The sequence below is a fragment of the Ostreiculturibacter nitratireducens genome (assembly GCF_032670585.1).
Taxonomy (GTDB): domain Bacteria; phylum Pseudomonadota; class Alphaproteobacteria; order Rhodobacterales; family Rhodobacteraceae; genus Ostreiculturibacter; species Ostreiculturibacter nitratireducens.
Genome location: NZ_JAVQHL010000001.1, coordinates 618,447 through 1,070,296 on the forward strand (window position 1 = coordinate 618,447; position 451,850 = coordinate 1,070,296).

At 65.2% G+C, this 451,850-nt stretch carries 435 protein-coding genes, 3 tRNA genes, 1 other RNA gene, 6 pseudogenes and 1 riboswitch (2 of these 446 cut by a window edge); of the genes and pseudogenes, 180 read left to right on the forward strand and 265 right to left on the reverse strand.

Annotated features, from left to right (window positions below; all coding sequences use genetic code 11):
- The 3 genes in view from ABCN56_RS02910 to ABCN56_RS02920 are tightly spaced (at most 23 nt apart) and all read left to right on the forward strand, a layout consistent with a single transcriptional unit that may run on beyond the window.
- On the forward strand, positions 1-340 hold the 3' portion of the coding sequence (locus ABCN56_RS02910; protein WP_343079266.1) for an OsmC family protein. 110 nt of this gene lie to the left of the window's left edge; only the last 340 of its 450 coding nucleotides appear in the window; its start codon lies beyond the left edge, outside the window; it ends in the stop codon at positions 338-340.
- A 23-nt stretch (positions 341-363) separates the two neighbouring features.
- The gene (locus ABCN56_RS02915; RefSeq protein ID WP_343079267.1) at positions 364-1,164 is read left to right on the forward strand and encodes an enoyl-CoA hydratase; all 801 of its coding nucleotides are present in this window, start codon (positions 364-366) and stop codon (positions 1,162-1,164) included.
- Positions 1,165-1,169: 5 nt separating this feature from the next.
- Positions 1,170-2,807, forward strand: coding sequence for an acyl-CoA synthetase (locus ABCN56_RS02920; RefSeq protein ID WP_343080106.1), 1,638 nt, complete (start codon positions 1,170-1,172; stop codon positions 2,805-2,807).
- A 112-nt stretch (positions 2,808-2,919) separates the two neighbouring features.
- Here the strand turns inward: ABCN56_RS02920 and ABCN56_RS02925 are convergent, their stop codons facing one another.
- Entirely contained in the window at positions 2,920-3,015 is a 96-nt protein-coding gene (locus ABCN56_RS02925; RefSeq protein ID WP_425466086.1) for an integrase, read from the reverse strand.
- A 138-nt stretch (positions 3,016-3,153) separates the two neighbouring features.
- The gene (locus tag ABCN56_RS02930) at positions 3,154-4,032 is read right to left on the reverse strand and encodes a LysR substrate-binding domain-containing protein (RefSeq protein WP_343079268.1); all 879 of its coding nucleotides are present in this window, start codon (positions 4,030-4,032) and stop codon (positions 3,154-3,156) included.
- Positions 4,033-4,158: 126 nt separating this feature from the next.
- Between ABCN56_RS02930 and ABCN56_RS02935 the strand changes: the two genes are divergently transcribed.
- Positions 4,159-5,718, forward strand: coding sequence for a trimethylamine methyltransferase family protein (locus ABCN56_RS02935; protein WP_343079269.1), 1,560 nt, complete (start codon positions 4,159-4,161; stop codon positions 5,716-5,718).
- An 18-nt stretch (positions 5,719-5,736) separates the two neighbouring features.
- A complete protein-coding gene (locus ABCN56_RS02940) occupies positions 5,737-6,825 on the forward strand; it encodes an aminomethyl transferase family protein (RefSeq protein ID WP_343079270.1) in 1,089 nt (362 codons plus the stop codon).
- Positions 6,826-7,046: 221 nt separating this feature from the next.
- Here ABCN56_RS02940 and ABCN56_RS02945 read toward each other — a convergent pair whose 3' ends face one another.
- A complete protein-coding gene (locus tag ABCN56_RS02945) occupies positions 7,047-7,784 on the reverse strand; it encodes a GntR family transcriptional regulator (RefSeq protein WP_343079271.1) in 738 nt (245 codons plus the stop codon).
- Positions 7,785-7,912: 128 nt separating this feature from the next.
- On the opposite strand from ABCN56_RS02945, the gene ABCN56_RS02950 reads away from it, so the two are divergent.
- Genes ABCN56_RS02950 through ABCN56_RS02985 form a run of 8 tightly spaced genes read left to right on the forward strand, consistent with a single transcriptional unit; the run spans position 7,913 to position 15,144 of the window.
- Entirely contained in the window at positions 7,913-8,146 is a 234-nt protein-coding gene (locus ABCN56_RS02950; protein WP_343079272.1) for a hypothetical protein, read from the forward strand.
- Between the two features lie 11 nt (positions 8,147-8,157).
- Complete coding sequence (locus tag ABCN56_RS02955) at positions 8,158-9,039, forward strand: dihydrodipicolinate synthase family protein (protein WP_343079273.1); 882 nt, start codon at positions 8,158-8,160, stop codon at positions 9,037-9,039.
- A gap of 57 nt (positions 9,040-9,096) precedes the next feature.
- Positions 9,097-10,350: an NAD(P)/FAD-dependent oxidoreductase gene (locus tag ABCN56_RS02960; protein ID WP_343079274.1), complete on the forward strand. Its 1,254-nt coding sequence runs from the start codon at positions 9,097-9,099 to the stop codon at positions 10,348-10,350.
- Positions 10,351-10,363: 13 nt separating this feature from the next.
- Positions 10,364-11,065: an SDR family oxidoreductase gene (locus ABCN56_RS02965; protein WP_343079275.1), complete on the forward strand. Its 702-nt coding sequence runs from the start codon at positions 10,364-10,366 to the stop codon at positions 11,063-11,065.
- 6 nt (positions 11,066-11,071) lie between these two features.
- The gene (locus ABCN56_RS02970; RefSeq protein ID WP_343079276.1) at positions 11,072-12,556 is read left to right on the forward strand and encodes an aldehyde dehydrogenase family protein; all 1,485 of its coding nucleotides are present in this window, start codon (positions 11,072-11,074) and stop codon (positions 12,554-12,556) included.
- Positions 12,557-12,562: 6 nt separating this feature from the next.
- On the forward strand, positions 12,563-13,348 hold the full coding sequence (locus tag ABCN56_RS02975; protein ID WP_343079277.1) for an SDR family NAD(P)-dependent oxidoreductase: 786 nt from the start codon (positions 12,563-12,565) through the stop codon (positions 13,346-13,348).
- A gap of 2 nt (positions 13,349-13,350) precedes the next feature.
- On the forward strand, positions 13,351-14,109 hold the full coding sequence (locus ABCN56_RS02980; protein WP_343079278.1) for an SDR family NAD(P)-dependent oxidoreductase: 759 nt from the start codon (positions 13,351-13,353) through the stop codon (positions 14,107-14,109).
- A gap of 18 nt (positions 14,110-14,127) precedes the next feature.
- On the forward strand, positions 14,128-15,144 hold the full coding sequence (locus ABCN56_RS02985) for a proline racemase family protein (protein ID WP_343079279.1): 1,017 nt from the start codon (positions 14,128-14,130) through the stop codon (positions 15,142-15,144).
- A 222-nt stretch (positions 15,145-15,366) separates the two neighbouring features.
- Here ABCN56_RS02985 and ABCN56_RS02990 read toward each other — a convergent pair whose 3' ends face one another.
- From ABCN56_RS02990 to ABCN56_RS03025, 8 genes are read right to left on the reverse strand one after another with little or no spacing between them, the layout of a single operon-like run.
- On the reverse strand, positions 15,367-15,882 hold the full coding sequence (locus ABCN56_RS02990) for a DUF2478 domain-containing protein (RefSeq protein WP_343079280.1): 516 nt from the start codon (positions 15,880-15,882) through the stop codon (positions 15,367-15,369).
- 12 nt (positions 15,883-15,894) lie between these two features.
- Entirely contained in the window at positions 15,895-16,509 is a 615-nt protein-coding gene (locus ABCN56_RS02995; protein ID WP_343079281.1) for a carbonic anhydrase, read from the reverse strand.
- Position 16,510: 1 nt separating this feature from the next.
- A complete protein-coding gene (locus ABCN56_RS03000) occupies positions 16,511-17,302 on the reverse strand; it encodes a peptidylprolyl isomerase (RefSeq protein WP_343079282.1) in 792 nt (263 codons plus the stop codon).
- A gap of 1 nt (position 17,303) precedes the next feature.
- Positions 17,304-17,987: a respiratory nitrate reductase subunit gamma gene (gene narI, locus ABCN56_RS03005; protein WP_343079283.1), complete on the reverse strand. Its 684-nt coding sequence runs from the start codon at positions 17,985-17,987 to the stop codon at positions 17,304-17,306.
- A gap of 13 nt (positions 17,988-18,000) precedes the next feature.
- The gene (narJ, locus tag ABCN56_RS03010) at positions 18,001-18,702 is read right to left on the reverse strand and encodes a nitrate reductase molybdenum cofactor assembly chaperone (protein WP_343079284.1); all 702 of its coding nucleotides are present in this window, start codon (positions 18,700-18,702) and stop codon (positions 18,001-18,003) included.
- Complete coding sequence (gene narH / locus ABCN56_RS03015; protein ID WP_343079285.1) at positions 18,699-20,219, reverse strand: nitrate reductase subunit beta; 1,521 nt, start codon at positions 20,217-20,219, stop codon at positions 18,699-18,701. The genes narJ and narH overlap by 4 nt, the downstream gene beginning before the upstream one ends.
- On the reverse strand, positions 20,216-23,959 hold the full coding sequence (locus ABCN56_RS03020; protein ID WP_343079286.1) for a nitrate reductase subunit alpha: 3,744 nt from the start codon (positions 23,957-23,959) through the stop codon (positions 20,216-20,218). Before ABCN56_RS03020 ends, narH begins: the two co-directional genes overlap by 4 nt.
- A 17-nt stretch (positions 23,960-23,976) precedes the next feature.
- Positions 23,977-26,703 (reverse strand): nitrate/nitrite transporter, encoded by a 2,727-nt coding sequence (locus ABCN56_RS03025; protein WP_343079287.1) that lies wholly within the window; start codon positions 26,701-26,703, stop codon positions 23,977-23,979.
- Positions 26,704-26,957: 254 nt separating this feature from the next.
- Here ABCN56_RS03025 and ABCN56_RS03030 point away from each other — a divergent pair, with 254 nt between their 5' ends.
- The 9 genes from ABCN56_RS03030 to ABCN56_RS03070 all read left to right on the forward strand — a co-directional run bounded on the left by ABCN56_RS03030 (position 26,958) and on the right by ABCN56_RS03070 (position 33,730).
- Positions 26,958-27,674 (forward strand): helix-turn-helix domain-containing protein, encoded by a 717-nt coding sequence (locus ABCN56_RS03030; protein ID WP_343079288.1) that lies wholly within the window; start codon positions 26,958-26,960, stop codon positions 27,672-27,674.
- A 137-nt stretch (positions 27,675-27,811) separates the two neighbouring features.
- Positions 27,812-28,285 carry a low molecular weight protein-tyrosine-phosphatase gene (locus ABCN56_RS03035; protein ID WP_343079289.1) on the forward strand — a complete coding sequence of 158 codons (474 nt, stop codon included), beginning with the start codon at positions 27,812-27,814 and terminating at the stop codon, positions 28,283-28,285.
- Positions 28,282-29,085, forward strand: a complete 804-nt coding sequence (locus ABCN56_RS03040; protein ID WP_343079290.1) for a fructosamine kinase family protein — start codon at positions 28,282-28,284, stop codon at positions 29,083-29,085. The genes ABCN56_RS03035 and ABCN56_RS03040 overlap by 4 nt, the downstream gene beginning before the upstream one ends.
- A gap of 248 nt (positions 29,086-29,333) precedes the next feature.
- Complete coding sequence (locus tag ABCN56_RS03045; protein ID WP_343079291.1) at positions 29,334-30,068, forward strand: PIG-L deacetylase family protein; 735 nt, start codon at positions 29,334-29,336, stop codon at positions 30,066-30,068.
- Positions 30,069-30,172: 104 nt separating this feature from the next.
- Entirely contained in the window at positions 30,173-31,147 is a 975-nt protein-coding gene (locus tag ABCN56_RS03050) for a VOC family protein (RefSeq protein WP_343079292.1), read from the forward strand.
- A gap of 3 nt (positions 31,148-31,150) precedes the next feature.
- Positions 31,151-31,822, forward strand: coding sequence for a 4-carboxy-4-hydroxy-2-oxoadipate aldolase/oxaloacetate decarboxylase (locus ABCN56_RS03055; RefSeq protein WP_343079293.1), 672 nt, complete (start codon positions 31,151-31,153; stop codon positions 31,820-31,822).
- A complete protein-coding gene (locus ABCN56_RS03060) occupies positions 31,815-32,879 on the forward strand; it encodes a 4-oxalomesaconate tautomerase (RefSeq protein ID WP_343079294.1) in 1,065 nt (354 codons plus the stop codon). The genes ABCN56_RS03055 and ABCN56_RS03060 overlap by 8 nt, the downstream gene beginning before the upstream one ends.
- A 267-nt stretch (positions 32,880-33,146) precedes the next feature.
- On the forward strand, positions 33,147-33,323 hold the full coding sequence (locus ABCN56_RS03065; protein ID WP_343079295.1) for a hypothetical protein: 177 nt from the start codon (positions 33,147-33,149) through the stop codon (positions 33,321-33,323).
- Positions 33,324-33,376: 53 nt separating this feature from the next.
- Positions 33,377-33,730: a TfoX/Sxy family DNA transformation protein gene (locus tag ABCN56_RS03070; RefSeq protein WP_343079296.1), complete on the forward strand. Its 354-nt coding sequence runs from the start codon at positions 33,377-33,379 to the stop codon at positions 33,728-33,730.
- Positions 33,731-33,838: 108 nt separating this feature from the next.
- Here the strand turns inward: ABCN56_RS03070 and ndk are convergent, their stop codons facing one another.
- Complete coding sequence (gene ndk, locus ABCN56_RS03075; RefSeq protein ID WP_343079297.1) at positions 33,839-34,261, reverse strand: nucleoside-diphosphate kinase; 423 nt, start codon at positions 34,259-34,261, stop codon at positions 33,839-33,841.
- A 139-nt stretch (positions 34,262-34,400) separates the two neighbouring features.
- On the opposite strand from ndk, the gene ABCN56_RS03080 reads away from it, so the two are divergent.
- From ABCN56_RS03080 to ABCN56_RS03090, 3 genes are read left to right on the forward strand one after another with little or no spacing between them, the layout of a single operon-like run.
- The gene (locus ABCN56_RS03080) at positions 34,401-36,242 is read left to right on the forward strand and encodes an ABC-F family ATP-binding cassette domain-containing protein (protein WP_343079298.1); all 1,842 of its coding nucleotides are present in this window, start codon (positions 34,401-34,403) and stop codon (positions 36,240-36,242) included.
- Between the two features lie 3 nt (positions 36,243-36,245).
- On the forward strand, positions 36,246-36,866 hold the full coding sequence (locus ABCN56_RS03085) for a MarC family protein (protein ID WP_343079299.1): 621 nt from the start codon (positions 36,246-36,248) through the stop codon (positions 36,864-36,866).
- Positions 36,867-36,908: 42 nt separating this feature from the next.
- Positions 36,909-37,487, forward strand: a complete 579-nt coding sequence (locus tag ABCN56_RS03090; protein WP_343079300.1) for a retropepsin-like aspartic protease family protein — start codon at positions 36,909-36,911, stop codon at positions 37,485-37,487.
- Here ABCN56_RS03090 and ABCN56_RS03095 read toward each other — a convergent pair.
- The 3 genes from ABCN56_RS03095 to ABCN56_RS03105 all read right to left on the reverse strand — a co-directional run bounded on the left by ABCN56_RS03095 (position 37,477) and on the right by ABCN56_RS03105 (position 40,331).
- Complete coding sequence (locus tag ABCN56_RS03095) at positions 37,477-38,238, reverse strand: CPBP family glutamic-type intramembrane protease (protein ID WP_343079301.1); 762 nt, start codon at positions 38,236-38,238, stop codon at positions 37,477-37,479. The genes ABCN56_RS03090 and ABCN56_RS03095 overlap by 11 nt on opposite strands.
- A gap of 158 nt (positions 38,239-38,396) precedes the next feature.
- Positions 38,397-38,858, reverse strand: a complete 462-nt coding sequence (locus ABCN56_RS03100) for a DNA polymerase III subunit chi (RefSeq protein WP_343079302.1) — start codon at positions 38,856-38,858, stop codon at positions 38,397-38,399.
- A gap of 3 nt (positions 38,859-38,861) precedes the next feature.
- Complete coding sequence (locus ABCN56_RS03105) at positions 38,862-40,331, reverse strand: leucyl aminopeptidase (RefSeq protein WP_343079303.1); 1,470 nt, start codon at positions 40,329-40,331, stop codon at positions 38,862-38,864.
- A gap of 141 nt (positions 40,332-40,472) precedes the next feature.
- On the opposite strand from ABCN56_RS03105, the gene lptF reads away from it, so the two are divergent.
- The 6 genes from lptF to rsmA are packed head-to-tail and all read left to right on the forward strand — an operon-like array spanning position 40,473 to position 47,975.
- Positions 40,473-41,609 carry an LPS export ABC transporter permease LptF gene (gene lptF / locus ABCN56_RS03110; RefSeq protein WP_343079304.1) on the forward strand — a complete coding sequence of 379 codons (1,137 nt, stop codon included), beginning with the start codon at positions 40,473-40,475 and terminating at the stop codon, positions 41,607-41,609.
- Complete coding sequence (lptG, locus tag ABCN56_RS03115) at positions 41,606-42,703, forward strand: LPS export ABC transporter permease LptG (protein ID WP_343079305.1); 1,098 nt, start codon at positions 41,606-41,608, stop codon at positions 42,701-42,703. Before lptF ends, lptG begins: the two co-directional genes overlap by 4 nt.
- Positions 42,703-44,814 carry an LPS-assembly protein LptD gene (locus ABCN56_RS03120; RefSeq protein WP_343079306.1) on the forward strand — a complete coding sequence of 704 codons (2,112 nt, stop codon included), beginning with the start codon at positions 42,703-42,705 and terminating at the stop codon, positions 44,812-44,814. The genes lptG and ABCN56_RS03120 overlap by 1 nt, the downstream gene beginning before the upstream one ends.
- Positions 44,815-44,863: 49 nt before the next feature.
- On the forward strand, positions 44,864-46,117 hold the full coding sequence (locus tag ABCN56_RS03125) for a peptidylprolyl isomerase (RefSeq protein WP_343079307.1): 1,254 nt from the start codon (positions 44,864-44,866) through the stop codon (positions 46,115-46,117).
- Positions 46,101-47,087: a 4-hydroxythreonine-4-phosphate dehydrogenase PdxA gene (gene pdxA, locus ABCN56_RS03130; RefSeq protein WP_343079308.1), complete on the forward strand. Its 987-nt coding sequence runs from the start codon at positions 46,101-46,103 to the stop codon at positions 47,085-47,087. Before ABCN56_RS03125 ends, pdxA begins: the two co-directional genes overlap by 17 nt.
- A 45-nt stretch (positions 47,088-47,132) precedes the next feature.
- Positions 47,133-47,975 (forward strand): 16S rRNA (adenine(1518)-N(6)/adenine(1519)-N(6))-dimethyltransferase RsmA, encoded by an 843-nt coding sequence (gene rsmA, locus ABCN56_RS03135; RefSeq protein ID WP_343079309.1) that lies wholly within the window; start codon positions 47,133-47,135, stop codon positions 47,973-47,975.
- Between the two features lie 57 nt (positions 47,976-48,032).
- Here rsmA and ABCN56_RS03140 read toward each other — a convergent pair whose 3' ends face one another.
- The 6 genes from ABCN56_RS03140 to ABCN56_RS03165 all read right to left on the reverse strand — a co-directional run bounded on the left by ABCN56_RS03140 (position 48,033) and on the right by ABCN56_RS03165 (position 53,685).
- A complete protein-coding gene (locus ABCN56_RS03140) occupies positions 48,033-48,650 on the reverse strand; it encodes a DUF4167 domain-containing protein (protein WP_343079310.1) in 618 nt (205 codons plus the stop codon).
- 252 nt (positions 48,651-48,902) lie between these two features.
- A complete protein-coding gene (gene prmC, locus ABCN56_RS03145; protein WP_343079311.1) occupies positions 48,903-49,745 on the reverse strand; it encodes a peptide chain release factor N(5)-glutamine methyltransferase in 843 nt (280 codons plus the stop codon).
- Positions 49,742-50,797, reverse strand: a complete 1,056-nt coding sequence (gene prfA / locus ABCN56_RS03150; RefSeq protein ID WP_343079312.1) for a peptide chain release factor 1 — start codon at positions 50,795-50,797, stop codon at positions 49,742-49,744. Before prfA ends, prmC begins: the two co-directional genes overlap by 4 nt.
- A 43-nt stretch (positions 50,798-50,840) precedes the next feature.
- The gene (locus tag ABCN56_RS03155; protein WP_343079313.1) at positions 50,841-51,317 is read right to left on the reverse strand and encodes a DUF1499 domain-containing protein; all 477 of its coding nucleotides are present in this window, start codon (positions 51,315-51,317) and stop codon (positions 50,841-50,843) included.
- The gene (speB, locus tag ABCN56_RS03160) at positions 51,314-52,282 is read right to left on the reverse strand and encodes an agmatinase (RefSeq protein ID WP_343079314.1); all 969 of its coding nucleotides are present in this window, start codon (positions 52,280-52,282) and stop codon (positions 51,314-51,316) included. Before speB ends, ABCN56_RS03155 begins: the two co-directional genes overlap by 4 nt.
- Positions 52,282-53,685 carry an aminotransferase gene (locus ABCN56_RS03165; RefSeq protein WP_343079315.1) on the reverse strand — a complete coding sequence of 468 codons (1,404 nt, stop codon included), beginning with the start codon at positions 53,683-53,685 and terminating at the stop codon, positions 52,282-52,284. Before ABCN56_RS03165 ends, speB begins: the two co-directional genes overlap by 1 nt.
- Positions 53,686-53,734: 49 nt before the next feature.
- On the opposite strand from ABCN56_RS03165, the gene ABCN56_RS03170 reads away from it, so the two are divergent.
- The gene (locus ABCN56_RS03170; RefSeq protein ID WP_343079316.1) at positions 53,735-55,111 is read left to right on the forward strand and encodes an NAD(P)/FAD-dependent oxidoreductase; all 1,377 of its coding nucleotides are present in this window, start codon (positions 53,735-53,737) and stop codon (positions 55,109-55,111) included.
- A 9-nt stretch (positions 55,112-55,120) separates the two neighbouring features.
- Here the strand turns inward: ABCN56_RS03170 and ABCN56_RS03175 are convergent, their stop codons facing one another.
- Positions 55,121-56,284 (reverse strand): M20 aminoacylase family protein, encoded by a 1,164-nt coding sequence (locus ABCN56_RS03175; protein ID WP_343079317.1) that lies wholly within the window; start codon positions 56,282-56,284, stop codon positions 55,121-55,123.
- A 63-nt stretch (positions 56,285-56,347) separates the two neighbouring features.
- On the opposite strand from ABCN56_RS03175, the gene mazG reads away from it, so the two are divergent.
- The 4 genes from mazG (at position 56,348) to ABCN56_RS03195 (ending at position 61,014) form a co-directional block, all read left to right on the forward strand.
- Positions 56,348-57,175: a nucleoside triphosphate pyrophosphohydrolase gene (gene mazG, locus ABCN56_RS03180; RefSeq protein ID WP_343079318.1), complete on the forward strand. Its 828-nt coding sequence runs from the start codon at positions 56,348-56,350 to the stop codon at positions 57,173-57,175.
- A gap of 136 nt (positions 57,176-57,311) precedes the next feature.
- Positions 57,312-58,313, forward strand: coding sequence for a Fe(3+) ABC transporter substrate-binding protein (locus tag ABCN56_RS03185; protein ID WP_343079319.1), 1,002 nt, complete (start codon positions 57,312-57,314; stop codon positions 58,311-58,313).
- Between the two features lie 119 nt (positions 58,314-58,432).
- Entirely contained in the window at positions 58,433-59,380 is a 948-nt protein-coding gene (locus ABCN56_RS03190) for a nucleoside hydrolase (RefSeq protein WP_343079320.1), read from the forward strand.
- A gap of 215 nt (positions 59,381-59,595) precedes the next feature.
- The gene (locus tag ABCN56_RS03195; protein WP_343079321.1) at positions 59,596-61,014 is read left to right on the forward strand and encodes a protein adenylyltransferase SelO; all 1,419 of its coding nucleotides are present in this window, start codon (positions 59,596-59,598) and stop codon (positions 61,012-61,014) included.
- A gap of 4 nt (positions 61,015-61,018) precedes the next feature.
- Here ABCN56_RS03195 and ABCN56_RS03200 read toward each other — a convergent pair whose 3' ends face one another.
- Positions 61,019-61,669, reverse strand: a complete 651-nt coding sequence (locus ABCN56_RS03200; protein WP_343079322.1) for a DUF2238 domain-containing protein — start codon at positions 61,667-61,669, stop codon at positions 61,019-61,021.
- A gap of 76 nt (positions 61,670-61,745) precedes the next feature.
- Here ABCN56_RS03200 and ABCN56_RS03205 point away from each other — a divergent pair, with 76 nt between their 5' ends.
- Positions 61,746-62,459, forward strand: a complete 714-nt coding sequence (locus tag ABCN56_RS03205) for an endonuclease/exonuclease/phosphatase family protein (protein WP_343079323.1) — start codon at positions 61,746-61,748, stop codon at positions 62,457-62,459.
- Here ABCN56_RS03205 and ABCN56_RS03210 read toward each other — a convergent pair.
- Positions 62,428-63,327, reverse strand: a complete 900-nt coding sequence (locus tag ABCN56_RS03210) for a DMT family transporter (protein ID WP_343079324.1) — start codon at positions 63,325-63,327, stop codon at positions 62,428-62,430. The two genes, ABCN56_RS03205 and ABCN56_RS03210, sit on opposite strands and share 32 nt — an antisense overlap.
- Before the next feature lie 236 nt (positions 63,328-63,563).
- On the opposite strand from ABCN56_RS03210, the gene ABCN56_RS03215 reads away from it, so the two are divergent.
- The 4 genes from ABCN56_RS03215 to rarD (ABCN56_RS03230) all read left to right on the forward strand — a co-directional run bounded on the left by ABCN56_RS03215 (position 63,564) and on the right by rarD (ABCN56_RS03230) (position 67,676).
- Positions 63,564-64,544 (forward strand): zinc transporter ZntB, encoded by a 981-nt coding sequence (locus ABCN56_RS03215; protein WP_343079325.1) that lies wholly within the window; start codon positions 63,564-63,566, stop codon positions 64,542-64,544.
- Between the two features lie 78 nt (positions 64,545-64,622).
- Entirely contained in the window at positions 64,623-65,897 is a 1,275-nt protein-coding gene (gene eno, locus ABCN56_RS03220; RefSeq protein WP_343079326.1) for a phosphopyruvate hydratase, read from the forward strand.
- Between the two features lie 245 nt (positions 65,898-66,142).
- Complete coding sequence (locus tag ABCN56_RS03225; RefSeq protein ID WP_343079327.1) at positions 66,143-66,565, forward strand: cupin domain-containing protein; 423 nt, start codon at positions 66,143-66,145, stop codon at positions 66,563-66,565.
- Between the two features lie 187 nt (positions 66,566-66,752).
- Positions 66,753-67,676, forward strand: a complete 924-nt coding sequence (gene rarD / locus ABCN56_RS03230) for an EamA family transporter RarD (protein WP_343079328.1) — start codon at positions 66,753-66,755, stop codon at positions 67,674-67,676.
- On the opposite strand, the gene ABCN56_RS03235 is transcribed toward rarD (ABCN56_RS03230), so the two are convergent.
- Complete coding sequence (locus ABCN56_RS03235; protein ID WP_343079329.1) at positions 67,663-68,751, reverse strand: anhydro-N-acetylmuramic acid kinase; 1,089 nt, start codon at positions 68,749-68,751, stop codon at positions 67,663-67,665. The genes rarD (ABCN56_RS03230) and ABCN56_RS03235 overlap by 14 nt on opposite strands.
- Before the next feature lie 65 nt (positions 68,752-68,816).
- Between ABCN56_RS03235 and tyrS the strand changes: the two genes are divergently transcribed.
- Positions 68,817-70,070: a tyrosine--tRNA ligase gene (tyrS, locus tag ABCN56_RS03240; RefSeq protein ID WP_343079330.1), complete on the forward strand. Its 1,254-nt coding sequence runs from the start codon at positions 68,817-68,819 to the stop codon at positions 70,068-70,070.
- Between the two features lie 36 nt (positions 70,071-70,106).
- On the opposite strand, the gene ABCN56_RS03245 is transcribed toward tyrS, so the two are convergent.
- From ABCN56_RS03245 to ABCN56_RS03255, 3 genes are all read right to left on the reverse strand, one after another.
- On the reverse strand, positions 70,107-71,069 hold the full coding sequence (locus ABCN56_RS03245; protein ID WP_343079331.1) for a DUF3179 domain-containing protein: 963 nt from the start codon (positions 71,067-71,069) through the stop codon (positions 70,107-70,109).
- 81 nt (positions 71,070-71,150) lie between these two features.
- Positions 71,151-71,729 carry a peptidylprolyl isomerase gene (locus ABCN56_RS03250; RefSeq protein WP_343079332.1) on the reverse strand — a complete coding sequence of 193 codons (579 nt, stop codon included), beginning with the start codon at positions 71,727-71,729 and terminating at the stop codon, positions 71,151-71,153.
- Entirely contained in the window at positions 71,722-72,228 is a 507-nt protein-coding gene (locus tag ABCN56_RS03255) for a peptidylprolyl isomerase (protein WP_343079333.1), read from the reverse strand. The genes ABCN56_RS03250 and ABCN56_RS03255 overlap by 8 nt, the downstream gene beginning before the upstream one ends.
- A gap of 142 nt (positions 72,229-72,370) precedes the next feature.
- Here ABCN56_RS03255 and ABCN56_RS03260 point away from each other — a divergent pair, with 142 nt between their 5' ends.
- The 6 genes from ABCN56_RS03260 (at position 72,371) to ABCN56_RS03285 (ending at position 78,955) form a co-directional block, all read left to right on the forward strand.
- Entirely contained in the window at positions 72,371-73,567 is a 1,197-nt protein-coding gene (locus tag ABCN56_RS03260; protein ID WP_343079334.1) for a phosphoglycerate kinase, read from the forward strand.
- 217 nt (positions 73,568-73,784) lie between these two features.
- Entirely contained in the window at positions 73,785-74,714 is a 930-nt protein-coding gene (locus ABCN56_RS03265; RefSeq protein WP_343079335.1) for a class I fructose-bisphosphate aldolase, read from the forward strand.
- 114 nt (positions 74,715-74,828) lie between these two features.
- The gene (locus ABCN56_RS03270) at positions 74,829-75,131 is read left to right on the forward strand and encodes an FtsB family cell division protein (RefSeq protein WP_343079336.1); all 303 of its coding nucleotides are present in this window, start codon (positions 74,829-74,831) and stop codon (positions 75,129-75,131) included.
- Positions 75,132-75,276: 145 nt separating this feature from the next.
- The gene (gene pdhA, locus ABCN56_RS03275; RefSeq protein WP_343079337.1) at positions 75,277-76,266 is read left to right on the forward strand and encodes a pyruvate dehydrogenase (acetyl-transferring) E1 component subunit alpha; all 990 of its coding nucleotides are present in this window, start codon (positions 75,277-75,279) and stop codon (positions 76,264-76,266) included.
- 12 nt (positions 76,267-76,278) lie between these two features.
- On the forward strand, positions 76,279-77,652 hold the full coding sequence (locus ABCN56_RS03280) for a pyruvate dehydrogenase complex E1 component subunit beta (RefSeq protein ID WP_343079338.1): 1,374 nt from the start codon (positions 76,279-76,281) through the stop codon (positions 77,650-77,652).
- 10 nt (positions 77,653-77,662) lie between these two features.
- Positions 77,663-78,955 (forward strand): pyruvate dehydrogenase complex dihydrolipoamide acetyltransferase, encoded by a 1,293-nt coding sequence (locus ABCN56_RS03285; RefSeq protein ID WP_343079339.1) that lies wholly within the window; start codon positions 77,663-77,665, stop codon positions 78,953-78,955.
- A gap of 65 nt (positions 78,956-79,020) precedes the next feature.
- Here the strand turns inward: ABCN56_RS03285 and cysE are convergent, their stop codons facing one another.
- The 26 genes and pseudogenes from cysE to fabD form a co-directional block, all read right to left on the reverse strand.
- Positions 79,021-79,827, reverse strand: a complete 807-nt coding sequence (cysE, locus tag ABCN56_RS03290) for a serine O-acetyltransferase (protein ID WP_343079340.1) — start codon at positions 79,825-79,827, stop codon at positions 79,021-79,023.
- A 51-nt stretch (positions 79,828-79,878) separates the two neighbouring features.
- The gene (locus ABCN56_RS19725; protein WP_484214017.1) at positions 79,879-80,211 is read right to left on the reverse strand and encodes a DUF7742 family protein; all 333 of its coding nucleotides are present in this window, start codon (positions 80,209-80,211) and stop codon (positions 79,879-79,881) included.
- A 3-nt stretch (positions 80,212-80,214) separates the two neighbouring features.
- Positions 80,215-80,925, reverse strand: a complete 711-nt coding sequence (locus ABCN56_RS03295; RefSeq protein WP_343079341.1) for a DUF2793 domain-containing protein — start codon at positions 80,923-80,925, stop codon at positions 80,215-80,217.
- Positions 80,918-84,829, reverse strand: a complete 3,912-nt coding sequence (locus ABCN56_RS03300) for a baseplate multidomain protein megatron (protein ID WP_343079342.1) — start codon at positions 84,827-84,829, stop codon at positions 80,918-80,920. The genes ABCN56_RS03295 and ABCN56_RS03300 overlap by 8 nt, the downstream gene beginning before the upstream one ends.
- Positions 84,830-84,832: 3 nt before the next feature.
- Positions 84,833-85,276, reverse strand: a complete 444-nt coding sequence (locus tag ABCN56_RS03305) for an NlpC/P60 family protein (RefSeq protein ID WP_343079343.1) — start codon at positions 85,274-85,276, stop codon at positions 84,833-84,835.
- Positions 85,276-86,190, reverse strand: a complete 915-nt coding sequence (locus ABCN56_RS03310) for a DUF2163 domain-containing protein (protein WP_343079344.1) — start codon at positions 86,188-86,190, stop codon at positions 85,276-85,278. The genes ABCN56_RS03305 and ABCN56_RS03310 overlap by 1 nt, the downstream gene beginning before the upstream one ends.
- Positions 86,187-86,819, reverse strand: coding sequence for a phage distal tail protein, Rcc01695 family (locus ABCN56_RS03315; RefSeq protein WP_343079345.1), 633 nt, complete (start codon positions 86,817-86,819; stop codon positions 86,187-86,189). Before ABCN56_RS03315 ends, ABCN56_RS03310 begins: the two co-directional genes overlap by 4 nt.
- Before the next feature lie 10 nt (positions 86,820-86,829).
- Positions 86,830-87,484 (reverse strand): annotated as a pseudogene (locus tag ABCN56_RS03320) (phage tail tape measure protein).
- Positions 87,485-87,492: 8 nt separating this feature from the next.
- Positions 87,493-87,705, reverse strand: a complete 213-nt coding sequence (locus ABCN56_RS03325) for a rcc01693 family protein (RefSeq protein WP_343079346.1) — start codon at positions 87,703-87,705, stop codon at positions 87,493-87,495.
- Positions 87,702-88,028 (reverse strand): gene transfer agent family protein, encoded by a 327-nt coding sequence (locus tag ABCN56_RS03330; protein WP_343079347.1) that lies wholly within the window; start codon positions 88,026-88,028, stop codon positions 87,702-87,704. The genes ABCN56_RS03325 and ABCN56_RS03330 overlap by 4 nt, the downstream gene beginning before the upstream one ends.
- Complete coding sequence (locus ABCN56_RS03335) at positions 88,028-88,441, reverse strand: phage major tail protein, TP901-1 family (protein WP_343079348.1); 414 nt, start codon at positions 88,439-88,441, stop codon at positions 88,028-88,030. The genes ABCN56_RS03330 and ABCN56_RS03335 overlap by 1 nt, the downstream gene beginning before the upstream one ends.
- A 79-nt stretch (positions 88,442-88,520) precedes the next feature.
- On the reverse strand, positions 88,521-88,928 hold the full coding sequence (locus ABCN56_RS03340) for a DUF3168 domain-containing protein (protein ID WP_343079349.1): 408 nt from the start codon (positions 88,926-88,928) through the stop codon (positions 88,521-88,523).
- Positions 88,925-89,263 (reverse strand): head-tail adaptor protein, encoded by a 339-nt coding sequence (locus ABCN56_RS03345; protein WP_343079350.1) that lies wholly within the window; start codon positions 89,261-89,263, stop codon positions 88,925-88,927. The genes ABCN56_RS03340 and ABCN56_RS03345 overlap by 4 nt, the downstream gene beginning before the upstream one ends.
- Positions 89,260-89,856, reverse strand: a complete 597-nt coding sequence (locus tag ABCN56_RS03350; protein WP_343079351.1) for a head-tail connector protein — start codon at positions 89,854-89,856, stop codon at positions 89,260-89,262. Before ABCN56_RS03350 ends, ABCN56_RS03345 begins: the two co-directional genes overlap by 4 nt.
- A 156-nt stretch (positions 89,857-90,012) precedes the next feature.
- Entirely contained in the window at positions 90,013-91,215 is a 1,203-nt protein-coding gene (locus ABCN56_RS03355) for a phage major capsid protein (protein WP_343079352.1), read from the reverse strand.
- A gap of 39 nt (positions 91,216-91,254) precedes the next feature.
- Complete coding sequence (locus tag ABCN56_RS03360; protein ID WP_343079353.1) at positions 91,255-91,809, reverse strand: HK97 family phage prohead protease; 555 nt, start codon at positions 91,807-91,809, stop codon at positions 91,255-91,257.
- 13 nt (positions 91,810-91,822) lie between these two features.
- Positions 91,823-92,065, reverse strand: a complete 243-nt coding sequence (locus tag ABCN56_RS03365; protein ID WP_343079354.1) for a GTA head formation protein, RCAP_rcc01685 family — start codon at positions 92,063-92,065, stop codon at positions 91,823-91,825.
- Positions 92,066-92,068: 3 nt separating this feature from the next.
- Positions 92,069-93,241, reverse strand: coding sequence for a phage portal protein (locus ABCN56_RS03370; RefSeq protein WP_343079355.1), 1,173 nt, complete (start codon positions 93,239-93,241; stop codon positions 92,069-92,071).
- A 104-nt stretch (positions 93,242-93,345) separates the two neighbouring features.
- Positions 93,346-94,701, reverse strand: coding sequence for a DNA-packaging protein (locus tag ABCN56_RS03375; RefSeq protein WP_343080107.1), 1,356 nt, complete (start codon positions 94,699-94,701; stop codon positions 93,346-93,348).
- Positions 94,640-94,963, reverse strand: a complete 324-nt coding sequence (locus ABCN56_RS03380; RefSeq protein ID WP_343079356.1) for a hypothetical protein — start codon at positions 94,961-94,963, stop codon at positions 94,640-94,642. Before ABCN56_RS03380 ends, ABCN56_RS03375 begins: the two co-directional genes overlap by 62 nt.
- 172 nt (positions 94,964-95,135) lie before the next feature.
- Positions 95,136-96,296, reverse strand: a complete 1,161-nt coding sequence (gene mltG / locus ABCN56_RS03385; RefSeq protein WP_343079357.1) for an endolytic transglycosylase MltG — start codon at positions 96,294-96,296, stop codon at positions 95,136-95,138.
- On the reverse strand, positions 96,296-97,558 hold the full coding sequence (fabF, locus tag ABCN56_RS03390; protein WP_343079358.1) for a beta-ketoacyl-ACP synthase II: 1,263 nt from the start codon (positions 97,556-97,558) through the stop codon (positions 96,296-96,298). The genes mltG and fabF overlap by 1 nt, the downstream gene beginning before the upstream one ends.
- A gap of 99 nt (positions 97,559-97,657) precedes the next feature.
- On the reverse strand, positions 97,658-98,602 hold the full coding sequence (locus ABCN56_RS03395; RefSeq protein WP_343079359.1) for an arginase family protein: 945 nt from the start codon (positions 98,600-98,602) through the stop codon (positions 97,658-97,660).
- Positions 98,603-98,673: 71 nt separating this feature from the next.
- Positions 98,674-98,907 carry an acyl carrier protein gene (locus tag ABCN56_RS03400; protein WP_343079360.1) on the reverse strand — a complete coding sequence of 78 codons (234 nt, stop codon included), beginning with the start codon at positions 98,905-98,907 and terminating at the stop codon, positions 98,674-98,676.
- A gap of 187 nt (positions 98,908-99,094) precedes the next feature.
- Positions 99,095-99,832 carry a 3-oxoacyl-ACP reductase FabG gene (fabG, locus tag ABCN56_RS03405; protein ID WP_343079361.1) on the reverse strand — a complete coding sequence of 246 codons (738 nt, stop codon included), beginning with the start codon at positions 99,830-99,832 and terminating at the stop codon, positions 99,095-99,097.
- Positions 99,833-99,938: 106 nt separating this feature from the next.
- Positions 99,939-100,871 carry an ACP S-malonyltransferase gene (gene fabD / locus ABCN56_RS03410; protein ID WP_343079362.1) on the reverse strand — a complete coding sequence of 311 codons (933 nt, stop codon included), beginning with the start codon at positions 100,869-100,871 and terminating at the stop codon, positions 99,939-99,941.
- A gap of 236 nt (positions 100,872-101,107) precedes the next feature.
- On the opposite strand from fabD, the gene rpsF reads away from it, so the two are divergent.
- Genes rpsF through rplI form a run of 3 tightly spaced genes read left to right on the forward strand, consistent with a single transcriptional unit; the run spans position 101,108 to position 102,330 of the window.
- Positions 101,108-101,479, forward strand: a complete 372-nt coding sequence (gene rpsF / locus ABCN56_RS03415) for a 30S ribosomal protein S6 (protein ID WP_343079363.1) — start codon at positions 101,108-101,110, stop codon at positions 101,477-101,479.
- A gap of 29 nt (positions 101,480-101,508) precedes the next feature.
- On the forward strand, positions 101,509-101,736 hold the full coding sequence (gene rpsR, locus ABCN56_RS03420) for a 30S ribosomal protein S18 (protein ID WP_343079364.1): 228 nt from the start codon (positions 101,509-101,511) through the stop codon (positions 101,734-101,736).
- A 12-nt stretch (positions 101,737-101,748) separates the two neighbouring features.
- Complete coding sequence (gene rplI / locus ABCN56_RS03425) at positions 101,749-102,330, forward strand: 50S ribosomal protein L9 (RefSeq protein ID WP_343079365.1); 582 nt, start codon at positions 101,749-101,751, stop codon at positions 102,328-102,330.
- Between the two features lie 100 nt (positions 102,331-102,430).
- Here rplI and ABCN56_RS03430 read toward each other — a convergent pair whose 3' ends face one another.
- The 5 genes from ABCN56_RS03430 to ABCN56_RS03450 all read right to left on the reverse strand — a co-directional run bounded on the left by ABCN56_RS03430 (position 102,431) and on the right by ABCN56_RS03450 (position 108,167).
- Positions 102,431-103,339: a lysophospholipid acyltransferase family protein gene (locus tag ABCN56_RS03430; RefSeq protein WP_343079366.1), complete on the reverse strand. Its 909-nt coding sequence runs from the start codon at positions 103,337-103,339 to the stop codon at positions 102,431-102,433.
- Positions 103,336-104,253 carry a DMT family transporter gene (locus ABCN56_RS03435; protein ID WP_343079367.1) on the reverse strand — a complete coding sequence of 306 codons (918 nt, stop codon included), beginning with the start codon at positions 104,251-104,253 and terminating at the stop codon, positions 103,336-103,338. The genes ABCN56_RS03430 and ABCN56_RS03435 overlap by 4 nt, the downstream gene beginning before the upstream one ends.
- A gap of 202 nt (positions 104,254-104,455) precedes the next feature.
- The gene (locus ABCN56_RS03440) at positions 104,456-105,517 is read right to left on the reverse strand and encodes a flagellar motor switch protein FliG (protein WP_425466066.1); all 1,062 of its coding nucleotides are present in this window, start codon (positions 105,515-105,517) and stop codon (positions 104,456-104,458) included.
- Positions 105,518-105,828: 311 nt separating this feature from the next.
- Positions 105,829-107,136 (reverse strand): adenylosuccinate lyase, encoded by a 1,308-nt coding sequence (gene purB / locus ABCN56_RS03445; protein ID WP_343079368.1) that lies wholly within the window; start codon positions 107,134-107,136, stop codon positions 105,829-105,831.
- Between the two features lie 80 nt (positions 107,137-107,216).
- Entirely contained in the window at positions 107,217-108,167 is a 951-nt protein-coding gene (locus ABCN56_RS03450; RefSeq protein ID WP_343079369.1) for a glycosyltransferase family 2 protein, read from the reverse strand.
- Between the two features lie 180 nt (positions 108,168-108,347).
- On the opposite strand from ABCN56_RS03450, the gene ABCN56_RS03455 reads away from it, so the two are divergent.
- Positions 108,348-108,764, forward strand: coding sequence for a DUF6314 family protein (locus ABCN56_RS03455; RefSeq protein WP_343079370.1), 417 nt, complete (start codon positions 108,348-108,350; stop codon positions 108,762-108,764).
- Positions 108,765-108,846: 82 nt separating this feature from the next.
- Here the strand turns inward: ABCN56_RS03455 and dddP are convergent, their stop codons facing one another.
- Together dddP and ABCN56_RS03465 are read right to left on the reverse strand one after the other, a co-directional pair.
- Complete coding sequence (gene dddP, locus ABCN56_RS03460; protein WP_343079371.1) at positions 108,847-110,190, reverse strand: dimethylsulfonioproprionate lyase DddP; 1,344 nt, start codon at positions 110,188-110,190, stop codon at positions 108,847-108,849.
- Positions 110,191-110,296: 106 nt separating this feature from the next.
- Positions 110,297-110,887 (reverse strand): outer membrane protein, encoded by a 591-nt coding sequence (locus ABCN56_RS03465; protein ID WP_343079372.1) that lies wholly within the window; start codon positions 110,885-110,887, stop codon positions 110,297-110,299.
- Positions 110,888-111,100: 213 nt separating this feature from the next.
- On the opposite strand from ABCN56_RS03465, the gene ABCN56_RS03470 reads away from it, so the two are divergent.
- A complete protein-coding gene (locus ABCN56_RS03470; protein ID WP_343079373.1) occupies positions 111,101-111,892 on the forward strand; it encodes a heme-dependent oxidative N-demethylase family protein in 792 nt (263 codons plus the stop codon).
- Positions 111,893-112,009: 117 nt separating this feature from the next.
- Here ABCN56_RS03470 and glnA read toward each other — a convergent pair whose 3' ends face one another.
- Both glnA and ABCN56_RS03480 read right to left on the reverse strand, forming a co-directional pair.
- The gene (gene glnA / locus ABCN56_RS03475; protein ID WP_343079374.1) at positions 112,010-113,416 is read right to left on the reverse strand and encodes a type I glutamate--ammonia ligase; all 1,407 of its coding nucleotides are present in this window, start codon (positions 113,414-113,416) and stop codon (positions 112,010-112,012) included.
- A 62-nt stretch (positions 113,417-113,478) separates the two neighbouring features.
- Positions 113,479-113,817, reverse strand: coding sequence for a P-II family nitrogen regulator (locus tag ABCN56_RS03480; protein WP_343079375.1), 339 nt, complete (start codon positions 113,815-113,817; stop codon positions 113,479-113,481).
- 178 nt (positions 113,818-113,995) lie between these two features.
- On the opposite strand from ABCN56_RS03480, the gene ABCN56_RS03485 reads away from it, so the two are divergent.
- From ABCN56_RS03485 to ABCN56_RS03500, 4 genes are all read left to right on the forward strand, one after another.
- Positions 113,996-115,528, forward strand: coding sequence for an NAD(P)H-hydrate dehydratase (locus tag ABCN56_RS03485; protein WP_343079376.1), 1,533 nt, complete (start codon positions 113,996-113,998; stop codon positions 115,526-115,528).
- Positions 115,529-115,700: 172 nt separating this feature from the next.
- Positions 115,701-115,785, forward strand: a tRNA-Leu gene (locus tag ABCN56_RS03490).
- A 19-nt stretch (positions 115,786-115,804) separates the two neighbouring features.
- The gene (tig, locus tag ABCN56_RS03495) at positions 115,805-117,139 is read left to right on the forward strand and encodes a trigger factor (RefSeq protein WP_343079377.1); all 1,335 of its coding nucleotides are present in this window, start codon (positions 115,805-115,807) and stop codon (positions 117,137-117,139) included.
- Between the two features lie 259 nt (positions 117,140-117,398).
- On the forward strand, positions 117,399-117,953 hold the full coding sequence (locus tag ABCN56_RS03500; RefSeq protein WP_343079378.1) for an HD domain-containing protein: 555 nt from the start codon (positions 117,399-117,401) through the stop codon (positions 117,951-117,953).
- A gap of 220 nt (positions 117,954-118,173) precedes the next feature.
- Here ABCN56_RS03500 and ABCN56_RS03505 read toward each other — a convergent pair whose 3' ends face one another.
- On the reverse strand, positions 118,174-118,881 hold the full coding sequence (locus ABCN56_RS03505) for a DUF1223 domain-containing protein (RefSeq protein WP_343079379.1): 708 nt from the start codon (positions 118,879-118,881) through the stop codon (positions 118,174-118,176).
- 213 nt (positions 118,882-119,094) lie between these two features.
- Between ABCN56_RS03505 and acnA the strand changes: the two genes are divergently transcribed.
- Both acnA and ABCN56_RS03515 read left to right on the forward strand, forming a co-directional pair.
- Complete coding sequence (gene acnA / locus ABCN56_RS03510; protein ID WP_343079380.1) at positions 119,095-121,845, forward strand: aconitate hydratase AcnA; 2,751 nt, start codon at positions 119,095-119,097, stop codon at positions 121,843-121,845.
- A gap of 110 nt (positions 121,846-121,955) precedes the next feature.
- The gene (locus ABCN56_RS03515; RefSeq protein ID WP_343079381.1) at positions 121,956-122,936 is read left to right on the forward strand and encodes a hypothetical protein; all 981 of its coding nucleotides are present in this window, start codon (positions 121,956-121,958) and stop codon (positions 122,934-122,936) included.
- 13 nt (positions 122,937-122,949) lie between these two features.
- Here ABCN56_RS03515 and ABCN56_RS03520 read toward each other — a convergent pair whose 3' ends face one another.
- From ABCN56_RS03520 to yajC, 9 genes are read right to left on the reverse strand one after another with little or no spacing between them, the layout of a single operon-like run.
- Positions 122,950-123,498, reverse strand: coding sequence for a DsbE family thiol:disulfide interchange protein (locus ABCN56_RS03520; protein ID WP_343079382.1), 549 nt, complete (start codon positions 123,496-123,498; stop codon positions 122,950-122,952).
- Positions 123,491-123,646: a heme exporter protein CcmD gene (gene ccmD / locus ABCN56_RS03525; protein WP_425466067.1), complete on the reverse strand. Its 156-nt coding sequence runs from the start codon at positions 123,644-123,646 to the stop codon at positions 123,491-123,493. Before ccmD ends, ABCN56_RS03520 begins: the two co-directional genes overlap by 8 nt.
- Entirely contained in the window at positions 123,646-124,374 is a 729-nt protein-coding gene (locus tag ABCN56_RS03530) for a heme ABC transporter permease (RefSeq protein WP_343079383.1), read from the reverse strand. Before ABCN56_RS03530 ends, ccmD begins: the two co-directional genes overlap by 1 nt.
- 52 nt (positions 124,375-124,426) lie before the next feature.
- Complete coding sequence (ccmB, locus tag ABCN56_RS03535) at positions 124,427-125,083, reverse strand: heme exporter protein CcmB (RefSeq protein ID WP_343079384.1); 657 nt, start codon at positions 125,081-125,083, stop codon at positions 124,427-124,429.
- Positions 125,084-125,132: 49 nt separating this feature from the next.
- The gene (gene ccmA, locus ABCN56_RS03540) at positions 125,133-125,756 is read right to left on the reverse strand and encodes a heme ABC exporter ATP-binding protein CcmA (protein WP_343080110.1); all 624 of its coding nucleotides are present in this window, start codon (positions 125,754-125,756) and stop codon (positions 125,133-125,135) included.
- A gap of 41 nt (positions 125,757-125,797) precedes the next feature.
- Positions 125,798-126,154, reverse strand: coding sequence for an Mth938-like domain-containing protein (locus ABCN56_RS03545; RefSeq protein WP_343079385.1), 357 nt, complete (start codon positions 126,152-126,154; stop codon positions 125,798-125,800).
- Positions 126,155-126,178: 24 nt separating this feature from the next.
- On the reverse strand, positions 126,179-127,159 hold the full coding sequence (secF, locus tag ABCN56_RS03550) for a protein translocase subunit SecF (protein WP_343079386.1): 981 nt from the start codon (positions 127,157-127,159) through the stop codon (positions 126,179-126,181).
- A 13-nt stretch (positions 127,160-127,172) separates the two neighbouring features.
- Positions 127,173-128,828, reverse strand: a complete 1,656-nt coding sequence (gene secD / locus ABCN56_RS03555; protein ID WP_343079387.1) for a protein translocase subunit SecD — start codon at positions 128,826-128,828, stop codon at positions 127,173-127,175.
- A 10-nt stretch (positions 128,829-128,838) separates the two neighbouring features.
- Positions 128,839-129,174: a preprotein translocase subunit YajC gene (gene yajC, locus ABCN56_RS03560; RefSeq protein WP_343079388.1), complete on the reverse strand. Its 336-nt coding sequence runs from the start codon at positions 129,172-129,174 to the stop codon at positions 128,839-128,841.
- A 221-nt stretch (positions 129,175-129,395) separates the two neighbouring features.
- Between yajC and ABCN56_RS03565 the strand changes: the two genes are divergently transcribed.
- The 3 genes from ABCN56_RS03565 (at position 129,396) to ABCN56_RS03575 (ending at position 133,148) form a co-directional block, all read left to right on the forward strand.
- Positions 129,396-130,859, forward strand: a complete 1,464-nt coding sequence (locus tag ABCN56_RS03565) for a pyridoxal phosphate-dependent decarboxylase family protein (RefSeq protein WP_343079389.1) — start codon at positions 129,396-129,398, stop codon at positions 130,857-130,859.
- Between the two features lie 196 nt (positions 130,860-131,055).
- Positions 131,056-132,348 (forward strand): serine--tRNA ligase, encoded by a 1,293-nt coding sequence (gene serS / locus ABCN56_RS03570; protein ID WP_343079390.1) that lies wholly within the window; start codon positions 131,056-131,058, stop codon positions 132,346-132,348.
- A gap of 86 nt (positions 132,349-132,434) precedes the next feature.
- On the forward strand, positions 132,435-133,148 hold the full coding sequence (locus ABCN56_RS03575) for a hypothetical protein (RefSeq protein ID WP_343079391.1): 714 nt from the start codon (positions 132,435-132,437) through the stop codon (positions 133,146-133,148).
- 4 nt (positions 133,149-133,152) lie between these two features.
- Here ABCN56_RS03575 and der read toward each other — a convergent pair whose 3' ends face one another.
- The 3 genes from der to ABCN56_RS03590 are packed head-to-tail and all read right to left on the reverse strand — an operon-like array spanning position 133,153 to position 136,676.
- Positions 133,153-134,619 carry a ribosome biogenesis GTPase Der gene (gene der, locus ABCN56_RS03580; RefSeq protein WP_343079392.1) on the reverse strand — a complete coding sequence of 489 codons (1,467 nt, stop codon included), beginning with the start codon at positions 134,617-134,619 and terminating at the stop codon, positions 133,153-133,155.
- 49 nt (positions 134,620-134,668) lie between these two features.
- Positions 134,669-135,994 (reverse strand): PQQ-like beta-propeller repeat protein, encoded by a 1,326-nt coding sequence (locus tag ABCN56_RS03585; RefSeq protein WP_343079393.1) that lies wholly within the window; start codon positions 135,992-135,994, stop codon positions 134,669-134,671.
- Positions 135,995-136,031: 37 nt separating this feature from the next.
- A complete protein-coding gene (locus tag ABCN56_RS03590) occupies positions 136,032-136,676 on the reverse strand; it encodes a hypothetical protein (protein ID WP_343079394.1) in 645 nt (214 codons plus the stop codon).
- Positions 136,677-136,880: 204 nt separating this feature from the next.
- Between ABCN56_RS03590 and ABCN56_RS03595 the strand changes: the two genes are divergently transcribed.
- Both ABCN56_RS03595 and ABCN56_RS03600 read left to right on the forward strand, forming a co-directional pair.
- Complete coding sequence (locus tag ABCN56_RS03595) at positions 136,881-138,068, forward strand: efflux RND transporter periplasmic adaptor subunit (protein ID WP_343079395.1); 1,188 nt, start codon at positions 136,881-136,883, stop codon at positions 138,066-138,068.
- Positions 138,068-141,757, forward strand: coding sequence for an efflux RND transporter permease subunit (locus ABCN56_RS03600; protein ID WP_343079396.1), 3,690 nt, complete (start codon positions 138,068-138,070; stop codon positions 141,755-141,757). Before ABCN56_RS03595 ends, ABCN56_RS03600 begins: the two co-directional genes overlap by 1 nt.
- A gap of 18 nt (positions 141,758-141,775) precedes the next feature.
- Here ABCN56_RS03600 and ABCN56_RS03605 read toward each other — a convergent pair whose 3' ends face one another.
- Positions 141,776-143,695, reverse strand: a complete 1,920-nt coding sequence (locus ABCN56_RS03605) for an ABCB family ABC transporter ATP-binding protein/permease (RefSeq protein WP_343079397.1) — start codon at positions 143,693-143,695, stop codon at positions 141,776-141,778.
- A 74-nt stretch (positions 143,696-143,769) separates the two neighbouring features.
- The gene (locus ABCN56_RS03610; RefSeq protein WP_343079398.1) at positions 143,770-145,203 is read right to left on the reverse strand and encodes a LysM peptidoglycan-binding domain-containing protein; all 1,434 of its coding nucleotides are present in this window, start codon (positions 145,201-145,203) and stop codon (positions 143,770-143,772) included.
- A gap of 110 nt (positions 145,204-145,313) precedes the next feature.
- On the opposite strand from ABCN56_RS03610, the gene ABCN56_RS03615 reads away from it, so the two are divergent.
- A complete protein-coding gene (locus ABCN56_RS03615; protein ID WP_343079399.1) occupies positions 145,314-145,871 on the forward strand; it encodes an LOG family protein in 558 nt (185 codons plus the stop codon).
- Here the strand turns inward: ABCN56_RS03615 and rarD (ABCN56_RS03620) are convergent.
- The 6 genes from rarD (ABCN56_RS03620) to ABCN56_RS03645 all read right to left on the reverse strand — a co-directional run bounded on the left by rarD (ABCN56_RS03620) (position 145,766) and on the right by ABCN56_RS03645 (position 152,739).
- A complete protein-coding gene (gene rarD / locus ABCN56_RS03620; RefSeq protein WP_343079400.1) occupies positions 145,766-146,743 on the reverse strand; it encodes an EamA family transporter RarD in 978 nt (325 codons plus the stop codon). The two genes, ABCN56_RS03615 and rarD (ABCN56_RS03620), sit on opposite strands and share 106 nt — an antisense overlap.
- A 97-nt stretch (positions 146,744-146,840) precedes the next feature.
- A complete protein-coding gene (locus ABCN56_RS03625) occupies positions 146,841-147,443 on the reverse strand; it encodes a superoxide dismutase (RefSeq protein ID WP_343079401.1) in 603 nt (200 codons plus the stop codon).
- 154 nt (positions 147,444-147,597) lie between these two features.
- A complete protein-coding gene (locus ABCN56_RS03630; protein WP_343079402.1) occupies positions 147,598-148,158 on the reverse strand; it encodes a sarcosine oxidase subunit gamma in 561 nt (186 codons plus the stop codon).
- Positions 148,151-151,132, reverse strand: coding sequence for a sarcosine oxidase subunit alpha family protein (locus ABCN56_RS03635; protein WP_343079403.1), 2,982 nt, complete (start codon positions 151,130-151,132; stop codon positions 148,151-148,153). Before ABCN56_RS03635 ends, ABCN56_RS03630 begins: the two co-directional genes overlap by 8 nt.
- Complete coding sequence (locus ABCN56_RS03640) at positions 151,129-151,452, reverse strand: sarcosine oxidase subunit delta (RefSeq protein ID WP_343079404.1); 324 nt, start codon at positions 151,450-151,452, stop codon at positions 151,129-151,131. The genes ABCN56_RS03635 and ABCN56_RS03640 overlap by 4 nt, the downstream gene beginning before the upstream one ends.
- A gap of 39 nt (positions 151,453-151,491) precedes the next feature.
- Positions 151,492-152,739, reverse strand: a complete 1,248-nt coding sequence (locus tag ABCN56_RS03645) for a sarcosine oxidase subunit beta family protein (RefSeq protein ID WP_343079405.1) — start codon at positions 152,737-152,739, stop codon at positions 151,492-151,494.
- 225 nt (positions 152,740-152,964) lie between these two features.
- Between ABCN56_RS03645 and ccmI the strand changes: the two genes are divergently transcribed.
- Genes ccmI through ABCN56_RS03660 form a run of 3 tightly spaced genes read left to right on the forward strand, consistent with a single transcriptional unit; the run spans position 152,965 to position 154,903 of the window.
- The gene (gene ccmI, locus ABCN56_RS03650) at positions 152,965-154,188 is read left to right on the forward strand and encodes a c-type cytochrome biogenesis protein CcmI (RefSeq protein WP_343079406.1); all 1,224 of its coding nucleotides are present in this window, start codon (positions 152,965-152,967) and stop codon (positions 154,186-154,188) included.
- Entirely contained in the window at positions 154,185-154,661 is a 477-nt protein-coding gene (gene ruvX / locus ABCN56_RS03655; RefSeq protein ID WP_343079407.1) for a Holliday junction resolvase RuvX, read from the forward strand. The genes ccmI and ruvX overlap by 4 nt, the downstream gene beginning before the upstream one ends.
- The gene (locus tag ABCN56_RS03660) at positions 154,658-154,903 is read left to right on the forward strand and encodes a DUF1289 domain-containing protein (protein WP_343079408.1); all 246 of its coding nucleotides are present in this window, start codon (positions 154,658-154,660) and stop codon (positions 154,901-154,903) included. The genes ruvX and ABCN56_RS03660 overlap by 4 nt, the downstream gene beginning before the upstream one ends.
- 51 nt (positions 154,904-154,954) lie before the next feature.
- Here ABCN56_RS03660 and ABCN56_RS03665 read toward each other — a convergent pair whose 3' ends face one another.
- The 19 genes from ABCN56_RS03665 to ABCN56_RS03755 all read right to left on the reverse strand — a co-directional run bounded on the left by ABCN56_RS03665 (position 154,955) and on the right by ABCN56_RS03755 (position 175,396).
- Positions 154,955-155,773: a sulfite exporter TauE/SafE family protein gene (locus ABCN56_RS03665; RefSeq protein WP_343079409.1), complete on the reverse strand. Its 819-nt coding sequence runs from the start codon at positions 155,771-155,773 to the stop codon at positions 154,955-154,957.
- Between the two features lie 69 nt (positions 155,774-155,842).
- On the reverse strand, positions 155,843-156,865 hold the full coding sequence (gene dusA / locus ABCN56_RS03670; protein ID WP_343079410.1) for a tRNA dihydrouridine(20/20a) synthase DusA: 1,023 nt from the start codon (positions 156,863-156,865) through the stop codon (positions 155,843-155,845).
- 164 nt (positions 156,866-157,029) lie between these two features.
- The gene (gene paaZ / locus ABCN56_RS03675) at positions 157,030-159,099 is read right to left on the reverse strand and encodes a phenylacetic acid degradation bifunctional protein PaaZ (protein WP_343079411.1); all 2,070 of its coding nucleotides are present in this window, start codon (positions 159,097-159,099) and stop codon (positions 157,030-157,032) included.
- A 24-nt stretch (positions 159,100-159,123) separates the two neighbouring features.
- Positions 159,124-159,891, reverse strand: coding sequence for a Phenylacetic acid catabolic protein (locus ABCN56_RS03680; RefSeq protein ID WP_343079412.1), 768 nt, complete (start codon positions 159,889-159,891; stop codon positions 159,124-159,126).
- Positions 159,881-160,957, reverse strand: a complete 1,077-nt coding sequence (gene paaE / locus ABCN56_RS03685) for a 1,2-phenylacetyl-CoA epoxidase subunit PaaE (protein ID WP_343079413.1) — start codon at positions 160,955-160,957, stop codon at positions 159,881-159,883. Before paaE ends, ABCN56_RS03680 begins: the two co-directional genes overlap by 11 nt.
- A 22-nt stretch (positions 160,958-160,979) precedes the next feature.
- The gene (paaD, locus tag ABCN56_RS03690; RefSeq protein WP_343079414.1) at positions 160,980-161,501 is read right to left on the reverse strand and encodes a 1,2-phenylacetyl-CoA epoxidase subunit PaaD; all 522 of its coding nucleotides are present in this window, start codon (positions 161,499-161,501) and stop codon (positions 160,980-160,982) included.
- A 5-nt stretch (positions 161,502-161,506) separates the two neighbouring features.
- Positions 161,507-162,352 carry a 1,2-phenylacetyl-CoA epoxidase subunit PaaC gene (gene paaC, locus ABCN56_RS03695; protein WP_343079415.1) on the reverse strand — a complete coding sequence of 282 codons (846 nt, stop codon included), beginning with the start codon at positions 162,350-162,352 and terminating at the stop codon, positions 161,507-161,509.
- Positions 162,352-162,639 (reverse strand): 1,2-phenylacetyl-CoA epoxidase subunit PaaB, encoded by a 288-nt coding sequence (paaB, locus tag ABCN56_RS03700; protein ID WP_343079416.1) that lies wholly within the window; start codon positions 162,637-162,639, stop codon positions 162,352-162,354. Before paaB ends, paaC begins: the two co-directional genes overlap by 1 nt.
- Positions 162,640-162,658: 19 nt before the next feature.
- Positions 162,659-163,657 (reverse strand): 1,2-phenylacetyl-CoA epoxidase subunit PaaA, encoded by a 999-nt coding sequence (paaA, locus tag ABCN56_RS03705; protein ID WP_343079417.1) that lies wholly within the window; start codon positions 163,655-163,657, stop codon positions 162,659-162,661.
- 13 nt (positions 163,658-163,670) lie between these two features.
- Positions 163,671-164,876, reverse strand: coding sequence for a 3-oxoadipyl-CoA thiolase (gene pcaF, locus ABCN56_RS03710; RefSeq protein ID WP_343079418.1), 1,206 nt, complete (start codon positions 164,874-164,876; stop codon positions 163,671-163,673).
- A gap of 151 nt (positions 164,877-165,027) precedes the next feature.
- Positions 165,028-165,912 carry a PaaX family transcriptional regulator C-terminal domain-containing protein gene (locus ABCN56_RS03715; RefSeq protein ID WP_343079419.1) on the reverse strand — a complete coding sequence of 295 codons (885 nt, stop codon included), beginning with the start codon at positions 165,910-165,912 and terminating at the stop codon, positions 165,028-165,030.
- 196 nt (positions 165,913-166,108) lie between these two features.
- Positions 166,109-166,987 (reverse strand): SMP-30/gluconolactonase/LRE family protein, encoded by an 879-nt coding sequence (locus ABCN56_RS03720; protein WP_343079420.1) that lies wholly within the window; start codon positions 166,985-166,987, stop codon positions 166,109-166,111.
- Between the two features lie 24 nt (positions 166,988-167,011).
- The gene (locus ABCN56_RS03725) at positions 167,012-167,884 is read right to left on the reverse strand and encodes an SMP-30/gluconolactonase/LRE family protein (RefSeq protein WP_343079421.1); all 873 of its coding nucleotides are present in this window, start codon (positions 167,882-167,884) and stop codon (positions 167,012-167,014) included.
- A gap of 8 nt (positions 167,885-167,892) precedes the next feature.
- Positions 167,893-168,825, reverse strand: coding sequence for a 3,5-dioxohexanoate:acetyl-CoA acetone transferase (gene kce, locus ABCN56_RS03730; RefSeq protein ID WP_343079422.1), 933 nt, complete (start codon positions 168,823-168,825; stop codon positions 167,893-167,895).
- Positions 168,826-168,829: 4 nt separating this feature from the next.
- Complete coding sequence (locus tag ABCN56_RS03735) at positions 168,830-169,786, reverse strand: 3-hydroxyacyl-CoA dehydrogenase (protein ID WP_343079423.1); 957 nt, start codon at positions 169,784-169,786, stop codon at positions 168,830-168,832.
- Between the two features lies 1 nt (position 169,787).
- On the reverse strand, positions 169,788-170,573 hold the full coding sequence (locus ABCN56_RS03740; protein ID WP_343079424.1) for an SDR family oxidoreductase: 786 nt from the start codon (positions 170,571-170,573) through the stop codon (positions 169,788-169,790).
- Between the two features lie 17 nt (positions 170,574-170,590).
- Positions 170,591-172,654, reverse strand: a complete 2,064-nt coding sequence (locus ABCN56_RS03745) for an ABC transporter permease (protein WP_343079425.1) — start codon at positions 172,652-172,654, stop codon at positions 170,591-170,593.
- A complete protein-coding gene (locus ABCN56_RS03750) occupies positions 172,651-174,225 on the reverse strand; it encodes a sugar ABC transporter ATP-binding protein (RefSeq protein WP_343079426.1) in 1,575 nt (524 codons plus the stop codon). The genes ABCN56_RS03745 and ABCN56_RS03750 overlap by 4 nt, the downstream gene beginning before the upstream one ends.
- Positions 174,226-174,262: 37 nt before the next feature.
- Positions 174,263-175,396 carry a sugar ABC transporter substrate-binding protein gene (locus ABCN56_RS03755; RefSeq protein ID WP_343079427.1) on the reverse strand — a complete coding sequence of 378 codons (1,134 nt, stop codon included), beginning with the start codon at positions 175,394-175,396 and terminating at the stop codon, positions 174,263-174,265.
- A gap of 139 nt (positions 175,397-175,535) precedes the next feature.
- Between ABCN56_RS03755 and ABCN56_RS03760 the strand changes: the two genes are divergently transcribed.
- Positions 175,536-176,267, forward strand: a complete 732-nt coding sequence (locus tag ABCN56_RS03760; protein WP_343079428.1) for a GntR family transcriptional regulator — start codon at positions 175,536-175,538, stop codon at positions 176,265-176,267.
- Between the two features lie 52 nt (positions 176,268-176,319).
- On the opposite strand, the gene ABCN56_RS03765 is transcribed toward ABCN56_RS03760, so the two are convergent.
- Positions 176,320-176,694, reverse strand: coding sequence for a phasin family protein (locus ABCN56_RS03765; RefSeq protein WP_343079429.1), 375 nt, complete (start codon positions 176,692-176,694; stop codon positions 176,320-176,322).
- Positions 176,695-176,935: 241 nt separating this feature from the next.
- Here ABCN56_RS03765 and ABCN56_RS03770 point away from each other — a divergent pair, with 241 nt between their 5' ends.
- On the forward strand, positions 176,936-177,223 hold the full coding sequence (locus tag ABCN56_RS03770; RefSeq protein WP_343079430.1) for an aldolase/citrate lyase family protein: 288 nt from the start codon (positions 176,936-176,938) through the stop codon (positions 177,221-177,223).
- Positions 177,224-177,244: 21 nt separating this feature from the next.
- A complete protein-coding gene (locus tag ABCN56_RS03775) occupies positions 177,245-177,577 on the forward strand; it encodes an aldolase/citrate lyase family protein (protein WP_343079431.1) in 333 nt (110 codons plus the stop codon).
- 28 nt (positions 177,578-177,605) lie between these two features.
- Here ABCN56_RS03775 and ABCN56_RS03780 read toward each other — a convergent pair whose 3' ends face one another.
- From ABCN56_RS03780 to ABCN56_RS03820, 9 genes are read right to left on the reverse strand one after another with little or no spacing between them, the layout of a single operon-like run.
- Entirely contained in the window at positions 177,606-178,466 is an 861-nt protein-coding gene (locus ABCN56_RS03780) for a TonB family protein (RefSeq protein ID WP_343079432.1), read from the reverse strand.
- Entirely contained in the window at positions 178,463-178,861 is a 399-nt protein-coding gene (locus ABCN56_RS03785) for a biopolymer transporter ExbD (RefSeq protein WP_343079433.1), read from the reverse strand. Before ABCN56_RS03785 ends, ABCN56_RS03780 begins: the two co-directional genes overlap by 4 nt.
- Before the next feature lie 4 nt (positions 178,862-178,865).
- Positions 178,866-179,261: an ExbD/TolR family protein gene (locus ABCN56_RS03790; RefSeq protein WP_343079434.1), complete on the reverse strand. Its 396-nt coding sequence runs from the start codon at positions 179,259-179,261 to the stop codon at positions 178,866-178,868.
- A complete protein-coding gene (locus ABCN56_RS03795; protein ID WP_343079435.1) occupies positions 179,251-179,880 on the reverse strand; it encodes a MotA/TolQ/ExbB proton channel family protein in 630 nt (209 codons plus the stop codon). Before ABCN56_RS03795 ends, ABCN56_RS03790 begins: the two co-directional genes overlap by 11 nt.
- Positions 179,877-180,668 carry a cobalamin-binding protein gene (locus tag ABCN56_RS03800; protein ID WP_343079436.1) on the reverse strand — a complete coding sequence of 264 codons (792 nt, stop codon included), beginning with the start codon at positions 180,666-180,668 and terminating at the stop codon, positions 179,877-179,879. Before ABCN56_RS03800 ends, ABCN56_RS03795 begins: the two co-directional genes overlap by 4 nt.
- Positions 180,668-181,411: an ABC transporter ATP-binding protein gene (locus ABCN56_RS03805; RefSeq protein WP_343079437.1), complete on the reverse strand. Its 744-nt coding sequence runs from the start codon at positions 181,409-181,411 to the stop codon at positions 180,668-180,670. Before ABCN56_RS03805 ends, ABCN56_RS03800 begins: the two co-directional genes overlap by 1 nt.
- Positions 181,408-182,394 carry a FecCD family ABC transporter permease gene (locus ABCN56_RS03810; RefSeq protein ID WP_343079438.1) on the reverse strand — a complete coding sequence of 329 codons (987 nt, stop codon included), beginning with the start codon at positions 182,392-182,394 and terminating at the stop codon, positions 181,408-181,410. Before ABCN56_RS03810 ends, ABCN56_RS03805 begins: the two co-directional genes overlap by 4 nt.
- Positions 182,391-183,245, reverse strand: coding sequence for an ABC transporter substrate-binding protein (locus ABCN56_RS03815; protein WP_343079439.1), 855 nt, complete (start codon positions 183,243-183,245; stop codon positions 182,391-182,393). The genes ABCN56_RS03810 and ABCN56_RS03815 overlap by 4 nt, the downstream gene beginning before the upstream one ends.
- Positions 183,220-185,055, reverse strand: coding sequence for a TonB-dependent receptor plug domain-containing protein (locus tag ABCN56_RS03820; protein ID WP_343079440.1), 1,836 nt, complete (start codon positions 185,053-185,055; stop codon positions 183,220-183,222). The genes ABCN56_RS03815 and ABCN56_RS03820 overlap by 26 nt, the downstream gene beginning before the upstream one ends.
- A 133-nt stretch (positions 185,056-185,188) precedes the next feature.
- A riboswitch (cobalamin riboswitch) is annotated at positions 185,189-185,401 on the reverse strand.
- A gap of 109 nt (positions 185,402-185,510) precedes the next feature.
- Here ABCN56_RS03820 and ABCN56_RS03825 point away from each other — a divergent pair.
- The 7 genes from ABCN56_RS03825 to ABCN56_RS03855 are packed head-to-tail and all read left to right on the forward strand — an operon-like array spanning position 185,511 to position 190,749.
- A complete protein-coding gene (locus ABCN56_RS03825) occupies positions 185,511-185,780 on the forward strand; it encodes a HypC/HybG/HupF family hydrogenase formation chaperone (RefSeq protein ID WP_343079441.1) in 270 nt (89 codons plus the stop codon).
- A complete protein-coding gene (locus tag ABCN56_RS03830) occupies positions 185,777-186,892 on the forward strand; it encodes a 4Fe-4S dicluster domain-containing protein (protein WP_343079442.1) in 1,116 nt (371 codons plus the stop codon). Before ABCN56_RS03825 ends, ABCN56_RS03830 begins: the two co-directional genes overlap by 4 nt.
- A gap of 9 nt (positions 186,893-186,901) precedes the next feature.
- Complete coding sequence (locus tag ABCN56_RS03835; protein WP_343079443.1) at positions 186,902-187,369, forward strand: cyclic nucleotide-binding domain-containing protein; 468 nt, start codon at positions 186,902-186,904, stop codon at positions 187,367-187,369.
- A complete protein-coding gene (locus ABCN56_RS03840; RefSeq protein WP_343079444.1) occupies positions 187,347-188,201 on the forward strand; it encodes an FAD/NAD(P)-binding protein in 855 nt (284 codons plus the stop codon). Before ABCN56_RS03835 ends, ABCN56_RS03840 begins: the two co-directional genes overlap by 23 nt.
- Before the next feature lies 1 nt (position 188,202).
- Positions 188,203-188,976 (forward strand): NADH-quinone oxidoreductase subunit B family protein, encoded by a 774-nt coding sequence (locus ABCN56_RS03845; RefSeq protein WP_343079445.1) that lies wholly within the window; start codon positions 188,203-188,205, stop codon positions 188,974-188,976.
- A complete protein-coding gene (locus ABCN56_RS03850; RefSeq protein ID WP_343079446.1) occupies positions 188,966-190,258 on the forward strand; it encodes a Ni/Fe hydrogenase subunit alpha in 1,293 nt (430 codons plus the stop codon). Before ABCN56_RS03845 ends, ABCN56_RS03850 begins: the two co-directional genes overlap by 11 nt.
- 2 nt (positions 190,259-190,260) lie before the next feature.
- Positions 190,261-190,749 (forward strand): hydrogenase maturation protease, encoded by a 489-nt coding sequence (locus ABCN56_RS03855; protein WP_343079447.1) that lies wholly within the window; start codon positions 190,261-190,263, stop codon positions 190,747-190,749.
- Here the strand turns inward: ABCN56_RS03855 and ppsA are convergent.
- Both ppsA and ABCN56_RS03865 read right to left on the reverse strand, forming a co-directional pair.
- Positions 190,746-193,136 (reverse strand): phosphoenolpyruvate synthase, encoded by a 2,391-nt coding sequence (gene ppsA, locus ABCN56_RS03860; protein ID WP_343079448.1) that lies wholly within the window; start codon positions 193,134-193,136, stop codon positions 190,746-190,748. The genes ABCN56_RS03855 and ppsA overlap by 4 nt on opposite strands.
- 91 nt (positions 193,137-193,227) lie before the next feature.
- On the reverse strand, positions 193,228-194,268 hold the full coding sequence (locus tag ABCN56_RS03865) for a DUF475 domain-containing protein (protein WP_343079449.1): 1,041 nt from the start codon (positions 194,266-194,268) through the stop codon (positions 193,228-193,230).
- A 219-nt stretch (positions 194,269-194,487) separates the two neighbouring features.
- Between ABCN56_RS03865 and ABCN56_RS03870 the strand changes: the two genes are divergently transcribed.
- The 4 genes from ABCN56_RS03870 to ferA all read left to right on the forward strand — a co-directional run bounded on the left by ABCN56_RS03870 (position 194,488) and on the right by ferA (position 196,941).
- Positions 194,488-195,144, forward strand: a complete 657-nt coding sequence (locus ABCN56_RS03870; protein ID WP_343079450.1) for a flavin reductase family protein — start codon at positions 194,488-194,490, stop codon at positions 195,142-195,144.
- Positions 195,145-195,274: 130 nt separating this feature from the next.
- Positions 195,275-195,424 carry a hypothetical protein gene (locus tag ABCN56_RS03875; protein WP_343079451.1) on the forward strand — a complete coding sequence of 50 codons (150 nt, stop codon included), beginning with the start codon at positions 195,275-195,277 and terminating at the stop codon, positions 195,422-195,424.
- Between the two features lie 122 nt (positions 195,425-195,546).
- Positions 195,547-196,440, forward strand: coding sequence for an aldo/keto reductase (locus ABCN56_RS03880; RefSeq protein WP_343079452.1), 894 nt, complete (start codon positions 195,547-195,549; stop codon positions 196,438-196,440).
- Entirely contained in the window at positions 196,441-196,941 is a 501-nt protein-coding gene (gene ferA, locus ABCN56_RS03885; RefSeq protein ID WP_343079453.1) for a flavin reductase FerA, read from the forward strand.
- A 4-nt stretch (positions 196,942-196,945) separates the two neighbouring features.
- On the opposite strand, the gene ABCN56_RS03890 is transcribed toward ferA, so the two are convergent.
- From ABCN56_RS03890 to ABCN56_RS03945, 12 genes are all read right to left on the reverse strand, one after another.
- A complete protein-coding gene (locus ABCN56_RS03890; protein WP_343079454.1) occupies positions 196,946-198,211 on the reverse strand; it encodes a glycerate kinase type-2 family protein in 1,266 nt (421 codons plus the stop codon).
- Between the two features lie 46 nt (positions 198,212-198,257).
- On the reverse strand, positions 198,258-199,487 hold the full coding sequence (locus tag ABCN56_RS03895) for an FCSD flavin-binding domain-containing protein (protein ID WP_425466081.1): 1,230 nt from the start codon (positions 199,485-199,487) through the stop codon (positions 198,258-198,260).
- 55 nt (positions 199,488-199,542) lie between these two features.
- The gene (locus tag ABCN56_RS03900; protein ID WP_343079456.1) at positions 199,543-200,253 is read right to left on the reverse strand and encodes a c-type cytochrome; all 711 of its coding nucleotides are present in this window, start codon (positions 200,251-200,253) and stop codon (positions 199,543-199,545) included.
- Between the two features lie 4 nt (positions 200,254-200,257).
- Positions 200,258-201,343, reverse strand: a complete 1,086-nt coding sequence (locus ABCN56_RS03905; RefSeq protein WP_343079457.1) for a c-type cytochrome — start codon at positions 201,341-201,343, stop codon at positions 200,258-200,260.
- A complete protein-coding gene (gene soxC / locus ABCN56_RS03910; RefSeq protein ID WP_425466068.1) occupies positions 201,327-202,625 on the reverse strand; it encodes a sulfite dehydrogenase in 1,299 nt (432 codons plus the stop codon). The genes ABCN56_RS03905 and soxC overlap by 17 nt, the downstream gene beginning before the upstream one ends.
- Before the next feature lie 14 nt (positions 202,626-202,639).
- Positions 202,640-204,331: a thiosulfohydrolase SoxB gene (gene soxB / locus ABCN56_RS03915; RefSeq protein WP_343079458.1), complete on the reverse strand. Its 1,692-nt coding sequence runs from the start codon at positions 204,329-204,331 to the stop codon at positions 202,640-202,642.
- Positions 204,332-204,469: 138 nt separating this feature from the next.
- Positions 204,470-205,327 carry a sulfur oxidation c-type cytochrome SoxA gene (gene soxA, locus ABCN56_RS03920; RefSeq protein ID WP_343079459.1) on the reverse strand — a complete coding sequence of 286 codons (858 nt, stop codon included), beginning with the start codon at positions 205,325-205,327 and terminating at the stop codon, positions 204,470-204,472.
- Positions 205,328-205,395: 68 nt separating this feature from the next.
- Positions 205,396-205,725 carry a thiosulfate oxidation carrier complex protein SoxZ gene (soxZ, locus tag ABCN56_RS03925; RefSeq protein ID WP_343079460.1) on the reverse strand — a complete coding sequence of 110 codons (330 nt, stop codon included), beginning with the start codon at positions 205,723-205,725 and terminating at the stop codon, positions 205,396-205,398.
- 17 nt (positions 205,726-205,742) lie between these two features.
- Positions 205,743-206,165: a thiosulfate oxidation carrier protein SoxY gene (soxY, locus tag ABCN56_RS03930; RefSeq protein WP_343079461.1), complete on the reverse strand. Its 423-nt coding sequence runs from the start codon at positions 206,163-206,165 to the stop codon at positions 205,743-205,745.
- Between the two features lie 33 nt (positions 206,166-206,198).
- Entirely contained in the window at positions 206,199-206,675 is a 477-nt protein-coding gene (soxX, locus tag ABCN56_RS03935) for a sulfur oxidation c-type cytochrome SoxX (protein ID WP_343079462.1), read from the reverse strand.
- Positions 206,676-206,829: 154 nt separating this feature from the next.
- Positions 206,830-207,402: a thioredoxin family protein gene (locus ABCN56_RS03940; protein WP_343079463.1), complete on the reverse strand. Its 573-nt coding sequence runs from the start codon at positions 207,400-207,402 to the stop codon at positions 206,830-206,832.
- Positions 207,403-207,421: 19 nt separating this feature from the next.
- Positions 207,422-208,162: a cytochrome c biogenesis CcdA family protein gene (locus tag ABCN56_RS03945; RefSeq protein WP_343079464.1), complete on the reverse strand. Its 741-nt coding sequence runs from the start codon at positions 208,160-208,162 to the stop codon at positions 207,422-207,424.
- A gap of 84 nt (positions 208,163-208,246) precedes the next feature.
- Here ABCN56_RS03945 and ABCN56_RS03950 point away from each other — a divergent pair, with 84 nt between their 5' ends.
- The 4 genes from ABCN56_RS03950 (at position 208,247) to ABCN56_RS03965 (ending at position 211,129) form a co-directional block, all read left to right on the forward strand.
- Positions 208,247-208,636 (forward strand): thioredoxin family protein, encoded by a 390-nt coding sequence (locus tag ABCN56_RS03950; protein WP_343079465.1) that lies wholly within the window; start codon positions 208,247-208,249, stop codon positions 208,634-208,636.
- 231 nt (positions 208,637-208,867) lie between these two features.
- On the forward strand, positions 208,868-209,251 hold the full coding sequence (locus ABCN56_RS03955; protein ID WP_425466069.1) for an ArsR/SmtB family transcription factor: 384 nt from the start codon (positions 208,868-208,870) through the stop codon (positions 209,249-209,251).
- Positions 209,252-209,290: 39 nt separating this feature from the next.
- Entirely contained in the window at positions 209,291-210,337 is a 1,047-nt protein-coding gene (locus ABCN56_RS03960; RefSeq protein WP_343079466.1) for a YeeE/YedE family protein, read from the forward strand.
- Positions 210,338-210,454: 117 nt separating this feature from the next.
- Entirely contained in the window at positions 210,455-211,129 is a 675-nt protein-coding gene (locus ABCN56_RS03965) for a glutathione S-transferase family protein (RefSeq protein WP_343080113.1), read from the forward strand.
- 18 nt (positions 211,130-211,147) lie between these two features.
- Here the strand turns inward: ABCN56_RS03965 and ABCN56_RS03970 are convergent, their stop codons facing one another.
- Genes ABCN56_RS03970 through ABCN56_RS04010 form a run of 9 tightly spaced genes read right to left on the reverse strand, consistent with a single transcriptional unit; the run spans position 211,148 to position 220,698 of the window.
- Positions 211,148-211,840: an HAD-IA family hydrolase gene (locus ABCN56_RS03970; RefSeq protein ID WP_343079467.1), complete on the reverse strand. Its 693-nt coding sequence runs from the start codon at positions 211,838-211,840 to the stop codon at positions 211,148-211,150.
- Entirely contained in the window at positions 211,837-212,496 is a 660-nt protein-coding gene (gene gph, locus ABCN56_RS03975) for a phosphoglycolate phosphatase (protein WP_343079468.1), read from the reverse strand. Before gph ends, ABCN56_RS03970 begins: the two co-directional genes overlap by 4 nt.
- On the reverse strand, positions 212,493-213,188 hold the full coding sequence (gene rpe / locus ABCN56_RS03980) for a ribulose-phosphate 3-epimerase (RefSeq protein WP_343079469.1): 696 nt from the start codon (positions 213,186-213,188) through the stop codon (positions 212,493-212,495). The genes gph and rpe overlap by 4 nt, the downstream gene beginning before the upstream one ends.
- A gap of 56 nt (positions 213,189-213,244) precedes the next feature.
- Positions 213,245-214,633 (reverse strand): ribulose-bisphosphate carboxylase, encoded by a 1,389-nt coding sequence (locus tag ABCN56_RS03985; protein ID WP_343079470.1) that lies wholly within the window; start codon positions 214,631-214,633, stop codon positions 213,245-213,247.
- A 22-nt stretch (positions 214,634-214,655) separates the two neighbouring features.
- Complete coding sequence (gene fba / locus ABCN56_RS03990; protein WP_343079471.1) at positions 214,656-215,735, reverse strand: class II fructose-bisphosphate aldolase; 1,080 nt, start codon at positions 215,733-215,735, stop codon at positions 214,656-214,658.
- Between the two features lie 49 nt (positions 215,736-215,784).
- The gene (gap, locus tag ABCN56_RS03995) at positions 215,785-216,786 is read right to left on the reverse strand and encodes a type I glyceraldehyde-3-phosphate dehydrogenase (RefSeq protein WP_343079472.1); all 1,002 of its coding nucleotides are present in this window, start codon (positions 216,784-216,786) and stop codon (positions 215,785-215,787) included.
- 20 nt (positions 216,787-216,806) lie between these two features.
- Entirely contained in the window at positions 216,807-218,795 is a 1,989-nt protein-coding gene (gene tkt / locus ABCN56_RS04000; protein WP_343079473.1) for a transketolase, read from the reverse strand.
- Between the two features lie 13 nt (positions 218,796-218,808).
- Entirely contained in the window at positions 218,809-219,681 is an 873-nt protein-coding gene (locus ABCN56_RS04005; RefSeq protein WP_343079474.1) for a phosphoribulokinase, read from the reverse strand.
- A gap of 9 nt (positions 219,682-219,690) precedes the next feature.
- Positions 219,691-220,698, reverse strand: a complete 1,008-nt coding sequence (locus ABCN56_RS04010; RefSeq protein WP_343079475.1) for a class 1 fructose-bisphosphatase — start codon at positions 220,696-220,698, stop codon at positions 219,691-219,693.
- A gap of 98 nt (positions 220,699-220,796) precedes the next feature.
- On the opposite strand from ABCN56_RS04010, the gene cbbR reads away from it, so the two are divergent.
- Positions 220,797-221,723, forward strand: coding sequence for a LysR family regulator CbbR (gene cbbR, locus ABCN56_RS04015; protein ID WP_343079476.1), 927 nt, complete (start codon positions 220,797-220,799; stop codon positions 221,721-221,723).
- 337 nt (positions 221,724-222,060) lie between these two features.
- Here cbbR and ABCN56_RS04020 read toward each other — a convergent pair whose 3' ends face one another.
- Positions 222,061-222,213: a hypothetical protein gene (locus tag ABCN56_RS04020; protein WP_343079477.1), complete on the reverse strand. Its 153-nt coding sequence runs from the start codon at positions 222,211-222,213 to the stop codon at positions 222,061-222,063.
- 225 nt (positions 222,214-222,438) lie between these two features.
- Between ABCN56_RS04020 and ABCN56_RS04025 the strand changes: the two genes are divergently transcribed.
- From ABCN56_RS04025 to ABCN56_RS04065, 9 genes are all read left to right on the forward strand, one after another.
- Positions 222,439-223,392, forward strand: coding sequence for an AraC family transcriptional regulator (locus ABCN56_RS04025; protein WP_343079478.1), 954 nt, complete (start codon positions 222,439-222,441; stop codon positions 223,390-223,392).
- A 218-nt stretch (positions 223,393-223,610) separates the two neighbouring features.
- Positions 223,611-224,159 carry a hypothetical protein gene (locus ABCN56_RS04030; protein WP_343079479.1) on the forward strand — a complete coding sequence of 183 codons (549 nt, stop codon included), beginning with the start codon at positions 223,611-223,613 and terminating at the stop codon, positions 224,157-224,159.
- A gap of 185 nt (positions 224,160-224,344) precedes the next feature.
- A complete protein-coding gene (locus ABCN56_RS04035; RefSeq protein WP_343079480.1) occupies positions 224,345-225,376 on the forward strand; it encodes an SH3 domain-containing protein in 1,032 nt (343 codons plus the stop codon).
- Between the two features lie 111 nt (positions 225,377-225,487).
- Complete coding sequence (locus tag ABCN56_RS04040) at positions 225,488-225,787, forward strand: hypothetical protein (protein WP_343079481.1); 300 nt, start codon at positions 225,488-225,490, stop codon at positions 225,785-225,787.
- Between the two features lie 159 nt (positions 225,788-225,946).
- Positions 225,947-226,207, forward strand: a complete 261-nt coding sequence (locus ABCN56_RS04045) for a hypothetical protein (protein ID WP_343079482.1) — start codon at positions 225,947-225,949, stop codon at positions 226,205-226,207.
- Positions 226,208-226,217: 10 nt separating this feature from the next.
- Positions 226,218-226,523 (forward strand): hypothetical protein, encoded by a 306-nt coding sequence (locus ABCN56_RS04050; protein WP_343079483.1) that lies wholly within the window; start codon positions 226,218-226,220, stop codon positions 226,521-226,523.
- A 92-nt stretch (positions 226,524-226,615) separates the two neighbouring features.
- Complete coding sequence (locus ABCN56_RS04055; RefSeq protein WP_343079484.1) at positions 226,616-227,011, forward strand: lysozyme inhibitor LprI family protein; 396 nt, start codon at positions 226,616-226,618, stop codon at positions 227,009-227,011.
- A 154-nt stretch (positions 227,012-227,165) separates the two neighbouring features.
- Positions 227,166-227,432, forward strand: coding sequence for a hypothetical protein (locus ABCN56_RS04060; RefSeq protein WP_343079485.1), 267 nt, complete (start codon positions 227,166-227,168; stop codon positions 227,430-227,432).
- Entirely contained in the window at positions 227,405-227,737 is a 333-nt protein-coding gene (locus tag ABCN56_RS04065) for a hypothetical protein (protein ID WP_343079486.1), read from the forward strand. The genes ABCN56_RS04060 and ABCN56_RS04065 overlap by 28 nt, the downstream gene beginning before the upstream one ends.
- An 11-nt stretch (positions 227,738-227,748) precedes the next feature.
- Here the strand turns inward: ABCN56_RS04065 and ABCN56_RS04070 are convergent, their stop codons facing one another.
- Positions 227,749-228,492 (reverse strand): acetyltransferase domain-containing protein, encoded by a 744-nt coding sequence (locus ABCN56_RS04070; protein WP_343079487.1) that lies wholly within the window; start codon positions 228,490-228,492, stop codon positions 227,749-227,751.
- 205 nt (positions 228,493-228,697) lie between these two features.
- Between ABCN56_RS04070 and ABCN56_RS04075 the strand changes: the two genes are divergently transcribed.
- From ABCN56_RS04075 to ABCN56_RS04085, 3 genes and pseudogenes are all read left to right on the forward strand, one after another.
- Positions 228,698-229,048: a hypothetical protein gene (locus ABCN56_RS04075; RefSeq protein ID WP_343079488.1), complete on the forward strand. Its 351-nt coding sequence runs from the start codon at positions 228,698-228,700 to the stop codon at positions 229,046-229,048.
- Positions 229,039-229,638, forward strand: a complete 600-nt coding sequence (locus ABCN56_RS04080; protein ID WP_343079489.1) for an AI-2E family transporter — start codon at positions 229,039-229,041, stop codon at positions 229,636-229,638. The genes ABCN56_RS04075 and ABCN56_RS04080 overlap by 10 nt, the downstream gene beginning before the upstream one ends.
- Positions 229,639-229,671: 33 nt before the next feature.
- Positions 229,672-229,968: pseudogene (locus tag ABCN56_RS04085) on the forward strand (hypothetical protein); the annotation flags it as partial.
- Positions 229,969-230,084: 116 nt separating this feature from the next.
- Here ABCN56_RS04085 and ABCN56_RS04090 read toward each other — a convergent pair.
- Positions 230,085-231,020, reverse strand: coding sequence for an SMP-30/gluconolactonase/LRE family protein (locus ABCN56_RS04090; RefSeq protein ID WP_343079490.1), 936 nt, complete (start codon positions 231,018-231,020; stop codon positions 230,085-230,087).
- 384 nt (positions 231,021-231,404) lie between these two features.
- On the opposite strand from ABCN56_RS04090, the pseudogene ABCN56_RS19690 reads away from it, so the two are divergent.
- Positions 231,405-231,491, forward strand: a pseudogene (locus ABCN56_RS19690) (hypothetical protein); the annotation flags it as partial.
- A 177-nt stretch (positions 231,492-231,668) separates the two neighbouring features.
- Here the strand turns inward: ABCN56_RS19690 and ABCN56_RS04100 are convergent.
- From ABCN56_RS04100 to ABCN56_RS04130, 7 genes are all read right to left on the reverse strand, one after another.
- Positions 231,669-232,097: a c-type cytochrome gene (locus tag ABCN56_RS04100; RefSeq protein ID WP_343079492.1), complete on the reverse strand. Its 429-nt coding sequence runs from the start codon at positions 232,095-232,097 to the stop codon at positions 231,669-231,671.
- A 271-nt stretch (positions 232,098-232,368) separates the two neighbouring features.
- Positions 232,369-233,286 (reverse strand): ubiquinone anaerobic biosynthesis protein UbiV, encoded by a 918-nt coding sequence (gene ubiV, locus ABCN56_RS04105; RefSeq protein WP_343079493.1) that lies wholly within the window; start codon positions 233,284-233,286, stop codon positions 232,369-232,371.
- A 4-nt stretch (positions 233,287-233,290) separates the two neighbouring features.
- Positions 233,291-234,289 carry a ubiquinone anaerobic biosynthesis protein UbiU gene (gene ubiU, locus ABCN56_RS04110; RefSeq protein ID WP_343079494.1) on the reverse strand — a complete coding sequence of 333 codons (999 nt, stop codon included), beginning with the start codon at positions 234,287-234,289 and terminating at the stop codon, positions 233,291-233,293.
- Positions 234,286-234,738: a ubiquinone anaerobic biosynthesis accessory factor UbiT gene (ubiT, locus tag ABCN56_RS04115; RefSeq protein WP_343079495.1), complete on the reverse strand. Its 453-nt coding sequence runs from the start codon at positions 234,736-234,738 to the stop codon at positions 234,286-234,288. The genes ubiU and ubiT overlap by 4 nt, the downstream gene beginning before the upstream one ends.
- A 96-nt stretch (positions 234,739-234,834) precedes the next feature.
- Positions 234,835-236,088 carry an NnrS family protein gene (locus tag ABCN56_RS04120; RefSeq protein WP_343079496.1) on the reverse strand — a complete coding sequence of 418 codons (1,254 nt, stop codon included), beginning with the start codon at positions 236,086-236,088 and terminating at the stop codon, positions 234,835-234,837.
- A complete protein-coding gene (locus tag ABCN56_RS04125; RefSeq protein ID WP_343079497.1) occupies positions 236,085-236,762 on the reverse strand; it encodes a 5-formyltetrahydrofolate cyclo-ligase in 678 nt (225 codons plus the stop codon). Before ABCN56_RS04125 ends, ABCN56_RS04120 begins: the two co-directional genes overlap by 4 nt.
- Positions 236,763-236,777: 15 nt before the next feature.
- Positions 236,778-237,281, reverse strand: a complete 504-nt coding sequence (locus ABCN56_RS04130; RefSeq protein WP_343079498.1) for a hemerythrin domain-containing protein — start codon at positions 237,279-237,281, stop codon at positions 236,778-236,780.
- Positions 237,282-237,391: 110 nt separating this feature from the next.
- Between ABCN56_RS04130 and ABCN56_RS04135 the strand changes: the two genes are divergently transcribed.
- A complete protein-coding gene (locus ABCN56_RS04135; protein ID WP_343079499.1) occupies positions 237,392-237,859 on the forward strand; it encodes an Rrf2 family transcriptional regulator in 468 nt (155 codons plus the stop codon).
- A 181-nt stretch (positions 237,860-238,040) separates the two neighbouring features.
- Here the strand turns inward: ABCN56_RS04135 and ABCN56_RS04140 are convergent.
- Together ABCN56_RS04140 and ABCN56_RS04145 are read right to left on the reverse strand one after the other, a co-directional pair.
- Positions 238,041-238,116, reverse strand: a tRNA-Thr gene (locus ABCN56_RS04140).
- Positions 238,117-238,167: 51 nt separating this feature from the next.
- On the reverse strand, positions 238,168-239,835 hold the full coding sequence (locus ABCN56_RS04145; RefSeq protein WP_343079500.1) for an ABC transporter permease: 1,668 nt from the start codon (positions 239,833-239,835) through the stop codon (positions 238,168-238,170).
- Between the two features lie 338 nt (positions 239,836-240,173).
- Between ABCN56_RS04145 and ABCN56_RS04150 the strand changes: the two genes are divergently transcribed.
- The gene (locus ABCN56_RS04150) at positions 240,174-241,049 is read left to right on the forward strand and encodes a hypothetical protein (protein ID WP_343079501.1); all 876 of its coding nucleotides are present in this window, start codon (positions 240,174-240,176) and stop codon (positions 241,047-241,049) included.
- A gap of 11 nt (positions 241,050-241,060) precedes the next feature.
- On the opposite strand, the gene ABCN56_RS04155 is transcribed toward ABCN56_RS04150, so the two are convergent.
- Positions 241,061-241,309 (reverse strand): DUF2312 domain-containing protein, encoded by a 249-nt coding sequence (locus tag ABCN56_RS04155; protein WP_343079502.1) that lies wholly within the window; start codon positions 241,307-241,309, stop codon positions 241,061-241,063.
- A gap of 123 nt (positions 241,310-241,432) precedes the next feature.
- Here ABCN56_RS04155 and ABCN56_RS04160 point away from each other — a divergent pair, with 123 nt between their 5' ends.
- Positions 241,433-241,648, forward strand: coding sequence for a hypothetical protein (locus tag ABCN56_RS04160; protein WP_343079503.1), 216 nt, complete (start codon positions 241,433-241,435; stop codon positions 241,646-241,648).
- Positions 241,649-241,678: 30 nt separating this feature from the next.
- Here ABCN56_RS04160 and ABCN56_RS04165 read toward each other — a convergent pair whose 3' ends face one another.
- Together ABCN56_RS04165 and ABCN56_RS04170 are read right to left on the reverse strand one after the other, a co-directional pair.
- Positions 241,679-243,781 (reverse strand): 3-hydroxyacyl-CoA dehydrogenase NAD-binding domain-containing protein, encoded by a 2,103-nt coding sequence (locus ABCN56_RS04165; protein ID WP_343079504.1) that lies wholly within the window; start codon positions 243,779-243,781, stop codon positions 241,679-241,681.
- 132 nt (positions 243,782-243,913) lie between these two features.
- Positions 243,914-244,237: a TraR/DksA family transcriptional regulator gene (locus ABCN56_RS04170; protein ID WP_343079505.1), complete on the reverse strand. Its 324-nt coding sequence runs from the start codon at positions 244,235-244,237 to the stop codon at positions 243,914-243,916.
- Between the two features lie 227 nt (positions 244,238-244,464).
- On the opposite strand from ABCN56_RS04170, the gene ABCN56_RS04175 reads away from it, so the two are divergent.
- The 3 genes from ABCN56_RS04175 to ABCN56_RS04185 are packed head-to-tail and all read left to right on the forward strand — an operon-like array spanning position 244,465 to position 245,720.
- Positions 244,465-244,851: a YeeE/YedE family protein gene (locus ABCN56_RS04175; RefSeq protein WP_343080114.1), complete on the forward strand. Its 387-nt coding sequence runs from the start codon at positions 244,465-244,467 to the stop codon at positions 244,849-244,851.
- Positions 244,848-245,285 (forward strand): DUF6691 family protein, encoded by a 438-nt coding sequence (locus tag ABCN56_RS04180; RefSeq protein WP_343079506.1) that lies wholly within the window; start codon positions 244,848-244,850, stop codon positions 245,283-245,285. The genes ABCN56_RS04175 and ABCN56_RS04180 overlap by 4 nt, the downstream gene beginning before the upstream one ends.
- A gap of 9 nt (positions 245,286-245,294) precedes the next feature.
- Positions 245,295-245,720 (forward strand): protein tyrosine phosphatase family protein, encoded by a 426-nt coding sequence (locus tag ABCN56_RS04185; protein ID WP_343079507.1) that lies wholly within the window; start codon positions 245,295-245,297, stop codon positions 245,718-245,720.
- A gap of 110 nt (positions 245,721-245,830) precedes the next feature.
- Here ABCN56_RS04185 and ABCN56_RS04190 read toward each other — a convergent pair whose 3' ends face one another.
- The 6 genes from ABCN56_RS04190 to ABCN56_RS04215 all read right to left on the reverse strand — a co-directional run bounded on the left by ABCN56_RS04190 (position 245,831) and on the right by ABCN56_RS04215 (position 252,127).
- A complete protein-coding gene (locus tag ABCN56_RS04190) occupies positions 245,831-246,991 on the reverse strand; it encodes a FliM/FliN family flagellar motor switch protein (protein ID WP_343079508.1) in 1,161 nt (386 codons plus the stop codon).
- Between the two features lie 112 nt (positions 246,992-247,103).
- Complete coding sequence (locus tag ABCN56_RS04195; protein WP_343080115.1) at positions 247,104-249,794, reverse strand: ATP-binding protein; 2,691 nt, start codon at positions 249,792-249,794, stop codon at positions 247,104-247,106.
- A 2-nt stretch (positions 249,795-249,796) separates the two neighbouring features.
- Positions 249,797-250,102: a hypothetical protein gene (locus ABCN56_RS04200; protein ID WP_343079509.1), complete on the reverse strand. Its 306-nt coding sequence runs from the start codon at positions 250,100-250,102 to the stop codon at positions 249,797-249,799.
- On the reverse strand, positions 250,099-250,470 hold the full coding sequence (locus ABCN56_RS04205; RefSeq protein ID WP_343079510.1) for a response regulator transcription factor: 372 nt from the start codon (positions 250,468-250,470) through the stop codon (positions 250,099-250,101). Before ABCN56_RS04205 ends, ABCN56_RS04200 begins: the two co-directional genes overlap by 4 nt.
- Positions 250,471-250,561: 91 nt before the next feature.
- Positions 250,562-251,866 carry a short-chain fatty acyl-CoA regulator family protein gene (locus tag ABCN56_RS04210; RefSeq protein ID WP_343079511.1) on the reverse strand — a complete coding sequence of 435 codons (1,305 nt, stop codon included), beginning with the start codon at positions 251,864-251,866 and terminating at the stop codon, positions 250,562-250,564.
- A gap of 96 nt (positions 251,867-251,962) precedes the next feature.
- Positions 251,963-252,127 (reverse strand): hypothetical protein, encoded by a 165-nt coding sequence (locus tag ABCN56_RS04215; protein ID WP_343079512.1) that lies wholly within the window; start codon positions 252,125-252,127, stop codon positions 251,963-251,965.
- A gap of 188 nt (positions 252,128-252,315) precedes the next feature.
- Between ABCN56_RS04215 and ABCN56_RS04220 the strand changes: the two genes are divergently transcribed.
- The gene (locus tag ABCN56_RS04220) at positions 252,316-252,585 is read left to right on the forward strand and encodes a glucose-6-phosphate isomerase (RefSeq protein WP_343079513.1); all 270 of its coding nucleotides are present in this window, start codon (positions 252,316-252,318) and stop codon (positions 252,583-252,585) included.
- 72 nt (positions 252,586-252,657) lie between these two features.
- On the opposite strand, the gene ABCN56_RS04225 is transcribed toward ABCN56_RS04220, so the two are convergent.
- The 9 genes from ABCN56_RS04225 to aptA form a co-directional block, all read right to left on the reverse strand.
- Positions 252,658-253,641 carry an ABC transporter substrate-binding protein gene (locus ABCN56_RS04225; RefSeq protein WP_343079514.1) on the reverse strand — a complete coding sequence of 328 codons (984 nt, stop codon included), beginning with the start codon at positions 253,639-253,641 and terminating at the stop codon, positions 252,658-252,660.
- A 19-nt stretch (positions 253,642-253,660) separates the two neighbouring features.
- Entirely contained in the window at positions 253,661-254,509 is an 849-nt protein-coding gene (locus ABCN56_RS04230; RefSeq protein WP_343079515.1) for an ABC transporter permease, read from the reverse strand.
- Positions 254,506-255,372: an ABC transporter permease gene (locus tag ABCN56_RS04235; protein WP_343079516.1), complete on the reverse strand. Its 867-nt coding sequence runs from the start codon at positions 255,370-255,372 to the stop codon at positions 254,506-254,508. The genes ABCN56_RS04230 and ABCN56_RS04235 overlap by 4 nt, the downstream gene beginning before the upstream one ends.
- Positions 255,373-255,417: 45 nt before the next feature.
- Positions 255,418-256,212, reverse strand: coding sequence for an ABC transporter ATP-binding protein (locus tag ABCN56_RS04240; protein ID WP_343079517.1), 795 nt, complete (start codon positions 256,210-256,212; stop codon positions 255,418-255,420).
- Entirely contained in the window at positions 256,209-256,643 is a 435-nt protein-coding gene (locus ABCN56_RS04245) for a hypothetical protein (RefSeq protein WP_343079518.1), read from the reverse strand. Before ABCN56_RS04245 ends, ABCN56_RS04240 begins: the two co-directional genes overlap by 4 nt.
- Complete coding sequence (gene hydA, locus ABCN56_RS04250) at positions 256,643-258,094, reverse strand: dihydropyrimidinase (protein ID WP_343079519.1); 1,452 nt, start codon at positions 258,092-258,094, stop codon at positions 256,643-256,645. The genes ABCN56_RS04245 and hydA overlap by 1 nt, the downstream gene beginning before the upstream one ends.
- Positions 258,091-258,438 (reverse strand): hypothetical protein, encoded by a 348-nt coding sequence (locus ABCN56_RS19730; RefSeq protein ID WP_484214018.1) that lies wholly within the window; start codon positions 258,436-258,438, stop codon positions 258,091-258,093. Before ABCN56_RS19730 ends, hydA begins: the two co-directional genes overlap by 4 nt.
- 167 nt (positions 258,439-258,605) lie before the next feature.
- Positions 258,606-259,856 (reverse strand): Zn-dependent hydrolase, encoded by a 1,251-nt coding sequence (locus ABCN56_RS04260; RefSeq protein WP_343079521.1) that lies wholly within the window; start codon positions 259,854-259,856, stop codon positions 258,606-258,608.
- Between the two features lie 91 nt (positions 259,857-259,947).
- Positions 259,948-261,276 carry an omega-aminotransferase AptA gene (aptA, locus tag ABCN56_RS04265; protein WP_343079522.1) on the reverse strand — a complete coding sequence of 443 codons (1,329 nt, stop codon included), beginning with the start codon at positions 261,274-261,276 and terminating at the stop codon, positions 259,948-259,950.
- 147 nt (positions 261,277-261,423) lie between these two features.
- On the opposite strand from aptA, the gene ABCN56_RS04270 reads away from it, so the two are divergent.
- A complete protein-coding gene (locus tag ABCN56_RS04270; protein WP_343079523.1) occupies positions 261,424-262,059 on the forward strand; it encodes a TetR family transcriptional regulator C-terminal domain-containing protein in 636 nt (211 codons plus the stop codon).
- 395 nt (positions 262,060-262,454) lie between these two features.
- Positions 262,455-263,255, forward strand: coding sequence for a hypothetical protein (locus ABCN56_RS04275; protein ID WP_343079524.1), 801 nt, complete (start codon positions 262,455-262,457; stop codon positions 263,253-263,255).
- 208 nt (positions 263,256-263,463) lie between these two features.
- Here the strand turns inward: ABCN56_RS04275 and ABCN56_RS04280 are convergent, their stop codons facing one another.
- The 3 genes from ABCN56_RS04280 to ABCN56_RS04290 all read right to left on the reverse strand — a co-directional run bounded on the left by ABCN56_RS04280 (position 263,464) and on the right by ABCN56_RS04290 (position 267,003).
- Positions 263,464-263,874 (reverse strand): c-type cytochrome, encoded by a 411-nt coding sequence (locus ABCN56_RS04280; protein ID WP_343079525.1) that lies wholly within the window; start codon positions 263,872-263,874, stop codon positions 263,464-263,466.
- Between the two features lie 485 nt (positions 263,875-264,359).
- On the reverse strand, positions 264,360-265,661 hold the full coding sequence (preA, locus tag ABCN56_RS04285; RefSeq protein ID WP_343079526.1) for an NAD-dependent dihydropyrimidine dehydrogenase subunit PreA: 1,302 nt from the start codon (positions 265,659-265,661) through the stop codon (positions 264,360-264,362).
- A 10-nt stretch (positions 265,662-265,671) separates the two neighbouring features.
- Positions 265,672-267,003 (reverse strand): NAD(P)-dependent oxidoreductase, encoded by a 1,332-nt coding sequence (locus ABCN56_RS04290; RefSeq protein WP_343079527.1) that lies wholly within the window; start codon positions 267,001-267,003, stop codon positions 265,672-265,674.
- Between the two features lie 203 nt (positions 267,004-267,206).
- On the opposite strand from ABCN56_RS04290, the gene accB reads away from it, so the two are divergent.
- The 3 genes from accB to aat are packed head-to-tail and all read left to right on the forward strand — an operon-like array spanning position 267,207 to position 269,696.
- Complete coding sequence (accB, locus tag ABCN56_RS04295; protein ID WP_343079528.1) at positions 267,207-267,716, forward strand: acetyl-CoA carboxylase biotin carboxyl carrier protein; 510 nt, start codon at positions 267,207-267,209, stop codon at positions 267,714-267,716.
- 7 nt (positions 267,717-267,723) lie between these two features.
- On the forward strand, positions 267,724-269,070 hold the full coding sequence (gene accC, locus ABCN56_RS04300) for an acetyl-CoA carboxylase biotin carboxylase subunit (RefSeq protein WP_343079529.1): 1,347 nt from the start codon (positions 267,724-267,726) through the stop codon (positions 269,068-269,070).
- 11 nt (positions 269,071-269,081) lie between these two features.
- Complete coding sequence (aat, locus tag ABCN56_RS04305) at positions 269,082-269,696, forward strand: leucyl/phenylalanyl-tRNA--protein transferase (protein WP_343080116.1); 615 nt, start codon at positions 269,082-269,084, stop codon at positions 269,694-269,696.
- On the opposite strand, the gene ABCN56_RS04310 is transcribed toward aat, so the two are convergent.
- The 6 genes from ABCN56_RS04310 to ABCN56_RS04335 form a co-directional block, all read right to left on the reverse strand.
- Entirely contained in the window at positions 269,630-270,178 is a 549-nt protein-coding gene (locus tag ABCN56_RS04310; RefSeq protein ID WP_343079530.1) for a DUF2155 domain-containing protein, read from the reverse strand. The genes aat and ABCN56_RS04310 overlap by 67 nt on opposite strands.
- Entirely contained in the window at positions 270,175-270,666 is a 492-nt protein-coding gene (mlaD, locus tag ABCN56_RS04315; RefSeq protein WP_343079531.1) for an outer membrane lipid asymmetry maintenance protein MlaD, read from the reverse strand. Before mlaD ends, ABCN56_RS04310 begins: the two co-directional genes overlap by 4 nt.
- A gap of 12 nt (positions 270,667-270,678) precedes the next feature.
- Positions 270,679-271,053 (reverse strand): NADH:ubiquinone oxidoreductase subunit NDUFA12, encoded by a 375-nt coding sequence (locus ABCN56_RS04320; RefSeq protein WP_343079532.1) that lies wholly within the window; start codon positions 271,051-271,053, stop codon positions 270,679-270,681.
- A gap of 123 nt (positions 271,054-271,176) precedes the next feature.
- Positions 271,177-272,445 carry an ATP-dependent Clp protease ATP-binding subunit ClpX gene (gene clpX, locus ABCN56_RS04325; RefSeq protein WP_343079533.1) on the reverse strand — a complete coding sequence of 423 codons (1,269 nt, stop codon included), beginning with the start codon at positions 272,443-272,445 and terminating at the stop codon, positions 271,177-271,179.
- A gap of 135 nt (positions 272,446-272,580) precedes the next feature.
- Positions 272,581-273,213 (reverse strand): ATP-dependent Clp protease proteolytic subunit, encoded by a 633-nt coding sequence (locus ABCN56_RS04330; protein ID WP_343079534.1) that lies wholly within the window; start codon positions 273,211-273,213, stop codon positions 272,581-272,583.
- Positions 273,214-273,307: 94 nt separating this feature from the next.
- Positions 273,308-274,039, reverse strand: a complete 732-nt coding sequence (locus tag ABCN56_RS04335) for a DUF1194 domain-containing protein (RefSeq protein ID WP_343079535.1) — start codon at positions 274,037-274,039, stop codon at positions 273,308-273,310.
- 204 nt (positions 274,040-274,243) lie between these two features.
- Between ABCN56_RS04335 and ABCN56_RS04340 the strand changes: the two genes are divergently transcribed.
- Together ABCN56_RS04340 and ABCN56_RS04345 are read left to right on the forward strand one after the other, a co-directional pair.
- Positions 274,244-275,227 carry a hypothetical protein gene (locus tag ABCN56_RS04340; RefSeq protein ID WP_343079536.1) on the forward strand — a complete coding sequence of 328 codons (984 nt, stop codon included), beginning with the start codon at positions 274,244-274,246 and terminating at the stop codon, positions 275,225-275,227.
- 143 nt (positions 275,228-275,370) lie between these two features.
- Positions 275,371-276,165 carry a 3-methyl-2-oxobutanoate hydroxymethyltransferase gene (locus ABCN56_RS04345; RefSeq protein WP_343079537.1) on the forward strand — a complete coding sequence of 265 codons (795 nt, stop codon included), beginning with the start codon at positions 275,371-275,373 and terminating at the stop codon, positions 276,163-276,165.
- Here ABCN56_RS04345 and nagA read toward each other — a convergent pair.
- From nagA to ABCN56_RS04365, 4 genes are read right to left on the reverse strand one after another with little or no spacing between them, the layout of a single operon-like run.
- On the reverse strand, positions 276,143-277,336 hold the full coding sequence (nagA, locus tag ABCN56_RS04350; RefSeq protein WP_343079538.1) for an N-acetylglucosamine-6-phosphate deacetylase: 1,194 nt from the start codon (positions 277,334-277,336) through the stop codon (positions 276,143-276,145). The two genes, ABCN56_RS04345 and nagA, sit on opposite strands and share 23 nt — an antisense overlap.
- Positions 277,333-278,364, reverse strand: coding sequence for an SIS domain-containing protein (locus tag ABCN56_RS04355; RefSeq protein WP_343079539.1), 1,032 nt, complete (start codon positions 278,362-278,364; stop codon positions 277,333-277,335). The genes nagA and ABCN56_RS04355 overlap by 4 nt, the downstream gene beginning before the upstream one ends.
- Positions 278,361-279,119: a GntR family transcriptional regulator gene (locus ABCN56_RS04360; RefSeq protein WP_343079540.1), complete on the reverse strand. Its 759-nt coding sequence runs from the start codon at positions 279,117-279,119 to the stop codon at positions 278,361-278,363. The genes ABCN56_RS04355 and ABCN56_RS04360 overlap by 4 nt, the downstream gene beginning before the upstream one ends.
- Entirely contained in the window at positions 279,116-280,000 is an 885-nt protein-coding gene (locus ABCN56_RS04365) for a glucosamine kinase nucleotide-binding domain-containing protein (RefSeq protein WP_343079541.1), read from the reverse strand. Before ABCN56_RS04365 ends, ABCN56_RS04360 begins: the two co-directional genes overlap by 4 nt.
- Positions 280,001-280,128: 128 nt before the next feature.
- On the opposite strand from ABCN56_RS04365, the gene ABCN56_RS04370 reads away from it, so the two are divergent.
- The 10 genes from ABCN56_RS04370 (at position 280,129) to ABCN56_RS04415 (ending at position 290,731) form a co-directional block, all read left to right on the forward strand.
- Positions 280,129-281,022, forward strand: a complete 894-nt coding sequence (locus ABCN56_RS04370; RefSeq protein ID WP_343079542.1) for an N-acetylmuramic acid 6-phosphate etherase — start codon at positions 280,129-280,131, stop codon at positions 281,020-281,022.
- Between the two features lie 35 nt (positions 281,023-281,057).
- Positions 281,058-282,314, forward strand: a complete 1,257-nt coding sequence (locus ABCN56_RS04375; protein ID WP_343079543.1) for an ABC transporter substrate-binding protein — start codon at positions 281,058-281,060, stop codon at positions 282,312-282,314.
- 49 nt (positions 282,315-282,363) lie between these two features.
- A complete protein-coding gene (locus tag ABCN56_RS04380; RefSeq protein WP_343079544.1) occupies positions 282,364-283,275 on the forward strand; it encodes a carbohydrate ABC transporter permease in 912 nt (303 codons plus the stop codon).
- Between the two features lie 8 nt (positions 283,276-283,283).
- Positions 283,284-284,123, forward strand: coding sequence for a carbohydrate ABC transporter permease (locus tag ABCN56_RS04385; protein WP_343079545.1), 840 nt, complete (start codon positions 283,284-283,286; stop codon positions 284,121-284,123).
- Positions 284,120-285,151, forward strand: coding sequence for a Gfo/Idh/MocA family protein (locus ABCN56_RS04390; RefSeq protein WP_343079546.1), 1,032 nt, complete (start codon positions 284,120-284,122; stop codon positions 285,149-285,151). The genes ABCN56_RS04385 and ABCN56_RS04390 overlap by 4 nt, the downstream gene beginning before the upstream one ends.
- Complete coding sequence (locus ABCN56_RS04395) at positions 285,148-286,146, forward strand: ABC transporter ATP-binding protein (protein ID WP_343079547.1); 999 nt, start codon at positions 285,148-285,150, stop codon at positions 286,144-286,146. Before ABCN56_RS04390 ends, ABCN56_RS04395 begins: the two co-directional genes overlap by 4 nt.
- Positions 286,143-286,847, forward strand: coding sequence for a sirohydrochlorin chelatase (locus tag ABCN56_RS04400; RefSeq protein ID WP_343079548.1), 705 nt, complete (start codon positions 286,143-286,145; stop codon positions 286,845-286,847). Before ABCN56_RS04395 ends, ABCN56_RS04400 begins: the two co-directional genes overlap by 4 nt.
- A gap of 313 nt (positions 286,848-287,160) precedes the next feature.
- Positions 287,161-287,655, forward strand: a complete 495-nt coding sequence (locus tag ABCN56_RS04405; protein ID WP_343079549.1) for a (2Fe-2S)-binding protein — start codon at positions 287,161-287,163, stop codon at positions 287,653-287,655.
- On the forward strand, positions 287,652-288,473 hold the full coding sequence (locus tag ABCN56_RS04410) for an FAD binding domain-containing protein (protein ID WP_343079550.1): 822 nt from the start codon (positions 287,652-287,654) through the stop codon (positions 288,471-288,473). Before ABCN56_RS04405 ends, ABCN56_RS04410 begins: the two co-directional genes overlap by 4 nt.
- Positions 288,470-290,731, forward strand: a complete 2,262-nt coding sequence (locus ABCN56_RS04415; protein WP_343079551.1) for a xanthine dehydrogenase family protein molybdopterin-binding subunit — start codon at positions 288,470-288,472, stop codon at positions 290,729-290,731. Before ABCN56_RS04410 ends, ABCN56_RS04415 begins: the two co-directional genes overlap by 4 nt.
- A gap of 212 nt (positions 290,732-290,943) precedes the next feature.
- Here the strand turns inward: ABCN56_RS04415 and ABCN56_RS04420 are convergent, their stop codons facing one another.
- The 10 genes from ABCN56_RS04420 to ABCN56_RS04465 all read right to left on the reverse strand — a co-directional run bounded on the left by ABCN56_RS04420 (position 290,944) and on the right by ABCN56_RS04465 (position 300,607).
- The gene (locus ABCN56_RS04420; protein ID WP_343079552.1) at positions 290,944-292,317 is read right to left on the reverse strand and encodes an aspartate aminotransferase family protein; all 1,374 of its coding nucleotides are present in this window, start codon (positions 292,315-292,317) and stop codon (positions 290,944-290,946) included.
- A gap of 16 nt (positions 292,318-292,333) precedes the next feature.
- A complete protein-coding gene (locus ABCN56_RS04425) occupies positions 292,334-293,809 on the reverse strand; it encodes an NAD-dependent succinate-semialdehyde dehydrogenase (RefSeq protein ID WP_343079553.1) in 1,476 nt (491 codons plus the stop codon).
- A gap of 115 nt (positions 293,810-293,924) precedes the next feature.
- Positions 293,925-294,404 carry an Lrp/AsnC family transcriptional regulator gene (locus ABCN56_RS04430; protein ID WP_343079554.1) on the reverse strand — a complete coding sequence of 160 codons (480 nt, stop codon included), beginning with the start codon at positions 294,402-294,404 and terminating at the stop codon, positions 293,925-293,927.
- A 3-nt stretch (positions 294,405-294,407) separates the two neighbouring features.
- Positions 294,408-295,553, reverse strand: a complete 1,146-nt coding sequence (locus ABCN56_RS04435) for a M24 family metallopeptidase (RefSeq protein WP_343079555.1) — start codon at positions 295,551-295,553, stop codon at positions 294,408-294,410.
- Positions 295,554-295,556: 3 nt separating this feature from the next.
- Positions 295,557-296,543 carry a cyclodeaminase gene (locus tag ABCN56_RS04440; protein WP_343079556.1) on the reverse strand — a complete coding sequence of 329 codons (987 nt, stop codon included), beginning with the start codon at positions 296,541-296,543 and terminating at the stop codon, positions 295,557-295,559.
- Complete coding sequence (gene eutB / locus ABCN56_RS04445; protein ID WP_343079557.1) at positions 296,533-297,537, reverse strand: hydroxyectoine utilization dehydratase EutB; 1,005 nt, start codon at positions 297,535-297,537, stop codon at positions 296,533-296,535. Before eutB ends, ABCN56_RS04440 begins: the two co-directional genes overlap by 11 nt.
- Positions 297,538-298,353, reverse strand: a complete 816-nt coding sequence (gene ehuA / locus ABCN56_RS04450) for an ectoine/hydroxyectoine ABC transporter ATP-binding protein EhuA (RefSeq protein ID WP_343079558.1) — start codon at positions 298,351-298,353, stop codon at positions 297,538-297,540.
- Positions 298,353-299,018, reverse strand: a complete 666-nt coding sequence (gene ehuD, locus ABCN56_RS04455) for an ectoine/hydroxyectoine ABC transporter permease subunit EhuD (RefSeq protein WP_343079559.1) — start codon at positions 299,016-299,018, stop codon at positions 298,353-298,355. The genes ehuA and ehuD overlap by 1 nt, the downstream gene beginning before the upstream one ends.
- Positions 299,019-299,021: 3 nt before the next feature.
- Positions 299,022-299,687 (reverse strand): ectoine/hydroxyectoine ABC transporter permease subunit EhuC, encoded by a 666-nt coding sequence (ehuC, locus tag ABCN56_RS04460; RefSeq protein WP_343079560.1) that lies wholly within the window; start codon positions 299,685-299,687, stop codon positions 299,022-299,024.
- A 74-nt stretch (positions 299,688-299,761) separates the two neighbouring features.
- The gene (locus tag ABCN56_RS04465; RefSeq protein ID WP_343079561.1) at positions 299,762-300,607 is read right to left on the reverse strand and encodes a transporter substrate-binding domain-containing protein; all 846 of its coding nucleotides are present in this window, start codon (positions 300,605-300,607) and stop codon (positions 299,762-299,764) included.
- A gap of 185 nt (positions 300,608-300,792) precedes the next feature.
- On the opposite strand from ABCN56_RS04465, the gene ABCN56_RS04470 reads away from it, so the two are divergent.
- The 4 genes from ABCN56_RS04470 to ABCN56_RS04485 are packed head-to-tail and all read left to right on the forward strand — an operon-like array spanning position 300,793 to position 304,752.
- Complete coding sequence (locus ABCN56_RS04470; RefSeq protein WP_343079562.1) at positions 300,793-301,977, forward strand: M24 family metallopeptidase; 1,185 nt, start codon at positions 300,793-300,795, stop codon at positions 301,975-301,977.
- A gap of 5 nt (positions 301,978-301,982) precedes the next feature.
- Positions 301,983-303,143 (forward strand): acetylornithine deacetylase, encoded by a 1,161-nt coding sequence (gene argE, locus ABCN56_RS04475; RefSeq protein WP_343079563.1) that lies wholly within the window; start codon positions 301,983-301,985, stop codon positions 303,141-303,143.
- Positions 303,144-303,150: 7 nt separating this feature from the next.
- Positions 303,151-304,050 carry a DMT family transporter gene (locus ABCN56_RS04480; RefSeq protein ID WP_343079564.1) on the forward strand — a complete coding sequence of 300 codons (900 nt, stop codon included), beginning with the start codon at positions 303,151-303,153 and terminating at the stop codon, positions 304,048-304,050.
- 12 nt (positions 304,051-304,062) lie between these two features.
- Positions 304,063-304,752: a GntR family transcriptional regulator gene (locus ABCN56_RS04485; RefSeq protein WP_343079565.1), complete on the forward strand. Its 690-nt coding sequence runs from the start codon at positions 304,063-304,065 to the stop codon at positions 304,750-304,752.
- A 156-nt stretch (positions 304,753-304,908) separates the two neighbouring features.
- Here the strand turns inward: ABCN56_RS04485 and ABCN56_RS04490 are convergent, their stop codons facing one another.
- From ABCN56_RS04490 to ABCN56_RS04530, 9 genes are all read right to left on the reverse strand, one after another.
- Positions 304,909-305,814, reverse strand: a complete 906-nt coding sequence (locus ABCN56_RS04490) for an NAD-dependent epimerase/dehydratase family protein (protein WP_343079566.1) — start codon at positions 305,812-305,814, stop codon at positions 304,909-304,911.
- Positions 305,811-307,034 carry a glycoside hydrolase family protein gene (locus ABCN56_RS04495; protein WP_343079567.1) on the reverse strand — a complete coding sequence of 408 codons (1,224 nt, stop codon included), beginning with the start codon at positions 307,032-307,034 and terminating at the stop codon, positions 305,811-305,813. The genes ABCN56_RS04490 and ABCN56_RS04495 overlap by 4 nt, the downstream gene beginning before the upstream one ends.
- A 28-nt stretch (positions 307,035-307,062) precedes the next feature.
- Positions 307,063-308,028 (reverse strand): D-2-hydroxyacid dehydrogenase, encoded by a 966-nt coding sequence (locus ABCN56_RS04500; RefSeq protein WP_343079568.1) that lies wholly within the window; start codon positions 308,026-308,028, stop codon positions 307,063-307,065.
- Complete coding sequence (locus tag ABCN56_RS04505; protein ID WP_343079569.1) at positions 308,025-308,999, reverse strand: NAD(P)-dependent oxidoreductase; 975 nt, start codon at positions 308,997-308,999, stop codon at positions 308,025-308,027. The genes ABCN56_RS04500 and ABCN56_RS04505 overlap by 4 nt, the downstream gene beginning before the upstream one ends.
- Positions 308,996-309,889: an ABC transporter permease gene (locus tag ABCN56_RS04510; protein WP_343079570.1), complete on the reverse strand. Its 894-nt coding sequence runs from the start codon at positions 309,887-309,889 to the stop codon at positions 308,996-308,998. Before ABCN56_RS04510 ends, ABCN56_RS04505 begins: the two co-directional genes overlap by 4 nt.
- A gap of 2 nt (positions 309,890-309,891) precedes the next feature.
- Positions 309,892-310,839 carry an ABC transporter permease gene (locus tag ABCN56_RS04515; protein WP_343079571.1) on the reverse strand — a complete coding sequence of 316 codons (948 nt, stop codon included), beginning with the start codon at positions 310,837-310,839 and terminating at the stop codon, positions 309,892-309,894.
- Positions 310,839-311,849, reverse strand: coding sequence for an ABC transporter ATP-binding protein (locus tag ABCN56_RS04520; protein ID WP_343079572.1), 1,011 nt, complete (start codon positions 311,847-311,849; stop codon positions 310,839-310,841). Before ABCN56_RS04520 ends, ABCN56_RS04515 begins: the two co-directional genes overlap by 1 nt.
- Positions 311,839-312,852: an ABC transporter ATP-binding protein gene (locus tag ABCN56_RS04525; protein WP_343079573.1), complete on the reverse strand. Its 1,014-nt coding sequence runs from the start codon at positions 312,850-312,852 to the stop codon at positions 311,839-311,841. Before ABCN56_RS04525 ends, ABCN56_RS04520 begins: the two co-directional genes overlap by 11 nt.
- A 76-nt stretch (positions 312,853-312,928) precedes the next feature.
- A complete protein-coding gene (locus ABCN56_RS04530; protein WP_343079574.1) occupies positions 312,929-314,443 on the reverse strand; it encodes an ABC transporter substrate-binding protein in 1,515 nt (504 codons plus the stop codon).
- Between the two features lie 374 nt (positions 314,444-314,817).
- On the opposite strand from ABCN56_RS04530, the gene ABCN56_RS04535 reads away from it, so the two are divergent.
- From ABCN56_RS04535 to ABCN56_RS04550, 4 genes are all read left to right on the forward strand, one after another.
- Positions 314,818-315,963 (forward strand): amidohydrolase/deacetylase family metallohydrolase, encoded by a 1,146-nt coding sequence (locus ABCN56_RS04535; RefSeq protein WP_343079575.1) that lies wholly within the window; start codon positions 314,818-314,820, stop codon positions 315,961-315,963.
- 174 nt (positions 315,964-316,137) lie between these two features.
- Positions 316,138-317,262, forward strand: coding sequence for a DSD1 family PLP-dependent enzyme (locus ABCN56_RS04540; RefSeq protein ID WP_343079576.1), 1,125 nt, complete (start codon positions 316,138-316,140; stop codon positions 317,260-317,262).
- A 176-nt stretch (positions 317,263-317,438) separates the two neighbouring features.
- Positions 317,439-318,356, forward strand: a complete 918-nt coding sequence (locus ABCN56_RS04545; protein ID WP_343079577.1) for a LysR family transcriptional regulator — start codon at positions 317,439-317,441, stop codon at positions 318,354-318,356.
- A gap of 128 nt (positions 318,357-318,484) precedes the next feature.
- The gene (locus ABCN56_RS04550; protein ID WP_343079578.1) at positions 318,485-319,624 is read left to right on the forward strand and encodes an alanine racemase; all 1,140 of its coding nucleotides are present in this window, start codon (positions 318,485-318,487) and stop codon (positions 319,622-319,624) included.
- Positions 319,625-319,648: 24 nt separating this feature from the next.
- Here ABCN56_RS04550 and ABCN56_RS04555 read toward each other — a convergent pair whose 3' ends face one another.
- From ABCN56_RS04555 to ABCN56_RS04575, 5 genes are all read right to left on the reverse strand, one after another.
- A complete protein-coding gene (locus ABCN56_RS04555; protein WP_343079579.1) occupies positions 319,649-320,719 on the reverse strand; it encodes an ABC transporter ATP-binding protein in 1,071 nt (356 codons plus the stop codon).
- A 40-nt stretch (positions 320,720-320,759) separates the two neighbouring features.
- Positions 320,760-321,590, reverse strand: coding sequence for a carbohydrate ABC transporter permease (locus ABCN56_RS04560; RefSeq protein WP_343079580.1), 831 nt, complete (start codon positions 321,588-321,590; stop codon positions 320,760-320,762).
- A complete protein-coding gene (locus ABCN56_RS04565) occupies positions 321,580-322,488 on the reverse strand; it encodes a carbohydrate ABC transporter permease (protein ID WP_343079581.1) in 909 nt (302 codons plus the stop codon). Before ABCN56_RS04565 ends, ABCN56_RS04560 begins: the two co-directional genes overlap by 11 nt.
- 80 nt (positions 322,489-322,568) lie before the next feature.
- Complete coding sequence (locus ABCN56_RS04570; protein WP_343079582.1) at positions 322,569-323,801, reverse strand: ABC transporter substrate-binding protein; 1,233 nt, start codon at positions 323,799-323,801, stop codon at positions 322,569-322,571.
- A 288-nt stretch (positions 323,802-324,089) separates the two neighbouring features.
- Positions 324,090-324,965, reverse strand: coding sequence for an NAD-dependent epimerase/dehydratase family protein (locus ABCN56_RS04575; RefSeq protein ID WP_343079583.1), 876 nt, complete (start codon positions 324,963-324,965; stop codon positions 324,090-324,092).
- A gap of 281 nt (positions 324,966-325,246) precedes the next feature.
- Here ABCN56_RS04575 and ABCN56_RS04580 point away from each other — a divergent pair, with 281 nt between their 5' ends.
- Genes ABCN56_RS04580 through ABCN56_RS04590 form a run of 3 tightly spaced genes read left to right on the forward strand, consistent with a single transcriptional unit; the run spans position 325,247 to position 328,208 of the window.
- A complete protein-coding gene (locus ABCN56_RS04580; protein ID WP_343079584.1) occupies positions 325,247-326,386 on the forward strand; it encodes a hypothetical protein in 1,140 nt (379 codons plus the stop codon).
- Between the two features lie 31 nt (positions 326,387-326,417).
- Entirely contained in the window at positions 326,418-327,221 is an 804-nt protein-coding gene (locus ABCN56_RS04585; protein WP_343079585.1) for an SDR family oxidoreductase, read from the forward strand.
- Positions 327,222-327,236: 15 nt separating this feature from the next.
- Positions 327,237-328,208, forward strand: a complete 972-nt coding sequence (locus ABCN56_RS04590; protein WP_343079586.1) for an ornithine cyclodeaminase family protein — start codon at positions 327,237-327,239, stop codon at positions 328,206-328,208.
- Positions 328,209-328,217: 9 nt separating this feature from the next.
- On the opposite strand, the gene ABCN56_RS04595 is transcribed toward ABCN56_RS04590, so the two are convergent.
- The 4 genes from ABCN56_RS04595 to ABCN56_RS04610 form a co-directional block, all read right to left on the reverse strand.
- Complete coding sequence (locus tag ABCN56_RS04595; RefSeq protein WP_343079587.1) at positions 328,218-329,489, reverse strand: TRAP transporter large permease; 1,272 nt, start codon at positions 329,487-329,489, stop codon at positions 328,218-328,220.
- Entirely contained in the window at positions 329,486-329,992 is a 507-nt protein-coding gene (locus ABCN56_RS04600) for a TRAP transporter small permease (protein ID WP_343079588.1), read from the reverse strand. The genes ABCN56_RS04595 and ABCN56_RS04600 overlap by 4 nt, the downstream gene beginning before the upstream one ends.
- 161 nt (positions 329,993-330,153) lie before the next feature.
- A complete protein-coding gene (locus tag ABCN56_RS04605; RefSeq protein ID WP_343079589.1) occupies positions 330,154-331,179 on the reverse strand; it encodes a DctP family TRAP transporter solute-binding subunit in 1,026 nt (341 codons plus the stop codon).
- 147 nt (positions 331,180-331,326) lie between these two features.
- Entirely contained in the window at positions 331,327-332,856 is a 1,530-nt protein-coding gene (locus tag ABCN56_RS04610) for a M81 family metallopeptidase (protein WP_343079590.1), read from the reverse strand.
- Positions 332,857-333,091: 235 nt separating this feature from the next.
- Here ABCN56_RS04610 and ABCN56_RS04615 point away from each other — a divergent pair, with 235 nt between their 5' ends.
- The gene (locus ABCN56_RS04615) at positions 333,092-334,537 is read left to right on the forward strand and encodes an aldehyde dehydrogenase family protein (protein WP_343079591.1); all 1,446 of its coding nucleotides are present in this window, start codon (positions 333,092-333,094) and stop codon (positions 334,535-334,537) included.
- Between the two features lie 10 nt (positions 334,538-334,547).
- Positions 334,548-336,173 carry a GMC family oxidoreductase gene (locus ABCN56_RS04620; protein ID WP_343079592.1) on the forward strand — a complete coding sequence of 542 codons (1,626 nt, stop codon included), beginning with the start codon at positions 334,548-334,550 and terminating at the stop codon, positions 336,171-336,173.
- Positions 336,174-336,221: 48 nt separating this feature from the next.
- Here ABCN56_RS04620 and ABCN56_RS04625 read toward each other — a convergent pair whose 3' ends face one another.
- From ABCN56_RS04625 to ABCN56_RS04655, 7 genes are all read right to left on the reverse strand, one after another.
- On the reverse strand, positions 336,222-337,184 hold the full coding sequence (locus ABCN56_RS04625) for an ABC transporter ATP-binding protein (RefSeq protein WP_343079593.1): 963 nt from the start codon (positions 337,182-337,184) through the stop codon (positions 336,222-336,224).
- Positions 337,181-338,155 carry an ABC transporter ATP-binding protein gene (locus ABCN56_RS04630; RefSeq protein WP_343079594.1) on the reverse strand — a complete coding sequence of 325 codons (975 nt, stop codon included), beginning with the start codon at positions 338,153-338,155 and terminating at the stop codon, positions 337,181-337,183. The genes ABCN56_RS04625 and ABCN56_RS04630 overlap by 4 nt, the downstream gene beginning before the upstream one ends.
- A 3-nt stretch (positions 338,156-338,158) precedes the next feature.
- Positions 338,159-339,022: an ABC transporter permease gene (locus tag ABCN56_RS04635; RefSeq protein ID WP_343079595.1), complete on the reverse strand. Its 864-nt coding sequence runs from the start codon at positions 339,020-339,022 to the stop codon at positions 338,159-338,161.
- Positions 339,019-339,966: an ABC transporter permease gene (locus ABCN56_RS04640; protein ID WP_343079596.1), complete on the reverse strand. Its 948-nt coding sequence runs from the start codon at positions 339,964-339,966 to the stop codon at positions 339,019-339,021. The genes ABCN56_RS04635 and ABCN56_RS04640 overlap by 4 nt, the downstream gene beginning before the upstream one ends.
- Before the next feature lie 23 nt (positions 339,967-339,989).
- Positions 339,990-341,477, reverse strand: coding sequence for an ABC transporter substrate-binding protein (locus ABCN56_RS04645; RefSeq protein WP_343079597.1), 1,488 nt, complete (start codon positions 341,475-341,477; stop codon positions 339,990-339,992).
- A gap of 136 nt (positions 341,478-341,613) precedes the next feature.
- Entirely contained in the window at positions 341,614-342,396 is a 783-nt protein-coding gene (locus ABCN56_RS04650) for an SDR family NAD(P)-dependent oxidoreductase (RefSeq protein WP_343079598.1), read from the reverse strand.
- A gap of 338 nt (positions 342,397-342,734) precedes the next feature.
- Positions 342,735-343,778 carry a D-TA family PLP-dependent enzyme gene (locus tag ABCN56_RS04655; RefSeq protein ID WP_343079599.1) on the reverse strand — a complete coding sequence of 348 codons (1,044 nt, stop codon included), beginning with the start codon at positions 343,776-343,778 and terminating at the stop codon, positions 342,735-342,737.
- A 258-nt stretch (positions 343,779-344,036) separates the two neighbouring features.
- Between ABCN56_RS04655 and ABCN56_RS04660 the strand changes: the two genes are divergently transcribed.
- Positions 344,037-344,486 carry a RidA family protein gene (locus ABCN56_RS04660; RefSeq protein WP_343079600.1) on the forward strand — a complete coding sequence of 150 codons (450 nt, stop codon included), beginning with the start codon at positions 344,037-344,039 and terminating at the stop codon, positions 344,484-344,486.
- Between the two features lie 43 nt (positions 344,487-344,529).
- Positions 344,530-345,309: an IclR family transcriptional regulator gene (locus ABCN56_RS04665; protein ID WP_343079601.1), complete on the forward strand. Its 780-nt coding sequence runs from the start codon at positions 344,530-344,532 to the stop codon at positions 345,307-345,309.
- A 249-nt stretch (positions 345,310-345,558) separates the two neighbouring features.
- Here ABCN56_RS04665 and ABCN56_RS04670 read toward each other — a convergent pair whose 3' ends face one another.
- Positions 345,559-346,491, reverse strand: a complete 933-nt coding sequence (locus ABCN56_RS04670) for a LysR substrate-binding domain-containing protein (RefSeq protein ID WP_343079602.1) — start codon at positions 346,489-346,491, stop codon at positions 345,559-345,561.
- A gap of 95 nt (positions 346,492-346,586) precedes the next feature.
- On the opposite strand from ABCN56_RS04670, the gene ABCN56_RS04675 reads away from it, so the two are divergent.
- Genes ABCN56_RS04675 through ABCN56_RS04685 form a run of 3 tightly spaced genes read left to right on the forward strand, consistent with a single transcriptional unit; the run spans position 346,587 to position 351,165 of the window.
- Positions 346,587-348,929, forward strand: coding sequence for an FAD-dependent oxidoreductase (locus ABCN56_RS04675; protein WP_343079603.1), 2,343 nt, complete (start codon positions 346,587-346,589; stop codon positions 348,927-348,929).
- A complete protein-coding gene (locus ABCN56_RS04680; protein ID WP_343079604.1) occupies positions 348,926-350,380 on the forward strand; it encodes an aldehyde dehydrogenase family protein in 1,455 nt (484 codons plus the stop codon). Before ABCN56_RS04675 ends, ABCN56_RS04680 begins: the two co-directional genes overlap by 4 nt.
- A 50-nt stretch (positions 350,381-350,430) precedes the next feature.
- Positions 350,431-351,165, forward strand: coding sequence for an aspartate/glutamate racemase family protein (locus ABCN56_RS04685; RefSeq protein WP_343079605.1), 735 nt, complete (start codon positions 350,431-350,433; stop codon positions 351,163-351,165).
- On the opposite strand, the gene ABCN56_RS04690 is transcribed toward ABCN56_RS04685, so the two are convergent.
- Positions 351,149-352,090 (reverse strand): LysR substrate-binding domain-containing protein, encoded by a 942-nt coding sequence (locus ABCN56_RS04690; protein WP_343079606.1) that lies wholly within the window; start codon positions 352,088-352,090, stop codon positions 351,149-351,151. The genes ABCN56_RS04685 and ABCN56_RS04690 overlap by 17 nt on opposite strands.
- A 154-nt stretch (positions 352,091-352,244) precedes the next feature.
- Here ABCN56_RS04690 and ABCN56_RS04695 point away from each other — a divergent pair, with 154 nt between their 5' ends.
- Positions 352,245-353,834: a trimethylamine methyltransferase family protein gene (locus tag ABCN56_RS04695; protein ID WP_343079607.1), complete on the forward strand. Its 1,590-nt coding sequence runs from the start codon at positions 352,245-352,247 to the stop codon at positions 353,832-353,834.
- Here the strand turns inward: ABCN56_RS04695 and ABCN56_RS04700 are convergent.
- The 4 genes and pseudogenes from ABCN56_RS04700 to ABCN56_RS04715 form a co-directional block, all read right to left on the reverse strand.
- Positions 353,830-353,981 (reverse strand): annotated as a pseudogene (locus ABCN56_RS04700) (IS5/IS1182 family transposase); the annotation flags it as partial. The gene ABCN56_RS04695 and the pseudogene ABCN56_RS04700 sit on opposite strands and share 5 nt — an antisense overlap.
- A gap of 537 nt (positions 353,982-354,518) precedes the next feature.
- Positions 354,519-355,025: pseudogene (locus ABCN56_RS04705) on the reverse strand (DDE-type integrase/transposase/recombinase); the annotation flags it as partial.
- A gap of 5 nt (positions 355,026-355,030) precedes the next feature.
- Positions 355,031-355,447, reverse strand: a pseudogene (locus tag ABCN56_RS04710) (transposase); the annotation flags it as partial.
- 406 nt (positions 355,448-355,853) lie between these two features.
- The gene (locus ABCN56_RS04715; RefSeq protein WP_343079608.1) at positions 355,854-356,726 is read right to left on the reverse strand and encodes a M15 family metallopeptidase; all 873 of its coding nucleotides are present in this window, start codon (positions 356,724-356,726) and stop codon (positions 355,854-355,856) included.
- A gap of 176 nt (positions 356,727-356,902) precedes the next feature.
- On the opposite strand from ABCN56_RS04715, the gene ABCN56_RS04720 reads away from it, so the two are divergent.
- Together ABCN56_RS04720 and ABCN56_RS04725 are read left to right on the forward strand one after the other, a co-directional pair.
- Complete coding sequence (locus ABCN56_RS04720) at positions 356,903-357,460, forward strand: OmpA family protein (RefSeq protein WP_343079609.1); 558 nt, start codon at positions 356,903-356,905, stop codon at positions 357,458-357,460.
- 43 nt (positions 357,461-357,503) lie between these two features.
- Positions 357,504-359,672 (forward strand): serine/threonine protein kinase, encoded by a 2,169-nt coding sequence (locus ABCN56_RS04725; protein WP_343079610.1) that lies wholly within the window; start codon positions 357,504-357,506, stop codon positions 359,670-359,672.
- Between the two features lie 2 nt (positions 359,673-359,674).
- Here ABCN56_RS04725 and ABCN56_RS04730 read toward each other — a convergent pair whose 3' ends face one another.
- The 22 genes from ABCN56_RS04730 to tssA all read right to left on the reverse strand — a co-directional run bounded on the left by ABCN56_RS04730 (position 359,675) and on the right by tssA (position 388,566).
- Positions 359,675-360,385, reverse strand: a complete 711-nt coding sequence (locus ABCN56_RS04730; RefSeq protein WP_343079611.1) for a PP2C family protein-serine/threonine phosphatase — start codon at positions 360,383-360,385, stop codon at positions 359,675-359,677.
- Positions 360,382-361,059: a type VI secretion system-associated protein TagF gene (gene tagF / locus ABCN56_RS04735; RefSeq protein ID WP_343079612.1), complete on the reverse strand. Its 678-nt coding sequence runs from the start codon at positions 361,057-361,059 to the stop codon at positions 360,382-360,384. Before tagF ends, ABCN56_RS04730 begins: the two co-directional genes overlap by 4 nt.
- Positions 361,059-364,637, reverse strand: coding sequence for a type VI secretion system membrane subunit TssM (gene tssM / locus ABCN56_RS04740; protein ID WP_343079613.1), 3,579 nt, complete (start codon positions 364,635-364,637; stop codon positions 361,059-361,061). The genes tagF and tssM overlap by 1 nt, the downstream gene beginning before the upstream one ends.
- Complete coding sequence (gene tssL, locus ABCN56_RS04745; RefSeq protein WP_343079614.1) at positions 364,634-366,037, reverse strand: type VI secretion system protein TssL, long form; 1,404 nt, start codon at positions 366,035-366,037, stop codon at positions 364,634-364,636. The genes tssM and tssL overlap by 4 nt, the downstream gene beginning before the upstream one ends.
- Before the next feature lie 46 nt (positions 366,038-366,083).
- Positions 366,084-367,421 (reverse strand): type VI secretion system baseplate subunit TssK, encoded by a 1,338-nt coding sequence (tssK, locus tag ABCN56_RS04750; RefSeq protein WP_343079615.1) that lies wholly within the window; start codon positions 367,419-367,421, stop codon positions 366,084-366,086.
- Between the two features lie 25 nt (positions 367,422-367,446).
- Complete coding sequence (gene tagH / locus ABCN56_RS04755; protein WP_343079616.1) at positions 367,447-368,964, reverse strand: type VI secretion system-associated FHA domain protein TagH; 1,518 nt, start codon at positions 368,962-368,964, stop codon at positions 367,447-367,449.
- Positions 368,965-368,966: 2 nt separating this feature from the next.
- Positions 368,967-369,269 carry a PAAR domain-containing protein gene (locus ABCN56_RS04760; RefSeq protein WP_343079617.1) on the reverse strand — a complete coding sequence of 101 codons (303 nt, stop codon included), beginning with the start codon at positions 369,267-369,269 and terminating at the stop codon, positions 368,967-368,969.
- Positions 369,269-369,871, reverse strand: a complete 603-nt coding sequence (locus ABCN56_RS04765; protein WP_343079618.1) for a DUF6931 family protein — start codon at positions 369,869-369,871, stop codon at positions 369,269-369,271. Before ABCN56_RS04765 ends, ABCN56_RS04760 begins: the two co-directional genes overlap by 1 nt.
- A gap of 8 nt (positions 369,872-369,879) precedes the next feature.
- Complete coding sequence (locus ABCN56_RS04770; protein ID WP_343079619.1) at positions 369,880-371,973, reverse strand: type VI secretion system Vgr family protein; 2,094 nt, start codon at positions 371,971-371,973, stop codon at positions 369,880-369,882.
- A gap of 34 nt (positions 371,974-372,007) precedes the next feature.
- Positions 372,008-372,295 carry a hypothetical protein gene (locus ABCN56_RS04775; RefSeq protein ID WP_343079620.1) on the reverse strand — a complete coding sequence of 96 codons (288 nt, stop codon included), beginning with the start codon at positions 372,293-372,295 and terminating at the stop codon, positions 372,008-372,010.
- Complete coding sequence (gene tssB / locus ABCN56_RS19695) at positions 372,295-375,900, reverse strand: type VI secretion system contractile sheath small subunit (protein WP_425466070.1); 3,606 nt, start codon at positions 375,898-375,900, stop codon at positions 372,295-372,297. Before tssB (ABCN56_RS19695) ends, ABCN56_RS04775 begins: the two co-directional genes overlap by 1 nt.
- Entirely contained in the window at positions 375,897-376,724 is an 828-nt protein-coding gene (locus tag ABCN56_RS04790) for an ion transporter (RefSeq protein ID WP_343079621.1), read from the reverse strand. The genes tssB (ABCN56_RS19695) and ABCN56_RS04790 overlap by 4 nt, the downstream gene beginning before the upstream one ends.
- Positions 376,725-376,815: 91 nt before the next feature.
- Complete coding sequence (locus ABCN56_RS04795) at positions 376,816-377,814, reverse strand: hypothetical protein (protein ID WP_343079622.1); 999 nt, start codon at positions 377,812-377,814, stop codon at positions 376,816-376,818.
- A gap of 77 nt (positions 377,815-377,891) precedes the next feature.
- Positions 377,892-380,603 carry a type VI secretion system ATPase TssH gene (tssH, locus tag ABCN56_RS04800; protein WP_343079623.1) on the reverse strand — a complete coding sequence of 904 codons (2,712 nt, stop codon included), beginning with the start codon at positions 380,601-380,603 and terminating at the stop codon, positions 377,892-377,894.
- Entirely contained in the window at positions 380,600-381,652 is a 1,053-nt protein-coding gene (gene tssG / locus ABCN56_RS04805) for a type VI secretion system baseplate subunit TssG (RefSeq protein ID WP_343079624.1), read from the reverse strand. The genes tssH and tssG overlap by 4 nt, the downstream gene beginning before the upstream one ends.
- Complete coding sequence (tssF, locus tag ABCN56_RS04810) at positions 381,616-383,493, reverse strand: type VI secretion system baseplate subunit TssF (protein ID WP_343079625.1); 1,878 nt, start codon at positions 383,491-383,493, stop codon at positions 381,616-381,618. The genes tssG and tssF overlap by 37 nt, the downstream gene beginning before the upstream one ends.
- Positions 383,494-383,500: 7 nt before the next feature.
- Positions 383,501-383,992 (reverse strand): type VI secretion system baseplate subunit TssE, encoded by a 492-nt coding sequence (gene tssE, locus ABCN56_RS04815; protein WP_343079626.1) that lies wholly within the window; start codon positions 383,990-383,992, stop codon positions 383,501-383,503.
- Entirely contained in the window at positions 383,985-384,803 is an 819-nt protein-coding gene (locus ABCN56_RS04820) for a type VI secretion system accessory protein TagJ (protein WP_343080118.1), read from the reverse strand. The genes tssE and ABCN56_RS04820 overlap by 8 nt, the downstream gene beginning before the upstream one ends.
- Before the next feature lie 83 nt (positions 384,804-384,886).
- On the reverse strand, positions 384,887-385,405 hold the full coding sequence (locus ABCN56_RS04825; RefSeq protein WP_343079627.1) for an Hcp family type VI secretion system effector: 519 nt from the start codon (positions 385,403-385,405) through the stop codon (positions 384,887-384,889).
- A gap of 40 nt (positions 385,406-385,445) precedes the next feature.
- The gene (gene tssC / locus ABCN56_RS04830; RefSeq protein ID WP_343079628.1) at positions 385,446-386,939 is read right to left on the reverse strand and encodes a type VI secretion system contractile sheath large subunit; all 1,494 of its coding nucleotides are present in this window, start codon (positions 386,937-386,939) and stop codon (positions 385,446-385,448) included.
- A gap of 3 nt (positions 386,940-386,942) precedes the next feature.
- Entirely contained in the window at positions 386,943-387,467 is a 525-nt protein-coding gene (gene tssB, locus ABCN56_RS04835; protein ID WP_343079629.1) for a type VI secretion system contractile sheath small subunit, read from the reverse strand.
- Between the two features lie 61 nt (positions 387,468-387,528).
- Positions 387,529-388,566 carry a type VI secretion system protein TssA gene (gene tssA, locus ABCN56_RS04840; protein WP_343079630.1) on the reverse strand — a complete coding sequence of 346 codons (1,038 nt, stop codon included), beginning with the start codon at positions 388,564-388,566 and terminating at the stop codon, positions 387,529-387,531.
- A gap of 206 nt (positions 388,567-388,772) precedes the next feature.
- Here tssA and ABCN56_RS04845 point away from each other — a divergent pair, with 206 nt between their 5' ends.
- The 9 genes from ABCN56_RS04845 to ABCN56_RS04885 all read left to right on the forward strand — a co-directional run bounded on the left by ABCN56_RS04845 (position 388,773) and on the right by ABCN56_RS04885 (position 397,282).
- The gene (locus tag ABCN56_RS04845; protein ID WP_343079631.1) at positions 388,773-389,204 is read left to right on the forward strand and encodes a hypothetical protein; all 432 of its coding nucleotides are present in this window, start codon (positions 388,773-388,775) and stop codon (positions 389,202-389,204) included.
- 2 nt (positions 389,205-389,206) lie between these two features.
- Positions 389,207-389,845, forward strand: coding sequence for a MotA/TolQ/ExbB proton channel family protein (locus ABCN56_RS04850; RefSeq protein WP_343079632.1), 639 nt, complete (start codon positions 389,207-389,209; stop codon positions 389,843-389,845).
- Between the two features lie 6 nt (positions 389,846-389,851).
- Positions 389,852-390,274 carry an ExbD/TolR family protein gene (locus tag ABCN56_RS04855; RefSeq protein WP_343079633.1) on the forward strand — a complete coding sequence of 141 codons (423 nt, stop codon included), beginning with the start codon at positions 389,852-389,854 and terminating at the stop codon, positions 390,272-390,274.
- Entirely contained in the window at positions 390,271-390,675 is a 405-nt protein-coding gene (locus ABCN56_RS04860; RefSeq protein WP_343079634.1) for an ExbD/TolR family protein, read from the forward strand. Before ABCN56_RS04855 ends, ABCN56_RS04860 begins: the two co-directional genes overlap by 4 nt.
- Entirely contained in the window at positions 390,675-392,108 is a 1,434-nt protein-coding gene (locus tag ABCN56_RS04865) for a DUF4384 domain-containing protein (RefSeq protein WP_343079635.1), read from the forward strand. The genes ABCN56_RS04860 and ABCN56_RS04865 overlap by 1 nt, the downstream gene beginning before the upstream one ends.
- A gap of 39 nt (positions 392,109-392,147) precedes the next feature.
- A complete protein-coding gene (locus ABCN56_RS04870; protein ID WP_343079636.1) occupies positions 392,148-392,894 on the forward strand; it encodes a sulfotransferase family 2 domain-containing protein in 747 nt (248 codons plus the stop codon).
- 111 nt (positions 392,895-393,005) lie between these two features.
- Positions 393,006-395,084 carry a caspase family protein gene (locus ABCN56_RS04875; RefSeq protein WP_343079637.1) on the forward strand — a complete coding sequence of 693 codons (2,079 nt, stop codon included), beginning with the start codon at positions 393,006-393,008 and terminating at the stop codon, positions 395,082-395,084.
- Positions 395,085-395,105: 21 nt separating this feature from the next.
- Positions 395,106-396,416, forward strand: a complete 1,311-nt coding sequence (locus tag ABCN56_RS04880) for a tetratricopeptide repeat protein (RefSeq protein ID WP_343079638.1) — start codon at positions 395,106-395,108, stop codon at positions 396,414-396,416.
- Positions 396,413-397,282, forward strand: a complete 870-nt coding sequence (locus ABCN56_RS04885; protein ID WP_343079639.1) for a hypothetical protein — start codon at positions 396,413-396,415, stop codon at positions 397,280-397,282. Before ABCN56_RS04880 ends, ABCN56_RS04885 begins: the two co-directional genes overlap by 4 nt.
- Here ABCN56_RS04885 and ABCN56_RS04890 read toward each other — a convergent pair.
- From ABCN56_RS04890 to ABCN56_RS04900, 3 genes are all read right to left on the reverse strand, one after another.
- Positions 397,275-397,871 (reverse strand): hypothetical protein, encoded by a 597-nt coding sequence (locus tag ABCN56_RS04890; protein ID WP_343079640.1) that lies wholly within the window; start codon positions 397,869-397,871, stop codon positions 397,275-397,277. The genes ABCN56_RS04885 and ABCN56_RS04890 overlap by 8 nt on opposite strands.
- A gap of 64 nt (positions 397,872-397,935) precedes the next feature.
- Positions 397,936-398,211 (reverse strand): hypothetical protein, encoded by a 276-nt coding sequence (locus ABCN56_RS04895; RefSeq protein ID WP_343079641.1) that lies wholly within the window; start codon positions 398,209-398,211, stop codon positions 397,936-397,938.
- A gap of 72 nt (positions 398,212-398,283) precedes the next feature.
- Positions 398,284-398,649 carry a hypothetical protein gene (locus tag ABCN56_RS04900; protein ID WP_343079642.1) on the reverse strand — a complete coding sequence of 122 codons (366 nt, stop codon included), beginning with the start codon at positions 398,647-398,649 and terminating at the stop codon, positions 398,284-398,286.
- A gap of 21 nt (positions 398,650-398,670) precedes the next feature.
- Between ABCN56_RS04900 and ABCN56_RS04905 the strand changes: the two genes are divergently transcribed.
- Positions 398,671-400,968, forward strand: a complete 2,298-nt coding sequence (locus ABCN56_RS04905) for a hypothetical protein (protein WP_343079643.1) — start codon at positions 398,671-398,673, stop codon at positions 400,966-400,968.
- Here ABCN56_RS04905 and ABCN56_RS04910 read toward each other — a convergent pair.
- Positions 400,958-402,043 carry a radical SAM protein gene (locus tag ABCN56_RS04910; RefSeq protein ID WP_343079644.1) on the reverse strand — a complete coding sequence of 362 codons (1,086 nt, stop codon included), beginning with the start codon at positions 402,041-402,043 and terminating at the stop codon, positions 400,958-400,960. The two genes, ABCN56_RS04905 and ABCN56_RS04910, sit on opposite strands and share 11 nt — an antisense overlap.
- 441 nt (positions 402,044-402,484) lie before the next feature.
- Here ABCN56_RS04910 and ABCN56_RS04915 point away from each other — a divergent pair, with 441 nt between their 5' ends.
- From ABCN56_RS04915 to ABCN56_RS04935, 5 genes are all read left to right on the forward strand, one after another.
- Positions 402,485-403,813 (forward strand): hypothetical protein, encoded by a 1,329-nt coding sequence (locus tag ABCN56_RS04915; protein ID WP_343079645.1) that lies wholly within the window; start codon positions 402,485-402,487, stop codon positions 403,811-403,813.
- Between the two features lie 428 nt (positions 403,814-404,241).
- Entirely contained in the window at positions 404,242-409,389 is a 5,148-nt protein-coding gene (locus ABCN56_RS04920; protein ID WP_343079646.1) for a hypothetical protein, read from the forward strand.
- A gap of 3 nt (positions 409,390-409,392) precedes the next feature.
- Positions 409,393-410,097 carry a CpXC domain-containing protein gene (locus ABCN56_RS04925; protein ID WP_343079647.1) on the forward strand — a complete coding sequence of 235 codons (705 nt, stop codon included), beginning with the start codon at positions 409,393-409,395 and terminating at the stop codon, positions 410,095-410,097.
- Positions 410,098-410,228: 131 nt separating this feature from the next.
- Positions 410,229-410,762, forward strand: a complete 534-nt coding sequence (locus tag ABCN56_RS04930) for a hypothetical protein (protein WP_343079648.1) — start codon at positions 410,229-410,231, stop codon at positions 410,760-410,762.
- Positions 410,763-410,793: 31 nt separating this feature from the next.
- Complete coding sequence (locus ABCN56_RS04935) at positions 410,794-413,814, forward strand: protein kinase domain-containing protein (protein ID WP_343079649.1); 3,021 nt, start codon at positions 410,794-410,796, stop codon at positions 413,812-413,814.
- A gap of 382 nt (positions 413,815-414,196) precedes the next feature.
- On the opposite strand, the gene ABCN56_RS04940 is transcribed toward ABCN56_RS04935, so the two are convergent.
- A tRNA-His gene (locus ABCN56_RS04940) sits at positions 414,197-414,273 on the reverse strand.
- Positions 414,274-414,472: 199 nt separating this feature from the next.
- On the opposite strand from ABCN56_RS04940, the gene ABCN56_RS04945 reads away from it, so the two are divergent.
- Entirely contained in the window at positions 414,473-414,691 is a 219-nt protein-coding gene (locus ABCN56_RS04945) for a DUF6324 family protein (RefSeq protein WP_343079650.1), read from the forward strand.
- On the opposite strand, the gene ABCN56_RS04950 is transcribed toward ABCN56_RS04945, so the two are convergent.
- Positions 414,669-415,118: an MmcB family DNA repair protein gene (locus tag ABCN56_RS04950; RefSeq protein ID WP_343079651.1), complete on the reverse strand. Its 450-nt coding sequence runs from the start codon at positions 415,116-415,118 to the stop codon at positions 414,669-414,671. The two genes, ABCN56_RS04945 and ABCN56_RS04950, sit on opposite strands and share 23 nt — an antisense overlap.
- 77 nt (positions 415,119-415,195) lie before the next feature.
- On the opposite strand from ABCN56_RS04950, the gene ssrS reads away from it, so the two are divergent.
- Positions 415,196-415,353: non-coding RNA, 6S RNA (ssrS, locus tag ABCN56_RS04955), on the forward strand.
- Between the two features lie 76 nt (positions 415,354-415,429).
- Here the strand turns inward: ssrS and ABCN56_RS04960 are convergent.
- From ABCN56_RS04960 to ABCN56_RS04990, 7 genes are all read right to left on the reverse strand, one after another.
- On the reverse strand, positions 415,430-416,281 hold the full coding sequence (locus ABCN56_RS04960; RefSeq protein ID WP_343079652.1) for a DUF481 domain-containing protein: 852 nt from the start codon (positions 416,279-416,281) through the stop codon (positions 415,430-415,432).
- Positions 416,282-416,572: 291 nt separating this feature from the next.
- The gene (locus ABCN56_RS04965) at positions 416,573-417,454 is read right to left on the reverse strand and encodes a LysR family transcriptional regulator (protein WP_343079653.1); all 882 of its coding nucleotides are present in this window, start codon (positions 417,452-417,454) and stop codon (positions 416,573-416,575) included.
- 75 nt (positions 417,455-417,529) lie between these two features.
- Positions 417,530-417,859: a hypothetical protein gene (locus ABCN56_RS04970; RefSeq protein ID WP_343079654.1), complete on the reverse strand. Its 330-nt coding sequence runs from the start codon at positions 417,857-417,859 to the stop codon at positions 417,530-417,532.
- A 79-nt stretch (positions 417,860-417,938) separates the two neighbouring features.
- A complete protein-coding gene (gene nusB / locus ABCN56_RS04975; RefSeq protein ID WP_343079655.1) occupies positions 417,939-418,418 on the reverse strand; it encodes a transcription antitermination factor NusB in 480 nt (159 codons plus the stop codon).
- Complete coding sequence (locus tag ABCN56_RS04980; protein WP_343079656.1) at positions 418,415-418,966, reverse strand: 6,7-dimethyl-8-ribityllumazine synthase; 552 nt, start codon at positions 418,964-418,966, stop codon at positions 418,415-418,417. The genes nusB and ABCN56_RS04980 overlap by 4 nt, the downstream gene beginning before the upstream one ends.
- A 3-nt stretch (positions 418,967-418,969) precedes the next feature.
- Positions 418,970-420,079: a 3,4-dihydroxy-2-butanone-4-phosphate synthase gene (gene ribB / locus ABCN56_RS04985; RefSeq protein ID WP_343079657.1), complete on the reverse strand. Its 1,110-nt coding sequence runs from the start codon at positions 420,077-420,079 to the stop codon at positions 418,970-418,972.
- Positions 420,080-420,351: 272 nt separating this feature from the next.
- Complete coding sequence (locus ABCN56_RS04990) at positions 420,352-420,960, reverse strand: riboflavin synthase (protein WP_343080119.1); 609 nt, start codon at positions 420,958-420,960, stop codon at positions 420,352-420,354.
- Between the two features lie 204 nt (positions 420,961-421,164).
- Here ABCN56_RS04990 and ABCN56_RS04995 point away from each other — a divergent pair, with 204 nt between their 5' ends.
- The 3 genes from ABCN56_RS04995 (at position 421,165) to ABCN56_RS05005 (ending at position 425,741) form a co-directional block, all read left to right on the forward strand.
- Positions 421,165-422,448, forward strand: a complete 1,284-nt coding sequence (locus ABCN56_RS04995; RefSeq protein WP_343080120.1) for a capsule biosynthesis protein — start codon at positions 421,165-421,167, stop codon at positions 422,446-422,448.
- A 108-nt stretch (positions 422,449-422,556) separates the two neighbouring features.
- Positions 422,557-423,690: a polysaccharide biosynthesis/export family protein gene (locus ABCN56_RS05000; protein ID WP_425466071.1), complete on the forward strand. Its 1,134-nt coding sequence runs from the start codon at positions 422,557-422,559 to the stop codon at positions 423,688-423,690.
- On the forward strand, positions 423,690-425,741 hold the full coding sequence (locus ABCN56_RS05005) for a capsular polysaccharide biosynthesis protein (RefSeq protein ID WP_343079658.1): 2,052 nt from the start codon (positions 423,690-423,692) through the stop codon (positions 425,739-425,741). The genes ABCN56_RS05000 and ABCN56_RS05005 overlap by 1 nt, the downstream gene beginning before the upstream one ends.
- A gap of 4 nt (positions 425,742-425,745) precedes the next feature.
- Here the strand turns inward: ABCN56_RS05005 and ribD are convergent, their stop codons facing one another.
- The 3 genes from ribD to ABCN56_RS05020 form a co-directional block, all read right to left on the reverse strand.
- On the reverse strand, positions 425,746-426,834 hold the full coding sequence (ribD, locus tag ABCN56_RS05010) for a bifunctional diaminohydroxyphosphoribosylaminopyrimidine deaminase/5-amino-6-(5-phosphoribosylamino)uracil reductase RibD (RefSeq protein WP_343079659.1): 1,089 nt from the start codon (positions 426,832-426,834) through the stop codon (positions 425,746-425,748).
- Positions 426,831-427,298: a transcriptional regulator NrdR gene (gene nrdR, locus ABCN56_RS05015; RefSeq protein ID WP_343079660.1), complete on the reverse strand. Its 468-nt coding sequence runs from the start codon at positions 427,296-427,298 to the stop codon at positions 426,831-426,833. Before nrdR ends, ribD begins: the two co-directional genes overlap by 4 nt.
- A 134-nt stretch (positions 427,299-427,432) precedes the next feature.
- Complete coding sequence (locus ABCN56_RS05020; protein ID WP_343079661.1) at positions 427,433-427,837, reverse strand: secondary thiamine-phosphate synthase enzyme YjbQ; 405 nt, start codon at positions 427,835-427,837, stop codon at positions 427,433-427,435.
- A 79-nt stretch (positions 427,838-427,916) separates the two neighbouring features.
- Here ABCN56_RS05020 and yghX point away from each other — a divergent pair, with 79 nt between their 5' ends.
- Entirely contained in the window at positions 427,917-428,804 is an 888-nt protein-coding gene (gene yghX, locus ABCN56_RS05025) for a YghX family hydrolase (RefSeq protein ID WP_343079662.1), read from the forward strand.
- A gap of 23 nt (positions 428,805-428,827) precedes the next feature.
- Here the strand turns inward: yghX and ABCN56_RS05030 are convergent, their stop codons facing one another.
- The 3 genes from ABCN56_RS05030 to dnaG form a co-directional block, all read right to left on the reverse strand.
- Complete coding sequence (locus ABCN56_RS05030) at positions 428,828-429,208, reverse strand: hypothetical protein (protein WP_343079663.1); 381 nt, start codon at positions 429,206-429,208, stop codon at positions 428,828-428,830.
- A 217-nt stretch (positions 429,209-429,425) separates the two neighbouring features.
- A complete protein-coding gene (gene rpoD, locus ABCN56_RS05035) occupies positions 429,426-431,420 on the reverse strand; it encodes an RNA polymerase sigma factor RpoD (protein ID WP_343079664.1) in 1,995 nt (664 codons plus the stop codon).
- A gap of 101 nt (positions 431,421-431,521) precedes the next feature.
- Positions 431,522-433,477 (reverse strand): DNA primase, encoded by a 1,956-nt coding sequence (gene dnaG, locus ABCN56_RS05040; RefSeq protein ID WP_343079665.1) that lies wholly within the window; start codon positions 433,475-433,477, stop codon positions 431,522-431,524.
- A 179-nt stretch (positions 433,478-433,656) separates the two neighbouring features.
- Here dnaG and ABCN56_RS05045 point away from each other — a divergent pair, with 179 nt between their 5' ends.
- Together ABCN56_RS05045 and ABCN56_RS05050 are read left to right on the forward strand one after the other, a co-directional pair.
- A complete protein-coding gene (locus ABCN56_RS05045) occupies positions 433,657-434,610 on the forward strand; it encodes an NAD(P)-dependent oxidoreductase (RefSeq protein ID WP_343079666.1) in 954 nt (317 codons plus the stop codon).
- 55 nt (positions 434,611-434,665) lie between these two features.
- A complete protein-coding gene (locus tag ABCN56_RS05050) occupies positions 434,666-435,139 on the forward strand; it encodes a hypothetical protein (protein ID WP_343079667.1) in 474 nt (157 codons plus the stop codon).
- 20 nt (positions 435,140-435,159) lie between these two features.
- Here the strand turns inward: ABCN56_RS05050 and ABCN56_RS05055 are convergent, their stop codons facing one another.
- The 3 genes from ABCN56_RS05055 to ABCN56_RS05065 are packed head-to-tail and all read right to left on the reverse strand — an operon-like array spanning position 435,160 to position 438,040.
- Positions 435,160-435,744, reverse strand: a complete 585-nt coding sequence (locus tag ABCN56_RS05055; protein ID WP_343079668.1) for a TadE/TadG family type IV pilus assembly protein — start codon at positions 435,742-435,744, stop codon at positions 435,160-435,162.
- Between the two features lie 2 nt (positions 435,745-435,746).
- Complete coding sequence (locus ABCN56_RS05060; RefSeq protein WP_343079669.1) at positions 435,747-436,286, reverse strand: TadE/TadG family type IV pilus assembly protein; 540 nt, start codon at positions 436,284-436,286, stop codon at positions 435,747-435,749.
- An 8-nt stretch (positions 436,287-436,294) separates the two neighbouring features.
- Positions 436,295-438,040, reverse strand: coding sequence for a TadE/TadG family type IV pilus assembly protein (locus ABCN56_RS05065; RefSeq protein WP_343079670.1), 1,746 nt, complete (start codon positions 438,038-438,040; stop codon positions 436,295-436,297).
- A gap of 355 nt (positions 438,041-438,395) precedes the next feature.
- On the opposite strand from ABCN56_RS05065, the gene ABCN56_RS05070 reads away from it, so the two are divergent.
- The 10 genes from ABCN56_RS05070 (at position 438,396) to ABCN56_RS05115 (ending at position 450,153) form a co-directional block, all read left to right on the forward strand.
- Positions 438,396-439,826: a Glu/Leu/Phe/Val family dehydrogenase gene (locus ABCN56_RS05070; protein WP_343079671.1), complete on the forward strand. Its 1,431-nt coding sequence runs from the start codon at positions 438,396-438,398 to the stop codon at positions 439,824-439,826.
- A gap of 215 nt (positions 439,827-440,041) precedes the next feature.
- Complete coding sequence (locus ABCN56_RS05075; RefSeq protein WP_343079672.1) at positions 440,042-440,449, forward strand: TadE/TadG family type IV pilus assembly protein; 408 nt, start codon at positions 440,042-440,044, stop codon at positions 440,447-440,449.
- Positions 440,450-440,461: 12 nt separating this feature from the next.
- Positions 440,462-441,805 (forward strand): TadE/TadG family type IV pilus assembly protein, encoded by a 1,344-nt coding sequence (locus tag ABCN56_RS05080; RefSeq protein WP_343079673.1) that lies wholly within the window; start codon positions 440,462-440,464, stop codon positions 441,803-441,805.
- Between the two features lie 240 nt (positions 441,806-442,045).
- The gene (locus ABCN56_RS05085; RefSeq protein ID WP_343079674.1) at positions 442,046-442,456 is read left to right on the forward strand and encodes a TadE/TadG family type IV pilus assembly protein; all 411 of its coding nucleotides are present in this window, start codon (positions 442,046-442,048) and stop codon (positions 442,454-442,456) included.
- Between the two features lie 11 nt (positions 442,457-442,467).
- Positions 442,468-443,823 carry a TadG family pilus assembly protein gene (locus ABCN56_RS05090; RefSeq protein WP_343079675.1) on the forward strand — a complete coding sequence of 452 codons (1,356 nt, stop codon included), beginning with the start codon at positions 442,468-442,470 and terminating at the stop codon, positions 443,821-443,823.
- A 309-nt stretch (positions 443,824-444,132) separates the two neighbouring features.
- The gene (locus tag ABCN56_RS05095) at positions 444,133-445,383 is read left to right on the forward strand and encodes a sarcosine oxidase subunit beta family protein (protein ID WP_343079676.1); all 1,251 of its coding nucleotides are present in this window, start codon (positions 444,133-444,135) and stop codon (positions 445,381-445,383) included.
- Positions 445,384-445,393: 10 nt separating this feature from the next.
- On the forward strand, positions 445,394-445,663 hold the full coding sequence (locus ABCN56_RS05100) for a sarcosine oxidase subunit delta (protein ID WP_343079677.1): 270 nt from the start codon (positions 445,394-445,396) through the stop codon (positions 445,661-445,663).
- Complete coding sequence (locus tag ABCN56_RS05105) at positions 445,660-448,593, forward strand: sarcosine oxidase subunit alpha family protein (RefSeq protein ID WP_343079678.1); 2,934 nt, start codon at positions 445,660-445,662, stop codon at positions 448,591-448,593. Before ABCN56_RS05100 ends, ABCN56_RS05105 begins: the two co-directional genes overlap by 4 nt.
- Positions 448,586-449,137: a sarcosine oxidase subunit gamma gene (locus ABCN56_RS05110; protein WP_343079679.1), complete on the forward strand. Its 552-nt coding sequence runs from the start codon at positions 448,586-448,588 to the stop codon at positions 449,135-449,137. The genes ABCN56_RS05105 and ABCN56_RS05110 overlap by 8 nt, the downstream gene beginning before the upstream one ends.
- Positions 449,138-449,241: 104 nt before the next feature.
- Positions 449,242-450,153, forward strand: coding sequence for a pirin family protein (locus ABCN56_RS05115; protein ID WP_343079680.1), 912 nt, complete (start codon positions 449,242-449,244; stop codon positions 450,151-450,153).
- 60 nt (positions 450,154-450,213) lie between these two features.
- On the opposite strand, the gene ABCN56_RS05120 is transcribed toward ABCN56_RS05115, so the two are convergent.
- Positions 450,214-450,801 (reverse strand): TetR/AcrR family transcriptional regulator, encoded by a 588-nt coding sequence (locus ABCN56_RS05120; RefSeq protein ID WP_343079681.1) that lies wholly within the window; start codon positions 450,799-450,801, stop codon positions 450,214-450,216.
- Positions 450,802-450,920: 119 nt separating this feature from the next.
- On the opposite strand from ABCN56_RS05120, the gene ABCN56_RS05125 reads away from it, so the two are divergent.
- Both ABCN56_RS05125 and ABCN56_RS05130 read left to right on the forward strand, forming a co-directional pair.
- On the forward strand, positions 450,921-451,223 hold the full coding sequence (locus ABCN56_RS05125) for a hypothetical protein (protein WP_343079682.1): 303 nt from the start codon (positions 450,921-450,923) through the stop codon (positions 451,221-451,223).
- A gap of 87 nt (positions 451,224-451,310) precedes the next feature.
- Positions 451,311-451,850, forward strand: partial view of a homoserine dehydrogenase gene (locus tag ABCN56_RS05130; protein ID WP_343079683.1) — the start only. It continues 747 nt past the right edge of the window; 540 of the gene's 1,287 nt are visible here — the first part of the coding sequence; the start codon lies at positions 451,311-451,313; the stop codon falls past the right edge of the window.

The window sequence follows — 451,850 nt, forward strand, 5'->3', positions numbered from 1 at the left end:
AGTGGACGCCGCCCCGGATTGGGGCGGCCAACCGGAAAACACCAACCCCGAACAGGCTCTCGCTTCGGCGCTGTCCAGCTGTCACATGATGACCTTCCTCGCGCTCGCGGCGAAGGCCAACTGGCCGGTGGCCAGCTATCACGACTATGCCGTTGCCCATCTTGGCAAGAACCCCAAGGGGCAGATGTCGGTCACGCGCATCGACCTTCACCCGGTGGTGCGTTTCGATACCGGCTTCACGGTCGATGACAAGCAGCTCGAAGAGATGCAGGACCGCGCGCATCGTTACTGCTTCATCGCAAACACGCTCGCCGACAGCGTCGAGATCAACATCCTTTAGGCGCCGGCAAGGGAGGAAAACCCGTGGAAGTGAGCGATATTCTGCTGCGCGAGCTGGATGGCGACGGAGTCCTGCGTCTGACCCTGAATGACGCCCGGCGCCGCAACGCCCTTTCCGAAGCGATGCTGGGGGAATTGGGCGCGGCCTTTGCCGAGGCAGGCGCCAACCCTTCGGTTCGGGTCGTCGTTCTGGCCGCCAACGGACCGGCCTTCTGCGCGGGTCACGACCTGAAGGAAATGACTGCCGGCCGCGCTGCCCCCGATCGCGGCAGAGCCTACTTCACCAAGGTGATGGCGATGTGTTCGGGCGTCATGCAGGCGATCGTGAATTGCCCGAAACCCGTCATTGCCGAGGTCACGGGGATTGCGACGGCAGCGGGCTGCCAACTGGTCGCCAGCTGCGATCTTGCCGTTGCCGCCGACACTGCGCAGTTCAGCACGCCTGGCGTCCATATCGGGCTGTTCTGCTCCACGCCGATGGTGGCGCTGTCCCGGAACGTGGGCAACAAGCACGCGATGGAAATGCTCCTGACGGGGGACATGACCTCGGCTGCCCGTGCGGCCGAGATCGGGCTGGTCAACCGGGCCGTTGCTCCCGAAGCGTTGCGGGAGGCGACGATGGAGATGGCGCGCAAGATCGCGTCCAAGTCCAGCATGACACTCGCCACGGGGAAACGTGCGTTCTACGCACAGCGCGAAATGACCCTGGCGCAGGCCTATGACTACGCCTCCAGCGTGATGGTCGAGAACATGCTCGCCCGCGATGCGGAGGAAGGCATCGGTGCCTTCATCGAAAAACGCGCGCCCCAATGGCTGGATCAATGAGGTTCATGGTGGAAAACCCCTACAACACCGGTCTGGATCGCAACCCGGCGAACTATCAGCCCCTTACGCCGCTGACCTTCCTGGAGCGCGCTGCCAGCGTCTTTCCCGACCACACCGCGATCATCCACGGCGCACTGCGGCGCAACTATGCCGAGTTCTATGCGCGGTCGCGGCAACTGGCCTCCGCGCTTGCCGAGAACGGCATCGGCAGGGGCGACACCGTATCCGCCCTTTTGGCGAATACGCCGGCGATGCTGGAATGCCATTACGGCGTGCCGATGTGCGGCGCCGTCCTGCATTCGATCAACACCCGCCTCGACGCGGCCATCATCGCCTTCCAGCTCGATCACGCCATGTCCAGGGTCGTGATCGTCGACCGGGAGTTCATGCCGCTGATGCAGGAGGCGCTTGCGCTTGCAACCGTCAGGCCCGTCCTGATCCAGTACGACGACCCGGAATTCGACGGTCCCACCATCCCTGTCGAGGCGCAGGATTACGAGGCCTTCCTGTCGAAGGGCGATCCGGATTTCGCCTGGCTGATGCCCGAGGACGAATGGGACGCGATCTCGATCAACTACACCTCCGGCACGACCGGCGACCCGAAGGGCGTCGTGTCTCACCACCGGGGCGCGTACCTGCTCGCGCAGGGCAATGCGCTGACGACGTCGATGCGGAAACATGCGGTCTATCTGTGGACCCTGCCGATGTTCCACTGCAACGGCTGGTGTTTCCCCTGGACGATGTCCGCCATCATCGGCACCCATGTCTGCCTGCGGCAGGTGCGGGCCGAACCGATCTGGAACGCCCTTGCCGACGAAGGTGTGACCCACCTGTGCGGCGCCCCCATCGTGATGTCGCTGATGATCTCGGCGCCGGATACGGTCAAACGCGATCTCGACCACACTGTGCAGTTCTTCACCGCCGCCGCGCCGCCGCCCGAAAAGCTGCTGGCCGACATGCGGGATGCCGGCTTCGACGTGACCCACCTTTACGGGCTGACGGAAACCTATGGCCCGGCAGTCGTCAATGACTGGCATGAAAGCTGGTCCGGGTTGCCCTCTGCCGAACAGGCCGCGCTGAAATCCCGTCAGGGCGTGCGCTATCTGGCGCTGGAGCAACTGGACGTCATCGACCCCGAAACGATGCAGCCCGTGCCGCGCGACGGCAAGACCATGGGAGAGGTCATGTTTCGCGGCAATGTCGTCATGAAAGGCTATTTCCGCAATCCAAAGGCGACGCAGGAAGCCTTCGCGGGCGGCTGGTTCCACTCCGGCGATCTGGGGGTCATGCATCCCGACGGCTACGTCCAGCTCAAGGACAGATCGAAGGACATCATCATCTCGGGCGGCGAGAACATCTCCTCGATCGAAGTCGAAGAGGCGCTGTACCGGCATCCCGCCGTCGCGGTCGCAGCCGTCGTCGCAATGCCCCATGAAAAATGGGGCGAAACGCCCTGCGCCTTTGTCGAACTCGGCACGGGCCAGAAGGCGGATGCGGAAGTGCTTCGCGCGTGGTGCCGGGAGCACCTAGCCCCGTACAAGATTCCCGGCAAATTCGTCTTCATGCCCATTCCCAGAACGTCGACCGGGAAGATCCAGAAGTTCGTCCTGCGCGAACAGGCAAGGGAAATTTCGACCCGATAAGGCAAGCGGTTTCCAATCCTCTCGGCACGGGACTTCGGTATCGGGTTCTTCCGGGAACGGCGGCGCGAAGTACGTTCCCGCGCGGCGCCCTTCTTGGCCAGACCTCGACCGCCTATGGGGTGACGAGAGCGTCTTCGAGTTCGACGCCGAGGTAGCGGACCGTGCCGTCCGTCTTCGTGTGCCCGGGAAGAAGTTCGACGGCGCGCAAGTTGCCGGCCTTGAGGAAGATTGAGCGTCTCCATGTCCTCCGATCTGCGGGGCAAGTGCACCCCAGTTGGTGGAGCACTTGGGTCCGGGCACCTCACGTTTTGGCACGATAGCCACGACCAAGGCGCTGACGCCGGGCCTAGGTCGATGAGGCGGCGATCTGCAGAAGCCAGTCGGCGAAGGCGGCGACGTCAGGATCGCGCGTTGCTCCCGGCTCGTGGGCAAGGAAATACCCGTAGTCGGCCAACTCATGGTCCGTCAGCCGCACCAGCCGCCCGTCGTCGAGCTCACGTTCGACAAGCGCGTCGTTCAAGGCGATGCCCTGCCCGTCGATGACTGCCTGCACACGCACGTTCGGGTCAGCGATCGTCAGCACGTCCGTCCGGCTGGAGAAGCGCAAGCCCGCGACGCGGTGCCAGTCCTCCCAGGCACGCGAACCGCTGCGGTCGGCCAGAAGGGTCAGCCGCCGGAGCGCCGCTTCGAGCCCTTCCTCACGCACGAGCGCAAGCGCCTCGGGCGACCCGGTCGCGAAGGCCGGGCTCAGGAAGAGCGGCCGAATCGTCACGTCGGTCCAGTCGCCGCGGCCCCAGCGGATCGCGAGGTCGATGCCCTCGGCCTCCAGTTCGGACAGGTCGATCATGGGCTGGATGCGAAGGCGCACCCGGGGATGGGCCTTCATGAACAGCATCAGCCGTGGCGACAGCCAGCGCGAGGCGAAATAGGTGGTCACCCCGATGGTGATCGGCCGTTCGGGGGCCTCGCGCAGGTCGGCGATCCGCGCCTCCACGGTGTCGAAGGCGACTCCCAGGGTCATCCAAAGTTCCTGCCCCTTAGGCGTGAGCGAGATGCCGCGTGGCAGCCTGTTGAAAAGAGGAAATCCGAGCGCCTGTTCCAGTCCGCGGATCTGGTGGCTGACCGCGCCCTTGGTCAGGTTCAGCTCTTCGGCTGCGGCCGCGAAGCTGCCGTGGCGCGCGACGATGCTGAAGATGTGCAGGCTGTCATAGTGCTGAAACCGCATGGGTAGCGTATAGTTTTTCTATACCATCCATGCAATTCGTTTCGCTTGTCCTTTTGACTAATCCGTTATCAACGTGGTGAACAGCGGCGATCTGACGACCGCAGCCATGCGCCGGAGGGTCAAGCCGTGCTATCCGTTGATGGGCTCGCACCGCAGCCTGTTCTGCCGGAGCGCAGACGTGGTGGACGGTCACGGCGCGCGGCCGGAGAGGCCGGTTCCACGACGGCGGGCGCGGTCCTGCGCCGGATCCCGGCCTACGAGCTTCTGGGCGAAGAGGCACTCGTCGCGCTCGAAGAACAGGCCGACTGGATCCTGACTGAAATCGGCATCGATTTTCGCGGCGATGCCGAGGCGAGACGGCTCTTCGCGGCGGCCGGGTGCAGGGTGGAGGGCGAACGCGTGCGGTTCCAGCCGGGACAGGCGCGCGCGATCTGCGCCACCGCGCCCGCAGAGTTCGTGCTCCACGCCCGGGACCCGCGCCATTCGGCAACCCTTGGCGGAAGTCACCTCGTGCTGATGCCGGGCTATGGCTCACCCTTCGTCACGGACCTCGACCGAGGGCGGCGCTACGCGACGATCGAGGATTTCCGCAACTTCGTGAAACTCGCCTGGCTGTCGCCCTGGCTGCATCATTCCGGCGGCACCGTCTGCGAACCGACCGACATCCCGGTCAACAAGCGTCATCTCGACATGGTGCATGCGCATCTGACGCTGTCGGCCAAGCCCTTCATGGGCGGCGTCACCTCGCCCGCGCGCGCCGAAGACTCGATCGCGATGGCGCGCATCGTCTTCGGTGAAGGGTTCGTCGAGGCGAACGCGGTGATGCAGGGCAACATCAACGTCAACTCCCCCCTCGTCTTCGACGAGACCATGTCGGGGGCGCTCCGGGTCTATGCCGAAGCCGGTCAATGCGTCTGCGTCTCGCCCGCGATCTTCGGGGGCGCGATGGGGCCGGTGACGCCCGCCGCCGTAGCCGCCCAGACACATGCCGAGGCGATGGCGGGGATCGCGCTCGCGCAGCTCGTGCGACCCGGCTGCCCGGTGGTCTACGGCAGCTTCCACAACACGATGAGCCTCAAATCCGGCGCGCTGACCTTCGGCACGCCCGAGGCGAACCTCGTCACGCTGGCGCTCGCCCAGCTCGCGCGGAGGCTCGGCGTGCCGGTGCGTTCGGGTGGCGGACAGATCACGTCGGCCAATTCGGCCGACGGTCAGGCGATGCAGGACAGCACCTCCGCGATGTGGGCGACCATCCTCTCGGGGGCCAACCAGGTCTGGCACGCGGCCGGCTGGCTCGAGGGCGGGCTGACCATGGGATACGAGAAATTCGTCATGGACCTCGACCATTGCGGCGCGATGCTGAAGCTGGTCGCCGGGATGGAGGCAAGCGCGGACGCTCTGACCCGCACCTCCTACCTCGAAGCCGGGCCGGGCGAGAATTTCCTCTCGACCAGCCACACGATGCAGCACTTCGCCGCCGCGAACTACCTGCCCGGCATTGCCGAGGCCGGCCCCTATGAGACCTGGGCCGAAGGCGGCCGCAGGACGGCCGAGGAACGCGCGAACGACCGCTGGAAAAAGATGCTCGCCGACTACGAAGCGCCGCCCATCGATCCTTCCATCGACGAGGCGCTCAAGGATTTCATGGCACGCCGGAAAATGGCGATGCCCGACGAATGGTACTGAACCGGAAAGGACGACCCAATGACCGAACCTCTCAGCCGCGCCTCCGCGCTTGCCTCTCGCCACGCCGCCCTCGGCTCGGGCCTGGAGGACTGGAACGGCATGGGCACCGCGTGGAGCTATTCCACCGACCCGCGCGACGAACATGACGCGGTGCGCGAGGCGGCGGGCATGTTCGACATGTCGCCCCTGAAGAAGGTCTTCGTGCGCGGCCCCGACGCGGCGGCGGTGCTCGATCACCTGACAACGCGCGACATGGGTCGCATCGGTCCGGGCCAAGCAGCCTATCTCTCCGTCCTGACGGACGCGGGGACGATGGCCGATGACGCCATCGTGTCGAACAATGGCGGCGACGAGTGGATGATCGTCCACGGCTCGGGCGACACGATGGCACTGCTTCTGGCCTCGGCGACAGGGCGAAATGTCGATATCGAGCTGGACGACGACTTGCACGACATCTCCCTTCAGGGGCCGAAGGCGCTCGATATCCTGAACGCCGCCGCCTCGGCAGACCTTTCGGGCCTTCCCTATTTCCACCATGCGCCCGCGACCCTCTTCGGCCACCCCTGCCGCATTTCGCGCACCGGCTATTCCGGCGAGCGGGGCTATGAGATATTCGCCAACACCTCGGTCGTCGGCGACATCTGGGACCAGCTTGCGGGCACCGGTGTTGTGCCCTGCTCATTCACCGCGCTCGACAAGGTCCGGATCGAGGCGGGCCTCCTTTTCTACGGCTACGACATGACCGACACGCATACGCCTTGGGAGGTCGGGCTGGGATTCACCGTCAGCCGCAACAAGGGCGAGTTCCGAGGCAAGGCGGCACTGATGGCAGCGCGGGACAAGGGGCACATCCGCAATGTCGGCCTCGTCGTCGACCATGATGACGCCGCCGCCGGCGCGCTTTTCCTGGATGGTCAGGAAGTTGGCGTGATCAACAGCCCCTGCTGGTCCCACCGGATGAAGAAGTCACTCGCGCTCGCCCACATTCGACCCGGGATCGCGGACGGCACCGCACTCGAGGTCCGGGGCGAAGGGCTCGACACGACTGCCCGCGTTGCGCCCCTGCCCTTCTACGACCCGGAGAAGTTAAATACCCATGCGAAATGAGTTTCCCGGCAGCTCGAGAGCCCGTGACGATCGGTCTGAAAGGGGCCGATCGGCCGGGCTTTGGGTGGCCGCACGCGGGCAATGTCCCTGGCGGGCGTCGATCAGGAAATCGCGCCTCCCCTGCGGCCTTTGCCACTGGAACTGACTGGCCAAAGGAACGCGACATTGGCCGTGTTCGACAAAAGGCAGTCAGGCATGACACGCCTTCGACTCCTGGAAGCCTATGCTCGAATGCTTGACGATAGCGGCTTTTCGAATGTGAAGTCGTCGTCATATCTCGCGCGCAGGAAGTTCATGAACCGATCATGGAACTGCCGCGTGTGATCGTGGGCGAGAAGGTCGGCTTTCTCGACGTCCCTGTCACGGATCGCGTCGATCATGTCGTAATGATCCGAACTCAGGAGGCGGTCCGTCTTCGACGACTGGATGTAGTCGAAGTGCATGTGGAGAATCCGCCGCCCCTCATCGAGTAGCTGGCCGTAACTGCGCGCGAGATATGGATTCTTTCCTGCCTCGGCGATCGCCATGTGGAAGTCGCGATTGGTTGCCGACATCGCGAGGTAGTCATTTTCTCGGCAGGCCTCGTCAAACGCCTTCGCAAGTCCAGTCATGCGCTCGATGTCCCGATCGGAGCGGTGGCGCGCCGCCAGGCGCGTGTTGATGCGTTGGAGAAAGTCCAGCGCCTCGACATAGCGCGGAAATCCGGCGAGATCGATCGGCGCGACCAGCGTGGACCTGTTCGACAGCATTTCGACGAGACCGTCCGCGGAGAGACGGACAAGCGCCTCGCGGATCGGCGAGCGCGACATCGAGAAGCGCTGCGAAAGAGTTGTCTCGTCGAGCGGCGTTCCCGGTTCCAGGGCCAACGTCAGTATCTCGCGGCGAAGCTCTTCGTAGACGTGACGAGCGCCAAGGCCCTTGGCCTGCTTCTTTTCGGCTTTCGAATTTCCATCCATCATTTCGAACCCCTGCTCGCGCCTCAGGTGCTCAGGATGCCGCTGAAGCGCCGCTCAGCCAATTCTATTGACATGTCGGCAATATGTCGACACCATTCTTGCAGACAATATGTCGACACAGGGACAGGGCCATGGAATTCACTTCGACGGCGCTCGCGGCTTCGACCGCGCTTGTCGCGGCGGCCCAATTCCCGCATGCGCAGGTCGCGCGGAGTTACCGGTTCAGTTCCGTGACTTGTCGACAGCCCCGCGAGGAAGACCGGGACGCGACGCCGAAGCTCCTGCGCGGGAATTCCAACGCTGCGCGCCGGGCAAAAGTGGTCCCGTCCGTCGAGCCGCGCGGCAACCTCCACCACAGATCTTGAAGGACATTCCCATGAAGCTATCCGGCGTCATGCCCGCGCTCGTCACCCCGTTCGACAAGAACGGAGATATCGATTTCAAGGCCTTTGAAACCCACATGACCAACCTGCGCGCGGCGGGGGTGAGCGGCTGGGTGCCCTGCGGTTCCTCCGGCGAATACAACCTCATGAGCGACGAGGAGCGTGTCGAGGTTCTGAAGTTCGTCAAGGACTTCGCGAAAGAGGGTGAAACCCTGATCGCCGGCACCAACGCTCCGCATACAAAGGGCGTGATCGCGAACACGCTGAAGGCCAAGGAACTCGGCTATCACGCCGTTCTCCTTGCGACCCCCTTCTACACCAAGCCGACCGACGCCGAATTGCTCAACCACTTCCGGGCGGTGCTCGACCAGACGGGCATGAACATCGTCCTCTATTCCTACCCGGACAAGGACGGGATCGAGATATCCTTCGATCTGATGGACGCGCTCGCCGACGATCCGCGCATCATCGGCATCAAGGAAAGCTCCGGTTCGCTGCAGCGCGCGATCGGCATTGCAGCCCGCTACAAGGACCGGATCCAGCTCGTTTCCGGTTCCGATGACATCGCTCTCGATTTCATGTTCTGGGGCGCCGACAGCTGGATCTGTGGACCGGCCAACTGCATGGGCAAGGCGGTCTGCGACCTGGACCGCACCTTCCGTTCCGGCAACCTGAATGCCGCCAAGGCTAAGATGGCCACGCTCTACAAGGCGATGAACATCCTCGAGTCCGGCAAGTTCGTGCAGAAACTGAAATACGGCTGCGAGCTGCAGGGCACCCCGGTCGGCGAATGCCGCATGCCGCTCGGCCCGCTGACGGATGAGGAAAAGGCCGCCTTCAGGGAAGCGATGGAGCCGATCCTGAACTGGTCCTAACGTCCCGGGCGCGTGGTCCGTCGCCCCTGCCCTGCAACGCTCCTATGAGGCCCGTCGGTGTCCCTGCCGTCAAACTCCCCCGGAACGCTCGTGATCGGTGCCGGCGTCATCGGTACCGCAATTGCCCTTGAGCTTCAGAAACGTGGCCGTTCGGTCACCCTGATCGACAAGGATGAACCCGGCCGGGGCGCGTCCTTCGGCAACATGGCCTCGATCGCGGTGACGGAATTCATGCCGTCCTCGCGACCGTCGGTCTGGCGCCAGATCCCCGGCTGGCTGATGGACCCCGAGGGGCCGATTTGCGTCCGCCCCTCATACATGCCGAAGCTGGTGCCCTGGTTCCTGCGCTTCCTCGCGGCAAGCCGTCCAGCCAGGCTGCGGGAACTGGAGGCGCAGGGGGCAGCTCTGTGCAAGCGGGCGCTTGGCGACACGCAGGCGCTTCTGGACGAGATCGGAGCGAGCGACCAGATCACAGAGACGGGCTGCCTGTCGCTTTATGCCAGCGAGGCGGAGTTCGGGGCCGACCGCGATCACATCGAAATCCTGGAACGTTTCGGTTTCGACCACGAGGTCATCGGCCGCAACAAGCTGCGCGATCTCGAACCGGAGCTCACCCCGGGAATCGAGAAGGCGGTTCTCTTCCCGGACAACCGTTCGCTGCGCGACCCCTACGCCTTTGTCATTAAACTCGCAGAGAGGTTCGAAGCTTCGGGCGGCATGATACGCCGCGCAGAGGTCACAGGATTTCAACGCTCCGGGGGGATCACGGGCGTGCGCCTGCACGGCGGCGAGGTGCTGGAAGCTCAGGAGGTGGTGCTCTGCGCCGGGGCCTTCACCGCGAAGCTCGCGAAAATCCTTGGCGAACCGATCCCGCTCGAAACGGAACGCGGTTATCATACCCAGATCATGGCGCCGGGAATCTCCATGCGTCACTCGGTCATCTGGCCCGCGCGCGCCTTCATGGTCACGCCGACGGCGGGCGGCATCCGTGTGGGGGGCACTGTCGAGATGGCGGGGCTCGACGCGGCGCCGAACTACAACCGCTCGAAGATCACCGTGAAGCGAGCGAAAGAGGCGTTGCCGAACCTTCGTGTCGAACAGGCGACCGAATGGATGGGGCACAGGCCCGCCCTGCCGGACACCGTGCCGATCATCTCGGCCTCGGCGAAGACCAAGGGCGTATACTACGCCACGGGCCACGGTCATCTCGGGTTGACCTATGCCGCCACCACCGCGCGGCTGATGGGGCAGCTCGTCGCCGGGGAGCGGCCCGAACTGGACCTCTTCCCCTACCGCATAAACCGATTCTGAAAGGAGCGAGATCATGGCCCAGAAGGTTTGCCTGATCGTTGGGGGTGGCCGTGGCATGGGGGCCGCGGCGGCTCGCGAAATGCACGAGCGCGGCTACAGGCTGGCGCTGATGTCGCCGTCGGACAGCTGCGAGAAACTGGCTGCGGAACTCGGCGGCGTCGCCCACCGCGGCGTGGCTGAGAACGCGGAAGACACGCGGGCGATCTTCGACCTGGCCATGGCCACCTATGGCCGCATCGATGCCGTGCTGATCCACGTGGCCGGTCCGCCGAAGGGCGATCTGCTGGAAATCCCGGAAGAGGACTGGGACCGCGCCCATGCCATGATCCTGAAACCCGTGATCCGCATGGCGAAACTCGTGACGCCGGTGATGGAGAAACAGGGCGGCGGATCGATTGTCTGCATCACGACCTTTTCCGCGTTCGAGCCGAGCCTCGCCTTCCCGACATCCAGCGTATACCGGGTCGGCGTATCGTCCTTCGCGAAGCTTTATTCGGACCGATACGGCCCCGCGAATATCCGCATGAACTGCCTGCTGCCGGGCTTCACCGACAGTCTCGACCTGCCCGAGAAATACGCAAAGATGTCGGCGCTCGGCCGCCTCGCCCGCGCCGAGGAACAGGGCAAGGCCGCCGCGTTCCTCCTGAGCGACGATTCCAGCTACATCACCGGCCAGAGCCTTCGCGTCGACGGTGGCGTCACCAGGCACATGTGAGGACCGATGAAGGACCAGATGTTCATTCACGGGGACTATGTCGGCTCCGCCTCCGGTGCGATGTTCGATGTCGTCGCCCCGTCGAACCGCGAAGTGTTTCACCGGGTGCCGCGCGGCAATGGCGAGGACATCGACCGCGCCGTGAAGGCCGCGCGGAAGGCCTTCGACGACGGCCCGTGGCCGCACATGTCCGGCTCCGAGCGTGGCGCAGTCCTGCGCCGGATGGGTGACCTGATCGCGGAACGCCGCGATGAACTCGCCCGGCTCGAGGTCAGGGACAATGGCAAGCCTCTTCCCGAGGCGCTCTGGGACATCGATGACACTGCGGGCGTGTTCCACTTCTACGCCGATCTGGCCGAGCGTCTGGACAACAACGCCGAGGAGGACATCCCGCTCGGCGCGGAAGGGTTCACCTCGAAAGCGATGAAAGAGCCTGTCGGGGTCGCGGGGGCGATCATCCCGTGGAACTTCCCGCTGCTCATGGCCTCATGGAAAGTCGCCCCGGCATTTGCCGCGGGCTGTCCGATGGTTCTGAAACCCTCCGAACTGACGCCGATCACAGCCCTCGAACTCGGCGACATCGCGCGAAAGTCCGGGCTTCCGTCAGGCGTGCTGAACATAGTCACGGGCTTCGGTCCCGAAGCCGGGCAGGCGCTGGCCGAACATCCCGGCGTCGACAAGCTCGCCTTCACCGGATCGGTTCCGACGGGGTCGCGGATCATGGCGACCGCCGCAAGGTACATCAAGACGGTGAGCCTCGAACTCGGCGGCAAATCCCCGCTGGTGGTCTTTGCCGACACGCCGATCGACGAAGCGGTCGCGTGGATCATGTTCGGCATCTTCTGGAACCAGGGCGAGGTCTGCTCGGCCACGTCCCGCGTCCTCATCGAGGAGGCGATCTACGAACCGCTCATGGCGCGGCTGGTCGAAGAGGCACGCAAGATCGAGATCGGTCACGGCCTTGAGGATGGCGTGCTGCATGGCCCCCTCGTCAGCCAGTCGCAGCATGAAAAGGTGCTGGCCTGCATCGAGCCCGGCAAGTCCGAGGCGCGGCTTGTCACCGGCGGCGGCGTGCCGAAAGGACTTGAGGCCGGCTGCTATGTCGAGCCGACGATCTTCGCCGAAATGGACGAAAGCGCCTGGATCTGGCGCGAAGAAATTTTCGGCCCCGTTGTCTGTGTGAAGCCCTTCAGGACCGAGGACGAGGCGGTCCGCATGGCCAACGACTCGCGCTTCGGCCTTGGCGCGGCGGTGATGTCCGCCGACCTCGACCGTGCCGAGCGCGTGGCCGGCGCCTTCCGCGCCGGGATCGTCTGGATCAACCGCTCCCAGCCCACATTCACCGACGCGCCCTGGGGCGGCTACAAGCAGTCGGGCGTCGGCCGCGAACTCGGCGAATGGGGCCGGAACAACTACCTTGAGACGAAGCAGATCACCACGTTCGACCGCTCCAGGCCCTGGGGCTGGTATTTGAAGAACACCAATGGATGATGAACGATGTCTCATGTTCAAAATCCACCCGCTGCCACGCGGCACCTTCACGGTCAGACTGTCCTTGTGACCGGCGCCACGGGGGCCATAGGCAACGCCATCGCGCGCGCCCTGGCCGCTTCGGGCGCGCGTGTCCTGTTGCACTATGCCCGGCGGGCAGAGGAGGCGAAGGCACTCGCCGCGGAGATCGGCGGAGGTGCGGTGTGTTTTCAGGCAGATCTGGCCGACCCGACCCGTCCGACCGCTCTTTGGGAGGCCGCCGAGGCCGTTGCGGGCCGGATCACGGGGCTGGTGAACAACGCGGGTATCCTCAGCCGTGTTTCGGTCGGCGATCCGTTTGACGCGTGGCAGGCCGTCTGGACGCGCGACATACAGGTGAACCTTTTGGCCGCCGCCGATCTGAGCCGCGGCGCGATCCGGCATTTCCGGACCCACGGCGGAGGACGTATCGTCAACATCGCCTCGCGCGCGGCACAGGGCGGCTATCGCGGCGACGCCATGCCCTATGGCGCCACGAAGGCAGCGTTGGTGAACCTGACGCAGAGCATCGCGGGCAGCTTCGGGGCCGAGGGGATCACGGCCGTTGCACTTGCCCCCGGATGGGTGCGCACGGAAATGGCCGAGGCATATGTCGCCGAACACGGAGAGGCCGCCGCGCTCTCGGGCATCCCGATCGGCCGAATGGCGGAACCGGACGAGATCGCCGAACTGGTCGCCTTTGTTCTTCGACCGTCACAGGTTTCGCTCTCGGGGGCGGTTCTGGATGTCAACGGCGCAAGCAAGATGAGGTAGCCATGAAGGAGCGGTTCGCGAACAAGTCGGTCATCGTGACCGGCGGTGCCGGGGGCATCGGCACGGCCATCTGCCACCGTTTCGCGGCGGAGGGCGCGCATGTCTGGATCGTCGACGCAAATGCCGAAGGCTGCGAGGCTCTCGCCGCGTCGATCAACGCCGAGGGCGGTTCGGCCGAATGCTGTATCGTCGACCTGGCGGACGGGGCTGCGATCCGAGCGTTCGTCGCCGGGCTGGACGCAGCGGGGCATCGCATCGACGTGGTCTGCAACAACGCGGGCGTCATGCGGCGCGGCCCGCTTATGGAACTGAGCGAAGCGGATTGGGCCTTGTCCTTCCGGATCAACCTCGATGCGATCTTCCACATGGCCCAGGCGGTGATCCCCGTAATGCAGAGACAGGGCGGCGGGGCCATCGTGAACACCGCGTCGCAATGGGGCCTGTTCCCGGCGCCCGGGCACATCGCCTACAATACGACGAAAGCCGCGGTCGTGGCCTTCACCCGGTGTCTTGCCCGGGACTATGCGCCGGACAGGATCCGGGTGAACGCGGTCGCACCGGGAGAGGTTCGCACGCCAATGCTCGAGACGAACCTGACCCGCACCGGCCGCAGTCTCGACGATCTCAACGCGCTGGTGCCCTTCGGGCGGATCGGGGAGCCCGAGGAAATTGCCGCGCTCATCGCGTTTCTGGCCTCTGACGAAGCGGAATACATGTGTGGTTCGGTGGTGGAAATCACTGGCGCCCAGGCGGTCGCCTAACCGATTGGAGAATTGCCGATGCGCTGGTCGCGAACCCTGCAAACCGTGGACGTGCACTGTGCCGGCGAGATTGGCCGCGTGGTGACAGGAGGCGTCCTGAACGTCCCCGGCGCGACGATGGCCGAAAAGCTGCGCCATCTGAACGAGGTGGACGACAGCCTGCGCCGGTTCCTCTGCTCCGAGCCCCGCTCCGCCCCGGCGGGATCGTTCTGCCTGCTGGTCCCCGCTTGCGATCCGGCGGCGGATGTCGGGTTCATCGTCCTGCAACCCGATCAGGCGCACGCAATGTCGGGATCGAACGCTATGTGCGCGGTCACTGCGATCCTCGAGACCGGCATGATGCCGATGTCGGAGCCCGAGACCGTCGTGACGCTCGACACCGCCGCGGGCCTCGTGACGGCGCGGGCGACCTGCAAAAACGGCAAGGTGACGCGCGTGTCCCTTGATATGCCGCCTTCGTTCGTAGCCCGAATGGCTGGCAAGATCGAAACCCAGGAATGGGGAACGATCACCTATGATCTCTGCTTCGGCGGGGTCTTCTATGCGCTCGTCGATGTCGAACAGATCGGCCTGACGATCACCCCGGAAAACGCACGCGAACTTGCGATGCGGGGGGTCGCCCTTCGCAACCTGATTGCTGAAATCGAGCCCGCGCCACACCCGATCACACCGGCGTTGAACGGGCTGGCCTATGTCATGTTCCGCTCGGAAGAACCGGATGGCGCCTTGCGCACATGTACCACGCTCAGACCCGGACGTGCGGACCGCTCTCCCTGCGGCACAGGGTCCAATTCGAACATGGCCGTGCGTTACGCGAACGGCCGTGTCAGACCCGGCGACGTGGTTGTCTCCCGTTCCATCATCGGGGGGGAATTCACCACCGAGTTCCTTGAAGAAACGCAGGTCGGCCCATACCCGGCCACGAGAAACCGCGTCTCCGGCCAGTGCTGGATCTATTCAATGACCCAGATCGGACTGGACCCGACAGACCCCTTCCCGACAGGCTTCACGTTGTCCGACACATGGGGCGGATGATCGACCGAAAGCCGCAGACTGCGGAGCGGTGATCCGACCGTCACCGCTTGCGCAGCCAGCGATCCTGCCACTGACCCGATCTGCCTCCGGCACACCGGAACGCTCGGCTGAAGCGGAGCGAGAGTATCCCTTCTACGATGCGACGATGTCCCAAGGCCCTGTCCGTGACGATGGCCGCTGACCTGCGTCATCGAGCGCCACTCGACCTTCAGGGAACGTGGCTCATGCCGCGGCTTCGAGCAGCCCCTCCACCCAGTCAGCCAGACCTGAAGCGTCGGAGTCCAGCACTTCGCCTACCCCGGCGCTGAACTCGAGAAAGGCATCGAGATTGAGCTTGTTCACGCCAAGCAGGACGGGAAGGCCAAGCTCCAGGGCGCGGGCGATTACCGGGCGGAACCCCCGACCCTCTGCCTCGTGCTTTCCGAACTTGTTCAGGATCAGCGCATCGGCTTCGCCCTTTTCGAGCCGCGCCATCACCTCCACGACCGCCTGTTCCAAGGCGCCGGGATCAAGCCGGCAGCCCCGCGCGTTTGCACCGAGGTTCTGCGTGATGTTGATGGTCGGGCCCTCGGGAAGGATCCTCAGGTCCATGTCGCAGTGATACCGCTGGGGCCGTTCGATGTTGGTCTGGACCACCCCCGTCAGGCGCATTCCGCGCGCCGCGAGCCGTGCGGCGGTTTCGGCCAGGACACGGTCCGTCAGGCCGCGGTCGGCGGAAGTGATATAGGCAAGGCGCATGTCGGTCCTTTCTCAGCGGGAGTCGGCACCGCTGGTCGTGCAGTCGAGGTTTCTCAGGACGCCGTCGCGGATGCCGTAGATCAGACCGTGCAGAAGCGGGTAATCCGAGTTCTTCCAGGCGCGGCGCAGGATCGGCGTTTCCGCCACGCGGGCGACGCTTTCGAGTACGTTGAGTTCGGCCAGCCGGTCACGGCGCATCTCGACGTCGTCGATCCCGGAAAGCTCGCGGGCGTGGCGCTTGGCGACCCGCCGGATCGGTTCCAGCCAGTGGTCGGCGAGGCCGTGCGGCAGGTCTTCTTCCGTCGCCGCCCGGACACCGCCGCACCCATAATGGCCGCAGACGATGATCTGACGGACCTTCAGAGTGTCCACGGCGAATTCGAGGACCGACAGAAGGTTCATGTCGGAGGAATGGACGACGTTCGCCACGTTGCGGTGGACGAACACTTCCCCCGGTTCGAGCCCGGCGATCACGTTCGCCGGCACGCGGCTGTCCGAGCAGCCGATCCAGAGGTATTCCGGCTTCTGCTGCAGGGCGAGGCCGTCGAAATAGTTCGGCCTTTCGGAACGGATCTTCTCCGACCATTCCCTGTTGCGGTCGAGTAGTGCCTGCAAGACCTGCGCCATGTCACGCAGCCTTCAGGTCGATGCCCGTGACCTCGGCCCGGTCGGCGAGTTCCTCGATCAGGTCGCGTGCAGCCCTGGCCCAGGCGGCTTTCGCCAGCATGGCCCGGATCTGCTGCGCCGCCGTGTCGTAGGGCAGGATGGCACCCTCGGCGCGAGCGTCGAGGCGAATGATGTGGAGCCCGAAGCGCGTCGCGACCGGTTCGTCCGCGATCTCGCCTTCGGCCAGCGTATCGAGCACGGCTTCGAATTCCGGCACCGTATCGCCCGTCGCGATCTGCCCAAGCCGCCCCCCCGCATCGCGGGAGGAACAGGCCGACAGCTCGCGGGCGAGACGGTCGAAGTCGCGCGGGTTGCGCTTGAGCTCCGCCAGCGCGGCCTCGGCCTTCGCCCGTTCCACGGCGAGAGCGTCAGCGTCGCCGGCATGGACCGGGAAGAGGATGTGCGCAGCTTCGTAGAGCGTCGGTGCGCGCCAGCGGCCCGGATCGGCGTCATAGGTCGCGCGCACGTCCTCCTCGGCGGGCGCCGGGGGCTGAACGGCCTCGTCCAGAAGTTGCCGGATCAGCGCCTCCTCCTCGGTCTCGGCCCGCTCGCCGTCACTTGCCGGCTGCGGCGTGAGCCCGCGGGCCCGGGCCTCCTGCAAGAGGAGAGCCCGAACCGCGAGTGCCCTGCCCGCCGCGCGCCAGGCGATACCCGGCTTGCCTTTCGGTGCGGCGTGCATTTGCGCTTCGGCGGCGATGGTGGCGGCGGGGATAACCTCGCCGTTCACCGTGATATCGCTCAGAAGCGGTCCCATCTCAGGCCCCGCGCTTCTTCGTCCGCACGATCTGGTAGCCCGGCCGCCAGATATAGCGGACCGGAACCGAGAGCATGTGCACGAGCCGCGTGAACGGGAACAGGAGGAAGATCGTCAGGCCGAGAAACAGGTGCAGCTTGAACAGCAGGTTCACGTCCTCGATGTAGCTCGCGGCCTGACCGTCGAAGGTGAAGATGCCGGAGGCCCAGGCCATGAACTTCGTCATCTCGTGACCGTCAAGGTGCTGGAGCGAGACGAAGATCGTCAGCACGCCGAGGACCAGTTGGACGAGAAGCAGGATCAGGATGCCCGTGTCGGCGAAGGTCGAATTCGCCCGGATGCGGGGATCCATGAGGCGACGGTGCAGCAGCATCGCTCCACCCGCCAGCGCCATCACGCCGGCCACGCCACCGGCGATCACCGCCAGGAGCTGCTTCGCCCCGTGGCTGATGCCGAGCGCGTCGAACACCCAGATCGGCGTCAGAAGGCCGACGAGGTGGCCGAAGAAGATCACCAGCACACCAACGTGGAACAGGACAGACCCGATCACCAGCTGCTTGCGGCGCAGAAGCTGCGAGGAGGACGATTTCCACGTGAACGGGTCGCGTTCGTAGCGCGCAATCGACCCCAATAGCAGCACCGAGAGCGCGATGTAGGGATAGGTTCCGAAGAAGAATTCATGCATCTCTAGCCCTCCTTCATTGGGCCGTCCCGGCCGAAGCCGGGGTCTTGGGTACGTCCATCCGCGCGAGGATGTCGCGCGAGATCGGGCAACCGGCATTGGGATCGGGCGCGAAGGTCACCTGCGCCTCCTCGTAGACCGCGTCGAGGGCCTCGAGGTCCTCTGGATCGTCGTCCGCCTCGGCCAGCATCGCCTCGGCCTCGGCGCTGTCGGTCCCGGCCTGCGCGAGCACCGCCAGCGCCGTCAGCACGGCCGCATAGGGCGTTTCGCGCCGGCTGAGCCGCTCGGCGAGGACCGCGATGATGTGACCGGCGTCAGCGAGAATCTCCTTCGCCTCGGCGAGGGGCCGGGTCGAGAGGTATTCCAGCAGGACCGGCAGGTGGTCCGGAAGCTCCGGCCCCGTAAGGTCGAAGCCGCCTGCGCGGTAGGTCTCCAGCAGATCGACCATGGCGCCGCCACGGTCCCGGCTTTCGCCATGGATATGCTCGAAGAGGTTCAGCGAGAGCGTGCGCGACCGATCGAACAGGAGCACGTAGCGCTCCTGCAGATCGTAGATGTCGCCCGCCTCGAGGCTCTCGAGCAGCGGCTCGAGCGCGAGGCGTTGGCCGAGGTGCACAAGCGCCTCGGCATCAAGCACCTCGCGGATCGCCGGGATCGCCGCCTGAAGGTCCTCGCTGGGGTACGTAAGGAGCGCCGAAAGCGCCTTGAACGTCCTCATTTCCAACCCTCCGCAGGTGTGACGAACTTGCGGCTGCTGAAGAGCTTCGCGCCGCTCACACCGGTCGAGCAGCCGTTGCCGTCAGTGAAACCGCAACCGCCCCGGATGTCGTAGGCATCTTCGACCATCTCGCGGTGCGTCGTCGGGATGACGAAGCGGTCCTCGTAGTTGGCAAGCGCCATGATCCGGTACATGTCGTCGATTTGGTTGGGCGTGAGGCCCACCCTCTGCGCGACACCGAGGTTCACGACCCCGTCCACCGTCTTCGACCGCATGTAGGCGCGCATGGCGAGCATGCGTTCCAGGGCCGAGACGATCGGAGCCTCGTCCCCCGCCGTCAGCATGTTGGCGAGGTAGCGGACCGGGATGCGGAGCGATCTGACGTCCGGCATGTCGTCCTGGCTCGCGATCTGGCCCGCCGCGGCGGCGTTCTGGATCGGGCTGAGCGGCGGGATGTACCACACCATCGGCAGCGTCCGATATTCCGGGTGCAGCGGGAAGGCGATCTTCCACTCCATCGCCATCTTCCAGATCGGCGACTTGCGGGCCGACGCGATCCAGTCCTCCGGCACGCCTTCGGCGCGAGCGGCCTCGATCACCTTCGGGTCGTTCGGGTCGAGGAAAACGCCGAGCTGGGCATCGTAGAGCTCCTTCTCGCCGGCAACGGCCGCGGCATCCGCGATCTTGTCGGCGTCATAGAGCATCACGCCGATATAGCGGATCCGCCCCACGCAGGTTTCCGAGCAGACCGTCGGCATGCCGGATTCCAGGCGCGGATAGCAGAGCGTGCACTTCTCCGACTTCCCCGTCGACCAGTTGTAGTAGATCTTCTTGTAGGGGCAGCCCGAGACGCACATCCGCCAGCCGCGGCACTTCTCCTGGTCGATCAGAACGACGCCGTCCTCTTCGCGCTTGTAGATCGCGCCGGAGGGGCAGGACGCCGCGCAGGCCGGGTTGAGGCAGTGCTCGCAGAGCCGCGGCAGATACATCATGAACGTATTTTCATACTGTCCGTAGATGTCCTTCTGCACGCCCTCGAAGTTGTAGTCCTTCGAGCGCTTGGAGAATTCGCCGCCGAGGATCTCTTCCCAGTTCGGACCCCACTCGATCTTCTCCATCCGCTCGCCCGAGACCTTGGAGCGCGGGCGCGCGGTGGGGAAGGCCTCCATTTCGGGGGCCGACTTCAGGTGGTCGTAGTCGAAATCGAACGGCTCGTAGAAGTCGTCGATCTCGGGCAGGTCCGGGTTCGCGAAGATGTTCGCCAGGATCCGCCACTTGCCGCCCTGCTTGGGCTTGAGACCGCCCGAAGAAGTGCGTTCCCAGCCGCCATTCCAGCGCTTCTGGTTCTCCCAGTCCTTCGGATAGCCGATGCCGGGCTTGGTCTCGACGTTGTTGAACCATGCGTATTCGACGCCTTCGCGGCTCGTCCACACGTTCTTGCAGGTAACGGAGCAGGTGTGACACCCGATGCATTTATCGAGGTTCAGCACCATGCCGATTTGTGCGCGTACTTTCATTCCGCAGCCTCCACTTTCGAAGCCGGCCGGTCGAGCCAGTCGACCTTGTCCATCTTGCGGACCACGACGAGTTCATCGCGGTTCGAGCCAACGGTGCCGTAGTAGTTGAACCCGTAGGATTGCTGGGCATAGCCACCGATCATGTGCGTCGGCTTGACGATCGCACGGGTGACGGAGTTGTGGATGCCGCCGCGCTTGCCGGTGATGTTCGATCCCGGCGTGTTCACGATTTTCTCCTGCGCATGGTACATGAAGAGCGTGCCGTCCTTCATCCGCTGACTCACGACAGCACGGGCGGTCAGGACGCCGTTGGAGTTGAAGACTTCGACCCAGTCGTTGTCGACGATGCCCGCCGTCTTCGCGTCGTTCTCCGAGATCCAGACGACCGGGCCGCCCCTGTTCAGCGTGAGCATCAGCAGGTTGTCGGAGTAGGTCGAATGGATGCCCCATTTCTGGTGCGGAGTGATGAAGTTCAGGACGACGTGCTTCTCGCTGCCACCCAGCGCGCTCGTTGCTGCGGCGGTGATCGTCTTGAGGTCCACCGGCGGGCGCCAGGTCACGAAGAATTCGCCAAAGGCCTGCATCCATTCGTGGTCCTGGTAGAGTTGCTGGCGGCCCGAGACGGTACGCCACGGGATCAACTCATGCACGTTGGTCCAACCGGCGTTGTAGCAGACCTCCTCGCTTTCGATGCCCGACCAGGTCGGGGACGAGATGATCTTGCGCGGCTGCGCGGCGATGTCGCGGAAGCGGATCTTCTCGTCTTCCTTGACCTCGGCCAAGTGGGCGTGTTCGCGGCCCGTGGCCTTTGACAGCGCATTCCAGGCCTTCACCGCGACCTCGCCGTTCGTCTCCGGCGCGAGCATCAGGATGACCTCGGCCGCGTCGATCGCGGTCTCGATCTTCGCCATGCCCTCGGTCGGGCCATCGCGGTGGCTGCCGTTCAGGTCCTTGAGGTGATGCACCTCGTCCTTGGTGTCCCAGGAGATACCCTTGCCGCCGTTGCCGACCTTTTCCATGAGCGGGCCAAGCGAGGTGAAGCGGGCATAGAGGTTCGGGTAGTCCCTCTCGATCGCGATGTAGTTCGGCGCGGTCTTGCCGGGAACAAGGTCGCACTCGCCCTTCTTCCAGTCCTTGACCGTCGGCTGCGCGATCTCCATCGGGCTGTCGTGCTGCAAGGGCAGCTGCACGACGTCGGTCTCGACCCCGAGGATCTCGGGCGCGACCTCGGAGAACTTCCGGGCGATGGCCTTGAAGATCTCCCAGTCCGACTTCGACTCATAGGCCGGGTCCACCGCCGCCTGAAGCGGGTGGATGAACGGGTGCATGTCGGAAGTGTTGAGGTCGTCCTTCTCGTACCAGCTCGCAGTCGGCAGGACGATGTCGGAATAGACCGCCGTCGTCGACATGCGGAAGTCGAGCGTGACGAGGAGGTCGAGCTTGCCTTCCGGCGCCTTGTCGTGCCAGCGGGCCTCGACCGGCTTCTTCCGGCCTTCCTCGCCAAGGTCCTTGCCGAGAACGCCGTGATCGGTCCCGAGAAGGTGCTTGAGGAAGTACTCATGCCCCTTGCCCGAGGAGCCGAGCAGGTTCGAGCGCCAGACGAAGAGGTTGCGCGGCCAGTTCTCCGGTGCGTCCGGATCCTGCGCGGACATTTCCAGCGTGCCGGCCTTCAGTTGCTCGGCGACGTATTCGGGAATGGTCTTGCCCGAGGCCTTTGCCGCCTTGCCGACTTCCAGCGGGTTGGTCCGCAGTTGCGGAGCCGAGGGAAGCCAACCCATCCGCTCGGCGCGGATGTTGTAGTCGATGAGCGACAGGTCCTTGTAGTCGCCATCGGGCGCGGTCGGCGAGAGGATCTCGGACGACGACACCGTCTCGTAGCGCCACTGGTCGGTATGGGCGTACCAGGCCGAGGTGGAGTTCATGTGCCGCGGCGGCCGCGCCCAGTCGAGCGCGAAGGCCAAGGCCGTCCAACCCGTCTGCGGACGCAGTTTTTCCTGCCCCACGTAGTGCGCCCAGCCACCACCGGACTGACCCACGCAGCCGCACATCACCAGCATGTTGATGACGGCGCGGTAGTTCATGTCCATGTGGTACCAGTGGTTCATCGCCGCGCCGATGATGATCATCGACTTGCCGTTCGTCTTTTCGGCATTGGTGGCGAATTCCCGTGCGACCTGGATGATCCGGTCGCGCTGCACGCCCGTGATCTTCTCCGCCCATGCGGGCGTGAAGGGCACGTCGGCATCGTAGTCGCTGGCCACGTGATCGCCGCCCAGCCCCCGGTCGAGGCTGTAGTTGGCGCAGAAAAGGTCGAAGACCGTGGCGACGTAGTGTTCCTGGCCGTCGGCGAGCTTCACCTTCTTCACCGGGATGTTCCGCGTCAGCACCTCGCCGCGGGGGTCATTGGCCCAGCCGTTCGAGGCCTGACCGCCGAAATACGGGAAGTCGACGCCAACAACGTCATCGCGGTCGCTGTCGAGGATGAAGCTCATCTTGAGCGTCGCGTCCTTGCCACCCGCCTTCTGTTCGAGGTTCCACTTGCCTTCCTCGCCCCAACGGAAGCCGACCGAGCCGTTCGGAACGACGATCTGGCCCGACTTCTCGTCGATGGCGACGGTCTTCCAGTCCGGGTTGTTCTTTTCACCCAGTGCTGCGTCGAAGTCCGAAGCGCGAAGCTGACGTCCGGGGACGAAGCTGTCGCCCTTCGGCTCCAGCTTCACGAGCATCGGCATGTCCGTGTACTTGCGGCAGTATTCCTCGAAATACTCGGCCTGCCGGTCGAGGTGGTATTCGCGCAGGATCACGTGGCCCATCGCCATGCCGAGCGCCGCGTCGGTGCCCTGCTTGGCGTTCAGCCAGATGTCGCCGAATTTCGCGGCCTCGGAATAGTCGGGGCTGACTACCGCCGACTTCGTGCCGCGATAACGCGCCTCGGTGTAGAAGTGCGCGTCCGGCGTCCGGGTCTGCGGAACGTTCGAGCCCCACAGGATCAGGAAGCCCGCATTGTACCAGTCGGCCGATTCCGGAACGTCCGTCTGCTCGCCCCAGGTCATGGGCGATGCCGGCGGCAGGTCGCAGTACCAGTCGTAGAAGGACATGCAGGTCCCGCCCAGAAGGCTGAGGTAGCGCGAGCCCGCGGCGTAGCTGACCATCGACATCGCCGGGATCGGCGAGAAGCCGAAAACGCGGTCGGGGCCGTAGGTCTTCGCCGTGTAGGCGTTGGCGGCGGCAACGATCTCCGTCACCTCATCCCAGCTGGCGCGCACGAAGCCGCCCTTACCGCGGATCTTGGTGTAGTCCGCGCGCTTGGCCGGGTCGGCCTGGATCGTTTTCCAGGCCTCCACCGGGCTCTTCGTCTTCCTGAGGTCGCGCCACATCCGCATCAGCCGGCCCCGGACCAGCGGCGTCTTCACCCGGTTGGCCGAGTAAAGATACCAGCTGTAGGAGGCGCCGCGCGCGCAGCCGCGCGGCTCGTGGTTCGGCAGGTCGGGCCGCGTGCGCGGGTAGTCGGTCTGCTGGGTTTCCCAGGTCACGATCCCGGACTTGACGTAGATCTTCCAGGAGCACGACCCGGTGCAGTTCACCCCGTGGGTGGAGCGCACGATCTTGTCGTGCCGCCAGCGGTTCCGGTACGTGTCCTCCCAGTCGCGGTTTTCGATCGTGGTCTGGCCGTGTCCCCCTGCAAAGGTGTCCTTGCGGACCGATTTCAGGAAGTTCAGCCGGTCGAGAAGATGACTCATCTTTCTCTCCTTTCAATTCAGGCCTTGGCGGAGGCGGCCGGTGCGCGGCCACGCTCGATGTCATGAAGGACCCCGCCCGGACGGGTGTAGTAGAACCAGGTCAGCACGACGCAGATCGCGTAGAAGCCGAGGAAGCCCCAGAGCGCCATGAAAGGTGCGCCAGTCATCGCGATCGAGGTGCCGTAGGCCTTCGGGATGAAGAAGGCGCCGTAGGCCGCGATGGCGGAGGTGAAGGCGATGATCGCCGCGCTTTCGCGCTCCGCCTGGCGACGGGTAGCCGCCGCGTCGAGGTTCGGCATCAGACGCGGGATCTCGCGCCCCATGATCGCCGGGATCATCTGGAAGGTGGAGGCGTTGCCGACACCCGTCAGGAAGAACAGCGCCATGAAGCAGGCGAAGAAGCCGACGAAGCTGCCGCCCACGCCATCCGAGGGCAGGAAGGTGATGACGCCGAAGACCGCAACGATCATGCCGAGGAACACCCAGAAGGTCACACGGCCGCCGCCGAACTTGTCACTGACCCAGCCGGTAGCCGCGCGGGAGAGCGCGCCGACGAGCGGGCCGAGGAAGACGTATTGCAGCGCGTTCACCTCGGGGAACATGAGCTTCGTCAGAAGGGGGAAGCCCGCCGAGTAGCCGATGAAGCTGCCGAAGGTCCCGGTGTAGAGGATGCACATGATCCAGTTGTGGAAGCGCGAGAAGATGATCGCCTGATCACGGAACGAGGCTTTCGCTTCCGCGATGTCGTTCATGCCGAGCCAGGCGCCAATGGTCGCCGCGATGATGAACGGCACCCAGATGAAACCGGCGTTCTGCATCCAGAGCTGGCCGCCGTCGGACAGCGTCTGCGGCGCACCGCCCATCGCGCCGAAGACGCCGGCGGTGATGACGATCGGCACGAGGAACTGCATGACCGACACGCCGAGGTTTCCGAGACCCGCGTTCAGCGCCAGCGCGTTGCCCTTTTCAGCCTTCGGGAAGAAGTAGGCGATGTTGGCCATCGACGAGGCGAAGTTGCCGCCGCCGAGCCCGCAGAGAAGCGCCAGCACGATGAAGATCAGGTAGGGCGTTTCAGGGTTCTGCACCGCGTAGCCAATGCCGAGCGCCGGCAGGAGCAGCGAGGCAGTCGAAAGCGTGGTCCAGAGACGACCGCCGAAGATCGGCACCATGAAGCTGTAGAAGATCCTGAGCGTCGCACCCGAGAGGCCCGGTAGCGCCGCCAGCCAGAAGAGCTGGCCGGGATTGAAGTCGAAGCCGATGGCGGGAAGCCGCGCCACGACCATCGACCAGACCATCCAGACCGAGAAGGCCAGAAGCAGCGCCGGGATCGACAGCCACAGGTTACGGCGCGCGATGCGGCGCCCCTTGGCGGCCCAGAAGTCCTTGTCTTCCGGACGCCAGTCATCAAGCGTGTGTTTCATTACAGTGGTTCCAGGGATGTGAATTTCTTGCATTTCGGGAAGACCCGGCAGTTTCTCGAGCGCCTCGCCATGAGCGGCACGCTCCATCGCGCGGATCGAGAGGTGCATCCAGGTCAGCGCGATCGCCACCAGAACGAACAGGAGCGCGAAGCAGCTCGTGTAGATGCCGGTGAGATCCAGAAGCGCCCCGAACATGATCGGCAGGATGAAGCCGCCGAGGCCGCCGATCATGCCGACCAGACCGCCGACAGCACCGACGTGAGTGGGGTAGTAGACCGGGATGTGCTTGTAGACCGCCGCCTTGCCGAGGCTCATGAAGAAGCCGAGGCCAAAGAGCGTGATGACGAAGGGCCAGCGTCCCATCTCGGTCGAGAAGGTGATCGGGCCGTCCTTGCCTTGAATGACGTAGTCGGTCGGCGGGTAGGACAGCATGAACAGGAAGATCAGCGAGAAGATGAACGTCCAGTACATCACCGCGCGCGCGCCGAAGCGGTCGGACAGGTGTCCGCCGTAGGCGCGGAAGAGCGAGGCCGAAAGGGAGAAGGCCGCCGCCGACATACCCGCCGTCTTCACGTCGACATGATAGACGTCGATCAGGTAGTGCGGCATCCACAGCGCCAGCGCGACGAACGCGCCGAACACGAAGAAGTAATAGAGCGAGAAGCGCCAGACCTGGAGTTTCTTCAGCGGCGCGAACTGCTCCGCGAGGCTCGGGGCGCGAACGCCGGTCTTGCGGCGTTCGACGAGCATCGGGTCATCCTTGGCGAACAGGAAGAAGAGCACGCCCATGATCGCGATGCCCGCCGCCCATACCTGCGCGACGCCCTGCCAGCCATAGGCCACCATGACGAACGGCGCGATGAACTTGGTGACGGCGGCGCCGACGTTGCCCGCGCCGAAGATGCCGAGCGCGGTGCCCTGCTTGCCGGCATCGTACCAGCGCGAGACATAGGCGACGCCGATGATGAAGGAGCCGCCCGCAAGACCGACGCCAAGCGCGGCGACCAGGAACATGACGTAGGTGTCGGCCAGCGTCAGCGCCCAGGTTGCAAGACCCGTGAGGATCATCTGCGTCGAGAAGACGATCCTGCCGCCGAACCTCTCGGTCCAGACGCCGAGAATCAGGCGCGTCAACGAGCCGGTGAGGATCGGAGTGGCAACCAGAAGGCCGAACTCGGATTCGCTCAGGCCGAGATCCTTCTTGATGGCCACGCCGATGATGGAAAAGATTGTCCAGACCGCAAAACAGGCCGTGAACGCAACGGTGCTGAGTGCGAGGGCGCGATTCTGATCGCCCTTCGACACATGCGAACCCTGCAGCATAGTCGCCTCCGTTAGGTGCGCGGAGTCAGTCCCCGCGCGATCCCGGCGACAAAACCACCGGCGGGCAGCCCGTTGCTTGATCCAAGTCAAAAAGCCGACATTTTATGCCTTAAATCAATGACTTGTAACAAATATCATGCCGCGCCGAAAAATCCTTGGCGGCACCCTCGGGATTTTGTCAGAGGACGTGTCGACATGTGCCGCGTCATCCCTTAACAATTATCAAGAGACGACAATTCCGGCCTTGGTGATTCATGCGTGACGCCGACCTCGAAGAGATCCGCGCCCTTTCGCTTTTCCGCGACATGGATCTCGACCATTTCGCCGAACTCATGCGCGGCGCCTACCACCAGAGTTTTCCTGCCCAGGTAACGCTGATCGAAGAGGGCCGGGCTGCCGATTTTCTCCACATCGTCACCGAAGGTGCGGTCGAGCTTTTCGCGGGATGGAAAGATCGCGAAACAACGTTGGCCGTGGCGCGACCGGTTTCAACCTTCATCCTCGCTGCCTGCATCAACGACGCGCCCTACCTGATGTCAGCGCGGACTCTGGTGCCTTCGCGGATCGTGATGATTCCGGGTTCCGACCTGCGCATGGCATTCGCCCGCGATGCAGCGTTCGCGCAGGCGATCGTGCGCGAACTCGCAGGCTGCTACCGAAGCGTGGTGCGACACGTCAAGAACATCAAGCTGCGCACATCGAAGGAAAGGCTGGCTGCGTTCTTCGTCAGCGAGGCCGAAAAAGCGGGTCAGAAACTGACCTACGATCTGCCTTTCGAAAAGCGGGTCCTCGCCTCCTACCTGGGCATGACGCCCGAGAATCTTTCACGTGCCTTGCGGCAGCTGAAGGACGATGGGGTCGTCGTTGACGGGACAAGGGTGACCATCAATGACATGAAGCGGCTTCAGGAAATCGCGCTCACCGGCCCGCTGATCGACGGTTCTTCGTTCTCGGCGAACAGCGCTCCGTGAAGCGAGCCACTTGCCATTCATGACTCCTCGCGAGGGGCGCGCGAAAGCGCCCTGCGCTTGTTGCACGCCACGCCGCGCTGACGCGACGGGTGGGGCTGCTATCATGTTTTGAATCAGCCTTTTCGGAGAAGACCGCCATGTCCGATCGACCCGCGATCCTTTTCGTCTGTCTCGGCAACATTTGCCGCTCGCCGCTGGCGGAGGCTGCGCTGCGGGCGGCGGCCGCACGGCACGGGATCGGCATCGAGGCGGATTCGGCCGGAACAGGTGGCTGGCACGTCGGCGAAGCGCCGGACCTTCGCGCGCAGGACATCGCCCTGAGGCACGGGATCGACATTTCCGGCTATCGTGCGCGCCAGTTGGAGCGCGCGGATTTCGATCGCTTCAGCCACATCGTGGCGCTCGACCACGACAACCTCGCCGTGCTGAAACGGCTGAGGCCGTCCGGGGCCCGCGCCGAGCTGTCGCTGCTTCTAGACCACGTTCCGGGACGCTCGGGGCAGCCGGTGGCGGACCCTTACTACGGGGCGTCGGAAGGCTTCGCCACGACATGGGCGGATGTGACCGCCGGGGCGGAAGGACTCCTCGCGAAGATCGCAGGTTTGGCATGAAGGGGCTTGCCGCCCGCGCGGCCGACCTGCTCGGGGCAGATCTGGCGGAGGCGCGCGGCCTTCATGGCGGCGACCTGTCGGAGGTCATCGGGCTGCGGCTGATGGATGGACGGCAAGCGGTCGCGAAGTCCGGCTCCGCCGCGCGGGCCGAGGCCGAGATGCTGCGCGCCATCGCCGCGACAGGGGCGCCCGCGCCCCGCGTCTTGGCCGTAGCTGACGACATCCTTGTCATGGAAGATCTCGGCCGGGACGAGGGCCCCTCCGCGGCATGGGCAGATCTCGGCGCCGTATTGCGGAGGCTTCACGCGTTCGAAGGCCCGGACTACGGTTGGCACCGGGACCACGCCTTCGGCCCGGTGCCGATCCCGAACGGTCCGGCGCGGGACTGGCCGGCGTTCTGGGCGGAACGGCGGCTCCTGCCTTCCTGCCCCGCAATCCCGGCGGACCTCGCCCGGCGCGTCGAGGCGCTTGCCCGGCGCCTGCCTGAGCTTCTGCCCGCTCGGCCTCCCGCGTCGCTTCTGCATGGCGACCTCTGGTCAGGGAATGTGATGGCGCGGAACGGACGGGTCACGGGGCTGATCGACCCGGCCTGTTATCATGGCCATTCCGAAGTGGATCTTGCCATGCTGACCCTCTTCGGCAACCCGGATACCGGTTTCCGGCGCGCCTACGGCGACCCCCAGCCGGGGATCGAAGCGCGCCGGCCGATCTACCAGCTTTGGCCCGCGCTGGTGCATCTGAGGCTTTTCGGCGGCGGCTACCGCGGCCTGGTGGAACGCTGCCTTGACGCGGCGAGCTAGAACAGAACGCCTACCCGCAGCTGGCCAATTCGCAGACCGCTACGATCCGGATGCCGGGTGGCAGTGGCCCGGGCGTTCAGGCTCCGACGAGCGGGCCGGCAATCCGCGCGCATGCGACGAACCGGCGCGAAATCCCCGCCCTCCGCGGCAGCTATAGCGAATACTTATGCCGATACACGGGCTTTCGAATTGTTCCGCCCGAAGCCGGCATGAGATGTAGGTTTCAACGTCAACCAAGGGAGGCCCGAATGCCCGCCAACAAAACCGCCCTGGTCATCTCCGCCCATGCCGCCGATTTCGTCTGGCGGTGCGGCGGCGCGATCGCCCTGCACGCGGAGATGGGCTACGACGTCACGGTCCTCTGCCTCTCCTTCGGCGAGCGCGGCGAAAGCGCAAAGCTCTGGAAGCAGCCCGACATGACGCTGGGGCGCGTCAAGGAAGCGCGCCGGGCCGAGGCGGAAAAGGCGGCCGAGGCGCTTGGAGTGCATGAACTGGTCTCGTTCGACCTTGGCGACTACCCGCTGGAACTGACGCGCGAGGAAAAGAACCGCGTCGTGCACGTGATCCGCAAGGTGCAGCCCCGATTCATGCTGAGCCATTCGCAATACGATCCCTACAACACCGACCACATGTACGCGACGCAGGTGGCTCTTGAGTGCCGCATGATCGCGCAGGCATGGGGGCACAATCCGGGCGAGAACGTCCTTGGCGCGCCGCAGCTCTACCTCTTCGAGCCGCACCAGACAGAGCAGATGGGATGGAAGCCCGACACCTTCCTCGACATCACGCCGGTCTGGGCCAAGAAGCGCGCCGCGATCGAATGCATGGAGGGGCAGGAGCACCTCTGGGACTACTACACGCGCGTCGCGCAGAACCGCGCGAACCATTTCAAGCGCAATTCTGGCGGCCAGTCCGGCGGGCGGGACTGCAAGTACGCGGAAGGATTCCAGTCCGTCTTCCCGCGCACCGTCGACGAACTCTGAGGCCCGAAGGGACGCTGCGGCCTGTGTCAGCCACGGCGCGAACGGCCGGTCCGACCGAAGGACGCCCGGGGGGCGTTCACGCAGAGACAGGAGGAGACCTGCACATGAACCAGCCCACGAACCCGTCCTTCGACATCGCCCATCTCGGCCATGTCGAGGTCTACACCGACAAGTTCGAAGAAAGCCTGGATTTCTTCACCCGCGTTTACGGGCTGAAGCTCTCGGGGCAGGACGAGACCTCCGCCTACCTGCGCGCCTGGGACGACTACGAGTTCCACTCGCTCAAGCTGACGCGCCACCATACGACCGGCGTGGGCCACATCGGCTATCGCGCCGCCAGCCCCGAGGCGCTGGAGCGCCGCGTGAAGGTCATCGAGGCATCCGGCTACAAGGTCCACGGCTGGAACGACGGCGATATGGGCCACGGCCGCGCCTTCCGCTTCGAGGATCCCTTCGGCCATGTCTTCGAGATCTACTGGGGGACTCGCCGTCCCATGCTTTCGGACGCAGACCGCCCGGCCCTGAAGAACAACGCCAGCAAGTTCCACGCCCAGGGCGCCTGCCCGCGCCGGATCGACCACCTCAACCTGCTCTCGCAGGACGTGACGGAGTTCCGCCGCTTCATGGAAACCTGCCTCGGGTCCCGCGTCACGGAATACATCCAGCTCGACAACGGACGGCTTGGCGGTTGCTGGTTCACCGTCAACAACAAGACCTACGACCTCGCCTGCACGGAGGAACATGGCGGCGGACAGGGACGTCTGCACCACGTCACCTTCGCCACCGACCAGCGCGAAGACATCCTGCGCGCGGCCGACATTTTCCTCGAAAACGGCGTCCACATCGAAACCGGCCCCCACAAGCACGCGATCCAGGGCACGTTCTTCCTCTATGTCTGGGAACCCGCCGGAAACCGCGTGGAACTGGCGAACGCCGGCGCGCGGCTGATACTCGCGCCCGACTGGGAGCCGGTCTGCTGGACCGAGGCGGACCGGAAGAAGGGCCAGGCCTGGGGGCTCAAGACGATCGAGACGTTCCACACCCACGGCACCCCACCCGTCGTGAAGAAGGAAGCCTGAACGATGGGCGTCGTCGTTCAGAACATCGAACGCGCCCGCCCCGAGGTCATCGACGGCCTCGGCCGCGCGGGCGTCGCGACCGTGCACGAGGCGCAGGGCCGCAAGGGGTGCCTCGCTTCCTGCATGCGGCCGATCTATTCCGGCGCGCAGATCGCCGGGTCGGCGGTGACGATCAGCGCGCCGCCGGGCGACAACTGGATGGTGCACGTCGCCATCGAGCAGTTGAAGGAAGGTGACATCCTCGTCCTCGCGCCGACCTCGCCCTGCGACAACGGCTATTTCGGCGACCTTCTCGCGACCTCGGCCATGGCGCGAGGCTGCCGTGGCCTTGTCATCGACGCGGGCGTCCGCGACGTGCGCGACCTTACCTCGATGGGCTTCCCGGTCTGGTCAAAGGCGATCTCCGCCCAGGGCACGGTCAAGGAAACGCTCGGGTCGGTCAACGTCCCGATCGTCTGCGCGGGACAGGTGATCGAAGCGGGCGACGTGATCGTCGCCGATGACGACGGCGTCTGCGTTGTCCGCCGAGCGGAAGCCGAGACCGTCCTGGCCGCCGCCGAGCAACGGCTCGCCGCAGAGGAAGCCAAGCGCAAACGCCTCGCCGCAGGGGAACTCGGTCTCGACATCTACGACATGCGCCCCCGGCTTGCAGAGAAGGGGCTGAAGTATGTCTGATCCCGGGCGGGAGGGCATTCCCTGCCTCTGGATGCGCGGAGGCACGTCCAAGGGGGCGTATTTCCTCGCCTCCGACCTGCCGTCGGACATGAAGGCGCGCGACGCGCTCCTTCTCGGCATCATGGGCTCGCCCGATCCCCGACAGATCGACGGCATCGGCGGTGCGGACCCGCTGACCTCCAAGGTGGCCGTCCTCTCCCCCTCTTCGCGGCCCGACGCGGATGTCGACTACCTCTTCCTGCAGGTCTTCGTCGATCAGCCGCTGGTGTCGGATGCGCAAGCCTGCGGCAACATTCTTGCCGGCGTGGGCCCCGCCGCCATCGAGCGCGGCCTCGTCCCCGCGTCCGGAGACATTACCGCCGTTCGCATCCACATGCTGAACACGGGCGAAGTGGCCGTCGCGCAGGTCCGGACCCCCGGCGGCCGCGTGAGCTACGAGGGCGATGCCGCCATCGACGGCGTGCCCGGCACCCACGCCCCGATCCCGCTGATGTTCCAGAACATCGCGGGTTCCATGTGCGGCGCTCTGCTTCCGACCGGAAGCCCCGTCGACGTGATCGACGGCGTGGAATGCACGCTCATCGACAACGGCATGCCCTGCGTGGTGATGCGCGCCTCCGACCTCGGCCGGACGGGACAGGAGAGCCGCGAGGCGCTCGATTGCGACACTGATCTGAAGACGCGGATCGAGGCGATCCGCCTCAAGGCCGGTCCGATGATGAACCTCGGCGACGTCGCCGAAAAGAGCGTGCCGAAGATGACGCTGGTCTCACCGCCCCGGAACGGCGGCACGGTTTCGACCCGCTCCTTCATCCCGCATCGCTGTCACGCGACCATCGGCGTTTTCGCCGCAGTCAGCGTCGCCACGGCCTGCACCCTGCCGGGCTCCCCCGCGGCGAGCGTCGCCGCACTACCCGACGACGGCCGCTTCGCGATCGAACACCCGACAGGCGCGGCCGAGGTTCTGATCGAGCGTGACGGAGACGGCGCCGTGATCTCGGCCGGAACGCTGCGGACTGCCCGAAAGCTATTCGAAGGACGCGTCTTTCCGCGATGACGGCGGGTTGACCACGCGATCCTCCGGCGCGTGACGGTCGGGCGAAGGCCCGCGCCCTGCACCGCCCAGTCCACTCCACCCGAAATGCACGCCCATTTCCTTCGCGGAGTGCCACGTTGCAGCGGCTGGTGTTGCATTTTCGCCGCGAATGGCAGGTGCCACATTTTCGCAACATTTGGGCCGGACTGACGCCGGAGTCGCCCGATATCGAGAATTCAGTGGACGAGTAACAAAGGGGCGGCGGGAAGACCGACCGGAGCAGTGGAAATGAAACGGATTACCCTTTTTGGCGGAAACAAACCCACGACCGAAGACCGGGTGGCGAAGATCGACATCAGCAAGGCGGTCGAGGCGGCGCGTGGGCGCATGACCGGGCTCATCGCCGATAGTTCCGCGAATGTGGTGGCCAACAGCGCGCAGCTTCAGGACTGCGCCGCGATCTGACATCTTGCGGGAACGGGCGGCGACGCTAGGCTGGGCGGCCTGAGAGGTTGCCCATGCCCCGCCCGGTTTCCGCGATACCGAATCTTGGCCCCGCCTCCGACGCGGCCTTCGCCCGTGCCGGCATCCGCACTGCCGAGGAGGTCTATGCTCTCGGCCCGGACGCGGCCTATCTTCGCCTGATCCAGTCTGGAACCCAGCCGCATTTCATCGGTTACTACGCGCTCGTCATGGGGGTGCAGGGACGCCCCTGGAACGATTGCCGGGGCGAGGAGAAGAAGGCGCTTCGCCTCCGCTTCGATGCGCTGAAGGCACGCGCCGCAGCTGATCCCGAAGCGGCAGAGACCCGCAGCAACGCGCGGATCGAAAGTGCTCTGGACGAGATCGGGTTGGGCCTGAAGCGACGCTGAGGCCGCGCGACCTTTGAAGGCCGATTCCGCCGCTTCACCTTCGGCAGCCTCCAACGAAAAGGGCCGCCCGATGGGGCGGCCCTGACGTATCACACGCTGTGCCGCGGCTCAGCCGACGATCTCGAGGCCCGAGAAGAAGAAGGCGATTTCCTGCGCGGCAGTTTCCGGCGCGTCAGAGCCATGGACCGAGTTCTCGCCGACCGAGAGGGCGAATTCCTTGCGGATCGTGCCTTCGTCAGCGTTGGCCGGGTTCGTCGCGCCCATCACTTCACGGTTCTTCGCGATCGCGTTCTCGCCTTCGAGAACCTGCACCACGACCGGCTCGGACGCCATGAACTCGCAAAGCTCGCCGTAGAAGGGGCGTTCCTTGTGCACTTCATAGAACTTGCCCGCCTGTTCCATCGACAGCTTGATGCGCTTCTGCGCGACGATGCGCAGACCCGCTTCCTCGAACTTGGCGTTGATCTTGCCGGTGAGGTTCCGCTTCGTCGCGTCGGGCTTGATGATCGAAAGGGTGCGTTCGATGGCCATGTCTGGTCTCCGTTGTCAGGCAAGGCCCCAACGGCCCGCCCAAAATTTTCCGCGCGCCTGCTAGCACGGGCTGCGGACAAAGGGAACCCGGCATCGCGGCCCGATTGACGGATGCGGGCAGTTCAGGCAAGTCCCGTCCATGCTGCGGATCCAGGACATCACCTATTCGGTCGACGGCCGTCCCCTGTTCGAGGGGGCTTCGGCCACGATTCCCACTGGCCACAAGGTCGGCCTCGTCGGCAAGAACGGCGCGGGCAAGACCACGCTCTTCCGGCTGATCCGGGGCGAACTTGCGCTGGAAGGCGGAGAGATTTCGCTTCCCTCCCGCGCCCGCATCGGCGGCGTCGCGCAGGAGGTGCCATCCTCGTCGACCTCGCTGATCGACACCGTGCTGGCGGCCGATACCGAGCGCGCCGCGCTGATGGCTGAGGCCGAGACCGCGACGGACCCGCACCGCATCGCCGATATCCAGCATCGCCTAGCCGATATCGACGCATGGTCCGCCGAGGGACGCGCTTCGGCGATTCTCAAGGGCCTTGGCTTCGACAGCGAGGCGCAGAAGCGCCCCTGTTCGGATTTCTCCGGCGGCTGGCGGATGCGCGTGGCGCTGGCCGGCGTTCTCTTCGCGCAGCCCGATCTCCTTCTTCTGGACGAACCGACAAACTACCTCGACCTCGAGGGCGCGCTCTGGCTCGAAAGCTATCTCGCGAAATACCCCCACACGGTCATCATCATCTCGCACGACCGCGAACTTCTGAACCGCGCGGTGGGCTCGATCCTGCATCTGGAAAACCGCAAGCTGACGCTGTGGTCGGGTGGCTATGACACCTTCGCGCGAACGCGTGCGGCTGCCCTGGCCGTTCAGGCAGCCGAGGCGAAGAAGCAGGAGGCCCGGCGCGCGCATCTGCAAAGCTTCGTGGACCGGTTCAGAGCCAAGGCGTCGAAGGCCGTCCAGGCACAGAGCCGGGTCAAGATGCTGGAAAAGATGACGCCGATCACGGCGCCCGAGGAAGCGAAGAAGCAGGTCTTCACATTCCCGGTGCCGGAACAGCTTTCGCCGCCGATCATCGCCCTCGACGGCGCCGCCGTCGGCTATGACGGACCGCCGGTGCTGAAGCGCCTCGACCTGCGCATCGACCAGGACGACCGTATCGCGCTTCTCGGCAGGAACGGCGAAGGGAAATCCACGCTTTCCAAGCTCTTGGCGGCCAAGCTTCAGGCCTGTGAGGGGCGGATCGTCCGGTCCTCGAAGCTCCGCATCGGCTACTTCGCCCAGCACCAGGTGGACGAGTTGCACCTCGACGAGACGCCGCTGCAGCACGTCATGCGCCTGCGTCCCACCGAGGGGCAGCCGAAGCTTCGCGCCCGGCTCGCCGGCTTCGGCCTTGGCGCCGATCAGGCCGATACTCTCGTCGGGCGCCTGTCCGGTGGCCAGAAGGCGCGGCTCTCGCTGCTTCTGGCAACGATCGATGCGCCGCATCTCCTGATTCTCGACGAACCCACAAACCACCTGGACATAGAAAGCCGCGAGGCGCTGGTCGAAGCGCTGACGGAATATCCGGGCGCAGTGGTCCTCGTCAGCCACGACATGCACCTTCTGAGCCTCGTCGCGGACCGCCTGTGGCTCGTGAAGGGGGGCGCGGTGAAACCCTACGAGGGCGACCTCGAATCCTACCGGCGGGAACTTCTAGCCGGCGAGGAAGCCGAAAGACCCGCCGCGCCGAAACCGAAGCCCGCCCGCCCCTCGCGCGAAGTCGTGCTCGCCCTGCGCGCAGAGGCGCGCAAATGCGAGGAGCGCGTCGAAAAGCTCACGGAGATGCGCGAGAAGCTTTCAGTGAAGCTCGCGGACCCGGAACTCTATGACCGCCCCGCCGAGGCCGTCATCTGGCAGAAGAAATACGCCGAGGTCATGGAAGGGCTCGACCGGGCCGAGGCGCTTTGGATGACGGCGCTGGAAAAACTCGAAGCGGCAGAGGCTTAGAGCATGGAACTCACACATTACCTCACCGCATTCGTCACCCTCTTCGTGATCGTGGACCCGATCGCGCTCGCGCCGCTTTTCGTCGCGCTGACGCAGGGCATGGACAGCGTCCAGCGCCGGGGCGTCGCGCTCCGCGCGGCGCTGATCGCGATCGGGCTACTCACGCTCTTCGGGCTTCTGGGGGAGGCGATCCTGTCCGGGATCGGCATCTCGATGTCGGCCTTCCGGATCTCGGGCGGGATCCTCCTGTTCCTCACTGCGCTCGACATGCTTTTCGAACGGCGGACGCAGCGGCGGGAGGGGCACCACGCCGACCCGCACCACGACCCCTCGGTCTTTCCCCTCGCGACGCCGCTCATCGCCGGGCCCGGCGCATTCACGACGATGATCCTTCTGGTGAACGAACCCGGCACCGGCATCGGCCACGTCGTCGCGATCCACGGCGTCATGGTCCTCGTCATCGCCTGCGCCTTCATTCTGTTCAACGCGGCCGGTCTGATCGAGCGCGCGCTCGGCCGGACCGGCATCCTCGTCATCACGCGACTTCTCGGCATGCTTCTCGCCGCGCTCTCGGTCCAGTTCGTCCTTGACGGCATTCTTGGAACGGGGCTCGCCGGCGGGTGACAGAGCCGATGCGCGCACCTACATCGGGTGCAGGAGGCGCAAATGGACGGCGACAACATCGGACGGCTGATCTACCTCGGGCTGCTGCTCATGGCGGTCGGCGGCTATTTCATCTTCGAGAACCGCAACCGCATGGGCCAGATGGCGAAACAGGCGGCGGTCTGGGGGTTCATCTTCCTCGGCGCTATCGCAGCGATCGGTCTGTGGGAGGACATCCGTCAGGACGTCAGCCCGCGCCAGACGGCTTTCTCCGGTGGCCGCGTTGAGGTTCCGGTCTCGCAGGACGGGCATTTCTACCTTGTCCTCGAACTCAACGGCACGCCGGTCCGCTTCGTCGTCGACACCGGTGCCTCCGACATGGTCCTGACCGAACGCGACGCGCGCCGCGTGGGGATCGACACGAACCAGCTTGCCTTCTTCGGCCAGGCGCAGACCGCCAACGGGATCGTCCGCACCGCGCCGGTGCGGATCGACAGCGTGCGCCTTGGCGAGATCGAGGATCGGGGCGTGCGCGCCTCGGTCAACGGCGGCAACCTCGACACCTCGCTGCTGGGCATGAGCTACCTTTCCCGCTTCGCGAAGATGGAGATCACGGGAACCCGCCTTACCCTCACCCGTTAAGCGGGATCACCTCGGTCGCCGCGCCTTCCCGCGTGAACATGGTCCTCCGGTGGATCCAGACCACGCCCAGCGCGGCCGCGGCGAAGAACAAAGTGTCATAGGGCTGCGCATCCGGCCAGAGCGGGTTGTTCAGCTGGAAATGGTAGAGCGCGGGCAGGAGGATGCTGCCCCGTGACGCATTGAAGAGCGGCGTGACGATGATGCTCACCGAAACCGAGCCGATGAAGAACGGCGTGAAGCTCCACGCGCTTTGCGGCGTGCCGCTGAGGAAGAACGCCGGCAGGTGCCAGACGCCCCAGATGATGCCAAGCACCAGCCCCGCCCAGATCGGCGCCATGCGCCGCTGAAGCAGCGGCAGCATCAGCCCGCGCCAACCGAACTCCTCCATCGGCCCGAGGAACAACATGAAAAGCATGGCGCCAAGGGCTGCGCCAAGGCTGTCGAAAGGCACGGAGACCGGGAACAGGTTGCCCTTCACCGCCGAGCCGAACGCGTAGATCAGGGGGATGCCGAGGATGAGGAAAGCCGCCCAGCCAAGTGAGCAGCGCCAGAGGAGAAGGCGCGACAGGTAGCGGCCGAGGCCGCCGACGCCGCCGACCACGAGAACGATCGCGAAGGTTGCGATCGCGGGCGAATAGACCGCGAGTATGAACAGCGGATGGCTTCCGCTCGGCGGGCCAAACATCCGCTCCAGCGCCTCGGGATAGGCGGCGAAGAGCGCGAAGATGCCCCAGGCGAGGCCGAAGGCCATCAGGAGAAAGGGAAAAATCGCGAAGACGGGGACCTGCGGGCCGCGGGAATGACTGGATAAAGGCGACACGGATGGATTCCTCCGCAACGGAGCTGCCCCTCACCTAGCCCGCCGACAGCGCAAAGACCTTGATCGGCGTCAAGAATTCCGGCCTGGTCCTACCTTTCCGTCTTCAGCTGCCAGCGCCCGGACTCCTCGCTCCAGTACTGGGCTTTCATCCCTGCCCCGGTCAGCATCTTCCATTGCGCCCGCGCGACGGACAGCGAGGCGTCGTCGTTGCCGTCGAACAGGACGCAGAGCCGTTCGAGCCCCTCGCCCTCGTCCGCCGACACCTCCGCGCCGTCGACCGAAATCAGGCAGGCCGGACGGTTCGGCATCTCGCGCGCGCAAGTCAGCAGCACTGGCTGAAGGGCGTCATGCGCCCCGCCTGCAAGCCCGTGCGGCATGAAACCCTCCTCCGGGGCCAGCCACAGCTTTTCGTCCAGCCAGCTCATTCGCGCGGTGTCCCTGCCCCGCACCACCACGCGCCAGCCCGCATCGAGCGACTTCTGCAGAAGCATCGGCAGCGTCGCCTCCACGGGCGAGCGCGTCAGGTGGTAGAACATGGCCGTCGCGGGCATGGCTCAGCCCTCCAGCATCTCCCGGACGAGACGGTTGAGCGACATGACGCCCCAGCCCGTCGCGCCCTTCTGCGCCAGCGGCGTCTCCTCGGGCGGCAGGGTGACGCCCGCGATATCGAGGTGGATCCAGGGCGTCTCGTCCTTGACGAAGCGCTTGAGGAACTGTGCCGCGGTGATCGCGCCCGCAGGGCGGCCGCCCACGTTCTTCATGTCGGCGATCCGGGATTTCAGCTTCTTGTCATAGGCTTCGCCGAGCGGCATCCGCCAGGCGCCCTCGCCCTCGGCCCTTGCGGCCTTCAGGAACGCATCGCAGAGCGTGTCATCGTTGGAAAAGACGCCTGCGTTCTCATGCCCGAGGCCGATGATGATCGCCCCCGTCAGCGTCGCGAGGTCGATCATTCCGCGCGGCTTGAAGCGTTCCTGCGCATACCACATCACGTCGCAGAGGACGAGCCGCCCCTCGGCGTCGGTGTTGATCACTTCCACCGTGTCGCCCTTCATCGAACGGACGATGTCGCCCGGCCGCTGCGCACGGCCGTCGGGCATGTTCTCCACGAGGCCGACGAGGCCGACGACGTTGGCCTTGGCCTTCCGAAGCGCGAGCGCACGCATGACACCCGCGACGACGCCGGCGCCCCCCATGTCCATCGTCATCTCTTCCATGCCGCCCGCCGGCTTGATCGAGATGCCCCCAGTGTCGAACACCACGCCCTTGCCCACGAGGGCCAGCGGCGCGTCATCCTTCTGGCCGCCGTTCCATTCGATGACCACGACTTTCGATGGGCTCTCCGAACCGTAGCCAACGGCCAGAAGCGTCCGCATCCCGAGCTTCTCGAGGTCTTTCTCCTCCAACACCTCGACCTTCAGGTCAAGCTTCTCCATCTCCTTGATACGCGCGGCGAATTCCGTCGTCGTCAGGACGTTCGCGGGCTCGTTCACGAGGTCGCGGGCAAAGATCACACCGTCGGCCAGCGCGGCGAGCGGCGCGTATTCCGCCTCGACCCCCTTGGGATCGGCCGTCATCACCCGGATCGGCCCCTTGGCCTTGGTGTCGCCGGTCTTGTGCGCGGTGAAGTCATAGGCCCGCAGCACCGCGCCGAAGGCGATGTCCGCCACCTTCGTATGGCCGCCGGCGATGACCAGCGCGCCCTTCTCGCCCAGCGCCTTTCCAACCGCGGCGCCTGCCTTGCGCGCCTCCTCGACGCTCGCCTTTCGGTCCAGCCGGATCACCTGGACGGTCTCCGCCGCAAGCCCCACGGGCCAGCCGAGGTCCACGCCCTCGCCCGGCTTCATCTTGCTGAACGCTTCGCTTTCCGCGAACCGCTTGAGCGCGCCCTTCATCAACCGGTCGAGCCGCCGCGCCGGAGGGGTCAGGCGCCCCTCCCCGCCCAGAAGCACGGCGATCCGGCCCTCGGCTTCAGCCAGCTTTTCAAGGTCGGTTTCGATGAATTCCGGCATGGCGGGGATGGTCATGGATACCTCTCGGCAAAGGCTGTGGCAGTGTTCTGCCGGACCCTAGCGGGCGTCCGCCCGCTTGGCCAGATATGAGTTTTCCCCGCTTCGCGATTGGGCTAGGGATAAATCCGTGGGGAGCCTTCTGGGGGAAGAGCGCCGTTGTCGAGATTCGACCGATATCTCTTGTCGCAACTGATGATGCTGTTCGGCTTCTTCTCGCTCGTGCTCGTCTCGGTCTACTGGGTGAACCGCGCCGTGCGGCTCTTCGACCAGCTCATCTCCGATGGCCAGTCGGCTTGGGTCTTCCTTGAATTCACCGCGCTATCGCTGCCCTACGTCATCCGTCTCGCGCTGCCGGTCGCGGCCTTCGTCGCGACGGTCTACGTGACCAACCGGCTTTCCGGCGACAGCGAGCTCGTGGTCATGCAGGCCACCGGCTTCTCGCCCTGGCGCATGGCGCGGCCGGTGGTCGTCTTCGGGCTCATCGTCGCGCTTCTGCTGGCGATCCTCATGCATGTGCTCGTTCCGGCGAGCCGCGCGCAGCTTTCCGTCCGCTCCAACGAGATCGCGGAGAACGTGACGGCGGGACTTCTGGTCGAAGGAACGTTCCTGCACCCCGGCGAAGGCGTCACGTTCTATGTTCGCGAGATCACGCCGCGTGGCGAGCTCATCAACGTCTTCCTGTCGGATGCGCGCTCCGAGGCGACACGGACGACCTACACAGCGGAGCGGGCCTTCGTGGTGAAGGGAGAGTCGGGTCCGAAGCTCGTCATGTTCGACGGGATGGCGCAGACCGTGCAGCTGAAGGACCACCGCCTCTTCGTGACCCGTTTCGCCGACTTCACCTATGACATCGGCGCGCTGATCCTCGGTGGCGCCGGCGGCCGCCCCGACCCGGACGAATTCTCCACCGCCCGCCTTTTGCGGGCCGATGCCGCCGATCTTGCGGCGACCGGGGACAGCCGGTCGGAGTTCCTTTACGAGGCGCACAGCCGCTTCGCCCAGCCGCTTACCGCGGTCTTCGTGCCGCTCATCGGCTTCGCCATGCTCCTGCTCGGAGGCTTCAGCCGTTTCGGCCTCTGGCGCCAGATCGCGGCCTCCATCGCGGCGCTGATCGCCGTGCAGTTCCTCGCCAACTCGATGACCTACTTCGCTACCCAGAGCGAGCATTCCTGGCCCTTGGTATATGTTCCGGTGCCCGCCGCGGCCGCGGTCGCCGCGGTAACGCTCGCCATCGCGTCCAAGCCCCGTCGACTTCGCCGAAGCGCGCGGTTCGCGCAGGAGGCGACGGCATGACGCTTTCCCTCTACATAGCGCGACGGTTTCTGATGACCTTCCTGATGGTCTTCGGGATCTTCGCCGCGATCCTGCTGCTCATCGACTTCGTCGAACAGATCCGCCGCTTCGCCCCAAGCAACGTGGGGCTTACCGAAGCGCTTGGCCTCGCCGCGCTCAACGTTCCCGCGGCGCTCTACCGGATCCTGCCGCTCATCATGATCCTGTCGGCCATCGCGCTTTTCCTCGGGCTCGCGAGGTCGTCGGAGCTCGTGGTGATCCGCGCCGCCGGGCGTTCGGCACTTCGGATGCTCGTGGCGCCGATCCTGACCGCACTGCTGATCGGCTGCATCGCAGTCGGGGGGCTGAACCCGATCGTCGCCGCGACCTCGAAGCAGTACGAGACGCTTTCGGCACGCTACGCGAGCGGCCCGAGATCGGTCCTGTCGATCAGCCGCGAGGGGCTCTGGCTCCGGCAGGGCGGAGAGGGTGTTCAGACCGTGATCCGGGCGGAACGCGCGAACCTCGACGGAACTGAGCTCTATTCGGTCACCTTCCTCAACTTCGCGCCCGACGGCAGCCCTGTTTCCAGGATCGAAGCGGCCTCGGCGCGGTTGACGATCGGCGCCTGGGAGATCACCGATGCGAAGGAGTGGCCGCTAGCGGACAGTCCGAACCCCGAGCGCGACGCGCTGCGCCGGGAAACGATGACGCTCGATTCCGACCTGACGCCGAACCAGATCCGCGACAGCTTCGGGACGCCCTCGGCAATCGCGATCTGGGACCTGCCCCGCTTCATCGAGGCGCTCGAGCGCGCGGGCTTCTCGGCGCGAAAGCACGTCGTCTGGTTCCAGATGGAACTCGCGCTGCCGCTTCTTCTGGCGGCGATGGTCCTGATCGCGGCTGGGTTCACGCTGCGCCATGCGCGCTTCGGCCATACCGGCATCCTCGTGCTGACCGCCATGTCTTTCGGCTTCGCCATCTTCTTCCTGCGGAACTTCACCCAGATCCTGGGTGAGAACGGCCAGATCCCGGTCGTCCTTGCCGCATGGAGCCCGCCCGTCGCCGCGATCCTGCTGTCGCTCGGCCTTCTCCTGCACCTGGAGGAAGGCTGATGCTTCGGACCCTGGCTGCGGCCCTTTTCCTGTCGGTGGCGCTTCCGGCGCAGGCGCAGGACCTCGCGACGCTCGTCGCGGACCGCGTCGCGATCAACGGCGATACGAAACTCGTGGCCGAAGGCGCTGTCGAGGTGTTCTTCCAGAACACGCGAGTGAAAGCCCAGCGCATCACCTATGACCGGTCGACAGGGCGTCTGCTGATCGAGGGGCCGATCACGCTGACGGAAGGCGACAGCATCATCCTCCTCGCCGACGAGGCGGAGCTTTCCGCGGACCTTCGGGACGGAATCCTGCGATCGGCGCGGGTCGTCCTTGAACAGCAACTCCAGCTTGCCGCGAACGAGGTGGCTCGGGTCTCCGGCCGCTATACGGCGATGTCCCGCGTGGTGGCCTCATCCTGCCAGGTTTGCCCGGGACGGCCGACACCACTTTGGGAAATCCGCGCCCGGCGCGTGATCCATGACCAGGAAGAGCGCCAGCTCTATTTCGACCATGCGCAGTTCCGCATCGCCGGCGTGCCCATCGCCTACATCCCGCGGCTCAGGATGCCCGATCCGACGCTCGAGCGTGCGACGGGCTTCCTCGTCCCCCAGATCCGGTCGACCTCCCAGCTCGGAACCGGGATCAAGCTGCCCTATTTCATCGCGATCGGCGATCACCGCGACCTCACGCTTACGCCCTACGTCTCCAACGGCTCGACCCGGACGCTGGACTGGCGCTACCGGCAAGCCTTCCGGACGGGGCGGATCACGTTCGAGGGTGGGGTATCCCGCGATGACATCCAGCCGGGCGACTGGCGTGGCTACGTGTTCGGCACCGGCGAGTTCTCGCTTCCGGCGGATTTCACACTGGGCCTCACCGTCGAAGCGGTTTCGGACGACGCCTACCTGCTCGACTACGGACTCGGCGACAAGGACCGGCTGAGGACGGGCATCGACGTGACCCGGACCCGCGCCGACGAACATATCAGCGCCGCCTTCGCCCACTACTACTCTCTGCGCGAGGGCGAGGATAACGACACGCTGCCGTCGATCGTCGGCGACGCCAGCTTCCAGCGCCGGTTCACGGCGCCCTGGATCGGTGGGCAAGCGGCCTACGGCTTCCAGCTTCACAGCCAGAACCGGAACTCGGACGCGGACGGTGCCGGCCGCGACATGAGCCGCGCTTCTGCGATGATCGATTGGCAGCGCAACTGGATCCTGCCCAACGGCATGATCCTGGCCGGGATGGCGGAGGCTACGGCCGACTTCTACTCGATATCGCAGGATTCCGCCTATCCGGGCACCGTGACCCGCTTCTTCCCCGCCGCCGCGGTGGAACTGCGGTGGCCCTTCGTCAAGACCGAGGCCTCTGGCGCAGTCCAGGTGCTGGAGCCCGTCGTGCAACTGATCTGGAGCCCGAAGAGCCTTGAGGACGTGCCGAACGAGGACAGCATTCTCGTCGAGTTCGACGAGGGCAACCTTTTCTCGCTGTCCCGCTTCCCCGGCGCCGACCGGCACGAGCTTGGCCTTCGCGCCAATGTCGGCATCGGCTGGACCCGGACCACGCCGGGAGGCTGGTCGATGGGAGTGACGGCGGGACGGGTGCTGCGCGCGGACGACCTGGGGCAGTTCAGCGCCGGAACGGGTCTTGCCGGAACGAGCTCCGACTGGCTCCTGGCGACGAGCGTCAGCGCGGCGGATGGCATTTCGTTCACCAATCGCGCGCTCTTCAATGACGAATTCGACCTGACCCGCGACGAACTGCGCCTTGCGTGGACGGGAGGTCGTCTCGGGCTTGCCACGAGCTATGTCTGGATGGTCGCCGACCCGGCGGAAGATCGCCTCGTCGACACGTCCGAATGGGTCTTCGACGCCGCCTGGCAGGCCACGGACCGATGGACCGCGAGCGTCGAGGGCCGCTACGACTTCGCCACCGACCAAGCCACCCGTGCCGGATTGGGCCTGTCCTACCGCAACGAATGCGTGTGGGTCGATCTTTCCCTCTCGCGTCGCTTCACGTCCTCGACTAGTGTAAGACCGACAACGGATATCGGCCTCTCGGTCGAACTGAGCGGTTTCGGCACTGGCGCCGACGGGCGCCCATATCGAAGAAGCTGCGCAAAATAGAAGGACAGGCGCGGTATCAACGCGGCCGAGACGAGCGGAACGGACAAGGATGACGATGCGGCTGATTTCACACCTTCCCGCCCTGATGCTGGCGTTGGCGGTTTCGCTTGTGCCCCCGACCGTGGCGGAGGCCCAGCAAGGGCTCTTCTCGCCCAGACTGACAGTCAACGGGCGCGCGATCACCGAATACGAACTTCAGCAGCGCATGAAGTTCATGGAACTCCTTCGGACCCCGGGCGACATCGCGGAGGCGGCCGAGGTGGCGCTGATCGAGGATCGGCTGCGGATGGATGCAGCCGACGCGATGGGCATCAAGCTGACGGATCAGCAGATCCTCGAAGGGATGAAGGAATTCGCCAGCCGCGCCGACCTCAGCGTGGAGGAATTCGTGGAGGCGATTGGCCAGGGCGGTGTCGAGCCGGAAACCTTCCGTGATTTCGTCGAAGCCGGCCTCGTCTGGCGCGAGGTCATTCGCGCCAAGTTCGGCCCCCGGGTCCAGGTCACCGATGCCGATGTCGACCGCGCCCTGTCGCTGTCGTCCAAGCGCGGCTTCCCGCCGAGCGTCCTGGTCTCGGAAATCGCGATCAAGGTTTACGCCCACAAGGAAGAAGAGACCCAGGCCCTTGCCGAGAGGCTCGCGGCCACGCTTCGCGGAGAGGCGGCCTTCGCGGCTGCCGCCAAGGAATACTCGGCCGCGCCCACGGCCGAGGAAGGCGGCGACCTCGGCTGGATGTCCTCCGTCAGCCTCCCGCCGCCCGCCCGCGCCGCGCTCCAGGGTCTTCGCCCCGGCCAGGTGTCGCAACCGCTCCGGGTTGGCGATATGCTCGTCATCTATTACCTCCGCGACCTTCGCGAGGGCGGCCAGACCGCGCCCGAGGGCGCCTATGTCGAATACGCGGAATTCCTGATCCCGGGCGGACGGAGCGCCGCAGCCCTTGAAGAAGCCGCACGGGTCCGCGCGCGCGTCGACGCCTGTGACGATCTCTACGGCATCGCCAAGGGGCTGCCCGAGGACCGCCTCACGATAACGTCCATGCCCGCCGCGCGTCTCTCGCCCGAGGTCGCCCGCGAGCTCGAATTGCTCGACGAAGGCGAAAGCTCGACCGCGCTCACCCGGGGCGACGCGCTCGTCTTCCTGATGCTCTGCAACCGTCAGGCCGGCCCGGCCGAGGAAATCCCCTCGCGCGAGGCCACGCGCACGGCCCTCGCCAACGAACGTCTCAACGGCTACTCCGAAAGCTACATGTCGGAACTCATGGCCGAGGCGCTCATCCGCTACGCCCGCGATGAAGAGGGTGGCTGACCTTCCCATCGCGCTGACCTGCGGAGAACCCGCTGGGATCGGCCCGGAGATTGCCGCTAAAGCCTGGGAAAGGCTTGGCGCCCGTCTGCCGTTCTTCTGGATCGGCGACCCGCGTCATCTGCCCGCGGGCGTGCCCGTGGCCGAGATTTCCGAGCCGGACGACGCAATGGCCGTCGCCGCGCGGGCTCTTCCGGTCTTGCCGCATGCCTTTCCCGAGGCCGTGAGCCCCGGACGCCCGGCCCCTGAGAACGCGGAGCACGTCGTCAAGGTCATCGCCGAAGGCGTGAAGTTCGTGATGACCGGGCAGGCCGCCGCGCTCTGCACGGCGCCGATCAACAAGAAAGTGCTGAAGGACGGCGCGGGCTTCGCGTTTCCCGGCCACACCGAATACCTCGCGCACCTCGCACATGTGGAGCGGGTCGTGATGATGCTCGCCTGCGAGGGCCTTCGCGTCGTTCCCGTGACGATCCACATCCCGGTTTCCGAGGTTCCGAGGGCGCTGACGCCGGCTATCCTGCGCGACACGATCCGCATTACCCACGCCGCGCTCATCCGCGACTTCGGCCTCGTCTCGCCCAGGATCGCCGTCGCGGGGTTGAACCCCCATGCGGGCGAAGGCGGCACGATGGGGCACGAGGAGGAAACCCTCATCTCTCCGCTTCTCGAGGATCTGCGCGCCGAGGGAATCTCGCTCACGGGTCCCCTTTCCGCGGATACGATGTTCCACCCCGCGGCCCGCGCGCGCTACGACGCGGCGATCTGCATGTATCACGACCAGGCGCTGATCCCGATCAAGACGATCGACTTCGCCGGCGGCGTCAACGTCACGCTGGGCTTGCCGTTCATCCGCACCTCGCCCGACCACGGCACAGCGTTCGACATCGCCGGCAAGGGCATCGCCGATCCAGCGAGCCTCATTGCCGCGCTCGAGATGGCCCGCGACATGGCGCTCACGCGAAACGGTTCATGACGTCAGGCCGGTTGGAATTCCGATACAAGAGCGAAGGCCGTTAGGATGAGCGCGATCGACAAACTGCCGCCGCTCCGCGAGGTCATCGCGGAGCATGGCCTTTCGGCGAAGAAGCAGCTTGGCCAGAACTTCCTCCTTGACCTGAACCTCACCGCCAAGATTGCCCGCGCGGCAGGCGATCTGAGCGGTTGCGACGTGCTTGAGGTCGGTCCCGGTCCCGGCGGGCTGACCCGCGGCCTTCTCGCCGAGGGCGCGCGTCATGTCCTCGCTGTCGAAAAGGACGCGCGCTGCTTGCCCGCATTGGCCGAGATCGCGGACGCCTACCCCGGACGCCTGACGGTGCTCAACGCCGACGCGCTGGAAATCGACCCGCTGGACCATATCCCTGCCCCCTACAAGGTCGTGGCGAACCTGCCCTACAACGTCGGAACGGAACTTCTCGTCCGCTGGCTGACGCCCGCCGCCTGGCCCCCGGCATGGGAGAGCCTGACGCTGATGTTCCAGAAAGAGGTGGCCGAACGCATCGTGGCGCAGCCCGGCTCCAAAGCCTATGGACGTCTCGCGATCCTGGCGCAGTGGCGCTGCGAAGCGCGGATCGTCATGACCTTGCCACCCGAAGCCTTCACGCCTCCGCCGAAGGTCCATTCCTCGGTCGTTCGCATCACCGCGCTTCCGGAACCGCGCTTCCCGGCGGATGCGGCGACGCTTTCGCGCGTGGTGGCCGCAGGCTTCAACCAGCGCAGGAAGATGCTGCGTGCCTCGCTCCGGGGTGTCGCGCCGAATATCGAGGACAAGCTTGCCGCAGCCGGGATTGCGCCTACGGCCCGCGCCGAGGAAATCTCCCTTGAGAAGTTCTGCGCGCTGGCGCGCGAAGTCGCAAAAGACTAGGGCCGCGCCTTCCGGCACGGCCCCGTCAAATCCTTGTCTGCAAATCCTGCCTGCGGATCACTCCGCGGCGGAGCTTTCCGGCGTCGGCTCGTCCGAGCCGCGCCCGCCACCGCCGCTCCTGCGGCGCGGAGTCCGCGGTCGTTCGCGACGCGGGCGCTCCCCGCCTTCCGCTGCCTTTTCGCGGGTTTCTTCGGGCTGCGGCTCCGGCCGCGTCTCGGGCGTCTCGACCAGCCCGGAGCCCTCTTCCTCGGCAATCTCGATCACGTCGGCCGGCCCGGTATCACGCCGTTGTTCCTCGCTACGGCCTTCCCCGCGCCCTTCACGGCGTTCGCGGCCCTGCTGCTGCGGCTGCTGTTGCTGGCCGCCGCCCTCGCCACCACCCTGCTGGGCCTGGCTCTGGGCCTGCCGGGCCTCCTGTTCGCGGGCCATCTCGCGCTGCGCCTCGCCCAGCATTCGCGTGTAATGCTCGGCATGCTGCAGGAAGTTCTGTTCCGCCACGCGGTCATTCGAAAGCTGCGCGTCGCGTGCCAGCATCAGATACTTGTCGATGATCTGCTGCGGCGTACCCCGCACCTTGCCCTCGGGCCCAGAGGAATCGAAGACCCGGTTGACAATGTTGCCCATCGAGCGCTGGCGGCTCGATTTGGAGCGCGAACGTGATTTGGATGATCTCATGTGCTTTCGTGCGTTTGAGCCTGTCAGGCTTTTTGCCCGCCTCGCTCCCCGTTTCCGACCCAGACGCAGCCTGTAAGGGCGCTTGCGGGTCCAGAGAGCGTTCAGGGATCGGATATCTGCGTCGACGATAAGAAATCTGCCCGACACAATCCTGAGTAAGCATGCCGAGGCGGAGGTTACAAGAGGTAATCTGCCCAAATCGGCAGAAAATCCCCGAAAAAGGCCCGCATCGGTGCGATTTCGCCGCTTTGTTCAGGGGTTACGCCCCATGACAAATCGGTCCCGACCATCAAGATCGGGGCGGATCTCTACGTTTTCAAGACCGGCATCGGCGAAAAGCCGCGCGACCTCCCTGCCCTGCGTGGGGCCGATCTCCACCATGATCCGGCCGCCGTGCTCGAGGTGCGCACGGGCCTGCGCGGCTATGGCGCGGTACGCGTCGAGCCCGTCGCCGCCGGGCGTCAAGGCGCCCCTCGGCTCCCAGTCCCTTACTTCCGGCGCCAGGTCCGCCATTTCGGCCTCGGCGATGTAGGGCGGGTTGGACAAGATCAGGTCGAAGCGCCCCTCGACCTCCTTCCACCAGTCCGAAAGCCGGAACTCGGCGCGATCCGCGAGGCCAAGCGCCGCCGCATTTTCCCGCGCGACGGCAAGGGCCGCTTCGGAAACGTCGCAGCCGACACCGGTGGCGGATGGCCTCTCGGCGAGGCAGGTCAGGAGGATGCAGCCTGTCCCGGTGCCGAGGTCGAGAACGCGGGAAAAGGGTTCTTCCAGCGCCGCCGCGACGAGGCATTCGGTCTCTGGCCGCGGGTCGAGCGTGTCGCGGGTGACGCGGAATTCCCGCCCCCAGAATTCGCGCCGCCCGGTGATCTGGGACACTGGCTGGCGCGCGGCGCGCGCGGCAAGGGTAACCTCGAAAGCTTCTTGCTGCTCCGTGGTCAGGCGATCGGAAAGGTGCAGCGTCAGACGGTCTGGCGCGATCCCCATCGCATGGGCTAGAAGCCGTCTCGCATCTCGGGGCGCGTCCTCGACGCCCGCCGCCGCAAGGCGCGGTACAGCAGCACGCAGCGCCTCGGCCGCGGTTCCGGCTCCACTCATGCCTCCATCTCGGCGAGCTTCTCCGCCTGGTCATGGGCGACAAGCGCATCGATGACCTCGGTCAGGTCCCCCTGCATCACCTGATCCAGCCGGTAAAGCGTCAGGTTGATCCGGTGGTCCGTCATCCGCCCCTGCGGGAAGTTGTAGGTGCGTATCCGCTCCGAGCGGTCGCCTGAGCCGACCTGCGCCTTGCGGTCTGCCGCCCGCTCCGCCGCCGCGCGGGTCCGTTCCATGTCGTAAAGCCGCGCCCGAAGCACCGCCATCGCGTTTGCTCGGTTCTGGTGCTGCGACTTCTCGGAAGACGTGACCACGATCCCGGTGGGGATGTGGGTGATCCGCACCGCGGAATCGGTCGTGTTCACGTGCTGCCCGCCCGCGCCCGAAGCGCGCATCGTGTCGATGCGGATGTCCGAGGCGGGGATATCGATATCCACGTCCTCGGCCTCGGGCAGGACCGCAACGGTCGCGGCGGAGGTATGAATGCGCCCGCCCGCTTCCGTCTCGGGCACGCGCTGCACCCGGTGCACGCCGCTTTCGTATTTCAGCCGGGCAAAGACACCCTCGCCCTCGATCCGCGCCACGGCCTCGCGAACACCGCCAAGCTCGGTCTCCGAAAGTTCCAGCAGCTGGAACCGCCAGCCCTGCGCCTCGGCGTGTTTCTGATACATCCGGAGGAGATCACCGGCGAAAAGCGCGGCCTCCTCCCCGCCGGTGCCCGGCCGGATCTCCAGGATCGCGGGGCGCGCGTCGGCGGCGTCCTTGGGCAGAAGCGCCACGCGCAGGCGGCTCTCCATCTCCGGGATCCGCGCCTTGAGCTTCGGGATCTCATCCTCGGCGAGCGCCCGCATCTCCGGGTCCTTCAGCATTGCCTCCGCCTCGTCGAGGTCGGCGAGCGCCTGCTTGTAGGCGGAGATTTCCGCGACCACGGGCTTCAGCTCGGAATATTCCCGGCTGAGCGCGGCGATCTCCGAGGGCGGTGCCCCGGAGGAAAGCTTCGCCTCGAGGAACTCGAAGCGGCGCGCGATCTGGTCGAGTTTGTCCAAGGGCACCATTCGGCTCGTTTAGCAGCGGCGGCGCCTTGGTCAAGGGGCAGCCTCACCCTCCAAGCGCGGCGAGCCAGGCACGGAGCCGGGCCTCGTTCACCCCGAAATCCTCGGACCCGAAGCGTTGGCGGGCTTCCAGGAACAGCTGGGTTCCGTCACGGGCCGACAGCGCCTGCGCGGTCGTGTAGTCGGGGAACCCCCAGAGAGCCGAGCGTGTGACCCAGGTTACCATGCCCTCCTCCGGGCTGCCGGCGATGCGGCGGGTGCGCGGCGTCCCGAGGGCGATCAGGTCGAGCCGTTCGAGAACCGTTTCGGGAGGCTCGCTCAGACCCACCATGTAGCCCCACGCACCGCCCTCTTTCTTGAAGACACGCGTGGGCTCTCCGACGCCGGGCGTGAAGACGCTGCCGGCGGGATGGATCGGCCGGTGCCAGCGCGCCGGATCGGACGGCGCGAGCCGGACATAGGCCATGACAACGGCCATGAAGGCAAGAAGACCGACCGCGATCAGCAGAAGCGCGGTCTTCACGCGCCCTCCCGCCGGTTCCAGAAATAGAGGCAGATGATTTCGTGCGCGACGTGGGCGCCCGCTATCGCCGTGGCACCGGTCGTGTCATAGGGCGGGGAAACCTCGACCACGTCGCCGCCGACGAGATTGATGCCCGCGAGGTCGCGCAGGATCGCCGCTGCCTGCCAGGACGCGAGCCCGCCCCAGACCGGCGTCCCGGTGCCGGGCGCGAAGGCGGGGTCGAGGCAGTCGATGTCGAACGTAAGGTAGCAGGGCCGCTGCCCCACGATCTCGCGGATCTTCGTCACCGCTGCGGCCGTCCCCTTCTCGTGCACTTCCCGCGCATCGATGGTCGGGATGCCGAGCGTGTCGCCGTTATGCGTGCGGATACCGATCTGGACGGAGGCCTCGGGGTCGATCACCCCGGTCTTCACCGCCTTGTAGAACATCGTGCCGTGGTCGATCCGGCTCAGGTCCTCGTCCGGCCAGGTGTCGCTGTGCGCGTCGAAGTGGAGAAGGCTGACGGGGCCGAATTTCTCGGCATAGGCCTTCAGGATCGGGAAGGTGATGTAGTGGTCGCCGCCCAGGACCACCGTTCCCGGCCCCGCCGCGAGGATACCGCGGATATGCGCCGTGAGCGCGTCGGGGAAGTCCGACACCTTCGCGTAGTCGAAGGCGAGGTCGCCATAATCGACGATCGAGAATTCCTCGAGCGGGCTGAAGCCCCAGCCATAGGGCGGGTCGTAGGGCTGAAGCGTGCTTGCCTCGCGGATCGCGCGGGGGCCGAAGCGGGTACCCGGCCGGTGCGTCACCGCCTGGTCGAAGGGGATACCCGTGACCGCAAGGTCCACTCCCTTCAGGTCCTTGGTGTAGCGCCTGCGCAGGAAGCTTGGCGCGCCGCCGAAGGCGTTCTCGAAGGCGAGCCCCTGCCTGGCCTCTCGGGTGAACGCCACGTCCACCTGTTTCTTCGCGTCTTCGAGCGCCATCAGGAAAGCCTCACGCCCTGCTTCACGAACCTGTCCGCAACCCGCCGGATCGCCCGGCCGAGCGTATTGACCACCAGATCCACATCCGTCTCCGTCATGATCAGGGGAGGCGACATCACGTTCAGGTGCCCCATCGGACGCACCATCAGCCCCATCTCCTCGCACTCATCCGAGATCCGCTTGCCGACGTCCAGCTCCTTCGGCAGGAGCTGCTTCGTCGCCTTGTCGGCCACGTTCTCCACGCACATCATCATCTTCCGGCCCCGGACTTCGCCGACCATCGGAAGGGCCTCGAGTTCCTTCAGCCGCGTCTCGAAATAGGTCCCGACACGGGTGGCGTTTCCGAGGATGTCCTCGCGCTCCATGATCTCGATGTTCTTCAGGGAGGCCGCGCAGGCCACCGGGTGGCCGGAATAGGTGAAACCCGAGGTGTACCAGCGCCGACCGTCCGCCGCGATCGCCGCCCAGATCCGGTCTGAAAAGATCATGGCGCCGATGGGGATGTAGCCCGAGGATAGCCCCTTGGCGGTGCAGATGATATCCGGCATCACGCCGAACTCGTCCCAGCTTGCGAACCAGTGCCCGACCCGTCCGAAGGCGGTGACGACCTCGTCGGCGACGAAGAGGATGTCGTGGCGTTTACAGATCTCCGCCATGCGCTTGAGGTAGCCCTCGGGCGGCACGATCACCCCGCCCGAGGCCTGGATCGGCTCGGCGAAGAAGCCCCCGACCTTGTCGGGGCCGATCTCCTCGAGCTTCGCCTCGAATTCCGCCACCAGCCAGTCGCAGAACTCCGCCTCGCCCATCCCGTCCGGCGCGCGGTAGGTATTGGGGGCGGTAAGGTGGTGGATGCCCTCCTGCATGTAACGGAACTCCGGCACCCGGTCCCCCGGCCGCTTGCCGATCGACTGCGAGGCATAGGTCGAGCCGTGATAGCTCATCTCGCGCGCGATGACCTGGGTCTTCTGGGGCCGCCCCATGCAGGTCTGGTAGAACTGGATCAGCCGGTAGGCGCTGTCGACCGCCGTGGAGCCGCCGGTGGTGAAATGCACCCGGTTCAGGTCCCCCGGCGCGAGGCTCGCGAGCTTGCCCGCGAGGAGAGCCGAGGGGTCGTTCGTCATGTCGACGAAGGTGTTGGAAAATGCGAGCCTTTCCACCTGCTCGGCGATCGCCGTGGCCATTTCCTTTCGGCCGAGCCCGATATTCGTGCACCAGAGCCCGCCGACCGCGTCGAAGTACTTCGATCCTTCCGCATCCCAGAGCCAACAGCCCTCCCCTCGCGTAATGACAAGGGCGCCCTTGTCTTCGAAGGGTCCGAAGTTCGTCCATGGGTGCAGCGCATGTGCGCGGTCGAGTTCCCAAAGACGATCAGCCATTGCATTCTGAGTGTTGGACGGGATCATATAGCCTCCTGAGGGCCGTTGGTGATCCAGCCACTCTAGCCAACGGGTTATGGAAAACCAGTCCTTCCGGAGAACCGCCCTGCACCGCCTTTACGAAGCCCCGGCCTACGACACCTCGACGTGGCCAGACAGCCATTGGCGGAAGGGCGCGGAGGCCCCCCGCTGCGCGCCGCTGGTTGGCGAGGCGCGGACCGATTTCGCCATCGTCGGCGCCGGTGTAACCGGGCTCAACGCGGCGCTGGAACTCGTGGAAGCTTCGGGCGCGGAGGTCGCCGTCCTTGACGCCGCCCAACCCGGCTGGGCCGCCTCGGGGCGCAACGGCGGTTTCGTCTCGCTCGGCGGCTCGAAGCTCTCCGACGCCGCGCTCGTCCGACGCTTCGGGCGCGAGGGGGCGGAAGCCTTTCGCGCGTTCCAGAAGGACGCCATTGCCCGCGTGGCACGGAACCTCGACAGCTACTCCATCGCCGCCGATCGCGGGCCGGAGGGGGAGGTTTACCTCGCGCACCGGGAACGGGAATGGCAGGCGATGCGGGAGAGCGCCGAAGGCCTCCGCGCGATGCACGGGCCGGGCGCACGCCTTCTACCGCGCGAGGAGTTGAAGCAGGCGGGGTTCGGACCGGCGGGCTTCGCGGGCGGTTTCTACACCCCCCTGGGATTTCCGGTTCACCCGCTGAAATACACCGCCGGCCTCGCCCGAGCCGCCCTCGACCGCGGCATCCGCATCTTCGGCGACAGCCCCGTGACCGCGCTTGAACCGGAGGCGGACGGCTGGCGCCTCTCTACGCCGAAAGGCAGCCTCCGCGCCCGCAGGGTGCTGATCGCGACGAATGGCTACACGTCCGACGACCTGCCGCCATGGATCGGCGGCCGCACGCTTCCCGCGCTCTCCTCGATCCATGTCACGCGTCCGCTGACCGAGGCCGAACGCCGGGCCCAGGGCTGGACCTCGCAGGTCATGGCGGCCGACACACGCCACCTCCTGCACTACTTCCGCCTGCTGCCCGACAATCGCTTCCTCTTCGGGATGCGCGGCGGCTTGTCGGTGAGCCCCGGCCCACTCGCCCGCATCCGCGCGGAGGGGCGGAGGCACCTCGAAGCCATGTTCCCTGAATGGGCCCATGTCGAAACGGAAAGCTTCTGGTCGGGCCTCGTCTGCCTCACGGGCTCCCTGACACCTTTCGCGGGCGAAGTGCCCGGAAGCCCCGGCCTCTTTGCCGCCTTCGGCTGGCATGGCAGCGGGATGGCGACCGGCACGCTGGCGGGCCGGATGGTGGCGCGGGCCATGACCGGCGCGTCGAACCCCGCTCCCTTGGTCCTGCGGTCACCGCCGAAGCGGTTCCCCTTGCCGAACCTCCGCCGCGCCTGGCTCGGCGCGGCCTATGCCTGGTACAAGACGGCAGACGGACCCGTCCGCGCTCAGCGCTGAAGGCTGCCGCTATTCGACGGGCAGCGCACGCTCCGCGAGCCGCGCGAAGAACGTCGCCCCGACCGGCGCAGCCTCGTCGTTGAAATCGAACTGCGGATGGTGAAGCCCCGCCCCGGGCCCCGTGCCGAGGAACAGGTAGGCCCCTGGCCGCGCCTCGAGCATGTAGGCGAAATCCTCCGCCCCCATTTCCCGGCCCGCATCGTCCAGCACCGCCGCCGCGCCCGAGACTTCACGCGCCACATCGGCGGCGAAGGCCGTGCAGTCGGCCTCGTTCACTGTGGGTGGGTATCCCCTCTCGTAGGTGATTTCAGCCTTGACCCCGTAGGCGGCCGCATGGCCATCCACGATCTCCCGGAACCGTTTCTCGGCAAGGTCCCGGACCTCCGGCGTGAAGGATCGGACCGTCACGCTGAACCAGGCCTCGTCCGGCACGACGTTCGAGGCCGAGCCGCCGTGGATCTGCGTCACGGACAGCACGAACTGGTCGAGCGCGAAGACGTTGCGGCTGACGATCGTCTGGAGCGCCTGCACCATGCCCGTGACGGCGATCAGCGGGTCGATCGTCTCGTGCGGCGTCGCGGCGTGGCCGCCCCGCCCCTTCACCGTCACATAGACCGTATCGACAGCCGCCATGATCGGGCCGGGCGTCGTGTGGAAATGCCCGAAGGGCAGGTTCGGCACGTTGTGGATCCCGTAGACCTCGTCGATCCCGAAGCGTTCCATCACGCCTTCCTTGACCATCACCTCACCGCCGCCGCCTTCTTCCTCGGCGGGCTGGAACAGAAGCGCCACGGTGCCCGCGAAGTTCCGCGTCTCGCAAAGATACCGGGCCGCGCCCAGTAGCATCGTCACATGCCCGTCGTGCCCGCAGGCATGCATGCGCCCTGGCACCTTCGAGGCGTAGTCCTTCCCCGTCGTCTCCGGCATCGGCAGCGCGTCCATATCGGCGCGCAGCCCGATCACACGGCCCTCGCCGCGCCCGCGGATCAGAGCCACGATCCCGGTCTTCGCGATCCCCTCGTGGATCTCGTCAACCCCGAACTCGCGAAGCCGCGCCGCGATGAAGGCCGCGGTCTCGAAGCACTCGAACTCCAGCTCCGGCATCTGGTGAAGCTGACGGCGCCAGCGCGTCATCTCGGGCGCGAAATCTGCGATGCGGTTCAGAACAGGCATGGTGGACTCTCGGGCAACCTTCGGACTACCCCTCACTAAGACGCGAAATCCGGACATCCCGCAATGACCAAAGACCTCACCGCTTCCGATGCCCTCGTCCATGACCCCGAAGGCGGCCTTCCCCGGCTTCTGGAAATCATGGCCCGCCTCCGCGATCCGGAGACCGGCTGCCCCTGGGACATCGAACAGGACTTCGCCACCATCGCCCCATACACGATCGAGGAAGCCTACGAGGTCGCGGACGCGATCGAGCGCGGCGCCTGGGGCGAGCTGGAGGGCGAGTTGGGGGACCTGCTCCTGCAGGTCGTCTACCACGCGCGGATGGGCGAGGAGGCTGGGGTGTTCGACTTCGCCTCCGTCACTAAGGCCATCTCCGACAAGATGGTCGACCGCCACCCGCACGTCTTTGGCGAGGAAAGCCGCGACAAGACGGCCGAAGACCAGACCCGCGACTGGGAAAAGATGAAGGCCGCCGAACGCGAGGCGCGCGCCGAGGCGGGTGTGCTCGACGGGGTGGCAGCGGGCCTCCCCGCCCTCACCCGCGCGGTCAAGCTCCAGAAACGCGCCGCCCGCGTCGGCTTCGACTGGCCCACGACGCATGAGGTGATCGCCAAGATCGTCGAGGAGGCGCAGGAGCTCGAGGATGCACGCGCGACGCTGACCGAGGCCGAGGTTTTCGAGGAATTCGGTGACCTCCTGTTCGTCATCGCAAACCTCGCCCGCCATCTGAAGGTCGACCCCGAAGCCGCGCTTCGCGCCGCGAACGCGAAGTTCACGCGCCGCTTCCGTTCCATCGAAGCGGCGCTGCGCGAGCGCGGCAAACGGCCGGAGGATTCCGACCTCGCCGAGATGGACGCGCTTTGGAACGAGGCCAAGGCGGCAGAGCGTTAGGGGAGCTGGCGTTCCGCCTCCGTCGCACATCCTCACCGAAAACCGGCGAAAACATATTCTGATAATTTCTATCAGGCATTGACCCGACAATATTAGTCGGGAATATGGGCGCGAAGACCAACAGAAGGATTCGCGCATGTTCGTCCGTCCCCTCACCCTCGCCGCCGCACTCGCCGCGGCCCCAGCGCTGGCCGATGAGGTCAACGTCTACTCCCACCGGCAGCCCGAACTCGTTCAGCCGCTGTTCGACGCATTCACGGCCGAAACCGGCATCGCGGTGAACGTCGCCTTTGTCGACAAGGGCCTCGTCGAGCGGCTCGTCGCCGAGGGCGACCGCAGCCCCGCCGACCTCGTGATGACCGTGGACATCGCGCGCCTCGCGGAAATCGTCGCCGCTGACGTCGTCCAGCCCGTCGACTCCGAGGTTCTCGCCGCCAACATCCCGGCCGAGTTCCGTGACCCCGAGAACCGCTGGTTCGGCCTCACCTCCCGCGCGCGCATCGTCTATGCCAGCAAGGACCGCGTCTCCGATGGCGAAGTGACGACCTACGAGGACCTCGCCGACCCGAAATGGCAGGGGCGGATCTGCACCCGTCCCGGCACCCACGACTACAACCTCGCCCTTGCCTCCGCGATGATCGCCCATCATGGGGCCGAACAGGCGAAGGCATGGGCCGAAGGGCTCCGCGCGAACCTCGCGAAGAAGCCCGAGGGCAACGACCGGGCGCAAGTGAAGTCGATCTGGGCTGGTGAGTGCGACATCTCGCTCGGCAACACCTATTACATGGGTGAAATGCTGGCCGACCCCGAGCAGGCCGAATGGGCGAACTCCGTGCGCATCGTGTTCCCGGTCTTCGAGGACGGCGGCACCCACATGAACGTCTCGGGCGTGGCCATGACGAGGGCCGCGCCGAACCGCGACGCCGCGCTGAAGCTCATGGAATTCCTGGCCTCCGACGAGGCGCAGCGGATCTATGCAGAGGTGAACCACGAATTCCCGGTGAAACCCGGCGTCGCCCGGTCCGAACTCGTCGAAAGCTGGGGCGAATTCACGCCGGACAACCTGAACCTCATGGACGTCGCCATACACCGGGCCGAAGCCCTGAAGCTCATGGAAGAAGTGAACTTCGACGGGTAACAATTTGATATTTAATACGAACCCCCGGCTATTGCGCCGGGGGTTTTCGTTTGGGGTCAAGGCATGCGGCGCTGGACAGGGCACGCGCCCCGCGCCACGCTCACGTTTGGAGGTGCCACATGTCCCCGACCCCGCGGCGCAAGATAATCATCGACACCGACCCCGGCCAGGACGACGCTGTGGCGATCCTTCTGGCGTTGGCCAGTCCAGAACTGGACGTCCTCGGCATCACCTGCGTCGCCGGCAACGTCCCGCTTGCGCTCACCGCGAAGAACGCCCGCATCGTCTGCGAACTGGCCGGAAAGCCGGAGACCCGCGTCTTTGCCGGTTGTGACGCGCCGATGAAGCGCAAGCTCGTCACGGCCGAGCACGTCCACGGCAAGACCGGTCTCGACGGTATCGCGCTGCCTGACCCGGTCATGCCATTGCAGGACCAGCACGCCGTCGACTTCCTGATAGAGACCTTGCGCGAGGAGCCCGAAGGCAGCGTCACCCTGTGCCCGGTCGGCCCGCTCACCAACGTCGCAACGGCGATGATGAAGGCTCCCGACATCGTCCCGCGCATCGCCGAGATCGTGCTGATGGGCGGCGCTTACTTCGCGGTGGGGAATATCACGCCGGCAGCCGAGTTCAACATTTACGTCGACCCGCAAGCCGCAGAAATCGTGTTCAAATCCGGTGTTCCTCTGGTGGTCATGCCGCTCGACGTGACGCACAAGGCGCTGACCACCCGGTCGAGGGTCGAGGCGTTCCGCGGACTTGGCACCCGCGTCGGCCACGCGGTCGCCAGCTGGACCGACTTCTTCGAACGCTTCGACATGGCCAAATACGGCTCCGAGGGTGCGCCGCTCCACGACCCATGCGTGATCGCCTACCTCCTCGACCCCTCGCTGTTTTCCGGCCGCCATATCAACGTGGAGGTCGAGACCGAGGGTCGCTTCACAACCGGCATGACAGTGGCCGACTGGTGGCGCGTTTCACGGCGCGAACCGAACGCCATGTTCATGGGCGAGATCGACGCTGACCGCTTCTATGCCTTGCTCATCGAGCGGATTGGCCGACTTTGAGGCCACCGAGAAGCGAATGAGGAAAGCGAGCCATGCTATTGGTCTTTCCTGTTTTTCCGTGGAATCCGTGTGAGCCCTCCGGCACCTGCAGCCATCTTGCCGGCCTGAATTGACCCGCTTGCTCCGTTCATCAGTTGGGATCATGGCGGCTGCGTGATCGCCCTTCGCATCGACCTCCTTTCGCCCTATATCCTTGGACAACAAGGAAACGCGCGATGACCCTACCCTTCGACAATTCCTACACCCGCCTGCCCGACCGCATCTTCGTGCGCCAGAACCCGGTTCCGGTTCGTGCACCGGGCCTGATCGCGGTGAACCGGAGCCTCGCGGAGCGTCTGGGGATCGACGCGGACTGGCTGGGAAGCCCCGAAGGTGTCTCGGTGCTGGCCGGCAACGCGGTCCCCGAAGGCGCGGAGCCGATTGCCCAGGCCTACGCCGGGCACCAGTTCGGCGGCTGGGTGCCGCAGCTCGGTGACGGGCGGGCGATCCTCCTCGGCGAGGTCGTGACCCCGGATGGTGCGCGCTACGATCTGCAACTGAAGGGCGCGGGCCAGACCCCTTTCAGCCGTCGGGGTGACGGCCGGGCCTGGATCGGGCCGGTCCTGCGCGAATACATCGTCTCGGAGGCGATGGCCGCGCTCGGCGTGCCCACGACCCGGGCGCTCGCCGCCGTCACCACAGGCGAAACCGTCTACCGCGAGGCCCCCTTTCCCGGCGCTGTCCTCGCCCGTGTCGCGGCAAGCCACATCCGCGTGGGAACCTTCCAATTCATCGCGGCGCGAAAGGATACCGAGGCGCTCAAGGCGCTCACCGATCACGTCATCGCCCGCCACTACCCCGGGGTGGATGGGCCGATGGGCCTTCTCGAAGCCGTCATCGCCGCGCAGGCGCGCCTTGTCGCGAAGTGGATGCCGCTTGGCTTCATCCACGGCGTGATGAATACGGACAACATGGCCATCTCGGGCGAGACCATCGACTACGGGCCCTGCGCCTTCATGGATTTCTATCACCCGAACACGGTCTTTTCCTCGATCGATCAGCACGGGCGCTATGCCTATTCGAACCAGCCGCAGATCGCGGTCTGGAACCTCGCGCAGCTCGCCTCAGCGCTCCTGCCTCTCATGGGGGAGGAAGCCCCGGCCATCGAGGCCGCGACCGCCGCACTCCACCGCTTTGGCGACCTCTTCGAGGCCGAATGGCTCGCTCGTTTCCGCGCCAAGATCGGGCTCGCGACCGAAGAGGAAGGCGACGGCGCGCTGATCGAGACGCTCCTGAGCCGCATGGCGCTGCAACGCGCGGACTTCACGCGCACGTTCCGCGGACTGCTTGACGGCACGGCGCGTGAGGAATTCAAGGAGCCGGAGGCATTCGATGCCTGGGAGCGCGATTGGAAAGCGCGCGTCGCCCGCGAGAAGGACCCGAAAGCCACGATCCGCTCGGCCAACCCGGCCCTTATCCCGCGCAACCACCGCGTGGAGGAGGCGATCCAGGCGGCGCTCGGCGGCGATTACGCCCCCTTCCACCGGCTGAACGCGGCGCTCGCACGGCCCTACGCGGACGACCCGGCCCATGCCGACCTCCGCCTCTCGCCAAGGCCCGAGGAAGAAGTCCGCCGCACCTTCTGCGGCACGTGATCGATCAGCGCCGCCCGAACCGGCGGAAGAACCTGCGGTTGATCTCGACAAACTCCGCGATGACGCCGGTCAGCCCGCCAAGGTCGCGGCCCTTGAGATAGAAGAACCCCGCGGCTGCCCCGAAGCTCGCCCCGATCACGTCCACGATCAGGTCCCACATCGTGTCGACGAGGCCGGACTTCTGCATGTTCATCCCGAAATTCACGTCCATCGCGTATTCGAAGATCTCCCACAGCGCACCCAGCGTGACCGAGAAGCAGAAGGCGATCATCGCCATGGCCCAGGCGGGCGCCGCGTAACGGTCGCCCTCGAACAGCATGAAGATGAACAGGAACCCCATGAGCCCGAAGCCCATGGCCGCGCCTCCGTGCATCAGCACATCCCACCACCAGTAGCGGTCGTAAAAGTCATAAGCCTCGCCAAGGAAGATCGTCGCGTAGAGGAACAACCCGATCCCGGCCACGAAACGCAGCGGCAGGCGAATCCCGAAGCGGCGGGCGAAGAATACCGGCATCATCGACATCAGGATTGTCGCGACAGCTTCGAAGACGAGAACCCACCGCCGCTCGATCAGCGCGGCGACTACAGCGACCAGCAGGGTCGCCCACATGAACTGCAGCAGCGGCGGCTGCGCGCGAAGGCGGGACCAGAACATGAGAAACAACTAGGCGCTGCGCCCCGGTCTAACAAGCGCCCTTCAAGCTCGAGTGGCGCCGGGATATATCAGGCCCATGGGGCTCCGATTGGCCAGCTACAACGTCCACAAATGCGTGGGTACGGACCGGAAACGCGATCCGGGCCGGATCGTCGACGTTCTGAACTCCGTCTCGGCCGATGTCATGGCGCTGCAGGAGGTCGATCGCCGCATGCCGCCACGACCGGCCGCCCTGCCGCGAGAGATGATCGAGCGCGATACCGACTATGCGGCGCTCCCCTTCGGCCTGACGGAGGAAAGCCTTGGCTGGCACGGTCAGACATTGCTGACGCGCACCGGGACAGAGGCGCTCGCGATCAAGCGGATAGAGCTACCGGGTCTCGAACCGCGCGGAGCCATCATGGCGGAACTCGCGTTTCCCGATGGGCGGGAGCTACGAGTCGTCGGCGTGCACCTCGGCCTAATCCGGCGCTACCGCCTGATGCAGCTTTCCGCGATCCGCGCCGCCCTGTCGCGGCGGCGCGACCTGCCGACAGTGATCATCGGCGACTTCAACGAATGGTCCACGCACGGCGGCGTCGACCCGATCGCCGACACGTTCCGCATACACGCGCCGGGCCATTCGTTCCACGCCAACCGCCCGGTTGCCGCGCTGGACCGCGTGGCGCTCGGCCGGGGGTTGCATCTGCGCGACGCGGGCGTCGTCGACATCCCGCTTGCCCGCATCGCCTCCGATCACCTGCCGATCTGGGCCGATGTCAGGCTCGACACGCCCGTGCCGGCCGATTGATGAGGATAAGGCCCAGCGCCACCAGCGATGCTGCGCCGATGATTTCGGGACCGATCTTTTCACCCAGCCACAGTGCCCCCAGAGCCACCCCGAAGACCGGGGTGAGGAAGGAAAAGCTTGCGACGCCCGAGGCCGGGTAGATTGTCAGAAGCCAGAACCAGAACAGGAACGCGGCCGAGACGATGACGGCCGACTGGAACGCGAGCCCCGCGAGGTGGATCGGCTGAAGGTCCCGGATCAGCGGCCCGAACAAGGGCGACAAGGCAAGAAGCACGGGGGCCGACACCGCAAGCTGCCAGAAAAGCTGCGTCTCGGGCTTTTCGCGGATCAGGGGCGTGGCGCGGACGCAGAGCGCGACGCCCATCCATCCGAAAGCCGCGAAAAGCGCGAAGAGGTCACCAAGCAGACTCGCCTCGCCCGAGGCGCCGCCGCGGTCAAGGATCGCCCAGGCCACGCCTGCGAAGGCGAGCGCGAGGCCCACCGCCTTGATGCCGCTGATCCGCTCTCCCGGAATCAGCATATGCGCAGCAAGCGACAGCCAGACCGGCATCGAATAGAAGATGATCGAGGTGCGGGTGACCGTTGTCATGTCGAGCGCTAGGAACAGGAACACGAACTCTGCCGCGAAGACGACCCCGATCAGGATCCCTGGCCCCAGCATCTCGCGCCGGAGACGCGGCGACTTGCCGCGCAGGACGAGCCAGGCCCAGAGGCAGAGCATCCCAAAGAGCGAACGCAGACCCGCGAAGAACACCGGCTGCAGGCCCGCGTTCACGAGCTTGATCACCACCTGGTTGACCGCGAGCAGGAGCGCGAAGCCTGTCAGAGAAACCGCCCCGAAGGCATCGATCCTGTCCCTGCGCTCCAACGCGTTCCTCCCGTCCGGCCTGGTGCCCCGCTACGGGAAGCGCCGCACCGGGGAATGTCAACCCTCTGGCCCGCCATCCTGGCGCTGGGCAAGGCAGCGGGCGACGGCAAGGAAATTCACCCTTGCGCCGCAATTCCGGCCTTGGTTCCGAGTGTTGCGCGGCATCCCAGTTGTGGAAACCCTCGCTGTATGCACAGCCCCGCAGCGTGCTATCAATGGCGCAGGAGGCCCGAGCCATGACCCGCAACCTCGATCCGATCGCCGCCTACGACATCTGGCCGGACGGCCGGGTAACGGAGGTCACGGAACCGTGGCCGAGCGCAACCCCGAGCGAGGGCGCGGGCTGGCGCTGGCTTCACTGCGACCGGACCTCGGGGGCTTTCGCAAACTGGGCCGTGGCAAACCTGCCCGCCCCCGTCCGCGCCTCGCTTCTTCAGGCCGAGACCCGCCCCCGCTGTGACGCGGTAGGCGACGGGCTTCTCCTCACGCTTCGCGCCATCAACCTCAACCCGGGTGCCGAGGGCGAAGACATGGTCGCGCTCCGCCTCTGGGTCACCGGGCGCCTGATCGTCACGACCCGCCTCCGCCGCCTCTACGTCATTGAGGAGATGCGCGCCGACCTCGCCGAGGGTCGCGCGCCCCTTTCTCCCGGCGCCTTTGTCGCTCGCCTCGCCGACCAGATGACCGCTCGGATCGAAGAGGTCTCGCTTGACCGCGAGGATGCCACGGACGCCATCGAGGAAGTGCTTCTGGATGACGAACCCGACGCGCTTGGAACCGGCGAGCAGGAGATCAGCCGCATCGCCCGGTCGGTCATCAAGCTCCGCCGCCACGTCGCCCCCCAACGTGAGGCATTGTCCCGCCTTGCCACGATCGACGTGGCCTTCCTTGGCCCGGCCGAACGCTACGAACTGCGCGAGGTGGCGAACCGGACCCAGCGGACGGTCGAGGAGCTCGACACGACCCGCGACCGCCTGGCGTCGCTGCGCGCCCATATCGACTCGCTCCATGCCTGGCGGATGGGGCGTCAGAGCTTCGTCTTATCCGTCGCGGCGGCGGTCTTCCTGCCTCTCGGCTTTCTGACCGGCCTCTTCGGCGTGAACCTCGGCGGCATGCCGGGCGAACACTCCCCCTACGCCTTCGCCGTGCTGACCATCGGAAGCGGGATCATCGGCTTTGCCCTGTGGCTCTGGTTCCGATGGCTGCGGTGGTTCTGAGGGCGCTGCGCCCTTTCCCTGCGTCACGGCCTCGGCTAAAGACCAGCGCGACCGGTCTTTCAGGAGAGGAACATTCCAATGAGCACGATCGTCGACATCCATGCCCGCGAGATTCTGGACAGCCGGGGGAACCCGACGGTCGAGGTGGACGTGATCCTTGAAGACGGCACCATGGGCCGCGCGGCGGTTCCTTCGGGCGCCTCCACCGGCGCCCATGAGGCGGTTGAGAAGCGCGACGGGGACGCGCAGCGCTACAAGGGCAAGGGCGTTCTGGAAGCCGTCGCGGCGGTCAACGGCGAGATCGCCGAGAACCTCGTGGGCGAGGATGCCACCGAGCAGGTCGCGATCGACCGGATGATGATCGAACTCGACGGCACGCCCAACAAGAGCCGCCTCGGCGCGAACGCGATCCTCGGCGTTTCGCTTGCGGTGGCCAAGGCAGCGGCCGATTTCACCACTCAGCCCCTCTTCCGGTATGTCGGCGGCACCTCTGCCCGCATCCTGCCCGTGCCGATGATGAACATCATCAACGGCGGCGAGCATGCAGACAACCCGATCGACATCCAGGAATTCATGATCATGCCGGTCTCCGCCCCGTCGATCCGCGACGCGGTGCGGATGGGGTCGGAAGTGTTTCACACGCTCAAGAAGGAGCTTTCGGCCGCGGGCCTCGCTACGGGCGTCGGTGACGAAGGCGGTTTCGCCCCGAACCTCAGCTCCACCCGAGATGCGCTTGATTTCATTTTGAAATCCATTGAGAAGGCCGGATACAAGCCGGGCGAGGACATCTATCTCGCACTCGACTGCGCTTCGACCGAATACTTCAAGGACGGGCATTATGTGCTTGCGGGCGAAGGGAAAACTCTGACCCCGGACGAAAACGTGTCTTACCTCGAGGCGCTGGTCTCGGACTACCCGATCATCTCGATCGAGGATGGCTGCGCCGAGGATGACTGGGACGGCTGGCGCGTGCTGACCGAGGTTCTGGGCAAGCGCTGCCAGCTCGTCGGTGACGACCTCTTCGTGACGAACCCCGCCCGCCTCGCCGAAGGCATCAAGCAGGGCTGCGCGAACTCGCTTCTCGTGAAGGTCAACCAGATCGGCACGCTGACCGAGACGCTCGACGCCGTTCGGATGGCCGACCGGGCGAAATACACGTCGGTCATGTCGCACCGTTCGGGCGAGACCGAGGACGCCACGATCGCCGACCTCGCGGTGGCGACGAACTGCGGCCAGATCAAGACCGGCTCGCTCGCCCGCTCCGACCGGCTGGCGAAATACAACCAGCTGATCCGGATCGAGGAGATGCTCGGAGAAACGGCAGAATACGCGGGCCAATCGATCCTTCGCTGATCACTGATCACGGCCGGGGCGGAAAGGCGAAGGCCGCTCCGCCCCGGCATCGCAAGCGTCCTTGTCCGGACGGCCGATGAGCGGCGCGACCCTGCAGCCGCCGCGCGACTGCCAGACGAAATCCTGTACGCCCCAGTTCGCAGCGGAGTTCCCGCGGCAGCGCCAGCAACGCTTTCGGGAATGGCATTTTCTCGGCCTCAGCGCGAAACTGGCTCGGGGAGCCCCTGAGAGCCGGAGGAGACAGCATGGACGAAGCGGAGCGGATCATCACGGAGCTGGAGCTTGCGCCCCATCCGGAAGGCGGTTGGTACCGACAGACCTGGATCGCGGAGGGAGACGGGCGGCCGGCTGGCACCTGCATCTATTTCCTTCTGAAGGCGGGGGAACGGTCGCACTGGCACCGGGTCGACGCCGCCGAGATCTGGCATTTCTATTCGGGTGCTTCGGTCATGCTCAAGATCGCGGCAACGGACGCGGGACCCGCGGTCAGACACCGGCTTGGCCCTGACGTGCTGGCGGGAGAGCGGCCACAGGTTCTGGTGCCGGCGGGGCAGTGGCAAGCGGCAGAGGCGGGCGCGGGCTGGGCGCTTGTGGGATGCACGGTCTCACCCGGGTTCCAGTTCGAGGGTTTCGAACTTGCACCGCCGGGATTTGACATCCGGGGTTGACGGCAAGACGAGGAACCACCCCGGACTTCTCAAGAAGACGCGGCAAGCATCTGTTCTTGCGGTATTTCATGAGCCGAAAGGGATCAGCCTTCCAGTTTCCCTTGCCGATCCGGCCGATATGGCACTTCGCTCCGGCCCCTGCTAGGGAAGCTGCCGAACGGTCTCGGAGCGCGGAAGGCGGCGGGTCATGGGCGAAGCGGTCACGAAGGTGGCGATAGCGCAGAACGGGGACAGCCCGAGAGGATTCGCCTTCGCTCTCGGCGCGTATTTCTTCTGGGGCTTCCTTCCCTTCTACATGAAGGCCGTGGCCCATATTCCACCTGCCGAGGTGGTTGCGCACCGCATTGTCTGGTCGGTGCCGATCGCAGGGCTGGTGCTCCTGGCCCTCGGCCGGACAGCCGACCTCCGGGCCGCACTGGCTTCGCCGCGGATGGTCTCGCAGGCGGCGCTGACCGCGGCGCTCATTTCGATCAACTGGGGTATCTATGTCTGGGCGATCGGCGCGGGACGGGCGCTCGATACGGCGCTGGGATACTACATCAATCCGCTTTTCAGCGTGTTCCTTGGCGCCGTTCTTCTGGGCGAGCGGCTGAACCCCCTGCAGATGGCGGCGATCGCTCTGGCCGGGATCGCGGTCGGGATCCTGACCTGGGAGGCCGGTCACCTCCCGTGGGTCTCGCTGTCGCTCGCGCTGAGCTGGGGCTTCTACGCCTTCTTCCGCAAGACGCTGCCGATCGGGCCCAACCAGGGGTTCTTCCTCGAGGTTCTGATTCTGAGCGTTCCCTCCGTCATCTACATCCTCTGGCGGGAGTCGACGGGCAGCGGGCATTTCCTGGAAACCGGCCTCACTGACCGGGCCCTGCTTCTGGGCTGCGGCTTCGTCACGGCAGTGCCGCTTCTGATCTACGCGAACGGGGCAAAGCTGCTCCGGCTCTCGACCATCGGGATGATGCAGTACATCGCTCCGACGATGATCTTCGTGATCGCGGTCTTCGTCTTCGAGGAGCCGTTCTCGCGCGCAAAGGCGCTGGCATTCGCGCTGATCTGGACGGCGCTTGTGCTCTACTCTGTCGCGATGCTTCGCCAGGCGCGGCGCGTCAGGGCTGGCTGATCCGCCCGCCGCAGACCGGCTCCTGCACTCCCGTCGTGCCGGGGGCGGAGATGGGCAGGCCCCTCAGCACGCGGACGGCGAGGTATGCGAAAGCCTGCGCCTCCAGCATGTCGCCGTCGAGCCCCGCCGCTTCGACCGGCATGACCGGTAGCCCCACACGATCGGCAATCATCTGCATGAGGGTCGCGTTGCGCCGCCCGCCGCCGGTGACGAGCAGGCGTTCGGGAGGCCTCGGGAAGTGACGTGCGCCCTCCGCAACACCCGCTGCGGCGGCAGCCGTCAGCGTAGCCGCGGCGTCGGCGTCCGAAAGTGCCGAAACTGCGGGCAAAAGATCGTGGAAATCATTTCGGTCCAGAGACTTGGGCGGTCTCCTTGAGAAAAACGGATGCCCGAGAAAGGCCGAGATTGTTGCCTCATACACTCGCCCCTCTGCCGCGAGGCGACCGCCTTCGTCCTGCGAGACACCCTGCCGGGCCTGCATGAGGTCATTGATCGGGGCGTTGGCCGGCCCCGTATCGAATGCGAGGCACGCGCCCTCCACCTCGGGGGCGGGTTTCGAAGGGTCGATCCATGTCAGGTTGCCGACCCCGCCGAGATTGAGGAAGGCGACCGGAGCCGTCGCGCCGAACCACTTCGCGCAGGCGAAGTGGAAGAACGGGGCCAACGGCGCACCCTGCCCGCCCCGCGCGACGTCCTCCGAGCGGAAGTCCCAGACGACGGTCCGGCCCAGCTTGCCCGCAAGAGCCGCGCCGTCACCCGCCTGATGCGTGCGACCATGATCGGGATCGTGAGCCAGCGTTTGGCCGTGGAAACCGACGAGTCGGGCCTGCGGAAACGTGGAAAGAAGCTCGGCATGGGCGGCCACCGTCACGCGGGCGGCCTCGGCCACGCCCGGCTCGTCCGGCCAGCGGCCAAGGGCGGCGCGCAGGGTGGCGCGTTCCGCCTCCGAATAGGCGCGGTAGCCGGTTTCGCCGAAGGCTTCGATCGTCTCGCCGTCGGTCAAGACCATCGCGGCGTCCACGCCGTCGAGCGAAGTGCCCGACATCGCGCCCAAGGCCCAGACGGCTTCGCCCATGATCCCCTTCCCCTTTGACGCCCCCGAAGCTATAGGGGCAAGCGCAGAGAATGGGGCAAGACGCGATGACCTACCACCCGAAATCCGATTTCATGCGCGTGATGATCGAGCGCGGCTTCCTGGCCGACTGCACGGATTATCAGGGGCTGGACGAGGCTTTGGCCAAGGGCGTCGTGCCGGCCTATATCGGCTTCGATGCCACGGCGAAATCGCTGCATGTCGGTTCCCTGATCCAGATCATGATGCTGCGGTGGCTCCAGAAGACGGGCCACAAGCCGATCGTCCTGATGGGCGGAGGCACGACGAAGGTTGGCGACCCGTCCTTCCGTGCGGAAGAGCGGCCGCTTCTGTCCGAGGCCGAGATCGACGCGAACATCGACGGGATCCGGAAGGTGTTTTCGAGCTACGTGACCTTCGGGTCGGGCAAGACCGACGCAATGATGGTCAACAACGCCGAGTGGCTCGACGACCTGAACTACCTCGAGTTTCTGCGGGACATCGGGCGGCATTTCAGCGTGAACCGGATGCTTTCGTTCGAGAGCGTGAAATCGCGGCTCGACCGGGAGCAGTCGCTGTCGTTCCTCGAATTCAACTACATGATCCTCCAGGCCTATGACTTCCTGGAGCTGAACCGGCGTTACGGCTGCCTTCTCCAGATGGGCGGCTCGGACCAATGGGGCAACATCGTCAACGGGATCGACCTGACGCGTCGGGTGCTCGACCGGGAAATATTCGGGCTGACCTCGCCGCTTCTGACAACGTCGGATGGCAAGAAGATGGGCAAGAGCGCAACCGGGGCCGTCTGGCTCAACGCCGAGATGCTCTCGCCCTACGAGTTCTGGCAGTTCTGGCGGAACACGACGGACGCGGATGTGGGCCGGTTCCTGAAGCTCTACACCGAACTTCCGCTGGAAGAATGCGCGCGGCTCGGTGCGCTGGAAGGTTCCGAGGTCAACGCGGCGAAGATCATCCTCGCGAACGAGGTCACGCGGCTCGCGCATGGGCCGGAAGCGGCGGCGGCGGCCGAGGCGACGGCGCGCGAGGTCTTCGAGAAGGGCGGCGTGGGTGAGGACCTGCCGACGCTGGTCCTGAGCGCGGCGGAGATCGCGGGCGGGATTTCGCTGGCGCAACTGGTGCTGCGCTCGGGCCTCGCCAAGACCGGCAAGGACGCGAAGCGGCTCATTGCCGAGGGCGGCGCGCGTGTGAACGACGTCATCGCAACCGATCCGGGGCAGATGTTCGGCGCAGAAGACCTAGCCGAACCGGTGAAGCTTACCGCTGGCAAGAAGCGGCACGCGCTGGTCACGTTGGCGGACTGAGCCGGCCGGCGCAGGGATCTCCTCGGGGTTCCGGCCTCACCGGCCGAGCATCCATTCCCCGTCGGGCCAGAAGGCATGGAAGGCGAAGGCGAACATGACGTCATGGGGCAGGTCGCGCCCCTTGGTGTCACGCACCCGGACCTGTCCCACGTCCCTCCCCTCGCCGATCCGACCGGCGTCGAGCGCGGAAGCGTTCCCCGCGCGCCAGCTGAGCGTTACCCCGCCCTCGCGGATCTCCCCCGCTTCGGAGAGCCTTTCGAGCGGCCAGGCGCGATCACCGACCCGCACGACACGCGCGAGCGCGTGGATCCCGTGGGGCGGTTCCTCTCCGGAGTAGAGGAAGGGCCGGCGCGAGGAATCGTAGCCGACATAGGGATTGCGTCCGTAGCTGCGGCCCCAGTCGGGCTCGTCCATCACGAGGCCATCGGGGTTCCGGGTGCGGAAGCCTTCCCAGCTTTCCATCCAGGTCGGTAGGCTGCGGAGTTGCGTCCCCGTGTACACGCCGACAATGCCTTTCCCCATCGCCTGTTGCCACCAGCTTTCCGTTTCGCGGTCATACATCACCATGTCGGAATTCCTGAGCTTTCCAGTGACGCCGAAGGTCAGTACGCGGTCGTCGACCCGTCGATCGAAGGTCAGGGCCGAATTGCAGAGCGGGCAGAAAGTCACCGCGAGCGGCACGCCCCCGACCGTATCGTTCACGATTTCGTGCCAGGTCAGGTATCGGATCGGGTATGCCCGGGGCGCGGCTCCTTCGATCTCCACGGCGACAACCGGCTCGAGCGGGTCGAGGCGGGTCTCCCCGGCAACCGGAATCATGGCGGGATCGCTCAGCGCGGGTATGCCGTCGCGCGGAGGTCCGCCCGAAATGATCTCGTCAAAGGGAACGTCGGCCTGCGAGAAATCCGTGAGCGGGAACTCCCTCGCCCAGCTGTGCGGATCCGCCAGGGCCGTGGCACCGAAACAGGCAAACACGGCGGCAAGTAGGAAGCGTGGCATTCTGACCCTCCCGATGCAGGGGAGAGTGTCGCAAGGGGGACGGTCTTGCGACAGCCCCCCTCGCGGAAAGATGAAGCTCAGTTACTCGGCCACGCTCACGCTGACCATGTAGTCGGGCTCGGTCACGGAGCCATTTGCCGCCGGATCGCCCTTCTTGATCGCGTCGACGACTTCCATCCCCGAAACGACCTGACCGAAGACGGTGTACTGGCCGTCGAGGTGCGGAGCCGCGTCGAACATGATGAAGAACTGGCTGTTCGCCGAGTTCGGGTCCATGGCGCGGGCCATGCCGACGGTGCCACGTTCGAACGGAACGTCGGAGAATTCGGCCGCGACGTTAGGCTTTTGCGATCCGCCCGCGCCGGCCATCGACAGGTCGCCGCCTTGTCTGCCGAATTCCACGTCGCCGGTCTGGGCCATGAAGCCCTCGATCACGCGGTGGAAGACCACACCGTTATATGCGCCCTCCGAGGCGAGCGCGGTGATCTGTGCGACGTGCTGGGGCGCGACGTCGGGGAGAAGGTCGATCACGATGGTCCCTGACGTGGAGCCTGCGACCTCGATCACGAGGTTCGGGCCCGGCCCATCCTCGGCCGCGAAGGCCGGGGCGGACAGCGCGAGCGCAAGCGCCGCGCCGGCGAGGAAACGGTGGTCAGGCATCGGCCGCCACCTTGACGCTGATCATCCGGTCGGGGTTCGCCGGCGGCTCGCCACGAGCGATCTTGTCCACATGCTCCATGCCCGAGATCACGCGGCCGTAGACCGTGTATTGCCCGTTCAGGAAGTGGTTGTCCTTGAAGTTGATGAAGAACTGCGAGTTCGCCGAGTTCGGGTTCGACGAGCGCGCGGCGCCGATCGTGCCGCGGTCATGCGGGATGCGGGAGAACTCGGCCGGGAGGTTCGGCAGGTCCGAACCGCCGGTACCGGCCATGCGCGGGTTCCAGCCCTTTTCCATGTTGGCGTTCGCCACGTCGCCGGTCTGGGCCATGAAGCCCTCGATGACGCGGTGGAAGGCGACGTTGTCGTAAAGACCGGCGCGGGCCAGTTCCTTCATCCGCTCGCAGTGCTTCGGCGCGATTTCGGTCAGAAGTTCGATGACCACCGGGCCGTCCTTCAGCTCGATGATGATCGCGTTCTCGGGGTCCTTGATTTCGGCCATTCGGGCCCTCCTTTCGTTCGCGCGAGACACTAGAGCGGGGTGCGGCCCAAGGGAAGGGCAAAGCGCCGCGGGGGGCGCTGTTGACGGCGCGGACCGGATCGGCGATTTGGGAAGTGGCACCTGCGGCGGGAAAGGATTGGCAATGGCCTGGAAGACCCTCGACGACATCGACCTGAAGGGAAAGGTCGTGCTGACGCGCGTAGACATCAACGTGCCGGTCGAGGACGGCCGTGTCACGGACGCAACGCGGATCGAGAAGATCGTGCCGACGGTCAAGGATATCCTCGCGCGTGGCGGCAAACCCGTGCTTCTCGCGCATTTCGGCCGGCCCAAGGGCAAGGTCGTGCCGGAGATGAGCCTGAAGATCACGCTGCCCGCGCTGGAAGCGGCGCTGGGCCGCACCGTGCGTTTCGCCGAAGACTGCATCGGAGCCCCGGCGAAGAAGGCAGTGGCGGCGCTTGGCGAGGGTGAGGTGCTGCTGCTGGAGAACACGCGTTTCCAGCCGGGCGAAGAAAAGAACGATCCCGGCATGGCGGCGGCGCTGGCCGCGCTGGGCGATGTCTACGTGAACGATGCGTTTTCCGCAGCACACCGCGCGCATGCCTCGACCGAGGCGATCGCGCATCTGCTGCCTGCGGCCGCCGGTCGGCTGATGGAGGCCGAACTGAAAGCGCTTGAGCGCGCGCTCGGCAAACCGGAGCGGCCGGTCGTCGCCGTCGTCGGCGGTGCCAAGGTTTCGACCAAGCTCGACCTCCTCACGAACCTCGTCGAGAAGGTCGACTACCTCGTCATCGGCGGCGGCATGGCCAACACCTTCCTCCTCTCCAAGGGGATCGAGGTCGGCAAGTCGCTCGCGGAGCGCGACATGGCCGGAACCGCGGGAGAGATCTTCCGCAAATCGCTGGACGTGGGCTGCGAGATCGTGCTTCCGGACGATGCCGTTGTCGCGCGGGAATTCAAGGCGGGGGCGGAGTCGCAAGTGGTGCGCGCCGATGCCTGCCCCGATGACGCGATGATCCTCGATGCGGGACCGGAAGCGGTGAAACGCATCGTGGGCGTGTTCGAGGTCTGCAAGACCCTGATCTGGAATGGCCCTCTCGGCGCCTTCGAGATCGAACCCTTCGACACCGCGACCAACGCGGCGGCTGCGAAGGCGGCGGAACTGACCCGGGCGGGCAAGCTCGTTTCCGTGGCGGGCGGTGGCGACACGGTCGCTGCGCTGAACAAGGCAGGTGTCGCCAACGACTTCAGCTACATCTCGACGGCCGGCGGCGCCTTCCTCGAATGGATGGAAGGCAAGGAACTGCCCGGCGTGGCGGCCCTCGACCAGGGCGCCTGAGGATCGGGGGCCTTCGGGCCCCCTTTTCGTTTCCGAAGCGAGGGCAATTCCCTGGCGATCAGTTGATTACCCATGAGGTGGCTGCGGCGAGGCTGCCGCAGCCGTCAGTATCCGATGGAATCTCGTTCAAGCGGCGAATGTTAGCGCCACCATCGTTGCATGGACCCCGGTGCCCGACTATTCGGGTTTCATGACCGTGCCAAAGGAGTGAGCCAGCATGCGTGCAACGAGGACCGTCCAGAAGATCCTTGCCAACTACGAGGGCGAGACGCCCGGCGTTAAGGCGAACCTCTGCCGCATGCTCATGGAAGGCAAGCTCGGCGGCACCGGCAAGATGATCATACTCCCCGTCGACCAGGGCTTCGAGCATGGCCCCGCGCGGAGCTTCGCGGCCAACCCGGCGGGTTACGACCCCCATTACCATTACCAGCTGGCAATCGATGCGGGGCTCAATGCCTATGCCGCGCCGCTGGGCATGCTGGAGGCCGGCGCCGACACCTATGCCGGCCAGATCCCGACGATCCTGAAGGCCAACAGCGCAAATTCGCTGATGTCGGACACGGCCGGGAAGAACCAGGCGGTGACCGCGAGCGTGGCGGATGCGCTGCGCCTCGGCTGCTCGGCGATCGGCTTCACGATCTACCCAGGCTCGGACATGGCGCTCGACATGTTCGAAGAGATCCGGGAGATGCGCGAGGAAGCGGCGGCGGTCGGGATCCCGACGGTGATCTGGTCCTACCCGCGCGGCGAAGCGATTTCGAAGGACGGCGAAACGGCGATTGACATCGCTGCCTATGCCGCACAGATCGCGGCGCTTCTGGGCGCCCATATCATCAAGATCAAGCTGTCGACCGATCACCTCGAACTGCCCGAGGCCAAGAAGGTCTACGAAAAGGAAAACATCGACATCTCCACTCAGGCAGCGCGGGTGGCGCACTGCATGCAGGCCGCCTTCAACGGCCGGCGGATCGTCGTCTTCTCGGGCGGCGCGAAGAAGGGTGCCGACAGCGTCTATGACGATGCCCGCGCGATCCGCGACGGCGGTGGCAACGGCTCCATCATCGGGCGCAACTCGTTCCAGCGGCCGCGCGAGGAAGCTCTCGCGATGCTGGGCAAGCTCGTGGACATCTACCGCGGCAAGGCCTGAGACCCAGGCGACGATCAGACATCGGGGAATTCCCAACAAGGGGATTCCCTTCGCGAATCGTCTGTGGCATGATTCGCCCGATCCGCCCATGAGAGGCGGACGGACGAGGCAGAGATGAGCGAAACCCGCACCACCCCAACCTTGGGAACATTCGTGTTTTTCGCCCTGGCGATCCTCTTCGGCGGGTACTTCACGTTTGCTGCCGTACAGGGTGACTACGGCGTCTTTCGCCGCGTCCAGATCGACGCCGAGGCGAAGGCGCTCAAGACCGAGCGGGACCGGCTTGCGGCTGAGGTCGCAAGAATGGAAAACCTCACGCTGCGCCTGTCGGACACCTATCTCGACCTCGATCTTCTGGACGAGCAGGCGCGGGACGTCCTCGGCGTCATCCGCGCCGACGAGATCGTCATCCGCTGACCGCCTGCCTTCAGCTGAGACGCCGACAAGCCCCGAACCGGTTCGGGTCAATTTCCCGCGATTTTTCGGCTACCGTTGAGAGGCAGAATGCGTTATATGATAGTTTAACGTTGAACTATTTTCCAGCGCACGGAGGGTCGCGGACATGGCCGCACGAAAAGCCCAAGCCAAATCAAATACTTCCGGAGAAGAACTGCTCGAGTATTACCGCGAAATGCTGCTGATCCGGCGATTCGAGGAAAAGGCGGGGCAGCTCTACGGCATGGGGCTGATCGGCGGGTTCTGCCACCTTTACATCGGGCAGGAAGCCGTCGTCGTGGGCCTCGAAGCCGCGGCCGAAGAGGGCGACAAACGCATCACCTCCTACCGCGACCACGGCCACATGCTGGCCTGCGGGATGGACCCGAAGGGCGTGATGGCGGAGCTTACCGGCCGCGAGGGCGGCTATTCGAAGGGCAAGGGCGGCTCGATGCACATGTTCTCGAAGGACCGCCACTTCTATGGCGGCCACGGCATCGTCGGCGCGCAGGTGCCGCTGGGCGCTGGTCTGGCGTTCGCTGACAAGTACAAGGGCAACGGGCGCGTGACCTTCACGTATTTCGGCGATGGCGCGGCGAACCAGGGCCAGGTCTACGAGACCTACAACATGGCCCAGCTGTGGAACCTGCCCGTGATCTTCGTGATCGAGAACAACCAGTACGCGATGGGCACGAGCGTCAAGCGATCGACGAAGAGCCCGAGCCTTTGGGAACGAGGCGCCGCCTATGGCATCAAGGGCGAGGCCGTCGACGGAATGGACGTTCTGGCCGTCAAGGCGGCCGGCGAGCGCGCCGTCGCGGCCTGCCGGGCGGGCGACGGGCCCTACATCCTCGAAGTGATGACCTACCGCTATCGGGGCCATTCGATGTCTGACCCAGCGAAGTACCGCACGCGGGAGGAAGTGCAGAAGATCCGCGAGGAACGTGACGCGATCGAGCATGTGCGCGACCTTCTGCTTCAGGGCAAGCATGCCACCGACGAGGACCTCAAGGCGATCGACAAGGAGATCAAGGCGATCGTGAACGAGGCGGCGGAATTCTCGAAGGAAAGCCCGGAGCCGGATCTGTCCGAGCTCTGGACGGATATCTACGCGTAAGGGGGACGAGGGATGGCTACCGAAATTCTTATGCCCGCGCTGTCGCCCACGATGGAGGAAGGCACGCTTGCGAAATGGCTGGTGAAGGAGGGCGACGCCGTCACCTCCGGACAGATCATCGCGGAGATCGAAACCGACAAGGCGACGATGGAGTTCGAAGCGGTCGATGAAGGGATCGTTGGCAAGATCCTCGTTTCGCAGGGTACCGAAGGGGTGAAGGTGAACACGCCCATCGCAGTTCTGGTGGAAGAAGGCGAAAGCGTCGAGGCGGCGACCGCTCCGAAGGCCGAGGCGGCGCCCGCCGCGCCCAAGGCAGAGGCCCCTGCCCCTGCCCCGGCCGCCGCGACGGCCGCTCCGGCGGCGCCGGCGCCCGACACTTCGCCCGACTGGCCCGCGGGCACGGAGATGAAGACCATGACGGTCCGCGAGGCGCTGCGCGAGGCGATGGCCGAGGAGATGAAGCGCGACGAGGACGTCTACCTCATGGGCGAGGAAGTCGGCGAGTACCAGGGCGCCTACAAGATCAGCCAGGGGCTTCTCGACGAGTTCGGCGCCCAGCGCGTGATCGATACCCCGATCACCGAGCACGGCTTCGCCGGGATCGCGGTCGGCTCGGCCTTCGGCGGGCTGAAGCCGATCGTCGAATTCATGACCTTCAACTTCGCCATGCAGGCGATAGACCACATAATCAACTCGGCAGCCAAGACGCTCTACATGTCCGGCGGCCAGATGGGATGTCCGATCGTGTTCCGCGGACCGAACGGCGCAGCCGCGCGGGTTGCAGCACAGCACAGCCAGGACTATGCGGCCTGGTATTCTCAGGTCCCGGGCCTGAAGGTCGTCCAACCCTATTCGGCGGCCGACGCCAAGGGCCTTCTCAAGACCGCGATCCGTGACCCCAACCCGGTGATCTTCCTCGAAAACGAGATCCTGTATGGACGGAGCTTCGAGGTTCCCGTGCTGGACGACTTCACCATTCCCTTCGGCAAGGCGAAGATCTGGCGCGAGGGAACCGACGTTACGATCGTCAGCTTCGGCATCGGCATGAGCCACGCGCTGGAGGCCGCGGACAAGCTCGCGGCTGAGGGTATCAGCGCGGAGGTCATCGACCTTCGGACGCTGCGGCCCATCGACTATGACACGGTCCTTGCGTCGGTGATGAAGACGAACCGCTGCGTGACGGTCGAGGAAGGCTGGCCGGTGGGTTCCATCGGCAACCACCTGTCGGCGGTCATCATGGAGCGCGCCTTCGACTATCTCGACGCGCCCGTGATCAACTGCGCCGGCAAGGACGTTCCGATGCCCTATGCGGCGAACCTGGAAAAGCTGGCGCTTGTGACCTCGGATGAGGTCGTGGCGGCGGTGAAAAAAGTCACCTACCGGTAAGGAGGGAAAGATGGCGACCGAAATTCTCATGCCCGCGCTTTCCCCCACGATGGAGGAAGGCACGCTTGCTAAGTGGCTGGTTAAGGAGGGCGATTCCGTGTCCTCCGGTGACATCATTGCCGAGATCGAGACCGACAAGGCGACGATGGAGTTCGAGGCGGTCGACGAGGGCATCGTCGGCAAGATCCTGATCGAGGCAGGGACCGAAGGGGTGAAGGTCAACACCCCGATCGCAATCCTTGTCGAGGAAGGAGAAAGCGTGGAGGCCGCAGCCGCAAAGCCTGCGCCAAAGGCTGACGCCGCAGCTGCGGCGGCTCCCGCACCGTCCGAGGCCCCGGCGATTGCACCGGCGACCGCTGCCCCGGCGGCACCGAGGGTCGAAGGATCTCGGATATTCGCCTCGCCCCTTGCCCGCCGCATAGCCGCTGAGAAGGGCCTCGACCTTGCATCGCTGAAAGGGTCCGGTCCGCATGGCCGGATCGTGAAGGCCGACGTCGAGGCTGCCACGGCGCCCCCCAAGCCTGCCGCCCCGGCCGCTGCCGCTGCCGCCCCTGCGCCCGCTGCCCCAGCACCGGTCAGCGCCAGCGCGGTCGCAAAACTCTACGAGGGCCGCGAATACGAGGAAGTTACGCTCGACGGGATGCGCAAGACGATCGCGGCACGGCTGACCGAGGCCAAGCAGACCATTCCGCATTTCTACCTGCGTCGCGAAGTTCGGCTGGACGCACTGCTTGCGTTCCGGTCGGAACTGAACGCCAAACTTGAGGCACGGGGGGTGAAGCTGTCGGTCAACGACTTCATCATCAAGGCCTGCGCGTTGGCTCTCCAGGCCGTTCCGGACGCCAATGCCGTCTGGGCCGGCGACCGGATCCTGAAGCTTAAGCCCTCCGACGTGGCGGTTGCCGTCGCAATCGATGGAGGGCTGTTCACGCCGGTTCTGAAGGACGCGGAGAAAAAGTCGCTCTCGGCCCTTTCGGCTGAGATGAAGGACCTCGCCGCGCGGGCGCGGTCAAGGAAACTCGCGCCGCACGAGTATCAGGGCGGAAGCTTCGCAATCTCGAACCTTGGCATGTTCGGCATCGAGAACTTCGACGCGGTCATCAACCCGCCGCACGGCGGGATTCTTGCCGTCGGCGCCGGCCTCAGGAAACCGATTGTGAACGATGAGGGCGAGATCGAGGTCGCGACGATGATGTCGATGACACTTTCGGTCGATCACCGGGTGATCGACGGCGCGCTCGGCGCGGACCTGCTGAAGGCGATCGTAGACAATCTCGAAAATCCGATCGCGATGCTGGCCTGAACGAAACGAAGCCAGGAAACGAATGTGCCCGGGCAATTGCCCGGGCCTTTCTGTTTCAGGGTCTGTTAATCTTCGCGGAGTATCTGGTCCATCGTGACTGCCGGCTGCGGGCATCCCGCATCTCCGACGATGCGCGCGGGGACGCCGGCCACGGTCTTGCAGCATGGCACGTCATGGAGCACGACCGATCCTGCTGCGATGCGTGAGTTTGCCCCGATCTTGATGTTGCCAAGGACCTTGGCCCCGGCCCCAATCAACACGCCGTCGCCGATCTTGGGATGACGGTCCTCTTCTTCCTTGCCCGTGCCACCCAGCGTGACCGAATGAAGCATGGAGACGTTGTCCCCAACGACCGCAGTCTCCCCGATCACAATGGAGTGCGCGTGGTCGATCATGACGCCCTTGCCGATGCGCGCAGCAGGGTGGATGTCGACCCCGAACACCTCCGAACAACGCATCTGAACGAAATAGGCCATGTCGAGCCGGCCCTTCATCCAAAGCCAGTGCGCAATGCGATAGGCTGCAACGGCCTGGAACCCCTTGAAGAACAGGATTGGCTGAAGGAACCGATGGCAAGCAGGGTCACGGTCGAAAACGGCGACCAGATCGGCCCGGCCAGCCTGCCCCAGCGAAGGGTCATCCGCGTGAGCCTCATCGGCGATTTCACGCAGTATCTGCTCGCTCATCTCGCCGGATGCGAGTTTCAGCGAGAATCGGTATGCCAGCGCCCGCTCGAGCGTGGGATGGTGCAGGAGGCTCGAATGGACCAGGCCGCCAAGAAGCGGCTCATCGCGAACAGCAGCCTCAGCTTCGTCGCAGATTCGGGACCATACCGGGTCCAGTTTCGCCACTTTGCGTTTTGTTTCAGCCATCGCGCGTTCCTCCGGTCTTCCGTTCCATTTATACTAAATAGGATGGCGCGGTCATCGGGAAAGGCGGGAAGATCGCGATTTCGTGCGGCGGCGCGACGTATGGGCGCGGGACCGGGCAATCAGTTCCGAGATCACAATGGCAATGCATTGGAGATAGTCGGGATCTTTCAGCCCGGGATCTGGGGGGAACGCGGCCATGCGCGCCACCGACATTAGACTTCCGTTCCCCCAGAACGGGTGCACTCGCCCCATCCGCTTGCGGTACAGGTCGGCAACCTGCGCCATGGCAAACATCGACCGGAGCCCCTGGGCCCGGTCCGGCTCCGGCAGCGCGAGAAGAACCCGCGCGGCAGCGGTTACATCCGACTGCAGGACAGGCCGCATGGCTCAGATCGATGGCAGTGTCAGTTCGAGGAAATGAACGGAAAGCCGCACCTGACCGCCGGTGAAGTCCCCACCCGTAGCGGTAAGCTCCAGCGCGGTCGGCGCGTAGTAGGTCAAAGGCGATGAAAGAACCCCATTCGCCCACGATCCTTCCCCTACGCCCAGCCCCGATCCGAAGCGATCCGGCGCGCCGGGTGTCCCGAGCTGCCAAGTGGAAAGCGATCCGGTGATTGCGTTGACGACCCGGGCCGTCACGCCAAGAACCACCGCGTGGCTAGGTATGACGGTTGAAGTCGTCGACACGGCTCCGACGGCGATCGTGTGTTCAATCTCGGCGACGCCCAACCGTGCGCCGGCCCCGAACGGCGACAACGTCACCATGCCGGACCTCCAATTCCCGCCGTCATGCAAAGCCCGCTGACCTTCGTCAGTTATCCAGGCGCTCCACCCGGCCTTCGGAGTGACGAATGCCCATCCGCCGTTGGACCCGATGGCGACCTCGCCGTCATGACCCGCCCAGTCGTTCACGGCACCGTTCGGAACACCGTAGGCCACGCCATCTGAGATCACCGCCGGCGGAGTTGCCAAGACGCGAGAGACCAGAACAAGCTGCACCAGAGCATCCAGCCGCATCATTGCCTCGTTGACCGTCACGTGCTTCTGCGCTTGCGCTGGCTGAAGCAGGGGCAGGTTGAGCTGTGCCGTTTCATCCATTGATTTCGATCCTCGTGAAGGGGCCCGGCCCGAAGCTGTCGGACAGTTGTGCCACGTAAAAGCTGAAGGGGCCGTCGAGGCCGTCAGATGCCTGAGCCATGGCGGAATAGGTCCATGAAGGCGTCAGTAATGTGATCTCGCGGCGGACCGTTGAGCCTTGAACGACCCGCACAAGATAGCGCTCCGATTCCTCGGCAAGCGGCACCTCAAGCGAAAACCAGCTGTCGCCGTCGATCCGGGTGCGCCGGACCCACGACACGGAAATATCCTCGGAGCCCAGGCGCCTCGCTCGAAGATGGCAAGGGGAATATGGGCGCAGTCCGATGCCGGAAAAGGCCCGCACCTCATGCACATAGGTTGCATCGTCATACCCACGAAGCGCCGTCCCGACCCGGTAATGCCGAGCCAATCCGCGCGCGGACAACGGCAGATTGATCTGTCGTGGGCCGTCGTTCAGAAGCACGACGATACTTCCGATGGGCCAGTCGGGCGGCTGTAGCGCATCCGTGCCGGCCTGACCTCGAAGACGGAGGCTCAAATCCCAAACATTCGGCTCGACCAGCGTTGCGGAAGCGAACTGGAACAGCTCCCAGTTGTCGCCATGACCGTCACCGATGGCCGCGAGGTTTGCCCCGTTGAACACCTCCGCAAGATTGGCGGAGGAAAATTCCCCACCAGTCAGTCTCACTCGGAGCGGCGCCCCGCGATCCCAAACCCCTGGCGATGCGGCAAAGAGCGGCGTCAGTGTCTCGCCAATCGCCGATCCCGCTGGGATCAGACTGTTCAACTCATACCCTTCGTCGGCCGTCGATGACCATACAGCGACGCTTCCGGGCCAAGGCACAGCCGCAACGGCGAGATGGGGTGCGTGCGGTACTTCTTCACCCGTAATGAGGGGCAGGTCGAGGAAGATGGGTGTTACCGGCACCGGCGCGACAAAGGCGCGGGGCACGATTCTTTCCTCTGTTTCATCCGAAGGTTCGTAGACACCCCCTTCGACCCTGACCGCCTCGAGGACGAGCGCGCCGGCATGCTCCGCCCGGTCAACCCGGTAGCTGCGTGCGCCTTCCTCGGACACGAGTTCTACTACGTCGCCAGCTCCCAGCCATGACATCGACGGTGGAAGAGCGAAGCGCGCCGTGTCCCTGGCCACCCGCGCTTCGTTCAGCCAGCGCTCGACCGTCCGTTGCGCCTCTGCGCGCGTCAGCGCGAGTGGGAACTCGGTCTGGTCGGTGGTCTTCGGCTCTTCATCAGGGAAGACCGCTTCGACAGCTTTGGTTTCATAGTCTCCCTCTGCTTCGACGTAGGCAAGACGGACCCTGCCTGCGATTTCCGCGTTGGGCGCCCGCTGCGTCTCCGCAGCGCCGTCGATTTCGGCCGTCCTGGCCAGACCATCGGTTGAGAGCCGAGCGTCGACGCGGCCGTCGCGCATCGAGAAGACGAGTTTCCCTTCACGCTCCGCTGCATCGAAGCCATACACGAGCATCAATGGCTGGATCGAAGCCCGTGCCGTTTCCACGTCCGTTACAGAGTAACCGCGTACCACCCCGTGGAGACCATCAGTATCAACCGCCTGGAGACCGGCTTCTAGGCAGATTTCCTCCACCACTTTCGCAACAGGCTGGCCGCTCGTCCGTCCATTGATCCAATGGCCTCGCGAATAGTTCGTACCATCGGACCAGAGCGTGGTGTCGTTTGGGAAAACGGGATAGGGCCGCGCATCCCAGGCCCAGACATGTGCCCGCGACATGTCCACCATCGGCGAACCGTATTCCGTTGAAACGGGATTCTTGGCCGGATCCCCCCAAAAGGCGAACATCGCACGCAAATACTGCATTTGAACGAGGTCATCCCTCCGGCCGTTGGAATAATGCGGGAGGTTCGATTCCGAGGATTTCGGGTCGAGAAACTTGTTTGGCTCGTTGGTGCCCTTGTCGATCGCCGCGCAGCCGATCTCCGTGAACCAGATGGGCTTCGACTCGGGCACCCAATCGGTGGCCGCGGCCTCGCGCACGCCACCGATCCGCTCACGGTGCTCGTTTCGCCACCAATTTCGGATGTCCTTGACGCGCCAGACCCAAGGCTCGCCGTAGGCGCCATCGGTTATCGGAGTCCGGGTCTGCGCGTCACGATGAGCGGGCGCGTCGTAATACCAATCGTACCCTTCGCCACCCTCGATATTGGCCTTCAGGTAATCGAGGCTGTAGATCGCTCCCCATTCTGCGTCCGCGTGAGAGTCACCGTCGCGCCAATCGGAAATCGGCATGTAATTGTCGATCCCGACGAAGTCGATGTTCGGATCCGCCCAGAGTGGATCAAGGTGGTAGCGCAGGTCACCTTCTGGCGTCTGATAGCCGTAGTACTCGGTCCAATCCGCTGCGTATCCGATCCTGCACTCGGGACCGAGTATCGCCCTCACGTCCACCGCAAGCTGCCTCATGGCGGCGACCGTCGGGAACGTGTCCCCGCCACCCCGGATCTGTGTCAGCCCCCGCATTTCAGAACCGATACAAAAGGCGTCTACCCCGCCAGCCACAGCGCAAAGATGGGCGTAATGCAGAATGAACCGCCGATACGACCATTCATCAGGCCCCGTGTAGATGACGGTCGCACCAGAAGCGTCAAAATCCGTGATCGAAGCCGTCCCGAAGAACGCTTCGACCTCCGCGACGGCCGTGCCCGTCCGATCCGGAGTGCCCTCGCGGCCTGGGGCGACGGAACAAGTGATCCTTCCCCGCCAAGGCAGGACAGGCTGCCCCTCCGTCCCGTTCCACGGATCTGGGCGGTCATTCCCGGCGAGCTGGTCCATCAGAATGAACGGATAGAACACGACCGACTGCCCGCCGGCCCTGATCTCCTGGATCGCCTCGATGACCGAGGCATCGGCTGGCGTTCCGCCGTAAACAGACCGTCCATCGACTCTAGGGACTTCCTCTGCAGCTTTTCGTGACAGGCCGGAGACTCTCCAGGGCATTTCCTTGCCGTCCCTCGTCCGGTCCTCGACCTTGGGCTTCAAACTGCATGCTCCGCACCGAAGATCGTCCCCGAACCACGACACGACGAGCGAAACCGAACCACAACCATGAAGTTCCTCGCGCAGTGCTTCCAGAGACGTGGCGAAATCCGTCTTCCCGCTTGGGGAGTTGATGTTGGCCGACCGGTGCAATCCAATCCCGAGGCTGTAGGTCACCGGCGTGGTGGCCAGTGCGTATTCGCCTGTGCCCGGGATCATCGATACTGCTTGAACGCCAGCAGCCAGATCCGCTGGCGCACCCAAGCCTGTGCCCTGCGCCGACCGAATGACCTCGAACGAAAACTGTGGAACACGGTTGCCGAAGCGGCTCAGCGCGAGATCCTCGAATACGACATAGGCAATGCCACGATATGCCGGAGCCTCACCCGCCCCCTCCACGGCCTCGACCTTGGGATCGGGAAGCTGGTCCTCGGATCCCGTGTAGACCCGCATGGTCACATCGTCGCGCGCGATCTCCACACCATCGGCCCAGATACGCCCGACCCGCGTGATCTCGCCCTCGCACAGTGCTATGGCCAGGCTCACGGAGTATGAATACTCGGCGGCCTTGGGCGTTGGCGCGCCCTTCCCCCCGCCCGAGGTCTTCTTCTGCTCCTTGAAGCGTGAGGCCCAGATGATCTGCCCGGAAAGGCGCATGCGCCCCCAGACGCGCCCGACGGGTGTCCCCTCGCTCGCGCCCGTCAGCCGGAACCGGTCAATCCGACCGGTTTCCACCGCTTGCGAGCCTGCCCCGAGCAGGCGCTGGTCGATTACCCGTCCGAGCGTGGCACCGACCGCGCGGCCGATGACGGCGCCAGAGAGTCCAAGGACCGTGCCCCCGAAGCCTGCGCCAACCGCGGCCCCCGCGGCCGAAAGTAGTATCGTCGCCATTGATCAGGCTCCCTCGGGAAATTGAAACCGGGCCACGATCCGGCGCCGCCACGGTTCGCTCAGTGCGCTTTCGACCACGCCGTGACCGGAATAGGCGTGGATAAAGGTCTCCCCAGCCACCGAGCCGGCCGCGATGCCCAGATGTTTGGCGACCGAACCCGACCGCATCCGAAAAAGAAGGACATCGCCCTCAGCCGCCTCGCCGGGAACACGCGGAAGCAGGTGCCTCAAAGCAGCGGCCCAAAGGCGTTCCTGGCTCGAAGGTTCCGACCAATCCGCGGTATAGGCGGGTACGGCCTCCGGTTCGCGACCATGTAGCGCCCGCCAGACCCCGCGAAGAAGCCCCAGACAGTCGCATCCCGCTCCCCGGCATGAAGCCTGATGCACATAAGGCGTTCCTATCCAGCGCCGAGCCTCGATTACCGCGCGCGATCTTGACGCCTCCATCAGGCGGAACCGAAGCCGCCAACGGCCTCGCCTTTCACGCGGCTTCCACCATCGGCCACCGCGGATCCGACCGGATAAGACATGAGCCAGTCCTCGCCCGGAATGTGCGGGAACCCGCGGAAGTTCAGGAGATTCGCGAATTTCAGTCGACAGGTTTCCGCGCGTCGGTCGCATCCGGCCTCCAGCCGGATCATGTACCCCGGAGCGATGGCAACGCCAAGCGACTGCCATAGCTCCACCGTTCGTGCGCCGGTCGCTGAGACACGGTCATTCTTGACCACACCGATGAGCCCGCTGGCAGATCCGGACAGGACCAGAACCCGTCCCTTCTCGAACCAGCGGTCGTCGAAGCTTGTCATGGACGAGAAGCGGAACACGCGGTCCGCGTCCACTTCTTCCACCATCCGTTCCTCGGAGTATCCGGGCACTGACAGGTTCATGCGACACCGGCTGTCACCCAAAACCGCCGAGCAGCGCGCGTGAAACACATGCCCCTGCGGATGGTTCAGGAACTCCGCCAACCCGCGAAGTTCGGCCGTGAACGCACCGCCAGACCGCGTGACCTCGCCAAGCGAGCCGCGAAATTGCAGGACCCGTTCCGACGGGGCAGCCCAGTTGACGAGCCAAGCGCGCACCTCGGCGCCGTCATAGCGGCCCGCAAGGATGTCACCCTCCGAGATCGCGTCTGAGGAGAGGCCGCCATATGCTTCGCTGTTGTCGACGGCCAGCCCCGTAGCCTGCTGCAACGCCCTGGCAGTCAGCCCCGTATCCGCGCGGAAGGTGATCCCCTCGAAGGACAGATCTCGATCATGGTCCGTGAAACCCAAGACGACCCCGTCCCGCCGCGTGAGCGCGAAGCACCGAGCGACCGTCGTGGTTCCGCTAGCCAGGTGCGCGAATATCGTCCCGCTCAAACCCGCACCTCCACGACCGGAACGCTGGGGACCTCGCCCGCATGGAAGGAGGCGACCGACGTCTGGATCCGATCGATGTCGAAACGGACCGGCACGTCGAATTCGTAGCCCGCTGTAATGGTCTCGTTCATCGCCGGGGGCACCTCGAAGAACAGGATCCCTGTCGTCGTGTCCACGTCGAAATGGATACCTTCCTGTTGCCGGTCGCCCTGCAGACCCAAGCAGACGGTCCCCGCGACGGGCTTCGTGATTGGGCGAACGTAAGAAGACCCGCCAGAGACATAGGTCTTGGTCAGCTGAAAGCTGCGCGTCACGCCGTCTCCCTGGCCGATCAACTGGTCCTCGAAACCCGGCGCCTGCGTGGCCTGGCCGGACCTGTAATCTGCCCAATCCTTCCAGCGAAAACCGAAAAGCTGTCCCTGACGCGCTTCGAAGAAAGCGATCAACTCGGCGACATCATCAAGCGAACGCATGGAAACACCTGCGTCATAGCGGCGGCGCGAATGCGCCCAAGGCGTATTCCGCTCTTCGTATCCGTTGGCCAAAGTCACGATCTCCGTGCGCCGCTCCGGCCCACCGAGCGACCCAAAGCTCAGGTTTGCGGGGAACCGCACCTCATGAAACCCCATCGCTTCCTCCTCAACGGTTGCGCTGGCCGCGCGCGAGCGCGCGGCTAACCTGTGCCGCGATCTGGCTCTGGCTTCGCGCGAAGCCCTGGACATCGGGTGTGGTGATGTTCATCACTACGTTGATCGGCCGCCCGCCACCTGAGGCCTGCACGCCCAATCTGCCGTCCGCGCCCCGCGCGAGCGGCATGATCGCCTCGGGACCCGCCTCTCCCATCAGCCCCCTGCCGCTCCTCATCGGGAACGTGACGGGTGAGGACACCACCCCCCCCCTTCGCGAATGGCATCACGCGGCCCTGCGCGAAGGCGCCGCCGTTCTCGAACGGGAACATCCCGCTCAGAAGGCCGTTCAAGCCGTTGGCGATAGCCCCACCCATCGCGTTCTGAATCGGCCTCATGGCAATCGAATAGACGCTGTTCACCATCGTCTGCGCGAGCCCCCTTAACGCGTCCGACAGCTTCAAGCCATCGAAGATCAGCCCGTCGAATGCCGCCCGCAGCCCGCGGCCCATGCTGCTCGACAGGCTCGCCACCTCACGGCCCGTGAACACCATGCTGTCCTTCATGCGCTGAAGCTCAGCGTCGAACGCCGCCGCCATCGCCTGCGCACCTTCGAGCGACTGCTCAAGCGCCGTCACCTGATCGGCCAGGGCATCGAACCCGTCCATGTCAGCCATCATCTGTCCCCCTTCAACTTGTCCGGAAAGGCCCGCGCCAGTTCCTCGAGCCGCGCCCGCGTCAACGGCGCGATGCCCGCCTCCGTACCGAGCATCAGTTCAAGCTCCACAGGCGTCAGGCGCCAGAACTCACCCGGCGTGAGGCCGAGCCGGACGAGCCCCGCCCTCATCAACCCGGGCCAGTCAAGACCTGGACGCCCAGGCCCGCTCATCCGCGTCGCTCCGGTGGCAGGGCGAAGGCCCGGGCCAGGAGCTCGGCCGCGACCCGCGCGGCCTCCACCGGCCCGCCACCGATCTCCACCGTGCGCAGGTCCGCTGCCGTCCCGTCCCAACCGCCGCCCCTCAGGCCCGCGACCAAGAGTGCCAACACATCGCGCGTCGAAAACCGCCTTGCCTCGAACCGCTCGACCAGTTCGATCAGCGTCCCCGCATCGAGCGCCGCCTCCAGCTCCGCCAGCGCGCCGAGCGTCAGCTTCGCCACGTGACGCCGCCCATCGAGCCAGACGGCGACCTCGCCCGTCCAAGGATTAGCCATCAGAGCGCCGTGAACGTCAGCGCGCCGGCGGAAGCGAGCGTCAGTTCGTAGGTCGCCTCCCCGTCGTGGCTTCCGGCATACTCGATCGCGGTGATCTGGAACGGCCCCTGCACGATCCCGAAATCCGGGATGATCACCTGGAACTGCGGCACTTCTCCGTCGAAGAATATCTGCCTTGCCCGCTCGTCGGTCGCCTCGTCCCTGAAGACGCCCGAGCCCGAAATCGAGGCAGCCTTGACCCCGGCACCAGCCAGGAGTTCCCGCCATCCGCCCTGGCTCTCGAGACTCGTCACGTCGACGGTCTCTGCGTTGAAGCTGATCCGCGTGGCCCTCAGGCCCGCGATGGTCTCGAATTGCCCGCCCCCGGTCAGGTCGAGCTTGATCAGAAGGTCCTTGCCGTTCTGGGCAGCCATGTCCGTTTCTCCAATGTTTTCGCTCGTGGGCCACGACGACCCGGATTGGCCTTGAGGATCGCGTGAGCGATCCGAAATCTCACTCCTCGACGCGCGCCCGAAACGACAGATCGATGCGCCGCACGTCGCCGTCCTCGACCCGACGCGCGCGCGCCCGAAGGAACCAAAGACCGACGAGCCGCCCCCGGGACAGGATCAGCGTCGCGTCGACGAGGGCGTCCGACACTGCCGCCGCCACCGCCTTCGCAGTCTGGAAACCAGCGGCGTCGGTAACGACCGAGACGGTGAAGTCATGCTCTGCGCCCTGCCCGGTCTTGTCCGACCGGTCGCGCGCGTCCTCTGGACCAAGGCTCACATAGGTCCCCGTCACCGTCCCGGGCGGCACCGCGTCGTAGATCGCCGAACCCACCAGCGCATCGAGCGCGCTGCTTGCCATCAGCCGCTGATAGACCGCCGCCTGCAGGGCAGCCGCCACACCATAGCTCATGCCGGAACCTCCTCATGGGCGAAGCACGTCAGGTATTCTCCCCGTGGCCCGTCTTCGGTGACCGCGAGAATGCGGAAGATCCGGGCGCCCTCCCGGAACCGCTGCTCCGGGCGTGGCCGCGACGCCGCCCCCTGCGGCGCCGCTCGGACAGTGATGCGGAATGGCACCGTCGAAAGCGTCACGAACTCCCCCGCGCGCTCCCGCCCCATCCCGGCCTTCACCTCGGCCCAAAGCTCCCCCAAGGCCGCCCAGGAAAGCGTGAAGCCTCCCGCGCCATCCGGCGATCGCGTGGCTTCCTCCAGAACAAGCTTGCGGTTCAGACGCGGTGCGCTCATGCCGCGCCCCCGCCGAGAACCCGTACCGTCCGCCAGCGCTCGATCAGCGCCATGACGCCGAAGGGAATGGCCTCCGCACCGGCGGATTCGTGCCGCATCTCGTAATACTGCGCCGCCAAGAGCAGCACCGCCTGTCGAAGATCCACCGGCACGTCGGCCCAGCCCGGCCCGAACCCGGCGATGAAGACGATCTCCGCCAACCCGCCCGTCGGGATCGCCGGCAACGAGGACCCCGCCGCCACGAGTTTGGGCCGATGCGTGTCCTGCACCAGCCGATACCGCGTTGGATCGATGGCCGCGCCGATATTGTCCCGATCCAGCACCGTCAGCGAGAGGATCGCCGCGACCGGCGCGACCGGCAGTGCCTGCTCGTCGTCTCCACGCCAGTGCGTGACCGTCCACAGATAATCCCTCGAAATCAGTGCCTTGCCGATCCTCCCCTCGATCGCCGCGATCGCCGCCCGCAGGTAGCTTTCCAGCGCGGCATCCTGCGCGCCGAGGTCGGCGAACCCGGTGCCAAGCCGCAGATGGTCCTTGAGTTCCTGAACCGGCAGCGCCGTGGCCGGCACTGTGGTCTGCTCAATCAGCATCATTATAGGTCTCCGAAAGTCGCGCCCTCCCGCCGATGGGAAAGGGCGCGGGCCTACCCCGCATTGCTCGGACGAAGGGAGCAGCAGACAACACGGGGAAAGGTACGACCCGCGCCCGCCTGGGGGCCGAGTTCAACCTCGGCCCACTCGACGGCGCTCTTACGAGACCGCGAACTTCAGAAGCTTGATCGCCGCGAAGTCGCTCACGTCGCCGCCCACACGCTTCGACGCATAGAAGAGAACATGCGGTTTTGCAGAGAACGGGTCGCGAAGCACGCGCATGTCCGGGCGCTCGGCAATGGTGTAGCCGTTGCGGAAATCGCCAAAGGCCACGGCATGGGAACCCGAGGCGATGTCCGGCATGTCCTCAGCGATAAGCACCGGGTAGCCCATGAGCCGCGCGGGTTCGCCGGCCGCAAGGCCATCCGACCAGAGGAACCGGCCGTCAGCGTCCTTCATCTTGCGCACCGCGCCCGCGGTCTTCGAGTTCATCACGAAGGTCGCATTGGCCCGGTATTCCGCGTCGAGAGCGTAGACGAGGTCCACGATCGCGTCCGATGCATTCGTCGCGGCGAAGTCACCGTCATTGCCCGTCACGACATAGCCGAGGCTGCCCCAGTTCCAGGCGCCGTTCGCGACCGTGCTGTGCGACAGGAAGCCGGTGGGCTTGTCCACCCCGTCGCCGTTCACGAAGGCGGCCGCCTCAGCTCGGGCAAACTTGTCCGCGATCCGGTTCGCGAGCCAGGTCTCGATGTCGAACGCGGAGTCGTCGAGCAGCCGCTGCGAGGCCTTCGGCATGGCGGACAACTCATGCAGGGGGATCGAGATGCGATCGATCTGCGGTGTGCCGGTCTCGGTCAGTGTCGCCGTTTCGTTGGCCCAGCCCGAGCCCATCTCGCTGTGGTCGACCAGCACGTCGTAGGACGTGGCCTCAACGTTCACCACGTTGGCGATGGCGCGGACCGAGGCGGTCGCCTTCAGAACGCCGCGGATCGTCTCGGAGGTCTGCGGATCGACGAGGTAACCGCCCTCGCCGGCGACGGCCGTGTTGAGCGCCTTGCCCTCGAGGACGAGGCCGCGCAGCGCGTCGTCATCGCCCGACCGAAGATAGGCTGCAAAGGCCTTCTGGTGCGGCGGCTCGTCATGGGTCGCGGCGGAAAGCACCGGGCGCCCGGCGGTCATGGTCTTGCGGTCCAGCATGGTCAGTCGATCTTCCTGTTGTTGCAGCTTGGATTTCATCTCGTCCTGAAAGCCCTTGAACTCGTTCAGGAACCCGGCCAGCGCGGTCTTCACCTCCGCAGCCGGAGCCGGGCCTTCGGGCACACCCGTCCCGGCCCGAGCCTTGGTCTCGGTCTTCGTCATCACACCACCTGAGTTGTGAGGTTGAGGTAGCGCTGGCCTTCAGCGGTCCGCCAGCATCCGGCGCGCGTCCTCGAGGGCCGCCGCCAGCTCGCGCAAGCCGTCGGCGCCGGGCTCGTCGCCCTTCGCCACCACCCGCGCTTCGGGAAGCATCGGGAAAGTGACCAGAGACACTTCCCAAAGCTCCAGCTCGTGAAGAAGCCTGCGCCCCTTCGCGTCCTTCTCGGCCTGAACGGTACGGTAACCGATCGACAGCCCGTCGATCGCCCCCGACGCTATCAGTGCCACGGCCTCGCGGCCCTTTTCCACGTCCGGAAGGATCCGACCCTTGACGAAGAGGCCGCGGTCATCTTCCCGCACCTCGTCCCAGATCCCTATCGGCTGCGCCGGGTCGTGCTGCCAGAGCATCTTGACGCGCCCGCCCTTCTCCGCGAGCCGCTTCAGGCTCCGCCCGTAGGCGCCTTTCAGCACCACGTCGTTGCCCTGATCGGCCAGCCCGAAGAACGATGCATAGCCTTCGATCACCGTCCCGCCGGTCACCTTGACCGCCTCGCCCAGCTGGCAGAACTTCATCTCCAGCCCGTAGTCGTTCCTCATCATCCGGGGTTCCTTATCTCGGGGCGTATTCCAGCACCGACTGCACTGCCTGGGTGAGGATCACCCCCACCACTCCGTAGACCGTCATCCACAGCCGCTTCTCGAGGCCCTCCATGAGGCTCTCCATTCGCTGAAGCCGCTGACTGACCACGTCGAACTGCAGCTCCATGACCCGCTCGGTCGCCTCGAACCTCTGGGCATGGCTGCAGTCGAACGGTTCCTTCAGGTATCGCGATCCGCCGCCGCGTGCGCTCATGCCTCAGTCACCCTCCGCGACACGCGGCAGGCCCAAAAGCATCCGCTTCTCCGCGTCGGTCAGGAACGACGCCGCGCCGACGCGCGCCCACTGCTGGTCCCGCTCCGCTGCCAAGGCCGGCACCTGGTCGAGGTCAGGGCGAAGCTCCACGTTCTCGCCCAGATGTGTCGAAAGCCAATGCGCCACCGAGGCCGTTACACGGGTCGCCAGGGGCAACACCGTCAGCCGGTAGAAGGCGCGGTTCGCCTCCTGATAATTCGCATAGGTCGCATCCCCCGGGATACCCAGCAGCATCGGCGGCACGCCGAAGGCGATCGCGATCTCCCGCGCGGCCGCCTCTTTCGTCTTCTGGAATTCCATGTCGGACGGACTGAACCCCATCGGCTTCCACCCGAGCCCGCCTTCCAGAAGCATCGGCCGCCCCGCGTTCCGCGCGCCCTGGTGGTGCAGCTCCATCTCGCTCACCAGCCGGTCGTACTGGTCTGGCGTCAGTGAACCCTGCCCGTCCGCCCCCTTGTAGACGATAGCGCCCGAGGGCCGCGCGGCATTGTCCAGAAGCGCCTTCGACCAGGCCGAGGCCGAGTTGTGCACGTCGATCGCCACGGCGGCCGCCTGCATTGGCGAAAGGCCATAATGGTCGTCCTGCGGATGGAAGCTCCGGATATGGCAGATCGGATCCGCGGGTCCGGTCATGTCGAACCGGTGTGTGCGCCCGCCCACGCTGTAATCGTAGGCGACGGGCCAGCCGTCCGACCCCGGCACGAGGCTCATCCGATCCGAGCGCAGTACGTGCAGTTCAAGCGGAAGCCCGCCCTCGCCCACCGCTTCGAGATAGCCGTTCCCCGACAGTAGGATCTGTCCGTAAAGCGCCTCCAGAAGCTCCGCGCGCCCCTGCCCCGGATTGGGCCGGCGCATCAGGTCGATGACCGGATGCACGTCATAGCGGCGGTCCCGGTCCTGACAGACGAGAGGCAGCGCCGCCGCGGCCTCGGCGATCAGCTTGACCGCGCGAAACCCGATCGGGTTTCCCGAGAACCCGGTGCGCGTCAGGCTCGCCGCGTCCCGCGGGCTCCAGACGACCCGGCCCGACCCGCCCCAGGCGATAACCCGCCCCGTGGCAGAGGCCTTCCGCTCCGGTGCCACGCTCTCCGCGCGCCGGAAGAAGTTCAACACCATCTTTCTCTCCTCGATCCACCATCCGCCACGAAAAAGGGCGGGGTCACCTTCGCACCCCGCCCTCTTTCCACTTGGCTGAGAACATCCGGGCCGGTTGCGGCTGCTCAGAGCCCCCGCACCTGCGGCCGCCGCCAAGCCGCAGCCGGCGCGATGATCAGCTCCGTCAGCGCCCAGACGAGCGCGTCCACCCTGTCCGGGCTGCCCCGCCCCTCGTAGCCCTGCGCCGTCATCCGGCACATCTGCTCCTCGAGCGCGCCGAGCCCCCGCATGTGCTTCACCCGCCCCTGTTCATAGAGAGCAGCTGCCGGTTCCGCCCGCGCCGCCTTGCCGCGCGAGGCGCGCAGCCCCCGGAATGGCACCAGCGCATCGACCTGCCGGATCACCGTCTCCACTAGGTCGCCGCCCTGGTTCACCTCCGCGACCAGACGCTCCGCCCCGTGCCGCTCCATCGCGGCAAGTGCCGCGCGCGCCCATTCGGTAGGTGAGGCCGCCGTCACGCTCGCATCCTCCAGCACATAGGCCCGCCAATCCTGTGGCGGTCCTTGCGTGACCGCGCCCACCACGACGATTCCGCACTCATCCGAAGAGCCATGCCCCGTCACCGCCGGGTCCACCGCCACCACGATCCGGTCGAGCTTCGGCGCCGCCTCGACGCGCCCCGCCTCGAACATGGCCGAGGTCCAGAGCGCCCCCTCGACATCCTCCAGCATCAGCCCTTCCAGTTCCTGCCGGCCAAGCCGCGTGCCCGCATAGCGCTCCCGCACCTCCTCGAGGAACGAGGCCGCCAGATAGGCCCGGTTCGCCTCCGTCGGCGCATGCGTCACGACCGTCGAGGGGTTCCGCAGGATCGCCTTCAGCACACCCACGGACCGCGGTGTCGTCGTCACCACCTGCCGCGGATGCTGGCCGAGGCGAAGCGCGAACTGGAGCATGTCCCAGGTCTCCTCGGCCTTCTTCCACTTCGCCAACTCATCGACCCAGGCCGCGTCGAACTGGGGCCCCCTCAGCGCCTCCGGCTCATGCGCGGAAAACACCTGCGCCACCGCACCGTTGGGCCAGACCAGCCTTCGCCGTGTCGCTTCCCACTGCGGCCGCCGGTCCGGCGGCGAACACGAGAGGATCCCGCTGTCGCCGAAGATCATCACCGCGCGGACCTGGTCCACCGTCTCGCCGACCAGCGCCACGCGCTTCGACCGCCCCGGCGCCTCGGGTGTTGGACCCTCGACCTCGGCGCGGACCCATTCGGCGCCCGCTCGCGTCTTGCCAGCGCCGCGCCCGCCCATGATGACCCAGGTCTTCCAGGCGCCGTCGGGCGGCAGCTGGTGCGGCATGGCCCAGAACTCGAAGAGCCAAGGCAGCGCCATCAACGCCTCGTCGCTTAGCCCCCCGAGAAACTCGTCAACCGTTTCCTGCGTCGCGGAGGCAAGCCAGGCGGCGCCCGATCTCAGCGCGCGCGGCATCGAAGTCGAGCGCGCCGCCGCCTCCGGCGCCGTCACCCTGTTTGCGGAGTTCTTCAATCTTCTTCCTTTCATCCAGCGCCTGCCGGAAGGCCGCCCTGAGATCCCGAAGGATCAGGTTGACGGCCTTCACCTCTTCAAGCTTGCCGCTCCGGATTTCCCGGATTGCCGCCATGAGTTCTTCGGCGGCATCGCGAAACAGCTCATCCGTCTCCTCGACGAATGTCCGCGCGGGCGCCTCACCCGCGGAAAAACGAATTGTCATGTAGTCTTGTACCGGTCCCTGGAGCCTGTCCGGCCGCGTGAAAAGAAAAAGCGGCACCGGGTTTCCCCGAGCCGCTCGCCCACTTTTCCTAGCATGCCTGAACGTATACCCAGGACCGCTCGGAAAGTCAAGAAATATAGTATTAACAGTCAGTTAACGCAAAGTTCGCTCGTCAGGGATTGGCCTTCTCCCGTTCGGCCTCGATCGCGCGCCACTTGGCGACGTTCCTGTTATGCTCCTCGAGCGTTTCGGCAAAGGCATGGCCGCCAGTGCCGTCGGCGACGAAGAACAGGAAATCCGTCTCGTCCGGATTCAGCGCCGCCTCGATGCTCGCCCGTCCCGGATTCGCGATAGGCGTCGGCGGCAGCCCGTCGATCACATAGGTGTTGTAGGGCGTCTCAGCCCGCAGCTCGCTTTGCCTCAGGCCCCGGCCCAGCGCACCTTGCCCGTTGGTCACGCCATAGATCACCGCCGGGTCGGTCTGCAGCCTCATCCCCTGATCCAGGCGGTTCACGAAGACGCTCGCCACCTGGCGCCGCTCCTCGGGCACGCCGGTTTCCTTTTCGACGAGAGAAGCCATGATCAGCGCCTCCTCCGGCGTCTCGTATGGCAAGCCGTCAGCACGTTCCTCCCAGAGATTCGCCAAGATCCTCTCCTGCCTTTCCTGCATCTCGGAAAGAAGCGCCGAACGGTCCGCGCCTCGTGCAACCGCGTAGCTGTCCGGCGCAAGCATACCCTCGGGTGGAATCTCCCGAACCTCACCGGTCAGAAAATCGGCCCGCTTCAGCGACTCGACGACCTGCCAGCTCGTTACCCCCTCGGCAAGGGTCACCCGGAACCGGACATCAGCCTCCTGCGCAGCCTCGATGAACTCAGCGGGAGCCTCATCAACCGCCGGATCGAACTTCACCACCTCCACGTATTCGCTCGTGGCGGGGTCAAGCTCGCGCAGAACCACATCCCCGGCGAGAACACCAATGCGGAAGTTCACCTCCGTCCCGCAGGTCGACGGCCCGGCCGTGGTGATCGTCTCCACGATGTCCTGCATCGACGCCCCAGGCGGGATCAGGAACGACCCTGCCTTTAGCTGGCCGGACTTCTCCTCGTAGTCCGCGCCTGTCCGGAAGATGTAGGTGCTGGTGATCGCGCCCTGCTCACGAAGATCGGCCGCGACGGTGCGGAAATTCGCGCCCCCCTCGACCCGAAGGCAGATCGCCTCGGTCAGGGGCCCCGGCACCACGTATTGCCGCTGCCCCCAGGCGATCAAGCCGCCCACCGCCATCAGGATGACAACGAGGACCGTGAGGAAGTTGGACGCGATGTTCCGCCACATCAGTCTTTGACCCGGCCCAGCACGAGGCTCGCGTTGGTGCCGCCGAACCCGAAGGAGTTTGACAGCGCCACGTCGATCTTCCGCTCGACCGCCTTGTTCGCGGCGAGGTCTAGCTTCGGCTCGACCGCCGGGTTGTCGAGGTTGATCGTCGGCGGCGCGATCTGGTCACGGATCGCCAGCACGGAGAAGATCGCCTCTACCGCACCGGCGGCGCCCAGAAGGTGCCCGATCGACGATTTGGTCGACGACATCGTCGCCTTCGCCGCCGCGTCCCCCAGGAGCCGCTCGACCGCGCCCAGCTCGATCGTGTCCGCCATGGTCGAGGTGCCGTGCGCGTTGATGTAGTCGATCTCGTCCGGGCGGATGCCGGCCCGCGCCAGCGCCGCACTCATCGAACGGAAGCCGCCCTCGCCATCTTCGGACGGCGCAGTGATGTGATAGGCGTCACCCGAAAGCCCATAGCCCAGCACCTCGGCGTAGATCTTCGCCCCGCGCGCCTTCGCGTGCTCGTATTCCTCCAGCACGACGACGCCGGCGCCCTCGCCCATGACAAAACCGTCCCGGTCCGCGTCGTAGGGGCGCGAAGCCTTCTGCGGCTCGCCCGCGCGCTTCGTCGACAGGGCCTTGCAGGCGTTGAACCCGGCGATGCCGATCTCGCTGATGGGCGCCTCGGCGCCGCCCGCGATCATCACGTCCGCGTCGCCCCACTGGATCAGCCGCGCCGCGTCGCCAATGGCGTGGGCGCCTGTCGAACAGGCCGTCACCACGGCGTGGTTCGGCCCCTTGAACCCGTAGCGGATCGAAACCTGGCCCGAGATCAGGTTGATCAGCGCGCCGGGAATGAAGAACGGCGAAACCCGCTTGGGGCCGCGTTCCTTGATCAGGATCGCCGCCTCGGCGATCGAGGTGAGCCCGCCGATCCCCGAACCGATCATCACGCCCGTGCGCAACCGGCTTTCCTCGTCCTCCGGTGTCCAGCCCGCGTCGCGCACCGCCATGTCGGCCGCCGCCATACCATAGAGGATGAAGTCATCGACCTTGCGCCGGTCCTTCGGCTCCATCCAGTCGTCCGGGTTGAATGTCCCTTCGGTTCCGTCACCAAACGGAATTTCGCAAGCATATGTGGTGATGACGTTCGACGTGTCGAAGCGCGTGATCGGCCCTGCGCCGGATTGACCGGCGATCAGCCTCTTCCACGTCTCTTCGACACCGCAAGCCAGCGGCGTGACCATTCCCAAACCCGTGACCACGACCCGACGCATGGCGCCTCCCCCGGTTGAATTGGCATTTCCCGACCGTTTACACGCCGCCCCCGGCGCGCGCAACAAGCCCTGTCCCCGCTGGCGGCGAACCGCGCGGGGTCACGCCTTGCCCTGACGGGCGATGATCCCGAGGACCGCCGCGAGAAGTTGCGCCGCGACCAGCGCGCCCTGCCCGTCGATGTCCCGCGCCGGCATGAATTCGACCATGTCGAAACCGGCAATGCGCGCCCGCCCCGCGACGGCGGAAATCAACTCCACCGTGTCCCAATAGCCGAGCCCCCCGGCCGTTCGCCCGATCACCGCCGGCATCACGGACGGGTCCAGCGCGTCGAGGTCGAGGCACACGATCACTTCCGCTCCCTCCGGAATCAGTGACGCGGCCCGCAGGATGCCCTCTCGCGCGATCTCCCGTGCCGGAACGAACTCCACGCCCCACTGGCGCGCCGCCGCCACATCAGCCATCCGCGCCGAACCGATGCCGCGCTGCCCCACCTGCACGATCCGGCTCACATGCCGCATCTCCGAGGCGCGCCGCATGGTCGAAGAGAGCCCCTGGCGCTCTCCGCCCACCTCGTCGCGCCAGTCGATATGCGCGTCGATCTGAAGGATCGTGAAATCGCGGTTCCGGCCCCCGAAAGCCTCGAGCATTGGAATCGGCACGCTGTCGTCGCCACCAAGCAGCACCGGCACCGCGCCCCGGTCGAGCACATGCCCCACGGCACGGGCAATCTTTCGGCGGTTCGCCTCCGCATCCGCCGGATCGAGCGTCAGGTTCCCGGCATCGACGGCATCAATGCCCCCCGGAAAGACCGGCCCGCCGAGGTCGAAATTCATGTGGAGCAGATTCGCGGCATAGGCCGCTCCGCCGGCCCTGATCGCGGCGGGGCCGCCTGCGCAATAGGCGCCTACACTTTCATAGGGTGTCGCGCAGTCCGCGCCAATCAGCGCGATTCCCGCATCGAGTTGCGCAAGGTCCTCGCAGGCCGGAAGACCCATGAAGGTTTCGGATGCCCCCGCCCCGAACATCTCGCCCAGATTCGCCATCCCCGCTCCTCCGAAAACGAAAACGGCGCCCGCGAGCGGGCGCCGTTCCAAACCGTCTTTACCGAACTCGCTCAGGCGGCTTCGGTAATGAACTTCACCGCATCGCCGAAGGTCTGAATCGTCTCGGCAGCGTCGTCCGGGATCTCGATGCCGAACTCTTCCTCGAAGGCCATGACGAGTTCCACGGTGTCGAGGCTGTCAGCGCCCAGGTCGTCGATGAACGAGGCGTTTTCAGTCACCTTGTCCTCGTCAACGCCCAGATGCTCGACAACGATCTTACGAACGCGATCTGCGATGTCGCTCATGTCCAATCCTCATATGTCACGGGCCTATCCGCCCGTCTTTAGGTCCCTTGCTCCTTAGAGCGGCTCACGCCCCGCTTTCGCCAGGCATCCCGTGGCTCCCGCGAAGGGACCCCCGGCAAATCTGCGCCGCCTATAGCACAGTCTATGGCTCAGGCAAACGCTTTCGCAATGGGCAGATTCAGCGGCCTCAGATCATCGTCATGCCGCCGTTGACGTGAAGCGTGGCGCCCGTCACGTAAGCGGCCTCCGGGCTCGCGAGATAGAGCACGGCGGCCCCGATCTCCGAAGGTTCGCCCATCCGGCCAGCAGGCACCGAACCAAGGATTCGCGCCTTCTGCTCGTCGTTCAACTTCTCGGTCATGGCCGTCGTGATGAAGCCCGGCGCCACGCAGTTGACCGTGATCCCGCGCGATGCGACTTCCGCCGCGAGCGACTTCGACATGCCAACCATGCCGGCCTTGGAGGCTGCGTAATTGCCCTGCCCCGGGTTCCCCGTCGCGCCGACCACGGAGGAAATGTTCACAATCCGGCCCCAGCGCGCTTTCATCATGCCGCGCAGCACACCCCGGCACAGCCGGAAGGTCGAGGTCAGGTTCACGTCGATGACCGACTGCCATTCCTCGTCCGACATCCGCATGAAGAGGTTGTCCCGCGTGATGCCCGCGTTGTTCACGAGGATGTCGACAGCACCCATGGCTTCCGCCGCCGCCTTCGGCAGCGCTTCGACCGAGGCCGCGTCCGACAGGTTGCAGGGCAGGACATGCGCACGCTCGCCAAGCTCTGCCGCCAGCGCCTCGAGGGGTTCGACCCGCGTGCCCGAGAGGGCGACCGTCGCCCCCGCGCCGTGAAGCGCCTTGGCGATCTCGCCGCCGATTCCGCCCGAAGCGCCCGTGATAAGCGCCGCCTTCCCAGTCAGATCGAACATCCGCCCGTTTCCTTCAAATCGCGCAGGTCAGCGCCTGCATTTCCCATTTCACTCTGGTCGAACCGGTCCGTCGCCATCGGGCCCCGCCGAGGCGCGACCTCGCCGCTCAGGACCCGGCTGCCGCCTTGACGTCATCGGGCGTGCCGACGGCGCGCGTCGCGGCCTCGGACGCGATACGCCGGATCATGCCCGACAGCGCCTTGCCCGCGCCGATCTCCCAGAACTCGTTCACGCCTTTGCCGGCCATCCAGAGAACCGATTCCCGCCAGCGCACCGATCCCGTCACCTGCTCGACGAGCAATGAACGGATTGTCGCGGGGTCATCCTCGGGCTGGGCGGTCACGTTCGCGACCACGAGCACCTTCGGCGCCTCGATATGGACGTCGTCCAGCGCCTCCGCCATCGCCCGCGCAGCGGGTTCCATCAAGGCGCAGTGGAAGGGCGCGGATACGGGCAGCATCACCGCGCGCTTGGCGCCCTTGGCCTTCGCGATCTCGACGGCCCGTTCCACGGCCGCCTTGTGCCCGGACACGACGACTTGCGCGGGATCGTTGTCGTTCGCCGCCTGGCAGACCTCGCCCTGCGCCGCTTCCTTAGCCACCTCTGCGGCAGTCTCAAAGTCGAGGCCCAGCAGCGCGGCCATCGCGCCAACGCCGACGGGCACGGCCTCCTGCATGGCCTTGCCACGCAGCCGCAGCAAACGCGCCGTGTCCGCGAGGCTCAGCGAACCCGCCGCGCAAAGCGCCGAATACTCGCCCAGCGAATGACCGGCGACATAGGCGGCCGAGGTGACCGGAATTCCCTCTGCCTCAAGCGCGCGCATCGCCGCGATCGACGTGGCCATCAGCGCCGGCTGCGCATTCTGCGTGAGCGTCAGCACCTCGGCCTCGCCCTCCCAGATCAGCGCGCTCAGGCTCTCACCCAGCGCCGCGTCCACTTCCTCGAAGACCGCCCGAGCTGCCGGATAGGCGTCGGCCAGTGCCTTGCCCATGCCGATCACCTGCGCCCCTTGCCCCGGAAAAACGAATGCCCGGCTCATGTGTCCCCCTGTTTCAGACCTTGCTTCGCAATAACGCGCGGCGCCCTCCCGCGCAATCCGCGCGTTCCCCGCCGCGCCGCGGCCCTGCGCACCGCCATTGTCCTTGCATCCCTGCGCCGCGCGTGTATAAGGCCCCATCCTTTCGCATCGAAACGCAACCGGCGAAGCCTCTCGTGGCGGGCCGCGGAAGGGTTGGCCCCGCCTATGAAGCCGCCTGAGACGAGACAGGAGACCGCATGCCGCTTTACGAGCATGTACTCATCGCGCGTCAGGACCTTTCCAACGCGCAGGCCGAAGGCCTCATCGAACATTTTGGCACCGTCCTCGCGGACAACGGCGGCAAGGTCGTCGACAGCGAGTACTGGGGCGTCAAGACGATGGCCTACAAGATCAACAAGAACCGCAAGGGCCACTACGCCTTCCTGCGTTCGGACGCGCCCTCGGCCGCCGTGCAGGAAATGGAGCGTCTCGCCCGTCTGCACGACGACGTCATGCGCGTCCTGACCATCAAGGTCGATGCGCACGAGGAAGGCCCCTCGGTGCAGATGCAGAAGCGTGACGAGCGTGGCGACCGCGGTGACCGCGGCGACCGTCGCGAGCGTCGTTGATCGAAGGCTCGGGGAAAGGAACTTAACCCATGGCGAACAAACCGTTTTTCCGTCGTCGCAAGGTCTGCCCCTTCTCGGGTGAGAACGCGCCGAAGATCGACTACAAGGATGTGCGTCTCCTGCAGCGCTACGTCTCCGAGCGTGGCAAGATCGTGCCCGCCCGCATCACCGCCGTCTCGGCCAAGAAGCAGCGTGAACTCGCGCGCGCCATCAAGCGCGCCCGCTTCCTCGCGCTCCTTCCCTATGTCGTGAAGTAAGGAGCCAGACCAATGCAAGTCATTCTTCTGGAACGCGTGGCCAAGCTCGGCCAGATGGGCGACGTCGTCAGCGTCAAGGACGGCTTCGCGCGCAACTTCCTCCTGCCCCAGGGCAAGGCGCTGCGCGCCAACGAGGCGAACATCAAGTCGTTCGAAGAGCGGAAGGCCCAGCTCGAAGCGCGCAACCTCGAAACCCGCAAGGAAGCCGAGGCCGCCGCCGAAAAGCTCGAAGGCCAGTCCTTCATCGTGATTCGCTCGGCCTCCGACGCTGGCGCGCTCTACGGCTCCGTCACTCCGCGTGACGCCGCCGACGCAGCGACCGCCGATGGCTTCTCGGTGGACCGCAAGCAGATCGTCCTCGACCGCCCGATCAAGGAACTCGGTCTTCACACCGTGTCCGTGGTCCTGCACCCCGAGGTCACTGCCCGGATCACCCTGAACGTCGCCCGCTCGACCGAAGAAGCCGAGCTTCAGGCGTCGGGCAAGTCGATCCAGGAACTCGCCGCCGAGGAAGAAGCCGCCGCGGAATTCGAGATCTCGGAACTCTTCGAGGACATCGGCGCCGCCGGTCAGGACGAGGAAGGCGCGGCCTGAAGCCAGCGCCCTCGCTGAAACAAAGGAGCCGCGCCGGACACCCCGGCGCGGCTCTTTGCATTTGAGGCCCGTCTGTTCCCGACAGACTCCTTTGGATGACTCAGGCCCTTTTTCGGCGCGTCTTGGGCTTTGGCTGTTTCCAGCGGCGATGAATCCAGAACCACTGGTCCATGTGCTCCCGCACCACGGCCTCGAGATTGTCGTTGACCGCCTGCATCATCTCCTCGGGCGTGCCCTTTGGGATCGGCGCATCGACCCGCACGACGAAGCTCAGCCCATCCGGCTGGCGGATCGCGTGAACCGGCACCATTTCGCAATCGTATTTCAGCGCGAGTTCCGCAGGGTTCAGCGTGGTCTTGGCTGGCAACCCGAAGAACCTCAGTTCCGTCCCCCGACCCATGTGCTGGTCGGTCCCCAACGCCAGGAACCCGCCCTTTCTCAGGAACCTCACCATCTCGACCAAGCCCGCCCGGTTTCGTGGAAACAGGGGCTCCGCGATCCGGTGAATGGCCCGCACGTAGTGCTTGTTGAACACCGGGTTCTGCATCGGCCGATAGACCGCGCCCACGGTGAAGCCCCTCGCCACCAGCGCCGCGCGCATCGCATCGTAGTTCCCGAAATGTGCAACGGCGAGGATGACAGGTTTTCCTGCCTCGTGCGCGGCCTCCAGGACAGGCAGTCCTGGTCCCTCAAGAGGATCGGCCGCGGCGATCCGGTCGAGGAATTCCTTGCCGGAATAGATCTCCGCAAGCGCCCGGCCCGCGTTGTCCGGCACGGCCCGCGCAAGACGCTCGACCTCGGCACGTGGCATGTCGGGGCAAGCGAGCGCCAGGTTCTCCCGCACTCTGCTGCGATAGCCCGCGAGCGGCGCCACGAGATGCGACGTCAGCCATCCCGCCATCGCAACCCGACGCTCGTACCGAAACAGGAGCGAAAATCCCAGGACCGCTCGAAAGGCCCAGTCCGCCAGGTGATCACCCAGCGTTGCCTTTTCATTCGGCTGCGTCATCCCTGCCCCCGGGCCTTGCGCCGCGCGATCTGCGCTTCCCGGTGCCACACATAGAGTCCGGCCGCCACGATCACAAGCGCACCCACGACCGTCCAGCGGTCCGGCAATTCCCGGAACACGGCAAAGCCCCAGAAGGCGGCGAAGATCAGCCCGACATAGCCGAACGGCGCCAGAACCGCGGCCTCGGCCTGGGTGAAGGCCCGGATGAGGCACATCTGCGCCAATGCCCCCAGCGCCCCTATCGCGAGGAACGCCCAGAGATCCCCAAGAGCGATCGGCCGCCAGACGAACGGCTGAAGAACCGACGTGATCAGCGTGCCGAGGAGCGCCGCATAGACCAGCGACGTAAAGACCCCGTCGCGCCCCGCAATCCAGCGCGTGGCAACCGCGAAGCCTGCATAGCAGAACGCCCCCGCAAGCGGCAGAAGCGCCGCCGGCTGGAACACGCCCAATCCCGGCCGGATCACGATCATCGCCCCCGCCATCGCGACAAGCACGCCCATGACCCGCCGTGGACCAATCGGTTCCCCAAGGAAAATGGCCGCGGCAAGCGTGATGAGCACCGGGTTGAGGTCCATGATCGCCGTGGCTTCGGCAAGCCCGATATGCGCCAGCGACAGGAAGAAAAGCGACGTCGCCCCGAACTGCATCACCGACCGCAAGCCCTGGACCCAGGGATGCTCGGTCCGCAGGACGGATCTCAGGCGACGTACCACGATCAGCGCGACCAGCACCGTCTGCCCGGAATAGCGCGCCCAGACGACCTGCATCGCGTGGTAGTCCTGCGTCAGGTGCTTGGCGAGCGCGTCCATCGTCGAGAACAGGAGGACGCCCGCGAGGATCAGGAGGATCCCCTGCGCCGTCGCTCCAATCCTGCCAACCGATCCGATCACCCGCCCGCTCCACTCGCGCATGCTACCGGGGCTTTAGGCGCTGTGGCGTCTGAGAACAATGGGGCCGTCCGTGCAAGCACAACGTGCCGTTAGGTCAAGCACCGCCGAGAGCAAGTCCCAGGGTAACGCGCGTGATGCAGGACGAAGTCGTTCCAGGTGGTGGACACGGTGGCGCGCTTCCCTCACGGCACATTGCGCGAGGTTCTCGCGCCCGAGGTGCGCGTCAATCCTCGTCGCCCGCGATCAGAAAGATCTCGCCGGACGCCTCCATCTCCCTGATGCGCGCCACAATGGCGCTCATCGCCTCCTCGGCGTCCTTCTCCTTGACCTTGCCAAGGGCTTCCATCTCTTCCCGGATATTCGCCGCCATCCGCTGCGAGATATTGGCGAGGATGAACTCCACCGACTTCGCGTCCTCACCCTTCGCGCCCGCCAATGCAGCAACCAGAACGGCCTGATCGACGGCCCGCGTTATCTTCGGCACATCGCGCGCGTCGATCCGCATGGGGATGTTCGTGAAGGTGAAGATCGCCTTCTTCACCTCCTCGGCAAAGACCCTGTCTTCCTCCTCGAGGCCCTTCAGCACCGCTTCCCGCGTCACGGCCTTGGAATAGTTCAGGATGGCGCCGACGCGGTCCACGGGCTTCGTGTCGAATGCCTTGGCTGGCTGTGCATCAAGTTGCACGGCAAGCGACAGCCCGATCCTCCGCACTGTCTCCGGGTCCACGTTTCCGGTCAGCGACACCGCGTAGGCGATCCTCCGGGCCTTCTCGCCAGGGAGCCTCCCCAGAAGGTCCGCGGCCTTGGACACTGCGAGCTTCGAGAGCATGACAGCGCCCACCTCGACGGATTCCGCCTCCAGAACCGGGAGGAGCCGGGAGGCATCGAGTCCGGAAATCCGCTCCCAGGGGTCACCCTTACCGGAAGCCCCTAGCATGCGCCGAAGCCGGTTCGAGGCCGAGGGCGACAGATGGCCGTCGAGCATCGTCAACGCCCCTTCGATCCCGCCCGGGAAAGAAAGGCCGATTGCGTCGAGTTCGCGGACGAATTCCTCAACGACCGCCTGCAGAGTATCGCGGTCAATCAGGCGCATCTCCGCGAAGTCCTCTGTCAGTCTCTCCTGAAGCTCTTCGGGAAGCTCCGCGATCGGCAGCGACGCGCCCTGCGACACGAGAAGCCGCACGATCACTGCCGCCTTCTGCCTTTTCGTCAACGGGAGGGGCCGCGGCGCCGCACCTGTTACCGGAGCGGCGCCGAAGCCGGGCAAGGGCGCAAGCGAAGACAACACAAAACTCCGGCCAATGGATATGGCCGGACACTGGCACGGAAGCCGTTAACGGCGAATTACCCGCAGACTGGCGGTCAGCTTGTCTGGACGACGCAAGCTTTCGTCGCCTCATCCCAGACCTGGCCCTCGGCGCAGCTCATATTTGCCCGCTGCTCATGCCCGCAGCCCTGTGCGAAAGCCGCGACCGGCATCAAAGCGAGGGCAAGGGCGGAGAAAAGCGCTCTCATCTCGATCTCCTCGGTTGACGATGCCCAAGGAGACCACGAGAGAGCCGATCCACAAAATCACGGGGCCGTTACCGGCCGGCTTCAGCCTTCGCCGAAGACGCGCCGGAAGATCGTGTCCACGTGCTTCGTGTGATAGCCGAGGTCGAATTTCTCCTCGATCTCGGCCTCCGACAGCGCCGCGCGAACTTCCGGGTCGGCCTTGAGTTCGGCCATGAAATCCGCCCCCTTTTCCCAGACCTTCATCGCGTTCCGCTGCACCATCGCATATGCGGCCTCGCGGCTGACGCCCTTCTGGGTCAGCGCCAGGAGCACGCGCTGCGAATGGATCAGCCCGCGGAACTTGTTCATGTTTGTCAGCATGTTCTCGGGGTAGACGAGAAGTTTGTCGATCACCCCGGTCAGCCGGTTCAGCGCGAAGTCGAGCGTGATCGTCGCGTCCGGCGCGATCCCCCGTTCGACCGAGGAATGGGAGATGTCCCGCTCGTGCCAGAGCGCCACGTTCTCCATCGCCGGCACTACTGCCATTCGGACAAGACGGGCAAGCCCCGTCAGGTTCTCGGTCAGGACCGGGTTCCGCTTGTGCGGCATCGCAGAGGAGCCCTTCTGTCCGGGCGAGAAATACTCCTCCGCCTCGAGAACCTCGGTCCGCTGCAGGTGCCGGATCTCCACGGCGATTCGCTCGATCGAGCTCGCGATCACGCCGAGCGTGGCGAAGAACATCGCGTGACGGTCGCGCGGGATCACCTGGGTGGAAATCGGCTCCGGCCTCAGCCCCAGCTTCGCGCAGACATGTTCCTCGACCTTGGGATCGATGTTCGCGAAGGTGCCGACGGCGCCCGAAATCGCCCCGGTCGCCACTTCCCAGCGCGCCTTTTCCAGGCGGTTCTTGTTCCGCTCCATCTCGGCATAGGCACCGGCCATCTTGAGGCCGAAAGTCACCGGTTCGGCGTGGATGCCGTGGCTGCGGCCGATGCAGACCGTATCCTTGTGCTCGTAGGCGCGCTTCTTGAGGGCAGCCAGAAGCTTGTCCATGTCGGCCAGAAGGATGTCGGCGGCACGGACCAGCTGGATGTTCAGCGTCGTGTCCAGCACGTCGGACGACGTCATCCCCTGATGGACGAACCGCGCCTCTTCCGAACCGATATGCTCTGCCAGATGCGTCAGGAACGCGATCACGTCGTGCTTCGTCACGGCCTCGATCTCGTCGATCCGGGCGATGTCGAACTCCACGTCCTTCGCCTTCCAGACAGCTTCCGCGCTTTCCTTGGGGATCACGCCCAGTTCCGCCTGCGCGTCGCAGGCATGAGCCTCGATCTCATACCAGATCTTGAACTTGGTCTCGGGGGACCAGATGGCGACCATTTCGGGGCGGGAATAGCGCGGGATCATGAGGTGGCCTTTCTCGGGAAAAACAGGCCCCGCCCCCTTAGACCGCAAGCCGCCCGGTGGCAAGGGATGCAGGCGGGATGTCAGCGGTATGAGGCCACGCGGGCCCGATACCTCTCCTCCGTGCGTTCCTGCCAGCGCCGGATGGAGCCGTCGCCGAGCATTTCCTCCATCTTGAGGGCCAGCGCCGGCGCATAGCGCAGGATCGTGTCGTCCCGCTCGGCCGCCATCGCTCGCTCGGTGAAATAGGCGTCGTCGTGGCGCAGGTTCTCTTCCCCCTTCGGCGCCGCCCCCCGCCCCCGGTCGCGACGCGCCTGGTAGCTGTCCCAGGTCTTCACCGCATAATGGTTGTACTGCGCCATGCCGTGGCTGATCCGCTTCACCGGGAAGTTCCTCAGCTGCCGCCAGATCGGTCGTTCGTGGTCGATGTCAAACATGCTTCCATCCGCGCGCATGACCCGCAGGGGCAGCTTCGTGCCCCGATATCCCACCAGAGAGTGGTTGTGGATCTTCTTGTAGTCGCCGGGCCGCCGGGAAAGCGTCTTGACCGGTGCGTTGACCGGATGCGCCGTCTCGTGCCGGTAGTGGAACATGCCCGTGACGGGACCGGGCCGCCACTCTGCCTCCCCTCCGCTGCCGAAGGTCGCGGCGTTCAGGGCGATGACGTCGACATCCTCGGGCGCTTCGGCCACCAGCGCGTCGACGCCATGATCGCCGACATGAACGTTCAGGAACTCGTCCGCGTCCAGCATCATCAGCCAGTCGGCGGAATCGATGTCATGCGCCGCCCGGATCTTCCTGTAGCCCTCGTGTTGCGGGATCTCGCCGGGCTTCACGCGGTTCTTCACATGGGTGACGTAGCCCGCGGCGTCGAGCGCCGACAGAAGCCCCGCGGAGCCGTCGTCGCAGTCGTTCGACGCGATGAATATCCGGTCGAATCCCAGGACGAGATGATGAGCCACGAATTCCAGCAGGAAGGGCCCCTCGTTTCGGATGCTCGAAAGAAGGTAGATCTTCGGCTTCGCCTCGGTCACTCCGGCCTCTCCGTGCCGCCGCTCTTGGCCGGAAGGAAGGCCCCGGCGCAGCCCCATATGACCCGGCAGCGGCATCGCTGGCAACAGCACCTGTCCGGCGCAAAAGCGGATGGCATTGAGCTGACCGCCTCAGTGCCATAGGTTCCCCGCCGATCACACCTCCAACAGGGGACACCGGACTTGCGGCTATCGGATTTCGCTGGAACGTGGCGCCTGACGAAGCGCCTCCATGACCGCCGCGCCGGTGTCGAGGGGCACTTCGAGGGAGAGGCCCGCTTCACCCCCGCTGCAACCGGCCTCGCCTACGAGGAAACCGGCCTGCTCAGCCTTGCGGGCCAGCGACCCCTCGCAGCCGAGCGCCGCTACCTCTGGCGTGAGGAAGCCGGAAGGATCGCGGTCGATTATGCCGATGGCCGCCCGTTTCACGAGTTCGACGCGGACAATCCCGCCCCCCTCGCGGAGCATCTCTGCGCGCCGGACCACTATGCCGTCCGCTACGATTTCGCCGGCTGGCCCGAATGGGAAGCGGAATGGACCGTTACCGGTCCTCGGAAGGACTACCTGCTGCGGTGCCGCTACAGCCGCAGCGCGTCCTGAAAGGCTGCGTGTCCCTGACGACGCTCCCGCACCGTCTCGGAGCTTGGGCGGGGCCTCCCGTGAAGAAGGCCCCGCATTGGTCTCAGACCTCGCCCATCAGGCGCGGATCGAACGGATAGGTGGTGAGGTTCTCGAAGCCCGTCTCCGTGACCAGGACCTGATCCTCGAGCTTGATCGAGAAATCCCCGCCTTCCGGGCTTACCAGGGCCTCTACGCAAAGAACCATGCCCGGTTCCAGCACGTAGTCGAAGGCACCCTCCTCCCAGTTGTCGGGATAGGCGACGAGAGGCCACTCGTCGCAGAGCCCGACCCCGTGCATCCGGCAGCCGTATTTCTGCTTCCGGAACTGCTCGTCCAGGTGATGACCGCCGAACGTCAGCTCCTTGATGCTGACACCCGGCTTCAGAAGCTGCATGTTCGTCATGATGTGCTCATGCGCATGCCGCATCGCGTAGATCATCGCGTTCGTCGGCTTCGCCTCGCCGATCCACCAGGTCCGGCTGATGTCGATGCAGATGCCGTAGCTGCCGATGAGGTCCGTGTCGAAGGCAACGATCTCGTTCGGCTGGACGATCCGCGGTCCGCATTCCTGGAACCACGGGTTCGTCCGCGGCCCGGAGGCGAGAAGCCGCGTCTCGATCCATTCCCCGCCGCGCTTGATGTTCTCGGCGTGGAGCACGGCCCAGATGTCGTCCTCGCTCATGTTCCCGCGAGGCACGCCTTCCCGGGCCGCGCGCTCCATTTCAGCGACGGCCATCTCGCAGGCGTGGTGCGCACAGCGCATCGCCCGAATCTCGTCCTCGCTCTTGATGGCGCGGGTCTTTTCCGTGCATTCCTCGCCTTCCATCACCTCGAAGCCATGGGACTCAAGCGCGCGGAGCCCGTGGAGCATGATCTTGTCCACGCCAAGCCGACGGTTGCCCTCGCCATGCGAGGCGATCAGGTCCTTCACCTCGGCCGCGAACTTGCGGGCCGCATCGCCCGCCCGGTCGCCCCTGTCGAAGTAGAAGAAATCCGCGCCGGACCGCTGTTCGCGGACGAGCGGGTTGAATTCCGACAGGAAGGGGGAGTTCTTGTAGTCCCAGATGACCATGTAGCCGTCTGCGCAGAGAAGAACCGCGCGGAACGGGTTGTGCGTGTTCCAGAGCTGCATGTTCGTGGAGTCGGTCGCGTAGCGGATGTTCAGGGGGTCGAACATCAGTAGCCCGCCCCAGCCCCGCGCCACGATCGCCTGGGTCAGACGTTTCCAGCGGCTTTCCCGCATCCGCGTGAGGTCGGGCAGCACGAGGCCAGCCGCTTCCCATTCCCGGAAGGCCAACTGCGTCGGGCCGATTTCGATCCGGTTGTTGTCATTGGGGCTGCCGTCGCCCAGCGTCGTGCCCCGCGTCGGGTCGATCTTGCGGATGTCTCTGTAGTGCTCATTCATGGACGGGCCTCCTTTTCGGGAAAGGATTGGCCCGCCCTGCAACCCGCGTCCTGTCTGTTCACGACGCGAAATGCCGTCGCATTTCGTCCCCGAAAGGGTCCGTCAATCAGAACTTCATACCTATGCGCAGCATCACGGATTGGGATTTGATGTCACCCTCGTATCCGGGGAAACCTGAATCCGTGTAGTCGGCGTCAAGACGCCGCTCAAGGTATTCGGCACCCACCGTAAACCGCTGAGCGAACTGATATTCCACGCCAAGACCATAGTTCAGACCAGTCGCGTCTTCACTCACATTGGCCGGGTTTTCTTTCGAAATCCCATGCGTATAGCCAACCACACCGTAGAACAGCGCCTGCCCCATCGCGTATCCGAGCCGCCCCTTGAGATCGAGGTAATCGCGCTGCAGGACGGTATGGTCGTTTGAATCGGTCTTCCAGGGCGAGTATGCAAGCTCACCACCGTAGACCATCGCTCCGGTCTGGACGTTATAGCCCAAGTAGGCTCCCGCGCCCGATCCGCTCGTATCGAAGATATCGTAGGGCGCGCCATTGTCGGTGACCTCGTTTCGGTCATCGGTACTGCCCGCCAAGACACCAATGTAGTAGCCGCTCCAGTCAGCCGGGGGTCCGGATTGCGCCGAGACCGGACTTGAAAAGCCTATGCCTGCGAGGGCTGCGATCACCCAGTACTTCATGGTTCTGCTCCTTTCGCCCCCCACGCGAAAAACTACGCCAGTTCCGATCGCAGCCAAAGAACGACATCCAATGCGCGATTCGCGGCGAATCACCTGTTGCGACGGGGCAACTGCCTGATTTCGCGGATTCTCCATCTTCCGCCCCCTCAGACCGGCCGGATCGGCGCGATGAATCCTCTTTTCGCTAAGCCCCTGCGCCGATACCAAACAGGCATGGCACCCGTTCTGCAGACCTCACTCCCCGCGCTTCCCTGGATGGACCCCCGGCTGTCCCGGCTTCCGGGCATCCTGCCGCTGGATCCGGCGCAATGGCTGATCGTCGACGAAGCCTATGCCGGGCAGATGGCCTTTCGCGACAGGCTGATCGCCGAACGCGCGAACGAGGTGCACGCTCTGACCAGCGCGGCGCTTCCCGCGGCCTCGGAGCTCTATGACCGCGTTCTGGCGGACCTGCCGCGCCTGGGTTTTGAACTTTCGAAGCGAACGGCGACCCGCCCCGACGGCGCCACCGTTCCGCTCAATCCCGATGAACCTCTCATGACGCTCGGACGGCTAGTCCAGGAGGACCTCTGCCTGATGGAAGCCGGAGCCGACGGAGAGCATGTTCTGACCGGAGCGATCCTGTGTTTCCCGGCCTCGTGGACGCTCTCCGAGAAGCTCGGGCGGCCACTCGTCCGGATCCATGTTCCGGTGCCCTCGTACGACACAAACCTGGCTACGCGCGTGCAGCGTCTTTTCGACGCCGTCCGGCCGGAACGCCCGCTCTGGCGGATGAACTACCATCCTTACCAGGTGCCCGACCTCTTCCATCCGCGCCGCGAGAGCGATCCGAGGCCGGCACCGTCCGGCCCGGCTCCCTTTCTACGATGCGAGCGGCAATGCCTGCTTCGGCTGCCCCGGACGGGAGCAGTCGTCTTCTCGATCCACACCTACATGGTCGCGATGGACAGCCTGCCGGCCGAGGCTCGCGCCCGCCTTCCGGACATGGCCCATTCAGCGGACTGACGCCGCCTTCCGACGAACGCCACGCAACTTATCACCACTGCAAAACAGGAAGGGGGCGCCCAAGGGCGCCCCCAATGTTTTCTGCGGCAGGGTGCGTGGGTGCCACGCACCGCTTGCTCAGCAGGAGTAGTACATCTGGTACTCGACCGGGTGCGGCGTGTGTTCGTAGGCGTAAACCTCTTCCCACTTGAGCGCCATGTAGCCGTCGATCTGGTCCTTGGTGAAGACATCGCCGGCCAGCAGGAAGGCGTGGTCCTTTTCCAGGGCTTCCAGCGCCTCGCGGAGCGAACCGCAGACGGTGGGAATGCCCGCCAGTTCTTCCGGCGGCAGATCGTAGAGGTCCTTGTCCGAAGCCGGACCCGGGTCGATCTTGTTCTTGATGCCGTCGAGTCCGGCCATCAGAAGCGCCGCGAAAGCAAGGTAGGGGTTCGCGGCCGGGTCCGGGAAGCGGGCTTCGACGCGTTTGGCCTTCGGGCTTTCGGTCCACGGAATACGGACGCAACCCGAACGGTTGCGGGCCGAGTAGGCGCGCAGAACCGGGGCTTCGAAGCCCGGGATCAGGCGCTTGTAGGAGTTCGTGGACGGGTTGGTGAAGGCGTTCAGCGTCTTCGCATGCTTCAGGATGCCGCCGATGAAGTAGAGCGCTTCCTGCGAGAGGTCGGCATACTTGTCGCCGGCGAAGAGCGGCTTGCCGTCCTTCCAGATCGACATGTTGACGTGCATGCCCGAACCGTTGTCGCCCTTCATCGGCTTCGGCATGAAGGTCACCGACTTGCCGTAGGCGTGGGCCACGTTGTGGATCACGTACTTGTACTTCTGGATGTTGTCGGCCTGCTCGGTGAGCGTCCCGAAGATCAGCCCGAGTTCGTGCTGCGCGGTCGCCACTTCGTGGTGGTGCTTGTCGACCTTCATGCCCATCCGCTTCATGGTCGAAAGCATTTCCGAACGGATGTCCTGGCCGGCGTCGACCGGGTTGACCGGGAAGTAGCCGCCCTTGTGACCCGCGCGGTGCGCAAGGTTGCCGGTCTCGAACACGGCATCCGTGTTCCAGGCCGCATCTTCGGAGTCGATCTGGTAGGACACCTTCTGGGGCGTGACCGAATAGCGGACGTCGTCGAAGATGAAGAATTCGGCTTCAGGGCCGAAGTAGGCGACGTCGCCGACGCCGGTCGACTTCAGGAAGGCCTCGGCCTTCACGGCGGTCGAGCGCGGATCGCGGCTGTAGGCTTCGCCGGTGTCGGGCTCGACGACGTTGCAGTGAATGCAGAGCGTCTTTTCGGCGTAGAACGGATCGAGGTAGACCGAGGACGCATCGGGCATCAGCTTCATGTCGGACTGGTCGATAGACTTCCAGCCGGCGATCGAGGAACCGTCGAACATGAAGCCCTCTTCGAGGAAGTCCTCGTCGACGAGATCGGACACTACGGTCACGTGCTGCAGCTTGCCGCGCGGATCGGTGAAGCGGATGTCGACGTATTCGACCTCCTCGTCCTTGATCAGCTTGAGTACGTCTTTGTTGCTCATATGATCTCAATCCCTTCTATCAGAGCATTCGCGTTGGGGCGGCCTGAGCCGCCCGGTGTTCCTCAGATCGCGTCGTCGCCGGTCTCGCCGGTGCGGATGCGCACAGCCTGTTCGACGTTCGACACGAAGATCTTGCCGTCGCCGATCTTGTCGGTCCGAGCCGCGCCGATGATCGCCTCGATCGCGCCATCCACCTGGTCATCCGAAAGGACGACCTCGATTTTCACCTTCGGCAGGAAGTCGACGACATATTCGGCGCCACGGTAAAGTTCCGTGTGGCCCTTCTGCCGCCCGAAGCCTTTCACTTCGATGACGGAAAGACCCTGGATGCCGGCCTCCTGCAGCGCCTCCTTCACCTCATCGAGCTTGAAGGGTTTGATGATCGCCTCGATCTTCTTCATGGGCCGACTCTCCCGATAGCTTTGCCTGTCGGAGCGTGTCTGACCACTTTCCCCTTCGGCCGACAATGTGCCAGTCTGGCGCAGACGGGCAAGCGGCAGGGATTCCAGCACCTTTGCCTATTTTTTGTGCAGATAGGCGCCAAATGAGGCGAAGTTGAATCGCCGGAGAGCGAATGCCATGACCGAACTCCTCACCGCCGCCCAGATGCGCGCCGTCGAACAGGCCGCGATCGCCAGCGGAGAGGTGACTGGCCTCGAATTGATGGAACGCGCCGGAAGGGGAATAGCAGAGGCGATCTTCGCGGAATGGCCCGAACTCGCGAAGGCTCCGCACCGCGCCGTCGTTCTCTGCGGCCCCGGGAACAACGGCGGCGACGGATTCGTCGTCGCGCGGCTCCTGGCGGGTTGGGGCTGGAAGGTCGAGGTCTTCCTCTTCGGCGACCCGGCGACACTGCCGCCGGATGCAAGGACAAACCACGACCGCTGGCGCGAGATGGGTGAGGTTCGGCCGCTTTCCGCGCTCGGGAACGAACTCGGCCGATCGGACCTCGCCCTCGACGCGTTCTTCGGAACCGGATTGGCGCGCGGCTTGCCGAGGGAACTGGATGAACTCGTCGCGCATTACGATTGCCGCCGTCGGGTTGCCGTAGACGGCCCGAGCGGCCTGTGCCTCGACAGCGGGCGGGAGCTCTCCCCGGCCTTCCCCGCCGACCTCACGGTAACTTTCCACAGCCGCAAGATCGGGCACGCATTGGGGGACGGGCCAAGGCGCTGCGGAAAGGTCGTTCTTGCAGATATCGGGATTTCACGCTGGTCCGGGACGCCGGCGGCTGGGGAGCCCGCCTCGCCGCGCGTCAGGCTCACCATGGTATCCGGCAGCAGCCTTTCCAAGAACATTGCCGGGCACAAGTACGGGCATGGTCACGCCCTGATCCTCTCCGGCGGCCCGGGCAAGGGAGGCGCGGCCCGGCTCGCGGCGCGAGGAGCGCTGCGGATCGGGGCGGGCCTTGTGACCGTGGGCTGCCCTCCGGCCGCCCTGCAGGAGAACGCGGCGCAGTTGAACGCGGTGATGCTGAAGCCGCTGAAGGATGCCGACGCGCTGGACGATGCCCTGAGGGATTCCCGCCTCAACGCCCTTTGTCTGGGTCCAGGCATGGGCATGGGACAGCGAGAGGCCGCGCTCGTCTCCGCCGCGCTCGGCGCCGGGCGCCCGACCGTCCTCGATGCGGACGCACTTTCCCTTCTCGCCGGGGATGAAAACCTGTTCCGGGCACTGCACCCGGCCTGCGTCCTCACCCCGCACTCGGGCGAATTCGCCCGGCTCTTCCCCGACATCGCGGAAAGGCTGGCCGTCCCCGCCAAGACGGGCCCTGCCCTCTCCAAGGTCGACGCCACGCGCGAGGCCGCGAAGCGGGGCGGCTGCACTGTCCTGTTCAAGGGCCCCGACACGGTCATCGCCGATCCGTCGGGTGCGGCCTCGATCAACTCCGCCCATTACGACAGATCCGCGCCCTGGCTGGCGACCGCCGGATCCGGCGACGTGCTGGCAGGGTTCATCGCCGGCCTCCTCGCCCGCGGCTTCCCCCCGATGAGGGCCGCCGAAACCGCCGCATGGCTCCACGTCGAATGCGCCCTGAGCTTCGGCCCCGGCCTCATCGCGGAGGACATTCCTGAAGAACTCCCGAAGGTCTTCCGCGCCCTTGGCCTGTGACCTTTCCGCACGTGTCCGGCCACCCCCGGATCTGCCCAGAACAAGCCTGCGGCAGACCTCCGCAAGCACCGTTTTTCCTCTCGCATCCGCTGCGAACACTTGCTAGAAGGACCGCGGATTTTGGAGGGCGGCCCGGCCGAGGCATTCGGAAGGGCCGCCTTCCGGGTTATTCGCGGGTGTGGCGGAACTGGTAGACGCACCAGATTTAGGTTCTGGCGCCGAAAGGCGTGGGGGTTCGAGCCCCTCCACCCGCACCATGAGAAAAAGGACGGCAAGATGCAGGTCACCGAGACCCTGAAGGAAGGACTTAAGCGCGGCTACACGATCACCGTGAGCGCTGAGGAACTGGATGCGAAGGTCAACGAGAAGCTCGTGGAGGCGCAGCCCGAGATCGAGATGAAGGGCTTCCGCAAGGGCAAGGTGCCGATGCCGATCCTGAGGAAGCAGTTCGGCCAGCGCCTTCTCGGCGACGCGATGCAGGACGCGATCGACAGCGCGATGCAGAAGCACTTCGAGGAAACCGGCGACCGCCCGGCGATGCAGCCGAAGGTCGAGATGCAGGACGGCGAGAACTGGAAGCAGGGTGACGACGTCGTCGTTTCCATGAGCTACGAAGCGCTCCCGGAAATCCCCGAGGTCGACCTTTCGAAACTGAAGCTCGAAAAGCTCGTCGTGAAGGCTGAAGACAAGGCCGTCGACGAGGCGCTCGAGAACCTCGCGAAATCGGCTCAGCGCTTCGAAGACCGCCGCAAGGGTTCGAAGGCGAAGGAAGGCGATCAGGTCGTGATCGACTTCAAGGGCTCGGTCGACGGTGAACTCTTCGAAGGCGGTTCCGCCGAGGACTACCCGCTCGTGCTCGGCTCGGGCAGCTTCATCCCCGGCTTCGAGGACCAGCTGACCGGCGCCAAGGCTGGCGAGGAAGTCAAAGTGAACGTGACCTTCCCGGCCGAGTACGGCGCACAGCACCTGGCCGGCAAGGAAGCGGTCTTCGACTGCACCGTCAAGGCGGTGAAGGAGCCGAAGGCGGCCGAGATCGACGACGAACTGGCCAAGCAGTTCGGCGCCGAAAGCCTCGAAGCGCTGAAGGGTCAGGTCGCCGAGCGGCTCGAAGCGGAATACGCTGGCGCCGCGCGCGCGGTTCTTAAGCGCGCCCTACTCGACGAGCTGGACAAGATGGTGAAGTTCGACCTTCCGCCGACGCTCGTCGAAGCGGAAGCGAGCCAGATCGCTCACCAGCTGTGGCACGAAGAAAACCCGGATCACCACGGCCATGACCACGGCGCGATCGAGCCGACGGACGAGCACAAGACCCTTGCCGAGCGCCGGGTGCGGCTCGGCCTTCTCCTGGCCGAGATCGGCCGGAAGGAGAACATCGAGGTCACCGATTCCGAGATGACCCAGGCGGTCCTGAACCAGGCGCGCCAGTATCCGGGCCAGGAGCGTGCGTTCTTCGAGTTCGTCCAGAAGAACCCGCAGATGCAGCAGCAGCTGCGCGCGCCGATCTTCGAGGACAAGGTCGTCGACCATATCGTCGAAGGCGCAAAGGTGTCTGAGAAGGAAATCTCCAAGGACGACCTCCAGAAGGCGGTCGAGGCCCTCGACGAGATGTAAGGCTCGATCGAGACCGGAATTCGGAAAGCCGCGCTTCAGAGCGCGGCTTTCTGCTTTCTGGATGAAGGTCGAAGCGCCGACTGTCCGTCGATCCGCGCGCGGACGCTTGACAAGCCGCACCGGAGCGCCAACATCGGTACAGGGTGTCCAATTCGCCCTTCCCCCGATAACGGCATCGATACGACCCCGCCAGCGGCGGCACGCTCGCCCGAGCGCGCCATCCATCGGGCGGGACGGTCATGCGAAACAGGAGGCTCTCATGCAGGACATGATCACGCGCGCCCGCAGCTTCGCGGTCGAACGGCACCAGGGCCAGACCCGCAAGGGCGCCGCGAAGGAGCCCTACACCGTCCATCTCGAGGAAGTCGCGGCGCTTGTCGCGGAATTCGGCGGGTCACACGAAGTGATCGCGGCCGCCTGGCTCCACGATACGGTGGAGGATTGCGAGCCCACCTCGCACGAAGAAATCGCGGCGATCTTCGGCGATGCCATCGCCTCGATCGTCGCCGAAGTGACGGATGACAAGAACCTCCCGAAGGAAGAGCGCAAACGGCTCCAGATCGTCAACGCGCCGAAGAAGTCGGCACAGGCGGCTCTGCTGAAAATATGCGACAAGATCAGCAACATCCGCGCCATCGGCAACTCGCCCCCCGAAGACTGGCCGGGCGAACGCCAGCTCGCCTATCTCGCCTGGGCTGTGTCTGTTGTCGAAAACCTTCCCGCCCTGCCCGACGCGGTGCAGGCGGAATTCCGGGCGAGCCTCTCCGCGACCGAGGCAGCGATCCTCGAACGCATCGGCCACCCGATGGGCTAAAGGAGCGGCCGGAAGCCCCGCCAGATTCCTGGCAGAGCCTTCATGTGGTCCTGTTCGCGCTCAGCCTCTCCTGAGGAACGGCTGTCGAGGCAATGGGGTAGAGAAAGTCCATTCGGCCAATTCCCGTCGCATCCCTCGTGTCGGCGTCTCGACCCGGGATCGTGCCCCTTCGGGACTCTTGCGCAGCGATCTTCGTGGCACCGACGCGGGCTGCCTGGCTCTAGCGCAGGCGAGCGGCGGCCAGGATCGGGCCCGGGCCTTCTTCCTGAAGAATCACGACGGTCGGGCCATCGCCCTCGGCTGGAGCCTCCATCGCAAGGGGCGCCGCTCCGTCCCATTCGCCAAGAGGCTGCCAGGAGGTCACGATATTCGCGTAGGTGATCCGCCGACCGGCATTCTCGCCGTGCATGATCTCGACGACCTCTTCGGGCGTGTAGCGGACAAGCTGCACGATCAGTTCCCGGCGCAGAGGGTTGCCCAAAGCCTCGGCCCGGATCCGGACCGCCCCCCCTGCCCGTTCCAGCGTCAGCCGCACCGGCGAGGGCTTGGCGCCGTGGGCCCGGATCAGGTCGGCCAGCTCCATCGGGCGCAGGCCCACCAGATGTTCCTGCCCCTGCACGACAATCTGTGGCGTGTAGACGCTGCGCGCTCCGACGGCGCGAGCATAGGCTTTCTGGCGCATCGTGTATTCGGGAGCAGCGAAGCTGTCCTTCCAGCCGATGTAATCCCAGTAATCGACATGGAGCGCCAAGGCGATGACGTCCTCTCGCGGCGCGAGTTCGGCCAGCAGAGCGTCCGCCGGCGGGCAGGAAGAACAACCTTGCGAGGTGTAGAGTTCCACCACGACTGGGTTCGTGGTGTCCTGCGCGAGGCTTATCCCGGCGCAGCCCAGCCAGAGGCCGAGCGCGGCTGTCATCATCCGACGCATCAGAGCTTGTCCGTTCCCCTTGTTTGTCCTCCTGATTGTCGCAACATGGATGAAATTGCCAATCAAGGTTTTGCGAGCCTTTCCCCTCCCGATTTGTGACGTCGCTGGAGAAATTGTGTGCAATGGTATACAGTACCCCCTTGAACGACTCCGCGCCTTGCGGCATTAGCCGTTCGAGCGAACTCCTCATTGAGCCGAAGGGAGGCCAGACCCATGCCGATCGTGACCGGAAAAGACAGCGCGGGAACCCGCAAGACCCTGACCGCAGGCGGCAAGACCGTCGCCTATTACTCGATCCCTGCGGCGCAGGAAGCGGGCCTTGGTGATTTCTCGCGCCTTCCGGCGAGCCTCAAGGTCGTGCTGGAGAACATGCTGCGCTTCGAGGATGGCGGGCGGACGGTCTCGGTTGACGACATCCGCGCCTTCGCCGAATGGGGCGCGAACGGCGGCAAGAACCCGCGCGAGATCGCCTACCGCCCGGCCCGTGTGCTGATGCAGGACTTCACCGGGGTTCCGGCGGTCGTTGACCTCGCGGCGATGCGCGACGGGATCAAGGCGCTCGGCGGCGACGCGCAGAAGATCAACCCGCTGAACCCGGTCGACCTCGTGATCGACCACTCGGTCATGATCGACGAGTTCGGCAATCCCCGCGCCTTCCAGCGCAACGTCGAGCTGGAATACGAACGCAACATGGAACGCTACCAGTTCCTGAAATGGGGCCAGAACGCGTTCCAGAACTTCCGCGTGGTGCCGCCCGGCACCGGCATCTGCCACCAGGTGAACCTCGAATACCTCGCGCAGACCGTCTGGACCGACACCGATCAGGACGGCGCGACGGTGGCCTACCCCGATACGCTGGTCGGCACCGACTCGCACACGACGATGGTCAATGGCCTTGCCGTCCTCGGCTGGGGCGTCGGCGGCATCGAGGCGGAGGCCGCCATGCTGGGGCAACCCGTTTCGATGCTGATCCCCGAGGTCGTGGGCTTCAAGCTGACCGGCCAGATGGTCGAGGGCACGACCGCCACCGACCTCGTCCTGAAGGTCGTCGCGATGCTCCGCAAGAAGGGCGTCGTTGGCAAGTTCGTCGAATTCTACGGCGAGGGCCTCGACCACCTGCCGCTCGCCGACCGCGCGACGATCGCCAACATGGCCCCCGAATACGGCGCCACCTGCGGCTTCTTCCCGATCGACGCCGAAACCCTTCGCTACCTGCGCCAGACCGGCCGCGACGAGGACCGCATCGCGCTCGTGGAAGCCTATGCCAAGGAGAACGGCATGTGGCGCGGCGCGGACTACGAGCCGGTCTACACCGACACGCTGCAACTCGACATGTCCGAGATCGTGCCGGCCGTGTCCGGCCCGAAGCGCCCGCAGGACTACACCCCGCTCACCCAGGCGGCGGAGAGCTTCTACAAAGTCGTCTGCGATTATCGTGGCATCGATGTATCGAATGGCGCGGTCGAGATGGCCTCCGAGGGCGACACGATCACCGCGCCGGCAGACGCCCGCAAGTCCGCCAGCGTCGCGGGCGAGAATTACAAGCTGCGTGACGGTTCGGTTGTGATTGCCTCGATCACTTCCTGCACCAACACCTCGAACCCCTACGTCCTCATCGGCGCCGGCCTCGTCGCGCGGAAAGCGCGCGCGCTTGGCCTGACACGGAAGCCCTGGGTCAAGACCTCGCTCGCGCCTGGGTCGCAGGTCGTGTCCGAATACCTGGAGGCCGCCGGCCTGCAGGAGGACCTCGACGCGCTCGGGTTCAACCTCGTTGGCTATGGCTGCACGACCTGCATCGGCAACTCGGGCCCGCTGCAGCCCGAGATCTCCAAGGCGATCAACGACAACGACCTCGTGGCGGTTTCGGTTCTCTCGGGCAACCGCAACTTCGAGGGCCGGATCAGTCCGGACGTCCGGGCGAACTACCTCGCCTCGCCGCCACTGGTCGTCGCTTACGCGATCGCGGGCGATATCAACGTCGACCTGACGAACGACCCGATCGGCCAGGACCAGTATGGCCGTGACGTCTATCTGAAGGACATCTGGCCGTCGAACAAGGAAATCGCCGACCTCGTGCATGAGGTGGTGACCCGCGAGGCGTTCCAGAAGAAATACGCCGACGTCTTCAAGGGCGACGAGCGCTGGCAGGCGGTCGAAACCACGGACAGCGAAACCTACGACTGGCCGGCGACCTCGACCTACATCCAGAACCCGCCCTACTTCCAGGGCATGGGCAAGGAAAAGGGCAAGATCGCCAATCTCGAGGGCGCCCGTATCCTCGCGCTCCTGGGCGACATGATCACCACCGACCACATCAGCCCGGCGGGCTCCTTCAAGCCCACCACGCCGGCCGGGAAATACCTGACCGAGCGGCAGGTCGCGCCGAAGGATTTCAACTCCTACGGCTCGCGTCGCGGCAACCACGAGATCATGATGCGCGGGACCTTCGCCAACATCCGCATAAAGAACGAGATGCTGGACGGCGTCGAGGGCGGCTACACACTCGGCCCCGATGGCAAGCAGACCTCGATCTTCGACGCCTCGATGGCCTATCAGGAGGCCGGCACGCCGCTGGTCGTCATCGGCGGGATCGAATACGGCGCCGGCTCCTCTCGGGACTGGGCGGCGAAGGGCACGAACCTTCTGGGCGTCAAGGCCGTGATCGCCGAAAGCTTCGAGCGCATCCACCGTTCGAACCTCGTCGGCATGGGCGTCATCCCCTTCGAGTTCACCGGCGGCGACAACCGCAAGACGCTGGAACTCAACGGCGACGAGGTGATCTCGATCGAGGGCCTCGAGGGTGATCTGAAGCCCCTGTCGATGGTGCCCTGCACCATCCGCTATGCGGACGGGCGCGAACGGACGATCCGGATCAAGTGCCGGATCGATACCGAGGTCGAGATCGAATACGTCGAGAACGGCGGCGTTCTGCACTACGTGCTGAGGAACCTCGCCAAGGCGTAGGTTGTCGTCGGGCACAGAACGATCACGCGCCAGGGCCGAACGGTCGGCCCCGGCCCAAATCCTGGCGACGCCGGATCTTCACGCTCCTCCTCGCGGCATGGCTGGTCTGGATGCTCCTGCCAACCCCCGCCATACGTTTCGTCAGCGTCGCCGCCGAAGTGGAGGTGGATGGCCAACGCCGCAGCCTCGACGGGCGCATCCTTTGCCAAATGACGACCGGCGCGCCTTTCTACCCCGCCTTCCGAACCTACCAGCCCAGTCCGGGCGGTTGGGCCACGCCAATGGCGAGCGGCGGCTTCCTCGTTCTCTACCATTTGAAAGACCTCTGCGGCGATCCCTACCGCTACAGCACCTACGAGGACACGCTCGAAACTGTTCGCCCGCCCCTCGCCACGTTCGACAGCCTCGAGGCACCCCCGGCGGCACGCCTGTGGTTTCCGACCGACGGCCCGCGGCCCCCACCGAATCTGCGCCTCACGTCATACGAGGCGCGGACGGTATCCTCGTCCTCCAACCGCCTCATGCGCTGGTGGCACCGTCTCTTCCCCGGCGAGCATTCTGCCGGGTTCGACGAGGCCGAGTATCGCGTGAGGGACATGAAAAAGGACAGATGGGGCGTCGTGCGCGCACTGATCCCCTTCACCGTGCGTCCAGAGGATGCAAATCATCCACTATTGCCACAGCCCAGTGCAACGCGGTTCAGCGTTCAGGCCAACCGCACCTGCGAGACTTTCAGGATCTCATCTCTATTCAGAGAGGCCATCTTTTCCGAACTGATCCTGCCCAGAGGCGGCGTCGAGGGACCTCTGGAGTATCGAGACGGCCTCACGCGACCTGCCATCTCTGTGCACCTCGACAAGACGCTGCCACTCCTGTCCGGCGAGGATCACATGCGCCCTGACGTGGCATGGATCGGCACACTGCCGGTCGATCCCTTGCTGAACAGCTGGGAGAAGCGCTCAGCCTGGGACGGCCCGATCATTCTCGAGGATGGAACCGAAGTCGCGCCCACGCGCGGCACCGTCATTCTCGATAGCGAAACGGGCCTTTACTACGCGCTGATCGGTCCAGAATCCGGCGATTGCCACTGATCAGGCGGAAGTTTCAATTCCCGGCCTTGGCGCGGGCGTCCTCCAGCGCGGGGAGGAAGCGTTGTTCATAGTCGCTGCCTACCAGCGGACCCACGAACTTGAACAGGATCGTCCCGTCGCCGTCCACGATGAACGTCTCTGGCGGCGCGGTCACGCCCCAGTCGATCGCGTAACGGCCCGCCGGGTCGAAGGCGATGCCGAAGAATGGATTGCCCTCGTCGCCGAGGTAGTCGGTGGCGTCGCCCTCACGGTCCTTGAAGTTCACGCCCGCGACACGGAGCCCCTCGGCCTGCATCTCCAGCAGGCGCGGGTGTTCCGCCCGGCAGGGCGGGCACCAGCTGGCCCAGAAGTTGACGATGGTGAGTTCGCCCGAGCGCAGGTCGGCATCGGTCAGCCGCGGGAAGTCGGCAAGGCCCTCCTGCGGCAACGCCGGCGCCGGCTTGCCGATGAAGACCGAGCGAAGTTCGTCTGGGTTTTCGCGCTGCATCCCCCAGAAGAACATCGCGGCGAGGCCGGCGAAGATCGCGGGGGGCAGCATGACGAGCGGCGACAGTCTAGCCATTCCGGGCCATCCGCTTTTCCTGCGCCTCGAGCGCCCGCCGTACGCGCTTTCCGCGCCAGAGCGTGATCGCGACGAGCCCGACGAGAAGCACCACGGTCGCGCCGTAGGCGCCCAGCACGGTGCCCGCGTATTTTCCGAGTTCGACCATCAGGCCATCCTTTCCCGGGCTTCCAGCGCCTTGAGCCGCCGGGCGCGGATCTCCGTCCGGGTGCGCACGAGGACCAGCGTCAGGAACAGGAGCACGAAGCCCGCCATGCACAGGAGCAGCGGATACCAGTAGGCGTCGGAGATGTTCTCTTCGGCGTCGAGAGACAGCGACGCCCCCTGGTGCAGGCCCTGGTTCCAGAAGTTCACCGCGTAGCGCGACAGGATCGCGAAGACCGATCCCACGAGGCAGAGGACGGAGGTGAGGTCCGCCGCCGTGTCCGGGTTCTCCACCGCTTCCCACAGCGCGATGTAGCCGAGGTAGAAGAGGAAGAGGATCAGGAATGAGGTCAGCCGCGGATCCCAAGCCCACCAGGTGCCCCACATCGGCTGGCCCCAGATCGCACCCGTGAAGAGCGCGATCAGCGTCATCGTCACACCCACAGGCGCCGCGGCTTTTGCGGCGAGCGCGGAGACATGGTGACGGCGGACGATCCAGATGAGCGAGGTGACGAGCATCATCGCCCAGGCGTTGATCGCCATCATGGCAGCGGGAACGTGGATGAAGATGATCTTCACCGTCGAGCCCTGCTTGTAATCCTCGGGCGTGAAGAAGAACCCCCAGACGAGGCCGGTGACGAGCGTCAAAGCCGTCAGCACCGCGACCCAGGGCAGCACCCGGTCCGAGGTCTCCATGAATTTCTTGGGGTTTGCGTATTCCCAGATCGACATGTCGCTGATCTATGCCTCTTTTTGCCCTGGCTCAACGGCTCATCTTGTCGCGTCACCTGAGGTTCACGCGGATCGCGGCGGCCGCGGCAAAGGGAAGAAGCGCGATCGTGGCGAAGGTGATTCCGACGAGAAGAAGAAGGGGGGTGGAGGCAGACAGCTCCTCGGCACCGCGACGGGCGGCCTCGGCGCCGTAGATGAGCGTCGGCACGTAAAGCGGCAAGACAAGCAGGGACAGAAGGAGCCCGCCCCGCTTGAGCCCGACCGTCAGCGCGGCACCGAAGGCGCCAATCATCGACAGCGCCGGCGTGCCGAGCGCAAGTGACAGCGTGAGCCAGGTGAAACCCTCGGCCGGAAGGTTGAGGAGGATCCCGAAAACGGGCGCCGCGAGCGTCAGCGGAAGCCCCGTCGTCAGCCAGTGCGAGGCGGCCTTCATGGCGACAACGGCCTCCATCGGCACGGGCGCCGTTGCAAGAAGGTCAAGAGAGCCATCCTCCCAATCGAGCGCGAAGATCCGGTCGAGCGACAGGAGGCAGGCCAGAAGCGCACCGAGCCAGAGGATCCCGGGCGCGATGCGCGCGAGGATGCCTCCCTCCGGGCCGACGCCGAACGGAACGAGCGTCGTGACGATCAGGAAGAAGGCCAGCCCCAACCCGAAGCCGCCGCCGGCCCGGACTGCTAGGCGAAGGTCGCGGACGAGAAGCGCTATCACGGGCGGCCTCCCTTCGCGACCACGGACCACCTGAGGCCGGTCACGGACATCATGCGAAGGCCTCGTCGAAGCCGCCAGGCGCCGGCGCATCCGCGCGGGCGCGATGCGGGCTGAGGTCCAGGACCTCGGTCGAAGGCAGGCCGAGTTCGATATGCGTCGCGATCAGTGCCGCGCCGCCTCGAGCGAGGTGGCCGGCGACAGCCTGGCCGAAGAGCGCGACGGAATCGGTGTCGAGCGAGACCGTGGGCTCGTCCAGAAGCCACAGCGGCCGGCCCGTGACGAGGAGCCGCGCGAGCCCGAGGCGGCGCTTCTGCCCCGCGGACAGCGCCTGCGCGGGACGGTTGGCGAGGCCGAGCAGGTTCATCGCGGAAAGCGCGGGCGTGATGTCCCCCGTTCCGTAGATCGCGGCCCAGAAGCGGAGGTTTTCAGTCACCGTCAGCGTGGCTTTCAGCCCGTCGGCATGCGCGGCGTAGGCGATCGCTTCCGCCGGCGCCGAGATCTTGCCGGAAAGCGGCGGCTGAAGACCCGCGATCGTCCGGAGAAGCGTCGTCTTTCCGATGCCGTTCGGCCCCCGAAGTATCAGCGCCCGCCCCGCCGTGAGCGTGAATCCGACCCCTTCCAGCACCGGAATCCCGCCACGAGCGACAGCAAGATCGGTGACGATCAGATCCATCGGCCCGGACTCGACCGGCAGCGCATGGGACGGAGGGTTGCTCATCCGACCGGCAGGAGCAGGGCCGCTACGCGGCGGCCCTCGGAAAGGAGAACGTTGTACGTGCGCGCCGCCGTGGCGCTGGCCATGGGCTCGACCCCGATCTCCAGGGCCTCGACGGTGGCGCGGAAGGGGGCGGGAATCAGGGTCATCTCCTCCCCCGTGCCAAGGATGAGCACGTCCGTCTCTTCGGCAATTCCGGCAAGGAGGGAGGTGTCCTCCCATCCGCCCCAGGCCGAGGCGCCGGACGCGGTGACGAGGACGGCTCCTTGGAAGACCTCGCCGCCCACGCGGAAGAAGCCCGGCCCGTAGCCGTCGATGGGCGTCGCACCTCCGTATGAGACTTCCGTCATTGGCATGGCCGCCCCCTGCCCCGTTCCGTCTCAGCCACCCGACTTGCCGAACTGCGTGCCGGCAGGGCTGTCCCCGTCGGTTTTCGACCAGTCGCGCTTGACGCCGAGGAACAGGACCACGTTCTTGGCAACATAGACCGACGAATAGGTCCCGACCACGATGCCCCAGGTCATCGCGAAGACGAAGCCGCGGATCACGTCGCCGCCGAGGACGAGAAGCGCGATCAGCGCGATGAGCGTCGTGCCCGAAGTCATCACCGTGCGCGAGAGCGTCTCGTTCACGGAGAGGTTCATAACGTCGCGCAGCTCCATCTTCTTGTACTTGATGAGGTTCTCGCGCAGGCGGTCGAAGACGACCACTGTGTCGTTGATCGAGTAGCCGAGGATCGTCAGCAGCGCCGCGATGATCGCGAGGTCGAACTTGATCTGCAGAAGCGAGAAGATGCCGACCGTCACCGTTACGTCGTGGATGAGCGCGACCACGGCGCCCACCGCGAACTGCCACTCGAAGCGCAGCCAGATGTAGACGAGGATCGCCGCGGTCGCGGACAGAACCGCGATGATCGCCGTCCAGATAAGCTCACCCGAGACCTTGGGACCCACGGATTCGACCGAGGGGAAGGTCACGGAAGGATCGACGGCCTGCAACGCCGCCTCGACCGAGTTGATGATCTCGGGCGTCACCGCCTCGGTCCCTTCCTGGGCCTGGATGCGGATCATGGCGACGTTCTGCTCAGGGCCGAAGGTCGGGTCGAAGACCTCTGTGATCGACACGTCGCCAAGGTCAAGCGGCGCGATTGCGGCGCGGTATGCGCCGACGTCCACCGGCTGAACCGACTCGGTCCGGATCGTCGTGCCGCCTCGGAAGTCGATGCCGAAATTCAGCCCCATCACGACGACGAGGACAATCGAGGCCAGAACCATGACCACCGAGAAGCCGAAAGTCGCGGGCGCGTAGCGGAAGAAGTCGATCTTCGTCTCATCGGGGACGAGTTTCAGACGGAATGCCATTTCTCTCTCCCCCTCAGACCGTGATCGTCTTCGGACGCTTGTGCTCGAACCAGGTCACGACCATGAGGCGCGTGACGAAGATCGCCGTGAAGACCGAGGTTACGATGCCGACGCTCAGCGTCACCGCGAAGCCCCGCACCGGGCCGGAACCCACGAAGAACAGGATCGCGGCCGTGATGAAGGTGGTGATGTTCGCGTCCACGATGGCGCTCATCGCCTTCTGGTAACCGAGTTCGATGGCGCGCGCCGGGCCTCTGGCCGTCTTCATCTCTTCGCGGATGCGCTCGAAGACCAGCACGTTGGCGTCGACCGCCATACCGATCGTCAGGACGATCCCGGCGATGCCCGGCAGCGTCAGCGTGCCGCCGATCGAGGACAGGATGCCGAAGATCATGGCGATGTTCAGTCCCAGCGCCACGCTGGCGAGCACACCGAACAGACCGTAGCTTGCGACCATGAAGAACACGACCGCGGCGAGGCCGACGAACGAGGCAATGCGGCCTGCGTCGATCGAATCCTGACCGAGTTCCGGCCCGATCGTGCGTTCCTCGAGGAAGGTCATCTCTGCCGGCAGCGCGCCTGCGCGTAGAAGAACCGCCAGGTTGGTCGATTCCTCGACCGTGAAGCGCCCGGTGATGATGCCCGAGCCGCCCGGAATGTGGCTCTGGATCTGCGGTGCGGAAATCACCTCGTCGTCGAGGACGATGGCGAAAAGCTGGCCGATGTTCTCGGCCGTGTAGTCGCCGAACTTGCGCGCTCCCGTCGGGTTGAAACGGAACCCCACGGCGGGCCTGCCGTTCTGGTCGAAATCGGGCTTCGCGTCGACGAGTTCCTCGCCGGTCACCACAGGAGCCTGCTCGAGGACGTAATACTCCCCTTCGACATCGGCCGAGGGCAGAAGGATGTTACCTAGTCCCGGCGCGGCCTGCGCGTCGGTGGTGCGGCTGACCACCGGGTGGAACGTCAGCTTCGCCGTTGTGCCGATCAGCGCCTTCAGTTCGGCGGCCGAGCCGATGCCCGGGACCTGGATCAGGATGCGGTCTCCACCCTGGCGCTGGATCGTGGGTTCGCGCGTGCCGACCTCGTCCACCCTGCGGCGGATGATCTCTAGCGACTGGTCCATCGTCCGGTCGTCGGTCGCGGCGCGTTCGGCCTCGGACAGCCGCACGGTGACGGTGTCGCCCTCACCCGTGACCTCGATGTCGCTCTGGCCTACACCGGTCATGGTCACCACCGGGCTCGCGAGATCGCGAACGGCCTCGATGGCCTCAGCCATCTTCGCCGGATCGCCGATCCGCACGCGCAGTTCGTCGGGCGGCGACTGAATCCGGCGCGCGGTGCCCGTGGCGTCGCGAATACGGTCGCGCACCTCGGTCCACATGCCATTCATCCGGTCTTCGTAGACGTCCTCGACATGCACCTCCGCCAGAAGATGCGCTCCCCCCCGGAGGTCGAGGCCGAGGTTGACCAGGTTCGATGGCAGCCAGTCGGGCCATGCGGCGCGGGCGGCCTCCTGCTCCGGCGTCATGGCGCCGTTCCTCTCGAGAGCCACGAGCGCGTCGTTGTGCCCTTCGACGCGGCCGTAGAAGAGGTTGGGCGCCGCCGTGAGAACCCCGAGGGCGCAGAGCCCCCAGATCACGATCCGCTTCCAGAGGGGGATGTGCAGCATTTTGGCGGCTTCAGTTCGTGTTGGCCGCGGCGGGCTCGGTCTTCGAAATGACCTGGGCGATCGTGTTCTTGACGACGCGGACCTTCACTCCGTCCGCGATCTCGACCTCGAGTTCACCGTCTTCCTTGACCTTGGAAACCTTGCCGATGATGCCGCCCTGGGTGATCACCTGGTCGCCACGGCGAAGCGCGTCCACCATCGCGCGGTGATCCTTCATCTTCTTCTGCTGCGGACGGATCAGCAGGAAGTACATGATCGCGAAGATCAGGATCAGGGGGATGAACTGGGCGAAGGCTGAACCTGCGGGCGCGCCTGCGGCTTGGGCATAGGCGGGAGTGACGAACATGGGCAATCCTCTTGTCCTGTTGGCGGAGCACCCCCCGCCGGGGTCGGCGCGCACCCTATCCGGGGGACCGGGGCTTGGCAAGCGGCCGGGGCGGCTCCGGGCTGGCCGTTTCCTGCACGATCCCGCGACCTTGCGGAAGCACCCTCGAACCGTCCCAACGAAAATTTGACCGGGTGCGGGAACGGACATCGCGTGTTAGGGTGATCAAGGGGAGGATGCCGATGGAAAACCGTCCCGAGGAAACGCTCGACCCCGATGACTGGTCTCTGGTGCGCGACGTCGCCCACGAGATTGTCGATGACGCGGTCCGCCATGTCAGCGGGGTTCGCGACAGGCGGGTCTGGCAAGAGATGCCGGAAGCCGTCCGCGGGTCATTCCGCGCGCCCCTACCAGTCGAACCGACCTCGCTCGGCGATGTATACCGGGAGTTCCGCGAAACGGTCCTGCGCTACCCGATGGGCAACATCCATCCCCGGTTCTGGGGATGGTACATGGGCGCGGGCAATTTCACAGGCGCTCTCGGCGACTTCCTCGCCGCCATCGACGGATCGAACCTCGGCGGAGGCAATACGGCCGCGGCGGAGATCGACCGGCAGGTCGTCGCCTGGCTGAAGGCCATGACCGAATTCCCCGACAGCGCGAGCGGCACCCTGACGAGCGGAGGGTCCATGGCCAACATGGTCGGCCTCACCGTGGCTCGGAACGCCATGGCGGGCATCGACGTACGGCAGGAAGGCGTGACCTCGCTGCCCCAGCCGCTGCGCTTCTATACCTCTGACCAGGTCCACAGCTGCCACCAGAAGGCGCTGGAGACGCTGGGCCTCGGCAGCCGGGCGCTCCGGCTGGTGCCGTCGGACAAAGATTTCCGGATGGACCTTTCGGCACTGAAGAGCGCGATCGAACAGGACCGTGCCGAAGGCTGGAAGCCGGCCTGCGTGATTGCGACGGCCGGCACGACCAACACGGGCTCGATCGACGACATGCAGGCCATCGGCGACCTCTGTCGCCGCGAAGGCTTGTGGTTCCACGTCGATGGCTGCATCGGCGCGCTGATCAAGATCGCGCCCGAGAACCGTCACCTCGTGGACGGGATCGAAACGGCGGACTCCCTCGCGCTCGATCCGCACAAATGGCTCCATGCGCCATTCGAGGCGGGCTGCGCGGTCGTTCGCGATGCCAAAAGGCATTTCCAGACCTTCACGCTGCATGGCGATTACCTGGAGGAGAAGCCGAGGGGCGTGGCTTCGGGCGAATACCTCTTCGATTACGGCTTCGAACTTTCGCGCGGATTCAAGGCGCTGAAGATCTGGCTGTCGCTCAAAGAACAGGGCGTCGCCAAGTTCGGGCGGCTGATCGACCAGAACATCGCGCAGGGGGCCTATCTCACGCGCCTGATCGAAGCGGAACCGGGGCTCGAACTGATGGCGCCCACGGCGATCAACATCGTCTGCTTCCGTTACCGTGGCGACATGACCGACGAGACCCGGCTCCGGGCGCTCAACACCGAGATCATGCTGCGACTGCAGGAGGCCGGGACAGCCGTCGCCACCGACACCGTCGTCCGCGGCCGCCACTGCCTGCGCGCCGCGATCAACAACCACCGCACAAGGCGGGAGGATCTGGAGCTTCTTGTAGGCGAGACCCTGCGGCTCGGGCGCGAACTCGAGGGCACATTCCCCATGTGACGAGAGCGGGACTGCCGCCCTTTCGGGCTCCGGCCGCACCACGGTCGCCAACGGACACTCAATAATCCCACAGGATCAATCACTTGAAGCATTCCCCGCCGGTACGAGAGCCGCCACACCGGCCCCAAGATTCCCGGTTCACCTTCCCCGCCCGATCGGGCATATCTAGCCCCGAACGGACCCGAAAGGTGAAACCATGCACGATATCCGGCAGATCAGAGAGAACCCCGAAGCCTTCGACGCCGCGCTCGGCCGCCGGGGCCTTTCCGGTCTCTCGTCGGAAATCCTGGCAATCGACGAGGCGCGCCGCGCAAAGATCCTCGCCGCCGAAACCGCCCAGGCCGCGCAGAATGCCGCCTCCAAGGAGGTCGGTGCCGCAAAAGCCCGCGGTGACGACGCGGAATTCGAGCGGCTTCGGACCCTCGTGGCCGACAAGAAGGCCGAGGTCGCGCGCCTGAACGAGGAAGCCTCGGCGGAGGATGCGCGGCTCAGGGACCTTCTGCTGACGATCCCGAACCTGCCGCACGACGACGTTCCGGTCGGCAAGGACGAGACGGAAAACGTGGAACTCCGCCGCTGGGGCACGCCGAAGACCTTCCCCTTCCGCCCACGCGAGCATTACGAACTGCCCGCCGTGCAGAAGGGCATGGATTTCGAAACGGCCGCGAAGCTCTCGGGCTCGCGCTTCGTCGTGCTGCGTGGCGCGGTCGCGCGTCTGCACCGGGCGCTGGCGCAGTTCATGCTGGACCTGCACACGAATGAACATGGCCTCATCGAGACGATGACACCGGTCCTCGTCCGCGAAGAGGCGATGTATGGCACGAACCAGCTGCCGAAATTCGCCGAGGACAGCTATCAGACGACCAACGGCTGGTGGCTGATCCCGACATCCGAGGTCACGCTGACGAATGCCGTTCGCGAAGAGATACTCGAGGAATCCACGCTGCCCCTGCGGATGACGGCGCACACCCAGTGCTTCCGGTCGGAAGCCGGTTCGGCCGGCAAGGACACGTCCGGGATGCTGCGCCAGCACCAGTTCGAGAAGGTCGAGATGGTGTCGATCACCACTCCCGAAACGAGCCGCGCCGAACATGAACGCATGACCCGCTGCGCCGAGACGGTTCTGGAACGGCTGGAACTGCCCTACCGCACGGTCGTCCTCTGCACCGGCGACATGGGCTTCGGCGCTCGGCGGACGCATGACCTCGAGGTCTGGCTGCCGGGTCAGAACACCTATCGCGAGATCTCCTCGGTCTCGGTCTGTGGCGACTTCCAGGCGCGCCGCATGAACGCGCGCTACCGGCCGGCAGGCGGCGGGAAGCCCGATTTCGTGCACACGCTGAACGGCTCGGGCCTCGCCGTGGGGCGCTGCCTGATCGCGGTCCTGGAAAACGGCCAGACCGAGGACGGCGGCGTGACGCTTCCCGAGGCGCTGCGCCCCTGGCTCGGCGGCAAGGGACGGATCACGGCCGAGGGCGAACTGGTCTGAGCGAGGTCTGGCGGGCACGGGCAGCCGTGCTATTCTCCCTCCTGGTTCCGCACTGACGGCGGACGAACCGAGACTGGGGGGACGGCATGGACCGCACGAGCCGCATGAAAGCCATCCTGCTTTTCGTCGCGGCGCTGACATTCGCCGCGGCGCCGATGGCGACGCCGGGGTTCGGCGGCTACGACCCTTCGAATTTCCCGATCCATCTCGACGATCCGGCGATCCTGCCGGCGGGCTACGCCTTCGCGATCTGGGCGGTGATCTACGCGGGGCTCGTGGTCCACGCGGGCTTCGGGCTTTTCGCCCGGGCCGAGGACGTGGCCTGGGACGGACCTCGCTGGCCCCTCTTCGGCTCGCTCGCGCTGGGTGCGAGCTGGCTGATGGTCGCGATGGCCAATCCCGTGATGGCGACGCTGCAGATCTGGGTGATGACTGTTCTCGCCCTTGTCGCGCTGTTCCGCGCCCCGCGGATTCCCGACCGCTGGCTCCTTCTCGGACCGATCGCGCTTTATGCCGGATGGCTGACGGCGGCTTCCTGCGTTTCGCTGGGCGTCGTGCTGATCGGGCACGGGATCATGGGTGAGATGGCCGCAAGCCTCGCGATGCTCGCGCTGGCGCTGGCCATCGCCTTCACCGTTCAGACCCGCCTTGCACGCGCACCGGAATACGGGGTCGCGGTGATCTGGGCGCTGGCCGCGATCATCGTGGCCAATGCGGGCGAAGGACTGGTGGTGCCGGTCGTGTGCCTCGCAGGGATCATCCTCATGGTCGGCGCCGCACGTCGCGCGGCGCTCGCCTGACGGATCAACCCTTCGCGGGCTTTCCCTTCTTAGCCTCGACGTGCTTTCGCAGCCGCGACGGCGTGGATTTCTTGCGGTCCTTGTAGGGGTTCTTGGCCCCCTGGTCGCGCAAGGTGAGCCGGATCGGCGTACCGGGCATGTCGAAGGATTCCCGCAGCCCGTTGATGAGGTAGCGCAGGTAGCTTTCCGGGATCTTGTCGGTATGGGTCGCCATGACGACGAACGCCGGGGGACGCGTCTTGACCTGCGTCATGTAGCGCAGCTTGATCCGGCGGCCGCCGGGAGCCGGCGGCGGGTGCGCCTCGGTCATCGTGCCGAGCCACTGGTTCAGCTTGGCGGTGGAGATGCGCCTGTTCCAGACGTCATAGGCCTTCAGGATCGCGGCGTGGAGCCGGTCGAGGCCCTTCCCGGTCTTGGCCGAGACGGTCACAAGCGGCGCGCCCCTGAGCTGCGGCAGGAGCCGTTCGAACGCCTCGCGCAGCTCCTTCAGTTTCTCGGGCTTGTCCTCTTCGAGGTCCCACTTGTTCGCGGCGACGACGACGGCCCGCCCCTCGGTTTCGGCGAAGTCCGCGATCCTCAGGTCCTGCTGTTCGAACGGCACCTCGACATCGAGAAGCACGACGACTACCTCGGCGAAGCGCACTGCGCGCAGCGCGTCGGCGACGGAAAGCTTTTCGACCTTGTCGGTCACCTTGGCGCGCTTGCGCATCCCGGCGGTGTCAAAGATCCGCATGGGCGTGCCCATGTAGTCGGCCGTCACCGAGATCGCGTCACGGGTGATCCCGGCCTCGGGGCCCGTCAACAGCCGGTCCTCGCCGAGGATCTTGTTGATGAGCGTGGACTTGCCCGCGTTCGGGCGTCCGATCACCGCGATCTGGAGCGGCTTGGCGCGCGTGGGAACCGGCGTTTCGCCTTCGCCATCCTCTGCCACAGCCACGTCAGTCTCGGGGGCTTCCTCTTTCGCGCGCTCCTCGAACGCATCGGCGAGCGGAAGAAGGGCGCGATAAAGATCGTCCATCCCCTCGCCATGCTCGGCGGAGATGCGCAGCGGTTCACCGAGGCCAAGGCTCCAGGCTTCGGTCGCGCCTGCGTCGCCTGCATGACCCTCCGCCTTGTTGGCGGCAAGGATCACGTGGCGCGCGCGTTTCCTCAGGATGTCGGCGAAGATCTCGTCCGCCGGCGTGACGCCCGCGCGGGCGTCGATGACGAACAGGCAGACATCGGCCATGTCCACGGCGCGTTCCGTCAGCCGCCGCATCCGGCCCTGAAGGCTCTCGTCGTCGACAAGTTCAAGACCGGCCGTATCGATCGCCGTGAAACGGAGGTCGCCAAGGCGCGCCTCGCCTTCACGCAGGTCGCGCGTCACGCCGGGCTGGTCATCCACCAGCGCAAGCCGCCGGCCGACGAGGCGATTGAACAGCGTCGATTTCCCGACATTGGGGCGACCGACGATGGCGAGCGAGAAGGTCATGGGCAGAGTCCGGCTGACGTTGAAGGCGTCCCCTTACACGGGTTTGCCCTCAACGGAAAGCGAGAAGCTGGCCTTTCCCGGAAACGATGTAAAGCGTCCCGCCCGCGACCACGGGCGCGGAGGCCGCGCCGCCGGGGAGGTCGTATTCGGTGATCAACGCCCCCGATACCGGATCGAAGGACCGAAGCTTTTCGTCAGTCGAGGCGATGTAGAGCCGGCCACCGGCAAGGATCGGGCCGAAGCTCGCCACGATCGCCTTCTGGCGCTTGATCTTCTGCTTGACGAAGTAGGGAAGTTCGACCGCCCAGACCACCTTGCCAGTCGCCGCGTCGAGCCGGATCAGGCGCGCTTCGTCCGACACGAGGAAGATCGCGCCACCCACCGGCCAGACCGGGCTCACCGCACCTTCGGTCGCGGACCAGATCCGGCGGCCGGTGTCGATGTCGAATGCAGCGACGCGCCCAGCGGACGAGCCTGCATAAACCGTCTTGCCGTCCACGACCGGATCGCCGGTCAGGTCGGTGAAGGTCGCATAGGCCCGCCCCCCGCGGGATCCGGCGACCTGGGCGAGCCATGCGCGCGTTCCGTCCTCGCGGTTGGCGGCGATGAGTTCGCCCGATGGGAACGGGAAGATCACGAGTCCGTCGGTGACCGCCGGGGCAGAGACGCCGGAGACGCCGGCCGGTGCGGGCATGCCGGGAAGTTGCCACAGGACGCGGCCATCGGTTGCCCGGATGGCCCACGCGGAGCTGTCGCGCGCGACCGCGTAGACGATGCCGCCAGCCACGGCGGGCGCGCCGCCGACGCCGGCGTCGAAATTCTGCCGCCAAAGAACGGCGCCGCTTGCCGCATCGAGAGCGACCAGTTCACCGAAGCCCGTCGTCACGAAGACCTTGCCGTCGTCCACCGCGATGCCGCCGCCCGAAGCGTCGTCGGAGCGGTCGGAGGGTGGCGTCAGGTCGGCCTGCCAGAGCGTCGCGCCATTCGTGCCCGTGGCGGTCACGAGCGCGCGGCTGTCGAGGGTGAAGACGCTGCCGCCCTCCACGACGGGGTCGGCGGTGATGCGGAACCGGCGGCTGTTGCCCTGCCCGATATTGGCGCTGAAAACGGCGTCCTGCGGGGCAGAGAGCGCGGGATGCACGAGACGATGCGCCGCGTTTCCGCCCCGGTGGGTCCAGTTGGCGTTGACCTGCGCTGCCGGAAGGGACAGCGGCACCTCGCGCGGCGCCTGCGCCTCGCGCGTTTCCGCGAGCGTCGGGCCGCCAAGACCGGCGCGGACGCTGATGCGTTCGCCTTCGAGGATCGGTTCCTTTTCGCCGCAGCCCGCGAGGACCGCCAGAACCGCGAATACGGAAACGCCGTGGGAAAGTCTCACTGCCTCTGCCCCTCTTCTGCCGGGCCGCCCGAGCGCCTCAGCCAGCCTCGGTTTCTCCACCCAGGGCCACAATCAACTGTGTGACGCGCGCTTGCAAGCCCGCCGTTAGATCGGGCTCTTCCAGCAGCGCGCGCAGCGCCGCGATCGCGGCCTCCGTTTCGCCGGCCTCGACGAGCGCAAGCGCCTGCTGTTCCAGCGCAAGGGCACGGTAAGGCGCACCCGGCGCGGAAAGCGTCGCGAGGATCGCGTCGCGGTCAGCCGCTGGCATCGAAGCGCCAGCGATCAGCACGGATTTCAGCTGCGCAAGCTGGCGGTAGCTCGCGGGAAGCGCCGGGTCCGCGGCGATCTCGGCCAGCTTCGCAAGCGCCGCATCGCGGTCGTCAGCCTCCAGCGCCGCTGCAGAGCCGAGCAGGTCGAGAACCGCGCGTTGGTCTCCCTCGGCGGGAACGGCAGCAAGCGCCGACGCCGAGTCATCGGATTGCATCGCGGCCATCACGGCGTCACCAAATGCCTGCGCCTCGCTTGTGGCCCGGGCCTTGCGCCATTCGTTGAAGGCCGCGCCGCCAACGATCAGGACGACGATGAGGATGCCGATCCAGCCGTATTTCCGCATCAGCGCGAAGAGCCGGTCGCGGCGGACCTCTTCGGTCACCTCGTCGATGAAGCTGTCGTTGTTGCTCACGCCTGCCCCCGTTCTGGAGAACACGTCCCCGATTTCGCGCCCGTCTTACACGCAAGCGCCGGCGCTTGCCAAGCCCGCCGCCGAAACCTGCGCGCGAGCTTGCCGTGGGGCCGGGAAGCAAGGGAAACCTTGCGGTCTCGGGCGCGCGGTATAGGTTCTCCACAGGTTCCCTGGCGCCAGAAGCGGCGCCGCGCGAGGTCGACGATGCGAGTTCTACCCCTTATCACCGCGGCGCTGGTCATGGCCACGCTCTACCTCCTCGTCTTCGAACGCGACCGGCTGCTCGTATTCGCGGCGCGTGAAGCGCCCGCGAGCGAAGCAGCGCCGGAAACGGCGGAAGCCCCGGTGACGACCGAAGCCGAAGCGCCCGCCGTGTCGGTCGTGGCGATCAGAAGCCGCGCCCAGTCCATTGACAGCGCCGTCCTTCTGCGCGGAGAGACGGAAGCCGCGCGTCAGGTCGAGGTGCGGGCAGAGACAGGCGGCAAGGTCATCTCCTCGCCCCTGCGGCGCGGCGCGAAAGTGGCAGAGGGTGATCCTCTTTGCGCAATCGACCCGGGCACGCGGCCCGCCGCGCTTGCGGAAGCCGAAGCGCGGTTGCCCGAGGCCGAAGCCCGTCTGGAAGAGGCGCGCGCGCGGGTTGTCGAAGCCCAGATAAACGCGAACGCGGCGGAGCGGCTGTCGGAGGGCGGGTTTGCCTCCGACGCGCGCGTCGCGGGGGCGGAAGCGTCTCTGGTTTCGGCCCGGGCCGGCGTTCGGTCCGCCGAGGCGACGCTTCGCGCCGCGGAGGCCGCTGTCGAGGCCGCGCTGACGGAGATGGAGCGCACGCGCATCGCGGCGCCCTTCGCCGGTTTCCTCGAAACCGACGCGGCGGAGACCGGCGCGCTTCTTTCGGCGGGAGGGCTTTGCGCGACGGTCGTCGCGCTGGACCCCATCAAGCTGGTGGGCTTCGTTCCGGAGACCGAGGTTGACCGTGTGACGCTCGGGGCGATGGCGGGCGCGCGGCTCGTCACGGGCAAGGAAGTCGTGGGAAGGGTCACGTTCCTGTCCCGCGCAGCCGATCCGAACACGCGGACCTTCCGCGTCGAGGTCGAGGTCGCGAACCCCGACCTCTCGATCCGCGACGGCCAGACCGCCGAGATCCTGATATCCGCCGAAGGCGGCTTGGCGCATCTTCTGCCGTCCTCGGCGCTGACACTCGACGACGAGGGACGGCTAGGCGTGCGCACGGTGGACGCGGGCCGCGCCGGCTTCGCGCCCGTCGAAATCCTGCGCGACACGGCGGAGGGCGTCTGGGTCGGCGGCCTGCCGGAGGAGGCGGAGGTCATCGTCGTCGGGCAGGAATACGTGACCGAGGGCGTGCCAGTCGCGGTCACCTACAGGGAACCGGGCTGATGACGGGCCTCGTCGACTGGGCCGCGTCCCGTGCGCGGATGGTTCTCGCCTTCATCGCGATGTCCATCATCGCGGGGCTCGTGGCGTACACGGGCCTTCCGAAAGAGGGCGAGCCTGACATCGAGATCCCGGCGCTCTTCGTTTCCGTCCCCTTCCCCGGGATTTCCGCCGAGGACAGCGAGAAGCTGCTCGTCAAGGTCATGGAGACGGAGCTTTCCGACCTCGACGGGCTGAAGACCATCTCCGGCACCGCGGCCGAGGGCTATGGCGGCGTCGCGCTGGAATTCGAATTCGGCTGGGACAAGACGAAGGTCATCGCAGACGTCCGCGACGCCATGAACCGGGCCGAGGCGAAGTTTCCCGAGGGCGCCGAACGGTATTCGATCAACGAGATCAACTTTTCCGAATTCCCGATCATCGTCGTGAACCTCTCGGGCCCGGTGCCGGAACGCACTCTCCTGCGGCTTGCCAAGGACCTCCAGGACAGGCTGGAGGCCCTGGAACCCGTGCTGGAGGCCGCGCTGGCAGGGCATCGCGACGAGATGCTCGAGGTCGTGATCGATCCCCTGAGGCTCGAAGCCTACAACGTGACGGCGGGGGAGCTCATTTCCGTCGTCAGGAACAACAACCAGCTCATCGCCGCGGGCGAGGTCGAAACCGCGACCGGCGCGTTCTCTGTCAAGATCCCTTCCTCCTTCGACAGACCCCGTGACGTCTACGAACTGCCGGTGAAGAAGAACGGCGACCGCGTCGTGACGCTGGGCGATCTCGCGGATATCCGGCTCACCTTCGAGGACAGGACCGGCACGGCACGCTTCAACGGAGAGACGACCGTCGCCATCCAGGTGGTGAAACGGAAGGGCTACAACATCATCGACACCGCCGATCTCGTGAAGCAGACACTCGCGGAGGCGCAGGAGGACTGGCCGCAAGACCTGCGCGCGGCGGTCGGCGTGGGCACCTCGCTCGACCAGTCCAGGACCGTGGGATCGATGGTGAGCCAGCTCGAAGGTTCGGTGCTGACCGCGATCGCGCTGGTTATGATCGTCGTGCTGGCGACGCTCGGGACGCGCTCGGCGCTGCTGGTCGGCATATCGATCCCGACCTCTTTCCTTCTGACCTTCGCGCTTCTGGCGGTCATGGGCATCCCGATCTCGAACATCGTGATGTTCGGGCTGATCCTCGCCGTGGGGATGCTGGTCGACGGTGCCATCGTGATCGTGGAGTATGCCGACAAGCGCATCCGCGAGGGTTCCGGCCCGATGCGCGCCTATGTCGAAGCGGCCAAGCGCATGTTCTGGCCGGTCGTTTCCTCCACCGCGACGACGCTCTGCGCCTTCCTGCCCATGCTCTTCTGGCCCGGCGTGCCGGGAGAGTTCATGGGCATGCTGCCCGTGACGCTGATCTTCGTGCTATCGGCCTCGCTCGTCGTCGCGCTCATCTACCTGCCGGTCATGGGCGGCGTCGCGGGACGGTTCAGCCGGCGCGTCGAGCACGCCTCGGACGCGCTGAAGCCCCTGCCCTGGCCCGTACGCGCGGGCCTCGTCGTCTTGGCGCTCGCGCTCCTGTTCCTCGGTGCGATGCTGACGCTCAATCCGGGCTACCTGTCGGGAACCCGATCGACGGGCGGCTTCGCGGCCTCGCTGCCTGGCATCGCGCTGTTCCTGCTGGCTGCGGTGTCGGCTTCGGTCACGCTGAACGCGGCCAAGATCGAGCGACGCGCAAAGCAGGTCCAGGCGGGCTACAGGCGCAGCCCCTTCGGCTGGCTGATCCACCTGATCGCCGGAAACCCGATCATGCCGCTCGTCACGATCGCCGCGGTCGGGGGCTTCGTCGTCACCGTCTTCATGATCTACGGCGCGAACAACCGTGGCACCGAGTTCTTCGTCGAATCCGAGACCGAGCAGGCGATCGTCTACGTCCGCGCGCGGGGCAACCTGTCGCTGGCGGAAAAAGACGCCCTTCTGGCCGAGGCGGAACAGATCGTCCTGGGAACCGAGGGGATAGATTCCGTCTTCGCCTTTGCCGGCACCGGCGGGCTCAACCAGAACACCGGCGGCGCGCAATCGCCCCTGGACACGGTCGGCCAGATCCAGATCGAGATGCAGCCATGGGAGAGCCGCAAGAACGATCCCGAACTCGACGGCGACCTCGTGCTCGACCGGGTGATGGCGAAGCTCGAGGCCCTGCCGGGCGTCAAGGTGGAGGCGCTGAGCGCCGCGCGCGGGCCGTCTTCGGGCAAGCCCATTCACCTGCGGCTCAAGGGCGACGATTTCACCGCGCTCGAGGGTGGGGTGGAAGCGGTGAACGCGCATTTGCGCACGATGGACGGCGTCTTCGCCATCGAAGACACGCGGCCCCTTCCCGGCATCGACTGGCAAATCGACGTCGACGTGGAAAAGGCAGGGCGTTTCGGCGCGGACGTGGCGACCGTGGGCGGCATGGTCCAGCTGGTCACGCGCGGGCTCCTCCTCGACACGATGCGGGTCGAAAGCTCGGACGAGGAGATCGAGATCCGGGTGCGCCTGCCGGAAAAAGACCGCGTCCTTTCGACCCTCGACACGCTGAAGCTCAGGACGTCCGAAGGGCTGGTTCCACTTGCGAACTTCATCACGCGGCAACCCGTCCAGAAACTCGGCCGGATCGACCGGGTTGACCAGACCCGCTACTACGACGTCAAGGCGGACGTGGCTGCGGGGCTCACGCGACTGACCGATGCGGAGGGCACGACCGTGGCCGTCCTGCCCATGGAAGCCGCGCGCGAACGGGCCGCCGCCGAGGGGCTGGGCGTCGTGCCGATCAACGGCAACGAACGGATCGCCGCCCTGACCGAATGGCTCGAGACGGAAGATCCCCTTCCGGCGGGCGTGGACTGGGAATTCACCGGCGATCAGGAGGAACAGGCGGAATCGGGCGCCTTCCTGATGAAGGCCTTCGCCGGCGCGCTCGGCCTCATGTTCGTGATCCTGCTGGCGCAGTTCAATTCCTTCTACAACTCGGTCCTCGTGCTTCTTGCGGTCGTCCTGTCCACCACGGGCGTCCTGATTGGGATGCTGGTGATGGACCAGACATTCTCGATCATCATGACCGGCGTGGGGATCGTCGCGCTCGCCGGGATCGTGGTAAACAACAACATCGTGCTGATCGACACCTACCAGGAACTCAGCCAATACATGCCCAGGACCGAGGCGATCACCCGGACCGCCGAAGCGCGGATCCGTCCGGTCCTTCTGACGACGATCACGACGATGGCAGGTCTTGCGCCCATGATGTTCGGCCTGTCGCTCGACTTCATCAACGGCGGTTACTCGATCAACAGCCCGACCGCGCTCTGGTGGAAGCAACTCGCGACCGCCGTGGTCTTCGGGCTGGGCATCGCGACGGTCCTGACGCTGGTGCTTACGCCCTCGCTTCTGGCGCTGCGCGTCTGGGCGGCGACGGGCGCCTACCGGACGGCGGCGCGCCTTTCCGCGTTGTCGCTTGGCAAGGACAGCCGGGCGGCGCGGGATATCGCGCTGGGGAAAGCCGCGATGCGGGTCAAGGGGCCGGAGATCCTCTGGACCGAGCCGGAGGCCGAGCCTCGCCCGCATGGGAGCGAGTTGCAGGCGGAGGCAGAGGCCGAGGCGCGCGGCAGTGGCGAAGACGGGGACGGGACAAAGCCGCCCTCGGGGCTCAAGGCCGCGGAATAGCGAGCTTGGTAGGGCGTCTCATCCTCGGGGCGTCCAGCGCCACTTGCCGTCCTTTGGCAGGTCCGTGATCTCCTCGGCCTCGGTGCCGCCGATGACGCTGACCAGGCGCGGCGCACCCTCGGTCTCCTCTTCCTCGGCGGACTGGCGGGCCCACATCTTCGCGTAGCGTCCGCGATGCGCGAGGAGTTCCTCGTGCCGCCCCTCCTCGACGATCCGGCCGTTCTCGAGAACCACGATCCGGTCCGCGTCGGCGATGGTGGAAAGCCGGTGCGCGATGGTGATGACCGTGCGGCCCTCGCCCATGGCCTTCAGGCTTTCCTGGATGTCGCGTTCGGTCTGCGTGTCGAGCGCCGAGGTCGCCTCGTCCAGCAGGAGGATCGGCGGGTCCTTGAGGATCGTCCGCGCGATCCCCACGCGCTGCTTTTCGCCCCCGGAAAGCTTCAGCCCGCGTTCGCCGACCTTGGTTTCATAACCCTCCGGCAGCGACATGATGAAATCGTGGATCTTCGCCGCCCGGGCCGCGGCAACGATCTCTTCCGGCCTGGCGTCCGGGCGGCCGTAGGCGATGTTGTAACCCACGGTGTCATTGAACAGGACCGTGTCCTGCGGCACGACGCCGATCTGCGCATGCAGACTGTCCTGCGTGATGTCGCGCAGATCCTGTCCGTCGATCCTCAGCGCGCCCCCGGTCACGTCGTAGAAACGGAAGAGAAGCCGTCCGATCGTCGACTTGCCGGAGCCGGAGGGACCGACGATCGCCACGCTCTGCCCCGCGCCGACCTTGAGGCTCACCCCTTTCAGGATCGGCCGGTTGGCATCGTAGCCGAAGGAGACATTGTCGAGCTCCACCTCGCCGCCCCGCACTGCGAGATCCGGCGCGCCCGGCTTGTCCGTGACCTCGGCCGGCTGCGACAGGAGTTCGAACATCTCGCCCATGTCGACGAGCGCCTGCCGGATTTCGCGATAGACCGTGCCAAGGAAGTTCAACGGCATCGTGATCTGGATCATGTAGGCGTTGACCATGACGAAATCGCCCACGGTCAGCGTCCCGGCCTGCACCCCCATCGCGGCCATGACCATCACCGTGACAAGCCCCGCGGTGATCAGAAGCGACTGCCCGAAGTTGAGGAAGCTCAGCGAATAGCCGGTCAGGACGGCGGCCTTCTCGTAGCCGGCCATCGCGGCGTCGTAACGCTCGGCTTCGCGGCGTTCGGCCCCGAAATACTTCACGGTCTCGAAGTTCAGGAGGCTGTCGATCGCCTTCTGGTTTGCGTCCGTATCCTGCGCGTTCATCTGGCGGCGGATCTGCACCCGCCACTCGGTGACCTTGAAGGTGAAGGTTACATAGGCCGAGATCGTCACGACGACCGCCGCCATGTACCAGAACCCGAAGACCGCCCAGAAGATGATCGCGACCATCGTCAGTTCGAGAATGAGCGGACCCACAGAGAACAGCATGAACCGCAGAAGGAATTCGACGCCCTTCACGCCCCGTTCGATCACGCGCGACAGACCGCCCGTCTTGCGCGTGATGTGGAACCGCATCGACAGGCGGTGGATATGCGTGAACGTCTCGAGCGCGAGTTTCCGGAGCGCACGCTGCGCGACCCGGACGAAGAGCGCGTCGCGCAATTCCCCGAACCCGACGGTCATCAGCCGGGCCACCCCGTAGGCGACGGTAAGGCCGACCGCAGTGAGCGCGAGCAGCATTCCGGTGCTGGGGTCATCGCCGCCCAGACGGTCGACCGCAGCCTTGTAGATAGCCGGCGTGGAGACCGAGACGACCTTGGCCAGAACCAGCGCCACCATCGCCAGGACGACGCGCCGCTTCACCCAAGGCTGATCCTCGGGCCAGAGATAGGGCGCGACCGAGCGGATCGTGTGCCACCCGCTCCTGCGAATTTCGCTAGCCGCGCTGGTCGTTGTCGTCCTTGCCATGAGAGGGCCTCCTGTGCGCCCTACCTAGGGCAGGCGCACGGTATTGGCCAGAGGCGGCGAACGGGTCCGCTACGTCACTCGGGTACGGTGAAGACCTGTCCCGGATAGATCAGATCGGGGTCGCGGATCTGGTCCTTGTTCGCCTCGTAGACGCGGACGTAGAGGAAGCCCGAGCCGTAGGTCTCCGTCGCGATCCCCCAGAGCGTGAACCCCGGCTGCACCGTAACCAGGGTGGCGCGCGTCGGCGACGCCGTTTCCCCGCCGGTCACGGCTGCCGCCGCGGTTTCGCCGGTTGCGGCGACAGCCCCGACAGGCTCCTCCGGCTTCGCCCCAACGGCGCCCGTGGCAACTTCCGCAGTCGTCGACTCTGTCGTGGGAGCCCCTTGGTCCGTCGTTGCGGCGCCGCTCGCGACTGCGGCGGAGTCGGGCGCCGGGGCGGGCGCCCCCGCAGGCGAGATCGCCGCGGCCGTCGCCACGATCACGTCCGGCGCCTCGCGCTTGAAGGGTGTTTCGAAGCGCGAGACGACCTTGCCCGCGTCATCGATCTGGTCGGCGCGCAGCGTGTAGATGCCGGCCCCAACGCCCGGCAGCGAAGATTCCCACGCTCCGCCCGTTCCGAGATCCACCGTATCCACGAGCAGGTTGTCGACATAAAGGCGCACGGCGCCAGCTTCCACACCGTCGGCGGCGCGGCCCGAAATCCGCACGGCACCCTCGGCGTCATAGGCGATCGTGTCGATGATGAGGTTCGCGGGCGCTTCTGCCGGAGCAAGAAGATGGACCCCCGAATCGTCGAGAACGAGGGCCGTGGGCGCAGAACCCGCCGAGGCCGCTGGTCCCGCGGCAATCTCTCCGGTTTCGACCGAGGCCGTCGCTTCGGGCGCGGCCGCGACTTCCGGCGCATCCGGCGCTTCTGCCGCTGCGACGGCCTCGGGACGCGGGGTGAGGATGACAGTCTGCCCCGAAGTGGTTTCGCCACCATCCGGCGAGACCGCGACCAGCGAAAGCACGCGCGGCCGGGCGCTCGGCTCAAGATCGAACAGGGCTGCGAAGGCGCCCCGCCCGTCCGCCTTGACGCGCGCCGCTTCGGCCATGTCGACGAGAACGCGGACCTCCGCCCCGGGTGCTGCCTTGCCCGCGACGAGGGTCGACCCGTCCGCCTCGGAACGCACGGTGTCAAATGTCGGGGCAGCCGGCATCGCCGCCGGTGCGGGTGCCGGTTCGGGCTGGGCCGGGGCCGCCGTCGTCTCGGGAACCGAGGCGGAGGTCTCCGGCTCAGCGACGGTTTCCGGAGCGGCCGCCGTCGGTTCGGGAGCTTCAACTGCCGGGGCGGTTGCGGTTTCCGTCGCCGGTTCCGTCGGCAAGGGAACGACAGACTCTTCCACGGGACGGCCGCCAAACACCAGCCACCAGACCACGACCGCGACAGCAAACAGCGCGCCCGCGCCCACGGCGAACTTTCCGGCGCCCAGTTTCGCCGCGCTCGGCGTCGTCTCTTCGCTCGACATATTCTTCCCCCAGGGCGCGGCTCTTCGTCTTCCGGCGCGCCAGTTCCCATGCTTGAGCGACCATAGCAACGCCGTTATCACCGGTCAAAGAAACCCTGCGCGAGGTGGTCATGACCGATAGCCCGAAATCCGTCTGCGTGTACTGCGGTTCGCGCCCCGGCCGCCGCCCCACCTACGCGTCCGACGCCGCCGCAACGGGCAGGATGCTCGCCGCGAACGGATGGCGGCTGGTCTACGGCGCCGGAGACGTCGGCCTCATGGGCGAGGTCGCACGCGCCACGCAGGCCGCGGGGGGCGCCACCATGGGCGTGATCCCCACCCATCTCCTCGCAAAGGAGGTCGGAAAGAGGGACCTGTCCACCTTCGTCGTCACCGAGACGATGCACGAACGCAAGAAGGTCATGTTCATGAACTCGGACGCGGTCGTCGTCCTGCCCGGCGGCGCGGGCTCGCTCGACGAACTGTTCGAGGTCGTGACCTGGCGACAGCTCGGGCTGCACGCGAAGCCCATCCTGCTTTTGAACACGGAAGGTTACTGGGCGCCCCTGCTGGCCGCGTTCGATCAGATCGTGGCGGAGGGCTTCGCGGAACCGTCGCTTGCCGGGTTCCTGACCGCGGTGCCGGACGTCCCGACACTCGAGGCGAGCCTCCGCGCCGCTCTTTCCTGAGAGAGACTCGACCAGGAATAAAGCGCCAGCGCCGCCCAGATGATCCCGAAGGCCGACCCATGCCAATTCGTGAAAGGCTCGGCGAAGACGAGCGTAGCGCAGCCGAACTGAAGCGTCGGGTTGATGTACTGGACAAGACCCACGGTCGCGAGCCGGACGCGCCTCGAGGCGTAGGAAAAGAGAATGAGCGGCCCGGCCGTCAGAACGCCCGAGACCGCCAGCAGAAGGCTCGCGCGCAGGTCATGGCCGAAGAAAGCCCCGGGCCGCCCCTCGGCCCAGAGGCCCGAATGGATCCCGAAAAGCCAGACGGCGGCGGCGGGCACGAGCACCAATACCTCGGCCGTGACGGACAGCACGGGGCCGGCGGCCAGGCGCTTCTTGAAAAGGCCGTAAAGCCCGAAGGTGCCCGCGATCATCAGCGCGATCCACGGCGCCGCACCCAGACCCCACGTCAGGAGTGCCACGGCCAACGCGGCAAGCAGGACTGCGAGCCCTTGCGCGGGGCGCAGCCTTTCCCCGAAGGCCGCGACGCCGATGACCACAGCGACGAGCGGGAAGATGTAATACCCGAGGCTCGCCTCCGTCGCCCGTCCGATCTGGATCGACAGGATGAACAGAAACCAGTTGGCTGAGATCATCATGGCCGCGAAGGCGGTGAGGACGAACGCCCTGCCCTTCAGGACCGTGGGAAGCTGCGAAAGCCGTCCCTGGAAGGCAAGGACCGAACTGAAGATCAAAGCGGACCAGAGCGTGCGGTGGCTGAGGACTTCAAGCGGCGGAACGGCGGCGAGAAGCTTGTAGTAGAGCGGTGACAGGCCCCAAATCGTCGAGGCCGCGACCATCGCCCAGAGACCCTTCACCGGCTCCCGCATTTTCCAGCCCCTCAAACCCGAGCCGCCGCGGCCCGGGGACCGCGGCGGCGAGAGATGCAATGGCCGGGGCACCGCCCCGGCCGCCGCCTCGTAAGCGTCAGAGACGCGACGCGACGTTTTCCCAGTTCACGAGCTTGTCGAGGAAGTTCGTAAGATAGGCCGGACGCTTGTTGCGGAAGTCGATGTAGTAGCTGTGCTCCCACACGTCGCAGCCCAGGAGCGCGGTCTGGCCGAAGCAGAGCGGGTTCACCCCGTTCTCGGTCTTCGTCACCTTGAGCGAACCGTCCTTGTCCTTGACGAGCCAGGCCCAGCCCGACCCGAATTGCCCGGCGCCGGCGGCGGCGAAGTCTTCCTTGAATTTCGCCACCGAACCAAAGGCTTCGGTCAGCGCCTTTTCGAGCTCGCCCGGCATTTTCTTGTCTTCACCCGGCCCCATCATTTCCCAGAACTGGTTGTGGTTCCAGTGCTGCGAGGCGTTGTTGAAAATGCCGTTCTGGGCCACCGCGCCGGCCTGGTAGGTGCCGGTGATGATGTCTTCGAGCGACTTGCCCTCCCACTCGGTGCCGGCGATCAGCTTGTTGCCGTTGTCGACATAGGCCTTGTGGTGCAGGTCGTGGTGATACTCGAGGGTTTCCTTCGACATGCCCAGCGAGGCGAGAGCGTCATGGGCGTAGGGAAGGTCGGGAAGTGTGAAGGCCATAGGTCATTCCTTTCGCGCTAAGGAGAATGTCATGGGGCAATAAGAGCCCGACAGAGGGGAAGGTCAAGGCCCCGTGCCGGGGTCCGGACACAGTTGGGGCCTACCGCAGGGTTCATCCGGCGGCAGGCCCCTCATTTCGGAAAACGCGTTGCGTTCAGGCCGTGAAGATCTCGGAACCCGACCGCGCGGAGTGCTCGAGAAGCCCCATGACGTAGCCCGCCACCGAGCGGAAGGAGACCAGCGTGAACTCCTCGGGTCCCGACCGCCAGAGAGCGGCGGCGACCTGCGCGGCGCGGGTGCGGCGAAGCTCGCCCTCGGCAAGCGAGGGGAAGTCCACCGGGCAAAGCTTCATCAGCACCTCGGCCGCCTTCTCGCCGCGGATGCGGATCGTCACGCGGGCGTCGGAGACGTCGGCGACGAGCGCATGTTCACCCGCGAGCGCGGCCTCGACCGAGGCGACGGTCGCCGCGGCTTCGGCGTAGGGCACGAGCAACAGCAACTCGTCCGGCGACATCCAGCCCACGGCCTTGTCGCCCGCCATGACGATCCGGCGCGTCGCCGGAACGTCGCAGCCGGTGGCATCCTTCACGGCCTTTTTCAGCTTGGCCGAGGAAAGATCGCCGCGGAGCGTGATCATGCCCTGCAGGCCAGCTTCCGCGACCTCGGCGAAACCCTTGTGAACTTCCCCGTTCAGGGCGCTGACGGCGTTAGACATTCTGCTTCTCCCCTTCCGGGTCGTAGAACACCGGGCTTACGATTCGGGCCTTGACCACCCGGCCGCCATCGGTCGGGAACTCGATCACTTCACCCATGCGCTCCGGCCCGCGACGGACCAGACCCATGGCGATGCCCTTGTCGAGCGTCGGCGAGTGGTAGGTCGAGGTGACGCGGCCCTGCACGTTCCTCTGCCCGTTGGCGTTCGTCCCCGGCGCGACGGCATAAGCGCCGTCCGGAATGACCGAGCCGTCGAGCGTCTCGAGACCGACGAGTTGCCACCGCTCCGGATCGGCGAGGAACGAACGTTCCTGCGCGCGCTTGCCGAGGTAGTCGGGCTTCTTCTTCGAGATCGCCCAACCGAGCCCCAGATCCTGCGGGATCACGGTGCCGTCGGTTTCGTCGCCGATCATGATGAAGCCCTTCTCGGCCCGCATGATGTGCAGAGCCTCGGTGCCATAGGGCATCACGCCGAACTCCTGGCCGGCCTCCATCAGCTTCTCCCAGAAGGCGAGGCCTTCAGAGGCGGGGACGGCGATCTCGTAGGACAGTTCGCCCGAGAACGAGATCCGGAAGACCCGCGCGCGGAAGCCGCCCAGAGTGCCCTCGGCCCAGGTCATGAACGGCATGGCGTCCTTGGACACGTCCATGCCACCCAGCTTCTCCAGAAGCTTGCGGGCGTTCGGACCCACGACGGCCACCTGGGCGTACTGCTCGGTCAGGTTGGCGGTGTAGACTTTCCAGTCCCACCATTCGCACTGCAGCCAGTCTTCCATGTGGCCATGGATACGATCCGCGCCACCCGAGGTCGTGTGGCAGAGCCAGCTGTCTTCGGAAATGCGCACGACCACGCCGTCGTCGGTGAGGAAGCCGTTCTCCGTGCACATCAGGCCGTAGCGGCACTTGCCCACGGGAAGCGTCGACATGACGTTCGTGTAGAGCATGTCGAGGAACTTGCCCGCGTCAGGCCCCTTCACGAGGATCTTGCCGAGCGTCGAGGCATCCAGGAGGCCCAGCGAATTCCGGGTGTTCCGGACCTCGCGGCGGACCGCGTCCTCGACGCCCTCGCCCGAACGCATGAAGCAGTAGGGACGGCGCCACAGGCCAACCGGCTCCCAGTAGGCGCCATGGGCTTCGTGCCACTCATGCATCGGCGTGCGACGCAGGGGCTGGAAGATCTCGCCCCGAGCCTCGCCGGCGATAGAACCCATCGTGATCGGCGTGTACGGCGGACGGAAGGTCGTCGTGCCGGTCGCCGGGATCGGTCGATGCAGCGCATCAGAAAGAACGGCGAGGCCGTTGATGTTGCTGAGTTTCCCCTGATCCGTGGCCATGCCGAGCGTGGTGTAGCGCTTGGTATGCTCGACGCTTTCGTAGCCCTCGCGCGCGGCAAGCTGCACGTCGGACACTTTCACGTCGTTCTGGTAGTCGAGCCACATCTTCATGCGCAGAGCGTAGCCCGCCCCTTGCGGCATGATCCAGACCGGCAGGATCGAGCCTTCGGCCTCGGCCGCGGCGTTGGGCGCATCGCCGGTGCCGCCAGCGGCCTTGTGGGCGTCGGCGAGAACCTCGTCGGCGCGCAGTATGCCGTTGGCGGAGCCGACGGCGACGACCATGGCCTCGCCATCCGCACCGGTCGCTGGACGCGACGCGTCGGGACGGAACATGGCCTGCGCCTCGTCCCACAGAAGCTTGCCGCCACAGTGCGACCAGAGGTGCACGACCGGAGACCAGCCGCCCGACATCGCGACCGCGTCACAGGCGATCGTCTCGATCTCGGAACCTTCGCCCGCGTGAGCGCAGATGGAAACGCCGGTGACCCGGCGGCCGCCCTTGACCTTGGCGATGCCGCGGCCTTCCAGCACGCGGACGCCACGGGCGCGGACCGCATCGGCCAGCGGGCCCTTCACCTCGGGACGCGCATCGAGCACGGCGGGAACGACGAGGCCCACGTCGAGCAGGACGAGCGCAGTGCGGTAGGCGTCGTCGTTGTTGGTCACGATCACGGTGCGATCGCCGGGCGAGACGGCCCAGTTCACGACGTAGTCGCGCACGGCCGAGGCCAGCAGCACACCGGGGATGTCGTTGCCGGCGAAGGACAGCGGACGCTCGATCGCGCCGGTCGCGGTGATGATGCGACCCGCACGGATACGCCACAGCCGCTTCTTCGGCCGCCCGTCGCCAGGGGTGTGATCCGAGATCTTCTCTTCGGCAAGAAGATAGCCGTGGTCATAGAGGCCCGACGCCATGGTGCGGGTGCGGAGGGTGACATTCTCCATCGCGCCAAGGGCTTCGATGGCCTTCTTCACCCAGGCTTCGGCGGCCTCTCCCTCGATCTCGACGCCGTCGACGACGGCGCGGCCACCCCAGTGGGCGGTCTGTTCGATGAGGACGACCCGTTGGCCCGCCTTCGCTGCCGCGAGCGCGGCCGTCAGGCCGGCGATACCACCGCCCACGACAACCGTGTCGGCGAAGGCATAGGTATGCTCGTAGCGATCCTCGTCACGGTCCTTCGGCACACGGCCCAGACCCGCCGACTGGCGGATGAAGGGCTCGTAGACGTGCTTCCAGAAGCTCCGGGGGTACATGAACATCTTGTAGTAGAAGCCCGCCGGCAGGAAGCGCGCCAACTTCGCGTTGATGGCGCCCACGTCGAGTTCGAGCGTCGGCCAGTGGTTCTGGCTGCGCGTCACCGCGCCCTCGAAAAGCTCGGTCGTCGTCGCGCGCTGGTTCGGCTCGAACCGGCCGCCCTCACCGAGGCCGAGAACGCCGTTCGGCTCCTCGGCGCCGGAGGCGACGACCCCGCGAGGACGGTGGTACTTGAAGGAACGGCCGATCATCATCTCGTCTTCGGCCAGAAGTGCCGACGCGAGCGTGTCGCCTTCATAGCCGCCCAGCTTGCGGCCGTTGAAGGTGAAGGACATCGGTTTGGCGCGGTCGATCAGACGGCCGCCGGTGGCAAGACGGGTGCTCATTTCCAGCCCTCCCAGGCGGGGCGCTTGGCCTTGATCTTCGCCTGCAGCTCCGCAGGCGGTTCGGTGGTCTGCGCGGGATAGGTGCCGAACACCTCCAGCGTCGCGGTGCAGCGGGCGGCCAGGAACCATTTCCCGCAGCCATAGGCATGGCGCCAGCGTTCGAAATGCACGCCCTTCGGGTTCTTCCGGGCGAACATGTAGCCTTCGAACTCCTCGTCGGTGGAGCCCGGGCCGAAGCGCTTCAGGTGCGCTTCGCCGCCGGGTGCGAGTTCGGTTTCCTCGGCGGCGACGCCGCAATAGGGGCAGGTGAGGGTCAGCATGTCATGCGCCTCTTTTCAGGGATGTCCGGGGGGCCACCATCAGTGCGCCACCCCCGCGGCGACGCTTTCGTCGATGAAGCGGCCTTCGCGGAAACGGTTCAGGCCAAATTCGGCCGCCAGCGGTCCGGGTTCGCCCTTGGCGATCAGCTCCGCCATCGCCCAGCCCGAGCCGGGGATCGCCTTGAAGCCGCCGGTGCCCCAGCCGCAGTTGACGAAGATGTTGCCGACGGGCGTCTTCGACAGGATCGGCGAGCGGTCGCCGGTCATGTCCACGATGCCGCCCCACTGGCGCAGCATCTTCAGCCGCGAGATCATCGGGAAGGTCTCGATCAGGGCGCGGACAGTTTCCTCGACGTGGTGCCAGGAGCCCCGCTGGGTGTAGTTGTTGAACCCGTCGGTGCCGCCGCCGATCACCATCTCGCCCTTGTCGGACTGGCTCATGTAGCCGTGCACGGTGTTGGCCATCACGACGACGTCCATGCAGGGCTTGATCGGTTCCGAAACCAGCGCCTGGAGGGCGAGGGATTCGATCGGAAGCCGGAAGCCCGCCATTTCGGCGAGGACCGACGAATGGCCGGCGACCACGATGCCGAGCTTGCCGCACTCGATCGCGCCCTTGTTCGTCTCGATGCCGGTGACCTTGCCGCCGGTGGTGCGGATGCCGGTCACTTCGCACTGCTGGATGATGTCCATCCCCATGGCGGAGCAGGCACGCGCATAACCCCATGCAACGGCGTCGTGGCGCGCGGTGCCGCCACGCGCCTGGTAGAGCGCACCGAGAACCGGGTAGCGCGGGCCGTCGATGTTGATGATCGGCACCAGCTCCTTCACGCGGGCGGGCTCGATCCACTCGGTCGACACGCCCTGAAGATTGTTGGCGTAGACCGTGCGACGGTAGCCCCGGACCTCGTGATGGGTCTGAGCGAGCATCAGGAGCCCGCGCGGCGAGAACATGATGTTGTAGTTCAGGTCCTGAGAGAGCGTCTCGTAGAGCGCACGAGCCTTTTCGTAGATCGCTGCCGACGGATCCTGGAGATAGTTGGACCGGATGATCGTGGTGTTGCGGCCGGTGTTGCCGCCGCCAAGCCAGCCCTTCTCGATCACGGCGACATTCGTGATGCCGTGATTCTTGCCAAGGTAATAGGCGGTGGCGAGGCCGTGGCCCCCCGCACCGACGATCACGACGTCGTAGCGTTTCTTCGGCTCGGGCGAAGCCCAGGCCCGTTCCCAGCCCGTGTGGAAGCGCATGGCCTCGCGGGCAACGGCGAATACGGAATATCGTTTCATGGGTCAGCCTCGAATCCCGGGGACGCACGGGCGCCCCACCCGACGCGTTAAATGGCGCGGGAGCGGATTTTCGACAGGTGCGGCAGCGGCACTATCGGTCAAAATACGACATGGCCGCAGATCGGACTGCGACATCGTGGCCCCCGGCGATGTCGTGGATGGCCGGATTTGGCCTTTTTCCCTAACGTGCGAAGGCTTACATGAGGGCGGACAACGGGAGATCTCATGCTGTTCTGGATTTTCGCCGCTCTGCTTTCCGCCGCGATCGCGGCAATCCTCGTGCTCGCCGCGCTGCGGGGCGGGCGCGACATGGAACCTGCGGCTGCCTATGACCTGCGAATCTACCGCGACCAGCTCAAGGAAGTGGACCGCGACCTCGCCCGAGGCGTGATCCGCGCGGAGGATGCCGAGCGAGCGAAGACCGAGATATCCCGCCGAATTCTCGAGGCGGACAAGGCGCTTGCCGCTGGCGAAGCCGCCGCGGCCGGACCTCGCGCGCTGACGATCGGCCTCTCGGCCGTCATGGCGGCGGTCGTCGTGGCGGGCGGCCTTGCGCTCTACTTCCGGATCGGCGCGCCGGGTTATCCGGACCTGCCGATCGAACGCCGGAAAGAGATGGCGGAAGCCGCGCGGTCCGCGCGTGTCGGCCAGGCAGAGGCGCAGGTGGAAGCCGCGGCGCTCCGGGGGCCCCTGCCCGAGGTTGACCCGCAATTTGCCGATCTCATGGAAAAACTCCGCGCGGCCGTGGCAACGCGGCCCGACGATCTGCAAGGCCTTGGACTCCTTGCGCGCAACGAGGCGGCGGTCGGGAATTTCGACGCCGCGATCGCTGCCCAGGAACGGATCATCGAGGTCAAGGGCGACGCCGCGACAGCGGAGGACAGCGCGACCCTTGCGGATCTCATGGTTCTCGCCGCAGGCGGCTATGTCTCGCCCGAGGCCGAGGCGGCCGCAGAGGCGGCGCTGGCGCTTGACGCCAGGAACGGGACCGCGCGCTACTACCTCGGTCTCATGCATGCCCAGACCGGGCGGCCAGACCTCGCCTTCGGGTTCTGGCGCGGGCTCCTCGAGGACGGACCGGCGGACGCGCCCTGGATCGCCCCGATCTCCGAACAAATCAGCGAACTCGCCGCGCTGGCCGGTGTGGACTACACGCCGCCCGGCGCTGGCCGCGGGCCGTCGGCGGCGGATGTCGCGGCGGCGGACGACATGAGCGAGGAAGACCGCCAGGCGATGATCCGGACGATGGTCGAGGGTCTGAACGACCGGCTCGCGACCGAAGGCGGAACCGCCGAGGAATGGGCGCGGCTGATCGGCGCTCTTGGCGTCCTCGGCGAGACCGAGCGCGCCAAGGCGATCTGGACGGAGGCTCAGGGCGTGTTCGCCGGGCGGGAAACCGACCTCGCCACCCTGCGCGCGGCCGCGGAACGGGCGGGAGTCGCCGAGTGATCCACGAAACACCCGAGGAATTCGCCGCAGCGCTGCCGCCCGGCCGGGCGATCGCCGGTCTCGACCTTGGCGAAAAGACGATCGGCGTCGCGGTCTCCGACCGGATGCTGTCGGTCGCGACGCCGCTGGAAACCATCCGGCGCAAGAAATTCACGCTGGACGCCGAACGGCTGCTGGAGATCGCGAGGGCGCGCGAGATCGGGGGGATCGTCCTCGGCCTGCCGCGCAACATGGACGGAACGGAAGGCCCGCGCTGCCAGTCTACCCGGGCCTTCGCGCGGAATCTCTCCCGCCTCACGGACATCCCGATCGGCTTCTGGGACGAACGTCTTTCCACCGTCGCCGCCGAAAGGGCGCTTCTGGAGGCGGATACGTCGCGAAAGCGTCGCTCCGAGGTGATCGACCACGTCGCGGCGGGCTATATCCTCCAGGGCATGCTCGACCGGATCGGGCATTTGAGGCGCGGGCGATGACAGACGATATCTGGAAGCGTGACGAGATCGAGAGTCCTTGCGTAAAGATCTGCTCCATCCACCCGGTGGAGCGGATCTGCATCGGCTGTTACCGCACGGTCGAGGAGATCACCGCTTGGAGCAGGATGGCTCCGGAGTCACGCCGCCGCATCATGTCCGAGCTGAAGGCACGCGCGCCAGTTCTGCGCCAGCGCCGCGGCGGCCGGGCCGCCCGGGTCGGCGCGCCGGACGCGGCCGAGTAATCCTGCCATCGCCGCGGAGCGGCTGCGCGTTTCTCTCGACGCGCCGGCGCTTCAGTAGCCCGCGGCCTTCCGCAGCATGTTGATCGCGACCACCGCGAGGAAAACGGCAAAGACACGCTTCAGCGGCTTCGGGTCCATCGCATGTGCCAGCCGCACGCCCCAAGGCGTCGTGATGAGCGTCATGGCGATGATGACCGCGAAGGCCGGCAGGTTCACCGCGCCGAGCGTGTAGGGCGGCGGCGACGCGATATCGACGAAGAGGAAGCCCATGACCGAGGGGACGGCGATGACGACGCCGAAACCCGCCGCCGTCGCGACCGCGCGGTGGATCGGCGTGTTGAAGAGGCTCATGAGCGGCACGCCAAAGCTGCCGCCGCCGATCCCCATCAGGACCGAGAGGAACCCGACGGCCGGCGACAAGGCGGCGCGAACCGCGCCCGTGGGCATGGTCTGGCCGAGCCGCCAGTCGGACCGTCCGAGACCGAGGTAACACGCGACGACGAGGGCGAGCGTGCCGAAGATCGCCTGAAGCGCCGGCGTCCGCAGCTGGGCAACGACGAGAACGCCAAGGATGGCGCCCACCGCGATTCCGGGCGCCCAGCCCTTCAGGATGTTCCAGTCCACCGCACCCTTGCGGTTATGGGCAAGGACCGACCGGACCGAGGTGACGATGATCGTGGCGAGCGAGGTCGCGAGGCAGACCTGCATCAGCTCGCCCCCGGCGTAACCGAGATAGGAGAAGGCGTAGTAGAAGGCCGGTACGAGGATGATCCCGCCCCCCACGCCGAGAAGCCCGGCGACCACGCCCGCGAAGGCACCGATCGCAAGAAGCATGGCCAGCATCGGCAGTAAGGTGGCAAGATCCGGCATCGCATTTCCCCCCGTTCCCGGATCAGATACCCGGTTCCCGTGGGAGGGGCCAGACGGAAAGGATGAGGCTCAGGCCGCCTGACGGGCCACATGCGACAGGGCGGCGTCGAGCACGCCGAGCCCCGCCCCGTCGCGCGTACCCTGCTCCGACAGGGTCCTGCGCCAGGCCCGCGCGCCGGGGCGCCCGTGGAAGAGGCCCAGCATGTGCCGCGTGATCTGGTGGAGCCGCCCTCCTTCCGCCAGGTGGCGGGCGATGTAGGGGCGCATCGCCTCCACGACCTCGAACGGGTCGCGCGAAAGCCCGCCGCCGAATATCATCTCGTCGGCGCGGCCAAGGATCTCCCACGGCTCATGGTAGGCGGCACGGCCGACCATGACGCCGTCGAGCCCCTGATCGAGAAGATCGCGGGCCTGCTCCAGCGACCCGATCCCCCCGTTTATCGAGACGTGAAGTTCGGGATAGGTGCGCTTCATCTCTAGGACGAGGGCATAGTTCAGGGGCGGGATTTCCCTGTTTTCCTTGGGCGAAAGCCCCTGAAGCCAGGCTTTACGGGCATGGATGGTGAAGCGCGAGACCCCTGCCCGGCTCACGGTTTCCAGAAACGCCGGCAGAACCTCCTCCGGAACCTGCTCATCCACCCCGATCCGGCACTTGACCGTCACCTCGACGCGCGCCGCGCCGATCATTGCCGCGACACAGTCCGCGACGAGGCCCGGGCGCTCCATCAGGACAGCCCCAAAACAGCCGGACTGCACCCGGTCGGAAGGGCAGCCCACGTTCAGGTTGATCTCGTCATAACCCCAGTCGGAAGCGATACGCACGGCCTCGGCAAGCTCCGCAGGGTCGGACCCGCCGAGCTGCAGCGCAACGGGATGCTCAGCGGCGTCGTAGTCGAGCAACCGCGCGCGGTCCCCATGGATGATGGCCGGGGCCGTGACCATCTCGGTGTACAGAAGCGCATGGGAGGACATCTGGCGGTGAAGGAACCGGCAATGACGATCCGTCCAGTCCATCATCGGGGCGACGGACAGACGCGCGGCGCGGCGGACCTCGGAAAACCCCGTTTCCCCTTGGTTCTTCGTTTCCGCCATCTTTCACGTCTTCCCGGATAAGGCCTGTTTCCCGTCGGCTCCGCGGCGAGTTTTACGGAATGTAGTGCCGCGGCGGCCCTCTATCATCTTTTCGTGCGAGATTACCACCTTCCGCGCAGCGGCTCCGCGGCGGGCCTTTCCGCCAATCTGACGACACCCCGCGGTCAGGCTTCGTCTGGCAGGGGCCAGTTCTTTGCCACCATCGTCAGCACGTCGTACTGCGCCACCACCTTGTCATCCTGGTTCGTCACCCGGCAATCCCATCGGACCTCGCCATAGATGGCATTCTCGCGGGGATTAATCTCCTTGCAGGTCAGCCGGGCCCGCAGGCTGTCGCCGAAATAGACCGGGGTCAGGAACCGCAGGTTGTCGACGCCGTAGTTGGCCAGCACCGGCCCCGGGTTGGGCTCGACGAAAAGGCCGGCCGCGAAGGACACGATGAGATAGCCATGAGCCACCCGCTCCTCGAAGAACGGGTTCGCCCTGGCCGCGTCGCTGTCCATATGGGCGTAGAAGGTGTCGCCGGTGAAATGGGCGAAGCGCTCCACGTCCTCGCGCGTGACCTCCCGCGCCACTGTCATGATCTGGTCGCCGATGCGCAGTTCTGCCAGTGACTTCCGGAAGGGATGAATGTCGCTGCGCGTGTCGGCCCCCTCGGACCACCGGCCGGTCACGGCGGATAGCAGGCGCGGCGCACCCTGCACCGCCGTGCGCTGCATGAAGTGCTTCACGCCCCGCATACCGCCCAACTCCTCCCCGCCGCCCGCGCGGCCGGGGCCGCCGTGGACAAGCGCCGCCAGTGGCGAGCCGTGGCCCGTGGAGGACCTGGCCGAAGCCCGGTTGCCGATCAGCACACGCCCGTGGAACGGTGCCATGCCAAGCACAACCTCCTCCGCGATCCGGGGATCGTTCGTGAAGAGCGACGAGACGAGGGAACCCCTTCCCTTCCGCGCCAGCGCAACCGCTTCCTCCGCATCGGCGTAGGCCATGACCGTCGCGACCGGGCCGAACGCTTCGACCTCGTGCGGGGCGCGCGCGGCCATCGGGTCCGCGCATCGCAGTAGCACCGGGGCCAGGAACGCGCCCTTCTCCGGGTCTCCCGACACAAGCCTGAGTTCGTCCGCCTGCCCCCAGACCACCTCGGCCTCGCGCGCGATCTCGCCGATCCTTTCGCGGACCCCGTCACGGTCCGAGAGTGACACCAGCGCCCCCATCCGCACGGCCTCGTCCTCGGGCAGGCCGATCGTCGTCTGGGCCAGCCGCGCCGAAATCGCCTCGATCACCGCCTCCTCGAAAGCCCTCGGCACGATGATACGGCGGATCGCGGTGCATTTCTGACCGGCCTTTACCGTCATCTCGCGCACGGCTTCCTTCACGAAAAGATCGAACTCCTCGCTGCCGGGCGCTGCATCGCCGCCGAGGATCGAGGCGTTGAGACTGTCCGCCTCCATCGTGAAGCGCGTTGAATTCTCCACGACCGCAGGGTGCGACTTCAGCATGCGGCCGGTGGAGGCGGAGCCGGTGAAGGTGACCGCGTCCTGCCCGGTCACATGGTCGAGCATGTCGCCGGCCGACCCGCAGACGAACTGCAGGGCGCCCTCCGGCAGGATCCGCATCTCCAGCATCCGCCGCGCCACGAGTTCGGCGAGGTAGGCGGTCTGCGAGGCGGGCTTCACGAGGCAGGGCATCCCCGCGATCAGCGCCGGGGCGATCTTTTCCAGCATCCCCCAGACGGGGAAGTTGAAGGCATTGATATGGATCGCGATCCCGGTCAGCGGCGTCAGGATATGCTGGGCCGAGAACGTGTCGTCGCGCGACAGCGGCTCCACCGCGCCGTCCGGCACGACCCGCGCGTTCGGCAGTTCCCTCCGCGCCTTGGAGGCCAAGCTCAGCATCGTGCCGATGCCGCCCTCGATGTCGATCCAGCCGTCCTTCCGCGTCGCGCCGGTCGCGAAGCTCTCCTGGTAGAACTCCTCCTTCATCTCCATCAGCTTCAGGCCGATCGCCTTCAGCATCAGCGCGCGTTCGTGGATGGTGTGGCGGCGCAACGCGGCCCCGCCCACCTCGCGCCCCCAGTCGAGCGCGCCCGCGAAGTCGATGCCGTCGGAACCGATGTGCGCATGCGTCTCGCCCGTGGCGGCATTGGCCAAGGGCCTCCCCGCCCCGTCGCCCGTCCGCCAGGCGCCCTGGACATAGCTTACCAGCCTGCGCGCGCCGCGTCCCCGATCCAGCATGGCTCGTCCTTCCCCCTACCCGTGTCAGCCCAGATTCAGCGCTCCCAGGCGGGCCTCCGCCTCGGCGCGCCATGCCCGGCGCATCGTTTCGTTGTCCGTGTGGCGCAGGCCCATTTCCCGAAGCCGTTCGAACCGGGCGGACCGGGCCGGGCCGAAGGTTAAGGCCACGCGCGGCATCCAGTAGGCGATGGAGGCGCGCGCCTCCGCGCGCCCATCCTCCCTGGCGGCGATCCGTTCGAGCCCTTCGAGGCCCAGTTCCATGTGCCGCCTTTCGCGCGGCAGGATATCACCGAGGACATCGGCGAAAGGCTGGTAGGAACAATGCGATAGCTCTTCCAGCGCGAAGAGCGTGGCGAGCCCCATGAGCACGTTCATCACCACCGCATCGGTCCAGCCAGTCAGCGGGTAATGAAACACCGAGAGCCGCATGTCCCCGCCCTGCCGCTTGGGATCGACGCTAGTATCCCGCGACACGCGCGCGGCCCAGTCATGCGCCTTGTTGTACAGCGCCTTGTCGGTGCCGAAATCCTCCATGAGGTCCAGCACTCGTTCGGCATGGTCCGCCTTCTCCAGCGTGATCCGGCTGGCCGCGATCCGCTCCCGGATGCCGGGCGCCAAGTTGATCGCATCCGCGAACCCGGCGGAACCGGCAAGTTCGCTGTCCACGAAAGACGACATGAGCCGAAGGAGTTCACCCCGATAGCGCGGCGGGACGTTTTCGGGAGAGGTCAGCTTGCCGCCCCTCGCCAGATAGTCGCCGATCGGCATGCTCCCTGTCGCGTCACTCGTCATAGCTCAGCACCACCTTGTCCGAGAGCGGAATGCACTGGCACGACAGCACATAGCCCGCGCGCACCTCGTAATCCTCGAGCGCGTGGTTGATCTCCATCTCCACCTCGCCCTCAAGCACCCTGGCGCGGCAGGTCGAACAGACGCCCGACTTGCAGGAATAGGGCGCGTCGATGTCGTTCCCGATCGCCGCGTCCAGTATGGCCGTTCCGTCCTTGGGCATCCGGAATGTGCGGGTCGCGCCGTCGAGCGTCACCGAAACCTCGCAGGAATTCCCGGCGGCGGCGGACTTTTCCGAAACGGCCCGCTTCTTTGCCCGGCCCGGCTGGGACGAGGCGAAGAGCTCGAACTTGATCTGGCGGTCCGTCAGCCCGTGACTGCGCAGGCTTTCGGCGATGGTCAACATCATCGGTTCGGGACCGCAGATGAAGGCGGTGTCGACGCTTTCGGCATCGATCCAGAGACGGAACAGCGTCTCCAGCTTCCCGGCATCGATGCGCCCGGAGAAGAGGTCGATCTCTTGCCCTTCGGTTTCGAGGACGTGGATGACGGAAAAGCGCCCCAGATGGAGGTTCTTGAGGTCCTCAAGCTCCTCGCGAAACATGATCGAGCCGACCTGCCTGTTGGCATAAACCAGCGTGAAGGACGACCGGGGTTCCCGCGACAGCACGGTCTTGATGATCGACAGCACCGGCGTGATCCCCGACCCGCCCGCGAAGCCCAGGTAGTGCCGGGCCTTGTCCGGCTCCAGCGCGGTGAAGAAGCGTCCCTGCGGCGGCATGGCATCCAGCACCTCGCCCACTTTCAGCTCTTCGTTGGCCCAGGTCGAAAAGGCGCCGCCGTCCACCCGCTTTATCCCGACTTTCAGGCAGCCCTCGTCAAGGCCCGTGCAGATGGAGTAGGACCGGCGCAGCTCGTCCCCGTCGAATTCCCTGCGGAAGGTCAGGTATTGCCCCTGCGTGAACGCAAACGCCGCCCTGTCCTCCTCCCGGGGCTTCAGAGTGACGACGACGGCGTCGCGCGTCTCCTTCCGGATATCGGTCACCTCAAGGGGATGGAAACGTGCCATCGGGGCCTGTTCTCCTAAAGGTTCAGATGCATTTGAAGTAGTCGAAGGGCTCCAGGCAGTCCCTGCAGCGATAGGATGCCTTGCAGGGGGTGGAGCCGAACTGGCTAACCTTTTCGGTATTCGTGGAGCCGCAGCGCGGGCATTCGATCACCAGGTTCGACCCGCCCGCAAGCCGGGCGGCCCGCGCGGCGGTGCGGCCATCGGATGCGGTGCCATCGACGGGCGGCACGATCCCATAGGCCCGCAATTTCTTGCGCGCCTCGGGCTCGATCCAGTCGGTGGTCCAGGGCGGCGAAAGGCGGCGGTCGATCCGCAGCTTCTCCACGCCCTTGCCGCGCAGATGCGCCTCGATCTCCATCTCGATCACCGCGGTGGCGGGGCAGCAGGAATAGGTCGGCGTCACGGCGATCACCAGCGTATCGCCGTCATAGGAGACTTCCCGCACGATGCCGAGTTCGGTGATGGAAATCACCGGGATCTCCGGATCCGGCACCTGCCCCAGCCAGTCGCGGACGGTTTCGACGGATGGCAGCGTGGTCGGCATGGCGCTCACCACTTCGCGCCGGGATAGGCGCGCTGCAGGAACTGCATCTCGGCGAGAATGTATCCCAGATGCTCGGTGTGCCGCCCCTGCTTGCCGCCAGTTTGGACGTCAGCCCGGCCCTCGGGCAGCTCAAGCGTCGCCTCCTCCAGCACTTCGCGGACGGTCGCCCGCCACGCTTCCTCCAGCGCGGACGGTCGCGGCGCGATACCGGCCGCGGCGACCGCCTCGTCGACCTCGTCCGAGGCGAACATCTCGCCCGTATAGGGCCAGAGATGAACCAAGGCGACCTGCATCCGGGCGTGGCTTTCCTCCGTCCCGTCGCCCAGCCGGATCACGAGGTCGGAGGACCGTTCGAGGTGATAGGACACCTCCTTCAGCGCCTTCGCGGCGATCTCCGCGACCCGCGGACTCGCGGATCGGGTCAGGCAAGTCAGCATCTCGAAGTGCCATGCGTCGAACAGGAATTCGCGCATGAGCGTCTGGCCGATATCGCCATTCGGCAGTTCCACCAGCTTCACGTTCCGGAACTTCATCGCGTCCCGCAGGTAGGCGAGGTCATCCGCCGTCCGCCCCGCGCCCTCGATCTCGCCGGCAAGGCCCAGCCACATCTGCGTGTGGCCGATCAGGTCGAGCGCGGTATTGGCAAGCGCGATGTCCTCCTCGAGGACCGGCCCGTGCCCGCACCATTCCGAGATGCGGTGGCCCAGGATCAGGGTCGAGTCCCCCATCCGGCACAGCCAGTCGAAGAGGGCGGGCGCGAGACCGGCATCCTCCAGGCAGGGATCTTCCACGCGCCCCGCCGCGGCCGCCCCGGCGACCCTGGCCGTGCCCGTGTCGGGGACCGGCGGCATCACATGGGCCCCACTTCATCGGGAATGTCGAAAAAGGTCGGGTGACGATAGACCTTGTCCTCCGCCGGGTCGAAGAGCGGGCCCTTCTCCGACGGCGCCGAAGCCGTGATGTCGGCCGACCTGACGACCCAGATCGAAACGCCCTCCTTGCGGCGGGTATAGACATCCCGGGCGTGGTTGATCGCCATTTCGGCGTCCGGCGCATGCAGGCTGCCCACATGGCGATGGTTCAGCCCATGCTGCCCGCGGATGAACACCTCCCAGAGCGGCCATTCCTTCTTCGACATGTTCGCCTCCTTCACCCTGTCACCCGGCCGCCTTGACCGAGGCCGCGCGCCGCTTTGCAGCCTTCTCGGCATAGGCGGTCAGTCCGTCGCGGAACCACGCGCCCTCCTCCCACGCCCTGACGCGGGCGCCGAGCCTCTCCTCGTTGCAGGGGCCGTTGCCCTTGAGCACCTCGTAGAACTCGCTCCAGTCCGGCTCCGAGAAATCGTAGTGCCCACGCGCCTCGTTCCATTTCAGGTCTTCGTCGGGGATTTTCAGGCCAAGGTATTCCGCCTGCGGCACGGTTTCGTCGACGAATTTCTGGCGCAGTTCGTCGTTGGTGTTGATCTTGATCTTCCAGGCCATCGACTGCGCGGAATGGACCGAGTCCTTGTCGGAGGGCCCGAACATCATCAGCGAGGGATACCAGAAGCGGTTCAGCGCATCCTGCGCCATCTCCCTCTGCTCCGGCGTGCCGCGCGCCATCGTCATCATGATCGAATAGCCCTGCCGCTGGTGGAAGCTCTCTTCCTTGCAGATGCGGATCATCGCGCGGCTGTACGGGCCGTAGGAAGTCCTCTGCAGCGGCACCTGGTTCATGATCGCCGCCCCATCGACCAGCCAGCCGATCGCGCCCATGTCGGCCCAGTTGAGCGTCGGATAGTTGAAGATCGAACTGTATTTCATCGCGCCGGCGTGCAGCTTTTCGATAAGGTCGTCGCGGCTGACGCCGAGGGTCTCCGCGGCGGAATAAAGATAGAGGCCATGCCCCGCCTCATCCTGTACCTTCGCCAGAAGGATCGCCTTCCGCTCCAGCGTCGGGGCGCGGGTGACCCAGTTGCCCTCGGGCAACTGGCCCACGATCTCGGAATGCGCGTGCTGGCCGATCTGGCGGATCAGCGTCTTGCGGTAGCCCTCGGGCATCCAGTCCTTGGGCTCGATCTTTTCGCCGCGCTCGATCCGTTCCTGGAAGGCGCGTTCTTCCGGCGACATTTCCTCGCGGGACTTCGCGCCCTCGGATTTCACCATCTGCGCATACATTGAACGTCTCCTTTCAGATGCGTTCCAGGATCATCGCGACCCCCTGCCCCACCCCCACGCACATCGTGCAGAGCGCGTAGCGGCCGCCGGTGCGGTGAAGCTGGTTCGTCGCAGTCAGGACCAGCCGCGCCCCGGACATGCCCAGCGGGTGGCCCATGGCGATCGCGCCGCCATTGGCATTGACATGCGGGGCGTCGTCCGCAAGCCCGAGTTCGCGCAGGACCGCGAGGCTCTGCGACGCGAAAGCTTCGTTGAGCTCGATCACGTCCATCTGGCCGATCTCCAGCCCAGCCTTCGCCAGCACCTTGCGGGTGGCGGGCACCGGGCCCACGCCCATGATCCTTGGCGCGACACCCGCAGCCGCCATTCCGACAATCCGCGCGCGCGGGGTCAGCCCGTTGGCATGCGCCGCCTCCTCGGATGCCACGATCACGCCAGCCGCGCCGTCGTTCACGCCGCTCGCGTTCCCTGCCGTGACGGTCAGGTTCGGGCCGTTGACGCCCTTCAGTCTCGCCAGTTGCTCCACATTTGTGCCGGGGCGCGGATGCTCGTCCGTGTCCACGACCGTCGGCTCCCCCTTGCGCTGAGGAAGGATGACCGGAACGATCTCGTCCGCGAAGACGCCCGCCTCCTGCGCGGCGGCCCAGCGGGCCTGGCTCCGCGCGGCGAAGGCATCCTGATCGGCGCGGCTGATGCCGTAATCTTCTGCCACGTTGTCCCCCGTCTGGGGCATGCTATGGGTGCCGAATTCCGTTTCCATCTTCGGGTTCGGGAACCTCCACCCGATGGTGGTATCATACATCTCGGCATTGCGCGAAAAGGCCGAGCCGGCCTTCGCCAGGACGAAGGGCGCGCGGGTCATGCTTTCGACGCCACCGGCCAGAAGCAAGTCGCCGTCACCCGCGCGGATCGTGCGGGCGGCAAGCCCGATGGCGTCCATGCCCGATCCGCAGAGCCGGTTCACCGTGGTTCCCGGCACCTCGACCGGCAGGCCCGCCAGAAGCGCGGCCATGCGCGCGACGTTCCGGTTGTCCTCTCCCGCCTGGTTGGCGCAGCCGAGGATCACGTCGTCGACCCGCCCCCAGTCGACCGCGCCGTTGCGCTCCATCAGCGCGCGAAGCGGGATTGCCGCAAGGTCATCCGTCCTGACCGACGACAACGCCCCGCCATAACGGCCGATCGGCGTGCGCACGGCATCGCAGATGAACGCCTGAGACATAAATCCCCCCTAAGTCGCGACCCCGGCCTTGGCGGCCTCACGGCGCCATCGGCCCCGAACTTACCGCCAGAAACATCACGCGCAAAGAAAAAACCCGGCAACGGCGTGATGCTTTTGGCATCCACCCAAGTTCCCGGCTTCGGGCAGGCGCTCAACACCTCGCCTCGCGCCGAAGGCGGTCCAGCCGCGTCTCGGTCGCCGGCGTCTTCGACGGCAGAAGGCCATTCGCGTCGTGAAAGCTGCGCCCGACGTAGCCGTCCGCCGCGTCCGACAGCGAAAGATAGGTCCCGACGAAAAGCCGACGGGCTTCCCCGGCACTCCAACCTGGCGGCCAGGCCTCGCGCGGAAGGCGCGGGTCCGACAGCGCCGCGTGCCGGTAGTCGTGCACGAGCCGGAGCCTCAGCGCCAGGGCCAACTGGAGAGGCAACGCTCGGGGGTCAGTGAGTTCGGCGGCGAGGCGCTCGTATTTCCGAAGGAAGGCACGGTAGGCCGACGCCACGTCCTCGACGGGCCATAACCGAGCCGCGAGGGCCGGCACGGCGCCTTCGCCAGAAATCGTATCGCAGGCCATCACGATGGCATCCGGTTGCCGGATATCGCTCCGGTTCGGCGCAATCGCCACGTTCGCGGCGGCGCGCGCCCAGCCTTCCGGCAAGGCCGCATCACCGGTTTCCCCCGAAAACGCGACCAACCAGTTGCGCGGCTCGGGCGGCGGCGCGAACAGGACCCGGGCCGCCGCCCTGAACTCCGCCTGCGCGGCGTCGGACAAACGGTAGTAGCTTCTTCGCCCGATCCTCTCCCCGACAAGCCGCCCGGCGCCGACAAGGCGCGAGACCGCCGTGCGGACCAGGCTTTCGCTTATCCCGTGCTCGGCGCAGCAGTCGATCAGCGTCCCCATCCAGAGGGTCCCGCCGCGCGGCTCGACCGCATCGCCGTATATTGTGACTATGAAGGCCGAAGCCCGAGGCGTTTCACCAGTCACCACGTCCCGGATGGCGCCGGAAATCGTGAGGTTGGGAACATCGGTTTCCTGCATCGGCACTGGCGTCCAAGAAGCATCACGCGGGCCCCGCGTGACCGCGTTCGACTGTAGTGCTTTGTCGGACGCCTGTCACCTCGCCAAAGATCGCCGCCGTGGCCAGCGCCACACGGGATTACGCATGCTTGTCCGCCATGACGCCGCCATCGGCCTTTCGGCATGATCCCGGACAGGAAGTTCCTCGCGGCTTCCGTCACGCTCCGAAGCGCGGCTCGGGAACGCCCCTGACCCCAAGGCCCCTGATGGCGAAAACGCTGCCGCGCAGGACACCGTCGCCCGGGAAGCGCGGAAGCGGCGGCTTGGCCATAGAGGTCACGAAGAGGATATCCAGATCGGGCCCGCCGAAGTTCACGCTGGTCACCTTCTTCACCGGCATGTCGATCACCCGGTCCACGCTGCCATCCGGCGCGTAACGGACGAGTTTCGAGTCGTATACCAGCGCGTTCCAGAGATAGCCCTCGGCGTCCACGGTGGACCCGTCGGCCGCCCCGCCTTTCGACGTATCCACTTTCGCGAAGGTTCGCCGGTTCGCGACCGCGCCCGTCTCGATGTCGTAGTCATAGGCCCAGATCTCGCCCGACCAGGTATCGGCGAAGTAGAAGATCCGGTCATCGGGGCTCCAGCAGGGTCCGTTGGAGACGATTATCCCGGTGTCGAGAGTGGTGACCTTGAAATCCGGGTCGAGACGATAGAGCGCGCCGTTCGGCCCTTCCTCCATCGTGTCCATCGAGCCGACGACGAAGCGGCCCCGCCGGTCGACCTTGCCGTCGTTCAGCCGGTTCTTCGGCTTTCCGGGCTCGGGATCGTGGATCAGTTCCACCTCCCCCGTCTTGAAATCGAGCGTATGAAGCCCGTTCGCGAGCGAGCAGATGGCCCCGTTTCCATCCTTACGGATCGCGATCGAACCGATCTTCTCCGGCACGTCCCAGCTTCTGACCTCGCCCCCTTCGGCGGTGCAGCGGAAAACCCGGCCGTCGAAGCTGTCGATGAAATAGAGCCTCTGCTGGTCGACGTCCCAGACCGGCCCTTCCCCGAGGGTCGTCTTGACGTCGATCACCACGTCGATCTGCATGTCTCCTCCTCCGATCTGTTCAAGTCACCCGGCAAAACGTGTCTCCGGCAGCCCCCTGACGCCGAGCCCGTGTATCGCGAACACCATACCCGCCTCCCGCTCCATGTGCCGCGCGCGGCCGAAGGGGCGGGCCATCGAGGTCACGAACAGGATGTCGAGGTCGGGCCCCCCGAACATGGCGCTTGTCGTCGAGAAGACCGGCAGGCCCACCACCCGGTCGAGCGCGCCCTCCGGGTCGAAGCGCAGAAGGCGGCCCGCGTAGACCTCGACGCTCCAGACGTAGCCCTCGGCATCGACCGTCGCACCGTCGGGGTAGCCCTGCAGCCCGTCGAACGTCGCGAAGACCCGGCGCGAGAGGACGCGGCCGGTGTCGGGATCGTAACCATAGGCGTAGATCGTCCGCTTGAAGGAGTCCGCGAAATAAAGCGTTCGCCCGTCGGGTGAAAAGCAGGGGCCGTTCGAGCAGATGATCCCTTGGTCCAGAACGTCGAGCGAGTGATCCGGATCGAGCCGGAACAGCTTGCCGACCGGTTCGCGCTCCTCGAAATCCATCGACCCGGCAACGAAGCGGCCCTGGCGGTCGGTCTTGCCATCGTTGAGGCGCGCGGTGAGGTCGCCCTCGTGGACCCCCGCCAAGGGGCTCACCTCGCCCGTCGCGAAATCCAGCGCGCAGAAGCCGTGGCGCAGGGAAACGACGGCGCCACCCTTCTCGCGAAGCGCGAAGGACCCGACGGGTTCGGGCAAGAGCCAGCTGCGCCGGTCCGTTCCGTGAAGGTCCGACGAATGGAGCGAGGGACCGTAGCTGTCGATCCAGTAGAGCCGCTCGTCCCGCACATCCCAGAGCGGCCCCTCTCCGAGCCGTTCCTTCCTGTCCGAAAAGACCTCTATCCTCAGCATCTTACACCTCAGAATCCTACCTGGTCGCCGCCCTTGAGCTGCAGGATTTCCCGCGCCTCGTCGGGTGTCGCCACCTCGAGCCCGAGCCCCTCGATCAGCCCGCGGGCGATCCTCACCTGCTGGGCGTTGGATTCCGCGAGCTTGCCGGGACCCGCCCAGAGCGAATCCTCAAGCCCCACCCGAACGTTGCCGCCCATCGCGGCGGCCATCGCGGCGACGCGCATCTGGTGCCGCCCGGCCCCAAGGACCGACCAGCGGTAGGCATCGCCGAAGAGCCTGTCTGCCGTCCGCCGCATGTGCGACACGTCCTCCGGATGGGCGCCGATCCCGCCGAGAAGACCGAACACCGACTGCACGAAAAGCGGCGGCTTCACGAGCCCCCGTTCGAGGAAATGGGCGAGGTTGTAGAGATGCGAGATGTCGTAGCACTCGAACTCGAAGCGCGTTCCGGCGCCTCCGAGCGTGCGCAAAACATATTCGATGTCCTGGAAGCTGTTGCGGAACACGAGGTCGCGGCTGTTTTCGAGGTGCTGGCGCTCCCAGTCGTGCTTGAACTCCTTGAAGCGCTCCAGCATCGGGTAAAGGCCGAAGTTCATCGATCCCATGTTGAGCGAGGCGACCTCGGGGCGAAATTTCTCCGCCGGCGCCACGCGTTCCTCGACCCGCATGTAGGGCGCGCCGCCCGTGGTGAGGTTGATCACGCAGTCGGAACGCTGCTTGATCACCTTCAGGAACGGTTCGAACCCCTCGGGCGTCTGGTCCGGCTGGCCGGTTTCGGGGTTTCGGGCGTGAAGATGCACGATCGCCGCCCCGGCCTCCGCCGCGCCGATGGCCGCGTCCGCGATTTCCTCGGGCGTCACGGGAAGCGCCGGCGACATGGATGGCGTGTGGATCGCGCCGGTCACGGCGCATGTGATGATGACCTTACCCTTCGCTGCCATGCCCTTACTCCCCTATGTCCTGCGCCGCGCGGCGCTTGTGCGCGATGAGCGCCATGAGCCGCCGATCGCGCCAGATATGCCGCTCGGCGAGCTTGTCCTCCGGCAACCGCTTGCGCCGCTCGGCCTCGACCACGTCCATCACCGGACCCGACCAATCCACGCGGTGCTGCATCGACGGGAAAAGCCGCTCATAGATCTGCTGGTAGCGTTCGGCGTAGTCGCGCACGCCGCCCGGAGCGTTCAGGTCGATCGTCTCGAAGGGCCCCATGAAGGACCAGCGCAGCGCGAGCCCCTCGCGGATGCCCACATCCACGTCCTCGATCGAGGCATAGCCCTCGCCTACCAGCCGGAAGGCTTCCTCGAGCAGTGCGCCCTGCATCCGGTTCATCACGAAGCCGTCGATCTCCCTCTCCATGACAATAGGCGCCATGCCGCAATCGCGCAGAAACCCGGCCGCCCCGTCCCGGATGGCGCGATCCGTCCACGGGGCGGGAACCACCTCGGCCGCGGGGACGAGGTAAGGCGGGTTGATCGGATGGACGACGAGGCATCTGTGGCGCCCCGCGAGGTTCTCCGTGAACGCGGACGGCAGGATCGCGGAGGACGAACTGGCGATCGTCGCTCCCTCGTCCGCCAGCGCGTCGAGGCGCGCGAACACCGTGCGCTTGACCTCGAGGTCTTCGCGCGTGCTTTCCTGAACATATGACGCGCCCGAAAGGGCCTCCTCGATGTCATGCACCGCACTGATCCGGGCAAGGACCTCCGCCGGCTTCGCGCCGTTCAGCAACCCTTCCTCGGCCAGCCCCGGCAAGACATCTTCCGCGAAGTCGCGCGCCGCTTCGGCGGCGGCGTGGTTCTCGTCATGGAGGCGCACCTGGTGCCCCCCGCGGGCGAAGACGATGGCCCAGGCCCTGCCGATCAGACCCGCGCCGACGCAGGCGACTGCTTTCCCCTCAACCATGTCAGAGCGCCTCCACGTTGCCGTCGACACCGAAGGACTGGCCGGAAAGGTTCCGGCCCATGTCGGAAAGAAGGAACGTCGCCATCGCTGCGATATCCGCCTGTGGCGTCATCCTCCGCATCGAAACGCGCTCCAGGTAGGTCTTCTTCATCTCATCATGCGAAACGCCGACCTGCCTGGCCCGCGCTGCGATCACGTTCTCCATCCTCGGGCCCTCGATGATGCCGGGCAGGATCGCGTTCACGCGGATATTGTCCGGGCCGAGTTCCTTGGCGAGGCTCTGGGTCAGGCCGATCACGCCCCACTTGGCCGAGGAATAGGGCGTGCGGAAGGCGTAGCCGAAACGGCCTGCGGCCGAGGACATGTTGACGATCGCGCCGCCCCCGGCCTGCTTGATCATCGGCACGGCGAAATGCGCGCAGATGAACTGCCCCGTGAGTCCCACGTCGATGCAGCGCCGCCAGTCCTCGACGCTGATCTCCTCCACCCCGCCGGTGGGGCCGGCGATGCCCGCATTGTTGACGAGCGCGTCGAGCCCGCCCCAGTCCGCCCCGATCCGGCGGAACACCTGCTCCATCCGGCCCTCATCGCTCACGTCGGCCTTGCTTGCCGCGTGGTCCGGATGGGCCGAGGTGAAATCGGCGAGGGCTTCGTCGGAGACGTCGGTCACATGCACGCGGGCGCCATGCGCGACGAGCATGTCCGCGATGGTCCGCCCGATCCCCGCGGCCCCGCCAGAGATGAAGACGCGCAATCCCCTGGGAACACCGCCGACCCGAAACTCCATCATCCGCCTCCCCTTCGTCAGGTATTCCTTTCGCGCAGCGCGATCACCGCGCCCAGCACCACGAGCCCGAACAGGATCGCCCGCGTCGCGTAGGGCAGCGTCGTGCCTGCCAGCAGAGTCTGCAATGCCGTAAGCAGCAGGACGCCCCCGACCATGCCCAGATACGTCCCCCGCCCGCCGGTGATCAGCGTGCCGCCGACGACCACCACCGCGATCGACGGCAGCAGGTACTCGTCGCCCATCCCGAGGCTCGCCTGGCCTGAAAAGCCTGTCAGCAGGCAACCGACGAGGGCGGCGCAGAAGCCCGAGAGCATGTAGACGGCGATCAGCGTCCGGTCGACGTTGATGCCGGAAAGCGCGGCCACGCGCTGGCCGTTGCCGATGCCGTAAACCCTTCGTCCGAATGGCGTGCGGGTCAGAAGCACGACCGAGAGGATGACGAAGCCTATCACGAGCCATACGACCGGCGTCACGCCGAAGGGCCGCGCCGTCATGAACCACCGCATCAATGGCGCCGAATACCCTGCGGGTGTACCCTGCGAGTAGAGCAGCGCCGCGCCCTGGAGGATGCCGTTCATGGCGAGCGTCATGACGATCGGCGAGAGCCCGAGCACCGCCACCCCGATCCCGTTCAGCGCTCCGATAAGCGCCCCGACCCCGAGGACCAGCGGAAGCGCGTAGATCAGCGGTCCGTCCTGGCCGTTGACGAGACCCGTCAGCAGGATGCCGCAGAGCCCGATGATCCACGGCACCGACAGGTCGAGCCCGCCGGTCAGGATCACCGTCCCCTGCCCCAGCGCAAGGATCAGGAGGAACGAGGACAGGACGAGGAGGGAGTTGTAGTAGGTCCAGCTGAACAGCGCGTGGCCGATCACGAACTGTGTCGCAAGCACCACTCCGACGAAGCAGAGATAGGCGGGCAGCGCGTATCGGATCGCCTCGGCATGGCGCACGCGGAACGGTGGCAGCGTGGCCGCGACGACTGCCGCCTCGCGCTCCGGAAGGCGCAGGAATTCCGCCTGCCGCGCGCCCTGTCTCGGCAGATGACCGTGCCGCCGCGCCGCGAGCCGACGTGCCCATTGCCGCAGCCATGTCGCAAGTCGCGCGTTCCGCCCGAGCGCGCCCGCGAGCACCGCGAGGATCAGGATCAGCCCCTCGGCGACCGTCGAGTAATAGGCGGAGACATTGAGGACGAGGAGGATGTTGACGACGATCATCAGGACATAGGCGCCGATGATCGAGCCGACGACACCGCCTCGGCCGCCGCCCAGCACAGTGCCGCCGACAACCACCGCCGCGAAGATCTGAAGCAGCATGGGGTTGCCGACGAGCGGGTCACCCGCGCCGGTCTGGGCAGAGATGTAGACACCCGCGAAGCCGTAGCAGCCTCCGGCCAGAACGTAGACCCAGAACCGCACCCAGACGACCCGGACGCCCTGCGCGCGCGCCGCGTCCATGTCCGAGCCGATCGCGTAGATCGCGATCCCGAACCTCGTCTTCTTCAGCCAGAGCCACGCCAGGATCAGCACTCCGATCAGGACCAGCGGCATTGGCAGCAGGCCCGGAATGGCGTCTTGCGTCAGCGCGGCCGAAAGCCCGAACGGCACCATCCCGCCGGGCTTGTCCATGACGAAAAGCGTGATGCCCTGCACGATGAACATGGTGGAAAGCGTCACGACGATCGGTTGCAGCCGCATCACGGCGACGAAGAACCCGTTGAACGCGCCCGCGAGGCAACCGATCCCGATACCGATCAGCGTGCCTGTGACCAGGCCACCCGATGGATCGCCAAGCTGCGTGGCGAGGACGACATTGACGAGCGAAACGACCGCGCCGGCGGAAAGATCGAACCCGCCGGTGAGGATCACGAGCGTCTGGCCGGCGGCCGCGAAGGCCAGCGTCGCGCCGCCCGAGGAGATGAAGCTCACCTCGAAGTAGCTCATCGGCCCGGCGCTCATGACGTCGTTGAAGACGAGGAGGGCGATCAGCACGACCGCCGCCACGATCAGCCCGCGGTATCTCCCAGCCCGGAACCGGAGGCGCCCCGACGGGGCGGGAGTGTCTTCGTTGACGGCCGTCATTCCGCTGCCTCGTGAAGTTCCGCGCCGCCGAGAGCGGCCTCGACGATGGCTTCCTCGGTCTGGGCCGGGCCGCTCACCTCGCGGGCGATCCGGCCCTTGTAGAGGACGAGCACCCTGTCGGCGAGGTGGACGAGTTCGGGGATCTCGCTCGAATAGAACAGGACCGCGCCGCCCGCGTCCGCGAAGGCCCGCATGAGCATGTAGAGTTCGTGCTTGGTGCCCACGTCGATCCCGCGCGTCGGGTCATAGAGCAGAAGCACCCGGCTTTCCGCCAGAAGCCATTTCGCGATCGCGATCTTCTGCTGGTTGCCGCCCGAAAACGCCCCCGCGCGGGTCCAGAGTGCGCGCTCCTGCACATCCACCCGCCGGAAGGCGGAAAGCACGGCCGCGGTTTCCGCCTTCGTGTCGATCAGTCCGAAGCGCGCAAAGCGGCTTATGACGGGGATCGAGGTGTTGTATCGGCCCGACAGCTTCAGAAACAGCGCCTCGGTCTTGCGGTCCTCGGGGACGAGGCTGATGCCGATGCGGGCGTTGACGGCATCCATCGGCGTGGTGATCGTCACAGGCTTGCCGTCGACGTGAAGCTGCCCCCCCGTCAGCTCGGCACCGCCGAAGCAGCTCAGGAACAGGTCGAGTTGCCCCATCCCCTGCAACCCCGCGATGCCCAGTATCTCGCCCCGGCGCAGTGAAAAGGACACGTCCCGAAGCCGGTGTTCCGTGCGCAACCCCTCGCCCCGGAGGATCTCTTGCCCCTCCGCACTCTCGGTCGGGCGGTCGGGAAACGCCTGGCCGATGGAGCGGCCGACGATCATCCGGATCACGTCCTCGTCCGAGAATTCATCGACCCGGCCCGTCGTGATGTGCTTGCCGTTCCGCAGGATCGTCAGCGTCTCGCAGAAGTCCCGCACCTCCCTGAGCCGGTGCGAGATGAAGACGACGGTCGTTCCCTTGTTCCGCTCTGCCTCGATCAGGTCGCCGAGCCAGTCCACGTCCCGTCCCGACAGGGTCGAGGTCGGCTCGTCGAGAAGCAGGATGCGCGGCTTGCGGAAGAGTGCGCGCGCGATCTCGATCTTCTGCCGCTGGGTCAGGTCGAGGTCCCTTACGTCATCGGTCAGGTCGATATCCCCGATCCCCAGCGCGGCGAAATGTTCGGCCACCTCGCGGGCTGCTGCCTTGCGCCTGATCATCCCAGAAATGCCGACGGGCGCATAAGGCATCAGCATCGCGTCGAGCACGGTCAGGTCGCCGACCAGCGTCATTTCCTGGAAGGCCGTCTGGATCCCGAGAGAGTGCGCCTTCCGCGGAGAGGTGAGGTTGGTCCTTTCCCCGAAAACGTGGAACGTTCCCGCATCGGGCGACGTCAGGCCGCTCAGAAGCTTGACGAGCGTGCTCTTGCCCGCGCCGTTCTCGCCAAGGAGCGCGTGAACACGCCCTCGCTCCACCGAGAATGACACATCGTCGACCGCGACCGTGGCTCCGAAAGCCTTCCGGACGCCCTGGACCGAAAAGGCGGATGCCTTGGCCGCACTGTCGCTTGAGGAGTGCACGAGATGCCTGCCCTGGATTGACATGAAACCGGGGGCGCAGATGCGCCCCCGGCCAAACGCGTCACATTTCCGGCTGGCCGATCAGGGCCGCCTGGAAACCGACCTCGGGTGTCTCCTCCGAGAAGATGGAGGCGAACCAGCCCGGGTTCGGCACTAGCGCCGGCGGGAAGGCGTTGCAGCCTGCGGCCATTTCATCCCAGGAACCGGTCTCGCAGTACTTGATCGTCTCGTTGGTCACGACCGGAAGCGGGAGGGTGATCCGCTTCTCGACCTCCGCACCTTCGAGAGCCTGGACGGCCTTCTTCAGCGCGAGAGCGCCCGAATAGGGCGGCGAGGCGTAAGAGATGCGCGGCGCGCCCATCGGGCAGTAGGGGCAATCGCCGCCCTCCACCTCGGTACCGGCGGCCAGCATCTGGATGCGGCCGCCATTGGCGCCCTCACCGGCGCAGGGCAGGAGCTCTTCGGCGGTCTTTCCCGCCTCGAGCTGCATGGCGTTCGCGGTGTAGCACCCGACCTGCATCCAAAGACCGTCGATATCATCCCAGCCTCGGGTGGCGAGGATCTTGGACATCTCGGTCCGGGCAACGGCCTGGCTCCACATGCCCACCGCCTCGGCAACGATGTTGATGCCGGGATGCTGATCGAAGACCTCCTTCGCGGCCTGCGTGCGGAGCGTATCGACCGAGGTGCCCGGCACGCCCGTCACGACCACGATGTCGCCTTCTCCGTTGAGCTGCTCGACCAGCCATTCCGCCGTGACACGCCCGGCCTCCTCCTGGTCGATGGAGATGTTGTAGGCGCAGGGCTCGGTGATCTCGGCGTCGTAGGCGAAGACAAGCACGCCCTTGTCGCAGGCGTTCTTCACCACGCTGTTGAGAGCGGTCGGCGAAATCGGGAACACGACGATCGCGTCCGCCCCAGCCTGCACCATCGCGTTGATCTGCTGGATCTGACGCTGCGCGTTGGGACCCGCAACCTGAACCTGAAGGTCCACCTTGTCGGCCATGCTCGAATGAGCCGCCATCGCCTTGATCATGTTGGCGGCCTCGGCCTGCCAGTCGTTGCCGATGTAACTCATCGACAGGAATATCTTGTGCTTCTCCTGCGCCTGAGCTTCACCGGGCGCCCCGATCGCCGCCGCGGCACCGAGGGCCGCCAACGATCCGAGCGCCGCAAACTTGCGGAAAATATTCATTGTTCATCCTCCCAAACTGACCGTTCCGCGCCGCGGCTGATCCGCGATCGCGAGCCTGACCCATCCCCGCCAGGCGATACGGACTCGAAAAGCCTCTCATCAATTTGATCAAAAATCAATGATTAGCTATCATGATCAAATGCGGGGGCTTGCGTTTTCGCGGTTCTCGCTTCAAGGAGTGCTGGTGCTGGAACAGAAGAAGCCCATCGACGCCACGATCCCGGCGCGACCAGCGCCGCGGGAGACGCTGCAGGACTACGTGTACCTGCAGGTCAAGGACCTCATCATGAATGGCGAGATCGAGCCCGGGCGCACGATCACGATCCAGAGCCTCGCGGCCGCCTTTTCGGTAAGCCACATGCCGGTTCGGGAAGCGCTCCACCGGCTCACGGCGGAGCGCGCGCTCGCGGTCGTCGGGGGGCGATCGGTCGGGATTCCGGCGCTGTCGCTGGAAAGGCTCGAAGACCTTCGCAGGGTCCGGTCCGAGGTCGAGGGGCTGGCGGCGGCATGGGCAGCGGAGCGGATCGACGCCGCGACCCTCGACCGTCTCGAGGAACTCCACCACGCGCTCGACGACGCGGTGGCGGACGGAGACGTCAAGCGCTATCTCCGGGCCAACCGCGAACTCCATTTCGGGGTCTACGACGCGGCCGGATCGCCGACGCTGCGCGCGCTGATCGAACCTCTGTGGCTCCAGATCAGCCCCTACTTCAATCATCTGCGCGGATCGGGCAACTACGCGAAATCGAACACCTGCCATCGGGCGCTGATCGACGCCCTGCGCGCCCGGAACCCGGAGGAGGCCCGGCGCGCAGTGCAGGCGGACATCGCCGCCGCCAGCGAAATACTCAAGTCGATGATCGGCAAGTAGCGTCCCGCACCAGAGCCCACCCGGCGCAGCCGGTCTGGAAGTGCATGGCCCGCTATTTCTTCGCCTTGTTGGTCATCGCGGACATCGCTTCCTCGTTCATGCGGCGCACCGTGTCCGAGGTCACTTCCGCCAGCATGCCGGTCATCTTGCTGGTTTCCTCGGAATAGTCCTTCGCTGCCTTCTGCCAGAACTCGGCCCAGAGCTTGGACGCCTCGGTCGGGTCCTCCGTCGAGGCGAGTTGGGACATGAGCTTGCGGTCGCGTTCAAACCGCTCCTTCATGAAATCGAGCATCTCGATGTTCTGCCGCATCAGCGCGTCGAACATGTGGCCCTGCATCTTGGCCATGGTCGACATCATCTCCGTCACCTGCTTCGGCATATCGTCGAAGGACGGCATCGCCCCTTTCGGTTGCTTGGTCTCGGCCATGGTGCACCCCCTTTTCCGGTCCGATTGCCAATATTCGTAGCCCCGTGGCAGCGCAGCGCGCCTTGACTTCGGTCAAGCACGGCAAACCTTCGGCCCGATATGGACGGTTCCAGTCGGCGATCCGTCGCGAAGCCATTGCAGGTCCCGCGACGTAGAAGGGCAGGATCCGCTTCGAGTGGCGGGTCGTGGCACCACGGATCACCGCTTCGCGAACCGCAATCCTGCCCGAGGATGAGCCCAGATGAACCTGCCAGAGAACACGTTCAAACGCCGGCTTCTGGTGGGCGAGCCACAGATTGGCGTCTGGGCGACCATCCCCGACGCTAGCGTGGTCGAAGCCATGGCCGGCGCCGGCTTTGACTGGATCCTGATCGACACGGAACATACGCCGGTCGAGGTGAGCACCATTCCGGGCCTTCTTCAGGCCGCGGCCCCCTACGCGACTTCGGCCATCGTCCGGCCGGTCGTGAACGACACGGCGCTTGTCAAGCGGCACCTCGACCAGGCGGCGCAGACGCTCCTGCCATAGATCGAAAGCCGGGCGGAGGCCTTGGCGGCTGTCTGGGCGGTCCGCTACCCGCCGGCTGGTACACGCGGCGTGGATGGGGTTGACGGCACCTTCATCGGGTCCTCGTATCTCGCCGCGTCGATGGGGCACCCGGGAAACGTCAGCCATCGGGAAGCGCGCGAGGCGATCCTTGGCGCGATTGCCCGGCTGAAGGCTCTCGGCAAACCCGCCGGCATCCTGATGCTTGACGAGGAGTTCGCGCGGACCTGCATCGCGTCCAGAAAGCTATTCACGGCGGTCGGGGTCGACATGTCCCTCCTGATCCGCGAGGTGGACGCGCTGGCCCGGCGGTTCGGCCTGGGTCAGGCAAAGTGATGAGCAGGGCTGAACCGCCCAAGGCCAGTCAGCGCGAGAAGGTCACGGGCAGCGTGAAGGACTGAGCTTGTCCGCCGAGGCCCTCAGGCGCGGCAGGAAAACGGCCCGCGCGTGCGACGGCCACGAGCGCCGCCTCATCCAGCAGCGCGTGACCTGAGCTTTGAGCGATGCCATAGCTCACGATCCTGCCATCGGGCGCCACCGTGAGCCGCAGCGTCACGGTGCCCGTCAGCCCCTGCACCTGCGCCGCGCGGGGATAGGCCTTCCGCCGCTCGACGCGCGAACGGATCTGCCCGGCCCATTGCGCCATGAGGCTGTTGCGTTCGCCCTCGGACAGGGCGCCTTCCCCCGTCTGCGCGGTTCCAGGCGCCGACGCGACCGCGCCCGCGCTTCCGGCCTGCGGCGCGGAGCCCTTGCCGGCTGCGGCCTCGGTCGCGGGTTGCGGCTTCGACGGCTTTTCGTCGGGCCGCGCCTTGGGCCGGGTTGCATCCGGCGGCGCCGCCGCTGCCTCGACACGGGGCGGAGGCGGCGGCGTTGTGTCGACACCCGGCGCTGCGTCGTCGTCGAGGCTGGAGAGAGACGTGGGCGCGGAAACCATGTGCGCGGCAGCCGTTTCCGCTTCAAGCGCGGGCAAGGCTGGAGCCAAGGCGGTTTCCGGTGCGGCAGGCGCGCGCGGAGCTTCGGGCGCGGCTTCCGGCGGACGGCTCCATTCTGCAGCGAGGCGCGAAAGCGCCGGGCTCCCGGCGAGGGTCACGGCCGAAGCGCCCCCACCGCCTTCGGCCGACGCGCCGCCCGCGCCGTTCCCGGGCAGGCCGATCCAGACGGCCGCGTGGACCGCCGTCGCGAGCGACAGGAAGGCCAGGGGCTCCGCGACGCGCCTGAGGATCATTGCCCCGCCCCCTTCGAAACGGTGACGAGGTCCACCCGCTCGGCCCCGCCAGCGGCGAGGCGCGCGAGGAGTCGGGCAAGCTCCACCCCCTCGAGTTCCGCATCCGCGCGGAGGAGGAGCGGCTCTCCCGCTTCCGACGCGGTGGCGATCGCGGCCGCCAGCGCCTCATCCCCGCGCGAGGAACCGAAGGCGAGTTCGCCGTCGGCGGCGGCCAGAAGCGCCGCCCCGGGTTCGGGCTCCGACCCGGCCTCGGTTGCGGGAGGGCTGACCTCGATCGGCTCCGGCGGCGCGATGGTCGCCGTCATCAGGAAGAAGACCAGAAGCAGGAACACCACGTTGATCATCGGCACGATGGCCTCCGACGGGCGGCGTCTGGGAGGAGAGGCGAAGCGCATGGCCCTACTCCACCACCGCAAGCGCCGTCAGCCCGGCATCCGACAGGGCGCCAATGACGTCGACGACGCGCTGAAGGCTCGCGCCTTCGACGGGCCGAAGGAGGACGGGGGCCTCGGGACCGGCCATCAGCGGGCGAAGCGCCTCGGCAAGGCCAGCTTCATCCACGGCGAGGCCGTTCAGCCGCACATTCTCCGGCCCGATTTCCACGAGGCGCGGGGGACCCTGCCATTCGGCCGGAGCGCCGGGCGCCGCCAGCGCGACTGGAAGCGCGCCCTCCGCACCGAAACGGGCGGCAAGCATGAAGAAGACGAGGAGCAGGAACACCACGTCGATCATCGGCGTCAGCGAGGGCCGCCGGGCCCGGCGCGGCGCACCGAAATGGAAGCCGTCAGCCGCCATGCGCGCTCCCTCCCCCGCGCGTGAAGATGCGGGTCGCGTGATCCTCCATGTCGGTCTGCAGCCCGTCGGCGATGCTTTCGAACCAGCTTTGAGCAATGCCCGCCGGGATCGCCACGGCCATCCCCGCCGCGGTCGTGAGAAGCGCCTCCCAGATGCCACCGGCGAGCGCCGACGGATCGGCCCGCGCGCCCGCTTCCTGAAGCGTCTGGAAGGCGGCGATCATGCCCAGCACTGTGCCGAGAAGCCCAAGAAGCGGCGCAATGGTCGCGACGAGTTCGAGGACGCGGATGCCGGTTCGCGCTTCCGCGAGAAGCGCGCGGGCGATGCGTTCGGTTTCCTCCCGCGCGGCCGCTTCCGGCATCTCTTGCCGCGCGGCCATGGCCGCGAGCGCGAGCCTCGCGCGCCAGGTGCGACGGCCCGCAACCGCCGAGCGCGCGGCGTCCGCCCGACCTTCGGACCAGAGCGTCACCGCCCGCTCCGCAGCCCCGCCCGACCATGCTCCCGCGAGCGAAAGGCGCCAGAGCTTCCAGAGGATCAGTGCAAGCGTCCCCACGGACAGCGCGGCGATGACCCACATCGCCGGTCCGCCTTTCGAGATGAACTCCACGACGCCGTTCATGCCGCCTCTCCTTCCCTGCCCCAGAGCGCCGCCAGCATCGCGTCGAGCCCGTCGGTCAGCGCTGCGGGGCCGGGCTGAAGAATGATCGGCGACTTGATCTCGTGGATGCGTCCCGCGCGGACGGCGGGCAGATCGCCCCAACCCTCACGCGCGGCGATCTTCTCGGGTCGCACCTTCTTGCCGCACCACGAGGCGAGGATCACCTCCGGCGCGGTTTCCGCCACTTGCCCGGCCGTGACGATCCGGTCCCTGGCCCGCCCTTCGCGGGCGAGGGCCGCGAACACGTCCTGCCCCCCGGCGATGCCGATGAGTTCACTGACCCAGCCTATCGCGGAGATGAGCGGCATGTCCCATTCCTCGAACCAGACGCGCGGGCGCACGGGGCGCGGTGTGGCGGCCACGGCGGCCAGCCGGGCCTCGTAGCCCCGCGCCAGCGCCTCCGCCCGATCCGCCGTGCCGGTCAGCGCGCCGAGCGTGCGGATCATGGCGAGGATACCCGCGATGTCGCGCTGGTTGAAGGCATGGACGGCGATACCGTCGCGAATGAGGTCCGCGACGATGTCCGCCTGGAGATCGGAGAAGGTCAGGACGAGGTCCGGGTCGAGCGCGCGGATCTTCGGCAGATCCGCCGAGGTGAAGGCCGAGACGCGGGGCTTTTCCCTCCGCACGCGCGCGGGCCGGACCGCATAGCCAGAGACCCCGACGATCCGATGCTCCTGTCCCAGAAGGTACAGGGTCTCGACCGTTTCCTCGGTCAGGCAGACGATGCGTTCGGGCGGGAAGGCCATCACGCGCCCTCCAGAGTGTCGAGCGGCTGGAACACGGGGCCTTCGGGCGTATCCGCGAAATGGGCCCGGATGCCGAAGACGGAAGCCAACGTTTCCGCTGTCAGCACCTCGCGCGGGGTGCCGTCCGCGACGATCCGGCCACGCGACAGGACGATGAGCCGCGTACAATGGCGGGCAGCGAGTCCAAGGTCATGAAGCGCGGAGAGGACGGCACCGCCCTCCGACGCCAGCTCGGCGAAGACGCGCATCGCGGCGATCTGCGCGGCGGGGTCCAGTCCGGCAACGGGCTCGTCCGCAAGAAGAAGCGGCGCCTCCTGTGCGAGCGCCCTCGCGATAAGGACGCGGGCCTGCTCGCCGCCCGAAAGCTCCGTCGCGCGCCGGTCGCGGAACGCGCCGAGTCCCATCCGCTCCAGCGCGGTCTCCACCGCGTCATCCCCCTTGTCGTGGTGCGGCAGCCGCCCAAGCGCCACCAGCGCCTCGACGCTGACCGGCCAGGCGATTTCCCGCACCTGCGGCAACCAGGCGGCGGCGCGGGCGCGGGCCTCGGGTGGCAGCGCGGCGAGGGAGGAATGGCCCTCTGCGGGCAGAAGACCAAGCGCCCCGCGCAGAAGCGTCGTCTTGCCCGCGCCGTTCGGTCCAATGAGACCGACGAACTCGCCCTCGGCGACCGTCAGGCTCACACCCTCCACCACCGGGCAGGGGCCGCGGCGCAGCGTAAGGTCTTCAAGCGTCAGAAGCGTCACAGCCCCTCCCTCCCCATCTTGCGCACGAGGTGCAGGAAGAAGGGCGCACCGACAAGGGCGGTCAGAACACCGAGTTTCAGATCGCGCTCGGGTGTGATGACCCTTGTGAGGATGTCGGCCGCGAGGATCATCGCCGCACCGCCGAGCGCGGAAGCCGGCAGGAGCGCCGAGGGCCGGGCCCCGACCGTCCGGCGCAACAGGTGCGGAACGACGAGGCCGACGAAGCCCACCGCGCCCGCGACGGCGGTCGCCGCGCCGATGAGGGCGGCAGTGCCGAGGACGAGCGTGAGGCGCAGGCGGCGGAGGTTGACCCCGAGGCTCGCCGCTGCGTCCTCGCCCAGGGTCAGCGCGTCGAGTCCACGCCCAAGCGTCAGGAGCGCCGCGCCGCCCGCGACGAGGAAGGGAGCGGTGAGGCCGACGTGCAGCATCGACCGGTCGGCGAGCGAGCCCATGAGCCAGAAGACGATCTCGGAGGCCGCGTAGGGGTTGGGCGAGAGGTTCAGGACCAGCGAGGTCAGCGCGGCGGCAAGTGCCGAAACCGCGATCCCGGCGAGGATCAGCGACAGCGCCTGCCCGCGCGGGCCCGCGAGGAGGAGGATAAGGAGGACCGAGGCGACCGCGCCCGCGAGCGCCGCGAGTGGCAGCGCGAGGGCGAATGCGGCGTAGAGCCCGGTGTGGATGGAGATGACGGCGCCGAGAGCGGCAGAGGCGGAGGTGCCGATCAGACCCGGCTCGGCCAGGGGGTTCCTCAGGAACCCCTGCATCGCCGCGCCCGAGAGCCCGAGTGCCGCCCCGACCATCAGCCCCAGAAGCGCGCGCGGAAGGCGGATTTCCCGCATCACCATGCCCGCTGCACCCTCGTCGGAGAACAGGGCCGAGAGCCCCTCGCCCGGCCCGATCCCGGCCGGCCCGATGACCAGCGAGGCGAGGAACAGAGCCACGACAAGCGCCGACAGGGCGAGAAGCAGCGCGCCGAGCCTCATCCTTCGGCCTCCAGTTCGTGGCGGACGTGGATCAGGTCCGCCACCGCTTCGAGGACGAAGGGCGTGGCGCAGGCCCAGGATTCATCGGTCAGCGCGCCGCCACGGCGGAGACCTCTCAGCGCGGGGTGACCCAGTATTTCCTCGGAGCGCGAGGTCGCCCCCCGTTCTCGCCGGCTCGCGATGACAAGGTCGGGCGCGGCCATGATGAGGCTTTCCAGGGGCAGCGTCCCGCCCCAGTCCAGCCCGAGTTCAGAGGCGATGTTGTCGAAGCCCGCAGCCAGGAGGATCTGTCCTGCGAGGGTGTTCGGCCCGTAGGTGTAGCCGCTCGGTCCGTAGATCGCGGCGCGTGGGCGGTGTGCCGGCACGTCTGCGGTCAGGTCCGCAAGGCGGCCATCGAATGCCGCGAGGATCTCCTCCGCGCGCGCCTCCTGCCCCAGGACTTCGCCCATCCGGGCGATGTTGTCGCGGATTTCGGCCATCGAGGCGCCGGGGGTGAATTGAACGACCTCGACGCCCAGGCGGCGAAGCATCGAAACGGTCGCGGGGGAGGACCAGACGTCGGCCAGCACGATGTCGGGCGCCAGAAGGTAGAGCTCCTCCGCGCGGCCGTGATTGACCGGGTAGCGGGCCGCTTCCTCGGCCATTGCCGACATCTCGGCGCGGGAAGCGAGGTTGGAGACGGAAACGAGCTGTCCCGGAGCCGCGATCAGCATCGCAAGCTGGTCGGTGCAAAGATTCATCGACGCCACGCGCTTGGGTGCCTCGGCACGCGCGGGCATCGCCGCGCCGAGCACGAGGCCCAGCGCGGCGAGAAGGACCCGGAGGTCAGAAGCTCTTGCGAAGCCCGGCATAGAAGGCGCGGTCCGAAGTGCCGTAGCCCGGCACGAGCTGGTATTCCTCGTCGAAGAGGTTCTCGACGCGCAGATAAGCCTCGGTCTCCTGCCCGAGGTCGTAGGTGAAGGTCGCGTTGGCCACCGTGTAGTCCGGAAGCGAATCCCGGTCCGCGGCGTGTTCGACGGTGAAGGCCCCGCGGAGCCGGTCGGCGAGCTGCGCCTCGACACCGAGAGCGATTTCGTGCCGGGGCACGAGCGCCCAGCTCGACGCGGAGGTCGCGCTGTCGGTGTAGGTGTAGGACCCGGTCAGAACCGCGCGCTCACCGAGCGGAACCTCGCCGGCAAGCTCCAGACCCGAACGGCGCGACGTTCCGGAGATCTGGTCGTAGGAGAAGGTCGCGAAGGAGTAGTCGATCAGGTTTTCGGCCTCGAGCCAGAATGCCGTGGCACGGATCGAACCGCCGCCGGGCAGGAGGTACTCGGCGCCAAGTTCGAAGCTGCGGCTTTGCTCGGCTTCGAGGTCGGGGTTGCCGACGAAGTCGCCGTAAAGTTCGTAGTTCGAGGGCGCGCGGAAGCCGGTAGCTGCGACGGCGCGCAGGATCAGGTCGTCGGTCGGACGGTATGCGGCCGAGAGGCGCCCGGTCGTGAAGCCGCCGAAGCGGGAGTGATCATCGTGGCGCAGGGTCGCGGTCACGTCGAGGTCGCTGGTGAAGGCGTGGCTCACCTCGGCGACGACACCGGCGATCGTGCTGGAACGGTCGGCAGAGCCATAGTCGCCGCGCTGCTCGTAACGTTCGTGCGTGACATCGGCGCCGAAGACCAGCCGGGTGTTCGACCCGAGATCGGTCGCACCCTGCCAGGCCAGCTTGTGGCGGGTCCCGGTATAGGCATAGTTGGCGGGACCGAATGCGGTCACGGTCGCGTACTGCCGGTCGATCCGGTAGAAGGTCGCCGCGACGGTGTGGTCGATGGCGCCGGTCGAGAAGGCCACGGCGCCCCTCAGGCCCACCGCCAGCGCATCGGTCGTCTCGTCCGGGGTTCCGTCGAACGGCAGACCCGTCAAGAAGTCGACTTCGTCATAGTCGCCTTCCGAATCCTCGACGAAGCCCGAGAACGACAGGACGGCGCCGTTCTCGAGCGCGTGGTTCACCGTCAGGCTCACACGGTCGGCACGGTATCCGTCGTCTTCCGTGTTGCCGGCGTTCTCATCTGCGGCCGAAAAGCCGTCCGTTTGCGCATGGCTCAGGGTAAGCGCGTAGTCCGTCGCGCCAGCCTTGCGGGCAAACCCGTAGGAAAGGCGTGCGGAATTGTAGCTTCCCGCTTCTGCCGCGAAGGTCTGGGAAATCCCCTCTTCGGTCGCGCGGCGGGTGGTGATGTTGATCACGCCGCCGACGGCGCGGCTGCCGTAGAGCGCGGATTGCGAGCCGCGAAGAACTTCGATGCGGCTCACGTCTGCCGTGGTCAGCCCGCCGAAGTCGAAGGCGACCTGGGTGCGCGAGGGGTCGGTCACGTCGATACCGTCGACGAGGACGGCGACGTAGTTCTGCGAGGCGCCACGGATCGACAGACCCGCCTGCCCGCCGATCGGACCAGTGGTGCGGATCGTAACGCCGGGCAGGCGCGAGAGGAACTCGACTAGGCGGGTTTCACCGGTGGCCTTGAGGTCCTCTTCGGTCACGACCGTGACGGAGGCACCGGTGCGCTCGGCCTCCGTCTCCTCGAGGTTGGCGCTGACGACGATCTCCTCGATCTCGTAGACACTCTGCGCGGCCGCGGGCGCGGCCAGTGCCGTCGTTGCGGCAAGAAGCGCGAAGGTTCTTCCGTACATTCCAGTTCCCTTTCCGGCGCGGGGGTCTTCCGCCCCGCCGATAGATACTTGTCCTTGGAAAGGAACGCCTTTCCGCCGACGGTGTGTTGTCACCACTGCGGTAGGCCGCCTCGCATGCGCCCCCCGCGCATGGGAAAGGGTGATCACTTCGGCAGGTCTCCTGGCTTGCGGGTCTTCGCCCCGGCTGGCCTTCCCGGGGGATCCCCAGTGGCGTCGTCAGCCGAAACTCGCCGCTTACAGTTGCGGGGGCAGCCCAGGATTTGGCCACTCACGGACCGCACCGGGTTCCCTTTTAATCCGCCGTCCCTTGCCCGGGCTGGCGGAAACCGAAGTGCCCTCCGCTTCGCGCTTAATGGCCAACGAGTCAAGGCGCGATGCGACCAGTGACGGCACAAAGCGACGCAGCCCCCCGGTGGGTGCTTCCCTTGCACCCCGATTCCCTGTTTCAATGCAGCATGTGTTTGTGTGTTCCCGAACGGATCGAGGAGATCGCCCCGAACGGAACGGCCCGCGCCAGAGGGCCGGAGGGCGAACGGATCATTTCGCTCGCACTTCTGGAGGGGGTGAGCGTGGGCGACTACGTGACCGTCCAGTCAGGCTTCGCGATCCGTCGCCATGAGGCGGCAGAGGCGGAAAAGGTGCTCGCACTCCTGCGTGAGGCGGGCCTTGCCAGCCAGCCCGCGCCGAAGAACGCGCGCGAATCGACGGACGAGGTCTTGCCATGAGCCATTCCCGCGCCGCCGTGCTTCTGGATCTTCCGGGCCTTAACGCTCTCGTCTCCCGGCTCGCGAAGCGGAAGCGCGTCCTTGGCCCGGTAGAGCGCGACGGCGCCGTGCGCTACGAAGACGTTACCTCGGTCGACGACTTGCCGAAAGGCTGGGTAAGCGAACAGGCCGGCGGGCATTACCGGCTGGCGAAGTCGGGCGAGGCGCTTTTCGGCTACGTGATCGGACCAGACAGCTGGAAGCGTTTCCTTCACCCGCCGCGCCAGCGGATATGGCAGGCCGAGGCCGGAGCGGAAGGGGCGCCGCCGGTCATCCACCCGGAGCCGCCGCCCGACAAGCCGATGGCCTTCCTCGGCGTCCGCGGCTGCGAACTCGCCGCGATCGCGGTGCAGGACCGTGTCTTCATGCAGGGCCCCTACCGCGACCCGCACTACGCGGCCCGGCGTGCCTCGGCGTTCATCGTCGCGGTGAATTGCGACCGGGCCGTTTCCACCTGCTTCTGCCCCTCAATGGGAACCGGACCCGCGGCCGGGGCGGGGCACGACATCTGCCTGACCGAGATCGAGGAAGGCCGGACGTTCCTTGCTGAGGCGGGAAGCGGCAAGGGTGCGGAGCTCCTCGCCCTCCTGCCCTCGCGCCCGGCCCGCGAGGAGAACCTCGCCGCGGCGACGGCGCTGACCGAACGCGCCGAGGCCCAGATCGCCCGGCGGATCGACACCAAGGACCTGCCGGGGCTGCTACAGTCGAACCCCGAGCATCCGCGCTGGGACGATGTCGCGCGCCGCTGCCTGAACTGCGCGAACTGCACCATGGTCTGCCCGACCTGCTTCTGCACGGAAACCGTGGAAACCTCGTCCCTCGATGGAAAAAGCGCCGCGCGCGAAAGCCGCTGGGCCTCGTGCTTCACGCTGGACTTCACCCATGTGCATGGCGGCGGACCGCTGCGGCACAGCCCGAAATCCCGCTACCGGCAGTGGATGACGCACAAGCTGGACACCTGGCACGACCAGTTCGGCCAGTCGGGCTGCACTGGCTGCGGCCGCTGCATCACCTGGTGCCCGGTGGGCATAGACATCACCGAGGAAGTCGCGGCCATACGCCGCGAGCCATAGGAGGAGGCGATGGCGATCCACGATCTTGGAAGTATCGTCGGGGCGCACCGGCTGTTCGCAGGCCTCGACAAGGAGTTCCTTGACCTCGTCACCGGCTGCGCGATGAACGCGCGTTTCGCCGAGGGCGAATACCTCTTTCGCGAGGGCGACCCGGCGGACCAGATCTTCCTGATCCGCGAAGGACAGGTGGGGCTGGAGATATCGGCCCCCGACAAGGGACGGCTCACATTCATGACGGCCGGCCCCGACGAGGTGATCGGGCTCTCGTGGCTCGTTCCGCCCTACCGCTGGACCTATGACGCCCACGCGCATTCGGACGTTCGCGCCATCGCGCTCGACGCCGCATGCCTGAGGCAGAAATGCGAGGCGAACCCGGCGCTCGGCTACGACGTGATGAAACGCTTCATGCCAGTCGTCGTGGACCGGCTGCACGCAACAAGGCTCCAGATGCTCGATGTCTATGGCAACCGCGGCTGAAACCGACCCCGCACCCTTCGAGGACGCGATGGTCCCGGTGCCTGCCCGGGTGACAGGCCGGACGGAGGAGGCGCCCGGCGTCGTGACGCTGACGCTCGAGGCGCCGCCGGACTGGGCGGGATTCGTGCCGGGGCAGTTCAACATGCTGGGCCTCATGGGCGTCGGCGAAGTGCCGATCAGCTTCTCGGGAGATCCGGCGGACGCGGGCCGCATCGTCCACACGATCCGCGCCGCGGGGCCGGTGTCCTCTGCCCTCGCTGCGCTCGAACCGGGAGCCTGGCTGATGCTGCGCGGGCCATACGGCAAGGGCTGGCCGATCGACCTTTCAGAGGGGCGCGACGTGATCGTGGCGGCGGGCGGCCTCGGCCTCGCGCCACTCAGGCCCACGCTCTACACGCTTCTCGCGGGCGGCGGCCGGTTCGGCCGGGTGACGCTACTTTACGGGACGCGCAGCCCCGGTGACATCCTCTACGGAGCGGAACACGACCGTTGGCGCGCAGGCATGGCCGTACATGTGACGGTGGACCACGCGGAACCCGGCTGGCGCGGCAACGTGGGCGTCGTGACGAAGCTTTTCGACCGGGCGGAATTCGACCCCGCTCGGACCACGGCCTTCATCTGCGGGCCGGAGGTGATGATGCGCTTCGCGGCGACCGGGCTCGTCGACCGGGGAACGGAGCCCGCATCGGTCTTCGTCTCGATGGAACGGAACATGGCCTGCGGCATCGGGCTGTGCGGCCATTGCCAGCTTGGCCCCCATTTCATCTGCCGCGACGGTCCGGTCTTCGACTGGCGCGAAATGCGGCCCGCGATGGCAGTGAAGGAGCTTTAGGATGACAGGAAAACCCCGCCTCGGCGTCTTCAAGTTCTCCTCCTGCGACGGCTGCCAGCTGTCACTCCTGGATTGCGAAGACGAGCTTCTGGCGGTCGCTGGCGCCATAGACATCGCCTACTTCCCCGAAGCGACGCGCGCCGACGACGTTGGGGAATACGACCTCGTGCTGGTCGAGGGATCGGTGACGACCCCGCATGAGGCGACCGCGATCCAGGGTATCCGGAAGCGCGCGAGAAAGCTCATCACCATCGGTGCCTGCGCCACTTCGGGAGGCATCCAGGCGCTCAAGAACATGGCGGACGTGGAGGAATACATCCGCATCGTCTACGCGCGGCCCGACTACATCTCGACGCTCGACACCGCGACGCCGATCGCGGACCACGTGAAGGTGGACTTCGAGCTTCGCGGCTGTCCCATCGACAAGCGCCAGCTGATCGAGGTGATCGCGGCCACGCTCGCCGGTCGCCGCCCGCAGACGCCGGAGCATTCGACCTGCATCGAATGCAAGAGGGCCGGGAACCTCTGCGTCATGGTCGCCCACGGCACGCCCTGCCTCGGCCCCGTGACCCATGCGGGCTGCGGGGCGCTCTGCCCCGGCTATTCTCGCGGCTGCTACGGCTGCTTCGGACCGAAGGAGACGCCGAATACGGCGGCGCTGGCAGCGCAGCTGGCGGAACTTGGCACGGACCGGGGCACGGTCAAGCGGCTCTTCTCCACCTTCAACACCAACGCCCCGGCATTCCGGGCGGAGGCGGAAGCCCATGACGGATAAGGTCATCAAGGTCGACATGCTCGCCCGGGTCGAGGGCGAAGGGGCATTCAAGGTAACGGTGCGCGACGGAAAGATCGTGGGGACCGAGTTCCGCATCTTCGAACCGCCGCGCTTCTTCGAGGCATTCCTTCAGGGCCGCGCCTATGCCGAGGCGCCCGACATCACCGCGCGGATCTGCGGCATCTGCCCGGTCGCCTACCAGATGAGCTCGGTCCAGGCGATGGAGATGGCGCTTGGCGTAAAGGTCGAGGGGCCGCTCCGCGACCTGCGCCGGATGCTCTATTGCGGCGAGTGGATCGAAAGCCACGTCCTGCACGCCGCGATGCTTCACGCCCCCGATTTCCTTGGCTTCGAAGGTGCCTTCGACATGGCCGCGGCGGGGCATGGCGAGGCGGTGAAGCTGGCGCTGGACCTCAAGAAGGCCGGAAACTCGATCGTCGCCTTCCTCGGCGGGCGCGAGATACACCCGATCAACGTCCGCGTCGGCGGCTTCTACAAGGTTCCGAAGCGGAAGGACTTTGTCGAATTGCGCGAGACGCTTCTGAGGGCGCGCGACCTGGCCGAGGCTTTCGTGGACTGGACCGCGAGCCTGCCCTTCCCCGAGAAGGAGCGCGATTACACCTTCGTCTCGCTGAAGCATCCGGACGAATACCCGATGAACGAGGGGCGGATCGTGTCCAACCGCGGGCTCGACATCGCGATCCCAGACTACAACGCTCATTTCCGCGAAGAGCATGTCGCCCATTCGAACGCGCTTCAGGGCTGGATGATCGAGGGGGGCGCGTATCTCTGCGGCCCCCTGGCGCGCTACAACCTGTGCTATCCGCAGCTGTCCGAACGGGCGAAGGCCGCAGCGGCCCGCGCGGGCCTCGGCGCGGAATGCCGGAACCCATATCGGTCGATCACCGTCCGCGCGGTCGAAACGCTTTTTGCCGTGGACGAGGCGCTCAGGCTGATCGACGCCTACACGGAGCCGGACGCCCCGGCGGTTACGGTGGAGCCGAAAGCCGGCGAGGGCATGGGCGCGACGGAGGCGCCGCGGGGGCTCCTGTTCCACCGTTACCGGCTGAACGGCAACGGATCGATCGCCGAGGCGCAGATCGTGCCGCCCACGTCGCAGAACCAGCCCTCGATAGAGGCGGACCTGTCGGAATTCATCGCAGACATCCTCGACCGGCCGGAAGACGAGATCCGGCATCTCTGCGAACAGACAATCCGCAACTACGACCCCTGCATCTCCTGCGCGACGCATTTCCTGAAGCTGGAAATAGACAGGGGGTAAGGGTGGCGACCGCGGGAGGCTCCGGCGGGGATATCTCCGGCCAGAAGAAAGGGCAGGTCACGAGACTTGTGATCGGCTGCGGCAATCCGATGCGGCACGACGACGGCGCCGGGCGGGCGGTGGCGCGGGCTCTTTCGCACATGGGAATGGAAGCGGTCGAGGCGTCGGGGGAGGCCGGTGGACTTCTCGCGCTCTTCGAGGGGCGACGGGATGTGGTGCTCGTCGACGCCTGCGCTTCGGGCTCGGAGGCCGGGACGGTGCACGAATTCGAAGCGGGCACGGGCCCCCTGCCCGCTTCGCTCGGCACCGTTTCGAGTCACGGCTTCGGAGCGGCGGCGGCGATCGAACTGGCGCGGAGCCTCGGCGCGCTGCCGCCGCGTCTGCGGGTCTTCGCCATCGAGGGCACGGAGTTCGGCCATGGCGAGGGGCTTTCGCCCCCGGTCGAGGCGGCGGTGGCGGCGCTGGTGCGCCGCCTCGCACGGGAGGCTTAACCCCCCATCTCCGCGACCATCTGGAGCGTCTTGAGGACCGAGTCCGGTGTGAGCGAGATGGAATCGATCCCGCAGTCGACGAGGTAGCGCGCCATTTCCGGGTAGTCCGACGGCGCCTGGCCGCAGATCCCGACATGCCGGCCGTTGCGCTTCGCGCCGTCAACCGCCTGCTTCAGGAAGGCCATGACGCCCGGGTCGCGTTCGTCGAAGTCGAAGGCGACGATCTGGCTGTCGCGGTCGACGCCGAGCGTGAGCTGCGTGAGGTCGTTCGAGCCGATCGAGAACCCGTCGAACCGCTTGGCGAATTCGTCGATGGCGATGACGTTGTTCGGGATCTCGCACATCACATAGATCTCGAGCCCGTTCTTGCCACGCTCAAGCCCGTGCTTGCCCATGAACTCGATCACCCGGTCGGCCTCGTCCACGCGGCGACAGAAGGGGATCATGAGCTTGAGGTTCGTCAGCCCCATCTCGTCCCTGACCCGCGCCATCGCGCGGCATTCGAGGACGAATGCCTCCTCGAAGCTGGGATGGGTGTAACGCGCGGCGCCGCGGAACCCGATCATCGGGTTTTCCTCCTTCGGCTCGAAGGGGGCGCCGCCGATCAGCTGGGCGTATTCGTTGGACTTGAAGTCCGACAGCCGCGCGATGACGGGGCGCGGCCAGAAGGCGGCGGCGATAGTACCGACACCTTCGGAAAGACGCTGGACGAAGAAATCCCCGCCATTCGCATGGCCCTGCACCATCTTGTCGATCGCGGCGCGATGCTCCCTGTCCTCTACCTTGTCGGGATGGAGGAGCGCCATCGGATGCGCCTTGATGTATTCGTTGATGATGAACTCGAGGCGGGCGAGCCCCACACCGTCGACCGGCAGGAAGGAGGTCTTCAGGGCAAGCTCCGGGTTGCCAAGGTTCACCATGATATGGGTCTTCGGCTTCTTCAGCGTCGCGAGGTCGGTCCGGCGCGTTTCGAACGGCACCTCGCCCGCGTAGACGCGGCCCACGTCGCCCTCGGCGCAGGAGATCGTGACCGTCTCGCCGTCCTTCAGCGTCGCGGTGGCGCCTTCCGCGCCGACGACCGCCGGAATGCCCAGTTCGCGCGCGACGATGGCCGCATGGCAGGTGCGGCCGCCGCGGTTCGTCACGATCGCCGCCGCGGTCTTCATCACCGGCTCCCAGTCCGGCGTCGTCGTATCGGAGACGAGGACCTCACCGGGCTTGAACTCCGACAGCTGCTCGGTCGAGCGGATCACGCGGACCTTGCCCAGCGCGCATTTCGTGCCGACGGCGCGACCGGTGACGCGGGTCTCGCCCTTCCCGGTGACGACGTATTCCTCCATCACGTTCGCGTCGGCCTGCGAGGTCACGGTCTCCGGGCGGGCCTGGACGATGTAAAGCTCGTTGTCCTTGCCATCCAAGGCCCATTCGATGTCCATCGGCGTCGTGTGGCCACGGTGGCGGGAATAGTGATCCTCGATCTTGATGGCGTAGTCGGCGAGCACCAGCGCCTGGTCGTCCGTGATCGAGAAGGCGGCCTGTTCCTCGGCCGAGGTGGGCTTGTTGACGATCGGCTCGCGCGTGCGCCCCGCGGCATAGACCATCTTCATTTGTTTCGCGCCAAGCACGCGGCGTGTCACGGCGCGGAATCCGTCGCGGAAGCGCGGCTTGTGGACGAGGAATTCATCCACGTCCACCGCGCCCTGCACCACGTTCTCGCCCAGCCCGAAGGCCGAAGTGATGAAGACGAAATCGGGATGGCCGGATTCGGTGTCCACCGTGAACATTACGCCCGAAGAGGCGAGGTCGGAGCGGATCATCTTCATCACGCAGGCCGACAGGTAGACCTTGAAATGGTCAAAGCCCTTGTCGATCCGATAGCTGATCGCCCGGTCGGTGAAGAGCGAGGCGTTGCAGCGCGTGACCGCATCCAGCACCATCTCGTTGCCGGCGATGTTCAGGTAGGTGTCGTGCTGGCCAGCGAAGCTTGCCGTCGGCAAGTCCTCGGCCGTGGCGGAGGACCGGACGGCGACCGAGATGTCGTTGCCGTATTCGTCATAGAGCTTTTCCATCGCCTCGAGGATCTCGTCGCGGACCTGCGGGGTGAGGCCCGCGGCATAGACGATCTCGCGGCAGGACTGACCGGCCTTGTGCAGCGCCCTCACGTCGGACTTGTCGAGCCCGTCGAGTTCCCGGTGCAGTTTCTCCCAGGCCCCGGCGGCGTCGAGCGCGGCGCGGTAGCCCTCGGCGGTGACGGCGAAACCGTTGGCCTGCTTGACGCCCAGAGGCGTGAGCTCCCGGTACATTTCGCCGAGCGAGGCATTCTTGCCTCCGACCAGTGGCACGTCTTCGATGGTCAGATCCGAGAACCAGCGCACGAATTCGGCCATGTCTATCCCTCCAAATGTCCTGGCGATCCAATCGCCGCGAAGCCTAGGGAAGCGATTGGCACGGTGCCTTGATGCAGCGCAAACCCGCGCCTCAGGCGCCGTTCACGCGCCGATTGTGCCGGATAGAGGAGATCAGCGCGAGACCGATCAGAACGGCTCCGAGAAGACCGGTGATCATCTCGTGGATATGCCAGAGCGACTGCGCGAACATGATCACGGAGAGAACCAGGATCGAATAGAACGCGCCGTGTTCCAGGTAGCGGAACTGCGCGAGCGTCCGCCGTTCCACCAGCATGATCGTCATGGAGCGGACGTAGAAGGCGCCGATGCCGAGGCCGATGGCGATGAGAAAAAGGTTCTGCGTCAGCGCGAAGGCACCGATCACGCCGTCGAAGGAAAAGGAGGCGTCGAGAACCTCGAGGTAAAGGAAGGCGCCGAGGCCGCCCCGCCGCGCCATGTCCGCCGTCGCAGACTGCATGTCGAGGACATGTCCGATCACCTCGACGGCGAGGAAGGTCAGGAGCCCGGCGACCGAGGCATAGAGGAACTCGGCCGTGTGATGGTCGGGAAGGACCGTGGCGAAGCCCATGACGACCAGGAGGACGAACGCGATCTCGAGCCCGCGGACAGAGGCGCACTTGCGCAGCCGGGTCTCCAGCATGCGGATCCAGTCCACCTCCTTGCCCTCGTCGACGAAATAGGAGAGCGCGACCATCATCAGGAAGGTGCCGCCGAAGGCCGCGATCGAAAGATGCGCTCCCGAAATGATGCGCGCGTATTCGGCAGGCTGCGTCGCCGCCAGCCTGATCGCGGCAAAGGGGCCGATATGCGCCGCGACCACGACGATGAGCAGCGGGAATATGACACGCATGCCGAAGACCGCGATCAAGATGCCCCAGGTCAGGAAGCGGTGCTGCCACTCTGGCGTCATCTCCTTCAGCTTGTTCGCGTTGACGATCGCATTGTCGAAGGAAAGCGAGATCTCGAGGACCGCGAGGACGAGGCCGATCAGGAAGAAGCTCACCGCGCCCGCAAGGTTACCGCTGTAGGACCAGCCAAGCCAGAAGGCGAGACCCAGACCGAGGGCCGTGAACAGGAATGGCCAGCGGAAATAGGCTAGGGTCGCGGTCATCAGGGTCTCCCGTAGGCCGCTGGGGCGACGGGTGTCACGCAAGGCCTTGCTGCGAGATAGGTGGCCTCACATCGAACAACAAGCGCGCCCCCGGCGTGCCGTCACCGATGCGGACGGGCGGCGTTGTGTCCATACAACACTGTGCCAGCCGCGCCCCGGCCTTGCCGCGCCATGCCGCTCCGTGCCTTAATCGCCCGCGATACGCCTGAAGGAGCGCCCATGCACTACGCCCCGGGCCAAGAGCCCTGCCCCCTTCCCTATTCGCCCTTCAAATCCTGCACGGTGCCGCGCCCGATCGGGTGGCTTTCGACCGTTTCGCGGGACGGGGTGGCGAACCTCGCCCCCTACAGCCAGTGGCAGAACCTGACCTTCGACCCCCCGATGGTGATGTTTGCCGCGAACCAGTATTCCGACGGGCGCAGGAAGCACACGGTGATCAACGCCGAGGAAACGGGCTGGTTCGTCTGGAACATGGCGACCTACGGGTTGCGCGATGCGGTCAACATATCGGCCGCGGAATGGCCCGACGGCGTAGATGAGTTCGACAAGGCCGGCGTCACGAAGGCCGCCTGCGTCGACGCGCCCGGTCCGCGGGTCGCGGAAAGCCCCTGCCACTTCGAGTGCCGCTACCTTTCCACGCACCGCTTTCGGGGATCCTCCGCCCACGGCTGGGTGGATGTCGTCTATGGCGAGGTCGCACGCATCCACGTCAACGACGCCGCACTGACGCCCGAGGGAAAGATCGACATCCTCCGCCTCAGGCCGCTCGCCCGGCTCGGCTACTACGACTACACGAGCGTCACCGAGGTCTTCGAGATGCGCATTCCAGGCGCGTCCGAGATGACCGCCGCGGGGCTCGAGGGGAAGGGAAGCTGACCGGCTCCGGCGATGTGAAAACACACACATCTCTCCGCCACACGAATGCATCTGTAATTCCCATATCGCGTCACATTTCAGCCGCGTTCGATTGCGAAAAAAGCAATCGTACCAGTTGCAGGAGGGCGATATGGAACTTCTCAGCCAGATCTCTTTCGATGACATCGTAGGCAGCTTCCTTGTCTGTGTCGCTCTTCGTGAGGTGATGATCTTCACGCTTCCCGACCGCATCGCCGGCCCCGGTGGCTGGCTGATCGACACGGGTTCCGACGAAGTCTGAATCGGACCGGACATCGGACCTGGAAAAGGCGCCCCAACGGGCGCCTTTCGTCTTTCTTCCCGCACTGTTCCCATAAGGCGGAATGTGGCAGGGTCCAAGCCGGGGCGGCAGAGGGGGACAGCATGGAAAGGGTCGAATTCGGGCAGGGCCTGACACTGTCGCGGCTTGTGTATGGCATGTGGCGGCTGGGCAACGACAATGACCGGAGCCCCGCGCGCGTCAGGGCCAAGATCGACGCCTGCCTCGCGCAGGGCATAACTAGCTTCGACCAGGCCGACATCTACGGGGACTACGAAAGCGAATTCCTTCTGGGCGAGGCGTTGCGTGCCAGCCCCGGCCTTCGCGACGAAATCGAGATCGTGACGAAATGCGGGATAATGCTGAAGTCGGGCAAATATCCCGACCGCCGGGTGAAGCATTACGACACCAGCGCGCGCCACATCCGGACGGCGGTCGAGAACTCGCTGAAGAAGATGGCGATCGAGCAGATCGACCTCCTGCTCATCCATCGGCCCGATCCCTTCATGGACGCGGAGGAAACGGGCGGCGTACTCGATGACCTCGTGGCGTTCGGGAAAGTTCGCACGGTGGGCGTTTCGAACTTTCGCCCGCACGATTTCACGCTACTTCAGTCGTCCATGAAGACACCCCTTGTCACGAACCAGATCGAGATGAGCCTCGCCGCGCCGGAGCCGCTGACGAATGGCGATCTCTCCTTCCTGCAGGAACGGCGCATCCCGCCGATGGCCTGGTCGCCGCTGGGCGGGGGCGCGCTTTTCGCAGGCGCGCAGCCGCGGCTGCTGGAAACGCTTGCCCGCGTCGCGGCCGCTCAGGGCGTCGACGCCGCCGCTGTCGCCGTGGCCTGGCTGCTCGCCCACCCGGCCCGGCTACTGCCGGTGATGGGCACGACCGATCTTGCCCGCATTGGACGCCTTGCCGAAGCCCTCAAGGTGCGGTTAGACCGCGAAACCTGGTTCGAACTCTACGAGGCCGCGATCGGCCACGAGGTGCCCTGAGTGACTGCGACCGTCATAACCCCTGACGAGGGCGGCGCCCGCGCGCTGCGCGAGGCGCTCGGCCGCTATGCGACCGGCGTGACCATCGTCACGGCGCAAAGCCCCGAGGGACCCGTGGGAATGACGGCGAACAGCTTCACATCCGTCTCGCTCGACCCGCCGCTCGTGCTCTGGTGCCCGGCGCGCTCCTCCGGCCGCTTCCCGGCCTTCGCCGCGGCCAGCCACTATGCGATTCACGTTCTTGCCGCCGACCAGCTCGACCTCTGCCGCCGATTCGCGCGGGAGGGCCGCGACTTTGCGGGTCTTGGCGATAAGGTAACGCCGGAAGGCGCCCCGGCGCTACCGGGATGCCTCGCCCGCTTCGATTGCGCGGCCCATGCCGCGCATGAAGGCGGCGACCACGCAATCCTCGTCGGGCAGGTTCTGAGGGCCGAGATGCGCGCAGGCGATCCCCTGATCTTCTGGGGCGGCCGATACGGCGACTTCCTGCATCAGGCCTGAGGGCTCATCCCCGGACGAAGACCATCAGGTCGGCGACATTCGTCCCCGTGCCGCCAGTCATCACGAGACCGTCACAGGCACTCAGCGCCGTGTTGCTGTCGTTCCGCGCAAGCGCATCTTCGGCGTCCAGGCCGGCGGCTCGCATCCGGGTCAGCGTGGACGGATCCACGATCCCGCCTGCCGCCTCAGTCGGTCCGTCGCGCCCGTCCGTGCCGGCGGAGAGGAAGGCCCAATCGCCCTCCAGCCGCCCCTCCGCCAGAAGCGCGAAGCGCAGCGCGAGTTCCTGGTTGCGCCCGCCCTTGCCGTCGCCCCGGATCGTCACGGTCGTCTCGCCGCCGAAGCCGATGGCGCCGCCCGGAGAGACCTTAATCGCCTCGTCCATGATCCGTTGCACCGCGTCTCCGACGTCGCCGGTGACGGGCCGAAGAAAGATGCGCGCCCCGGCCTCCTCCATCGCGCGGACGGAGGCCGCATTCGAACCGACGAGCCGGTTGTCGGCCTCCGGCAGCGGCGGGAGTGCTTGCGCGGGCGCTTCCAGATGCGCGCGCACGGATACCGGCAGGCGCGTCCAGATCCCACGGGCTTCCAGGGCCGCGCGGGCCTCTGCCTTCGTGCCCACCGGCGCGACCGTCGGACCCGAGGCGATCACCGACAGATCATCCCCCACGACATCCGACAGGATCAGGGCCGTGACCTTCGCGGGCGCCGCCGCCCGCAGCATCCCTCCCCCTTTCAGCCGCGACAGCTGCTGGCGGACGAGGTTCATTTCCTCGATCGGCGCGCCTGAGGCGAGCAGGAGCCGGCTGACCTCGGCCTTCTCGGCCAGCGTCACGCCCTCGACCGGGGCGGGCAGGAGAGCCGATCCGCCGCCGGAGATCAGCGCCAGGACGCGGTCGTTGGCGCCAAGGGGGCGCAGCGCGGCAAGAACCGCCTCCGCCGCGCGATGGCCGTTTTCGTCCGGAACCGGGTGGCCGGCCGCCATGACCGTGGCGCCGGGAAGGTCGCCGGCGTTCTCGTAATTCGTCACGACAAGCGCCTCGGGGGGCGCCCAGCCCTTGCCCCGAAGAACCTCCAGCGCGGCCCCGGTCATCGCACGGGCCGCCTTGCCGACCGCGATCACCAGAAGCCGCCCGCCGGGCGCTGGGGGCGGCAGCGGATCGCGGGCAAGCGAAGCGCGCACCGCCTCTGCGGGATCGGCGGCCGCAAGGCCCGCCGACCATATCGCGAAGGCCCTGTCGCGTAGCCGGGAAATCTCGGGAGCTATCGTCATGGCCCGAACCTTGTACGAAGCCGCACGCCTCGTCCAGTGGGCGCGCTCAGCCGAAGATGTCCGCCGTGATCCCCGCATACCAGCCGAGCGATTCCTCGTAGGTCGCTTTCCTGAGGTCGGCCGCCTCCCCCGTCTGGCTGATGAAGCTTTCGACCGAGGCGATCTTCTCCTCGGTCGCCTCGTAGGCCGCGCCGACCTTGACGCCGTCATCGGCGTCGATGAGCGACCAGCAGGTGTTGGAATACTTGGCCGGAAACACCTTGGATCCGGTCAGGTCGCCCCGGATCGCCATTGCCGCGACCTTGGCCTGGCTGTTCGCGGCGAAGGCGGACTTCGGCATGTCGCCCTGCGCGGCGGCGTCGCCGAGGATGTAGACCTTGGGATCGAGGCGCGAGGCCATGCTGTAGGGATTGACCGGCGCCCAGTCGCCCTCGGTCACGCCTGCGATTTCCGCGATCCGCCCCGCCTTCTGACCGGGGATCACGTTGCAGACATCCACTTTCTCGACCACCCCGTCGATCACCACCTCCATCGCATCCGGCCGCACCTCGACCTTGTCGCCGCCGAAATCCGGGCCGATCCGCGTGATCATGCCGGAATAGTGGTGATCCCATCCCTCCTCGAAAAGCGCCTGCTTGGAGTATTTCTCCTTCGGGTCGACGATCAGGATCTTCGCCGTCGGGTTCTTCTCCCTCAGCAGATGCGCGACCATGGAGACCCTCTCGTAGGGTCCGGGCGGGCAGCGGTAGGGGTTGGGCGGTGCGACCATGCAGAAGGTTCCGCCGTCCCGCATCGCTTCGACCTGCGCCTTCAGAAGCTCGGTCTGGCTCCCGGCCTTGTAGGCATGCGGCATGAGGTTCTGCGCCGTGATGTCCCAGCCGGGCACCGAGCCCTCGCGGAAATCGATCCCAGGCGAAAGCACCAGCCGATCCCAGCCGATCGTCGCGCCGCCGGCGAGCGTCACGGTCCGTGCCTCGCGGTCAACACCCAGGGCCCAGTCATGGACCACGTTCACCCCGTAATCCGAGGCGAGCGTTCCGTAGTCATGCGCGAGGCTGTCGAATTCCCGGAAACCGCCGATGAAAAGGTTCGAAAAGAAGCAGGTGTAATAGGCGCGGGAGGGTTCGATCAGCACGACGTCGATCGCGCCCTTGCTGTCCTTCGCGATATAGCGCGCGGCGGTTGCACCCCCTGCCCCGCCACCGACGACGACGACCCGCGGCCTCGCCTGACCCAACGCCGCCGGTGCTGCGAGCGCCGCCGACGCGGCGACCATCCCGCCAAGGAAACTGCGTCTGTCATGGGCCACGTTCGTCCTCCCTTGTTGCCGCTCACTGCTCCAGTGAACCGAAATAGGCGGCGAGCGCGGCGATTTCCTCGTCGGACAGCCGTCCGGCCATCATCTGCATGACGGGATGCGGACGCAACTTCTGCTTGTAGGCATGCATGGCGACGACGAAATCCTCCTCTGGCCAGAGAGTGATCGAGGGGATGCCCTGGTCCGATCCGTCGCGCTGGTGGCAGGCCTGGCATTCCGAGCCGAGGTATTCGCCGTATTCCGGGTCGCCCTTCAGCGCGAGTATCTCCGGCGAGAGGTCCGGAAGCGAGCGGACCGCCGTTGGCTCCGCCTCCGGGATGTCGCGTGGCTTGTCGGAGTAATCGCGCAGGAAGGCGATGAGGTCCGCCCTGTCCTCCGGGTCCTTCAGCCCGTCGTAGGACATGCGCGTGCCAGACACGAGGGCCTTCGGGTTCTCGATGTAGGCGTCGAGGGTCTGCAGCGTCCAGGTCAGCCCATCGCGGCCCATCCGGGTCATGCTCTTCGAATACGGGAAGCCTTCCATGCTGGCCGCGCGCCGTCCGAAAAGACCGTTCAGCGGCGGGCCGACGGCGGCTTCGGCACCGGGGCCGATCCGATGGCAGTCCCGGCATTCCTCCCACAGTCCGGCGCCGCGTTTCGCGTCACCGATAAGCTCCGCCCCCGCGGGTGAGCCCGCGAGGGCGAGACAGGCGGCGAGGACCGGGAAAGAGGTCCGCCGCCCCAAGGCATCAGCCTCCAAAGGTCGACAGGTAGGCAATCACCGCGTCGATCTCGTCCTGCTTCTTCAGACCGGCGAAGGTCATCTTGGTCTTCGGCACGTAGCCCCTCGGGTCCGCGAGGAAGGCGCCGAGGGTCTCGGCATTCCACACGAGCCCGCCCGAGGCCGCGTCCGCCAGCGCCGGCGAGTAGCGGAAGCCGTCGACGGTCGCCGCCGCGCGCCCGACGATGCCGTTGAGCACCGGACCGACTGCGTTCTTCGCACCCTCGCCGACCTTGTGGCAGGCGGCACACTTCTTGAAGGCCTTCTCGCCAGCCTCGACCAGCGCCGGGTCGACCTCGGCCACGGCGACCTCGTCGGCGGGCACTTCCTCCGCTGTCTCTTCGACCGTTGCCTCGGCCACGAGCTCTTCCGCCGGAGCTTCCGCCGCAGCCTCTTCGGCCGGGGCGGCGTCGTCCGTCTGGTCGTCCGGCGTCACGTCGAGCACGGTGGCGTGCATCGTGATCTCGACCGTCTCCTTGCAGTTCTCCATGCACGGTTCGCGGACGAATTCCGCCAGTTCCAGCGTGTCACGGTCGTCCTCGATGAACCCGCCCGCGTTCGGCATCTCCACCTCGAGGAAGTTCTCGTTCGACAGGACGAAGTCGTCCTCGACGAGGTCGTTCACGTAGAGGATGTAGGCTACGATCGCGTAGACCTCGTCGGTCTCAAGCGACTGGGCATTACCGAAGGGCATCGACCGGTGGACGTAGTCCCAGACGGTCGACAGGTACGGCCAGTAGGACCCCACCGTCTTGACCGGATCCGCGCGGTCCAGCGTGTCGAAACCGCCCGCGAGAACGGGCCAGCGGCCGACCGCCTCGCCGAACTCGCCGTGGCAGGCCGCACACTTCTCCGAGAACATCATCTCGCCGTCCTCGACGCTGCCCGAGCCCGGCGGAAGACCGAGCCCGTCGGGGCGCACGTCGACGTCCCAGGCCGCAATTTCTTCGGGGGCCGCGGGACGGCCGAGGCCGAATTTCTCCGCGAAGGCGGGTGAGGCGATCAGCGCCGAAGCAAGGGCGGATCCGACAACCAGATTACGAAACTTCGACATTCTCTGCCTCCCCGCTCGCCTTGACCCACCAGGTCTGGATGCAGTTGTTGTGGTAGATCGAATTCACGCCGCGGAAGGCGCGAAGCTCTGTCTTGGTGGGCTGCACATAGCCCGTGGAATCGATGGCCCGCGATTGCAGCAGCATCTCGGACCCGTCCCAGACGTGGTCGAAATAGAACCGCGTCAGCGCCTTGTCCTGACCCGGCGCGGCTAGCCGCGCTTCCTTCCAGGTCTTGCCGCCGTCCAGCGACACGTCCACCCGAGCGATCGAGCCGCGACCCGACCAGGCGAGGCCCGTGATGACCAGCGGTCCCGGCCCGTGCTTGATCGGCGACTGAGGCGAGGGGCTCGTGATGACGGACTTCGCATCCATCACCCAGGTCCACTTGCGCGAGGTGCCGTCCTCGAGCGTGTCAGTGTATTTCGAGGTTTCCTCGCGGCTCTCCCAGGGCTGGTCGCCGACTTCGACGCGGCGCAGCCACTTCACCCACATGTTGCCTTCCCAGCCCGGCACGACGAGCCGCACGGGATAGCCGTGCTCCTTCCGGAGCGCCTCGCCATTGGCCTTGAAGGCCACGAGGCAGTCATCCATCGCCTTTTCCAGCGGGATCGAGCGGCCGTTCGACGACGCGTCCGCGCCCTCGACATAGATCCACTTGCCCTCGGGCTTCACGCCCGCCTCTTCGAGGAGCGTGCGGAGCGGCACGCCGGTGTATTCCATGTTGTGGATCATGCCGTGCGTGAACTGCGCGCCATTGAGCTGCGCGCCGGCCCATTCCATGCCGGTGTTCGCCGCGCATTCGAGGAAGAAGGTGCGCGTCACGCGCGGGAAGCGCTCGAGGTCCTCGTAGGTGAAGACCAGGGGCGTATCCACGAGGCCGTTGATCATCAGCCGGTAGTCCGCCTTCGACAGCTCGATCGCGCCCGAATGGTGACGCTCGAAGGCGCAGCCCTGCGGCGTGATCGTGCCGTCGAGCGCATGGATCGGCGTGAAGTTGATCGAGGAAATCGCGTCCGCGGTCAGCCAGCTCACGTTCCGCCGCACCACGTCGCTTTCGTAGTGGATCGGCAGCCCGTAGGGCGTCGCGTCCACGCCGTCACCCCAGCCCTGCGCCCAGGACTGGACCTCGGTGATGAGGGGATCGGGTGCCCCCTGCGCGCGCGCCAGCCCCGCCCCGGCAAGCGCACCGCCAGCCGCGAGGGTCGTCGTCAGGAAACCCCGGCGGCTCGTGCCCTTCCTCTCGGTTCCATCCATGGAAACCTCCTTCGTCTCGTCTTTCATCTCTTGCCCCCGCACTAGGCGCCGGTCACCTGGACGGAGGTGTTCGGCTCCACCGTCACAGTGCCCTTGCGCTTGAGGTATGCTTCCACCACGTCCCAGATCGCCGGGCCCTCGGTGCCTTCGTTCACGCTCGCCCAGCCGGAGACGACGTAGGTCTTGGCCGGGTCGATCGGTTCGCCCGTCTTCAGTTGGACCATGTCGGTGATGCGCGAGCCCTGCGGCTTCGATACGTCGATCTTGTAGCCCATGCCGCCCACGCGGACCATGTCGCCACCCTGCTGATAGTAGGGATCCGGGTTGAAGAGGTTGTCGGCCACGTCCTCGAGGATCGTGTGCAGTGTCTCGCCCGTCATCTCGCTGCGGTAGGCCGCCGGGTAGGACATGGCGGTCGCGTTGTGCAAGTCCTCGCGGGTGATCGGTTCGCCCGGCAGAAGCGACGGCCCCCAGCGGAAGCCGGGGCTGAGCGCGATGTCCGCCTCGCGCTCTTCCAGAAGCGCCTGGCAGATCAGGTCGTCCCAGGTGCCGTTGAAGTTACCGCGCCGGTAGAGAAGGCTGTCGGTCGTGCCCAGCACTTCGTCGAGTTCCGCCTGGAACGGCGCGCGCTCGCCGTCGATCACCGCCGTCATCTCCGCGTCCGGCGTGATGACGTCCGAGAAGATCGGGATCAGCTTGTGGCGGAAGCCCATCATCTGGCCGTTCTGCACGTCGAGATCGACGCGGCTGACGAACTTCCCGTTCGAGCCGGAGGCGATGAGAATGGTCTTGCCGACCATGACCGGCTCAGGGAGAGCGTCATGGGTGTGGCCGGTGAGGATCACGTCGATCCCCTCGACGCGGGAGGCCATCTTGCGGTCCACGTCGAAGCCGTTGTGCGACAGCACGACGACCAGGTCGGCGCCGGCGTCGCGCACCTCCTGCACGACCTCGGCCATGCGTTCCTCGCGCACGCCGAACGACAGGCCGGGGAACATCCATTTCGGGTTGGCGATCGGCAGATAGGGGAAGGCCTGGCCGATCACGGCGATCTTGGCGCCGCCGCGTTCGAACATCTTGTAGGGCTCGTAGGCCGGCTCATCCCACTCGGCGTCGAAGATGTTTGCGCCGAGGAAGGCGAATGGCAGCGAGTCGACGATCTCGGTCACGCGGTCGATGCCCAGCGTGAATTCCCAGTGCGAGGTCATCGCGTCGGGCGCAAGCGCGTTCATCACGTTGACCATGTCCTGGCCCTTCGTGCGCTCCGCGGTAAGCGAACCCTGCCAGGTGTCGCCGCCGTCAAGAAGCAGCGCGTCAGGCCGCGCCGCGCGGATCGCCTTAATGACCGTCGCCACGCGGTCGAGGCCGCCCATCTTGCCGTAGCCCTTCGCGAGCGCCACGAAATCCTCGTAGGTCAGCGCGTAGGCATGCGGCGTGCCGCTTTCGATGTTGAACATCTTCAGGAAGTCCGCGCCAGTGACGTGCGGCGGCTGACCCTTCACTTCGCCGATGCCCAGGTTGATCTCGGGTTCGCGGAACCAGATCGGCTTCAGCTGGGCATGGATGTCGGTGATGTGAATCAGCGTGACGTTGCCAAAGGTTTCGAAGTCCAGAAGCTGGTCCTGGGTAAGCGCCTGCTGCGCTGCCAGTTTGCCCCAGTTCCCCACCCCGGATGCGCCCCAGATCGCCGAGGCCGCTATGGTGGCCTGGAGGAAATCGCGTCGCGAAATCATGTTCCTCTCCTTCGAGTTCACGGCAAGGGCCACCCCACGGAATCGCTTCCGCAGGCTTCGCCTCGCCGAGCAGTCGTGAAAAAATGTCCTAACAAATAGGAACCCGGGCGACGTGGCCGCCCGGGCCCGGAATTCCTGTCAGTTGCGGATCGACGGCCCTTCGACCGAAAGCCCGTTGCCGCGCGACGCGACGTAGAGTTCCAGCGCGATGAACTCAGGAGAGCCCGGCTTGAACGTCTCGGCGCGGGTGTCGCGAATGCAGCCCTTGAAGCGGTTGTGGATCGACGACAGCTTCGCGTCCTTCAGACGGTAGACCGGGAAGCCGTTGATCTGCCCCTGGGACAGGTGGTCGGCGCGGATGAAGTTGCCGTAGTTGTCCTCGTGGCAGTTCGAGCAGGAAAGCTCGAGCTGACCGTAGCGGGTGTAGTACATCTCCTTGCCCTGCTCCCAGTACGGGGCGGCGGGACCGTCGATGGCCACGTTCATCGGCATGCCGCGCGACACGGAGGAGATGAGCGCCGTCATGTTGACCATGTCCGCGCTGTCCCAATCCCAGGCCTCGGCGCCCATGCGCTCGGTCCGGCAGTCATTGATGTACATCTCGAGCGTGTACATCTCGCCCTTCGCCTCGTTGAACTTCGGCATCTGGGTGCGGACACCCTTCATGCTCTCGGCGTCTTCGTGGCAGGAGGCGCAGGACTTCCCTTCGGCGCCGTCAGCCGTCGCCCAGACATCCATGGCGGCCTCAACCCCGAGCATGCCCGGGTTGTCGAAATCGTCCGCCTGCATCGCGCGGGTGTCGTCCTCGCGGAAATGCCAGCCGGAATACTGCTCGGACAAGCCCTCGATGTAGTCCGGCGCCGCGTCGGTATGCGTGATCATCTCGATCTCGCCATTGACGACCAGCGTGTCATCCACCGGCTCGGCCAAGGCCGCCGTGCCCAGAAGGGCAAAGGCGAAGGCGGCGCAGCTACCGGCGAGTTTATTGTATTTCATCCCTTTTCCTCCCTGTATGGCACGCCGCCCCCAACAAGGCGGCGGCGGCCCAAGCCTTGCCTCTCCCGTCAGGCGATGGTGATCGACTGCGTGTCCTCGTAGACGGAGCCGTCGTCGTCGTACCAGGTGAACTTGAAGTCACCGGCCGCATCCACCTTGGCGTCGAACTCGAAATAGGGGTTGGTCGAAATCGCCGGCTCGAGCGTGACGTCGATCACGTTCACGCCGTTGAAGTCGCAGGTGAACCGGTTGATGATCGAGCGCGGGATCACGTTGCCCGAGCTGTCCTTCCGCTGGCCCGATTCCATCGGGTGGCTGATCAGGGTCTTGATCGTGACGACCTCGCCGGCGGCAGCCGACTTGGGCACTTTCACGCGGGGTTTGACATCACTTGCCATGTCTAATCTCTCCTCACTCAGCCGCCGCAGCCGCCGATGGTGACTTTCACGGTCGATTGCGCCTGAACGAAGCTGCCATCGGCCATCTTCGCGATCGCGATCACGTCCTGGGTCTTCGCCAGGCGGATACGCGTCGAGGCCATCTGCGAGCCCGCGGCGGGACCGAAGTTGATGGTGCAGACCGACGGCGTCGGGTTGCCTGCGGCCATGATCATGATCGAGGTCGCGCCGGGCGCGTCCACGCTGATCGGCACGGTGTTGCCGTTCTCGGCGATCTCGGGGGCGGTGAGCGTCAGGCCGCCCGTTCCCACTGCGGCGCCGCCGGTGAAGGCAGCGGTCAGCTCCTCGACAGAACCGGAGGCCATCGCCGGCAGCGGCAGGACCGCGGCAGCGACGCCGCCGAGGCCGAGCGCCAGGGCTTCACGTCTGGAAAGTTTCATGTGCATCTCCTCGTCTTTCCCGGACCCGTCCGATCACTCTTTCAGAGTGAGCAGGTAGGCCACGACATCCTCGACCTGTTGCGCCGTCAGCAGGGGCGGCAGGCCCTCCGCCGGCGCGGCCTTGCCCGTGAAGGCATCGCCAGGCCGGATATATCCCTCGTTCTTGTAGAATGCGGGCATGATCGTGCCCTCGTAGGTCATCTTCGCGTTGGCGACGATGCCGCGCAGAGCCGCCTCATCCCAGCGGTCCGCGACACCATCGAGCGTCGGCCCGATGTTGCCCTGGAAGGGCACGTCCGGCATCGCCGACACGGCGTGGCACGCAACGCAATTGCCGAGCCCCCTGTTGCTCATCACCTTCGCGCCCTCTTCCGGATTGCCCGGCGTGCCCGTCAGCGATTCCGCGACTGCACCGACGTCGAAGACCACGTCGCCCGGCGCCATTTCCCCCTGAGCGGCTGTCGCCGCGATCACGGACACCGTGACGCCGATCATGATGTGGCGTTTCATTCTGGTCCTCCCTGAATGTCTCCCGAATCCGACGATACCCGAGGTATGCGGCGGCATGCAACACGAAATTCATATGTTTGCATGTGAACCCGACCCCGCCCGTTCACCGTTGTGGGGCTCGTTCCCGTGAAGGAACCACTTCTGCGGCCCCGCGTCAATTACCCGCATTCACGCGTTCGGCCACGTATTTCTGGAAATGCTCACCCGATTCGTACCCGTGGTCCTTGACCCAGGTCAGGAGTGCAGACATCGTGCCCCGCTTGAAGGAGCCGGGCATCGTCACGACCGCGGCTTCCGCCGCCGTCTGCCCTTCCGGCACCTCTTCGGGCAGGAACATCATCGTCGGGGTGAACAGGATGCCCCATTTCACCGCCATGTCCTTCTCCGACAGCGTCTCGCCGTCGAAATCCGTGACCTCGACATCGCCGAAGAGGTTCAGCTGCACGACGAAATAGTTGTCGGCGATCAGCGCGTCGATCTCTGGATCGGGAAAGACGCTCTCGTGCATCTCGGTGCAGTAGATGCAGCCGCGCTGTTCCCAGATGAGCATCAGGCGCTTGCCCTCGGAATTGGCCTCGGCGAGGTCCTCGGCCATGTCCTTGAAGGTGTTGCGCATCCAGTGCGTCTTGTGGAGCCCGTCGTCGCCCAGTTCGGCGGCCGTGGCCGGAGCGCCGAGCGAGATACCCGACAGGCAGGCGGCGGCGATTGCGGCAGCGAGACGGTTCATATTATCCTCCCCCGAGAGATCATTTCAGAGTTCCACTCCAGTCGAAGTTCTCTACCAGCCACTGCGATAGTATCGAAACGGAATTCGTGGCGATGAGGATGGCGAAGACGATCAGCATCACCCCCATCACCCTTTCCACATAGAACATGTACCTGCGATTCCGGTTGACCCATGCGAGGAAAGGCTGGGCGAAGATCGCGGCGATCACGAAGGGCGATGTCATCGCGAGCCCGAATACCAGCACGAGCCCCGTGCCCTGCATCAGGGTCTCCTTCATCGAGGCGAGGAGCAGGATCGAGGTGAGCACCGGCCCGACGCAGGCCGTCCAGCCGAAGCCGAAGGCGAGGCCCATGACGTAGGCTCCGATGATCGTCTTCGGGTCAGATTTGCTTTCCATCCTGGCCTCGCGCATCAGGAACGGGATCCGCAGGATACCCACGAAATGCAGGCCGAATACGAAGATCACCGCCGCCGCGATGTAGGAGAGTTCCTCCTTCCACATCCGGAAGGCCTGCCCGGCCGCCGTGGCGCCAAGCCCAAAGAGCCCGAAGATCGTCGTGACGCCCAGCGCGAAGAAGAGCGCTGACACGAACAGACGCCGCTGCGCCCCGGTCGCGATCTGCCCGTTGCCACGCAGTTCGGCTACGGACATCCCGCCCATGTAGCTGAAATAGAAAGGCACCATCGGCAGCACGCACGGCGAGAAGAACGCCAGGAACCCCGCCAGTGCTGCGCCGCCATAAGAGACGTCGAAATCCATCGTTTTCCTCAAGCCGATGCTCCGGCTTGATCCGGACGCACATACACATTACAATTTTTATATGTAAAAGCGAGGGCGTCAATAATGCTCAAGTCGCTGCCTGCGTTGTTCATGGTGGCCCTGACCACTCTCATTGCGGGTCCGGGGGCAGCCGAAATGCGCCTTGTCATGGTCGAACAGCCGGGCTGCGTGTATTGTGCCGAGTGGGACCACGAGATCGCCGACATCTATCCCCTGACGCCCGAAGGCAAGGCTGCGCCACTCGAAAGAGCGCAACTGCGCGGCCCCTACCCGGAGGGCGTGAATCTCGACATGCCGCCAATCTTCACGCCAACCTTCATCCTTCTGAACGACGGTACCGAAGTCGGGCGGATCGAGGGCTATCCGGGCGAGGATTTCTTCTGGGGGCTGCTCGGCCAGATGATGGCGGCAACCGGTGAATTCGCCGCGCCCGCCCCGGCGGCGGGGGGTTGAGGATGCGCGGGCCAGCGGCACGCGCCTGGACGCACCGTGCCGCAACGGCAACAGCTACAGGCTCGTGGCGGGGCCGGATTTCAGGCTTTGCCTCGCTTTCGCCAAACGGAGATGCTATCGGGCGACGAAACGCGACGGGACATGCGAGGGCTCGAAACCGGGCTCCGTGTTGCAGGAAACAGGCATATGCGGCGTAAAGGCGAGCCGCGTGATGCCGGGGGGAAAAAGTTGATGGCGCCGGACTCGGGCAAGATCAATCTTGAGGAAACGGCCGCGCCGGTCGAGGGATGCTCCTCGCTTGACCCCGCGGACATGACGAAGCGGGCCGAGGATGCGGCAGGCTTTCTCAAGGCTCTCGCGCACGAGGGGCGGCTCATGATCCTGTGCCATCTTTCGACCGGCGAGAAGTCCGTTACCGAACTTGAAAACCTTCTCTCCTCGCGGCAGGCTGCCGTCAGCCAGCAGCTCGCGCGACTGCGGCTCGAAGGGCTCGTCACATGCCGCCGTGATGGCAAGACGATCTACTATTCGCTCTCCGATCCGAAGGCCGCGCGCATGATCGGGCTGGTCTACGAGATGTTTTGCGGCCCTTCCGACACGACCGTCGGGGCCTAGCACTGAGAGGCCCGTGAGGGCCCACGGGGGGAGATCAAGATGGATGGACTGCCGCCGGGTGTCCTGGCCGCGCTGATTGGTCTGGCGGGCGGGATTGTATTGGGGCTCGCAGGGCGGCTTGGTGAGTTCTGCACGCTCGGCGCGATCGAAACCGCGATGTACGGCGAAGATCAGCGCCGGCTTCGCACCTGGGGCATTGTCCTCGGCGCCGCGATCATCGGGGCCTTCCTGGCCGAGGCGACCGGATACGCCAACCTCACCGCGACCTTCTACCACACGATCGCCTGGAACCCCCTCGCCTCCATCGTCGGAGGCCTGATCTTCGGATACGGAATGGCGATGGCCGGGAACTGCGGCTTTGGAGCGCTTGTGCGCTTCGGCGGCGGCGACCTGCGTTCGCTCGTCATCGTCGTCGTCCTGGGCATCTTCGCCTTCGTCACGCTTTCAGGCCCGCTCGCGCCCCTGCGCGCGGCGCTCTTTCCGCAGATCGACGCAAGCACGCCGCAAGGCATCGCGCACTGGCTGTCCGCGCGCACGGGGCTCCCGCCCCTCGCCTTCGCGCTTCCCGTCGGACTGGCCGCGTTTGCCTGGGCGCTGGCGCACGCGCCGCTCCGCCAGTCGCCCAAGCGCATCGGCTGGGGCGTCGCGGCCGGGCTGGCGATCGTCTGGTGCCTTGCGGGAACGTCCTGGCTTCACGCCGACACGCTTGGCGAGATCGGCGTGGAGGGCGCCTCCTTCACCGCGCCGCTCGGCCGCACGATCATCTTCTTCATGACCTCGACAGCGGGCGGCATCACCTTCTCGGTGGGACTCGTGGCCGGCGTTCTCGTCGGCGCCTTCACCGGCTCGGCCTTCCGCGGCCTCTTCCGCTGGGAAGCCTGCGAGGACCCGCGCGAGCTTGGCCGCCAGGTTTCCGGCGCGGCCATGATGGGTATCGGCGGCACGATCGCCCTCGGCTGCTCCATTGGCCAGGGCCTGACCGCCATGTCGGTGCTCGCCTTCTCCGCTCCGGTCACGCTCGCCGCGATCGGCGCGGGCGCTGCCCTGGGCCTGCGGCACCTGATCGGCGGTTTCCAGCCGGAATAGGCCACTTGCCCCCGGCAATCCGCCGCATTTCATCAGCGCTGGTCAGTACCTATCTTGACTGTGCACGAGGGCCGAAACGGTTCGGTCCCGGATGACCGGCTGCATGACGAGGAACGCATGATCGACCTGTACACCTGGACCACGCCCAACGGACGCAAGATCTCCATCGCGCTGGAGGAGATGGGCCTGCCCTACACCGTCCACCCGGTGAACCTGCAGAAGGGCGAACAGCATTCCCCCGAATTCGCGAAGATCAGCCCGAACGAGAAGATCCCCGCGATCGTTGACCGCGACGAAGGCATCACGTTGATGGAATCCGGTGCGATCCTCATCTACCTCGCCGAGAAGTCCGGCAAGTTCCTCCCGACGGAGACGCGCGCTCGGTTCGAGGTGCTGCAATGGCTGATGTGGCAGATGGGCGGGTTCGGCCCGATGCTCGGCCAGGCGCACCAGTTCCTGAAATACAACCCCGGCGTCTCCGAGTTCGCCGAGAAGCGGTATGGCGACGAGGCGAAGCGGCTCTACGGCGTCCTCGACCGGCGGTTGGCCGAGTCGCCCTATGTGGGGGGGTCCGAACTGTCCATCGCCGACTTCGCGACCTGGCCCTGGGCCTCGCGCTTCGAATACCAGCGGATCGACCTGACGGCCTATTCGAACGTCTGCCGCTGGTATCACGAACTCGCCGACCGGCCCGCCTTCCGGCGCGGCTATGACGTGCCCCATTTCGTGCACGAGATTCCCCGCCCCGGGTGCACGCTCGCAAGCGCGCCGACGGCGAATTCGGCCGGCTGACGCGGCGTGGGACGCGGGTCAGAAGATCCGGCGGGCAAGCGGCTCTGGCAGGTCTTGCCGCCGTAGGCTGGGGATGACCCAGTCGGCCCCGGCGAAGTCGTCGTGGGCAGTGTAAGTGGATGGCGTCACCACGACCCTCAGCCCGGCATCCCGCGCCGACAGGACACCGTTCCGGCTGTCCTCGAACGCGATCGCGCGGTCGGGCGACACGCCGAGACGGTCGAGAGCCAGCGCGTAGACATCCGGCGCAGGCTTCTTGCGCGCCACCTCGTCGCCCGCCGCGACGACGTGGAACACGGCCTCGGCTGGCTCGCCCCAGCAGGCGCGGCAGAGCGCATCGACGTTCGGCCGGTTCGTCGTCGTCGCCACGGCCACGCGGAGCCCTGCGGCGCGGGCGATCTTCACGAGGTCAGCAACTCCGGCCCGAAGCTCCAGCCCGCCGCTCGCGACGATCTCGCCGTAGCGGCGGGTCTTGTCGGCGTGCATCGCGGCGATGTCGAGCCCCTCGGGCAGTCCGCCGATCTCCGCCCCGAAGGCTCGGATGCGCTCTTTCCCGCCCGTAGTCTTCAGTAGCCTCACGTAATCCTCGGCGCTCCAGTGCCAGTTCAGACCGTATTCGGGGAAAGTCTCGTTGAAGGCCCGGCGGTGGGCCTCCTCCGTCTCCGCGAGCGTTCCGTCGACGTCGAAGACAAGCGCGGCGAGATCGCTCATGCGGCGCGGTCCTGGATCTGACGCACCACCTGCGGCAGCACGCGGAAGTCCTCGAAGATCATGTCATGCGGGATCTGCTCCAGCGGAGCCTTGCGATAGCCTCCCGAGAAAAGCGCAAACGGCATCCGGGCATTCTGCGCGGTTTCCGCGTCGATCTCGCTGTCGCCGACATAGATGCCTGGCCGCCCGAGCATCTCGAACGCCCTGAGGAGCCCGTCGGGCTCCGGCTTCTTCACCGGCAGGCTGTCGCCGGCGACGACGGCGCCGAAAAGGCTGTCGATGCCGAAATGGGAAAGGATCGTCTCGGTCGGCACGAGCGGCTTGTTCGTGCAGAGGCCAATGGGATGACCCGCCGCGTGCAGTTCGTCCAGAGCCTCCGCGACACCGGGAAAGAGCCGGGTGAGCGTCCCGTTCACCGCGTTGTAGTGGTCGAGCACGCGGGCGCTGAGCTCTCCGTGGCGCGACATGTCGACGCCTTGCGCACCCATCACCCGCTCCACGAGCTTCGGAAGCCCGTTGCCGATGAAGGAGGTGATGGTCGGAAGGTCGAGCGGCGGCAGCCGCTCTTCCTCCAGCATCCTCGCCACGGCGAGGTGGATGTCGGGCGCGCTGTGAACCAGCGTGCCATCGAGGTCGAAGACGATGGGCAGCGTCATGCGGCTTTCCGGGCCTCCTCGGCCGCCGCCCGGATCGCCCGGATGTTGGCGCCGTAAGGGGCCGGGTCCGCGACCGAACCGCCCCGGAACACCGCCGATCCCGCGACCAGCACGTCCGCCCCCGCCCCGGCCACCAGGGGCGCGGTCGCCGGGTCGACACCTCCGTCGATTTCGATATGGATCGGACGATCCCCGATCATCGCGCGAAGTTTATTCACCTTGTCTATCTGGGAATGAATGAACTTCTGCCCTCCGAAGCCGGGATTCACCGTCATCACGCAGATGAGGTCCACCATGTCGAGGAGGTATTCCGCGCTTTCCGCAGGCGTGCCGGGGTTGAGCGCGAGCCCCGCCTTCGCCCCTGCCCCGCGGATCGCCTGGAGCGTGCGGTGGATATGGGGCCCGGCCTCGACATGCGCGGTGATGATGTCCGCGCCCGCTTCGGCGAAGGCGTCGATATAGGGATCCACTGGCGCGATCATCAGGTGGACGTCCATGACCGTCTTGATGTGCGGGCGGATCGCCTTGCACATCGCGGGGCCGAAGGTGAGGTTCGGCACGAAATGGCCGTCCATGACGTCCACATGGATCCAGTCGGCGCCCTGCGCCTCGACCGCTTCGATCTCGCGCCCGAAATTGGCGAAATCGGCGGAGAGGATCGACGGGGCGATCTTGATGGAACGGTCGAGCATGGATTCCTCCAGAAAGAGTAGGTCCGGGGCGCTTCGGAAGCACCCCGGCAGGATAATCAGGCAGCGGAATTGATCCGCAGGGCTTGGCGCCAGTTGGGGTATAGCTTGTCCGCGTCCTGCGGGAAACTCTCGAAAGCGCGGGCGAATTCCTTGTGGTCCTTGGCGAACTCCACGGGATCCGCGCCCTCCTTCCAGCATTGTTCCGCCTGCCGGAGCGAGGTCGCCCCAGCCGCCGCCCCGTCGATATGCCCGAAGGAACCGCCGCCAGCCGTCATGATCAGGTTCGAATGGCCGAGATTCGTGAAGAAGCCCGGCATACGGAGCGCGTTCATCCCGCCCGAGATGATCGGCGTCGTCGGGTTCATGCCGTTCCATTCCTGGTGGTAGAACGGCCCGTCCGCGCTGTCGTCGGTGATCATGTAGGCCATAAGCTTGTCCGCGGCCTCGCCTTCCATCTTTCCGAATCCCATCGTCCCGGTGTGGATGCCGCTCGCGCCCTGCATCCGGGCCATCTTCGACAGGACGAAGGCGGTGTAGCCGCGCTTCGACTGGGGCGAGGTCACGGCGCCGTGGCCCGCGCGATGGTAGTGCAGGTACTGGCGCGGGAAGCGGCGGCGGGCGGTGGTGATCGCGGCCGGGCCGGTGACATAGCCATCGACGAGGAAGGCCACATGCTCGGCGTTCTCGGCGAAGGTTTCGAGGATGTATTCACCCCTCGCGATCATCTCGAAGGGATCATCGGCGGTGATGTTCGCGGAAAAAAGCTTCGCCTGCCCGGTCTTGTCCTGCGCGCGCTTCATCGCGTCCGCCACGAGCGGGATCGTTTCCTTCAACGGGGCGAAGAGCTGGTTGCCCTGCGGTTCGTCGTTCTTGATGAAGTCTCCGCCCAGCCAGAAGTCATAGCAGGCGTCCGCGAAGGGCTTCGGGCGCAGGCCGAGCTTCGGCTTGATGATCGTGCCGACGATGAAACCACCGTTAACATGCGGCCGGCCAAGGACGCGCCAGAGATCGGAAATCGTCGTCGAGGGACCGTCGAAGAGCCGCAGGAAAGCCGGCGGCACGTAGAAGTCGTGCATCTTGGCGTATTCCACGTCGCCCATGCCCTGGTTGTTGCCGATGCAGAGCGTGAGGAAAGAACAGATCATCGCCCGCCCGTCGGTGATATTGCGGTCGAAAAGCTCGACCGGATAGGCGATCTTCATGATCTCCTTCTCCGGGTCGATCTCATAGACGAGCGCATCGACGCCGCGGGTGAAGTCGTCGGTCGTCGAGACGTCGACGTTGGTCCCGGTCGAACTTTCGGCGGCGAAGTGCGCGGCCGTTGCGATGTAGCTTCCGAAGCCCTCCTTTGGCTTCATGATGTAGGTGACAAGCACGTGCTTGCCTCCGGCGATCAGGTCCTTTTCCTTCAGGTCGAGGCGGGCATAGCGGTTGGACTGGTCCATTGGGTCGCTCCTTTTCAGCTGGTCACGCGGCCTGGGCGGCTGCAATCCGGGGATCGAGCGCGCCGCTGGCATAGCGCCGCGCCATGTCATCGATGGAAATCGCCTTGATCCTGCTGGCGTGTCCGGCGGTGCCGAAGCGCTCGAACCGGTCCTTGCAGAGGGCTTCGAGCTCCTTCATCGCCGGGATCATGAACTTCCGCGGGTCGAATTCCTCGGGCTTCTCGGCGGCCAGCTTGCGGAACTGGCCCGTCATCGCCATGCGGCAGTCGGTGTCGATGTTGACCTTGCGCACACCCATGCGGATGCCGCGCTCGATCTCCTCAACCGGGACGCCATAGGTCTGCGGCATGTGGCCGCCAAACTGGTTGATGACGTCCTGAAGATATTGCGGCACCGAGGAGGAGCCGTGCATCACAAGATGCGTGTTCGGGAGCTTCTCGTGGATCGCGGCGATGGTGGACATCGACAGGATCTCTCCATCCGGCTTACGGCTGAACTTGTAGGCGCCGTGAGAGGTTCCGCAGGCGATGGCAAGCGCATCGACCTTGGTGCGCATCACGAAATCCACCGCCTGGTCCGGGTCGGTCAGAAGCTGGTCGTGGCTGAGCGTACCTTCGGCCCCCGATCCGTCCTCGGCCGCCGCCTCGCCTGTCTCGAGGCTGCCGAGCACGCCGAGCTCGCCTTCGACAGAGGCGCCGACCGCGTGGGCGGCCTCGGTAACGCGGGTGGTGATCGCCACGTTATAGTCGTAGCTCGCCGGCGTCTTCATGTCCGCCTCGAGCGAGCCGTCCATCATCACCGAGGTGAAGCCGTGGCGGATCGCCGAGAGGCAGGTCGCCTCGTTGTTGCCGTGGTCCTGGTGCAGGACGATCGGAATGTCGGGATACATCTCGGTCAGTGCCTGAACCATGTGGCGCAGCATGATGTCGCCCGCGTAGGACCGCGCGCCGCGGCTCGCCTGGAGGATCACCGGCGCGTCGCAGGCCTCCGCCGCCCTCAGGATCGCCAGCCCCTGTTCCATGTTGTTGATGTTGAAGGCCGGCACGCCGTATTCGTTGTCGGCGGCGTGATCTAGAAGTTGTCTGAGCGTGATGAATGCCATTAGGGCCTCCCTTGGGCGAGTTCCTGTTCGGTGATCGGGGCGAGGCGCATCAGTGCAGCCGCCCCATTGCGACGGCGGTGTCGGCCATACGGTTCGAAAAACCCCATTCGTTGTCGTACCAGGTGAGAATGCGGACCATCGTGCCGTCCATCACCTTGGTCTGGTCCATGTGGAAGACCGACGAATGCGGGTCGTGGTTGAAGTCCATCGAGACGTTGGGGTGGTCGGTGTAGCCGAGCACCCCGTTCAGGGGCCCATCGGCGGCCGCGCGGATCGCGGCGTTGACCTCTTCGACGCTGGTCGGTCGCGCCGCCTCGAATACGAGGTCCACGACGGAAACGTTGGGCGTCGGCACGCGGATCGCCACGCCGTCGAGCTTGCCGTTGAGTTCCGGCAGGACGAGGCCCACGGCCTTCGCGGCGCCCGTCGAGGTCGGGATCATCGACAGCGCCGCCGCGCGGGCCCGGTAGAGGTCCCTGTGATAGGTGTCGAGCGTCGGCTGGTCGCCGGTGTAGCTGTGGATCGTCGTCATGAAGCCCTTGGTGATGCCGATAGCGTCGTTCAGTACCTTGGCCACCGGCGACAGGCAGTTCGTCGTGCAGGAGGCGTTCGAGACGATGAGGTCGTCCTTCGTCAGCGTGCCGTGGTTCACGCCGTAGACGATGGTCTTGTCCGCGCCGGAGGCCGGGGCGGAAACGAGGACGCGCCCGGAGCCGTTTTCCAGATGCAGGGCCGCCTTGTCGCGGGCGGTGAAGATCCCTGTGCATTCGAGCGCGACATCCACGCCGTCCCACGGCAGCTTCGCCGGGTCACGTTCGGCCGTGACACGTATGGGGCCGGTGCCCGCGTCGATCCTGTCGCCGTTCACCGTGACCCTGTGTGGAAAGCGGCCATGGACGCTGTCGAATTGCAGGAGGTGGGCGTTGGTCTCGACCGGACCTAGATCATTGATCGCGACCACCTCGATATCGGTGCGGCCCGCCTCCACGATCCCGCGCAGGACGTTGCGGCCGATGCGTCCGAATCCGTTGATGGCAACTCTGACGGTCATGTCCGCTCCCTCTTCATCGCTCAGATCATGTCGCGGGCGCGCGCAGCGACGGCCTCCGCGGTAATGCCGAAGTGGCGGTACAGGTCCGGGGCCGGGGCCGAGGCCCCGAAGCTGGACATCCCGACAAAGGCGTCATCGGGGCGGAGCATCAGGCCCCAGCCCTGCCGGACCGCCGCCTCGATCCCGATGCGGGGGGCCTCGCCCAGCACCTCGGCCCGCGTTTTGCGGTCGGCGTCGGCGAAAAGCTCGAAACAGGGAGCCGAGACGACCGCGGCGCGGATGCCGTCGGCTTCCAGGAGATCGGCGGCCGCGCAGGCGATCTCGACCTCCGAGCCCGTCGCGATCAGCGTGACCTGCCGAGTGCCCTGCGCCTCCCGCAGTATGTAGGCGCCACGCGCGGTCATGTTCGCGTCCACGTGGCGCGTCCGCAGCGTCGGCAGGTTCTGCCGCGACAGCGCGAGAACCGAAGGCGTCGATGGCGAGGTGGCCGCAAGCTGCCAGGCCTCCGCCGTTTCCACCGCATCGGCGGGGCGGAACACGCGCATGTTCGGCATGGCCCTAAGCGAGGCGAGCGTCTCGACCGGCTGATGGGTCGGACCGTCCTCGCCAAGGCCGATAGAGTCATGCGTCATCACATAGACGACCGGCACACCCATCAGCGACGAAAGCCGCATGGCCGGACGGGCGTAATCGGCGAAGACGAGGAACGTGCCGCCATAGGGCCTCAGGCCGCCATGCAGCGCGATGCCGTTCATCGCGGCCGCCATGCCGTGTTCGCGGACGCCGTAATGGACGTAGTTCCCGGAATAGTCACCCGGCGTGACGGATTTCATCCCCGATGACCTGGTGTTGTTCGACCCGGTAAGGTCCGCCGACCCTCCGACCGTGTTCGGCAGCGTGCCGTTCACAACCTCCAGCGCCATCTCGCTCGCCTTCCGGGTCGCAACCTTGGGCGCGTCCTGGCTCAGGCGGTGCTTGTAGGCGGTGATCGCGGCGTCGAGCGCCTTCGCATCAGGAGCGGCGAGGGCTTCGCGCAGGGCATCCGCCTTCGGGCTCTTCGTCAGCCGCGCCTGCCAGGCCTCGCGCGCATCCCGCCCCCGCGCCGCGGCCCTGCGCCAGCCGTCACGGACGTCCTGCGGGATTTCGAAGGGTGGATGGGTCCAGCCCAGAGCCTCGCGCGCGGCCTCGATCTCGGCGGCACCCAGCGGCGCGCCGTGCACGTCGTGGCTGCCCTGCTTGTTCGGCGCGCCGAAGCCGATGATCGTCCTGCAGGCGACGAGGGAGGGACGCGCGTCGGCCCGAGCCGCCTCGATCGCCGCTGCCACGGCCTCCTTGTCGTGCCCATCGACGGCCTGCACGTGCCACCCCGCCGCGGCGAACCGCGCCTTCTGGTCGGTCGAAGTCGACAGATGCGTGCCACCGTCGATGGTGATGCCGTTGTCGTCCCAAAGAACGATCAGCCGGCCAAGCTTCATATGCCCCGCGAAGTCGATCGCCTCGTGGCTGATCCCCTCCATCAGGCATCCGTCCCCGGCGATGACATAGGTCCAGTGGTCCACCAGGTCGTCGCCGAAACGGGCATTCAACATCCGCTCGGCCAGCGCCATGCCGACGGCGGTCGATATCCCCTGCCCCAAGGGGCCCGTCGTCGTCTCGACGCCCTTCGCATGGCCGTATTCCGGATGCCCCGCCGTCCGGCTGCCGAGCTGGCGAAAGGCGCGGATCTGGTCCATCCCCATGTCGTCGTAGCCCATGAGGTGGTTGATCGCGTAGACCAGCATCGAGCCATGGCCCGCCGACATCACGAACCGGTCGCGGTCGGGCCAGCGGTCGTCGGCCGGATCGACATTCACGAAGCGCGAGAACAGAACCGTCGCCACGTCCGCCATGCCCATCGGCGCGCCGGGATGGCCCGAATTCGCCGCCTGCACCGCATCCATCGCCAGCGCGCGGATCGCGTTCGCCATGCGGTCTTCGAGCGTCACGGAGATCGGAGCTTGGGTGTTCATCGCCGGACCCTCCTCAGGCGCGCTTGGATTCGTGGACGAGGCGCTTGACCATCGGCGTGAAGATCAGTTGCATCGCGAGGTCGAGCTTGCCGCCCGGGATCACGATGGAGTTGGCGCGGCTCATCCAGCTGTCGTGGATCATCGTGGTGAGGTAGGGGAAATCGATGCCCCTCGGGTCCCGGAACCGGATCACCACGAGGCTCTCGTCGGCGGTCGGGATCCAGCGCGCGATGAAGGGGTTCGATGTGTCGACGACCGGCACGCGCTGGAAGTTGATGTCGGTCTGGGTGAACTGCGGGCAGATGCAATGCACGTAGGCGTGCATCCGGCGCAGGATCACGTCGGTCACGGCCTCCGTGGTATAGCCCCGGCTCGCCTTGTCGCGATGGATCTTCTGGATCCATTCGAGGTTGATGACCGGCACGACGCCGATCTTGAGGTCGGCCTTGCCGGCGATGTCGACCTCGTCGTTCTTCACGGCGCCATGGAGCCCTTCGTAGAACAGAAGGTCCGATCCGCTTTCGAAGGCTTCCCAGTCGGTGAAGGTGCCCGGCTCGGCCCCGTAGCGTTCGGCCTCCACCGTGTCATGGACGTAGTGGCGCGTCTTGCCGCCCCCGGTCTCGCCGTATTCGCGAAACACGTCCTCCAGCTTGTCGAGGATGTTGGCGTCGTAGGAGAAATGGCTGAAGGTCATGTCCCCGGCGGCCTTGCGGGTATCGAGCTCGGCCTTCATCGCCGCTCGGTCATAGCGGTGGAACGCGTCCCCTTCGATCGAGACGGCCTTGATCCCCTCGCGCCGGAAGATCTGGTCGAAGGTCGACTTGATCGTCGTGGTCCCCGCGCCGGACGATCCGGTGACGGAGACGATGGGATGCTTCTTGGACATCTTTTCTCCTCAGGCTCGAAACAGTCCACGGCTGCCGAAGAGGGCCGACACCTCCCCCTCGGGCAGATCGTGATAGGCGCACACGCGGTTCACCTTCTCGGCGGTGCCGAAGACGAAGGGCGTGCGGGCGTGAAGCGCGCTCGCGGTCTTTTCCAGGATCGCGTCGCAGCCGTCCGTCGCGCGCCCCCCGGCCTGCTCGACAAGCATGGCGATCGGCGCGCATTCGTAGACCATGCGCAGGCGGCCGTGTTGGTAGCCGTTCCGGCTGTCGGCCGGGTACAGGAAGATGCCGCCGCGCGTCAGGATGCGGTGTGTTTCCGCGACCAGCGAGGCCACCCAGCGCATGTTGAAGTTCTTGGCCCGTGGTCCCGTGTCCCCCGCGAGGCAGTCGTCGATATAGGCGCGGATCGGAGCCGACCAGTGCCGGTAGTTCGACGCGTTGATCGCGAATTCGCTCGACTTCTCGGGGATCCGGAGCGAGCGGTTGACGAGCGTGAAGCTGCGCGTTTCGGGGTCGAGGACGTAGTGCTGCACCCCGTCGCCGAACGTGACCAGAAGCGCCGTCTGCGGCCCGTAGATCACGTAGCCCGCCGCGATCTGTTCGTCCGCCCGCCGCAGGAAGGAGGCGTCCGCGTCGTCCTTCGCCTCGAAGACCGAAAAGATCGTGCCGATCGATACGTTGACGTCGATGTTCGATGAACCGTCCAGGGGATCGATGGCCAGCGCGAGCGTCCCTTCGGGGTCCATCGCGGCGACATCCTCACGCTCTTCCGAGGCATACCAGCGGACGCCGGTGCCCTCGAGAGCGGCCGCGAAAGCCTCGTCCGCGATCAGGTCCAGCGCCTTCTGTTGATCCCCGTCGGTGTTGCTGCCGACGGTCGCGCCCAGCGCGCCGCCGATCGGCCCCCGGGCGATCCGGAGCGCGAGGTCCCGCGCGACCCCGGCGATCGCGGTCATCGTCGGGACGAGCTTCCCGGGAATATCCGCCGTTGCCACGAAGGGGCTGCTGTCCGTCATCAAGGCCTCCTCTCCCCGACTCGAAGCGCAGCTTGATATTCGCGGTTTCGAATTATAAGAAAATTTAAAGTTTCTGTTTCTGGATTAGGAAAATGTGAATGCAGCGGCTGAACACGCTGACCTTCAAGCAGTTGCGCGCGCTCGACGCCGTGGCCCGCACGGGCTCCATCACCCGCGCGGCGGACGAGCTTGGGCTGACACCTCCGGCGGTGCACAGCCAGCTGAAGGCATTGGAGGAAAATTTCGGCTGCTCCATGCTGTCCCGAAAGGGCTCCGGCGCCTTCAACGAGACGCCCGAGGGCGCAGAGCTTCTGCGCGCCTTCGACAAGGCCCAAGCGGGGCTAGAGCTTGCGATTCACAGGATCGAAGCGCTGAAGAAGGGGTTTGCGGGGACGGTCGTCCTCGGCGTCGTCAGCACGGGAAAGTATTTCGCGCCCGGCCTCGTCGCCCGCCTCCGCCATGCCTATCCGGATATCGAAATCATCCTGCGCATCGGCAACCGAGACGCGATCATCACGGCTCTCCAGGACAGCGCGATCGACCTCGCGATCATGGGCCGCCCGCCGCGCGATCCGCCGGTGGAGTCGCTGCTCATCGGCGAGCACCCTCACGTCCTGATCGCCCCACCCGATCACCGGCTGGCGAAGGGTGGCTCCATCACGGCGGACGACATCTTGTCGGAGACCATCATCGTGCGCGAACCGGGCTCCGGCACCCGGATCCTCGCGACGCGCTACCTCGACCGGATCGGAGAAGGCCGCCCCTACGAGACGACCGAGATGGGATCCAACGAGACGATCAAGCAGGCGGTGATTGCCGGATTGGGCATCGCCATGATCTCGGCCCACACCGTCACCGAGGAACTCCGCACCGGCCGCCTCCGCGCAATCGACATCGACGGTCTGCCGATCATCCGCCACTGGTTCCTGCTGCACCGCCGGGACCTGCAACTGACGGGCGCGATGCGGACGGTCAGGAGCTTCATCGAGCAGGAGAAGGGAAGTTTCCTGCCGAGAATGACCTGACGGCGGGAAGCCCCGGAGGTGGGACAGGACCCGGCCCTCCCGGCATTCGCCGCCACCGGGGTTTTCACTGCCAAAGCCATGAGGAGTCGAATGGAGAACCCGAAAGACTGCGAAGGAAGGTGACGGGTTCCTTCCAGCGCGACGTGCAAGGCCCGACGGCCGGATGGTTCGAAACTTGCAGCTATGCAGTCGGCGTCCCGCGCGGACTCCCAAGCGGGGCACCGTCTTTTGAACGCGCTCCCAGGCATCCGAAAGCTCCATGCGGAGCCATACGCGCACCTGAAGAGCGCCCCTGAACCGTGTGCCGCGGAAATCGGCTAGTTCAGGAGGCCGGAACTCAGCCGCAGGTCGACTTCGGACCCTTGCACTGTCCACCAACGATAGCACCGGGCGGATCGCCGGCATCGTCCTTGTTGATCCACGGCGGCACCGCCGCCGCCGTCGTTGCGAACGCGAAAAGCGTTGCTCCGGCAAGCAGTAATTTGCGCATTTGTCCCTCCATTCAAATCGCTAAAAGATGATGGCAGCGTAGCACGATTCTTTGAATCCGCGAACCCCGCTGCACTTGGGCCGCCAGTCGCGCATCTTGCGAGCGTGGCTGCCACCAGATTGAGCATCGCCCCAGTTTCTTGCCGGCGGACTTCCCTCCGCAGTTCGAGTCCGTTGACTTGCGTCACTCCCGGAATAGCTGGTTGAGTAACCGACGCGAGAAATCATGCTGAGCTGGAATCTCGAACTCGCCATAGGCCCCGAAAACGAGGACGTTGGGACGCTGTCCAAACGCGTGGAGGACTTCCGTCTTCTCGACCCCGTCAAGGGCGAAATCCGCGTCAGGTCGCTCAAGCTCGGATCGGTGACGATATCGACGGCCATGTCCACCGGCTACGACATCAACAGCTACGAACCCTCCCGCTCCGTCTTCGCCACCCCCGTCGCCGGCTCAATGGCCATATCGACCGGTGGCTGCACATTCGATTGCCGGAGCGGCGGAGCCGTCTACCTGCGACCGGGTCGCCGGGAAAGCATGGTCCGCGCGCCCTCGGACGGGTACTTCCTGGGCATAGCCGTCGCCGCGCCCTACCCTGGCAGAACCGAGGCATCGCGGCGCGCGCGCTTTTTCGAGGCGGCCGTCGCGGATCCCGCTGCAAGCAGCATGAACGGCTTCCTTCAGTTCTTCGTTCGTGAGGTCTCGCGCCCCGGCAGCCCGCTGCACCGGCCGGAAGCGCAGCGCGCCGCGGAAGCGCTGTTCCTCGATTTCTTCGCGCAGATCGACGCAGCCGACGAAGACGTGGACTCCGAAGCGCCCAGCACCCTCGAAGCGCGCGTGCGGACGGCGGAGGAGGTCATGCTCGCACGCGCGGACGAGGCGCTTTCTATCGCGGACGTCGCGGCGGAAATCGGCGTCGGCATGCGTGCCTTGCAGGCGGCGTTTCAGGCCGTGCGACATTCCTCCCCGCGCGCTGTATTGAACGCTTACAGGCTGGACCGGGCCCGCGAGCGCCTTCTCATGGCCGGACCGGGTTCCCGCGTGAGCGACATCGCCCTTGATTGCGGCTTCTCGCATTTCGGCCGTTTTTCAAAATCCTACCGGCAGCGCTTCGGCGAACTCCCCTCCGAAACGCTCCATTCGGCCGTCCACTCGGAGCCCCGACGTCCAGCCGCAAGTTAATTTCGGCTGGATTCGCGTTTCGGATAGCGCCTTGCGCCATACGGCTTTCCACGCGTCGGTCATCGCGATCCAATTTCAATAACTCGAATCCGGGGGCTGTCGTGACAAGTATCCTTTCTTTCTAGTTTTTTCGGAACGCGCACGTTCGTCAAAGTTATGGGATTCCCTTTCCGACCGTGGGTTCGAGCCTTGATCGCTCTCTGGAGAAGGAAGGAAACATGAAATTTGTCTTTTCTGGAATTGCTGCTGCATCCGCCGTTCTCGCTCTGAGCGTGGCGCCGGTTCGGGCCAAGCCCAGCGAGGAGCAGATCGCCGGGGCCATAGCGCTGCTGGGCATCGCGGCGCTCGCCCATCACGAAGGTCATTACCGGGGCGGATGGAGCCCGACGAGCGAGGCCGAGACCGCCGATTTCGAACGCGGATACCGGGACGGGCTGCACAACGAAAGATACGATACGCGCTGGGATACGCGCGCCTACAGCGAAGGCTACGACGCCGGCCAGAAGGAGCGCAGTCACCGCCTTTCGCACAGCGGCAACCGTTCACGGGGTGACCATGTCGACGCGCCGACGCTCGCCGTTCGTGGCTGCGTCGGGGAGGCCTCGGCGCAATGGGGGCGCGACCCGCGCGACATTCATGCAACCAGGTCGCGCCAGATGGGCAGCAACGACTTCTACATCGAGGTCGGGGCCGGCCACCATCACGGCGTGTGCGAAGTTGGGGCCACTGGCAACATCTACCAGTTCCAGAAAGGCCGCCTCAAGTAACGGTCGCCGGGCGAAACGGTTCCACGCCGCGAGGTGCGGCCGGTTCGCCCGCGAAGCGGCAAACCATTTCGACGATCGGGCTGAAACCTCGTCTGTCTGATCACGGAAGGCCGCTTTCTTTCCCGCGCCCACCGATACCCCGGCCAGGGCGCGGGAATACCAACTCAAACTTGGTCGGTGAAGCGATGAAAACGCCATCAAGAATCGTCACGTTGATTGCCGCCATCCTGATCGGCGGTGCGGCGGCGGCCCAGGTTTCCGAAACGCGAGCTTATCGCGTGCAGTTCCCGGCAGGTTCGACCGGGGCGACGCTGCGGGACACGATCACGGGTTACGAATCCGTGGTCTACCGGCTCTCCGCTCGCGCGGGTCAGGCGATGACGATCACGCTGAGCGCCTCGAACTCCTCGACCTACTTCAACGTATACGGCCCGGGCCGCGGCCCCGGGGACCGGGCCTTGGCCACGAGCGACATCATGGGGCCCATGGTGCCGGGCCTGAACCGTTTCCAGGGTCAGCTTCCCGAAACCGGGGATTATCGCATCTCGGTCTACCAGTTCCGTTCGGCCGCCCGGCGCGGGGAACGGTCGAGCTTTACCTTGCAGGTCAACATCACCGGGGGCGCCGTGCAGCTTCCCGGCGGCCCGCCGGTGGCGAACGGGGACCCGGCTTTCTGGCGCATCACGGGCCTGACACCCGGGGACAGACTCAACGTCCGCAGCGGACCGTCGACCAGCTATCGCGTGATCGACCGACTGGCCAGTGGCGAGATCGTCCGCAACCGCGGCTGTTCCCTCAACCCGAGCGGCACGCGCTGGTGTCAGATCAACCGTATCGGACAGCCGGGCAACACGGGATGGGCTTCGGCGCGCTACCTGACCGCAGCCCGCGAACCTGCCGGCGGCGCGACCCAACTGCCGGGCGATGCGCTCGTGCCAGGCACAGGGTTCAATGCGACCGGGCAGATTTCCTGCACCATCGACGGACGCACGCGGCAGTGCAACTTCGGCGTCGTCCGTCGCGGCAACGGCGACGGGACACTGACCATCACGATGCCAGGCGGCGCCCGCCGCAACATCGAATTCCTCGCCGGGCGCCCGGTGTCCTCGAACTCTCCCGCAGGCATTTTCGGCGAGTGGTCGGGAGACGACGTGACCGTCTTCATAGGAACTTACGAGCGCTACGTCGTGCCCAACGCTGTGCTCTTCGGCGGATGAGACATGGGGGCCCAAGACAGAGGACCAGAGAACGATCCGAACCCGGACTGAGGCACGAACCTCGCACCGCCGCGATTTCAGAAACCAACTCAGGGAAGAAAGGAACATTCCATGGCTTTCACGACCACTACCAGGCTCGCCTCCATCGGCATCGCGATGCTCGCCCTCGCCGGCTGCGTCGAGGAAGAGCCGGTGGCAATGCGCACCGGCAGCGCCATCGATGAAAGTGCCTGTCTCGACGCGGTCGCCCGCCAGACCGGCAACAGCGTGAGCATCCTCAGCTCCGAGTTCTCTCAGGCGAACACGCTCGTCATGGTCGGCGTCGGGCCGGATCGGGCGCCGTGGCGTTGCCTCGTCTCGGGCGGCATCGTCGCCGAAGTGATGTCGATGACCGACGAAGGCTATCTCTGATGCCCGACCGCGGCCGGGTGACCCGCCCGGCCGCGATCCGGCGCTGGCCAAGGAAGGGAGCACGTTGTTTGCCCCGCTCGGCGGCAGCATCCGAGAACGGCGCGAGAAAGACAGAGGCACGGTGACACGCCGAGCCATTCGGAGTTCGCAGTTACGACCATGTGCAAGGCGATCGTGATAGTCTTCGGTCTCGCATACCTGGCTGCGCTGGCAATCCTTCTGATCGGCACCTACGGCCTTTTCGGGCAGGAACGCGATCCGCTTTCGGCCGTCTTCCTGTTTCCCCTCGGCCTGCCGTGGAACCTCTTCCTCGACCCCTTCCCCGATGCGGTGAGGCCCTGGCTCGCGGCGCTCTCACCCGCACTCAATCTGCTCATGTTGCGCGGAGTCTGCCGCGCGATTTCGGGCTCGGAAACCTAGGAGTTGAATCATGGGCAAGTTTCTTCCGGCGATCGTCGGGCTCGTCGTTGGCATCGTGATCGGAGGCTACGGCGCGCTATCCCTGGGAGGCGGCGCGATGATGGGCGCCGGAGCCGCCACCGGTCTCGTCACCGGCATGTGCTCGGTTGTCGAAGCGGCGGAACAGACGGCACTCCTGACGCCCGAGCAGATCGACCAAGTCCTGGCCCGCGCGGCCGAAAACATGTCGAGCGGCGAACTGCCCGAGGGAGCCGAGATCGCCGGAAGCTCGGAACAATGCGCCGAGGCGCTGGCGAAGCTGCGCGCGGCTCAGTGATCCCGTCTCGAACCTGAACGATGCGGGGCGCCAATGGCGGCGCCCTTTCCGAACAACCCGGATGGCGCGCCATCCCAAGCGAAAGAGCCAACATGCGATCGATAGCCCTGACCCTTGCCACCGCGCTCGCCCTGCTTCCGATGACGGCGGCGGCCGATCCATCGTTCGAATGCAGCATCAGCAACGGCAGCCAGGTGGAAATCGGGAACTGCGTCGCCGAAGCCGAGGCCGTCGTGGACAAGACGGTGGAACTGACACTCGGCTTCGCCATGAATGCGGCGCAGGAGCTGGACGAGATCACCGTGCGGGACGTCGCCGTCCCCGCGCTGGAACAGGGGCAGGCCGCGTGGTCCGCCTACCGGGACGCACATTGCGAATATGTCGGCTCCACCTTCGGCGGCGGTTCGGGGACCAGCATCGCGATCCATGCCTGCCGGGTAGAGCTTGGCCGTGCACGGGTGAGCGAACTCATGAAATACGCGCAGTGACCGTCAGGGCAGCCGGGAACGTCCTCGTTCGAAGCGCTGACCGCCGACCTTGCGAGACCGGTGCGGCGCAAAGTGCTGATAATGGAGCTGTCCAGGTGTTGACTAGGTTTGCCGCCAAGTGTGCAGCCAACCGCGTCAGATCCTTTACGAAAGAATGAGTGTTCCGACTGGCCTCTCTGGGCCCCCTGGGCGTTCTGGCGGCCGTTTCAGCCGCCGTCCCGGCGCTGGCCCGGATGGCGCCGGGGCGACGGGGCTGATCCCGGAGATCGCCGTCAGGGGCCAGGGCTGGAACCATCTGACGAACCGGCAGGAAATCCTGGAATTCGGCCTGACTCTCATCCAAGCGGTGGCCTTCACGGCGGCGATCACCTGCCACCCGGTCAGCCTCGCGGCATGCCCGCATCATCCGGCTCGATCCTGATCTCGTCATCAGCACCGGCGACATGGTCGCCGGGGAGCGCCGCGATCCGCTACCCGGTCTCCTTCCGGGGGGTGCTTTTCGTTTCGCTGGACGTGACCACCGTCGGGGCGCTTCCCGAGGGGGAACAGGAGTGGCTGCGGCAGATTCTGCGGGAAGAGGACGTCCGGCACCGCGGGACGGAGGTTATCGTGGCCGGCGGCGTCGAGCTCTACCTCAGCGGCCACCACCACGCCTACTATCTTTGCCGCCCGCGATCGGACATGGCCGCGCACGGGCTGGTCCGGCGGGATCTGGCGACGCCCTGAGACGGGCGGACTCAGCGCAGGAAGCGCGCCGCGGCGTAGAGAACGCCGAAGAGAACGGGCTGGTGGATCAGGTATATGCCGAGACTGTGCCGCCCCGGCCAGACGAGAATTCCAAGCCCCCTGCCCCAATCCCTCGTGCCGCGCCGAAGCGCATCCCAGATGCCGGCCTTGAGAAACAGCTTCGAACAGGCCAGCCCGAGGAGGAACGGGCCGAGCCAGGGAAATATCGGCTCGAAGTCCATCGAGCTCGGCCGCTCGCTCGACAGGCCGAGCCAGAGGAGATAGGGCGCGTCGAAAGCCTCGCTTCGCATGAACTGCGGCGCGACGAGCGCGAAGGCCGCCACCGCGATGGTGAACAGAGGCGGAAGCCTCAGGAACGCGAGGCCAATCACGCTTGCCGCCGCGATCGAATGCAGGATCCCGAAGAAGACATAGGACGGGCGCTGAAGGTAGTAGGTGGCAACGGTGATCGCAGCCGCTGCAACGATGAGAATGACGATCCTTCGGAAGAACTTGTTCCACTGGATGCCCTGCCCATGCGCGAGGTGCAGGCTCATCCCGGCCACGAACAGGAAGCTCCCGGCGACGAGCCTCGCGAACAGAAGCCAAATCGTCTGATGCGCCGTTCCAGGCGCGAGGAACCCGAAAAGCGTGAGGTCATAGACGGCATGGTAGACGATCATGCCGACAAGCGCGGCCGATCGTGCAAGGTCCAGCGCCGGTATGCGGCCCTGCGAACGCTGGCGATCCTGCATTTCTAGTCCTCCGCCGTTGCGCAGTTGCCCTTCCAGGTGCGGGCCGCCCCACCCCTCGGTCTCACCCCGAGTGTTAGTGGACCTCGTGCCTGCGGTCCATTCAGTTGATGGTTGCCTGCGCCCGGAGGCGGCGACCGCAGTGCCTGCCCTGCAAGGCTCTTGACCACATAGTTGCATGGCTCGGCATACGGCGGGGGACATGAACATGAGCGCAAAGCCAACGTCGGAGGAGCTGGAGCAGCAGATCGCGGCGATGCAGAAGGAGATCGCCGAACTCAACGCCCTCGTCCGATCTCTCGTCGAAGAACCGGAGGCGGCCGGCGAGCCGGGCCGGATGAAGACGGCAAAGGCAATGGCCGACTCCGCGGTGACGGAGGCGCACGAAATCGCTGACCGCGTCACCGACTTCGTGGAAAAGCGGCCGATGCAGGGTGATCGCGAAGAGGGCCAGACGTCAGCCGTTCAGGCAGGGTCCGGCTCCCCGGACACCGGCGGCCCGGAAAGGCGCGCGTTCCGCGCTGGACCGCCCGCCTGGTCGAAGCTGCATTGCCCGTGATCGCGCTTCTCGGGCTCATGGTTCTCGCGGTCGATACGCTCGCGCCGTTCCTTCCCTCGATCCTCTGGGCGTTCGTTCTGAGCGTTGCACTCGCGCCGGCCTACAAGGCGCTGCTGCAGCGGGTCGGTGGACGCAACCTTCTTGGGACCTGGATCATCGGCGTTCTCATGGCGCTGATCCTCGTCCTGCCTATCTTCGGGCTTTCACGGGCGCTCATCGCCTTCATACCGGAGGCCATTGCCTGGGTTTCGGGAACCGGGGCGCCCAATCTCGGGCTGGAACTGTCGATCCCGAAGGAACCGGATCCCGTCCAGGGCCGTGTGATCGAGATGTGGAATTCGCTCGTCGCGGACCTTCGGCTCATCCGGGACCATTTCGGAGACGAAATGCGCCCGGTGGCCTTCTGGCTGATCGGTGAGGGTCGCCTGATCGGAACCTTAGTGGTCGAATTCGCCCTTGCCGTCAAACTCGCGGCCATCATGCTTCACCGCGCCGACACGATGACGCGCATGTTTCAGGGGCTTCCAGAGCGTATCGGCGAGGATTTCGCGCTGCAGATGGGCCAGCACGCCGTCGTGACGATCCGGTAAACGGTCCTCGAGCTACTCGGTTCCGCTGCGGCGCAGACGGCGGCCGCTTCCTGTGGCTATTTCCTGGCATCGCTGCCGCACTGGCCGATCCTGGCCCTGATGGCGTTCATTCTGGCGATGATCCAGATCGGTCCGATCCTCGTGTGCGCACCGGCCGCGGTCTGGCTCTGGGATGAAGGTCACACGGCCATGGCGATCTTCATGGCGGCCTGGGGACTTGTCGTTGTGGGGTTGATGGACAATTTCGTCCGCGCCGCCATCGTCTCGCGGGCAAGCGAGCTTCCCGCGATACTGGCGCTGATGGGCGCGATCGGCGGGCTCATGACCTAGGGGGTCGTCAGCACCACGACCCGGTCATCATGGCGGTCTGCCAGCAACTGATGCTTCGCTGTCTGGACCTGCGCGCGCCCTGACTGAAGCTCGAGGCCCGCCCGCCCGATGGACGATCAGAAATACGGAGCACCCTGCACGCGAACGTGGAGGGCGTAGAGCGACTGGCTCGCCGCCATGAAGAGCCGCGTCCTGTGGCGACCGCCAAAACAGAGATTGGCGCAGCGTTCCGGCAAGTGGACATGCCCGATGACGTCGCCATCCGGCGCAAAGACACGGACGCCGTTCAGGCCCTCCCCAACGCCCCATCCCGCCCAGAGATTGCCCTTCACGTCGCAGCGGAAGCCGTCGGGCGTCCCCTCGGGTCCGGCATCCGCGAAGACGCGGCCATTCGCGACGCCCTCCCCGTCATCCGTGACGTCGAACACATGGATGCGCCGCGGTCGAGCGCCGGATTCCACGACGTAGAGCCGCTTCTCGTCGGGCGAGAAACAGAGCCCGTTCGGCTGGTCTATCCCTGCGATGACGCAACTCATCCGGCCCGACGTGCCATCGATGCGATAGACGTTCGTGGGCAGTTCCGGCTCCGCGATGCTGCCCTCGTAATAGGTCGAGATGCCGAAGGTCGGGTCGGTGAACCAGACGCTTCCATCGGACTTCACGACCACATCGTTGGGCGAATTCAGCCGTTTCCCTTCGAACCGGTCGGCAAGAACCGTCAGCGCCCCGTCGAATTCCGTTCGCACGACCGCCCGCGCCCCATGCTGGCAGGAGATCAGACGCCCCTGGCGGTCGCGCGTGTTGCCGTTGGTGAAACCGCCCCGGCGAAAGACGCCGACCGCGCCCGTCTCCTCCTCGAACCGCATGAGACGGTCATTCGGGATGTCGCTCCAGATCAGGCAGCGCTGGTCGCCGAACCAGACCGGCCCTTCGGCCCAGCGCATACCCTGCGCCAGGCGCTCCACCGCCGCATGGGTTTCAACGAGGCCGCGAAAGCGCGGATCGAGGATTTCGACGGATGGGTCGGGATAGCATCCGCTCGGCGTCCACATTGCGGTTCCTCCAGCTCGGTGTCCGGCAACGGACGATCTGAAACAGGTTGGCGCGCTCACGGATGCGAGGTCTGGAGTGGCACAAACCGATCCTGCCCCGTCGAAACGGCTCTCCACCATCTTTAAGGAAACGAACCGGGCGCGGCTACCCGTTGACGAGCACGCCGGTTCGAAACACCTTCGCGCTGTCAGGGGAGTCCCGCCAAGGGGACCGAGAGGCAGACGGGGTGGGCGACCATGGGGTGAAGCGACCCTTTGAACCTGACCCAGTTGATATTGGCGCAGGAAGATCGCAGCGCACCCTCACGCAAGGAAACAGAGGGCGGCCTGCCCGCTTCATGCAATATCCACATCCCCGGTTGGATCCACGACATCCGCGTACCGATGTGGCGGATCGCGACCACGAACGAGTATCTACTGATCATCCACGACAGCTCCGGCCCCTGCCCCGATCCGGCAGCCGTGACCGATATCTCGGCCGGCCTCGCGCCACAGCGCGGTGACTGGCCGCGGCCGCGCGGCGACGTGGAGACCCGCGAGGGCCGCGCCGTCACCGCCGCGGCGCTGATGGCTCCCGGCGCCAGATCCGTTCTCGTCAATGGCGGTCACGCTTCCGGGGAGTTCGCCCGTCACAGCTCGTGGCAGTCTCTATTCCTGAATGGAGGCGAGGTAGAATACCAACTCCAGAATTCGGCCGCGCACCATGCGTTCGATTGTTTCCTTGTTGGTGGGGCCAAACGGATCAAGCTTCTGGATCATCTCGGCGCTGTAGCGGCTGCCCCAGATCGTCATGTAGCGGGAGCCGTGGGCCGCCACCTCTTCGCGTCCATCGATCACGCCATAGACTCGATTCACAGGAAATATGCCGCCGTTGTTCTTTGCCAGCTGTGTCAGGTCTGGCATCTCAACGTTGAGAAACGCTGCGAAGGTGCCGTTTCCCTTACCCTCGGGGCCGTGACACGTGGCACAACTTGCCGTGTATTCGAGTTGACCGACGCTTTCTTCTTGGGCCATCGCGGATGCGGCGGAAAGACCAAGCAGCATCCCAGCGACCAGCGAATTCGTCATCACTCTCATCATACTCTCCTGTGTTTTTTCTGAGTTTTCAATTCTCCGGCGCGATCCCTCGATATCGATGCTGCATCATTTCTCAAATCCTGACAATGCGGCGACTTGTGCAACCGACCCTTGGCCGGGAACGCGGCGAATGGCTGCATGCCGCCTTCCGCCGGCTTCACGGCGTGGCTTTGACGGCTCTCCAAGGCAGGCTTGGGGCCCAGACCTGTCGCGGGTGCGATCGCGAAGTTGCCGATGCATCGGAGTGACGAATTGCGCAGTCGCCGACCTATCAGGCCCTGACTGCCGCGGCTTCGATCCGCCGATAACCAGCGGCGCCGTGATAGAAGCCGTTGCTGAATGACGCGGCCCCGCATACCCCGGACAGCGCGGCGGATGCCCCTTCTGCGTCCAGCCGCCCGTCAATGCGGTCCCGGAAGATGCGCGCCACCGCGATCATGTCCACCTGCTGCGGCATCAGCCGGGCGTGTCCGACCCCGTTCGCCGCCAGTTCAGGCAGCTCGGCCATGAGATTCACGTAGCTTTCCGACTGGGTCTGAATCCCGTTCACCCTTAGGACAGACCGGCCGTCGAGGGTTTTCAATGGCATCCCGTCGGGATCCTCCTCGCAAACGAACTGGCAATTGTCCTTGGTGCGGGAATGGGCGCGGGCATGATAGCAGCGGGCCGAGACGGCGAGCGGCGCGCGGCCGAAGACCTGCACCTCGACCCCGACGCCAAGACCGGCGGCGGCGCTTGCCGCCGCTGCAATCGCCGGGCCGGACATCTCGGTCGGCAGGCAGAAATGGGTCGCCCCCTGTCCGGCCATCCAGGCGATCGTCGCCTCGTTATAGGCGTTCAGAAACGGACCGATCCGATGCGGCCGGTTCCCGCGGACCTGGAGGCCGGCGGCGTTGTTGACCTCGATCTCGAAATCCTCGACTTCGGCAAGATCGGCGGTCGCCTTGCGTTCCCGCGGCAGCATAACTTCCGCCAGCGTCGACAGCACCACCCTCTTCCCGCCGCGGACGAGCCGCTCCGCGATCCGGGGGATTTCGGCCTCGAAGAACGGCGCGCGCTTCGAGCAGATCACCTCGCCCAGATAGACGGTGTCGATCGGGGCCTCGTCGGCGACGCGGGCGTAGAAATCGCGCCTCGTCTCGGCGGTCCAGTGATAGGCGATGGGCCCGAGTGTAAGTTCCATTTCCATCGACCTATCTCCATTTCTTCGTGCGGAAGGCGCCCTGGGTCTCCTTCTGACCCTCCGTCAGCGCGACGAGGTCCGCGAAGTCGGGCGCGAGGCCGGCGCGGATGTCGTCCACGGCCTTCCGGAACGCGCCGACGACGCTGCGAACGTAGCTCTTCGAACGCTGCCGCCCCTCGATCTTGAAGGCATGCACGCCGGCCTCCATCAGGTCGGCGAGAAGCTGCGACAGGTTCAGGCTGATCGGCTCCTCGAAGGCGTAATAGCCATCCGAGCGATGCGGCGCGGTATAGCGGCCCTTGCAGATCGTCGGATAGCCAGCCTTTTCCTCCGCCCCGAAACGGTCGATCGTAAACCCGGCGAGGCAGCTCGACATTTCGCCCGTGGCCTCGCGCTCATAGGTGACGTCCGAGGCGGGCGAGCAGACGCCATCCATGTTGGTGGACTGCCCGGTGAGGTAATTCGTCAGGCTGCAGCGCCCTTCGACCATGAGACCGTGGTTGCCGAAGATGAACGTCTCGATCTCGCACGGGATCTCCTTCCGGATCCCCCGGATCTCGGGGATCGTCAGGATGCGGGGCAGCACCACGCGTTTCACGCCGAAATGCTGGCAGTAGTAGCGGATGGCCTCGGGACTGGAGGCCGCGGCCTGGACCGACAGGTGCAGGCGGGTACCCGGATGGGTGCGCGCGATGTACTCGGCCACGCCCATGTCGGCGACGATGAACGCATCGACCCCGAAACGTGCGCCAATGTCGGCCGCCTCGCGCCAGAGGTCGACCTTGCCCGCCGGAGGATAGGTGTTGAGCGCGAGCAGAACCTTCGAGCCCCGGGCATGGGCGTAGGCGACGGCGCCCTCAAGCTCTTCGGGGGTGAAGTTCAGGCCGGGGAAGTTGCGGGCATTCGTCGCGTTGCGGAAGCCGCAGTAGATGGAATCGGCGCCGGCATCCACCGCGGTGCGCAGGGCCGCGGGAGTGCCGGCGGGACAGACGAGTTCTCCGGTGGTCATTGTCGGTCTGTGCTCCCCGAGGATTGGTGCAGGCGGCGGCGAAGCGCGCCAAGGACGGCGCGGCCCGGCGGGCCGAAGGCATCTGCGGCCTCCTCCGCGATCGAGCCGTCGACGTCATCGAGCGCGTTGCGAAGCGAGACCACGGCCTCGGTGTTCCCCGAAATCGTCAGATCACGCGAGAAGAAGGCCGCGTCGCCGTCTGACTCGCCGTCGATCAGGTCGAAGAGCAGCGCGAACTGGCCTTCGATGCGCGCCGTGTGATCCGGCAGGCGGTTCTTCGGAACCGCCCGCAGCGTCGGCTCCGCCGGGTCCGGGCGCAGGTGCAACGCGAAGGGCAGCTCCTGCGGAACGATCACGAAATCCGCCGTCTTGTGCGGCCCCAACCGTTCGAACATGTCCGGATGGCGGGCAGCGATCCGCTTCACCACGCGCGTGAGCAGCGGTTGCACCCCCAGACAGAGCAACGAGATGGGGCTTGGGCCTCGCGGCCCCGGCGCCGGCCGGAGAATTGTCGGCGTTGATGGCATGTGCGGATCTCTCTTCTCTCAGGTTGTCTTGGCCGGGTGCGAACGCGCCTGCGCACGCCTTCCCGGGTTGGCCGTCCGGCCCTCGGACCGCCGGCGCAGAAGAAGGGGGCCGTAGATGAATGCAAAGCCCCCGAAGGCACCGATCCATGCGAGCCCGGCGAGATAGTAGAGGCCCCTGGCCCAGTCGGCGTAAAGACCTGCGCAGACGCGCGCGACGACCGCGACCAGCAGCAGCAGGTAGAGAGCCGCGGTGCCATGTCCGGCAGTCAGGGCCTGCCCCGTATGGCCCAGCGTGGCGCGGGTCATCACCGCCAGGGTCATCATGCCTATCGCTCCGGCCAGCCACAGGTGCAGCGCCGCCGAGACCGGCAGCAGGGCGGGCCAGAGGATGGCCGCGCCGAGGGCAAGGGCGCCGGCCGGCAGGAACGCATATCCCAGGTGCAGCACCCAGACGAGCGGCTCGCCCCCCGTCAGCACCGGCCTCCACCGCGCAAGGCGGGCGACATGGATGACGCCAGCGAGCAGGAGCGCCGTACCGGCAGCCGCTGAAGCGGGCGCGGCCACCCAGGCGGCAAGCGCCGCCGGAAGGACAAGGAGAGCGACGCGGTCGAAGCGGCCGGAAGGTGCGGGCAGTCTCGCTTCGCCCCTCTTCACCAGCCAGTTCCGGGTGAAGGAGGGCACGATCCTCCCCCCGATGACGGCGATCATCATCACGCCGCCCGAAAGCCCCAGGCGAAAGCCCGCACCATCCACGGCATACTGTCCCTGGGAAACCGCCCAATGGAAAAGCCCGTTTCCGAGGATCATGATCGCCAGCAATGCCAGCACGATCAGGTTGCGCCAGTTCCGCCCCCGGACGATCTCCCGCGCGATGGCGAGCGCGAGAAGCACCGGCATCGACAAGTCGGCGATTGCCACGGCCAACGGTGGAAGATGCGCCGACACCGCCACCGCCACTCGGCCCAGCACCCAGAACGTCGCGAGCACCGCGAGCGGCGCGCCGATGATCGGCAGGCGCCCGGTCCAGTTCGGCACGGCCGTCAGCAGGAACCCGGCAACCACCGCCCCGAGGTAGCCGAACAGGAATTCATGCGCGTGCCACGAGACCGGATCGAAATGCGTTGGCAGGCTCAGACGCCCTGTCAGAGCCGCCACCCAAAGCGCCATGGCAAGCGACGCCCAGATCCCGGCACCCAGGAAGAACGGGCGGAAGCCATAGGAAAACAGCGCCGGTCCGCGCCAGGCGCGCATGCGCTCCGCGGTGCCCTTCATCGGGGTCCCTCTCGCTCGAACTGTAGCCCCGCCTCGGTCACGATGGCGTCGAGGCCGATGTCGTGCGGCTGGGGATGGATCGTGGCCAGGCGGGCCGACTGCAGGCCGATGCCGACAGCGAAGGGCCGCTGGCCGAAAGCCGCGAGCGTCCTGTCGAAATACCCGCCGCCATAGCCCAGCCGATAACCCTCCGCATCCCAGCCGACGAGCGGCGCCAGGGTGATCGCGGGCACGACCTCGGGCGCCTCGGGCGGCGGCACCGGAATGTTCCAATGGCCCCGGACCATCCGCATCCCGGGAGCCCAGCGCCGGAAGACAAGCGGTGCGCTGCGCGTCTCGACCACCGGCAGGGCGACGGTGGCGCCCTTGTCGTGCAACTCCGCAAGCCAGCCTCGCAGATCTGGTTCGCCCTTGATCGGCCAGAACCCGGAGATGACGAGGCCGGCCGGATCGCCGGCACGGCGGTCAATGAGCGTCGAGAGATGGCGGATGAGAGCCGCCTCGATCACGCCGCGTCTGGCAACCGGGATCTCTGCGCGCGCTTCGAGAAGCCGCCGCCGTTCCGCCTGTCGCCAGCGTGCGACGTCATCCACGCCAAGCGGGTCGACATGGTCCTGGGCTACTTCCCCTGCGAGGCAGGGCGGCGATGCCTGGTCGGCCGGATCCTCGTTCATCGTCCGCCTATCCCCTCATCTGGCGTTCTCGAAGCGCGGGAACAGCACATCGTTTTCCAGGTGGATATGCTCGGCAAGGTCGCTCAACAGCTTCTCCGTTCCGGCATACAGCCTGCGCCAGCTTCCGCAGGCGTCATCGGGCGGGGTCAGACCCCCCGTGATCTTGCGGATGCGGGCAATCGTTTCCTCGTGCTCGTCGTGATCCGCGCGCATGACGAAGATCGGCCCTCCGATGCCTGGCATTCCCCCTTCGAGCATGACCGGGAAGAGGATCATCTCTTCCTTGCGCATGTGATCCTCAAGCTCGGCCAGCATCCGTTCGAGGACATCGGCCAACCCTCGCGGCACCGCGGGATGATCCGCATGGACGTTTTCCACCTTCGCCGCAAGCGCGGCCAACTCCGGCAGTTCGGCCCTGTGAACCTTGTGATAACGGGTCACGATACGGTCGATGATCGCTTCCGTGGGCTGCAGTTCAGCCGCCGTCGTCGCATCCTGCATCTGCTGTGGTCCTTTCATTCAACCGGTTTCCGGAGGCCGGCCCTTGCCGAAGCCGAGTTGAATCCGCATCCTGAATGCGCCTTCGTCGATCTTAATACGCATATAAAATACCAATTCGGAGTGCGTCATTGCGTCTCACATCTTTCACCGACTACGGCCTGAGGGTGCTCATGAGGATGGCCCAGGCTCCCGATCGCGGCTTTTCCGTCAGCGAACTGGCCGGAGAATTCGCGGTTTCGCGCAATCACCTCGCAAAGGTCGTCTCGGCCCTCGCCTCGGCCGGTTTCGTCGAGACGAAGCGCGGAGGAGGTGGCGGAGCGAGGCTGGCGCGGCCAACCGCCTCGATCCGCCTCGGCGAGGTCGTGCGCGCCCTGGAGCGCGACCAGGCTCTCGTCGAGTGCTTTTCACCCGGCGGTGCTGTGTGTTCCCTGCTACCCGCCTGCGGGCTGAAGGGACGGCTTCGGAATGCCGAGGAGGCGTTCCTCGCGGAACTGGACCGAAGTACGCTGGCTGACTGTGTTCAACCTGCATTTGCCCGAGCCGGGACGCCGCTCAGGGCTTCGGCTGCCAACCGAAAAGCTGGCCCTGACACCTGAGAGAGGGAAGTCGGAAGATGCGGGGCTGCGACCTGTCACAGCCGCTATTCGAAGCGCAACCCATTGCGCGGTCTCGAGCTGAGGCCGGCGAGGCTGAACCGCTGAGCGGCCTTCCAGCCACGGATTCGCTGCCCGACGAAACAAAAGGCTCGGGCGTTTCCGCCGGAGCCTTTGAATTCAGTGGTGCCCCCAGAGGGACTCGAACCCCCGACCCCCTGATTACAAATCAGATGCTCTACCAGCTGAGCTATAGGGGCACTCGCATCGCAGATACTTCCTGCAAACCTCTTGCGCAAGGGGAGCAGGCGTCAGCGGCCCGGCGCTCCACGGTTTGCGTGGGCGAGAAAAGCCACGGCTATCAAGCCCACACCGATCACCAGGAGCGCGGGCGGGGATGCCTCTGCGAGGTTTTCGAGGCTCGCCTTCTCGTGCACGCGCGTGGCGAGCGTATCGTAGTTGAACGGCCGCAGCAGGAGCGTCGCGGGCAGTTCCTTGACGCAGTCGACGAAGACGAGGAGAAGCGCCGCCCCGACCGAACTGCGCATGAGTGGCAGGTAGACCTCGCGCAGCGCCCCTCCGGCCGTGCGCCCAAGCGACCTCGCGGCCATGGGCAGCGAAGGGGAAATCCGCCCGAACGCAGCGTCGGCGGCGCCCTGCGCCACGGCGAAGAACCGCACGGCGTAGGCGTAGACGATCGCCGCCGCCGATCCCGTGAGGATAAGGCCGGGGTCGTTGCCCGTGAGCCAGGTCCAGAGATCGGCGACACCGTGGTCTAGCGCGGCAAGCGGGATCAGGATGCCCACCGCCAGCACGGCCCCAGGCGCGGCATAGCCGATGACCGTCACCGGCAGGATGAGCCGAGGCAGCCGGCGCCCGGTCAACCGGACCCCGTAGACCATGAACAGAGCCCCGGCCACGGTCAGGACGGCCGCGGTTCCCCCTACCGTGAGCGTGTGCACCAGGGCGCGCGTGAGGCCCGGGCTGACCCAGACCTCCGGCTTCTCGAAGGCATGGCTTGCGATCACCGACAAAGGCAGAACGAAGCCGACGACGAACGGCACGGCGCAAAGGAAGGTCGCCGCCCATCCCGCGAGCCCCGGCAGGGGAATCCGCGCGATGGGCCGGGGCTGACGGGCGGAATGGTAGAAGCGCTGACGCCGCCGGCCGAGCCGTTCGAGCGCGACGAGAAACAGGATGATGCCCAGCATCACCACGGCGATCTGTGCCGCACCGCCGGCATTCCCGGCCTCGAGCCAGGTCGAGAAGACGCCCGTCGTGAGAGTCTGCACCGCGAAGAAGTCCACCACGCCGAAATCCGCGATCGTCTCCATCATCGCGATTGCCGCCCCGGCCGCGATCGCGGGCCGCGCGAGCGGCAGACCGAGGCGCCAGAAAAGCCCTATGGGGCCGGCACCCAGCGCGCGGGCCACTTCGTAGCTACCCGCCGGCTGATCGCGGAAGGCGGCGCGCGACAGCATGTAGACGTAAGGGTAAAGAGCCGCCGACAGGACGACGACCGCGGCCCAGCGCGACCGGATATCCGGGAACCAGTAATCACGGGCCGAGGCCCAGCCGAAGGCCTCGCGCATCCCCGTCTGCACCGGCCCCGAATAGTCGAGGAAATCGACCAGCGCATAGGCACCGACATAGGCCGGGATCGCGAGAGGCAGGAACAGCAGCCACTCCAGAAGCCGCGACATCGGAAAGCGGTACATGCTGACGAGCCAGGCCGCACCCGACCCGACCGCAGCGGACAGAAGGCCCGTGCCGACCGTCAGGATCAGCGTGTTCGTCAGGTAGCGCGGCAGCGTCGTGGAAATGAGGTGCGGCCAGATGTTCTCGCGCGGGAAGAAGGCCATCCAGATCACGGCGATGACGGGCATGGCAACGAGGCCGGCGATCACCAGCGCGCCGGCCGACCAGGGCCCGACCCCCGGTAACGCGCGGGCGAATGGCAGGCGTCTTGGTCGCGTCATGGCCTCTGTTCCGCTCATGCTTCGCCGCCTACAGGAAAGCGGTTTTCCTGTCCAGAAAAGCCCGCCCTTTCCGGAAGCCTGCCGGGCGGCGATCCGCAGGCTGATCGAGACGGACAGGATCATGCCTGAAGCGGCGCGGCGGGAGGCTTCCCGACGATCTTGTTGTCGGAGCGGAAGACGGCTAGCGTCGGGTCTCCGGTGGATGAACGTCGGCGGCGGGCCGGCGCTCCGGCAGCGAGCAGCGGACGAGCGCGTCGGTCCCGTTCAGGTTGACCAACGCTCGGAAGGTCCTCAATGCAGAGCGCCAGGGGCGCGGGCAGCACCGGAGGAAGAGGAAGATGCAGGTAGTCTACCATCTCGGCGCCCATTGCACCGATGACGACCGTCTGGTGCGCAGTCTTGGGCGCAACCGCACAGCCTTCGCGGAAGAGGGAATCCTCGTCCCGGCGCCGCGTCGTTATCGTCAGGTCATGCGCGAGGTGCGGCTGAGCCTTCGCGGCCGCGAATCCACCGACGAGATCCAGGAAGCCCTCCTCGACGCGATCATCGAGGAGGACCGCGCGAAGCGCCTGATCCTCAGCCACGAACTGTTCCTTTCGGCGCCAAACCACGCCGTCACGGGCGAAGGTTTCTACGCCATGTTGGGGCGCCGTCTTAAGGCCCTGGCGAACATCTTTCCTTCGGCGGAATGCGAATTCCACCTTGCCCTTCGCAACCCCGCGACGCTGATCCCGGCGCTGGTGGCGCGGCACCCCGAATTCGCCTACGAGGGCATGATGGGCGGTCAGGACCCGACCGACCTGCGCTGGCGGCCGACGATCGAGAATGCGATCGAGACCAATCCCGGCGTGAAGCTCGTCCTGTGGTGCAACGAGGACACGCCTTTCATCTGGACCGACATCATGCGCCGGATTTCGGGCGTGGGATCGGAGTTTCCGCTTCAGGGCGAACTCGACCTTCTGTCGACTCTCGTGACGGAAGAGGGGCTCGAAAAGCTCGGATCGGCGCTTGGCGGAGACAGCCGGCCCGGGGCCGACGAGCGGCATCAGATCATCGCGGCGACCCTTGAAGAGCACGCCCGGCCGGACGCCCTCGAGATGGAGATCGAACTGCCGGACTGGACGACCGAGATGGTCGAGACGATCACGCTCAACTACGAGGCGGACATCGCCGCGATCGCCGCCATGCCCGGGGTCGAGCTCGTTGCACCCTGAAAGGGCGCTCTTCAGGACATGCCGAGAGCGGCCTTGTATATCTCCAGGACCGCTTCCTCTTCGGCGAGGTCGTCCTTGTCGCGCTTCCTGATCGCGATGATCTTGCGGATCACCTTGGTGTCGTAGCCGCGCCCCTTGGCCTCGGCCATGACTTCCTTCTGCTGTTCGGTGATGTCCTTCTTCTCCGCCTCGAGATGCTCGTATTGCTCGATGAACTGGCGCAGTTCGTCGGCGGTCACGTTGTACGCGGCATCAGACATCTTCGGACCTCGCTCGGATTGGTGGGCGCCTTGCTAGACCCTCGGGCGCCGCCCCGCAAGGGGCTTGCGCCAACTTGGCTTCACCGATAGGCCGGGTCCTGCGCAAAGCGGCGGGAGGCGGGCATGGCGGCACTTGTATGGTTGGGGGCGGCGGTCACGGTCGCGGGGCTCGTCGGCCTCGTCTACTGCATCCTCTCGCTGATCAAGGCCCGCAACGCGGGGCTGTCGGACGAAGACCTGCGCGCGCGGCTGAAGCAGCTCATGGCCTGGAACCTCGGCGCCTTCTTCCTCTCGGTGATCGGGCTCATGATGGTCGTCGTCGGAATCCTGGTCGGCTGACGCGCTCGGACCGGCCGGCCGCGCCCTTGATCAGTCGCCGTTCAGACTGGCGAACTTCTTCCCGTTCTTGATCAACTCATCCCAGAGCGCGCCCGGCTGCCAGAGCCATGCGCCCGGCCCGTCTGCGGCCGCGTAGCCCCGAAGCTCATTCCTGAGCGCAAGGAGCCCGCGCTGGTCCGCAGCCTGCATCGGCCCGCCACGGTGACGCGGGAACCCGAAGCCCAGAAGCATCACCACGTCGATATCCGAAGGCCGCAGTGCAACACCCTCTTCCAGGATCCGGGCGCCTTCGTTCGCCATCGCGGCTACGCAGCGGGCCCGTATCTCTTCCGACGAGACCCTGCGCGGAGTTATCCCTTTTTCAAGCCTCCCGCGCGAGATCAGGGCGAGCACCTCCGGATCTTCCTGCCCGTCGCGCGCGCCCTCCGGATACAGGTAGTAACCGCGCCCGGCCTTCCGCCCGAGCCGCCCCGCCTCGCACAGATGGTCACCGATGGCCACGTAGCGCCGCGCCGGGTCACGCGTGGCCGCGAGCCTCTTCCGCCGTGCCCATGAAATGTCGAGCCCGGACAGGTCCTGCGCGGCGTAGGGTCCCATCGGGAAGCCGTAGGCCTTCATCGCGGCGTCGATCTGGTAGGGGCTGGCGCCGTCCTCCATCAGGAAATCCGCCGCGGTGCGGTATGCGGTCAGGATGCGGTTCCCGATGAAGCCGTCGCAGACACCCGCGCGCACCGCGACCTTGCCGAGCCGGCGCGCGAGATCGAAGGCCGTCGCCACGATTTCCGGCGCCGTCCGCTCCGCAACCACGACCTCCAGAAGCCGCATGACCGGCGCGGGGGCGAAGAAATGAAGCCCGATCACGTCCCCGGGGCGCTGGGTCGCATCGGCGATCCTGTCGATGTCCAGATAGCTCGTGTTGGAGGCCAGGATCGCGCCGGGTCGCAGCACTCCGTCGAGACGCGCGAAGACCTCCCGCTTGACCTCCTCGTCCTCGGTCACCGCCTCGATCACGAGATCGACCGGCGCGAGCGCCTGAAGGTCCGTGGAGCCTCGAAGGCGCGACCACTCCTCCCCGCGCGCCGCAGGCGTGAGCCGCCCTTTCGCCACCGCGCGTTCATGCGTCTTCGCGATCTGGGCAAGGCCGGCGGAGAGGGCATCGACGTCCCGCTCCACGAGGGTGACGCGCAACCCGGCCGAGAGCAGCGAGGAGGTGATCCCCGCGCCCATCATCCCTCCGCCGACGACGCCAACATGGGAAATGTCGCGCGGCGTCGCAGAAGCTTCCGGGACCCGCGCCGCCCGCCGCTCGGCGAGAAAGGCGTGGCGGAGCGCAGCGGATTCCGGCGAGGCGAGGAGATCCTCGAACGCCGCGCGCTCGAAAGCCATCCCCGACTCGAACGGCAGAAGAAGCGCCGCTTCGACGCAATCGACAATCCTTGCCGGGGCCGGCAGTTGCTCGGCGCGAAGCCGGGCGCGCGCCGCATCCACGGCTTCCACGAAGGTGGCGGGATCCTTGAGCCCCCTCTCGGCGTCATGCGCCGGGTAGGCCTCCTGCCCGAGCGTGGCGAATTCCGATGCAAGCGCGCGGGCCTCGGCGGCTATGTCGTTTTCCCCGACCGCGTCGATCAGCCCGATCTCCAGCGCCCGTTCGGTCCCGATCGCCGCACCGCTCAGTATCATGTCGAGAGCAGGTCCCGCCCCGACGAGGCGCGGCAGGCGCTGAGTGCCGCCCGCCCCCGGTATGAGGCCCAGCGCCACCTCCGGAAAGCCGAACCGTGTCCCCTCCGGCGCGATGCGGTAGCGCGCGCCCAGCGCAAGCTCGAGCCCGCCGCCCAGCACGTTGCCGTGCAAGGCCGCGACGACGGGTTTCTCGCAGTCGGCGATCCGGTTGCAGACATCGGGCAGAAGCGGAGCCTCCGGCGGCAAGCCGAATTCGCGAATGTCCGCGCCCACCGGCCAGGTCCGGCCCGCCGCGGACAGGACCACGGCCTGCACCGCGGGATCGGCCTCCACCGCGTCGAAGGCCTCGACGAGAGCCAGCCGCAGTTTCCGGCCGATCGCGTTCACCGGCGGATTGTCGATCACGATCTCGGCCACGGGCCCCGTGACCTCGATCCGCACCCCTTCCGTCATCCCTTCGCCTTCCGCATCGTCCGCATCTCGCGGCCGAAGCCCGGCCGCGGTACAGCTTCATGACGGAAGTGTCCGCTTTCAAAGGCGTCTAGGCAATACTTGCGTTTGGACTGCGGCGCCAATGCGCCCCGCTCACTTGCCGGGCGCGCAGTTCCGGCAGAAGGGCGTCGCGGGAATCAGGTCAAGCCGCTCCTCGCCGATCTCGGAGCCGCATTGCGTGCAGTAGCCGTATTCGCCCTCTTCGATTCGCTGCAGAGCGGCCTGGATCATCCGGACTTCCTGCTGCGCGGAAACTCCGAGATCCTCCAGAACCTCGTCGGTTTCCCGCTCGACCGCCATTTCTTCCCAGTCCTTGGAAGAGTGGCTTTCGAGTTCGCTGTCAATTTCACGCATCCGCGATTCAAGGGAGGCAAGCCGGGATTCAAGTTCGGCCTTCCGTTCGGCAACTGTTTTCATTCACGCAACTCCTGTTCGTCTGGATAAGCCTATTCGGCCCCGATTGACTGCGAATTGATGCATGTCAAACCCTCGTGAAACCACCGGTGCAAACGCCCGGTGAATTCTTGTCACGCACTCCCCGATGGAAATACGTCCCGCCTCGGGACAGGGGCAGCCCGGAACCGCCCGGGCGAACGGGAAATCGCAATGCATTGGACTGGATCTGGGGCTTCGTCGGGGGCCTCATGATAGGCGGCGCGGCCGCGCTGTACCTGCTTGTCAACGGTCGGATCATGGGTGCGAGCGGCATCCTCGGCGGGCTGGTGGACGGGACGGGCCGTTCGACGGCGGCTGAACGGGTCTCTTTCCTTGTCGGCCTCATGGCACTGCCCCCGCTTCTCGTGCCGTTCCACGAGAAGGTCGGCACCCACATCACTTCGAACGTCGCGGTGATCGTCGTGGCGGGGCTTCTCGTCGGTATCGGCACTCGGCTTGCCAATGGCTGCACCTCGGGCCACGGCGTCTGCGGCATGTCGCGCCTCTCGCTTCGGGGCATCGTCGCCACGGCGTTCCACCTGCTGGGCGGTGGCCTCGCCGCCCTCATCTTCCGCCATGTCCTGGGGGTCATATGACGCGGCGCAACCTGTTCGCGGCACTCTCCTGCGGCCTTTTCGGCGCCGGCCTCACCGTCTCGGGGATGATCGACACGGTGAAGGTCCAGGGCTGGCTGGACATCTTCGGCGACTGGAACCCCACGCTGGCCTTCGTCCTCGGCGGGGCAATGCTTCCCATGGCGATCGCCTGGCGCCACGCGGCGAAGCGCACGGCCAGCGTCCTCGGCACGCCGCTGCCGGAAAGGCCCGCCCCCCGCCTCGGCCACAACCTCGTCCTGGGATCCTTCCTCTTCGGCGGCGGCTGGGGTCTTGCCGGTCTCAGCCCGGGTCCGTCCCTCGCCTCGGCCGCTTTCGGCGGGACTGGCGGGATCATCTTCCTTCTTTCGATGATCGCCGGTATGTTCGCGGCGCCGGCGATGCGGACGCGGATCGACCGGATCGCCGAGGCATGAGGTAGAATGATGGAAATCCGGTCGTTGACCCCCGACTATGCAGTCGCGCCGCAGATCACGGCCGAGGACGTCCCGGCCCTGAAGGCGGCCGGATTCACGCGCGTGATCTGCAACCGCCCCGACGAGGAGGTCACACCCGACCTTCAGTCCGCAGCGATCCGCGCCGCGGTCGAGGCAGCGGGGATGGAGTGGGTCGACAACCCAATCTCGGGCTCCGGAATGACGCCGCAGAACATCAGCGCGCAGCGCAAGGCCCTTGCCGACGCCAAGGGCCCGGTCTTCGCCTATTGCCGCTCCGGCACGCGGAGCACGATCGCCTGGGCGCTGTCCCAGGCCGGCCTGAAACCGACGGAGATGCTGATCGCCGCGGCCGCGCGCGGCGGCTACGACCTCAATCCATTCCGCGAGCGGATCGAGGCACTGGCAAAAAGCTGACGCTACCACAGCACCTTGGCGCGGGAGCCACGCCCTGAGAACGCCAAGGTCAAAGGCCGACGCCGGGCCGGAACGCTGATTTCCCTGAAGGTCGCCCGATCCCGCGAAGGTCAAGGACCGTTTGCCACCTTAATGGGCAATTCCGGCCACTCCGCCTCGGCACCGTCCGTCGTTTGCGGCGCGCCGCTTCGCCAGACGTCTTCCACGCGATCTTCGCCCGAGAGGATCGGCTGCGGCGCGGGACCGGGGCCGGGCTCGGGGAATGGCGAACGACCGCTCAGCGCCTCGGTGTCCTTATCCCGCTGCGCGCGCCCTCGCGTCCCGCCCAACAGCAACGCCCTTCCGTCCTCGTCTTCCACGAACCCCGTCAACCGCACCGCGCGTTGCCCCGTCGCCTGGCCGAGCCTGCCTCGCGCCACGGCCCGTCCGTCCGCGCCCTCGATCGACAGGCGTTCAAGCGCGTCCATCGGGATTTCCATAACCATGCCCGGTGCCAGGGTCATGACCTCCCCAAGCGGCAAGCGGATCCGATGCAGCACCGCATCGATCCGGACTTCCGACCGCGTCACCGCCTGCTCGATCCGGGCCGCCCAGTCGCGCGCGGCCATAACCTCAGCCTCTCTCGCAGCTGAAGTGCCGCGGTCGGCCGTCGCTTCGTCCCGACGCGGCGCAATCCTTCTTTCCGCCGGAAGAGCCAGGACGATCGTGCCCCGGCGCGTTCCCGCGAGGCCCATATCCAGCCTCATCAGGAACAGCCGGTAACTCGTGTCCTCGAGGATCAGCCCCAGCGGTCTCGGATCCTCCAGCCATGAGCCATAGCGGAATCCGCCAGCCCAGGTCATGTCCGCCCGATCCGTCAGAAGGGCCTCCGCCTCGGACAGAACGCGGTCCACGAACTCCGCCACCATCGCCGCATCCGTCCGGGTGGGCTTGCGCGGCAGGACGGCGCCGACACCGAGCCGCCCCATTGTCTGCATCTCGATGACCCCCGCGAGTACCGGCGGAGACAGCGCGATGAGCCCCTGGCTTTCCCCCGGCCCGTCGAGGATCGCCAGAAGCGCCCTGTCTTCCAGCACGTCCGGAAGGTCAGAGAGCGAGACCCGGGATTCCGACGAATCCGGCACACTCAGAGGCATCTCCATCAGGTCCTGCGCAGCCATTGCCAGCGCCTGGCGGAATGCCTTCCGGGGCGACATGGCGAATTCGTCCGGGCGGAGCCGCCCCGCTTCGGCCTTGCGCCTGAGCACCGATTCCGCCTCGCTTTCCGCCATTCCCTCCGCCCCGGCGCGCCCCGGCCGCGTGCGGGCCCGGACCGTTCCCCGCCAGAACTGTCAGATCAGGGTTTACAAATGATTGAGCGCCGGACTTGGCCCGGCGACGCGTTCAGGCCGCTTCGGCCATGCTGCGCCGCACGGGCAGAGTGACGCGGAAGGCCGCGCCGCCCTGCCCCGGCAGGTAGGCGATCGAGCCGCCGAGATTGGCCATGATCTCCCGGCAGATCGCGAGGCCGAGCCCGGCGCCGCCGGCCCGCGCCTGGTCCGTAAGCCGCGCGAATTTCTCGAAGATGATCGCCTGCGACTTCTTCGGGATGCCCGAACCGTTGTCGATGAAATCCACCTCGACCTTTGCCCCGCGCTTCCGGACCTTGATCGTGAGTTCCGGCCTCTCCGAATCGCAGTACTTCCGCGCATTGGACACGAGGTTGATGAAGACCTGCACCAAACGATCGGTGTCGGTATAGACCGCCAGGTGCTCCGACGGCAGGTCGCGGTGGTAGACGAAACTCCTCTCCGGCCGGGTTTCGGACGCGGACCGAATCGCCTTCTCGATCAAGTCGTGCAGGTTCGCCACCTGGATATTCAGCTGCGCCCGCCGTGCCTCCAGCACCGAGAGGTCAAGCAGATCATCCAGAAGCCGCGTGAGGCGGATCGCCTCCTCGTGGATGATCTCGGCGTACTTCGCCCGCATCGCCTCCGGCAGGTCTGGCTCCATCAGGATTTCCGAGAACGCGCGGACCGAGGTCATCGGAGTGCGCAATTCGTGGCTGATCTGGCTCAGGAACGCGTCCTTCTGGATCGACAGCTCCGTGAGTTTCTCGTTCGCGTCCCGAAGCTGCCGCGCGGTCCGGGCGAGTTCCTCGGACTTCGCCTCCAGCTGGCTCGAATACTCCATTATCTGCTGGGCTTCGGAGGCCACCGCCATCAGGTCGTGCACGCTGACCGCGGCACCTTCCGCGAACTGCGCCACCATCGCATGCGCCGTCGCGGAGCCGACGGCACCCGCCAGTCGGCGTTCGAGCCGCTCGATGAAGTCGGGCGTCGAGTCGGGCAGGAACCCAGCCTTGCCTTGGCGCGCGGCCTCGGCCTGAAAGAAGTTCTGAGCCTCCTCGGCACCGAGAATGCCTTGGGACATTGTCAGAAGGTCCTCCGCCTCGGCGCCGCCGCGCGACCATCCGCGCGCGCCGCGGTCGTGGTCGAAGACGTTGACGAAGGCCACGCCCTGAAGTCGTTCCAAGGGCGTCGGGAAGGTGAAGAGGGAGCCCAGCACGAAGGCCCCGGTGTTGAGTGACAAGGACCAGAAAAGCGCGTGGAGAAGCGGGTCCATCCCATCGATCCCGAACATCGCCCGGGGACGAAGCCAGGATATTCCCCACGGCCCCTCCGCCATCACCTGGGCCGAGATCAACCCGCCCTCGCCGAAAGACGGAAGGAACAGGGCGTAGAGCCAGACCGCGAAGCCCGTCAGAATGCCCGCAGCCGCGCCTACCCGCGTCGCCCCGCGCCAGAAGATGCCTCCGATCATCGCCGGCAGTGACTGCGCCGCGCCGACGAAGGCGATCAGGCCGATCGCGGCCAGCGCCGCCGACCCGCCGGAGAAGCTGTAGTAGAGATAGCCAAGCGCCAGCACGGCCGCGATCGACAGCCGCCGTGACATGAGCACAAGCCCCCGCACGTCACCGGGCGCCCGCGCCCCGCCCTCGCGGAGCGACAGCCACAGGGGCGTCACGATGTGGTTCGATACCATCGTCGCCAGCGCGATCGCCGCCACGATCACCATGGACGTGGCCGAGGAGAAGCCGCCGAGAAACGCGAGCATCGCGAGATTGCCCCTGTCGAACATGAGCGGCAGCGTCAACACGAACAGGTCCGGGTTCGACCCCTCGGGCAAGTTCTCAAGCCCCACGACCGCGATCGGCACGACGAAGAGGCTCATAAGGAAGAGGTAGAACGGGAAGGCCCAGCTCGCTGTCGCAACATGTCGTTCGTCGGCATTCTCCACGACCATGACCTGGAACATTCGCGGCAAGGTCAGGATCGCGGCAGCCGAGAGGAATATGAGCCCCGCCCAGCGCCCCGGCCGCATCTCCCACTCGGCGATTGGAGATGCCGCGATCCGGTCGAGGACATCCGAAACCCCGCCGGCAAGCCCCCAGACCACGAAAGCGCCGACGGCGACCAGCGCCAGGAGCTTGACCACGGCTTCGAGTGCGATCGCCATCACGACGCCGTGGTGACGTTCGTTGGCGTCGAGGTTCCGCGTCCCGAAAAGGATCGTGAACAGCGCAAGCCCCGCCGCCACCCAGAGCGCCGTCGCTCCCTGGTCCGGCAGTGCCCAGCCCGCGGGCGTATCCGCGGCGAAGACGCCGAACGACAGGACGACCGATTGAAGCTGGAGCGCGATGTAGGGCGTCGCGGCCACGACCGCGAGAAGCGTGACGATGACCCCCAGAACGTTCGACTTCCCGTAACGCGAGGAAATGAGGTCCGCGATCGAGGTCACGCGCTGGGTCCTGCCGATGCGGACGAGCTTGCGCAGGAGCCACCACCAGCCGACGAAGACAAGCGTCGGGCCGAGATAGATCGTTGCAAATTCCAGACCCGAGCGCGCCGCGTAGCCGACCGCGCCGTAGAAGGTCCAGGCGGTGCAATAGATCGACAGGGACAGCGTGTAGACGATGGGCGAGCGCAGCCAACTCACCCGCCCGGCCCGCGCGCGCCTTTCCGCCGCCCATGCGACCATGAACAGAAGGATCACATAGGCGAGGCAGACGACGACGAGGACGTTGAAGGGCACCATCAGCGGTCCTCCGTCTCTTCCCCGCCCTCCACCGACAGCGGCGCGAGCCACCGTGCCAGGAGGAAGGCCACGAAGATCAGTCCGAACCAGATGGAAAAGACATAGACCTCGCCCCGTGCCGTATCCGCTTCCGCCGTCTCTGCGGGGCGCCACAGTATAGGCAGCAGGAACAGGAAGAAGCCGATCACCGGCAGCAGGCGCGACGCGTCCATCATGCGACGCCGCCGGTATTTCTGCCGTGCAAGGAACAGTGGCTGGCGCGGCCTCGAGGGCCGGTCTTCAGGGTCCTGGTCGAGCCCGCTCACGCCGCGCCTCCCAGCGCGCGTACGGCCGCGAGGAACTCGGCATTCGCGAAGGGCTTCGTCATGAAACGGTCCGCGCCGGCGCGTTCCGCCGCCTCTCTTTCCTTGACCTGGCCTTTCGCCGTCAGCATCAACACCCGCGTCGCGGAAAGGTCCGAATCCGCCTTGAGATCGGCGAGGATCTCGAACCCAGACCGCCCCGGCAGCATCACGTCCAGGATCACCACATCCGGCCGCCCGGCGCGCACGGCGGCAATCGCCCCGTCGCCCTCGCAACACACCGAAACCTGCCATCCGTCGCGGGACAGGATGAACCTGATCGCCTCGATGATGTTCGGTTCATCCTCTATCAGAAGGACATGTCCCACCATCCGTCCTCCCCTCCGGTTCGCGCAACTAGGCGACTATCGCGCGCCGCCTTGCGCCTGTCAAAAGCAATGCCGCGCCGGGTCAGGAATGGTCTCACGCGATGAACGACGGCTCGCGCCGCGCCGGGCACTTCGTGCGCGGACACACCCTGCACGACGGGCCGACCGCCAGATCGTCCTCCCCGATCGAACCCGCCTCCGGCAGTATCAGCATGAAGGCCGTCACGATCTCCGGCCCGCCGAAGCCCTCGGGGTGGTTCGGCTCGGCATAGGCGAAGGTCAGGAACCGCTCCTGCACCCGCCCCGCCAGCGTGACCCTCTCCCGGATCCGGCTCGTCGGATGCGACAGCGCGCGATAGAGCGGCCAGAGCGGACAGGCCGCGCCGAAACGCGGCAGGGCGAAGCCCGCAACCGGCCGGCGAAATGTCAGGGTGCCCGACGCATCGCAGGTGACGAGGCCGGGTACCGGTCCCGTCACCGCATCTTCCGGCAACGTGGCAAGGCGCCGGAACACCGTGGGCAGACCTACCCCGAAACGCCCCGCGAGAAGTCCCGGATCCACGCCAAGCTCCGCCACGGCCGCCACGAACGGCTCGAGCGGCAACGCGAGCGCGTCCTCCCGCGCCCTCGCTATGTAGTCCGCGGCGAGTTTTCGCGCCGCCGTCGAAGCGAGTTCCGGTGCCCCCGCGATCAGGTCCTCCGGTTCCGGCATCTGCGCCCTTTCGACCGCGGCAAGGTGCCAGCGGGAGGCGGCGAGCCAGGCCTCGACCTCCTCCTGCGGCGAGGAAATCCCCGCTTCCCCCTCCGACGCGGTATCGAGATAGGCCACCAGCGCCTCGGCCGCCTCGGCGAGCCTTTCGCTGTCGTCTTGGAGGTTGCCGTGGAACCGCTTCCGCCAGTCCGGGTCGATATCCTCGATCTCGGCCAGGATCGCCGCGGTCGACCGTACCGAGGCTGCGGCGGACAGGACTTCGTGGAGGCTTGCGGACAGGTGCGGGTCGTGCGCCATCCGTTCTGAAAGCGCCTCCACCGTTCGTTCCAGCGCGGCCAGCCGCGACTGCCGCTGGGCGAGAAGCCCGGCCCATCCCGGGAAGCGGCCCACGAATTCCTCGATCCGGTCGACCTCGGGCGCGGTCTCCGCCGCGCCGACCCCGGCCGCCGCTTCGCGAAGGCCCTCGAAAAGCGCGCTTTCCGCCCCTTCGGCGAGCGCCGTGACCTCGACGCCCAGCGTATCGGCCAGCTTGGTTGTCAACTCTTCGCCAACCCGCCGGCGGTTGTGTTCTATGAGGTTGAGATAGGCGGGCGATATCCCCACCGACCGGGCCAGGTCGGCCTGTTTCAGTCCGAGCGCGGTGCGGCGCTCGCGGATCCGCGTGCCGGCAAGGGCGGAACGGCGCATGGGTCTGTCCTCCGCCCGAGCCTTTACAGGAATTTCCTTTTCAGGAAAAGGCTTCTGCGCCGCTTATCGCATGTCCAGAAGGTGTTTACCCATCCGTCAGCAGGGTGGCGCCACGTCTGCGACGCGCGAGATATCCGCCACCCCCGGCTCGCACTCACCGACCTCTTCCGCGACCGGCGCGCAGGCCACGGCAAGAAGGGCAAGCGTGAAAGCCGCAGCGAGGTTGCGGAACCTGCTCGGACTTGCGGGATTTTTCTTCATGTCGACCCTCCGGCCATCGCCTTATCCCCGATAGTGATCGGGGTTGCTTCAAGGCGTCCCGCCCCGAAGATCCTTGCCCCGATCGAAGCCGATTCATGCACGAAAGCCGCCGAAGACCCCTTGACCTGCGTCAATGCGCCGAAAGCGGCGCTGGTGGATCGTGAGGTATCCGAACCTGGGAGGATGCAATGAGAAAGACACTGCTCACCCTCGCCTGCGCCAGTGCGCTTGCGCTTTCGTCCTGCACTGCGACGGAAGAGGAAGTTGCAGGCGGCCTGATCGGCGCAACCGTCGGCATCATCACGGCGAAGGCGCTGAACGCCGATCGTGACTGGACGATCATCGCAGCGCTCAGTGGCGCCGCGATCGGCACCCTGGTCGCACGGAACGAACGAACGAAGGAATGCGCCTATTCACGGGGCGACGGCACCTACCGTATCGGTCCCTGCCCACGCTGACGGCAGCCACTAGGTTTTCCACCACCGCGGAAGCCCGGGGGGCGTGCATGGCGCGCCCCCCGGAGATCAGTTTCAGTTCAGCGCCTTGTCGGTGATCGCGTGAGTCCAGGCGCCTTCCGGCTCCTTGGTGATCACCGGGTCGGAACCTCCGCCCAGAAGCGTCGCCACCGTCCGCTCGTAGTCGGCGGGATCCAGCGCGCCGTTCGAACCGGCGGTGAGCTTCGCGATCTCGCCCATCATCCGCTTCTGATGACCCTCGGTCTGCGCGCCCGTCTCGTCATATTCGAGAACGATCAGCGCCGCCTCGTCGGGGTTCTCCTCGGCGTATTTCCAGCCCTTCATCGAGGCGCGGACGAAGCGAACCATCCGATCCTCGAAGGCGGGGTCGGCGAGGCTGTCTTCGAGAACGTAAAGACCGTCCTCAAGCGTCGCCACACCCTGGTCCTCGTACTTGAAGGTGACGAGATCGTCGGGGGTGAGCCCGGCGTCGATCACCTGCCAGTATTCGTTGTAGGTCATGGTCGAGATGCAGTCGGCCTGCTTCTGCAGGAGCGGATCGACGTTGAAGCCCTGCTTCAGCACCTCGACGCCGTCCGCACCGCCCTCGGTCGGGATGCCGAGCGTCGCCATCCAGCTCAGGAACGGATACTCGTTGCCGAAGAACCAGACGCCCAGGATCTTGCCCTTGAAGTCTTCGGGCGAGGAAATGCCCGTCTCCTTCCGGCAGGTCAGCATCATGCCGGAGGACTTGAACGGCTGCGCGATGTTGACGAGCGGCAGCCCCTTCTCCCGCGCGGCCAGCGCTGCGGGCATCCATTCCACCGTCACGTCGGCCCCGCCGCCCGCGATCACCTGCGTCGGCGCGATGTCCGGACCGCCCGGCTTGATCGTGACGTTCAGATCTTCTTCCTCGTAGAATCCCTTGTCGAGCGCGACGTAGTAGCCCGCGAACTGGGCCTGCGTCACCCACTTCAACTGCAGCGTCACATCGTCCGCCGCCTGCGCCGCGCCCGCGATCATCGTCGCGGCGAAAGCGCCCGTCAGAAACGTCTTCATTCCGTTGACCTCCATGTTGTTACGCTCGTCCTCGCTGTGAGGGGTGCCAGAAGGTCACCCCCTTCTCTATGAGTGCCACGAGCCCGTAAAAGACCGAGCCCGCCAGGGCCGCCACCGCAATCTCCGCCCAGACGAGCGGCAGCGCAAGCTGGCCCACCGCCGTCGAGATGCGGAACCCCATGCCGCGCGTCGGGCTGCCGAAAAACTCGGCAACAATGGCGCCGATCAGCGCAAGCGTCGTCGCGATCTTCAGGCCGTTGAAGATGAAGGGCATCGCCGCCGGCAGCCTGAGCTTCAGCATCGCCTGCGCGTAGGACGCGCTCCAGGTCTTCATCAGGTCCCGCTGCATCCTCTCCGCCGCACCAAGGCCCGCGACCGTGTTCACGAGGACCGGGAAGAAGACCATGACGACGACGACGGCGGCCTTCGACTGCCAGTCGAAGCCGAACCACATCACGAGGATCGGCGCGATCCCGACAATGGGAAGCGCGGCGACGAAATTTCCGATCGGCAGAAGGCCCCTTTTCAGGAAGGGCGACCGGTCGATCGCGATGGCCGTCAGCACGGCCGCGCCGCAACCGATCACGTAGCCCGACAGCGCGCCCTTGAAGATCGTCTGCACGAAATCCTCGCGCAGCATGCCGAGGTTCCCGGCGATCGCCCCCCAGATGGCCGAGGGCGCAGGAAGGATCACCGGGTTGACATTCAGCCCCCGCACAGCGCCTTCCCACAGGACGAGTAGCGTGACCCCGAAGAGCGCCGGGATCAGCGCCCGCACGAGCCGCGATCGCCCCGCCTCGCGCGCAAGCCGCGCGTTGAGGGCCCAGGCGGCGAGCCAGAAGACGATGGCGCCCAGAAGCCAGCTCATCGCACGACTCCCATCCGCCGCTCCGCCAGCCGCTGCAGGAGACCGACCACCAGGATCAGCGCGCCCGCCAGCACCGCGGCCGCGATCAGCGCCGCCCACATGATGAGGGGCTGGCCGAACTGCGAGCCGATCAGCATCCGCGCGCCCAATCCGTCGATCGCGCCCGTCGGCAGTTCACCCACGATCGCACCGACGAGGCTCGCCGCCACGGCGACCTTGAGCGAAGCGAAGAAATAGGGAAGCGAGGACGGAAGGCGCAGCTTCCAGAAGACCTGCGACCGGTTCGCCCCGTAGGTCCGGAGCAGGTCCAGCTGCATCGCGTCGGGGGATCTCAGACCTTTCACCATGCTCACGAGCACCGGGAAGAACGACAGGTAGGCCGAGATCACCGCCTTGGGGATCAGCCGATCCTCGATCCCGACCGCATTCGACAGGACGACGATCATCGGCGCCAGCGCCACGATCGGGATCGTCTGGCTGATGATGGCCCAGGGCATCACCGACAGGTCCATCACCCGGCTGTGGACAATCGAAACCGCCAGCGCCACGCCGACAAGAATCCCGAGGACAAAGCCGTACATGGTCGCCTGGAGCGTGACGAAGCCGTGATACACGAGGCTCCGCTTCGAGGTCACCTTCTGCCCCGTCACGCCCTTCCAGAACTCCGCCGCGACCTGGTGCGGCGCGGGAAGGACGGGGCGCTCCTGCATCATCGTGTCGTTGACGATGTCGATGAACGTGGGTTCGGCCCCGCTCCGCGCCGCCTGGTCGAGCGTCCAGGCCGAGTTGAGCCACACCGCTCCCGCGTACCACAGGACCACGATCCCGACGAGGACAGTGAGGATCGGAACCAGCGTTCTCATCGACCCGCTCCCGATTGCCTCGGGAAAGACGCCTGTCCCCGCCACTCAGTCGTCATAGCTGTGCCCTGCCCTGAGGCCCTCGCGCACGCGGTGCGCGATTTCGATGAACTCGCGGGAATCGCGGATCTCCAGCGGCCGCTCGCGCGGAAGCGTGCTTTCGATAACGTCGGTGATCCGTCCGGGCCGGGGGCTCATCACGACGATCTTGGTGGACAGATAGACCGCCTCGGGGATCGAGTGGGTGACGAAGAGCGTCGTCTTTCCCGTCGTCGCCCAGAGCTTCAGAAGTTCCTCGTTCAGCCGGTCCCTCACGATCTCGTCGAGCGCGCCGAAGGGCTCATCCATGAGCAGGATGTCGGCGTCGAAGGCCAGCGCCCGCGCGATCGAGGCGCGCTGCTGCATGCCGCCCGAAAGCTGCCAGGGGAACTTCTTGCCGAAGCCAGCCAGATCGACGAGTTCCAGCACTTTTCGAACACGCTCGTCCTGCTCGGCCTTCGGATAGCCCATGATTTCCAGGGGAAGTTTCACATTTCCGGCAATCGTCCGCCACGGGTAAAGGCCCGCCGCCTGGAAGACATAGCCGTAGGCCCTCGCCCTCCGTGCCGCGTCGGGGTCCATCCCGTTGACGGTGAGCTGCCCCTCTGTCGGCGCCTCAAGCGCCGCCACGCAGCGCAGGAAGGTGGTCTTGCCGCAACCCGAAGGGCCGATGAACGACACGAATTCTCCCCGCGCGACCGAGAGGTCCACGCCCGTAAGCGCGTGCACTGGCCCGTCCGCGGTCTGGAACGTCAACCCGAGGCCCTTGGCGGCAATCACCAGCCCATCTTGTTCGTCTTTCATGCGCACCTGCACAGATACTCCGTCAGCCACCATGACGCACCCGCGAAAGCGCCAGAGGCGGCGTAGACCATCAGGGTTTCCACGACGAGAAAGTCGCCGGGCCTCAGAGTGATCGGAACGTAAAAGCCTTGAGTGATCGGCATGAATAGCACACCGATCACGCTCCCGACGACCGTGGAGGCCATCATGCCCCAACGGAACCTCATCATTCCGCGAACGAGAAGCGTGGGCGCGGTAAACACCCAGGCACAGACCACGGGCAATCCCGCACCGTTCCATTCATGCCGATACACCGCCGCCATGCCGACCGAGACGGATATCGCCGCAAGGAGTGAGGCGACCTGCCAGCCGAACAGCGCGGGACCCAGCCCCCGGAGGCTGACACGGCCACGCGCCTTGCCGTTCGGCAGACTGAGATCCCAATCGTCCATCACACCCCGCTGGCAGGAATGCCGCTGCGCACGACCGGACGCGGCGCCGTCAACTCCTTCCATGTCGACAGCGCCCGGTTCACCGCGCCGTTCGGTTCGCGAGCCACGAACTTGCCGTGGCCTTCCTGCGTCTCCACCTTCCCGTCGTTCACGGCGACCTGTCCGCGCGTCAGAGTGTAGCGCGGAAGCCCCTTCACCTCGTGCCCTTCGAAGACATTGTAGTCGATGGCCGACTGCTGCGTCTTTGCGGTAATCGTCTTCGTCCGTTCCGGGTCCCAGACGACGATATCGGCATCCGCGCCGACAAGGATCGCGCCCTTCTTCGGATATGTGTTGAGGATCTTCGCGATATTGGTGGAGGTGACGGCAACGAACTCGTTCATCGTTATCCTGCCGGTGTTCACACCTTGCGTCCAGAGCATCGGCATCCGGTCCTCGAGGCCCCCGGTCCCGTTCGGGATCTTGGTGAAATCGCCGACGCCAAAGCGCTTCTGTTCGGTCGTGAAGGCACAATGGTCGGTGGCCACGACCGAGAGCGAACCGGACTGCAGACCCGCCCAGAGGCTGTCCTGATGCTTCTTGTCGCGGAACGGGGGCGACATGACGCGCCGCGCGGCATGGTCCCAGTCCTTGTTGAAATATTCGCTCTCATCCAGCGTCAGGTGCTGGATCAGGGGCTCGCCCCACACGCGTTTCCCTTGCATCCGCGCCCGCCGGATCGCCTCGTGCGCCTCCTCGCAGGACGTGTGCACGACGTAGAGCGGCACGCCCGCCATGTCGGCGATCATGATCGCGCGGTTCGTCGCCTCGCCCTCGACCTGCGAGGGCCGTGAATAGGCATGCGCCTCGGGGCCGGTATTGCCCTCCTCCATCAGCTTGCGCTGAAGCTCCGCCACGACGTCGCCGTTCTCGGCATGGACGAGCGCGATCGCGCCGAGTTCCGAACAGCGCCGGAACGAGGCGAAAAGCTCGTCGTCATTCACCATCAGCGCGCCCTTGTAGGCCATGAAGTGCTTGAACGTGGTGATCCCCTTGTCGACCACCTCCTTCATCTCGTTGAAGACCTGCTCGCCCCACCAGGTGATCGCCATGTGGAACGAGTAGTCGCAGTTCGCGCGGGTGGACTTGTTGTCCCACATCTTGATCGCATCGAGGAGCCCCTGCCCCGGCGAGGGCAGCGCGAAATCGACGACCATCGTCGTGCCGCCCGACAGGGCCGCCCGCGTCCCGCTCTCGAAATCGTCCGACGAATAGGTCCCCATGAAAGGCATCTCGAGATGGGTGTGCGGGTCGATCCCGCCCGGCATCACGTAACACCCCGTCGCGTCGAGAACCTTGTCGCCCTTCAGGTCCGGCCCGATCTGCGCGATCTTGCCGTCCTCGACCAGAACATCCGCCTTGTAGGTCAGATCGGCGGTGACGATGGTGCCGTTCTTGATGACTGTGGTCATTGTTTGGCTCTCCCTAGATTGGTCAGGGTATCTTTGACTTGCGCACTTTCGTGGAAGGCTCGACCGAGAACCAGCAAGAGGTTCACCGAATCCGGGATCGAAAGTGACGCTTCAAACGTCAGCGCCGCATCATTCTTGCCGTCTCGGAAAGTCACTGCGTCATCCGAAAAATCGACACGAGCATGCGAAACAGCGTTCCGCATGTGGCGCAGGAAGTCCGAGTTGAGAAGCTTCCTACTCGTGGACGAAAGCTCTTTGTCGGCTAGAGCCCGTTCGACGACGATTTCGATTAGATCCTCACGATTCCAGCGTTCGCGAGGAAAAACCAACAGTGTATAAAGCATTCCAAGCAAACGCGTCTCCTTATGGAGGAACGGACCGTTAGGCTTGAGACCAAACTTTGGAACGACGGTTGACGATGCCCTTCGTATGGACACGTCTCGACCGAGCGCTTCCTCCAAGACGTAGTACTCAATGAACGCTGCTGTCGGCACCCAGTCATTCACTGCATTCACCCCACCACCTCCGCCGTCTCCAGAACGGCGTGCAGCAGAACATCCGTCCCCGCCGCCGCCCATTCCGGGCTGATCTCCTCGGCCTCGTTGTGGGAAAGCCCGTCCACGCAGGGGCACATGATCATCGCGGTCGGGGCCAGGTCGTTGATCCAGCAGGCGTCGTGGCCGGCGCCGGAAACGATGTCCATATGGCTGTAGCCCAGCCGTTCGGCCGCGCGCCGCACCGCCGCCACGCAGTCCTCGTTGAAGGCCGGCGGGTTGAACTGCCCGACGATCTTCCACTCGAGGCTCACCCCGATTTCCTCGCAGAGCCCCGGCGCCCTGGCCTCGAATTCCGCGACCATGCTTTCCAGGACGTCGAGCAGGTGCGAACGGAAGTCGATGGTGAAGACGACCTTGCCGGGGATGATGTTGCGGCTGTTCGGGTAGACGTCGATATGGCCGATCGCGCCGACCGCGTTCGGCTGGCGCTTCATCGCGATCTCGTGCACCAGCTCGGTGATCCGGGCGAGACCCCGGCCCGCATTCCTGCGCATGGGCATGGGGGTGGAGCCGGTATGGCTCTCCTTGCCCGTCACCGTGCATTCGATCCAGCGAAGGCCCTGGCCATGCGTCACGACGCCGATATCCTTGCCCTCCGCCTCGAGGATCGGGCCCTGTTCGATGTGAAGCTCGAACAGCGCGTGGATCTTCCGCGCGCCAACCTCCTCGTCGCCGACCCAGCCGATGCGTTTCAGTTCGTCGCCGAACTTCTTGCCGTCATGGTCCACACGGTCGTAGGCCCACTGGAGGTCATGCTTGCCCGCAAAGACGCCCGAGGCGAGCATGGCGGGCGCGAAGCGCGTCCCTTCCTCGTTCGTCCAGTTGACCACGACGATCGGATGCTTGGTCTTGATCCCGAGGTCGTTCATCGTGCGGACGGCCTCCAGCGCGCCGAGGACGCCCAGAACGCCGTCATATTTCCCGCCCGTCGGCTGCGTGTCGAGGTGGCTGCCCATGTAGACCGGCGCCGCGTCGGGATCCTCGCCCGCGCGTGTCGCGAACATGGACCCCATCTTGTCGACGCCCATCGTCATGCCCGCCGCCTCGCACCATTTCCGGAAAAGCGCGCGGCCCTCGGCATCGGCGTCGGTCAGCGTCTGGCGATTGTTGCCGCCCGCGACGCCCGGCCCGATCCTTGCCATCTCCATGAGCGAGTCCCAAAGACGTTCGCCATTGATCCTGAGGTTCGCGGCGGGCGCGGTCATCGGCTTCTCCTTCCTGTCGTATCCCGGGGCGATCTTGCGCCGCCCCTTTCGGTGGAAAGGGCGCGGGGGGTGCCCCCCGCGCTCCTCCGCGTCAGTCGGTCGCTTCCAGTACGTCGCGCAGCGTGCCGATCAGTTGGTCGACCTGGGCCTTGTCGATGATCAAGGGCGGGCTCAGCGCGATGATGTCGCCGGTCGTCCGGATCAGGATCCCCTTCTCGAACGCCTTGATGAAAGCCGAGAAGGCACGCTTAGTCGGCTCCCCGGCGATCGGTTCGAGTTCGATCGCACCGATCAGGCCGACGTTCCGGATGTCGATCACGTGCCGCGCGCCCTTGAGCGAATGGAGCGCCTCCTCCCAGTAGGGCGCGATCTCGGCGCAGCGCTCGAAGAGGCCCTCTTCCCTGTAGGTCTCGATCGTGGCGATCCCCGCGGCGCATGCAATGGGCGAGCCCGAGTAGGTGTAGCCGTGGAAGAGCTCGATCATGTGCTCGGGGCCCTGCATGAAGGCGTCGTGCACCGCGGCCGAGGTCAGGACCGCCCCCATCGGGATCACGCCCGAGGTCAGCCCCTTCGCACAGGTGATCATGTCGGGCTGCACGCCAAAATACTGCGCCGCGAAGGGCGCGCCGAGGCGCCCGAAGCCGGTGATAACCTCGTCGAAGATCAGGAGGATGCCGTGCTTCTTCGTGATCGCGCGCAGCCGCTCGAGGTAGCCCTTCGGCGGCAGGATCACGCCCGTCGAGCCCGCGACCGGCTCGACGATCACGGCGGCGATCGTGTCCGCACCATGCAGCGCCACGATCCGCTCCAGCTCGTCCGCAAGTTCCGCGCCGTGCTCCGGCAGGCCCTTCACGTAGGAGTTCTTCGCGGGAAGATGGGTGTGCGGCAGGTGATCGACTCCGGCCAGCAGGGTGCCAAAGAAGCGCCGGTTGTTGACGATCCCGCCGACCGAGATGCCGCCAAAGCCCACGCCATGGTAGCCGCGCTCCCGCCCGATGAGACGGGTCCGCGTCCCCTCGCCCCGCGCCCGGTGATAGGCGAGCGCGATCTTCAGCGCCGTGTCCACCGCCTCGGAGCCGGAGTTCGTGTAGAATACGTGCTCCATCCCCTCGGGCGCGATATCGATGATGCGGTTCGCCAGTTCGAAGGCCAGCGGATGGCCCATCTGGAACGCCGGCGCATAGTCCAGCTCCGCCGCCTGGCTCTGGATCGCCTCGGTTATCTTCGGCCGGCAGTGCCCGGCGTTGCAGCACCAGAGACCGGCGGTTCCGTCCAGGATCTGACGACCGTCCGCGGACGTATAATGCATGTCTTTCGCGGAGACGAGCATCCGTGGAGCCTTCTTGAACTGCCGGTTCGCGGTGAACGGCATCCAGAAGGAATTGAGATCATTCGGGGGTGTCTTGCGATCGAGCGCCATGTTGGCCTCCCTTGGCCAGGCCCGGCATGTCGTCACGGGCGCGGGTGTTCTTGCTATTGTTTGACCAAATGGTCAGGATGACGCTAGGAGACGGACAGGGGGGCCGTCAAGGACTGCGACGAGGCAGGTATGAGTGCGGAGGAGAAAATGGACGACGGCCAGCCGCCGGAGCCGCAGAACGAACGTCCCCGCACCCGGATTCAGCGCCGCAACACCCGCGCGATCCTCGACGCCGCGCTCGAGGTCTTTTCACGCGAAGGCTTCAGGGGCGCCACGCTCGACATGATCGCCCAGGCGGCGGGGCTGTCGAAACCGAACCTTCTTTATTACTTCTCCTCGAAGGAAGCGATCCACGGCGAGCTTCTGTCCGAACTCATGGATACCTGGCTCGATCCGCTGAGGGAGCTCGATCCGGCGGGCGAACCGGCCGAGGAAATCCTTGCCTATGTCCGCCGCAAGCTCGAGATGAGCCGTGACATGCCGCGCGAAAGCCGCCTCTTCGCAAACGAGATCATCCAGGGCGCGCCGCGCATGATGGAGGCGATCGAGGGAGAACTGAAAACGCTCGTGGACGAAAAGGCCGCCGTCATCCGCGGCTGGATCGAAGCGGGCCGGATCGCCGATGTCGACCCCTATCACCTGATCTTCTCGATCTGGGCGCTGACCCAGCACTACGCGGATTTCGACGTGCAGGTCCGCGCCGTCCTGGGCCCCGGCCACGACCCCTTCCCCGAGGCCGAAAGCTTCCTCGAGATGCTCTATACGCGGCTGCTCAACCGCTGATTTGGCATCCAGTGCCGGTTCCCTGGCTTCGTCCGAGATACCGGAGGCACGCCCGCAGACTATTGCGGACCCTGCACATGGATATTGATCACTCCGGCCCATCGCAGCGGCGACGGCTGCCCACTGTTGAAGGACAGTCGGCCAGCGGCGAAGCGAGGGAAATGCAACAAGGCCATCCACGAAATCGACCGGATCTTCACGCGCAGGCATTCATGGCGCGGGGTCATCGCCCGTTCGGTCGAATATGACGCGGCAAGACCAAAGAAGAATGCGGCTCGTTTCCATGATCGATTTTCACCTTTGCGTCATGGGGTCAGAGTGCAACTATTGATTGTGGCGGCACAAAGTCTTTCAAACCAAGGGACGACTTTCCAATGAACCATCGCTTTTTCCATTTGACACGCGTCACCCTTCTTCTGCCTCTGGCACTTTTCCTGCTCGGCGCGCCGGTCAGGGCTGCTCCGTTCTTCAGCTTCGATCCGGCGGCCTGCGACGAAGATCCTGACGGCAAGGTCATCGTCCGGCTGCCATCGGGCCTCGCCTTTGCCGTGCCGTATGAGGGTCTGGTCCTGTCGGAAGCGGGGTCCGACAATCCGGACGCTGCAGAGGTTACGCTGGGATGTCCGGGCAACCCCGTGCGAACATCAACATTCCGCTTTTCGCCAGAGTATCTTGCCCTGTTGGAGGGCAGGCTCGACCCGCCGTATAGCGGTGGCGCGATCTACGATCTGAGCGTGATCGGCAGCAATGTTTCTGTCAGCCAACAGCGCTGGCGGATTGAGTTCATCGACGAGATCGGCGCGCGCACCCGGAACTGCGGCGCCACCGCCGAAGGCGTGCGCTACTGCCTTGCCTGTCGCGAGGACTCTGCCCGGCCGGGGCATTGCGTCATGGCGCCCGATGCCGGCACCTCCAGCGATGGGCGTGATCTCGATCGTGCGGCGATGGTCCTCGTCGATCCCGAAAACCTGACTGGACCGGACAACCTGCCTTGGGCCACGGACTGCTGGCGTGAAGAGGACAATGGCACACGGTTCTGCAATGCCGCCTATCCGGTCATGGATGGCCTAAGCATCGCTTATACCTTCCTTGCCGAAGGCTTCGACCGGGACCGTGTCCGCGAGTTCGATCTTGATATCCGCCGCGAGGTGCTCGGCCTGCGCGCGTCGGAATACGATGGAGACGACATGCGCTGAAGCGCGCCACCCGGCGGTTTCGACAGATCCGCAATCCCAATCGCGCTGCACCAAGGTGCCGGCGGTTGGTCGTCACTTGGACAGTGCGGTCCGAGACTGCGCGAACAGAATTCGCTGTCCGCCGCCTTGCGGAACACTGGCGCGACAGCCCTTCGGCGGCCGCGCCAGCAGATTGGCTTACCTCAGTCCCCGGCCCTCGCCCAGTACGTCATTCCGCCTGGATCGACTCGAGGTAGAGCGCGAGAGAGAGTGTGCGGCCGCGCGCCTCCACCTCGTTGCCATATTCGAGTCCCGGCCCGGCGCCACCCGGACGGAACACCACGCCGAACACCGGCATCGGTGCGCCGTGCGCGCGCACGCCCTTGCGGCCGTCGATCACCGAGATCACATTCCCCATCGGGAACTCGCCGCCGTTGTTCTTGGACAGTTGTGTCAGATCGGGCGGCGCGACCGTCAGCAGATCGGCCAGTTCGCCGGCGCCCTTGCCCATTCCACCGTGGCACATGGCGCAGGTGTTCTCGTAAAGAGCCGCGCCGACGTCCGCGTCCTGTGCCGAAACGGGCAGGGCCGAAACCGCGCCCCCAGCAATGAAAGCGGTCACCGCCAACAAGTGCTTCATCTTTCCGTCCTCCGCGTTGCTAATTGATATCAATGCGGTTTCCCACTCACATGGTTAACTGAAAACCTCGCGAAGGCAATGCGTTCGCCACGTCGAAAACCGCCGACACTGCCCGAAACCGGGGAAGGCGCCTGGCTTGGCTCCGGTTCCGGACGGGACTTGGCACCGGATCCAGCCGCCGACGGGCGGCAGCCTTCGTGCCTCCGGCCCCTACCGTCGAGGGGCCGATGCCGAAACACCCCGATCGTCCGCAACGCGGACAGGGGTCGGGATCGGGCCCCGCATGCGAGCCAGGCCGGTTGTGGCGAACAGCGGCGTAACCCGCGAAACCCCGCGTTCCGGCGCGCCAGAAGCCCCAATGCAAGCCGTTTCACGGAACCCGCACGGGTCCGCAGATGTGAGGATCAGGCCGCTCTACCTCCGCGAAAAATGGGCGACCCTGCGGGGCCGCCCAAGTCTGGGAGGAGAAATGAGCGCAGCGAGACCTACTCGGCCGCCCGCGCCGCCGGGTTGTTAGGGTGCGTCGTCCAGTTCGCGTAGTCCCCCACCTTCCGCTTCGTGCGGGGGTCAATCGCGCCCTTCGGGAGTTCCTTCATCGTGATGCAGTTCTCGACCGGGCAGACGTCGATGCAAAGGTTGCAGGCCACGCATTCCTCGTCCTTCACGGTGAAGACGCGGTCCTCCGACATGGCGATCGCCTGGTGGCTCGTATCCTCGCAGGCCGCGTAGCAGCGGCCACAATTGATGCAGAGATCCTGGTCGATCACCGCCTTTGTGACGTAGTTGAGGTTCAGGTACTGCCAATCCGTCACGTTCGGCACCGCCCGCCCGACGATGTCGGAGACCGAGGTGAACCCCTTCGCGTCGATGTAGTCCGACAGGCCCGAGATCATCTCCTGCACGATCTTGAACCCGTAGGTCATCGCCGCCGTGCAGACCTGCACCGTACCCGCCCCCAGGGCGAGGAACTCCGCCGCGTCGCGCCAGGTCGTGACCCCGCCAATGCCGGAGATCGGCAGTCCGGCTGTCTCCGGGTCCCGTGCGATCTCGGCCACCATGTTCAGCGCGATCGGTTTCACCGCGGGGCCGCAGTAGCCCCCGTGGCTGCCCTTGCCGTCGATTGAGGGCTCGGGGCTGAAGCTGTCGAGGTTCACGCTCGTGATCGAGGAGATGGTGTTGATGAGGCTCACCGCATCGGCGCCGCCCTTCTTCGCGGCCCTCGCCGGGTAGCGGATGTCGGTGATGTTGGGCGTGAGCTTCACGATCACGGGCATCCGCGTATTGGCCTTGCACCAGCGCGCCACCATCTCGATGTATTCCGGCACCTGGCCGACGGCGGCCCCCATGCCCCGCTCGCTCATCCCGTGCGGGCAGCCGAAATTGAGCTCGACCCCGTCGGCGCCGGTCTCCTCGACGAGCGGCAGGATCTTCTTCCAGGCCTGTTCCTCGCAGGGCACCATGAGGGAGACGACCAGCGCCCGGTCCGGGTAGTCGCGCTTGACCGCCTTGATCTCGCGCAGGTTCACCTCGAGAGGCCGGTCGGTGATGAGCTCGATGTTGTTCAGCCCGAGGAGCCGCCGGTCCGCGCCCCAGATCGCGCCATAGCGGGGGCCGGAGACGTTGACGATCGGGGGGCCGGCCTCGCCGAGCGTCTTCCAGACGACGCCGCCCCACCCCGCCTCGAAGGCGCGGCGGACGTTGTATTCCTTGTCGGTCGGCGGCGCCGAGGCGAGCCAGAACGGGTTGGGCGACTTGATCCCCAGGAAGTCGGTTTGCAGGTTGGCCATCTCGTCCTCCTCAGCCTCTGAGGCTCGCATGAATGTCCTCGGCCGCGTCGCGGCCTTCCGCGACGGCGGTGACGGTAAGGTCATCGCCCCCCGCCGCGCAGTCGCCCGCGGCCCAGACGCCGGGAACCGACGTGCGCCCGGGGCCGGTGACAGCGATCTTGCGGCCGTTCAGGTCAAGGCCCGCCGGTGCGCCGTCAAGCGTCTGGCCAATCGCCTTGAAGACCTGGTCGGCCTTGAGGCGGAACGTCTCCTTGCCAATGGTCAGGCCGGCCGGACCGCTCTCCGTGTAGGCGAATTCGATCTCGCGCACGGCGCCGTTGCCGTGAATCGCCACGGGCGCGGCATTGGTGATGATCTTCACGCCGTTCGCGGCGGCATGGTCCTGCTCGTGCCGCGAGGCGCCCATCGCATCCCGCCCGCGCCGATAGACGATCGTGACGTTTTCCGCACCGAGAAGTTTCGACTGCACCGCGGCGTCGATCGCGGTCATGCCCCCGCCGATCACCACCACGTCGCGACCAACGGCAACCTTCGACTTGTCGGTCTGACGCAGACGCGCGATGAAGTCCACCGCGTCCTCGACATTCCCGAGCGCCTCGCCATCGACTTTCAGCGCGTTGACGCCTGCAAGCCCGAAGGCAAGCAGAACCGCGTCGTGATCCTTCCGCAGAGCGTCGAGGGTCAAGCCGTTGCCGATGGCTTTCCCGGGCTCGACAGCGATTCCGCCGATCGAGAGAAGCCAGTTCAGCTCGTCCTGCGCGAAGCCGCCGGGCGCCTTGTAGGCGGCGATGCCGAACTCGTTGAGCCCGCCGAGTTTCTCGCGCGCGTCGAAAAGCGTGACGTCATGCCCTCGCATCGCCAACCGGTGCGCCGCCGCGAGCCCTGCGGGACCCGCACCGACGACCGCAACGCGCTTGCCCGTCGCAGCCGCCCGGTTGAAGGGGTGGATGCCCTTGTCCATCAGCGTATCCGTGGCGAAGCGCTGAAGCCGGCCGATCTCCACCGGCTTGCCCTCCGCCGTCTCGCGCACGCAGGCGCCTTCGCAGAGGTTTTCGGTCGGGCAGACGCGCGCGCAGATTCCACCGAGGATGTTCTGCGAAAGGATCGTCTTCGCGGCGGCCTCCGGCGTCCCCGTCGCGATCTGCCGGATGAAGAGCGGGATGTCGATCGATGTCGGACAGGCCGTGATACAGGGCGCGTCGTGGCAGAAATAGCAGCGATCTGCGGCGACCCTCGCCTCATGCCGGTCGAACCTCGGCACGATGTCGGCGAAGTTCCGGGCGAGTTCCGGGTCGGGCAGGCGTCCTGCCACGACACCCGGCGTCAAGGGATTGTTGGTCAATTCGGGCCTCCCTGGCGCATCTTCACCCCGAGGCTGCCACAGGTCCGTTTTTTTATCAAACGGTAAATTTTCGAACGCTGCGCACGAAATCAGGAAAACTCGCCGCTTTTCTCGCTCGTAAGACACGCGTATAAGCGGCCGGGACTGGCGGCGCCCGCGAGGCAGCGGGGCGGGCGGAACGAACAAGACCGATCGAGGACGGCATGACCAAACACCCCCAAGACACGCATGAAAGCGACGTGGCGTTCATCCAGGCGCTGGCGGAACTTCTGAACAGGAACGAGCTTACCGAGCTTTCGGTGAAGCGCGAGTATGGCGAGAACGACAGCCTGAACGTGCGGGTTTCGAAGCAGACGCAGATCGTCGCGCAAGCCATCGCGCCGGCGCCCGCAGCGCCCGCCCCCGCGGCACCTGCCGCCGCCGCCGCCCCTGCGGCGGCCGCGCCCGCCGCGGCCGCGCCCGAGGACCTTGCCGCGCATCCCGGCGCGGTCAACTCGCCCATGGTCGGAACCGCGTATCTCGCGCCTGAGCCGGGCGCCGATCCCTTCGTCACGGTGGGCGCGCAGGTGAAGGAGGGCCAGACCCTTCTCATCGTCGAAGCGATGAAGACCATGAACCACATTCCCGCCCCCCGCGCGGGCACGGTGAAGCGGATCCTCGTCGAGGATGGCAGCCCCGTGGAATACGGCGCTCCGCTTCTCATCATCGAGTGAGGGCCTGATGTTCGACAAGATCCTCGTGGCCAACCGGGGCGAAATCGCGCTCCGAGTGATCCGCGCCTGTCGCGAGATGGGCATCCGTTCCGTCGCCGTGCATTCCACCGCGGACGCCGACGCGATGCATGTGCGGATGGCCGATGAAAGCGTCTGCATCGGTCCGCCGCCGTCGACGAACAGCTACCTGTCCGTTCCGGCGATCGTTTCGGCCTGCGAGATCACGGGCGCGCAGGCGATCCATCCCGGCTACGGCTTCCTGTCCGAGAACGCAAATTTCGTCCAGGTGCTGGAAGACCACGAGATCACCTTCATCGGCCCGACCGCGGAACACATCCGCATCATGGGCGACAAGATCACCGCCAAGGACACGATGAAGAAACTCGGCGTGCCCTGCGTGCCGGGATCGGACGGCGGCGTGCCTGACGTGGCAGCGGCGAAGAAGGTCGCGGCGGAGATCGGCTATCCCGTCATCATCAAGGCCACCGCCGGCGGCGGCGGCCGCGGCATGAAGGTCGCGCGCGACGAGGAGGGTCTCGAGATCGCGTTCCGCACCGCGCGGAGCGAGGCGAAGGCCGCCTTCGGCAACGACGAGGTCTATATCGAGAAATACCTCCAGAAGCCGCGGCACATCGAGATCCAGGTCTTCGGCGACGGCAAGGGCAACGCCGTCCACCTCGGCGAGCGGGACTGTTCGCTCCAGCGGCGTCACCAGAAGGTCTTTGAAGAGGCTCCGGGCCCGGTCATCGATTCCGCGACGCGGTCGCGGATCGGCAAGATCTGCGCCGACGCGGTGGCCCAGATCAACTACGCCGGCGCCGGCACGATCGAGTTCCTCTTCGAGGACGGCGAGTTCTACTTCATCGAGATGAACACCCGGCTTCAGGTCGAGCATCCCGTGACCGAGGCGATTTTCGGCGTGGACCTCGTCCGCGAACAGATCCGCGTGGCCGAAGGTTACCCGATGTCCTTCACGCAGGAGGATCTGCGGGTGAACGGGCACGCGATCGAGGTCCGGATCAACGCCGAGAAGCTTCCGAACTTCTCCCCCTGCCCCGGCCGGATCACCCAGTATCACGCCCCCGGCGGGCTTGGCGTGCGCATGGATTCGGCGCTTTATGACGGCTACAGGATCCCGCCCTACTACGACAGCCTTATCGGCAAGCTGATCGTGCACGGCCGCGACCGCGCCGAAGCGCTGGCGCGGCTCAAGCGGGCTCTCTCGGAGCTGATCGTCGATGGCGTGGACACGACCGTCCCGCTCTTCCATGCGCTCCTGAACGAGCCCGACATCCAGACCGGCAACTATTCGATCCACTGGCTTGAAAAGTGGCTGGCCGAGAACATGGGCTGACACCGGAACTGATGCTCGCGGGCTATGCCCGCGGCATCTTCCCCATGGCGCGCTCGCGCGATGACCCGCGTCTGGAATGGGTCGATCCGCGGCGAAGGGGCGTCTTCCCCCTCGACGGGTTCCACATCTCCCGATCGCTCGCCAGGCGGATTCGCAAGGCTCCCTGGAAGATCACTGTGGACAAGGCCTTCCCGGACGTCGTGCTGGCCTGTGCCGACCGCGAGGAAACCTGGATCAACGCGCCGCTCCTGAGGCTCTACGAAGCCCTGCACCGCGCGGGACACGCCCATTCCCTGGAGGTTTGGGAAGGCGATGATCTTGTCGGCGGCGTCTTCGGCATAACGCTGGGCGGAGCGTTCTTTGGCGAAAGCATGTTCTCTCGTCGCACCGATGCATCGAAGGTCGCCCTCGCCTACCTGGTGGACCGGCTGCGGCAGACGGGCTTTGCCCTCTTCGACACGCAGTTCCTGACGCCGCACCTCGCGAGCCTCGGGGCCGTCGAAATCCCCCGCGCCGAATATCTGCGCCGTCTTGGGATCGCGCTGCAACTCGCCGCGGATTATTCCTTGGCGGTTTCCGTGCCTTCGTCCGAACTGCTCTTGCAGCGGATGACCCAGACATCGTAGCGCGCGTGATCCAGCGCGGAGAGCGCCGGGCTGGACGCGATCATCCACGCATCGAAGACAACCTGCTTCTGCACCGTGTCGTCGATCTCGAGATGGGCATAGGCATCGGAACTCGGGTCGTCGACCGGATACCGGCAATCGTGGAGCGTCACCTTCAGACGCCCGAAGGATGCCGTCTCGCCAGTCGCAAGATCGAGCTCGGTCACTTCCCCGGAAACCTTGTCGAGGCCGCGCAGGATCGCACCGGGGGCGCTTTCGACCACTTCACGCGGCGCGGGTGCGGGCGGAGACAGCTGCGTCGCCTCGATCCCCCCGGGCGCGCCGGGTTCCTCCGGTAGGGTCGGATCCTTGGGAAACAGGAAGTCGAGTGACGGGTCATTGCCGGGAATGACGAGCACGCCGCCCTCGGATTCTTCCGGCAGGTCCTGCGCCGCGGCGGGTGCCGCCAGCGCCAGCGCCAGAATAATGGCCGCTCGAATCATTCGATCGGACCGGGTGCGGTTCCGGCGTCCTCTTCGGCCGCGGCTCCGTCCCCTCCGGCCGCGAACTTCATCAGAAGGCTGATCACGCTTACGGCGCCCTGGGTATCCTCGATCTCGTCGCCGGCCGCGTAGTTGGTCAGGCTGCCGCCAGGCAGGATCTCGACGAAATTGCCGCCAAGGAGGCCTTCGGAGGAAACGAGAATCGCGCTGTCATCGGGAAGCTCGATGTCCTCCGCGATGCTGACCGTGGCGTCGGCGAAGAACGTGACCGGGTTCAGCGCCAGGGACGTGACGGTGCCAACCTTGACGCCGGCAAGCCGCACATCCGTTCCGACCGATACGCCTTCGACCGACCGGAAGCTTGCCTTGAGTTCGTATGCCCCCGCGGGGCCGGAGAATCCGGTCGACTGGCCGACATAGATGAGAAAGCCGACTGCGGCAGCCAGAACGGCGGCCCCGGTCACCACTTCTGTCGCGTTCTCCGACATCCGCCCCTGCCCTTATTCCGGCTGCCAGGCCTCGTAGTCCCGCCGCTCGGCGGGAACGGCGTGGCGGATGGAACCCGGCGGAATGTAAGCCTCGATCGTTCCGGTGAGGTTTTCCTGGTGCGGCTTTTCCCAGGGCTTGTGCGCAAGCGCCGCCTTCGTCGGCGGCTCGTTCCAGGTGAAGTGCAACCATCCGTGCCAGTCAGGGCTGACGCGCGACGCTTCGGCTTCGCCGTTGTAGATCACCCAGCGGCGCTTGCCGTCCCGGGTCTGGTAGAAGACGTTGCCCTGCTCGTCCTCTCCAACCTTGACGCCCCTGCGCCAGGTAAAGAGCTGGGTGCCGAGGGTCTGGCTGTTCCACCAAGTCAGAAGGCGAAGCAGGAATTTCATCTTGGTCCTCCGGGGCCGGTTCGCCCCCTTATAGCGCAGACGCCGTCGAGGTCCAGAGCCCGTTCCGCCATGAAAAAACGGCGGGCCAAAGCCCGCCGCCCTATTGGTTCCCGCTCTGGCGTATCACCCCGCCGTTGCCGCGCCTTTCTTGGTTTCGGCATGAATGAGGAGAGGCTTGGCCCCGGCCGCTTCCACGGCCTCCTCGTTCACGACGACCTCTTCGACGCTCGAAAGCCCGGGAAGCTCGAACATCGTGTCGAGAAGGATGTCCTCCATGATCGACCGAAGGCCGCGAGCGCCGGTCTTCCGCTTGATCGCCCTGCGAGCGATCGCCGTCAGCGCGTCATCGGTGAAGGTGAGCTTCACGCCTTCGAGTTCGAACAGGCGCTGGTACTGCTTCACCAGCGCGTTCTTCGGCTCGGTTAGGATCGTCACGAGAGCCGCCTCGTCGAGGTCGGTGAGCGTCGCGATGACCGGAAGGCGGCCGACGAATTCCGGGATCAGGCCGAACTTCAGCAGGTCCTCCGGCTCGAGTTCCTTGAAGAGCTCGCCGACGCCGCGCTCGTCCTTGTTCTTCACGTCCGCGCCGAAGCCGATCGCCGAGCCCTTGTTGCGCTGCGCGATGATCCGCTCCAGACCCGCGAAGGCGCCGCCGCAGATGAAGAGGATGTTCGTGGTGTCCACCTGCAGGAATTCCTGCTGCGGATGCTTGCGCCCGCCCTGCGGCGGGACGGAGGCCACGGTGCCCTCCATGATCTTCAGAAGGGCCTGCTGCACGCCCTCGCCGGAAACGTCCCGCGTGATCGAGGGGTTGTCCGACTTGCGCGTGATCTTGTCGACCTCGTCGATGTAGACGATGCCGCGCTGCGCACGCTCGACGTTGTATTCGGAAGCCTGGAGAAGCTTGAGGATGATGTTCTCGACATCCTCGCCGACATAGCCGGCCTCGGTCAGCGTCGTGGCGTCGGCCATCGTGAACGGCACATCGAGGATGCGCGCCAGCGTCTGCGCCAGAAGCGTCTTGCCGCATCCGGTCGGACCGATGAGCAGGATGTTCGACTTAGCCAGTTCGATGTCGCTGGCCTTCGAGCCGTGATTGAGGCGCTTGTAATGGTTGTGGACCGCGACCGAGAGCACGCGCTTCGCATGCTCCTGACCGATCACGTAGTCGTCCAGAACCTTGCAGATGTCGCGCGGGGTCGGAACGCCATCGGTGGACTTCAGCCCGGTCGACTTCGTCTCTTCCCGGATGATGTCCATGCAGAGTTCGACGCATTCATCGCAGATGAAGACCGTCGGACCCGCGATCAGCTTTCGCACCTCGTGCTGGCTCTTGCCGCAGAAAGAGCAGTAGAGAGTGTTCTTGCTGTCGCTGCCGGAGTTGTTCGCCATCGTATTCCTCTGCGGCTGGCCCGGAACTCGCCCGGAGCCTGTCTTGGTCTGCCCTTCCCTCTAAAAGTCTAGGACAGCCCCCTATTCATCACAACGCCAAAATGCCCGATCCCGGTCAATCCCCCGGGACCTGCATCACTTGCTCGTATCATCCGCCTTTCCGCGGCTTTCGAGGATCTCGTCGATGAGACCCCATTCCTTGGCATCCTCGGGCGACATGAAGTTGTCGCGCTCGAGCGCGGCCTCGACCTTCTTGACCGGCTGGCCGGTGTGCTTGTGATAGATCTCGTTCAGCCGGTCCTTGAGCTTCTGGGTTTCCTGGGCGTGGATCATGATGTCCGTCGCCTGGCCCTGGTAGCCGCCAGAGGGCTGGTGAACCATGACCCGGCTGTTCGGCAGCGAGAACCGCATCCCCTTTTCGCCCGCGGTCAGCAGGAGAGAGCCCATCGAGGCCGCCTGGCCGATCACCAGCGTCGAAACCTTGGGCCGGATGTACTGCATCGTGTCGTAGATCGACAGGCCGCTCGTGACCACGCCGCCGGGCGAGTTGATGTACATCGCGATTTCCTTCGAGGGGTTTTCCGCCTCGAGGAAAAGAAGCTGCGCGCAGATCAGCGTGGACATGCCGTCATGCACAGGGCCGGACACGAAGATGATCCGCTCCTTCAGAAGGCGCGAATAGATATCGTAGGCCCGCTCCCCGCGCGAGGTCTGCTCGACGACCATCGGCACAAGCGTGTTCATGTAGGTATCGATCGGGTCTCTCATCTCCGCCTGCCTTCTAGCGTCCGCCACCGTTCGTAGCGGGTGAACGTTACACATGTCTTAGTGGTGCGGTCCGGGGGCTGCAAGGGCCGGGTCGTCAATCATCCTCGCCGGAAAGCCCGGCGAACTCCGGACCGCCGGCGCGGCCGGAGATTTCGAGGATGAGCTTGCGCTTCACGGCCTCGGCGAAACCCGCCCGGTCTTCCGCCGCGATGACGAAGGCGCCGGGGCCGCCGATGATCCGCTGACGGAACTCCGCCTCAAGGTCGCCGCCGCCCGACCAGCCCGAAGCGCAGTCTCGGCAGAGGACCGCCAGACCGTTGATCGTCGTCCCCGCCGACACGACGAATTCCCTTGCTTCGGCGATGCTCGGGCCGTTGAAGTTGCCGGTCGAGTCCGCCGATATGTCGATGATCCGGCGCCAGCCCACGATGTCGTTCGACTCGATCAGGTCCAGACCGAACAGCAGCGCCGCGCCGATCGCGTTGCGCCCACCGGCCCGGCGTGGCGGCACAAGCAGCTCGGCCGCGAATTCGGCCGCCGCCTCGGGCCCGTCGATCACCCGCCAGGGAACGACGACATCCTGACTGTCGAACTGGCCCCATTCTACATAGGTGAGCGCGATGCTCCCGTAGGCCGTCCCGGCGATCGCCGCAACGACGGCGGGATCCGTCAGGGCCGTCGCGTAACCCTGGCGCTGGAAAAGGATTTCGTCGTTCCCGATGGAACCGGAACTGTCCGCGAGAAGGACAAGTTCAAGGTCAACCTCGGTCTGCGCCGCGGCCGGCGCGGCGAATGCGAGCGCGAGAAGAAGGGCGAGACGGCGCATCGGCTCACTCCGGCGAAGCGGCTTTCGGGAAGAACTAGGACCGTCGGGCGTCCTGTCGAGCGCGCTGGGAACCCAAGGCACCGATGCTTCATCGAGCAGGAACGGCCGGAGGCACGCAAGAAACACGCCAAGGGCGAGTAAAGACTTCGCTCCCGTCATCCGTGCGACTAACATCCACGCATACGATTCCAATCGAGGCTTTGCGTGTTCAATTTCAGCATCGGCCTGTCGTTCCGGGTAATGCGCCGGACCGCACCGTTCGTCCTGTTCCGGATTGCCGTCTATTTCGGGATCGCCGCCGCATATGTCGTCGTCGCCGGAACGGGGGCAGGCATCGGGTGGCTCGTGGGCGCGTTCGGAGACGAGGACTTCCGCACCGGCGCCATTCTCTGGGGCGGTGCGATCGGCTTCGGCGCGGTCGGCGGAATCCTGTACTTCTTGCGCGAATACATCCTCTACCTCGTCAAGGCGGGACACATCGCGGTCATGATCGAGGTGCTGGAGGACCGCCCCCTGCCCCGCGGCGAAAACCAGATCGAGTATGCCTGGGACATCCTGGCCGAGCGCTTCGGCGAGGTTTCGGTCCTCTTCGGCATCGACCAGATCGTCAAGGCCGTGCTTCGCGCGATCATCGGACTCGTCGGCGGGGCTGCGTCGCTTCTGCCGGTCCCGGCGCTCGGCGGCCTGATGCGGATCATCCACACCTTCCTGAAGATCGTCGCCGGCCTCATGGACGAAGTGATCCTGGCCCACGCGATCAGAACAAGATCGGAGGACCCCTATTCCTCCGCGCGCGCCGCCCTTGTGCTTTACTCACAGAACGCGCAGCCGATGATGGTCAACGCGGCCTGGCTCACGATCGTCTCCTGGGTGATCGCCCTCGCCGTGTTCTTCGTGATGCTGGCGCCAGCGGCCTTCGTCGTCTGGGTCCTTCCCGGCACATTTTCCACCGCCACCTTCGTCTTCGCGGTGCTTTTCGCCTGGGCCGTCAAGGCCGCGCTGATCGAACCCTTCGTCATCGCCTGCATGCTTCAGGCTTTCTTCAGCGTGACCGAGGGGCAGGTCCCAAAGTCCGACTGGATCGCCCGCCTCGGCCAGGCGTCGGCCAAGTTCCGCAAACTGTCTGAGGAGGCGTCGGGCTGGGCGTGGAAAGGATCGGACGCGGCAGATGGGCGAAGCCCGGACTGACCGTCAGGCCGGAAAAGCCGGAAGTTTCAGGCTCGTGCCGTTACCTGCGGCCTGCGAGGCCCAAATCTGTTGCGCGACTCCAGGGATTTGAGATACGAAACCGCCCATGATGGAAAAAAAATTCCATTTCTGGGGGGATTGGAATGAGCCACACTCGCAAGACCGTCGCCGATATCCGGGCCCTGAAGGGGGTCCGCCAGATTTCGATGCTTTATGTCGAGACCCTCGACGAAGCGAGGGCCGCGGCGGCCGCCGGAATCGACATGCTGTCGATCATCGACCCGGTCTGGACGCCGGAAATGCGCGAGGCGGCGGGAGACTGCTTCGTTCAGGTTGGCCTGCTCTACGGAGAGCTTTGCACCTACGAAGACTACCTCCGGGCCGCGCACCGCGCCATCCGGATCGGCGGCGACTGCGTCTACTGCGCGGCCTCGCTGGACACGATCCGGAAGCTGGCCGCCGAGGGGATCCCGGTCGTCAGCCACGTGGGCCTCATCCCTTCGAAGGCGACCTGGACCGGCGGCTTCAAGGCCGTAGGCAAGACCGCCGACAGTGCGATGAGCGTTTTCGAACACGTGAAGGCGCTTGAAGCGGCGGGCGCGTTCGGAGCCGAGCTCGAGGTCGTGCCCGATCGCGTGGCGGCCGAGATCTCGAAGCGCACGAGCCTCGTCATGCTGGGCATGGGGGCCGGCCCCGGTGCCGATGCGCAATATCTGTTCGCCGAAGACGTGCTCGGCTGCACCCGGGGTCACCGCCCGCGCCACGCGAAGGTCTACCGCGACTTCCAGGCCGAGTACGACCGGCTCCAGGCCGAACGGATCGCGGCCTTCAGCGAGTTCAACGCCGATGTCGCGTCAGGCGCCTACCCGGAACAGGGCCACGTCGTGCCCATCGCCGATCACGAATTCGAAGCGTTCATGAGGCGGCTCCCTGACTGATTGGGACCGGCGACAAAGACACCGAGACGCCGCGGCGCCACACGGCGGCGAGATTCAGTTCTCCGTCGAGATGGACGATATCTGCGGGGCGGCCGGGCTCGATCGCCCCGAAGCGGTCCGAGAGCCCGCCGACGCGGGCCGGGATGCGCGTGGCCATCGCGAGCGCGCGCGTCACGGCGACACCGGCCTCCCGCGTCAGCACGCGGAGAGATCGCGCCATGTCCACATGCGCGCCGGCGAGCGTGCCGTCCGACAGGGTCAGGCGCCCTGCCTCGCGCCGGATGACGCGGCCGTTCAGCGTGAACTCCGAAAGCTCGGATCCGGCAGTCGCCATTGCATCGGTCACGAGGAAGATCTCTCCCGGTCCCGCCTTGGCGCGCAGGGCGGCCGCCATGGCCGCGGGATGCACGTGGAAGCCATCCGCGATCAGCCCCGCGTCAAGCGCGGGCGAGGCCAGCGCCGCGCCGACGAGGCCGGGTTCCCGATGGCCAAGACCGCTCATCGCGTTGAACAGGTGCGTGACCATCCGCGCGCCATGCGCCGCAGCCGTCCGCGCGGCGTCGAAACCGGTGTCGCTGTGCCCCAGCGACACGAGGACACCCGCCGAGGCGAGCGCCGCCATCTGACCGCCTGTTACGGACTCGGGCGCAACGGTCACCAGAAGGCGCGGCAGCCGGCTTGCCGCCCCAACCAGAAATTCCAGATCATCGTCTGACATTGGCCGGATCAGCGACGCGTCATGCGCCCCCTTCCTCGAAACCGACAGGTGCGGCCCCTCGAGGTGCAGGCCCGCGATCCCCGGCACTTCCTGCGCCACGGCCTCGGCCACGGCATCCACCGCCGCGCTCCGATGCTCCGACGTATCGGTGATGAGCGTCGGGAACAGGGCGACGGTCCCCAGCCCGGCATGAGCCTCCGCCATCCGGCGCAGGGTGCCCACTTCGGGGGCGTCGTTGAACATCACGCCGCCGCCGCCATTCACCTGAAGGTCGACGAAGCCCGGGGCCAATATTCCCCCTGGAAGACGTTCCACCTCGACGTCGGCGGGCAGTTCCGCCTCCGGCACGATCGCCTCGACGACACCGCCGATCACGTAGAGAGCCCGGCCCGTCAGAATTCGCCTTCCATCGAAGATCCTGGCCCCGGCAAAGGCTATGCGCCCCGAATTCATACGGTCTCCGTCACTTTCCTGAGGTGCCTCGGCACGTCGGGGTCAATGCCGCGCTCGGCCGCGACCCGTTCGACGAAGGCATAGAACGACACGATCAGCGCAAGCGGATCCATGAGCCAGTGGCCGGTGCGCACATGAGCGACACGCTGGGCCGCCTTCGCCTGGTCCGAAGTCACGAAGACACGCCCCCCTTTCGCGGCGATCTCGTCGGCGATGCCCGACACCGCTTCCTCTGCCGCGTCGCCGGCGGCGAAGCAAAGGACGGGGAAGCCCGCCTCCACGATTGAGACCGGCCCGTGCAGCACCTCGGCCGACGAATAGCTCTCCGCGTGGATGCGGCAGGTCTCCTTGAACTTCAGCGCGGCTTCGCCCGACATCGCGAAACCGGGACCGCGGCCAAGCGTGTAGAGCGAATCCTGCCCCGACAACGCCTCCCGGATTTCCGGCCAGTCGATTTCCACGGCGGCCGAAAGCGCGGAGGGAAGCTCGCGCAGCGCCGCCAGAAGAGCGGCGTCCCCCTTCACCTCGGCCAGGATGGCGAGCCCCGCGACGGCGGAGGTCACGAAGGTCTTCGTCGCCGCCACCGAAAGCTCCGGCCCCGCATGGATCGGGACGGTCAGGTCCGCTGTGTCAGCCAAGGGCGACGCGGCGTCGTTGGTGATCGCCACCGTCAGCGCGCCGCCGTCGCGCGCCGCCTTCGTCATCGCGATGATGTCGGGACTGCGCCCGGACTGCGACACAGACAGGCACGCGCTCCCCCCGAGGCGCAGGGGCGCCCGGTAGACAGAGGCGACCGAGGGCCCGAGCGACGCGACGGGCAGGCCCAGGAGGATTTCGTAAGCGTACTTGAGGTACGTGCAGGCATGATCCGATGACCCGCGCGCGACCGTGCAGACATAGGCGGGATCGGCCTTCCGAAGGGCCTCGGCGGCGGCCCGCAAATCGCCACCGCCATCCCGAAGAAGACGTTCGACCGCCTCGGGAATCTCCTCGATCTCCTGCCGCATCAGGCTTGGCGCTTCACTCATGATGCTTTCTCCGTCAGGCGCAATTCCGCCACGAAATCATAGGCATCGCCGCGATAGATCGACCGTGTAAACTCCACCGCCCGGCCGCTGGGCAGGTAGGAGGTCCGTTCGATCCTGAGGCCCGCCGCCTGGGCCGGAAGGTCCAGAAGCTCCGCCTCGCTCGCGGCCAGGCTTATCGCCGATATCTTCTGCACCGCCCGCACGGGGCGCAGGCCCACCGCCTGAAGGGTATCGTAGAGCGAGGTGTTCACGCGGCCGGGCTCGGGAAGGACATCCGGCGGCAACGCCGCACGTTCGATCGCCATCGGCCGGCCGCCGGCCAGCCGCAGCCGCGCAAGCCGTGCCACCTGATCTCCGGCACCAAGGCCCAAGGCCAGAACCTCCTCCGGCGATGGCACGAAATGGCCCCGCTCCAGCCAGCGCACTTCCGCCCTGAGGCCGCGCCGCGCCATGTCCTCGGTGAAGGATGTCAGCCGCGACAAGGACTGTTCGACACGCATCGGCGCGACGTAGGAACCCGATCCCTGCCGCTGCACCACGACGCCGCGCGCCGCGAGATCCTGCATGGCCTTCCGCACCGTCACGCGCGACAGTTCGGTCAGCGCCGCGATCTCGCGTTCGGGCGGCAGCGGCGTGTCAGGGGCGAAGAAACCGCTCCTGATCCCCGCCTCGATCCGCTTTCGAAGCTGCACGTAGAGGGGCCCGCCCTCGGGATCGAGCCATCCCGACGGCGCGAGATAGTCGGCCACGCTCATGTCACGCCCTCGGGAATTCGCGCGGCGAGCGCGAGGGCCCCGTCAAGCGCGCTTCCCTTCGGGGGCACGAGGGACCTCTGCATGACCTGCGGCAGGAAAGGCGCATAGGCCGGGCCGAGGCCGCCCATCAGACAAAGCGGCTCGCCCTTGCGCCAGCCGAGAGAGGCGAGCCCCCTGACGATGTAGCCGGCGCCCTCCTCCATCAGCGCCTTCGCCAGCGGATCGCCCAGGACGGCCGCCGCTTCCACATGGCGCGCGAAATCCGCGAAATCCTTGGGCCGTGCGGATAGCGAGAAGGCGACGATGAGACTGGGATCCCGCCCGTGCGCGGCGAGGACGTCGCGGACAAGCTCCGTCTCCGCCGAGAAGCCGTCGACACAGAGCACGACCTCTTCCAGCAGCCGGCGCCCGATCCAGGCACCCGAAGCCTGATCGCCGATCACGAAACCCCATCCGCCGGCAAGCTTCTGCTGCCCGCCTTGCTGCCGCCCCAGGAAAGAACCCGTGCCGATCGCGGCAACGGCTCCGTTGCCATCACCGAAGGCGCCGGCGAGTGTCGTGGGCCTGTCATCCGTCACCTGAGCCCGGCCGATGGGCAAAGCCGCGGCAACCCGCCCGGCAATCTCCTCGTTCATCACCCCGGCAAGGCCCAGATGCGCCCGCGCCCGGACCAGCTCCGCCTGCGGAAGTCCCGCCTTCTCGCACAGCTGGCCCAACGCCTCCCGGATCGTCGCAACGGCCTCGTCGAAGTTCGTGGAGACATTCGCCGCGCCGAGCGTCACCTCGTGGCGCGGCCCGTCCGGCCCAAGCCGCAGGGCCGCCCGACAGGAGGAGCCCCCGCCATCGACGCCGATCAGGTGCGGAAGAGATTCGTGCGACATGAAATACCTTTATAATACCTCTTTTGTCGTGAATAGCGGCGACGGCCCAGCAAAACAGATCAATCGAGAAAGCGTTCGACAACAGGTATTAGATAGGTATCATCCCGAACGACCTTGGGAGGAACAGAATGCCGCTGCCGGCGACTGAAGCCTTGCATCCGGACGCGAATGGCCTCGACACGCTCTCCGATCGGGAAGCGCTGGATCGCCTCCTTAGCGGGCAGGAGGCCGCTCTGGCTGCGGTGCGGGGCGCGCTTCCCGACATCGCAGCCGGCGCCGCCGTCATGGCCGAGGCCATCGCGCGGGGCCGACGGCTGGTCTACGGCGGCGCTGGGTCTTCGGCGCTCATGGCGATGGCGGATGCAATGGAACTCCCGGGAACCTATGGCATCTCGCCCGAAAACCTCCTCGTCCTGATGGCCGGCGGAATGCCCGGCGCACCGCACCTGCCCGGACATGTGGAGGACGACACGGCCGAGGCCCAGCGCGCAGCCCGATTGATCCGCGATGGGGATGCGCTCGTGGCCGTCAGCGCAAGCGGGTCCACGCCCTACACGGTCTCCCTGGCGCAAGCCGCGAGGGCGCGCGGAGCCCGCGTGATCGCATTGGCGAACAATGCCGGCGCGCCGCTGTTGGAAGGCGCAGAAGTGGCTATACACGTCACGACGCCACCCGAACTGATCGCAGGATCGACCCGAATGGGGGCCGGCACCGCGCAGAAGGCCGCGCTCAATCTCATGTCCACTCTGATGGCTGTCCGGCTCGGCCATGTGCATGACGGCATGATGGTGAACGTCGTTGCCGATAATGAAAAACTCCGTGCACGGGCCATCAGGATCGTTGCTTCGATCGGCGATGTGTCGGAGGATGCAGCGGAAAAGGCGCTGCAAAGAGCCGACGGCGCGGTGAAGCCCGCCGCGCTCATTGCCTGTGGCGCGACCCCGGATCAGGCAGGCGCTCTCCTGTCAGAGACCGGCCAGAATCTCCGCGCGGCGCTTGCGCGACTCAGGCATCCGGCATGACCGGCAGGAAACGATGACAACAAGGGGAGACCAAGATGAAACCCACCAAACTCGCGGCCCTCTTCCTCGCCACGACGGTTCTCACGACCGGCGCGGGCGCGGCCCAGGACGTGACCTTGACGATCGAAAGCTGGCGCAACGACGACCTGACGATCTGGCAGGACCAGATCATCCCCGCCTTCGAAGCCGAAAATCCCGGCATCAAGGTCGTGTTCGCGCCCTCCGCCCCTGCCGAGTACAACGCTGTCCTTAACTCCAAGCTGGAAGCGGGTACCGCGGGCGACCTCATCACCTGCCGGCCCTTCGATGCTTCACTGGCCCTCTTCCAGGCCGGGCGCCTCGCCGACCTCTCGGACCTTCCGGCGATGGAGAACTTCTCGCCCGTCGCGAAATCGGCCTGGCAGACGGATGATGGCGCCCAGACCTTCTGCGTGCCGATGGCCTCGGTGATCCACGGCTTCATCTACAACAAGGACGCGTTCGCGGAACTCGGGCTGTCGGTGCCCGCGACGGAGGCCGAATTCTTCGAGCTGCTGGACAAGATCAAGGCCGACGGCACCTACGTCCCGATGGCGATGGGCACGAACGACCAGTGGGAAGCGGCCACGATGGGCTACCAGAACATCGGCCCGAACTACTGGAAAGGCGAGGATGGCCGGCTTGCGCTCATCAAGGGCGAACAGAAGCTGACAGACGAGGGCTGGGTCGCCCCCTACCGGACTCTGGCGAAGTGGAAGGATTATCTCGGCGACGGGTTCGAGGCGCAGACCTATCCGGACAGCCAGAACATGTTCACACTCGGCCGCGCGGCGATCTATCCGGCAGGCTCGTGGGAGATCGCCGGCTTCAACGCCCAGGCCGATTTCGAGATGGGCGCCTTCCCGCCCCCGGTCGTGAATGCGGGCGACACCTGCTACATCTCGGACCACACCGACATCGCGATCGGCCTGAACGCCAAGTCGCCGAATGCCGAAGCCGCGAAGACCTTCCTGAACTGGGTCGGGTCGGCCGAGTTCGCGACACTCTACGCCAACGCGCTTCCGGGCTTCTTCTCGCTCAACTCCGCGCCGGTGGAGATGCAGGACCCGCTGGCCCAGGAATTCGTGTCCTGGCGCGAGCAGTGTGAGTCGACGATCCGCTCGACCTACCAGATCCTGTCGCGCGGCACGCCGAACCTCGAGAACGAGACCTGGAACGCCTCGGCGAACGTGATCCGTGGCACCGAAGCGCCAGAAGCCGCGGCCGCGCGTCTGCAGGAGGGCCTCGCCTCCTGGTACGCGCCGCAGCAGTAACGAACAGGACCCGGGCGGCTCAGGCCGCCCGGGTCTTTCCGGCACCCAGATGCGCTCGAGGATCAAGCCCCATGTGATCGTCTTCCTGGCACCGGCCGTCATCGTCTACACGACGGTGATGATCTTTCCGCTTTTCAACACGTTGCGCCTTGCCCTTTACACATCGGGTGAAGAGGGACGCGTCTTTTCCGGGCTCCAGAACTTCCGGACGCTCTTCGGCGACCCGCGTTGGTCGGCCTCCTTCTGGAACGCGCTTGGCAACAACTTCTGGTTCTTCTTCATCCACATGGCGGTGCAGAATCCCATCGGCATCGCGCTCGCCGCGATCCTTTCCTCCCCACGCCTGCGCTTCGCCGCCTTCTACCGTTCGGCGATCTTCATCCCGACGATCCTCTCTTTCGTGATCGTCGGTTTCGCCTGGAAACTCATCCTCTCTCCGATCTGGGGCATCGCGCCGACGATGCTGGACTGGGTCGGGCTGAAGTCGCTCTACGCTCCCTGGCTCGGGCGCGAGGAGACGGCACTGACGACGCTCGCCCTCGTCTCGGTCTGGCAGTTCGTCGGCATCCCTATGATGCTGATCTACGCCGCGCTCCTGTCGATCCCGGAGGAAATCCTGGAGGCGGGAGAGATCGACGGGATCACGGGCATGTCCGCCTTCTGGAAGATCAAGCTGCCGCTGATCCTGCCCTCTATCGGCATCATCTCGATCCTGACTTTCGTCGGCAACTTCAACGCCTTCGACCTGATCTACGCGGCCCAGGGCGCGCTTGCGGGACCGGACTTCTCGACCGACATCCTCGGAACGTTCCTCTACCGGACCTTCTTCGGCTTCCAGCTTCAGCTGGGCGACCCGCTGATGGGATCCGCCATCGCGACCGCAATGTTCGCGATCATCCTCATCGGCGTCTGCATCTACCTCTTCGGCATCCAGACGCGCCTCCGGCGCTACCAGTTCTGAGGGGCAGCATGCACAGGGCCCGCCGAAATCCAGTCAACGTCGCCGCGGCCCACGCCGTGCTGATCACCTATACGCTGATCGCGCTCTTTCCGGTCTTCGTGATCCTCATCAACTCCTTCAAGACCCGGAAGGCGATCTTCCGGGAACCCCTGGCCCTGCCGAATTCGGAAAGTTTCTCGCTCATCGGCTACCAGACCGTGTGGAAGCAGGGGGATTTCCTCCTCTACTTCCAGAATTCGATGATCGTCACTGTCGCGTCGCTGTTCTTGATCCTGTTCTTCGGCGCGATGGCGGCCTTCGCGCTGTCGGAATACCGGTTCCGGGGCAACGCGCTGATGGGCCTTTACCTCGCGCTCGGGATCATGATCCCGATCCGCATCGGCACGGTCGCGATCCTCGAACTCATGGTCTCCACCGGCCTCGTGAACACGCTCGCAGCGCTGATCCTCGTCTACACGGCGCAGGGCCTTCCCCTCGCCGTCTTCATCCTGTCGGAGTTCATGCGGCAGGTTTCGCATGACCTGAAGAACGCCGGACGCGTCGACGGGCTTTCGGAATACACGATCTTCTTCCGGCTGGTCCTTCCCCTCGTCCGCCCCGCAATGGCGACGGTAGCCGTGTTCAACATGATCCCGATCTGGAACGACCTGTGGTTCCCGCTGATCCTCGCGCCGGGGGAAAAGACCAAGACGCTCACCCTCGGGTCCCAGGTCTTCATTGGTCAGTTCGTGACGGACTGGAACGCCGTCCTGTCCGCGCTATCTTTCGCGATCCTGCCGGTGCTCGTCCTTTACGTCATCTTCTCGCGGCAACTGATCCGCGGCATCACTTCGGGAGCGGTCAAATGAAAGTCCTCGTCGCCGGTATTGGAAACATGGGTCGCAGCCACGCGCTTGCGCTCCACAAGCACCCGGAGGCCGAGATCGTCGCGCTCGTGAACCGTTCGCCCGTCGATCTACCGGAGGAGTTGCGGGGCTACCCCCTCTACAAGACCTTCGAGGAGGGGCTCGCCGCGGCGAAGCCCGACGTCGTCGCGATAGCCACCTATTCCGACAGCCACGCCGAATTCGCCATTGCCGCAATGGAGGCGGGCGCGCATGTCTTCGTCGAGAAGCCGCTTGCAACCAACGTCGCGGACGCCCGCCGCGTCGTGGAAACGGCGAGGCGGCTGAAGAAGAAGCTGGTCGTCGGTTACATCCTGCGTCACCACCCCTCGTGGCAGCGCCTGATCGCCGAGGCGCGCGGCCTGGGCGGGCCCTACGTCTTCCGCCTCAACCTCAACCAGCAATCGAAGGGCGCCACCTGGGAAACCCACAAGGCGCTGATGAAGACCACGCCGCCGATCGTCGATTGCGGTGTCCACTACGTCGATGTCATGTGCCAGATCACCGACGCGAAACCGGTGCGCGTTCACGGCATGGGCCTGCGTCTGTCGGACGAGATCGCGCCCGACATGTACAACTACGGCCAGTTCCAGGTGATCTTCGATGACGGATCGGTGGGCTGGTACGAGGCGGGCTGGGGCCCGATGATGTCCGAGGTCGCTTATTTCGTGAAGGACGTGATCTCCCCCAACGGCGCGGTCTCGATCATGTCGGGGATGCACCCGGCCTCGGACAGCGTCGAGGGGCATACCAAGGTCGGCGCCCTGCGCATCCACCGCACCGAGGGTGGCGACCGCGACGTCGATTTCCCCGGCGAGCCCGGCCATCAAGAGCTTTGCGACGCGGAACAGGCTTACGTGATCCGCTCGATTCTCGAGGACATCGACCTTTCGCGCCACATGGCGGACGCGGTCGCCTCGCTCGAGATCTGCCTCGCCGCGGACGAGAGCATCCGTGAAGGCCGCGCCGTCGAACTCAAGGGCGCCAAATGACGGCGCTGAAGCTTGATCGCATCTGCAAGGATTTCGGCCCGGTCAAGGTTCTGAAGGACATCGACCTTTCGGTCGAGAAGGGCGAATTCGTCGTCTTCGTAGGCCCCTCGGGCTGCGGCAAATCCACGCTTCTGCGTGTCATCGCGGGGCTGGAGGACGCGACCTCGGGCACGGTCCTGATCTCCGACCGCGACGTGACGCTGACGCCCCCCGCGAAACGCGGAATCGCCATGGTGTTCCAGAGCTACGCCCTCTACCCCCACCTGACGGTGGAAGGGAACATGGGGCTCGCGCTGCGGCAGGAAGGCCAGCCGAAGGCCGTGATCGCCGAAAGGGTGGGGGCGGCGGCCAAGATGCTTGCCCTGGAGCCCTTCCTCGACCGGCGCCCGGCCGAGCTTTCGGGCGGCCAGCGCCAGCGCGTCGCCATCGGGCGCACGCTTGTCCGCCAGCCCGAGCTCTACCTTTTCGACGAGCCGCTTTCGAACCTCGACGCCGCACTCCGCCTGCACATGCGGGTGGAAATCGCGCGGCTGCACCGCGACCTCGGCGCGACGATCATCTACGTCACCCACGACCAGGTGGAGGCGATGACGCTTGCGGACCGAATCGTGGTCATCCGCGAGGGCTGGGTGGAGCAGATCGGCAGCCCGATGGAACTCTACAACGATCCCGACAACCAGTTCGTCGCGGGCTTCATCGGCTCTCCGGCGATGAACTTCCTTCCCGCCGGGCCCCTCGGGGCGAAAGGTGCGACCCTCGGCATCCGGCCGGAGCATCTTCGGGTGGAGGAAGGCGGGCGGATCAGGGGCCGGATCGAACATATCGAAAGGCTGGGCGCCGACACGCACCTCCTCGTTACCGAAACCGGCGGCGAAATCCTGACGGTCCGCATGTTCGGGCAGCACGACTTCCCGGTGAACACGATGGTGGAACTCGATTTCGACGATGCCCAGGCATTTCTGTTCGACGCCAAGGGCGCAAGGATCCGAGAATGACCCGCGAGGCGTTGATCGTCGCGCACGGGCAGCCCTCCGATCCCGACGGACCCGAAGCGGAAATCGAGGCGCTCGCCGCCCGCGTGGCGGCTCTGTTGCCCGGCTGGCGCGTCGGCGGGGCGACGCTCGCGGCCCCCGGAGCGCTGGAGGCGGCGGTGGCCGAACTGGAAGACCCCGTCGTCTTTCCCTTCTTCATGTCGGACGGCTGGTTCATCCGCTCTAACCTCCCTGCGCGACTGGCGAAGGCGGGCCGGGACGGCCTGAGGATTCTCACGCCATTTGGCCTACTTCCGGGGGCGAATGCGCTGGCGCTTCGGCTTGCGCGGGAGGAAGCGGCTGAGGCCGGCTGGGCAGCGCCCGACACGACCCTGATCCTCGCCGCACACGGATCGGGCCGCAGCCCGCAACCGGCCGAAACGGCGCGAGAGACCGCAGGATACATCGCCGAGCGGGCGGACTTCGCCGAGGTTCGCGTGGGCTTCATCGAACAGGACCCACGGATAGCCCAGGTCCTGATTGAGGCGGGCCGGTCATCGATCCTCCTGCCACTGTTCGTCGCGCGTTGGGGCCACGTGCTCGACGACATCCCTGCCGCCGTCGAAGAGGCGGGTTTTCGCGGTCGGATCCTCCCCCCTCTCGGAACGCACCGGGACGTGCCGGCAATCATCGCCGAAGCAATATCGAAGGCGGTTGCCGCCTGAGGAGGACGCCCCCCTCCCCCGGATCGAATGCCCCAGATCGACAATCCTGCGAACGGGGCCGATGTGCAGCGGGACGTGGGTGGCCCGCCGTCCTGCATCCATACGCGCAGCAGCGGCTCGCCCATGACGCCGGTGTAAGGGAACGCCACGGTCACTCCGATCGGGCCGGCTACGGACATGCCGGTCGAATGAACCTGGGGCGCCGCACCGAAATGGTCAATTTTCGACCATCGCGCGTCGGGAACCTGTTCGCCCGCTACCGTTCGAGGCCGTATTCCCCTCACCGGAACGCGCCGCAACCTGCGGAGTAGAATTGGATATATTTCCAGAACTTAACGGTGTCCGGCAGCACTTGCGGGTGACACCGGGCGAGCGGTTGTCGTCTGCGCTGCGAAACCACGGCCTGACGGGCGTCAAGGAAGGGTGCCTCGAGGGGGAATGCGGCGCCTGCACGGTGTTGCTGGATGGCGAGCCGGTCTGCTCCTGCCTGATGCTTGCCGCGCAGGCCGACGGGAAAGAGGTCACGACCGTCGAGGGGCTCGCGAAAGGGACCGGGTTGTCCGATCTTCAGAACGCGTTCGTCATGGAAGGCGCGGTCCAGTGCGGCTACTGCACGCCGGGCATGCTGATGGCGGCAGAGGGGCTTCTCTCCGTCAACCCGGCCCCGACCGAAGCGGAGATCCGTCTCGCGATCGCCGGCAACATCTGCCGCTGCACGGGCTACGCCAACATCGTCCGGGCGATCGCGCGGACCGCACGTGAGCGGGCAGCGATCGTCGCCGATGCGACCGGGGGCACCGCCGCATGATCGCAGAATTCGCGTCGCCGGACAGCGAGGCCGCGCTCATGGCGCTTCTGGCGACGAAGGCCGACCCCGGCCTGATCGCCGGTGGAACAGACCTGCTCATCGCCTCTGGCAATCTCCCCGCCGCTCAGGTGGTCGTAGATCTCGGCCGCATCCCTTCCTTCAGGCAGGTGAAGCTTGCCGAGGACGCTCTCTTCGTCGGGGCCGGCGTCACCGTGGCTGCGATCGCGCGGGACCCGCTCGTCGCGCGGCACTGCCCGGTTCTGGGCCAGGCGGCAGTCAACTTCGGCTCGGTCCAGATCCGCAACCGCGCCACGATCGGCGGCAACGTGGCGAATGGATCGCCGGCGGCGGACCTGCCCCCGGCGCTTGTCGCGGCACGGGCCGAAGCGGTTCTTCGCGCGCCCGAGGGCGAGACTTCCCTGCCGGTGGCCGATCTGCTCTCCCGCCGTCCAATCGTCGGGCGACGGCAGGTGATCGTCGGCTTCCGGCTGCCGCTGGGCGATGGCTCCGGGATCGGCGCCTTCGTGAAGCTCGGCCGCCGGCAGGAGCCGACGATTTCGTGTCTGACCCTTGCCGCCGCGGGACCGCGTGGCGCTCTGCGTCTCGTGGCAGGTGCGATCGGCCCGGCGCCGCGGCGTCTTGCTGGCGCCGAGGCGGCGCTGAATGCGGGCGCGGACGGCTTTTTGCCGGCGCTGGAGGACGATGTTCTCGCCGCAATTCCGGGCCGTGCCTCGGCCGCCTACAAGTCGCGGGCGATCCGGGCGCTCGGGCTTGATCTCCTCGACCGGATAACCAAGGCTTCGGAGGACGCGCAATGACGGCCGTAGGTATCCGGCACCCGATGCTCGATGGCGCCGAGAAGGCGACCGGAGCCCTGAGATATGCCGGTGATCTGGAGATCGAGGGCCTCGCGCATGCCGCGCTCCAGACGAGCCCCCATCCCCATGCGCGCGTAGCCGCGGTCAACGCGGAAGCCGCTCTTGCCGCGCCGGGCGTGCTCGGGGTGTTCTGGCACGGCAACATGCCGGCCAACCGCTACAACAGCTCGATCTGGTTCGAAGGCCAGGAGGCGGACGAGGACGAGACGACGTTTCCTCCCGTCGTGCGCCATGTCGGCGATCGCGTCGCCGCCGTCGTGGCGACCACGCGAGAGGCCGCCGTCGCCGCTCTCGCGCTGCTGGACATCCGATACGAGCCGCTGCCAGCCTGCCTTGCGCCCGAGGCGGCCGATCGCGACCGCGGCCCGCTATTCGAGGAGGATGGCACGCCGACCTTCCGCAACCCGGTTGCCGAACAACATTTCGACCGCGGCGACCCGGATGCGGGCTTCGCGGCTGCCACCCACGTCGTGGAAACCGCGATCCGCACCCCCAAGACGCATCATTGCGCGATCGAGAACCATGTGGCGCTTGCCCTGCCCGAGCCCGATGGGCGCATCTGCGTGCTCGCGCCCTGTCAGAGCGTCCATGCGGTTCAGGTGGTCGTCGCCCGTGCGCTCGGGCTGAAGGCGCGTGACATCCATGTGGTGAAGACGCCGATCGGCGGCTCGTTCGGCGGCAAGGCGGAACCGGTCCTCGAACCCCTGGTGGCCGAATTCGCGCGCCGGCTGAACCGGCCCGTCCGTCTCGAACTCGACCGCCACCAGACCTTCACCAGCACCCGGATGCGGTCATCCACCAGCACGCGGATTCGCACCGGCTTCGACGCCTCCGGCCGCATCCTCGCCCGCGAGACCGAGACGCTGATCGACATCGGCGCCTACGTCACCGGCGGCAACTACCTGCCGGGATCGATGCTCCAGCGCCATGTCCGCCTCTACGACATTCCGGCCGAACGCTACTGCGGCCGAGCGGTCTACACGAACACGCCACCCACGGGCGCCTTTCGCGGCTACGGCTCGCCGCAGATCAACGCTGCGGGAGAGATCCATCTCGACATCGCGGCGCGCCGGGCCGGCTTCGACCCGGTGACGCTGCGGATCCGGAACGCGATCTCGCCCCATGCGATCGAGCCCTACACCGGCCTCGATGTCGGCAATGCGCGGCTCCGGGAATGCATCGCCGAGGGGGCCCGGCGGTTCTCCTGGGACATGCGCCGCGCGACGTCGGGCGGAGCCGGCCGGTTCCGCACCGGGACCGGAATGGCCGCGGCCGCACATATCAACGGCTGCTTCCCCGGATCGGAGGAAGCAACGACGATGACCATGGCGCTTTGCGCCGACGGCCGGGTCGAGATGGTTTCGGCGCTGCACGACCTTGGCTGCGGCTCGAACACGACGCTTGCCCAGATCGCGGCCGAAGTCCTCTCCCTGCGTCCGACCGATATCCGCATCGTCGACGCCGATACGGACCGATGCGGCTACGATCTTGGAACGCGCGCGAGCCGCATGACCTACATCGCGGGCGAGGCCACGCGGCGGACGGCCGTGCTGCTCGTCGAACGGATCATTCAGGCCGCGGCGCTGCTGCGCAATTGCGCCCCAGACGAGCTACGGCTCGGTCAGGCCGGCGTGGAGGACCTTCGCAGCGGCGAAGTCAGCCGGATGGCCGCGCTGGCCGCCGACCTTCTCGGCGCGGGTCTCGATCTGCCTTCCGCGACCGAAACCTATGCCGCGGGCGCCAACCCCAGCTCTCATGCCGCCCATTTCGCGGCGGTTGAGGTCGACACGCTGACGGGGCTCGTGCGCGTCAAGGACTACCTCGCGGTCCACGACATCGGCCGCGCCGTCAACCCGATGCTGGTCGAGGGCCAGATCTACGGCGGTGTGCAGATAGGGATCGGATACGCGCTGTTCGAGGATGTCGCGAACGACATGGTGACGGGCCGGATGGCGGGCGACAGCTTCGCCCGTTACATCCTCGCCAACAGTCTCGAAATGCCAATGATCGAGGTTCATCTCATCGAGGCGGGGGAGCCGACCGGGCCATTCGGGGCCAAGGCCGTGGGCGAGATCGCCACGATCCCCGTGGCCGCGGCCGTGGTGAACGCCGTCAACGACGCGCTCGGATCAGAACTGACCCACCTGCCACTGACCCCGGAGCGCGTACTCGCAGAGATGGATCCGGGCAACCAATAGCTCGCCGGGCATGCGGCGCAGTTGGGCGAGGCCGCACCGCGCGGATCGCGTCCGCGCGCTTCATTCCCTTACCCATGAGCACATCAACCTGCCGAAGCTTCGTGACATTCTCCCCGGGCTCGAGTCGCTGGTCCGGGATTTCTGGTCCACCGTTTCCCGACCATAACGGTGGACCAGATCACGTGGGGAGGCTCAGGCCCTCGTTTCTCGGCTCAGCCAAGCACGGTCTTCACAGCCCGCGCCGTCGCCTCGGCGACGGTCTCGGCCTCGGCGCGTGTCAGGCAGAAGGGCGGCGCGAAGCCCAGGATGTCGCCTTGCGGCATCGCCCGCGCGATCACCTTGTCCTGGGCGAGAAGCGCCGCTGAAATCTGCGGCCCGATCTTCTTCGCGGGGTCGAAGAACTTGCGGCTGTCCTTGTCATCGACGAACTCCACCGCGCAAAGCATCCCTTCGCCGCGCACGTCGCCCACGTTGGGATGACTGCCCAGCGCTTCGGTCATGGCGTTCTTCAGGTGGCGACCGACCTCGCCCGCGTTCTGCACAAGGTTCAGTTCGTCGATGAGTTTGAGGTTCGCCACGCCGGCCGCCGCGCCGATGGGATGCGCGGAATAGGTCCAGCCGTGGCCGATGGGTCCATTCTCATCGGTGCCCTGCTCAAGCACCTTCCACACCTTGTCCGACACGATCGAACCCGAGAGCGGCGCATAGGCCGAAGTGAGACCCTTGGCGATGGTAATGATATCGGCCTCGATCCCGTAGTGATCGGAGCCGAACATCGTTCCGAGACGACCGAAACCGGTCACGACCTCGTCGGCGATCAGGAGGATGTCGTGCTTCTTCAGCACTTTCTGGATTGCTTCCCAGTAGCCCGCCGGGGGCGGAACGATGCCGCCGGTGCCGAGGACCGGCTCACCGATGAAGGCGGCGATCGTATCGGCACCCTCGCGTTGGATCAGCGCCTCGAGTTCGGCCACGCAATGGGCGACGAAGTCGGCCTCGGACTGGTTCAGGTCCTTGCGGCGGTAGTAATAGGGCGCCTCGGTGTGCAGGACCTGCGGGAGCGGAAGGTCGAACTTCTTGTGGAAGAGTTCGAGCCCAGTCAGCGAACCCGTCATCAGGCCCGAACCGTGGTAGCCGCGCCAACGCGAGATGATCTTCTTCTTCTCCGGCCGGCCGAGGACGTTGTTGTAATACCAGACGAGCTTGACGTTGGTCTCGTTCGCGTCCGAGCCGCCGAGGCCGAAATAGACCTTGGACATGTTCTTCGGCGCACGGTCGAGGATCATCTTGGCCAGCGTGATCGAGGCTTCGGTGCCATGGCCGACATAGGCGTGATAGTAGGCCAGTTCCCTCGCCTGCGCTGCGATCGCCTCCGCGATCTCCTGCCGGCCGTAGCCGACGTTGACGCAGTAGAGCCCGGCGAAGGCGTCAAGAAGGCGGTTGCCGTCCCGGTCTTCGATGTGCACGCCCGAGGCCGTCTTGATCACGCGGTTGGGGCTTTCTCCGCGCGCATGCTGCGCAAGGTGCGTCGAGGGATGGAAAAAGTTCTCGCGGTCCCACTGGTCGAGTTGATCGTTCTTCAGCATTCGTCTTTCCTTCCTCTCATGCCCAGTCGCGGCAGACGTATTTGATTTCGGTGAATTCCTCCATCCCCAGACGCGCTCCCTCGCGGCCAAGGCCCGACTGCTTCGTCCCGCCAAACGGGATCGGCGCACCGGTCACCTTCGTGCGGTTCACGGCGACCATGCCGAACTGAAGCGCGCGGCTCGCCCGGTAGATGCGGCGCGGGTCCTGGGTGTGGATATACGCAACCAGCCCGTATTCGGTGGCGTTCGCGCGCGCGATCACGTCATCCTCGGCGTCGAAAGGCAGGATCGGCGCAACGGGACCGAAGGTTTCCTCCGACAGGATCTTCGCGTCCGCCGGGACGTCCACGAGCACCGTCGGCTCGTAGAACAGCGGGCCGAGCTCGTGCCGCTTGCCGCCACAGGCGAGCCTCGCGCCCTTGGCCAGCGCGTCCGCGACGTGCTCCTCCTGCTTGGCGACGGCCTTCTCGTTCATGAGGGGGCCGATGTCGCAGTCCTCGATGCCCGGTCCGATCGTCAGTTGCCTGGTCGCTTCGGTGAATCGCTTGCAGAACTCCTCGTAGATCGGTCGCTCGACGAAGATCCGGTTTGCGCCGAGGCAGTCCTGGCCGGACGTCGCGAACTTGGCCTTTATCGTCTCGGCCACAGCGTTGCCGAGGTCGGCGTCCTGGAAGACCAGGACGGGGGCATGGCCGCCAAGCTCCATCACAAGCCGCTTCACGGTCTCGGCCGACTGCCGGTAGAGAAGCCGCCCGATCTCGGTCGATCCGGTGAAGGAAAGGGCACGGACCCGCGTGTCCTTCGTCCACGGTTCGACGACGACCGGGGCGATGCCGGTGACAACGTTGAAAACGCCCGCGGGAACGCCCGCGCGTTCGGCTAACTCCGCCAGCGCAAGGGCCGAGAAGGGCGTTTCGGCCGACGGATGACAGACGACCGTGCAGCCCGCCGCCATCGCCGCCGCCGCCTTCCGCGTCAGCATGGCAGAGGGGAAGTTCCACGGCGTGATCAGGGCGGCGACGCCGACCGGCTCGCGCCACAGTTCCACTTCCGCGTCCGGCAAATGACTGGTGACGCCTTCTATGTTCGGTCGCTTCGCTTCCTCGGCATAGAACTCGACGAAGGCCGCGCCGTATTCGATCTCGCCCACGGCTTCGGACAAGGGCTTGCCCTGTTCCAGCACCATGATACGCGCGAGGTCGTCCTTGTGCGCGAGGATCATCTCGAACCAGCGCCTGAGGATCGCGGACCGGCCCTGCGGAAGAAGACCGGACCAGCCGGGGAATGCCGCTTGGGCCGCATCGACGGCGGCAGCGGAATCGGCGGCGGACAGGCTCGCCACCTCGCCGATCGTTTGGCCAGTGGCCGGGTCCGTCACCGGAAGGGTTTCGCCGGAAAGTGCGGCGCACCATTTGCCGCCGATGTAAGAGAAGCTGCGCACGAGCTTCTTGTCCTTGATGTCGGCACGAGCCGAGAGAGCGGTATCCAGCATTCGATCCTCTTGAGGAATGTCCCTCAAATGATCGCTCTCCGGAGCAGGCAGCGAGACCGAACTTCGCGGCATTGGCAGAAGAATCATCTGCCCCCGCCGCGTTTCGCAGACCAGATCAATGGGAGCCGATAAGTGCTTCGAAAGGCGGCGCGCCGAATCCCTTCACCGGCTTCGTGACGATGTAGGTGAAGTAGCGGGCAAGACCGATGCGCGCGTCCAGCATCTCGTCGATCAGCCGTTGGTAGGCGTCGATGTCGCGGGTGACGATCTGCAACAGGTAGTCATAGCCGCCGCCGAGTGCCCAGCAGGCCACTATCTCGTCATAGCTCCTCACCGCATCCTCGAAAGAGCGGAAGCTAGCCGATGTGTGGTCGGCCAATTCGGCCGCGACGAAAACGGTTACATGGGGGCCGAGTTTCTTCAGGCTGATCTCGGCCCGGTATCCCTCGATCAGACCTGCCTTTTCCAGTTTCTTCAGGCGATCCCAGCAGGGAGTGGGCGACAGCCCGATCCGCTCGGCGAGCGCGGCCTTGGTGATCCGCCCGTCGGTGGAGAGGACACGCAGGATCTGGATATCGCGCTCGTCGAGTTTCATCGGTCAGAGCACCGTCGGCCCCATCGGCGCCTTTGTCAGAAGTTCCGGCCCGTCGGGACCCAGAAGCGCGCAGTTCGAAACGAAGTAGTCGCCGCGCCCGGTCTCGGTGAACCACGAAAGCAGATGGAAGCTCATGCCTTCCTTGATCTCGAGATCGCTGTCGTGCCGCAGGCCTGTGACCTTGTTCCCGCCCGTCCAGGACGGCGGGAAGCCGATGCCGACCAGATATCCACAATGGTGGCGGCGGTAGTGAGGCATTCCGGCGGCGTCCACGACCGCCTGCCAATCCGCGTATACGTCGCGCGCACGCCGACCGGGGCGGAGCCCGTTCAGGCTCGCCTCAAAGGCGCGCTTCGATATCTCGGCCATCTCGGCATCCTCGTCGCGGATGTGGCCGAGATGAATGAGCCGCCCCATTGGCGCATGGTAGCGCGAGACGCAGCCCGCGAGCTCCAGCATGACTCGCCCGCCGTTGCGGTAGATGCCGTCGCCCCAGGTCGTGTGCTCCTCGGCAATGCGGTGGTCGGGACGGATGAAAGGGCCGAAGCCGGGCGGGTTGGAGCCCGCGCGGATCATCGCGGCGGTGCATTCGGCGACGACGTCCACCTCCCGCGCACCGTCATGGATGGCGGCGATTGCGGCAAGGGTCCCCGCGTCCGAGGCCCTGGCGGCCGCGCGCATGAGCACCTGTTCCTCGGGCGACTTCACGAGGCGCAGCGCGTCGGTCAGATCCGTGATATCGGCCCATTCGGCCGCCCCGGTCGCGGTGGAAAGCTCCCTGCCGGCAGCGAAGGTGAGACCCGAGGAGGCCGTTTCGAGCCCGACACGCCTGCCCGCCAGGTCGCCAAGTTCCTTCGCCAGATGGCTTGCTGCCGTGACGCTGTCGGTATGGCCCGAAAAGCGGGCGTTGCGCACCTGGTTTTCGATCGTCACGCGTTCCATCTGCCGGGTAACGAGCACCATTTCCCCGTCAGCTGGCACGATCAGGTGATGCGGCGCGAAGTAGCCCCAGTGGTCGAGGCCGGTCAGGTAGAAGACGCTTTCTGGCGCGGAGAATACCGCGAGATCCAGGTCGCGGGCGGCCATTTCCCGGCGCACGGCCGAGACGCGGCGGGCAAGTTCCTCATCGGAGAAGGGATTTCTGAACATCTGTCATGCCTGGATGATCGTCCCCGCTTTTCCGAACCGGGCGCGGACATGGGTGGCGATGGCGGTATCCTGAACGCCGGTCCCGGTCAGGTCGCAAATCGTGATGTCTTCGGGCGACTTCCGCCCGGGCTTCCGGCCGATGATGACCTCGCCGAGTTCGGCAGGGGTGTCCTTCGTCCACACGCCAGCGGCAAGTGCGGCTTCAAGCTCTCCGGAAACCTCGCACTGGCTTACGCGGTCGCAGACATAGGCGTCGACCGCCATGAGGGCCGCGGGCTCGATCTCGTTCTTTCCGGCCTGATCAGATCCCATCGCGGTGATGTGCAGGCCGGGGTGGAGCCATGCCGCCTTGATGAGCGGCTCCCGCGCGGGTGTCGTCGTCACGACGAGCTGGCTTTCGGACACGAGAGCGGCCGGGTCCGCGACCGCCTCGGCTTCGATCCCGAGCGACCCGGCCAGATCGGCGGCGCAGGCGCGGGCCTTCTCCATGTCCCGGCCATGCACGAGCACACGAGTGAACGGGCGCACGAGATGCGCGGCCTGCATCTGCAGCCGCGCCTGAACGCCGGTGCCGATCACGCCTGCCGTCTCGACCTTTTCCGACGCCAGGTGGCGTGCGGCGACCGCGCCCGCTGCGGCGGTGCGAATATCGGTCAGGTAGCCGTTGTCGAGGAAGAGCGATTCCACGAGGCCGGTCTTGGCCGAGAAGAGGATCATCAGGCCGTTGAGGCTCGGCAGGCCGATCTTCGGGTTGTCGAAGAAGCCGGGGCTGACCTTGATCGCGAAGCCGTCGAAGCCGGGGATGTAGGCGGTCTTCACGTCGACCTCGCCGTTCACCTCGTGCAGATCCATCGACATGATCGGCGGCATGACGACGCCGCCCTTGGCGAGCGCCGCGAAGGCGGCTTCGATCACGTCGACCGTCGTGAGGTCGAGATGGACGATCTCCCGCAGTTCCGCCTCGGTGACGATCTGGATGTCATGCGCCATAAGCCTTGCCTTTCACCATGAGGTCGCCGACCTGCACATCCTCGCCCGCCATGATCTTGTTGAAGGTGCCCATGTCTAGGTTGCGACCCGTGACGATCGTGCCCACGGGTCCGTCGGACGCGACCTTGCCCGCCAGCACCGCAGCAAGCCCCACGACCGAGGCGCCTTCGGCCACGATCCGGTCCTCGTAATAGAGGACCTGCATTGCGTGGCGGATTTCTTCCTCGGTCACCAGCACGACGTCGTCGAGGTTGTCACGGCAAAGCGGGAACGAAAGCCGGTTCTCCAACCCGATACCTCCGCCGAGGCTGTCGGCGAGCGAAGCAAATTCCGGAACCTCGACGGGATGGCCCGCGCGGATCGATTCGTACATCGCCGCGCCGCGGTCCATCGTGATGCCGATGACCCGGATCTTCGGGTTGATCGACTTGGCCGCGACCGAAACCCCCGCGGCAAGCCCGCCGCCCGACAGGGGCACGAGGATCGTCTTCAGGTCAGGCCGCGCCTCGAGCATCTCGAAGCCGATCGTCCCCTGCCCTGCAATCACCTTCGGATCGTCGAAGGGCGAGATCTCGACCAGCCCCTCGGCCTCGCACAGGCGCTGGCTTTCGTACATCGCCTCATCCTGCGTCGTGCCGATGATGCGGACGTCGGCACCAAGCGCGCGGATGCCGTCGACCTTGGCCTGAGGCACCAGTCTCGACATGCAGATCACGGCCTTCATCCCACGCCTGGCCGCCGCGTATGCGACGCCACGGCCGTGGTTTCCGGTCGAACAGCACGTAACGCCACCGACCGTGTCCGGCAGCGTCATGACCGCGTTCACCGCGCCACGCAGCTTGAAGGCGCCGATCGGTTGCATGTTCTCGAGCTTCAGCAGGAAGTCCTGCCCCACGGCCCTCGTCATGAATGGCGAGGGAACGAAGGGCGTCGCGTCCGCCACGCCCCGGATGACCCGCCTTGCGGCGAGTATGTCGGCCAGCGCGAAGTCCATTCAGTCCGCTTCCTTGACGGCTGAGAGGAACTGCTTCGTGCGGTCCCGACGCGGATTTCCGAACAACTCCTCGGGCGGACCCTGCTCCTCGATCCTGCCACCGTAGAAGAAACAGATCCGGTCGGAGATGTCGCGCGCGAAGCCCATCTGGTGGGTGACCATCAGCATGGTCAGGTTGTGCTCGGACACGAGCTTGCGGATGACGTTGGTCACCTCGCCGATCACCTCGGGGTCGAGCGCGGACGTGACCTCGTCGAAGAGCATGACCTTCGGCCGCATCGCGAGCGCCCGGGCGATCGCCACCCGCTGCTGCTGGCCGCCCGAAAGCCGCGAAGGATGCTGGTCCTTCTTGTCGATCATGCCGACCATTTCCAGCAACTCCTCGGACCGCTCGCGCGCATCCTGCTTCGACATGCCGAGCACCTGGACCGGCCCCTCCATGCAGTTCTGAAGCGCCGTCATGTGCGGAAACAGGTTGAAGTGCTGGAAGCACATCCCGATCGAGGACCGCGCCTTGCGCAGGTATTTCGGATCCGCCGGCACCAGCACGCCGTTCTTCGGCATGTGGGTCAGCGGTTTGCCATCCACGTAGATCACGCCGCCGTTGATCGTCTCGAGCGTCATCAGCATTCGGAGGACGGTCGTCTTGCCCGAGCCCGACGGGCCGATGATCGTCACCATCTCGCCCTCGGCCACGTCGAGATTGAGGTTGTCGAGCACCGTCAGAGCACCGTAGCGCTTGGTGACGTTCATGAACCGCACCATGGGCACGTCCGGCCCGGTCAGCTCCAGCGGATACTGCGAGGTGTTTTCCATCAGCTCATTCCCAGTTTGCGGCGGACCCAGGCCTCAAACGCACGGATGACTCCGGCAGAGGGCAGAGAGATCATCAGGAAGATCACGCCGACGATCGTATAGGGTTCCAGGTAACGGTAGTTCTGCCCGCCAATCGCGTTCGCGGCGTGCATCAGTTCCGCGACGCCGATCACGGAGAGCATCGGCGTGTCCTTGAAGATGCCGACAAGGTAATTGCCCATGCCAGCGACAGAGGGCGGCAGCGCCTGCGGGATGATGATACGGAAATAGGTCTGGATCGGCGTCATGTTGAGCGCGGTACAGGCCTCCCACTGGCCCTTCGCCACGGACTCGATGCCGCCCCTGTAGACTTCCGAAAGGTAGGAGGCGTAGTGGAGCCCGATCGCGATCATCCCCGCGACCCAGGGGCTCAGGTTGAGCCCGTACTGCGGCCCGACGTAGTAGACGAAGAATATCTGGAGAACGAGGGGCGTCGAGCGAATGAACTCGACCGCCTCGCGCACGACAAGCGTCACCGCGCGGTAGGGCGTGCGCTGCGCGAGCGCCAGAACGAGCCCGAGGAGTACGGCGATCGCGTATCCGATACCCGCCGCCATCAGCGTGTTCAGTGTCGCCCAGAGCATCCTGGGCATGATTTCGAAGGTGAATTCCCAGTTCCACTGCATGGCTCAGGCCCTCCCCAAGCGGCGCGCCATGACCCGTTCGAGCCAGCGCATGAAGGGCGTGATGATGAACCGCGCAAAGACATAGTAGATGATGAGCGCCGTGCCGAAGGCCTGTGCCGAGAGGTATGTCGAGCCGTTGATCTGGCGGGCCTCGAACATCAGGTCCGCAACGGCGATGAGCGCGACAAGCGCGGTGCCCTTCAGAAGCTCGATGATGAGGTTGCCCCAGGGCGGCAGCATCGCGACGAAGGCTTGCGGCAGGATGATCCGGCGCATCTGGGCGGCCGGCGACATGGAGAGAGCATAGGACGCCTCCCACTGGCCCTTCGGAACCGACTGGATCGCTCCACGTACCAATTCCGCACCGTAGGCACCAAGGTTGAGGCCGACGGCGACGAAGCCCGTCGTGAACTTGTCGAACGTCAGTCCGAACAGCGGCAGCACATAGAACAGCCAGAAAAGCTGAACCAGAAGGGAGGTTCCGCGGAAGAATTCGATATAGACAACCGCGATTCCCTTCGCGATCGGGTTTTCGGACAGCTTCATCAGCCCCATGGCCAGGGCCATGAGGACCGCCACGACAGCCGCGAGCAGGAATTGAGCCGCCGTGATAAGGGCCCCGTCGACATAGCGGCCACCGTATTCGGCCAGAAACTCCGGATAGGACATGACCGCTCCGTTCTCTTGAGACGGCGTGACGGGCCCGGATTAGGGGCCCGTCGGGATTTCAGATCAGCTGAGGATCAGCGGTTCTGGCAGACCCATTCGGTCGGTTCGTCGCCCGGAAGGACCTTTTCGTCGTAGCCGTATTCCGCGACCGCCGCGAGCATCTCGGGCGAGCCGAGGTATTCCGCCTGCGCCTTGTTGAACGCCTCGACGAAGTCGGCGTCATCGTGGCGGAAGCCGATGCCAACCCAGTTCTGGGTCCACTCAGGCAGCGCGCCGGGATCGGTCACTTCGATTTCCCCGCCCGAGCCCTTCGCGAGTTCCTGAGCGGTGAAGAAGGTCACGGCCCCAGCGGCCGCACGACCCGCCTTGACGGCAGCAAGGATCTCCGTCGGTCCGGGCACCTGCATGATCTGGCTTTCCGGCACGCCTTCCTTCAACGCGGCCTCGACCGTGTTGAAGCCCGCGCCCGTCACCATGGTCGCGTTCTTTTCGACGAAGTCCTTGTACGTGCTGATGCCCTCGGGGTTTCCCGCCTGGACGATGAACGCGTCGGACACCTTCGCCATCGGCTCGGAGAAGGTCACGTTCTCGCAGCGGCTGCCGAGAATGTACATGCCGCCGGTAATCACGTCGAAGCGATTCGCCTGAAGGCCGGGGATCAGCCCGCCCCAATCCGTCACGACCGGCTCGATGTTCTCGTAGCCCATCTTGCCCAGCACCCCGAGCACGTAGGCGTTCACGAAACCCAGCGGGGCATTGTTTTCGCCCGGATAAGCCCACGGAACCTCGTTGGCAAAGCCGATCCGGATCGACTCCCCGGCGTTGATGCGGTCCATCAAAGGACCGGCAATCGCCGCAACCGTCGACGCACCAAGCGCGATTCCTGCGGCAATCGTCGTCAGTATCGTTGATTTTTTCATGCCGTTCTCCCTGTTGAAAACCCCCGACCGGCAGAGTCGAGAATACATTGTTGTGCACATCATCGCGCAGCATTGTATCCTGTCAAGACAGAACCGCGATTTTGCTTGCGCTATCAGCTAATTATCTTGCCAAGATTTCGAATCCCTCCTAGCGTTGTGCACAAATCAGCCACACGCAGGTTTTCATGCCAATCGAACACGCTCCCTTCAGCGCATCCGAATACGCCCGCCGCCTCGCAAAGACACGCAAGGCCATGGAAAAGGCGGGAATCGACGTGCTTTTCGCCACCGACCCCTCCAACCAGGCGTGGCTCACAGGCTATGACGGCTGGTCGTTCTACGTCCACCAGGGCGTGATTCTGCCGATGGACGGCGACCCCGTCTGGTGGGGCCGCTACCAGGACGCGAACGGCGCGCTACGCACCGTCTGGATGGATGACGACAAGGTCATCGGCTACGCGGACACCTATATCCAGTCCACGACCAGCCACCCGATGGAAGACCTCGCCAAGCGTCTGACCGACATGGGATTCGCCAAGGCCCGTATCGGCGTCGAGATGGAGAACTACTACTACTCTGCCAAGGCCCATGCCGTCCTCGCCGCCGAACTGCCGAACGCGACGCTGGTCGATGTGACCGCGCTGGTGAACTGGCAGCGGATGGTGAAGTCGGAGGAGGAACTCTCCTTCATGCGCAAGGCCGCGAAGATCTCTGAAAAGATCGTCAGTGTCGGCATCGAGCTGGCCCGCCCGGGCCTGCGCAAGAACGAACTCGTGGCCGAGATCAGCCGCGCCGGCATCATTGGCGTGGATGACGCCTGGGGAGACTATCCGGCTATCGTTCCGCTGACGCCCTCGGGCATCGACGCGACCGCCCCCCACCTGACCTGGAACGGCGAGGAGATGAAATCCGGGGAAGCGACCTTCTTCGAGCTTTCCGGCTGCTATCGCCGCTACCACGCGCCGCTGTGCCGGACCGTGCACCTTGGCAAGCCACCGCAGGACATGATCGACGCCGCCAAGGCGCTGACCGCGGGACTCGAGGCCGGCCTCGAAGCCGCACGCGCGGGCAACCGGACCTGTGACGTGGCGAACGCACTGGGAGCCGAGCTCGAGAAGATCGGCATCAAGCGCTCCGCCCGCTGCGGCTACCCGATCGGTCTGAGCTACCCGCCGGACTGGGGCGAGCGCACCGCCTCGTTCCGCTCGAGCGACGAAACCGTGCTCGAGCCCGGCATGACCTTCCACTTCATGCCCGGCCTGTGGCTGACGGACTGGGGACTTGAGACCACCGAGTCGATCCTGATCAAGGAAAGCGGTCCGGCCGAGCCCTTCTGCAATATCGAGCGCAAGCTCTTCGTGAAGGACTGACGGAAGTGTTTTACCTCGACGACACGAAGGCGCTTCTCCGCCATATGGTCGCGTTCCCAACGGTCTCGACCGACAGCAATCTGGCGATGATCGAGTTCATCGCCGAGCAGCTGAAGGCGGTGGGCGCCCGGGTGGACATCCATCACGACGCGAGCGGCGCGAAGGCCAACCTCTTCGCCACGCTCGGGCCGGACGTGGATGGCGGCATCCTGTTGTCGGGGCATTCCGACGTCGTGCCGGTTGCCGACCAGGACTGGTCCACGGACCCGTTCGAGATGGTCGAGCGCGACGGCAAGCTCTATGGCCGGGGCACCTGCGACATGAAGGGGTTCATCGCCGCGGCGGTGGCGATGGCCCCCTTCTACGCCGAGAAGGTCAAGGACAGGCCAATCCATTTCGCGTTCACCCATGACGAGGAAACCGGCTGCCTTGGCGCCCAGGCACTCGCGCAGGTCCTGCGCGCGCAAGGCGTTAGGCCGGGCGTCGCAATTATCGGAGAGCCAACTTCGATGCGGATCATCGAGGGGCACAAGGGCTGCTACGAATACTCGACGCACTTCACCGGTCTCGAAGGCCATGGTTCCGCCCCTGACAGGGGTGTGAACGCGGTCGAATACGCCGTGCGCTACGTCGCCCGGCTGCTCGAACTCAGGGAACGGCTCAAGGAGCGGGCGCCCGCCAACAGCCGGTTCGAGCCCCCTTGGACCACGATCAACACGGGTGCGCTGATCGGCGGGGTCGCCCACAACGTCATACCGGGGAAGGCCCGCATCGACTGGGAGATGCGACCGGTCCAGCACGGCGATGCCGATTTCGTCAAATCCAACCTGCACGATTTCTGCACCCACACGCTCCTGCCCGCGATGCGGGCGGTTTCGCCGGACGCAGACATCGTCACGGAAGTCATTGGCGAGGTCGACGGCCTGATCCCGGCTGATGAGAACGAGGCCAAGGATATCCTGATGGAACTGACCGGCGCGAACGGCGCCGACACGGTGGCCTTCGGAACCGAGGCGGGGATCTTCCAGTCGCTCGGCACCTCGGCGGTTGTCTGCGGGCCGGGATCCATCGAACAGGCGCACAAGCCGGACGAATACGTTTCGCTTGACCAGCTCGGCCAATGTCTGACGATGCTTGAAAGACTGGGCGAGAAGCTCGCCGCGTGAGGATGCGATGCAGACCGCCACAGGAACGGAGAACCGGGCCAATGCGATCTTCTGGAGCGCGGCCCCCTTCATCTTTCTGATCTTCTGGTCCGGCGGTTACACTTTCGCCAAGCTTGGCCTGGCGCACATAGAGCCTCTCACCATGCTTGCAGTTCGCTACGGGCTCGCCGCCGTGGCTCTCATGCCGTTCCTGTTGCGTCCGGCGACGCGCTGGCCGGTCTCGGGGAGCCATTGGGGTGCGATCGCGCTGACCGGCTTCCTTATCCAGTGCGTCTACTTCGGGCTCGCCTACCTCGCCATGAAGCGCGGGATGAATGCCGGGACCACAGCGATCATCATGTCGCTTCAGCCGATCCTCGTTGCGTCTCTGTCGTCGCTCGTAACCGGCAAGCGCGGCGGGCGCTACCTTTGGGCAGGGCTGCTTCTCGGGTTCCTGGGCGTGCTGCTCGTCATAATCTCGGGCCACGCGCTCGGGCCGAGCCCCTGGATCGCCGTCATTCTCGCGCTGAGCGCGCTTCTGGGGATCACTCTGGCTACTCTTTTTGAAAAATGGCACGGGATGAAGACCGACCCCGCCGTTGGCGGCGTCGTCCAGTACGTCGTCGGCTTCGCCGTTCTCCTGCCGGTGTCTATGGCAACCGAAACGATGGTGATAGACTGGCAGCCGGAACTGGTCATTTCTCTCGCCTATCTCGTCGTTGCCAATTCGATCATCTCGATCGGCCTTTTCATTGCGCTTCTTCAGCGCGGCGACGCCACGCGCATCTCCTCCCTGCTCTATCTTGTCCCGCCGCTCGCCATGATCATCGCCTGGACGGTCCTGGGAGAGCATGTCACATCCCTCGCGCTCGTCGGCTTCGCGCTGTCCGCAGCTGGCGTGTACATCGTCAACCGTCAAACCGCATGAGGCTCCGACACATTGAATTTCGAGATCACAGACGTCACCCAAAGCGCCCGTGACCGCTTCGAGCGGATGTATCAGGAAATCCGCAACAGGATCTGCTTGCTGGACTACGCTCCGGGAACGCGCCTTTCGGAGGAGGCGCTTGCAGCCGAGTTCGGGACCAGCCGCACGCCGCTGCGCAGGGTTCTTGTCCGTCTCGAAGGCGAGGGCCTTCTGCAGTCGGTGCACGGGGTCGGAACATTTGTCACCGATGTCGAGATCGAAGAATTGGCCCAAACCTATCGCCTGCGCCTGGAACTCGCCGAACTCACCGGGAAACTCGATCCCGTCGCCCCGGATGAAGAACTTTGGGCGGATTTCCTTCGGCTGGCGGACCGTTCGCATGCGATGGTGGCCGATCCCGACCCGCGCAGGTTTGCCCAGCTCAACATGGATTTCTTCCTCGCGCTTCTGCGCCTGACGGCGAACGAACCGCTCCGCGAAGTGAGCGAGAGGCTCTATTTCCAGACGACGAGGATCTGGCTGAAATCCGTGTTCGCCTCGAGAATCGACCTGATAGACGAGGTCGACGTGTTCTGCCGCGAGGTGGACGACATATTGAGGGCGCTTAAGATCGGCGACCTTCATGCGGCCGCTCTGATCCAGCGGGCCCACATCTCGATGAGCTTCGAAAGGATGCGCAAGGGGATTCCTGCGCAGATGTGACTGCCCGCGGTCCGTTCACCCGGCAAGCGCCCTTTCATGGCAGCGCCCGCCAAGAAAACGAGCCGCGCGGCCGGAACAGGCTGGCGGCGCACCGATCCACGACCTTGGCCAGCGCAGCGTCGGAGTTGCCTTCCTCCCAGGCGGCACCTGTTTGGATCAGCCAAGTCTGCCGGTCTGGGAATTGTCGACCAGCATTCGGGATATTTCCTCCGCGTACAGTATCTCGGAGTCGTCAGTTGGCGCGTATCCGAGCTTCTCACGAGCGGATTGGAGCGACCAGAATGCGCGGGTGTTGTCGGAGATGCCGTAGGCGACCAGCCAGGGAACACCGTGGTCGCCTTCGATTCGTGGCGCCTCCGCGGCGGCTCGGAACAATTCGGCGCAGTCGCCTTCACTCAGGAATGCGCCCAGGGCACGCTTGAAACCGGCCAGTCCCTGCGGCTTTGGCAGCGATGTCTGCGGCGCTTCCATGGCGGTCGCGAAGCGCGCCGAATCGATCGGATACGGCGAACCGATGCGCAAGCTGACGATTTCCATGCGACGGCCAAAAGTGCCGCAAGCATATGGAAATCCCAGCAGTTCATACGATGCCTTGGCCCATCCGTAGAAGTTGTCCGACAATGGATAGTCGCCGGGAAAGACCAACTCGCGTTGGCGTCTGTGAACCTGGGCGTGTTCGTACCAGTCGGCCGCGTGATTGGACGAGACCATGACGACGCGTCGCACACCGGCATCATAGGCATGGCGGTAGATGCGCTGGGCTATCCGGATGTTCTCCAGCTCGGTATCGAAGCGATCGATCTGCGGCGGCAGAAGACCGTAGACGTCGTTCTGCGCCGACGAATGGAGATAGGCGCCGTGAATGACCGCGTCTATGCCGCTGAACAGTTGGCTCAGGGTGTCATCGTCCGCCTTGAGCAGGTCGCAAGCACGAAATTCCGCGCCCTTCGGAAGCAAGCCCGGGGGGCGCAGGTCCGTGAGCCTGAGGTCGTGCCGCCCCGCGAGCCCCCGCAGGCCTAGCGTCACGACGTGACCCGAGGCGCCGGTCAGGAGGATCTTCATCTCGGCTGTTCCCTTTTCAGTGCCTCGCCGATCCAGTCGAGGCGGCTCAGAGGCATCATGGCATAGTGATAGAAGGCTAGGTTGGTGGCACCGGCAGCACGTGCGGTCTCGATCTTCGCACGCAGGTTGGCCGTGCTCCGGCAATCGACGGCCAGGGGCCGCATCGCCACCGCGAGCCTTGTGCCGGTCTTCAGCACTTCACGGTAACGGCGAAGCTGCGCCGACAGCCGCTCGGCAGTGTCCGTATAGCCTAGCACGAGATACTCGTCGCACTCAGCGGCCACCTCCGCCGCATCTATTCCCAGAACCTCCGCGGCCACTCGGATCAAGTCCGCATCGGCGTCAACGCCCGGCAGGACATGAGCCATCGCGCCGGCGTGGTCGATGAAACACAACTCCACCCCGCTGGGCTCAAGCTCCGCCTTCACCTCGGCGACAAGCGACATCACCAGCGATTTGCGCACGTGCCCGAAACGCGAAAGCGCCTTTGCAGCATCGGCCTCCAGCACCGCACCACCAGCGGATGGCTGGCCTTCCCAGACCGGCTCCAGCGCTTCCCGGATATTTTGCGCCAAGCCCTCGACGTCTATCCCGGCGCTTCCGCCAGCCGTCCGGCAATGCTGGCAAAAGCAAAGTGACATGAGCGCACGAGCCCATCCCGGCAGATCGATCAGATAGCGTTCGTGGTGTTCCCCGTGCTCCAGGGTGCGGTAGTGAAGACTTTCGGCGAGGAGCCGTTCCACCGGATAGCGCGCCACGTCGCGCGCAAGCGCCCGGCAGTATTGCCGGACTTCTGGATTGGCGGGGCACAGGTCGGACAGGTACGCATCGCCGTAGACATTGCGCGTCGCGCAGTCGGGGAAGGCGGTCGCAAGCCGCGAGTTGTGAAGGAAGATCATCCAGGCGCCGACCATCATTCCCCGCTCCTTGGCAGCGTGGCACAGACCGCCCAGCACATCCGTGCCTTCGGCGGCATCGGCCAGTTTCGGCGCGAAGCCGGGTTCATAGAAGTCTGGTTGCGAGTGGAACCACGCGATGTCGCCCTCGTGCCTGTAGACGCGGTGACGTGGGTTGTGGGGAAAGACGTCGCGCGCGTCATGATAGGTCGCAGCCAGGATGACATCCGTGGCGGATGCCCGGCTCTGCAGGGCGTCCAGCACATTGGCGGTGCCCTCGTGCACGAGATCCGTGCCGAATACGAAGACCGAAACCTTGGTCATGTTCCCCCCTGCCCCGGTTCCCGCCGGCCTAGTACCAGAGCGATTTGTCGACGAGGTTGATCAGCGGTTCGCCGGCGGCGAACCGTTTGGCGTTTTCGCAGAGAACGGCCAGCCGCCGCTGCGGGATGTAGGGGCCTACGACCGCCACGTGCGGCGTCAGCAGTGCCCGCGGCTCCTGCCATAGCGGATGGTCCGGGGGCAGCGGCTCCTGCTCGAACACGTCTAGCGCCACGCCGCCGAGCCGCTTGCGGTGCAACGCGTCCGTCAAGGCGTCCAGGCGAACCGTCGCGCCGCGCCCGATGTTCACGAGGAAAGCCGAGGCTTTCATAAGCGCCAGTCGCCGCGCATCGAACATCCCCTCGCTCTCGGGGGTGTGTGGCAAGGTCAGGACCACTGCGTCCGCTTGCGGCAACAGGCGTTCCAGCTCGGATGGCGGAAACAGTTCCTGCATTCCTTCGGGGCAATCCGTCCGGCGCGGATCGATCCCTACGATCCGCGCACCGAAGGCGGCCAGCATACGGCCGATTTCGGCGCCGATGCCTCCGACGCCGATCACCAGCACGGTGCTTTCCGGCAGGTGGAGGATGTCGCAGTCGGCAAGATGGCGGTCCCAGGCTCCGCTTGGCTGCTGGCGCATGTAGACAGGCAGATTGCGCGCCAGACCGAGCAGCATCGCGACCGCGTGCGTTGCGACATGATCGTTGTAGATCCCCCGGAAATTCGTGACCTGCACGGGATGCGCCACAAGCTCCGGAAAGAAGTACCCAGCAGGCGGCGCCGCCATCGGCGCTTGCAGCCAACGCAGGTTTCGGGCTTGGGAAAGCATTTCCCGATCCAGCGTCCCATACGCGGCGGCGGCGTCGGGCAGGAGTCGCAGCGCGGCTTCGCGGTCACGCGCGATCTTGACGTCCAGCGCGGGGGCGGCTTCGCCCACCGCGCGGGCCCAGTCGTCGGTCAATTCGTCCGACGGTGGAAGCATCACGAAAGTGGTCATCGGTTCCCCCTTGGAATGTCCTCGCCCAGACGGTTCACCCAGGCTCCTTCCCCTTTGAAGGCTGCGAGGTTCCGGTCGAAGAGATTGCCCCAACGCCGACCGAATCCCGGGCTCGCCCCGGCGTTATGGGCGGTGATCACGACCTTCGGGTTCCGCCACAATTCCGAGTCACGCGGAAGGGGCTCCGTCCTGGTGACGTCGAGCCCCGCGCCGAGCAGACGACCGACCGTCAGCGCGTCCAGAAGCGCCTCTTCGTCGATCAGGCTTCCGCGTCCAATATTGACGATCCAGCCGTAGCCCAGCGCGTCCAGTTCGCGTCTTCCGATGATCGGCTTGCCATCGGGACTGGCTGGAGAGGCAAGCACGACGATGTCCGCCCATTCGCAAAGCTCGACCAGTTCGCCAACCCCGCGCACGTCCCTGACCGGCCCCGTGTAGTCGGCGGGGTTCCGCTTGACCCCCGCGACCTCGACGCCCCAACTCAAAGCGCGCTGCGCGATGGCGTCGCCGATACGCCCTAGGCCGACAACGGCCATGTTCCGGCCCTGAACCTCCTCGCCGATCAGCGGCTCCCAGAGGGCGTGTTCCATGTTGCGCGCAGCTTCGCCGATGCGCCGTGTGAGGGACAAGAGCAGCGCGAAGGCGTGCTCGGCAACGCAGTCCGTATGAACCCCGGCGGCCGTGGTCAGCACCACCCCCTGAGCGTCGAAGCGGTCCAGCGGATACTGCTCGAAGCCTGCGCCGGTTCCGGCGATCCAGCGCAGCGATGGGGTGAGGAACCGGTCATCCCAGGTGTGGGTGACCAGCACGCAGCCGCCTGCGGCCAGCGCCTCGGCGACACCGTCGTCGTCCGCCGGGGAAAGAACGGTGATCCCTTGCAGGTCTCCCAGGTGCTCGCGAACGCCCGGGGGAAGGACGGGGTGCAGAACCACGGCGGGCTTTGACGTGTTCGGATCGCGGCTGTCGGTCATTTGACTGTTTCCGGGCTCTTCGTGGTGCTGTGGCTTGGGTCGAGGACGTCGCGGATGGCATCGCCGAGAACGTTGAACGCCAGCATCAGCATCACCAGGGCGACGGTCGGCCAGATCACCAGCCACGGCGCGATGGTGATGAAGTCGCGGCCTTTCGACAGCATGCTGCCCCAGTCCGCCTGCGGCGGGCTGACCCCAAGCCCAAGGAAGCTCAACGAAGCGTAGGCCAGCTGCGCCGTGGACATGCTTAGCGCCGCCAGCACGATTACCGGCGGCATCACGTTGGGCAGGATGTGACGGATCAGGATGGTCGGGGCGCCGACGCCCGCCAGCCGCGCGGCATCCAGGTACTCGCTGGTCTTGATGCTGAGTGTGCTGGCGCGGGCGATACGGGCGAAACGCGGGGAGTAGACGATCGCGATCGCCAGCGATGCGTTGAACAAGCCCGGCCCCAGGACCGCGACAAGGATGATCGCGAGCAGGAGCGTCGGGAAGGCGAAGAGAATGTCCTGGCTTCGGTTCAGAACGGCATCCGTGATGCCGCCGAAATATCCCCCGATGACGCCGATCATCACACCGATGGCCATCGCGATCGAAACCGACAGAAACGCCACCGCGACGGCGATCCGGGACCCGTCGATCACCCGGCTCAGGGTATCGCGGCCCAGTTCGTCCGTGCCGAACCAATGCGCCGACGACGGCGGAGCCAGAAGGCTGAGATAGTCGTTGGCGTTCGGATCGTAGGGCGCGACGACCCTGCCGAACACCGTCAGCGCAACAAACAGAAGGATGATCGTCAGACCGAAGGCGCCGCCCTTGTGGCGAGAGAGCTGACCGATAAAGCCGAAGCGGGGACCGCGGGTACGAGAACTGGACGTGGCCATGCTCATGGTCAGAGCCCTCTCTGGCGAGGATCGAGAAGGGGGTAAAGCAGATCGACCAGCGCGTTGATGACGACGAAGGTCGTGGCGAAGACGAGAGTCGTGGCCGTGACCATCGGGTAATCCCGGGTGTTGATCGCCTCGAGCATGCCGCGGCCCAGTCCCGGCAGGCTGAAGATCTGCTCGACCACGATCAGTCCGCCGAGAAGGATGCCCAGCTGGAACCCGATGAAGGTCACGATCGGCGGAAGCGCGTTTCGCAAGGCGTGCAGATATTCAATGCGCTTTTCCCGAACTCCGCCGGCACGCGCCGTGACGATATATGGGGCATTCAGGACCTCGAGCATCGCGGCACGGGTCATCTGCATGGTCATCGCGGTGATCGGGAACGCGATCGTCAGAAGCGGCATCGCCATCGATCGGACGTGCATCACCGGATCGTCCGACCAGGGCGTGTAGGAAACGCGGAAGAGATCCGGCGCCCAGCGCGAGCCGACCAGCAGCAGGAGAATGCCGATGACGAAGATCGGGACGGAGAAGGTGAACAGAAGCGTTACCCGGATGATGATGTCGAGCCGACGGTTCGCGTGAACGGCGGCGACGACGCCGGCCGGCAACCCGATGACTGTCGAGACCAGGAGCGTCAGGAGCGCCAGTTCGAGCGAGACGGGGAATTGTCGCATGAGATCCGAGGCGACGCTGCGGCCCGTGATCGGCGATGTTCCGAAATCACCCTGCAGCGTGTTCACCAGCCAGTTCAGATACTGGATCGGCAGGGGCTGATCGAGGCCGAGCCGGCGGCGGACCTCCTCGAACTGCTCCTCGGTCGCGCCCTCCTGCCCGACGATGACGCTGGTCAGGTCGCCGGGAATCAACGCCCCAAGGGCGAAAACCAGGACAGATACCGCGAGAAGGACCAATGCCATTCCCAGGAGGCGCATCACCACCCTCTTGAGCATCACACAGCCTCCTCGTCTGCGATCTGCCGCGCACCGCCTGCCTCGGCATAGTGGCAGGCAACCAGGTGCCCGGAACCCAGGTCACGAAGCGGCGGCTTTTGCTGAGCACAAAGGTCGGAAGCCAGCGGGCAACGGGTATGAAAGCGGCAGCCGCTGGGCGGATTCAGCGGGCTCGGCACATCGCCGCGAAGCGCCGCATCTCCCCGGGACCGCTCCCGCGCCGGGTCGGGCAGCAGGGTCGCGTTCCTGAGCGCGACGGAATACGGGTGAAGCGGGCGGCGGGAGAAGGTCTCTGCCGCAGAGGCTTCGACAACCTCGCCCAGGTACATCACGATCACGCGGTGGCTTATCGCCTGCACCGCAGCCAGATCGTGACTGATGAAGATGTAGGAGGTTCCGAGCCTTTCCTGAAGATCGAGCAGCAGGTTCAGGATCTGGGCCTGCAGCGAGATATCGAGTGACGCGATGGATTCATCGTGGACCACGATGGAGGGATCGGCGATCAGGGCGCGCGCGATCGAAGCGCGCTGCTGCTGCCCCCCCGAAAGCTGATGCGGTTTTCGCGAGGCCATCGCCGGATCGAGCCCCACCAGGGAAAGCATCCGCGCGACCGTTTCGGCGGTGTTCCGTTCCCCCTTGGCCTGCAGCGGCTCCGCCACGCTCGCCCCTACCGACCGGCGCGGGTTCATCGAGCCGGCGGGGTTCTGAAAGACCATCTGGAACTTGCGGCGGCGGGCGCGTCCGGGTGCGCCTCGCTCCCAGATGTCGCCGCCCTCCATCATCACCCGCCCCTCCGAGGGTTGCAGCAGCCCCACGATCAGCCGCGCAAGCGTGGATTTGCCGCAGCCGGATTCGCCCACGATGCCCAGGGTCTCTCCCGCACCGAGGTGAAGCGACACGCCGTCCACAGCGCGCAGGAGCCGGGTTTCGCGGCTGCCGCGCTGGCGGACGTGGAACTGTTTCTTCAGGTTCTCCACCTGAAGCAGAGGGGGCCTTGCGTCAGAGGTCATGTTGCGCCTCCCGGGGAGCGTCCGGCGCCACGAGCTTTTCGCCGCTCTGGGTCTTCCAGCAGCGCGCGAAGTGGCGTTCTCCCACTTTCAGAAGGTCGGGATGACGCATGCAGCGCTCGTCGGCGAATACGCAGCGGTCCCGGAACCGGCAGCCCTCGGGGAGGCGCCCCATGTCCGGCGGTGATCCCGGCAGCGTCGGCGTCTTCTGGCGGGGCCGGTCGGCCCTCGGGATAGAGCGCAGAAGCCCAAGCGTGTAAGGATGTTTCGAACTGCGGAAGAGTTCTTCGACGGGGGCTTCCTCGACGATCTCTCCGGCGTACATGACTGCGACCCGGTCACACATCTTCGCGACAACGCCCATGTTGTGCGTGATCAGCAACAGCGCTGTGCCGCGATCCCGAGTGAGCTTTTTCATCAGGTTCAGAACCTGTGCCTGGATCGTGACGTCCAGAGCCGTCGTCGGCTCGTCGGCGATGAGAAGTTGCGGCTCGTTGATCATCCCCATCGCGATGACGACACGCTGCCGCATGCCACCGGACATCTGGTGCGGATAGGATTCAGCCTGCCGCTCGGGGTCGGGCATTCCGACATCGGCGAGCGCGGCGTGGATGCGGCTTGCCGCCGGGGCGCCATGCCCGTGCGCGGCGAGTGTCTCGCGCATCTGCCAGCCCACCGAGAAAGAGGGATTGAGCGCGGTCATCGGGTTCTGGAAGACCATGCCGCATTCGCGGCCGCGACGCTGACGCATCGCCTCTTCGTCGAGTTTCAGAAGATCGGTGCCGTTCAGTTCGATGGCGCCACCCTCGATCCGTCCTGGCTTTGCCACGAGGCGGAGCACCGACATGGCCGTCACGCTCTTCCCCGAGCCGGATTCGCCGACCAGCCCCAGAGTCTCGCCCCGGCCGACCTCGAACGACACGCCGTTCACGGCCGTCACGACCCCGTGGCTGGTGTGAAATCGCGTTGTGAGGTCTTTGACCCTGAGAACGGGTTCGGTGCTCACGATCAGATCTCCCGGCAATTGGTCATGGGAGGATCCAGGGCCGCACGGCGCAGTGTCGGGCGGCCCCGGAAAAGGATCACTTCAGCGCGACGTCAGCGAGGAACGTCCGCGAGATCGTGGCGTCCGGAGCGGCCGAAACCACGTGATCGGTATAGGCGACCCAGGCGTTTCGCGAAGCGACCGTGATGTCGGGGAACACCAGGTCGTCCTGCATGACGGCGATCTCGGCCAGCTTCGCCGGGTAGTCCTCGGCCGAGCTGCTCTTTGCCGCCTCGATCAAGTCGGCCATCTCCTGAGGCGTCGGCCCCTGACGGCCCGGGCGCGGCATGAGGTAGAAGAGCGGATCGGCCTGGAAGGCGTACTCGTTCGTCATGATCTCGTAATTGGCGTTGTTCTGCTTATCCAGCCAGACAGCCGTCTGGTTGGCCTCGATCGTCACCCGGATACCGGCCTCCGCCATCTGGCCCTTCAGGATTTCCGCGAAACGGTCGAGGTAGGTGGCGTAGCCTGCAAGGTGGTTGAGCGTGATGTCGATGCCATCGGGATAGCCTGCCTGCGCCAGAAGTTCCTTGGCCTTCGCGATGTCCTGCTTCTGGTATTTCAGGTCGGACAACTGCGGACCCCAGCTGTAGGAAGGCGGTATCTGCGCGCTGGGGGTGGCTTCGCCAAGGAACGCTCCGGCAACGATCTCGTCGCGGTTGAGCGCAAGCGACATCGCGCGACGGAAGTCGGGATTGCTGAACGGTTCGAGGTTGGTGTTGATGTTCAGACGCACCGTGTTCGTGGAGCCCACCGCGACAGTGGTGACATCCGGCACGCTCTTGAGCTGTAGCATGCTTTCGGCACTTGGGAACATCATGTCGATCTGACCCGACAGCAAGGCGGCGATCTGCGCCGACTGCTCGGGCATGTAGCGGATCGTCAGGTTCTCGACCTTCGCGGCCTTGTCAGCGTTCCAGTAGTTGTCGTTCCGCTTGAGCACCAGTTCGCTGTTCGGCGCATAAGAGACGAGGCTGAACGGACCGGTGCCGAGCATTTCCTGCTTGGGATCGTGGCTCGTCACCCAATCAGCCTTCATGATGGCCGACCCCACGACGAACGGGCTGCCGAGGTTCAGAAGGAATCCGGCGTCGGGCGCGCTCAGTGTGAAGCGGACGGTGCGGTCATCGACCTTGGCGATCGAGGCCAGCGACTTGAAGCGGTCCTGCGCATAAGGCAGGCCGTCCGCCTTGAGACGCTCGAACGAGAAGACGACGTCTTCCGGCGTGACCGGGCTGCCATCGGAGAACGCGGCGCCTTCGCGCAGCGTGAAGTCGTACGTCGTGCCGGCATCGTCGATCGTCCATTCGCTCGCGAGCATCGGCGTGATGCCACCATCGAGCTCGGCGCGGACAAGACCCTCATAGACCAGTTGCCAGACATACCATGTCCGGATCTGCGATGATTGTATCGGGTCGAAAGTCTGCGGCACGACGTCTTCCGCGACGATAAGGGTGCTGGCCCGATCCTGAGCCTGGGCCGCCGTGTCCGGGGCGAAGGCCAGCAAACCGGCCGTGGCGAGCCCCGCCAGTCCTCGAAGTGCATATCCCATCTGATTTCCTCTCCTGTTGACCTGGCGGAAACCGGCATCCGCAGCCTTCGATTGTGACCGCCGTCCAGCTTCCGGATGGATCCGGCGCCGGAGTTCTTCGTTGTCTGTTCAGGTCCGGCACCCGGTTCAGTGTCGGGGACAGAGAGAAATTCGCACCAATGCTGTTTTGGTATCTTGCGATGCCCCGGACGCATGCGGCCGCCGACGAGCGCCAGACTATGAAAAAAAGGTATCGGGTGATCCGAAGACGGCATTTGTGGTTTGCTGGAGATTGGCATTCGCTGACTCGTCGGCCGGTGATCGCATAGGTCACGAATGCCACGGAAAGATGGATGCCCCCGAAGGCTGGGGTTGCGGCAACAGGATGAAAACAAATGTATGATCTGCTCCTAAAGGGTGGCCGGGTGATAGACCCGTCGCAGGGCTTGGACGGCACCTTCGACGTTGCCTTCGAGGGCGGCAAAGTGGCCGCCGTGGAAGCGGGCATCGATCCCTCCAGGGCACGTGATGTTCGCGACGTATCGGGCAAGATCGTCAGCCCCGGCCTGATCGACCTGCACACCCATGTCTACTGGGGCGGCACGTCGCTGGGCGTCGACGCGGACACCATTGCGCGTCGCAGCGGGACGACGACCTTCGTCGATGCGGGCAGCGCGGGCGCGGGTAACCTTGCGGGCTTCCGCAAGCACGTGATCGAGCCGTCCGACCCGCGGATCCTGGCCTATCTCAACATCTCGTTTCCGGGCATCTTCGCTTTCTCGAAGACCGTGATGGTTGGCGAATGCGAGGATCTCCGCCTTCTGGATGCGCGCGAATGCCTTCGCGTCGCGCGCGAGAACCTCGACATCATCGTTGGCATGAAGGCGCGTGTCGGCTTCCGTGCCAGCGGCAATTCGGGCCTCGCGCCGCTCGCCCTGGCCATCGAGGTCGCCGATGAGCTGGGGCTTCCGGTCATGGCGCATATCGACAACCCGCCGCCGACCCGCGACGAGGTGCTCGGGATCTTGCGCCCCGGGGACATCCTGACCCACTGCTTCCGCCCCTTCCCCAACGCGCCGATCCACGGCGACAACACCATTCGGAAGGAAATCATCGAGGCGCGCGAACGCGGCATCATCTTCGACATCGGCCATGGCTATGGCGGATTCAGCTTCCGTTCCGGCAGGGCAATGCTGGCGGAAGGCATCAAGCCGGACGTCCTGAGCAGCGACGTGCACGTGATCTGCGTCGACGGGCCTGCCTATGACGTTCTGGCGGTCATGTCGAAATTCATGGCGTTGGGCATGACCTTGACCGAGGTGATCGCCGCCACGACAGCAAATCCGGCCCGGGCCCTGCGCCGCGATGACATTGGCACGCTGCGCGTCGGGGCGGCCGGGGATGCGACGATCCTCGACGAGGCAAGCGGCAGCTTCATCCACACGGATGTCATGGGGGACACCATCACCTCGGACACACGACTGGAACACCGCGGCATCATCATCGACGGGAAGTGGTGGCAGGACGGCGCCGGAGAGTGAGAAGTGCCGACCGACTGCGGGATTCCTGCCGGGCCTTCCTTGGCCGCCGACACGGAAGATGCCAGTTTCCTATCGGCTGATGCCAAGTTTGCATGTGCGCAAGGGTTTGGCGGCGGTTAGCCTAGGCTTGATCGGTGGGCGCATGGCCTGCCGCCGCAACTGCGAGGAACTCCCTTGATCCAGTGCCCGGCCGCGCGCATCGGCGACCCAATCGACGAGATCGACACCCCTGCGCTGGTGGTCGATCTCGACGCTCTCGAAGCCAACATCCGCAAGATGAGCGCCTTTGCCGCCGAAAACGGCGTGCGCCTGCGGCCCCACGCAAAGACCCACAAATGCTCTGCGATCGCGCGTTTGCAGATCGAAGCTGGAGCCGTGGGCATCTGTTGCCAGAAGGTCAGCGAGGCCGAGGCGATGGCCAATGCCGGCATCACGGACATCCTCATTTCGAACGAGGTCGTCGGTCGACGCAAACTCGACAGGCTGGCCGCGTTGTCGAAACGGATTCGCGTGGCGGTCTGCGCGGATAATTCTGATAACGTCGATGACATCGATGCCGCCGCCGCGCGGTTCGACACGGTAATCCCGGTTCTCGTGGAAGTCGACGTGGGCGGCGGTCGCTGCGGCACGCACCCGGGTGAGGCCTCAGTCGCGGTGGCGCGCCACATTGCCGCCTGTCGGAGCCTGCGATTTGGCGGCGTGCAGGCCTATCACGGCCCCGCGCAGCACCGGCGCAGCTTTGACGAACGGCGGGAGCTGATCCGGAAAGCGGGCGAAGATCTGGCCCGCACGGTCGACATGCTCGCCTCCGAAGGTCTGACCTGCGAGATCGTTGGCGGAGCCGGAACCGGCAGCTACGCGTTCGAAACCGCAAGCGGAGTGTGGAACGAGCTTCAGGTCGGATCATATGTGTTCATGGACCATGATTATGCGTTGAACCTCGGCTCCGATGGTTCTCGGGTCCAGGAGTTCCACCACAGCCTCACCATCAGAACCACGATCATGAGCACTCCGACGCCGGATCGCTTGATCACGGATGCTGGCCTCAAGGCGTACACGACCGATTGCGGCCTTCCCGTGCTGGCGGATCTCCCCGGGGCGGAGGTTCTCAAGGCCTCCGACGAGCACACGACTATCAGCATCGCCCGGCCCGAAGATCGCCCCTCGCTGGGCGGCGCCCTTCACCTGATCCCGGGCCACTGCGATCCGACGGTGAACCTGCACGACTGGATCATCGGAGTGCGCCGGGGACGGGTCGAGTGCCTCTGGCCGGTGGATGCGCGCGGGGCGCTTTTCTGACGCGCGATGGATAGCGAAAGAAGTGCCTCCTGCCGGCCAGGAGCCTCCGTTAAACGTTGCGGCTCATGGCGGCGCGACAGTTCGTCCCGCGAGGGATCGGGTGCGACAGATGGACAGGTTCGCGGAAGACTGGTCTAATCACAGCGCGATAGTCCCCTGGAAAGCCAAGTCCAACGATGGAAAGCCGCTGGCTCGAAGACTTCCTCAGCCTAGTTGAAACGCGAAACTTCTCGCGCTCAGCCCAGGCAAGATACACGACGCAGCCGGCCTTCAGCCGGCGGATCAAGAGCCTTGAGGAATGGGTCGGCGCGCAACTCTTCGACCGCGCGTCCCAACCCATAACCCTCACCGCCGCGGGAGAGCGATTCCGCCCCGTCGCCGAGGACGTTCTGCGGCGTCTCTACCAGGGGCGCGAGGATGCCCGGCGGATCGGAGAGAGTTCGGCCAATACGATCCGTTTCGCGGCGACCCACAGCCTTTCCCTGAACTTCTTCCCCGGCTGGCTTCGGTCGATCGAGATGCGCAGCCATGCCTTCAACACACGTCTCGATACCGTGCAGTTCCAGGAATGCATGCAGATGCTGCTTCGGGGTGAATGCCATTTCGTCTTGAGCTACACGCACAAGACCATCCCGATGCACCTTCCGTCCGAACTCTTCACGGGAAAGGTCGTGCTCAAGGACAGGCTGGTTCCGGTGACCCTGCCAGATTCCGCAGGGCAGCCGATCGACTTGCTGCCCGGGACGGAAGACGAGCCCGTGCACTATCTGGCCTATTCGGAGACCTCCGCCATCGGCAGGGCCGTGGAACAACTCATCGCGGACATGAAGGAGCCGGTCTACCTGACGCGGGTGTTCGTGTCGCACATGGCGGCCGTCCTGAAGCCCATGAGCACCGAGGGGCGAGGAACGGCCTGGCTCCCGGAAAGTCATATCCGCAAGGATCTCGACGAAGGGAGGCTGGTTCTGGCGGGTGACGAGAAATGGTTCATTCCTGTCGACATCCGTTTGATCCGCTCACGCGATCCCCTGCCCGTCGCGTCCGAGGAATTCTGGTCGCTGATCGAGGTGCCGGAAGACTCCGACTGGGGCTGATGCAGGACATGCATCGGCCAAGGTGAAGCTTGCATTGGCGAGACCGGCGGCGCGCACGGTAGCATGCGTTCTCTCGGCGCGCCCAGACGCGCGCCGTTCCTTTAGCCCGAAAAACCGGAACGCGCTGAATGTCCCTTCTCGACCTCGAAACCCCCTGCCTCATTCTCGACCGGACCCGGCTTGAGCGGAATGCCAAGCGAATGACGAGGCGTTACGAAGGCACGGGGGTCCAGGTCAGGCCGCACATGAAGACCGCGAAGTCGATCTCGGTTGGCAGGATCGCCATCGAAGGCAATTTCGGCGGAGTGACGGTCTCGACGCTGAAGGAGGCGGAGTATTTCGCCGACAACGGGATCAATGACATCACCTATGCCGTCAGCATGGTTCCCGACAAATTCCCTCGCGTGGCTGCGCTCATCAAGCGTGGCGTTTCGCTCACCGCGGTCACGGATCAGATCCCCATAGCTGAAGCGACGAGCCGTCTGGCCCTGGACGAGGGTCTGGTGGTCGACATGCTGATTGAACTCGACTCCGGTGAACGCAGGGCTGGCGTCCTTGCGGAGTCCGACGAGCTGATCGAATTGGGCAAGAGGCTGCACGAACTGCCAGGGACCCGTCTGCGCGGCGTACTCACTCATGCCGGCAACTCCTACCAGGGCCGCAGCATCGAGGAGATACGCCAAATCGCCGAGGCCGAGAGGCTCTGCGCGGTCACGGCGGCTGAACGGCTGCGCGCCGCGGGCTTGCCGGCGGAAGTAGTCAGCGTGGGCTCCACCCCGACGGCCACCCATTTCGCGTCGATCGAAGGTCTGACCGAGATGCGATGCGGTGTCTACATGTTCGGGGACGTGTTTCAGTCGGAGATCCAGTCCTGCGCGTTGGACGACATCGCCGTCTCGGTTCTGGCCACGGTCATTGGCCACCGGCCCGATCTGAATAGCGCATTGATCGACGCCGGCGCGCTCGCCCTTTCAAAGGACCGCAGCACGGGGGCGGCCGGCCTTCCTGAAGACATCGGCTTCGGAATGGTAATGGACGTTTCGGGCCAGCGCCGCATCGACCGGGTCAAGGTTGGACATGTCTATCAGGAGCACGGCATGCTGGTGTCCGAGGGCAGCTTTCCGTTCGATCAACTGCCAGTCGGTTCGCGCGTCCGGGTCCTGCCGAACCATGTCTGCATGACGGCTGCGATGTACGACGGTTATCACGTCGTGAAAGGCACCGACGACTCCGAGATCGAGTTCTGGCCCCGGATCAACGGCTGGTGAGGACTTAAGGCGGGCGGCAGACAGTCAAAGACGCGTGCCGTTCGCCTCGTCGAACAGGTGGATGTGGCCCTCAGCGAAATTCAGCCGGACCCGATCGCCAGGACGGAAGTCATGCCGTTCGTTGAACACGGCGCAAACGGGAACGCCGGCAAGCGTGGCGTAGACCTGCAGGTTCGGCCCCGTCGGTTCGACCACGTCTACGATCGCTTCGTAACCCTCGCTTCCGGACGCCAGCCGCAAGTGTTCCGGCCTGACGCCCAGCACGATCGGTTGCCCGTCCGTCGCGCCGGTCGCGGCAGGCACCGCGAGCGGTGTTCCGTCCGCACATTCCAGGTGCGCGCCCTCCGCGGATTTGCGCAGGCGGCCATGGATGAAATTCATGGACGGAGACCCGATGAAATCCGCCACGAACATGTTCGCGGGACTGTCATAAAGTTCCAGCGGCGTCCCGATCTGTTCCACGCGCCCGGCATTCATGACGACGATCCGGTCCGCCATCGTCATCGCCTCGATCTGGTCATGGGTCACGTAGACGGAGGTCGTTCGAAGACGCTGGTGCAGTGCCTTGATCTCTGTGCGCATGACGACCCGAAGCTTCGCGTCGAGGTTCGACAGCGGCTCGTCGAATAGGAACACCTCAGCATCACGGACGAGAGCGCGCCCCATCGCCACGCGCTGACGCTGGCCACCGGAAAGCTGGCGCGGTGAGCGCTCCAGGAATTTGCTGAGGTTCAGGATATCGGCCGCCTCACGCACCTTGCCGTCGATCACGTTCTTCGGCTGCCGCCTGAGGCGGAGGCTGAAGCTCATGTTCTCGAACACGGTCATGTGGGGGTAGAGCGCGTAGTTCTGAAAGACCATCGCGATATCCCGGTCTTTCGGCGGCACGTCGTTGATGACGCGGTCGCCGATCAGGATTTCCCCGGACGTGACCGTTTCCAGTCCGGCGATCATCCGCAGTAGCGTGGACTTGCCGCAGCCCGATGGACCGACGAGCACGACGAACTCTTGGTCGCCGATCTCGATGTCGATACCGTGAAGAACCTTGAGCGCACCGTATTTCTTCTGCACGCCACGAATGGTGACCGATGACATTATTCTTCCCTCATGGGTTTGCCTGTCGCGAGCATCTCGTTCACTTCACCGCGCCCAGCGCCATGCCGCGGATCAGGTAGCGCTGCAGCCAGGAGAACACGATCGCCACCGGAACCGTCGCCACGACCGTCGCGGCCATGACGTGGTGCCATTCGACCTGATACCTGCCTGCGACCTGCGAATAGATCTGCACCGGCAGGGTGAAGTCATCCGACGACCGCATCATGGTCAGCGCGAGGACGAATTCGTTCCAGCTGTTGATGAAGGTGAAAATCGCGGTGACCACCATCGCCGGCACCGCGAGCGGGAGGAAGACCCGAACGAGGCTGGTGAAGTGGCTGGCACCGTCCATCCACGCCGCCTCCTCAAGATCCCGCGGGATCGAGTTGAAATAGCTTTGCAGCATCCAGACCGTGAAGGCCATGTTGAAGGCGGCGTAGGTCAGGACCAACGACATGTGGTCGTTGACCAGCCCGAATTTCATCATCAACCGGAAGAGCCCCAGCACCAGCACGATCGGCGACATCATCTGGGTCATCAGGAGAAACGTGCGATAGGCCGACTTCCCGGCGAACCGGTAGCGGGACAGCGCGTAGGCCGCCGGGATGCTGAGCAAGAGCGCGATCGCCGTGGCAAGAATGCTCACGTAGAGGCTGTTGAACAGCGCGCCGCCGAAATTGGTCTTCACCCACATCTCGCTGAAGTTGCCCCAGCGGAATTCGCTGAACCACCAGGTCGCGGGATAGACGAAGAGTTCCTCGCGCGGCCGCACGGCGGTGACAAACATCACCGCGAAGGGAAACAGGATGATCACCACCAGAGGCGACAGGATCAGCCAGTAGATCACGCTCTTGCGCAGCTTACTCGGCATCGTCGACCTCCGCCTCGGGGGCCGCGTCGGCCTCGTTGCGCATGACAAGCGCCACGTACACCGCCGTGAAGGCCAGGAGCACGAGGAACATGACAAGCGATATCGCCGAGGCCTTGCCCAGTTGGCCGAACCGGAAGGCCAGCTTGTACAGGTATGTCACGAGGATGTCGGTTCCGTTCGCCGGACCACCCTCGGTCATGACCCAGATGATCGGAAGCGAGTTGAACACGTAGATCACGTTCAGGACGATCGCGATGTTGATGAAGGGCTTCATCAGCGGAAGCGTGATCATCCGGAACTGGTCCCAGCGCGAGGCACCATCGACGACGGCGGCCTCGTAGGCGTCCTGCGGCAGGGAGGACAGCCCTCCGAGCAGGATCGTGGTCGTGAACGGGATCGAGACAAGAATTCCGACGAGGATTTCCACGGTGAACGCCAGGGGCGCCGTCGCGAGCCATTCCACGGGCTCGTTGATCACGCCCATCTGCATCAGCGACGCGTTGAACAACCCCGACCTTCCGTTCAGCGCCCAACGCCAGACCACCGCCGTCATCGTGAGCGAGATCGCCCACGGCAACATGATGATGACGCGGGCCAGGCCGCGGCCATAGAAGTCATCGTTCAGGATGATCGCGACGGGGATCGAGATCAGGAGGGTTCCGCCAACGACGACGACCGTCCAGATCAGCGTCCGCCAGAGCGACGAGTAGAACAGCGGATCGGCGAAGACCTCCGAGTAGTTGGCGGTGCCGTTGAATCCGCGAAGCTGCCCGAACCGGCTGACCTCCTGCATCGAGGTCCAGGCAAGGTCGAAGATCGGATAGCCGATGATCGTGACGGCCAACAGCAGACCCGGAAGGATCATGAAGAGCGGCATCGACCGTTGCATGGATTTCATCGACTTTTTCCCGCGCGCTCGCGAAAGGAGTTCCACCGTGGGGTCGAAGAGCGGCCGGCGGCCGCTCTTCGCATTTCAGATCACATGCCGCGGATCTTGTTGATCGCCTCGGCCGCAGCGCCGAGCGCCTCCTCCGGCGTCGCCTGACCCAGATAGATCTGCTGAAGCGCACGCACGGTCGTGTCGGCGATCTCTTCCCAGTTCGCAATCGTCGGAGCGAACTTGGCATAGGGCAGACCGGCAGCAAAGCCCGAGATGTCCGGATCGGTCTGATAATATTCCTCGGCCGCGACGTTCTTCGTGACCGGCAGGAAGCCTTCGCCGTGATCGAACTTCGAACGCCACTCGTCGGCGTAGGCGAATTCGATGAACTTCCAGGCGGCGTCCTTGACGTCGGAGTCCGCGAACATCATGAGCGTGTCGGTGACACCGTAGGTCGCCTTGGCGCTCTTCTCCGGGAACGGCATGATCTTGTAGTTCAGGTCCGGAGCTTCGGCCTTGATCTGCGGGATCAGCATCGGGAAGGTGAAGATCGTTCCGACCTGGCCCTGCTTGAACAGGTTGAACACGTCCTCGCGGCTGTAGTTGGTCGGCGACGGCTGCGTGAGGCCCTCATCGATCATCTTCTTGTAGAGCGTCGCGGCTTCGATCGCTGCGGGCGAGCCGACGCCGCTCGATCCATCCTCGTTCAGGATGTCGCCGCCATGGGTCCAGAGCGCGTAGTAGAAATACGCGTCCGTCTCGATTTCCTTGCCCTGAAGACCAAAGGCGAAAGTGTCAGGCAGCGCCGCGATCTTCTTCGAGGCTTCGTAGAGCTCGTCCCAGTTGGTCGGGGGCGTCGCGCCAGCCTTTTCGTAGAGGTCCATGTTGACCATCATCGCGCGGGCAGACGCGGCCACCGGCAGACCCATGATCTGGCCGTCGATCACGGACGGCGCCATGAAGGTGTCGATGAAGGTCGACTTGAACTCGGGCGTCAGGTAGCTATCCATCGGCTCCGCGATACCCTGGGATGCAAAGTCGAGAAGCCAGCGGGTCCCGATGATCGAGATGTCCGGGGCGCTGCCGCCCGCGATATCCGTCGTCAGGCGCTGCAGAAGGGTGTCCCACGGAACGACTTCGATGTTGATGTCGATGTCGGGATTCTGCGCTTCGAAGGCGGCGGCCACTTCTTCGAAATACGGGCCGGTCTTGGAGCTGTATTCGGCGACCGTGAAGTCCACCACGGTCTGGGCTTGCGCAACCTGGGCGAACGACAGGGCGCCGGTCGCGAGCGCGACCAGCGAGGTTAAAGTCATGCTCCGGTACTTCATAGAGTCTACTCCTGTTGAAGGTTCGGCATTGATTTGGGTTTGGGCTCCGAACGGTTCCGTCCGGCGCCCGTAAGCAGCGAACTCACAGACGAAAGTGTGCGCCCATACCGGCGGCAGAAGAAATTGATAAAACGCATGGAGGTATGAGCGCGCGGCATAACTGGCTTCGGGACAACGAATGCAGACGATTGGATTTCACCGCAATTCATTGGCCCTGAAAGAAAAATGGCGCCGGGCCCTTCACGCGCGGCGCCATGGGTGCATCCCGTCCCTGGGCTGCGCTGGCGCCTACGGCGCGCCCCAGTTGTACTGCGGCTCGTATTCCAGAACACGCCGGGCCTTCTCGATCGACAACAGGGTCTGGCGACCCTCAAGCGCGCCGCGCATCTGCACGTCCGGGAAGACCTCGCGCATCAGATCCGCGCTCGGCCGCTCCATGACCGTGTCCGCATTCGCGATGATGAAATGGTCCGCCCCCACGAAATCGACGTGGAGTGCCTTTCGGACAGCCTGCGCGCAGTCTCGGGCGTCGATGTATCCCCACAGGTTCCATTCCCGGAACCTTGGCGTGTCCTGCCAGGACGCGAATCGTTCGTAGTCCGCCGGCTCCATCACGTTCGAAAGACGCAGGCCGATGAACGTCGTCCCGGGGTTCCAGCGCTGCATCTGCCGAGCCATCTCCTCCCCGAGGTCTTTCGACAGGGAATAGGCGCTCTCAGGGCGCATCGGGTGATCTTCGTCGACCGGCGCGTAGGCCGGCGGATTCTGCGGGCTGAACGGCAAGCCGAGCGTGGTCTCGCTCGATGCCCATACGATGCGCTTGATCCCCGTGCGAAGTGCTGCGTCGAACACATTGTAGGTCGACATCATGTTGTTGCGGAAGGTGACGTCCTCCGGCAGCAGGTCTGGCGCGGGAACGGCGGCGAGGTGAACCACCGCGTCCGGCGTTGCGAACTTGCGGAACGGGTGGTCCTTTCCGCCGGTCCACTGCAAGGCGTCCATTACCTGGCCGCGATCATTCAGATCCACCCGATAGAATGGACAGACAGGATCCGAAGACGGCTGCATGTCGATGTTCAGAACTTCGTAGCCCTCATCGACGAGATGGCGGCATACCGCCCTTCCTGCCTTTCCGCTGCCCCCGGTGACGACGATGTTCTTCATGTGCGTAGCCTTCAGTTCAGGAAGTGATCCGCTCGGCAAAAGGCGGCTGGCATCGCTGGCCACCCGTTCCGACGATCGCAGATTACTATCAGCCACGCCCTCTCGCGAATTCGTTTATCGAATGCCGCCATGAGGCTTTGGCATTGGCCAAGGCCGTGCGCGTCTCTTAGCCATTGTCCGGTGGCATTCCTCTATTCACCAGTCGGACGCGTCCAGATGGACAAAAGGATGCAGCACATGCGCGATCGTCATAATCCAGCTGGCACAAGGTCGGCGATCTGATGCGGCGGGGAATCTATGTCTATCCCTGGGACCTGCAGGAAGAGGGAACCCGTGCGGTCGCGGAAAGGCTGCGCGCGGCGGCGATCGACACGGTCAGCGTGGCGACGGCCTATCACGCCGGGAAATTCCTCAGGCCACACGCGCCGAGGCGCAAGGTCTACTTTCCCGAAGACGGAACCGTGTATTTCCAGCCCCGCGCGGAGTTGTACGGACGGGTCAAGCCAGTTCAGTCGAAGCTTGCACAGGAGTTCGACGTCCTGTCCGAATTGGCCAAGGAGGCGGCGGACCTGGCCGTTTCGGGTTGGACGGTCGGGCTGCACAACACCCGCCTCGGCGAAGCTCATCCCGATCTCGTCTGCACAACCGCGTATGGGGACCCGCTCTACAATGCCCTCTGCCCCGCGCAGCCCCAGGTGCGGGAATACCTGATCAGTCTGTGCACCGATCTTGGCCGAGGAAGGGGGCTTCGCGAGATCGCACTGGAGACGCCAGGCTATCAGGCCTACCGGCACGGCCACCACCACGAATTCGAACTCGTCGAGTTGACGGAACCCGTCGAGACCCTCCTTGGGATTTGCTTCTGCCCCGCCTGTCGAAACCGGGCGAAAGCGTCCGGGATAGACGCCGAAGCGCTGTCACGTCTTGCCCGAAGCGAGCTGGACCATTTCTTCGAGTCCGGGCGGGCGCCCGAGCGTGACGTCCGGTCCGATCCCGAATGGTCGGCGTTCCACGACTTGCGCGCGAGCGTCGTGACCAGCCTCGTTGCCGAGATCCGCGCGGAACTGGATCCGTCGGTGTCCCTGGCCATCATTCCCTCCGTGCAGACGCCGAACGATCTTTGCTGGCGCGAGGGCAGCAACCTCGCGGAACTCGCGGAAACGGCCGACCGGCTGGAAGTTCCCGCGTATCAGTGCGGTGAGGAGGCGATCGCCGCGGACATGAGCCGCGTCCGCCAGGCGGCCGGTTCAACGGCCAGAATTGGCTTCATCCTGCGCCCGACATGGCCCAATGTCTCGGGTTCGGCAGAGCTTGCCACCTGCGTCGCTGCGGCCGAGGCGAACGGCGCCGAATCCGTTGCCTTCTACAACTACGGCCACATGAGGCTTCAGTCTCTGGACTGGATCGCGATGTCGCCGTGATGCCGAAAAGAACCGCTATGGGAACACTCGAATGAAGAGATACGCAGACACGACCGCAATCGTAACCGGAGCGGCCCACGGGATCGGACGGGCGATCGCCCGTCGTCTTGCAGCGGAAGGCGCGAACGTGGCCGTCCTCGACATCGACGGCGATGGGGCCGACGAGACCGCGCGCATCCTTCGGAAGGACGGGAACCGCGCGCAGGCCTTCCGGACCGACATCACGGACTTCCCGGCTCTCGAGGGAACCTTTGCCGAAATCGAGGCCAACCTGGGTCCCGTCGGCCTCCTCGTGAACAATGCAGCCTACACCGACGCCGGCGCCCTCGAAGGCATGGGTCTCGACGCCTGGCACCGGGAAGTCGATGTGAACCTCAACGGCACCTACCATTGCCTCCGCGCGATCCTGCCACGAATGAAGGAACGCATGGACGGCGCGGTCGTGAACATCGCCTCGGTCAACGGCGTCAGGTATTTCGGCAACCCGAGCTACAGCGCCGCGAAGGCCGGGATCATCAACCTCACTCAGTCCGTGGCCAGCGAGTACGGGAAATACGGCATCCGCTGCAACGCGGTCCTTCCCGGGTCAGTCCGGACTGACAACGTGACCTGGACGATCCGCCAACAGAAGGATCCCGACATCTTCAAGAAACTCGGGCGCTGGTACGCGCTCGGCCGTGTGGCAGAGCCGGACGACATCGCCAAAGCGGTGTCCTTCCTTGGCTCCGACGACGCTGGCTACATTACTGGCGTGGCCCTGCCGGTGGACGGCGGCCTCTTGGCGGGAATGAACGTGATGATCGGCGAGTTCGTTCTCGAATCCGACAAGGAATAGAAGGAGACCCTGAGCATGATCGTCATCTCCGAAACCCTGGCGAAGGAACTCGTCAGCGTGGAAGACGCCATATCCGCCGTCGAGACCTGTTTCGTAGCCATGGCACGGGGGGACGCGCGCAACTATCCGGTCGTGCGCGAGGTCGTGGGTTACGCGGATGCCGTCTATGGCGTGAAGGCCGGAGCGGACGTCAGCGCGCCGTTCCTTGGCCTCAAGGCCGGAGGCTACTGGCCCAACAACCTGTCTAAGGGACTGACCAATCATCAGTCTTCGACGCTTCTCTTCGATCCGGAAACCGGCAGGGCCTCGGCGCTCGTCAGCGCGAATTACCTCACCGGGATCCGGACGGGCGCGGCGAGCGCCATCGCGACACGCTGGCTCTCGCGTCAGGACGCGTCGATACTGGGCATCATCGGCACGGGCGGGCAATCCGCCTACCAGCTCCGCGCCACGGCCGCCGTCAGGGACCTCAAGCGCGTTCACGCATGGGATCCCTCCGCGGAGAACCTGAAACGGTTCGGCGAGGTGGTGGAGTCGCTCGGCCTCGAATACCGCCCGGAAACGGACCGCCCGGCTGTCGTCGGCGCGGCGGATATCCTGATCACCGTCACCCCTTCGCAATCGGCGCTGGTCGAACGCGACTGGGTTCGGCCGGGCACGCATATCAGCGCCATGGGCGCGGACACGAAGGGCAAACAGGAACTGGACCCCCAACTGGTTGCCGCCTCGGCCATCTTCTACGACGAGGCGGCGCAGGCCCTGAGCATCGGCGAGTGCCAGCATGCGCATTCCCAGGGCCTGATCGGAAAGAGCGATCTGCGCGCCGCGATCGGGGCCGTCATTGGCGGCATGGACGAAGGCCGCCGCTCGCAGGACGAGATCACGCTGTTCGACGGCACCGGCGTCGCGCTTCAGGATCTCGTCGTGGCGGATCTGGCCGTACGGCGCGCGAAGGAAAGCGGGCGCGGCGAAACCGTCGACTTCTGACCGCCCCGCCTACCGGAGCAGTCCGGGCAGGAACGAGGAAAGCTCCGGGACGAGGATCAGCAGAATCACCACGGCGATTTCTGCCAGAAGAAACGGCAGGACGGCGCGGAGGATCGGCAGAACCGGGCTTTCCGCGATCCTGCAGGCGACGAACAGACAGACGCCCACAGGCGGCGTGATCAGGCCAAGGGTCAGCGTCAGGATGACGACCATCGCCAGTTGCAGCGGATCGACACCCATGGACATGGTCGCGGGCATCAGCATCGGCACGATCAGCACGATCGCCGCCCCTGGCTCGAGGAACGTGCCGACGAGCAGCAGGATCGCCATCAGCGCCAGCAGGAACAGGACCGGGCTGCCCTGGAAGAATTCCGCGAAGGCGTTGACCCATGTCGCGATCCCCCCGACGGTCAGCACGTAGGACATCACCGTCGCCGCTGCGATGATAAGGTAGATCGTCGCGGTGATCCGCGCACTGCGCTTCAGTGCGTTCCAGATGCTGGGCAGATCGATGCTTCTGAACACGAAGTAAGAGATTGCGAGGGCATAGAGCACCGCCACCCCGCCGGCTTCCGTTGCCGTGAAGACTCCCGAAAGCGTTCCGAATACGATCAGGGCCGGCAGGCCCATCACGAGAAGGCCGTCCCGGACCAGCGTCCCGAGTTCCCCGCGGCTGACCCGCGCGTCGGACCGGGGCAACCGGCCTCCGCGTGCCTGGAACCAGATGACCGCCCACATCGCCCCGGCCATCATCAGGCCCGGAACGATCCCCGCGACGAAAAGGTCTATGACCGACTGCCGTGTGACGGAGGCATAGATGATCATGATCACTGACGGCGGAATGATGGGACCGATGATCGAGGAAGCTATCGTAACGGCCGCGGCGTAGTGCTTGTCATAGCCTTCCTCGGGCATTCCCTTGATGAAGATCTGCCCAAGGGCAGCCGTGTCCGCGACCGCCGCCCCAGAGATCCCGGCAAAAAGCACCGAAGACGACACGTTCGCGTAGGCCGTCGCTCCCGGCACGCCCCGCGTCAGCAGCCCGGCGAGCCGGATCAGGCGGCTCGTGATGCCGCCACGGTTCATGATCTCTCCCGCGAGGATGTAGAACGGCGCGGCGAGCAGCACGAAGTTGTCCATCCCCGTGAACAGCCTGGTCGGAACCGTGATCAAGCTGAGATCGAGCGCCCACAGCCCGAACGCCCCGGCTATGCCCAAGGCGAACACGATCGGAACCCCGATGAGCAGCATCAGGACGAAGACGACCGCCATGACGATCATGCGAGCGGCTCCTCGGTCTGGATCTCTGCCAACGTTCTTTCGGGCAGGACCATCAGGAGAATGGCCTTCACGAACATCAGCGTGGCGCCGACCGGAATGGCCAGATAGGGGAGTGTCATCGGAACCCGGACCGCCGGAGAGACCTGCCGGTAATTCTTCAACGCGGCGGGAAAGCCCTCCCACATCATCAGAAGACAGAACCCAGCCACGCAGGCCAGCACCACCAGCCGGCGGACTCTTCTGAGCCGCTCGGACCGATGCTCCCCGAGCAGATCGATCGCCATGTGTTCATTTCGGAAAAGAGCCGCGCTGCCCGCCAGCATGACCATCCAGGTAGTCGAGTACCTCATTGTCTCCTCGCTCCAGGACAGGGGATCCACGAGGACATAGCGGAAGAACACCTGCGCCAGGTTCATCGCGACCACGGCAAGCAAAAGCACGGCCGAAACGGCCTCGACCACGCGCATCAACCCAAGACCGAAACGGAGCAGGCGACGTTCCAAGGGACTAACTCCTGACGGGGTTCCTGCAGCGGCACCACAAGACTTCTTGTGCTGGCGCCCCGGGCGCTGGCCCGAGGCACCTTTCGTGAGTGGTGAGCGGTCGGGCGAGTTGCGTCGGACATCCCCATCCGGACCGCAAGTTCGGGCCGCCCGCCCCAGGCTCAGCGCCCGTAGAGCGCCGGTTCGTGGGCCTTGGCCGTATCAAGCAGCGCCTGGACGAGCTCGGCGCCGACCTGTTCACGCAGGTATTCCAGCACCGGCTCCTGCGACACCGCGGCGAAAGCCTCTTTTTCGGCCATCGTGGTCATGTGCACTTCGACGCCCTTCTCGCGGATCAGGTCGATGTACTTCTTCGCCCCTGCCAGCTTCTGGGTGTTCTCGATCCGGGCCGCGAGCGTCGCCGCTTCCAGCACGATCGCCTTCTCGTCATCGGTGAGCCCTTCGAAGAAGGCGTCGCTGATGATGTAGGCATGGACCCCGAGGATGTGTTCGTCGGTGGACATGTACTTCTGCACGTCCATCAGGTTGTAGTCGTAGTTGACCTGGGCCGGGTTTTCCTGGCCGTCGATCACCCCCTGCTTCGCAGCCATGATGATCTCGGAACCGGGCATGGGTGTCGCCGCGGCGCCGAAGGATTCTACGAACCGGATGAACACAGGGCTCTCCATCACCCGCATCTTCAGCCCCTTAAGGTCCTCAGGGGTCCGGATCGGACGGACGTTGTTGGTGAAGTCCCGGAATCCGTTCTCGCCCCAGGACATCACGCGGATGCCGGTGTCCTTGCGCATGTTCTCGGCAAGGTCGGCGAAGAACGGGCTGTCGAACACGGACCAGGCATGGGCCGAGGACTTGAACAGATACGGGACGGACAGGACCTGGATATCCTTGTAGAAGCCCGCCAGTGCCCCGGTATCCACAAGGCAAACCTCGACGGTGCCCTGCTGCACCTGTTCCGCGCAGGCGCGCTCGGCCCCGAGCTGGGCGCTCGGGAACAGGTCGACGGTGATGCCGCCTTCGGTCTTGTATTCGACGTGGTTCTTGAATGCGACGAGCGCGTTCCATTCCGGGTTGTCGCCCTGCGGAGCGTTCATTCCGAACTTGATCGACTTGGCGTCGGCCGCACCCGCAGACAGAGCGATCGCTGCGACGGCGAAAGCCGAAAGTGCTTGAGCGAAATGCCTTTTCATGTCGTTCTTCCCTTTTCTCGAAGTTCCCTGTTGGATTCCGTCTTTCGTTCATCATCGGCCTGAGGGCAGCGCCGAAGCCAATGCCAAGCGCGGATCGAGCGATGCCGGCCCCGTATCGCCCCCTGCATGCGCGCGGCGCGCCCGTGCCTATGCGGGCACCTTCCATTCCACGTCCTGATCGAGTGGAAAGACCGGACGGGGAAAGTTGCGAAAGTCGAACCTTGTCAGGATCGGCGACGTGAGGCCCGGCGCGTCCACTTCGATGACCTGGTCGTGGGCGAAGTACTCGTCGAAGCCGGCTCTGAAATGGCCGCGCGACTTGACGACCACGGCGCGCGCCTCTCCGATGTCCAGCCCCATCATCTCGAAGAAGATCGGATCGGCGCATTGCGTGCGGATCGAGATCACGACGACCTTGATGCCGCCAAGGTCCAGCAGCACCGATCTGCCGAGGTTCATGCGGCGACGGGCGTAGAAGCCGCGCCTCCCGACGCAATCACCGTCCCGAACGCAAAGCACACGGGCGTCCGCCTCGAACCTCCTCGAGTATTCATCCGGTGCGATCCTGTTGAACACGGCCTTGAAGGTCGCGCCTTCCCCGAGTTCTGCGGCCTCTTCGGCCAGCAGCGGATCGTTTATGACGCCCACGATCACTCCCTTGGCGCCAGCCGCGTGAAGCGCTTCGAGTATCCACATCGTGTTGCCGTTGCCCCCGCCCCCGGGGTTGTCGGCGACATCCGCCAGAGCGACCGCGGGAAGATCCGGGTTGCGCCCCACCTCAAGCACACGCGCCACCGCCTCATCGAGCGGCGTCAGCCGCGGCACGAAACGCTTGTGCTGGGACCATGCCATCTCGGCGATCGCGCGCGCCGCCCGCTGCGCGCTTCCGTTGGCGCGCCGCGCCGTGACAATGATGGCCAGGCCGTTCTTGGCCGTGTCGGAATATGCGAAACCACCCAGGATGGACACGTTGACGATGTCATCGCCCAGGAAGGTCTGCCCATAGTTGATGATATCGGCATAGGGGCCGGCTTCGGTCAGAAGCGTCACCGTGGGCGGTGTCAGCGGCAGCCTGATGAAGGCCACATCCGGACGCATGCCCCGGATCAGTTCGTGAAGGATCTCTGCCGCGTCCTTGCCGCGGGCCAGCATGTCCACGTGCGGGTTCGTCTGGTAGGACACGATAGCGTCCACCGACCGCACCATGCGGTCCGAAACATTTCCGTGCAGGTCTAATGTGGCGACGATCGGCACATCGGACCCGACGACGGACCTGACCATGGCAAAGATCGCTCCGTCGGGGTCGTCTTCCTCGGTCGTAATCATGGCGCCGTGATTGGAGATGTAGACGGCATCGATCGCGCCGGCCGCCTCGAGCCTGCGGCGCATCTCATCCAGGCTCGCCTCGAAGAAGGAATGGTCGAGCGGCCCACCGGCCTCGACCAACCCGACCAGTATCGGAACGGGAACCCAGTTTCCCTTGGCGTCCATCTCGGCCGCGAAACCGCGGATCTCGGTTGGAAGCTTCGGATCCATACCGCGAAGATCCTCGAGGATCTCGTCGCCCGCCAGGTAGACGCGATTCAGGAAGTCCTCTTCCGTGATCACTGGCGCGAACCGGTTGCTTTCCAGCATGAGCCCCAGAATTGCGACGCGCAGCGGGGATGGTTCTTGCATGTCTTGGATTCCTTTGCGCTCCTCTCCCCTCAGTTAGCCGCGTCCATCCTCTGCGAGCCAATGCAAGGTCGGTCTAGCCCGATGCACAGGAAGCATTGCCCGACCCGAGACGAGCGGCATGCAAAAGCGGCATAGCCCAATCGGCAAACGGCATTCGCCAATATGGGAGCCCGTCATGATACTTCGTGCGACACGACCGCGCGACGCGCGGCGGACCGGCCATCGGGAGGCAAGAATGACAATGGCGATCCGGCCTTACTGGCGGAACTTCATCGATGGCAACTGGGTCGACGGCGCGGACGGTACGCGGATCGTCGTGACCGATCCCGCGACGGCGCAGCCGATCGCCGAAGTCGCGCGCGCAATGTCGGCGGATGTCGACCGGGCGGTCGCGGCGGCGCGCCGGTGCTTCGAAAGCCGCGTTCTTCAGGACTTGCGGCCAAGTGATCGCGGCGAGATGATGTTCGCGGTCGCGGATCAGCTGGACGCGTTGGCCGACGAAATCGCCACGGTCGAATGCTTTGACAACGGCAAGACACTTGTGGCCGGCCGGGCCGAGGTGGCTCTTACGAAACGTTATCTGCGCTACTACGGCGGCATGGCCGACAAGCTTGAGGGTCGCCAGATTCCGCTAGGAAAGGGCCTGCTCGACTACACGGTGCATGCGCCGTTCGGCGTCTCTGGCCAGATCGTTCCCTGGAACGGCCCCCTGCCCGTCGGCGCCCGTTCGGTCGCCTGCGCGCTCGTGACCGGCAACACGGTCGTCCTGAAGTCCCCCGAGGATTCTCCCCTCAGCCTGTTCCTGTTCGCCGAGGCCTGCCAGAAGGCCGGTCTGCCCGACGGGGCGGTGAACATAATCTGTGGCTACGGCCACGACGCCGGCGCGGCTCTTGCGGCCCATCCCGATATCGATCACATCGTGTTCACCGGCTCGGTCGAAACCGGCAAGAGCGTGCTGCGCTCTGCCGCCGAGCGCGTGGTTCCCTGCGTCATGGAGCTGGGGGGCAAATCCGGAGGGATCGTCTACGCCGACGCCGACCTGGATCGCACCGCGGCCAGCGCCGCACGTGGCATCTTCCACCATTCCGGCCAGATCTGCTCCGCGGGATCTCGGCTGATCGTGCATCGGTCGATCCACGATGACCTCGTCGAGAGGATTCGTGTGCTGGCGGAGGCCCGCACCGTCGGACCCGGGATCGATGGCTGCGACATGGGTCCGCTTATCTCGGAGCGCCAACTCGAGAAGGTCGAGGCGCTTTGCCGTGTCGGCGTCGAAGAAGGCGCGACGCTGGTGATCGGGGGATCGCGCGTTCAGGGCCTGCCGGGGCATTTCATGGCGCCCACCATTTTCACCGGCGTGCGGCCGGAGATGCGCATCGCGCAGGAGGAATTCTTCGGGCCGGTGCTTGTCGTGATTCCTTTCGATACGCCGGAGGAAGCGATCTCGATCGCCAACGGAACGGACTACGGTCTCGCAGCCGGCGTCTACACGCGTGACCTGCAACTCGCCCACTGGACGGCGGATCGCCTCGTCGCCGGCCAGATATATGTCAACGAATGGTGGGCGGGCGGCGTGGAGACCCCGTTCGGCGGCATGAAGCGCTCCGGCTACGGGCGCGAAAAGGGTCAGGAGGCGCTGCTCGGCTACGTGCAGACCAAGAACGTCGGGATTCGCCTCTGAGAGCATGTCGATGGAATTCGACTACCTGGTAATCGGTGCGGGCAGTGCGGGCTCCGTCGTCGCGGGCAGATTGTCCGAATCCGGCAAGGGCTCCGTCTGCGTGCTGGAGGCAGGGCCACGCGACTGGCATCCTTCGATCCACGTGCCCGCCGCGGTCGTCTACGCGCTGGGAAACCCTCGTATCAACTGGATGTACCCCACCAAACCCCATTCGGGCACGGGTGGGCGAACGCTCATACAGTCGCGCGGCAAGACGCTTGGCGGCTCCGGCGCCATCAACGGCCACGTCTACACGCGCGGCCACCCCAGCGACTTCGATGGCTGGGCCGAGATGGGAAACCATGGCTGGAGCTACGCCGAATTGCTTCCCTACTTCCGGCGCAGCGAATCCTGCATCGGCATCGGCGAGGACCTTTACCGAGGGCGGGAAGGTCCCTTCACAATCACCGCGATGGATGAACCCGACGCCTTGTGCGAGGCGTTCATGCAGTCGGCCGAGGCCCTCGGCATCCCGCGGAACCCCGACTACAACGGCGCGTCGCAGGACGGGGTGTCCTACGTCCAGCGGTCGATCCATCGTGGGCGCCGCGTAAGTCCGGCGCGCGCGTTCCTGTACCCGGCCATGCGCCGCGGCAATACGAAGGTGATGACGGGGGCGATGGTCCTGCGCATCCTGTTCGACGGCAGGCGCGCGGTCGGGGCGGTCGTTCTGAGGAACGGGCGCGAGGAGACCGTGCGAGCGCGGCGCGAAGTCATCCTCAGCGCCGGTTCCATCGCCTCGCCGCAATTGCTCCAGGTCTCGGGCGTCGGCGATCCCGGTCTCCTCGGCGGGCTTGGCGTTCCCGTCGTTCATGCCCTCGCCGGCGTCGGAGGGAACCTGATCGACCACTATGCCGCGCGAATGGTCCTGCGGGTCCACGGGGCAAGAACCATCAACGAACGCGTGCGTGGCATGCCCCTGCTGCGCGAACTGGCGCGATACGGGTTGTTCCGCCGGGGCGCTCTCGCGCTGACGCCGACCCTCGTCTACTGTTTCGGGAAGTCTGACCCCGCCCTTCCGCATGGCGACATCCAGGTCTCGTTCACGCCCGCGAGCTATCCTGCGGGCATCTGGTCCGGGCTGGACAGGTTTCCGGGCGCGACAATGGCGTGCTGGCAGCAACGCCCGAAAAGTCGTGGGCATGTGCGCGCCGTTTCGGCAGATGTTCGCGAGGTGCCGGAATTCATGCCGAACTACCTCGCCGAGGAAGAAGACAGACAGTCGCTGATCGCGGCGATGCGGCTCGCCCGACGGATCGCCGCGCAAGCGCCTTTCTCGGGATTCGTCGAAAGGGAAACATGGCCCGGCCCCGAAGCCGACAGCGACGATGCGCTTCTTGCTCATGCGCGCGAGACCGGGAACACGACATACCACCCCGTCGGGACGTGCCGCATGGGCCCGCACAATCGCCCCGGAAGCGTCGTCGGCCCCGACCTCCGGGTCCACGGCATCGACGGTTTGCGGGTCGCCGATTGTTCGGTCCTGCCGACAATGCCTGCAGCGAACACCAACGCCTCGGCCCTGCTGGTCGGAGAGAAGGCCGCCGACCTCATCCTTGGCCGCCCGGCTCCTCCGCCCGCGCAAGTCCCGACGTGACGCACGGGCACCCGAAGGGGGCGACAGACCGGATCCGATGACGCCTCGTCACGCGAAATGGCAGGCGACCGCGCGCTCGGCTGTCTTCTGCCGCAACTCCGGGCGCTCGGACAGGCACCGGTCGGCGGCGATGGGGCAACGGTCGCTGAACGGGCATCCCCTGACCTCGGCGAACCGGCTGGGGGGCTCGCCCTTCTCGATGCCTCCGCTGATCCGAAGCGCCGGATCGATCCGGGGCACGGACGCGATCAGTAGCCGCGTGTAGGGATGCAACGGGTCATCAAAGAGCGACCGCGCGTCGGACACCTCGACGAGGTTTCCAAGATACATGACCGCCACGCGGTCGCTGATCTGGGCCACGACTCCGAGGTCGTGCGAGATGAACATCATCGTCAGCCCAAGCTGCTCCTTCAGGTCGGCCATCAGGTTCAGCACCTGTGCCTGGATCGAGACGTCCAGGGCGGAAACCGGCTCGTCAGCGATGATGAGATCGGGCGCGGGAAGGATTGCCCTTGCGATGCCGACCCTCTGCCTTTGCCCGCCGCTGAGCTCATGCGGAAAGCGCGCGCCGAATGACGGGTCCAGGCCGACCTGGGTAAGCGCTTCGGCGACCCTCCTCTCGCGCTCCGAGCGGCTTGAGAAGATGCCGTGAATGTCGCCCGTCTCGGCGACCGAGTCGGCGACTGTCCGGCGTGGATTGAGCGAGGCATAGGGATCCTGGAAAACCATCCTCACCTTCAGGCTCAACTCGCGCGCGGCCCGGTTCTTGTTCGAGAGAATGTCCTTGCCGTTCAGCTGCACGTCTCCGGCCTCGGCCCTTTCCAGACCGATGATGGTCCTGCCCACCGTCGTCTTGCCAGAGCCGGATTCCCCGACGATGCCGAGGACCTCTCCGCGCCTCACCGAAAACGATACATCGCTGACGGCCCGGATCTTGTACTTCCGTCCAGCCCTCTTGGCCGTGAAGGTCGTGTGGAGGTTCCGCACCGACAGGATGTCCTGACTGGTCATGCCGTTGCTCTTTCGCGCAGGGGGAAGTTGCAGGTTGCCTCGTGGCCGGCGGTGACGCTGTGCCTGGGAACCGATCCGACCCGGCAGACCGCCTGCGCATAGCTGCATCGTGGAGCGAATGCACAACCCTCCGCGATTTCCCCCGGTTTTGGGGCCTGGCCGGGAATCGTGCGCAGCCGGTGATGGCCCGCCGACGGCTCCGGCACGCAGGACATGAGGCCCTCGGTGTAGGGATGGACCGGTTGTTCGAACAGGATCCCGACCGGCCCCGTTTCGACGATGCGACCCGAATACATGACCGCGACCCGGTCGGCGAGCTGGGACACGACGCCAAGGTCGTGGGTTATGAATAGCACGCCCATGTCGAGTTCGTCGCAAAGCTCCCGGATGAGGCTGAGAATTTGCAGCTGCACGGTCACGTCCAGCGCCGTGGTGGGCTCGTCGGCGATGAGAAGTTGCGGTCGGCAGGCAAGGGCTATCGCGATCATCACCCTTTGCCGCATTCCGCCGGACAGTTCGTGCGGGTAAGCGTTCAGTTGCAGCGCCGCGTCGGGGATGCGGACCATTTCGAGCAGTTCCCGCGCGCGGCTGCGCGCCTCGGCGCCTGTGGTTCCATCATGGACGCGCACTGCTTCCATGATCTGATCCCCGATGCGCATCACGGGGTTCAAGGACGTCATCGGCTCCTGGAAGATCATCGCCACGCCGCCGCAGCCTTTCTCGACCCGCACGTGCGGCGGCATATGCGTGATGTCGACGCCATCGAGTTCAATGCAACCCGAACGCGCCCACACGTCGGGATGGGGCAACAGCCCCATGATCGCGAGCGACGTCATGCTCTTGCCGCAGCCGGACTCGCCGACCAGCCCTAGGACCTCGCCGCGCGATATCTCGAACGAAACCGAAGAGACCACATCGAGTTCGGCACTTGGGCTGCCGATCGCCACGAACAGATCGCTTACCCTAAGCATCGGCTATTTCCTTTGCCTGTTGCCCAGCATCTGCCGGAAGCGCGGGTCGAGCCGGTCGCGCAGAACGTCACCGACGAGGTTGAGAGAGAAGGCCGTCAGGACGATCATCAGTCCGGGAAAGAACAGAAGCCACGGGGCGCGCGTGATGTAGATGCGCGACTCGGCCAGCATGTTGCCCCAGCTCGGGACTTCGGGCGGGGCACCCAGGCCAAGGAAGTCGAGCGAGGCGGCGCCGAGTTGGGCGAACGCGAAAACGAAGCTGGCCTGAACGAGAAGCGGCGAAACCATGTTCGGGAGGATGTGCTTGCGGATCAGCCAGAACGTGCCCGCGCCCATGCTGCGGGCGGCCTCGACGTAGGTCTCCTCGCGAAGCCGCAGCGTCACGCCGTAGGTAATCCGCGCGGTGGTCGTCAGGTAGATCACGCCGATCGCCAGGATCGCATTCGTCACGCCCTGCCCGAGGATCACGATCAGGCCAAGGGCCAGAAGCAGCGACGGGAAGGCCATCATCACGTCGACCATGCGCATCAGGATACGGCCGAGCCTCGGGAAAAGCGCCGAGACGATCCCTATCGGAACTCCCGTGATCATCGCGAACGATACGACGCCAAGCCCGATCAGCAGCGCCAGCCTCGCTCCGTGGATCGCCCGGCTGAGCGTATCGCGGCCGAAGTGGTCAGTGCCAAACCAGTGGCTCCAGCTCGGGGGGCTCAGGCGGTTCACGGGCTCGATCGCTTCGGGAGCGTAGGGCGCGAGGATGTCAGCGGCCACGGCAAGGACAACGATCACCACCAGCAGAACCAAGCCGCCGAAGGCGAGAGGACGCCGCGCGAAGAGCCTCAGCGAGGAAATCAGGTGCGCGGTCATTCCAGTTCCACCCGTGGATCGAGAAAGCGGTAGGAAATGTCGACCAGCAGATTGACGACGAGATAGAGGAACACGATCACGAGGATCACGCCCTGGATGACCGGGTAGTCGCGTCGCAGGATCGACTGGACGACGGTGCGCCCGATCCCCGGCAACGCGAAGACGGTTTCGGTGACGACGGCTTCGGAGACAAGGGCCGCGAAGGTGAAGCCGAAAGCGGACACGACGGCAAGCAGGGCATTGCGCAGGATATGCCTGACGACCACGCGCCGGGGCCTGATGCCCTTGGCGCGAGCGGTACGCACATAGTCTTCCTTGGCGACGTCGAGCATCGATGCGCGCGTCAAGCGCAAGATCAGGGCGGCGTTCGGCGCCGCCAGGGTAAGGCTCGGCAGCAGGAGGTAACGGAGGTTCGCCAGACCGCCTTCCTCGAAGATCGATGGATAACCGGAACTCGGCAACCACCCCAGCCAGGCGGCGAAGATGAGGATGAGGTAGAGCCCCACCCAGAAGGTCGGCACAGACGCCATCAGCATCGCGATGCCCGAAAGCCCCTGGTCTATCCACGTCCCCTGCCGAATGGCGGACAGGACCCCGATCGGCACGCCGATCAGCACGATCCAGACCATCGTGATCGCCGCCAGCAGAAGGCTCGTCTCGGCCCCATCGATGATCACCGTCGTGACGGGAGTATTGAAGAAGATCGATGTTCCGAGGTCCCCGCGCGCGACATTCGCGACCCAGTGGAAATACTGGACCACCAGCGGACGGTCGAGGCCCAGCCGCGTGCGCAGGGCCTCGACCTGTTCCGGTGTCGCCTCATCGCCCAGGAGAACATAGGCGGGGTCGCCCGGAATGGCGTGGATGAAAAGGAAGATCACGATGGATGCGGCCACCAGGGTGGCGATGGCCGCACCGCTTCGTTTCAGGACATATCCCCTCATGGGCGGTCCGGATCCCTTCGAGCTTACTTGGACACGCCCCAGAAATGCGGCCAGATCAGCGACTGGTCCCACATTCCCTTCAGATCGGGAGAGGCGATGTCATAGGAATAGACGTCGCCCACCTTCACGGTCGGCACCTGCTCGTAGATCAGTGCCTGCAGCTTGGACCACGCCTCGCGCCGCACTTCGGGATCGGCCGACCCGGTGAACGTGGCGTTCAGTTCGGCCTTCTCGGGCGTCGCCCACCATCCGGGATAGGTGTCGTTCATCACCGTGAGCAGGATCGGATCCGGAATGTTGCCATGGTGCGTGACGAACATGTCCCACTGGTCCGGCTGACCGCGCAGCTTCAGGAGCGTCGCCCAGTCCACGACGACCATCTGGACGTTGATGCCGGCATCCGCGAGCTGGCGCGTGAAGACTGTCGCCTGGTCGTAGTGCTCCTTGTAGTTGGTCGAGACCAGAAGCTTGATCGGCGTGCCGTCATAGCCCGCCTCGGCGGCCATGGTCTTGGCCTTCTCGACGTCGCCCTGGTTGTAGGATTCCGTGCCCGCTTCCGAGTACCAGATGTTCCCCTTCGGGAAGAACGATCCGTTCGCGTCCCACAACTCCTCTTCGCCGACGGAGACGCGAAGCGCTTCCTCCATGTTCAGCGCCGCGAGGATCGCGCGGCGCAGCGCGAAGTTGTCCTTCAGCGGCCCGTTCGAGGAGTTCATGAACATGAGCCCGAAGATCGGTGCGCCGCTGATATGGATGGCCACCGACGGATCGTCCTTGAGGACGCCATAGAGATCGCCCGAGATGAACTCGGCGTAGTCGTAGTCGCCCGCCTGAACGCCGCTGACGCGCGTGCCGACGTCGGGAACCGGAATGAACTGGATGGAGTCGAGCTCTGCCGACCGCGCCCCGGCATAGCCGTCGGAGGGCGTATCGAGGGAGTCGTACTCGTCGTATCTTTCGAGTTCGACGTAGCGGTTCGCCCGCCATTCCTTGAACTTGAAGGGGCCGGTCCCGACGTAGTCCTCCGGCTTGATCGGTTCGCCCGCCGCGGCGGTGACGATCTCGGCCGGGTAGATGACGGGGCCGCCGTTCGGAAACGCCAGCATGCTCTTCCAGGCGCCGTTCGGTTCAGAGAGCTTGAGCGTGACCTCGTAATCCCCGGTGGCCTCGACCGAAACGGCATTCGCCATGAGCAGCTTGCCGCGCGATCCGAACTCTCCCCAACGCTTCAGCGACGCGACAACGTCCTCGGCGGTCATCTCCTTGCCGTTGTGGAAAGTCACACCCTCCCGCAGCGAAATGACGATTGTCCGGCCATCGTCCTGCAGGGTTTCACCCGCGGCCAGCATCGGCTGCGGATCGTATTTCGAGTCGAAGGCGTAGAGGGTTTCGAACATGTGCTGCCCGATCATCGCGGCGATCGTGGCCGTACCCATCTGCACGTCCAGGCTCGGCGGTTCGCCGATCGTCGCGTAGCGGAGCGTTTCCGCCGAGAGGGACGTGGAGCTCAACAGCAAGGAGGACACGGCGACAGCCACGCCACGCGAAATTCGAGAGGTGTTCAGTATCATGGCCTTGTACCTTTCTTGATTGCGTTGAATCCTGTTGCTTCTGCGGTGGCGCGGCTCGCGTCCGGCGCCACGTTCGTCACCAGCACGTGTAGCCTCCGTCGATCACGAGGGCCGCGCCCGTCATGTAGCGGGCCGCGTCGCTGGCCAGGTAGACGGCCAGCGGGCCCAGGTCCTCAGGCTCGCCGAGCTTGCCCATCGGGATGTTCTTCACGTAGGCCTCGATCACTTCGGGGTGCTTTTGCGCCCAGATCTTGTTCGGGTCGGTCGCGAAGATCCCCGGGCAGATCGCGTTCACGGTGATCCCCTTTGGCGCCCAGTCCGTCGCCAGGCTTCGCGTCAGCATCAGGACGCCCGCCTTCGCCGCCTCATAGTGGCGTCCGGCGATGCCCCTTCCCGCGACGAGGGCGTTGATCGAGGCGAGGTTGATGACTCGCCCGCCCTCTCCACGCTCCAGCATCGCCCCGCCGATCACCTTGGCGCAGACGAAGGCCGAGGTGAGGTTCAGGTCCACGAGTTCCTTCCACTGCGCGATCGGCATCTCCTCGATCGGGATGTTGGCCCGCCGCCCTCCGACGTTGTTGACGAGGATGTCAAAGGTGTCGGTCTCCTGAAGCGCCCGGACGCAGACGGCCTCGCAGGCCTCGGGGTCACCCACGTCCCCGACATAGGTCCAGCAGTCGCGGCCAAGCTTGCGGATGCGCTCCGCGGTCTCTTCCAGCGAATTCGCGTCGCGGGCCACCAGCGCCACGTCGGCCCCGGCTTCGGCCATGCAGATCGCGATTTCCCGGCCGAGGCCACGGCTGCCGCCAGTGATGAACGCTCGTTTCCCGTCGAGGCTCAGTCGGTCGAGTATTCCCATTGTCGGGCTCCGTTTCTAACTGACCACCATCGGCGCATGGCCGGTGCAGAGGCGATCCAGGTCCGGGCTCTGGCCACCCGCTGAACATCGTCGTTTACAGTCGGCGATCATTCCGCCCTTGGGGAATGCTATGTCCGGATGGTCCGATGCGAAGTTTGCATAGGTCGAAAATGGGCTATGCGCGCAGCCGGGCGGCCCGGTCCGGTCGATGACGCGTCATCGAGGTCGCGGCTAATCGCAGGTTCCCGGCGCCCCGACGCACGCCGGGTCGCGTATCGACGGTAGCTTCCGAATGATCCTTCACACGCCGTCGGTTTTCCGAAGGACCTTCGCGGCCCTCACTTCACCTTGCCGCGCGCGGCGACCGGCATGGATTCCAGCCTGCCGTCCGGATGGCGGAGGATCACCGCGTCGAGGAGGTTCGAGACGACGCAGACATGGTTGGGGATGATGGATATCTCTTCGCCCACCATCGGGTCCCAGCCCGAGCCGGCAAGATCGATCGTGCCATGTTCTTCTGCCAAGGCAACGATGCGCGCACCGGGCGCCTCGCGGATCAGGCCGTAGTCCTCGAGCCCAAGCAGGTCCGAACTCAGCACCTTCGACCCGGCATCGATGATCGCGCGATCGGCCGTCGGGCGCGAGACGACCGTGGCTTGCACTGTCGCCGCGCAATCATCTTCGCCGCAGGCGCCAAAGGCGATCATGTAGCGGTCGTTGTAGATATAGGTTCCGGCGCGGTGTTCGGTGGCAGAGCGGAAACAGGCAAGATCGCCGAGATTGGGCGTACCGCCCGTACTGATGACGGGGCACGGCAAGCCCTCGGTGGTCAGAAGGTCCCGCGCCGCGGCGAGCCACTGATCCACCTGCTCGCTCCCGCTCATCGGCGGATAGGTCATCAATCCTTCGAGCTGAAGACCCGGAAGCGCCTGGATGCGCCGGGCCAGTGACAGCGCGGCTTCCGGCGACTGAACGCCACAGCGACCGGCCCCGGTGTCACACTCGATCAGAACCGGCAACGGGTCCGGCTCGCCCGCGAACCGGTCCGACAGGCCCTGCGCAACGGTCTCGTTGTCGCAGGTCACGCTCAATCGGCAGCGACGGCCAAGGGCCGCCAGCCGGTCGAGCTTGGGCTGCCCCACGATATTGTAGGTGATCAGGATGTCCTTGATCCCCGCATCCGCCATCACTTCCGCCTCGCCGATCTTCTGGCAGGTGATGCCGATCGCCCCGGCCGCGATCTGCCGTTTGGCCATGAAAGGCAGCTTGTGGGTCTTGATGTGCGGACGCGTCTTCAACCCGGCGGAACCCGCAAGCTTCTGAAATCGAGCGATGTTCCGATCGACGATCGACAGGTCGACGACAAGGCAGGGGGTATCCATTCCGCGGCAACTTTCCTTGCTGGAGGCCTGTTCGGCGCGCGACTACCGATCGGACATTGACACGTCCACAGAGGCGTGACTAGCGTCAATCCACAATAAAGGATTCCATTCCGCTATAATGGAACTATCTCGGTCGACACCTGTGTCCGACAGTGGAGAAACACATGACACGTTGTCCGCGATGGCTCGCCACGGCGATCTTGACCCATCGGCCCCGCATCCCGGATCCATGCCCGGCCGACATGATCTTTCAAGTCCATGACTCCGATCACGCGGCAAGCCTGCTGCCAATTTTCGAATTCTGAAGAAGGAGAAACTCAGATGACCATCAAGCGACACGGCGTTGGCGAAGGCAAAGGCAGCGGAAAGAGGGCCTTGCCCTTCGCCAAGGCCACCGAGGCCGATGGCTGGCTCTACGTTTCCGGCCAGACTCCCATGCGGAACGGCGAAATCGTCGGGCACGGCATCGTCGAGCAGGCGAAGGTCGCCATCGAGAACATGCTGCAGATCGTGAAGGATGCCGGTTACGGCGTCGAAGACATTGTCCGCGTTGGCGTCTGGCTGGACGACCCGCGGGATTTCTGGAGTTTCAACGGCGTCTTCGAACAGTATTTCGGCGAGCACCCGCCTGCCCGGGCTTGCGTCCAATCCGCCATGGTGGTGGATTGCAAGGTCGAGGTTGACTGTATCGCATATCGCAAACCGTGATTTGGCGTCGGTCCCCTTTGCTGCGCTGCGGATGGAGCGGACCATGAAGGATCAGGCTGCACGAAAGCGCGCACGCGGCCTCGACCGCGCGTTCGACATTCTCGATCACCTGCGCTCGGTCAAGCGGCCGCAGCGCCCGAACGAGATCGCGCATGCGTTGGGCGCGCCGAAATCGACCATCTACGAATTGGTCGGGTCGCTCGTCGCGCACGGGATGCTCGAAAACGTCGACAGCCAGGGCAATGTCTTCCTTGGCAGGCGGCTCTATTTCCTCGGACTCGCCTATCAGCAGCAATTCGACCTTGCACGCGAAGCTGACGCCCTGCTGAAGGAAATCACGGCGACGACCTCCGAGACTTCGCAATTCTGCGTGCTGGACGGCGACAAATACAATGTGGCGATGATGTGCGAAGGCAGCCGCCCGTTCCGGATCAGCGCCGACGTCGGCGAGCGCACCCCGATCCCCTGGACCGCGTCCGGCCGCCTGCTCGTTGGCGACATGAGCGACGACGAGATCCTGGCCTTCATACCGGCGGGCGATTTCGTCCTGCCGGGCGGCGAACCGGTGGACCAGAACAAGTTCCTCGAGGAAGTGCGGTCGGCCCGTCGGGAGGGCTTCTTCTCATTCGACAGCGTGGTCGACACGTTCACGCATTGCCTCGCGGCGCCCGTCAAAGACGAAACTGGCCGGTGTGTAGCCACACTCTGCATCGTGGCGCCAAAAGAAGATGCTCGCAGCCATTACGACGTCTATCGAAAGGTTCTGATCGACGCCGGTCGCAAGCTTTCGGATTCAATGGGCGGCCAAGTGATCCTGGCCTGACCAGCCACGGGATCTTACCCAACTGCGACAGGGTCCCGCGCAACGTAGGGACGGAGAATGAAGTGAGCGGATCTTCCGGCAAGCAGATCATTGCCGATCTGGCGTAGCAGTTGGCCGCCAGTAAGTGCGCCGAGCCGCCGAACAGGCACGGCATGGCGGAAGGCTCCGTGCCTCGGTTCCTGCCAAATCGATCACGCGTGCGGGCAACTGCCCAAGGGCGACGAAAGCCTGCATCTTTGGCCCGGTCCGCTAAGCATGCTCGCTGAGCATGCCGCCCGCCTCTCCGACGTGTGAGAAGCCTTTCAGCCAGTCGAACACGACGCCGGCCGCGTGCCCTTTGGAACGCGGGTCCGGACGCGTGAGGAAATACTGGAACGGGGCAGGAAGTGCCTGGCGGAAGAGCGTTACGAGGCGGCCTTCCGAAAGCAGGCCGTCGATCAGGGGCAGCGTGCCCAGGGCGATCCCGTGGCCGCGAATGCAAGCCTCGATCATCAGCGCCGGATCGTCGAACACCCATTCATTTGGGCTTTCGACCGCGCCGATCCCGGCCAATTCGCACCAGTTCCTCCACATCTGCAGGTTGCCTTCGTGGAGGATGCGGTGCTGGCGGAGAAGTTCCGCCGGCTCCGCTGCCCCGATGGATGCCATCAGCGCCGGGCTGGCGACCGGCACTTGCGTCACGGACATCAGCGTCATGCCATCGTGGCCCGGCGGCACGACATCTCCCCAGACGATCGAGATATCGACCTCTCGCAGGAGTTCCGGCCGGTCGACGGTCACGTTGAGAATTCGGAACGCGACGCGGGGATTGGCCCGCGCAAAGCGGTCGAGCCTCGGCAGAAGCCAGTGGGCGCAGAACAGCGGCGGCGCAGCGATCGTCACCGTGCCAGTGACCTTCCGGCTATCGCTTTCGGCACCAAGTCCCGAAAGGTCGGCGAACGCACTTTGCGCGACCGCGAATACCTGCTGCCCGCGCCGCGTCAGCACGAGGCCGGAACGCGTCCGCCGGAACAGTGCCGTGCCGAAATAGGTCTCGAGCGCCTTGACCTCGTGGCTGACCGCGCTTTGCGTAAGCGACAGTTCCCGCGCAGCGGCCGAGATACTGCCGTGGCGCGCCGCCGCCTCGAAGGCACGCAGCGGATAAAGCGGCGGAAGCTGGCGGGCCAAGGCGGATTCCCCCATGAATCTGATTCATGCCTGGCATGAGAATAATCCGTTTTTCGAGCGCTCCGGAAGCTTCCTAATCTGCTGCCGATGGCTGGAAGGGGAGGCGGATCGTGCAGGACCGGGCGGAAGTTCTCATCATCGGTGGCGGCGCGATTGGCTGCTCCATCGCCTATCATCTGACGAAGAAGGGCTGCCGCGACGTCGTCCTTTGCGAGAAGCATGAATTCGCGTCCGGCGCGACCGCCTTCGCGGCGGGCCACGTCATCCTCTACACACTCGATCCCACGATCAGCCAACTCAACCGGCACAGCGTCGATCTTTACGGTCGGCTTGAGGCCGAGACCGGCATGTCGCCGGGCTTTCATGCATGCGGCAACCTGCGGCTCGCGACCCATTCGCGCCGGCTCGACGAATTCCGCCGCTACGTGGGCGTGGCCGAGGCCACCGGTGCCGAGGCGCGCCTGCTTACGCCCGAGGAGATCGGCGCGCTCTGGCCGCTGATGAACACCCACGGCATCCTCGGCGGGCTCTACAATCCGAACGACGGGCACATCGCCCCGGCAGATCTGGCACAGAGCCTTGCCGCCGGGGCGCGCAAGGGGGGCGCCAGGCTCTATCGCAACTGCGAAGTGACGGCGCTGTCGCAGGATGGGGACGGCTTCTGGCGGGTCGAGACCTCGCAGGGCACGATCATCGCCCGCCACGTCGTGGCCGCGTCCGGCAACCATGCCCAGCGCGTCGCCGGCATGGTCGGACTGACCGCGCAATGCGTGCCCGTGCGGCACCAGTATTTCGTGACCGAGCCGCTTTCCGAACTCGCCGAAAGGCGTCTCGCCGGCCTGCCGGAAATGCCGGTGATGCGCGATCCAGAGGATGTCTTTTACTGTCGCCAGGAAGGCGATGCGCTACTCGTCGGGGCCTATGACGGGCGCGGCGAGGCCCGGTTCGTTCAGGAGCCGCCCGCGGGCACGGCCGAGCCCTTTCCTGACGAGATGGAAAAGCTCCTGCCCTATCTCGATCGCGCGGTGGAGCGCGTGCCGGCACTCGGCACGGCCGGCGTTCGGCGGGTCGTCAACTACGCGATGCCCTACACGCCGGACGACCTGCCGACCGTCGGCCCGGCTTTCGGGCTGAAGAACCTCTGGTTGGCGGAGGGCAATCCCTTCGGCATCACGCTCGCCGGAGGCATCGGCTGGCAGATGGCGGAATGGATCCTCGAAGATGTCCCGTCGATCGACATGTCGTGCTGCGATTCCCGCCGCTTCGGCGAATGGGCGACGCGCGAATGGTCCGCGCGCAAGGTCGAGGAAGCCTATGAGCACACCTACCTCCTGCCGAAGCCCGGCGAGGAGTTGCCGGCGGCGCGCGAGTTGCGGACGTCGCCGATCCACGACCTCCTTTCCGCGCGCGGCGCGCGGTTCGGCGCCGTTGCCGGATGGGAGCGGCCGAACTGGTTCGCGCCGAACGGCGTCGTGGACGAACCTTCGTTCTACCGGCCGAACTGGCATGCGGCGGTGGGCGCGGAATGCCGCGCGGCAACGACCGGCGTGGCTCTGGCCGATGTCAGCCATGGCGCCGTGATCCGCGTCTCGGGCGCAGGCGCCACGGACCTGCTTGCCAGCGTGCTGTCGGCGGACCTGCCCGCGCCGGGCTTCGCGGCGGCGGGCTTCGTCCTCGCCGCGAATGGCGGGATCGACGCGGAGGTTTCGGTCACGTGCGAAGCCGAGGATCGCTTTGTCCTGACAACCTCCGCAGTGGAGGAACGCCGGGTTCTCGATGCCCTGCTCAGGGCCGCGCCCAAAGGGAACGGCCCGGGGATCGAAAATCTTACCGCCGCCGAAGGGGTACTTCTCCTCTTCGGCCCCGCGGCGCGGCACGCTTTGCAGAAGGCCACGCTCGCCGCGCTTGGCGATGACGCCCTTCCGAAGGGCGCGGTGCGGACGGTCACCATCGGCTACGCGCCGGCCCGCGTCCATCGCTGCGATCCCTTCGGCCAGCCGGGCTACCGGCTCCATGTCCGCGCCGATATGTTGCGCCACGTCTTCCTCGCACTTGAGAAGGACACGACCCTGATCGGCGCGCGGGCGCTCGAGTCGCTCCGGCTCGAAAGCGCGATCCCCGCCTGGCCAAGCGAGCTGAATGTCGAGGTGACGCCGGCCATCGCGGCCAGTTCGCCCGATGCGGCGCAACAGCTCGTCCATCTTCAGATCGACGGCACGGACACGTTTCCGCACGGGACGGAGCCCGTCCGCGACGGGACCGGCCGCATCGTCGGCCGAACGACCTCGGCCGGGTGGGGCCATCTGCGGAGCAAGGCGCTGGCCTTCGCGCTGCTCACCCCCTGGAAGGGCGGGCTTGAAGTCCGCGTCATGGGCCAGTGGCACCGCGCCACGCCGACGAACGGCACCTCCGCCGCGGCGGGACAGAAGATCATGGAAAGGGAAACGACATGAGCGCACCAATGAAGGACTACTGGCGGAACTATATCGGCGGGAAGTGGGTCGACGGGTCCGACGGTGGGCGGATCACGCTCCTGAACCCCGCGACGGGCCGACCGCTGTCCGAAGTCGCTCGGGCGACTGCATCAGACGTCGACAGCGCCGTCGCCGCCGCGCGCCGCTGCGTCGCCTCGCGTGCGCTCGTCGATATGCGGCCGATGGCGCGCGGCCGCATGGTGGCCGAGATCGGCCGCAAGCTGCGTGAACGGTCCGAAGAGATCGCCACGCTGATCTCGCTCGACGCCGGCAAGCGCATCTCGGAGGCACGCGGCGAGGTCGAGGGCTCGGCCAAGTATTTCGAATATTACGGCGGGCTCGCCGCGCAGATCGAGGGCAAGTACATCCCGCTCGGCGACGGCTATGTCGATTATGTGGTCCCCTGCCCTTACGGCGTCAGCGCCCATATCATCCCGTGGAACTTCCCGCTGAACATGATCGCGCGCTCGTTGTCGGCCGCGCTGGCTGCGGGCAACGCCTGCGTCGTGAAACTGCCCGAACTCGACCCGACGGCGGGCTACGTGCTGGCCGAACTCGCTGAAGAGGTCGGCCTGCCCGAAGGCGCGGTCAACCTGATCTGCGGTTACGGGCACGAGGCGGGCGCGGCGCTCGCGAGCCATTCCGGCATCGACCAGATCGTCTTCACCGGCTCGGTCGTCACCGGCCGCAAGGTCGCCCACGCGGCCGCCGAAAGCCTGATCCCGGCGGTGCTGGAGCTCGGCGGCAAGACGCCGGGGATCGTCTATGCCGATGCGGACATGGACAATGTCATCGCCCAGACCCAGGCCGGGATCTTCTTCAACACGGGCCAGTGCTGCGATACCATGTCCCGGCTGGTGGTCCATGAAAGCGTCTATGACGAGACGGTGGACCGTCTCGCCACGATGGCCAAGGCGCTGACCATCGGCGCGGGAATGGACGATCCCGACATCACGCCGCTGATTTCGGCCGAGCAGCTTGCGAAGGTCGACAACTACGCACAGATCGGCGTGCAGCAGGGCGCGCGCGCGGTAGCGGGCGGGCGCAAGCTCGACCGCGAGGGCAATTTCATGGCACCGACGATCCTTGCCGACGTGTCGCCGGACGACCGCGTCAACAAGGAGGAGATCTTCGGCCCGGTGCTGTCGGTCCTGAAGTTTTCCGACCCGCGCGAGGCGCTCGAGATTGCCAACGGCACCGAATACGGTCTGGCTGCGGTGGTCTTCACCAACGACCTCGACCGCGCGATCTGGACGACCGAGCGGCTGGACGCGGGGCAGGTGCATGTCAACGAATGGGGCGTCGGCGGCGTCGAGACCCCGTTCGGCGGTTTCAAGAACTCGGGCATCGGCCGCGAGAAGGGCGTCGAGGCGCTGGCGAGCTACTACCAGTCGAAGAACGTCGGCATGAAACGCCTGCAGTCGTTCTGAGCGCATAGCCGGGCGCCACGCGCGCCCGGCTCTTTCCGAGGATTCCGGACATGATCTACAAGGCACAACAGGGCCGCGACATCTATGGCGCGCCCGTCGGCATCATCGTGATGGATTGCCTTATCCCCTACCCGCCGGGCACGCCGGGCAATCCAAGCACTTTCGGGTTCCCGGTGCTTTACGAGGTGGTGCGCGGCGCGACGATGGAAAGCCTGATCTACACCCCCGATGCGCGGCTCGCCGAACCATTCCTAGAGGCGGGTCGCCGGCTCGTGGCGCAAGGCGTGCGGGCGGTCTTCGGCAATTGCGGCTTCATGATCCTGTTCCAGGAGCGCATGGCGGCCGAGTTGCCGGTGCCGGTCTTCATGTCGAGCCTTCTGCAACTGCCGCTTGTCGCGCGGGGGCTTTCGCGGGGGCAGGCGGTCGGCATCATCTCGGCCAGCGCCGCCTCGCTCACCCCTCGTCACATGGAGATCGCGCTCGGCGGCGCCGAGGTTGCCTTCCACATCACGGGGCTTGAGGACAGGCCCGCATTCAAGGCGGCCGTACATGACCAATGCGGCGAGCTCGACTTCGACGCCGTCGAGGCCGATGTCGTGGCGGCCGCGTGCGACCTCGTCGCCGCGCACCCCGAGATCGGCGCCCTTCTCTTCGAATGCACGGACCTTCCGCCCTATGCCCATGCGGTTCAGAAAGCCACCGGCCTGCCAGTCTTCGACGCGTCCACCCTGGTCAATTTCGGCGCCGCATCGGTCATGCGCAGCCGCTTCAGCGGCTTTTATTGACGAACTCGGTCTGACCGCGCTCGGCCGCGACATCGGCAACGAGCCAGTCCGCGAAGGCGCGGATCTTGCGGTCGCGTTCGCGGTCGGCGCGGTAAATCACGGCCCAGTCGCCGCGCGAGCGCGCCACAAGATCGACCGGCAGGACCAGTTCGCGCCGCCTGAGTTCCTCTTCCGCGAAAGGACCGTTGAGCATGGCGACCCCGGCGCCGGTGATCGCCATCTCGAGCGCCAGCGCATAGGTATCGACCTTCGTGTACCGCAGCGTGGGCACGTTCTCGACGCCCGCCGCCCGGAACCAGTCGCGCCAGTCGTTGGGCGCCGAGGAGACCTCGATCAAGGGCAGGTCGAAGAGGTCGGCGGGCGTAACGACCGGGCTCAGCGCCGCGAGGATCGACGGGCTGCAGACCGGGTAAAGCGTCCCTTCGAACAGCAACCTTGAACGCAGGGTCGCTGGAAGATCGCGGTCGACATACATGATGGCGACATCGGTGTTCGTCTCGTCGAACCACCATTCCGTGCGCCTCGTGTTGAGCGAGAAGTTGATATCGGGATGGGCGGCATGGAACCGCGACAATCGCGGCGACAGCCAGCGGATCGCCACCGTGATGTAGGTCTCGATCCGGAGATCAGCCTCCGGGCCGTGCCTGCGGATGATGCCGGCGCCGGTCACCAGCGTCTCCAGCGCCTGCCGCGCGTAGTCGTAGAAGACACGCCCCTCCTCGGTCAGCGTCACGGTGCGCCCTTCGCGCAGGAAGAGCGCGCAGCCGAGATCATCCTCCAGCTGGCGCACCTGATGGCTGATGGCGACATGCGTCAGGTTGAGCTCTTCGGCCGCCTTGCGGAAGCTCGTGAGCCGCGCCGCCGCCTCGAAGCCCTTCAGGGCGTTGAGCGGCGGCAGCGATCTGTACGACGGGCGATTGGCCAACCAGCGCGCTCCTTCTGCCAAGCTGCTGCATTCACGCGCGAACGGATCGGTAATCTGCAGTTACCGATCGCAAAAAAACTATCATTTGTAGGAATTTGCGCCAGCCACACAATGGGGATGCGACACGAAACCACAGAGGAAAAGGGGCGCCGCAATGAACCAGATTCAAGTGACGGCTTCACGGCGCGGTGGACGCGAGGCGCGGAGAGCGCTCAGAGTTGCGCCGACGGAAACCGACCTGCGCCCCGTTCGCGGCGGGATGGAAAACCCCCGCCACTTCCGCCCACTAAGCGACGCCGACATGGTGCGCATCCACGCGGCCGCGCTCGATGTGCTCGAGACGGTCGGGATCGGCGACTGCCTGCCCTCCACGGTCGAATACCTGACGCGGATCGGCTGCATCTATCGCGACGATGGACGGATCACCTTCCCGCGCGCCCTGGTCGAGGACTACATCCCCCGGATCAACCGCGACTTCCTGCTCGCCGGGCGCGATCCCCGGCACGACATGCACATGCAGTCCAGCCGGTTCTACTGCGGCACGGCCGGCGCGACGGTGAACATGGTGAACCCGCGTACCGGCGCCTATCGCGGAACGACGTTGAACGACCTCTACGACTGCTCGCGCCTCGTCGACACGCTCGACAACATCCACTTCTTCCAGCGCACCGTGGTCCCGCGCGAGATCGAAGATTTCTTCGAGATGGATTTCAACACCTGCTACGCGAGCCTTGCCGGCACGTCGAAACATGTCGGCACAAGCTGGGGCGGCGTGCGCCAGCTCGAAGCCTCGCTCGACGTGATGCATCTTCTCGCCGGCGGCGAGAAGCAGTGGCGCGAGCGCCCGTTCGTGTCCATGTCCTGCTGCTTCACCGTATCGCCGCTAAAATGGGCCGCAGACAGCTGCCAATGCCTCGAAGTCGGGGCGAAGGCGGGAATGCCGATCATGCTGGTCTCGCTCGGGCAGGCCGGCGCCACCGGCCCCGCCGCGCTCGCCGGAAACGTGGTGATGATCCTCGCAGAGCTGCTCGCCGGCATGATCTATGTCGACGCGGTGGCGCCGGGCAATCCGGTGATCCTCGGCTTCTGGCCCTTCGTGTCGGACCTGCGCACCGGCGCGATGTGCTGCGGCAGCGGTGAGCAGGCGCTGCTAACCGCGGCCTGCGGCCAGATGAGCCGGTATTATGGGCTAATCTCGGGGATTCCGGCGGGCATTGCCGACAGCAAGATGCCGGACGCGCAGTCGGGCTACGAGAAGGCCATCAACCATGTCGTCACCGCCAATTCCGGCGCGAACCTGATGTACGAGGCCGGCGGGATGGTCGCGTCGCTCATGGGCTTCTCGCTCGAAAGCCTGGCGATGGACAATGACTCCGTCGGGGCGGCGCTGCGCACGGTGCGCGGCATCGAAGTGAGTGACGACACTCTCTCGGTCGATGTCATCCGCGAGGTCTGCATGGGCGGCCCCGGCCACTTCCTTGCACATGGCCAGACCATGAACCTGATGGAACGCGATTACGTCTATCCGAAGCTGGGCGACCGAATGAGCCCGAGCGAATGGGCCGAGAAGGGCAACCGGACCGCCCTGGACCGCGCCGTCGACTATGTCGACGCCACGCTGGGCGAACATTACCCGGAATACATCCCCCAAGCGATCGACGAGCAGATCCGCACGAAATACCCGGTCCGTCTGCCGCGCGAGCGGATGCGCCCGAATGCCGACTGGCCACGAAAATGGGGCTGACCTGGCCCGCCGTCATGAAGAACCGCAGAGGGCGCCCCCCAGCATCCGTGACGGCGTAACGCTCGGTTTTCTTCCCGCCCTTCGTCCGCCCGATCAGGCGTCCGCATCCCCGTTTTTCGTCCGCAGGCTTGAAGCCGAGCGGTGCGCCAAGCCCTTGGCTGCGCGCCCGGGGCACACTCTGCAATCGGCCACACGAATCCCGGCGCGTTACATGGCCCGGACCTCAGTCATGTCGCGCGCCGCGATTCAGGCGTTCGACAACAGTCCAGCAACATATTATGCAAACCGCCTGCAGAACGGACCGGAACCGGGTCGGGCCGCTGGAGACAAAACCAAGTCATTTCAAAGGGAAGGATGGTACCGCCTCCCCGGCTCGAACGGGGGACCCCCAGATCCACAATCTGAGCCGAGGCATTGAAACAAAATGGTTTTGCTGCAGACCGCACTGGAATGTCGTCTGTAAATTCCAATGGTTAGCGAGCAGCTGCAAACCATCCGCTTCGGATTTCACAGATTATTTTACGGCGCATGATGCTCACTGGAGACATTCTTGGAAACCTGCAATGCGATCAGAAGTTCGGTGGCTGTCACCGTAAAGGCAATGTGCGGTCTCATGGGCAGCAATCACGGTGGTGCTGGCAGACTAATTCGAAACAGTTTCTACAAGGACAGTGACGCTGTTCCTTATCCCGCGCAGATATGGCGCCACTCGGCGAGAGCGGCGTTGCGTTTGAGCTTCAAGAGGTTTCGGTTTGAGAGGCGGCGTTCCTGATTGAAATGGTTCGAGACGGAGGCGTGGACGGCCACGGACTTCTGAAGACTTCGCATCGGACGAAACCTAAGCATGGCTCGCTCCCGTCGTCGGAATGGCAGGTGCGAGTTCTCGGACCGGTTGTTGAGCCAGCGGCCAGTTTCCTGAAGGGTCTAGGCACCTAAGTCCTATAAGGCCCCGCCGTGCGAACGAAGCTTGTCGGTCACGAAGATATTTGCCCGGGCATGCTTCTTCATTGCTTTTATTAGGAATTTGAGCGCTGCCCTCTTGTCGCGAGTCTTCTTGACGAAGCCGTCCAGAACTTCGCCTTCGTGATCCACAGCCCGCCAAAGCTAGTGCCGCTCGCTGTTGATCCCCACGAAGATCCCATCGAGATACCAAGGCCACCGGCCCGATCGCATGCGCTCGGCCCGCCGCTGGGAGCGCCGTGCTTACGGACATGCCCTTCGCCTGCGCCTTCGACCTTGATGCCCGTGCTGTCGATCAGCAGGTGCAGCGGGCCCTTGAAGCCGCGATATGGGATGTTCACGGCCAAGGTCTTCTGGCGACGCGACAGCGTGATGAAGTCTGGCACAGCCCGGTCCAGGGCAACCAGGCACATCAGGCTTTCGACGAAGCCGGTCATCTGGCGCAAGGCCATGCCGAACAGCACCTTCATGGAGAGGCAGGTTTGGATGGCGGCATCGCTGTGTATATGCTGTCGGCCACGCCTGCCTCTCGGCGTGGCATTCCAACTCATCTCGGGGTCGAACCAGATCGTCGCCGAACCCCGGCGCTTGAACGCTTGGTTATGGGCCAGCCTGTTCCCGGTCCTGTAGGTGGGAGGTGTCGGTCTGCTCATGCAGCCCAGCTACCGCGCTGGATTCACGAGATGAATCCCTCAGTGTATTTGTGCAACAGAGCCTCCTCGCCCCTCGACGCGCATGAGGACGTGCCCGAAATCATAGCCGAGGCCCTCGCGGCAAGCGTTCCGAATTGAGGAGACAGCTGCGCCTAACTAGTGCGCGCCAGTCAAACGCTCCGCGAGAAGGTATCCGAGGGTGTCTTCGGCAATCCGAAGCTAGATGCACCGCGACGGAGACGATTCCGAACGTAGGAAGCGCCTTTGCGTCGGGTGGGCCCCGCCACGGAACATCATGACGCCTCAAGCGGCCTCAAAACCCCCTGCTTCGCTACCCGGAGGATGACCCGGACATAGCCGTTCAGCAGCTTTGGGTAATCTGTTCGCGCGACCCGCATGGCCCGTTTCAGAGCTTACCCTCGGAAATCCATTCCTCGATCAGGTCGCGCCCGACTTCGAAATGCATGCTGTCCTCGCGCGAAAACCCGGCGCCCCAGTACCAACCTTCATTCCGGAAGAAATCTGCTAGGATTGTCAAACCAAGCTGGGTCTTTCCATCACCGAGCGTGTCAAGATGCCCGTCAATGTTAAGGTCCAGCGAAAGACCGAAAGCATGCGTGGACGTGCTGTTGGCCGACCCTCGTATCCGCCTGACGCAGAGCGAACCGGCGGTGTTGATCCGCGCGTACAGGTCGGGATCTGTGGCCTTGATCCTGTCGAAGACCCGGCGCAACGAGTCAATGGCAGGACGGAGCATACGGACCTGCACCGGCCCGACCTGCTCGAGCACGAGGTTTTTTGACAGGCGATCGTTGGTCATTGTGCCGCAGTCTTCGGAAAGCTCCTCGTTCGGCTTGCCGAAGACGCTTTCGAGATAACTCGGGTCCGCGATGTTAACGCCCCGATTCACGTTGCGCCGGTTGGCGATGAGCACGACCTGAGCATAGGCATCAATGATCTGGTTCGGACCTTCCCGCATCAGGGACGGGTCGACACCGGTGGCGGAACCCGGTGGTAAGGTGTCTGTCGCCGGGCCACTGGGCAGCGCGGAAATTCTTTGCTCTAGTTCAATAACCTTTGCCTGAAGCGCCTCGATCTGCTGACGAAGCATCTCGATCTCGATGCGGGCGCCGCTGTCGATGGCGGACCCTCCGCCAGCGTCACTGTCGTAGGCGATCGACGACTGCTCCGGGCCGAATTGCAGATAGATCAGCACGCCGAGGCCGACCGCTAGCAGGATCATGGCGGCGACGATTGCTGGAATGACGCGCTTGTCCATTTCGGGCCAGTCTACGCGGGTTGATCTTGGCTGATACGACACTGGTCCAGCGCTGACATGGTGTCAACCAACGAGCCTCCGCCGTTCCACTGCAACGCCGCAGTGCTCTCGCAATGCGGTTGTCCAAGATATTGACCTACTGTAGCATGAAATACGTTGGGACAAGAGGACCCGCCATGTTGATCGAACGTTTTTTCGGATTTCTTTTCACCGGGTTCGTATTCGCCTCATCGGCGATTGCGCAGGACGCGAGTGACTTGTCTGCGGACCAGCTCAGGGCGCTTTTTGACAAGCAAAAGACGCGCGGCCTCGTTCTGGCCCCCACCGAAGCGCCACTGACCGAGGAAGCCCCCGCAGGCGCACCTGCAGCGCAGACGACCTACGTGGAACTGGCGCCGGACGAACAGATAAACATCCAGATCCGTTTCGACTTCGATTCCGCCGCTCTGCGCGACGACGAGAAGCCGAAACTCGCAACCCTCTGCGAAGTCATGAAGACCGTGGACGTGCAGCAGTTCCGGATCGTCGGCCATACCGACGCGTCGGGTTCCGCGAACTATAACGAGAAGCTTTCGCTCCTGCGCGCTCAGGAGGTGAAGCGGCACCTGGTAGGCAATTGCGGCATTCCAGACGAGAAGCTGGAAGCTGTCGGCGTCGGCGAACAGTTCCCGCTGGACAAGGAAGACCCGAATGCCGACGCCAACCGGCGCGTCGAATTCCAGGCGTTGAGCTGAGAAACCGCTACGCGGACCTAAGCCTTCACGGACAGGAGTCCACATGAGCACGCCTCAGGCGGGTGACATTTTCCAACCCGGCGACCTCCTGAACAACACATACCGCATCCTGTCCATCCTTGGGCGCGGTGGCACTTCGGAGGTTTACGAGGCACGGTCGGAAGTTTCCGGGCGCGTCATCGCCATCAAGGCATTACGATCCGAGTACGCGAACAACGCAGATTTTCTTTCCCTTATGACCCGGGAAGAGGAGATCCGCGACGTGCGCCATGACGCGGTCGTCCGCTACTACGATACACAGCGGATGCTGAATGGCGTTGTGTATCTGGTCATGGACTATGTCGAGGGTGTAGGTCTCGACCAGAAGATGCGCGAGGGCGGCGTTGAGGCCGCTGACCTTCTGATCATTGGCCGCCGGGTCTGCGAAGGCCTGATCGCCGCCCACGAGCGACGGATTGTTCACCGAGATCTTTCGCCCGACAATATCATCCTGCGCGGTTCGAACCCGGCCGAAGCTGTGATCATCGACTTCGGAATCGCGAAGGATACGAACCCCGGCGCAGCTACAATTGTCGGCAACGAATTCGCAGGAAAATACGCCTACGCCGCGCCGGAGCAGCTGCGCGGCTTCTCTGATGCGCGGACGGACATCTACTCGCTGGGTGCACTGTTGCTCGCAGTGTTCCGCGGCAAGAAGCCGGATGTCGGCAAGAACCCGGTCGATGTGGTCCAGAACAAGTCGAAACCTCTGGACGTCGAAGGCGTGCCGGAACCGTTGAAATCGCTCATCGCTCGGATGACCGATCCCGAACCGGATCGCCGATTCCAATCGGCGCAGGACCTTTTGGCTGCTTTCCGGTCCGCGTCAGCGGGCCGCTCGGCCGCTCCGGCGGCCGCGGGTCCACTGGAAGACGCGACGGTGATTGCGCCGCGGGTCACCGCAGGGAAAGAAACCGCCACACGGGCGCCAAGGACTACCGCCGCCAAGGACGAAGGCCGGAAAGGGTCCCGCATTCTTTTGCCTGCTGGCCTGGCCCTTGTCGTCGCAGCGGGCACCGGCGGCTATTTCGGCGGATTTTTCGAAGGCCTTCTTGGTCCGTCCTATCCGCTCGCCGACCCCTTCACCCTTACGGTCGAGAAGGCTCCGAACGCGTCGCCCCACGCCGCCGGGAATGTCCCCTCGCCCGAGATGAACGCTGCGCTGTCGGATCGCATGGCAGCCTTGGGGGGGAACGCCGAACTATCCGTTGCCACCGGGAACCTTGCCGAGACATGGAGTGACGACGTGCTGCGAGCCGTCGACGCGGTATCGGGGCTGGACGAATACCGGGTTGCACTGTCGAACAACAGCATCGAAGTGTCCGGCCTGGCGAAGAACCGCGACGATCTTGCCGCCGCCCAAAGCGACGTGGCTGCGCTGCTTTCGGGCGGACCACTTTCGGGAACGGCGGACCTTCGGCTCGGGCCCAGGTTCCTGCCGCCGGCCGATCTCGCCCCTCTGCTAGAGACCTATGCCGACTGCGGGCGGCTACGCCTGCTTGCGCCTCCGGTAGCGGGGTATGGGTTTGATGACAGGATCATCGTCAGCGGCACCTTCTCCAGCACTGAGAGCCGCGACGGCCTCAGGGATGCAATCGGGGCGATTGCCGGCAACCGCTCAGTGAGCGTCGACGCCGAACTTCTGAACCCGGCCCTATGCGAAATCGATGCGGTCCTGCCTCAGGCCACGCCCGGCGGCTTCGACGTTCACTTCGGGTTCGGCGATAGGCCGGATCCGAACCCGTCAGGCACCTACGTGGTCGGGGACAATCCCGTGATCGATGTGAAGCTTCCGGACGAAGTTCAGGACGGCTATCTCTGGATTTCCATAGTCGACGTGCAGGGGATCGTGTTCCACCTGCTTCCGAACATCGCGCGCCCTGACAACAGCATCGCCTCGCTCCGGAGCGACGCAACGGATGGCTATATTCGGGTGGCTTATCCGCTTTCCGACGCCTCGGACCGTTCGCGGCTTGCCTTCAAAGTCGACGGCAGCGTTCTTGGAAAGAGCAAGATCGTCGTCGTACATTCCGAAACACCGCTCTTCGATGAACTTCGCCCGACGACCGAGTCGGCGCAAAGTTTCGCCGAAGCGATACAAGAGGTCCGGAATTCGGGAGGATTGTCGGTCGCATCGCTGGATACGGCTATGCTCGTGACGACCGAGCGCTGATCTCAGATTACATCGATCACGATGACCGAAATGTTGTCGGCGCCGCCGCCATCAAGGGCGATCTGTTGCAGCGTGTCGGCAACCGTCTCGATGGGCTCCGAACGCAGCACGCGCTCCAGCGTGCTGAAGTTTGCATATTTGCTCAGACCGTCGGAACAGAGCAGGAAGCGGTCACCGGGGAAGACTTCGCCTCGGATCTTGTCGAGTTCGAGCGCGCCATCCACTCCGACGGCGCGCGTGACGACGTTCGACTGCGCGTGGCGCTCTGCCTCGTCCCAGGTGAGTTCTCCGGCTTCGACGAGCGCCCCAACGAGCGAGTGATCTGAGGTCAATAATTCGATCGATCCGGACTGCAGCCGATAGAGACGGCTGTCACCCGCCCAGAACCCGGCAAAGTGGCCTTCCGCGACTACTAGGACGACCACGGTCGCGCCTATGATTCCAGCGCCGCGGTTCGTGGCTTCGGTCAGGATGCTCTCATGCGCCCGGCTGATCGCAGTGCGCAGTTCACGGATCAGGTCTCCGGGCGGAAGTCCGGATGGGAGCATCGCGATGTTATCCACCACGCATTGAGACGCGAAATCCCCTGCCGAGTATCCGCCCATTCCATCCGAGACGGCCCAGATACCCTGCTCCGGCATGGTGAGGATGCTGTCCTCGTTCACCTTCCGGACCTTGCCCACATGCGTCGAGGCCGAGAACCTGATTTTCATTTGACAACTTCCAGCACACTGGAATTCCACGCTGGCGCTTCCAGGTCGAACAAACCCGTCGCTTGCACCGGGTCCGGCAATCCCCGGGACAGCATCAGCCGTTCCTCTCTATCGACGACCGCGCTCCAGAGGCACACATCCCCATGTTTTCCCGTGATTTGCGCCGCCGCAAGGGCGTGTTCGGGCATGACATCGCGATAGATCATCACAGGCGAGCGGCCGGGAGCGCAGTCGACGTCGGCAGGCAGTCGGAGGTCCTGTTTCTCAAGCGCCCCGGCAAGATCGTTGCGGCCAATCTCTTCATCGAGGACGGAAAGCGCCAGATCTTCAAGATTCTCGAAGGTCTGGCGGTTGGCGAAGTGAACGAGCGCCGCGTTCCGCCCAACGAACTGAGCACCCAGCGTCAGTGGGTATCGCCGGCCAACCCTGTCGACTGACGGCATGACAATACCCACCAACCCGCGCTCCCCCACGGCACCCGAGGCGAGTGTGAAGCGCCAGATTGGCGCGGATAGGTAGCACTCGCTCCATCGCTCCGCGAGACGATCCTGCGCGGCCAACAACACCCTCTGCATCCAAGCGTCCCAAACGTTGGCAACACCCGATGGAAGGCCGAGCCGTATGAAGTCCCCAAGGGCCGGGATCTTTCCGAAAGCGCCGAACCCGGTACCCATCAAAATGACTTCGGACAGCTGAACTTGCTCAGCGCCGGAAGGGCGAAGGGGTTCAGGACCGACCCCGACTGGAGCTGGAAGATCGCGATCCGGCCACCGACGTTGAAAATCACCCGGTTTCGGTCAGATACGTTCGTGCTGCGGATCTCGGCCGCATTGAGAAGCCGGAACCATGCCCAGGGCCCGTCACGGCTGAGCGTGCTCTCCGTATTCGAACTTGCAGGCTGGAATGTGACGCGGGCAAGCCCAACCTGCCCCGGCCACGTGATCGCGGCGGGTGTCGGGGCCGCTGAATGCCTGAATCCGACTGACTGGCCGTCGATTTCGAGAAGCACTTCCGTCGCCTTCGGATCGAGAGCTTCGGGTGTGATCTGGAACTTCACCGCGGGTTCCGGACCACCGCTGAAGAAGGCGTCGCGAATTTCCGAAGCGTACTGAAGTTGCTGCAGCACGGCCTGCGAGATCCCGAGGTCGACATCGTTGACCCGGTTCCACGCCCATGGTCGGGCCCGGATGTCGACGTGGTCGCGCAGGTTCTCATTGAAGAACGCATCAATGAGACCGTTCGGAGCAAAGAGCCGCGAGAAGTCCTGCATGGCCACGTCCGCGCGAGCTCCCCGGTTGAAGGGGTAGCGGTTTTCCAGCGCCTGCTCGCAGAAAGGAAGCACCTGCGCCTGCCATTTGGCGTTGATTGAAGCGCGCGTCCCGTCCGCGGTGATACCCGCAGACCCGCTGACGATCTGCGTCGACCAGCGCTGGATCGGTCCGGGAAGCCGGTTCGCAAGCTCCTGGAAGCGGACGATGGCAGCCGTGTCCTCGCCAGTCCCTCCCGCTCCGCCGGAGAAGGAAAGCTTGTTCAGCTCCTGGTAGACCTCGGTCAAACGCCCCATCAACTCGTCCAGCTTCGACGGCTGGCCTTCCGGTTCGGCGACGAGGTCGTTCAACCAGGCGAAACGCTCTTCCACGTAAGCACCTGGTGGCTTCGGCTCCGGTCCCTCTTCGTCCGTTAGGTTTGAACGCAGGGTATTCAGGAAAAGCTGGCTGCGGCTGGTCAACGCGGACTGCAGTTCAAGCTGCCCGATGTTCTGCGCACCCTCCGTCAGGCCCTGGATACTCAGGTCCGTTCGATCCTCGGTCAGCCTCGTTTCGGCCGCAATACCCTTCAGGACGTTGACGAGGGGCGAGGTCGGACCCGAGAGAACGTTTGTCACCTCCACCGCGTGGCTCAGGCTCTCCAGTGGAATGATGTCGACATCGCCGAGGATCTGGTCATAACGCGCGATGAAGTCGTTGTAGTATAGGTCAAGGACGTCACGGCTCATCGCTAGCAGCACTGTTTCGCTTTGCTCGCTTTCGCCACGCGGACCGAGAACCCAGCTTTCGCTTTGAATGCGCTTGGCGACGCCGAGCGCTTCGTCGAGGAAGACGGTATTGAACCCGTCGTAAGTGAAGATCCCTTCGATCCCCTCGTTCAGCGGTTTTCCGGAGGACCGGACCAGCACACGGGAAATCGCCGGTCCGCCAATGTCAGTCAGGCGCCACTGCGGCAAGTCCTTCGCCCGCGGCGAATTGATGATCCCGTTGTACACACGCTGTGCGAGTGGCATCTCGGACAGCAGCCCCTGGACCTGCTCGACCAGCGGGCCGTTCAGCGCGATCTGATCCATCGGCTGCGACAGAAGCGCATCAAGGTGGTTCGCGAGATCCTGACGCAGGTCAGCCCGGCCGGGACCTTCGAAGGCGATGCTCCAGTCGAGGTTCATCCATTCCTTGACCAGACTCTGGTTCATCGGCCCCTGCTGGCCCAACATCAGATAGACCTTGACCGCCTCGTAGAGGAAGTCGGGGTTGTTCATATTGGCCTGGATCTGATCTTCGAGGCGCAGGAGCAGCCGCGGCAGGAAGTGCTCGTTCAAGGCCGCGCGGTAGGATTGCTGTGCCTGGCTGCCGAGGACGTCACCCTGGTAGAGACCATAGGTGATCGACCGCTCGGGTTCAGGATCGGACGCGGCAGGATTGGCAGGAAGTCCGCGAAGGATGTTCAGCGCCGGCACGACGCTCGGAAGGTCGCTGTCCTCGATCGGGCTGCGGGGAATTTGGCCTGCCGCGCCGCGGTACTCGTCCACCTTTTCAGCGGTGGCCGCGAGCAGTTGCATATTGCCCATGTAGCTTCTGCCCCAGAGCGCGCTCAGCGCGAGCGCGCCCATGATCGATGCGGCGACGATGGCACGGCGCGACCAACGGTAACGCCTTTCGACCTTGTCGTCGGCACTCACCAGCCCCGCTTCCCGGAAGATCACACCCTCGAAGAGTCGGGTCAGGAAATAGGACCGTCCGGTCCCCCGGCCGGAACCGATAGCCTGCCGCCCGATGCCGAAAGTGCGCGCCATGCCCATCATGAGGCGATCGATCGGTGTGCCCTCCTGAGTGCCCGACGTGAAATAGATACCGCGCAGCAGGTGCCTTTGCTCGAACCGGTTGTCCTGGAACACCTCATTGAGGAAATCCCGGGCTGTAGCCCGGACGGTGGCGACCTGGGATGGGAAGCCGGCGATAAGGCTCCTGCGCTGCGGATCGGTCTCCTGTTGCATGCGCTCGAGCGACTGCTCGTTGAGGCGACCAAGAAGCAGGCCGAATTCCGTGTCGAACGTGGCGACAGGGGAGAATTCTGCCTTGGCCTTTTTCGGCAACGGCAGCGTGAATCCCCATACCTGCTCACGGTCTTCCTTGCCGAGCGTATCGAAGAACTCGGTAAAGCCGGCGATGAGGTCCGATTTGGTAAAGACGACATAAACCGGGAACCGAACCCCGAGCGTGTCCCGCAGTTCGTGCAGGCGCCTGCGGATCGCCGCAGCGTGACTCTTCTGGGTCACCTCATCCTGAAGCGTCAGATCTGAAAGCGAAATCGCGACTATCGCGCCATTGATCGGCTGGCGCCTGCGGTATTTCTTAAGAAGCTTGAGAAAACCGGTCCAGGCAGCGTTGTCTTCAGCCGCGCCGCTATCTTGCGTCGTATAGCGACCGGCAGTGTCGATCAGCACCGCGTTATTCGTGAACCACCAATCGCAGTTGCGCGTTCCGCCGATGCCGCCGATCGCCTCCTTGCCGACGGTATCGACAAGCGGAAACTGCAGCCCGGAATTCACGATGGCGGTGGTCTTGCCCGCGCCCGGCGGACCGATCATGACGTACCAGGGCAGCTCGTAAAGGTGTCTGCGTCCAAGCTTGGACTTCCGAAGTGCCGCAAGAGCCGTCCGGAGTTTTCCCTTCAGCTCGTTGAGTTCGTCCTTGATCGCCTCGTCTTCCTCGTCGACCGCCTCGACCATCTCGACGATTTCCTCGGCCATCGCCTTGTCGCGCCGCGACCGCTGCAGAAGGATAAGGAGGAGGACAAGCAAAGCCAGAAACCAGACGGCGCCAATGAAGATGATCCGCGAAACAGGCGATGTCAGCGGGTAGGACTGGCCGAAGCCCAGAAGGGGCCCGAGGAACCAGGCCGCGAGGCTAAATGCGAGCGCGACCAGAATCGTGATGGCAATGCCCGATCCGAGTTTCCTGAACATCCGAATGATGATCATGTGGCGTCCTCTTTGACGAGGACCACTTCGATCCTTCGGTTCTTCGCCCGTCCTTCCGCCGTTTCATTCGGCACGATGGGCTCCTTGTCTGCCCTCCCCTCCGCGGAAATACGCGACTGGTCGTCGAGCTGTGGTGCAATCGCGCGCATCACCGATTCCGCACGCGCAAGCGAGAGGTGCATGTTCGATGGAAAGCGCGACGAGCGGATCGGCACGTTATCGGAATGTCCGACGATGATCACTTTTCCCGGCTCACCGTTCAGCGCTTCCGCAACCCGGGTGAGAATCTGGTCGTAGGCGGGCTTCACGGTATCGGACCCCGATCCGAACATCCCAGCCCCCGCTATCCGAACGGTGATGGTCGAGTTGTCCTGGAAGATCTCCACCAGGTTCTGCTCGATCTCCTCCTGAAGGAAACCGCTGATCCGACTGACATGCTCGACCGGGGGCGGAGACGGAGGTGGCGGAGGTGGCGCACGTCTGAGAAGCACGGCGACCTGGCCGGAATCGAGTGCAGAGAGCTGACCGAGGACGCGCCCGGTTGACTGCTGCAGCAAGTAGGACAGCGTCATGAAGCTGCCGGACAGGAAGACGGCGACGATCGCGGACATGATCCAGACAGGTTTCCAGATGGACAGGACCTTGTGCGGCACCTCCGCCCCGACCCAATGCGGCGAGAGGTCCCTTTCGACTAGGCCACGCTGGCCCCGAATGATCCGCGCCAGACCCTGCCTGATCTGCATGTGCTTCTCTGAACCATTCGCTTCGACGCGAAGCCGCCCTTCGAAGCCCAGAGAGAGGCAGAGGTAGAGGAACTCAAGCAGGTCAATGTTCTTTGCGGGGTCCTTTTCGAGCCGCGCCAGCAGATCATAGAGCCGGTCTCCGCCGACCGTCTCCTTGTGGAACGTGCCGACCATGGATTGCTGGGCCCAGACAGAATGACCGCCCCAGGGCGTGTTCAGTACGACATCGTCGATCGTGGCGCAGATCGCATAACGGGCGATCTTGACGTCCTGTGCGTCGACGCCCGACTGCAAGGCTAGGTTCTCGAACGCGCGCACTTCCGCGATGACCGAACGCCGGAGCTTCTCGGGGTCCATGTGCTGAGCGCGGTTTCGTATCCGACTCACCAGCGAGAAGAGCGTCGAGGCAGCCGCATTGAGCCGGTTCATCCCGGTCATGCCCTGCTCTACGGCGGTCTCTGCCGTCGATCCGCCCTCCTGGGGCGCCGATTTCGGCACTCCAAACCCGGCCTCCTCCTGCGGTCCCGCCGCCGGCTGTGGCCGCGCGGGCGAGGCCGACTGCGGGGGCGTCTGCGGAATCGTACGGCGACCGCCGGGATTCGGCTTGATCACCGTCCGGTCGGCGTCGTCCGGTTCAGCGAATGGGTCATCGGACATTACGTCATCCCCAGCTTCCAGTGCCCAGCGGCAAAATATCCGCTCATCAATGCCGGATCGCCCATAGCTCCATCGTCAGCCCAGGAAAATCGCCGGACACGTGAACGGCGATACCACCTGACGTCGACATCTTAGCCCAATGACGGCTGTCACCGTCCAGTTCAAAGTAGACCACTCCCGCGTGATATGGAATCTGCCGCGGAGCGACCGGCAAGGGCCTCAGCGGGATACCCGGCAACGCGGAGTTGACCAGTTGCCGGATCTCTTCGACAGGACCGATCTTCGCCTGATTGGCGAAGTGGCGGCGAACCGTTTCGGCGGGAATATCTGCCTTGACCGCCAGCACAAAGCTTGCACCGCCAAGCAGCTTCCGGTCGGCGATTACACCGACGCTGATCCCGTACTTCCGTGGCTCCAACGGAATGGAGATCGCCGTCTGTTCCAGCACCGAAGACAGGTATTGGCGCAAGACCTTGATGACCGGATTGAAGGTGGCTGTCAGTGCCGTATGGGCATAGGGCGGAAATTCAGGCGCGGACTTCTCCGGGGTCATGAAAGTCGCAAGCTCACCCGCAAGGCTGACGCAGACCCGGTACATGGTTTCCGGGTGCACATTGTCGATCTTCGTCAGGTGACGGACGACAGGCAGCATGCGGTTCACGCACATAAGAAGGAGGAAATCCGAGATCTCGGCCACACCCTTAGCATCGCCGCTCTCCGAGAGCCGTCCTGCAAGCGCCTTCATGCGGTGATTGAGCAGGCCGGACAACTCCCGAAGGAATCCGCCCAAGGGCTCCGCCGCGCGAACGTCCAGACAGGAAGCCATGAAGCCCTTGTCGAGGACCACTTCCTGGTCCGGCCTCACCTCGATGATCCGGGCGATCGGAATTGCCAGTCTGTCCGAGATGTCGTCGACCTCCAGTGCGAACTGCAGGCGAAGCTTTCCGATGGCGATCGTCGTCCCCTTGCGGCCGGAATTCGTGACGTCGGTCACTTCCAGCTCGGACGGCCGGAACCGCGCCGCCGAGAGTTCGACACCACTCATGTCGACCTCGAGAGCGCCTTGGCGCCGCTGTGGCACTGTAAGGTAGACCACGCAGTCCTTAACCGTTTCCGGAACGTCGAGCGCCGGCGGATGGTCGTCTGCCGAGGGCACGCGGAACACCACGCCATCAGGCGTCAGCCCCGTGCATGATCTCAGCGCGAACTGGCCGATCTTCAGCGCTTCCTCGTCGATCTCGAGCGTGCTTACACCCCAAAGATAGGGCGACACCCGACGAGCAAGCCCGGCTACTAGGCTTTCGGTATGCCTGTCCGCCTGTTGAAAGTGGTGCGGCTGAAGAAACAGCCCTTCTGTCCAGAGAACCTTGCTGTCCCAGGACATCAGCGGTCCCACCTAGTGCTGTCGGTCATTTCAATTTGTCCAGCTGTGATTGATAGGCGCGCGCGAATTCGCGTGCGAAGAGTTCCTGGAAATCATTCTCGGCCTGATCGGCGATTTCCGCATACATTTTTTCATAGGTTTCCCAGTATCGGGCTTTCTTGCTCTTGAGAACGTCCCCGATGCCGCCGCGCGTCGCGATCCTCTCCTCCAGCCGGGCCGGATCGAGCTTGGCGAGGACACCTTTCAGGGCGGCTTCCATCCCCGTCATGACCGCCACCTCGTGCGCCTTGATGTCGCGTAGCGCCTGATCGGCGGCCTCCGTCGCCTCGAGGTAGCCTTTCGGCGTCGGCCGGACCATCGCCTCGATCGCCTGTTCCGGGCTGATCGAGAATTTCAGGGGATTGTTGCCGCCCGAACGGATCACCGTCTGCTCGATGCGGAATTCCGACTTGATCGAGGTACGCGTCATGAGGATTTCGCGCACCCCCTCCACCATTGTCCTCAGGACCTTGCCCAGACGCTCCATCGTCGCCGGAAGCTCAGCGTCGTCGATGCGGACGTCCGATGCCCCAAGGGCATTCAGGAATGCAAGGGAAGCTACATCCGATGCGCCGCCCGCAGGCGACGGCGCCTGCGGCACAGCGGCTGGGGTGCCAGGTTCGACCGGCGGAACCGGGTCCACGGGCGCAACGGGTTCGGCTGGCTTGGCGGGCGGCACCTCTTCCGAAGGCGTGTCCCCTGCCCCGGAATCGAAAAAGTCGTCCCCGAAGTCGTCGGGAATATATGCCGCACCTCCGGCCGAGCCGGTGTCCATCGGGCGCGCGAAGGGGTCCGATGACGAGGGTTTCGGAGTCAGGAAATCGTCATCCCAATCATCGGGAACCACGTTTTGGGGCTGCGACTGACGCGGAGCCGCGAAGTGATCCCTGGAGGCTGGAGAATGCATCGGCATGCTCACCCCCGGCCCGGAATCGGCCTTGGTCCCGAAAGTATCGTCATCCTCGCCGAGTGGCGGCAAGAGACCGTGTTCGTCAGGCTCTTCCCGGTTGACCCCACGAGGACCAACAGGTTGCTCACGCCCCCCCAGGAGTTCGTCGAGGAAATCGCCGCCATCGCCCGGTGCGTCGAGAAGATCGTCCACGCCTGGCGCGTTGTTGGCGACCCCGGGCGACACTGGCCCCTCCTCGAGCGGGTCGGCTATCCGTTGACCGCCGCCAGCGGACACGATGCTCACCACAAGCTCGTAGGGACCCAGGGACAGGATGTCACCGTCATTCAGCGGAGTGGGAGTCGTCCCGAGCGCGATCTTGCCGTAGTTCAGGAAGGTGCCGTTAGTCGAGAAATCGATGACGACGATGTTTCCGTTGTGATCCTCGATCGCGCAGTGCCGCTTTGAAATCAGACGGTCGGGATCCGGGAGAACCAGGTCATTTTCGTCGCCGCGACCGATCGTCAGACTTGGCCCGCGCATACGCACCGGCTGACCGGAGCCAGGCACGGCGCCGGTGGATTGAAAACGTAGTGTGACTGCCAGACTGCTCATTCCTAACCCGTCAAGACCGTGAACTCGCCTTTGATGATCGGCCCACCTTGTGCACAGGTGTCGAGCATCCGCAGCGCCGGCATGTTGTTGATCAATACCGTGAGGGACCCCTTCGGGAAGGGGTGCGGCACGGGCGGCACCGGCGGCGAACCGGTCAGCGCCATGTCCACCAGCGCGCGTGCCGCCGGAAGCTTACCAACCAGAACCGTCACCGCACCGGGCGGCAAGATCGGTGACGGAAACGGCGGAACGGGCACGGTGCAGGTGTGAATGTCGGTTATGCGCGCTTGGGGAAATCCGGGCATCAGGCTCCTCCTGCCGGGGCAGGCCCGGTCGCCGGCGCGATCTTGCCGCTGCCGCCGCGGGCGATGTCCAGCGCCCGGTCGATCAGGTGCTGCGTCCAGCTGTTCAGGTCTTCAGCCTTGGACAGAGAAATCACGTTGATACCGAAGGCACAGGATGACACCGCGCCGGGCGGCGCCTCGTATTCCGCCAGATCGCCGGAACCCATATTCCCCGGCGCATAGAGCGCGGCGGTAGCACAGAGCGCCGTGTCGTCGTCGACATCCACATTGTCCAGCGCCATGCGCACCTTCTCCCGGTTGGTGTCATTGGGCTCGAAGACCCACGTCTCCGCAGCCTTCAGACAGTGCGTCTGATTTTCACCCACCAAGTCGCGCGCGGCAAGACACGCCCACCAAACGCATTCGCGGGACGGCAGGGATATGGCTAGCAGCCGCAGCATGTCGATCCAGGCCTCCTTGTCCTGGAGCTCGGCAAGTACGGTCGCAACGGGTGCGCTGGCAGGCGCCTCGAGCTTCGCCTCGAGCTTGGCGTTCGCGGACGCCAGAAGGCGTGCGGCCGGCGCTGCGGGGAGCTTCTTCAGATTGGCAAAACGGTCTGACATGAGCTACCTCAGTTGATCATGGTGAGGCCGCCCTTGAGCGTCAGAAGGGCATCGCCCTTCACGGTCGTCATTGGCGACTGCGCCTCGAGCATCGCCTTGCCCTTGATCTTGACCATCGTACCGTCGATCGTCACTCCCGACTGATCGATCTTTACCGAATTCCCGCCCACCTTCAGGGTGATCGATTGCATGGCCTCGACGGTCACCATTCCCATGGACGTCTTCAGAGTGAAGTTGCCCATCTTGATTGTCACGCTCTCGTTGCCTTGGGACACCTCGCGCGTGAGATTGCCCTGCTTCACGGTCTGCGTCGTGTCGCCCGTGATCGTTTGGGTGGATTTCCCCTCGATCGTCTCGGTGTGATCCTTCTTGATCGAGATCGTCTGCTTCCCGTCCTTGACGGTGAAACTGTGATCGCCGGTCTCGAGAGTTTCGGTCTTGTTGCGGTAGATCGTCTGGGTCAGGTCGCCGCTGTCCTTCTTTTCCATCCCGACGGTGATGTCGGCGTTGTTCTTGATGATCTGCTTGTAGTCCTTTTCCGACTGCAGGCGGACGAACTCCGCGTCCTTCTTGTCCTCGAAGATCAGTTCGTTGAACGTGCTGGTCGACCCGGTCTTCGTGCTGCGTGTGACGATGCCCGTCTGGGTCATATTGTCCGGCAATGTGTAGGGCGGCATCGTGTCGGCATTGTAAAGCATGCCGCTGCAAATCGGACGATCGGGGTTTCCCTCCTCGAACTGGATCGCAACCTCCTGCCCGATGCGCGGGATCGAGATCATGCCCCAGTTCTTCCCGGTCCAAGGCATCACGCACCGGACCCAGCAGCTTGATTTGTCGTCCTTCTCCCCCTTCCGGTCCCAATGGAACTGGACTTTGATGCGGCCGTATTTGTCGGTGTAAATCTCCTCGCCCGAAGGTCCGGTGACGATGGCTGTGTGAAGCCCTGATATCTCCGGCCAGGGCGTCACGATTGGCGCGCGGAAGGGTTCGCTCTTCGGGATGACCCCGAATTCGCAACGGTAGGTATCCTTGTTCCGCTCGTCGCGCCTGATGCGGTGATCGATCAGCGGTTCCTTCGTGTCGTATTCGGTGTCGATCTGCAGATCGTGGACGGCATCTATGACCAGGTAATCGCCATTCGCAGAGGGCCTGGCGGAGTGGTTCTGCAGCCTGAAGGTCTGTCCCACTCCGAAAGTCTTCACGTTGCAGACGCCATGGGCGCGCTTGTGCTTCACCGCTTCGGCCTCCATCCGAACGCGCGTGAACTTGTCTGCGGCCGTGCCATCCAGCGACCGCGTGGGGTGATCGTAGATTTCGAAATTCTTGTAGGAATGCAGGCCCTTGGCAATGGATTTCACTTTTTTCTGGTCTGACTTCGGCACTTCGAAGTCGAAGTCGTTCAGCGTGACCTTTCCAGACGTAACGCGTTCCGCCGTGATCCATTCGAACACGTGATCTTCGCGACGCCGATAGTCTTCCTCGGCCTGGAAGAAATCGATGGTCGACTTGCCCGGTGTGGGCTGGTGCGCGCTGACACTGTCCGCAAGAACCAGCTTTTCCTGCTTTTCGCTCTGGACGAAGTAATAATAGATCCCCTCTTCTTCCATCAGCCTGGAAATGAAGTCGAAATCGGTCTCGCGATACTGCACGCAGTAGGTCCGAACGCTGCACTGATCAGAGATCTTCTTATCGACGTTCGACGAAAAGCCGTGGTCGCTCAGGATCTCCATGATGATGTCAGGTGCGGATTTTTCCTGAAAGATCCGGCTGTTGCGCGTGCGCGTCAGCAGCCAGAGCCAAGGGCGCACTTCCGCCACGAAATGCGCGAAGTCTCCGTGGGGGCCGATATACTCCGCCGAAACACAGACCCCGGAAAAGAACCTGTCGCTGTCGTCCTCTGCCGTGAGCCCCAGCCACATCCGCTTGCCGACCACCGTTCCGAGGTCCAGCGAATGGTCGGAGCACAGGAACTCGATCTTGGTTTCAGTAAGCTTGCTCAGACCCTCTGCGACCCGAGCGTTCTTCAGAAAGATCTTGCTGTTGCCATAATCTCCACCCATCCACACCGAGCGATTTGCATATGTGATTTCGGTATCCGCCATTCGGGTTCGCCTTCCTGAGGAGGTGCCTAGAGACCTAGGTTTCCGTTTCTATGAGTTCTTCCAGTTCCCGAAGCCGTTCTATGATCTGGGGATGAATGCCCCAGAACCGAGAGACATTGACCCCTTCTCCAAGGACGAGCTTGACGTCGAGACTGGAGCGGAAATGGACGCAGAGAACTGGCTTGGGGAAGTCGCCATCCGCCAATAGGAGCTGGTTGAGATGGTCCTCGCCCTTGTAGAGAAAGTAGCTCTTGCGATCGATCGAGATAATGATGATCGGCGGTTCGTTCCCGCTTTCTTCTCCGCGGCCCAATGCAGTCATCACAATCCCTCCAGCAAAGCGGCAAGCTCCGGATCCATGTCCTCGGCGCCGCCATCGTCCGAAGGGGCAGGCCCGCCCGAGAACCCCGCAAGGAGTTCATCAAGCGACGCTTCCGCATCAGGCGCGGCTTCGGCTGGTGCTGCGATCTCCATCTCGATGCTGAGACCGCCTCCGCCCCCGTCTCCCGTGGGCTTCGGGGCGGCGGCGCCCCAGGGTCCGGCGATTTCGCTGCCGCCGAGTGAACGGAAGGAACCCAGCCTCACTTCGTTGCGGCCCTTCGGCGAAAGCACAGGCATGTATCCACGGGCCAGCGCCTGCTGCGCCGCGTCCTGGGTCATGTTCCGATCGGTGCATGGCAAGGCAACCTGATCCCCGTAGCGGTCGGACACGTAATGGAACGGCATGTCGCCCAGTGTCATCAGGCTGCCGAGCGACATCGACTTTCCGTCCTTCTTGAAGGTGGCGGCAAGCAGGATTGCCACTAGGACTACAGGATTTGCCCATAGCATTCCGGACAACCCTGTCCGGACGTTGAACTCCTCGAAGGGGAAGGCTGAGATCGGCTCCGACTTCGCACCATAGGGCAACCTCAACAGGAACCGGGGCGAAGCGAGACCGACATATGCCGCTTCCGGTAGCGCGCGCAACCTGTCCCAGGCCTGCGCGACAAGCGGGTGACGTTCCTCCATGGGGACATCCAGGAAGGCCGGGGACATGGCGCCGAAGAACGGCGCGTCCACGAAAGATGCCACCTTCGCGATCCGGCCGAGGATTTCGGCGTGAGGCGGCGTTTCCTCGAATCCGTACAGACCAAATAGCGCGGAGAACCCTCCATCGCCGGTTTCGGGGTCGAGCGCGGAATTCAGCAGGCCGAAAAAGCCGCTCTGCGCGAGGTCGCTTCCCGCGGCAAGATCGACCGCCAGTTCCTCCGCCGAGACATCGAAGAGCACGATCTCAAGCTTCTCATCCGTCTCGATGCGCCTTGCCAGAAGGTCGAGCGAGCGCCACTGCGCCTCGACCGCCTGGAACTCGGGGTGGTGCAGGACAAGGCACATTGCGGACTCGAGCGCCGCATCGACCGCGGCCAGCATTGGAGCCACGCCACTGTCTGGTGCCTTAACGATATGGGGCCCGACGATCCTGGCAATCAGATCGTCGACCGGGGAGGAACGTGACAGGGCTGCCTTCGTGTCGCCGATGAGGGCTTGGAAATCGCTGAGCCGACGGTCCGCCGGAACCGAAGTGGCTGCCGAACGTCGGGGCACGGCGACCGGGGTTGAGTATTGCCGACTCCATTCGAGAAGACGCTCGGTGGCTTTCTCCGCCATCGAGCCAGTCTTCAATTGCTGGCGCAAGCCTGCGAGCGCGGCGAATATCTCCACGTTCTCGAAAAGCTCATCGGGATGCAGATCGTCCAATTCCCCCAGTGGAACCGCGACGCTGATGCCATCCGCCGCGAGCGGCAGCATGAGAGTTGTTCCAAAGCCCTCGATGACCTCGTCGATTTCGTCCACGTCGAGCTTGATCGCCCGCCGGTTTGCCAACGCTGCTCCGGTTTCGATCACGCCCCGCGCGCTTCGGCCGCTGAAGTCGCCGAAAATCGCCATCCGGAACTTCTTGCGGTCGAGTGCCTCCGCCGATGGCCGTGGGGCTGCCAGGACCCCAAATCCGGACTGCGGCCGCTCCTGAGGAGAGGCGGCTGCCACCTTCGCCGGGCCGCCGGCATCCGCATCCATCCCGGCAAGCAGCGCGTCAAGGTCGTCTTCCGGCTCCGGATCCGGCGCGGCCGCAACCTCCGTCTCCGCCGGGCCGCCGGCATCCTCGTCCATCCCGGCAAGCAACGCGTCCAGGTCGTCTTCCGGCTCCGGCGCGGCCGCAACCTCCGTCTCCGCCGGGCCGCCGGCATCGGCATCCATCCCGGCAAGCAACGCGTCCAGGTCGTCTTCCGGCTCCGGCGCGGCCGCAACTTCCGTCTCCGCCGGGCCGCCGGCATCCGCATCCATCCCGGCAAGCAGCGCGTCAAGGTCGTCTTCCGGCTCCGGATCCGGCGCGGACGCAACCTCCGTCTCCGCCGGGCCGCCGGCATCGGCATCCATCCCGGCAAGCAACGCGTCCAGGTCGTCTTCCGGCTCCGGATCCGGCGCGGACGCAACCTCCGTCTCCGCCGGGCCGCCGGCATCCTCGTCCATCCCGGCAAGCAACGCGTCCAGGTCGTCTTCCGGCTCCGGCGCGGCCGCAACTTCCGTCTCCGCCGGGCCGTCGGCATCGGCATCCATCCCGGCAGGCAACGCGTCCAGGTCGTTGTCTTCATCGGACGCATCGGCGAGACGATCTTGGAGGGGAGCGGTCTCTCTCACGGAACCGATGTCCGTGGCTGACAAGTTCAGATCATCAGCGACATCGACTTCGCTCGCCTCGATCCCGGACAGCACGTCATCAATCGAACTTCCCACGGTCTCCGCCGCGGGGGGGTCAGCGATCCCGGCGAGAATGTCATCCAGGTCATCCTCCGGGTTGCCCTGCGCCTCATCGACCGGCCCAAGCCCTTTCAGTATGTCGTCAACTCCGTCACTCTCTCCCGCATCGGGCTGCGGAGCTGACTGAAGTCTGCTCAGGACATCGTCTTGGGTTTCTTCTGCAGTCGGAATTTCGGTTGCCTCGATACCCGAGAGCACGTCCTCGATCGACCGCCCTACGGGCTTTTCATCCGGTGCGGGAGCGACAGCTGATAGGATGTCGTCCGTCTTGTCCTCCGCAACATCCCCTGACGTGCGCGGTACGCCCGCGAGAATGTCGGCGGCGGCGGCGGGCACATCCCCCGTTTCCGCCGTGGCCTGCCGCGCCAAACCGGAAAGGATGCCGTCGGATTCGTCATCCGGTTCTTTTTCGGGCACTGGGGCCGCTCGCAGAGCTGCCAAGGCGTCATCCGCGCTGCTGTCCTCCTCGACGCTTTCGGGTTGATTCAAGGTAGACAATACATCTTCGACAGCCGGCTCCGAGGGCACTTCCGGTGAGCCCTTCGCCGTCAGGTCACTCAGCGTGCGATCCCGGCCGCCGTCGTCGCCTTCAACGTCCGCGGGCGCCTGCGACGCTAGGTCGGACAGGACGCCCGCCACGTCCGGGGCCGCTTCCCCGGTCCCCGCAAGGGCCTTCAGCAACCCACGGTCGGCGAGGATTCTTTCGATCAACGCTTCGGCTCCGGACTTGCCGTCCATGTAGGTCATGAGGTTGCTGAGCTGGGTGCGAGCCTCGAGCAACGGGCGAAGCGCGTCGACGCGCGCGGCGAGGGCTTCGGGGCCAAAGTCCGACATCTTCTCGAAGGTCAGATCAACCGACAGCGAGCCCTCGCCCGTCAGGGTGTTCGGCACCGAGAATTGCGCCCGTGGAGCGACACTGCGCATCCGGTCATCGAAGTTGTCTGCGTCGATCTCCAGAAAGGCGCGTTCGGCAACGCTGGGCTTCGGTGACTTGCCGGAAAGATCGGACATGACCCCCATCACGAAGGGCAATTGCACCTTCTTGATCGATCCGTAGAGCTCCACGTCATATTCGATCTGCACCCGAGGGGCGCGGTTGCGGGAAAGGAATTTCTGACTGCCACTCATCCCTTACCCTCCTTATCCACCCCGAGTTTTTCGACAAGCGCGCGCAGTTCTTCGCGCAACTCCAGAACATGCGCGTCCACAAGGTCGGTTTCATCGCGGATGAGTCGGCGAAGAGTGTCGAATTCCTCCTCTGTGTCGGCCTCCACCGCCGACTGCATGGTGTTCACCAGAAGACCGATGAACAGGTTCAGAACAGAGAAGGCCGTCATGATGATGAACGGTACGAAGAATGCCCAAGCATACGGGAATTCCTCCATCACCGGCCGCACGATCCCCATGGACCAGCTTTCCAGGGTCATGATCTGGAAGAGGGAGTAGAGCGACCGGCCGAGCGTGCCGAACCACTCGTCGAAGACATCGCCGAACATCATCGTCGCCATGACTGCGAAGACGTAATAGACGATCGAAAGCATGATGATGACGGCGCCCATGCCAGGCAGGGCATCGAGCAGCGCCTGCACGACGGCGCGCATTTGCGGAACGACCGACAAAAGGCGCATCGCTCGGATGACCCTCAGGCCTCGAAGCGCGGAAAGGCCTGTGGTCTGCGGCAAAAGGCCTACACTCACCACGACGAAGTCGAAGATGTTCCAAGGATCCCGGAAGAACGACAGCCTGTAGGCGAAGAACTTCAGCAGTAGTTCGGTAACGAAAATGCCGAGCACCACTCGGTCAACCAGTCTCAGGAAGCCGCCAGTATGAAGGCTGACGAAATCGGAGGTACTCAGGCCGAGCGTGACGGCGTTGAAGACGATCACGGCGAGGATTGAATACCGGACTTTCGGAGTTTCGAGCCAGGCGCGAAGCCGCGAACGGAAGGACATACTCGATTCATCGGCGGTCTGATACATCGTCATAATTTCCGTTGGCCTCTCGGGCATCTCGAACGTTCTTCGGCCGAGACGCTTGGCTGTGCTATCTTTTTATCTGCCGCTGTGCCGTGTTGAACTCCTTGCTGATGGACTGAACCGCCTTGATGGCAGCCAGTGCCTCAGAGTTCTTTCCGCCATGCTTTTTCTTGAATTCGGCCGCAACCTTGGAGATTTCGGCTTCGTCGGCCTTTTCCGCCTTGATGAGCTTGCGGATCCCGACCATGTCGGTCTCGAATTCGTCGATCGCCGACGATAGCGCGGTCATTACGCCTTTGGATTCCTCGATCGACGCTCCGACCTTCTGCAGGGCCGGGTTCGCCTTTGCGTCGTCCGCCATCTTGCCACCGGCGTCGAGCAGGTATTTGACTATGTTCTGCGCCGTCTTCGCCGTCCCGGCGAAAACCTTCTCCGCGGTGGCCACGCCCGCCTTGGCATTCTCCCACATCTTCTTCTCGCCGCCGCCCTTCAGCTTCGCCGCGAGATCGTTGAGGTGCAGCATCACGGCATCGAACGGGACGTCGAACATTGCATTGAAGTCGAGGCTGTTGAATTTCTTGATCGCCTCCTTGCCGGCGGCGAGCGCCTTCTTGTTGTCGCCCTTGTCGGATTCGACCTCGTCAAGCGCCAGCGAGACTTTCTTCTCGATGTCCTTCACGGTCTTCTTGTAGAGCTTCTCAACCTCGGACTCTGCGTCATCCAGCGCCTTCTTTTCTTCCTTGCTCTCATTGGAGTTCTTGGAGAACTTCTTTTTCTTCTGCTCGTCCTTGGTAAGGGACTTGAAGATGTCCTTCTCGATTGAGCTGAGCTGGCTGGAAAAGAGCGCCAGTTCGTAGCGTGCGACCGCGTAAACCCCGTCGACGAGGTCCTTGGTCTTCCACTTTCTCGGGTCGAGGTCGAGCGTTCTCTTGACCGAAATGCCGGTAATGGATTTGAGAAGCTTCGGCCGGGCCTCGAACCAGTCAGGCGCCTTCTTCGTCCTCGTTTCGCCGAACGGGTTTATCACCGTATCAACAACGAATTTTTTCTTAACCAAATCAGCCACGCGAGCCTCCTGTTCCTCGTCCGGCCACTTCTTCAGGTTAGAATGCGCGGCGCAATTTGGGAATGTCCGACCTCAGTTCATTCGAATGCATAGGTGAATTCACCGTCCTTGACGTCGACGGCTACCCTGGACACATCGGCCCCCTCCATCATGCGACGGAGGAATTCGGCCGAGATGTCCGGAAGCATCGTGTTCGTGACGATCGCGTCGATCATCCGACCGCCGCTTTCCAGTTCCTGGCACCGGCCGACGATCTCATTGACGACCGCATCGGTGTACTCAAAAGGCACCCCGTGGCTCTCCCGAACGCGCTTCGTGATCCGATTGAGCTGCAGCTGGGTGATCTTGCCGATCATGTCGGGGCTGAGCGGATAGTACGGGATGGTCACTAGGCGTCCCAGAAGCGCGGGAGGGAAGACCTTCAAGAGAGGATCGCGCAGCGCCTTGGACATACCTTCGGGATCCGGCATCAGCTCCGGGTCGGCGCAGAGGTCCATGATCCTTTCGGTCCCGGCGTTCGATGTCAGCAGGATCAGGGTGTTCTTGAAGTCGATGAGCCGCCCCTCGCCGTCCTCCATCATGCCCTTATCAAAGACTTGAAAGAAGATTTCATGGACGTCGGGATGAGCCTTCTCAACCTCGTCAAGAAGAACAACCGAATATGGCTTCCGCCGGACTGCCTCGGTCAGGACGCCGCCCTCGCCGTAGCCAACGTAGCCCGGGGGGGCCCCCTTGAGGCTGGAGACCGTGTGCGCCTCCTGGTACTCCGACATGTTGATCGTGATGACGTTGTGTTCGCCACCATAAAGGACTTCGGCCAGCGCCAGCGCGGTTTCGGTCTTGCCGACACCGCTGGTTCCGGCGAGCAGAAAGACCCCGATCGGCTTTGACGGGTTATCAAGGCCCGCGCGGCTCGTCTGGATCCGTTTCGCGATCATCTTCATCGCGTGATCCTGTCCGATCACGCGCTTCGCCAGATGCTCTTCAAGGTTCAGGACGGTCTGGATCTCGTCACGCACCATCCGGCCGACCGGAATGCCAGTCCAGTCGCCGACCACCGAGGCAACCGCCTGAGCGTCGACGATGGGAAGGATCAGCGGCGCTTCCCCCTGAAGTGCGGCAAGCTCCTTATTCTTGGCCAGAAGCTCGGCCATCAGCGCGGCCCGGTCCTCGGTGGCCGGTACGTCTCCCGATGCCTCAGCGCCATCGGCCGCCTGCGGGTCGTCGATGGCCGCGCCGCCGGCACGGAGTCGGGACCGGAGGTCGAGGATTTGAGCCACGACGGCCTTTTCCGCCTCCCAGCGTTTCTCAAGGTCGGCCGCACGGGCCGCCTGATCCGCCTTGAGGTCGAGCACGCGCTGACGACGCTCGGTGACGTCGTAGCCAGCGGATTCGTCGCGCGCGATGATGTCGAGTTCTGTATTCAGCGCATCCAGCCGCTTGCGGACGTCATCCAACTCGGGCGGGAGCGCGTGCTGCGACACCGCGACCCGCGCGCAGGCGGTGTCGAGCACGGACACGGCCTTGTCCGGCAACTGCCGCGCCGGGATGTAGCGCGCCGACAGCGACACGGCCGCCTCGATACCCTCGTCGAGAAGCTGCACCCGATGGTGGTTTTCAAGAACCCCCGACACGCCGCGCAGCATCATCACCGCGCGTTCGATGCTCGGTTCTTCGACGACCACGGTCTGGAAGCGCCGGGTTAGGGCCGGGTCTTTCTCGATATGCTTCTTGTACTCGGCCCAGGTCGTCGCGCCGATGGTCCGGAGCGTGCCCCGCGCGAGCGCAGGCTTGAGAAGGTTCGCCGCGTCGCCCGTCCCGGCCGCGCCGCCGGCGCCGACAAGGGTGTGTGTCTCGTCGATGAACATGATGATCGGCGTTGTCGACGCCTGGACTTCGTCGATGACACTGCGGAGCCGGTTCTCGAACTCACCTTTCATGCTGGCGCCGGCCTGCAGAAGGCCCACGTCGAGCGCCAGAAGCCGTGCCTGCTGAAGTGTCGGCGGGACGTCGCCCCGCGCGATCCGGAGCGCGAAACCCTCGACCACGGCGGTCTTGCCGACACCGGCCTCGCCGGTCAGGATCGGGTTGTTCTGCCGCCGCCGCATCAGGACGTCGATGATCTGGCGAATTTCCTCGTCCCGGCCAACGATTGGGTCGATCTTGCCAGCCCGCGCCGCCTCGGTCAGGTCGGTGCAGAAACGGGCGAGCGCCTCCTCCTTGCCCATGGCAGCCGGAGGGATCGCGCCCGACGCCTCACCTGGCTCTGCGCCGCCGCCGGTCTGCGAGCCATCCTGCGGGCGCATCCGGTCTTCGGGAGAACCGTCGGTGATCTTATGGAACCCCTCTGCCAGTTCGCCACCCTTTATCTTCGCGAGTTCGGGCGAGATCGTCCTGAGGATGTTCCTGAGGTTCGGCGTCTCGAGCATGCCGAGCAGAAGATGCCCGGTCCGGACCTGGTTCGACGAATAGAGAAGCGACCCCCACACCCAGGCCCGCTCCATAGCGTCCTCGAGGTGGGCGGAGAGATCGGTGACCGAACTGGCACCCCTCGGCAAGGCATCAAGCGCGGCGGTGATTTCGCTGGCTATGCGCCCCGGATCGAGGTCGAAATGTCGGATGATCCGGTGCAGGTCGCTGTCCTGGCCGTTGAGGATCTGGTGCAGCCAGTGGACGATCTCGACGTAAGGGTTGCCCCGCATCTTGCAGAAGACCGTCGCGCCCTCGATGGCCTTGTAGCCCAGCGCGTTCAATTTCCCGAACAGTGCGACACGGCTGATTTCTGTCATGAGCGTTCCCCTAACCTGATGGTTCCGGTTTCGGTATCGCGACTGGGTTCGTGATACAGATCATCCGCATCATTGTCCGTCTTGCGGGTACCGATCCAGCTTGTCTGGCCCAAGCGGACTGTATTTCCGAGAATTGCCTGCGGGACTTCGTTGCGGACCAGAACGAGGTTCAGGTCCCAGTCGAGGGAGTCCCCTACGTAGCTTCGCACAATGGATCGCAGCCGGTCGAGTGAGTCGCCGCCCGGCAGAAGCCGCTTGTATTCATCAAGCGACAAAGGCCCGATCCTGATCCGAAACTTAGCGTTACGCGACCAGACCCGGCTTCCCAGCGAGGTCGTCCGCCCCAGTCCCGCCGGTCGGCCGAGCTCCCACTGGTCACCCGCCTCAAGTTCGAGCCAACTGCCGACGAACTGCTGGATCTGGACGCGCGCGCCAAAGAACGCGGACAGGATCGAGACCAGGCCATGCGCATTCTTCGGGCCTTGGGAGAGCAGGCCCGCGAAGTGCCGCTTCGCAAGATCGGGAAAAGCATCACGGCCCCTATGCGATTCGCCGATGTGGCCGCTGATCGAGGCGATCTTCCTTTCGAAGGAGTCATTGTCACCCCTGTCGAAGCTCGGCGCTGGCTGACCGGACAGCCACGCGCGGTAGAACAGCGTCGTCATCCTGTGGACGAGGATGTTGGCGAACGCGACGAATGTCGGGTCGTGATGATGACGAAGCCGCGCACGGGCGTATTCCGTCAGGTGCAGCGGCAGCGGTCCGTGCGGCCCGAAGAGGCCGAAGACCCTGTTGGTCAGCCGACCCGGAGCGTCATCCTTGGGCGGACGGAATTCCGATATCGATGACGGTGGAAAGGACAGTTCCGCCTCTTGGCCGAAGCGTACCTTGTCTTCCCGCGGCCGACGGCTCTTGCCGATCCTCGGCGCATCGGGAAAAGCCGCATCCAGAACCCTGAAGGCCTGAAAGATATGGAACTTTTCCGGGGACGCGCTCAGCCGTTCAAGGTGGCTCAGATGATCCGTCCCAGACCCGCCTCCGGACGCCATCTGGCGATCTCCCCGCGCTGCTGAGTGACAAGCACCGTTTCTGTGAAGCTGTTTATAGATACGTATTTCCGGAAGAACCGTTCCAGCACTGCGCCAAGCAGGTAGACGCTGGTTCCTTCGAAGAAACTCTCGTCGAAAAGGATGGTTATTTCGAGCCCACGGACGGCAGTCGAAAGGACTTCGTCCGCCATCCTCCGCACGATCGGCCGGGTGCTGACAGAGACCAGCCCTTCGAGCTGCTTCTCCAGCACCCGGTTGCCGGAGGGCACATAGATCCCGACGAGCTCTCTCAGAGCGGCCGCACTGTCGCCTTGGCCAGTCTCTGCGATCGACAGGTAGTTCAGGCTCAGATGGCTTATCAGGCGCCAGGCCGTGTCCCCCTGCCCGAGGATCGATCGCGGGCGAGTCGGGCTGACGGGTGTGCTGACATGGGAGACCGGCCCGCCATCGGGCAAGTGAAAGATGTCGCGCGCGCCATTGGGCAGCAGAAGCGGCAGATCGCGGTTGGTCACCATCGCGGTAATCGCCAGCTGATCTAGGGCGGCGCTGTATGGCGCCTGCTTCGGGTCAACCAGGGCGAGATAAAGCTCGGAGCCGAGATACGAGGTGCGTACCCCCTTCAGCCGCTCTTTCTCAGATCGTTCCCGCATCTTTCGGTGCTGGGTGTAGTACGCCGCATGCGTTTCCCCCGCGGCAGTCAGGTCATCAGCGGAATAGAACGGTCGGAAGGTCACGTCGTCCTCGCCGCCGGCGGAGACCCCCGTCACGCTCTCGAGCGCATATATCTCGAAGTCGAGTGGCGCGGTGCGGTCGGCGACGACGTGCTGTTCTATGTCACTCGATGTCACGTGGATGCGGTCGCAGCGCCGGTGGAACAGGTTGATCGCCGGAACCGCGTTCAGGATGAAGGCGTCCGGCGTGACACTGGCCGCGATGCCCGGGTCGCCTTCGCGCAGCAGGATGTACAAGTCGACGTCCGCACCCTCGGCGCGCGCCAGAGCCATCGAAAGGTCCTGCAACTCGACGAAATGGAACCTCTCCGGCATCGCGAAGTATTCTTGGAGGAGCCGGTAGCCCTCGAATGACCTCCGCGGCGCCGGCAGGAGCGCCTCTTCCGGCTCAAATCCCCGTGGCCGCACCCTTCCGTTCGGCAGTTCCGTGGTCCAGTCCGCGCGCCGATTCGTCGAACGGCCGGCGAGGCCGGTCACCTGAGTTGACAGAAGTTCAAGCAACTTCCAGTTCTTGCCTTCCTGCCCGCCGAGGAACAGGACCAGACTGTCCAACGTGAGTTCCGAAATTGGCAGGCCGCCGGATCGGCAGAGCCGGAGACGGATGGCTGCGCGCGCCTCGTTTCCGCGCGACACACCTGCGGCGAGGACCTCGCCCCGGCTATCGATGTACTCAGCCTCGGAGATCGTCACGGGCCAGAGCGTCACGTCGCTGGCGGTGCGGAACACGCAGGCCGTCTTGTCGTCTTCGCCAAGCACGCTGCGAAGTGTTGAATGCCGTGGAAGCACGTATCCATCGTTCAGCGCGGCGTTCTGCAGGTCCGGTTCGAGCGCGGCGACCATCATGGACGGCGTCGGCGCGAGATAATGCGGATAGACGATTTCCAGAAGATGGCTCGTCAGCGCCGGGTACTGAAGTTCAAGTTCCAGTTGGACGCGCGCCGACAGAAAGGCGACCCCCTCCAGAAGCCGCTCGACGTAGGGATCGACGACCTCGAACTCGTCCATTCCGAGACGGGCCGCAATCTTCGGATAGGCCTGCGCGAATTCCGCGCCCATGTCGCGGAGGAATGCCAGCTCGGCTTCATAGTGTTTGAGTATCCGAGTGTCCATGTCCGCGTCAGCCGACCCTTTCCAGATTGAGTTCGCCGGTGGTCACATCGACCTGTGAACGGAGATAAAGCTCCAGCGGCAGCGGCTGAGCCCACATGTCGGCGCGTATGTCGTAGGTGACGATGGTTTCGCGCTCCTCCTCGCCAAGCCGAAGCTGGACGTCTACCGAACCGTGAAAGATGCGCGGTTCGAAGGTCCGGATCGCCGTTGCTATGGACTTCCGGATCATTTCCGCACGTTCGGCAGTCGAGTAATCTCCAGCAACTTCGCGAATGCCGAAGTTCAGGGTGGAGTTCGCGGCGTTCGGATAGCGGTCCGGGTCGATCCTGTTGTTGCTCGTGTTCAGCAGCCAGACCAGATCACGCTGTATAATGTCCCGCAAACCGCGGATGTCGATGATGCGGTCGTCCCGCCGCTCCGTTTTCTGTCCCGGATCGTTATCCGTAAGTCGATCTAGGAGTGAGGGCTGCAGCCTTTCTGTGATCGTCTTGTCAGACATCGGACGCAGTGTCCCAAGCGCCCGCCGCGTCGAGCCGCAGCTTGCGCACGTCCATGAGAGCCACGTCGCCGAAGTCCGTCGCCAGAAGCCGTTGTCCGACCCCAGCGAAAGTATCGTGCCCGAGATCTTCCCAGACCGTCGACCGGGCGAGCTTCTCCGATGCGCCGCCACGAGTGGTCGTTCCGGCATAGCGCGTCGGGATCAGCGCCACGACATCGCCTCCATTGGCAAGCGTTATGGTCGCCGGCGTCCAGACGATGTCGCGCAGGTCCGCGGGTTCGTCGAATTCGACAGCCGAGATCGCGCCGAACGGCATCCAGAAATAGCGGCCGTTCACAATGACTTCGAGAAGCGGGCCGAGCCGCATGTCAGCGTCGGCGATCCATTCGAAGCGCTTGCCGTCGATCTCTCCGGAAACAGCCGGCGCTGCATCGAAGGCGCGCACCCGGATAGCGGCGGCTTCGGCGGCCTGACCCGCCGCCTGAAGCTTCGTCGCCTCGATCATCAAGGCGACCCATTCTTGCGGTTCGCCAAAGACAAGCGGTGCCTTTTCACCCGCGAAGACTTTCTCGCGGTAGACTTCGCAGATTATGCCTTCGCGGTAGGTTTGAGCCATTGGCACCGCTGAAGGATCAAGTTCCGCAGAAAGCTTGAGTTGCGCTACGGCCCGGTTCCACTCCCCGCGCACGCAGAGCAACTGGAACAGGAATATGCGAAGCTTGGCGTCCGCGGAATTGGCGCGTATCGAGTCCTGCAGCGCCGAAAGTGCGCCATCCAGATCGCCCGATTTCAGGAATTCTTCGGCCCTCAAGCTCATCTCCGGTCAGTGTCAATCTGGACGGGCGCAGGATGCGCCCGTCGCAAAGAATGCGTTCTGTTCCGTTGCGCCCGCCGTTACTTGACGGCGAGGTTGGCCTGGTTGAGCACGCGGCTCCATTCGGCGGACTTCTGCGCGCCTGCGCCACCGGTTTCGGTCTGCTGGGTGTAGGTCACCTTCATGGCACCGTACTGGATGACCACGGTTTCCTCGCAGATGTCGTCCCCGTCCGAACCCGACCAGCTGATATCCTGGATCATGACCATCTTGAATTCCCATTTCAGGAATTCCAGACCGGACTTGGCCCCGCCGCTGGACCGGCGCAGTACGATGACCATGTCATCGAAATGAGTGCCGTCGCACAGTCGCGAGAACATCTCGCACGACGCGGTGTCTGTCTTCTTGGTGATCGTCAGTTCCTTGAAGGTCGCTTTGCCGGCGCCGCCGCCGCCCGAGATCGATCCGATGTTGATGTTGTTTTCGGCGCCGATCTCAAAGCTGAGGATTTCGAAGGCACCGTTGCTCTTCATCTCCTTGTCTTGGGTTTCCCCCTTAACGTTCTTATCGAGAAAATAGCAGAACGCGTCGAAAGCCATGGGATCTATTTCCTTTCATCTGCTTGTTTAGAAAGGGGAATCAACCCTTCTCTGTTGGAAGTTTGGACACAAGGCGGAGCGAGACCGACAGCCCCTCGAGTTGGTAATGCGGGCGCAGGAAGAACTTGGACGAATAGTAGCCGGGATTTCCCTCGACTTCTTCGACGATAACCTCCGCCGCTGCGAGCGGCTGGCGCGCCTTGACCTCCTCGGGCGAAGTGGCGGAGTTCAGATCGACATACTGGTTGATCCATTTCTGGAGCCAAGCCTGCATGTCCTCTCTGCTCTTGTAGGAGCCCACCTTGTCGCGAACGATACACTTCAGGTAATGCGCGAAACGGCAGGTCGCGAACAGATAGGGTAGCCGCGCTGCGAGAGCGGCGTTCGCCGTCGCATCGTCATCGTCGTATTCCGCCGGCTTGTGCAGCGACTGGGCACCGATGAAGGCTGCGAGGTCGGTGTTCTTGCGGTGAATGAGCGGCATCATCCCGTTCTTCGCGAGTTCCGCTTCCCGCCGGTCCGAGATGGCGATCTCGGTTGGGCACTTCTGGTCGACGCCGCCGTCATCCGTGGCGAAGGTGTGCGACGGAAGGTTCTCGAGGGCGCCGCCCGACTCGATGCCGCGAATGCGCGAGCACCAGCCAAACTGTTTGAACGAACGGTTGATGTTCACGGCCATTCCATAGGCCGCGTTGACCCAGCTGTACTTCGAGGTGTCGGCACCGTCGGTGTCCTCCTCGAAAGCAAACCCGTCGACCGGATCGGTCTTCGATCCGTAGGGCAGACGACCGAGGAAACGCGGCATGGCGAGGCCGATGTACTTGCTGTCCTCGCTCTCGCGAAGCGACTTCCAGGCGGCGTATTCGGGCGTCTGGAATATCTTCGTGAGATCGCGCGGGTTGGCCAGCTCCGACCAGCTGTCCATCTGGAACAGCGATGGCTTCGCGCCGGTGATCAGCGGTGCGTGGGCGGCGGCCGCGATCTTGGCCATCTCACCGAGTAGTTCCACATCAGGCGGCGAATGGTCAAAATGGTAGTCGGCAACGAGAGCGCCAAAAGGCTCGCCACCGAACTGTCCGAATTCCTCCTCGTAGACTTTCTTGAAGATGGGCGACTGATCCCAGGCCGCACCTTTGAACTTCCGGAGGGTCTTGTGCATCTCTTTCTTGGAGATGTTCATGACCCTGACCTTCAGCATCTCGTCGGTCTCGGTGTTGTTGACTAGGTAGTGAAGGCCGCGCCAGGCGCTTTCAAGCTGCTGGAAATCCTCGTGGTGCAGGATCAGGTTGACCTGCTCCGTCAGCTTCCGATCGATCTCGGCCACGATGCTGTCGATCGAGCGCAGCGCGTCGTCCGAGATCAGCGCAGTATGGCTGAGCGCCTGTTCAGCGAGCGTCTTAACCGCCTGCTCTACCGCTGTCTTCGCCTGGTCCGACTTCGGCCGGAATTCTTTCTGCAAGAGCGCTTCGAAATCCGACGATCCGAATACCGTTTCGCCAGCTGCGCCTGCGGCTTCCGTTTCTTTTTCGGCCATTGCTTACTCCGAGCCTTCCTGTTCCGATTTGCCCGTCTTTGGCGCCGGCTGAGCGGCCAGCGTCTTCAGAAGCGCCGGATCCTGCATGATCTTAGCGATCAGCTCCTCCGCGCCCGACTTGCCGTCCATATACGTCATCAGGTTCGACAGCTGTGTTCGTGCATCGAGCAGTTCCTTGAGCGGTTCGACCTTCGAGGCGATGGCCGCCGGGCTGAAATCGTCCATGGATTCGAACGTGATGTCGACGGCCATGTTGCCTTCGCCCGTCAGTGTGTTCGGCACGGTGAAAGCGGCGCGCGGCTTCATCGATTTCATCCGGCTGTCGAAATTGTCGACATCGATTTCCAGGAACTTCCGGTCAGCGACTGTCGGCTGAGGGACCTCGGACTTGCCAGCGAGGTCGGACACTACGCCCATCACGAATGGAAGCTGCACCTTCTTCTCGGCACCATAAAGCTCCACATCGTATTCGATCTGAACACGCGGGGCCCGATTTCTAGCAATGAATTTCTGAGAACTTCCAGCCATGTCTAAAGCTCCTTAACGTCCCTCTGTCACGCTCGCCTTGCCGCCGGCGGCCGCAGTTTCTTCAGTCGTCATCTTCTTCCTCGATCCCGCCGATCAGGAAGACGCGATCCACCCCATCAGGAGCCATGTCCTTGATGATAGACAGGAAATCCGCATTCACCAAGCGCTTAGCGCGAGCGAGCAGGATGGGCACGGGACTCGACGGTTCGGCACGTTGATAATAGGCGATTATGCGGTCGAGTGCATTCTGCACGTCCACGGGCGAATTGATGCCACCCACGCTGCCCCCACCACTGCCACCTCGCGAGACTGGCGCGGGCGCAGTATCTTCCGCTTTGGCGCTCCCCGGCTCGGGCGCCTTCTCGGTCCCGCCCAGCGCGTCGCTCAGCCGTGAACGCGCTTCGCCCAGAAGACGTGACAGCGAGTCGAGGTCCGGGCCCTGCCCCGGCGTTTCGGCGTCGAATTTCGCGGTGATCGCACGGATGTCAGACAGCGCGGAATCGGCGGCGTCGTAGAGTTTTCTCAGGTGTTCTTCGGCCGTGTCTTTGAAGGCCGCGGAGATGGAACTCATGTCAGCCACGTCTTCCATGTCCGCAGACGCGGCGATGTCGCCATCCGCCACGGCGATGTCCCGCAGCGAGTATGCTCCGAAGGTCCGGCTCGCAGTCAGGGGCGCCCGGCGAATACCACGGAGAATCCTGTCACCGTCGGCAATCGCGAGGACCGCATTTATCCGCATCGTCGGATCGTTGTCATCGTCGGCGTCGAGCTGGGGATGGCACGTGTCCCAGTAGTCCTCAAGGCAGCGCCGCACGTAAGACGTGGCCTCGGCGAAACCCGGCAATCCATCAAGCTGCAGCATCGCCTCTGCCTGGTAGATAGCCGCTCGCAGGTCGTGGCTCCGCTCCAGAACAGAGAGCGCCTTTTCCGTAACTTCCTTGTAATCCGGGTCCGAAGCAGGAAGGATCTCGTCGCCGATCTGACGTTCTTCGCCGCGCTGCGCTGCAATCTCCATTTCGGTGAACGCCGGATCGTATTCCAGGTTCGGACCACTCGGAGCATCTTCTCCGTGGCTTCGAAGAAGCGCTTCCAAATCCATTTGGCCTCCCATCCGAGAATGGCGCCAAGTCTGCGCCCGTTGCTTTCGGCCGTTTCTCCCTATTTCCAAAAACCTACCACAGAAAATTCAAATGACTAGTCACCTGTTGCGCCGAGACTCGACTTGCGGACGGGTCTTTCGGGACTTGACCGTTGACCCCTATTCCCCTTTCATCTGCAGGTGTGTCCGCGGAGAGGAAGACACCTATGTCGCGCGCGATCCAACTTCTTGCGGCCGGTCTGGTTATCACGTTGCACCTCGCCGCAGCCCCGGCATCGGCCGAGAGCGGCAAGCTGACCGTGGAACTCAACAAGTTCGAGGATGCGGAATCGGGGTCGTGCAGGGCTTTTTTCCTGTTCCGCAACGACAGCGGCAAGGCATTCGAGGGCTTCGAGATGTCTCTCGCCATCCTCGACAGCAATGGCGTCATCGACCGGCTTCTCAACATCGACGCAGCGCCACTCCCGGTCGAGCGAACGACCCTCAAGCTTTTTGAAATCCCGGAAGTCGCCTGCGGCGACATCTCGGAAGTCCTGCTTCATGCGATAGAAATCTGCAAACCTCAGAACGAGGAAGAAACAGACTGCTTCCCGATGGTGTCCCTTGAAAGCCGCACTTCGGCCGCTCTGGTGAAATAGCCATGACGGGAAATCTCGGGGGATTGGTCACCGCCGGGGGTCCGATCATCTGGATTCTCGCCCTACTCTCGCTGGTCTCGGTCGCCCTGATGGCAACGAAGGCGTTTCAGCTTCTGTCGGCGCGTTCGGGCCGGACGCAGCGCGAAGAGGCTTTCGGGCGATGGTCACGTGGCGAGAGGGATGCCGCGCTCGCACTTCTGGCGAAAGGCAGGTCGCCCGCCGACCGGGTTGTGTCCTTCGCCGCGAAGGGAACGCTTACGAACATAGCCAGGCGGCCTCTCGAAACCGAATTGGAGCGGCGCGGCAACGCCGAAGTCGAGGTGATGGGACGGTACCTTCGACTTCTGGAACTCGTCGCAATGATTTCCCCGCTTCTCGGGCTTCTTGGGACCGTCCTTGGCATGATCCAGTCGTTTCAGGAACTCGCGCTCGCGGAGGGGGCGGCCAATGCCAGTGTCCTCGCCGGCGGCATCTGGCAGGCATTGCTGACCACTGCGGCCGGCCTCGTCGTCGCAATCCCTGCCGCCATAGGCGCAACGCTTCTGTCTGCCCGCGTCGACGGTGCGGCGCATGACATCGAATCCGCCGTAAAGCAGTTTTTCCTGGTCGAGGATACGGGGACGTCCGCCGCCGAGGAGTGACGAGAGATGAAGCTCGCCCGAAGGGACACGAGGCGCCACTTGATCTCGCTGGTACCGATGATCGACGTGATGCTCATCCTGCTCATATTCTTCATGGTGACCTCGACATACCTCAACCTCGACATGATACCCGTCGTCGATACCGCTGAAGCGATCGAGGCCCCCGCCAACGCGGACATGCCCCGGGAAACCACGACGTTATTTGTCCGGATCGCGGCCGACGGCGGCATATTCCTGAGAGGCCAGGCGGTTTCGCCGGCAGATCTCACCGAACAGGTTCGCACGAGTGTCGACCAGAACCCGCTCCTTTCTATCGTCGTGTTTCCCTCGAGCCGCGCGACCGCTCAGCAACTGGTTAGCGCAATGGACATGTTGACGCTCGCCGGTGCAACGCGCCTTCGCCTCGTGCAGTTGGAGGCGGTCGAATGAAGCTCAATAGACCGACGCAACGGGTGATGCCTGAAACGATCGTCGCGCTGATTGACGTCGTCTTCTTCCTGCTTGTCTTCTTCATGCTGATAGGAAGGATGGACGCCACAGCGCCATTCGAGGTTCTACCATCAATCGCCCGGACCGGTGCGGATATGCCCGCGGGCGGCGCGACACTGTCCATCGCGGAGGACGGCGCCCTCGCTCTAGATGGTCTCAAGGGCGATTCGTCGGACCTGCTGGACAAGCTTGCGCAGCAGCTCGCGGGCAGGCCCGGCCTCAGGGTTCGTATCAATGCGCACCGCGACGCGGAGATGAAAGACGTGCTGCCGCTCGTCGCCGAGATTGAGGCGCTCGGTGTCCGCGACATCGTGCTCGTCGTGACTCCGGGCGGTGCGTGATGCGCCACTTGGGAATATGGCTTCTGGGGATCACCGCTTCATTGCTGGCCCACGCGCTCGCGGCGCTAATCGTCTTCGTGGCCTACGCCCCACACCCCGTGACGCCCCAGAAAGCGCCAGAAAGCCGACTTCACCTGGAAACCGAGGAAGTCCGGAGCCAAGACGCCGTGGCGCGCGCTCCCGACGCAGAGCTGGCCGCTGAAGGGAAAGCCCAAGGAAGCACCCTTGCCGCTGGGCGGATTCCCCAATCCGACGCGACCGCGCTCGTTCCCGCGGCTGAACCCGCAGCGCTCCGTTCCGGGGCCGCCGAGGCGGGACCGGCGCTTTCGGCGCAGGTTCCTTCGGCCAAGCCGGTGCCGTCGGTCGCCCCCGCCGCCCCTGCCACGCTCCGCCCTGACGCCGCAGAGGCGGGACCAGCACTTGCGGCCCTCGTACCGTCGGCGGGGACCGCGCTGGCAGTTGAACCCACAGGGCAGTCCGCTGAGACCGCGCCGCCGGACATTCAGCGGGTACCGCCCAGGACGGCGAAAGGTGTGGAAGTGCCGACCTCCCGCGCGGAGGGTGACGCCGCATCGCCTTTGGCGCTGCCAGAGACCCATACAAGGGCCGAACTCGCCTGGCAGTTCGGCGACCGGATCGTAACGGACCCGACCGCGCTGAGCACGATCCTGGCCTTCGTCTCACCCCAGTCGCTCGACGCCTCGGATTCGAATGCGGGACGCGTGCGCGACGATCTGACGGGCATCCTGACTGGCGTCGACTGCGCCCGCCTTTCCGCGGTCTTCCTTCCCGAGACAGGTACGATCGAACTGCGCGGCCATGTGCCAGATCTGTCGATGCGCGCAGCGGTGCTCGAAGCGATGCGAAGCCAGGTCGGCGATGGCCTGCCGGTAACTGCCAACCTGCTCCACCTTCCAAGGCCGCAATGCGGCGCCCTGACCGGCATTGCCGACGTCGGCCTGCCGCAGTCCACCGACCAGTTCACCAACGCGCGCCTGATCGGCGAGACCGCTCATGCAACAGAATACGACTATACCGAGGGCCAGCGCCTGCAGTTCGACCTGACGGCTCCGGATTACGATGCCTACGTCTACGTCGACTTCTTCAATGCTGCCGGAGAAGTCATTCACCTGGTGCCAAACTCCACCATCCCCCTCGAACGGCATGCGGCCAGGAGCGTGTTCGGCGTCGGAAGGGATCGGCCGGGGCAGCCTAGCCTCCGGATCACGATCGGCCCGCCGTTCGGACAGGAAATCGCCGCTGCCTTCGCCACTTCCGTGCCGCTCTACGATGAACTGCGGCCCATCGTGGAACCCGCCGAAAGCTACCTCGCCTTCCTGAAAAAGCGGGTCGCCGCATCGCGCGCCCAAACGCCCGGCTTCAAGGGAGAGTGGGTCTATTTCTTCATCACAACCTCGGCCGCAAGCCAATGAGGGATAACCGCCCCAACCCGTGGGCATGACCGGCCATCCATGATCATCTCGCACAGCAAGAAATTCATCTTCGTCCACATCCCCAAGACCGGCGGGTCCTCTGTTGAAGAGGCGCTCGCCCCGACTCTCTCCTGGTCCGACCTAATCCTCGGAACGACGCCGCTTGGCGAGGCGATGAACGAAGCCTTCCGGGAGCGGTATGGCCTCAGCGACCACAGTTCCGTGGAGGAAATTGTCGCGATCTGCGGGCGAGAGCTTTTCCACGACTATTTCAGTTTTTCCCTGGTCCGCCATCCGGTGGACCGCGCGGTGTCCTTCTACAACTTCCTGAACACGCTCTGCACTTGGCAGTGCCGCCAGGCAGGCTATGGACTCGAAGAATTGCGCCGCCTCATGACGACCGGCTTGGCTGACGATCCCGAGCGGGCTGCCCTCATCGCGGCGCGCCCCTCGCTCGGGTGGATCGGGATGCGCGGGTTTCTGGGCACCACGTCGTTCGGCGACTTCATCCGTTCGCAATACACGCTGGCCGATCCAGCCTTCTTCCCCCAGATCGACATGGTTAGAAGCCTCGACGGCAGTGTAACCCTCGATCAGATCTGGAAGCTCGAGGAGATCGGCCTCGTCGGGCCAAGACTGTCTCGTCGGCTGGAGGTCGAGATCACGATAGGTGTCGAGAACAGGAGCAACTTCCCCAGAATGCGCCCGGACGAGGTCAACCAGACCGACCGTGCCTATCTGAAACGCCTGTTCCAGGAGGACTTCCTTGCCTTTGACTATGACTGAAGCGCCCGGAACCACTGCGAGAAATCTGCCCGGTGCCAATTCCATGGTGTATACCAGTACTGTCGGAGACGCGGCGGTGAGTGTCCGGCCACGTGAACGGGAGGTTGCCAAATGCGCCTGAGCGTCGGATGCAAGGAATTCGCAAAGTGTGTCGCAGCGTTCTTTATCTGCCTGCTTCTGACCGTACCGGCTGCGCTGGCCGAAGGCTCGCGTTGGGCGGTGGTCGTCGGCAATGGCACCTACGAAAACCCGTCAGTCCCGAGCCTCGACAACACGACGAACGACGCGCGAACCATGGCGGCCTCGCTGCGGAACATGGGGTTTGACGTGTTCCTGCTCGAAAATGCGAAGGAAGCCGATCTTAACGACACGATCTCGATCCTGAAGAAGGAGCACTCAGGCGCCGATCTCGGCGTCTTCTTTTTCGCGGGCCACGGGCTCCAGCTCAACGGCGTAAACTACGTCTTGCCGACCGATCTCGACCCGTCACAGCCGGGCTTTCTGGAGAAACAGGGGCTTCCGCTGAACCGACTTATCGGCTCGCTGTCCGAGACCGGCCTGAAGAACCTCGTCGTCATCCTCGACGCCTGCCGCAACTCGCCGTTCGGAGACGATGGGGCTTACGGGACCGGCCTTGCCCTGGTGGATGCCCCCCAGAACGCGATCATCGCCTATTCGACGGCCCCGGGAGCCGTCGCACTGGACGGTAGCGGCGCGAACTCTCCCTTCACAGCCGCCCTTGCAGCCACTCTGGAAGGGCCGCGGCAGGATTTGCGCGACGTTCTCAAACTCGTGCGGGCCAAGGTCCGTTTCGCGACAGGCGGCGCGCAGACACCCTGGTTCATTGACAACTCGCGCGAGGAAATGATCATCCAGCCGCGCGAAGCGGTGCAACTCGACGATGCGGAATCCAAGCTGGTGTCGGGCGATATCTCGCTTGAGAGCACGGCTTGGCGGACGATTTCCCACAGCTCGGACACCAACGACTTCCTGCTCTTCGCGCGGCTTTATCCGGATCACCCGCTGGCGGCTGTCGCCCGGGAGCAGGTGACGATCCTGCGGAATCTCGGATCGGCCGATCTGCCGAAAATGGATATCGGAGCTGGTTACGGATCGTCCAATGTCCCGGACGGACTTTCGGACGAAATCACCGATTGCGATATCCTCGCCACGGGCGTCGGCGACATCTACGGCCTAGTCGAACCGGTTCCTCATGATCTGGTCAACACCCGCGCCGCGCTGCGTGCCTGCATCGAGGCGACGACCGAAGATCGAAAGAACCCGCGCCTCCTCGGGCTGCTCGCCCGCGTGCTGAAGCTGGAAAAGCGCTACGACGAGGCGCGCTACTATTACCTCAGTGCGGCGGAAGAGGGGAATTCCGGGGCCTATGGCGGACTTGCCGACCTCTACCGCTTCGGCCTCGGCGTCCCGCAGGACCTGCAACGGGCCGCCGGCTATGCACGCAAAGGCGCACTCATGGGCAACGCGCCGCTGAGGGTTCTGATGGGTGTCTATTACAAGCAGGGCTGGGGCGTTCCGCAGTCCTTTGAAGAGGCCCGCCGCTGGACCGAAATCGCCAGCTACACAGGATTTGCGAGCGCCCACACCGCGCTTGGCGATTTCTACCGCCGCGGCCAAGGTGTCGAGAAGGACCCGGCAACCGCGCTTACCCATTTCCAGATGGCGGCCGCCCTGGGTCAGACCGATGCCATGAATAACATCGGCATGGCGTATATGCGGGGCGATGGCGTCGAGGCCGACACCACCATCGGGATTACCTGGCTGAGCCGGGCGAGCGAACTCGGGAACCCCTACTCGGCATTTCACCTCGGCCGCGCTTTCCGCAAGGGCTGGGGCGTGGAGCAGGATGCACGGCAGGCACTGGCCTATTTCCGTCTGTCGGCCCAGCGAAACTTTCTTGGCGCATATGTCGAGATCGGCGACTTGCTTCAGGGCGAAGGTGGCATCGAAGAGAACCTGCCCGAGGCCTACGCGAGCTACATGATCGCGATCAAGGCGGCCGAGTTGCGCGACACCATCGCCTCGGACGAAAACAAGGCGGAAGCCATAACGAAGATGGAAGCACTCAAGGCAAAGATGACTGATGATCAGGTGGCAAAGGGAACCCAGCTGGCGCTCGACTGGATCGACCAGTACGGTCTTCTGGACTTCAACCTGGTCAGCGAGTGACCCCGGAAAGCTGTCGATACGATGACAACCCGCCCGATGCGAGTTTCCGATCTGCCCATCGTCTACCTTTCCTATGACGAGCCTTGGGCGGAAGAGTTCTTCGCAGATCTCGCCGCCAAATTCCCCGGCGCGAAACGCGTCCATGGCGTCAAGGGGCTAGATGCCTGTCACAAGGCGGCCGCAGAGGAAGCCGGCGCCGAATGGTTCATCACCGTCGATGCCGACACGCTGGTAGCCCCGGCTTTCGCCGATGCCGAGATCCCTGAGTTCTTCGTCAACCAGCGGACCCGCATCGATTGGCCCAGCCGCAATGTCGTGAACGGCCTCGCCTACGGCAATGGCTCGCTCAAGTGCTGGCCGCGCGCGATGGTACTTTCGATGCAAACCCATGAAGCCGCGCCAGCCGGCACTCGCTCGCTCGATCATGACGTAGGCCGCGGCCTGGCGTCGAATCCGACGTCATTCGGCATTCAACTTCCGCAGGCTTACTCGACGACCCATCCAGCCGAGACGGCCTATCACGCCTTCCGGTGCGGATATCGGGAAGGGCTTCGCGTGAGCCTGCCTCCCTCTCCTGCCGATCTCGGCCGCGGCTTCGCAAGACACCTGCACGATCGTCGCCGCGCACGCCTGCAGGCGTGGTGCAGCATCGGCACCCATGCGACGAACGGGATCTGGATGATCTACGGCGCAAGAATGGGCGTTCTGGCAAGCCAGCTTGGCGGGTTGGATCTTGACCGCATCAACGACTTTGCGTGGTTCAATGACCTTTGGGACAATTTGATTTCCCAACGCTTCGCCGGTCAGAGCGGGCATTGCCCGAGATCGGGATTCACTTGGGACACAGACCATCTGGAAGCGGAAGTCCGGGCCCTTGGGAAGCGCCTCGCGCTTGAGCTGGACCTCGAGGTGCTCCACCTGTCATCCGAGCACAGCGCCATGCTTGCTTCATCCGAACGGCCTGAAGGAGCCGCACACAGCATCGACCTGATGGGCAATGCGTACCAGTCTGGCCAAGGCGTCGACAAAGATCCGGAGCGCGCGCTGGCCTGTTTCGAAATCGGCAAGATTCTGAACCTCTCCAATTCCTTCAACAACTTCGCGCGAATGTTCCACAAGGGCCGCGGCGTCCCGCAAGACATCGAGCGGGCCCGAGAGAACTACGAAATGGCGGTTGCGCTAGAAAACAAATACGCCCCGTCGCACCTCGCGCGGCTGATCGGCGAATTCGACGATCGGACGCCGGAAGTCGCGGCCCGTATCCGAATGCTCGACAAGCTTTCGGCCGAACGCGGCTTCGTCGCACCGTCGCCCGGAACGCCCGCAGAATGAACCTGGTCCGCGATCTTCCCTGCCTCTGGCTCGCCGGCGCGGATCCGAACCCTGTCGCCGCGCAGCGGCTTCAGTCGCAATTCCCCGGGGCCAGAATCGCGGCCGCCACGGACCCGAAGGTGATCAAGGCGGCGGTCGAAGAAATCGCGGATGACTGGCTGCTGATCGTCGGCTCCGATTGTCTGACCTACACGACTCTCGCGCTGATGGAGCTGGAGCCGGTCATGATGAAAGCGGACGCGCCCTTTGGCTATCTCAGTCGGAATACCGTGACGAACGAAATCGTGACAGGACATGGTCCAGCCATCTGGCCTCGGGCACGCCTCCTCGACACACTAAGGTCGGCGGAACCGAACTTCTTCCCCGAACCCATCCTGCCCTCTGTTCAGGCTCATTGGTACGCCAATCCCGACCCCGCCTCAGCACTGCGGAACGGATTTGAAACCACGATCCGTAGGATCGGAAGCGACTCCGCGGCCAACATCTCCTGGAGCGCCTCGCTCGGGGCGGACGTGCGGTTCGGATACTTCTGGCAAATCGGCTGCTGCCACGCGCTTCTCGGCACGACCAATTTTGGCGACGCGCTCAGCGACGTTTCGGACCTGTTGGACGACGAGGGAAAGGCTTCCCGCGCTGCGGCTGCGCTGGCGCGATCGGTACGCCTGGCCGGATGCTACGAAGTGCGGTCTCTGTCAGACGCCGAAAGCCGCCTTGTGAAGTCGCTTCGGCCGGAAAACGTCCCTCCGGCATGCTATGAAAGTTTCGCCGTGTACTGTGACAGCCTCGGGAGCGACGCCGCGCCGCGAACGCGCCAGTTCCGCGAGGCGGCGTATTGGCTCGGAAGGTCGCCCGACGTCGCTACTTGATGAGGCGCCGAACGAGGCCGGAGGATACGCAGGACAGTCCGGAAGTGAATTCCCCGCCCTGTGCCTCGGTGAACTCTATCGTCTCCCGCTGGCGCACAAAGTCTTTATCCGTCGACCGGACTGTAAGGCGAGCCTGGTGGTTCTCGCTGATGTGTGCAGCAAATCCACTGCCGGACGGCTGGATGGCGATAACGAAGCGTGTGCTGCTGTCGAAAAGACGCCACACGAATCCGGTCGGCTGCGCGTCCGGCACGGCTATCGCCGATTTCGCCGTGGTTCCGGGTATGCGACTGTCCGGACCTTCGCCGGTATCGATTATGCCACAATCGATGAACTGAGCCGACCGAGACGAACCGCTGACAACGGCAAGGTCTTCGTCGACGGATACATCCCGCACCCCCGCCTGCCTGAGATCCGCCGCTACGGCGCGTGCGGCTTCAACAGCTGTTGCCCCCTTCACCCAGACCGGGGACGTGTCGCGCGCATCCGGTTCCTCGTACGCCAAATTCGCAGTTTCGATCCTGTAGGTTCCCACCTTGTCCGGTTCGGCGATTTGCGCACACCCCGCCATCAAGATCATGGCGGTCACGCAGACCAGCCGCCCAGTCGGTTTCGCCGCAAGCATAGCCCTGCCCCCCGAACAAAGAATCGAATTAGTAGACACTCACCTGACGCGCCGCTCCGCCCGCCCGCCGAGCGGCATTTTCAAGGTCGAACTGGAGTATCAAGCGTATCGCCTCGTCGATATGGGCGCCCGCCGGATTTCGGCGCAGATATCTGACGTAGCCATCGCGTGTTCCGGCCTGGAGCGCGAAGGCCCAGTCGCTGTCGTCATTGGCCAGAACCCGCGTCCCGCCAACGGGCACCCCTACGATCAGCGCCACAAGAAACGCGCGCCAGAACAGAACGAATTCAGAGACTTTCGCCATATGTTCAGGCCCTCCGTCGACGCCACGCGTTTCCCTAAAGAGGCTACACCAATAACTGCGTCGTTACTATATTTATGAATTAACCATTCGCATCGGCGGCCAACCATCCGGTTCCGTCGCATGGTTGCGAAGTTTCTCCCAGGCGTCGGCACTCGGCGCGTCAAGCGGAAGAATTTCGCCAATTCGCCATTTCCAGAAGAGGTCGGTAAGCCTACGGGCCGCGTAGAGCCGGTCCCTGTCGGGCGCGGCGTCATCATAGGGAATGCGCTCCGTGATCACTCCGGGAATCTGGAACAGCGCGATCTCCGTTCCACTGGTGATCAGGATCGCCTCTCGGCCAAGAACACCCACTCCCCATTTCGCGACCCTCTCGACGTCCGGCTCCACTCTCCAGGCGGGACCGAGACCAACGAGCCCGACCCGCGCGGCCGGCGCCACTGAATTCCGGCTCTGGACGGCATGGGCTGCCGCCGCACGCGCGGCCCGTATTCGTTCAGACAGCCTCATCCGCGATGTTCGCTCCCCTGCCGCACAAGCATGGACACTCAAAGGATATTCCGCCACTCTCCGCAGTGTTTCAACTTCTTGTTCGGACGTCTCGCGTTGGATTTCGATGTCTTGATGGTGGGGGACCCGAGGTTTCCCGGGGGTACGTCGACCTCCATCGCCGCGGAGGTCGCTGCACTGGCCGGCGGCGGGTATTCGGTCGGGCTCTTGCCGGTGGCGGGCCCGGTACTCAAGTACCCTCACCCAGTCAACAAGAGCATCACGCAGCTGGTCGAAGCCGGGCAAGTGACATTGGTACCCAGGGGGGAGCCCGTCTCGGCGCGCCTCTGTCTTCTTCATCACCCTCAAGTATTCCATGACTATCCCGAGGAGCCGTGGCGCGTCCGCGCGGAAATGACCCGCATGGTCGTGCATCACCCGCCAACCGACGGTCTGGGCGCCGGCACCTATGACGCCGCGGCAATCCACGGCGTGGTGACGGATCTCTTCGGCGACGTCGCCTGGGCGCCTGTGGGCCCCAAGGTCCGAGATGCGTTTCGGCGGGTCGAGATGCCGCCGCCACTGACGCCCGACGACTGGCTGAACGTGATCGACTGCGACAACTATCACGTCGATCGGACAGGGTTCCGGCCCGGGCGGCCGGTGATCGGGCGCCATTCGCGCCCCGATCCGGCGAAATGGCCAGCCGACCGCGAGACCTTCCTCAAGGCTTATCCCGACCGCCCGGACATCGTGGTGCGGCTGATGGGCTACGGTCCGGAACTCGACCAGATAGTCGGGCGTCGCCCTGCAGGCTGGCGCACCCTGCCCTTCGACGCGATGCCGGTCCGAACCTTTCTGGCCGGCATCGACTTCTTCGTCTACTTTCACAGCCCGGTCTGGATCGAAGCTTTCGGGCGGTCTATCCTCGAAGCCATTGCCGCAGGCGCAGTGCCCATCCTGCCAGAGGATTTTCGGCCGCTGTTCCAGGAGGCGGCGATCTATGCCAAGCCAGACAAGGTCGCTGAAATGGTGCTTGAACTCCACGCGGACCCGCGCGCGTGCAGTCGTCAGATCGCGATGGCTCGAGAACTAGTCGCTGAACGTTTCGGGCCTCGGGTGGCAGTGAACCGTGTCCGCGACCTGATTGGCGACCCGGCGCCGCGCCGGTCACCGGCGCGCGCCACAAAGCGAGCGGCGCTTTTCGTGACCTCGAACGGTGTGGGGATGGGGCACCTCACGCGCGCGCTCGCCGTGGCGCGTCGCTTGCCCGACACGCTCACGCCTGTGGTCGCTTCGATGTCGAAGGCCTTCGCCGTCGGCGAGCGTGACGGCATCCGGTGCGAATACATAACCTACCACAAGAATGTCGGTCTGGATTACGACGTCTGGCAAGCCAGCATCGATCGAGAGATCGGCCACCTCATCGCGCACGTGGAGCCGAGCGTCTTCGTCTTCGACGGCAATGTGCCTTACGATGGCATGATGCGAGCAACGAGGGACTTTCCCCACCTTTGGAAGGTGTGGCTCCGCCGCGGGATGTGGGCGCCGGGCACGGGCGAGAACCACATCCGGCAGCAGGACCTTTTCGACGCGGTCATCGAGCCGGGCGAGATTGCGGCGCCCTTCGACCGAGGACTGGCCCAAATCAACCGGCAGAAAACCATCCTTGTTCCTCCGATCCGTTACCTGCGCGATGACGAGGCCTTGTCTCGGGAGGAGGCCCGCGATGATCTGGGACTGGCGCCGGACGATACCGCCGTGCTGATGCAGCTTGGCTCGGAGAACAACTTCGACTTCTCTGCCGCGCGACGGCAAGTGTTGACGAAGCTCCGCGGCTGGCCCGGGATGACGCTAGTCAACGCCGAATGGCTCATCAGGGATGCTCGCGAGGCCGACCCAGGACCGGACGTCCGCCGGCTTCGGGTGTTTCCGATCGCGCGCCACCTCGCCGCCTTTGATTTCGCGGTCAGCGCGTGCGGCTACAACACATTCCACGAGAATCTTGCAGCGGCGTTGCCGACGGTCTTCGTCGCGAACGAGAATCCCGAACAGGACGAACAGTGGCGCCGCGCGCACTACGCCGAACTGAAGGGGGCCGCACTGGCCTGCCGGATGCACAACCCGCTGGGCCTCGATCGCGCGCTTGACCGGATGCTTCTGGAGGACGAACGGGCCGCGATCCGCGACGCATGTAAGGAACTGCCCGCGAGCAACGGCGCCGTCGATGCGGCGGAGTATCTGGCCAACCTCGCCTATTTCAGGCGCTGACGGTCAAATCCTTTCGCGCCACATAGGTCGACGTAAAGGGGTCGATTCCGGTCGTGCCGCATATCTGGGCGCATTTCTCGAGCCGCCGCTCGCCGGGCAGCCAGCCCCGCGCTAAATGCGAGAAATAGCGGTTCACGATCACCGCCAAAGGATTGTTCGCCAAATTCAGGTTTTCGGCGCCGACCATCGACAGCAGCGCCTCATAGCGGTCGAGATAGGCATGGCCGGGCTTACCGAAACGGCTATCCGGCACCCCCGGCCGGTCGATGAAAGACGACCCGAGCCAGCAACATGGGAACACCATTCCGTCCGCGGCGACGTACACGGACTTGTCGTGCATCACCTTGCAGTCGATCCCGCAGGTCCTCAGTGCACCTGACCTAGGACGGTTGGCGCCGATGAGCGAGGGGGGGAAGCGGCCGCTCGGTCTCAAGACGTCGACTTGCCCGCCGCGCTCGTCCAGCACTTTCTGATCTTCACCGTAGAAGCGGTTGGTCGATTTGAGGACGAATTCCTCGAACCCGATTTCCTTCGACAGGCGTTCGGCCTCTTCCACCTCAGTGTCGTTGTGCTCAAAGACGAGCATTTCCCAAACCGCGCGCCCCCCGGCCGCGACAAAGGTCCGCGCGTTCTCGAGGATCAGCGGAAATCGGGTATGACGGCGGTAGCGCGCGTGGCTCTCGGCGGTCGCCCCATCGAGCGCGAAATGCACGACCACGCCAAGTTGCGCCAGATCCTGCCAGAAGTCCGGCTTTCGCGCGCTGCCGTTGGTGTTCATCGTCAGGTAGAGCTTGGGACTGACCGACCGTGCATAGGTCAGGATCGGCACGAGTTCCGGCGTGATGATCGGGTCGCCGAAATTCCCGCAAAGGGAGATCGTCCTCAACTGCCGCAGAAAGTCGGGATCGAACCACTCCTTGAACCTGTCCAGGGTGATATCGGTCAGTGGCAGGTTCGCGCGCGTCTTGCCGCCCGAGATGTTCCGGCCGCACATCGGACATCCCGCCTGGCACCGGGTCGACGGTTCCAGATGGAGGACGCGGATATCCTGATAGGAATACAGCTGATAAGCCACGGCACCCCGCTTGCTGACCGGGAAAACATTACTGTCTGGGCTTCAGTTGGTAAATGGTGAGGATCTTGTCCGTGACGCGACAGCGCACGGGGAATGCGTGTGTTCTCGCCGCCGGATTGCGTCGGCAGAAACCATTGAGCGAACCATTCCGAAACATGCCATCGGAATCGATGCCGCCAAAAGTCTGTTGCGTTCGAAAACAGTGGTCGCAATACTTTCATCCAGACGACAAGGAATGCGCCAGGCACCGGAACACGGAGACGCTGTAATACCGGCGAGAAGTCCGGTGGCCATACCGCTGTTTCGCCACCAGGAGACGGACGACGCTGCGCGCGAATGCGGCGACCGGAACTGCCGGGTAGTGCTTCTGGCGTAGAGAGACCGAATGGATATTCCGCCCACAGGCGGAACAAGGAAAGAACACGCGAGAGGGAAGAAGCCATGCCGATGGAAGCTGACGAACTCAGCGAGATGAAGAACCTGATCGCCGTCGCACGGAAACGCGAATTGTTCTTCGGCCTATGTCTCGGCAAGAAGCCCGAGGACTCGGTCCTTTACATGCACCGCAAGAAATCGCCCGAAATCCTCGCGAGGAACGCGAAGAAAGCTGGCGACACGCCCAAGGTTACAAGCGGCGTGGTGTCGGTTAAGGGCAAGGTGATGTCCCTCACATGCCAAGACGACATCCCCGCCGGAATGGCACGAGCCATGCGCCTCTTCCTGACGCGCAACGACTTCAAGATGAAGGTCGTGATCCTTGACACCGAGGGCCAGTTGATCGAGTCCGATGGAGACGACGAGGACGAAGCGCAGCTCGACGGGGCGGAAGCCGACGACGGCGATGACGAAGCCTTCCAGGCCAGCGGGGATCAGGAAGAGGACGAGGATGACGAGGACCAGTCGCCAGCCGAAGACCCCCTCGCCGCCGAATGGCACGAGGCCGAAAGCGAACTGTCCCAACCCGTCGAGGCATACATTCGTGCCGGGCACGAGAAATCGCCGGTCGTGGAAAAAGTCTGGGCCGGCGCGCTTCAGGCCGCCGGAAAGGGCGACTACAAGACAGCTTTGGACGTGGCACGGAGAATTCAACCGCTCGTCACGGCGGGGGAAGATGACGGCGGCGCGGAGCAACGCGAGGAACAATCGCCCGAGGCCGCTGCCTGGGCGAAGCTTCAGGGCCCCCTTGGCGATCTCTATGCCCGGGCAGTCGCGCACAATCCGCCGACTCGGACGAAACTCGAAGCAGCCTGGGCCATGGCCGTCGAAAAGGCAGATTCCGGCGATTTCAAGACCGCCCTGACCATCGCGGCAAAACTCAAGCCTGCTCTCGAAGCCGCAGCAGATGCCGGCCCGGCGGAGACCGAGATTCCGAAAGATGTCGTGGCTTTCCAGAAATCCCGAATTCTCTGGAGCAACACGCGGGCGAAGATGCTGAGCGAGATGAAGAAACTCGAAAGCGCCATCATCAGCGCCTGCGCAGGCGACGAGGATCTGTCGGCCGTGGTAGCGGAAGTCAGCAATTTGACCCGTCGCCTCGACGTGTTCGACCAACGCCTCGAAGATATCCTCGACCGGATCACCAACTCGCCGGACGGACCCGCGCGCGAAACCCTGAAGAGCGACGCGAAGGCCGCGATCGAAGCCTACAAACGGGCACTCGGCGACGACTTCTTTAACGACGTCGACGCCAACAACGGCTTCGTCAACGTCGCCGTGGCGTCGACCGCGCAGAAGTCGCTTGATGCGATATCCAAATCGCTGGGCGCCTAGCGACGCACGTATTCGATAAGCGGCGACCATCGTCCCAGTGCGCAAGCGCCTCTTAGGGGCGCATCGCCTGTCGAGCAGCAAAAGGTTCCCCGACCGTCATGCGGCTCGAAGCTTGTAGAGGCGCTCCGACGGTCCAAGCCGGAAACGTAACTCTCCGGGAATTTGTTGCGTCAGGCAACTAACTTTCGGTGCCAGAGAACCGCACTACCGGCGCCACATGCGGCGGCGTTTCATCCTGGCCATGGCCGAAACGCTGAACACCTCGGCGAACTCCGTTCGCGACTGGCGCCTGCGTTGCGACTTGAAACCTGTTTCCGTTGGACTCGCTGACGGCTCGTGGCTACCCTCTTTTCAGAAGTGAGACGTGCGAGGACAGAATGGCGTACGAAGGGCTCACCCCAAAACAGATTGAATTCATTAAGAAATACTTGATTAAGGTCGGCGCATTCAACAGGAAGCGCGAAAAGGCCTACAACGAAGAGCTGGTTGCCTCGTATCGCGCGCTACAGGACCGGATTACCTCGCTCCGCCGCGATGTCGACAAGTTTGGCGCGCAGCTGATCGCAGCCTCGATGAAGGCTCAGATCGACACAGCTGACAACATTGTCGGCCGCAATCCGGACGTTCCGGACATCCCCGGCGCGCACGCCGCCCTCGACGTCGTGGAGGCGATGCTTCTTGCCGGACAGCGCGCCGATGAATGGCAGGCACGGCGCGACCGGCTCGAACCGACGATGAAGAAGGCTCTCGGATCTCTCGTGAAACAGAAGGCCGAAATTCAGACGGCATGGACGGACTCCGAAGAAGCCGCGGCGCTCGGGGCCAAACGCACCGAGGTCGCCCCCTACGATCGCGCGCTTCGGCGCCTGGACGCCGTCGAGGAACTCATCCGTCAGGGCGTTGCCGAGCAGAAGATCATCCAACGGATCTACGAGACTCCGACCGGTGCCGAGAACATTGGGACCGTTGTCGCGGTATCAGCGGCGAAGACCGCGCTGGACGTGGAGGTCGCCAACTACAAGGCAACCGTCGAAAGCCTTGGCAAGACCTTCAAGCCCGATCTGCCACCTGCACTTCTGACGATCACCGGGGCCATCGACCAGATCGTTTCTAACGTGGTCAAGACCGACGCATACGCGCTGAACTCTGCGGCGGCCGAAGTGAAGACGAAGGTTGCCGAACTCAAGGAGGCGGCCAAGACCCCGATTGCCGAGCGGCAGAAATGGCTTTCCGATCTCGCGGCGGTCGAGGCGCGCCTGTCCACGCTGCGCAACCATAGGCAGGCGGGCAACGCCCAGCATATCGTCCCGAGGATCAACGTGATCCAGGGAGACATCAACGTCGCGACCGGCAAGGCAACGGCCCACGACTACGTTGGCGCTTCGGCCCAGATCGCCGGGCTTGCGGACGCGTGCAGCGAAACGATCACGCTGGCCGACGCCATCAGCAAGTTCAAAGCGATCGTGGCTGACCGGAATGAACGGATCGGTCAGATCGATGGCCTCGGAGGCTCAGCGCATGCGACCGTTGCGGCCCTGATCAACGAGGCGAAGGCGAAGCGGAATTCGGCGGTGGCGCTGGCCAGCCAGACACCACCCGACTTCGTCGCGGCGGTCAAAGCACTGAACGAAATGCCGCCGATGATTGACCAGGCAGTGCGTCTTAGCGCCTTCGCGAACTGGGTCAATAGTCAAATTGTGGACTACAAGAACGAATATCAGGGACTGAAGAGCTGGCAGGACGGCCTCAATCCAGCGGACGCGCCGCTCGACCCCGATCTGCCTGCGCTCGACAAGGTCATCAAGGACGTCGAAGCGCTGATGGGGGTCACCAACGAAGCCGGGACAAACCGTGGGCAGGCGATCGAGAAGGCCGGCGGTATCATTTCAACGTCCGGGCATTTCAAGACAGCGATCAAGACACGCAAGACGAATGCCGAAAAGTACTACGCGGCGCGCGCCGATCACGCAGCGCGCCTTGCGAAATTCGAGGGCAAGCCAGGTGAAGAGGCGGTGCGCGAATACGTTGCGCGCATGAAGGCCGACGCAACTCAGGCGGAAGGCGCGGCAAGCCGAAAGGAATACCACGTCGGTACGCAGCTCCTTGAGAGTTCCAGGGCGTCCGAAGCCGCGATGCTCAAGCAACTGGAACTCGGCGCCGCTTTCTTCCCGAAGTACGACGAGGTCCGAAAGCTGCTCGAGAAGATCGAGGGCAAGGAAGACAAGGAAGACCCAGACAAGTCGATCGCTCCCGATCCCAATCGCGAAAAGGCCGCTGATCTGATCGCCGAAGTTAAACGGCTGCGGGCCGAAGCCTACAGCAAGGGCGTGGCGCAGCGTGACTGGGAAACGGCGACAAGCCTGGTCGAAGCGGCCAAGGCGAGGGTCGAGGAAGCCGCCAAGATGCTCGCCGCGGTCAAGTCGCTGGAAGCGGGCAAACGGGAACTGGGCGAGGACACGCAGAATTTCACCGCAGCCTTCGCCGCTTACGGCACTATCCGGTCAGCCGCCGAGACCTACGCCGCCGGCGCTTTCGGCGAGAAGTTCACCCAGGCCGACGACGCGATGAAACGGGCGTCCGACGACAACTCCGGGCCGGACGTAGTGAAATCAAGCGTCGAGGCGGCCATCGCCATCTGCGAGACGATCATCTCGCTCGCCGGGAAGAAGAAGGCCTACGAGACAGCGCGCACCGCGGCGGACACACAGCACAAGGCCAAGGTGGTGCCCGCAGACACGCCAGAGAACGGCATCCATGAGCAGCGCGAAAAGATCGACAAGTTGCTCGAGGAGGCCTCCGACCTCGCAAAGCCAGAGGTCTACGACTTTGACCGCGCTACGGCGAAGATCGCCGAGGCGCTCACGCTTGCGAATGCGGTCCCGGCGATGCTTGCCGCCCGCGACGCTGTCAAAGACAAGATCAAGAACGTCAAGGATCTGATCACCAAGCTCGAAGGTCCGCAGTACGCGGCAGGCTGCAGCAAGGAGATCGACAGGCTCAAGAAGGTACTGACCGACTTCGAGGCGGCGGAAAAATCGCTGGATCTCGGCAAGATGAAATCGATCGCGGAAGCGGGCGATGCGCTTGTGGCCCCCTACGACGCTCTGGGTGAAGACTACAAGAAGTTCGTTCAGTCAAATCGTCAGGCACACTGCAAGGAGCGCTGGGATCTGGTAAAGGACCTTGTTCCGGATTTGGATGACAGCCAGTTCCCGCAGCGCAAGCGCACGCACGATTTCGTCACGAGCTTCAACCACCACGTCGCGCGGCACAATTACAAGGCCGCGCTGGAGGCCTACGGTCCGGTCTACTGGTCGTCAGAAACAGCCATCTTGGCAGCGAAGCAGTGGGGCGAGTACAAACCGGTCAAGCTCGACACTCGCAACGTGCTCGATGCGAAGGCTGCGGTGGCCGATGCGGCTGATACGAAGACGACCGATGCTCTCGCCGAGCTGGAAAAGCGCTTCAAGGCCGCCGAGAGCTGGGAAACTGTGCGTTTTGACTACGTCAAGGCCAAGGCGATGATGGAAGAAATCATCACCGACGCAAACGCGCTCGATACGGAGATCGCGGACTTCAAGAGTTACGTGACCAAGATTGGGGAACTGGACGTCGCGATCGATGCTCTCGAAGAGGCGGACAAGGCGGACGGCGTGAAGCCAGTGCTCGACAGACTGCGGAACAAGAAGGCCAACGCCGTAGCCATGGCCGACGGCGGCGATCGGACCGGGGCGATCGATCTTCTGACTGAAGCGATCGGAGAAGCCGGTGCAGCGACGGGCGATGCGGCCGCGGTCGGAAGCTTCGCCGATGCCGTCGGCAAGATCGCGACCGACGCGACGGAACCTGGCGCCGATCTGGCGAAGCTCTGCGATGACGCCGCGGCACAGATATCGTCGATCGTGCGGCAGATGGATGGCGTGGCGCTCATGCCAAGGCTTCTGGAGCTCGGTGACAGGATCGAGGCAGCCAAGGCGGGACTGCCCGGCGATGCCGATGCGGCCAAGAGCGCGCTCGCGGACGTCGCGGTCGGACTTGTGGAGATCCGAAAGGAGATGGCGCACCACGCGCAGATCATGCGCGAGATCGACACCGCCGTGGATCTTATCGGGCCGCTGGTCTCGGGCCACAAGAACGAGCATCCGCAAGCGGACTATTCGTCCGCTGAAGCCCAGAGCCTCCTGGACGGGCTCAGTACTGCCCGGAATCTGCTGCGTTCAGACCGCAGCAAGGCCGACGACGCGAGCAAGGCGATCGAGGACGCGCTCCGGAAATATCATCCGCTCAAGGCGGCAGCTGATGCGCACATCCTCTACGTGGACCTCCGCGATCAGGTCAGACCGCTCATCGATGAGATGGAGGAGCACGACTCACGCTACGCGATCCAAGACGAGATGGTCGAATTCCGGACAAGGATGACGGAAGCCGAGAACAAGGCGCTGGACAAGAAGCACGAGGAAGCAAAGAACCTGGTGAACCAAGCGAAGGCGATCCACGCCGGCGCGATGCTTCAGGCCAAGATGGCGGGCAACGGCACGCCCACCGAGGCCGAGGTGCTTGCGATCATCAATGGCCCGGGCGGCGAGAAGGCCTTCGACGATATTGTCAAAACGCTCGATCCGAACGCGACACGCGTGGTTCTAAGGGTCGCATTCGAGGCACGTTTCGGCTGCACGCTTACGATGCTCGAGAAAGAGAACAAGAACGCGGCAGGCGAAGTCACCGGAACCGTCGACGATCCGGACATTGACGCGGGCAAGGCCAAGAAGGGGCCGAACATGCGCGCGCTCTATGACGCGATGTGCCTCCTTCCGGCCGCCGACACCCTGACCAACGAAAGCCTGCTAGGGGTCACGCGCGTCGCCGAAGGCGGCGGTGCCTCGGACCACCATCCGGGCACCAAGGTCATGACGATGCGCGAAGGCGACGTCATGTACAGCGCCGCCTACGGGATCGGCCTTGATTACGAGCTCGAGGGTGTGCCGGAGAACCTCCGTCCGAAACCCGGAAAGGAGGTCCGCCGCTTCGACTGGAATACGCTTCACGAAGTGGGCCACGCCGTCGACGACAAGCTCAACTTCACCAATCGGCATCTCAAGAATCCCAGTTTCGGCGGCTGGGAGTACCCGTCCAAGGACGTGGGCCCCTTCGCCGAGGTCATTGCCAAGCATTTCAAGTTCGACAAGGACTACGTCACACAGGTCATGCTGCATAACACCAACCCTCCGGTTCCGGAAAACCCGAATCCCGACAGCATCGAGCCGGACGAATGGGAACGACGGCGCATCACCGTGAAGGCTTGGCTTGAGAACACCTTTTCGGGCCGCAATCCCTGGCAGACGACTTCATCCGCAAAGGCCTGCGAGATCAAGGGACGCTGTTATCACGAGTCAATGCCGGGCTACTGGGTGAGCTACCCAATCGAAGAACGCAGCAAAGGTGTGACTGGTTACCAGTTCAGGTCGCCGCTCGAATGGTTCTCTGAACTCTATGCCGCCTATCACACTGGGCGGCTCGCCGACGGTCATCCGGCCGAAACCTGGCTGTCGAAACTCAAGAACCCGGCGGAGGTCTGACCCATGTCCCTGTTCACAACGATGAACGTGACCTGTCCGTCTTGCGGCCAAACGATGACAATGGAGGCGGTCGGCAGCGTCAACGCCGACAGGCGTCCGGACCTTCGTGAAGCGATCCTGGAAAACGTGTTCCAACAGGTGCCATGCGTGAACTGCGGCGCGAATTTCAGGCTCGAGCCGGAATTCAGCTATCTTGACGTTGGCAACGGCCAGTGGATCGCCGCGATGCCGGCACGGCGGATGGTCGATTTCCGCGAGATCGAGCCGGAAACACAGGAAAGCTTCGACAGCGCCTATGGAAAATCCGCCCCCTTAGAAGCGCAGGCCGTGGGCGAAGGCCTGACACCGCGCCTTACTTTCGGCTGGCAGGGGCTGCGAGAAAAGATCCTGCTTGGTGAAGAGAAACTCGACGACGGGATCGTGGAGCTCTGCAAGCTTGAAGTCATGCGCAACATCGACGAAGCGCCGGTCGGCGAAGATGTGGAACTTCGTCTATACATTGCGGACGAGTCACTCCTGACCTTCCTCTTTCTCGACATCAACAGTGAAGAAACCCTCGAAGAAGCGCAGGCTCCCCGCGCGCTTTACGACGAGATCGCGGCGAAGCGGGATCAATACGGACCGCTGCTCGATCGGCTGACGAGCGGCCCGTTCGTTGACATGCGGCGGCTTTACATGGGCGAGGAGCAGCAGCCCCAGCCTGCCTGAGACACCGCTTGGCGAAGAAATCCCCGAGCACCTGTCCATTCACGCATGACTCCGCAGGCAGGTACGGTCGGTCTTTTCTTGACCCACCGGAAAAAGCCGGACGATAATTGGCTGCGCGACGAAAGCGGGATGTGCCAATGGCCGAAACCAAACTGCTGCCAGCCCAGATTGCCTTTGTTACGAAATACTTGAACTACACGCCGTCCGGCAGCGGCGGCACGCGCGCCGATGGCGATCTTCCCAAGACGGACATCGAGGCCGGTCTGCCCCCGGTGTCTCCCGTCGCGTTCCAGCGATCGCGGATTGTCTGGCTCGACGCCAAGAAGAAGATGAAATCCGAACTCGACAAGCTCCGAGCGTCGATCGCGGCATTGGCGGCTGATGACGAAGAGACCGACGCGATCCTCGCCGCGACCGATGATCTTATCGCGGAATTCGACGCCTTCGACACAAGGTTGGAGGACGTTCTGGACGACATTACCAACACCGAGGACGGTCCCAAGCGCATCCGCCTGCGCAAATCGGCCATGGGTGTAATCGACGCCTACAAGCAGGCACTGGAAGGACCGTTCTTCTCGCGCGTGGACGACAATCCATTCGGCAAAGTGGCGGTCGCCTCCACTGCTCGGCGATCGTTGTCGATGATCCAGAAAACGCTGGTCTGATTTCCGCACTTGCCAGAGGAGAACGACGCCAATGGCACTCGAAGACGAACAACTCAAATGGCTTGAAGCTGCGACCGCGGGAAAGCACCGCTTCAAGCGCCGCTCGATCACGAAGGAGTTCGAGGCCTACAAGCGCCGGCGCGAGAAGGCCGCGACTGCGCGCGACCTGCTCGCTCCCTCCGACCCGAACGTGGCAATCATCGATGCGGGATTGAAGGCGGCCGACGACGAGGCGGCGAAGGGGAAGTTCAAGGAAGCCTATGCCGCGCTCGACGATATCAAGCGCATCGCTAAGGCTTCGGCTGCCGGCCGCAGTGACGGTGTGATCGCTGACGACCTGAAGATGCATGCAAATATCCTGGAGTCTCAGGTCGCGCTTCACAAACAGCGCGTTGATTCACTGGAGGCCCGGACCAACGCCCTTCTGGACGAGGCGCGCCGCAACGATCCAGTGCGCAACCAGCCCACGTTCGAGGCAGCGCTCGTCGCCCGAGAGGCCTTCATCGCGGTCGAGGCACGGATGCGTAGCGATCAGTCGGCGCTGTTCAACGAAGCCAACTCGTTTGCTGACAGAATGGATGGCCATGACCTTAAGGGGCGCGTGGCAACGGCGGAAACACTTGCCGCAGCGCTGCAGAAGACCGGTCGAGACACGGGCATTGCTGGCGATGTCGCTCGGGTCACGGCTGCGAAGCAGCAACTGGCCGCGGCTGCGGGGCGCTATGCCACTGGCGATTTCCTGCGAAAGATGGGGTCCGACGCGCGGACCGCGCTTTTTGAGACCCTTGCGAACATCAGGTCGTTGGAGACCTATCAGAAACGCGACGGCGAAGGCACGACGCAAGACGCCAAGACGGAAACGATCCGTGGCAAGCTGAAGCCTACCGACAACCGCCTCGCCCTGATCGAGGCTGAGCAAGAGCGGCTCGAGAAGGCAATTGGCACTGTTACGCTTGCCACCACGTTGGACGATCTGACGCTTCTGGATACGTCGCGGCAGAAGATCAACACGCTTCCCGAACGCCCCAAGTTCGACATGGACAACGTGGTGGGCGGACTGCAGCCGATCGCGCCGGCCAATCCGGACGGCACGCGCGGCCATGTTTCGCTGCGGGCGATCGAAACGACGAAGGCCGAAGCACTGGCCAATCTCCGCCAGGCGACTCGCGCCATCATGGCCGACCCTGACCGCCTGTTCGACCTGACGCTGAAGCGCGCCGAGGACTTCCGCAAAAGCCTCGCGGCGGAGCTGCTGCCGGGAGTTCGCAGCAAAGACATGACGGAAAACGAAAAGCTCCTGTTGGCTGACGTCGCGGCGGAACTGGAAAAGGAGGTCTGCAAAGTCAGCCCGAACAAGGTTGCCGCCGACGGCCAGACGCTCGACATGGGCGGAACCGTTTACCGTGCAGATGCGGTTCTGGGACAGGGCGGCTTCGGGCGTGCACAGCGTTTCGTCGACCCGCAGACCGGCAAAGCCGTCGTCGTCAAGACCTTGCTGAGTAATGAGCCAGAGAAACGCAAGAACATGGTCGAAGAGATGGAGGTTCATTACCGGCTGATGCAGGGAATGGTGCCCGGCCAGGAATCCGCAATCGTCGAGATGAAAGGCGCGGCTAGGAGCGACGACGGATCGTTCCACATGATCATGGAAGAGATCGAGGGCGGCGAACTGGACGACGAGGCCAACCTTGTAAATGCCATGGAGCGTAGTGGCCTGATCCCGGAATCCGCGCGCGAACTGCTTGTCGCCGACATGCTGAAGAACACGGTCGAGGGGCTGATGGAGCTGGAACGCCTTGGCTTCGCCCATAACGACATGAAGGGCGGCAACGTCATGATGACCAAGGACGGCAAGATCAAGGTGATCGACTACGGTTCGTCCCGATTTGGCGATGACGAGGGAAAGCTCAAACCCGGCCGTTGGGCATCCACCCCACAATATGACCCGATGGATAGCGAGGTCAGCTCCAAGTCCGACGAATTCGCACTTGGTGTGATGATACGCAAGATGGTGGGTCAACTTTCACCGCAGCGCTGGGCATCGAAAAACATCAAGTTCGACGATCGCGGGCAGTTGCCCGACGCCATGAAAGACGACCCCGACAAGCGGAAATTCAGCGGCGCCCTTGGCGCGCTTCTGTCGGCGGTCGAGAACGAGAAGCCCGACGAGCGGCCGTCCTACGAGGCCTTGCTAGCCAGCACGGTCTTGATGCGTGACAGCGAAGACGTGAACCCCGAGGACGTCAAGGACCTGCGCGCGGCCTCGCTCCAGATGGCGGAGCAGATGCGTGGCATGAAGGTCGACGTCGACTTCGATGGAATCCAGGCGAAGGTGGCGAACAACAAGAGGTTCGAAGGCGTCGACATTCGCGAGCTTCTTGCCAAACAGGCGGATCTTACAGGCAATGACGTGAAGCTCAAAGAGGCGCAGGCCATTGTCGGATCGTTGGATGAAACGATCCGTTCGGCTTACGCAAACATGGCCGACGAAAAGAACGAGAACGTCCTCAAATCCGAAAAGAAGAAAATCACCGAAGCGATGTTGGCCCGTGAGGTCCTGATCGCGTCGGTCATCAATCCTGGGATCGAGGCACGCAGCGAGGACGGCAAACGCGAATACCAGGCTGCGATAGCGGACCCCAACATTCAGGTCGCCTATAAGGGAGCGAACGGCCCGGCAACCCTTTCGATCGGCGAGGCCGTCAAGCGCCGCGAATCAATTCTCGCCAAGTTGGCCGACATCAGGGACCGGTTCTACAAGTTCATCTCCCAAGCTGAAGACGTGAACATGGACAAGGTCGAACAGCTGAACGACATGATGACCAAGCTGGATGACGAATGCCGTTCGATAGAAGCGGCCGTCTACGGCACGGTCGGACCCGACGCGAAGTTCTATCTGGCACGAACCAAGGTGGCGGAGGTCGGCGCACGGTTCGGGACGGCGAATACAAGCTCCACCCACACCCCGCCGGAGCGCGACGTGGTCGACGAGATCACCAGCACCATCCTGAAGGGGCGCGAAGCAGCCGGGATCGAAAAGGCAGCAACCTAGACCGGGAACCCGAAGCCTTCGCCATCAACGACGTTCGCGGAACGATGGTGAAGCTTCCTGCCGACGCATGCGTGGCGGGCCAACTCCCCCCTTGCCGTCCGTTCTGATTCGGCGCAGACGTCGGCGAACGCATCCCAATCCCTTATGCCGCATCCAGTCGGCTGCTCCCAGCCACCACGACTTCTATCGAAAGGCCCTGATCAACGCTGGCCGCAAGCTCTCGGGTTCAATAAGCGTTCACGTGATCCAAGGCTGACCTGCCTCTGTAGTCTGATCCTGTGGCAACTGGGTCGACCACATCGCCGCGGCACTCGACAACAGCTTGGCTACGACGTCTGCAAACCGATCGGGCGACGAGAACATGTGATTTCAAGGGGAAGGATGGTACCGCCTCCCCGGCTCGAACGGGGGACCCCCAGATCCACAATCTGGTGCTCTAACCAACTGAGCTAAGGCGGCACTCTCGGGCCATTTACCCCCCGTCCCTTCGGATTGCAAGAGGCGGCGGGCGTGCATCTGCAACGGAGTGTCGTGGAAATCCAAGGTCATCTGCCGGCGTGCGAAGTTCCGGTTATTGCCTTCGGCCTGTTCCGGCTTGCTTTGTCTGCTGCTTCCGCGCTAGCACGCGCCATTGGCACCCAAGCCGGCAGGGGCAGACATGGGCATCGACAAGGAAAGCGAAATCGCGGCCAATCTGCAGATCGGGCCGACGAGTCTCGGAATGGTCCGAATCTACGTAGAGGCAGAAGGGATCGAACTTCCGTTGGATTTCGACCCGGAAGAGGCCGAGGAAATCGCCGAAGAGCTGCGCGCCGCCGCCGAGGCCGCGCGCGACATGGGTGGCAAGCCCGCCCCTAAGGGATCCCGTCGGAAGTGACACCGGGATCTCGCAGGGCCTGAAGCCTCATCGCGGCGTGGCGTGCGAACTTCTGCATCATCACCTTGCGCCGTGCCGGCGCAAGACGTGACTCGGGCGCCATGCGCACGACCTCGGCATCGTAGGGGTCGGCCAGGATAAGGCCGGTCTCCTCCGGCAACAACTCGACCGGGAATTCGGCGTCGACCGCCCAGAAGAACCTGTCCGCCCATTCCAGGTAGCCCTGCCATTTCCGGTCAGAGGTGAAATCGGCGCGTGAGGACTTGCACTCGACGATCCAGAGCTCGCCCTTCGGTCCGAGCGCCAGAACGTCCACCCGAAGACCCGGCGCCGGGACCAGTTCCTCGACCGTCACGAAGCCGAGCGAGAGCATGTGGCGGCAGACGCCGCGCGCGAGAAGCTGACCGGGCTGAAGCGTATCGGGCATGGCGGGATTTATGAACGTAACGGGAACATTTGGCAAGACTTGCGCAGCGCGCCGGCACGCCCTATCTCAGAGACTGGCGGGTTCTGCCCCTCTCGTGAGAGGCCCTTTTCCAGTGGCCGATAATCATTTCCGAGGGAGCTGGCTCTGCCGGGATCCTGGTCCCGGTATCTGGCGCCCACCTGGTAAGTCCAGGCTCTCGGGAAAACCAAGCCTCCACGGCTGCCGCGGTTCCCGCCACCGCTTTCCCCAACAAAAAAAGGGGCGGAATGATCCGCCCCCAGTGGCAGGTTCTCTGGCGTTCCGGTGGTGGCTTAGAAGCCGAAGACCAGCGCGATCCCGAGCTTGTTATCCGTCCGGATGGCTCGGCTGTCGTTATACTCGGTCAGGTAGCTGACGCGGGTCGAATAGACGTCGGTCATCTTGAAGTTGACGCCGAGGTCGTTGTTGGCGCGCAGCGCCGTGTCCGACTTCAGGATGTCCGTGTCGTTGGTCAGGAAGATGTCGTCGTTGAACTTGTAGAAGAAGCGGGAGGCGGCAAGATAGCCGGTCTCGGTCACTTCGTTGTCCAGACCGTCCTTGAGGTAGCTCACGCCGATACCGGCCTGAACGCGCCAGGTCATCTCCGGCGTGTTGAAGATGCGGTATCCCGGGCCCACGCCGAGATAGGCGTCGGTATCGTAGGTGTTGGCCGGGTCCGCCGAGACATCCGCGAGGCCGTCCGTCTTCACGCGGCCGAGAGCGAATACGTAGAACGAGTCGTCGATGTAGTAGTTCGCGTCATAGACACCGAACACGTCTTCCTTCGTCGAGGTTCCTTCCTCGTCGGTGAATTCGATCGCCAGCCCGATGTTGTGGACGAACTTGCCCGCCGCGTAGCGCATGCGCGCGCCCAAGGCCAGTTCCTGCGACTCGTTGTTACCGGTCTTGCCGGTGTAGCTCAGGGACGCGCTGCCAGAGAGGCCCTCACGGTACTCGGGATTGCCGAAACGGCTCGAATCCTCGGACCGCGCGATGTCTTCGGCCACGGACTCCTCGATATCGTCGATACGTTCATCGAGCGCGTCGGTCCCGACGAGTTCGCCTTGGGCAAAGGCCGGTGCCGTGGCAATGCCGAGCGCCAGCGCGAGGGACGAGATCGCCGCCAGTTTGGTCGCGTGTTTCATGTCATTTCCTTTCAAGCTCTCCGCCCGGCATTGGGTGCCCGACGGGTGGCAGTGCTTTGCCAGGCGTCGGTGTAAGGAAACGGAAAGCCCAACAGAAATTCATAATATTCAAGGTTGAGACGAGTATTACTCGGGGGTGCAGATCTTGCGGATTCAGCGCTTTCGGCGGTTGAGAAAAACGACCGACGCCGGGCGTTACCGCCCGGCGTTCAGCCTGCAACACCATGAAAGGTCCATGCTATTTCCGTAACGCGGAAATGTATTCGGACTCGGGCGCCCGAGAAAGCTGCATCAGACGAGGTCGACGATCTCCGCCATGTCCGTTTCCGCCGTCTCCACCACCTTTTTCAGTGTCTCCTCGGCAACACTGCCCAGCTCTTCTTCGAGGTCGTCGCGCCAGACGGACCATGCCGTGTGTGTATAGACAGGCGCTCCGGGGACTAGGAACATCTGCTCCCGATCGACGTAGCGCTTGACGTAGCGCGCTGGCAGATAGGCGGCGAACTCGCGGTCGATCAGGTAGCGCGCGGCAAGCGCGCCCATGGCAAGCGTCAGGCCGGGATTCGACAGGTTCGGCAGCGCGCGATTGTGGAACTGAAAGAAGTCCTCGCCCCAATCGATGTAGACATAGCGCCCCCTGAGATCGGACAGATCGGGATCCTCCCAGCGCGCGACCAGGACGAGGTCCTCCTCCATCACCTTCTCGACCGTCATTCCCGGCCGCAGCGTCGGCGTGTAGGTCAACGCGATCTGCATCACCCCCTCCGACATGGCGCGAGTCAGCTGTTCGGGCGTTCCGACCTCGGCGCGGATTCCGAGATCGGGCTGGAGGTTGCGCAAGGCGTCCACCCACCGGAAGCCGAGCCGCGGCCAGAGCGAAACCTGCGCGCCGAGCGTCAGCGTCCGCGTGAACCCGTCTGGAACTGCGACCTGCTGGCGGGCCTTCTCCCAGTTGCGGACGAGCGAGATGGCGTAGCCTTCGAACTCGCGCCCGGACGGGGTCAGTTCCGCACCGGCCTTCGAGCGCGTAAAGAGCAGCCTGCCGAGCTGATCCTCAAGCCGCTGAATGCGCAGGCTTACGGCCGACTGCGTTACAAAGAGACGATCCGATGCGGCAGCGAAGGAGCCGGTTTCGGCGACGGACAGGAATGTTTTGAGAAGTGCGAGATCCATGCGCGCATTGGCACTGCAACGGGTGTCGGATGCAATGGGGCTCGATTACGCACGAAGGCCCTCCGGGCCGTCGGCTCAACTCCGCCGATGCGCGTCCCGACCGCTCACGGAAACCGGCACGGCGACCATTGGCGAAGCCGGTTTTGTTACACGCGCGCGATTGCCGCCCCGCGGACCGTCGTCATCGTCGGCCAGCCGCATCACGGCAAAGGCGAATTGCACGCCGGCGAAGACGATCGCGTTGAAGACCCAGAGCATCAGGACCGCGATCCAGCCTCCGGAGACGGCGGTCACCAGATGCCAGAGCCCCGCCACGTTCAGCCACAGAATGAGCCCGACAAAGGCCGCCGCCAGGGCAAAACCGATAAGGACGTTCTTGATATAGAGCTTCACGAGCTTCGGCATGTTACCCCCAGGGTACTCTCACACGCCTTGAAGATAGGGCACAACCGTCTGAAACCAAAGTGGCGCAGTGTCGCGGCGCTCAGAAAGCCTCGGGACGAGCCTCGCGCGCCATGTGATCGAGAACCGCGTTGACGAACTTCGGCTCCTTGCCATCGGGGAAGAAGGCCCGGGCCACGTCGACGAATTCGTTGATCACGACCTTGGGCGGTGTGATCTCGGACAACAACTCCGCCCCCGCAGCACGGAAAAGCGCGCGCAGCACGGGATCGATGCGGCCGATCGGCCATTTCGCGACCAGCGCCCGGTCGGTCATCTGGTCGATCTTCGCCTGCCAGTTGACGGCGTCCTCGATGATGCGGCGGAACAGATGGCTGTCGCCCTCCGCCATTTCCTCGCCCTCATAAACCGCGCCAAAGCGATGGGTCTCGAATTCCTTCGCAACCGAATCCACGCTCTGTCCGGCGGCCTCCATCTGGAACAGCGCCTGCACGGCATAAAGGCGCGCAGCGGATTTCATCTGGCGCTTTTCCGCTGCGGAAAGTTTCTGCGTTTCGCTCATGCGCCCTTGGGCCCTTCGCCACCCCCCGCAATCCGGAATTCCTCCGTAGCGGGCTTGAAGCCGATCCCCTTGGTCCGGCGCGCCCATTTGCGGGAAAGCGCGACAAGATGCAAGGCCGCCGCAGCAGCGCCGCCGCCTTTGTTCTGCGCCTCGGGATCGGCCCGCACCACGGCCTGGTCACGGTTCTCGACCGTCAGGATGCCGTTGCCGATGCACACCCCTTGCAGACCGAGCAGCGTCAGCCCGCGCGAGCTGTCGTTGCACACTGTGTCGTAATGCGTCGTTTCACCGCGGATCACGCAGCCAAGCGCGACGAAACCGTCGAAATCCGCCATGCGCGCCGCCATCCCGATCGCCGTCGGAATCTCCAAGGCGCCAGGGACTTCGATCACTTCCACGCTCGCCCCGGCCTTTTCGGCCACGGCCTTCGCACCCGCGACGAGATTGTCGGCGATGTCCTTGTAGTAAGGAGCCACCACGACAAGGAGGCGCACATTCCTGTCGAAGACCGGCAGGTCGAGGACGTGGTGGGTTTCGGTTCCAGCCATGGGCTACTCCAGCGGTATGCCGCGCGTGCCGGTGATGTTGAGCCCGTAAGCATCGAGCCCCACGACCTTCGGCTTCGGTGAATTGGTCAGAAGGATCAGATCATGCAGACCCAGCGCCGAAAGGATCTGCGCCCCGAGCCCGTACTGGCGCAGGGTGTGAGGCGACGCCTCGCTGCCGCTGTTCATCTTCATGTCGAGATCCCGCAGCAGCACCAGCGCCCCACGGCCTTCGTCCGCGATAAGCCGCATTGCCGCGCTGAATTCCCCCGTGCGACCCTTCGGCCCGAGACCGATGATATCGAGCATCGGGTCGAGCCCGTGCATCCGCACCAGAACCGGCTCGGGCCCCGTGATGTCGCCCTTGATGAGCACGATATGCTCTGCGCCCTGCGTTTGGTCGATATAGGTGCGCATCACCCATTGGCCGCCGAATTCCGATGTGACGAGCGTCTCGCCGCTCTGATGCACGAGGTTGTCGTGGCGGCGCCGGTAGGCGATCAGGTCCGAAATCGTGCCGATCTTCAACCCGTGCTTCTGCGCGAAGGCGACGAGGTCCGGAAGTCGGGCCATCGTGCCGTCTTCGTTCATGATCTCGCAGATGACGCCCGAGGGGTTGAGCCCGGCGAGGCGAGAGATGTCGACCGCGGCCTCGGTATGTCCGGCGCGCACCAGGACGCCGCCGTCACGCGCGCGAAGCGGAAACACGTGGCCGGGGGTCGCGATGTCCGCCGCGCCCTTCGTCGGGTCGATCGCGACAGAAACGGTCCGCGCCCGGTCATGGGCCGAAATGCCCGTCGTCACCCCTTCCCGCGCCTCGATCGACACGGTGAACGCGGTCTCGTGACGGGAGGAGTTGCTGGGCGACATGAGCTGAAGGCCCAACGCCTCGATCCTGTCCGACGGCAGGGAGAGGCAGATGAGCCCGCGGCCGTGCGTCGCCATGAAGTTGATCGCGTTCGGCGTGCACATCTGCGCCGGGATCACGAGATCGCCTTCGTTCTCACGGTCCTCGTGGTCCACGAGGATGAACATCCGGCCGTTACGCGCCTCCTCGATGATCTCCTCGATCGGGGAAACCGCGTCGGAATAGTCGGTCTTCACGTCCTCTGGCATCGTCTCTCCTCAGACCCCGGTTCCCCGGGGAAATGTCTCTCGGCGGGCCGGCGCCACCTTCACGAGCACCCGTGACCGGAATTCACCCCGGTTCACATGCGCCGAAGGCGCGCGGTCCGCTTGGTCGAAAACGACCCCTTGCCCGGCGAGATCGCCCCTGAGGCGCGCGAGGTCAAGTAGCTGCGGAATTCCTTCCAGCAACTCGCACCCGGAATTACCGGGCCGACCCGCGCCTGCCGCAAGTGGCGCCCGGCACCTTCCGTCGAAAAGCCTCACTGCCCCGACCATTCCCGGAGCCGCGCGACGTAACGGGCGAGAGTGTCGATCTCGAGGTTCACCAGGTCGCCCACCTTCGCATTCCCCCAGGTCGTCACAGCCTTCGTGTGGGGGATGATGTTGACGCCGAAGGTGGCGCCCTCGACCTCGTTCACGGTAAGCGACGTACCGTTCAGCGCGACCGAACCCTTTGGCGCAATGAACCCGGCGAGCGACTCCGGCGCCCGGAAGGTGAAGCGCGTGCTGTCGCCCTCCTGCCGCATCGCGGTGATCTCCGCCACGCCGTCGACATGGCCCGAGACGATGTGCCCGCCGAGTTCGTCTCCGACCTTCAGGGCCCGTTCGAGGTTCAGGCGCTTGCCCGCAGGCCAGCCGTCAACCCCGATATTCGTCTTCGACACCGTCTCGGCGGAGATCTCCACGGCAAACCAGTTCTGAGGCTCGGTTCCCGTCGCCACGACCGTCAGGCAGACGCCGTCGCATGCGATCGAAGCGCCGATGTCGATGCTTTCGACGTCGTAGGAACAACCGATCCGGGCGGAAAGGTCGCCCCGCCGCTCGACGCTCAGAACCTTGCCGACATCGGTGATTATCCCGGTGAACATCGCAAATCCTTTCACCCGTCAAGCCTCGGCCCTGCCTAGACCTCCCGCCCGGCCTTCGCAAGGCCCGGCGGCGTGGCATCCGTGCACACGATTGGTTAACGCGAACCGACGAAACTGCGTCGGGCGACCCGTGCCGCTTGCACGACGGCCTCGCCCGCGCAATACGTGAACCTGGGCAGCAGCCGTGCTGCCGGACCGGAGACGATGGAAGAAAGCCAGACCAGAGCAAGGGGTTGCTTCCTGTTCCTGCAGGGACCGCATGGTCCGTTCTTCAAGGAACTGGGCGCAGCTCTCCGCAGTGATGGCCACGAGGTCTGGCGCGTGGGCTTCAACCGGGGCGACGAACGCTTCTGGCACGACGCCGCACGCTACATCCCGTTCACGGGCCGCATCGAGGACTGGCCCGAAACCTTCCGGTCGATCTGCGCCGAGAAGCGTATCACCGACATCGTGCTCTACGGGGACACGCGCAGGATCCATTCGGAGGCCGTCTCTGCCGCCAGGGCCGCGGGGATCACCGTCCACGTCTTCGAGGAAGGATACCTGCGCCCCTTTTGGGTCACCTACGAGCGTGGCGGGTCGAACGGACACTCCCGCCTGATGACGATGACGATCGACGGGATGCGCCGCGACCTTCCACCCGAGGCCGAAGACCAGCACCCGCCGCCTGCGCACTGGGGGGACATGCGCCAGCACATCTTCTACGGCGCGCTCTACCATTTCCACGTGATGTTGCGGAATCACGGCTACCGGAATTTCAGTCCCCACCGTGGGATCACGGTCGGGCGAGAATTCCGGCTGCATCTGCGGCGGCTGCTCCTGATGCCGCTCCACCGTGCCGAACGCTTCGCCGCCACGATGAAGATACGGCTCGGCCGCTTCCCCTATCATCTCGTCCTTCTGCAGCTGGAACACGACGCCAGCTTCCGCAACCATTCGAACTTTCACTCGATGACGGACTTCATCGAGCTTTGCCTCAGCGCCTTCGCGGAGGGAGCGTCGCAGCGTCACCACCTGATCCTGAAGGCTCATCCGCTGGAGGATGGCCGCGCGGCGATCCCGCCTACGATCCGCCGGATCGCGAGGGAAACCGGCATTTCGGACCGGGTGCATTTCGTCCGCGGCGGCAAGCTTGCCGCACTCCTCGACCGGGCGGAAAGCGTCGTTACGGTGAATTCGACAGCGGCACAGCAGGCGCTCTGGCGGGGGCTGCCGGTCCGTGCGCTCGGCAGGGCAATCTACGCGAAGCCGGAACTCGTTTCCGACCAACCGCTGCCCGCGTTTTTCCGCGCCCCTCGCCGGCCGGACATCGCCGCCTACCGCGACTTCCGGCGGTATCTCCTGGACACATGCCAGGTCCCCGGCGGCTTCTATTCCGCCCGCGGGCGCCGGCTGCTGATCCCGCAACTGCCCCGCATGATGACCGCACCGGAGGACCCGTTCGACACCCTCGCCGCCGACGGCGCGGCAGCTCTGCAACAGTCATGACGCGATGATCGGCCGGGCTGGTTTTCTTGACGATCTTTCAATAGCATGTCCGAAAAATGGATTGAGCAGAACTATCGGGGGAAAACCCCGACAAGAGGAGCAGGTCGCGTGACAGTGTCGGTTATACCGGGGGCCCGGGCGCTGGTCCTTCTTTCGCTCGTCGCGATGACGGCCGGATGCGGCCTTCCCCGCTCTGGCCCGACGACCCAGGAGATCCTCGCAAGCGCATCGGAGAAGAACGGAGATGCCTTCGTGGTCGAGGTGGACGACCGCGTGGCTCGCGCCGCGAGCTACGTTGAAACCCTTGGTTTCACGAACGGTTTCCTTCACGCGGGCGAGATTGGCTCCGACGTCATCAGCCCCGGCGACACCCTGACGCTCAAGATATGGGAAAACGTCGATGACGGCCTTCTTGCCGGGCGGGCCAGCAACGTCACCATGCTCGACTCGGTTCAGGTCGATGGCGCGGGGTTCATCTTTGTTCCCTATGCCGGACGAATTCTCGCCGCCGGGAACACGCCCGAAGCACTTCGCCGCGTGATCACCGAAAAGCTCGCCCCACAGACGCCGGATCCGCAGGTCACCGTGACCCGCGCGGCCGGCGACGGTGCGACGGTTTCGGTCGTCGGAGGCGTCGGCGGTCAGGGTGTCTATCCGATCGAACGCCCGACCCGCACGCTCTCCGCCATGATCGCCAAGGCTGGCGGCGTGTCGATCCCGCCAGAGATCGCGCAGATCACAGTGACCCGCAATGGCTACAGCGGCAAGATCTGGCTGACGGACCTCTACACCAATCCCGAAACGGACATTGCCCTGCGTCCGGGCGACGTGATCCTCGTCGAGGAGGATTCCCGCGCCTTCACGGCGCTTGGCGCGACGGGCGGCCAGACGCGCGTCCAGTTCACGACCCAGGAGCTGTCGGCCATCGAGGCTGTCGCCCGTGTCGGCGGCCTGTCATCCGCAATCGCGAACCCGAAGGGTGTGTTCATATTCCGCGACGAACCGCCGGAAGTCGCCAATGCCGTGCTGAATCGGAATGACCTGACCACAAGCCAGCGCCTGATCTACCTGATCGACCTGACGAAGCCCTCGGGCGTCTTCGTGGCGCGCGATTTCACGATCCGCGACGGCGACACCCTGTACGTGACTGAAGCGCCCTATGTCCGCTGGCAGAAGATCCTCTCTGCGATCATCGGCACGGCGAACAGCGCAGACACGGTGAACACGCTCGCCGGCAACTGATGGAGGGGCGGGGCGCAGCATCGGCCGCGCCCGGTCCACGGCGCCTTTTTGTCTACAACGGCGGCTTCCTGACGCAGCGCCGCGTTCGCCGCATCCTTGACCTCGCGGGCTACGATATCCGCTTGGGGCAGCCCGGACCTGACGACATGGTCGGCGTCTGGGGGCGAAGCCCGACAAGCCCCCGCGGCGACCGGGTCGCCGAACGGACCGGAGCGCCGGTCCTACGGGTCGAGGACGCCTTTCTCCGGTCCATCCGCTCGGGGCGGGAGGGAGAACCGCCACGCGGCCTGATCCTTGATCCGATGGGCGTGCATTTCGATTCCTCGACGTCCTCGCTTCTGGAACACCTCGCCACCACGGAACGGTTGGACGACACCCCGCTTCTGAACCGGGCGCGGGATGGCATGGAACGGCTGAAGGCCCTCGAACTCTCGAAGTACAATGGCTTCGACCCGACCTTGCCTGTCCCCGACGCACCCTTCGTCCTCGTCATCGACCAGACCCGCGACGACGCTTCCATACGGTACGGAGGCGCGACAGCTTCGACCTTCCGGGAGATGCTCGTCTTCGCGCAGGAGGAAAATCCCGGCGCCCGGATCGTCATCAAGACGCATCCGGAAACCGCGCTCGGCCTGCGACCGGGCCATTACGGCCCGGAACACACGAATGACAGGATAACGCTCCTGACGGAGCCCGTCTCACCGTGGCGCCTTCTGGATCACGCCATCGCGGTCTACACCGTCTCTTCCCAGCTCGGGTACGAAGCGATCCTTGCCGGCCACAAGCCGCGCGTCTTCGGGCAGCCGTTCTACTCGGGCTGGGGTCTGACATGGGACGAGAACCCCGTTCCCCGCCGCGAACGCCACCTCACCCGCGCGCAGCTCTTCGCCGTGTCGCACATCCTGGCGCCGACATGGTACGACCCCGCGCGCGACCGGCTTTGCAGCTTCGAGGAGGCTGTCGACCAGTTCGAGGCCGAAGTCCGCGCCTTTCGCGAAGATCGCCATGGCCATGTCGCCGTCGGCATGCGGATCTGGAAGCGCGGCCATCTCCAGAAGACGTTCGGCCGCGAGAAGCGACTGGTCTTTCAGGACGACCCGGCACGTGCTGCCGAGCGTGCCCGCGCCGAGGGCCGCGGGCTGCTCGTCTGGGCCGGAAAGGAGACGCCGGAACTGGTGACTGCTGCGAACGGCCACCCCCTCACACGGGTGGAAGACGGATTCCTCCGCTCGCGCGGTCTCGGCGCGGAACTCGTGCCACCCCTGTCGCTCGTGACCGACCCGCGTGGCATCTACTACGACCCGACCCGGCCCAGCACGCTCGAAACGCTGATCGCGGCGGCGCCCCCGGCCGGGGGTGAAGCGCGCGCGCAACGCCTCATCGCCCGGCTGATCCGCGCCGGGCTGTCGAAATACAACCTCGGCGGCGCTGTCTCGGAGCTCGGCTCTCAGCGCCCCGGCCGCCGCATCCTCGTCCCCGGCCAGGTCGAGGACGACGCCTCCATCCTCAAAGGTGGGGGCGATATCCGCACGAACGCCGAACTGCTCGCCATCACGCGCGCAGAGAACCCGGATGCCGTAATCCTCTACAAGCCCCATCCGGACGTCGAGGCGGGCCTTCGCGATGGCGCGCTCTCCGAGGACGAGGCTCGACGGCATGCCGACGTGGTGGTCCCGGGGGCCGATCCGATAGCCCTGATCGGGATGGTGGACGAGGTCTGGACCATGACCTCGCTTCTCGGTTTCGAGGCTCTGATCCGCGGCTGCAAGGTCACCTGCCTCGGCGCGCCCTTTTACGCAGGTTGGGGCCTGACCCGCGATCTCGGCCCAGTCCCTGCCCGCCGTCAGGCGAGGCCGTCGCTGGCGGCGCTCGTCCACGCCGCACTGATCGCTTATCCACGCTACCTGGACCCGGTATCCGGCCTCCCCTGCCCGCCCGAAGTGATCGTCGAGCGGCTCGAAAGGAACGAGATACCGCGGCCGGGTCCATTCAATCGCAGCCTGTCGAAGCTCCAGGGCGTCTTGGCGTCCTATTCCGGGCTGTGGCGCTGATACGTCAGCCCTTGTGCCAAACGTGCAGCACGTCTCCGCCGAGGTCCCGCGCCTCGGTGAGAACGAAGCGCCGGGCATCGGCAAGCGCGTCCAGCCCGAGGGGGCCGATGCCGGCGCGGCCGTCGCTGCCAAGCGCCAGCCCGGCCGTGATCCCGATCAACTCGTCGACCAGATCCGCCTTGAGGAGAGCCGCAACCAGCGCGCCTCCCCCTTCGCAGAAGACCCGCGTCAATCCGGCCGATCCGAGCGCCGTGAGCATCGCCGGTGCGTCGAGCCCACCTTCCGCTTCCGCCACCGGCAAGAGGCGCGCCCCGAGGTCATTCCACTCAGCCGTCCCCGGCGCTCCTTCCGCGTGCAGCAGCCACAACGGAACCTCGCGCGCACTTTTCGCAAGGTTTCCATCTAACGGCAGGTCGAGCCGACGCGACGCGACTACCCTTACCGGCTGGTGACTGACGCCGAGCCCACGCACCGTGAGCGTCGGGTCGTCGGCACGCGCAGTTCCCCCGCCGACCAGCACCGCGTCATGACGGGCCCGGGCCGCATGAACCCAGCGCCGCGCCTCCGGCCCCGTGATCCACTGGCTTTCGCCCGTCGACGTGGCGATGCGGCCATCGAAACTCATCGCGAGCTTGACGCTCACCCAAGGCCGCCCACGCTCTACCCGCGACAGGAAACCCGCGTGCGAAACCCTGGCATCTTCGGCAAGCACCCCGGTTTCCACCTCGATCCCCGCCGCCATCAGAATGGCATGCCCCCTGCCCGACACGCGCGGGTCCGGGTCCTCAATGGCCGTGACGACCCGCGCAACTCCAGCGCGGACGAGCGCCTCGGCGCAAGGCGGCGTCTTGCCGTGATGCGCGCATGGTTCCAGCGTCACGTAGGCCGTGGCACCTCGCGCCGCCTCGCCGGCCTGCGCCAGCGCCACGGTCTCGCCGTGCGGCCGCCCGCCCGGCTGGGTCCAGCCGCGCCCGACGATCCGGCCATCCTTCACGATCACGCAGCCCACCGGGGGGTTGGGCCAGACACGTCCATGGCCCCGCGCACCAAGCGCGAGAGCAAGTGCCATGAACCGGGTGTCTTCTCCGCTCACTCCTCGGCCGCGGGTTGCGGGCGCAGTTCGGATACGAACTTGTCGAAGTCGTCCGCCGCCTGGAAGTTCTTGTAGACGCTCGCGAACCGGACATAGGCCACGGTGTCGATCCGCGCCAATGTCTCCATCACGATCTCGCCGATCACCTTGGAGGGGATGTCCGTCTCGCCGAGGCTCTCCAGCCGGCGGACGATGCCCGAAATCATCTGGTCGATCCGCTCCGGGTCGATCGGCCGCTTCTGCATGGCGATGCGGATCGAGCGTTCCAGCTTGTCACGGTCGAAGTCCTCGCGCCGCCCTGAGGACTTGATCACGACGAGGTCACGCAGTTGCACGCGCTCGTAGGTCGTGAACCGCCCGCCGCAGGCAGGGCAGAAGCGCCGCCGCCGTATCGCGACATGGTCCTCGGCCGGCCGGCTGTCCTTTACCTGCGTGTCGACATTTCCACAAAACGGGCAGCGCATCGTCTCTCCCTCGGGGTGCTTTTCGTGCGGGTTCGCAGCACTATAGGATGCGCCCAACCGATTGGGTAGTGGGTATGGCAAGCCACAAAATGCAGGTTGCGCGACCTGTGACCCCGAAGACTCAGATTCCGGCCCTATGTCAGGCGCGCGACGACTTCGCGACGGTGCGGACGCGCTCGATGTTCGAAAAGGTAAATTCCTTGCCATGTTCCAAGCGCCAGGCGTCCGGAAATGACAGGAATTGACAAGCTCACGGGCAGCAGCGCGGCCTTGATATGCGCCGGCATGTCGTCCGGCCCCTCCATTCGATGCGTCAGATACCGCATGGACGGGTCGTCCGCCGAGGGAACCAGTCGGCGAAAGAACGCCTCGAGGTCGGTCCTCACATCCGGGTCCGCGTTCTCCTGGATGAGAAGCGAGCAGGACGTGTGCCTGACGAATAGCGTCAGCAGACCGTCGCCCGTCACCCAGTCCCTGACTTGCCCGGTGAACTCGTAAAGGCCCGGTCCCCGGGTGTCTATGTGGAAGCTCTTGTGCATGCCACCGCGTTTGTGACGATCTTGTTCCCGCACGATGCTACCTTTCCTTGTCAGGGCGCACCATACCAGGGAGGAAGCGATGCCCCGCCTCACGGCCAAGGATTTCGACCAGGCTCTTCTGGAGCTTTATGACCATTACGCCCACGGCGGGATCACGAAGCGGGAGTTCCTCGACGGCGCGGGAAAGTGCGCGGTGCGAGGGTTGAGCGCATCCGCGCTCTTCTCGATGCTGAGCCCGGACTACGCGCTGGCGCAGCAGGTCGCGCCGGATGACCCCGGAATCCAGGCGGGCCGCGTCACGTATCCCTCGCCGAAGGGGCATGGCGAGGTCAACGGATACATGGTCCGTCCGGCCGGCACGTCGGACCGGCTTCCGGCCGTTGTCGTGGTTCACGAGAACAGAGGGCTCAATCCCTATATCGAGGACGTTGCCCGCCGACTTGCGAAGGCGGGGTTCATGGCGCTTGCGCCGGATGGGCTTTCGAGCCTCGGCGGCTATCCCGGCAATGACGACGAGGGCCGGGAATTGCAGAGGCAGGTAGACCGGGAGAAGCTGATGAACGACTTCTTCGCGGCGGTGGAATTCCTGATGCATCATGAAGTGTCCACCGGGAACGTCGGGATCATTGGGTTCTGCTACGGGGGCGGCGTCGCGAATGCCGCTGCGGTGGCCTATCCCGAACTGAAGGCGGCGGTCCCCTTCTACGGGCGGCAGCCCCCCGCAGAGGACGCGTCGAAGATCCGGGCGGCCCTGATGCTCCACTACGCCGAGTTCGACGACCGGATCAACGCGGGCTGGCCCGATTACGAGGCGGCGCTGAAGGCTGCAGGGACGGAGTATCAGGCCTTCATCTATCCCGGGGTGAACCACGGGTTCCACAACGACACGACGCCGAGATACGACCGTCAGGCAGCCGAACTCGCCTGGGAACGGACAGTCGCCTTCCTGCACGAGAAACTCGGCTGAGCTGTGACTGCGACCGGACGGCCTCAGTCCTCTTCGATCTTCGGCTCCCAGCATAAAGCTTCGGCGTGGTGCGCGGGCAGGCTGCCGGTCTCCGGGTAGACCGCGAGGCCCGTGGACCGCGCGGCGCCTTCCGGCGTGAGAGAGAAGCTGATCCCCTCCCCCGCCCGACGCGGCGGCGGCGAGACGCGCCAAATCCGCGTTGACCGCGAAAGACCAAGGTCGCGGATGACGTAGTCACCAGCCGCGCACCAGTAGTCGTTGACGCCCGCACCGGCCTTGAACGCAACGTGGAACCCACCCCCTTCGGGGCTGACGTTCATGTCGTTCTGGGCGATGAAAGCCTCCGCCGGGAGTGCGGCGAGGCCGAGGGCGAGTGTTGCAGCAAGGGGAAGAAGACGCGGCATGGAAAGCTCCTCTGTCCGGAGGGATGGGCCGTTGACCCAAAAGGTGGGGGCAGGACGGGGCGAAGACAAGCCCGAACGGAGGCCCGCCGCCCCAGCGTCCCTCCCCGAGGGCGACCGTTGCCCGGCTCCCATCCGAACCGGGCAACCGAAGTGTTGCTCTTCTTTCGGACCCAACGCCCGCGGATCCTCTCATCGAGGAATGCGCGTTCTTCCGGGGTCACTGATCCAGGAACGACCTCAGCTTCCGCGAGCGGCTCGGATGCTTCAGCTTCCTCAGCGCCTTCGCCTCGATCTGGCGGATCCGTTCGCGGGTGACCGAGAACTGCTGGCCCACTTCCTCGAGCGTGTGGTCGGTGTTCATGCCGATGCCGAAGCGCATCCGCAGGACCCGTTCCTCGCGCGGGGTGAGCGAGGCCAGCACGCGCGTCGTCGTCTCCTTCAGGTTCTCCTGAATGGCGGAATCGAGCGGCAGGATCGCGTTCTTGTCCTCGATGAAATCGCCAAGTTGGCTGTCCTCCTCGTCGCCGATGGGCGTTTCGAGCGAGATCGGCTCCTTGGCGATCTTCATCACCTTGCGGACCTTCTCGAGCGGCATCTGCAGCTTCTCGGCCAGTTCCTCGGGCGTCGGTTCGCGGCCGATCTCGTGCAGCATCTGGCGGCCGGTCCGCACCAGCTTGTTGATCGTCTCGATCATGTGGACCGGGATACGGATCGTGCGGGCCTGGTCGGCGATCGAACGGGTGATCGCCTGGCGGATCCACCAGGTCGCGTAGGTCGAGAACTTGTAGCCGCGGCGATATTCGAACTTGTCCACCGCCTTCATCAGGCCGATGTTGCCTTCCTGAATGAGATCAAGGAATTGCAGGCCGCGGTTTGTGTATTTCTTGGCGATCGAGATCACGAGCCGGAGGTTCGCCTCGACCATTTCCTTCTTGGCCTGACGCGCCTCCTTCTCGCCCTTCTGGACCTGGTTCACGATCCGGCGGAATTCCGAGATGTCGACGCCGACATACTGGCCGACTTGCGCCATCTCGGCGCGCAGATCCTCGACCTTCTCGCGCGACTTCTCGATCAGGGTCTGCCAGCCGCGGCCCGATTTCTGCGCCATGCGGTCGAGCCAGGCGGGGTCGAGCTCGTAGCCGCGATATTCGTCGATGAACTCGCGGCGGTTGATGCGCGCGGCGTCGGCGAGCTTCACCATGTTCGAGTCGATCGACATGATCCGGCGGTTGATGCCATAAAGCTGGTCGATCAGCGCCTCGATCCGGTTGTTATGGAGGTGAAGCTCGTTCACCAGTTCCACGATCTCGGAGCGCAGCTTCTGGTAGGCAGCCTCGTCGGCGATCGAGAAGGTTCCGTCCTCGTTCAGCGTGGCCGACATGCGCTGGTCCTGCATTTCGGCGAGGCGCGAGTAATCCTCGGCGATCCGCTCAAGCGTTTCCAGCACGCGCGGCTTCAGCGCGGCTTCCATCGCCGCGAGCGACATGTTGGAGGCGTCTTCATCGTCCTCGTCGTCGTCGGACTGCGCGATCGGGTTGCCGTCCGCGTCGAGCTCGGGTTCTTGCTGACGCTGCTTCGTCGAGGTGCCGGTGGCGCTGGCCTGCGCACCTTCGCTCACCTCGTCCATCTCGTCGTCCTCGTCGAGCGAGCGGCCGAAAGTGGCTTCAAGGTCGATCACGTCGCGCAGAAGGATGTCTTCGTTGAGAAGCTCATCGCGCCAGATCGTGATGGCCTGGAACGTCAGCGGGCTTTCGCAGAGCCCGGCGATCATCGTGTTGCGGCCGGCCTCGATCCGCTTGGCGATGGCGATTTCGCCCTCGCGGGACAGGAGCTCGACCGAGCCCATCTCGCGCAGATACATGCGCACCGGGTCGTCGGTGCGGTCCAGCGTCTCGGACGTGGTCGTGGCGACCGCCACCTCGCGCGAGGTCGAGGCGTCGACGAGCTCGCCCCCGCTGCCGCTGTCCTCTTCCTCGGTCTCTTCCTCCTCGATGACGTTGATGCCCATTTCGGAGAGCATCGACATCAGGTCCTCGATCTGTTCGGAGGAGACCTGGTCGGGCGGCAGGACGGCGTTCAGTTGGTCGTAAGTGATGTAGCCACGCTCGCGCGCCTCAGCGATCATCTTCTTGACCGCGGCCTGGCTCATGTCGAGCGAATGTTCGACTTCCTGATCCTGCTGCTTGTCGTCGTCGGTGTCTTTGGCGGCCATGGGGCTCCTCGGGGTCGGTCGGGACGGCGAATCGCCATGGGCGAATCGGGTCCTAGGGTTGTAGCGAATCGACGGTGCGAATCACAGGGGGCGGGTCGGGGTCAGCCTTTCTTCTTTACCCAAACCTCACTGTCTATGAGGCTCTGCAGATGCTGCGACAGAGCCGCACGGTCCTCTCCCAGATCTTGCGCGTCGTCGAGTTTCGAGCGTTCCGCGCGATGCCGGGCCTCCGCCGCCTGGGACAGGCGCCAGGTCAGCCCCTCGTCCGCAAGACCCGCCAGGTCCTCCACCGCGTCCTCGATCTCGGCCCTTGCCCCGCGCCGCGCGTCGAGCTTCGCAAGTTCTTCCGCAAGACACAGGCGGGCGAGGCTCAGATCGTCGCGGTTGCGGACGGGTGGGGCAATTGCGACGTGGGCCAGCGCGTAGAGCTTTTCAAGGGCATCGCCCGCTTCCGAAAGGAGTTTTTCACGGATTCCGCTCGCTTCGTTATGGGCATGGCGCAGAAGGACGTTGCGCAAGCGTTCATGCTGCGGCGCCGTCAGCTCGAGAATCTCGATCTGGCTTTCGAATTCCGCGACGAGCGAGGGATGCGTGAAGAGGATCGCGAGGATCATCGCCTCGCGCAGCTGGTCCTCCACTTCGGGGCCCGGTGCCGAAGCCAGAAGCGAGGACTTGGTCGACGGCAAGGGGGCCATGGGCACGGGAACGAAACGCCCCCTGCCCCGCCCCGCACCCGGCACCCGTGGCCCCGGCTGCCGCTGCGCCGGAGCGCCCATGCCGAAGAGTTCCCGGCGCAGACGCTTGATCTCCTCGCCGTAGTGGCTGTGGATCGAAGGATCCGCGATTCGGGAAATCGCCGCCCGCAACGACTTGTCGAGCGCGGCCCGGCGTTCGGGGCTGTCGAATATCTTGCCCTCGGTTTCGCGCTGCCACAGAAGCGTGACCATCGGCTGCGCGCCGTCCAGCACCTTCCGCATGGCTTCGGGGCCACTCGCGCGGATCAGGTCGTCGGGGTCCTTGCCTTCCGGGAGGATTGCGAAGCGCAGTCCGTTCCCCGCCTCGAGCATCGGAAGCGCGAGGTCCATGACCCGCATCGCGGCGTTGATCCCGGCGCGGTCCCCGTCGAGCGCGATGATCGGTTCCGGATGGATGCGCCAGAGAAGCCGGAGCTGGTCCTCGGTGATCGCGGTGCCGAGTGGCGCAACGGTCGCTTCGAAACCAGCCTCCACCAGCGCGATGACATCCATGTAGCCTTCGGCGACGACCAGCGGCTGACCCTTGCCCGCCGCCTCGCGAGCGGGCCCGTGGTTGTAAAGGCTGCGGCCCTTGTCGAAGAGTTCGGTCTCGGGGGAGTTGAGGTATTTCGCCCGCGCGTCTGCCGCCATCGCCCGCCCGCCAAGTGCGATGCAGCGCCCGCGCGCGTCGCGGATCGGGAAGATGATGCGGTCGCGGAACCGGTCATAGGGCGCACCGCCGTCGTCCGGTTTGGCGCAGAGGCCCGCGGCGATGATGAGGTCGGGCGCGACGCCCTTGGAGACAAGCGCGTTGTAGACGCCCTGACGGGCGTCCGGAGCATAGCCGATCTCGAACCGCTCCAACGTCTCGGCGGAGAGCTTTCTGCGCTTGAGGTAATCGCGCGCGGCGGAGCCGGCCGCGGTGTTCAGGCTCATCCGGAAATGGCGGACCGCAGCCTCCATCACTTCGGCGAGCTGTGACCTGCGGTCGGCCCTGGCGGCGGCCTGCGGGTCGCGGGCAGGCATCTGCATCCCGGCCTCGCGCGCGAGGATCTCCACCGCTTCCATGAAGCCCACGTTCTCCGTCTCGCGGACGAAGCTGACGGCGTCACCCTTCGCGTGGCAACCGAAGCAGTAGTAATAGCCCTTGCGGTCATCGACGTGGAAGGAGGCTGACTTTTCCTGGTGGAAGGGGCACGGCGCCCACATGTCGCCCTTGCCCTGGTTCGACTTCCGCATGTCCCAGATAACCTTGCGGCCCACGACCTGCGCAAGCGAGGTGCGGGTTCTGAGTTCGTCGAGAAATCCGGGGGGCAGACTCATGCGCGACAATATCGGTCCGCTCCGGCTCCAAGTCCAGCGGTCCGAGGCAGATGCCTCGCCCTGTCCGCGGCGATCGGCCTGTCGTGCCGAGCCGGCTTTGCCGCCCGCCTGTCGCGGATAGGACAGAATCGGACCGCGACGGATCACAGGATCGGCGGCAGAAACACGGAGGAACTGTCATGAAGGTCGGATTCATCGGTCTTGGAAATGTCGGCGGCAAGCTCGCCGGAAGCCTATTGCGGAACGGGATCGACCTGATGATCCATGACCTGGATCAGGACCGGGTCGCCGCTTTCGTGGCGCGGGGCGCGAAGGCGGGCGGAAGCCCCCGGGCGATGATGGATTCTTGCGAAACGGTCATCACATGCCTGCCCTCGCCCGCTGCCTCGGCGGCCGTCGTCGAGGGGTCGGACGGGATTCTGGAGGCGATGGGACCCGGGAAGTGCTGGCTCGAAATGTCCACGACCGACGCGGACGAGGTGACGCGGCTCGCCGCCAAGGTCGCGGCCAAGGGCGGACGGGCGGCCGACGTTCCGGTGTCCGGCGGCTGCCACAGGGCCGCGACCGGCAACATCTCGATCTTCGCGGGCTGCGACCGGGAGACGTTCGACGCGGTCCTGCCCATTCTCACGATCCTCGGGCGGCGGGTGCTGCACACCGGGCCGCTGGGCTCGGCCAGCATTCTCAAGGTCATGACGAACTACCTCGCCACCGCGAACCTTCTGACGCTCTGCGAGGCCCTCGTCACGATGAAGGCCGCCGGCATGGACATGGCGACGACCTACGAGGCGATAAAGATCTCCTCCGGCACGTCCTTCGTGCACGAAACCGAAAGCCAGCTGATCCTGTCCGGCTCACGCGACGTGAACTTCACGATGGACCTCGTGCAGAAGGACATCGGTCTTTTCCAGAAGATCGCGGAGGACCACGGCGTGCCGCTGGAGCTTTCGCCCATGCTGATCGAGATCTTCCGCGACGGGCAGAAGCGCTACGGCATGCAGGCGCAGTCCGACCGGATCATCGAACGGCTGGAAGAGGCGACCGGGCTGGAAATCCTCGCGCCGGGTTTCCCGACGGAACTGATCGACGACGAACCCGAGGAACGCGGCTACGAAGTGCGCCCGCCGCGCTGAGCCCTTCCCTGCGCGCGGCCGGCCCTGTATGGCTCGCCCGGAAACGGAGGGACAGATGTCGGAAATGGTTCTCGCCAGTATCAGCGCACCGGCGCCGAGGCGCGCCGTGGCCATCGTGATGGTCGCGGCGCTTGGCATCCTTCTGATTGCGCTCGGCGTGTTCAGGGGGCCGGAATCGGTCCTCGGGCGCGTCGCGCTCGTCATCGTTGGCGGCATCGCGCTCGCCCTCGCCGACATGATGCGCAAGGCCACGGCACTCAGGCTGGAACTGACCGCGACGGAACTCACCGACACGTCGGGCCGGGTCCTAGCGCGGGTCGAGGACATCGTCTCCGTCGATCGTGGCGCCTTCGCCTTCAAGCCGTCGAACGGCTTCCTGCTGAAGCTGCGCCAGCCCGCCGGCCGCGTCTGGGCGCCGGGCCTCTACTGGCGGCTGGGCCGCCGGATCGGCGTGGGTGGCGTGATCTCGAAGACCGAGGGGCGCAACATGGCCGACACGATCAGCGCCCTGATCTCGGACCGGCGCTGAACGCGCGGCCCCGGCCCGGTCTAGCCGGACATGTTTCCTGACCGGTCGCCCCAGAGTACCGCCGGCACGAACCGCGGGCGCATCACGACGAACTGGTCGAAATCGAGGTAACTGACCCCGACCTCGAAGATCGGTGCCAGAGAGGAATGCGTCTCGACGATCACGACCGTGTCGTTGGGGGCCATCGCGGGGATCCGGTTCGCGACCTGCTTGATCGACCCGTTGTTATAGGTGTCCTGGGAACGGGTCGCATAGGACCATTCGACGTTGTGAACCTTGTCGTTGTCGTTCCACCTGACGGAAGTGACGCGGACCCATGTCTGTTCGTCGGAATTCGTCAGGTAATCGAAGACGGTGCCCATCCCATCGATGTAGTTGGCATCCACCGGCAGCGTTTCCCGCGTGATCATGTCGGTGATCGTGAAGGCGGCCTTTTCGTTTACGGTCCGCTCCCGGAACGCCTCGAAGAACTGGAATGCAGCGACATACCACCAGACGAGCAGCGGCAGGATGAGCACCGCCTCGACCGACATCGACCCCTCTGTCCTCGCGCGGAAGAGGCGGAAGCGGAAGGACAGGCTGCGGAAAAGCTTTGCTGTGCGCATGATCAGCCCCTCGGTTCGTTCACGAAGGCCGAGGTCGAGGTCAAAGCGTACATGCCCGCCGCGTCCTTCGGCAATTCCAGGCCAAGCCCGGTCATGGGGAAAAGTGGTTCGACCTTGATGCAGGCGCGCACCGTGACGAGGTCGTTCTGGAGCCCCGGCTGGAACGTCGTGACCGGCTGAACCTCGAGCGACCGGTCAGTGCATTGCGTCGCCCCCGTGGGCATCGTCCAGCTGGTCGTCCGGACCTCGGTGAGTTCAAGGAGCAGGTCGGTCCTGCAGTCGGGGACCAGCATGATGCGGTTGCAGACAGCAACTTTCAGATCGTCATGCGACGGGTCCTGCAACACGCCGATCCTGAGGTCGCGTATCGTGAGGTCAAGCGCGCGTTCCAGCATCGACTGCTGGAGCTGCATGAGCCCCGCTTCGATCGATGAGCCGACGAGCGTGATGAAGAACGGGAACCAGATCAGGAATTCGATCGTGGTCGCCCCATCCTCCGAGCGGCGGGCGCGGCGCAAGTAGCGCCGAACAAGACGAGACATGAGCCGGGTCATTGGGTCAACCTCAGTTCGCTGGCGGCCGCGGCGATCTCTTCGAAGGCTTCCTTCAACTCCTCGGCCGTCTTGGGTTCGAAATACATCGCCGGAACGGAGGCGCACTTCTGTAGCGGGCTCCAGTTGGACCGCGGCTCGGTCGCCATGTCGGCGCCGCTGAGGCCGAGCGCGATCGTCCAGACGAAGACGCCGGCGTTCTTCGCCGCGGCGCAGATGCTGTCGAGCTGGACGTCCTTTTGCGCGGTGCCGAATTCGGTAATCGCGGCGCCGGTGAGGTCGTTCCCCCCCATCGCGGCGCGGTACATCCTGCTGAAGTAGTACTCGACCGTGTGATTGGCGTAGACGTCCGCGTAGGTCGCCTCCCGGTAGGATCCTCCTATGTCCGCGATGCTGCGCCAATCCAGCGACGTGCGGGACGACGATTCCCCGTAGAAGTCGTTCGAGCCATCCCGTTCGGGCCTGTAGATATAAATCTTGCCGTTCTTTCCGACGACGGTGTTCGGCGCAGGCCCGGACCTGTAGGGCGGGTTGACCGCGAAAGTGTTCGTGTTCTCGCCATCCGTCATCAGCACCAGGAGCTTGCGCCCCATGCGGGAGCGGAAGGCCTCCGGCCGAGTGGCGAGCGCGGCGGGAACGACTCCCTTGGACACGAGGCTTGAGGTAACAGGCTGAAGTGTGGGATCGAGGAATGCAGCCCCCCACTTCGCGCCAATATCGATCGAGGTGTAGGCCGTGTCGCTCCCCCCTAAGCCCGTGGCCGGAAGCGCCATGACACGCTTCGTCAGGTAGTCGGGATCATTTGACAGGGGCACCACGTAGCGCGACGCGTCGGTCGAGCATTCGCGGTAAGACGGCGTTCGTCCGCTGTTGCGCGCGTCCGCGTTCAGCGTGCGCCGCAGCGGGTCATTCGGCGCTATGCCCGTGTAGGCGTAGTCGATTTCCTTGAAGTCCGCGCACCAGGATTCGTTGTGCTCGTTCGAGAAGCTGAATTCGGGCCCCAGGACCGGGCCGAGGTTCACCTGCTGGGCGTAAGGAACCAGGCTGACCGAAATCTGTTCGGGCCCGACCGTCGGCTTCAGATGATCTATCAGTTGCGAGGGCTGGGACGGATCGGTGACCTTTTCCCATTCCGCGCGGAAGACGGTCTTCACGAAAAGAGCCGCGGCCTCGCGCAGCGCCTCGATCCGCGTGTCGCCGGCTGTGGAATTGGTAGCGCAGGTCCTTGAGCCGTCGAGGCACCAGGTCATCGACGTTGAGACGTCCACGACGAGCGAGATTTCGACGTTCCCGTTGCCCTCCTGCGCTGTTCCGCCCGCGGGTGCATAGAGGACCGGAATGTCGACGAGATGCAGAAGGAATGTATCCATCCGCGTCGCCGCATCCGCCGTGACGGTCTTCATCCCGCCCGAGTGGGTCCCGACGGCATTGACCTCCGAGCCGTCGAAGCCGGCCCTGTCGAAATAGTCGCGGACCACAGCCTCGGAATCGAGTTGCTGATCGATATCGGCCGCCGCCAGAAGCGCGCGGTCCATCGTGTTCTGCAGGATCGCGCGCTCGGATTCATAGCGCATCATGTCGAGCGCGAAGCCCGCAACGAACAGCATGGTGACGAAGCAGAAGAGACCGAAGACGATGAGCGACCCGTCCTCCTCGCGCCGGAAGCGGTTAAGCGTCTCTCTCAGTCTGACAGGTGTGCCCCGCAAAGCGCGGGATGTGCGGGTCGCCTCGACGAACCGTTCCATGGTTTTACCCCTCTGCGCCCAGTCACGGGCGCCCACTCGTAAACAGACACTTGCATCGGTAATTGGGGCCAATTCATTGGGCGAAATTGAGGCAGCGACACGCTTCTCGCCCGCAAAACCGGGTTGATTCGCACCTATTGAACGGCGAATTCGCCCGATTGTCCGCGCAACACGAAGAATACCGCCGGCACCCGGCGATTGTTTCCAGGTCACCGAAATCCAGTCGACTCGGCGGAACATCGCGGCGGGGCGATTCGCCCCAGGGTTTGAGGGGTGCGCTTCAGGAAAAACCGATCTAGGCTCCGCATGAAGCCCGGCCGTTGCGGGCGGCGCCGGTGCCTTTGGGGAGGAAAGGATGGCCGTTCCGGGAGACCCGACATTCCGGGAATCTGTCGACCTCATGTTCAAGCGCGCGGTGGCGGTGATGGACCTGCCTCCGGGCCTCGGCGAGAAGATCAGGGTCTGCAATTCCACCTACACGGTTCGCTTCGGCGTACGGCTTCGCGGCCAGATCCAGACCTTCACCGGCTACCGCTCCGTCCATTCGGAACACATGGAGCCGGTCAAGGGCGGCATCCGTTACGCCACCAGCGTTACGCAGGACGAGGTCGAGGCGCTGGCCGCGCTCATGACCTACAAATGCGCGCTGGTGGAGGCGCCCTTCGGTGGCGCGAAGGGCGGGCTCTGCCTCGATCCTCGTGAATATGACGAGCACGAACTGGAACAGATCACGCGGCGTTTCGCCTATGAACTTATCAAGCGCGACCTCATCAACCCATCGCAGAACGTCCCCGCCCCCGACATGGGCACCGGCGAACGCGAGATGGCCTGGATCGCGGACCAATACGCGCGGGTGAACACGACCGACATCAACGCGCATGCCTGCGTGACCGGGAAGCCACTGAACGCGGGCGGCATTCTTGGCCGGCTGGAGGCGACAGGGCGCGGGGTTCAATACGCCCTGCGCGAGTTCTTCCGCCACCCGGAAGACATCGCGGCGGCGGGACTGACAGGCGGGCTCGAAGGAAAGCGCATCGTTGTGCAGGGCCTTGGCAAGGTGGGCTATTACGCTGCGAAGTTCCTGTCGCTCGAGGACGGCGCGAAGATCGTGGGCATCATCGAGCATGACGGCGGCGTGTGGAATTCCGAGGGGCTGGACGTGCAGGCCGTGCATGATTGGATGCGGCTCAACGGCGGGGTGCAGGGCTGCCCGGAGGGAACTTACGACGCGGACGGAGCCAAGCTTCTGGAAGCCGAATGCGACATACTTCTTCCTGCCGCCATGGAGGGGGTCATCACGCTTTCCAACGCGGCACGGATCAAGGCGCCGCTGATCATCGAGGGCGCGAACGGGCCCGTGACCGCCGAAGCGGACGACATCCTGCGCAAGAAGGGCGTCGTCATCATCCCCGACCTCTACGCGAATGCCGGCGGCGTGACGGTCAGTTATTTCGAATGGGTCAAGAACCTGTCGCACATTCCCTTCGGCCGGATGCAGCGCCGCCAGGAAGAGTCGCGGCACAGGCTGCTCGTCGACGAGTTGGAGAGGCTTTCTGCCGACGAGGGACTTGGCTGGACCCTCTCGCCCGGCTTCAAGGAACAATACCTGAGAGGCGCGGGGGAACTGGAACTCGTGCGGTCGGGCCTCGATGACGCGATGCGCGCCGCCTACCAGTCCATGCGCGAAACCTGGCATGGCCGCAAGGACGTGACCGATCTAAGGATGGCGGCCTATGTCGTCGCGATCGATCGCGTCGCCAAAAGCTACAAGGCCAAGGGCCTCTGACGCTCTTGCAGCCCACCTGACGGCGCGGCAGAGCAGACCAGCCTGAAGTGGATACTGTTTTCATCCTGAGGACACAGCGTCCCGGCTTCGGGAACATTCCCCTTTCCAGACACCGCATTGCCACATTTGCGCTGGATTCGTGGCGTTAACTGTCTGCTCAGAGTTGCAGTAAACGGTACTGGTGTTTTCCGAAAAACATTTCGGGGGTAACGGTCATGAAAAAGTGGCTGGCTATCACACATTTGCGCCGTTTTCGGAAAGATGAGAATGGTTCGGCAACCGTCGAGGCGATCCTCTGGCTGCCACTGTTCTTCCTGATTCTCGCGCTCGCGGTCGACGCTTCCATGCTGTTTTACGCGCACAACCGCGTGACGAAGGTCATGCAGGACGTGAACCGCTCCCTTTCTGTCAATCGGATCCAGAGTACGACCGCGGCTCAGTCGCGCATTCTCGCGCTTCTTGCCGACTACCCCAATGCGACGGCGGCCACGGTCGTCGACACGAACGGCATCATCAATTCGCGCGTGACGGTGCCCGCGGGGGACGTCCTCGTGCTGGATTTCGTCCCGTTGCTGCGGTCGGTCTCGATCAACGTTCAGGCCCAGCATTACCTGGAGCAATAGGAGTACGCGGCCATGCTTAAGCGTCATCGCCAGGCAGAGGACGGCGGCATCACTGTCCTTGCTCTCTTCATCTTCATCACGGTCTGCGCTCTTCTCGGCATCGCGCTGGACGTTGCCAACGCATACAGGCTGCGCACCAGGCTCCAGCTGGCCTCCGACGCCGGCGGCCATGCGGCTCTCTACGAACGCGCCGACAAGCTGGCGAGCGCGACCATGGCAAAGCAGGCCGGCGTCAATGTCGCGGCCAGCAACCTTGGTGAGAATGCGCTGAACTCGGTGGTTCGCGTCGAAGACGTCGTGTTCGGGGACTGGAACCCCGCCACGCGCACCTTCACGCCGCGCGCGGATTCCAAGGCTGCGGTGCGCGTCACCGCGACGCGGTCCGACTCGCGCCGCAATCCGGTGTCGACGATGCTTCTGAACTTCGTCGGACTCGATTACTGGAACATCTCGACCCACACCGTCCTTGAAACCTACAAGCCCGGCTGCCTGCACGAGGGTTTCATCTCGGAAGGCATCCTGGACATCCAGGGCAACAATACCTTCGGCCCGCTCTTCTGCCTGCATTCCAACACCTGGGTGTCGATCAACAGCAACAACATCTTCAAGCCGACCTCGATCGTGTCGATGCCGAATCTCGACCAGCTCGACATCCCGGATTCCGGCTTCGAATCCAACGACGGTCTGCTCGAAGCGCTGCGCGAGGGCACCTACAACATCCGGATCCTCTCCCGGATCATGCCGATCCTCAACGGCATCACGTCGAACACACGCTACGTGCCGCCCTACATTCAGAACACGAGCATCCAGAGGATCGACGGCGGCAACCTCAGCGTCACGAACTTCACGGCCGGCGGCATCTACAATCTCTCCTGTCAGCGTGTTAACGGGCAAAGCAAGCAGCAGCTGTCGAAAGTGAGCATCAGCGTCGACAACTCGCCGTCCAAACCCGACAGCATCCTCGACCAGGTCGTGGTGATCGCAAACTGCCCCGTCGAATTCGGCGCGGGCGTGGAACTGCACGACGTGGTGTTCATCAACACCAGCACCGACAGCCAATCCTTCTCGGCGCCGAGCGGCCTGCAGGTCGGCAAGAACGACAGTTGTGCCTCCGGCGGCGGCGCCCAGCTTCTGACCCTGGGCGGGATGGATTTCCCGGCGAACCTCGCGCTCTTTGGCGGACAGCTGATCGCGGTGGGCGACGTTTCGTTCGCCGCCCGCGCCGACGGGATCATGGGCGCCTCCATCATCTCCGGCGGCGAAATCAACGGCACGTCGAACGCGAACATGGGCCACTGCCCTCACACCGGAATGGAAGGCAATTTCGAGCTCGACTACTTCCGGATAGTCGAGTGACCTCCCCGCGTCCCGGAGGCAAGGACGCGTGAGCAGTAGGGGGCGCAGCCCGGGAGCCTCGACGGCTCCCGGGCGGGGCGCCACGTGTGGGCGCGACGTTTGGGCGCGCCACAAAATAAGGGCGACGCGTCTTGGATTCGTCCAAAAGTTGATCCATACTTTAGTGGATTTCGGTTTACCCACGCTGCGGCTGTGTCCCAAGGCGACACTTCTGCTTGCGGGCTGTCCGAGGGAGATGTGATGATTATAATAGGTTGTGTTACCCGGTTGTTCCGGAAATTTCGCCGCGATACGCGCGGGTCGGCCACGGTCGAAGCCGTGCTGTGGCTGCCGATGTTCTTTTTTGTCCTGTCGCTGGCGGTCGACGCCTCGATGCTTTTCTACGCGCATAACCAGGTGATGAAGATCATTCAGGACGTGAACCGATCGGTTTCGGTCGGACGGCTCCCTATCGGCCAGGCTGAAACTGCGATCGAATCGCGCCTCGGCCAGTATCCCAATGCACAAGCGACACCTGGCTATGATCCTCTGACGGGGATCATCAACACGACCGTCACCGTGCCCGCCAGGGACATTCTCATTCTCGATTTCGTGCCGCTTCTGAGGAACATCACCATCAGCGTGCGGTCACAACAGTACATGGAGCAATAGGAGGTATCGCCATGTTTCGGCGGATGTACCGAGAGGAGGACGGGGCCATCACCGTCCTCGCTTTGTTTCTTTTCGTAGCCACCTGCGCGCTCCTCGGCATCGCGCTCGACGTGGCCAATGCTTACAGGACGCGCACCAAGCTCCAGGTAGCGGCTGACACCGGCGGGCATGCGGCGCTTTACATGCGGGCGGGCAGATACTTCAGCGAGGACGATGCCAAGCAGGTCGGCGTCACGATCGCCGCCGAAAACCTGGATCTCGACCCGTTGAACACCACGATCGGCGTCGATGACATCGAGTTCGGCGACTGGAACCGGCAGACGCGGACCTTCACGCCGCGCCCCGGTTCCTACAATGCGGTCCGCGTGATCGCGACCAAGTCGCGCGACCGCAGAAACCAGCTGGACACGTTCCTCTTGGGGTTTGCGGGACTGCGGTACTGGAACATCTCGACCCACGCGGTCGTGGAAACCTTCCGACCCGGCTGTCTCAGGGAAGGCATGGTCGCCGAAGGCGTCCTCGACATCCAGAGCAACAACGGCTTCGCGGCAAACTTCTGCCTGCATTCCAACACCTACATCTCGATCAACCAGAACAACTTCTTCGAGCCGGGCTCGATCGTTTCGATGCCCAATCTCGACCTGCTCGATATCGCCGCGTCCGGCTTCGAGCGGAACGAGGGCCTGGAAGAAGCGCTGATGACGGATTTCTACGACATCCACGTCCCCGGCCGGATCGACTTCTTCGAGCAACAGATCCTGGCCGGCAACACGGAGTTCCTTCCGGACTACATCGACGGCCTGACGGTGACGGAGCTTGACGGCGACACGTTCACGGCGTCCGATTTCGTGCCGGGCAGCATGTACCGCTTCACCTGCGAAAAGACCGTGACCAAGGGCAAGACGACCGAGACGGTGGCGGTCGACAGGCTGACGCTCCGGACGGGCGAAAACGAAGACGGCACCGTGGCCAATATCAGCGAAGTGGTGCTCTTCGCTGACTGCCCCGTGCAGTTCGAGCAGGGGCTGACGCTGATGGACACGGTCTTCTTCAACGACAGCACGGACCCCTATTCGTTCACCGCGCCACACGGCCTCAATGTCGGCGACGACGACGGCTGTTCGCCCGGAGGCGGCGCACAGCTTCTGACGCTGGGCGGCATGCGGTTCGCAGCCGAGCTCGGCCTGTTCGGTGGGCAGCTCATCGCGCAGGGAGACATCCAGTTCGCGGCCCGCGCCGGGGCGGTCGAGGGCGCCTCCATCGTTTCCGGCGGAGAGATCGACGGCACCTCCAACGCGACGATGGGCTACTGCTCCACGGGCATGGAGGACAATTTCGAGGTCGACTACTTCCGCATCGTGGAGTGACGATCCGAAGCCACCTCGGCCTGAAAGAAAGAACGCGCCCCGCGCCGAATGGTGGCGGGGCGTTTCGCTGACAGGGCCCCGAACTCACCTCTTCCATGCGGCATGCCCATCCGCGAGGTATCCCGGCTTTCTTCGCGTTCGGTCGAACTCCCGGCCCGCCGGACCGGCTTCCATCGCTTTCCGTCGACTTCCGGCCCAAGCGAGCATGGAAACGACCGGATCATGTCGCAGGCAGGAAGGGATTTGGTTCTGCGGCATTGAAAATGCCCCCGAAACCCGGTTCAGTCTGAGCCGTGGCAGGAGGTGTCGATGCGCTATTCGGGTCTGAGGGTCCTAACCGAAGGATTTCGCGGCAATACGGGCTGGAAGCCGGCCTGGCGGGACCCGGAGCCCAAGGCCGAATACGACGTCATCATCATCGGCGGTGGCGGGCACGGGCTTTCGACCGCCTACTATCTCGCCAAGAACCACGGGATCACCAATGTCGCCGTGCTTGAGAAGGGCTATCTCGGCGGTGGCAACGTTGGGCGCAACACGACGATCGTGCGCGCCAACTACTTCCTGCCGGGAAACCAGGAGTTCTATTCCCACTCGCTCAAGCTCTGGGAGGGGCTCGAGGCCGAACTCAACTACAACGTGATGCATTCGCAGCGCGGGCTCATCAACCTCTTCCATTCGGACGGGCAGCGCGACGCCTTCGCTCGTCGCGGCAACGCGATGATCAACCAGGGCGACGACGCGATCCTGCTCGACCGCGAAGGGGTTCGCCGCTACCTGCCCTATCTGGACTTCGACAACACGCGCTTCCCGGTCTACGGCGGGCTTCTGCACCCGCGGGGCGGCACGGCGCGGCATGACGCGGTCGCCTGGGGCTACGCGCGCGGCGCCGACCAGCGCGGCGTCGACCTGATCCAGAACTGCGAAGTTACCGGGATCGACATCCAGAACGGCCGCGTGATCGGGGTTCAGACCACCCGTGGCGCGATCCGGGCGAAGAAGGTCGGCATCGTCGTCGCCGGACGCTCCGGCCAGGTCGCGGCAATGGCCGGGATGCGCCTGCCGATCGAGTCCCACATCCTCCAGGCCTTCGTGACGGAGGGGCTGAAGCCCGTGATCGACCATGTCGTCTCGTTCGGGATGGGGCATTTCTACATCTCGCAGTCGGACAAGGGCGGCCTCGTCTTCGGGGGCGACCTGGATTTCTACGCCTCCTACGCCGCGCGGGGGAACCTGCCGATGGTCGAGCACGTGATGGAGGCGGGGATGACGCTCATGCCGATGATCGGCAAGGCGAAGGTCCTCAGAAGCTGGGGCGGCATCATGGACATGTCGCCGGACGGCTCGCCCATCATCGACAAGACCCATGTCGACGGGCTCTTCATCGACTGCGGCTGGAACTACGGCGGGTTCAAGGCGGTGCCCGCCTCGGGCTGGTGCATGGCGCACCTGATGGCGACGGGAGAGTCCCATGCCGTCGCCCGCCGCTTCCGCCTCGACCGTTTCGCGACCGGCCACCTCATCGACGAGGAAGGCACCGGCTCGCAGCACAACCTGCACTGAGGGAAAGAAAATGCGAATCCCCTGCCCCCTCTGCGGCCCCCGCGACCGGCGAGAGTTCTACTATTACGGCGCGGAGGACTTCGCGCAGCGCCCCGAGGCCGATGCCCCGCCCGAGGCCTGGGACGCGCATCTGCACCTGCGCGACAACCCGGCGGGACGGACGCGGGATCTCTGGTATCACGAACAGGGCTGCGCCGCCTGGCTGGTGGTCGAGCGTGACACGGTCACGCACGAGATCTTCGGGGCGGAACTCGTGGCCGAGCGGGGGGCGCGCAAATGAGGATCGAGGGCAAAGGGCTTCTGGACCCGCGCGCTACCGTGGGCTTCCGTTTCGACGGGCGCGAATTCGTCGGGCTGGAGGGCGATACGCTCGCCTCGGCGCTCCTGGCGAACGACGTGCGGCTGATGGGCCGCAGCTTCAAGTATCACCGCCCGCGTGGCGTGATGACGGCGGGATCGGAGGAGCCGAACGCGCTCGTCACGATCGGGCGCGGCGCAGCGCAGGTACCGAACGTGCGCGCGACCATGCAGGAGATCTACACTGGCCTTGACGCGCGCAGCCAGAACCGCTGGCCGTCGCTCGCCGTGGACGTACTTGGCGTGAACGATCTTTTCGCGCCGTTCCTCGGCGCGGGCTTCTACTACAAGACCTTCATGTGGCCGCGGGCCTTCTGGGAGAAGCTGTACGAGCCCCTGATCCGCCGCGCCGCGGGGCTTGGCGCGCTCTCGGCCGAAAGCAACGACGAGCACTATGAAAAGGCCTATGCCTTCTGCGACCTTCTCGTGATCGGCTCGGGCCCGGCGGGGCTCATGGCCGCGCTGACGGCGGGGCGCGCAGGCGCGGACGTCATCCTCGCCGAGGAGGACACGCGCATGGGTGGGCGGCTCCTGGCGGAGACCGAGTCGATCGACGGCGAGCCCGCGCACCTGTGGGTCGCCAAGACGCTATCAGAGCTTCAGGCAATGCCGAACGTCCGGCTGATGACGCGAACGGCCGTGACCGGCGCTTATGACGGTGGCACCTACGGGGCGCTGGAACGGGTGGGCCTACACCTCGCCAAGGCGGCGGCGGAGCTTCCGCGCGAGTGTTTCTGGCGGATCGTGGCCAAACGGGCGGTCCTGGCGTCCGGCGCGCTGGAACGGCCCATTGCCTTCCCGGCCAACGACCGGCCCGGGATCATGATGGCGGGCGCGGTGCGCGCCTATCTGAACCGCTGGGGCGTGGCACCCGGTCGCCGCGTCGCGGTCTTCTGCAACAACGACGACGCGCACAGGACCGCGCGTGATTTGCACGAGGCGGGCGTCGAGGTCGCCGCCCTGATCGACGTGCGCGCGGATGCCAGGGTCTCCGGCGAATTCCCGGTCTACACCGGTGCGCGGGTCGTGGAAACGAAGGGCCGCCAAGGTCTGAAGGAGATCACGGTCGCCGATGCGACGGGCACGCGCACGATCGTGGCCGATTGCCTTGCCGTTTCGGGCGGGTTCAACCCGACGCTGCACCTGACCTGCCACCTCGGCGCGCGGCCTGCTTGGAACGACGACATTTCGGCCTTCGTGCCGAAACCGGGCGCGGTGCCCGGCCTGCGGGCCTGCGGCGCCGCGAACGGTGTCTTCTCGACCCAGCGCGCGCTCGAGGACGGGGCGCGGGCGGCGGCGGAAGCGCTCGAAGCGCTCGGCGTGACGACGCCGAAGGCGGAGTTGCCGGCGGCAGACGACACGGCGTATCGTGTGCAGTCCTATTGGCAAGTGAAGGAGAAGGGCCGCGCCTGGCTCGACTTCGCGAACGACGTGACCTCGAAGGACGTCCGGCTCGCCGCGCAGGAGAACTTCGCCTCGGTCGAGCACATGAAGCGTTACACGACGCAGGGCATGGCGCCGGACCAGGGCAAGAATTCCAACGTCGGTGCGCTGGCGCTCTTGGCCGACGCGACGGGGCGCGGCATCCCCGAGACCGGAACGACGACGTTCCGCCCGCCCTACACGCCCGTCTCGATCGCCGCGATGGGTGCCGGCGGCCAGGGCACGGGCTTCGCGCCGCAACGCTTCACCACCTCGGACAAGGCCGCGCGGGAACGAGGCGCACCGATGATCGAGGCGGGGCTGTGGTACCGGCCCTCCTATTTCCCCAGGCCGGGAGAGATGGACTGGCAGGAGTCCTGCGACCGGGAGGTCAGGACGGTGCGCCATGCCGTGGGCGTCTGCGACGTCTCGACGCTCGGCAAGATCGACATCCAGGGAAAGGACGCCGGCCGCTTCCTCGACTTCGTCTACACGAACACCTTCTCCACCCTTCCTGTCGGGCGCGTGCGCTACGGGCTCATGCTGCGTGAGGACGGGCTCGTCATGGACGACGGCACCTCGGCGCGGCTTGCCGAGAACCACTTCCTCATGACGACCACGACCGCCGCGGCGGGCCAGGTCATGAAGCACCTCGAATTCGTCCACCAGGCGCATGTGCCGGACTGGGACGTACGCTTCATCTCGGTCACCGAGAACTGGGCGCAGTTCGCCGTCGCCGGCCCAAAGGCGCGCGAGCTTCTAAACACCGTTCTGCAAAGCCCGATCGACGACGAGAGTTTCCCTTTCATGGCCTGCGGCAAGGTACGGCTGATGGGGATCGACGCGCGGCTGTTCCGCATCTCTTTCTCGGGCGAAATGGGGTTCGAGATCGCGGTGCCCTCCCGCTACGGCGAAGCGCTATACCGCGACCTCGTCGCGCGGGCCGAGGCGATGGGCGGCTGCGCCTACGGGATGGAGGCGCTGAACGTCATGAGGATCGAGAAGGGCTTCATCACGCATGCCGAGATCCACGGCCGCGTAACGGCCTTCGACATCGGCCTTCAGGGCATGCTGAGCACGAAGAAGGACTTCATCGGCAAGGCGGCGAGCCAGCGCCCGGGCCTGTCGGGGCCCGAGCGCGAACAGCTCGTCGGCCTGCGCCCCGTCCAGGCGGGCAAGAAGCTGACGGCGGGGGCGCATCTCTTCACGCCGGGCGAGGACGTGACGGCGGTGAACGACCAGGGCTATGTCACCTCGGTCTGCCACGCGCCGACCTCGCATGGCTGGCTGGGGCTCGCGTTCCTCAAGAACGGGCGCGCAAGACGCGGCGAGATGGTGCGCTTCGTCGATCACCTCCGGGGCCACGACCTTCTGTGCGAGGTTATGGACCCGGTCTTCTACGACAAGGACGGAGGGCGCGCGCGTGGCTAGCCTGATCGAAAAGACCCCCTGCGAAGGGCTGCTGCCGGTCACGGCGCAAGGTTCCGCGTTGAGCGAGCTGCGCCCCGGCCCCATCACCTCGGTCGCGCCCTTCAACGGGCAGGAGCGCGCGGTATCCTCGACTCTGAAGGGGCTCGGCCTGTCATTCCCCGGACCGGGCAAGACGGCCTCGAAGGGCGGCGCCTCGGCCGTCTGGACCGGACGCGGTCAGGCATTCCTGATCGGAACCGAACCACCCGAGGGGCTTGCGGAGATCGCGGCGCTGACCGACCAGTCCGACGGCTGGGCGGCGATGCGGCTCGAGGGAGAGAAGGCGGAAGCGGTTCTGGCGCGGCTCGCCCCGCTGGACCTCCGGATGGCGGAGTTCGGGAAGGGCGCGGTGGCGCGGGCCGCCCTTGGCCATATCCCGATGATCCTGATCCGGTCCGGCGCCTCTTCCTTCGACATCTACGTCTTCCGCTCCATGGCCGCCTCCGCGGTGCATGAGCTTCACGTCGTGATGAAGGCGGTAGCGGCGCGCGGGAAAGGCATCTGACGGCGACTTCTGTGCGCTGATGCACGAAGGGGGTGAGCGTGGCGCAAATTGGAAGCCGCCCTGCCCCGATCTATATTCAGATCACCGCGCACAGGAGTTTGCCCATGTCGATCCGACCCATCCTCGAATCCCGCCGCGCCACGCCCACGATGGAAGGCGCCGGCGTGAAGCTGCACCGCGCCTTCGGGTTCCAGGACCCGACCGAACTCGACCCGTTCCTGCTTTTCGACGATTTCCGGGGAGAAACGCCCTCCGACTACGTCCGAGGCTTCCCATGGCACCCGCACCGGGGGATCGAGACGATCACCTACGTCCTGGCCGGCACCGTCGAACACGGCGACTCCCTGGGCAACGCAGGGCGGCTCGGCGCCGGTGACGTTCAGTGGATGACCGCCGGATCGGGCATCCTTCACCAGGAGATGCCGCTCGGCAATGCCAAGGGGCAGATGCACGGCTTTCAACTCTGGGCGAACCTGCCCTCTTCGCTGAAGATGACCGCGCCGCGCTACCAGGACGTCAAGGGCAAGGACATCCCCGAGATCATCGATGACGACGGGACCCGCGTGAAGGTGATCGTCGGGTCGTTCTGGGGCCAGTCGGGCCCCGTGGATGGCATCGCGGCGGACCCGCAATATCTGGACGTCTTCGTCCCTGCAGGTGTGAAAAAGACCTTCAAGATTGACACTTACCGCCGGGCCTTCGCCTATGTCTTCGAGGGCGCGGGCGCCTTCGCGGACGCCTCGAAGCCGCAGGGCGTGCTTCTGGAAAAGGAAGTGATGGGCGAAGAGGTCAATATTCGTGATCTTTCCGGCAACCGGACGCTGATCCGCTTCGGGACTGGCGAAGAGGTCACCGTTCAGGCGGGCGAGGAAGGCGTGCGCTTCCTCCTCATTTCCGGCGCCCCGATTGAGGAGCCGGTCGCCTGGCATGGCCCTATCGTGATGAACACGAAGGCCGAACTGATGCAGGCGATGACGGAGCTTCGGAACGGCACCTTCATCCGCCCGGCCCACTAGGCGCGCCCGGCCCGTCAGCGAAGGCTGGCGGGCACGGTTCCTTCGATTCGGCCCGCGCTTTCAGGCCGAAACGGATTTGCGCACCATGTCCCAGTAGATCTCCTCGACGCGGGCGCGGCTGAGCCGCCCGCCCTCGCGGAACCAGGTGTTGACGCCCGTGAGCATGGCGATGATCGCCATGGCGGCAAGCTTGGTGTCAGGCACGGCGAAAGCGCCCGCCGACTGCCCGTCCCTCAGGATGGTTTCAAGCTCGGTCTCGTAGCGCTTTCTGAGGTCCTCGATGACCCGGAAGTTTTCCGGACCGAGATTGCGGAGTTCCATGTAGGACAGGAACACCGCCTCGGCCCGGTCGAGGTTGAAGCGGATGTGGAAACGCACAAAGGCTTCAAGCCGCTCTTCAGGCATGTCGCCCTTTTGCTCTGCCTCCCAGGCGGTGAGGAGGTCCTCCATGTGACTTTGGAGAAGCTCGAAGAGAAGCGTCTCCTTGTCGGGGGTGTAGAGGTAGAGCGCCCCCGCCTGCACGCCGACCTCGGCGGCGATCTGGCGCATCGAGACCGCAGCGAACCCATGCCGGGCAAAAAGCCGAAGCGCCGCCTCGCGGACCTTCGGGCCTGTGATTTCCGCATGAGAACCGGTCTTTCGCGCCATGGGAGAAGATTATCTGAACGTGCGTTCAGTTCAATCCCCCGCCGCTCGAACGGCCCGCCCTTGTGGTGGGGCGGCCCGGGCGCGTATTCTGGCTCCACGCACGGCACTGAGAGATCCCTATGCCCCGATTGCCCCGCCCCGCCCTTCTGGCTTCCGCACTCGTCGCGGTGCTCTCGGGCTGCGCGCAATTCCCCGAGGTCGAGGCCGCGATGAGCCCGGAAGCCGCCCGGGCGGACTACCCCGCGCTCATGCCCATCGACGACGTCCTCGCCCGTGCAGCGGAGGATGGCATCGCCGGACCCGACCTCGAAGCCTCGCTTCAGGAACGCGCGGCGCGGCTCCGCGCAAGGGCCGCAGCGCTCCGCGCACCGGTCGTGGACGCGGAAACCGGAGCGCGGTTGCGGTCCGGCATCGAAGACTGAGGCAACACGAGCGCCCGGCCTCGTTGCAAGGGACGGGCGAACACGCTAACAGGGCGCGGACCGACTTTTTCCCGTTTGGAGACTTCCATGCCCGAACCGCTGCGTCTTGGCATCGCCGGCCTCGGCACGGTGGGCGTCGGTGTGGTGAAGATCGTTCAGAACCACGCCGAGCTCCTGCGCCTTCGCACCGGGCGCGAGATCGCCATCACCGCCGTTTCTGCCCGCGACCGGACGAAGAACCGCGACGCGGACATTTCGGGCTATGCCTGGGAAACGGATCCGGTGGCGCTTGCCGGCCGGAAGGACATTGACGTCTTCGTGGAAGTCATGGGCGGCGCGAACGGTCCGGCGAAGGCCGCGACCGAGGCCGCCATCGCCGCGGGCAAGGACGTCGTGACCGCGAACAAGGCGCTTCTTGCGCATCACGGGCAGGCGCTTGCCGAGGCGGCCGAGACGGCCGGCCGCGTGATCCGCTTCGAAGCGGCCGTCGCGGGGGGCATTCCGGTCGTGAAGGCGCTGACCGAGGGTCTCGCGGGCAACCGGCTCAAGCGCGTCATGGGCGTGATGAACGGCACCTGCAACTACATCCTGACGCGGATGGAAAATGCGGGACTTCCCTACGAGGCC

Coding starts and splice junctions, on each gene's coding strand:
- ABCN56_RS03545 (WP_343079385.1), bottom strand. CDS start 126,154: ATGCCAATGACGGAAGTCTCATACGGAGGTGCGACGCCCATCGACGGC.
- ABCN56_RS04040 (WP_343079481.1), top strand. CDS start 225,488: ATGGCTTTCACGACCACTACCAGGCTCGCCTCCATCGGCATCGCGATG.
- ABCN56_RS03280 (WP_343079338.1), top strand. CDS start 76,279: ATGGCTACCGAAATTCTTATGCCCGCGCTGTCGCCCACGATGGAGGAA.
- ABCN56_RS03830 (WP_343079442.1), top strand. CDS start 185,777: ATGAGCCATTCCCGCGCCGCCGTGCTTCTGGATCTTCCGGGCCTTAAC.
- ABCN56_RS04660 (WP_343079600.1), top strand. CDS start 344,037: ATGACTCCGATCACGCGGCAAGCCTGCTGCCAATTTTCGAATTCTGAA.
- ABCN56_RS03060 (WP_343079294.1), top strand. CDS start 31,815: ATGTCTGATCCCGGGCGGGAGGGCATTCCCTGCCTCTGGATGCGCGGA.
- ABCN56_RS03330 (WP_343079347.1), bottom strand. CDS start 88,028: ATGGCTAATCCTTGGACGGGCGAGGTCGCCGTCTGGCTCGATGGGCGG.
- ABCN56_RS04470 (WP_343079562.1), top strand. CDS start 300,793: ATGCCAATCGAACACGCTCCCTTCAGCGCATCCGAATACGCCCGCCGC.
- ABCN56_RS04065 (WP_343079486.1), top strand. CDS start 227,405: ATGCCCGCATCATCCGGCTCGATCCTGATCTCGTCATCAGCACCGGCG.
- ABCN56_RS05120 (WP_343079681.1), bottom strand. CDS start 450,801: ATGGCGCGAAAGACCGGTTCTCATGCGGAAATCACAGGCCCGAAGGTC.
- ABCN56_RS04935 (WP_343079649.1), top strand. CDS start 410,794: ATGGCACTCGAAGACGAACAACTCAAATGGCTTGAAGCTGCGACCGCG.
- nagA (WP_343079538.1), bottom strand. CDS start 277,336: ATGAATTCGGGGCGCATAGCCTTTGCCGGGGCCAGGATCTTCGATGGA.
- lptG (WP_343079305.1), top strand. CDS start 41,606: ATGACGCTTTCCCTCTACATAGCGCGACGGTTTCTGATGACCTTCCTG.
- ABCN56_RS04980 (WP_343079656.1), bottom strand. CDS start 418,966: ATGGCTGGAACCGAAACCCACCACGTCCTCGACCTGCCGGTCTTCGAC.
- ABCN56_RS04345 (WP_343079537.1), top strand. CDS start 275,371: ATGAGCCACACTCGCAAGACCGTCGCCGATATCCGGGCCCTGAAGGGG.
- soxA (WP_343079459.1), bottom strand. CDS start 205,327: ATGAAATACAATAAACTCGCCGGTAGCTGCGCCGCCTTCGCCTTTGCC.
- ABCN56_RS02970 (WP_343079276.1), top strand. CDS start 11,072: ATGAAGGACCAGATGTTCATTCACGGGGACTATGTCGGCTCCGCCTCC.
- ABCN56_RS05005 (WP_343079658.1), top strand. CDS start 423,690: ATGGAGGGGCGGGGCGCAGCATCGGCCGCGCCCGGTCCACGGCGCCTT.
- tssK (WP_343079615.1), bottom strand. CDS start 367,421: ATGTCCTGGGACAGCAAGGTTCTCTGGACAGAAGGGCTGTTTCTTCAG.
- rplI (WP_343079365.1), top strand. CDS start 101,749: ATGCAAGTCATTCTTCTGGAACGCGTGGCCAAGCTCGGCCAGATGGGC.
- paaD (WP_343079414.1), bottom strand. CDS start 161,501: ATGCCGACCACGCTGCCATCCGTCGAAACCGTCCGCGACTGGCTGGGG.
- ABCN56_RS03820 (WP_343079440.1), bottom strand. CDS start 185,055: ATGTACGGAAGAACCTTCGCGCTTCTTGCCGCAACGACGGCACTGGCC.
- ABCN56_RS03565 (WP_343079389.1), top strand. CDS start 129,396: ATGGAAAACCGTCCCGAGGAAACGCTCGACCCCGATGACTGGTCTCTG.
- ABCN56_RS03465 (WP_343079372.1), bottom strand. CDS start 110,887: ATGAAGTACTGGGTGATCGCAGCCCTCGCAGGCATAGGCTTTTCAAGT.
- ABCN56_RS04495 (WP_343079567.1), bottom strand. CDS start 307,034: ATGACCAAGGTTTCGGTCTTCGTATTCGGCACGGATCTCGTGCACGAG.
- hydA (WP_343079519.1), bottom strand. CDS start 258,094: ATGACCACAGTCATCAAGAACGGCACCATCGTCACCGCCGATCTGACC.
- ABCN56_RS03610 (WP_343079398.1), bottom strand. CDS start 145,203: ATGTCGAGCGAAGAGACGACGCCGAGCGCGGCGAAACTGGGCGCCGGA.
- ABCN56_RS04505 (WP_343079569.1), bottom strand. CDS start 308,999: ATGACCGACAGCCGCGATCCGAACACGTCAAAGCCCGCCGTGGTTCTG.
- ABCN56_RS03880 (WP_343079452.1), top strand. CDS start 195,547: ATGGAAAGGGTCGAATTCGGGCAGGGCCTGACACTGTCGCGGCTTGTG.
- cysE (WP_343079340.1), bottom strand. CDS start 79,827: ATGGCTGAAACAAAACGCAAAGTGGCGAAACTGGACCCGGTATGGTCC.
- ABCN56_RS04480 (WP_343079564.1), top strand. CDS start 303,151: ATGCAGACCGCCACAGGAACGGAGAACCGGGCCAATGCGATCTTCTGG.
- ABCN56_RS03400 (WP_343079360.1), bottom strand. CDS start 98,907: ATGAGCGACATCGCAGATCGCGTTCGTAAGATCGTTGTCGAGCATCTG.
- fabD (WP_343079362.1), bottom strand. CDS start 100,871: ATGAGCCGGGCATTCGTTTTTCCGGGGCAAGGGGCGCAGGTGATCGGC.
- ABCN56_RS03575 (WP_343079391.1), top strand. CDS start 132,435: ATGGACCGCACGAGCCGCATGAAAGCCATCCTGCTTTTCGTCGCGGCG.
- ABCN56_RS04730 (WP_343079611.1), bottom strand. CDS start 360,385: ATGAAAATCAGGTTCTCGGCCTCGACGCATGTGGGCAAGGTCCGGAAG.
- gph (WP_343079468.1), bottom strand. CDS start 212,496: ATGACGCTGCCCATCGTCTTCGACCTCGATGGCACGCTGGTTCACAGC.
- ABCN56_RS03615 (WP_343079399.1), top strand. CDS start 145,314: ATGACCGATAGCCCGAAATCCGTCTGCGTGTACTGCGGTTCGCGCCCC.
- ABCN56_RS03250 (WP_343079332.1), bottom strand. CDS start 71,729: ATGCCTGACCACCGTTTCCTCGCCGGCGCGGCGCTTGCGCTCGCGCTG.
- ABCN56_RS03480 (WP_343079375.1), bottom strand. CDS start 113,817: ATGAAGAAGATCGAGGCGATCATCAAACCCTTCAAGCTCGATGAGGTG.
- ABCN56_RS03360 (WP_343079353.1), bottom strand. CDS start 91,809: ATGAGGAACGACTACGGGCTGGAGATGAAGTTCTGCCAGCTGGGCGAG.
- ABCN56_RS03800 (WP_343079436.1), bottom strand. CDS start 180,668: ATGGCCTTCCCGCCCGAACGCATCGTCTGCCTGACCGAGGAAACGGTC.
- ABCN56_RS04170 (WP_343079505.1), bottom strand. CDS start 244,237: ATGAAAACAGTTGCCGAACGGAAGGCCGAACTTGAATCCCGGCTTGCC.
- ABCN56_RS04020 (WP_343079477.1), bottom strand. CDS start 222,213: ATGCGCAAATTACTGCTTGCCGGAGCAACGCTTTTCGCGTTCGCAACG.
- ABCN56_RS04045 (WP_343079482.1), top strand. CDS start 225,947: ATGTGCAAGGCGATCGTGATAGTCTTCGGTCTCGCATACCTGGCTGCG.
- ABCN56_RS05065 (WP_343079670.1), bottom strand. CDS start 438,040: ATGGAACGGTTCGTCGAGGCGACCCGCACATCCCGCGCTTTGCGGGGC.
- ABCN56_RS02980 (WP_343079278.1), top strand. CDS start 13,351: ATGAAGGAGCGGTTCGCGAACAAGTCGGTCATCGTGACCGGCGGTGCC.
- soxY (WP_343079461.1), bottom strand. CDS start 206,165: ATGAAACTTTCCAGACGTGAAGCCCTGGCGCTCGGCCTCGGCGGCGTC.
- ABCN56_RS03245 (WP_343079331.1), bottom strand. CDS start 71,069: ATGCCACGCTTCCTACTTGCCGCCGTGTTTGCCTGTTTCGGTGCCACG.
- ABCN56_RS04595 (WP_343079587.1), bottom strand. CDS start 329,489: ATGATCGTCATGGCGGTCGTCTTCGTCCTGATGCTGCTCATCGGGGTT.
- ABCN56_RS03000 (WP_343079282.1), bottom strand. CDS start 17,302: ATGGGACCGCTTCTGAGCGATATCACGGTGAACGGCGAGGTTATCCCC.
- eutB (WP_343079557.1), bottom strand. CDS start 297,537: ATGGACTTCGCGCTGGCCGACATACTCGCCGCAAGGCGGGTCATCCGG.
- ABCN56_RS03870 (WP_343079450.1), top strand. CDS start 194,488: ATGCACTACGCCCCGGGCCAAGAGCCCTGCCCCCTTCCCTATTCGCCC.
- ABCN56_RS04310 (WP_343079530.1), bottom strand. CDS start 270,178: ATGATTCGAGCGGCCATTATTCTGGCGCTGGCGCTGGCGGCACCCGCC.
- ABCN56_RS03190 (WP_343079320.1), top strand. CDS start 58,433: ATGTCCCCGACCCCGCGGCGCAAGATAATCATCGACACCGACCCCGGC.
- ABCN56_RS03520 (WP_343079382.1), bottom strand. CDS start 123,498: ATGGCTAGACTGTCGCCGCTCGTCATGCTGCCCCCCGCGATCTTCGCC.
- ABCN56_RS03955 (WP_425466069.1), top strand. CDS start 208,868: ATGGCGCCGGACTCGGGCAAGATCAATCTTGAGGAAACGGCCGCGCCG.
- ABCN56_RS04630 (WP_343079594.1), bottom strand. CDS start 338,155: ATGCTTAGGGTAAGCGATCTGTTCGTGGCGATCGGCAGCCCAAGTGCC.
- rpe (WP_343079469.1), bottom strand. CDS start 213,188: ATGCTCGACCGTTCCATCAAGATCGCCCCGTCGATCCTCTCCGCCGAT.
- ABCN56_RS04100 (WP_343079492.1), bottom strand. CDS start 232,097: ATGAGAGTGATGACGAATTCGCTGGTCGCTGGGATGCTGCTTGGTCTT.
- ABCN56_RS03265 (WP_343079335.1), top strand. CDS start 73,785: ATGCGTGCAACGAGGACCGTCCAGAAGATCCTTGCCAACTACGAGGGC.
- cbbR (WP_343079476.1), top strand. CDS start 220,797: ATGCAGCGGCTGAACACGCTGACCTTCAAGCAGTTGCGCGCGCTCGAC.
- ABCN56_RS02945 (WP_343079271.1), bottom strand. CDS start 7,784: ATGATGGATGGAAATTCGAAAGCCGAAAAGAAGCAGGCCAAGGGCCTT.
- paaB (WP_343079416.1), bottom strand. CDS start 162,639: ATGTCGAAGAAGGAATGGCCGCTCTGGGAGGTGTTCATCCGCGGGCAG.
- ABCN56_RS02955 (WP_343079273.1), top strand. CDS start 8,158: ATGAAGCTATCCGGCGTCATGCCCGCGCTCGTCACCCCGTTCGACAAG.
- ABCN56_RS04215 (WP_343079512.1), bottom strand. CDS start 252,127: ATGAAGAAAAATCCCGCAAGTCCGAGCAGGTTCCGCAACCTCGCTGCG.
- ABCN56_RS03040 (WP_343079290.1), top strand. CDS start 28,282: ATGAAGGGGCTTGCCGCCCGCGCGGCCGACCTGCTCGGGGCAGATCTG.
- ABCN56_RS03760 (WP_343079428.1), top strand. CDS start 175,536: ATGCGGGGGCTTGCGTTTTCGCGGTTCTCGCTTCAAGGAGTGCTGGTG.
- tssF (WP_343079625.1), bottom strand. CDS start 383,493: ATGGACACTCGGATACTCAAACACTATGAAGCCGAGCTGGCATTCCTC.
- ABCN56_RS04680 (WP_343079604.1), top strand. CDS start 348,926: ATGAGCGCACCAATGAAGGACTACTGGCGGAACTATATCGGCGGGAAG.
- narH (WP_343079285.1), bottom strand. CDS start 20,219: ATGAAAGTACGCGCACAAATCGGCATGGTGCTGAACCTCGATAAATGC.
- aat (WP_343080116.1), top strand. CDS start 269,082: ATGCTCGCGGGCTATGCCCGCGGCATCTTCCCCATGGCGCGCTCGCGC.
- ABCN56_RS03485 (WP_343079376.1), top strand. CDS start 113,996: ATGACCGAACTCCTCACCGCCGCCCAGATGCGCGCCGTCGAACAGGCC.
- ABCN56_RS03850 (WP_343079446.1), top strand. CDS start 188,966: ATGACGGATAAGGTCATCAAGGTCGACATGCTCGCCCGGGTCGAGGGC.
- ABCN56_RS03735 (WP_343079423.1), bottom strand. CDS start 169,786: ATGGTTGAGGGGAAAGCAGTCGCCTGCGTCGGCGCGGGTCTGATCGGC.
- ABCN56_RS04960 (WP_343079652.1), bottom strand. CDS start 416,281: ATGAAACACGCGACCAAACTGGCGGCGATCTCGTCCCTCGCGCTGGCG.
- ABCN56_RS04620 (WP_343079592.1), top strand. CDS start 334,548: ATGGAATTCGACTACCTGGTAATCGGTGCGGGCAGTGCGGGCTCCGTC.
- ABCN56_RS04130 (WP_343079498.1), bottom strand. CDS start 237,281: ATGAAAGGACCACAGCAGATGCAGGATGCGACGACGGCGGCTGAACTG.
- ABCN56_RS05095 (WP_343079676.1), top strand. CDS start 444,133: ATGCGCTATTCGGGTCTGAGGGTCCTAACCGAAGGATTTCGCGGCAAT.
- ABCN56_RS04055 (WP_343079484.1), top strand. CDS start 226,616: ATGCGATCGATAGCCCTGACCCTTGCCACCGCGCTCGCCCTGCTTCCG.
- ubiV (WP_343079493.1), bottom strand. CDS start 233,286: ATGGAAATGGAACTTACACTCGGGCCCATCGCCTATCACTGGACCGCC.
- rpoD (WP_343079664.1), bottom strand. CDS start 431,420: ATGGCCGCCAAAGACACCGACGACGACAAGCAGCAGGATCAGGAAGTC.
- tssA (WP_343079630.1), bottom strand. CDS start 388,566: ATGGATTTGGAAGCGCTTCTTCGAAGCCACGGAGAAGATGCTCCGAGT.
- acnA (WP_343079380.1), top strand. CDS start 119,095: ATGCCGATCGTGACCGGAAAAGACAGCGCGGGAACCCGCAAGACCCTG.
- ABCN56_RS04585 (WP_343079585.1), top strand. CDS start 326,418: ATGAAGAGATACGCAGACACGACCGCAATCGTAACCGGAGCGGCCCAC.
- narI (WP_343079283.1), bottom strand. CDS start 17,987: ATGCATGAATTCTTCTTCGGAACCTATCCCTACATCGCGCTCTCGGTG.
- ABCN56_RS05060 (WP_343079669.1), bottom strand. CDS start 436,286: ATGTCTCGTCTTGTTCGGCGCTACTTGCGCCGCGCCCGCCGCTCGGAG.
- ABCN56_RS03745 (WP_343079425.1), bottom strand. CDS start 172,654: ATGACGGCCGTCAACGAAGACACTCCCGCCCCGTCGGGGCGCCTCCGG.
- ABCN56_RS03835 (WP_343079443.1), top strand. CDS start 186,902: ATGGCGATCCACGATCTTGGAAGTATCGTCGGGGCGCACCGGCTGTTC.
- ABCN56_RS03105 (WP_343079303.1), bottom strand. CDS start 40,331: ATGACCATCCCCGCCATGCCGGAATTCATCGAAACCGACCTTGAAAAG.
- ABCN56_RS04320 (WP_343079532.1), bottom strand. CDS start 271,053: ATGAAATTCCTGCTTCGCCTTCTGACTTGGTGGAACAGCCAGACCCTC.
- ABCN56_RS02950 (WP_343079272.1), top strand. CDS start 7,913: ATGGAATTCACTTCGACGGCGCTCGCGGCTTCGACCGCGCTTGTCGCG.
- serS (WP_343079390.1), top strand. CDS start 131,056: ATGCACGATATCCGGCAGATCAGAGAGAACCCCGAAGCCTTCGACGCC.
- ABCN56_RS05100 (WP_343079677.1), top strand. CDS start 445,394: ATGCGAATCCCCTGCCCCCTCTGCGGCCCCCGCGACCGGCGAGAGTTC.
- ABCN56_RS03120 (WP_343079306.1), top strand. CDS start 42,703: ATGCTTCGGACCCTGGCTGCGGCCCTTTTCCTGTCGGTGGCGCTTCCG.
- ABCN56_RS04770 (WP_343079619.1), bottom strand. CDS start 371,973: ATGGCGGATACCGAAATCACATATGCAAATCGCTCGGTGTGGATGGGT.
- ABCN56_RS02975 (WP_343079277.1), top strand. CDS start 12,563: ATGTCTCATGTTCAAAATCCACCCGCTGCCACGCGGCACCTTCACGGT.
- ABCN56_RS04605 (WP_343079589.1), bottom strand. CDS start 331,179: ATGAAAAGGCATTTCGCTCAAGCACTTTCGGCTTTCGCCGTCGCAGCG.
- ABCN56_RS03035 (WP_343079289.1), top strand. CDS start 27,812: ATGTCCGATCGACCCGCGATCCTTTTCGTCTGTCTCGGCAACATTTGC.
- dnaG (WP_343079665.1), bottom strand. CDS start 433,477: ATGAGTCTGCCCCCCGGATTTCTCGACGAACTCAGAACCCGCACCTCG.
- ABCN56_RS03235 (WP_343079329.1), bottom strand. CDS start 68,751: ATGGGCGAAGCCGTCTGGGCCTTGGGCGCGATGTCGGGCACTTCGCTC.
- rpsF (WP_343079363.1), top strand. CDS start 101,108: ATGCCGCTTTACGAGCATGTACTCATCGCGCGTCAGGACCTTTCCAAC.
- ABCN56_RS04615 (WP_343079591.1), top strand. CDS start 333,092: ATGACAATGGCGATCCGGCCTTACTGGCGGAACTTCATCGATGGCAAC.
- ABCN56_RS04205 (WP_343079510.1), bottom strand. CDS start 250,470: ATGGTGGGACATGTCCTTCTGATAGAGGATGAACCGAACATCATCGAG.
- ABCN56_RS04760 (WP_343079617.1), bottom strand. CDS start 369,269: ATGCCCGGATTTCCCCAAGCGCGCATAACCGACATTCACACCTGCACC.
- ABCN56_RS03790 (WP_343079434.1), bottom strand. CDS start 179,261: ATGGCGGCTGACGGCTTCCATTTCGGTGCGCCGCGCCGGGCCCGGCGG.
- rarD (WP_343079328.1), top strand. CDS start 66,753: ATGGGCGAAGCGGTCACGAAGGTGGCGATAGCGCAGAACGGGGACAGC.
- ABCN56_RS03090 (WP_343079300.1), top strand. CDS start 36,909: ATGGACGGCGACAACATCGGACGGCTGATCTACCTCGGGCTGCTGCTC.
- ABCN56_RS03950 (WP_343079465.1), top strand. CDS start 208,247: ATGCTCAAGTCGCTGCCTGCGTTGTTCATGGTGGCCCTGACCACTCTC.
- ABCN56_RS04025 (WP_343079478.1), top strand. CDS start 222,439: ATGCTGAGCTGGAATCTCGAACTCGCCATAGGCCCCGAAAACGAGGAC.
- ABCN56_RS03255 (WP_343079333.1), bottom strand. CDS start 72,228: ATGGCCGAAATCAAGGACCCCGAGAACGCGATCATCATCGAGCTGAAG.
- ABCN56_RS04420 (WP_343079552.1), bottom strand. CDS start 292,317: ATGCTGAAGAACGATCAACTCGACCAGTGGGACCGCGAGAACTTTTTC.
- rsmA (WP_343079309.1), top strand. CDS start 47,133: ATGAGCGCGATCGACAAACTGCCGCCGCTCCGCGAGGTCATCGCGGAG.
- ccmA (WP_343080110.1), bottom strand. CDS start 125,756: ATGGATCTGATCGTCACCGATCTTGCTGTCGCTCGTGGCGGGATTCCG.
- ABCN56_RS04335 (WP_343079535.1), bottom strand. CDS start 274,039: ATGCGCCGTCTCGCCCTTCTTCTCGCGCTCGCATTCGCCGCGCCGGCC.
- ABCN56_RS04175 (WP_343080114.1), top strand. CDS start 244,465: ATGATAGGCGGCGCGGCCGCGCTGTACCTGCTTGTCAACGGTCGGATC.
- ABCN56_RS04410 (WP_343079550.1), top strand. CDS start 287,652: ATGATCGCAGAATTCGCGTCGCCGGACAGCGAGGCCGCGCTCATGGCG.
- ABCN56_RS03045 (WP_343079291.1), top strand. CDS start 29,334: ATGCCCGCCAACAAAACCGCCCTGGTCATCTCCGCCCATGCCGCCGAT.
- ABCN56_RS03780 (WP_343079432.1), bottom strand. CDS start 178,466: ATGATCCTCAGGCGCGTCGCGGAGCCCCTGGCCTTCCTGTCGCTCGCG.
- ABCN56_RS04235 (WP_343079516.1), bottom strand. CDS start 255,372: ATGAGAACGCTGGTTCCGATCCTCACTGTCCTCGTCGGGATCGTGGTC.
- ABCN56_RS04970 (WP_343079654.1), bottom strand. CDS start 417,859: ATGCCGAAGCTCGTGAAGCTCTATATCAAGAACGTCCTTATCGGTTTT.
- ABCN56_RS04030 (WP_343079479.1), top strand. CDS start 223,611: ATGAAATTTGTCTTTTCTGGAATTGCTGCTGCATCCGCCGTTCTCGCT.
- pcaF (WP_343079418.1), bottom strand. CDS start 164,876: ATGTCTCAGGCGTTCATCTGCGATGCCGTGCGCACGCCGATCGGCCGT.
- ABCN56_RS03285 (WP_343079339.1), top strand. CDS start 77,663: ATGGCGACCGAAATTCTCATGCCCGCGCTTTCCCCCACGATGGAGGAA.
- ABCN56_RS03030 (WP_343079288.1), top strand. CDS start 26,958: ATGCGTGACGCCGACCTCGAAGAGATCCGCGCCCTTTCGCTTTTCCGC.
- ABCN56_RS05080 (WP_343079673.1), top strand. CDS start 440,462: ATGCTTAAGCGTCATCGCCAGGCAGAGGACGGCGGCATCACTGTCCTT.
- ABCN56_RS03905 (WP_343079457.1), bottom strand. CDS start 201,343: ATGTCGAAGTTTCGTAATCTGGTTGTCGGATCCGCCCTTGCTTCGGCG.
- ABCN56_RS03070 (WP_343079296.1), top strand. CDS start 33,377: ATGCCCCGCCCGGTTTCCGCGATACCGAATCTTGGCCCCGCCTCCGAC.
- ABCN56_RS03635 (WP_343079403.1), bottom strand. CDS start 151,132: ATGAGCACCCGTCTTGCCACCGGCGGCCGTCTGATCGACCGCGCCAAA.
- ABCN56_RS04865 (WP_343079635.1), top strand. CDS start 390,675: ATGCGCCACTTGGGAATATGGCTTCTGGGGATCACCGCTTCATTGCTG.
- ABCN56_RS03595 (WP_343079395.1), top strand. CDS start 136,881: ATGCGAGTTCTACCCCTTATCACCGCGGCGCTGGTCATGGCCACGCTC.
- ABCN56_RS03435 (WP_343079367.1), bottom strand. CDS start 104,253: ATGCGCGAGTGGAGCGGGCGGGTGATCGGATCGGTTGGCAGGATTGGA.
- ABCN56_RS03270 (WP_343079336.1), top strand. CDS start 74,829: ATGAGCGAAACCCGCACCACCCCAACCTTGGGAACATTCGTGTTTTTC.
- ABCN56_RS04850 (WP_343079632.1), top strand. CDS start 389,207: ATGACGGGAAATCTCGGGGGATTGGTCACCGCCGGGGGTCCGATCATC.
- preA (WP_343079526.1), bottom strand. CDS start 265,661: ATGGCCAACCTGCAAACCGACTTCCTGGGGATCAAGTCGCCCAACCCG.
- dddP (WP_343079371.1), bottom strand. CDS start 110,190: ATGAATGAGCACTACAGAGACATCCGCAAGATCGACCCGACGCGGGGC.
- ABCN56_RS04155 (WP_343079502.1), bottom strand. CDS start 241,309: ATGTCTGATGCCGCGTACAACGTGACCGCCGACGAACTGCGCCAGTTC.
- ABCN56_RS05070 (WP_343079671.1), top strand. CDS start 438,396: ATGGCCGTTCCGGGAGACCCGACATTCCGGGAATCTGTCGACCTCATG.
- rarD (WP_343079400.1), bottom strand. CDS start 146,743: ATGCGGGAGCCGGTGAAGGGTCTCTGGGCGATGGTCGCGGCCTCGACG.
- ABCN56_RS03215 (WP_343079325.1), top strand. CDS start 63,564: ATGACCCGCAACCTCGATCCGATCGCCGCCTACGACATCTGGCCGGAC.
- ABCN56_RS03810 (WP_343079438.1), bottom strand. CDS start 182,394: ATGAGGCTCGGCGCGCTGCTTCTCGCCCTGTCGGCGCTTGTCGTGGCT.
- ABCN56_RS03225 (WP_343079327.1), top strand. CDS start 66,143: ATGGACGAAGCGGAGCGGATCATCACGGAGCTGGAGCTTGCGCCCCAT.
- ABCN56_RS03125 (WP_343079307.1), top strand. CDS start 44,864: ATGACGATGCGGCTGATTTCACACCTTCCCGCCCTGATGCTGGCGTTG.
- ABCN56_RS05030 (WP_343079663.1), bottom strand. CDS start 429,208: ATGCCGCGTCTTCTTCCCCTTGCTGCAACACTCGCCCTCGGCCTCGCC.
- tagF (WP_343079612.1), bottom strand. CDS start 361,059: ATGGGTACCGGGTTCGGCGCTTTCGGAAAGATCCCGGCCCTTGGGGAC.
- ABCN56_RS04270 (WP_343079523.1), top strand. CDS start 261,424: ATGGACGACGGCCAGCCGCCGGAGCCGCAGAACGAACGTCCCCGCACC.
- ABCN56_RS04240 (WP_343079517.1), bottom strand. CDS start 256,212: ATGAAAGACGAACAAGATGGGCTGGTGATTGCCGCCAAGGGCCTCGGG.
- ABCN56_RS04845 (WP_343079631.1), top strand. CDS start 388,773: ATGTCGCGCGCGATCCAACTTCTTGCGGCCGGTCTGGTTATCACGTTG.
- ABCN56_RS04380 (WP_343079544.1), top strand. CDS start 282,364: ATGCGCTCGAGGATCAAGCCCCATGTGATCGTCTTCCTGGCACCGGCC.
- ABCN56_RS03960 (WP_343079466.1), top strand. CDS start 209,291: ATGGATGGACTGCCGCCGGGTGTCCTGGCCGCGCTGATTGGTCTGGCG.
- ABCN56_RS03505 (WP_343079379.1), bottom strand. CDS start 118,881: ATGCGTCGGATGATGACAGCCGCGCTCGGCCTCTGGCTGGGCTGCGCC.
- ABCN56_RS03720 (WP_343079420.1), bottom strand. CDS start 166,987: ATGCAGATCGACGTGGTGATCGACGTCAAGACGACCCTCGGGGAAGGG.
- ABCN56_RS04905 (WP_343079643.1), top strand. CDS start 398,671: ATGGGCTGCCGCCGCACGCGCGGCCCGTATTCGTTCAGACAGCCTCAT.
- ABCN56_RS04520 (WP_343079572.1), bottom strand. CDS start 311,849: ATGACCTCTGACGCAAGGCCCCCTCTGCTTCAGGTGGAGAACCTGAAG.
- prmC (WP_343079311.1), bottom strand. CDS start 49,745: ATGAGTGGAGCCGGAACCGCGGCCGAGGCGCTGCGTGCTGCTGTACCG.
- ABCN56_RS03785 (WP_343079433.1), bottom strand. CDS start 178,861: ATGCGCTTCGCCTCTCCTCCCAGACGCCGCCCGTCGGAGGCCATCGTG.
- ABCN56_RS04950 (WP_343079651.1), bottom strand. CDS start 415,118: ATGCCCGATACGCTTCAGCCCGGTCAGCTTCTCGCGCGCGGCGTCTGC.
- ABCN56_RS03375 (WP_343080107.1), bottom strand. CDS start 94,701: ATGCCGCGCGCGCTGAGATCGGGCGCCGCCTGGCTTGCCTCCGCGACG.
- tssE (WP_343079626.1), bottom strand. CDS start 383,992: ATGTCTGACAAGACGATCACAGAAAGGCTGCAGCCCTCACTCCTAGAT.
- yghX (WP_343079662.1), top strand. CDS start 427,917: ATGCCCCGCCTCACGGCCAAGGATTTCGACCAGGCTCTTCTGGAGCTT.
- ABCN56_RS04090 (WP_343079490.1), bottom strand. CDS start 231,020: ATGTGGACGCCGAGCGGATGCTATCCCGACCCATCCGTCGAAATCCTC.
- ABCN56_RS03200 (WP_343079322.1), bottom strand. CDS start 61,669: ATGTTCTGGTCCCGCCTTCGCGCGCAGCCGCCGCTGCTGCAGTTCATG.
- ABCN56_RS04190 (WP_343079508.1), bottom strand. CDS start 246,991: ATGGCGGAAAGCGAGGCGGAATCGGTGCTCAGGCGCAAGGCCGAAGCG.
- yajC (WP_343079388.1), bottom strand. CDS start 129,174: ATGTTCGTCACTCCCGCCTATGCCCAAGCCGCAGGCGCGCCCGCAGGT.
- ccmI (WP_343079406.1), top strand. CDS start 152,965: ATGCTGTTCTGGATTTTCGCCGCTCTGCTTTCCGCCGCGATCGCGGCA.
- clpX (WP_343079533.1), bottom strand. CDS start 272,445: ATGGCGAACAACTCCGGCAGCGACAGCAAGAACACTCTCTACTGCTCT.
- ABCN56_RS04695 (WP_343079607.1), top strand. CDS start 352,245: ATGAACCAGATTCAAGTGACGGCTTCACGGCGCGGTGGACGCGAGGCG.
- ehuA (WP_343079558.1), bottom strand. CDS start 298,353: ATGGAAAACACCTCGCAGTATCCGCTGGAGCTGACCGGGCCGGACGTG.
- dusA (WP_343079410.1), bottom strand. CDS start 156,865: ATGGCGGAAACGAAGAACCAAGGGGAAACGGGGTTTTCCGAGGTCCGC.
- tkt (WP_343079473.1), bottom strand. CDS start 218,795: ATGAACACCCAAGCTCCGATCTCCGTGACGCTCGAAGACCGCATGGCG.
- ABCN56_RS04210 (WP_343079511.1), bottom strand. CDS start 251,866: ATGCGCCGTTCCGCCCTTGCCGGCACGCGGATCCGCGAGCGCCGCACC.
- ABCN56_RS03170 (WP_343079316.1), top strand. CDS start 53,735: ATGGAAAACCAGTCCTTCCGGAGAACCGCCCTGCACCGCCTTTACGAA.
- ABCN56_RS04435 (WP_343079555.1), bottom strand. CDS start 295,553: ATGTTCAGAAATCCCTTCTCCGATGAGGAACTTGCCCGCCGCGTCTCG.
- ABCN56_RS03355 (WP_343079352.1), bottom strand. CDS start 91,215: ATGACGAAGACCGAGACCAAGGCTCGGGCCGGGACGGGTGTGCCCGAA.
- ABCN56_RS04765 (WP_343079618.1), bottom strand. CDS start 369,871: ATGTCAGACCGTTTTGCCAATCTGAAGAAGCTCCCCGCAGCGCCGGCC.
- ABCN56_RS04570 (WP_343079582.1), bottom strand. CDS start 323,801: ATGAAGTACCGGAGCATGACTTTAACCTCGCTGGTCGCGCTCGCGACC.
- ndk (WP_343079297.1), bottom strand. CDS start 34,261: ATGGCCATCGAACGCACCCTTTCGATCATCAAGCCCGACGCGACGAAG.
- ABCN56_RS04715 (WP_343079608.1), bottom strand. CDS start 356,726: ATGGACAAGCGCGTCATTCCAGCAATCGTCGCCGCCATGATCCTGCTA.
- ABCN56_RS05090 (WP_343079675.1), top strand. CDS start 442,468: ATGTTTCGGCGGATGTACCGAGAGGAGGACGGGGCCATCACCGTCCTC.
- ehuD (WP_343079559.1), bottom strand. CDS start 299,018: ATGCAGTGGAACTGGGAATTCACCTTCGAAATCATGCCCAGGATGCTC.
- ABCN56_RS03065 (WP_343079295.1), top strand. CDS start 33,147: ATGAAACGGATTACCCTTTTTGGCGGAAACAAACCCACGACCGAAGAC.
- ABCN56_RS04860 (WP_343079634.1), top strand. CDS start 390,271: ATGAAGCTCAATAGACCGACGCAACGGGTGATGCCTGAAACGATCGTC.
- ABCN56_RS03050 (WP_343079292.1), top strand. CDS start 30,173: ATGAACCAGCCCACGAACCCGTCCTTCGACATCGCCCATCTCGGCCAT.
- soxB (WP_343079458.1), bottom strand. CDS start 204,331: ATGATTTCGCGACGCGATTTCCTCCAGGCCACCATAGCGGCCTCGGCG.
- paaZ (WP_343079411.1), bottom strand. CDS start 159,099: ATGCTGGATCGGGGACGCGGCGCGCGCAGGCTGGTAAGCTATGTCCAG.
- ABCN56_RS03055 (WP_343079293.1), top strand. CDS start 31,151: ATGGGCGTCGTCGTTCAGAACATCGAACGCGCCCGCCCCGAGGTCATC.
- ABCN56_RS04395 (WP_343079547.1), top strand. CDS start 285,148: ATGACGGCGCTGAAGCTTGATCGCATCTGCAAGGATTTCGGCCCGGTC.
- ABCN56_RS04400 (WP_343079548.1), top strand. CDS start 286,143: ATGACCCGCGAGGCGTTGATCGTCGCGCACGGGCAGCCCTCCGATCCC.
- pdhA (WP_343079337.1), top strand. CDS start 75,277: ATGGCCGCACGAAAAGCCCAAGCCAAATCAAATACTTCCGGAGAAGAA.
- kce (WP_343079422.1), bottom strand. CDS start 168,825: ATGGCAGCGAAGGGTAAGGTCATCATCACATGCGCCGTGACCGGCGCG.
- ABCN56_RS04550 (WP_343079578.1), top strand. CDS start 318,485: ATGTCCCTTCTCGACCTCGAAACCCCCTGCCTCATTCTCGACCGGACC.
- ABCN56_RS04990 (WP_343080119.1), bottom strand. CDS start 420,960: ATGTTCACCGGGATAATCACCGATGTCGGCAAGGTTCTGAGCGTCGAG.
- ABCN56_RS03080 (WP_343079298.1), top strand. CDS start 34,401: ATGCTGCGGATCCAGGACATCACCTATTCGGTCGACGGCCGTCCCCTG.
- ABCN56_RS03380 (WP_343079356.1), bottom strand. CDS start 94,963: ATGACAATTCGTTTTTCCGCGGGTGAGGCGCCCGCGCGGACATTCGTC.
- ccmD (WP_425466067.1), bottom strand. CDS start 123,646: ATGGTCGAACTCGGAAAATACGCGGGCACCGTGCTGGGCGCCTACGGC.
- ABCN56_RS03350 (WP_343079351.1), bottom strand. CDS start 89,856: ATGATGCTGATTGAGCAGACCACAGTGCCGGCCACGGCGCTGCCGGTT.
- tagH (WP_343079616.1), bottom strand. CDS start 368,964: ATGAGCAGTCTGGCAGTCACACTACGTTTTCAATCCACCGGCGCCGTG.
- ABCN56_RS03500 (WP_343079378.1), top strand. CDS start 117,399: ATGCAGGACATGATCACGCGCGCCCGCAGCTTCGCGGTCGAACGGCAC.
- ABCN56_RS05050 (WP_343079667.1), top strand. CDS start 434,666: ATGTCGGAAATGGTTCTCGCCAGTATCAGCGCACCGGCGCCGAGGCGC.
- purB (WP_343079368.1), bottom strand. CDS start 107,136: ATGATCCCGCGCTATTCCCGCCCCGAAATGGTCGCCATCTGGTCCCCC.
- ABCN56_RS03395 (WP_343079359.1), bottom strand. CDS start 98,602: ATGGCGAATCTGGGCGAGATGTTCGGGGCGGGGGCATCCGAAACCTTC.
- ABCN56_RS03335 (WP_343079348.1), bottom strand. CDS start 88,441: ATGGCTGCCCAGAACGGCAAGGACCTTCTGATCAAGCTCGACCTGACC.
- ABCN56_RS04725 (WP_343079610.1), top strand. CDS start 357,504: ATGAGCACGCCTCAGGCGGGTGACATTTTCCAACCCGGCGACCTCCTG.
- ABCN56_RS04535 (WP_343079575.1), top strand. CDS start 314,818: ATGTATGATCTGCTCCTAAAGGGTGGCCGGGTGATAGACCCGTCGCAG.
- ABCN56_RS04365 (WP_343079541.1), bottom strand. CDS start 280,000: ATGTCGCACGAATCTCTTCCGCACCTGATCGGCGTCGATGGCGGGGGC.
- ABCN56_RS04330 (WP_343079534.1), bottom strand. CDS start 273,213: ATGAGAGACCCGATCGATACCTACATGAACACGCTTGTGCCGATGGTC.
- fabF (WP_343079358.1), bottom strand. CDS start 97,558: ATGCGTCGGGTCGTGGTCACGGGTTTGGGAATGGTCACGCCGCTGGCT.
- ABCN56_RS02985 (WP_343079279.1), top strand. CDS start 14,128: ATGCGCTGGTCGCGAACCCTGCAAACCGTGGACGTGCACTGTGCCGGC.
- ABCN56_RS03970 (WP_343079467.1), bottom strand. CDS start 211,840: ATGAGCGATCTCGCCGCGCTTGTCTTCGACGTCGACGGAACGCTCGCG.
- ABCN56_RS03340 (WP_343079349.1), bottom strand. CDS start 88,928: ATGAGCTATGGTGTGGCGGCTGCCCTGCAGGCGGCGGTCTATCAGCGG.
- ABCN56_RS04945 (WP_343079650.1), top strand. CDS start 414,473: ATGGGCATCGACAAGGAAAGCGAAATCGCGGCCAATCTGCAGATCGGG.
- glnA (WP_343079374.1), bottom strand. CDS start 113,416: ATGAGCAACAAAGACGTACTCAAGCTGATCAAGGACGAGGAGGTCGAA.
- ABCN56_RS03630 (WP_343079402.1), bottom strand. CDS start 148,158: ATGTCTAACGCCGTCAGCGCCCTGAACGGGGAAGTTCACAAGGGTTTC.
- paaE (WP_343079413.1), bottom strand. CDS start 160,957: ATGGCACGTTTCCATCCCCTTGAGGTGACCGATATCCGGAAGGAGACG.
- mazG (WP_343079318.1), top strand. CDS start 56,348: ATGACCAAAGACCTCACCGCTTCCGATGCCCTCGTCCATGACCCCGAA.
- ABCN56_RS03640 (WP_343079404.1), bottom strand. CDS start 151,452: ATGCTGACCCTCACCTGCCCCTATTGCGGCGTCGCCGCCGAGGAAACC.
- ABCN56_RS04120 (WP_343079496.1), bottom strand. CDS start 236,088: ATGAAGGGCACCGCGGAGCGCATGCGCGCCTGGCGCGGACCGGCGCTG.
- ABCN56_RS03365 (WP_343079354.1), bottom strand. CDS start 92,065: ATGAGCGCACGCGGCGGCGGATCGCGATACCTGAAGGAACCGTTCGAC.
- ABCN56_RS05085 (WP_343079674.1), top strand. CDS start 442,046: ATGATTATAATAGGTTGTGTTACCCGGTTGTTCCGGAAATTTCGCCGC.
- ABCN56_RS03530 (WP_343079383.1), bottom strand. CDS start 124,374: ATGTCGATCTGGGAATACGCAAACCCCAAGAAATTCATGGAGACCTCG.
- ABCN56_RS03260 (WP_343079334.1), top strand. CDS start 72,371: ATGGCCTGGAAGACCCTCGACGACATCGACCTGAAGGGAAAGGTCGTG.
- ABCN56_RS04145 (WP_343079500.1), bottom strand. CDS start 239,835: ATGACGCGACCAAGACGCCTGCCATTCGCCCGCGCGTTACCGGGGGTC.
- ABCN56_RS03865 (WP_343079449.1), bottom strand. CDS start 194,268: ATGACCGCGACCCTAGCCTATTTCCGCTGGCCATTCCTGTTCACGGCC.
- ABCN56_RS04165 (WP_343079504.1), bottom strand. CDS start 243,781: ATGACGGAAGGGGTGCGGATCGAGGTCACGGGGCCCGTGGCCGAGATC.
- tyrS (WP_343079330.1), top strand. CDS start 68,817: ATGACCTACCACCCGAAATCCGATTTCATGCGCGTGATGATCGAGCGC.
- ABCN56_RS04180 (WP_343079506.1), top strand. CDS start 244,848: ATGACGCGGCGCAACCTGTTCGCGGCACTCTCCTGCGGCCTTTTCGGC.
- tssL (WP_343079614.1), bottom strand. CDS start 366,037: ATGTCCGATGACCCATTCGCTGAACCGGACGACGCCGACCGGACGGTG.
- ABCN56_RS04720 (WP_343079609.1), top strand. CDS start 356,903: ATGTTGATCGAACGTTTTTTCGGATTTCTTTTCACCGGGTTCGTATTC.
- ABCN56_RS04355 (WP_343079539.1), bottom strand. CDS start 278,364: ATGAGTGAAGCGCCAAGCCTGATGCGGCAGGAGATCGAGGAGATTCCC.
- ABCN56_RS03680 (WP_343079412.1), bottom strand. CDS start 159,891: ATGACGAGTGACGCGACAGGGAGCATGCCGATCGGCGACTATCTGGCG.
- ABCN56_RS02940 (WP_343079270.1), top strand. CDS start 5,737: ATGACCGAACCTCTCAGCCGCGCCTCCGCGCTTGCCTCTCGCCACGCC.
- ABCN56_RS04775 (WP_343079620.1), bottom strand. CDS start 372,295: ATGACTGCATTGGGCCGCGGAGAAGAAAGCGGGAACGAACCGCCGATC.
- ABCN56_RS03795 (WP_343079435.1), bottom strand. CDS start 179,880: ATGAACGGCGTCGTGGAGTTCATCTCGAAAGGCGGACCGGCGATGTGG.
- ABCN56_RS03195 (WP_343079321.1), top strand. CDS start 59,596: ATGACCCTACCCTTCGACAATTCCTACACCCGCCTGCCCGACCGCATC.
- speB (WP_343079314.1), bottom strand. CDS start 52,282: ATGGCGCTCGAAGACGCGAAGAAACAGGTGGACGTGGCGTTCACCCGA.
- ABCN56_RS04560 (WP_343079580.1), bottom strand. CDS start 321,590: ATGCCGAGTAAGCTGCGCAAGAGCGTGATCTACTGGCTGATCCTGTCG.
- ABCN56_RS04360 (WP_343079540.1), bottom strand. CDS start 279,119: ATGAGCGTGGCCGACTATCTCGCGCCGTCGGGATGGCTCGATCCCGAG.
- ABCN56_RS04610 (WP_343079590.1), bottom strand. CDS start 332,856: ATGCAAGAACCATCCCCGCTGCGCGTCGCAATTCTGGGGCTCATGCTG.
- ABCN56_RS04855 (WP_343079633.1), top strand. CDS start 389,852: ATGAAGCTCGCCCGAAGGGACACGAGGCGCCACTTGATCTCGCTGGTA.
- ABCN56_RS04415 (WP_343079551.1), top strand. CDS start 288,470: ATGACGGCCGTAGGTATCCGGCACCCGATGCTCGATGGCGCCGAGAAG.
- secD (WP_343079387.1), bottom strand. CDS start 128,828: ATGCTGCACATCCCCCTCTGGAAGCGGATCGTGATCTGGGGGCTCTGC.
- ABCN56_RS04385 (WP_343079545.1), top strand. CDS start 283,284: ATGCACAGGGCCCGCCGAAATCCAGTCAACGTCGCCGCGGCCCACGCC.
- ABCN56_RS04370 (WP_343079542.1), top strand. CDS start 280,129: ATGCCGCTGCCGGCGACTGAAGCCTTGCATCCGGACGCGAATGGCCTC.
- ABCN56_RS04665 (WP_343079601.1), top strand. CDS start 344,530: ATGAAGGATCAGGCTGCACGAAAGCGCGCACGCGGCCTCGACCGCGCG.
- aptA (WP_343079522.1), bottom strand. CDS start 261,276: ATGGCGCTCGATCGCAAGACACCCCCGAATGATCTCAATTCCTTCTGG.
- ABCN56_RS04500 (WP_343079568.1), bottom strand. CDS start 308,028: ATGACCACTTTCGTGATGCTTCCACCGTCGGACGAATTGACCGACGAC.
- ABCN56_RS04635 (WP_343079595.1), bottom strand. CDS start 339,022: ATGACCGCGCACCTGATTTCCTCGCTGAGGCTCTTCGCGCGGCGTCCT.
- ABCN56_RS04670 (WP_343079602.1), bottom strand. CDS start 346,491: ATGGGGGAATCCGCCTTGGCCCGCCAGCTTCCGCCGCTTTATCCGCTG.
- ABCN56_RS02930 (WP_343079268.1), bottom strand. CDS start 4,032: ATGCGGTTTCAGCACTATGACAGCCTGCACATCTTCAGCATCGTCGCG.
- ABCN56_RS04280 (WP_343079525.1), bottom strand. CDS start 263,874: ATGAAGCACTTGTTGGCGGTGACCGCTTTCATTGCTGGGGGCGCGGTT.
- der (WP_343079392.1), bottom strand. CDS start 134,619: ATGACCTTCTCGCTCGCCATCGTCGGTCGCCCCAATGTCGGGAAATCG.
- ABCN56_RS04510 (WP_343079570.1), bottom strand. CDS start 309,889: ATGAGCATGGCCACGTCCAGTTCTCGTACCCGCGGTCCCCGCTTCGGC.
- ABCN56_RS02990 (WP_343079280.1), bottom strand. CDS start 15,882: ATGCGCCTTGCCTATATCACTTCCGCCGACCGCGGCCTGACGGACCGT.
- ABCN56_RS03945 (WP_343079464.1), bottom strand. CDS start 208,162: ATGGATTTCGACGTCTCTTATGGCGGCGCAGCACTGGCGGGGTTCCTG.
- ABCN56_RS04655 (WP_343079599.1), bottom strand. CDS start 343,778: ATGGATACCCCCTGCCTTGTCGTCGACCTGTCGATCGTCGATCGGAAC.
- ABCN56_RS04220 (WP_343079513.1), top strand. CDS start 252,316: ATGAGAAAGACACTGCTCACCCTCGCCTGCGCCAGTGCGCTTGCGCTT.
- ABCN56_RS04995 (WP_343080120.1), top strand. CDS start 421,165: ATGGAAGAAAGCCAGACCAGAGCAAGGGGTTGCTTCCTGTTCCTGCAG.
- ABCN56_RS03430 (WP_343079366.1), bottom strand. CDS start 103,339: ATGACGCAGCCGAATGAAAAGGCAACGCTGGGTGATCACCTGGCGGAC.
- ABCN56_RS03715 (WP_343079419.1), bottom strand. CDS start 165,912: ATGCAGGAAACCGATGTTCCCAACCTCACGATTTCCGGCGCCATCCGG.
- ABCN56_RS04465 (WP_343079561.1), bottom strand. CDS start 300,607: ATGAAAAAATCAACGATACTGACGACGATTGCCGCAGGAATCGCGCTT.
- ABCN56_RS19730 (WP_484214018.1), bottom strand. CDS start 258,438: ATGCTTTATACACTGTTGGTTTTTCCTCGCGAACGCTGGAATCGTGAG.
- ABCN56_RS04790 (WP_343079621.1), bottom strand. CDS start 376,724: ATGTCCTTCCGTTCGCGGCTTCGCGCCTGGCTCGAAACTCCGAAAGTC.
- ABCN56_RS03600 (WP_343079396.1), top strand. CDS start 138,068: ATGACGGGCCTCGTCGACTGGGCCGCGTCCCGTGCGCGGATGGTTCTC.
- ABCN56_RS03755 (WP_343079427.1), bottom strand. CDS start 175,396: ATGAATATTTTCCGCAAGTTTGCGGCGCTCGGATCGTTGGCGGCCCTC.
- nusB (WP_343079655.1), bottom strand. CDS start 418,418: ATGAGCGAAACGCAGAAACTTTCCGCAGCGGAAAAGCGCCAGATGAAA.
- ABCN56_RS04925 (WP_343079647.1), top strand. CDS start 409,393: ATGTCCCTGTTCACAACGATGAACGTGACCTGTCCGTCTTGCGGCCAA.
- ABCN56_RS05125 (WP_343079682.1), top strand. CDS start 450,921: ATGCCCCGATTGCCCCGCCCCGCCCTTCTGGCTTCCGCACTCGTCGCG.
- ribB (WP_343079657.1), bottom strand. CDS start 420,079: ATGCCAGAGGACGTGAAGACCGACTATTCCGACGCGGTTTCCCCGATC.
- tssC (WP_343079628.1), bottom strand. CDS start 386,939: ATGGCCGAAAAAGAAACGGAAGCCGCAGGCGCAGCTGGCGAAACGGTA.
- ABCN56_RS04060 (WP_343079485.1), top strand. CDS start 227,166: ATGAGTGTTCCGACTGGCCTCTCTGGGCCCCCTGGGCGTTCTGGCGGC.
- ABCN56_RS03940 (WP_343079463.1), bottom strand. CDS start 207,402: ATGAACCGTCTCGCTGCCGCAATCGCCGCCGCCTGCCTGTCGGGTATC.
- nrdR (WP_343079660.1), bottom strand. CDS start 427,298: ATGCGCTGCCCGTTTTGTGGAAATGTCGACACGCAGGTAAAGGACAGC.
- tssH (WP_343079623.1), bottom strand. CDS start 380,603: ATGACAGAAATCAGCCGTGTCGCACTGTTCGGGAAATTGAACGCGCTG.
- ABCN56_RS03965 (WP_343080113.1), top strand. CDS start 210,455: ATGATCGACCTGTACACCTGGACCACGCCCAACGGACGCAAGATCTCC.
- ABCN56_RS03845 (WP_343079445.1), top strand. CDS start 188,203: ATGACAGGAAAACCCCGCCTCGGCGTCTTCAAGTTCTCCTCCTGCGAC.
- ABCN56_RS04965 (WP_343079653.1), bottom strand. CDS start 417,454: ATGGATCTCGCACTTCTCAAAACATTCCTGTCCGTCGCCGAAACCGGC.
- ABCN56_RS03660 (WP_343079408.1), top strand. CDS start 154,658: ATGACAGACGATATCTGGAAGCGTGACGAGATCGAGAGTCCTTGCGTA.
- ABCN56_RS04230 (WP_343079515.1), bottom strand. CDS start 254,509: ATGAGCTGGCTTCTGGGCGCCATCGTCTTCTGGCTCGCCGCCTGGGCC.
- gap (WP_343079472.1), bottom strand. CDS start 216,786: ATGACCGTCAGAGTTGCCATCAACGGATTCGGACGCATCGGCCGCAAC.
- tssB (WP_425466070.1), bottom strand. CDS start 375,900: ATGAGTGGCAGTCAGAAATTCCTTTCCCGCAACCGCGCCCCTCGGGTG.
- ABCN56_RS03085 (WP_343079299.1), top strand. CDS start 36,246: ATGGAACTCACACATTACCTCACCGCATTCGTCACCCTCTTCGTGATC.
- ABCN56_RS03625 (WP_343079401.1), bottom strand. CDS start 147,443: ATGGCCTTCACACTTCCCGACCTTCCCTACGCCCATGACGCTCTCGCC.
- ABCN56_RS04075 (WP_343079488.1), top strand. CDS start 228,698: ATGAGCGCAAAGCCAACGTCGGAGGAGCTGGAGCAGCAGATCGCGGCG.
- ABCN56_RS03325 (WP_343079346.1), bottom strand. CDS start 87,705: ATGAGCGGGCCTGGGCGTCCAGGTCTTGACTGGCCCGGGTTGATGAGG.
- ABCN56_RS03815 (WP_343079439.1), bottom strand. CDS start 183,245: ATGCCGGGCTTCGCAAGAGCTTCTGACCTCCGGGTCCTTCTCGCCGCG.
- ABCN56_RS03025 (WP_343079287.1), bottom strand. CDS start 26,703: ATGCTGCAGGGTTCGCATGTGTCGAAGGGCGATCAGAATCGCGCCCTC.
- ABCN56_RS03825 (WP_343079441.1), top strand. CDS start 185,511: ATGTGTTTGTGTGTTCCCGAACGGATCGAGGAGATCGCCCCGAACGGA.
- rpsR (WP_343079364.1), top strand. CDS start 101,509: ATGGCGAACAAACCGTTTTTCCGTCGTCGCAAGGTCTGCCCCTTCTCG.
- ABCN56_RS04825 (WP_343079627.1), bottom strand. CDS start 385,405: ATGGCTTTCGACGCGTTCTGCTATTTTCTCGATAAGAACGTTAAGGGG.
- ABCN56_RS03645 (WP_343079405.1), bottom strand. CDS start 152,739: ATGAAACGATATTCCGTATTCGCCGTTGCCCGCGAGGCCATGCGCTTC.
- pdxA (WP_343079308.1), top strand. CDS start 46,101: ATGAAGAGGGTGGCTGACCTTCCCATCGCGCTGACCTGCGGAGAACCC.
- ABCN56_RS04575 (WP_343079583.1), bottom strand. CDS start 324,965: ATGAAGAACATCGTCGTCACCGGGGGCAGCGGAAAGGCAGGAAGGGCG.
- tssG (WP_343079624.1), bottom strand. CDS start 381,652: ATGGCGTCCGGAGGCGGGTCTGGGACGGATCATCTGAGCCACCTTGAA.
- ABCN56_RS04035 (WP_343079480.1), top strand. CDS start 224,345: ATGAAAACGCCATCAAGAATCGTCACGTTGATTGCCGCCATCCTGATC.
- ABCN56_RS02920 (WP_343080106.1), top strand. CDS start 1,170: ATGGTGGAAAACCCCTACAACACCGGTCTGGATCGCAACCCGGCGAAC.
- ABCN56_RS03165 (WP_343079315.1), bottom strand. CDS start 53,685: ATGATCCCGTCCAACACTCAGAATGCAATGGCTGATCGTCTTTGGGAA.
- ehuC (WP_343079560.1), bottom strand. CDS start 299,687: ATGTCCTATCCGGAGTTTCTGGCCGAATACGGTGGCCGCTATGTCGAC.
- mlaD (WP_343079531.1), bottom strand. CDS start 270,666: ATGTCGGAGAACGCGACAGAAGTGGTGACCGGGGCCGCCGTTCTGGCT.
- ABCN56_RS04625 (WP_343079593.1), bottom strand. CDS start 337,184: ATGACCAGTCAGGACATCCTGTCGGTGCGGAACCTCCACACGACCTTC.
- ABCN56_RS04440 (WP_343079556.1), bottom strand. CDS start 296,543: ATGGCGCATGACATCCAGATCGTCACCGAGGCGGAACTGCGGGAGATC.
- ABCN56_RS03515 (WP_343079381.1), top strand. CDS start 121,956: ATGCTCCTGCCAACCCCCGCCATACGTTTCGTCAGCGTCGCCGCCGAA.
- ABCN56_RS04050 (WP_343079483.1), top strand. CDS start 226,218: ATGGGCAAGTTTCTTCCGGCGATCGTCGGGCTCGTCGTTGGCATCGTG.
- ABCN56_RS03175 (WP_343079317.1), bottom strand. CDS start 56,284: ATGCCTGTTCTGAACCGCATCGCAGATTTCGCGCCCGAGATGACGCGC.
- ABCN56_RS04515 (WP_343079571.1), bottom strand. CDS start 310,839: ATGCTCAAGAGGGTGGTGATGCGCCTCCTGGGAATGGCATTGGTCCTT.
- ABCN56_RS04880 (WP_343079638.1), top strand. CDS start 395,106: ATGACAACCCGCCCGATGCGAGTTTCCGATCTGCCCATCGTCTACCTT.
- soxX (WP_343079462.1), bottom strand. CDS start 206,675: ATGAAACGCCACATCATGATCGGCGTCACGGTGTCCGTGATCGCGGCG.
- ABCN56_RS04530 (WP_343079574.1), bottom strand. CDS start 314,443: ATGGGATATGCACTTCGAGGACTGGCGGGGCTCGCCACGGCCGGTTTG.
- tig (WP_343079377.1), top strand. CDS start 115,805: ATGCAGGTCACCGAGACCCTGAAGGAAGGACTTAAGCGCGGCTACACG.
- ABCN56_RS03985 (WP_343079470.1), bottom strand. CDS start 214,633: ATGGACCAGTCCAACCGCTATGCCCGCCTCGACCTGAAGGAAAAGGAC.
- narJ (WP_343079284.1), bottom strand. CDS start 18,702: ATGAGGACGTTCAAGGCGCTTTCGGCGCTCCTTACGTACCCCAGCGAG.
- ABCN56_RS03140 (WP_343079310.1), bottom strand. CDS start 48,650: ATGAGATCATCCAAATCACGTTCGCGCTCCAAATCGAGCCGCCAGCGC.
- ABCN56_RS03750 (WP_343079426.1), bottom strand. CDS start 174,225: ATGTCAATCCAGGGCAGGCATCTCGTGCACTCCTCAAGCGACAGTGCG.
- ABCN56_RS02995 (WP_343079281.1), bottom strand. CDS start 16,509: ATGGCGCAGGTCTTGCAGGCACTACTCGACCGCAACAGGGAATGGTCG.
- ABCN56_RS03765 (WP_343079429.1), bottom strand. CDS start 176,694: ATGGCCGAGACCAAGCAACCGAAAGGGGCGATGCCGTCCTTCGACGAT.
- prfA (WP_343079312.1), bottom strand. CDS start 50,797: ATGGTGCCCTTGGACAAACTCGACCAGATCGCGCGCCGCTTCGAGTTC.
- ABCN56_RS05075 (WP_343079672.1), top strand. CDS start 440,042: ATGAAAAAGTGGCTGGCTATCACACATTTGCGCCGTTTTCGGAAAGAT.
- fba (WP_343079471.1), bottom strand. CDS start 215,735: ATGGCATTCATCACGCTCAGACAACTTCTAGATCACGCCGCCGACAAC.
- eno (WP_343079326.1), top strand. CDS start 64,623: ATGAGCACGATCGTCGACATCCATGCCCGCGAGATTCTGGACAGCCGG.
- ABCN56_RS02965 (WP_343079275.1), top strand. CDS start 10,364: ATGGCCCAGAAGGTTTGCCTGATCGTTGGGGGTGGCCGTGGCATGGGG.
- ABCN56_RS04490 (WP_343079566.1), bottom strand. CDS start 305,814: ATGAAGATCCTCCTGACCGGCGCCTCGGGTCACGTCGTGACGCTAGGC.
- ABCN56_RS04555 (WP_343079579.1), bottom strand. CDS start 320,719: ATGTCATCGGTCACCATTCGTGGCGTGCAGAAGAAATACGGTGCGCTC.
- ABCN56_RS04430 (WP_343079554.1), bottom strand. CDS start 294,404: ATGAAACTCGACGAGCGCGATATCCAGATCCTGCGTGTCCTCTCCACC.
- ABCN56_RS04915 (WP_343079645.1), top strand. CDS start 402,485: ATGCCGATGGAAGCTGACGAACTCAGCGAGATGAAGAACCTGATCGCC.
- mltG (WP_343079357.1), bottom strand. CDS start 96,296: ATGTGGCGGAACATCGCGTCCAACTTCCTCACGGTCCTCGTTGTCATC.
- ABCN56_RS04590 (WP_343079586.1), top strand. CDS start 327,237: ATGATCGTCATCTCCGAAACCCTGGCGAAGGAACTCGTCAGCGTGGAA.
- ABCN56_RS03100 (WP_343079302.1), bottom strand. CDS start 38,858: ATGCCCGCGACGGCCATGTTCTACCACCTGACGCGCTCGCCCGTGGAG.
- ABCN56_RS03470 (WP_343079373.1), top strand. CDS start 111,101: ATGGCACCCGTTCTGCAGACCTCACTCCCCGCGCTTCCCTGGATGGAC.
- ABCN56_RS03605 (WP_343079397.1), bottom strand. CDS start 143,695: ATGGCAAGGACGACAACGACCAGCGCGGCTAGCGAAATTCGCAGGAGC.
- ABCN56_RS04390 (WP_343079546.1), top strand. CDS start 284,120: ATGAAAGTCCTCGTCGCCGGTATTGGAAACATGGGTCGCAGCCACGCG.
- ABCN56_RS03305 (WP_343079343.1), bottom strand. CDS start 85,276: ATGGAGGCGTCAAGATCGCGCGCGGTAATCGAGGCTCGGCGCTGGATA.
- ABCN56_RS04685 (WP_343079605.1), top strand. CDS start 350,431: ATGATCTACAAGGCACAACAGGGCCGCGACATCTATGGCGCGCCCGTC.
- ABCN56_RS04885 (WP_343079639.1), top strand. CDS start 396,413: ATGAACCTGGTCCGCGATCTTCCCTGCCTCTGGCTCGCCGGCGCGGAT.
- ABCN56_RS03770 (WP_343079430.1), top strand. CDS start 176,936: ATGAACCTGCCAGAGAACACGTTCAAACGCCGGCTTCTGGTGGGCGAG.
- ABCN56_RS03185 (WP_343079319.1), top strand. CDS start 57,312: ATGTTCGTCCGTCCCCTCACCCTCGCCGCCGCACTCGCCGCGGCCCCA.
- ABCN56_RS04650 (WP_343079598.1), bottom strand. CDS start 342,396: ATGGGAATACTCGACCGACTGAGCCTCGACGGGAAACGAGCGTTCATC.
- ABCN56_RS03840 (WP_343079444.1), top strand. CDS start 187,347: ATGTCTATGGCAACCGCGGCTGAAACCGACCCCGCACCCTTCGAGGAC.
- ABCN56_RS04375 (WP_343079543.1), top strand. CDS start 281,058: ATGAAACCCACCAAACTCGCGGCCCTCTTCCTCGCCACGACGGTTCTC.
- ABCN56_RS04005 (WP_343079474.1), bottom strand. CDS start 219,681: ATGTCCAAGAAGCATCCCATCGTCTCCGTCACCGGATCGTCCGGCGCG.
- secF (WP_343079386.1), bottom strand. CDS start 127,159: ATGGCATTCCGTCTGAAACTCGTCCCCGATGAGACGAAGATCGACTTC.
- soxC (WP_425466068.1), bottom strand. CDS start 202,625: ATGAAAGACGAGACGAAGGAGGTTTCCATGGATGGAACCGAGAGGAAG.
- ABCN56_RS03095 (WP_343079301.1), bottom strand. CDS start 38,238: ATGGCCTTCGGCCTCGCCTGGGGCATCTTCGCGCTCTTCGCCGCCTAT.
- ABCN56_RS03370 (WP_343079355.1), bottom strand. CDS start 93,241: ATGGTGTTGAACTTCTTCCGGCGCGCGGAGAGCGTGGCACCGGAGCGG.
- paaC (WP_343079415.1), bottom strand. CDS start 162,352: ATGCCGCCGGTCCCCGACACGGGCACGGCCAGGGTCGCCGGGGCGGCC.
- ABCN56_RS03665 (WP_343079409.1), bottom strand. CDS start 155,773: ATGCCGGATCTTGCCACCTTACTGCCGATGCTGGCCATGCTTCTTGCG.
- ABCN56_RS04010 (WP_343079475.1), bottom strand. CDS start 220,698: ATGACGGACAGCAGCCCCTTCGTGGCAACGGCGGATATTCCCGGGAAG.
- ABCN56_RS03020 (WP_343079286.1), bottom strand. CDS start 23,959: ATGAGTCATCTTCTCGACCGGCTGAACTTCCTGAAATCGGTCCGCAAG.
- ppsA (WP_343079448.1), bottom strand. CDS start 193,136: ATGGCCGAATTCGTGCGCTGGTTCTCGGATCTGACCATCGAAGACGTG.
- ABCN56_RS04185 (WP_343079507.1), top strand. CDS start 245,295: ATGGAAATCCGGTCGTTGACCCCCGACTATGCAGTCGCGCCGCAGATC.
- ABCN56_RS04640 (WP_343079596.1), bottom strand. CDS start 339,966: ATGAGGGGATATGTCCTGAAACGAAGCGGTGCGGCCATCGCCACCCTG.
- ABCN56_RS04150 (WP_343079501.1), top strand. CDS start 240,174: ATGCAGGTAGTCTACCATCTCGGCGCCCATTGCACCGATGACGACCGT.
- ABCN56_RS04580 (WP_343079584.1), top strand. CDS start 325,247: ATGCGGCGGGGAATCTATGTCTATCCCTGGGACCTGCAGGAAGAGGGA.
- accC (WP_343079529.1), top strand. CDS start 267,724: ATGTTCGACAAGATCCTCGTGGCCAACCGGGGCGAAATCGCGCTCCGA.
- ABCN56_RS04245 (WP_343079518.1), bottom strand. CDS start 256,643: ATGGACGATTGGGATCTCAGTCTGCCGAACGGCAAGGCGCGTGGCCGT.
- tssB (WP_343079629.1), bottom strand. CDS start 387,467: ATGGCTGGAAGTTCTCAGAAATTCATTGCTAGAAATCGGGCCCCGCGT.
- ABCN56_RS03205 (WP_343079323.1), top strand. CDS start 61,746: ATGGGGCTCCGATTGGCCAGCTACAACGTCCACAAATGCGTGGGTACG.
- ABCN56_RS04125 (WP_343079497.1), bottom strand. CDS start 236,762: ATGAACGAGGATCCGGCCGACCAGGCATCGCCGCCCTGCCTCGCAGGG.
- ABCN56_RS05105 (WP_343079678.1), top strand. CDS start 445,660: ATGAGGATCGAGGGCAAAGGGCTTCTGGACCCGCGCGCTACCGTGGGC.
- paaA (WP_343079417.1), bottom strand. CDS start 163,657: ATGTATGCGCAGATGGTGAAATCCGAGGGCGCGAAGTCCCGCGAGGAA.
- ABCN56_RS04425 (WP_343079553.1), bottom strand. CDS start 293,809: ATGCTGGATACCGCTCTCTCGGCTCGTGCCGACATCAAGGACAAGAAG.
- tssM (WP_343079613.1), bottom strand. CDS start 364,637: ATGATCATCATTCGGATGTTCAGGAAACTCGGATCGGGCATTGCCATC.
- ABCN56_RS05055 (WP_343079668.1), bottom strand. CDS start 435,744: ATGCGCACAGCAAAGCTTTTCCGCAGCCTGTCCTTCCGCTTCCGCCTC.
- ABCN56_RS03345 (WP_343079350.1), bottom strand. CDS start 89,263: ATGAGCGCACCGCGTCTGAACCGCAAGCTTGTTCTGGAGGAAGCCACG.
- ABCN56_RS04225 (WP_343079514.1), bottom strand. CDS start 253,641: ATGAAGACGTTTCTGACGGGCGCTTTCGCCGCGACGATGATCGCGGGC.
- ABCN56_RS03895 (WP_425466081.1), bottom strand. CDS start 199,487: ATGGTCGCCGCGTCGGCGGCGCTCGCAGCACCGGCGGCGTTGGGTCAG.
- fabG (WP_343079361.1), bottom strand. CDS start 99,832: ATGTTCGATCTGACTGGGAAGGCGGCGCTTATCACGGGCGCTTCGGGC.
- ABCN56_RS04070 (WP_343079487.1), bottom strand. CDS start 228,492: ATGCAGGATCGCCAGCGTTCGCAGGGCCGCATACCGGCGCTGGACCTT.
- ABCN56_RS04875 (WP_343079637.1), top strand. CDS start 393,006: ATGCGCCTGAGCGTCGGATGCAAGGAATTCGCAAAGTGTGTCGCAGCG.
- soxZ (WP_343079460.1), bottom strand. CDS start 205,725: ATGGCAAGTGATGTCAAACCCCGCGTGAAAGTGCCCAAGTCGGCTGCC.
- ABCN56_RS05020 (WP_343079661.1), bottom strand. CDS start 427,837: ATGCACAAGAGCTTCCACATAGACACCCGGGGACCGGGCCTTTACGAG.
- ABCN56_RS04260 (WP_343079521.1), bottom strand. CDS start 259,856: ATGACCGCGCCCGCCGCGAACCTCAGGATCAATGGCGAACGTCTTTGG.
- ubiU (WP_343079494.1), bottom strand. CDS start 234,289: ATGACCACCGGAGAACTCGTCTGTCCCGCCGGCACTCCCGCGGCCCTG.
- ABCN56_RS03315 (WP_343079345.1), bottom strand. CDS start 86,819: ATGGGGTTTCATGAGGTGCGGTTCCCCGCAAACCTGAGCTTTGGGTCG.
- ABCN56_RS03740 (WP_343079424.1), bottom strand. CDS start 170,573: ATGGAGTTTCGGGTCGGCGGTGTTCCCAGGGGATTGCGCGTCTTCATC.
- ABCN56_RS04565 (WP_343079581.1), bottom strand. CDS start 322,488: ATGAAATCCATGCAACGGTCGATGCCGCTCTTCATGATCCTTCCGGGT.
- ABCN56_RS03300 (WP_343079342.1), bottom strand. CDS start 84,829: ATGGCGACGATACTACTTTCGGCCGCGGGGGCCGCGGTTGGCGCAGGC.
- ABCN56_RS04160 (WP_343079503.1), top strand. CDS start 241,433: ATGGCGGCACTTGTATGGTTGGGGGCGGCGGTCACGGTCGCGGGGCTC.
- ABCN56_RS19725 (WP_484214017.1), bottom strand. CDS start 80,211: ATGCGGCCTGTCCTGCAGTCGGATGTAACCGCTGCCGCGCGGGTTCTT.
- ABCN56_RS05115 (WP_343079680.1), top strand. CDS start 449,242: ATGTCGATCCGACCCATCCTCGAATCCCGCCGCGCCACGCCCACGATG.
- ABCN56_RS03875 (WP_343079451.1), top strand. CDS start 195,275: ATGGAACTTCTCAGCCAGATCTCTTTCGATGACATCGTAGGCAGCTTC.
- ABCN56_RS05045 (WP_343079666.1), top strand. CDS start 433,657: ATGAAGGTCGGATTCATCGGTCTTGGAAATGTCGGCGGCAAGCTCGCC.
- ABCN56_RS03890 (WP_343079454.1), bottom strand. CDS start 198,211: ATGACGATAGCTCCCGAGATTTCCCGGCTACGCGACAGGGCCTTCGCG.
- accB (WP_343079528.1), top strand. CDS start 267,207: ATGACCAAACACCCCCAAGACACGCATGAAAGCGACGTGGCGTTCATC.
- ABCN56_RS03725 (WP_343079421.1), bottom strand. CDS start 167,884: ATGCTGAGGATAGAGGTCTTTTCGGACAGGAAGGAACGGCTCGGAGAG.
- ABCN56_RS03295 (WP_343079341.1), bottom strand. CDS start 80,925: ATGGATGAAACGGCACAGCTCAACCTGCCCCTGCTTCAGCCAGCGCAA.
- ABCN56_RS04870 (WP_343079636.1), top strand. CDS start 392,148: ATGATCATCTCGCACAGCAAGAAATTCATCTTCGTCCACATCCCCAAG.
- ABCN56_RS04545 (WP_343079577.1), top strand. CDS start 317,439: ATGGAAAGCCGCTGGCTCGAAGACTTCCTCAGCCTAGTTGAAACGCGA.
- ABCN56_RS04895 (WP_343079641.1), bottom strand. CDS start 398,211: ATGGCGAAAGTCTCTGAATTCGTTCTGTTCTGGCGCGCGTTTCTTGTG.